Below are 414,945 nucleotides of genomic sequence, written 5' to 3' on the forward strand. Positions count from 1 at the left end.
AATACGCCCCCCCCCCCAACAACCGCCCCCTAAATAACCCCCCTCTTGGCTCCCCCTCTTAACAAACCATCACCCCCGGCGCACGGAGCTGGATTGCTTCGCTGCGCTCGCAATGACGGCGGTCGAGGTTACCTTCAGCGCCGCACAATACTTCCCGTCCGCCCGACCATCCGCGCGAGCTGCTTGAAGCGGCTGCCGACGCGGTCGGCTACGAGGTCGACCAGGCGATGCTCGAACACCAGCATCAGCTTGCGCTCGCTGGTGCGGAATTGCGTGGCCGGCAGTACGCCGGGCCGGGCCGCGCTGATCAGATGCGCGACGCGGAATGCTGCGCCGAGCAGCCGCGCGCGCTCGTCCATCGCCTGAGTCACCAATTCGCGCACCGCGGTCGGCGGTTCGTTCTGTTCGCTGAAGCCGGCATAGCGATAGAACACCGACAGCGCCATGAAGGCGCGCTCCTGATGCGTGACGTCGCCGAAATTGCCGTTGGTGATCAGCGACAGCGTCTGCTCGCCGCGATGATCGGGATGCACGCGCCAGCCGATATCCGACATCAGGCAAGCGGCGTGGCGCAGCCGGCGTTCGCCGTCGGCTTCGCGCACCTTGGCGATACGGAACAGCCGGTCGGTCCAGTCGATCAGCTCTTCGGCATGGCGCGCCGAGCGCGACAGCAGCTTGTTGAGATCCTGCGCGGCGCAGATCAGCCCGTCCTTGGCGCGCTCGGCGGCGGGCAGCTGCTCGAACAGCAGACCCTCGCGCACCCCGTAGGTCGAGAACACGATCATCTTTGGCTTGGCCGCCTCGATGACGTATTCGAGCACGAGCGCCGCATAGGCGAGCAGCGGCCGGCGCGCGTCGGCGACGAGCTCGATGTCGGCGAGCTGATTAGTTGCCACCAGCGCGCGTAGCCGCCGGGCGAACCGCAGCGCTTCCGCCGCGGGGATCGCGTAGCCGTGCATCACCTTGAGCTGGTACCCGCTCTGCGCGATGTGGATCCGCGCCAGCGCGCGCCAGGTGCCGCCGACCGCGTAGAACGACCGCCCACGCGCCGCCTTCAGCGGCAGCGCCCCGGTCAGCGCGTCCTTCGCGATCTTCTCGGCCTTCTTCAACGATTTCTGCGATGCGTCCTGCAACGCCAGGCTGCCGAGCGGCAGCGTCACGCCCTTGCGAACTTGGTTGCCGCGGACGTCGATCAGTTCGAGCGAGCCGCCGCCGAGATCGCCGACGATGCCGTCCGGCTTGTGCACGCCGGAAATCACGCCGAGCGCAGACAGCTTGGCCTCGCGCGGACCCGACAGGATCTCGATGGAGACGCCGCAGATTCGCTCCGCAGCCGCAATGAAATCCGGGCCATTGCTGGCGTCGCGGCAGGCCGCGGTCGCGATGGCGTAGACCCGGCCGACTTTCATCACACGGATTAGCGCACGAAACCTGCGCAGCGCCGTCAGCGCCTTGTCGACGGCGTCGGTCGCGAGCAGTCCGGTGCTCTGCACTTCACGACCGAGGCCGCACAGCGCCTTTTCGTTGAAAACGGTGATCAGGCTGCGCGCCAACGCCTCGTAAACCACGAGGCGGACGGAATTCGAGCCGATGTCGATGACGGCGACGCTGGCGTCGCGCTTCAGCGGTCGCTTACTCAACGTCGCGGATCCTCAAGAAGACGCGTTGCGCTCCGACCGGCGCGTGAGGCGCCGCGGCGAAGATTCCTTGAGCGACTTTCCACGGCCGGACAGACTCGGATTGGTCATGAAGTAATTGTGGACGTTGAACGGCTCCTCGCCCTTCGCGATCTTCATACGCGTCGACGATCCGTCCGGCAACAACCGCCAGCTCTGCTCGGTATCCTTCAGGTTCGCCACCATGATCTGCTCCAGCACCTGCTGGTGCACCGTCGGGTTCTGCAGCGGGCACAGGATTTCGACGCGGCGGTCGAGGTTGCGCGGCATCATGTCGGCGGACGAGATGTACACCGACGCTTTGGCGCTCGGCAGGCCGTGGCCGTTGCCGAAGCAATACACCCGGCCGTGCTCCAGGAAGCGGCCGATAATCGATTTGACGCGGATGTTTTCCGACAGCCCCGGGACGCCCGGGCGCAGGCAGCAGATGCCGCGGACGACCAGGTCGACCGACACGCCGGCGCGCGACGCTTCATACAGCGCGTCGATGATCTCCGGATCGACCAGCGCGTTCATCTTCAGCCAGATCGCCGCCGGCTTGCCCTGCCGCGCGAACGCCGTCTCGCCCTGGATGTGCTCGATCATCCGCTTGCGCAGCGTCAGCGGCGACACCGCCATCTTCTCGATGTCGCTCGGCTCGGCATAGCCTGTGATGTAGTTGAACACCCGCGCCGCATCGCGGCCGATGATCGGATCGGACGTGAAGTACGACAGGTCGGTGTAGATACGCGCCGTGACCGGGTGATAATTGCCAGTGCCGGTGTGCACGTAGGTGGTCAGGCTGCCGCCCTCGCGGCGCACCACCAGCGACAGCTTGGCATGGGTCTTGAGCTGCAGGAAGCCGTACACCACCTGTACGCCGGCGCGTTCGAGGTCGCGCGCCCAGCGGATATTCGCCTCTTCGTCGAACCGTGCTTTCAGCTCGACCAGCGCGGTGACCGACTTGCCGGCCTCGGCGGCTTCGGCGAGCGCCCGCACGATCGGCGAGTTGTTGGAGGTGCGGTACAGCGTCTGCTTGATCGCCACCACATCCGGATCGCGCGTAGCTTGTTGCAGGAACTGCACCACGACGTCGAACGACTCGTAAGGGTGATGGACGATCAGATCCTTCTGCCGGATCGCCGCAAAGATATCGCCGCCGTGCTCGCGCACCCGCTCCGGATGTCGCGGCACATAAGGCGGGAATTCGAGGTCGGGACGATCGACGCGGGTCAGCTGCGACAGCTCGTTCATCGCCAGCACGCCGTCGACCAGCAGCACCTCGTCGTCCGAGGTCGTCAGCGCGCGCTGCACGAAGGCACGCAGCTCTTCCGGCATGGTGGCGTCGACCTCCAGCCGGATCACCGAACCGCGGCGGCGTCGCTTCAGCGCGGTCTCGAACAGCCGCACGAGATCCTCGGCCTCCTCTTCGATTTCGAGTTCGCTGTCGCGGATGACCCGGAATGAGCCCTGCCCCTTCACCAGATAGCCCGGGAACAGCCGGCCGATGAACAGCGAGGTCGCCTGCTCCAGCGTGATCAGTCGCACCGACTGGTCCTTGCCGTTGGGCGGCAGACGGATGAAGCGGTCGATCTTGCCCGGCATGCGGATCAGAGCGTTCATCGCCTTGCCGTCGGTGACGCGCGCCAGCTGCAGGCCGATGGTGAAGCCGAGGCTCGGGATAAACGGAAACGGGTGTGCCGGATCGATCGCCAGCGGGGTCAGCAGCGGGAAAATGTTGTGGAGGAAATGGTCCTCGATCCAGGCGCGCTCGGACTTGCTGCAGTCGCGGCCGTCGAGCAGCACGATGCCGTTGTCGGCCAGCACGCCGCGCAGATCGCGCCAGATCGCCTGCTGATCGGCAGCGAGCCGAGAGACCGCGTCGTTGATCAGCACCAGCTGTTCGGCGGGCGTCAGCCCGTCGGGGCTCCGTTCGGTGATGCCTTCGCGGACCTGCGCCTTGATGCCGGCGACGCGGACCATGAAGAATTCGTCAAGGTTATTTGCAGAAATCGACAGAAATCGCACGCGTTCCAGCACCGGATGATGGGTGTTGACCGACTCTTCGAGCACGCGGCGATTGAAATGCAGCCACGACAACTCGCGATTGATGAACCGCTCGGGCCCCGCCGCGACCACCGACGCTGGCTCGGCCTCACCCTTTTTCTCTTCAATCACAATGATTTGCTCGGAATCCATGAGAAGTCGGTCCAGCCTGTTTGGGAGAGTGACGTGCCGGTAGGCGATGCGGCGAGACAATGCTGCATTCGCAAGACGTTTCCATGACAATGATGGACCAGGCCTTCAGCCCGTCAAGGCGCAGCGGCGGTCAGCTTGTCGCGGGCGGTGACGCTCTCAGGCGTCGCGCAGCAGGTCCGCAGCGAGCGCCCGCGTCACCGGACGGCCGAGCCGAAGCGCCTCGGTGTCCAGCAGCTCGACGGTACGGCGCGCCGCCGCGAAGGAGCGGTCGATCCGCTTGGCCAGATAGCCGACCAGATTGGCGTCGATGCTCATCTGGCGGTCTGCGCAGAACTTGACGATCAGCGCCCGGAACAGCGCGTCGTCCGGCGCCAGCAGGTTGACCACCGGCACGGCCCGCAGCCGCGAACGCAGGTCGCGCAATTCCGGCGGAAACGCCGAGGGCGCCAGCCGGGCGGTGATCAGCACCGAGGCCTCGTCCTCGCGCGCCAGGTTCATCAGGTGAAACAGCGCCCGCTCGTCGAAGCTGCCCGGGATCAGGTCTTCGACCACCAGCGCGCCGGTGGCGAGTTCGCCCGGCACGTTGGCCGGTGTCAGCGCCTGGGCCGAGGTCGACCGCGCCCCCGCCTGCTCGGCCCATATCGATGCGAGGTGGCTCTTGCCGCTGCCTTCCGGGCCGACCAGCAGCATGATGCGGTTCGGCCAGTCGGGCCAGCTTTCGATCAGCTTGAGCGCCGCGGTATTGGCGGTGCCTTCCAGGAAATCCTCGCGCGACAGGCTTTCGGCGTGCGGCAGGTCCAAGGCCAATTGTCGAGGTTGTACGCGGACTGCCACGGGGTCGCTCCATGCCGGCGCGCTGCGCAGCCGGCGACGTTTCAGCGACCAGGCTCGATCGTGCTCATGTGTCGCGTCCACTCGACGAGATAGAGGGAGACCGAAAGCAAGGTCAAGACTGTCACCAGCCCCATGAGAATAACGTCGTAGGGCGCAGGTTCGATGCTGAACCCAAGCGTGCCGAGCACCAAAGCCGCAAAACCGACCTGCGCCACGGTGTTCAGTTTCGAGACCATCAGCGGCTTCATCGGTACCGGCTTGCCGAACACCCACGATACGATGACGGCGCCGACGATCATGATGTCGCGAGACACCACCAGGATCACCAGCCAGCGGGGGATCGCGCCCCAGATCCCGAGCGAAACGTAGATCGATACCAGCAGCGCCTTGTCGGCCAGGGGATCGAGCAGCGCGCCGAGTTCGCTCGCCATGTTGAAGCGCTTGGCCAGGAAGCCGTCGACCGCGTCGCTGACACCCGCGATGACGAAGATAGCGAATGCGACCGCCATTTCGTTCGATGCAATGGCCCAGACAATAACTGGCACCAGCAGGATACGAATAAGCGTAATGATATTCGGAATGCTCACGCGACGGTCTCGGCTTGCGCCCCAGATGCGGCCAAATTCACGAAGTTTCCACGGCAGCCGGGGCCGGTTGTCTACATAGACCATGCAGGGTCACCTTGCGAGCCATTGCGCGCCGGCGAAATCCGACGTAACCACCCCAAACCATCGCCCGGGCGCGGACAAGCGGGACTTAGGTCTAGCGCGACCGGCGGAAACCATCGGCGGCGGCTTGATGCCGGGCGGCACGCCAGCCCCGCGCAGCGCCCTTTCTGCAGGAGCCGGCCATGACCGAGCGCAAGCACGGCCTCACCTATGCCGATTCCGGCGTCGACATCGACGCGGGAAATCGTCTCGTCGACCTGATCAAGCCGATGGTTCGGGCCACGGCGCGCGCCGGCGCCGATTCCGAAATCGGCGGCTTCGGCGGGTTGTTTGACCTCAAGGCCGCCGGCTTCAAGGATCCGGTGCTGGTCGCGGCCACCGATGGTGTCGGCACCAAGGTCAAGGTTGCGATCGAGGCCAAGCTGCATGCCGGGATCGGGATCGATCTGGTGGCGATGTCGGTCAATGATCTTGTCGTCCAGGGCGCCGAGCCGCTGTTCTTTCTCGACTACTTCGCCTGTGGCAAGCTCGATCCGGAAGCCACCGCCGAGATCATCGCCGGCGTCGCCGAAGGCTGCCGCGAGTCCGGCTGCGCGCTGATCGGTGGCGAGACCGCCGAGATGCCGGGCCTCTACAAGGACGGCGACTACGATCTCGCCGGCTTTGCGGTCGGCGCCGCCGAGCGCGGCACGCTGCTGCCCTCGCCCGACATCGCCGAAGGCGACGCGGTGATCGGCCTCGCCTCCTCCGGCGTGCACTCCAACGGCTTTTCGCTGGTGCGCAAGATCGTCGAAAAGTCCGGCCTGCCCTATGACGCGCAGGCGCCGTTCTCGCCGGTCATGACGCTGGGCGGTGCGCTGCTGGCGCCGACGCGGCTGTACGTGAAATCCTGCCTGCACGCGATCCGCGCCACCGGCGCGATCAAGGGCCTGGCACATATCACCGGCGGCGGCTTCACCGACAACATCCCGCGCGTACTGCCGAAGCACCTCGGCGTCGGCATCGATCTGCCGCGCCTACCCGTGTTGCCGGTGTTCAAATGGCTGGCCGAGCAAGGCGACATCGCCGAGCTCGAACTGCTGCGCACCTTCAACTGCGGCATCGGCATGATCGCGATCGTCAAGGCCGACGCCGTCGAGGCCGTCACCGAGGCGCTGACCAGCACCGGCGAGAGCGTGCATCTGCTCGGTCAGGTGATCGCCGCCAAGGGTGAGCATCGCGTCGTCTACGACGGTCACCTCGATCTGTCCTGGTGATTCCGTGAGCAAACGTCGCGTCGCTATCCTGATTTCCGGGCGTGGGTCCAACATGGCCGCGCTGATTGAAGCCGCCGCGGAGGACGGTTTCCCGGCCGAGATCGCCGTGGTGATTTCGAACACCGCAAGCGCCGGCGGTCTCGCGATCGCGCAGCGCAGCGGCATTGAGACGCTGGTGATCGAGAGCAAGCCTTTCGGCAAGGATCGCGCCGGCTTCGAAGCCGTGCTGCAGGCGGCTCTCGACGAGCGCGCCATCGAGCTGATCTGCCTCGGCGGCTTCATGCGGCTGTTCACCGCGGATTTCGTCAACAGCTGGTACGGACGGATGCTGAACATTCATCCATCGCTTCTGCCGTCCTTTCCAGGACTCGATCCGCACGGCCAGGCGTTGCGCGCCGGCGTCAAGATTTCCGGCGCGACGGTGCATTTCGTCATCGCCGAAACCGATGCCGGCCCGATCGTGATGCAAGGCGCCGTGCCGGTCCATGATGACGACAGCGTGGACGCGCTCGCCGCGCGCGTGCTTGCGGTCGAGCACCGCATCTATCCGAAGGCGCTGGAGCTGGTCGCGTCCGGTCGCACGCGCTTCGAGGGCGACATCTGTAAATCGACCTCGAACGGCGCGACTGATCAGGCGCTCATCGTGCCGGCGTAACCGAGCGCTCGACGTGGACTATGCAAGTCCACGCGCACCGGACGCTATCTGTTAGGAGACCTTCAGGTTCTCTGCCGACGTCTTGCCGCGATTTTCGACGAGTTCGTATTCGATCGTCTGGTTTTCATTCAACGTGCTGAGCCCGGCGCGCTCGACGGCCGAGATATGGACGAACACGTCCTTGTCGCCTGTGCTTGGCCTGATGAAGCCGTAACCCTTAGTCGGATTGAACCATTTGACGGTGCCCTTCTGCATCGCCTGTCTCCTGTCTGATCACAAAAAAAGACGCGGCGCGCGATGAGCGTGCCACGCCACAACGGCGATCCCGAGGCCAGCCTGACTATCAGGTCCCAGATTTTCAGATCTGAGATTGTCAGGTCGGAAATTCACGTCCGAGGTTTCGAAGTCGCGAAATATCAACGCCGCATGGCCCATCCGATTGCATATGAATTGCAACACGATTTTTCGCGCTTAGCAAGTCTTGCGAGTGCCGCAGAAATAAGCGCCAGATAGTTGCGTCGTGTAGTTCAAGTGATCAGTTGAACGGCGATCGCGGGGGCCGCTTTGCAGGCGCGCGGCAATCTGCATCGAATCCCAGCTTTTATGATCGAAAAGGAGGCCTTTCGGCCGCGATGGAGCTTCAGATTACGATTGCTGCGCCGCCGCATAGGTCGGGTTCCATTCGCATGCGACAATTTTGAACACACCCCGCGGTGTTCATCCACCGTACAGTTGACTACTGTTCGCGCTGAATCGGCCGAGCCGGTTCCCTTCGCCCCCTCATTCACCCGCGCGCAAGGAGACCGTCCTGATCGTGTCCAGCGAAATCATCAACGCCCCCACCCCGGTGAAGAACCGCGTTCTTGCGCAGCTTGCTCCGGATGACCTGCTCGCCCTGCAACCGATGTTGCGGCCGGTCGATTTCAGAGGACGCGCTGTGCTGCAGGAAGCCAACCGCCGCGTCGAATACGTCCACTTTATCGAGCAGGGCCTGGTGTCGCAGATCGCCGGCACCCGCACCGACTATGTCGAGACCGCGATGGTCGGCGTGTTCGGTTACGTCGGCGTACCCGTCGTGCTCGGCAATCCGATCGCTTCACAGCGCGCGGTCGCCTCGATGCCGGGAACCGCGCTGCGCATCTCGACTGAAGATCTGACCGCCGTGCTCGCCGAGCGGCCGCAGATCCGCGAACACATGCTGCGTTATGTTCAGGCGCTGATCGCGCAGAATACCCAGAGCGTGCTGTGCGCCGCGCGACACGAGATCAATCAGCGGCTTGCGCGCTGGCTGCTCCTCGCCAATGATCGCGTTCAGAGCGACGTCCTGTACATCACCCACGAACTGCTCGCCGCCAGTCTCGGCGTCCGCCGTGCCAGCATCACCAATGCGCTGCTTCAGTTCGAGGCCGAAGGGCTGGTGCAGAAAACCCGCGGCGCTGTCCGGGTCACCGATCGAGTCGGCCTGGAAGGCCGCGCCTGCGATTGCTATGGCGTGGTGCGTGATGCCTATGCGTGGACGCAGGCGCCGCAGGACGGCAACGGCCATGCGGGCTGCGACCATGGCCACAGCCATGGCGAGGTTATCGCCGGCACGGCTTAGGCTCAGGTTCGACTGCTCAACAAAAGCGTTCCGTCATGGCCGGGCTTGTCCCGGCCATCCACGCCTTGACGGCGTTTGCGTCAGCAAGGCGTGGATGCCCGGCACAAGGCCGGGCATGACGGCTCGATAAAAACGCCGGCGCTCGCCGGCGTTTGGCGTTCAGGACGACGGCGTCGTCGCCGCGCTGTTGCCGAGCGACACGCGCCGCCAGATCGTGCCGGCGATCAGCACGAGGACACCCCCGCACAGCGCGAACAGATACTCGCCGACATGACCGGGCGTGCCGAAATCGGTCGCGAGCCCGATCGTGCGGAACAGCCGGTCGATCTGCGCGCCGGGACCGTCGAAGCTCAGCATCAGCGGATACACCGCCGGATCGGTCGCGATCACTTCGCCGGCGATCCAGCCGAGCAGCGCCGCGCCCAGCCATACCAACAGCGGCAGCTTCTCCAGCACCAGCATGATCAGCGCCGCGCCGGCGACGATCAGCGGCACGCTGATGGCGAGGCCGAGGATCAACAGCGGCACGCTGCCATTGGCGGCCGCCGCGACGGCGATGACGTTGTCGAGGCTCATGATGATATCGGCGACGACGACAATCTGCACCGCGTGCCAAAGATGCCTGCCGGATTTGACGCTGTCCTCGTCCTCGTTGTCCGGCACCAGCAGCTTGGCGGCGATCACCAGCAGCGCCAGGCCGCCGATCAGCTTGAGATACGGCCACTCCATCAGGGTGGCGACGATGCCGGTGAAGATGATGCGCAGGAAAACGGCGGCGCCGGCGCCGAGGATCATGCCCCAAAGCCGATGCTGGGCATTGAGGCCGCGGCAGGCGAGCGCGATCACCAGCGCGTTGTCGCCGGACAGCAGCACGTTGATCCAGATGATCTTGCCGACGGAAAGCCAGAACGCAGGCTGATGCAGGTCGCTTTTGAACTGGGCGATCAGACCCGACAGGGTCGCGGGATCAAAGATGCTCAGAACCCAGTCCACAGCCCCTCACCGCGTTGGAAAAATGGCCGCGGCCGCTCGTGAGCGGTCCGCGACCATGGTCGTCACAACGTTCAGCCGACGATTTCGTTGCCGGCGAAGAACTGCGCGATTTCGATCGCGGCGGTCTCAGGAGCGTCCGAACCGTGCACCGAGTTTTCGCCGATCGACTTGGCGTGCAGCTTGCGGATGGTGCCGTCGGCGGCCTTCGACGGGTCGGTGGCGCCCATCACGTCGCGATACTTGGCGATCGCGCCCTCGCCTTCGAGCACCTGCACCACGACCGGGCCGGAGGTCATGAAGTCGACCAGCTCGCCGAAGAACGGGCGTTCCTTGTGCACGGCGTAGAAGGTCTCGGCCTGGCCGCGGGTCATGTGGATCCGCTTCTGCGCCACGATGCGCAGACCGGCCTTTTCGATCAGGGCGTTGATCGCGCCGGTGATGTTGCGCTCGGTCGCGTCGGGCTTGAGGATCGAGAAAGTCCGCTGAATCGCCATGGATGGTCCTTGAAAGTGAGGGCTGGAGTGAGTTGCGCGGCTTATATCGGCGCCGCCGCGCTCCGGCAAGCCGGCGGCCCGCCCCGCGCCGGCAAAACTCGCCAAACCTTACATTCGCTGCCTCGCCGGTTGCGTTTGCCGCCCGTCCCGGTCAAAACCCGCCCATGCTCACCCTGTCCGACATATCGGTCCGGATCGCCGGACGGCTGCTGATCGACCAAAGCACCGTGCAGATCGCGCCCGGCGCGCGGGTCGGCTTCATCGGCCGCAACGGCGCCGGCAAGTCGACGCTGTTTCACGCCATCCGCGGCGAGCTCGCGACCGAGACCGGTCGCATCACCATGCCGCCGCGCTGGACCGTCGGCAGCCTCGCGCAGGAAGCGCCGAATGGCCCCGAGACGCTGATCGAGGTGGTGCTGAAAGCCGACCTCGAGCGCCACGCGCTTTTGGCGGAGGCCGAGACCGCGCACGATCCGCACCGCATTGCGGAGATTCAGACCCGGCTGGTCGACATCGACGCGCATTCGGCGCCGGCGCGCGCTGCTGCCATCCTCAGCGGCCTTGGCTTTTCGGCCGAGGACCAGCTGCGCTCCTGCTCGGAATTTTCCGGCGGCTGGCGGATGCGGGTGGCGCTGGCGGCGACGCTGTTCGCGGCGCCGGATCTGTTGTTGCTCGACGAGCCGACCAACTACCTCGATCTCGAAGGCACGCTGTGGCTCGAGGATCACCTCGCCAACTATCCGCGCACGGTGATCGTCATCAGCCACGATCGAGATCTGCTCGACACCTCGGTCAACGAGATCCTGCATCTCGATCGCGGCCGGCTGGTACATTTCCGCGGCACCTACTCGGCCTATGCGGAATTCCGCGCCAACAAGGAAGCGCTCGACGCCAAGAATGCCAAGCGCGAGGAAGCCCGCCGCAAACACCTGCAGGCGTTCGTCGACCGCTTCAAGGCCAAGGCCTCGAAGGCGCGGCAGGCGCAGTCCCGCGTCAAGATGCTGGAGAAGATGAAGCCGGTGACGCGACTGGTCAGCGACGACGTGCCGGACATCGTGTTTACGCCGCCGGAGAAGACGCTGTCGCCGCCGATCCTCGCCGCCGACAACGTCACCGTCGGCTACGACCGCGCGCAGCCGGTGCTGCGCAACGTCACGCTGCGGGTCGACACCGAGGACCGCATCGCGCTGCTCGGCGCCAACGGCAACGGCAAGTCGACGCTGGTCAAGCTGCTGGCGGATCGGCTGAAGCCGTTCTCCGGCGCGGTGACCCGCGCCGACAAACTATCCGTCGCGTACTTCGCCCAGCACCAGCTCGACGAACTCAATCCCGACGGCTCGCCCTACGATCACATCCGCCGGCTGATGCCGGACGCGCCGGAGAGCAAGGTCCGGACCCGGGCCGGCACCATGGGCTTTTCCGGCAAGGCCGCCGATACGCTGGTGAAGAGCCTGTCGGGCGGCGAGAAGGCGCGCTTACTTCTCGGGCTCGCAACCTTCTTCGGCCCGAACATGATCATTCTCGACGAGCCGACCAACCATCTCGACATCGACAGCCGCGCCGCGCTGGCCGAAGCGATCAACGACTTCCCCGGCGCCGTGATCATGGTGTCGCATGATCGCTATCTGATCGACGCCTGCGCCGATCAGCTCTGGGTCGTCGCCGATCACAAGGTCAAACCGTATGACGGCGACCTCGACGACTATCGCCGCGCCGTGTTGTCGTCGCGCGGCGGTCGCCCCGCGCGCGATCCCAAGGAGCGCAGCGACAGCGCCGCGTCCACTAAGCCGTCACAGCCGCGGCCGAAGAAAGCGGTGCCGCTGAAGCAGCAAATCGCAGACGCCGAATCCGAGATCGAGCGCATCACCGCGATCATCGACAAGATCGACGCCGCCCTCGCGATCCCCGACCTGTTCACCCGCGACCCCAAACAAGCCGCACAGTTGTCAACGGCCCGCGCCAACGCCCAGGCGGCGCTGCACAAGGCGGAAGAGCAATGGCTAGAGGCGAGCGCGGCGATGGATGGGGCGCAGGGGGCGTAGCAAGAGCTGGTCAGCGAACCGCCGGCGATCGAAAGCGTGGCCGGACACTCGGCCGATGATATCGGCGCAAACCTCACCCCGCGTCATGCCCGGCCTCGTGCCGGGCATCCACGCCTTACAGCGTTAGCGCGGCATAAGGCGTGGATGGCCGGGACAAGCCCGGTCATGACGAGAGTACTGAGCAAGTAATTGCGTCGAGCAGCAGGCAGGAAGCCGGAGATAAAGTCGTCTCGCTGCGGTCGAATGCGGCGGTCCGAGATTTCCTCAGTGATGCTGCGTCGGCAGACATCCCAGACGGACATTCTGCGAATGGTCGGAGCGAAAGGATTTGAACCTTCGACCCCTAGTCTCCCAGACTAGTGCGCTAACCGGGCTGCGCCACGCTCCGATGCCGTTTCGGCCCTGATGCTGTAGCGGCGAATGGCCGGCGGCGCAAGGCGGCTGGCGTCAATTCGCGGGTCGCAGACGGCCGAAACCGGACCCCTACCCGTCCTTCATCACCGCATCGAGCGCCTCGCGGCACGCGATCAGGTCTTGCAGCACTGCCCGCAGCGGCGCCAGGTCGACCGGCGGCCGTGCCGGCTCGGCTCGCGACTGCGGCAGATCGAGCGGCGGCAGTTTCAGGCGCGGCGGTGCCGGATGATCGTCGTCCTCGTCGTCGTGGGATTTGAAGCCGGGCCCGTCATTCGGCTCGTCCAAGACGGAGGCGTCGAACGCGGGCTCGTCGAGTTCTTCGTCAAACTCCGCAGCCCGCGCGGAGGCGCCAAACCTCGGCTCGTGCCGGTCCGCGGGGTGGGACTCCGGCCGCGTGGGCCGGCTCGGCGCAGGAGCCGCCGCGGCGCGCAGGTCCGGCTCGGCCATCGCGGCGTGCAGGTCGAGCCCCTCGTCCTCGCCCTCGTAATCATCGTCGTCGAGATCGATGCCGTGGCCGAGCGCGGGCTCGTAATCCTCCTCCGCGACGCTGCGGCCGATCGCTTCCTCGACCGCGCCGAACGTCGCGCTGGCCTCGCTGTCGGCAAGGCGCTGCACCGACTTGATGCCGTGCTCCTTGAGGATGCGCTGGACGCCGCGGATGGTGTAGCCTTCGCCGTACAACAGACGGCGGATGCCCTTGAGCAGGTCGACGTCATCCGGCCGGTAGTAACGCCGGCCGCCCGACCGCTTCATCGGCTTGATTTGCGAGAACCGCGTCTCCCAAAATCGCAGCACGTGCTGCGGAATGTCGAGCTCGGCGGCGACTTCGCTAATCGTTCGGAATGCATCCGGCGCTTTGTCCAAATGCAGTCTCCTAAATCAGTTGCCGGCCGATCCGGACGCGGTTTCGGACTTGTCGTCCGCCGTCGCACTCGACGACATCGGCGCGCCCGCCGCGCCATTGGCGTTGATACGCTGCTTGAGAATCGCCGACGGCTTGAACACCATCACCCGCCGCGGTGAGATCGGCACTTCTGTCCCGGTCTTGGGATTGCGGCCGATGCGCTGGCCCTTCTGCCGGACCAGAAACGAACCGAACGACGACAGCTTCACCGTCTCGCCCTTCTCCAGGCAGTCGGTGATCTCCTTCAACACCAGTTCGACAAATGCCGACGATTCCGTGCGCGACAGACCCACCTTCTGATAGACGGCCTCGCATAAATCGACACGTGTGACTGTTCTTCCGGTCCCGCTCATCGCCCGCCCCGCCTCACGGCGAAATGAAAAAACCCGTGCTGAAACTATGAGGTTAACAAGCGGCGGTCAACCTCCGGCAGCATTCAGAATAGCACGGAACGCAATGGAAATGCTGTTAAAACTTTACCCGCGCAACTACCAGCGGAGCAGCGCGGCACCCCAGGTGAAGCCGCCGCCCATGGCCTCGAGCAGCACCAAATGGCCCTTCTGGATGCGTCCATCGGCGACTGCGGTGGCCAAAGCGAGCGGAATCGACGCCGCCGACGTGTTACCGTGGCGATCCACGGTCATCACCACCTTCTGCGGCGCAATATGAAGCTTTTGTGCCGAGGCATCGATGATGCGCTTGTTGGCCTGATGCGGAACGAACCAATCGACATTGTCGGCGCTGGTGCCGCTGGCGTTGAACGCGTCGACGATCACGCCGGTGATCATGCCGACCGCGTGCTTGAACACTTCGCGACCTTCCATCCGCAGATGCCCGGTGGTCTGCGTCGTCGAAGGCCCGCCGTCGACATAGAGCTTGTGCTTGTGTGCGCCGTCGGAGCGTAGATGCGTGGTGAGCACGCCGCGATCCGCCGACGTACCCCACCCGCTTTGCGCTTCGAGCACGATCGCGCCCGCGCCGTCGCCGAACAGCACGCAGGTGCCGCGGTCATTCCAGTCGAGGATGCGCGAGAACGTCTCGGCGCCGATCACCAGTGCGCGCTTAGCAGAGCCGGCGCGCAGGAAGTTATCAGCAGTCGCCACAGCAAACACGAAGCCGGAGCACACCGCCTGAATATCGAACGCGACGCCGTGATGAATGCCGAGCGCGGCCTGGACCTGGGTGGCGGTCGCCGGAAACGTGTGATCCGGCGTCGAGGTTGCAAGCACGATCAGATCGATCGATTGCGCGTCGATGCCTGCATTGGCGAGCGCGGCCTCGGCCGCCTTGGTGGCGAGGTGCGAGGTGTATTCGCCCTCGGCCGCGATGTGGCGCTCGCGGATGCCGGTGCGCTGCACGATCCACTCGTCGGAGGTGTCGACCTTCGCGGCCAATTCGGCGTTGGTGAGGACCTTCTTTGGAAGATAGGCCCCACAGCCCAGAACCACCGAACGAACCACAGTCACGAGACAGCCTCCTGCGCGGTCGGCGCCATGACCAGCGCGCCTGCGTCACGATTGAGCGTTTGATTGATCTTGGTCAGGAGATCGTAGCGGACCATGTCATAGCCAACATCGACCGCATAGGCAAAGCCGTCGGCGCTGGTTCCGCCATGGCTCTTGACCACGATTCCGTTAAGTCCGAGGAAGACGCCGCCGTTGGACTTGTTGGGGTCCATCTTGTCCCGCAAAGCCTTGAAAGCGTCGCGGGCGAACAGATAGCCGATCCTCGAGCGCCAGGTCCGGGACATCGCGGCGCGGAGATATTCGGAAAGCTGGCGCGCCGTTCCTTCGGCGGCCTTCAGGGCGATATTGCCGGAGAAGCCTTCGGACACGATCACGTCGGCAGCGCCCTTGCCGATGCCGTCGCCCTCGACGAAGCCGATGAACTCGAAGCGCTGCGAATTCATCGCGCGCAGCAGCTCGGCGGCTTCGCGGATTTCTTCGCCGCCCTTGATTTCCTCGACGCCGATATTGAGCAGGCCGACGGTCGGGCGTTCAAGATCGAACAGCACGCTGGCCATCGCGGCGCCCATGACGGCAAGGGCCTTGAGATGGTGCGCATCGCCGCCGATCGTGGCCCCGAGATCGAGCACCACCGAATCGCCGCGCATCGTCGGCCAGGTCGCGGCGATCGCCGGGCGGTCAATGCCCGGCAGGGTGCGCAGGCAGAATCGCGCCATCGCCATCAGCGCGCCGGTGTTGCCGGCCGAGACGGCGACGTCAGCATCGCCCTTTTTCACCGCCTCGATCGCCTGCCACATCGACGATTTGTAGCGACCGCGCCGCAACGCCACGCTCGGCTTGTCGTGCATCGCCACCGCGACGTCGGTATGGATCACCTTCGCGGCGTTCTTCAGTGCAGGCTGGGCCGCCAGCTCCTTGTTGATCGCGGCACTGTCGCCGAACAGCAGGAATTCGGCATCGGGATGCCGACCAAGAGCGATTGCGGCGCCGGGGACGACGACCGAGGGACCGAAGTCGCCACCCATGGCGTCCAGTGCGATTCGAACCTTCTGAGGCATACAGTCCGGAGACCCGTTCGCTCGCGGTCAGAAGCGCTCGACCGCAACTTGATAATGCCCGAAGGCACTTGAGCGTGCAGCGCCACACGCCGATCGGGCCGGACAATAGCCGTTCTCGGCTCCGATACAACATCTTGACCGGGCAGATTTAAGTCGCATTCCGGGACAGAAAGATACGGCGCAGCGGCGAATCCTCGCCTTCTGACCAGCTGATGGCGGTACGGTCCTAATCGCCCTTCGGCTTACGCTTCGATCCCGGCTCGGCCGATGCCTTGAGCGCGCCGAGCGCAGCAAACGGATGTTCGTCGGGATCGTCGGCCTCGACGATCGGCTCGAACACCGCGTCAGGCTTGCGTGGATAGGGATTGATGCCGAGAAACAACGCATCGGCTGCGACCCGGCCAAGATCGATCACGCCACGGTCGATCGCCTCAGGCGGATCGCCGGGGTCCGGCTCGCCGTCGTCGTCGACGGTCTCGGACAGTTCGCGAATCTGCTCCGGCGGCACGAACATCAGGTCGATGGCCTCATCGATCGTGCTCTGCATCGGCTCGAGCGTCACCACGCACGTCTGGCCGATACTGGCCCGCACCCGGCCGGTGACATGAATGCGATTGCCGCTCAGCGGCGTCACATCGAACGACGCCTTCGCCGACGAAATGTCGTTCAATTCGCCGAGCACCGCCAGCGCCGCGCGCTCGGCCTCGTTCGCCTCGATCTCGCGATGCAGCCCGGTGTCCGGAATCTGCATCACCACCACTGGCACGCGCCAGGGATTATCGCCGCTCATCGTTGATCCTTCGGCTCAATCTGCCGGCAGCGCGGGAAACCGCAATTCGCCGGCCCGCAATTTCGGCGGCTCGACGGCGTCGAGCGTTTCGATCGCCTGGCGCACATAGGACGTCAGCCGTCGCGCATTTTCAATATCGGCGCCGTTGAGAACGTTCCGGTTGAGCGCGATCGCCAGCGCCTCGTCGCCTTCGGTCATCGCCAGATCGTACGCTGCCGAGCGGCCGTAGAACGCTTCGCCGAACGCCTGCATCCGCTTGGGCACCGACAGATCACCGACGCCGAGCTCGCGCAGATTGGCGTCGAGATCGCTGCAAAAGTAATCGAACAGCGCCTGGGCGAAGGGCGAGGCGTCCTGGACCGCCCGGATTCGCCGCAGCACCAGCCACAGATGCACGACGATCATCTCGAACCGGCCGTTTACTGTGTCGGCTACGCCATACTGCTGGTAAAACGCCGGCGCGCGCGCCTGCGCCACGATCATGCCATAGATCGCCTCGATGGTGCCGCGCGACGGCGTCCGGGGCGGACGGAAGTGGTTGAACGGCCAGATCATTGCGGGTTCCTGACGCGGGCCCTTCGGGATTGCAATCCGAATGCCTGCCCGGTACGTCAACGCCTTGCGAGATGCAAGGGGATGGAGCCTGCTTTCGGATGAGACATTCGATCGAACGAAGCCGTCGCGGCGGCCTGCGCGCGGCGGTCCGCCGTGGCATCGGCCCGGCGCTGGCGCTGGGACTGCTGGGCGCCGGCCTGTCGGCCTGTACATCCGAGCAATTCCAGAAGGGCTACATCCTGCCCACTGGGGCGCTCGAACAAATTCCGATCGGCGCCAGCCAGGATCAGGTGCTGATCGTGATGGGGACCCCCTCGACGGTCGCGACGCTGAACGGTGAAGTGTTCTACTACATCTCGCAACGCGCCGAACGCCCGGTCGCGTTCATGCCGCAGAAGGTGGTCGATCAGCGCGTCATCGCGATCTATTTCGACCAGAACCGCCAGGTTCGCCGCATCGCCAATTACGGCCTGCAGGACGGCAAGATCTTCGACTTCGTCAGCCGCACCACGCCGACCTCCGGCCAGGAGATGAGCTATCTGGCGCCGCTGTTCAGGCTGATCAGCTTCCGCTGACGCCGGCTCGTCCGCGCCGCGCCTACAGCACGACGCCCAAGCGCCGCGACACAGCGGCGCTTGCCGACCTGTGTTGCCGCATCTACGCTTCCTGAAAACAGAAAACGCAGGGAGCCAACGCCGTGACCCACCTTTCCCGCCGCCGCCTGGTCGGCGGAGCAGCAGCTTTGTCCGCAGCCGCCATCCTCCCCCGCAGCGCACTGGGCGACTGGCGGCCGACCGAGACCATCCGCATCATCGTGCCAGCTGCGGCGGGCGGCTCCACCGACGTGATGGGCCGGTTGCTCGGCCAGCAACTGCAGGCCGCGTGGGGACAATCGATCGTCGTCGAGAATCGCTCCGGCGGCGGCGGCACGATCGGCACCGCGGAGGCAGCGCGGCAGAAGGGCGACGGTCATACCATCCTGGTCGGCAACCCGGGCCCGAACGCGATCGCCTACAGCATCTTCAAGAACCTCAGCTACAAGCCCGATCAGCTGCAGCCGGTCTCCAACATGATCCGGATCCCGAACATCGTCTGCGCCCATCCGACGACCGGGCTGAAGTCGATTCCCGAGCTGATCGCGTATCTCAAGGCGAATCCGGACAAGCTGACCTGGGGCTCGTCCGGCGTCGGCCAGAGCCCGCATCTCACCGGCGCCTGGTTCTTGCAGCTCACCGGGCTGAAAATGACCCATGTGCCATTCCGCGGCGCCGGGCCGGCCTTGCAGGCCGCGCTCGGCGGCGACATCCAGATCCTGTTCGACAATCTCTATCCCAGCCTACCCCAGGTGCAGGACGGCAAGCTCACCGGGCTCGCCGTCACCACCACCGACCGCAGCGATCAGGCGCCGCAGCTGCCGACGGTGCGCGAGAGCGCGCCGGAGCTCGACAAGTTCGATGTGTCGTCCTGGTTCGGCGTGTTCCTGCCGAAAGGCGCATCGCCCGAAATCGTCACCGCGCTGAACCAACAGATCAAGCTGGTGCTCGAACGCGACGACGTCAAAAAGAACATCGCCGCCATGGGCGCCCGCCCCGACTACGGCACCCCGCAGCAATTCCAGCAATTCGTCGAAGCCGAAACTGCGAAGTTCAAAGGTATCATCGATCGCGAAGGATTGCAGATGGAGGTGAAGTAGCGGAGTGAGTCGGACTAGCTCGATGCTCGGCATTGCCGGCAACGGGGCAAGCTCCACGTAGCCGTCATTGCGAGCGAAGCTAAGCAATCCAGCTCAGTGCACGGAGCCGTTGGATTGCTTCGCTTCGCTCGCAATGACGGGGGACAACTCGCGAACTTGAGCGTGCAACAGCCTCCGCTTCACGCCAGCCCCTTGCCCCGCGCCCATTCCGCAATCAGCTCGTTGACCCGGTCCGGCGCATCCTGCTGCACCCAATGCGACACGCCGGGCAGCGTGCGCAGGGTGAAGTCGGCGACGTGCTTCTCGTTGCCCTTCGTCAGCGCAATGTCGAGCGCGAGGTCGTCCTCGCCCCAGATCATCAGCGTCGGCACCGTCAGCTGCGTAAGTGCACCGGCACTGCTTCCGAGCGCGCGGGCATTGGCTCGGTAGTAATTGATCATCGCGGTTGCCGCGCCGGGCTGGATGGCGTTGCGGCGATACAGCTCGATCTGTTCGTCCGGGATTTTGCTGCTGTGCTGGCGAAACATCCGCGCCAGCGGCTTGCCGAGTTCGCGCGTCATCAGCCATTCCGGAAGCCACGGCAGCTGGAAGAACGCCACGTACCAGGACTTGCGCTTCTGCCTCCAGCCGTCGGCGAGCACCCGCGCGAACACGTCAGGATGCGGCGCGTTGAGGATGATCAGCGCGTCCAGCGCGACCTTGCCGCGCAGCGCCGTCTGCCACGCAATCACGCCGCCCCAATCGTGCCCGATCAGGATCTTGCGTCGGCCACCCAGCACAGCAAACAGCGCTGCAACATCATCGGTGAGATGATCGATGTGATACACGGCTTTGCCGGTCGGACGGCTGGTGCCGCCATATCCACGCAAGTCCGGCGCCACCGCATGCCAGCCGAGTTCAGCGAGAAACGGCAATTGCCGCACCCACGACTGCCGGGCTTCCGGAAATCCGTGGAGCAGCAGCGCGGTGGTATCGCCCTCGCCGGCTTCGTCGATCGCGAAGCTGAGACCGTTGGCGGCCAGTGAGCTGGTGCGGATGGCGGCGGGCATCGCTCAGCCCGACTTGTTCATCTTCTTGATCTTGGCGTCGGTGGTCTCGATCGAACTCGCCAATTCCAGGATCGCTTTCGACAACAGCTCGATCGCCTCCTTCTGGTCCTGCGACTTCGACGCCCGCAACGCGTAGTTCTTGGCGGATGACAGCGACATCATGGCTCCTTTGCAAATCGTCATTGTAGGATGGGTTGAGCGCAGCGAAACCCATCGCATCCCGGCACTTTATCTCATTGGTCCGCTGTGATGGGTTTCGCTGCGCTCAACCCATCCTACAAGGCTTGAACAGAAGCCCACGGCTCGTCAGATTTAGCTTCTGTTGCCGGCCCAACCGTAGGATGGGTTGAGCGTAGCGAAACCCATCATCGGCTCAAGGTTCTCCAAAACCCTGCGCCATCTCGCGAACATCTCCGCCCCAATCGGCCGGATAGACCCCGTCGCGGACCATGGCTGCAAAAGACGAATACGGCCAATCGCGCGCGCGTCCGACATAGCCGTGCTTCACCGGATTGAAATGGATGTAGTCGGCATGCGCCGCGAAATCCTGCTCATCCCGCAGCGTATGCTCCCAAAATCGGCGCTGCCAGATGCCGCGCTCGGCCCGGCTTGCCCGGCTCGCGGAGATCGGCTCGACCGCAGGCTGAGCCCGCGAGAACGCCGCCTTGATCAAGCGCCAGCGCAGCGAGAAGTCCTTGTCGCCGTCGGGCAGCGTCCAGATCGTGTGAATGTGGTCGGGCAGCACGACAATTGCATCGATCGTAAAGGGATGCCGATCGCGCGCATAGCGAAACGCCCCGCGCAGTTGGTCGATGTGGGCGGTCAACAACGCCGACCGGCGATCAGCGAGCGCGACCGTGAAGAAAAAGCTGCCACCGGGCACGAAGTTGCGACGGTAGTTCGTCATGACGGCCGCAAGATGGGTTTCGCTACGCTCAACCCATCCTACGACAATGCTAAGTATGCTGGAAATGTGGAAATACGGAAACGCCCCGCAGCTTGCACCGCGGGGCTGCAATCCTCGGCGCCGACGCTTATTTCTCTTCCTCCATCGACACCGCCACACTGGCATTCGCCGACAGCCGCACCTTGTCGCCCTCGACTTCGGCCACCAGGCCGCCGTCGATGAAGTGGTGGTGGCCCTTGTGGCTACCCTCGCCGCTGTCCTTCTTGGTCAGCTTGATGCGATTGCCCTCGACCTTGTCGACGGTGCCGACATGCACGCCATCGGCGCCGATGACTTCCATATGCTCTTTGATTCCGCTTAAGCCGCTCATCTGGATGATCCTCTCGAAGGTTGCCCCCCGCTAACGCGCCGGGTTCCGAGAGGTTCAAACTCCCCAGGCCGTAGGATGGGTTGAGCGCAGCGAAACCCATCGCGCCGAGCGAACATCCTGCCATTGACTGCATCGGCGCGCGGTGATGGGTTTCGCTGCGCTCAACCCATCCTACGAGGGCCATACAAAAACCCCGCAGCTCGCGCCGCGGGGTTTCGTCAGATCCAACCCTTCCTGCCGCTTAGTGCGCCAGCACCGCCAGCAGCAACAGCGCCACGATGTTGGTGATCTTGATCATCGGATTGACGGCGGGGCCCGCCGTGTCCTTGTAGGGGTCGCCGACGGTGTCGCCGGTCACCGCCGCCTTGTGGGCGTCGGAGCCCTTGCCGCCGTGGTGGCCGTCTTCGATGTACTTCTTGGCGTTGTCCCAGGCGCCGCCGCCCGAGGTCATCGAGATCGCCACGAACAGGCCGGTGACGATGACGCCGAGCAGCATGGCGCCGACCGCCGAGAACGCCGCCGACTTGCCAGCCGCGCCGCCGCCGGCGATGGCGTAGATCGCGAAGTAGACGAAGATCGGCGACAGCACCGGCAGCAGCGACGGGATGATCATTTCCTTAATCGCCGCCTTGGTCAAAAGGTCGACCGCCTTGCCGTAGTCCGGCTTGTCGGTGCCCTGCATGATGCCCGGCTTCTCGCGGAATTGCCGGCGCACCTCCTCGACGATCGCGCCGGCGGCGCGGCCGACCGCGGTCATGCCCATCGCGCCGAACAGATACGGCAGCAGGCCGCCGAACAGCAGGCCGACCACCACGTAGGGGTTGTTCAGCGAGAAGTCCGGCGCGACGCCGACGAAGTACGGCGACTTGTTGGCGATGAAGAATTTGAGGTCTTCATTGTAGGCCGCGAACAGCACCAGCGCGCCGAGACCGGCGGAGCCGATCGCATAACCCTTGGTGACCGCCTTGGTGGTGTTGCCGACGGCGTCGAGCGCGTCGGTCGACTTGCGCACTTCCTTCGGCAGGCCGGCCATTTCGGCGATGCCGCCGGCGTTGTCGGTGACCGGGCCGAAGGCGTCGAGCGCCACGATCATGCCGGCCAGCGACAGCATCGTGGTGGTGGCGATGGCGATGCCGAACAGGCCGGCGAGGCTGTAGGTGACAAGGATGCCGGCGATGATCACCAAGGCCGGCAGCGCGGTGGCTTCCATCGAGATCGCAAGACCCTGGATGACGTTGGTGCCGTGACCGGTGACCGACGCCTGGGCGATCGACTTCACCGGGCGATAGTCGGTGCCGGTGTAGTATTCGGTGATCCAGATGATCAGCCCGGTGACGGCGAGGCCGACCACGCCGCACAGGAACAGCGCCCCGCCGGAGTAATTGACGCCCGGCAGCTGGCCGAACCCGACCAGCGCGAAGATCACGATGCCGACGCCGACAAGCGACAGCGCGCCGGTGGCGAGCAGGCCCTTGTACAGCGCGCCCATGATCGATTGCGACGGACCGAGCTTGACGAAGAAGGTGCCGGCGATCGAAGTCAGGATGCAGATGCCGCCGATGGCCAGCGGCAGCGTCATCACGCTCTGCAGCTGTTCCGGCGTCGCCGAGCCGAAGAAGATGGCCGCCAGCACCATTGTGGCGACCGCGGTCACCGCATAGGTCTCGAACAGGTCGGCCGCCATGCCGGCGCAGTCGCCGACATTGTCGCCGACGTTGTCGGCGATGGTCGCCGGGTTGCGCGGATCGTCTTCCGGAATGCCGGCCTCGACCTTGCCGACGAGGTCGCCGCCGACATCCGCCCCCTTGGTGAAGATGCCGCCGCCGAGCCGCGCGAAGATCGAGATCAGCGAAGCGCCGAAGCCGAGCGCCACCAGCGCGTCGATCACGGTACGGTCGCGCGGCGAAAGGCCGGCGAACTGGATCAGATAGATGAAGTACAAGGTGACGCCGAGCAGCGCCAGGCCTGCCACCAGCAGGCCGGTGATCGCGCCGGCCTTGAAGGCGAGTTCGAGGCCGCCGGCCAGCGAGGTGGTCGCCGCCTGGGCGGTGCGGACGTTGGCACGGACCGAGACGTTCATGCCGATGAAGCCGGCGGCGCCGGACAGGATCGCGCCGATGGCGAAGCCGATCGCCACGAGGACGCCGAGGAAGTACGCCAGCAGCGCGAAGATGACGATGCCGACAATGCCGATCGTCAGATACTGCCGCTTCAGATAGGCCTGCGCGCCTTCACGCACTGCGGCGGCGATTTCCTGCATCCGCGCGTTGCCCTGGTCGGCGGCGAGTACCGAAGAGGTCGCCCACGCAGCATATACGATCGCAAGCGCTCCGCAGAGCACGATCACCCATAAAGCTGTCATTCCTGATGCCTCAGTCCCGAGTTTCACCCCCGTGCCTGCGACGCGGGAGCGACGCGGGCGCGCAACAAGATGGCGTGCCCTCTTCCCGGGGCAGCCTCAAATCGGTGCGAACCTTGCCGCAATCACGGTTGCTCTGCAATCGCTGCGAACGGATGACAGCCGGCTTTTCCGGCCGCTCCGGACTAATTCCAGATCCCTCGAGGCTGACTATTACCTGTCGCTAAGCGTCAGAAATGACTGAACGACAGCGCTGTCAGCGAAACCTCACAACGGTTCGCATCCACCCATCGCGGCGCAACATGACCTTCTGCTGCAGTGCCGATCACCGCGCAGTCGACGCCGGCGCGTTGCGCCGCAGCGAGAAACTGATCGACACGGTTTGCTGCAACGCCGCAAAGTAACTCGTAGTCGTCGCCGCCACTGAGAACGCGTTGCAGTGCAGCAGCGCCGCTGTTGATCATGCTACGCGCCGCCGGTGACAGTGGCACGGCGGTGGCATCCAGCGTCGCGGTGACGCCGGAGGCGCGGCACATCTTGGCGAGATCGCCAGCGAGGCCGTCGGAGATGTCCATCGCGGCGCGGGCATGCTGGCGCACCACCTCGGCCAGCGCCGAGCGCGGCTGCGGCTCGCGGTAGCGGCCGACGAGGAAAGCGCGATCGGCCTCGCTGGCCGCGCTCGCCCGGCCCTGCAACAGATCGAGCCCGAGCGCGGCGTCGCCGATCGTGCCGCTGACGACGATAGCGTCGCCCGGCTGCAGCGCATCGCGCCGGACCATCGCGCCTTGCGGCACGCGGCCGAACGCGGTGACCGAGATCATCATCGGCCCCGGCGTCGACACCGTGTCGCCGCCGAGCAGCGGGCAACCGTAAGCCACGGCGTCGGCGCCGAGCGCCTCGGCAAACGGCGCGAGGAACGACTCGTCGGCACTCCGCAGCGCCAGTGTCAGCAAGAAGCCAGCCGGCACCGCGCCCTTGGCGGCGAGATCGGACAGATTGACCCGCAGCGCCTTGCGAGCAATCGCTGCCGGCGGATCGCCGGGAAGATAATGGACGCCCTCGACGATCGCGTCGGTGGTCAACACCAGGTCGCTCACCGACGCAGCCAGCACCGCGGCATCGTCCACCAGCCCGCGCGCCCCCGGATCGGTCGCCAGCGGCTTAAAGTAACGGGCGATCAGATCGTCTTCACCGGACATGTTGACCACGAGCTTGCGACCGGCTTCTGCGCCGATCTGGATATGTTTGGTTCGTCCGAAGGAGCAGTATCACAGCGGACGCGAGCTGGCGTCGGGCCGCCTTACGCCGGCGCCTCCTCCAGACGCACCGCGCGCAGCACCAGTCGCCGCAGCCAGGCGTGATCGGGCTCGGCATGGACCCGCTCGTGCCAGACCATGCGATAGCCGAAATTCGGCAGTTGCAGCGGCGGCTCGACGACGCAGAGCCGACTGTCGTCGGAAAAGTTCTCGGCTGCGCGGCGCGGAATCGTCAGCACCAGATCCGAACTCGCCGCCAGCAATGCGGCCGTTGCAAAGTACGGGATCCGCATCGCGACGTGTCGCGAGCGGCCGAGCACAGCCAGCGCATTGTCGACCGTGCCGGGTCCGCCGCCGACAATCGAGACCAGGATATGCGAGGCCGCGACGTAGTCGTCCAGACTGATGCGGCCCTGCTCGGCGTCAGCGATCGCCGGGTGCCCGGCCCGCAGCAGGCAGGCAAAGGTCTCGCGAAACAGATCCCGCGCGTGCAGATGCGGCGGCACCGGGTTGTCGCTGTACAGCGCCAGATCGACATCGGTCTCGCCGAGAGTCTTGAACGTCTGGCCGTCGACCGGGACGATCTCGACGCTGGCCCTCGGCGCCTCCACGCCCAACAGGCCGGCCAACCGCGGCAGGATCACTGTCGCGCCGTAGTCGGTCGTGGCGATCCGAAACACGCGCTCGCTGCGCAGCGGATCGAACGCAGGCCTTTCAGCCAGCACGTCGGCGATGCCGGCCAGCGCCTTCTGCACCGGCTCGAGCAGCTGGCTGCCGCGAACGGTCGGTCGCATGACGGTGCCGGCTTTGACCAGCAGCGCGTCCCCGAACACCTCGCGCAGCTTAGCCAAAGCGCGGCTGACGGCCGGCTGGCTCATCCCGGTCTGCTGCGCGGTCTTGGTCACGCTGCGCGTCTCCAGCAACGTCCTCAGCACCACCAGCAAATTGAGGTCGATGCGGTGCAGGTTTTCGTCTGCCGCCAAATTCTGCTCCTGCGGCTCACGTTATCCGCTACATGAAAAACGAGTATTCGCTACCCCGGCTTTCTGCAATACGCACGCGCGCCTAGATCGAGCGGGGTCCGACGCGATCGGCGTCGGGCGTGATGCCCAGCAGGAAAGGACCGCAATGGTCAGTTTCGTGATCAGCCGACGACGCCTGATGCTTGCGGCGGCGGTCGCTCCGACCGCCAATATCAGCGGCGCCACCTGCGCCAAGGCGCCGCCCGTGGTCCGCAACAGCGGCGCCTATCGCTTCCACGTCGGCGACATCCAGGCCACTGTGCTGAGCGACGGCCTCATCAGCGGCCCGCCCAGCGTCTATGCCAGCGACGCGCCCGAGGCCGAGCTGCACGAGGTGCTGCGGCGCGCGTTTCTGCCGACCGACGCGTTGACGCTCAACCTCAACACGCTGCTGATCGAAACCGGCGGCCGCCGCATCCTGCTGGAGGCCGGCGCCGGGCAGACCATGGGGCCGAACGGCGGCCGGCTGTTCGCCAATCTGCAGACGATCGGACTACGCCCCGAAGATATCGACGCCGTGGTGATTTCGCACACACATCCCGATCACATTGGCAATCTCCGCAACGCCGACGGCGGCAAGGCGTTTCCGCGTGCGACCGTCTACATGCCGGAAGCCGACTGGGCCTTCTTCATCCGCGGCGAGCCGGATCTGTCGTATCTGCCGGTCAGCGCCGATTTTCGGCAACGCTTCGCCGCGGCGATCAAGCGCAGCGTCGAACCGGTTGCTGCCGATGTGGAGCTGTACCGGGCCGGAGCTGAGATCGTGCCGGGACTCGCGACCCTGCCGGCCCTCGGTCATACGCCCGGCATGGCGGCGTTCCTGGTGCATTCCGGCTCAGACCAGCTGCTGCTCACCGCCGATCTTGCTTATCACCCGGTCGTCAACGTCGATCGACCGTGGCGCCCGGGCCCCGATCGCGACAAGGACACCGCGCTGCAGTCGCGCCGGCGGATCTTCGACCGCGCCGTGGCCGACAAGCTTCTTGTGCTGGGGTTTCACTATCCGTTTCCCGGCCTCGGGCGGATGCTCAAAACCGAAGCCGGCTACGCCTGGGTGCCGGCGAACCGGCAGTTTTGATGCGCTGGCCTCCGTATGTTGAGGCAACCCATCCGCGAGGCACAGCGGGCTCCCTCGCCCCGCTCTTGCGGGGAGAGGGTTGGGATGAGGGGCGACGCGGGCACTGAGTCTCGGCCGCGCGGAGAAGCCCCCTCACCCGACCCCGGCTTCGCTTCGCTCCGCCGGGTCGACCTCTCCCCGCGCGCGGGGAGAGGTTAGGTCGGAGCGTGGCGCTGATTACTTCGTAAACTCGTCGCCGCGAAACTGCCGGGCGATCTGGTCGAGCACGGCGTTGACCATGCCGGTCTCGTCCTTCTCGACGAAAGCATGGGCGACGTCGACATATTCGGAGACGACGACGCGCGCCGGGATGTCCTTGCGGTGCTCGAGCTCGTAGGCGCCGGCGCGCATGATCGCGCGCAGGATCGCGGTGATCCGCGCCAGCGGCCAGCCTTTGGCCAAGGCTTCGTCGATCAAAGGATCGAGCGTCTTCTGGTCGCGCACCACGCCGGACACGACGTCGCGAAAGAACGCCGCCTCGGCCGGCAGATACTGCTCGCCTTCGACCTCGTTGCCGATCCAGTGGCTTTCGAATTCGGCGAAGGTGTCGTTGATGCCGGCGCCGCCGACGTCCATCTGGTACAGCGCCTGCACGGCCGCGAGCCGCGCCGCGCCGCGGCGATTGGCCTTGCGCTCTCCGGGCTTCTTGTCGCCCGGTTTGGGCTGCGACTTGAACGGTTTGCGGGGTTGCTCGGCCATGATCAGGCCTTCGCCAGCCGGCGCTTGATGCGCAGCATCGCCAGAGCGGCGCGCGCGGCGTCGCCGCCCTTGTTGAGGTCGCCGGGCTTGGCCCGCGCCCAGGCTTGCTCGTCGTTATTGACGGTGATGATGCCGTTGCCGAGCGGGAATTTGCGCGCGACGCTGAGGTCCATCAGCGCCCGGGCCGATTCCATCGAGACGATCTCGAAATGGATGGTCTCACCGCGCACCACGCAGCCGAGCGCAATCGCCGCGTCGTAAGGCTTGCCGGCGGCCTCCGCCGCCTCGATCGCGATCGCGACCGCTGCGGGAATCTCCAGCGCGCCCGGCACGGTCAGCACATCGTGGGTCGCGCCGGCGGCCTTCAGCTCGGCGACCGCGCCCTCGAGCAGGGCGTCCTGGATGTCGTCATAGAACCGCGCCTCGACGATCAGGACGCGCGCGCCCGCAATGTCGGTCTGGTCTTTCAAGGGAGCGCGCCGCGCGTCTGCCATTCTTCAATCCTGATCTGTCGTCATGGCCGGGCTTGACCCGGCCATCCATCGTCTTCGGGAACGATGGACGCTCTTGTTAAGAGGATGGATGCGCGGGTCAAGCCCGCGCAAGACGCCCTCTTCCGTGTCGGCCGTTATTTCGTCTCGCTCAGCCGCGCGGCATAGCGGGCCATCAGGTCGACTTCGAGATTGACCGGGCTGCCGACCTGCCAGCCGCCCAGAATGGTGGCGGACAGTGTGTGCGGGATGATCAGCACCGAGAACCGGTTGTCCTCCACAGTGTTGACCGTCAGCGAGGCGCCGTCGAGCGTCACCGAGCCTTTTGGCGCGATGAAGCGCGCCAATTCGCGCGAGGTTTCGAGCGTGAAACGCGCCATGTCGGGCAGCTCCTCGCGCGCCACGATGGTGGCGACGCCGTCGACATGGCCGGTGACGATATGGCCACCGAGTTCGTCGCCGATCTTCAGCGCACGCTCGAGGTTGAGCCGGGTGCCCGCGGTCCAGCCATTCGCCGTGGTCTTCGCCAGCGTCTCGGCGCCGGCGTCGACCTCATACCATGTTCTGCCGCTGTCGACGCCAGAGCCGACCACGGTCATACAGATGCCGTTGCTGGCGATCGAGGCCCCATCGATGATGGTCGACTGATCGTAGGCGCAGCGAATGCGCAGCCGGTGCAGCTGCCCCTGCGCAACCGGCTTGACGGTTTCGATCTCGCCGATGTCGGTGACGATGCCGGTGAACATGAAGGCCTCTCAGATGCGGTCGTAGATGGTGAGCATGTCGTCGCCGACGCGCTCGTTGCTGCGTTCGCGCCACTCCGGTGCGGCGGTGATCGCGGCCAGCGGCAAATCGTCCAGCGCGGCGATGCCGCCCTCGCTGATCGGCGCCGGGCCGCGCAGCAGCCAGATCTCGTCGGCGAGCCGGCCGGCGACGATGGCCCGCGCGGTACGTGCGCCGCCTTCGACCAGCAGCCGGGTGACGCCCTTCTCGGACAGTTTGCGCAACACCGCCGGCAGATCCAGCCCCGGCGCATCGGCGCAATCGGCGACATGGATCACTTCGGCGCCGGCGGCGCCGAGCCGCATCGCGCTCGCGGCTTCGGCGATCTCGGACGCCATCAGCCACAGCGGCGTCTGCCGCGCCGACTGCACCAGCTTGGAATCCGACGGGATCCGCAGGCTGCGGTCGAGCACGACGCGGATCGGCGACTGCGCCGCCATGCCGGGCAGCCGGCAGGTCAATTCCGGATCGTCGGCCAGCACGGTGTTGATGCCGACCAGGATCGCGTCCGACTGCGCGCGCAGTAGGTGCACCCGCGCCCGCGCCGCTTCGCCGGTGATCGCGACCGGCTTGCGTCCCGCGGCGGCGATCTGGTCGTCGGCCGACACGGCCAGCTTGAGCACGACATGCGGCCGCTGTTCGCGGACCCGTAAGAGATGCCCGGCATGGTCGCGCGCGGCTTCGTCGGCGCACAGCCCGACCTCGACCGCAATGCCGGCGTCGCGCAGCCGGGCATGCCCCTGCCCGCCGACCAGCGGATTGGGATCCTCGATCGCCGACACCACGCGCGTTACACCGGCGGCGATCACCGCATCGGCGCAGGGCGGCGAGCGGCCGTGATGCGCGCACGGCTCCAGCGTGACGTACAGCGTCGCGCCGCGTGCCGCCTCGCCGGCCCGGCGCAGCGCCTCGACCTCGGCATGCGGCCGGCCGCCATCCTGGGTCCAACCGCGGCCGATGATGACGCTGTCTTTGACCAGCACCGCGCCGACCGCCGGGTTGGTGCCGGTTCGCCCGAGCCCGCGGCGGCCCAACGTCAGCGCCAGCTGCATGTAGCGAAGATCAGCGGCAGCGGCCGCCGGCGCCAGCGTCTTAACGCCCTCCTTGGCAGCCTTTTCGGCGGCCAGCTTGGCGCCGTATTGCTCTTCCAGGATGCGGAAGATCATTTGCGGACCAGCGCCGGCCGGATCTCGTCCTCATTGGTGAGTTCGCCGAGCACCGCCTCGAAATCCTTGGCCTCGCGAAAATTGCGATACACCGAGGCGAACCGCACATAGGCGACGTCGTCGAGCTTGCGGAGGTGATCCATCACGATCTCGCCGATCGTCTCCGACGAGATGTCCGCCTCGCCGCCGCTCTCCAGTTCGCGGACGATCGCCGACACCATCTGCTCGACGCGGTCCGGCTCGACCGGCCGCTTGCGCAGGCTGATCTGCACCGAGCGCACCAGCTTGTCGCGGTCGAACGGCACGCGGCGGCCGTTGCGCTTGATCACCGTGAGTTCGCGCAGCTGCACACGCTCGAAGGTAGTGAAGCGGAAATTGCATGCCACGCACACCCGCCGCCGCCGGATCACCGAGGAATCCTCGGTCGGCCGGCTATCCTTCACCTGGGTATCGAGGCTGTTGCAGTTCGGGCAGCGCATCGCGACGCGTCCTCAGAGCGGTCCGAGGGGATCGGTCCCTCACCTTTCGTCATGGCCGGGCTCGTCCCGGCCATCCACGCCTTTGACCGCCTCCACGCTTTGAAGGCGTGGATGCCCGGGACAAGCCCGGGCATGACGGGTGATTAGTCGTTACTGATAGATCGGGAAGCGGTCGGTCAATTCCTTCACCCGCTGCTTCACCGAGGCCTCCACCAGCGGCGCCGAGCCTTCAGGCGATTGCGCAATCGCATTCAGCACTTCGGCGATCAAGTTACCAACCTGCTGGAACTCGGCGACACCGAATCCGCGGGTCGTCGCCGCCGGAGTGCCGAGGCGCAGGCCCGAGGTGACGAAGGGCTTCTCCGGGTCGAACGGGATACCGTTCTTGTTGCAGGTGATGGCGGCGCGAACCAGCGCCTTCTCGGAGACGTTGCCCTTCAGCCCCTTCGGCCGCAAATCGACCAGCATGAGATGGTTGTCGGTGCCGCCCGAGACCAGATCGAAGCCGGCCGCGCGCAGCGTTTCCGCAAGCGCCTTGGCGTTTTCGACAACGTTCTTCGTGTAGACTTTGAAGTCCGGTTGCAGCGCTTCCTTGAACGCCACGGCCTTGGCGGCGATGACGTGCATCAGCGGGCCGCCCTGCAGACCGGGGAAGATCGCCGAGTTGAATTTCTTCGCCAACGCCTCGTCGTTGGTCAGGATCAGGCCGCCGCGCGGACCGCGCAGTGATTTGTGAGTCGTGGTGGTGACGACATGGGCGTGCGGCACCGGCGAGGCATGGACGCCGCCCGCCACGAGACCGGCGAAGTGCGCCATGTCGACCATGAAATACGCCCCGATGCTGTCGGCGATCTCGCGGAAGCGCTTGAAGTCCCAGGCGCGCGGATAGGCCGAGCCGCCGGCGATGATCAGCTTCGGCTTGGTCTCTTCGGCCAGCTTGGCGACCGCATCCATGTCGATCAGCTGGTCTTCACGGCGGACCGTGTAGTGCACCGGCTTGAACCACTTGCCGCTCATGTTGACCGGCGCACCATGGGTCAGATGCCCGCCGGCAGCGAGGTCGAGGCCCATGAAGGTATCGCCCGGCTGCAGCAGCGCCAGGAACACGGCCTGGTTCATCTGGCTGCCGGAGTTCGGCTGGACGTTGGCAAAGCCGGCACCGAACAGCTTCTTGGCGCGCTCGATCGCCAGATTCTCGGCGACGTCGACGAATTCGCAGCCGCCGTAATAGCGATGGCCCGGATAGCCCTCGGCGTATTTGTTGGTCATCACCGAGCCCTGCGCTTCCAGCACCGCGCGGCTGACGATGTTCTCGGAGGCGATCAGCTCGACCTCGTGACGCTGGCGGCCGAGTTCGCCCCGGATCGCGGCGGCGATCTCGGGATCGGCCTGCTCGAGCGTGGCGGAGAAGAAGCTGTCGGGCGCGGAGGCGGTGTTCGCTGATGTGCTCATGGGCAATGTCTCCACCGCCGCAGCCGGTTCAGCCGGTGCGAGCGGTTACAGGATAGCGGTTCGGAAGCGGCGGCTGCCGCATAGCACATCCAGACCGCCCGGCCAAGGACGCCGCCACCATTTGCGGCCACGCGCCCTGGTCAGACCCAGATATGGTGGATGGGAGGCGTTTGCAGGAGGGATGCGCGGTCGACTTGATCAGCCCATCGTGAACCGATCGCCCTGCATCCGACGCGGCCAGCCAATGCCTCTCCCCAACGCCCCCCTCCCCCTTGCGGGGAGGGGTCGGGGGTGGGGGTCCCCAGGCACAGCGCGAGCTGAGCCAACCGTAACCCGCTGAGCGAAGCGCCTATCGCATCTCGCGCTGTATCACCTGCTCTTTGCGGCCATCCAAACGCTTGCCGCGCCAATCACGGGAACCTATGTATATCCCACACGGATATGCATCGGAGCAAGCATGGCCAGTTCGACCGTATTCACCAGCAATCGCAGCCAGGCCGTCCGTCTCCCGAAGGGCGTCGCCTTCCCGGACGGTGTGCACAAGGTCGACATCCTCAAGATCGGCCGCAGCCGCGTCATCGTTCCGCAAGGCCAACGCTGGGACGACTTCTTCCTGAGCGACAGCCGAGCCAGCGAAGACTTTCTGAACGAGCGGCTGCAGCCACCCGCCGATGATCGTGAGCTGCTGTAATGCTCACCTATATGCTCGACACGAATATCTGCATCTACGTCATCAAGACACATCCCCCGGCCCTGCGCGAAAAATTCAACGCATTGGCCGAGCAGCTTTGCATCTCCAGCATCAGCCTCGGTGAACTGATCTACGGCGCCGAAAAATCAGCGCGACGCGTCGAAAATCTCGACAGAGTCACCAGCTTCGTCGCACGTCTGGAAGTCCTCCCGTTCGCCGACAAGGCCGCCGCGCACTACGGCCAACTCCGCGCCGAACTCGAACGCGCCGGTACGCCTTGCGGCGCCTACGACATGCAGATCGGCGGCCACGCGCGGAGCGAGGGGTTGATTGTCGTCACCAACAACATGCGCGAGTTCGCACGGATGCCAGGGGTGAGGACGGAGAATTGGGTGTGAACTTCGTAGCCCGCAGGAGCGAAGCGACATGCGGGATCGACAGGTAGGTTGACGCTTCCTCCATCTCGCCGACATCCTGCGATTGTTTGCATATGAGACCGCTCCGGGCTCTTCCGCTCTGAAAATGTCTTGCACGTATCAAGGCTTGGCAGAATATACCTGATCAAGAACCAAGGAACCCCGTCATGGCTCTTAGTATCAAGGATCCGGAGACCGAGCGTCTGGCACGCCATCTCGCTGAGGCCACCGGTGAGACCATCACGCAGGCAACCAAACGCGCTCTGGAAGAGCGGCTGCGCCGCGTCGGCGGAGCGTCCCGTCGAGCCGGATTGCTGGAGGACATGGCGAGCATCCGTCAGCGCTGGAGCGCCATGCCGATCCGCGACGACCGCACGCCGGAGGAAATTCTCGGCTACGACGATCAAGGATTGCCGCGCTGATGGTGATCGACACCTCCGCCATCGTAGCGATCGCGCTCGACGAGCCCGAGGCGGCCGCCTTCGAAGCGCGTATTGTCGATGATCCGGTCCGGCTCATCTCCGCCGCCACGGTGCTTGAAACGACCATCGTGTTGGAAACCCGACTCGGCGACGCGGCCGGTCGCGAATTCGATCTTTGGCTGCTCAAAATCGGCGCCGACATCGTCCCGGTCGACGCCGAACAGACGGAGGCGGCGCGCCGCGCCTGGCGCCGCTACGGCAAGGGCCGCCACCCGGCCGCACTCAACTACGGCGATTGTTTCGCCTACGCCCTGGCAGCGACCCGCGGCGAGCCGCTGCTGTACAAGGGCGCGGATTTTTCGAAGACCGAGATCGGTTAGTTCGCGTCGGCCGAATGCGCGCCACGACGCGCAACCATTGTCGCCAGATGGCGAACCGCTCCGGACTGCCTTCCAATTGGTAGCCCGCATGAGCGTAGCGACATGCGGGAATGATCGGGTGGTCCATCTCCCCGCATATCGCTGCGCTCATGCGGGCTACTTGCTTTCCAAACGATCGCCCCAAGCGATGATGTCGTTCAGCCAATCGAGGACAGAGCGCCGGGTCACCGCAGCGGCACGAGGTCGGCTTCGATCCGGGCGGCCACATCGGGCGCCAGCAGGCCGGCGGTGACGATCTCGACACGGCAGCCGAGTACTCGTTCGAGCGCCTGTTCGGCGCGGGCGAAATCGTACAGCGAAGTCCCCGGGGCCGCGTCGACCAGGAGGTCGAGATCGCTGCCCGGGGCATCTTCGCCGCGCGCGACGGAGCCGAACAGCCGGGGCCGGGTCATGCCGAACGTGGCCAAGATCGCGTCCAGTCGATCATGATGCGCAGCGAGCGCATCGGATGGTTTTACGACAGCGGGCGGGTCGGACAGCATAACTGATGATATCAGAGCGCCGCCCTGCCGTCATCTCACCCCATCCGATACGCCCCGCCCTTCTCCACGCTGCGCCGGAACGCCGGCCGCGCGTGCATTCGCCCGATCCAGGCCGCCAGCGCCGGGTACGGCGCGAGCTTGCCGAACGATCCCGCGACCTCGGCGACGAAGCTCATCATGATGTCGGCGCCGGTCAGGCTATCGCCGACGAAGTACTCGCGGCCTTGCAGCGCGCGCTCAATGTAACCGAGATGATTGGCAATCTCGCTGTCGATGCGTGGCTGCAGCCGGGCGGCGGCGTCTTTGAGGCGGCTGGTGTAGAGCTGCAGCATCAGCGGCAACATCGCCGAGCCCTCGGCGTAGTGCAGCCATTCCTGATAGGCCTCGAAGTCGCGCGTACCCTCGGCGGGGCGCAGCGTGCTGCCGGTCGCGTAGCGGCGCAGGATGTAGTCGACGATCGCACCGGACTCGGCCAGCGTCAGGTCGCCGTCGGTGATCACCGGTGACTTGCCGAGCGGGTGCACGGTTTCGAGTTCGGGCGGCGCCAGCCGCGTGGTGGCGTCACGCTGATAGCGCTTCAGCTCGTAGGGCGTGCCGATCTCTTCCAGCAGCCACAGGATGCGCTGCGAGCGCGAGTCGTTGAGGTGGTGAAGCGTCAGCATGGCGGTCTCCTGCGAGCTTACGCGGCGCGCTGCGGCGCGGGCCGGTGGGAATGGGGCGTTGTCGATCTTGCGCGCGGTCCCGGATTTCGCTGCGCTGCATCCGGGCTACGGGTACGCCGGGACGCGTTACAGCGTCTCCTGCTTGGCGCCGCATTCCTTGCAATTGTAGCCGACGCGGCTGACGCCCTTCGGCGCCTTGACCTTGTTGGGCGCGCCGCATTTGCCGCAGGTCGCCATGATGACGGTGTCGCCCTGCTTCACCGTGACCGTCTTGTTGGCCATCGCCTCGCGCATCAGCCGTTCGGCCTCCTCGCGCATCGCCTTCTTGTCCATACCCTGCCCTTGCTGCTGCGGTGTCGAGGCGCCTTGTAACCTAGCGGCGCGGCGGCGCCGCATGAAATTCGCCGTGGCGTGTGAAATCCCGTTGACAGCCGGCCATATTAGGATTATATACCCATTGTCCTGTCCGTGAGGGGCGCTTCTCGAGGGCGCTTGGAAGCGGGACAGATCGTCGGCCGGGAGACCGGCCGGTGACGGTCGGCGGAGTCGCGCGATGCGGCGACGCCCGGCCGGATGCGGCGTCCTGCGCGGTGTGTCTCGCACGCACATCGTCCGGGAAGTCGAGGGCCACCGTCCGCCGCTACTACGAGCGGCCGCCGCTTTAAGAGGCTGGACGGGTCGAGAGGAGGCCGGGGAAAGCCCGCAAGCTCGCTCGGTCCCGGAAGCACGGTCCTTCGGCTCAAAACTCGCCGCGGTGGGCGCGCCGGAAGGCGTCGCGCGAGGGATCGCAGCCCTCGCGACAAGCTCCACCACTCTGCGCCGACCGGCGCGCCCCCGCCCCTCGCTGTGAAGCGACAGGAGCAAACCTCGGGCTCAGCAGAGCCGCGAGAACGAAGCGGCGTGGCTATTCGAACGACAGGGCTGTTTGACACGTGAATCAAAATTTGGCGGTGAAGCAGAGCGGCCGCCCCACTCTCCGACGTCATCGCCCAACTTGATCGGGCGACCAGTATTCCAGGGCTTTCGCCGGTCGGCCGTGCAAACACCGCGAGCACTTTGCAATACTGGGTCATCCGCTTTTCGTGGAGGATGACGACAGTGCTTGGGGCAACTTGCATCCCCAACTTCGCTTTCGCGGAGGACGACGGCAAACATTGGGGGGCCGATCCCAGCCCTCACTTCAGCTTCAGCAATTCCTCCCGCGCCTGCTCGAGTTGCGGCAATTGCTGTTTGGCGAAGCGGCGTACGTCGTCATTGTCCGGATGCAGCAGATAGCGCCGCAACAGGCCGATCGCGCCGTCGATGTCTTCCTTCTGATTGTCGAGATAGTCGCGGATGAATGCGGCGCCGACTTCGCCCTGCAGACCGGCGAGTTCGTTGCGACGGATCAGGCTGGGATCGGGCGCGAAATTGATGTTGAGCAGGCCGAACATGTTGAGACGGCCGATCTCGATCTCGCGCTGTCGGGCCTGCTCGGCCTGAGTCGCCGCGAACTGTCGGATTCGCTCGTCGCCGCGTGTCTCCGCGAGACCGTACGAGCGCAACTGCACCATGTTGAATTCGTGCAGCAGCCGCAGCACATCGTGCTCGTTGGGGGGCCAGCCGAACAGCCGCTTGAAACCGATATCCTCGAGCAGCGAGCGCTTACGCGGCGTCTCGGAGCCGGCGATCGCACCGGCAAATACGACGATCGCCGGGAGGATTGCAACCAGCCCGGCGATCAATCGGATCATGGTAAAACTGCCTCAGAGGCCGGTGTAACCCGCCTTGACCGGATCGTTGCTGCCGTCGAGCTCGCGCAGGTATACCAGCCCGCAGACCGTAAGGCGATTATCGTCGGTTTCACCGGCTTCGAACAGCGTGCGGATGTAGTTTTCCACTTTGACCTTCATCTGATCCGCCGCATCCTGGCTGGTCAGCAGTCCATAGGTCTGGATCACGCGGTCGATGGCTCGTTGCATGCGGTGCCTCTCTGCTCAGGCCGCGATCTTCGCGGCCTCGAAAACGGAAATCGCCTTGTTGGCGAGCTTGAGCGGGTTGTGCTCTCCCCGGTGAAACATCTGGACGATCAGCTGCAGCAGCGCGTCGTGCGTCGCCGAGGTGTCGGCGATCACACCGCTGCGGCGCAAATAATTGGCCGCGATATCATACGCTCGGCCGATTACATCGACGTTCATTGTATCCCCGCCGGGTGGTTGGTTCAGCTTTCCGATAAACATAAGTTGCAGCGCATCGAAAAGTTCCACCCGCTGCGGCGCGAAAAGATCCCTCCTTTGACAAAAAAATCGGCTCCCGTTGCCGGGAGCCGTTGCAGATCAGCCTGGAGATGGACGAGAGCGCGCCTGCCTGCCTTCTTCGGACAGTCCGGCTTGTCGCCGGTCGGGCGTCGGCGCGCCCCGGACGAGGGTCAAAGCCGATACAGGATCTGGTCGGTCCAGAACCGCTCGAGACGGTGAAGCGACTTGTTCAGCGTGGCGAACTCCTCGCTGGAGATGCCGCCGACCTGCTCAACCGTCTTGACGTGCTTCTGATACAGCGCCTCGACGATGTGGCGAACTTCCTGGCCCTGCGCGGTGAGGCGGATCCGCACCGAGCGGCGATCGACGCGCGAGCGCTGATGATCGAGGAAGCCGAGTTCGACCAGCTTCTTCAGATTGTAGGATACGTTCGAGCCGAGATAGTAACCGCGCGTGCGCAGTTCGCCCGCGGTCAGCTCCTTGTCGCCGATGTTGTAGAGCAGCAGCGCCTGCACCGAGTTGATATCAGCACGGCCGCGGCGATCGAACTCGTCCTTGATGACGTCGAGCAGCCGGCGGTGCAGCCGCTCCACGAGAGTCAGGGCCTCGAGATAGAGCGGCTGGACCGGCGCTTGACCTGCGGTTGCGGGCGCGGCGGTTTCGGCTGCCGTGGCGACGGCTTTGATCATGACACTTCCCCTGTCGTCTTTTCGACTGACTTATTCGACGAAACTTGTGTCTCGTCTGATAGGTCCAACTTAAGGGGCCGCTTTGAACATCCGCTTAAATAAGACGATAAAGAGATCATGAATTTAAGAGAGTGAATCGCGGATTAAGCCCGCAGATCGGGCACTTCTCGCAACGTTTCATTGACGGATCAGGCCCGTTTCCGGCTCGGTTTGCGAGGTCTGTCGCATAAGGAAACAGCTCCGTTACAATTCGAAAGATTCCCGTAACGGAGCTGACCGAACCCTTTAAGGTCACCAGAACCTTACCCGAGACAATTTTCGTAAAATCCTACGCGACGCCGCGGGTGCGACCTTCCCAGAACGGTGCGCGCAGCACCTTGCGATCGATCTTGCCCAGACCCGTCACCGGAATGGCGTCGACGAAGTCAATCGACTTCGGCGACCACGGCGCCCCGCGCTTGTCCTTGACATGCGCCTGCAGCTCGGCTGCGTCGTTGTTGGCGCCGGGCTTGAGCACGACGAACGCTTTCACCGCCTCGCCCCATTTGTCGTCGGGCACGCCGATCACCGCGGCGGAGGCGACCGCGTGATGCGCCATCAGCGCATCCTCGACTTCGCGCGGATAGATGTTGAAGCCGCCGGAGATGATCATGTCCTTGGTGCGGTCGACGATATACAAGTAACCATCGGCGTCCTTCACGGCGACGTCGCCGGTGTGCAGCCAGCCGCCGCGAAACGCTTCCTCGGTCGCCTCGGGCCGCTTCCAGTAGCCGTCCATCACCAGCGTGCCGCGCACGCAGATTTCGCCGGGCTCGCCGATACCGACCTCGCGCAATTCAGAGTCGAGCAGCTTGACGTCAAGCAGCGGGCTCGGCCGGCCGCACGAGCCGAGCCGGCCGGGCTTGCTGTCGTCGTGATCGATCTGTCGCATCGTGGTGATGCATTGCGGCGCTTCGGTCTGACCGTAGAGCTGCACGAAGATGTTGCCGAAGAGCTTGATGCCTTCGCGCAGCCGGTCCGGCGACATCGGCGCGGCGCCGTACACGATCATGTCGAGCGACGACAGGTCGTAGCGCGCCCTCACCGCTTCGGCATCGATCAGCGCGTAGATCAGCGTCGGCACCAGGAAGGCCGCGGTGATCTTCTCCTCGGCGACCGTCCGGCAATAGGACTCGATCTCGAAGCCCTGCACCAGCCGCGTGAAGCCGCCGCGCATCATCACCGGATACACGGTGACGCCGGCGGCGTGGCTGATCGGGGTGGCGGCGAGATAGCGGATCTCCGCCGGCCAGTCCCAGTCCGCATACAGAATGACCGCCATCGTGGTCAGCGCGCGATGCGGGATCATCACGCCCTTGGAGCGGCCCGTGGTGCCGCCGGTGTAAGCGAGCCAGGCAATGTCGGAGGTGACGCTCTCGTCGACCAGCGGCGCCGGCTCGACGCCGGCGAAGCCATCCAGCAGATCGCGCGCGCCTTCGATCGGACCAAACGACAGCAGGTGCTTCAAGCCCGGCACGCGAGCCTTGATCGCGAGACCGCGCGCGGCAAACTTGCCGCTCTCGACGATCAGCGCGTCGATCTCGGCGTCGTCGATGATGAAGGCGTGATCATCCTCGGCGGCCATCGGATGCAGCGGCGTGTAGCGCAGGCCCATCACGGTCGCGGCCGAGATCGCGGCCCACGACTCGGCGCGGTTGGACGACAGGATCGACAGCGCGCTGCCCTTGGTCAGGCCGACGCTGCGAAACAGCGCGATGAAGCGGCCGACCGCCAGGCCGAATTCGCGATAGCTCCAGCGCGTGTTGTCGTCGGCGATCGCCGGCCGGTCGCCATAGCGCGCGATGGCATTGACGATCAGGCTGCCACCGGTCCCGCCGGAATGAAGCTGGTCCATAGTCCCCTCCCTGGATTGTTCTTGCTTGGTTGTGTGGGCCGCGCGGCCGTTCGGCCCGTCGCGGCAGTCGCAGCGACTATGGCGGCCGTTCGCGCGCCGCCATCCAGGCCAGCCCAAGATAGGCGGCGAGCAGCAATGCCTCGATCGAGACGATCAGAAGGCTGCCACCATAGATGGCCGGAAACATCAGCTCGATCACCGCCATCGAAACGACAGTCGTAAGCCAGACCACGGCGCCCCACGGCGTCGCCAGCCACAGCCCGATCGCGGCGACCAATTCGATCACGGCGAAATACACCGTGGCGGTCTGCCAGGCCATCGACTGCACTTCGAACACGTCGTCCTCGCCGCCGACGAAGCCGGTGATCTGCGCCCAGTGATAAAGGCCCTTGCAGATCGAGATCACCGCCATCACGCGCAGGAACAGCACGAGGCGCTGGGTCCAGTCGTTTTCGTGCCGCTCATCGCGCTCCGGCGCGATCGCGGCGACGCCGATCGACGGGTCTCGCGGGATCGTGTCGCGCGGAATCGGTTCGCGCGTGGTCGGCTGGATCTCGGTCATGGGACGAGTCTTGGCCCGGAAGAACGGCAAAATCAATCCGTTGTGATGGCAACCGCTCCGCCTCGATTGCGCCAAGTCAACGGCGCAGTGACGCAGCAGTGTCAAAATGCTACTTTGAGGCTCCAAACGGGCGCCTCCAGGGAGAATTGGCAACATGGCGATCAAATTCGGCCGTCCACTCGAAGTCCGCGACCCCGTCCTCCGGCCGTCCGCCCAGCCGCTCGACCTGACCGTGCGCCCAAGGCGCAACCGCAAATCCGAATGGGCCCGCCGCCTGGTGCGCGAGAATGTGCTGACCACCGACGATCTGATCTGGCCGATGTTCGTGATCGATGGCGACAACAAGCGCGCGCCGATCAATTCGATGCCTGGGGTGGAGCGGCTCAGCATCGATCAGGTGGTCCGTGCCGCCGAGCGCGCCGTGAAGCTCGACATCCCCTGTGTCGCGCTGTTCCCCTACACTGAGCCGTCGCTGCGCGACGAAGAAGGCACCGAGGCGACCAACGCCGACAATCTGGTTTGCCGCACCGTGCGCGCCATCAAGAAGGAGTTCCCCGAGCTCGGCGTGCTGTGCGACGTCGCGCTGGATCCGTTCACCAGCCACGGCCATGACGGCCTGATCCAGGACGGCCGTATCCTCAATGACGAGACTGTCGCGGTGCTGGTGAAGCAGTCGCTGGTGCAGGCCGAGGCCGGCTGCGACGTGATCGCGCCGTCCGACATGATGGATGGCCGCATCGGCGCGATCCGCGAGGGTCTCGACGCCGCCGGCTTCTTGGACGTGCAGATCATGGCCTATGCGGCGAAGTACGCGTCGGCGTTTTACGGCCCGTTCCGCGACGCGATCGGCTCCGCCAAGGCGCTGACCGGCGACAAGCGCACCTACCAGATGGACCCGGCCAACACCGACGAGGCGATTCGCGAGGTCGAACTCGATCTCGCCGAGGGCGCCGACATGGTGATGGTGAAGCCCGGCATGCCATATCTCGACATCGTCCGCCGCGTGAAGGAAACCTTCGCGGTGCCGACCTTCGCCTATCAGGTGTCCGGCGAGTACGCGATGATCGCCGCTGCCGCCAACAACGGTTGGCTCGACGGCGAACGCGCCATGATGGAAAGCCTGCTCGGCTTCAAACGCGCCGGCGCCGACGGCGTCCTCACCTACTTCGCCCCGCAGGCCGCGGAGAAGCTGCGCAAGCAGGGGTGAGAGGCGGATCGGCTCAGTTCTAGGCTCGGCGGAGGGACATCAGCACGCAGCTTGCGCCGGGCGCCACTGATGCCGTCACCTCCGCCTTCAACCCGCGCGCTTCATCGACATGTTTGAAGCGCCAAGACCGTTGCCACATTGCACTGAGTACTCATCCCGAAAGTCTGGCCGGAAACGCGCCCTTTAAGGTCAGGCACTTTCCTAACCACCGTCATGCCCGGCCTTGTGCCGGGCATCCACGCCTTGCGGAAGGAAACGCAGCAAAGGCGTGGATGGCCGGGCCTTCGCCGCGCCGAAGGGGCTTCGGCCCCGCAGGCGGGACAAGCCCGGCCATGACGACTGAGTGCGAGGGCGCGGATCCCTGCTTGAAATGACCGCGGCGCTCTCGAGTCGTCCTATTTGCCGCTTTGTAATGTCGCGGTCATCTTGCGGTCGGCCGAGGCCGTCGCCATGTCGTGCCACGTCGCCAATTGGCAAGCTGGGAGCGCGAAGATGGCTGACTACGGTGCAAACGGACAGAGCGGGTCCAGCGCGGGATGGCGAAGCGCCGGCCCCGGCGATGGCGGTTCGCGTGGCGGCTATGAGCAGCCTGCGGCCTTCGACGGCTGGCGCGCTCCTGAGCTGTTCGAGGGCGTGCTGACCAAGCGCGTGTTCGCGTTCATGATCGATTTCGTCGTACTGGCAGTGCCGGTGATTCTCGCCTGCGTGTTCATCGCGGTGTTCGGCGTGGTGACGCTCGGTCTCGGTTGGACACTGTTCTGGATCGTATCGCCGGCGTCGGTAATCTGGGCACTGGTGTATTACGGGGCCTCGCTCGGCGGACCACATTCGGCCACGCTCGGCATGCGGGCGATGGGGATCGAGCTGGTCACCTGGAGCGGTGAACCGGGCTATTTCGTGCTCGGCGCCGTGCACGCCTTCCTGTTCTGGCTGTCGGTGTCGATGCTGACGCCGCTGGTGCTGCTGGTCGGCCTGTTCAACGGCCGTCGCCGGCTGCTGCACGACATTGTGCTCGGAACCGTGATTATCAACAGCACCGCGCTGGCCGCGCAGCCTGCCCGCCCGTAACCGGCTGCCAAAGCGATTGACCGCAGCCGGCGGGGGCGCGATGCTGGACCGCGTTGGAGATTGAACGGACCGACGTGACTCAGCACTCGCGCGACACCCCGCAGTTCTATCTGACGGCCCCCTCGCCGTGCCCGTATCTGCCGGGCCGGCACGAGCGCAAGGTGTTCACCCATCTGGTCGGCAACAAAGCCGGCGAGCTCAACGACCTGCTCACCCATGGCGGCTTCCGCCGCAGCCAGTCGATCGCCTACCGCCCGGCCTGCGACCAGTGCCGGGCCTGCGTGTCGGTCCGGGTGATCGCCAACGAATTCCGCGCCTCGCGCAACCAGCGCAAAATCCTCGCCCGCAACGCCGATATCATCGGCGAGCAGCGCAACGCGGTGCCGACGTCGGAGCAATACTCGGTGTTCCGGGCCTATCTCGACCAGCGCCATCGCCACGGCGGCATGGCCGACATGACCGTGCTGGACTACGCCATGATGGTCGAGGACAGCCACGTCCAGACCCGCATCATCGAATATCGCAAGCGCACCATCGACACCGGCATCACCGGCCGCGGCGGCGACCTGGTCGCGGCGGCGCTGACCGATGTGCTGGGTGACGGGCTATCGATGGTGTATTCGTTCTACGAGCCCGGCGAACACAGCCGCTCGCTCGGCACCTTCATGATCCTCGATCACATCGCCCGCGCCCGACGGCTCGGGCTGCCCTACGTCTATCTCGGCTACTGGATCGAAGGCTCGAAGAAGATGGACTATAAGGGCCGCTACCTGCCGCAGCAGCGATTGGCGCCGAGCGGCTGGCTGCGCGTCGACGCCAACGGCGAGCAGCCGGAGCCGCAGGACTGATAGCAAGCACTGCGCCGTGGTAGCCCGGATGAGCGAAGCGACATCCGGGGCGGCGAAGTTTGAAACCCGGATATCGCTTCGCTCATCCGGGCTACATCCTCACCCCGTCGCGAAGTCGAACACCAGCTTCATGTTCAGCGCGATGATGATCACCGCAATCACCGCAGCCGCCGCCGTCAGCCAGCGCGGCGCGACGAACACGCCCATCTTGGCGCGGCTGGCGGTGAACATCACCAGCGGCACCACCGCGAACGGCAACTGCAAACTCAGCACCACCTGACTGAGGATCAGCAGTTGCCCGGTCGCCTTCTCGCCCGCCCACATCGTGACGCCGACCGCTGGCACGATCGCGATCATGCGAGTGATCATCCGGCGCAGCCACGGCTTCATCTTGAACTGGATGAAGCCCTCCATCACGATCTGGCCGGCGAGCGTCGCGGTGATGGTCGAGTTGAGGCCGCAGCACAGGAGCGCGATGCCGAACAGCGTCGGCGCCAGCGTCGAGCCGAGTAGCGGGGCCAGGAAGGCGTGGGCCTGGTCGAGCTCGGCGACGTCGGTCTTGCCGGCGTGGTGGAAGGTGGCGGCTGCGAGGATCAGGATCGAGGCGTTGATGGTCAGCGCCAGGCAGAGTGCCAACGTCGAGTCGACGGTGGCGAGCTTGATCGCCTCGCGCTTGGACGCGACGTCATCCGCATAGCCGCGGGTCTGCACCAGGCCGGAATGCAGATACAGATTATGCGGCATCACGGTGGCGCCCAGGATGCCGAGCGCCAGATACAGCATCTCGCTGTTCTTGAAGATCTCGGTGGTCGGTGCGAAGCCGCGGATCACCGCGCCCCATTCCGGATCCGCCATCGCGATCTGGATCGCGAAGCATGCGGCGATGACCCCGAGCAGCGCCACCACGAACGCCTCGATCCAGCGGAAGCCGAACGCCTGCAGCGCCAGCACCAGAAAGACGTCCGCAGCCGTGATCAGCACGCCGAGTTCGAGCGGAATGCCGAACAGCAGATTGAGGCCGATCGCCGTGCCGATCACCTCGGCCAAGTCAGTGGCGGTGATGGCGATCTCAGCCGAGAGCCACAGCGGCCACGACACCCAGCGCGGATAGGCGTCGCGGCAGGCCTGCGCCAGATCGCGCCCGGCGCCGACGCCGAGCCGCGTGCACAGCGACTGCAGCACGATCGCCATAATGTTGGAAATCAGCGCGATGCTGAGCAGCGTGTAGCCAAACTTCGATCCGCCAGCGAGCGAGGTCGCCCAATTGCCGGGATCCATGTAGCCCACGGCGACCAGATAGCCGGGACCGAGAAACGCGACCAGCTTGCGCCAGAACGAGCCGCTTGCCCGTGCCGGCACCGACCCGAACATCCCGACCAGCGACGGCTCGCCGCGCGCCGAGCGCCAACCGGGAGCACCGGGCTCGGTTGAAAGTGGCAAAGCCGAAGAAGACTGAGGTGTTTGCGCGTCCATCTGGTCAGAGTGGATGATTTCGATCCTTCTTGCAAGTGACTTGCAACAGCAAGAACCCGCTACCTTCCATTGGATCCCTGATTCGTGCTGCTACGGAGGTATTCCGACCGACATCGTGCAAATTCAATGAGCATGCTGGCTTGGTAGGCACGAGCAATGCCCTATGCGCCGACGATCCAGCACACTGCGCCGATTCTGACTTTTCCTCGGACGTGATTTCGCGCACAACGCCGTGCATGCAAGACCGGTTCAACCAGCCCCGATCGCTCGGCGGCCTGTTGCGGTGGGCGACGACGCCCCCGCAGGCTTATGTCGTGTATCTGTTGTGCGTCGTGCTGGTCGGCGGGCTGTCGTTCTACGTCGGCACGTTGCGGCCGAAACAGCATCCGAACCTCGCGCCGCCGCCGGCGAGCGCGCCAAATAGCAAATAGCCCCACGCCGATCGCGGGGCGCAATCAGGCGATGCCGCGGCCGAACTTGTTTGACTTCGGGAAACCCTTCGGCGGCAGGCGGCCGGCGTCGGCGCGATTGCCGCGCCATTCAGCCAATTCCTTCAGCGTGGCGCTGAACTCGCGGCCCGCGGAGTCGCGCCAGCTCAGACCTTCCTTGGCCACGAAGGTGACGATGTCGGATAGCCCGCCGTCCTTGTACTTCTGCAATCGAACGCCGCGGCCGCGCGCCATCTCCGGCACTTGGTCGAGCGGGAAGATCAGCAGTTTGCGGTTGTCGCCGATCACCGCGACCTGATCGGCGCCCTCGCCCACCACGGTCAACGCCCGCGCCTCGTTCGGCATGTCGACATTGAGGATCTGCTTACCCTTGCGGGTCGAGCCGACGACCTCGTCCTCGTTCACGACAAAGCCCTGGCCGTCATGGCTGGCGATCAGGAATTTGCGGCCGCCCTTGTGCACGAACACGGTCACGATCGCCGCGTCCTGCTCCATGTCGATGAACATCCGGATCGGCTCGCCATGGCCGCGGCCACCGGGCAGCTTGGCGACGTCGAGCGCGTAGAACCGGCCGTTGGTGGCGAGCAGCAGCAGCTTCGAGGTGGTCTCGGCGAAGAACGACTGGCCGAGCTTGTCGTCCTGCTTGAAGTTCAGCCCCGACAGATCCTCGACGTGGCCCTTCAGCGTGCGCACCCAACCCTTGTCGGAGATTACCACGGTGACCGGCTCGCGCTCGACGAAGGCCTCCTCGATCGCCGCCAGATCGTGCTCCGGCGCGTCGGCAAACATCGTGCGGCGCTTGCCGAGCGGCGTCTTCGGCCCGAACATCTCGCGGACCTTGCGGACCTGCTCGCCGACCTTCGCCCACTGCTCGGTCTCGGATTTGAGAACCGCGTTGATCCCTTTCAGCTCGGCGCGAAGCTCCTTGTCTTCCTTCTTGATCTCGAACTCTTCGAGCTTGCGCAAGCTGCGCAGCCGCATGTTGAGGATGGCTTCGGCCTGAATCTCGGTGAGATTGAAGGCCTTCATCAGCACCGGCTTGGGCTCGTCCTCGGTGCGGATGATCCTGATCACCTCGTCGATGTTGAGGTAAGCGATCAGATAACCGCCGAGTACTTCGAGGCGGTGCTCGATCTGCGTCTTGCGATAGTTCGAGCGGCGCAGCAGCACGTCGCGCAGATGGTCGAGCCATTCGCGCAGACATTCGGCGAGGCCGAGCACCTTGGGAATGCGGCCGCCGACCAGCACGTTGAGGTTCAGCGGAATCCGGCTCTCCAGCTCGGTCAGCCGGAACAGCGACTCCATCATCAGCGCCGGATCGACCGCGCGCGACTTCGGCTCGATGACGATGCGGACGTCCTCGGCCGACTCGTCGCGGATGTCGCCGACCAGCGGCAGCTTCTTCTCGTTCAGGAGCTCGGCGATCTTCTCGATCAGCCGCGACTTCTGCACCAGCCACGGGATCTGCGTGACCACCACGACCCAAGTGCCGCGCGCGCCCTCTTCCTGCTCCCACTTGGCGCGGGTCCGGAACGCGCCGCGACCGGTGGTGTAGGCTTCGGCGATGCTTTCCTTGGAATCGATGATGATGCCGCCGGTCGGGAAGTCCGGCCCCTTGACGAAACGCAGCAGCGCCTTCGACTTGGCGTCCGGCTTTTCGATCAAATGCAGCGCGGCGTCGCACAGCTCAGCGGCATTGTGCGGCGGGATCGCGGTGGCCATGCCCACGGCGATGCCCTGCGCGCCGTTGGCGAGCAGGTTCGGGAAGCCGCCGGGCAGCACCACCGGCTCCTTGGCCTGACCGTCATAGTTCGGCCGGAACGCGACGCCGTCTTCGTCGATGCCTTCGAGCAAGAGGCGCGCGACATCGGTCATGCGCGCTTCGGTGTAGCGATAGGCGGCGGGGTTATCGCCGTCGATATTGCCGAAATTGCCTTGGCCGTCGACCAGAGGATAACGCGACGAGAAATCCTGCGCGAGCCGCACCAGCGCGTCGTAGATCGACTGGTCGCCGTGCGGATGGAACGAGCCCATCACGTCGCCGACGATCTTGGCGGACTTCTTGAACGGCGTGCCGGGGTCGAGCCGCAACAGCCGCATGCCGTAGAGGATGCGCCGATGCACCGGCTTCAGCCCGTCGCGGGCATCCGGCAAGGCGCGATGCATGATGGTCGAGAGCGCATAAGCGAGGTAGCGCTCTTCCAGCGCCTCGCGCAGCTGCACCTCGTGGATCTCGGCCGGCTCCGGCGGAATCAGTCTTTTTCCCATGGCGAGGCATTAACTCCCGGCCGGGACCGGAGCAAGCGCAACCCGGTCGGGCTGCGCCTCCGGCGCCGCGTGGTCGTCCGCGGCGCCATCGAACCGGGCGCGCGCGTGCTGGATGTCGGGGAAATGCTGCTCGGCCCAGCCGACCAGCGCCGTCAGCGGCCCGAGCACGGACTCGCCCATCAGCGACAAGCGGTATTCGACGCTCGGCGGCTTGGTCGGAAACACTTGGCGCAGCACCAGCCCGTCGCGCTCCAGGTCGCGCAACGTCTGCGTCAGCATCCGCTTCGAAATATCTGGAACATCCCGCAGCAGCGCGTTGAATCGCATCGGCTTTTTAGCCAGCGCTATAAGTAGAAGCGTGCTCCATTTGCTGCCCAGATGGTCGAGCATATTGCGCACCGGGCAATGCGCGGCGTCGAAACCGAGCGCACGCCAGGCGGCGTAGCGATCGACCAGCGTCGCGCGATGCGTCGCGGTGGCCGGGTTCTCTGCAGGTAACCTTGGCACGGAAAACTGCCTCCTTACGCCGCTGTTGGAAGGTCTCCATTATAGACCTACTCCCGTTCGTAAACCACCAGGAGATCCTGATGTCTGCCTCCCGCTTCCTTGTCACCGGCGCCAGCGGTCAGCTTGGCCGCCTCGTGATCGATGGCCTGCTCAAGACCGTTCCCGGCTCCCAGATCGGCGTCCTCGTCCGCAGCGACAAAGCCGCGGCCGAATTCGCCGCGCGCGGCCTGCACGTCCACCAGGGCGACTACAGCCGTCCCGAAACGCTGACCGCCGCGTTCGCCGGCGTCGACCGGGCGCTGCTGATCTCGTCCAGCGAGGTCGGCCAGCGCACCGTGCAGCACCGCAACGCCATCGAGGCCGCGAAGCAGGCAGGCGTGAAGCTGCTCGCCTACACCAGCCTGCTGCATGCCAACACGTCCCCGCTCGGCCTCGCCGAGGAACACCGCCAGACCGAAGCCGCGCTGACAGCTTCCGGCGTGCCGCACGTCCTGCTTCGCAACGGCTGGTACACCGAGAACTACGCCGCCTCGATCCCGGCGGCGCTGGCGCATGGCGCCCTGCTCGGCAGCGCCGGCGACGGCCGGATCGCCTCGGCGGCGCGCGCCGACTACGCCGAAGCCGCCATCAAAGTGTTGACCGTTGACGCTGCGCAGGTCGGACGAGTTTATGAGCTGGCCGGCGATGCGCCCTACACGCTCGCCGAATTCGCCGCCGAGCTGAGCCGGCAGAGCGGCAAGCCGGTGGTCTATCGGAATCTGCCGGAAGCGGACTACAAGGCGGCCCTGATCGGCGCCGGCCTGCCCGAGCCGTTCGCGGCGCTGCTGGCCGATTCCGATGCCGGCGCCGCAAAGGGCGCGCTGAACGACAGTAGCGGCGACCTCGCCCGGCTGATCGGCCGGCCAACCACGCCGCTCGCGGCAACCATCGCGGCTGCCTTGGCTGCGTCGCGCTAGCGCTGACCGATCAGACCGCGCACCAGTTCGGACAGGGCAGCTCGCATCTCCTTCTTAAAGCTCCGGCGCGGAGCGGCGAGCTGCTCCAGCACCATCCCGACCGTCGCCGAGACGAAGATGTCGGCGTGCAGCCGCGGCGCGCGTGAGCCCGCCGCGGTCAGCGCCAGCTCGGCACTGCGGCGCCAGGTCTGGTGCCATTCGGCGACGATCGGCCGGTAGCGATCATCCCGCGCCGCCGCGAGGAAAGCTTCATAGCAGGCGACGTGGATCTCCGGCTCAGTATCGAGTTCTTTTGCGTACCAACCGACCAGCGCATCGATCCACGCCCCGACGTCGAGCGCCTCGCTCTGCAGCCTGAGCGCCAGCGCCCGCAGCCGCTTGACCTCACGGATCAGCGCGAAATTCAGTGCGGCCTCGACCAGGAGATCGCGGCTGCGATAGCGGTGCGTGATCGCCCCGAGCGACATCCCAATCTCGGCCGCGACCGCGCGATGGGTGACGGCTTTCAGTCCGCTACGGCCGATCAGGCGCAGTGTCGCCTCCATCATGTCGCGTTCGCGCTCGCTCATGTCCAGCTCGCTCATATCCATCGCTTGACAGCAGCCCCGATCTCATCAATCTTCTTACAGAACATTTGTTCTTTTTATCATGACAACGGTTCTAGACCCCAGAACCGCGGCGCCGATGATATCGCCGAGCGCTGACGAAACCGCCCACCATGGAGGCAATTCTATGCCGACCTATCGCCTGCATTATTTCCCTGAATCCGGCAACAGCTACAAGCTGGCGCTGATGCTGACGCTGTGCGGACAGACGTTTGAGCCGGTGTGGACTGATTTCGGCAGCGGCGTCACAAGGACGCCGGAATGGCGCGCCCGCGTCAACGCGATGGGCGAGATCCCGGTGCTCGAACAGGATGGCGTGCGGCTGACGCAGACCGCGCCGATCCTGCTGCAGCTCGCCGAGCGCTACGGCCGGTTCGGCGGCGTCACCGCGGAGGAGAAGTTCGAAGTGCTGCGCTGGCTGTTTTGGGACAACCACAAGCTCAGCAGCTACGCCGCGACCTATCGGTTCGCGCGCACCTACATGCCGTCGGCGAACCAGGACGTGCAAGCCTATTTCCGCCGGAGGATCGACGATGCGCTCGGCATCCTCGGCACCCATCTGCGCGACCACGCGTTTGCGATCGGCGACGCCCCGACCATCGCGGACTTTTCGATGATGGCGTATCTGTCGTTTCCCAACGCCGAGACTGGTTTCGATCTTCCAAGCCGACACCCGGAAGTGCAGGCCTGGCTCGACCGCATCGCGGCGTTGCCGGGTTGGCGCTCGCCGTACGATCTGCTGCCGGGACAACGGCTGCCGCGATTCGCCTGAGCGGCGCCACGCAATCACGGGATGGCGACCCGCGCCATCGCCCGCGTTACTGCATTGATGAAGCCGTCGCGGGCGTCGGAATGCCCCTGCCCGCGCGGCTCCAGCACGTTGCGCAGCAGGAAGCGTCCGGTCAGGTCGAAGCCATCGCGCAGGTCCTGTTGCGACCAGCCGGACGGGCTGTCCTCGTCGCGCAGGAAGGCCGGGAGCCGCAGCAGCTTGTCGCGCCACGGCTCGCCGGCGCTGCGCGACACCGCGCCGCCCGACTTCGGCGAGACGTAGATCAGATCGGTCGTCACGCCGGTCGCCGCACAGGTCGACAGATCGAGGCCGAAGCCGAGTTCGGCGAGCATCGCCAACTCAAACCGGATCAGATACGCCGCCGCGCCGCCGGCGTCGTCGAAATCGTCGAGCGTATGCTCGAGCATCGCGTAGATCTCTTGATGCGGATCGCGCTCCGGCAGCAGCCGCGCCAGCGAGGCCAAATGGGTGACGCCATACACCGCATGCGACGACGCCAGCATTGTCGCCGCGCGCAGCCGCGTGCCTTCGAGCTGATAATAGCCGAGATGCTCGTCGAGCCGCGCCCGCCACACCGCCAGCACGCTGTTGCCGGGCTGCAGCAGCGGCCGCATCCGCGATGACGCGCCGCCGCGCACCATGCCGAGATGCCGGCCGTGCTCGCGCGTCAATAGCTCGACGATCGCGGCGGACTCGCCGTGCCGCCGTACCCCGAGAATGATGCCCTCGTCGCTCCATTCCATTGGAGCAACGCTACAGGATTTCGTCGGTCGGCGCAGCGGCTGAGCCCACCTTAGTTTCAGCGATGACGATAGGACCGACGGCGGGCCTGTGATACCGGTTCGGGGGCCGCGAGTGGCGCAACGGCGCCGGTAAAAGCTCGGGGTGAGGACACGGCGCCTCCGGCCTCTTCCAGTCCCATCCGGCCTGCCGGCGTTAGCGCGCCGCCGTTCAGCACGTCCCGGTTGGGATACATGGACTGGAAGGCCGCGGGCTCCTGCGCCGACGCAGATGTGGCCGTGATGATCGCTAGCACCGCCGTCGCGACGACCGTCTTCCCTGCCGTCATGGCTGTCTCCGTTGAATCGGACGCGCGGTGCCGGAGAATACCGGGCTTTGCACGCCGAAACCTCAGCAGGAAACATGTAGGAGCGATCTGATCCTGCAGTCGGACGCTACGGCTCACATATTCGCGACCAAGCGCCGGGGCGCAGATCTGATCGCAGCCGAAGGCTGCGGCCCGAACTGGACAATCCTACCCGGTGAACCAGCCGCGCGCGTCGCCGGTGTAGGACAGATAGATCCCGGCGCCGGTCAGCGCGCAGGAGACGATATCGATCCAGATGCCGGGCTCGATGCCATTGGCCCCGATGATCTGCATCAGAGAAACTACCGAAAACGCCAGCGAGGCCGTCAACACCGCGCGCGCCCATTTCTTACGGCCATGTGCGGCGAGCCAGACCAGATAGGTCAGCAGGATGATCAGTCCGGCCGCGATGGTGTTGGCGGCGGCGATCACGCTCGCTGACATATCCGCGTCCATGGTGCGGTCCTGAAACGCAACCGAGATGCAATCGAGCGTCACCGACGCCAACAGCAATACTTCGAACCAATACACGTTGCGCGGAACGCTGATTGTGGCGTCGGTCATTCCTTGGGGAACTCCAAGCCCATTTCGCGGTAGCGCTCCGGGTCGTTTTCCCAACCTTCCCGAACTTTCACGAACAGGAACAGGTGGACCTTCTGCTCGAGGATTTCGCTGATTTCCCGGCGCGCGTCCGCGCCAATCGCCCTGATGGTCGCGCCGCCGGCGCCAAGCACGATCTTCCGCTGGCTCTCGCGCTCGACGAAGATGGTCTGCTCGATCTTCACCGAGCCGTCCTTGCGCTCGGTCCAAGTGTCGGTCTCGACCGTGGACTGATACGGCAGTTCCTGATGCAGCTTGCGGAAGATCTTCTCGCGAGTGATTTCCGCCGCGAGATGCCGCAGCGGCGCGTCCGACATCTGGTCTTCGGGATAATGGAACGGCCCTGGCGGCACCTTTTCTGCCAGCACGCGGCGCAAGTCGTCGACACCGTCGCCGGACAGCGCCGAGATCATGAACGTGCGTTCGAAGGCGAGCTTCTCATTGGCGCGCTGCGCCAGGCCGAGCAGCTTTTCGCGCGGCACCAGGTCGATCTTGTTGAGCACCAGAAGCTTGGGGCGTGCGACGTTCTGCAGATTGTCGAAGATCGCCTCGGCCTGTTCGTCGATCCCGGCACGGGCGTCGAGCAGCACGCAGACCAGATCGGCATCGTGGGCGCCACTCCAGGCGGTCTTCACCATGGCGCGGTCGAGCCGGCGCTTGGGCGCGAAGATGCCGGGTGTATCGACCAGGATGATCTGCGAGCGGCCCTCCACCACGATGCCGCGGATCAACGCGCGCGTTGTCTGCACCTTGCGCGACACGATGGTGACCTTGGAGCCGACCAGCGCATTGACGAGCGTCGACTTGCCGACATTGGGCGCGCCGATCAGCGCAACGAAGCCGCAGCGGCTATTCACATCGAGGGGTTCGACCGGCTCAGACATCGTTGTTGCCGCCACTAACGCCTTCGCGCGCGAGCATCACCGAGGCGGCGACCTTCTCGGCCGCGCGCTTGCTGCCGCCAACACCCTCGGCGTCCTCGAGGCCCGGCAGGCTGACGGCGACGCGGAATTGCGGATCGTGATGCGGCCCGGTGCGCTCGACCTCGCGATACACCGGCGTTGGCAGGCCCTTGCCCTGCGCCCATTCTTGCAGCACGGTCTTCGGATCGCGTAGCGAGCGGGCCGGCTTCTTCATCCGCTCGGTCCAATTGCGCTGCACGAAATCTGCGGCCGCCGGGTAGCCGCCGTCGAGATAGACCGCGCCGATGACGGCCTCGCAAATGTCTCCGAGCACGGATTTGCGCAGCCGCGCTCCGGCGCCCGCGCCGACGGTGCCGAGCTTGATGCCTTCGTCGAGATCGAGGCTGCGCGCGACGTCGGCGCAGGTTTCCTTGCGCACCAGATCGGCCAGCCTCTTCGACAGTTCGCCCTCATCCGCATTCGGGAAGGCGCGATAAAGCATGTCGGACACCACGAGCCCAAGCACGTGATCGCCGAGAAATTCGAGCCGCTGATAGCTGTCCGCACGATTGCGCGCCGACTTCAGCGCGGAGACGTGCGTGAGCGCCGTGTTGAGTAGCGACGGGTCCGCAAAGCTATGACCGATCCGCTGTTCGATCGCGACCGCCGTTGCCTTCGACTTCGCCCTGCTGCGACGCTTGCGGCCGGCCGGCTGATCGCTCGCCGGCTGAGCCGGCACAGGCGGCTCGGCTGCGGGCGCCGGGCGGTCGATGCTGGTCACGTCCTCTGTCATCGCACGATCGAGAAAATACGGCTCCAGCGCACTGCCGTCGGCCAGCGCCAGATTTGCCAGGCGTGCTCGCCTTCGGCGATCGAGAAAAAGATCATCTGGGCGCGGCCGATGATGTTTTCGAACGGCACATAACCGACCGCGGACAGCACGCGGCTGTCGGTCGAGTTGTCGCGGTTGTCGCCCATCATGAAGAAATTGCCCGGCGGCACGGTATAGACGTTGGTGTTGTCGTAAAAGCCATTGTCGACGCAATCGAGCGTATCGTAGCTGACGCCGTTCGGCAGCGTCTCCTTCCAGCGCTTGACCCGAGCGGTCGCCTCAGACCCGCACGGATCTTCACCCACGAAGTCGGGCAAGCGTTCGCGCTGCACCGGCTTGTCGTTGATGTACAACAGCCCTTCCCGCATCTGGATGCGGTCGCCCGGCAGCCCAATCACGCGCTTGATGTAGTCGGTGGAGTCGTCCTTCGGCAGCCGAAACACCACGACGTCGCCGCGGTTCGGCTCCGAGCCGAAGATCCGGCCGGAGAAGATCGGCGGCGACAGCGGAATCGAATAGTGGCTGTAGCCATAAGAGTATTTCGACACGAACAGATAGTCGCCGACCAACAGCGTCGCCTTCATCGATCCGGACGGGATGTTGAATGGCTGGAACAGAAAGGTGCGGATCACCAGAGCGATGATGAGGGCATGGATGACGACGCGGATCGTTTCGCCAATGCCGCTCTCAGATTTCGTACCGGATGTCACGCTCATCGCTTTCCCGATTTTCCGTCGCGGTCGCCGCACGGTGGACGATTGTTCTCAGGCGAAGCGGGCCGCGCCGCGATGAGAAGTGGCTGGGCGGCATCGGCCGGAATCCGGACGCTTAAACCGGAGACTCGACCCGCCGGGGGTTCCGCGCGGTTGTAGACCGTTGTCGCGGGGCGTGCAATCAACAGTCCCGTCAAAACTCGCTAATCCTATGACAGATCAGCGGCTTTTGGTTTGGCGCCAGGCCGCATGGCGGTCAGCCGGGCGGCGCCGGGTTGGCAGAGATCACCACGAAGGCCTGGGCCAGCGGCCATTCATCGGTGATCGATAGATCGATCTGGGCAACCATGCCGGCCGGCGTCAGTGCATCAAGCCGGGCCTTTGCACCGCCGGTCAGCAGCATGGTCGGACGTCCACCGCGCTGATTGACAACGCCCATGTCACGCCACCAGACCCCGAGCCGAATGCCTGTTCCAAGCGCCTTGGAACAGGCCTCCTTGGCGGCGAAGCGTTTGGCGTAGGTCGCCGCTACCATATTAGCGTTGTTGGCGCGGCGGTCGGCTTTGGCGCGCTCGACGTCGGTGAAAATCCGATCGAGGAAGCGTTCGCCGTGCCGATCGAGGACCTTGGCGATCCGGGTGATGTCGATCAGGTCCGAACCGATGCCGATGATCATGCGGCGGCGACCTTGGCGCGGCCGCGGTCCATCGCGGCCCGCATCGCCCTCACCGTCTCGCCAAGGCCGACGAACAGCGCCTCGCCGATCATGTAGAAGCCGATGTTGAGTTCGACGATCTGCGGCAGCGCCGCGATGGTCTCGGCGGTGGCGTAATCGAGGCCGTGACCGGCATGGACTTCCAGCCCAGCCGAGCGCGCCAGCGCCGCGCCGGCGACGATCCGGCGCCATTCCTCGGCGGCCCTGGCCGGCTCGTCGTCGGCGATGGCGTCGCACCAGGCGCCCGTGTGCAACTCGATCGCCGGTGCCTTCAGCTGCGCGGCCATTTCGATCTGCGCCGGGTCGGCGGCGATGAACAGCGACACCCGGATGCCGGCGTCGTTGAACCGCGCGATCGATGGCGCCAGCGAGTCGCGCTGTCCAACGACATCGAGACCACCTTCGGTGGTCAGTTCCTCGCGCCGCTCAGGCACCAGGCACACCGCGTGCGGCTGCACGCCGAGCGCGATCCGCACCATGTCGGGCGTCGCCGCCATCTCGAAATTCAGCGGCTTGGAGATCTCCGCCTTCAGCCGCTCCATGTCGTTGTCGCGGATATGGCGGCGATCCTCCCGCAGATGGGCCGTGATGCCGTCGGCGCCGGCTTCGATCGCGGTCAAGGCCGCGCGCAGGGGATCAGGGTGGCGCCCGCCGCGGGCATTCCGCACCGTAGCGACGTGATCGATATTCACTCCGAGGCGCAGCGGAGAAATGTTCGGCATCGTTGAACCTGCAGTTGAATTCGTCATTGCGAGAAGCGGAGCGACGAAGCAATCCACGCCGCGCGTGCGGACCCTGGATTGCTTCGCGGAGCCTGTGCCCGGACGGCGCGAAGCGTCGATCCGGGTGCTCGCAATGACGCAGATACTAGCTGATTCACGCGCGCGTCATCCGTTGACGCGCTCGACGTGGGCCACGACCGCCTTCGCGCGAAGCTGGGCGATGATGGCGCTGAGATGTTTGAGGTCGTAGACCTCCAGATCGATGGTGAGCTCGGTGAAATCCGGCGAGCGCCGGCTCATGTTGATGTTGTCGATGTTGCCGTCGTGCTCGGCGATCACGCTGGCGATCTGCGCCAGGCTGCCTGGCTCGTTGACGTTCTGCACGAACAGCCGCGCCGGGAAGCGCTGCGGCGTCGACTCGTCGATATCCCATTTGACGTCGAGCCAGCGCTCCGGCTCTTCCTCGAACTCCTTCAGGGCCGGCGAGTGGATCGGATAGATGGTGATGCCCTCGCCCGGCGTGACAATGCCGACGATGCGATCGCCCGGCACGGCGCCGCCGTTCGGCGCGAACTTCACCGGCAGGCCGGAATGGATGCCGCCGATCGGCACGGCTGGTCCGACCTTGCCGGCCTCCGGCGCCGGCTTGGTGCCCGGCTTCTCCGGCTTCTTTCCCCCGAACCGCGCGGTGCGCTCTTCCTTGTAGTCCGGATACATCGCGCGGGCGACGTCGGACGCCTTCATCTCGCCGCGCCCGACCGAGGCCATCACGTCTTCGATCGAGGCGCGCGCCAGCCGCGGCAGCGCGCCTTTCAGCTTGTCGTCGGCGTATTCGATCTTGGCGCGCGCGAACAGACGCTCAACGATACGGCGGCCGAGGCCGGCATACTGATCGCGCATCGCAGCACGGGTCGCACGGCGGATCGCGGCGCGCGCCTTGCCGGTGCGTGCCAGCGATTCCCATGCGGCCGGCGGCGCCGATTGCACGCTCGACGTCAGCACTTCGACCTCGTCGCCGTTCTGCAGCTCCGACGACAGCGGCGCGAACTTGCCGTTGATCTTGCAGCCGACCGCGCTGTTGCCGACGTCGGTGTGCACCGCATAGGCGAAGTCGATGACGTTGGCGGCGCGCGGCAGCGCGATCAGCTTGCCCTTCGGCGTGAAGCAGAACACCTGATCATGGAACAGCTCGAGCTTGGTGTGCTCGAGGAATTCCTCGGGGTTTTGTGCCTCCGACAGCATCTCGATAGTGTGCCGCAGCCACGCGAAGGCATTCGACTCGCGGTTGAGCAGCTCGGTCGGCGAGCCTGCGCCGTCCTTATAGAAGGCGTGCGCGGCAATGCCGTATTCGGCAATCTGGTTCATGTCTTGGGTGCGGAACTGCAGCTCGACGCGCTGCTGGCCGGGGCCGATTACCGTCGTGTGCAGCGAGCGGTAGTCGTTCTGCTTCGGCGTCGAGATGTAGTCCTTGAACCGGCCCGGCACCATCGGCCAGGTGGTGTGCACCACGCCGAGCGCGCGATAGCAGGACGGCACGTCGTCGAGCACGACACGGAAGCCGTAAATGTCCGACAATTGCTCGAAGCCGACCGACTTGCGCTCCATCTTGGTCCAGATCGAGAACGGCCGCTTGCGCCGTCCGGTGACCTCGGCCTTGAGGCCATTCTTGGCGAGGTTGGCGGATAGCTGGGTTTCGATTTCGCCGATCAGATTGCGATTGCGTTCGGCCAGCGCGTCGAGCCGCTGCATCACCACCGCGAAGGCCTCGGGATCGAGCGTCCGGAACGATAGGTCCTCGAGCTCCTCGCGCATCTCCTGCATGCCCATGCGGCCTGCGAGCGGCGCGTAGATATCGAGCGTTTCCTCGGCGATACGCTGGCGCGACGCCGGCGGCACGAAATCCAGCGTGCGCATGTTGTGCAGCCGGTCGGCCAGCTTGATCAGCAGCACGCGGACGTCGTCGGCGATCGCCAGCAGCAGCTTGCGGAGGTTCTCCGCCTGCTTGGCTTCGCGGGATACCAGTTCAAGCCGCTTCAGCTTGGTCAGGCCTTCGACCAGCGCGCCGATCTCGTGACCGAACAGCTTGTCGATCTCGGTGCGGGTCGCCTCGGTGTCCTCGATCGTGTCGTGCAGCAGCGCTGCGACGATCGTCGCATCGTCGAGCTTGAGGTTGGTAAGGATCGCCGCGACCTCGAGCGGATGCGAGAAATACGGATCGCCTGACGCCCGGGTCTGCTCGCCATGCGCCTTCATGGCGTAGACATAGGCCCGGTTGAGCATGTCTTCGTCGGTATCCGGGTTGTACGACCGGACCCGCTCGACCAAGTCATATTGCCGCATCATCCGGGCGCGCGGCGCCCGTGGCCTCGCGGGAGCCGGCGGCGGGTCGGTCACAACTGGCGCCGCCGAGTCGGCCATCGCTTCCATCTGCCTCGAAATGCGGCGTCCTGACGCCATAGTTACAACCTCAACCGCGGCGCCCTGCGCCGCATGTCTCCTGTTGGGCTCAGATCGTACGGAAATCCGATGGAGCAACAGTAAAGCGTTTTGACCTCATGGGAAGATCAACGATCCGAAAACCTGCCATACTGGCAGAGGTTTGATCTGCGGCAAGGCGCGCTGTGCCGAAAAAGCGAACGGCCCGGAGCGATCCGGGCCGTGTGCAGATTTGAGCAGTTGGACGCGGCGTCGTGCCTCACTCGTCCTCTTCGGGCTGCTCTTCCGGTGGAGCCAGGCCCTCGAGCCCTTTGAGTAGCTCTTCCTCGGTCATGCGCTCAAGAGCGACCTCGGTATCGTCGGCATCGACGCTGGCGCCTGCAGAACCAATCAGCGGAACGGTGTCCTGCTCCGGCTCGTCCACCTCGACGAACTTCTGCAGCGAGTGCACCAGCTCTTCCTTGAGGTCTTCCGGCGAGATCGTCTGCTCGGCGATTTCTCGAAGCGAAACAACGGGATTCTTGTCGTTGTCACGGTCGATTGTGAGCTGCGAGCCGGACGAGATCATTCGCGCGCGGTGCGCTGCCAGCAGCACCAGGTCGAACCGGTTGTCGACCTTATCAATGCAATCTTCCACGGTGACGCGCGCCATCGCCAGTCGCTCCGTTCAAAAGGACCAAAATGCGAGTTGTGTCGCGTAGGTATAGGTCGATGAAGGGATGCGCAAGAACCAATTTGTCATTTGGCCGTGACCCCACCCTCTGATAATGCAACTTTTATCCGGCGATGGGCGCACCATTCACTGGGACGAACACGGGTCCGACAAGAAAAGGCTTCTTTTCAGAAAGAAAAGTATAGAATACCGGCTGAAGCTTCGTGCGGTTGAAGATTGTGCCGGCACTCGATGCCGACGGTTATTCGTGAAAATTTGCCTTTAACGCGCGGTTTTAGCTGCGCCACCAAGCCCTAACGACAGAACACGAGAGATCTGGATGTCCACTTCTGCGAGCAACAAAATCGCGCTGTTTATCGATGGCGCCAACCTTTATGCGACGGCAAAGACGCTCGGCTTCGATATTGATTACAAACGCTTGCTCAAGGAATTTCAGGGCCGCGGCACGCTGATCCGCGCGTTTTACTACACGGCCATCATCGAAGATCAGGAATACTCGTCGATTCGTCCGCTGATCGACTGGCTCGACTACAACGGCTACACCGTGGTTACCAAGGCGACGAAAGAATTCATCGACGCCAGTGGTCGCCGCAAAGTCAAAGGCAACATGGACATCGAGCTCGCGGTCGACGCCATGGAGCTGGCCGAACACATCGACCAGATGGTGCTGTTCTCCGGGGATGGCGACTTCCGCTCCCTGGTCGAAGCCGTGCAGCGCCGCGGCGTCCGCGTCACGGTGATCTCGACGATCTCCAGCCAGCCGCCGATGATCGCCGACGAACTGCGGCGCCAGGCTGACATCTTCACTGACCTGGTCGAGCTGCAGTCGAAGATCGGCCGCGACCCGGCCGATCGCCCGCCGCCGCGCGAACCGCGCCACCACACGCCGCAGTTCCTGCAGCGCTCGGCCGCCATCGCCCCTCGGGGCGGAGACGACGATTTCGAAGACTAACGCTGTGCCGGCGCGCGGCCCCAGGGCCGGCGTTCTTCGCCCGATCACCGAGCCCGATCGCGACTGCCCGATGTGCCCGAGGCTCGTGGAATTTCGCCACGAGCATCGGGCGCGCGAGCCCGGCTGGCATAACGCCCCGGTCCCCAGCTTCGGCGCGGCCGACGCCCGCTTGCTGATCGTCGGCCTCGCGCCTGGCCTGCAGGGCGCCAATCGCACCGGCCGACCGTTTACCGGCGACTACGCCGGCGACCTGCTCTACGCCACGCTGATCGAATATGGCTTCGCCCAGGGGCATTATCAGGCGCGTCCCGACGACGGGCTGCGGCTGGTCGGCAGCCGAATCGTCAACGCGGTGCGCTGTGTCCCGCCGCAGAACAAGCCGCTGCCGATCGAGATCAACACCTGCCGGCGGTTTCTTTCCAGTGCGATCGAGACGATGCCGAAGCTGCGCGCCGTCGTGCTGCTCGGACGCATCGCGCACGACTCGACTCTGAAGGCGGTCGGCCTGCGCGCCGGCCAGGCGCCGTTCGGCCACGGCGCGGTGCACGAGGCCGGCCGCTTCCGCCTGTACGACAGCTACCACTGCTCTCGCTACAACACGAATACCGGCGTGCTGACGCCGAAGATGTTTCGAGACGTGTTTGCGAAGGTGCGGGCGGATTTAGATGCTGGCAACTAACTCGTCATTGCGAGCGAAGCGAAGCAATCCAGCTCCGCGCACTGCGCAGGATTGCTTCGTCGCTGCGCTCCTCGCAATGACGCGGCTGCATTTGCGCGGGATCAACTAACGCGGATTGGCCTTCAGCCATGCCAACACATCTCCGGCGTTCCGGTCCGGCGGGAACACCGGATAGAACACGTGGCTGATGCGGCCGTCGTCGATGATCAGCGCGATACGCTTGAGCAGCGTCATGTCGGCGACCTGCATGGTCGGCAGGTTGAGTGCAGCCGCGAGTTCGAGCTTGGCGTCTGACAGCACCGGAAACGGCAGATGCAGCCGGGCGGCCATCTCGGCCTGATAATCGGTAGTCTGAGTCGAGAGGCCGAACACCTGGTCGGCGCCGGCCGCCTTGAGCTCGGCGAACAGGTCGCGGAACGAACAGGTCTGCGGGGTGCAACCGCGCGCGCCTGGGATCATGTCCCAGTCGTCGACGGGCGCGATCTTGCCGGGCTCGCCGGTGCGCGGATAGCCGAACACGACGGTGCGTCCGGTCAGGGCACCCAGCGTCGCCACGCCGCCATAGGTCGCCGGCAGCGCCACCGGTGGAATGGTCGTGCCAACGAGATGGGCCGCGCCGCCGTCATCGATCGGCGCCGGGATCGTACTCCAGTCCACCTCATTCAAGCTGTCCTGATTGGCCATCCATCCTCCCCATCCGTCGATGCCTGCACTCAGCCGCGGGCGCGGAGCAACCGGCCCTTCTCGCGGCTCCAGTCTCGCTTCTTCTCGGTCTCGCGCTTGTCGTGCAGCTGCTTGCCCTTGGCCAGCGCCAGCAGCAGCTTGGCGCGGCCCTTTTCGTTGAAATACAGCTTCAGCGGAATCAGCGTCATGCCCTGGCGCTCGACGGCACCCATCAGCTTGTTGATCTGCTTGCGGTGCAGCAGCAGTTTGCGCGGCCGCTTCGGTTCGTGGTTGAAGCGGTTTGCCTGCAGATATTCGGGGATGGTCGCGTTGATCAGCCAGATCTCGCCGCCGCGCGAATCCGCGTAGGACTCCGCGATGGTCGACTTGCCGCTGCGCACCGACTTCACCTCGGTGCCGGTCAGCGAGATGCCGGCCTCAATGGTGTCCTCGATCGCATAGTTGAACCGCGCCTTGCGGTTCTCGGCCACGACCTTGATCGGGCGCTCGTTCTTGTCGGCCATAGCGGCTGAAACCTCGTTGGCGGCCGTTCGGCCGGCCTAAACCTGTGGGCGCGAGCCCTTCAGGAGATCGCGGATTTCGGTCAGCAGTTCCTCCTGCCGGGTCGGAGTGGGCGGTGGCGGCTTGGTTTCTTCCGCCTGCTGCTTGAGCTTGTTGAGCGACCGAATCACCGCGAACAGCACCGCCGCAACGATCAGGAAATTCAGCGTCACGGTCAGGAAATTGCCCCAGGCGAGCACCGCCCCCTGTTTCTTCGCCTCGGCCAACGTGTTGGCGGTAACGGCCTTAGAGAGCGGCGTGAAGTAGTTCGAGAAGTCCAGCCCGCCGGTGATTGCGCCGATGATCGGCATGATCACGTCGCCAACCAGCGAGGTGACGATGGCACCGAACGCCGCACCGATGATGACGCCGACCGCGAGGTCGACGACGTTGCCCTTCATGGCGAAGTCGCGAAACTGCTTGAGCAACTTCGATCCCTTCTGTTCCAGACCTCGGACCGACTCTCCAGTGTCCATGCGCAACCCGTCAGTTCAGCAGGCCGGCGTGCATCATCGCAGAGCGGATGACCTGGCCGGTCGGCTCGGTGACTGGCATCAGCGGCAGCCGCACCTTTTGCTCGATCCGACCGAGCAATGTCAGACCATGCTTGGCCCCCGCCACGCCCGGCTCCTTGAACACTGCGTCGTGCAGCGGCACCAGCCGGTCCTGGATCTTCAGTGCCCCGGCATAATCGCCTGCGAACACCGCGCCCATCAAATCCGAACACAGCTTAGGCGCCACGTTCGACACCACGGAAATGCAGCCGTGGCCGCCGGCGGCCATATAGGCCAACGCCGTCATGTCCTCGCCGGACAGTTGCAGAAAGTCGGCGCCCATCGCGTGGCGCTGTTGCGATACCCGGCCGAGATTGGCGGTGGCGTCCTTGACGCCCGCGATATTCTTCAGCTCGTACAGCCGGGTCATGGTCTCGACCGACATGTCGACCACAGAGCGCGGCGGGATGTTGTAGATGATGATCGGAATGCCGATCGCGTCGTTCACCGCCTTGAAGTGGTGATACATGCCCTCCTGGGTGGGCTTGTTGTAATACGGCGTCACCACCAGCACGGCGTCGGCGCCGGCCTTTTCGGCGTGCTTGGCGAGTTCGACGGCTTCACGCGTCGAGTTCGAGCCGGCGCCGGCGATCACCGGTACCCGGCCCTTGGCTTCCTCGACGCACCATTCCACGACCTTGTGGTGCTCGTCATGGCTCAGCGTCGGGCTTTCGCCGGTCGTGCCGACCGGCACAAGGCCGTGGCTGCCCTCGTCGATTTGCCAGTTCACCAGGCTGCGAAACGCCTGCTCGTCGAGCGAGCCGTCTTTTTTGAACGGCGTGACCATGGCGGTAAACGATCCCCGAAAATTCGCCTTGGCTGCCATTGTCTTCTCCTGACGCCCCTCGTCCACAAACGAACTGTCTTCATAACGACTTCACGACAGGCGCGAAAGACCTGAAATCGCAAAGAAAACCGAACTCGCAGGTTGCCTGGATCGGGCTTGCACAGGGCGCGCAGCAACAGTCGGAAGCGCTTAACTTCCGATGTTCATGTCCTGTGGGAACTCTGCCGGGGTAGACCGGCAGAGCTCATTCAAAGTTTTGAAATCTGCCATTAAGCGGATGGAGTGACGGAATATTCTTCGTCGTTCACATGTTCCATCCAAGTTGCGAAGCTGCCGTCGAGTGCTTCCTGCATGGCGATATGAGTCATGCCGTTACTCGGAGATGCACCATGCCAATGCTTCTCGCCTGGCGGGATCCAAACCACATCGCCGGCGCGAATCTCCCGAACCGGCCCCCCTAACGTCTGCACCCGGCCGATGCCGGCGACGACGTACAACGTCTGCCCGAGGGGATGGGTGTGCCACGCGGTGCGGGCGCCGGGCTCGAACGAGACCCGTGTCGCTGCCAGCCGTGCCGGCGCAGGCGCTGACACGATCGGGTCCTGCCATACGGTCCCGGTGAAGTAGTCGGTCGAGGCGCGCTGGGTCGGGCGCGTGCCGGCTGCGAAGATGTCCATATATCGGCCTTCCCGGCTTATGCCTTGCCTGCCTTCTCTTTGAACGCGGCGTAGCGCGCCTTGGTTTCGGCATTCATTGGATAGAGGCCTGGCAGCACCGCGCCGTTGTTGACCTCCTCGACGATCCAGCCTTCCATCCGCTCCTGCTCCGGGCCTTCGGCCAGCACGTGGTCGAGCAGCGCCTGCGGGATCAGCACCGCGCCGTCCTGATCGGCGACGATGATATCCTTCGGAAACACCGCGACGCCGCCGCAGCCGATCGGCTCGCCCCAGCCGACGAAAGTGAGCCCCGCCACCGATGGCGGCGCCGCTGCGCCGTTGCACCACACCGGCAGGCCGGTGCCGAGCACGCCTTCGAGATCGCGGACCACGCCATCGGTGATCAGCGCGGTGATGCCGCGCTTGACCATGCGCGCGCACAGGATGTCGCCGAACACGCCAGCGTCGCTGACCCCCATCGAATCGATCACGGCGATCACGCCTTCCGGCATCGCCTCGATCGCCGCACGAGTCGAGATCGGCGAGCCCCAGGATTCCGGCGTGGCGAGGTCTTCACGCGCGGGCACGAAGCGTAACGTGAACGCCTCGCCGACAAGCCGCGGCTGCCCCGGACGCAGTGGCCGCGCGCCGCGCAGCCAGACGTTGCGCAGTCCCTTCTTGAGCAACACCGTGGTGATGGTCGCGGTCGAGACGCGCGCAAGAGTGACGATGGCTTCCGGGGTCAGTGACATGGGTACGCGGCTCCTCGAGAGAATTGGTGGCGCATCTTGCGGGCGCGCCCCTCGCCGTCAAGTCGCAACGCACGCTCGGCTGCCCCTCGCAAACGTCGGATCATCGGAGCTTATCGCTCGTACCTTCAATGAGTTATCGCCACACATTGCATCACGAAGTGATTTTCATGCACGCGCAAAACACGCTATGGCTGGTGCAGTGCTGATGAGATCAGGGGACACGGCGCTCACATGGCGCTTACCACTCCACGCATGTTGCCGAGCGGCGATGCCGCCATCACCGTCGATTTCGGTCGCGAGATCAGCGACGAATCCAATCGCCGCGTGCTCGCTCTCGATCGCCTGCTGAGTAGTGAAGCCTTAGCCGGCATCCGCGAGACGGTCCCGACCTATCGCTCGTTATTGGTGCATTACGATCCGGAGCAGATCAGCTTCGACGCTCTCGCCGACCAGCTGATGCGCCTGGCACAGACGCCGAGCTTGAGTGAAACCACGGTACAGCGCCGCTGGCGCATTCCAGTATGCTACGGTGGCGAGCACGGCATCGATCTGGAAGAAGCTGCAGCGAGCCTCAACACCAGCGCCGACGATCTGATCGCCCGCCACGCTGGCGGTGACTACCGGGTGGCGATGATCGGCTTCACGCCGGGCTGGTCGTATCTGTCAGGGTTGAATTCGTCTCTTGCGATTCCCCGCCGGCAGGCGCCGCGGCTGCTGACTCCTGCCGGCACGATCTCGATTGGCGGCGTGCAGACCGGCATCCAGTGCCTTCCGGGTCCAAGCGGCTGGCATCTGCTCGGCCGAACGCCGGTGCGGACTTATCAGCTGCACCGCGATCCGATCTTCCTGCTCGAGCCCGGCGACGCGATCAGCTTCACGCCGATCGACGCCAAGCTATTCACCGAACAGGATCGCGCCGCGGAAGCCGGCGAGATCGTCGCCGAACTGGTGAACGCATGAGCCGACTTGTCATCGACAACGTCGGCCCGGCGAGTTCGGTGCAGGATGGCGGCCGCCACGGTGCGCAGCGTTACGGTCTGACGCCGAGCGGCGCGATGGACCGGCCGTCGCTCGCCGTCGCCAATGTGTTGGTCGGCAACGCACCGTTCGCCGCCGCGATCGAATTCGGCCCGCTCGGCGCCAGCGTGACAGCCGGTGATGGTCCGCTACGACTCGCGCTCAGCGGCGCGGAGCGGCCCGCGGCAATCGACGGCAAACCGGTTCCGCTCAACGAATCGTTTCTGCTCGGCGCTGGCAAGACGCTGACGCTCGGCGTCGCGCGCAGTCAGGTCTTCAGTTATCTGGCGATCGCTGGCGGCATCAGCGGCGAGCCGATGTTCGGCAGCCTTGCGGTCAACGCCCGCGCCGGCCTCGGCAGCCCCTATCCGCGGCCGTTGCAAGCTGGCGACATCATCCCGGTCCAAGCTGCAAGCCCCAGCGACGAACGACGTCTCGATCTGCCCAAACGGGCTGACGATCCGATCCGTGTCCTTCTCGGCCCGCAAGACGATGAATTCGGCGACGCCGTCGCGACGTTTCTCGGCGGCGAATGGAAGATCTCCGCTACCAGCGACCGGATGGGCTACCGGCTCGAAGGTCCGCCGATCCGGCATCTGCACGGCCACAACATCGTCTCCGACGGCACCGTCGACGGCAGCATCCAGGTCCCAGGCAACGGCCAACCGATCGTGCTGATGGCCGACCGCGGCACCAGCGGCGGCTACCCGAAGATCGCCACGGTGATCACCGCGGATCTCGGCCGCCTGGCACAACGCCAACCGGGCCAGCCCTTCCGCTTCGCCGCGGTGAGCATGGGCAACGCGCAGGACGCGTATCGGGCCATGGCGCAGCAAATCCGCGCCCTGCCTGACCGCCTTCAGGAAGCACGACATACGACGCTCGATCTCGACGCACTGGCGACGGCAAACGTCGCCGGCGCCGCCGTGGACGCGCTCGATAGCTAGAACCACCCCGGGGGAGGAAAGACAGGATGAAGATCGATTTGAACTGCGACCTCGGCGAAGGCTTCGGCGCCTGGAGCATGGGCGACGATGCGTCGATGATGAGCATCGCCACCAGCGTCAACGTCGCCTGCGGCTTTCACGCAGGCGATCCCGACATCATGCACAAGACCGTCACGATGGCGAAGCAGCACGGCGTCTCGATCGGCGCGCATCCCGGCTTCCGCGATCTGCACGGTTTCGGCCGCCGCCCGGTGCCCGGCATCACCGCCGCCGAGATCGAGAACCTCGTCGCCTATCAAATCGGTGCATTGCAGGCGGTCGCATCGCTGGCCGGCCACAAGGTCACGCATGTGAAGGCGCACGGTGCGCTTTCGAACGTCGCGTGTGAGGACGACATGACGGCTCGCGCGATCGCCGCCGCGATCAAAGCGGTCGATCCGTCACTGATCTTCGTCGTGCTGGCAAATTCCAAACTCGTCGATGCAGGCGAAGCCGCTGGCCTGTCGCTCGCACATGAGGTGTTCGCCGATCGCGCCTATGAAGACGACGGCAATCTGGTGTCGCGCCGCAAACCGGGCGCTGTGCTGCATGATCCCGCCGAAATTGCTCAACGGGTGCTGCGGATGGCGCAGGACAGCGCCGTCGTGTCGGTCACCGGCAAGGTCATCAAAATGCGCACCGAAACGGTCTGCGTCCACGGCGACACAAGCGGCGCCGTCGACATCGCCCGCCGCGTTCGCGGCCTGCTGGAGCAGAACGGCATCACCGTCGCGCCGTTCGCGCGGGCTTAGGCGTTGGCCTCAAGATCGGTCTGATCGCTCACGGCAGCCGCAGATGCGGCGCGCCGATAACGATCGCGGCAATCAGGCCGAATGCGGCACTGACCATCAGGATCTCGGCATTCGCGAGGAAGGCCGGCCAGGTCCGCGCACGCGGAGTCGCCTCGGTCTGTATGGTTGAAACCTGCCGTCGCATCGTTCGCACTCCCGTGTTCCGGAGGAACAGAAAAGCCTGAACGCCTCCTCCCGCAAGGCGGCCGGCGAAATAACAAGGAAGCTGTCGCTGAGGTCCTCGCGCTGAGACGATTTCTCTCTTCGGAACCGCCGCCGGAGACGGCTGTTCTCGCCTCCTTTCGCTCAGGCCGGGCTTGTCACAGCGGCCGTTCGGGTTTAGCTCGGGGCCTTCAATCAGGCAGTTTTGAACCGATGCAGCAGGCCGCCGCGCCGAAAATCAGTTTTGTCTCGCTGGGATGTCCCAAAGCGCTGGTGGATTCCGAGCGGATCATCACTCGGCTGCGCGCCGAGGGCTACGAGCTCGCGCGCCAGCACGACGGCGCCGATCTCGTGATCGTGAACACCTGCGGTTTCCTCGACAGCGCCAAGCAGGAGTCGCTCGCAGCGATCGGCGAAGCGATGGCGACCAACGGCAAGGTGATCGTGACCGGCTGCATGGGCGCGGAACCGGAGCAGATCGAGAGCGCCTATCCGGGCGTGCTGTCGATCACCGGGCCGCAGCAATACGAGAGCGTGCTCGACGCGGTGCACCGCGCCAAACCCGCGTTGCACAATCCGCACCTTGACCTGGTGCCGGAACAAGGCATCCGGCTGACGCCGCGGCACTACGCGTATCTGAAGATCTCCGAAGGCTGCAACAATCGCTGCAGCTTCTGCATTATTCCGAAACTGCGCGGTGACCTCTCCTCGCGTCCGGCCGCCGACGTGCTGCGCGAAGCCGAGAAGCTGGTCGCTGCGGGCGTCAAGGAACTGCTGGTGATCTCGCAAGACACCTCGGCCTACGGTGTCGACCTGAAGTACGCCGAAAGCGCGTGGAAGGAACGCGCAGTTCGCGCCAAGTTCATCGACCTCGCCCGCGAACTCGGCGAGTTCGGCGCCTGGGTGCGGCTGCACTACGTCTATCCCTACCCGCATGTCGACGAAGTGATCGGGCTGATGACCGAGGGCAAAGTACTGCCCTATCTCGACATCCCGTTCCAACACGCCAGCCCCGACGTTTTGAAGCTGATGAAGCGCCCAGCCGCACAGGACAAGACGCTCGACCGCATCAAGCGCTGGCGCGCCGAGTGCCCGGAACTGGCACTACGCTCGACCTTCATCGTCGGCTTCCCGGGCGAAACCGAGCGCGATTTCGAATTCCTGCTCGACTGGCTCGATGAGGCCGAGATCGACCGCCTCGGCGCCTTCAAATACGAGCCGGTAGCGGGCGCACCGTCGAACGCCATTCCCAATCAGGTCAGCGATGAGATCAAGCAGGAGCGCTGGAACCGGCTGATGGCCCGGCAGCAGGCAATCTCGGCCCGGCGGCTGAAGCGCAAGGTCGGCACGCGCCAGCAGGTGATCATCGACGAGATCGGCTCGACCGTCGCCAAGGGCCGCTCCAAGGCCGACGCGCCCGAGATCGACGGGAGCGTGTATCTCACCAGCCGCCGCCCGCTCCGCGTCGGCGAAATCGTAACCGCCAAGATCGACCGCGCCGACGCGTATGACCTGCACGGGACGGTGACGGGGTTCTGAGGGCTCGCTCAACGCACGCGGAGTTCAGAGCAGCTGCAGGCCAATCACGCTCACTCACGTCATCGCTCGGCTTGACCGGGCGACCCAGTATTCCAGAGCGCTCGCTTGGACTAATCAGCGCCCTGGCATACTAGATCACCCGCATGCGCGGGGGATGACGGTAGTTTGTGGGATGGGCGCTGTGCGCAACACGCCGGCGCTACGGCTTCAAGATCGACGCCCCGGTCGTGGCGCGCGCTTCCAGATCGATGTGCGCTTTCGCAGCGTCTTTCAGCGCATAGGCGTGGTTGATCGGGATGTGCAGCTTGCCCTCGATCACGGCGGAGAACAGCGTGTCGGCGCCTTCGATCAGTTCCTTGCGGGTGCCGACGTAGTCGTTCAGCTTCGGCCGGGTCGCGAACAGCGATCCGTGATTATTCAGTTCGGCGAGCGAGAACGGCGGCACCGGTCCTGACGCGTTGCCGAACGACACGAACAGGCCGCGCGGCTTGATGCACTTCAGCGAGCCCGGGAAAGTGGTCTTGCCGACGCCGTCATAAACCACGTCGCATAGTTCGTTGCGGCTGATCTGCTTGACCCGCGCGACGAAGTCCTCTTCGTTGTAAAGGATGACGTGATCGCAGCCATTGGCGAGCGCCAGATCGGCCTTTGCCTTGGAGCCGACGGTGCCGATCACATGCGCGCCAAGCGCTCGCGCCCACTGACAGGCCAGCAGGCCGATGCCGCCGGCCGCTGCATGGATCAGCACACGATGGCCGGGCTCGACCTTGAAGGTTTTGTGCAGCAGGTACCACACCGTCAGCCCCTTGAGCATCAACACGGCGCCCTGCTCGTAAGTGATGTGATCGGGCAGCTTGACCAGCTTGGCGGCTTCAATGTTGCGTTCGGACGCATAGCCGCCGAGGTTGGAATAATAGGCGACGCGGTCGCCGGGATGAAAATTGGTGACGTGCGGACCGACTGCGACCACCTCGCCCGCCGCCTCGTTGCCGACGACGAACGGCATCGTCGGCGCCTTGTACAGGCCCGTGCGGAAGTAGACGTCGATGTAGTTGAGGCCGACGGCGTGCTGGCGGATGCGGACTTGGCCGTCGCCCGGCGGCGGCAGGTCTACGGCTTCGTAGACCAGGGCTTCCGGGCCGCCGACCTGATGCACCCGCACCGCTTTCGTCATTCTCGTCCCCTTGGGAATAAATCTGCACGGCAACCGAATGCCATCCCCACGACGTTGTCAACCGACCGCCGTGGGAAGAGTTCGTGGCGACAGTCGGCGGTCAGAGCGCTTTGCTGCGGTTGCGTTTGGCCAGCACGTTGAACAGCTCCACCGCCGCCGAGAACAGGATCGCGAAGTAGATGTAGCCGCGCGGAATATGAAACTGGAAGCCGTCAGCCACCAGCGCCACGCCGATCAGCACCAGGAACGCCAGCGCAAGCATCTTGGTCGTCGGATGCTCGGCGACGAAGCGCGACACCGGACCCGACGACAGATACATCACCGCCATCGCGATCAGCACCGCTGCGACCATGATCTCGATGTGCTCGGCCATGCCGATCGCAGTCAGGATCGAGTCGACCGAGAACACCAGGTCGATGATCACGATCTGCACGATCACCCAGAAGAACGCTTTCTGAACGCTTGAGGTCTTGTGCTCGGCCTCCCTGGCCTCGACCTCGGCGTGAATCTCGTGCGTCGCCTTGGCGATCAGGAACAGGCCGCCGACAATCAGAATGATGTCACGCCACGAGAACGCCTGCTCGGCGATCGTGAACACGGGCGCCGTCAGGCCGGTCAGCCAAACCAGCAGGCTCAGCAGGATCAACCTGAAGATCAGGGCCAGCGCCAGGCCGATCTGCCGCGCCCTCGTCGCCTGCGGCTCGGGGATGCGTGACACCAGCACGGAGAGGAAGATGATATTGTCGATACCGAGCACGATTTCGAGCGCGGTCAGCGTCAGCAGAGCAGCCCAGGCTTCCGGGCTGTAGAGCAGGTCGATCATCTTCGGACTCGTTGAAAGAGGCGGATAGCGGCGTCAGCCGCGACTATATAGAGCGCTATCGCACAAAGTGTGATGGTGATGGGGGCCGGCACGGCGAAGTGTCGCACGGGGGCGTAGGCCGCCAGCACGCTCCAGAGCGCCATCAGCGTCAGGTTGAATCCGCGCAGGCGCGCCACCCGAACCGGATGCAGTACATGGACAGGGATAAACGTCAGCACGATCAGGGCGGCGATAACGAGACTCCCGACGACAGCGGGCGGGGTCAGCAAGAACAGATAGAAGGCCGCCGCGTTCCATAACGCCGGGAAGCCCCGGAAGTGATTGTCGGCCGTCTTCATCCGCCGGTCGGCGAAATACAATGCCGAGCTGACCACGATGCCGACACCGAGCACCGGCGCGGCGATCGGCAACAGCAGTCCGCTGGCGGCGATCGCATAGGCCGGCACGAATACGTAGGTCAGAAAGTCGACCACCAGGTCGAGCACGTCCCCGGACCAGTCGGGCTGCAGCCGGCTGACCTCGAGGCGCCGGGCGAGCGGACCGTCGACGGCGTCGACCAGCAGCGCCAGGCCGAGCCAGCCGAACATCGCCGCCCAGTGCGCGCGGACAGCCTCCAGCATCGCCAGCAACGCGAGGCCGGCGCCGGCGGCGGTCAGCAGATGCACCGAAAATGCCGCCCATCGGCGGGTGCGCGAGGCCTGCGGCGGTGGCGTCTGGTCCAATGGTGTCATCGGATCATCGGCATAGCAGGTTCGTTGCGGCTCTGCCTATCCGTCCGGCCGAGCGGCGACGCCAAACCGCAGCAGCGTTAATGTTCCGGTACGGACTTGAAATCGGGCCGCCGACTGACGATTGTCTGCGCCATGACCCAGAGCCTGATCGAACCCAACCGTTATGATGTCATCGTCGTCGGCGGCGGCCCCGCGGGGCTGGCTGCCGCGCTGGCGGTCGCTGGCACCGGCGCCCAAACCGCGCTCGTCGCCCGCAAGGTGCCCTATGCGGACAACCGTACGACCGCCCTGCTCGGCGATTCGATTGACCTGCTCGAGAAGCTCGGCGTCTGGGGGCGGTGCGCCAGCAAAGCCGCGGCGCTGCGCACGATGCGGCTGGTCGACGACACCAACCGGTTGATCCGCGCCCCGGAGGTCCGGTTCACCTCCTCCGAAATCGGCATGGATGCGTTCGGCTACAACATTGAGAATCGCAACCTGATGGTCGCGCTGGAGGCGGCCGCCGAAGAGATCGGCAGCCTTGATCGCTTCGACGATGAGGCCGAATCGGTGGCTCCGCGGGAAGACGTCGCGGTGGTGCGTACTCGACAGGGCCAGACGCTCGCCGGCCGGCTGGTGATCGGCGCCGACGGCCGGCACTCGCCGTGCCGCGAGGCCGCCGGCATCACCGTTAGAAGCCGGCCGCTGAACCAGTCCGCCCTCACCTTCAACATCGCCACGTCTCGTCCGCACAACGAGGTGTCGACCGAATTCCACACTCCCGAAGGCCCGTGCGTATTCGTGCCGCTGCCCGGCCGCCGCATGAGCATCGTTTGGGTCGCATCGCCGAAGGAAGCGCAGCGCATGATGGCGCTCAGCGATGAGGAACTCTCGGCAGCCGCGGAGAAACAGTCCCACTCGATTTTCGGCAAGGTCAGCGTCGAGCAAGGGCGCAACCTGTTCCCCCTCGCCATCGAGAAGCCGAGCGCCTATGGCCGCAATCGCATTGTCTTGGCCGGCGAAGCCGCGCATGTCGTGCCGCCGATCGGGGCGCAGGGGCTCAATATGGGGCTGCGCGATGCCGGGGACATTGCCGATATCGTCGAGGACGCGCTGGCGCGGGATCAGGATCCCGGCAGCGATGCGGTCATTGCGCGATTCGGCCGCGCGCGGGGCGCCGACGTCGCCAGCCGCACCTTCGCGATCGACATGGCCAACCGCACCCTGCTGAGCGACCTTTTGCCGGCCCAGGCGGTCCGCGCGGTCGGTATGCAGCTGATCAGTTCGGTCGGGCCGCTGCGGCGGATCGCGATGCGCGAAGGGCTGTCGCCGTTCTGGCGATCGATCTGAGCCTCACAGCAGCGGCATGTGGCCGGTCTTGATCAGCCACATGACCGTCGTCAGCGTCACCACCGAGACGAAGGTGCCGATCAGCACCGCGACCGACGCCGGCTCGACCCAGGTATCGTATTGACGCGCGATCACGAACACGTTCAGCGCCGGCGGTAGCGACGCCATCAGAACGGCGGTGCCGGCCCATTCGGGCGAGAACGGCCCGAACGCCAGCATCAGCCCAAGTGCGATCACCGGGTGCAGCAGCAGCTTCACCCCGATGAGCGACGGGATCTCCCACGGCACGCGCCCAAAAGGGCGTAGCGCAACCGTGACCCCCAGCGTGAACAGCGCTACCGGCGCCGCGGCGTTCTGCAGAAACTGCAGCGTGTTGTCGACCGCGGCCGGCAGATGCAAATGCAGCGCCGCGGCGGCGGCACCGAGATAGGCGGCAACGATCAGCGGATGCAGCACGATTTCGCGGACGACGTGCAGGATGGTCGGCAGCAGCGGGCGCCGCTGCCCCGCGGTCAGCGCCATCGCCACCGGCACGACCGAGAACAGGAAGATGCTGTCGAAGCAGAAGATCAGCGCCACCGGCACGGCAGCCTTGGGGCCGAGCACCGCCAGCGCCAGCCCCGGTCCCATATAGCCGATGTTGCCGTAGCCGCCGGCAAGGCTCGCCATCGTGGCTTCACGGATCGACAGACCGCCGATGACGCGGCCGAGTAGGCCCGACAGAAAGAACGCGATAGCCGTGCCGAGGGTGGTCGCGAGCACGAATGGCAGGTTGTTGAGTTCCTCGAACGGCGTCTTCGACATGATGCGGAAGAACAGCGCCGGCAGCGACACGTACAGCAGGAAGAAGTTCATCCAGGCGAGGCCGTTCTCCGGCAGCCGCTTCAGTCGGCCACAGGCGAAGCCGACGAAGATCAGCCCGAAATACGGAAGCGCCAGATTGAGGATATCGATCATGCGGAACTGCAACGAGGCGGGATGCCGAGAGACGGAGGGGCCCGCCTTCGGCACTTATAGGCAACGTTCTGCCTCGCTGCGACGCGATTCTTCCGCTCTCCCCGCATGCAGATGCTTCGGCCGCCTGGCGTTCCGCCGAGCCTCGCGAGCGCGTGCCAGAATCACGCCGCGTTCAAACGGAAGAGACGTCCTTTGACTCGCGGGCAAAATCGATCGACCGTGTCGGTCGTGGTATTCGCCGTGTGAGGCGATAAACCGTGGCCGGCGGCAAATTCAGGATGGCCGTGTCGACGCGGACCGCCTTGAGGCCGAGTCGGTCGAGGATCGGGCGGCTCACCGGACATCCCACCCCGTAGGTGAACTGATAGAAGGCGCCGCCGGACCGAAGGACGGCGAACGCCCCCTCGAGGATCGCCATCACCTTGCGGGGCGACATGCTCAGCAAAGGAAGGCCGCTGACGACGGCGCCGATCTCGCCAGGCTGGAATACACCGGATGCCCCGATACTCGCCGCATCCATCCAGATCACGCGAATGCCAGGGAAGCGAAGCTGCAGCATCGGAATGAACTCCGAGCCATATTCGATGAGTGTCAGATCCTCCTGCCGGACGCCGCGCCTCAGCAGCATGTCGGTGAACGCCCCGGTGCCCGGCCCAAGTTCGACGACGGCGCCGGTGGTCTCGCCAATGTCGCGTGTGATGATTTTTGCGAGCGCGTCGCTGGACGGTGCCACCGCTCCGACACGACGCGGTGCGGCGAGCCACGCCAGGAAAAACGAGACCGGGTCGAACGACGAAACGTTTCGCCAGCGCGGGCGCGCCTCGCGTCGCTCGCGCGGCTTGCACCAGCTTTGATAGGACCAATGGCACCGTGACGTATCAACGCTCGACATTGGTCACCTCGCCGCTTCGAGGCAGACAGGACGACGAGCCGTCGAGCACGATTGCGGCGGGGCGTTCGCGGCGGGCAACTTCATGACGATCATTCGGCTTCCTTGATTCAAATCTGCACTCCGTGTAAAATAATAATTACACCCAGTGTAGTTTTTCAAGTGACCGACGGATCGATGCCGAAGACGTGATGGCGGGCGACGATAACAAGGACATCGGACTGCGCGAGCGCAAGCGTCGCGAGACGCTGGCGCGGATCACGGAAACCGGAGTTAGTCTGTTCCTGTCGAAGGGCTACGACAGCACGACGTTGGAAATGGTCGCGGAGGCGGCCGGAATCTCTCGCCGCACCTTCTTTTATTACTTCAAGTCCAAGGAAGAGATCATCCTTGCCTGGCAGAGCAATTTCACCTCTCTGATCCGCGAAGCCATCCTGGCGCAGCCGTCCGATATCCCGCCCCTCGCGGTCGTCGAGAATGCGCTCCGGCATCTTGTCATCGGCTTCGACCCGAAACAGAGCATTGCGCTGGACAGCGTCCTCCGCAAGAACGAGACGCTTCGCGCGGCGCGCAATGCAAAATACATCGCGCAAGAGCAAGCCGTGTTCGAAGCTCTGTGCGAGAAATGGCCCCAGCCCAAGCGACGAAACTCGCTGCGCTTTGTCGCCATGCTGTCGATCGGCGCATTCCGCCTGGCGATCGATGCCTGGAGCGAAGACAACGGCAGGCGGCCGCCCCTGCACCATTTGCGCGAGGCGTTTGCGAGCTTGCGCCACGCGTTGTGACTCCGCGGCGCGACATGGAACACCCGCCCGGATCCGCACAGCGACGGGGGTGCAGCGTGCGTGTGCCGCGACCGGTGCGCCAATCCGGCAGGCACGCCATGCAACTCTCGGGAGCGAGCAGGCCCTCGGCCCGCCCCGCCCGCACCAGGGCCGTATGCGGCGAGACCGGGAATCGGCTTGAAATCAAGACTTTGCGACCCGGCCCGAGGTTCACGCCAGCCGGCCCGAGGGGGTGATGGCGGACCGCCCCGGTCCCGAGGCACTAGCATCGGCCGCAATCCTGGTTTATGCGACTCCGATGATCAAAACGCGAACCGCCAAATTCCAGATCGGGCAGATCGTCCGCCACCGGATCTTTTCGTTCCGGGGTGTGGTGTTCGACATCGATCCGGAATTCAACAACACCGAAGAATGGTGGCTGTCGATCCCCGAAGAGGTCCGGCCGCACAAGGACCAGCCGTTTTATCACCTGCTCGCGGAGAACGCGGAGTCGGAATACGTCGCCTATGTGTCCGAGCAAAATCTGCTGCCCGATGATTCCGGCGAGCCGATTCGGCATTCGCAGGTCGCCGAGATTTTCGTGAAGGACAAGGCCGGCGGCTATCGGCCGCGCAATTCGTCTCTGAACTAATTCGCGCGAGTTTTCGTTTCGCTTTGAAAAAGCGACCGCACGACGGTCTGCCAACGCGGTCCAGCAACGAAAAGGGCGCCCCTGCGGGCGCCCTTTTTTTGTCGGCGGAAGAATGCTGTTACTTCGCGGCCGGATTGGCGCCGGCCGGAGCCTGAGCCTCGAGCTTCTTGCGCTGCTCTTCGGCGCGCTTCTGCAGCTCTTCCTGTAGCTTCTTCTGGGTCTCTTCGAACTGCTTGGGGTCGGTCGGCGGACCGTCATAGGCCTTGGCGAATTCCGCCAGCGGCAGCGGCAGCGTTAGCGGCGCACCGTTGGAGTTGATCGCCTGAACGACCAGGTTCTGGCCCTTCTTCATGTTGGCGATCATCTCGGGGGTGGCTTCGTAGTCCGACATGCAGCCATTGGCGAAGCAGATCACATAGGGGCTCTGCTGCGGCGCATTGCTGTCCACGATGATGCGGGTGCCGTGCACGAGTTGCATGCCGAGCGGCAGAGTCACGCGCAGGATCTTCTTGGGCTCACCTTCCGGCTCGATGATCACCGCGGCGATGACCGGCTGGCCCGACTCGATGCGGCCATCCTTGCCGGTGAAGCAAACCTGCTTGGCGCCGGCATCCTGGCCCTTCAGGCAGAATTTGGTCCACGGCGCGTAGATCAGCTGAACCTGCTGCTGTTCCTGCGCCTGGCCGGCGGCCGGAGCACCAGCGGCCGGCGCCTGAGCGGCGGGAGCACCCTTCGCCGGCGCCTTCGGAGCCGGTGCGGCCTTTGGCGCGGCCTTCGGAGCGGCCGGCTGCTGCGGCTGCGGGGCTTGCGCTTGTGCGGCGGAAGTGACGGCCAGGGCGGAAACAGCTGCCGCCGTCAGCAGAGCGAATGCCCGCCCGCGCGGCCCTGCCGACGCGACCAAGTTGCAAGACATCATTGCGGAAAACCCTTTCTGAAACGGTCGCGCACCCCACAGCGACGCGGGAGCCGGCATCTGGCCGTTCGGCCGGTGTCTCTGAGCCAATTGAGGCAGTTACGTGACGGCCCGGTCAGGCGCCGCCGCGCGCTCGCTTTCAATACAACGGCACACGAAAAGATCAATGCCGGCAATCTTCCGTGGCTCGTTCGATCACTCCCTTGTGGTAAATCCCCTCGGGTGCAGAACACCGAATCACAGAGCCGATTCGCGACCGGTGCGCGCCTGCTCGCGAGCACGCTGGCGATCCTGATCGCCACGGCGTTTTCGGGTCCGCTGGCCAGCGGTGCTAACGCCGAGCCTGGAGACAGAGCGAAGCCATTGCACGCGCTGGCGATGCACGGCGAGCCCGCCCTGCCCGCCGACTTCTCGGCGCTGCCTTACGCCAATCCCGATGCGCCGAAAGGCGGCCGACTGGTCGAAGGCGTGCTGGGCACCTTCGACAGCCTCAATCCGTTCATCGTGCGCGGGCTCGCGGTGCAGCGCATCCGGGGCTATGTGGTGGAAAGCCTGATGGCGCGCGGCAACGACGAGCCGTTCACCCTCTACGGCCTGCTCGCGCAAACGGTCGAAACAGACGACGCGCGCAGCTACGTCACCTTCCGCATCGATCCGCGGGCCAAATTCTCCGACGGCACGCCGGTGCTCGCAGAGGACGTGCTGTTCTCCTGGCGGTTGCTGCGTGACAAGGGCCGTCCCAACCATCGGCTGTACTACGCCAAGGTGGTGCGCGCCGAGGCGCCCGATCCACGCACCGTCCGGTTCGATTTCGGAGACCTGCAGGATCGCGAACTGCCGCTCATTCTCGGGCTGATGCCGATCTTCCCCAGGCATGCGGTCAATGCCGAAACGTTCGAAGACACCACCATGGCGCCGCCGATCGGATCGGGGCCGTATCGAGTCAGCGCGGTCAAACCAGGCAGCAGCGTGACCCTGACGCGCAATCCGGATTATTGGGGCCGCGACCTGCCGATCAATCGCGGGCTATGGAACTTCGACGAGGTCCGGATCGAGTATTTCCGGGAGGCGAATTCACAATTCGAAGCCTTCAAGCGCGCCATTTACGATTATCGGGTCGAGACCGAACCGCTGCGCTGGCACGACGGTTACAATTTCCCGGCCGCTCGCAGCGGCGACGTGGTCCGTGACGTCATCAAATCAGGCACCCCGCAGCCGACCGAATTCCTGGTTTTCAACACCCGCCGCTCGGTGTTCACCGACATCCGCGTCCGCGAAGCGCTGTTGCAGATGTTCGATTTCGCCTGGATCAACCAGAACTACTTCTTTGATCTGTACAGCCGCGCCGGCGGATACTTTGCCGGCTCGGAACTCTCCGCCTATGGTCGCGCCGCGGGTCCTGATGAATTGCGGCTGCTGCAGCCATATCTGGCTCGGCTGCGACCCGACATGCTCGACGGCAGCTACCGGCTGCCGGACAGCGATGCGTCCGGGCGCGACCGCAGCGCGCTGCGCCGTGCGCTGACGTTGCTGTCGGAGGCCGGCTATCAGCTCGACGGCACGGTGATGCGACGCCGCGACACGCATCAGCCGCTGAGTTTCGAGATCCTCGTCACCACCCGTGAACAGGAGCGCATCGCGCTCGCCTTCGTGCGCGACGTCAAGCGGATCGGCGTACAGGCGACAGTCCGCGTGGTCGACGCTGTCCAGTTCGATCAGCGGCGCATCACGTTCGATTTCGACATGATCCCGAACCGCTGGGACCAGTCGCTGTCGCCGGGCAACGAGCAGTCCTTCTATTGGGGCGCCGAGGCAGCCGATACCCAGGGCACGCGCAACTACATGGGCGTGAAGGACCCGGCCATCGACGCGTTGATCGCCACGATGATCGCCGCGCGCGGCCGTCCGGAGTTCGTCGCCGCAGTGCGTGCGCTCGACCGCGTCCTGACCTCGGGCTTCTACGTGATCCCCCTCTACAATATCCAGGAGCAATGGATCGCCCGCTGGAATCGGATAGAACGGCCCGAGGTGACGGCTCTGACCGGTTATCTGCCCGAGACCTGGTGGGCGCGTGCGACGGTACCGCAGCAGTGACCCAGCAAGGTCCTCAGCAAAGGTGACGCAGCAAAGGTGATCCATTGAGCCAGCCCAACGCTTCACCGACCCTCGACGGCCTGTTCCGCCGAATTCTGGCGCGGCAGCCCGACGCGATCGCGCTGATTGATCCGGCCGACAAGCAACGCGTCACCGGCCAGCCGCCGGCCCGCCTGACCTATGCGCAGGCCGATCGGGCGATCTCGGCGCTCGCCGCGCACTTTTCAGCAGCCGGCCTGCCCGAGAATGCGGTGATTGCGCTGCAACTCGCCAACACCATCGAATTTCCGCTGACGATTCTTGCCGCGCACCGCGCCGGCCTGGTGGTGGCTCTGCTGCCGCAGCTGTGGCGCCAGGCCGATATCACCACCGCGCTGAACCGCACCGGGGCTCGCGCGATCGTCTCGTCGCGCTGGATCGACGGCGTCAGCCATGCCGATCTGGCGATGAATGCCGCGGCAGAAGCGTTCTCGATCCGCTATGTCGGCGGCTATGGCGACGATCTGCCTGAGGGCATGGCGTCGCTCGACACTGCGATGACCGAGGACGTGCCGGACAATGAGCCGGCCATTCAGGACGCGCGGCGCGCCGCAATCATCACCTTCGATACAACGCCAGAAGGTGTCCGCGCCATTCCGCGCACTCATCTGCACATGATCGCCGGCGGTCTCGCGGTATTTCTCGAAGCCGGCGTCCCGCAAGGCGCGATGCTGATGTCGGCGCAAACCTTGTCGTCCTTCGCCGGCCTCGCCTCCACAATGGTGACCTGGCTGCTCAGCGGCGGCACCTTGGCGCTGCACCACCCGTTCGATGAAGCGCTGCTCGAATCCGAAATTCAGGAGCTCGGCTGCGACACGCTGGTCGCGCCGGCCCCGCTGGCGCTGCGGCTGGGCGATGCCGGGCTGCCGTTCCGCGCGCCGACGCTGCAACAGGTGATCGGGATGTGGCGCGCGCCGGAGCAAGTCGCGGCCAGTCCGGCCTGGACCGCCGGACCGTCGGGCTTCACCGACGTCTATCTGTTCGGTGAGGCTGGCCTGTTCGGCGGTCGCCGCGGCGCGGACGGCGCGCCGGTGCCGATCATGCCCGGCCCGCACACGGCGCCCCGGGATCAGCCCGGCGGCAGCGTCGCCGGCGAGCTCCTGATCACTCCGAAAGGCACGCTTGGACTGCGCGGCCCGATGGTGACGCTTGCGGCCTATGCGCCGCTGTCGTCGCACAACGGCGCGGCGCGGCCCTCGGCAGCTCCCGATTTTGTCGACACCGGGTTCGCGGCGCGGCTCGATCGCACCACCGGCGCGGTGTGCATCACTGCGCCGCCGTCCGGCATCATGGCAGTCGGCGGCTATCGCTTCCTGGCTCAGGACCTCCAGGAATGGGCCCAGCGGCTTGGCCAGGGCGCGCTGCTGACGGCGCTCCCCGATCGATGGAGCGGCTATCGGCTCGCCGGCCGCGCCCAAGACAACGCACGAGCTCGCGAAGCACTTTCAGAACTCGGGCTAAACCCTTTGATGGTCGAGGCCTTCCGCGAAGGCCCGGCACGTCCTGAAGAAACCGCGGGTTCGCATTGACGGCGCATTAACAGTACCGAGCTAAGGTTGGCCGCTGTGACTGCGGAGAACCGGCTCTCGTCGATGTCGTATCACGCGCCCATCCTCGTCATCGCCGATGACGACAGCTCGCCGGTTCTGGCGGCGCTTTCCGAGGACCGACTGGTGCCTTCGGCGGGTGCTCGCTGGCACGAGGCGCCAGACACGGTCGCGCGCCTGCAACCGTCTGCCATTGTCGCGATTGCTGGGCACGATGCCGAGCTCGACGGGCTGGCGCGCCAGGTCGCAACTATCAATCCTTATGTCCCGCTGATCGCGCTCGGGCCGCGCCGTGCTTTGCCCGACAATGTCATCGGCTTCGCCGGCGACGATCTGGGCCGCCTCACCGCCCGGCTGCGTGCGGCGCTCCGGGTCCGCACCCTGCATGCCACGACGCTGCGCCGCCTGATCGAAGACGGCGGCGTCCCCCCGACGCCGGCTCACGACCCGGTCCAGGACGCCACCGTGCTGCTGATCGGCCGCGGCGCCGCCTACCCGGCCTTGTCGGTTGCACTCGGCGAACGCGTCGGCGTGGTCGGCGCGCTATCGATCGAGGCGGCGGCGAAGCATCTCAACGCCCGCGAGCTCGACGGCATCATTCTGGCCGAAGGCTTCAGCCCCCGCGTGGTCGATGCGTTTCTGACCGTGCTGTCCGAGGACGCGCGGTTTCGCAATCTGCCGATCGTCGTCACCGCGCCGCCGTCGGAGCAGCCGTTCGACCTGCCCAACCTGGATTTCGCTCAGGGCGAGCCGGGGCGTATCGTCGCCGATGCCCTGCCGCTGATCCGCCAGCACGCGTTCGAAATGCAACTCGGGCGCCTGCTGCGCTCGCTCGACGCCGGCGGTCTGATCGAGCCCCGCACCGGCCTGCTGACGCCCGCAGCGTTCGAACGCGACTTCGCCGCCGCGGTGTATCACGCGCAATCCCGCGGCGAAGGCCTGTCCGTGGCGAAGTTCGTGCTACATCGCGCCGACCCGCGCTCGCGTTTCGACACCGCGCGTCTCGTCGGCCGGCTGATGCGCAAGATGGATTTTGGCACGCTGCAGCAGGACGGCAGCATTCTGGTGGTGTTCGCCGAAACCGATCTGCGCGGCGCGCAGACGATTGCGCGGCGGCTGATGGCGGTGATGAAGCAGACCTCGCATTCCGCGCGCCGCGAGACCCGCATCGATCCCGACGTCTCGCTGGCGACGCTGCAGCCCGACGACTCCGCCCGCGCCATCCTGTCCCGCCTGACCAAACTCGACACCCGCCGCGCGGCGTCATAGGCGCTCGCTCTTTGTCACAAGGACGAGTTACTTCGTCAGGGCCGGGCTCGTCCCGGCCATCCACGCCTTGCTACTTCGCGGCGCCGAAAGGCGTGGATGCCCGGCACAAGGCCGGGCATGACGAAGGAAATAACTCACGCGATGGATGAAGTGCCAAAGCCTTTACCGGTGCAAAGCCCATCCCCGTCATTGCGAGCGCAGCGAAGCAATCCATGAGCGCAGTGCACGGCGCTGGATTGCTTCGTCGGCTTCGCCTCCTCGCAATGACGGGGAGAGGCTGAACGCGTAGTCAGCTAACTCCGTCCTCACGCCGCCTTCTTGGTCCCCGCCAGCTCGGCCAACTGCTTCAAAATATCCGTCGTCCCGGCAAGCCGTTCCTCCGGCGTCTTCCAGACCTGGAAGAACACCACTTTCATGTCCGGCCGCACCTTGGCGGCATCGCCGTGGCGGCGGATGAAGCTGACGAGCTTGTCGGGATGCGCGAAGGCGTTGTCGCGGAAGGTGATCACCACGCCCTTCGGCCCGGCGTCGACCTTCTCGACATTGGCGTGGCGGCAATAGGCCTTGATGGCCGCGACCTTGAATAGATAGCGTACTTCGTCCGGCGGCGGACCGAAGCGGTCGCGCAGTTCGGCGCCGAAATTCTCGATCTCTTCATTGCTGTCGAGATCGGCGAGTCGGCGGTACAGCGACAACCGCACCGCGAGATCGGGCACGAACTCCTCGGGGATCAGGATCGGCATGCCGATGGTGATCTGCGGCGACCAGCGGTCGGCGACCGGCTCGTCGACGATGCCGGCCTTGAGATTGGTGATCGCCTCCTCGAGCATCTGCTGATACAGCTCGAAGCCGACTTCCTTGATGTGGCCGGACTGCTCCTCGCCGAGCAGGTTGCCGGCGCCGCGGATGTCGAGATCGTGCGAGGCGAGCTGGAAGCCGGCGCCGAGCGTCTCCAGCGATTGCAGCACCTTGAGCCGGCGCTCCGCCTGCGCGGTGATGCCGTGCTGCGGCAGCGTGAACAGCGCGTAGGCTCGCAGCTTGGAGCGGCCGACGCGGCCGCGAAGCTGATACAGCTGCGCCAGGCCGAACATGTCGGCGCGGTGCACGATCAGCGTGTTGGCGTTCGGAATATCCAGGCCGGATTCGACGATAGTGGTCGACAGCAGGATGTCGAACTTGCCTTCATAGAACGCCGACATGATGTCCTCGATCACCGTCGGCGGCATCTGGCCGTGCGCGACCGCGACCTTCATTTCGGGCACGTGCTTGTCGAGGAAGTCCTTCACTTCCGCCAGATCATCGATCCGCGGCACGACGTAGAACGCCTGGCCGCCGCGATAGCGCTCACGTAGCAGCGCCTCGCGGATCATCAGCGGGTCGTGCGGTGCCACGAAGGTGCGCACCGCGAGGCGGTCGACCGGCGGCGACGCGATGATCGACAAATCGCGCACGCCGGTCATGGCGAGCTGCAGCGTGCGCGGGATCGGCGTCGCGCTCAGCGTCAGCACGTGCACCTCGGCGCGCAGCTGCTTCAGCTTCTCCTTGTGGGTGACGCCGAAATGCTGCTCCTCGTCGACGATGACGAGGCCGAGATCCTTGAACTTGATCGACTTGCCGAGCAACGCGTGGGTGCCGACGACGATATCGAGCGTGCCGTCGGCGAGGCCCTTCTTCACTCCCGTCAGCTCCTTGGCGCTGACCAGCCGCGACGCCTGGCCGACATGCACCGGGAAGCCGCGGAAGCGCTCGGTGAAGGTCTTGGCGTGCTGCCGCGCCAGCAGCGTCGTCGGCACCACGACAGCGACCTGCTTGCCGTCGAGCGCGACCGCGAACGCCGCGCGCAGCGCCACCTCGGTCTTGCCGAATCCGACGTCGCCGCAGACCAGGCGGTCCATCGGCGTGCCCTTCTCCAGATCGCCGAGCGCTGCGTTGATGGCCGTGAGCTGATCCTCGGTCTCGTCGTAAGGAAAGCGCGCGCAGAACTCGTCGTAGAGATGCGGCTGCACCGGCAGTTTCGGCGCCTGGCGCAGATGCCGCTCGGCGGCGATCTTGATCAGCTCGCCGGCGATCTCGCGGATGCGATTCTTGAGCTTGGCCTTGCGCGCCTGCCAGCCCGAGCCACCGAGCCTGTCGAGTTCGACATTGGTGCCGTCCGAGCCGTAGCGCGACAACAGCTCGATGTTCTCGACCGGCAGAAACAGCTTGGTGTCATTGGCGTAGTGCAGCTCGACGCAGTCGTGGGGCGCGCCGCCGACTTCCAGCGTCTGCAGCCCGATGAAGCGGCCGATGCCGTGTTCGACATGCACGACGATGTCGCCGGACGACAGACTGGTGACCTCCGAGATGAAGTTGTCGAGCTTCTTGCTGGCCTTGCGCTGCCGCACCAGCCGGTCACCGAGCACGTCCTGCTCGGTGATCACCGCGAAGGCGTCGGTCTCGAAGCCGGACTCGAGGCCGACAACGGCAAGCATCGCCTCATTGCGCGGCGTCGCCTGCACGGTGCGCCAGGAATTGACGCTGGTGAGATTCACCAGCTTGTGGTCCTTCAACATGCTGGCCATGCGGTCGCGCGAGCCTTCGCTCCACAGCGCGATCACCACCTTCTTGCGCGTGGCCTGCAGCGCCTGGACATGCGCGACCAGCTTCTCGAACACATTGACGTTGGCGTCGGCGCGCTCCGGCGCAAAATTGCGCCCGGCGCGTGCGCCGGCGTCGATGACCGAGCCGCCTTCAGTCGGCACATCGAATGGCGTCAGCCGCACGAGCGGCCGGCCTTCCAGCCGCTCGCCCCATTCCTTTTCGGTGAGATAGAGCTGATCCGGCGGCAGCGGCTTGTAGATCGCCCCGGAGCCCGGATGATCCATCGCCTCGCGCCGCGCCTCGTAGTAATCGGCGATCTGCTTGAAGCGCTCGCGCGCTGCGTCCTCGCTCTGCGGCTCGATCGCCACCGGCGTCCCGGTGAGATAGTCGAACAGCGTATCGAGCCGCTCCTGAAACAGCGGCAGCCAGTGCTCCATGCCGGGATAGCGGCGGCCTTCGCTGACGGCGGTGTAGAGCTGATCGTCCGGGCTCGGCGCGCCGAAAGCGGCGACGTAGCCCATGCGGAAGCGGCGGATGGTTTCGGTGACGAGCTGAAATTCCGACACCGGGACGAGATCGAGGCCGCGCATGGTGTGCAGCGTGCGCTGGGTCTCGGCGTCGAAGGTGCGGATCGATTCGAGCTGGTCGCCGAAGAAGTCGAACCGCACCGGTTGGTCGAGCCCGGCCGGAAACAGATCGAGGATGCCGCCGCGCACCGCGTATTCGCCGGCCTCGCGCACTGTCGAGGCGCGGCTGTAGCCGTTGTGCTCGAGCCAGGCGACCACCGAATCCATCGGGACAATGTTGCCGGGCGCGACCGACAGCGCCTGCGCGGCCATGATCTCGCGCACCGGCACGCGCTGCACGGCGGCGTTGACGGTGGTCAGCACGATCAGCGGCTTGTCGCTGCCGGTCAGGCGCGACAGCTTTGCAAGCGCGGTAACGCGCTGCGCCAGAATGCCGGCATGTGGCGAGACGCGGTCGTAGGGCTGGCAATCCCAAGCCGGAAACTGCATCACGCCGACGTCCGGCGCGAAGAACTCCAGGCTGCGGGCGAGCTGCTGCATGCGCGGGCCGTCGCGGCAGATCACGGCAAGGCTCACCGCCGGCGGCTTCGGCCGCGCTGCGACCGCCCGGGCGAGATCGGAGACGATCAGTCCCTCGGCGCCTTCGGCCACATTGGCGAAGGTCAGCGCCTTGCCGGGCGCAAGCAATTCCGCCGGTGACTTCGCCGGACTTTTCATGCCGCGCCGCCCTGGTGGCCGTAGGTCCGGATTCGCTCGAACAGCCCGTTCTTGAATTCGGCCGGCAGCGTGTCCGCGCCCGAGACCGCGGCGTAGAGGTCGTGGTCGTTGAGTTCGATCAGCGCTTCGAGCTCGCCCAGTTCGGCGTCGGTCAGGGTCCCGATCTCGGCGTCGGCGAACTGGCCGAGAATCAGGTCCATCTCGCGGGTGCCGCGGTGCCAGCAGCGGAACAGCAGGCGCTTGCGACGGTCATCGAGCCCGCCGCTCGATCGTGTGGTGCCGGTCATGGGGAGAAACCTTCGGTCAACGACGAAAGCCCGGACGTGCCGGGCGGAGCTGATATAGCCGCCGCCGCGGCGGCTGTCAGCCCGCGGCGGCGCATTGCAATCCGCGCCAAATGCATTCAAGCCTGCAGCAAACGTCAGCCACCCGAACCGGTTCGATGCGCCCCGCTCTGCTCAATCCCCTGTTCGCGCCGGTCACCAGCCTGACCGGGGTCGGTCCGAAGCAGGACAAGCTGTTCCGCTATCTGCTGGATCGCGACGACACCCCGCGGCTGGCCGATCTGCTGCTGCACCTGCCGGTCAGCGTGATCGACCGCCGCTCCCGGCCCAAGATCCGCGACGCCCAGCCCGGCACCGTGGTGACGCTGGAGGTCACCGTCGACCGCCACCGCCCGCCGCCGCCCGGCCGCTCGCGCGCGCCGTATCTGGTCTACGCCAGCGACGACACCGGCGACGTCATCCTGGCGTTCTTCCGCGCCAAGGCCGAATACATCGAGAAGCTGCTGCCGGTCGGCGAGATCCGCTACGTCTCCGGCACCGGCCAGCTCTATGACGGCACGCTGCAGATGGTGCATCCGGACCGCGTCGTCGACGCCGAAGGCTTCGCCAAGCTGCCGAAGATCGACCCGGTCTATCCACTCACCCAGGGGCTGGCGATCGGCGCGATGCGCCGGGCGGTGGCGCAGGCGCTGACCAGGCTGCCGGCGCTGCCGGAATGGATCAGCCCCGAGGTGCTGCGCCGCTGCAGCTTTCCGCCCTTCGCCGAGGCGCTGCAGCGCGTCCACATCCCGGTTGAGCCGACCGACATCCTGCCGGCCGGGCCGTATTGGTCCCGTCTCGCCTATGACGAGCTGCTGGCCGGCCAGCTGGCGCTGGCGCTGGTCCGCGCCCAGCTCCGCCGCCCCGCCGGCGCGCGCAATGCCGGCGACGGAAGGCTGCGGCACAAGATCATCGACGCGCTGCCCTACGCGCTCACCAATTCGCAGCGCGACGCCGCGGCCGCGATTGCCGAGGATTTGCAGCAGCCGGTGCGGATGCTGCGGCTGCTGCAGGGCGACGTCGGCAGCGGCAAAACCGTGGTGGCGCTGCTCGCCGCCGCGGCGGTCGCCGAGGCCGGCAAGCAGACGGCGCTGATGGCGCCGACCGAAATCCTCGCACGCCAGCACATCAAGACGATCGCGCCGCTGGCCGAGCGCGCCGGCCTGCACGTCGCGATCCTGACCGGCCGCGAGAAAGGCAAAGAGCGCCGCGAGATCCTGGCGCGGCTGCAGAGCGGCGAGATTGACTTCCTGGTCGGCACCCACGCGCTGATCCAGGACGATGTGATCTACAAATCGCTGGCGCTCGCCGTGGTCGACGAGCAGCATCGCTTCGGCGTCCGCGAGCGGCTGGCGCTGACCAGCAAGGGCGCCGATGTCGACGTGCTGGTGCTGTCGGCGACGCCGATCCCGCGCACGCTGGTGCTGACTTATTTCGGCGATATGGATGTCTCCGAGCTGCGCGAAAAGCCGGCCGGCCGGCAGCCGATCGATACGCGTGCGCTGTCCGAACAGCGGCTGCCCGAAGTGATCGACGGCATCGGCCGCGCCATCGGCGCGGGCAAGCGCGTGTACTGGATCTGCCCGCTGGTCGAGGAATCCGAGAACGTCAAGCTCACCGACGCCGAGCAGCGCTACGAATCGCTGCGTCAGCGCTTCGGCGATCATCAGGTCGGCCTGGTGCACGGCCGGATGAAAGGCACCGAGAAAGACCGGGTGATGGCGCAATTCGCCAGCGGCGAGATCAGCGTGCTGGTCGCCACCACCGTGGTCGAGGTCGGCGTCGACGTACCCGAAGCGAGCATCATGGTGATCGAAAACGCCGAGCGCTTCGGCCTCGCGCAACTGCATCAGCTGCGCGGCCGCATCGGCCGCGGCAGCGAAGCGTCGACCTGCCTGCTGCTGTACAAGGAGCCGCTCGGCGAAATGTCGGCGGCGCGACTGCGGGTGATCCGCGAGACCGCCGACGGCTTCCGCATCGCCGAAGAGGATCTCAAACTACGCGGCGAAGGCGACGTGCTCGGCACCCGGCAGAGCGGCCTGCCCGGCTATCGTATCGCGCGCTCCGAAGTGCACGCCCAGCTGATTACCCAGGCCCGCGACGAAGCGCTGCGCATCCTCAAAGACAACCCGAAACTGGAGGGCGAGCAAGGCGAAGCGCTCCGGTGTTTGCTTTACTTGTATGAGCGCGACGAAGCGATTCCGCTGCTGGGTGCGGGATAATCAGCGTTCGTCATTCCGGGGCGCGCGAAGCGCGAGCCCGGAATCCATAGTCCCTGGCTTCGCGATTGAATGCCGGCGATTCCTCGCACACCACCAGCGTCTGTGGTTATGGATTCCGGGCTCGCCGCTGCGCGGCGCCCCGGAATGACGAATGTGAGGGTTCGATCGCGACCGAAGCTAACTAATCGACCTTATCCGGCGCCTTCATCCGGCGCCGTGAGAATGCCGACTCGGGCTCGTCGGTGGCCTTCTTGGCAGCGAGCGCGGTCGCGGCCAGCGCGGCGATCTTCTTCTGCGGGTCGGAGCCGGGCTGCACCACGCCGGCCGACATGATCAGCGTCGCGGCTTCCTCGGCGCTGAGGTCGATCGGAATCACCTTGTGGCGCGGCACGTAGAAGAAGAAGCCGGTGGTCGGGTTCGGCGCGCATGGCAGGAACACCGAGATGTGCTCCTCCTGGCTCGGGATCCTGGTCGCGACCTCCGGATTGGGCGGCAGCGAGATCAGCACGATCGACCACATTCCCGGCGACGGAAACTCGACCAGCCCGACCTTGCGCAGGCTGTTGCCGTTGCCGGAGAACAGCGTTTCGAACACCTGCTTGAGGCCGCGGTAGATCGCACGCACCACCGGCATGCGGCCGAGCAACCGCTCGCCGAGATCCACCAGCGAACGGCCGATGAGATTGGCGGTGAGAAAACCGAGCAGCGTCAGCGCGACAAACGCGACCACCAGCCCCGAGCCTGGCACGGCGAACGGCAGATAGGTCTCCGGCCGATAATCCATCGGCACGAACGGACGCACGAAGCCGTCCACCCAGTTCACGAACCACCAGGTCAGATAGAAGGTGATCGCGACCGGGCCGGCGACGATCAGGCCGGTCAGGAAGTAATTGCGGATTCGTCCCATGAATCCACGCGGCGGATCCTGGACGGTCTCACCGAGAGGCGGCGTAGGCATATCGTTCATGCGGCGTCCAGGTCGGCAACATTCAAATTCGCGGCGAAGCGCCGGCGCGCAGCCAGTCTACTGCAGATCGGCGCCCAATGGCATTGGAACCGTTCGGCTACGGCCGGTTTCGGCGGCCCTTTCCACCGATCCGCGGAGGCCGAAAGCGGCCAACGGATCAAGAAGCCTCCAAAGCGGCATCGGGCAAGCCGCGAGGCCCCGCGCCGAATGCAGCGAGATATAAGCGGTCCGGACGTTCCCGCCAACAGCCGACTGGAACAGTTTTGCGGCGCGGCCTACTCGACCGTCACCGATTTCGCCAGATTGCGCGGCTGATCGACGTCGGTGCCCATGACGACGGCCGTATGGTAGGCGAGCAGTTGCACCGGGATCGCATACACCAGCGGGGTGAACGCCGCCGCCATATCGGGCAGCACGATCGTCACCAGCGATTTGACGGTTGCCTCCTCGGCCCCCTTGGCGTCGGTGATCAGGATGATGCGGCCGCCGCGGGCGGCGACCTCCTGCATGTTCGACACCGTTTTTTCGAACACGCGGTCGTAAGGCGCGATCACCACCACCGGCATCTTCTCGTCGATCAGTGCGATCGGGCCGTGCTTGAGCTCGCCGGCGGCGTAGCCTTCGGCATGGATATAGGAGATTTCCTTGAGCTTGAGAGCGCCTTCCAGCGCCAGCGGATAAGAGGTGCCACGGCCGAGATACAGCACGTCCTGCGACTTGGCGATGTCGCGGGCGAGCCGCTCGACCTGGTGCTCGGTGGCGAGCGCCGCGGCCATCAGTCGCGGCAGCTCGATCAGACCACGAACCAGCTTGGACTCGTCTTCCTCGGACAGTTCGCCCCGCGCCCGCCCGGCCGCGACCGCAAGGGCCGCGAGCACGGTGAGCTGACAGGTGAAAGCCTTGGTGGACGCGACACCGATCTCTGGCCCCGCCAAAGTCGGCATCACGGTTTCGCTGTCGCGCGCGATCGTCGAGGTCGGCACGTTGACCACCGACAGCGTGTGCAGTCCCTGCTCCTTGGCGTAGCGCAGCGCCGCCAGCGTGTCGGCGGTCTCGCCGGACTGCGAGATGAAGATCGCCAGATCGCCCTTGCGCAGCGGCGCCTCGCGGTAGCGGAATTCCGATGCGATATCGATCTCGACAGGTAGCCGCGCGAAGCGCTCGAACCAGTATTTCCCGATGTAGCCGGCGTAGTTGGCGGTGCCGCAGGCGGTGATCGAGATCCGCTGGATATCCTTGAAGTCGAACGGCAGCCGGGTCGGCAGCGCTACGCGCTCCGTATCCATGTCGAGATAGCGCGCCAGCGTGTGGCCGACGACTTCCGGCTGCTCGTGAATTTCCTTCGCCATGAAGTGGCGGTAATTGGCCTTGTCGACCACGAAGGACGAAGCGCCCGACTTCATCACGCCGCGCTGGACGATGTCGCCCTTGGCGTCGTGCACCTGCGCGCCCTTGCGGGTCAGCACCACCCAATCGTCGTCGTCGAGATAGCTGATGTCGTCGGTGAGCGGCGCCAAAGCGATAGCGTCGGAGCCGAGATACATCTCGCCGTCGCCATAGCCGATCGCCAGCGGCGAGCCCTTGCGGGCGCCGATCATCAGGTCGTCGTGGTCCTTGAACAGAAACGCCAATGCAAATGCGCCGCGCAGCCGTGGCAGCGCCGCCTTCACCGCGTCGACCGGCGAGGCGCCCTTGCGGATGTAGCTGTTCACCAGGTGCGCGACCACTTCGGTGTCGGTCTCGCTGGCGAACTTGGCGCCTTCGCTCTGCAGTTCGTTCCGCAGTTCGCGGAAATTCTCGATGATGCCATTATGCACGACGGCAACGCCATCGGCGGCGTGCGGATGCGCGTTGGTCTCGTTCGGCTTGCCGTGGGTCGCCCAGCGGGTGTGGCCGATGCCCGAATGTCCGGACAGCGGCTCGCGCGCCAGCCGCGCCTCGAGATTCTTGAGCTTGCCTTCGGCGCGGCGGCGCGCCAGCTGCTCGCCCTCCAGCGTGGCGACGCCGGCGGAATCGTAGCCGCGATACTCCAACCGCTTCAGTGAATCGACCAGTTGCCCAGCAACGGGTCCACGTCCGAGAATGCCGATGATGCCGCACATGCGGTTGAAGTTCTCCCGACGGCCGGCGACCCCGGCCCAAGTACTATCTAGCGAGTTCGGCGAAACCGAAGGTAGTCAATAATTATTGCCGATTGCGACAGGGTTAAGCGTAAAATCGTTAACCACTTTGCGTCGACCTACTCCGGCTTCGGCGTCTTGGCCCGTGCCTTCGCTTCGCGGAAGCGTTTGGCCCAGCCTTCGCGCAGCGTCTGGTCGTTGCGTTCGACCGCCAGCGCATCGTCCGGCACCGGCTTGGTGATGACCGAGCCCGAGCCGATATAGGCGCCCGCCCCGATCTTCACAGGAGCGACCAGCGACGAGTTTGAACCGACGAAGGCGCCGGCGCCGATCTCGGTCTTGTGCTTGTTGAAGCCGTCGTAATTGCAGGTGATCGTGCCCGCCCCGATATTGGCGCCCGCGCCGATATGGGCATCACCAATATAGGTCAGATGATTGACCTTGGCGCCGGCGTCGATCTGCGCCGCTTTGGTCTCCACGAAATTGCCGATCTTGGCGCCGTCGCCCAGCGACGTGCCCGGCCGCAGCCGCGCATAGGGGCCGACGGACGCCTTGGCGCCGATGCTGGCGTCGACGATGTGCGAGAACGAATGGATCACCGCACCATCGGCAATCCTGACCCCGGGGCCGATCACCACGAAGGGCTCGATCGTCACGTCCCGGCCGAAGGTCGTGTCGGCGGCAAGATGGATCGTCTCGGGGGAGATCAGCGTGACGCCCGCAGTCATCGCGGCCTGACGCAGCCGGCTCTGCATCACTGCTTCGGCTTCGGCGAGCTGCGCCTTGGTGTTGATGCCGCGGACTTCGTCCTCGTCGGTCTCGATCACGCTTGCGGTCAAGCCGCGCCCGCGGACCAGACCGACGGCGTCCGTGAGGTAGTACTCGCCCTTGTTGTTGGCATTGCCAATCTGGCCCAGCACGTCGAGCGCGATCTTGCCGTCAATCGCCATCACGCCGGCGTTGCACAGCGTAATTTTCCGCTCGTCGTCACTGGCATCGGCCTGCTCGCGGATCGCGGCGAGTTGGCCGCCCTCGACCACCAAGCGGCCATAGCCGGTCGGATCGGCCGCCCTAAAGCCCAGCACAACCAGCGACGCGTCTTGACGAAGCGGCTCACGCAGCCGCGCAAACGTCTCGGCGGAAATCAGCGGCGTATCGCCGAATGCGATCAGGAGATCGTCGGCACCTTTGGCAATGGCATCTTTGGCGGCCAGCACCGCATGCGCGGTGCCGAGCCGTTCGTGCTGCACGTAGATCTCCGCATCAGGACGCGAGCGCCTGACCTCGTCGGCGACCGCCTGATGGTCCGGGCCGATCACCACAGCGATCCGATTGCCCTCACCCTGCGGCGCCGCCGCCAGCACATGCGCCAGCAACGGACGGCCCGCCACCGGATGCAGCACCTTCGGCAGCGACGATCGCATCCGCGTGCCCTCGCCGGCCGCAAGCACGATCGTCAGGCTGGATCTCGTGGTCATGGCAAACAATCCCGTCAGCTCGATGTGCCGCCCTCATAATGGGTTTTGCGCCGGAGGGGAAACGGCTTTCCGGCCGCCAAAGTGACGCCTGGGCGACTGCGGCGGAACATTTCCCTGATAATGTTGGGGTCGTGATTCGCGTATGCGACAGGGGTTTCAGGCGTTCGGAATGGCGAGGAAGAGCGACGATCTGGCGGACAGTTTCGCGACCGACGAACCAAGCGGTTGGATGACGCGTCTGCTGGCGGACGAAGAGGAACTCGACGGACGCGCCAAGTGGCGACTGGCGTTTTGGGCGGCGGGGTCGCTCGGCGCACTGGTGATCGCCATCCTGGCCAGCCAGGCCTCGATCGAGCGCCGCCGCGATCAAGTCGCTGCCGCCGATCTGGCGCGGCAATCGCAGCAGATCCAGCGCCTGGCCAAAGAGAGCCAGCACGAAGCGACCCGCCTCGCCGCTGCGATCGACACGCTGAATGCCGACCGCGACCGGCTTTATGCTCGGCTCGGCTCGCTCGAGCAGGGCCTGGACTCCGTGACAGGCTCGATCGCCAAGGCACAGGCCTCGACCAAAGCGCAGGCCGCGGCCGACAAGGCGCTGGCCGCGTTGCTGCCGGAGATCCCCGTCAAGGAAGCCGCGCCACCAGTCGCCGGCGTCGAGTCCAAAGCAGCCGCTCCGCAATCCGCCGCGCACGCGCCGGTGATGCCTGCGCCTGCAAAGCGCGCCGCCGAGTCGGCTCCACCCACCGCTGCGGCAGAGCCATCTCTGCCAAGCGCAGCATCCACGCCTGCTGCTGCGCAGGCCGTCGCGCCTCAACCGACACCGGATCCCGCGGCATCCAAGCCTGAACCGACCCGGTCCGAGCGACCCGCGCCGGGGGCCATCGCCTCGATGCCGCCCCCCGGCCAACCCCTGATGGCATCGCGCTCGGTACTGGCGCCGCCAGACGCTGGCGCCAGCAAACTGAGCGCGCCCGCAAGCCTCGCCGCCGTGGCGGCGCCCGCCGCTGTGCCGGAGGCCGAGGCGTCGGAGGACACGCCGGTCGCGGTGCCGCGGACGTCCTTCGGTGTCGACCTCGGCGGTGCCAACTCGGTTGAGGGCCTGCGCACCCTGTGGCGTCGCATGACGAAGACGCACAAAGCCCTCGGCGAACTGCGGCCGATCATCATGGTCAAGGAAAACGTCAGCGGCGGGCAATTCCGCCTTGTGGCCGGGCCGTTCGACGATGCCGCCGAGGCGGCGAAGCTGTGCGTCACGCTGGGCGCTGATCGAGGCTGCGAGACGACGGTATTCGACGGCCAGCGCCTGCCGCTGGCGTCGACCGCGCCGCCGCCGCGTCAGCCGCGCAAACGGCAGCCGAACGTGACGGCCGCCCCGGCGGAGCCGCCGCCTGCGACAGAGCAACCCCCGCCGCCGCAGCCCAAGCCGAGCCCGCTGTCGTCGATCCTCGGCATCCGCTGACGACAGCCGAGTTGCTCCATCCTGCCGGGTTGTTCGCAACCGCAAACCACCGCATAATCGCGCCATGAAGAAAGAACCCTTCCGTCTCTCCCCGTATCAGGTGCAATGGCTGCTGGTGGTCGGTTTCGTCACCGTCGGCTACGCGCTGTATCTGCGCTATCTGGCGATCGAACTCTCGACGGTTGCGCTGGCCTGCGACGCCGGTCAGCAGTCGATGCTGTGTACGACGCGGTTGCTGATGACCTATCTGTTCCGCAATTCGGTGTTCGGGATCGCGGCGCTGGTAATCGCCGTGCTGCACGTCATCCGGCCGTCGATCGTGCTGCTGACCGCCGGCCTGATCGCCGCCGGCCTCGGCATCGTGCTTTACAATATCGGCCTTTCGGGAATCGCGATCGGGCTGCTTATTTTGGGCTTTGCGCGCCCCGCGCCTGCCACAGCGTGATCGCCAGCATCGCATAGACCGCGCAGGTCCACAGCGACTGCCAATTCTTCGGTCCCTCGTTGAACAGCGTGTAGACCGTCGACACCACGAATATTCCGGCAAACACCGCTTCGGCGATCGGCCGCGCGCCCTGCGTCGGCCGATTGAGCAGCATCAGCAGAAACAGCGGCAGCACCGCCATCGTCAGCGAGGCGAACGGGAAGTCGCGGTATCGCGGATCGAAGGTGAAGCCGAGTGCCGTTTGGGCACCGATCAGTACCGTCACGACCATCGCCAGCCCGAGCCCATAGGTCAAAACCGAGCGGTCGCGCATCTCGCGTGGGCCGAACATTGCCAGGAAGGTCGGCGCCGGCCGCCCCACCATCAGCGCATATGCGGCGAAGATCGGCGTCAGCACACCACTCGCCAGCAGTAAGCCCCACTGCAGCCAGCGGCCCCAGCCGTAGCTTTCGACCAGCATCTTGTCGACCGCGATGCCGAGCAGCACGCCGGCCGCCGTCGCCGTTGCGCCGACCGCCAGCCACGATACCAGCCGCGGCGCCCACGGCTTGCGACGCAGCGACAGCATCGCGGTAGCGAACACCAAAATGCTCAGCCCCATGCCGGCCGCCATCGACAGCTTCCATTGCGGGAAGTTGCTGATCGGCACGCCGGCCGGATATTTCAGCGCGCGATTGTCGGCATCGATCAGCCCCCAAAAGCCGCCGACCGTGCCTTCGAGGTCGCGCTTCCAAGGCTGATCGTAGGCTTCGATCAGATTGACGCGGAAGTTCTCGAGCTTGGCGAGCTGCAGGATTTCCGACACCACCCGCGCCTGGTTGGCACGCGACGGCAGCGCGCCCTCACGCATCCGCCCGGCGCTCGGCCAGCCGGTCTCGCCTATCAGGATCTCCTTGCCGGGGAACGCGACGCCGACACGCTTGCGGATCTGGTCGACATGCGCGGCGGCATTGCGGGCGCGAACCGGGATGTCCTCCCAATACGGCAGGATGTGAATCGTGACGAAGTCGACCGCGTCATAAATCTCGCGATTGCGCAGCCAGTACTCCCAGACGTCGGCGTAGGTCACCGGCGTCTTCACCTGAGACTTCACCAGCCGGATCGTCGCGGCGAGATCGCCGACGGTCAGTTCACCGCGCAGCAGCACTTCGTTGCCGACGATCAGCGCCGTGATGACATCCGGGTAGTCCTTGGCGAGTGCCACCGCCCCGGCGATCTGCGCGAGGTTCTTGGCACGCTCGTTGCCGAGCCAGATGCCTTGCATGACCTTGAGCCCGACCCGGCCGGCGATCGCAGGTAGCTGCTCGAGACCATTGTCGATCGAATAGGTCCGCACACATTTCGAGATCTTGGCGAGCTGGACCATGTCCTGCTCGATCTGCTCGGCGGGGATTCGCGTGGTCGGATCGAGCGGCGTCTGAGCGCCGCGGAACGGCGCATAGGACACGCATTCGAGCTTGGCGCTCGGATCGATCGGGGCGCGGGACAGCGTGACCGGCGTGGCGATCCACCACCAGACGCCGAAGATGATGCCGAGAGATATCGGGAGAAGCGCCAGCGGCGTGCGAAAAGAAATTGGTTCCGTCCTCCAGAAGGACCGTCGATTACCCGCTCGCAGCCGATCTGCCAAGACCATAAGAGGACGCACGATCATATGCGACCCCGCGCGTCGTTGGAATGAACGCGCATTAAGCTACATGAATTCGTCGCCATCTCGGCTCTGCTCAATTGTCATTGCTGGACAAATCCTGAAATGTCCGTCATGGGAATCGTGCAGGGTCACGCCGCAACGGCGAGGACTTTAAGTGGCATCGGGTGGATGGGGACCGACGCCGCCGATGGCCCGGCCAACCAGATCGGGGACGCTATGCGACGAGTAATCCTTGAGTTCCAGAACGCGCTGTTGCGTGGCCTGGCCGCGACCGGACTTGCCCTGCTGATCGGCATCGGCGGCGCGATCGCCCAGAGCGGCGATCTGCGCGCTCAGGATCAGAATGCCAAACAACCGGCGAACGCCAATCAGCCAGCGCAGGCCCCCGCCGATGCGCTCAAGGAAAGTCAGCGCAAGACCGACGAGTTCGCCGAGGCCGCGCAGGCGATCAACGGCCCGGCTGGCAATCCGGAATGCGTCTGGCTCGGCCGCCGCGTCGTGGTGCTGATGTGGCGTGACGACCTCGACACCGCCTTCCGCCACCTCGATCTGTACGACCGCTTCGGCTGCCCGACCGGCCACATCCAGGCGGCTTTCCGCTGCCTCGTGCGCTCCGGCCCGATCGACCCGAAGGTGCCGGAAGGTCTGAGCGGCCGCGTCCACGCCTGCTGGATCAATCCGAGCGCTCAGCCGCAGCCCGCTGCCGCCACCGCCGCGCCGGCAGCGCCTTCCGGCAAGCCGGCTACTCCGCAGCCGCAGCCGACGACGCCTTCGCCCGCTCCGGCGACACCGGCGCCCGCGCCGACTCCCGCACCCGCGCCGGCCAAATAAGCAGGCGCTCTCCGGAGCGCCTCCAAATCTTTGCGGTTTGGCATCAAAACCGCCCTCAAATCGCCACGGCGACATATGAATTGATCGCCGTCGGGGCCGAGCTTTATGCTTGAGTTGCTGCCGCTTTGGTCGGACCTCGGGGACGGGTCCGCAGACCAGCCATCAGGGCCCCGTATGGTTTAGTTGCGATGCGCGTCGTCGTCGCCGTTCTGCTGTTCGTCACTGCTGCTCACGCCGGTCTCTGGGGTCTGCTCCGAGACAAACAACAAGCCCCCGACTTCTCCGGCATCCTGCCGAGCGTGTCCTACGCGCCGTACGAGGGCTCCGGCCATCCGGACGTCGACAACTTCCCGACCGCCGAGCGGATCCGCTCCGACCTCAAGACGCTGGCGCCGCTGACCCGCGCCATCCGTCTGTATTCGTCGACCGGCGGCCAAGAATTGGTCCCCCCGATCGCTAACGAGGTCGGCCTCAAGGTGATGGTCGGCGCCTGGATCGACAAGTTCACCGACCGCAACGAACGCGAAATGCAGGCGGCCGTCGAGCTCGCCAAGCGCAACAGCAACGTCAACGGCATCGTGGTCGGCAACGAAACCATCTACCGCGCCGATCAAAAGGTCGAAGACCTGATCAAGCTGATCCAGCGGGTGAAGAGCCAGGTCAACGTCCCGGTCACCACCGGCGAGATCTGGAACATTTGGCTGGAGAATCCCGAGCTCGCCTCCTCGGTCGACTTCATCGCCGCGCACATCCTACCCTATTGGGAAGGCTTCTCGGACAAGCAGGCGGTCGACCAGGCGCTGATCATCTATCAGAAGCTGCGCGATGCTTTCCCGGGCAAGCGCATCGTCATCGCCGAGTTCGGCTGGCCGAGCTCCGGCTACAATCTCAAGGCCGCGGTGCCCGGCCCGTTCGAACAGGCGGTCACGCTGCGCAACTTCGTCAGCCGCGCCGAAGCGATCGGGATGGAGTACAACATCGTCGAGGCGATCGATCAGCCCTGGAAATACTTCGAAGGCGGCGTCGGTCCGTATTGGGGCATCCTCAACGCCTCGCGGCAGCCGAAATTCGCCTGGACAGGCCCGGTGGTCGACCCGGCCTACTGGAAGCTGGCCGGCATCGCGCTGCTGGTCGGCATCCTGCTGTCGCTGCCGATTCTGCAGCTCGCCGCCCCAACGGTGATGCAGACCGCGCTATTGTCCGCTGCCGCACACGGCGTCGGCGCCTGGGCCGCGACCGTGTTCTCGTTCTGGGCGGGGCATTACTTCGTGTTCGGCTCGGCTTTCGCTCTGACGCTCGGCATAATCCTGCTGACGCCGCTGGTGATCATCGCGCTGGCCCGGATCGAGGAGATCGCCGCGGTCGCGTTCGGCCGCAAGCCGCGCCGGCTGATCACCCGCGCGCTAACCAATGCGCAGCAGGCCAAGCTTAAGGCCGACGGCACGACGCATGCTCCGAAGGTGTCGATCCACGTCCCGGCCTATTTCGAACCGCCGGAGATGCTGAAGCAGACGCTGGATGCGCTGGCACGGCTCGACTATCCGAATTTCGAAGTCGTGGTGATCATCAACAACACCCCCGACCCGGCCTTCACCCGGCCGATCCAGGACCATTGCCGCGAACTCGGCGAGCGCTTCAAATTCATCAACGCCGAGAAGGTGCAAGGCTTCAAGGCCGGCGCGCTGCGGATCGCGATGGAACGCACCGCGGTCGACGCCGAGATCATCGGCATCATCGACGCCGACTACGTCGTCACGCCCGACTGGCTGAAGGACCTCGTCCCGGCGTTCGACGATCCGCGTGTCGGCCTGGTGCAGGCGCCGCAGGAGCATCGCGACGGCGACCGCTCGCTGATGCACTACATCATGAACGGCGAGTATGCCGGCTTCTTCGACATCGGCATGGTCCAGCGCAACGAATATAACGGCATCATCGTGCACGGCACGATGTGCCTGATTCGCCGCGCCGCGATGGACATGGCCGGCGGCTGGTCGAGCGACACCATCTGCGAGGACTCAGATCTCGGCCTCGAGATCATGGAGCACGGCTGGCTCACCCACTACACCAACACGCGCTATGGCTTCGGCCTGCTGCCAGACACCTACGAGGCGTTCAAGAAGCAGCGCCATCGCTGGGCCTATGGCGGCTTCCAGATCATCAAGAAGCACTGGCGCCGTTTTCTGCCCGGCAACAGCCGGCTGTCGCAGGACCAGCGGCGCGAGTTCGGGCTCGGATGGCTGAACTGGCTGGGCGCCGAGAGCCTCGGCGTGGTGGTGGCGATCCTCAATCTGATCTGGGTGCCGATCGTCGCCTTCGCCGACATCGCCATCCCGGACCGCATCCTGACGCTGCCGATCATCGCCTCGTTCATCGTCACGCTGGCGCACTTTTTGACGCTGTATCGGCTGCGGGTGAAGATCAACGTCTGGCAGATGCTGGGGGCGATGATCGCCGCGATGTCGGTGCAATGGACGGTGTGCCGCGCCGTCGCCCAGGGCCTGATCACCGAGCACCTCGCCTTTAATCGCACCTCCAAGGGCGGCCTGACGATGATGTCGGTCGAGTTCCAGGCGTTCTGGGAGGCGGTGATCGGCGTGCTGCTGCTGATCGGCGCCGGCGTGCTGGTGGCGTCCAACAGCTTCCGGCAGATCACCGAGATCTACATCTTCGCCGGCGTGCTGGTGTTGCAGAGCCTGCCGTTCCTGGCCGCAGTCGCGATCGCCATCCTGGAGAACTCGCGAATCAACGCGTTTCAGTGGTGGACCGCCACCCGCATCCGCACCGCCGAATTGATCGGCCTGCGTCCGGTCACCCTGCCCCCGGCTATCCCGGCGCGGCAGAAGGTCGCCCAGGAGATCCACACCGACGCGGCGTGAAGCGGCGCCGTTCGGCAGCGGACCTCTCACCCCCTCATGTCCGGGTTTGTCCCGGCCAACCACGCCTTGAGCACCTCAACGCCTTCAGCGCCGGTTTTCCGCCGCTGGCGCGCCACATCAGGATCGCCGCGCAAATCCCTGTGTAAACGAGCCAATCGCCCACAAACACGGAACCGCCGGCGCTCCCGGCCTATTGACCCCAGCGCCCTCGCCCCCTACACAGCCCCCCACGTGAGCGCGTAGCTCAGCCGGTAGAGCACGTGACTTTTAATCATGGGGTCGAGGGTTCGAGTCCCTCCGCGCTCACCATGCAATCCGTTTCAGAGTTGTCCGCGGAGCACCGGCTCTCCCGCCGAATTGTCTCGCAGCACGGACGCGGCGCCGCCTCGCCGGCCGCACAAGCTTCCTTCTGACACATCGCTTTCAGCCGGCATCATCGCCATCTCCACGGTCTGAGATGATGAGCGGAGGTTACGCGTGCTTTGGGGTCTCCTGGCCATCCTTGTGGTCGCCGGCATCGCGGCGATCGTCAATGACGGCGTCTACTCCGGCAGCCTGTTCGAGTCGGACATGCTGATCCGCAGCGCGGTGCTGATGGCGCTGGCGCTGTTCATCGGGCGCGGCCTGTTGCGGCGCGGAGCGCCGGCGAAATGGCTGAAGCATGGGGCGATCTGGCTGGCGATCGCGCTCGGCATCGCACTGCTGTATCGTTGGAGCCAATAGACCAGCTCGATGGCTGATTGAAACGATCCGCACCTTCCGCAACTGAGCTCGCATTCTGAGACGCCCAGATGCGACACACTCTTAGTTGCACGGCAGCACATTTTCCTCATCGGCGCATCCGCCTCGCACGCGCCGTTTCGCCGTCAAACGCGCGCGGGGCAAATCGACCTTATTTTTCCGCACGCGTTGACTTGATGTCCGGCTCTGGCAGAGTTTGCCTCGTTCGATCTCGTTTGAGGTCGGATCGCGGGATTTGACGGAGCAGCTTGCGCCGCGGGTTTAATCGCTAAAGCGCCACGACATGGTCGTGGGCTCCTTATTACTTGGAGAACGACACATGAAAGCCATCGTCTCGACGGCCCCTTCATCTGATCTCATCGCCTCCGGACTGCTCTCCTCCTCCTCGCGGTGTTGTTGCTGCTGTCGTTGTACGCTCGGCTGACGCCGGCGCCATCCAGCACTTTTCGTATCACCGATCATCAGGATTACCAGGAGGCACTGGCTTTGCCAGTTGAGCACCCATGTCCGACGCTTACGTCATCGAAGTCCACTCACGCACGGCCGGCATCGTCGTCCGGGAAGGCCGCAACTACTGCTTCTTCGCCTCGCACCACGATTTCAACAGCCTCGAACGCCAAGAGTTCGGATCGCTGGTCGCGGCCCAGAAGGCGGCGACGCGGTGCGCCAAGGAAGCCCGCCCGAGGCTGCAATAAGGCTCTTGGCAACGCGCATCTGCGCTGAAGACCGCGGCGACCGCACCATTGCTTCTGCACGGTTGGCCGTCGCGATCTGGCCGATCGCCGCTCTCTCCCATTTGCAAAACGAAAATCTCCCGGTGGCTCCATCGGGAAAACAACAGCCTCGTTTCGCGGCCGAATTCAAAATGGCCGCTGGCGGCAGCGGCTTGTAGTTTCCGTCCACCTCGACCACGCGATGGTCATCACTCGAAGGTTCGCATCACATGACACGGAAGTTTGTTTTCGCCGCTGCGGCGCTCGCCGCGCTGTCGGCGTTCTCGCCCGCCTTCGCCAGCGACGTGGTCCGCATCGGCACCACCGCGGGTCCTTACGCGGAGATTCTGCGCTACGCCGGCGACCTCGCCGCCAAGCAGGGAATCGAGCTGAAGATCACCGAGTTCACCGACTACACGGTGCCGAACGCGGCGCTGGCGCAGGATGATCTCGACATCAACAATTTCCAGCACCAGCCTTATCTCGACAACCAGGTGGCGCAGCGCGGCTATGACATCGTCTCGATCGCCAAGAGCATCATCGTGCCGATCGGGATCTACTCCAACAAGGTCAAGAGCATCGCCGACATCAAGACCGGCGCCACGGCGGCGATTCCGAACGATCCGTCGAACGGTGCGCGGGCGCTGGAATTGTTCGAGAAGGCCGGCCTGATCAAGCTGAAGCCGGGCATCGGCATCAAGGCGACGATCGCCGATATCGCCGACAATCCGAAGAAGCTGAAGATCGTCGAACTCGACGCCGCCCAGCTGCCGCGCTCGCTGAACGACCTCGACTTCTCGGCCGTCAACCTCAACTACGCGCTCAGCGCCGGGCTCGACCCGAAGACGGCCTTGCTGCTCGAGGACGCCGACACCAATTGGAATCTGGTGTTCGCGGTCCGCGCCAAGAACAAGGACAATCCGGTACTGAAGAAGTTCGTCGAGATCTATCGCTCGCCGGAAGTCAAAGCCTTCACCGAGCAGCGCTTCAACGGCACCATCCTCACCACCTGGTGACGCACCACTCTCCGCATATCTAAGACCGGCCGCCGCTGCGCGGCCGGTCTGCGTTCAGGAACCTACATGACACACGCCGATGATCGTCCGTTTTGGGACGCCAAGCTCGAGACCCAATCACGCGCCGACTGGGACGCCCTGAAACTATCGCTGCTGCAGAAGCACGTCGCCCACGCTTATGCGGGCTCGCCGGCCTATCGCGCGGCCTTCGACGCCGCCAAGGTGTCGCCGGGACAGATCAAATCGCTCGACGACATTCGCCGCTTCCCGCTGATCGACAAGGCCACGCTACGCGACCGCCAGCTCGCGGTGCCGCCGTTCGGAGATCTCGTCGCGGTGCCGGAGCGCGACATCGTCTACATCTCCGCCTCGTCCGGCTCGACCGGGGTGCCGACCGCCTCGCCGTTCACGCAGGATGATTTCGACGGCTGGATCGACTATGAGGCGCGGCAGTTCTGGTCGTCCGGGATGCGGCCGTCGGACCGTTACGTGCATTCGCTCAACTTCTCGCTGTTCATCGGCGGTCCCTGCGTGCTCGGCGCGCAGAAGCTCGGCGCGCTGACGATCCATGCCGGCACGCTGCCGTCCGAGCGGCTGCTGCAGATCCTGCGGCAATTCCAGGCGACGGTGATCTGGACCACGCCGTCCTATGCCTGGTACCTCGGCGAAACCGCCGTCAAGGAAGGCTACGACCTGCGCAAAGATCTCAGCGTGCGGCGGATCTTCGTCGCCGGCGAACCCGGCGGCTCGATCCCGGAGACGCGGGGCCGCATCGAGCAACTGTGGGGCGCCTCGGTCTACGACTACTACGGCCTGTCCGACATCTTCGGCTCCTGCGCCGGGATGTGCGAGCAGAAGGACGGCCTGCACTGGGCCGAGGATCATATTCTGGTCGAAGTGATCGATCCCGACAGCGGCGAGCCGGTCAAGCCGGGCGACCGCGGCGAGATGGTGCTGACCACCCTGCAGAAGGCGGCGCGGCCGATGATCCGTTTCCGCACCGGCGACATCGTCAGCTTCAACCCGGAGCCGTGCCGCTGCGGCCGGACCGCGATCCGTCTCAACGGCGTGCATGGCCGCCGCGACGACATGCTGATCATCAAGGGCGTCAATCTGTTCCCGAGCGACGTCGAGGCGGTGGCGCGGCAGGACCACGAACTCACCGGCGAGTATCGGCTGGTGGTCGACCGCATCAATCATCTCGACCACCTCACCGTGGAGGTCGAGCACATCCACGGCTACAACGGCGCGCCGGAGCATCTTGCAGACCGCTTCGGGCGCAAGCTCAAGGCGGTCACCGGCGTGTCGGCCGCGGTGTCGGTGCTGAAGCCGGACACGCTGCCGCGTGCGACCCACAAGGCCAAACGCGTCGAGGATCGTCGCAGCGGCGTCTGGAGCTGAGGCTCAGGCCTTCAGCTTCGGCGCGGCCAGCTGCGTCGCGGTGCGCTTGATGGTCTTGGCCACCAGCAGCGCCTGCTCCTTGGTCATGGCGAAATCCTGCACGCCCTTCTGGGTGGTCAGTGACAGAATCATCACCTCGGGCTGATTCTCCGGCCAGCCGGTCGCAAAGCCCTGGACGAAATCGGCCGCGGTGGAACGCTGGGTCATGGGTCGAACTCCTTGCAAGCTGGCGGGCTTGTTGGCCGAAACCCGCCTGGCTTGCAAGCCGCATGGTGGTCCGGCAAGCCCCTAGCGGGCCGGCACGAAGGCGGTGACCTCGATCTCGACCTTGGCGCGCGGATCGACCAGACCGGAGATGTACAGCAGCGTCGACGGCGGGAAATGCCGGCCCAGCGTCTCGCGCCATGCCGCGGCGATGCCGGCGCCCGCGGCCGCATAGTCGTCGCGGCTGGTGAGGTACCAGGTCAGCCGCACAATATGCTCGGGCCCCGCCCCGGCCTCGCGCAGCAGCGTGACGATCCGTTTCAGCGCTGCACCGACCTGCACGGCGAGATCGTCCGATTCGTACTCGCCCTGACCATTGGTGCCGGTCTGGCCCGCGAGCACCAGCCACTGCCCCGGCCCAATGAACGCCACGCCATGCGAGAAGCCCTTCGGCTTGGCCCAATCCACCGGCTGCAAGGTCCGCATGCGAAATCTCCCCTGTTGTCGAGCCGACTGCTGCGGCTCTTGCCACTTCAAGGCTGCATCGGGGCATAGGACATGGCGGAAATCAACCACGCGCATACCCGCAGCGGTTGCCAATCGCGACGCGGTCGCCGATAGAGCAAGCGGAAACGCCGCGGCGATCACGAAGCAGAACAAACGCCAATGACCCGACACCCTTCGAAAAGCATGGCCGCCGTGTGGATGGCCGGATGGCTCGGCCTGATGGTGATCATCGCGGTCGCCGGCCGGGAGGCGGCGCGCGGGCTGCATCTGTTCCAGGTGATGGAACTGCGCTCGACGATCGGCTTCCTGCTGCTCTATCCGCTGATTCACGCCGCCGGCGGCTTCGCCGCGATGGGCACGTCGCGCCCCTGGTCACACGTCAGCCGCAACGTGGTGCACTACGCCGCCCAATATTGCTGGTTTGCGGCGCTGCTGATCATCCCGATCGGCCAAGTGGTGGCGATCGAGTTCACCATGCCGATCTGGATCGCGATCCTGGCCGCAATCTTTCTCGGCGAACGCCTCAACCCCGGCAAGGTCACCGCCGTGGTGCTCGGCTTGATCGGCGTCATCGTGATCGTTCGCCCCGCCACAGGCTCGGTCGAACCGGGCCAACTGATCGCGCTGGCCGCTGCGTTCGGCTTCGCGATTTCGATCACCATCGTCAAGTCGCTGACCCGCATCGACAGCACGCTGACCATCATGTTCTGGATGCTGGTCATCCAATCGGCGATCGGCCTGCTGCCGGCGATCTATGTCTGGCAGTGGCCGTCGACGGTCGGCTGGATGTGGATCGTCGTGATCGCGTTCTGCGGCACGTTCTCACACTACTGCATGGCGCGGGCGCTGACCTACGCCGATGCGACGATCGTGATCCCGATGGATTTCCTGCGCGTGCCGCTGACCGCAACCGCCGGCTGGCTAATCTACGGCGAGCGGCTCGACATCTACACCGTGCTCGGCGCAGTTCTGATCCTGACGGGCAATTTGCTGAACCTGCGCAGCGCGCCAAGCCCAACGGCGGTGCGCAAGGCGCCATAGGCAACGCGAGAGCCGATCTTCGCTTCATAGAGCAAAGCAAGCCGATCTGGATGTTCGCTGCATCCGCGACCTGTTGGTGCCCTGCCGACCGAAGAATTGCAGGAACGGCATGGATGGCATGACCAGTCCGGCAGGACGGAGGCCGCAAGCGACCGAGGCGATTTGCGAGACGCCGACAATGCACTTCGAAGCTTGAGTCTGGTTCTCAGGACTTCGGCGCTCGGGCGTTACAGACCCGATGCCTTGCGTAGCGCGGCGTTGATGCGGTCCTGCCAGCCCGGACCATCCGATTGGAAGTGCTCGAGCACGTCCTGATCGATCCGCAGCGAAACCATTTCCTTGATGCCCGGTAGCGTCTGCCGCTTGAGCGCCGGAGTTTCGACCGGTTTGGTGGTCACCTTCTTGAAGGCCGCCTCGGCCTCGGTTCGTGCGTCATTCAAAGTGCGCGGGCGGCGTGGCGGCTGAGACATGGTATCCTCTTCGGCGCTTGGTTAGTCAGCAGCGCTGACAAAATAGCAAAAAAACGCGTCGCAGATCGAACACGATCAAAGCGAACGCAATTTGGTAACTAACTGTTCACGACGCGCGCGTCCCGGCGCACGTTGCTCGCGGAAAGTGCATCGGCAAGAGTCGTGGCCGCATGACGCTGCGACGCGAGCGCTGCGTTGCAGAATCGAATTTCGCGAAAGCAACGCATTTCTGTTGCGACATCGTCAGAGTTCCGGGTGTATAGTTTATGCAACTCGCAAGGTCAGTCCCAAACGATGTGAGGAGGTCACGATGCCGGCAAGTGCTGAGTTCCTGTCGACCAAGGCCCCTCGTCCGGCGCCGCGCGGTTGCGATCTGCCGGCCTGCCCGGTCTGTTCGGATTCCATGATCGCGGCCGAGGCCTCGGCGTATCTTACCGAGAGCATGATTAGCTACCTGTGGACCTGCGACACCTGCGGATTTGGCTTCGTCACCAAGCATGCGCTGAAGCGATTCACCTGTAATTGATGACGACTGGGGCGAGTGTCTCCCGTACACTTTGTTGTCTGCTTTCGGCACCTTCCAATCCATCGCAGGCTTGCCTCTATGCCGTGCCTTCGTGAGATATCGATAAAGATTCGCGTGATGTCACGCTCTGCTTCGGCGTAACCGCCGTTCGCCCTTCGCCGTCGGCTAGCGTCCGGATTTCGCGCAAATTCGGCTTCGTTTACACCTTCCCACCTCAATATCAACCACGTCCTCTGTCCACTGGAACCGCGTTTTGCGGTCGCGGATGGCGATCAATTGACCGAAGGCCCTGTCGGCTCGTGAGCTGATCGGAGATCGGCCCCTCCGGTGACGTTACCGCAGACGGACCGCGAACCGGCAGCCTCTGGGAGGATCGACACGAAGCCGCGGCGCCTCACGGAGCCGGAGCTCCGCCAGCGCAAGCATCTGCGCGACGTCGCCATGGGCTTTTTCAACGAATCGGATCGATCCAGGCTGATCCCCACGAGAAGACGATCAGGGACCAAGAGCAGCAGCTGCGGAGAAATTTTCGATTGCTAGAGTCCGGTGGCAAGCTCAGGACGCTCGCCACCAAGCACGTCCCAGCTCGCCCGTCCACCGACCTGCAGCGCGCAGCGCCGGAGTGGTTGCATCATCTAGGCAGTCCCGTCACGGCGGCGATCGCTATCGCGTATCAGCCAATACACCATCCCGAGCGCGAGGATCACCATCGCGAATGCCAGCGTATGCAATGCGTCCGTTTCGGCGAGATCCAGGATGATCACCTTTCGACAGATGGCAAGCAGCGCGATCACGATCACGGACCGGATCTGTACCACGGCTTCTCGGCGTTCAGCCACCACCAGCAGCGACTTTTTGAATTCCAATGCAATGATCACGGTGAGGATCATGCCGAAAACAGACTGAAATACTCGGTAATCTGACGGATCGAGACTGCCGGCGAGTACCAACCCGAATAGAATCTTCAGGCTGAGCGTCCAGACCGCCGCGATCACGACGATTGCAATCAGGAACGTCAGCAAAAGTACGACAGCTCGCTCGAACCATTCGTAAAGCGATGCCAGCTTGAGTTCGCTCTTCTTCTCCTCGAATTCATCCTTGATCGACATGATCACCTTCGCCCTCAACGTTTCGCCAGCCCAACGCGGAATGTCGGGCGACGGCTTCAGTCAGGATCGACGGGGACTATATGGGCGGAGGACGCTGTTGCGCACTGACTGCTGTCAGCAGACATCGAGCGCCCCAGGCGCCGCGCTCCGCATTTCTATGGCGATCCGATTGAGACCTATCAATGCACGGCGCCCTGGCCGTTGCGATGATAGAGATGCGATGCGTCGCACCATTGTGGCCCCTTCTCGGGCGTCCTCCCTAGACTTGGACCGCCGTCAGCACGCAGCTACGCGGTCCTTTCCTTTTTTCGGCGCGATGATGCGGCTACGGGATCATGTACGCCGGTTCGCGCTGACGAGTACGGCTTGATAGAAATGCAAGGATGGCAGGTTGCGGATTCCGGGTCGCTTCGGTCAGGCAGTCATCGTCTTTATCCAACTGGTCGCGTCATTCGGACGGAAAGCGACCGTTTTGTCCAATCGGCGCCGGCCGCATGACTGGAAAAGGACTGCCATGATCAAGGACATCCTGGTTCGTCTCGACGGAACGGCGCAGGACGATGTTCGTCTGGCGGCCGCCGATCAGATCGCCACGATATTTTCATCTCACATCACCGGTCTCTCCTTCATTTCGCAGTCTCCTCTCACCACTGGCGAAGCCGGGAAGGAGGACGGCCGCGCCGTCGAAGCAGCTGCGATCGCGCGTTTGGAGCGTCTGCAGCAGGAAACGCACCTTCGTCGCTTTGAGGTTGCCGGTGAGGAGGACGTCCCGGATACGGCCATGCGGCCGGCGCGCGCTGCTGACACGTTCGTGGAACTCTGTCCCGACGGCCTATCGAGCAACTCGGAGCGCTTGATCGAGCGCCTCCTTTTCGGAGCGGGCCGCCACCTTTTCCTGGTGCCGCACGAGCTCAGACCGCTTCGATTCCTGAAGCATGTCATCGTTGCATGGAATGGCAGTCGTGAGGCGGCACGCGCAATGGCCGAAGCCATGCCGTATCTGCAACGGGCTGAGAAAGTTGGTCTCCTGGTCGTCGAAGGAGAGAATCCGACGGAGGCGGACCGCCTCATGGGAAACGATGCGGTACAACATCTTCGGCATCACGGCATCAACGCCGTCAAGCACCGAGCGTTCGGCGAAGAAGACGAAACCGCCGGCGTGCTGATCGAAGAATGCCGCACGCTGGACGCCACTCTGCTGGTGATGGGCAGCTTCGGCCATTCTGCCCTTCATGAACTGTTGCCCGGCAGTACGACGCGCCGCCTGCTCCGTCGCTCGCCGATCCCGCTCGTCATTGCGCATTGATAAGCCGAGCCATGCTCGACAGAACCTGTCAGGCCGCCAGCTCTCCGGTCTTCCCCGCTCGCGACAGACGCGTGTTGGCAGTTCACGCCGCCTGATTGCAGCCGTTCCTCCTCTACGAAGGGTGGCCAGGATCCAGATGATAGAGCGGCGTCTTCTTGGCGCGCTGCGGTGTCATCTTGGCCGGGTCGGGCGCGCCAGGAACGCCGCGGGGACCCAACAACTCACGTTGGATGTCATCCTCGGACTTCTCAGGTTCAACCCCGTTCATGGGAGGCTTGGCTGGCATTGCATCGTCTCCTTTGTCTCGGCACAAATTCCGCCCGCACCAATCCCCGAGACTGCTTGTAAAGTCGCAACACTGCGATTCAGCAATACTACGTAAGCCATGACATCCGAATGGTCCCGCAGCCAGCAGGGTCTGACAGCTGTCAAGGCACGTCGTCGTGGAAACTCATCACTATGGCCGCACCCGAAGCGACAGCCATTTTCGGAGCCAGACATGACCAGTACGACCGACAACAGTAATGCCGACGTTAAGATCGACCTTCCCTCCGCGAGGCTCGCCAAGAATTGGTGGCTGTTCCTGCTGCGAGGCGCCTTCGGAATTATCTTCGGATTGCTCGCGTTCTTCTTGCCGGGCCCCACGATGCTTTCACTGGTGCTGCTGTTCTCGGCCTACATGCTGGTCGACGGCGTCGCAGCGATCATTTCTGCCGTTCGCGCCATGCGAAAGTCCGGTCAATGGGGACTGCTGTTGTTTGAAGGCCTTCTCAATATCGCCGTTGGTGTCGCCGCCTTCATCTGGCCTGGCCTGACGGTGATCGCCTTTGTCCTGCTGGTCGCCGCCTGGGCGATCGTCTCGGGTGTGCTGATGACGACTGCTGGTTTCCGTCTCAAGCTTGATCATGGCCGCTGGTGGATGGTGTTGGGCGGGCTGCTGTCCATCGTGTATGGCGCGCTGTTGGTGGCTATGCCGCTGATCGGCGCCGTCGTGCTGACGTGGTGGATGGGAGCTTATGCGGTGGCCTTTGGAACCGCGTTGATCATTCTGTCCTTCAAGTTGCGCGCCCGCCAGCGCGAGCAGGCTGGCACCCTTGCTGCAGCGGTGTGAGCCATTCTGCTGATGATCTCGGGCGCCGGCCGTGCAGGAGCCTGGCGCCCGACAAGACGCGACGCATCAGATCGGGCGCAACTCGGCCGAGACGGCAGCGAGGCCGGCATTCGGATACTTTCTTCCGATTTGGTGCTGCAGTGCATTGCGATTCACGATGCGGACCGTTCGTATCCCGATCAAGGCAATGACCCCGCGCTGCTGCAGATCTGAAAACGCGCGACACACGGTCTCCACGGACACTGCGAGGTACTCCGCCAGATCATACCGGGTGATCGGAAGCCGTATGTCTCCACGCTGATCGCCATAGCGCACCTCGAGATGCAGCAGGAACGCGCTCACCTTGTCCGCCGCCGTGACGCCGCCGAGCACGACGAGCTGCTGTCGGGAGCGTTCGAGTGATTGAAACGTGATCTCTCGCATTTCTCTGGCAAAGCGGTGATCGCGCTCGCCCAGATTTTCCAGCCGCGCTCCGGAATAGCTCGCGAGCACAGTCTCTTCCGTGACGGCCTCAATGGTGTCGTCTCGCTGGCTGCTCCCGACAAGGAAGAAATCTCCTATCAGCATCAGGTCGAGGAGCTGCCGTCGACCATCTGGACGGATGGTCGAATAACGCACGGCGCCGGCAATGACGTAGTACCAGCGCCCCGCGGGGCCTGCGTCCTCCGGAACCTGCTGGTCACGGTTCAATTTGACAATCGCGACCGAGGCATCGAGCGACTTCAGCGCGTGAGGCTGAGCGGCGAGAATCTTCCGATAATAGTCCGCTGGGTGAATGATCGGCTTCATTTCCCTGTCCTTCCCTTCCTGGCGCCCTCGGCGGCAGTGACGCTCTGCCTTCCGGTCATCAACTATCAGCCGCGCGCTCGGGTAAACTTGGGAAATTCTCGTAACGTAAAAACACGTAACGGCTCTTCAGCCTAAACTGGATCCCGACCATGTGAACCAATCGGCAGCGAGTTCCGCCACCCGGCGAGGCGCTGCAAGGCATTCAGCAGACCGGACCGCGTGGTGACAGGCGGCTCGGGCGACCATCTCGGCGATGTGCACGGCCGCAGTAATGCCATTCCGCTGATCTCACCCCGCATTGCGTCACGATGGTCGCTCGCGATGTCGCATCTCTCGGGCAAACCATGCGGGTGCAATTGCAGCAAATGTGCAGCCCTGGTGGTCTGACAACCGGCGGATTCTGCCGCGGCGTCGATTAAGCGGCCTGCAAATTGACAATGGTCAGCGCACTCCAGGGTCGAACAGAGGTACCCGCTAGATCACCGATCGTCCCGAGGAGAGAGACATGAAAACCACCCCATCCGCTCGCCTTTCGAATCTCATCATCAGTGCAACTCCGCCGAGCCATCGCAGGGGGGCGAGGAAGCTGCGAAACAGCGGCCTGGCGGCGCTTGTCGGAATGTTGGCTGTGCTGAGCTGCAATCCCGCACTGCCGCAGGCTGGCGTAGCTCTCGTCAAGGTCGACGTAAGCGTCGTTGCTCAGGGCTATCGCATGAGCAAACTGATCGGCAGCACCGTCATGAACGACAAAAATGAGAAGATCGGAAGCCTCGACGACGTGATCGCCGGGAAAGACAAGAAACAACTCGACTTCGCGATTCTGCAGGTCGGCGGCTTTCTCGGCGTCGGCGCTCGTCTCGTCGCAGTGCCGTTCAACAGCATCGTCATTGACGACACCGGCAGCAAGGTCACCCTTCCCGGCGCATCCAAGGAAGAACTGAAGAAGCTGACGGAATTCAAATACTGATCAGATTGACGGTCACATCACATGACGACGGCAACATCAACCGACACGATCCTGGACCATGACCGGTCCCGCGAAGTAACCGGTGTCTTTCACTCCCGGCGTACGCTCGACGACGCGGTCCAGGATCTTCTTTTGTCGGGCTTCGATCGCTCCGACATCGACGTCAGCGCATCTCCCGACGAACTGCAGCGTCGGCTGAATTACGTGGCGATTCCCCCTTCCGATCTCGCCGACCTGCCGACCACGCCGAGACAGCCCTTCTTCGGTGACGACGATTTGCTCGGCGCCGAAGCCGTCGCCAGCGGCGTTCTCGGTTGCATTACGGCAGTCGGAGTCGCCGCTTTCCTGGCGCTCAAAGGGTATGACGCTCTCGCGGTCGCCATGTGGTCGATCCTGATCGGGACCGTCACGGGCGTCATGATGATATGGCCCATCTATCGGCTCCTGCGCCGCGAAAAGGTCAGAGGCTTGGAGCCGATTGCGGAGTGGTTCGGCCTGCTGATCTGGGTTCGGGTCCGCGACCCTGAGAAGGAGGCGTTGGCCCAGGAAATTCTGGTGCGGCATGGCGGACATGCCGTGCACGTTCATGAAATCGACCTCATCAAGACGCCGGAAGATCTGCCGCTGCACTCACTTCGGCCGGATCCCTGGCTGAGTGACGAGCGTCTCGGGCGACCATAACGAGGCTGCGGCATAGCTGCGCGCGCGTCATTCATCCGCGCCGTGCTCACCCGCTTCGACGATCATCGTTGCCGATCTTCAATCAGCGCGGCTTCACAAGCTCCAGCGAGAAACACGAGCCGGAAGTTGACGATCGTCATGGCTCGCACGCTTACCACGCGTAGATTGCCTCCACCGGCGATGACGGGGCGGCGCCGACAATGCACTCGCAAACGCCAGGAGCCAATCATGAAGTCAGACAGTGAGATCGAACGCGACGTCCGTGACGAGTTGAAATGGGATCCGCACGTCGATGACAGCGACATCGCCATTTCGGTCAAGGACGGCGTCGTCACGCTCGCAGGTTTCACCCACAGCTACGCCGATCGACTCGAGGCCGAGTCCGCTGCGAAGCGCGTAGCGGGTGTGCGCGCCGTAGCCAACGACATCGAGGTTCGTCTGCCATCGATCGATCAGCGGCCGGATCCCGATATCGCGCGCGACGCGCTCGCGGCGCTCAAGTCCGAGCTTCCTATCTCACACGAGAAGATCAAGGTCACCGTTCGAGACGGCTGGATTACGCTCGAAGGCTCCGCCGAATGGCAATATCAGAAGACCTCAGGCGAGAAGGCGGTTCGCAAGGTCAAGGGCGTGAAGGGCGTCATCAACCTCATCACGGTCAAGCCGAAGGTCCAGCCCTCTGAACTCAAGCAGAAGATTCTGGACGCGTTCAAGCGGAACGCGGAAGTCGACGCCAACCGGATTCAGGTCGAGGCCAACGGCAGCGAAGTCGTCCTCAAGGGAACGGTGCGTTCCTGGATCGAAAGGGAGGAAGCCGAGCGCGTTGCCTGGTCGGCGCCCGGCGTGAGCAAGGTCGACGATCGCATCGTCGTCAGCCCCTAGGATCCAGAACTGCATCGCGAGCCGAAGAAGGAGACTCCAATGAGGTTACGATCACTCGTCCCGTTGCGTGACGCGGGAATACCGATGCCACCCGGCTTCGGCCTGTTCGGCCTTCACCGGGAGATCGACCGCCTATTCAGCGAGTTCTCACAGGGAGTGGGCGCCCAAGGACAGCAACTCGTTCCGAAGATCGATATCACGGAGACAGACAAAGCGATCGAAGTCACCGCTGAAATGCCGGGTCTCGAGCGCAAGGACGTCGATATTTCGCTCGAAGATGATACGCTGACTATTCGCGGCGAAAAGAAGATGGAGCAGGGTTCGGACGGCGGCAACACCGACAAGAATGTTCAGCACAGCGAACGCAGCTACGGGGTGTTTCTTCGTGTTCTGCAATTGCCGCCTGGCATCGATCCCTCCTCCGTCCAGGCGACGATGACCAACGGCGTGCTGAAGATCACGATTCCGAAGCCCGCGAAGCCCGAGCCGAAGAAGATCGAGGTCAAGGAAGCCGCCTGATTGTCGGCACGGCGAGCCGCCCGAGCCATCGGTGTCCTCACAGGCCGGTTCGTGCGTCTCGCCTCTTCATCGAACAGCAGAAACACAGCTCAGGACGGCTGCAACCTCCCAGGATTCAAACCCGAAGGAACCTGATCATGGCAAAGGCAATCGGCATCGATCTCGGAACTACCAACTCTTGCGTGGCTGTCATGGAAGGCAGCAAAGCCAGGGTTATTGAGAATGCCGAAGGCGGGCGCACCACGCCGTCGATGGTTGCCTTCACGGACGACGGCGAAGTGCTGGTCGGGCAGCCGGCCAAGCGGCAAAGTATCACCAACCCCGAGAACACGGTTTATGCCATCAAGCGACTGATCGGCCGTCGCTACGATGATCCGATCACGGCCAAAGACAAGACCATGGTGCCGTATCACATCGTGCCGGGCGACAACGGCGACGCCTGGGTCGATATCCGGGGCAAGAAGTACAGTCCCAGCCAGATCAGCGCCTTCATCCTCACCAAGATGAAGGAAACCGCGGAAGCCACGCTCGGTGGCGCCGTCACACAGGCTGTGATCACCGTGCCCGCCTATTTCAACGACGCGCAGCGTCAGGCAACCAAGGACGCCGGCCGGATCGCCGGGCTGGAAGTCCTGCGCATCATCAATGAGCCGACTGCGGCCGCCCTCGCCTACGGTCTCGACAAGAAAGGCAGCGGCAAGATCGTGGTCTACGATCTCGGTGGCGGAACGTTCGACGTCTCGATCCTGGAGGTCGGCGACGGCGTGTTCGAGGTCAAGTCAACCAATGGCGACACCTTTCTCGGTGGCGAAGATTTCGACAAGCGGATCATCGATTATCTGGCGGACGAGTTTCGCAAGGAGAACGGCATCGACCTCCGAAAGGATCGTCTTGCCTTGCAACGGCTCAAGGATGCCGCCGAGAAGGCCAAGATCGAACTCTCCAGCGCCACCCAGACCGATGTCAATCTTCCGTTCATCACCGCAGACCAGGCCGGACCAAAACATCTCAATGTCAAGCTGTCGCGCGCCAAGCTCGAAGCGCTGGTCGACGATCTCATCCAGCGCACCATCGATCCCTGCAAGGCGGCGTTGAAGGACGCCGGCCTGCAGCCATCGGATATCAACGAAGTCGTCCTTGTCGGCGGCCAGACCCGCATGCCGAAGGTTCAGGAGACCGTACAGCAGCTGTTCGGACGCGAACCCCATAAGGGCGTCAATCCCGATGAAGTGGTCGCGGTCGGCGCCGCGATCCAGGCCGGCGTTCTCCAAGGCGACGTCCAGGACGTCCTGCTGCTCGACGTCACACCCTTGTCGCTCGGCATCGAGACGCTGGGCGGCGTCATGACGAAGCTGATCGAGCGCAACACCACCATCCCGACCAAGAAGAGCCAAACGTTCTCGACGGCGGAGGACAATCAGACCGCCGTCACGATCCGGGTCTTCCAGGGCGAACGCGAGTTGGCGGCGGACAACAAGCTGCTGGGTCAGTTCGATCTGGTCGGAATTCCGCCGGCGCCTCGAGGCGTGCCGCAGATCGAGGTGACGTTCGATATCGACGCCAACGGCATCGTCAATGTATCGGCCAAGGACAAGGCGAGCGGTAAGGAGCAAAGCATCCGGATCCAGGCGTCCGGAGGCCTGACCGAAGCCGACATCCAGAGGATGGTCCGGGAGGCCGAAGCCCATGCCGACGAGGACAAGCGGCGCAAGGAGCTGATCGAAGCCCGCAACCAGGCCGACGCGGCAATCTACAGCTCCGAGAAGGCCCTGAAGGATGCCGAAGGAAAGATCCCTGCCGACGTCAAGAGCGAGGTCGAACAGGCGATCGCCGAGGCCAAGCAACGGCTGAGCGGCGAGGACGTGACAGCGATCCAGCAGGCCGCCCAGCGGCTGCAACAGGCGGCGTCGAAAATCGGCGAAGCCCTGAACCGCGCGGCGTCCCAAGGCGGCGCGACCGGCAGCGAACAAGCGGGATCTTCTGAGTCCAATGACGACGTCGTCGACGCGGAATTCGAGGAAATCGATCCCGGCAGCCGGAAGGCTTCGTGAAGCCTCCCCATCCGGGGCGAACATCACGAGTGGAGCACGACATGGCGACCAACACCGTCGACGATGGGCTTGGCGAGCTGCCCGCGGGTGAGCACGACGCAAGCAATCGAGCGCAGGAAACCAGCTCCGAGCGCGACCGCCTGTTGCGCGCACTCGCGGATGCCGAAAACACGAGGCGCCTCACTGAGCGCCGGGTGCAGGATGCCCGGCAATATGCGATCGCCGACTTCGCCCGCGAACTGCTGCAAGTGGCGGACAATCTGCGACGCGCTATCGAGGCCGGCTCGCCGGATCCTGGCGCCAAGGACGACAGCCTGCACGCCGGGGTCGTTGCCACCGACCGCATCCTGACGCAGATCCTGAAACGCTTCGGTGTTGAAGTCATCGATGCTCTGAACCAGCCATTCGATCCGATGAAACATGAAGCCGTGATGGAAGCGGATCGGTCCGACCAGTCTCCCGGCAACGTCGTGGACGTTCTGGAGACAGGCTACATGCTTCACGACCGGCTGTTGCGGCCGGCCAGAGTTGTTGTCGCCAAACCGCCCAAACCGCAATCGTCCTCACCCCCGCAACAATGACCCGGGGTCCGATCGGTCGGGCCGACGCGCAATCAGGAGCTGGTGTTGGCCACAGACCCGTATGCAACGCTGGGCGTCGAGCGAGACGCGACACAGGCCGACATCCAGAAGGCCTACCGTCGGCTCGCGAAAAAGCTGCATCCTGATCTCAATCCAGGCAACAAGGCGGCAGAGGACAAATTCAAAGAGCTGTCCGCCGCCAACACACTTCTCAGCGACCCGGAACAGCGAGCCCGCTTCGACCGCGGCGAGATCGATGCATCAGGCACCGAGCAGCAGCCCCGGCGATACTACCGGGATTTTGCCGAGCGGGACGGCTGGTCCGGTTACACCAATGGCGCCGGCTTCGCCGATTTCAGCGACCTCTCCGGCAGCGAGGACCTTCTCTCCGAAATCTTTGGGCGCGCCGGCCGCTCCACCCGGCGCGGTCGCGGCGCTGACATCCGCTATCACCTCGAGCTCAGCTTTCTCGATGCCGTCAACGGCGGCAAGCAATCCATCGTCCTCCCAGACGGGACGACTCTCGAGGTGAACATTCCTCCCGGCACCCGCGACGGCCAAACTCTGCGCCTCAAGGAGAAGGGGCGTCGGGGAGCCGGCGACGGTCCTGCAGGCGACGCTTTGATTGAAATCAGCGTCCTGCCGCATCCTTACTTCGTCCGCAAAGGCGATGACATCCTCCTGGAGCTGCCGATCTCACTGAAGGAAGGCGTGCTGGGCGCCAAACTGAAGGTCCCGACCGTGAGCGGCGCCGTCACCGTCTCAGTGCCGAAATGGTCGAGTTCGGGCCGCAAGCTGCGGATCAAGGGACGAGGCGTGCCGCGCGCCGATGGCGGCAGAGGTGACCAGTACGTCACGCTCAAGCTCGTTCTGCCGAAAAAGCCCGACCCAGATCTCGAACGGTTCATGAGTGACTGGCAGCCTTCTGATAGCCCGCGACAGTCGATGCGAGTGTGACAATGCAGCTGCAGGAATTCGCCGATCGATCTCACCTCGATTCAGCCACGATCGAGACCTGGATAAAGGCAGAATGGTTGCTGGCGGATCGGCCAGGGCATCACTTCTCCGAGCAGGATCTCGCCCGTGCGCGTCTCATCCAGGACCTTCAGGATGATTTCGGTGTCAACGACGAGGGTATCGCGCTCGTCTTGTATCTGCTGGATCAACTCTATGGGCTGCGCTGCCTGCTCCGGGACATCCAGACCATGCGGAATACGGATGTAACGCCCCCGCATTGAAGCGTCGGGACCCGATCGGCGATCATGAGCTTGCGCGTCGAGCCTTCCTGCACTCTCTAGCCCAACGATCGTGCCGTCGCTCCTCCCGACACTACACGGCGCAGCATGGCTTGGCTCCTGGTAACAGCAGGCGTCGCGCCGGTCGGTCGAACCTGGCCAGTCGCCCCACTCATCGCGCTCGGTCATGTAGGGTCACGGCGACTCTATCGCCGGCCCTGCCGCAGTCACTTCGGCGCTGCGGCGACGGCCCCGCGTAGCCACGCTCGCTGTATAGTTCCTGCTGTCCGTTCTCAATGACAGCCGCATTGAGGATTGTCAGCGCGGCGGATCTCTCATCCGTTACGTTATCGCGTCGAGACCGAAACGTCTCCATAGGCCTGTTTAGCCACAGCTTGACTCAGTCAACTCTTTGGACACGAGGCAACATGTTCACCGCTTCCACGCGCAGCCGCGCGCTGAATGGCGCTCTAAATGGAAACGCTAACCCACTGTTCCAGGGATATCGACTGGGGCCGTTTATCCTCCCCCATCGGGTGGTAATGGCGCCATTGACCCGCTCACGAGCCCGACAGCCGGGCAACGTGCCATCGCAACTCGCGGCCTGTTACTATGCGCAGCGAGCGTCCGCTGCCCTCATCATCAGCGAGGCCACCCAGATCTCGATGCAGGGCCAGGGCTATGCCTGGACGCCGGGTATCCATAGCCGCGAGCAAGTCGAAGCTTGGCGGCAAGTCACGACGGCCGTGCACAAGGCTGACGGACTGATCTTCAATCAACTATGGCACGTCGGTCGCATTTCGCATCCGGCCCTGCAGCCGGACAACATGCTGCCCGTTGCGCCCTCGGCGATCACGCCTGCCGGCAAGGCCTTCATCGAAAACGAGCTCGGCGAGGGACAGCTGGTTCCGTTCGTGCGTCCACGCGCGCTGACTCTCGAGGAGATACCCTATCTAATCAGACAGTACGAGCGTGCGGCGAGGAACGCGGAGGCTGCCGAATTCGACGGCATCGAGATCCATGCGGCCAACGGCTACCTGATCGATCAGTTCATCGAGAGCAGCACCAACTGTCGCAGCGATGCGTATGGCGGCACGATTCAGAATCGCGCGCGTCTGCTGCTCGAAATCACGGAAGCCCTAATCCCCATTCTCGGAGCGGACAGGATCGGCGTCCGGCTTTCACCTCTTGGCAAGATGAACGACATCAGTGACGACGCTCCTGAGTCGACGTTCGGCTATCTCGCCGAACAGCTTTCCGGCTATGGCTTGGCCTATCTGCACGTCGTCAATCCGGCACTCGAGCAGATGCAGAATGGCCAGAACCCGGACCCGGTCGCTCTGGGCATGGCCAGACTGATACGCACCAAATATCAGGGAACCCTGATCGTGGCCGGAGGCTTTGACGCCGACAGCGCCACGCAATGGCTGCACGACGGGCTAGCCGACTTGATTGCGTTCGGCCGCAAGTTCATTGCCAATCCCGACCTGCCCGAACGGCTGCGGGTCGATGCACCACTGAACGTGGACGACCCGACGACGTACTATGGCGGCGGCGAGAAGGGTTACACGGACTATCCTTCGCTGCAGCAGGACCGCGGCGACAAGGCGAAGGCTTGTGTCGATCAGCGTTGGCGATGATACGACGAGCGGCGCCCAAGGACCTCAGTCATCGATCATCCTCTAGACAGCAGGTCGCGAGCACCATCGATGGGCGGAAGCTTCAAGTCCTATTCCTGTCCGGGATGTGCGAAGATGCTGCGTCTGGCCAGCGAACTAGCCGCCGATGCCCGGCGCTCAGGCGTCACTTTCAGTGATCCGATGCAGCGACAGGATATCAGGAACCTCCTCAACAGCGAATTGCGGCCGCCACGGCAAACCTGTTCGGCAAATCATGAGACAGCGGGCGCGGCTGCGGGCGCATACTGGCGCAGCCAGTCGCGCAACGCCTCGCCACCGACAGCGCCGGCGCGCTGAGCGACGATGTTGCCTTTGTGGAACAGCATCAGCGTTGGGATGCTCCGAATGTTGTAGCGCGCGGACAGCTCGCCTTCCGCCTCGGTGTCGACCTTCAGAAAGCGAAACTCGGGTTCGAGTTCGCCGGCGGCGCGTTCGAGAACCGGCGCCATCGCTTTGCAAGGCCCGCACCACGCCGCCCAAAAGTCGATTACCACCGGAATATCGTTGCGCTGGATGTGAGTGGCGAAGTCACGTGCGGAAACCGACACGGGATGCCCTGTAAAGAGTTGCTGTCGACATCGTCCGCATTTTGCCTGCCGCGCATCCCGCCGGTTCGGAACGCGGTTGGTTGCCGTGCAATGGGGGCACACGATGCGGCGGATCTCGTTGCTCATGGCTGAAGCTCTCCACAATCAATGCCATGCCAGAGGCTGTGTGCGATCCGCGGACAGGTCGTATCGAGCTTGGCCAAATCCAGGTGTCAGCCGGCCATCGAGCGCACCACGGTTCATCGGGCAGGTGCTCCGGTTTGCGATCGTGGCCGATGCCGTGCCGGCAGATAGTGACGGGCCCTGATCGATCAGCGAGATCACCGCCAGGCGGCTCCCATATCAATGGGCGAACTCCAGCATTGATTGCAACGGCTACAGCAGCAAGTCGAACATTCGCGACGCGAGCTCCCAATGTCTCGTCTGCGGATTTTTCAGATCCGGCTCGACGAGCTTCATGGCTCGGGCAACCGCGACGCCAAGTCCTCCGACAACATCGGGCAGCATTGCTTCGGCCTCGTCGCTGTAGGTGAACTGCAGCGGCGGTCGATGCGCGAGACGGTCGAGAATCGGCGCCAGCTCTATCGTTTCATCCAGCTTCCTGAATTGCTCGATGCATTCCTGGAGGCCGGCGGTGATCGGCAGATGCCAGGGCTCGATCAGGACGTCGCCGCCAGCTTTGGCGTCAGCTTCGGCGCGAATGAGCAGCCGATACACCCTGTGATCGACGAACTCTTCGAAGCGCTTGAGGTCGGCCTTGTCCAAATTTAGATCAGCCGCCTTGCGAAAGAGTCGCTGCAGCTGTAGCACGCCCTCTGGGCGCGCAGGCGGCATCTTGTCATGGGGAAGTTGCGCGATCATCCGGCCACTCTGCCATGCCTCGTCGCGGCCGCGTTGACAGATGTCATTCACGCGTAGTTATTTCGTGTCGAGCCGTTCGGTCATCGTCCAGGCGGCGAAGGCTGCCTGCTCGGACCATCATGCCGCGGAGGCCTGCGCCGACTGTTCACATCGGTTGGTCCGGGCCGCCTCGAGGAACGCGTGGATCTGCGGCACCACGGTGGCTCCCTCACCGATCGCTGCGCCGACGCGCTTGACGGACCCGAACCGCACATCGCCCACGGCGAACACACCCGCCACGCTCGACTCGAGCGACGCGGGCGAGCTTGCGCCGTCGGCCGAAGACCGGTCGCCATCAGGGATGTCGGCGCCGGTCTGGACAAACCCCTTGCTGTCACGGCTGACGTTGCAATCGCTCAGCCACTCCGTTGCGGGCTCCGCACCGATGAACATGAAAACGTTGCGGATTGCTTTCTCGACGTCCCCGCCGGTCCGGTCGCGCCAGCGCACCCGCGCGAGTTGTCCCTGCTCGTCACCGGACAACTCCACGATCTCCGTGCAAGTCAGCAACTCGATATTCGCCGTCGCTGCGATCCTATCGATCAGATATTGCGACATGCTCTGCGAAAGGCTGGAGCCCCGCACCAGCATCCAGACTTTCTTGGCATAATGGCTGAGAAACACGGCCGCTTGCCCTGCGGAGTTGCCTCCGCCGACCAGCACGACTTCCTCGTTTCGGCACAGACGGGCCTCGATCGGGGAAGCCCAGTACCAAACTCCCCGCCCCTCGAAATGCTCCAGATTCGGTATGTTCGGCCTGCGATAGCGTGCGCCGCTGGCGATCACGACACTGAGCGCGGCAACGCTCCGACCATCGACGAGCCCGATCGCGAATGGATATTGCTCACAGCGAAGATTGGTGACCGTCTCGGGAATGATCATCTCGACACCGAACTTCTGGGCCTGCACGTAGGCACGTCCCGCCAGTGCCTGGCCTGAAATTCCCGTCGGGAAGCCCAGATAATTCTCGATACAGCTGCTGGCACCGGCCTGCCCCCCGAACGCCCTTGCGTCGAACACGCCGACCGACAATCCTTCGGACGCCGCATACACGGCAGCCGCAAGCCCTCCCGGGCCGGCGCCGACAATCGCCAAATCGTAGCAGCGCCCTTCCAGGTCCGGCGGCACCATGCCCAGCGCTCGCCCCAACTCGACCTCGCTGGGATTCTTGAGAATTACCCCGTTCGGACAGACCACCAATGGCAGTTCTTCCGGCCTGCAGGGATAGTGCTGCAAGAACGCCTGCGCGTCGGGGTCCTTTGTGGGATCCATCACCTGGTGTGGATAGGCGTTGCGGGCCAGAAATTCCAGCAGACGCACCATTCCGGGGTGGGCGTCATGCCCGATCAGACAAGGGCCACCTGAACCGGTCTCGATGAGGAATACCCGTCGCAAGACCAGAGCGCGCATGATGCGCTCGCCGAGTTCAACGTCGGCGATCAGCAAGGCGCGAAGTCTGGATGGCAGAATGATCAGCGACTCGACGGGTTCGATGGCGCGTGCATCGACAAGCGCGAGTCCGCCGGAGAGCTGGGCAACTTCGGCAATGAAATCGCCTGCACCCAATTCCACGATTCTCTCTGTTCGGCCGGGTCGATCGCGAGCTTCGATGGATACCCGGCCGGCGATGATGACGAACATCCCCGGCGGAATTTCACCCGTCAGGAACAGGTACTCATCGCCCGCATAATGTCTGATCTCGCCGAACCGGCGCATGCGGTCGATTTCGTTCGGCGCGAACTTGGGAAACATCTGCTCGCGGCGGGACTCAAGCATGCCGCTGCCGCCCGCCTGCAGACCCTCGACAACCGTGTTGGATAAGTCGTCCATCGATTCGCCTTTCAGGACCATGGCCCCTGCACGGCAGAAGCGCTCCAGGGAAAGGCACGCCGGGTGTGCTGCACGGTCAGCCACTGGTCCGTCGTGAAAGCCTCGATCACCCAATCGCCGTTGAATCGGCCGATCCCGGAATTCTTCTCGCCGCCGAACGGACAGGTCGGCAAGTCGATCACGGGCTGATCGTTGACGTGGGCCATGCCGACCTGCATCTGCCGGGCGAAGTGCGCGCCGCGGTGGAGGTTGCGCGTGAATACGGCGCCGCTCAGTCCGAAACTTGTTTGATTGGCCACCGCCAGCGCCTCTTCGGCGTTGCTGACCCGGATGATCGGCGCCACCGGGCCGAATATTTCTTCTGCTGCGAGCTGCATTTGGTTAGTGACGTTCACAAAGACATGCGGCGGCAGCACCAAGCCGTCCGGCTCGCCTCCGAGCACCTGTTTGCAGCCGTCATCGCGGGCACGGCGAATGCGCGCCATCAGCTTGTCGAGCTGCGCCTTGTTGATGATCGGACCGATCACGGTGTCGCCGTCGCTGGGATCGCCGACTTTCAAGTTCGCCACCCGCTGTGCAAAGCGATCGACGAACTTGGGGTAGACGGACTCCTCGACAATGATGCGGTTGATCGCGATGCAGATCTGGCCTTGATGCAAGAACTTGCCGAACGCAGCGGCTTCGACGGCCTGATCGAGATCTGCGTCCGCGAGTACGACGAACGGCGCATTGCCGCCGAGCTCCAGATCGACGCGCTTGATAATCGGCGCCTTCGCCGCGAGTTCCGCTATCCTGCGGCCGACCGGCGTCGAGCCGGTGAACGAAATCACACGCGGAACGGGATGACTGACGAAGCCGTCACCGATTTCGTCGCCGGCGCCGACGACGACGCTGAGGAGACCAGCCGGCAGCCCGGCCTCCTCGAAAATTTTGGCCAACAACAATCCCCCTGTGACAGGCGTCTCACTTGACGGCTTGATCACGACGGCGTTTCCCACAGCGAGCGCGGGCGCGACCGTGCGATTGCTCAGGTGGAGCGGCCAATTCCACGGGCTGATTGCTCCCACCACGCCGACCGGTTTGCGCATGACCAGATTCTCCTTGCCCGGAATGTCGGACAAAACGGAGCGTCCTTCGACCGCGTGCGGCACGGATGTCGCCCACAGCATGACGGTGTGAGTTACTTCCCACTCCAGGTTGGCTTTTAGTCGCGTGCTGCCGGATTCCTTGATCAGCCACTCGACGATTTCGCTGCGGCGCGCTTCCATCACGCCTGCCGCGCGGCGAAACACCTGTGCCCGCACCGCTGGCGTTGAGACAGCCCACGCCGTTTGAGCCCTGGCGCCTGCCGCAAACGCCGCATCGACATCGTCGCGATCGGCCTGCTTGATCTCGAGCAGAACATCGCCGCTAAACGGATTGGTGTCGGCCAGCCGATGCTCCGACCGACCCTGGCGCCAGTTGCCGGCGATCGGCAGCAGATCGAACTGATCGTAAAGTTGCGGATCTCGCGTCTGGACGTTCGTGCCATCCGATGCTTCGGCTTCGCGACGGTTGGCACTACGGCTGGCACTGGGCGCGACCATCGCCATCTCCCTAGGTTGGCTTAGCAACTGACGATGACGCGTCGAGCGGCGTGCAACCTTGACAGGCGTCAGCACAAACACCGGAAAACATCATGCGCCATCGATGGGTCTGCGTTCGTCCGGACGTTCGGCGTCTTTGATCGGGCAACGTGGCCCGGCACGTCAATAGAACCGCGGGATCGGACCCAGACGTGGCGTCGGCCTGTCAGACAAGTCAAAGATGAGCTGGTCCACGTAGCACCAGCCCCAGCCCTCCGGCGGATCATAGGCTTCTATGATCGGGTGACCGGTCGCATGGAAGTGTTTGGTCGCGTGCCGATTGGGCGACTGGTCACAGCAACCGACGTGGCCGCAGGTCCGACAAACGCGCAGGTGCAGCCATGGGTCGCCCAATTCCAGGCATTCTTCGCACCCTAGAGAATGCGGAATAACGTCATGAATTCCCAACAGGTGCCTGCAACGTGGTGCCATGTTCATCCTGCTCAATGACTGTCTGACGCGCTCGGTCTGACTACAATCTTGCCTGTTGCGGGCTCACTCGTCCTCTTTCGGTCTCACATTCTCCGCCGCGCATGTGGTGCGGGCGTCCAGGCGGACCGTTCAGTTCAATTTCCGCTTCGGGGGCGTCGCATTGAACTGCGCTATCTCCGCCGTTTGCGGCGCCCTGCCGTTGAATGTTAGCACATTGCCTTCCGCCGAGATCGCGACCTTGTCGCCGTCCTTCACCTCGCCCGCGAGGATCATCTCGGCCAACGGGTCCTGCAGATACTTTTGCATCACCCGCTTCAACGGCCGTGCGCCGTAAGCCGGGTCCCAGCCCTTGGCTGCGAGCCACTCCTTTGCGTCCGCATCGAGCGTGAGCGTGATCTTGCGATCATCCAGCAACTTTTGAAGCCTGGCGAACTGGATCTCGACAATCCGCCCCATCTCGCTGCGCTGCAGGCGGTGGAACAGAATGATCTCGTCGACGCGATTGAGAAACTCCGGCCTGAAATGCGCACGCACCATGCCCATGACCTGCTCGCGCACCGCCGCCGTATCCTCACCCTCCGGCTGGTTCACCAGGAATTCCGAACCCAGGTTGGAGGTCATGATGATCAACGTATTCCGGAAATCGACTGTTCGGCCTTGGCCATCGGTCAAGCGGCCGTCGTCCAACACCTGCAGCAGGACGTTGAAGACGTCAGGATGCGCCTTCTCGATTTCGTCGAACAGCACGACCTGGTAAGGCCGGCGCCGCACCGCCTCGGTCAGAGCACCGCCCTCGTCATAGCCGACATAGCCAGGGGGCGCGCCAATCAGGCGCGAGACCGAGTGCTTCTCCATGTATTCGGACATGTCGAGTCGGACCATCGCCGTTTCGTCGTTGAACAGATACTCCGCGAGCGCCTTGGTCAACTCGGTCTTGCCGACGCCGGTGGGGCCCAGGAACATGAAGGAACCCATCGGCCTGTTGGGGTCCTGCAGCCCGGCGCGCGAGCGGCGAACCGCGGTCGCGACCGCATGCACGGCCTCGGCCTGGCCGACGACGCGATGGCCCAGCGCCTCCTCCATCTTCAGGAGCTTGTCCTTCTCGCCCTCGAGCATCTTGTCGACGGGCACGCCGGTCCAGCGCGACACGACCTGTGCGATGTGATTGGCGGTGACGGCCTCCTCCACCGTTGCCCCCGCATTCTCATTGGCCTCGATCTCGGCGAGTTGCTTCTCCAGCTCTGGAATCCGACCATAGGCAAGTTCGCCGGCCCGCTGGTATTCGCCGCTGCGCTGGGCGTTTGCGAGATCGACTCGGAGAGCGTCCAGCTCGGCCTTGAGCTTCTGGGCATTCGAGAGTTTGCTTTTCTCCGCGCTCCAGCGAGCCGTCAGAGCCGCCGACCTTTCCTCGAGGTCGGCGAGCTCCTTCTCCAGCGATTGCAGCCGCGTCTTGGAGCCCGGGTCGCTTTCTTTTTTCAACGCCTCCTGCTCGATCTTGAGCCGGATGATCTCGCGATCGAGCGAGTCGAGCTCTTCGGGCTTGGAATCGACCTGCATCTTCAGCCGGGCCGCAGCCTCGTCCATCAAATCAATGGCCTTGTCGGGCAAGAAGCGGTCGGTGATGTAGCGGTTGGACAATGTCGCGGCCGCCACGAGTGCGGAATCGGTGATCCGCACGCCGTGATGCTGCTCGTATTTGTCCTTCAGCCCGCGCAGGATCGAGATCGTGTCCTCGACCGTGGGTTCGCTGACGAAGATCGGCTGAAAGCGCCTGGCCAGCGCCGCGTCCTTCTCGACGTGTTTCTGATACTCGTCGAGCGTGGTCGCGCCGATGCAGTGCAGCTCGCCGCGCGCCAGCGCCGGCTTGAGCAGATTGGAGGCGTCCATCGCGCCGTCGCTCTTGCCCGCGCCGATCAGCGTGTGCATCTCGTCGATGAACAGGATGAAGGCGCCCTCGCTCCCGGTGACTTCCTGGAGAACGGCTTTGAGCCTTTCCTCGAACTCACCGCGATACTTGGCGCCGGCGATCAATGCGCCGAGGTCGAGCGAAAGCAGCTTCTTGTCCTTCAGGCTTTCCGGCACGTCGCCATTGAGGATGCGCAGCGCCAACCCCTCGACGATGGCGGTCTTGCCGACGCCCGGCTCACCGATCAGCACCGGGTTGTTCTTGGTCCGGCGGGAGAGCACCTGGATGGTGCGGCGGATCTCCTCATCGCGCCCGATCACAGGATCGAGCTTTCCGTCGCGCGCGGCCTGGGTCAGGTCGCGCGCATATTTCTTCAGCGCGTCATAGGCGTTCTCGGCCGTCGCGCTGTCGGCCGTGCGGCCCTTGCGCAGGGACTCGATCGCCGCGTTAAGGTTCGGTGCGGTCACGCCGCCTTTGGCCAGCAGCTGGCCAGCCTCGCTATTCTTGTCGATGGCGAGCCCGAGCAGCAGACGCTCCACCGTTACAAAGCTGTCGCCGGCCTTTTCGGCGGCCTTTTCGGCGGCGTCAAAGGCTCGCGCGAGTTCGGGCGCGAGATAGACCTGCCCGGCACCACCACCGGACACCCTTGGCAGCTTGGCCAGAGCCTCCTCAGCCGCCTTTAGGATTGCGCGAGAATTGCCGCCGGCGCGGTCGATCAGTCCGCCAGCAAGGCCCTCGCTGTCATCAAGCAGGACCTTCAGCAGATGCAGGCTGGAAAACTGCTGATGACCTTCGCGCACCGCCAGCGACTGCGCGGATTGGATGAAACCCCGCGAGCGCTCGGTATACTGTTCAATGTTCATCGTCGTCTTCCCTCGGCATGCCGTCCGTCCCCCACCTGCGATCAGCAAATAAACGGCACCGGCTGGGTGTTCGATCGGTCAGGGTCGTTAAGATCACGACCCGGTCGCCGAGCGTGCGATTTGCGCGCAGGGCACGTTGACCGGATGCTCGTCGGGTTTCCGCGCGCGCGCACTGACGGTTGTCAACCCGCCAAGCGGCTTTCATTGCCCACACGGTGGACGTGCGGCAAAGGGCGTCCCACGAGGAAAAGGCGTGATCTGCGGCTGCCGATAGGCCTGCCGCCGGGGATCGCAGCACGGCGATTTCCGGTCTGACTCTCTCAATTTTGCCGAGCGTATCGTGGTGTCTCGAGATGCATGCGCGGTGCTCGCGTCACCATCAGCGCGGAGGAGTCGGCGAGCCGAGGTTGATAGTTGTCAGGGCGGATGTCGCGGTTGGATGTCACGAAATGCAGATGATGTCTTCGGGACCGATCAGCTGTTCCGGACGCAACCAGCATCGAAGGAGTTGGGCCCATGGCGACATCACTCAGCGCAGGCGCAGAAGTCAGACTTCGCATCAATCGCTCCGATTATGTGCTGCCGATCGAACCTCGGGTCACATTGCTGGATGCGCTGCGCGAATACTTGCATCTCAACGGCACCAAGAAGGGGTGCGACCAGGGCCAGTGCGGCGCCTGCACGGTTCACGTCGATGGACGACGCGTCCTCGCCTGCCTGACGCTCGCATCCCAGGTCGAAGGGCGCGCGATTACCACGATCGAGGGGTTGGCAATCAACGGCACCATGCATGCCGTCCAGGAGGCTTTCATCCGCCACGATGCTTTCCAGTGCGGATACTGCACGCCTGGTCAGATCATGTCGGCGGTCGGCTGCATCGACGAAGGCAGGACCGGTTCGGACTCCAGCATCCGCGAATACATGTCCGGCAACCTGTGCCGTTGTGGCGCCTATCCGCACATCGTCGCGGCTATTCGGGACGCGGCGCAGACGGTGGATTTGGCGAAGAGGAGCGCACGATGAACAATTTCGAGTATGTCCGAGCCACCGCCGTTCCCGACGCGCTGGGAGCCGTCGCGCAGCAGGCCGGCTCCCGCTTCCTCGCCGGCGGCACCACCATCCTCGACCTCATGAAATGCGGCGTCGAGGCTCCTTCAGTCCTCATCGATATTACGCGCCTGCCTGATCTCGATACGATCGAAGTTGGACCGACGAGCGTGCGTATCGGTGCGCTGTCGAAAATGAGCGACGTCGCCGATCACCCCACGATCCGGCAGAACTTTCCGGTCCTGTCGGAATCGCTCTGGCGCGGTGCGTCAGCGCAATTGCGCAACATGGCCACGATCGGGGGTAATCTCATGCAGCGGACGCGCTGCAGCTATTTCCGTGAGCCAGCGGTCTACGGCGCTTGCAATAAACGCAATCCCGGTTCCGGCTGCGCGGCCTTCGACGGCATCACCCGTAGCCACGCGATCCTGGGAACCAGCCCTAGCTGCATCGCGACCCACCCCGGTGACTTCGCAGTCGCTCTCGTCGCTTTCGACGCGACCGTCCTTGTCGAAGACGGCCAGCCACAACGCCGCTTCTCGATCGATGACTTCTTCCCTTTGCCCGGCGACACGCCAGACGTCGAACACCCGCTCTCGCCCGGCGAATTGATCGTCGCCGTGGAGGTTCCGACCTCGCAGGCGCTCCGCCGCTCGCACTACCTTAAGGTTCGCGACCGCGAGTCTTACGAATTCGCGACGGCCAGCGCCGCTGTCGGCGTGGAGTTGGAGGCGGATGGGCGCACGATCCGTGACGTCAGGGTCGCCCTCGGTGGGATCGCCACAAGACCATGGCGGGCGCGGACCGTCGAAGCGGCGCTCGTCGGACGGACTTTCGACGAGCCGACCATCCGGGTCGCGAGCCGCTTCGCCACCGAAGGCGCGGTCGATCACGGCGAAAACCGCTTCAAGATAGACCTGGCTCCCCGCGTCGTCGCGCGCGCACTGCTGACCGTCGGAGGGATCACCTGATGTCTATCACCAATTCAGAACAACTGAGTCACAATGGAGCGTTTCTCGGTCGCCGGATCGTGCGTGCCGATGGCGTCGCGAAAGTGACCGGACGAGCCGACTACGCCCTCGAACGCGATCTCACCGGCTTGGTACATGCCGTGATCGTCGAGAGCACCATGCCGTCGGGGCGCGTTGGGAACATCGATCTCGCCGCGGCACTGGCCACACCGGGTGTCCTGCGTATCCTCACCCAATCCGATGCGCTGCCACTGCAGAGCTGTGCGATGGTTCCGGCGGGGAGTGTCATGGAGAGCTTCCTGCCGCTTCAGGACGACCGAATCCGGTACAGCGGCCAACCGATTGCCCTCGTGATCGCCGATAGCTTCGATCATGCAACCGAAGCTGCGGGCCGCGTGCGCGTCGAGTACAAGTCGGAGCCAGCCGTCGCCGACATCGACGACCCAAAGGCGAAATCGACCGACGTGCCCGGGGCTCCGTCATCCGGTGCGAGCCGAGGCGATCCGAAAGCCGCGCTTGCGGCGGCAACGGTGCGCATGGAAGCAGTCTACACCACGCCGCGCGAATATTCTTGTCCCATGGAGCCGCTTGGAGCCATCGCGGACTGGAGCGACGACGGCAATCTCACCGTCTGGATGCCGAGCCAATGGGTCGAGGGTGCGCGACGGGCGTTCTCCGACTGGCTTGCAATCCCGATGGAAAAGGTACGCGTCGTCTCGCCGTTCGTGGGCGGCGGCTTCGGTGTCAAGGTCACAGCTCATGCAGACTCGCTTCTCGCCGCGATGGCCGCACGCGAGCTGCGACGCCCCGTCAAGCTGGCGCTGTCGCGGCCGCAGAACTTCACCGGCAACGGCCTGCGTCCCGCCATACGGCAGAAGTTGACGCTCGGTGCCAGCGACGACGGAAAATTGCAGGTAATCGTTCACGAGAACACCAGCGAGACCTCCGTTGACGACGATTACGTCGAAGGCGGCGCGGCCACCGCCAAGGTCATGTACGCCGTACCGAACCTGAGTGCGACGCAGAAGCTGGTGCGGATCAACTCCTTTACTCCGAGTTGGAAGCGCGCACCTGGAGAAGCGATCGGAGCCTATGCGCTTGAAAGCGCGATGGATGAACTTGCGTACATGTTGAAGCTCGATCCGATCGAACTGCGGCTCCGCAACTATGCCAGTCAGGATCCCGACTCGGCGAAACCCTGGTCGAGCCGCCGGCTCCGCGAAGCCTACGAAGCCGGCGCGCAGGCGTTCGGTTGGGCACGCCGCTTGCCCGAGCCACGCTCGATGCGGGAGGGCCACGAATTGATCGGATGGGGGATGGCGGGAGGCGCCTTTCCCAACGTGCACACTCCCGGCGAGGCGAGAGTTACGATTTCCGCCGATGGTTCGGTCGATGTTGCCTCGAGCGGCGTGGATATCGGTGGTGGTACCTACACCATTCTTGCACAGGCGGCCGCCGACGCAATCGGCGTTCCATTCGAACAGGTGCGCGTTCGGCTCGGCGATACCAGCCTGCCGCGCGCCCCGGTCGCCGGAGTTTCGCAGATTGCCAATCTTCTCACCGGCGCCGTTGATAAGAGCGCGCGCGCTGCCCGCGAGGAGCTGTTGACGCTCGCGTCCAGTCATATTGGCTCGCCGTTCAAGGCCAAGCGAGTCAACGACTTCACCATCAAGGATGGACGGATCTCGCCGACGGATGGCTCTGCAAAGTCGATCACGGTAGCCGAGCTGATGCGAGCAGTCGGGCGTGACCGGATCGAGGTTACACGCAGCACCATGCCGGCCGACAAGGCGTCGTCAGAAGCCGAACAGCGCGACGCGTACAACAGCTTCAAATATATGGGCCCATCGTCGGCGACCCACGCGACTTATGCGTGGGGCGCGCAATTCGTGGAGGTTCGTGTCGACGAGGACTATGGGACCGTACGTGTCCGCCGGATGGTCGGCGCCTTCGATTGCGGCAGGCTCTACAACCCCAGGCTCGCCGAAAGCCAGTGGAAGGGCGGCATGATCATGGGAATTGGAGAGGCTCTCCTTGAAGCCATCCACATCGATCGCCGCTATGCACGAATCACAAATAACAACCTCGCCGACTACGTCTTGCCGGTGAACGCCGACGTGCCTGACATCGAGGTCATCTCCGTCGGCGAGCCGGACCTGCACGCCAGCGCGCTCGGCGGCAAGACAGTCGGTGAAATCGGTGTGGTCGGCACGGCTGCTGCCATCGCCAATGCGGTGTTTCATGCCACAGGCAAGCGCGTGCGCGACCTGCCGATCACGATGGAGAAGCTGATGTAGCTGCGCGATCGGCCGACATCGAACACCGGGCAGGCAAGGAGATCGGCTCTGCACGTCGGGATTGTCGCGGCGCACCGGTGGTGCGCGGCTGACGCAAAAGGTGAGATCGAAGGTCGGCGCGCGACCCACATGACCGTCGATCAGTGGGAGCAACCCGGCCATCAGCGCCCTATTCGCCGAGTCCGCCTCCACAACCATGCTGTGGTCCCATCACGCATCTCATTGAGAGGCTGGTCTTCGCATGCAAATTCCCCTCATCGCGCAGATCGGCGTCGACCAGCGCGACAGTGAAGACGTCGCGCTGCAGAAAATGATACTCGTCGGCGTCGCATTGTCATCCGCGGTCGCGGCGGCGTTGTGGGGGGTCGTCTACATCGCCGCTGGAGCACGCAGCGCCGGCGCCGTACCGGCGGCCTACAGCGTGTTATCGCTGGTCAACACCATGCTGTTCGCCGCATTTCCCCGCTTTCCGCGCTACCGCTTCTGCCAGCTGACGCTGATCTTGCTGCTGCCGTGGCTGATGACGATCAGTCTCGGCGGCTTCCATAATTCGAGCGCCGTCATTCTTTGGTCCACGCTTTGTCCCTTGGGCGCCCTGGTCGTCCACGATCTTCCCGCCGCCTCCCGTTGGTTCGCGGCATTTCTCGTCCTGCTCGCAAGCACCGCGCTTGTCCACCCCTCCGGCGACGCCGCCTCGCTGCCTTCCTCGATGGTCACATTTTTCTATCTCCTGAACATTGGCTGCGTCGTGAGTCTGGCCTTCGCGATGCTTTACTACTTCGTCGACAAGAAGAACCGGCTGCAGGAACGATCCGAAATGCTGCTGCTCAACATCCTGCCGATCGAGATCTTCAATGTACTGAAAGGTGAGCACCGCACGATCGCCGATCAGTACGACAAGGCAAGCATCCTGTTCGCCGACGTCGTGGAGTTCACCCCGCTGGCCAAGTCCATGCCGCCTATGGAACTCGTCGGCCTTCTCGACGAAGTGTTCATGTGCTTCGATTTGTTGGTCGAGAAGTATCAATTGGAGAAAATCAAAACCATTGGCGACTGCTATATGGTCGTTTCCGGCGTACCGCGCCCACGTGCCGATCACGCTCACGCCCTCGCGCGCATGGCGCTCGATATGCAGGCTTGCGTCGCCGAGCGCGAGTTTCGCGGCAAGCGATTGACGTTCCGCATTGGTATGAATTCAGGCCCTGTCGTCGCCGGCATCATCGGCCGAAAGAAGTTCATCTTCGACCTGTGGGGCGACGCGGTGAACATGGCCAGTCGCATGGAGTCACACGGCAAGAGCGAAGCCATTCAAATCACAAACGCGACTCACGACCTGATCAAGCACGACTTCGTCTGCGAAACGCGCGGCACCATAAATGTCAAGGGATCGGGTGAGATGGAGGTCTGGCATATCTTGAGTGAAAAGCAACACGATGAAAGCAACTCGTCTCGGGTCGCGGCGGAATAGGACAGACCGCTGATCGCCCGCAGCTTTGCTCTCGCCGTCCGGACCAAACTGGATAAAGTTGATCTGATAGTTCGCGAAGACCAAACCAGGAGAGTCGAATGACCAAATTTGCGCTGTACGTTCCGCTTGTGGCGAAGCCTGGCAAGGAGAAGGATGTCGCGGATTTTCTGCGGTCGGCGGTTCCTCTGGTCGATGCCGAACCGGGAACGATCTCATGGTACGCGATTCAGGAAGGCCCCTCCTCTTTCGCGATCTTCGACACATTCGACGACGAGACCGGACGCGACGCGCATCTCAACGGAAAGGTTGCGGCCGCGTTGATGGAGAAGATCAAGGCGGGCGACATGTTCGACAACACGCCGGAGATTCATAAGTTGGACATCATCGCGGACAAGTCGGCGAGGTAGAGCCCCGAGCTCTCCTTGTGCAGCGACTGTTGTCCACGGGAAGCGCGAACGCGAGCGGTTCATTGGAAGATCGTTCCGCGCTGACGCTCGTCTCAATCGGCCGCAGGATGCGGCCGTCTCACGGAGAGGCCGCCAGGCGATCGGGCGTGGACGCATCCGTTACAAGCCGGGTCCTGAATCGCGACAGGTACGGCGCGGTGCGACTCCTGGACGATTCAGCGACCTCGGCAGGGATTCCGGCCGCCACCACGCGGCCGCCCTCGTCACCGGCACCAGGGCCGATATCGATCACCCAGTCGCTGCCGGCGGCCACGCGCATGTCATGCTCCACCACAATCACAGTACTGCCGAGGTCGACCAGCCGGTCGAGTTGTGCGATGAGCTTCTCGACGTCGGCCGGGTGTAGTCCCGTGGTCGGCTCGTCGAGAACGTAGAGTGTCTGGCCGCGTTGGGTGCGCTGCAACTCGGTGGCCAGCTTGATCCGCTGGGCCTCGCCGCCGGAAAGCTCCGTCGCCGGCTGGCCAAGTCGCAGATAGCCGAGGCCGACCTGCCGCAAGACGTCGAGCGAGCGGCGAACGGGCTCCTCCTCGGCGAAGAACGCGAAGGCGGCGTCGACCGTCATGTCCAGGACCTCGGCGATGTTCTTGCCGCGGTGCTTTATCTCGAGAGTCTTCGCGTTGTAGCGAGCGCCGTGACAGCTTGGGCATGGTGCATACACACTGGGCAGAAACAGCAACTCGACGCAGACGAAGCCCTCGCCCTCGCAAGTCTCACAGCGCCCCTTGGCGACGTTGAAGGAAAAGCGGCCAGCGTCGTAGCGGCGGGCGCGCGCCGTCTTGGTGGCCGCGAAGATCTTGCGAACGTAGTCGAACAACCCTGTGTAGGTCGCGAGGTTGGACCGCGGTGTGCGCCCGATCGCCTTCTGATCGACGACCACCAACCGCTTGACCCCCTCCATTCCGCCTGCGATCCGGCCGCCGAGCGTGGGCACGACGGTCCGCTCGAGTTCGTCGGCTTCATCGTCAATCGTCGGGGGCGATCCACCCAGACCTGTTGCAATCAGTTCCACCAACACTTGGCTCACCAGGCTCGACTTGCCTGAGCCGGAAACGCCCGTCACGGTGGTGAAAACTCCCAACGGAAACTCGACGTCGAGGTCATGCAGGTTGTTGCGACTGACGCCCTGCAACCGCAGCCAGCCCTTGGGCGAGCGCGGCGTCCGGGCCGACACGGCGCGGTCGCCGAACAGGTATTGCCGGGTTTGCGATCCTTCGATCTGCCTGAATCCCTGGAGCGATCCGCTGTACAGCACCTCGCCGCCGAGTTCGCCGGCGCCCGGCCCGATATCGACGACCCAATCCGCTTGGCGGATCACGTCGACCTCGTGTTCGACCACGAAGAGCGAATTGCCTGAGGCTTTCAATCGGGCGAGCGCCCTAAGCAGCGCCTCGGTGTCGGCGGGATGCAATCCGGCCGACGGCTCGTCGAGCACATAGACGACGCCGAACAGATTCGAGCGCACTTGCGTCGCCAGTCGCAGGCGCTGTAGTTCGCCCGGAGAGAGCGTCGGGGTACTTCGCTCCAGCGAAAGATAGCCTAGTCCGAGGTCGAGCAGAACCGTGAGACGGCCACCGAAGTCCTCGGCGATGCGCTGCACCACCAACGCCTTCTCCGGATGCTGTGCCCTGAGCTTGGCCAAGACAGGGGCAGTCGCCTCCGCATAGGGGCGCAACAGCTCAGCGAGCTTGGTCAGCGAAATCCTGGAAACATCGGCAATATCGTAGCCCGCGAACCTGACAGCCAGCGACTCGCGGCGCAGCCGCTTGCCATGACAAAGCGGGCAATCGGTGCTGACCATGTAGCGCGACACCCGCTTCTTGATCGACGCACTTTCCGTCGTGGCGAACGTATTCAGTACATATCGCCTGGCGCTGGAGAAGTTGCCGCGGTAGCTGGGCTCCTCCTTGCGTCGGATCGCCCTTCGCGCCTCGTTGACGTCATAGCCGATATAGACCGGGACCACCGGTTGCTCGTCGGTGTAGAGGATCCAGTCGCGCGCCTTCTTCGGCAACTCGCGCCACGGACGATCGACGTCGTAGCCGAGCGAGATCAGCATGTCGCGCAAATTGCCGCCATGCCAGGCAGGCGGCCAGGCCGCGATCGCGCGCTCGCGAATGCTTTTGGAATCGTCCGGCACCATTGAGCGCTCGGTCACCTCGTAGACCTTGCCGAGCCCCTGGCATCGGGGACAAGCTCCCGTCGGCGTATTCGGCGAGAACGCCTCGGCATCGAGATGCGCCTGGTGCCGAGGATAATCGCCGGCGCGCGAGTACAGCATTCGAAGCAGGTTCGACAGAGTCGTGACACTGCCGACGGACGAGCGCGTGGTGGGCGCGCCGCGCTGCTGCTGCAGGGCCACCGCTGGCGGCAGACCTTCGATCTCGTCAACCTCCGGAACCGGCATTTGGTGAAACAATCGCCGCGCATACGGCGAGACGGATTCCAGATAGCGCCGCTGCGCCTCCGCATAGAGCGTGCCGAACGCAAGCGACGATTTTCCCGAGCCGGATACGCCGGTGAAGACCACAAGCGCATCGCGGGGAATGACGAGATCGATATTCTTCAAATTGTGCTCGCGTGCGCCGCGCACGCGGACGAAGCCCCGTGGTTCTCCGCTTGTTACTTTCTGAGAACAAGGCTTGTCGATTTGTTGCATCAGGCAAAACGCCTTAAGGCAGCCGGGAGTTCCGATCCCGACGGTAGGCTGCCAGACGCGGTGCTGGTGAGCTTTCTGCCGCATGGAATCGACCACCTCAGGACTTGCGAGTTCGTGTGCTGCGATCCGTCGATCGTAAAGGCGGAAAGCGCCCCTTGGCCGCCGCAACGAAGTCCGTGGCGCCACGCATGCTGCCCGCCCGCATATTATGGCGCGGTCATCGTCATTGCACATCGTCACACGGCGCGGGATGCAAATGAGAGAATGAACTCTCCTCCAATGACTGAGCGAAGACGTCGGCAGAACCGGAAACGGATTGTACTTCAAGCTTCGTCCGGCTATCCGCGATAGGATTGGCTTGGCCCGGTTCGCGCCTGCACCTCGCGGATAAAGTCCTGCGGGCTCGTGAAGAACGAATTTTCGACCAAGACGCCGCCGATGATGACCATCGGATGCGTACGCAGGATATCGATGGCGTGCGGCGCCGTCAGCAGATTGGCGTCGAAGGTGCAAATCACCGGGTCGTCGAAATTTGGTAGCGCGCCGTTGAGCCGCATTTCATACTCGGCCCAATCTGCGCCGCTTTTCCAGTCGTCCACAGCCACTTCGGCGTGCGCGATCATCCGCGTCAACGGGAAGCCGAGTGCTACGCCGGCCCGCAAGGCTTCCTGAATCAGGACGAGCATCGCTTCCTTGTCAAACCGGCCGGTCTTGAGATAGGTGTCCTCCGGCAGCGCAACTTCGAGCTGACGGCTTTTCAACGTCGTTTCCACGTCGATGCCGGCCTTTCGCAACCAGCTGAGGTGATCCTCCCGGTGATGAGACGGGAGCACATGAAAACCGCGCTGACCACAGTTGATGCCGTCGCAGATGAACGGCAGCAACGCGTCGTATTCCTCCACGGCCGAATTGAAGAACGCGCAGACATGCCGGTGCTCCCGCAGCATGGATCGCCCAAACGGAATCGGCGCAGTGGTGGAAATCATCTCAGCCCTCCAGTTCAAATCTCTTGTCCGGCACATTCTGAGCCCATTTCGAGCGGTCTGCACAGGGTATGCCGCGCAGCGCACAAAGCCATCTATGCGGGTCACGGCTGCCGCCATCGTGCCTCACCTGATTGACAGCGTTCCGAAACCGGCCTGCCGCGGAGGTGCTCGCCCAGCGCCGAACCGTCACGTTGCGTCAAGCTGTTGGCGACCTTAAGGGCAAAGCGATTTAGCGGAGACTCATCGAACTGGCTCTCGATCTGCGGCTCGCGGAAATGAGTAGAAAACACCCCCCAAAGGGAACCATTGCTGCTGATGAGCGGCGCCGAATGAACCGCAGAAATGCCGCTCGCTCGCAGCGCATCGAGCTGGCGCGTGCCTACATACAAGTAGTTCGTCGAGATATCCGCGACGAATATACTCATACGTCGAGTAAGCGCAGCGGCGCATGAAGTAGAGCTATCCCGGCGAACGATGCCGAAAAAGCCGAGCGCTTCCCTGGAAAACCCGCGGCTGGCGACAATCGTTAGACAGTCGGCTCTTTCGTCGAAGCGCTGCAGGGTACCCAGATCCGCGCACGTCAGCCCGATCGCGATATCCAGGACCCGCAACAGCTCCGCGCCGACATCTTCGGAATTTCTAAGCCGCTGCAGGACGGCGTCGATCTCTCGACCGCCTGCAGATCGAATCGCTCAGGGGGAAACGGCTCCTCGGGATCCTCCATCACCTTTGCTTCCGCGGCTATGCCGCGGCGACATTGTCGCGGCCATACAGGCTGGAATGTAAGGTCGAATTGTCACGGAGCGGATTAAGCAATTTTACGTAATCATCCTCCCTTTCAGAGGGATACTTAGCGCGCTCCCCCCGCTAGGGGTGTATCTATGTTATCGACGGACTGATCCGACGAGTGTAGGTTCATTGGAGCAGCTCTCGATCCTGAGATCGAGAGCAGAAGCGATTGGCCTTTTCTAACCCAGTTGCAAGCATCGGCCAGCGGCACGCTGACGGTTGAGCTTCAATGTGCGTTTGTGGGTTGAGGCCAGTCGAATGCCTTGGGTCGATGAGCTTTCCGAACCGCATGAACTCAGGCGCTGCATCCGCGATCTCGTGGCACTGTCGACGCTGCCGGCCATCTGGAAAGATTACAATTCGCGGCAGATTGCCGATAGCGCGGCGGCCGCGCTGCTTTCGATGCTCAATGCCGAGGTCATTTACGTATCTGTGCCCGGACTGCGTGACGAACCTGCGGCCGACGTGATGCGCACGCGTGGCGCGGTGCCCGCCGGACCGTGCGGTCACGTTGAACGCATTCTCCGCGGAGCGTGGCGCGGTAGGCGGGAGCAGATACCCATGATCGACAACCCGCTCGGGACCGGAACGCTACGAATTGCGGCGGCGCCGATGGGGTTTGGCGGCGACGACATGATCGTCGCCGGGTCCGTCAATCCGCAATTTCCGAGCGAGACGCACCGGCTCCTGCTCGGAATTACGGCGAACCACGCGACGCTCGCCATTCAACGCTGGCTCGCGGAGGTTGAGCAGCGGCGTCTGGGGAGCGTGATCGAGCGGTCGTCCGAGTTCGTTGGCTTCGCCCATCTCGACGGCACGCCGCAATACATCAACAAGGCGGCATTCGACCTGCTCGGGCTTTCAGATCTCCAGGAACTACAGGCAGCCAGCATCTTTGATTTCCTGGCTCCCGATGAGCAGGCTCGAGCGCGCACCGAGCTGCTTCCGATGGTGATGAGCAGCGGACGGTGGCTCGGCGAGCTCAATTTTTGTCACTTCAAGACTGGAGAGAACATTCCCTTCCTGCTCGACTGGTTCCGCATCGACGACCCGCGCACCGGCCGTCCGACCAACATGGCGGCCGTCAGTCGCGATCTGAGGCCGCAAAAGAAGCTCGAAGACGATCTCCGGCGCCTCAACGAGTCGTTGGAGCAGCGGGTGGCGGAACGGACGTCGGAATTGGCAGAAGCGCTCGAGCGCTTGACGATTGAAGCCGAGGAGCACGCGCGCGCGGATGTCCGCGCACAGAAGCTGCAGGCGGAGCTTCTTCATGCCTCGCGGCTGAGCACCGCGGGCCAGATGGCCGGGGCGTTGGCTCACGAGTTGAACCAGCCGCTGACCGCATTCACCAATTCGGTCAATGCCGGGCGCCGGATGATGGCAAACGACGCGCCCCACAGGGACGACACCATACGCGACGTCCTCGACGAAGCTGCAGATCAGGCGCTGCGCGCCGGCGAGATCATCAGGCGGCTGCGAGAGTTCGTGACGCGCGGCGAGACGGAAATGCGGATCGAAAACCTGCCTGACCTGATCCGGGAGGCCAGCAAGCTTGCATCGGCGGGAATCGGACCGCACGACATGCGGGTCCGGCTGAGCTTCGATCCGCGCGCCAATACGGTGTTTGCCAACCGAATCCAGCTGCAGCAGGTCATGCTCAACCTGATACGCAATGCGCACGAGGCAATGGCGCAGAGCGAGTGGCGCGAACTGAAGGTGGCCACGGCGCGACTTGATGACGCATCGATCGAAATTGCCGTCGCAGATCATGGCTCTGGCGTGTCGGACAATATTGTCGACCACCTGTTCGAGCCATTCCACACCACAAAAGTCGACGGCATGGGACTGGGGCTCTCGATCTGCCGCTCGATCGTCGAGCCACATCGCGGGACGTTGCGCTATGAGCTCAATCACGGCGGCGGAGCAATCTTTCGTGTGACGCTGCCAGTCCCCGTCGAACGATGGGTTTCTTGATGCCCGCAGACCGTCTCATTTACGTCGTCGACGACGACCCGGCGATCCGCCGATCCCTGGAGCGCCTGTTGGAAGCGATCGGCTTTAAGGTGGCGTCGTATGCAACGCCGGGAGTATTTCTCGACGTCGCGGGCCGGTTACGCAGCGGTTGCGTGCTTCTGGATCTTCGTATGCCGGAGATGGACGGCTTCGAGGTTCAGGCTCGCCTTCGGCTGATCAATCCAGACTTGCCGGTCATTGTGGTAACGGCACAAGGGGACGTGAGAACCGCGGTCCGCGCGATGAAGGCGGGAGCCGTGGACTTCATTGAAAAGCCCTACAGCGACGACGCCTTGATAATGTCAATCGAGTCCGCGTTAGCGACCGACGCGTCCACCGGCCGGAACGGCGATATCGCCACGGCAGCTGCGTTGATCAATACGCTGAGCCCGCGCGAACGGCAGGTGCTCGAGGCGCTCGTGGCTGGTCAGCCCAATAAGGTCATCGCATTCGATCTTGGAATCAGTGTTCGCACCGTCGAGGTTCACCGTTCGCGCATGATGGATCGTCTCGGCGTGCATCAGTTCGCCGAGGCCGTGAAGCTTCTGGTCCTGGCGAGTTTTGCTGCGCGGGCCTGATGAAGGAGCGTTATCGTCGCCGAGACCATCCCGGCGCGAACGCCGAACGAGCCGATGAGTGTCCAGCACGCCAAGCGCCGAAACACCGCCGACATCGCAGGACGGCGTTGTGTCCCCTGCCCCAGGTCAGGATGACGATTCAAGTCGCCGCACTCGTTATCTAAAAAGGGACCCGCTCCTCCGATTCTCGCTAGCACACGATCATGCCGCGGCGCCAACAGCGCGCCGGATTCGAGGGAGGGTATGCTGGTTGACGACCATATTCAGATGAGAGTGACGACCAGGATGAACGCTCGAGCTCAACCTCAGCTCTAATTCTCCCTCATCCAAAGCGTGGGGATAAACATTTACTGATTATCATTTATATGGCACAATTCTATTTTTCAGAGATTGAATTTGGCCTGCGAGTCTCACTATGCTTCCAGCGCGATTAGCACGAAATATAATGGCGCAATGGCTTTTCGTCGCCGGCTTCGTCCTGACTTATGCGATCGCCGTCGTCGTGACTTTTGGATCGATATCCTGGAAATGGATTCGAATGGAGCGGATCGATTAATCGCGGCAACACCTAACGTTCGAAGGCGCCGAGAGGCTGCTCAAGCCAATACCCGGCCTTGGTCGATACAATGCTGGATTTCCTCAGATTTCGAAAAGCATCTTCAGCCTTCAGGACGCGGTCGTCGGAGCGCGACAGCGAGGTGGATGCACAACGTGTAGCATCCATTTCGCGGGCAATCGACGCTGCGCTGGTCTCGTCGCAATCCGAGCAGGCCGGCTTGCGGCGACGCTTGGACGATGTACTGGCGCGCGTGGCGGTGACAGCGGGGAATGACTGCGACGAGTATCTGCATCGCGAGCAGGATGATACGACTCTGCAAAACCAGTTGAATTCCGAGATCGCCGCCGCCGAGAGGCGCTTACACGAACTCGAGACCGCAATCCGGCACTTTCAATCTCTGTCAGCCCTGCTGGACAGCCTGTTTCCCGAACACGCGCCCCCAGCCTCTGATTAGGCGATATCCAGATCCCAAGCGATGTTGCTCAATCACGCCGAACTGCGACGGTTCCCGATCTCACCCTGCAAAGTGATCTCGAGGCCCATGTCATCCGCCGCACGCGCCCTGCTCGGTTCGTCGACGAGGGATCCTTCAACAGTCCGGATCAGAACAGCTTGTCCAACAGCCGTTCCAGCCAGCCGAGGATGTCAGGAGTCTTGTCGCCAGGGCGCGGGCGGAAATCGCGTCCACCGCCCGATCGCGTCACGGCTTCCGAATTCAGCGACGTCGACAACAGGATCGTCAGAGCCGGTGGGGTCACGACAGCAAACTTGCCGCATGCCGCCAGGAATTTGCGCCGATCCTCGTCCGCGGGGCCTGAGGCCTCTGATTTATCTCTATTTTCGTCGGACATATTAAACCCCTCACTTAAATATTAATTCCAGCTTGCGATTTAATATAAGGCCAAATATTGTTGTGTCAACGACCAGCAGCAGCGTCGTCCTTCGGCACCGGATATCTCCTTCAATGAATTATATCGCGCCCCAGAGATCTCAGCCGCCGACGGACATTCTTCGACCGGCTGCCGGCACGGCGTTCGCTTTGATCGATCGGACGCCGGTGTTGTTCAGCGAGAGCGAACAGAAGCTGTTCGAACTCAACGAGAGCGCGGCCTTCATTTGGTGCGGCCTGCAGGATGCGGTGCCGCTTGCCACGATCTGCGGTCAACTGGTCGACCGCGGCCTGAGCCTGATGGATGCGCGCGAGTACCTGCGCGACGCGCTCGTGCAATGGCTCAGCGCTGGCCTGATCTTCCCGCAGTGCACTGTTACGGACATGACCTTCGCCGCGACCGTCGGCCGGAAACTCATCGAAGTTCGGGCTTCGGATCCCGAGGCCTTCGATCACCTCCGGTCACTGTTCGTTGCGACGGCCGCACCCACGGGCAAAGCGGACGCCACATTCTCGATTTATCAGGCCGGCGACAGCTGGGTTATCATGCATGACAACCGGGAGGTCTGCAGCTGCGCAACCAACCACCTCGCACCGGCCTTCAAGGCTTACCTCGTCGAACAGCTGCTGCTCGCCGGCGACCCGTGTGACGTAATCTTCCACGCCGCCGCCGTCACGTCCCATGGCCGTGCGATGCTGATCAGCGCGCCGCCAGGCACGGGCAAGAGCACTCTGACAATGCACCTGCTTCATGCCGGATTTGGATACGTGACCGACGATATCGTGACCATAGGCCAGGATGGCTCGATCATCGGGGCGCCGTTCGCCCCGACCCTGAAAGCCGGGTCATGGCCTTCGATCAGCGGATTACGGCCTGAAACCGAGCGGCTCCCGGTTCACCAGCGGCCCGACGGTCAGGCTGTTCGGTACCTCGACGTTCCGCCCGGCGTTCGGGACGGTGCGCTCCAGGCGGGCTGGATCGTCTTCCTCGAGCGCTCGCCGGACTGCACAGCGCCGGTGATGGCGGAGCTCAGCGAGCTGGACACGATCAAGCGTATCGTCGTTGCCTCCTATGCGACACACGGCAAATTGACGAGCGATGGCTTTAGGGCACTCAAAGGCATCGTGTCCCGGACCCGCTCCTTCGTGCTGCGCTATGCCGAAGCTGCGGACGTTGTCGGCAGCCTGGCCGAGCTGGGCAATGACCAGCCATAGCTCCGCCCTCCTTCCGCTGTGCGGCTGCTTCAGGGGCGAAGTGCCTTCGCGCCCGGACTGGACCCGCTTGATCGGACTCGCAAACCACACCTTGACGACCCCGTCATTGATCGAGTTCGTGACAGCTCAACGAACCTCCATCCCCGATGCCGTCGCCGCTTATATCCAGGAGCTGCACGACCGAAACGTCGTACGCAACGATCGTCTGAGAACTCAACTTGAGGAGGCTGTCCTCGCGCTCAACCGCTGCGGAATTACGCCACTCCTGATCAAGGGGGCCGCGATGCTGGCGTCCGTTCCGCCGTCCAAACGCGCGCTGAGACTGATGTCGGATCTGGATCTCGTCGTCCGCCCGGATCAGATCGACGTCGCCGTCGACGGGCTCAAAGCGATTGGATACAGCATCGACTGCCAGGCTGATGGGCGGCAGAAGAGATGGTCCGCTGATTTCAAGCGGCCTCATGACGTCGGTATGATCGATCTGCAGCAGGGATTTCCCGGATACGCATTCTTCAAGCAAAGACCGGCCGACCTGTCGGCCCACCTACAGCCAATTCGCCTTGGTGCCGCAGAGGCCCTGGTGCCGTCGCCTGAGCTTCAGGCATTGGTCCTCATGGTGCACGATCAGTTTCAGGACTACGACTACTGGACCGGCAGCATTGATCTCAGACACCTGCTCGACCTGAGGATGCTCATTGCTCCACCCGAGTCGATCCGATGGGATTTACTGATGCCCATGATATCCGACCCACTGACCCGCAATGCGGTGGACACGCAGCTATTGATGCTCACCAGCTTGTTCAACATCGAGTGGCCCGACCACTATCCGAAGCGCCTCGTGCCGAGGCTGCAGGTGTGGCGCCAATTGCTGCAGGCGTACATACCGGCCTTGCGCTATCTGCTGCTGCCAATGGGCTTGCTCGACTATCGAAGTCACCATCGCGGAGCTCCGCAACAGAGCTTATCGCCCACAGTGGCTCCGCCTCGCAAGCGTTGGTTTCCGAAACTTGCCACGCTGCAGTTCCTCATCATGCTATCTCGGCAATATCGGCCAGGAAAGCTGTAACGACGGCAGATGCGATCTGTCGATCACCGCAAGCGGTGTCGTCCTGCCTTGGCGGCTCACGAAGCGTCATCAGACAACAACCGCCTCCGCCAGCTCAGGTGACCACGACGGCTACTATTCAATTCGCTATCGTGAGAAGCGGATTAGCGCCCGGGCACCCGGCGCGAGACGCCGCTTTTCGTCGACCTGCGCCGCCTCGACCTGAAGGATCTACGCTCAGCCTGCGCGACACGCTTGCGCAGCTCACCTAGATCCTCAATCAGATTCTGCATATGGGCCGAGACGTCGGCCAATCGTTGGATGGCATCCATAATAACCGGGAATGAATTCATACGATTCATTTAATTTACGCCAATGATCGATTATTCAACTGGTGATTTCTGATGTCTTGCCCGGACGCCTCCTCCGTCCGAGATCCAGCCCCACGACAGACGATTTCGCAAAGTCGATCATTGCTCGGCCCCCCGCAATGAAACCCAGCGCCCCCTCTGGGATGAGGCAGGCTACCTTAAATGAGTCTAAGCTGTGTCAGATTGGTTCAAGATCAGCGGCCGATTATTTGTTGATCAACCGGCACTCCGCCGCGTCGTTAATAATATAATCGTCATTTAAATCGGGGCGAACCGACATCCGGTCATCGACGTGTCGGAAGCCTGACGAATGAGCGCAAATTGCCTAAGTGAACCCGTCTCGGCCGATGTCGACCGCCAGCGTCACGTCATCGGCGAACTCGCGATCGAGCCGACCGCCGGCGTTGCAATCCCTGGCGAACGGAATTGATGCGGCGGCGCAGCAAAAGGAGCTCCTGCATTTCAAGGGTCAAGCGGCGCTTCATCTCCACGACATATTGCAGCCGCTGTTTGAGGATATTTACTTGGTACGCATCGGAATTCGGTTTGGCGGAACGCACTGAACGACCTCACACTGGAATAGTATCGTCGACGCGAAAACGTTTTTACCCGACATGAACAAGTTGCGGCTGTGACTTCGTTGATTAGTGGATCGCGAAGGCCACAGACCTCGCAACCGCAGTAAAGTACGGAAACACCAGCTAGTCGGCAACATCAAACATTGATTAGCGAAGCACTCTCGGCTCCAACAAGTCAATCATGGCGCTGGAATCTGGTAAATTGCATTGCCGCATTTGCGTCAATTGAGACGACTGCTGGAAGTTTTGCGCATGCTTGCCCGGCGCTCTGATCATCAATTGAGTAGATCTCGCACTTCACGGCTAGTACGTGCTAGTCGTGGTCCGGCGGACGAGCGACACTCCCGGGCACGCATGTTCGGTTGGTTTTTAAAGTAGCGTAATGGCCACTTGTAAGAACGGACTGTCGTAGGAGGACGCGTCAAGTTGACAACCGGCAGCGGCGCTGGCCGGCGCGGGTTCTGGCTCGATTTGCTGCGTCCCCGCAGGCGGTGGCAAAATACCGGTCCACCCCCCCCCCCGTAAAGCCTCGGCACCTGACGCGTTGCGCGTATGCTCATTGCTCCGTCGAACTTCCACGGCATCCTCAGGGCGCCACGTCCAGGCGAACCAGCGCGACGGCTGAGATTCGTCGGCGCTAAACCGGGCCTTGGATGCGAGCCGGAGTGCCGAACGCTTTCAGCCCGGAGCCGATATCCCGGTTCACGAAGGAGTTCGCGCCGATCACGACACGATCTCCGATGGTGACGCCCATCTGAATCACCACGTTGGGCCCGACGTACACGCCGTCACCGATGCAGGTTGGTGCATATTCGATCGGCTCTGCTCCCATCGACAACGACCGCCGCACCGTCTGATGCGTATAGATTTGTACTCCAGCCGAGATGGAGCAATGATCGCCAATGCGAAGGCCGCCGCCCGAACCATCCAAAATGCAGCCCGGTCCGATCCAGGTGTGCCGACCGACCTTGACGTCACCCAGCACGAGGACGTTGTCATACATCGTCGTACCTTCACCGAAACCGTAGCTGGACGCGTTGTCAGCTCGTTCGCTCAGCAAATCTCCGATGGAAACCCGGCGGTTGAACCGCTGCTTCTTACGGACCGTCAGGACCTGCAAATAACGACGCACGCGCGCCAGCCATTCGTCGGCTTCGTCCTCGACTGTTCGGACGCGTCCGCTCCTCAGAGGGGCCTCCATTCACCAGCTCCTTCGTGCCCGCCCGGTCGAAGCGGTCGGTTTTGGTGAGGAGATCGCCGCGCTCATCGCCTGCGACCGCCGCACTCCGCCTCGGTCCGGCCGCCTGCCGTGGACCAACCCTGTGTCGGTCATGATCGTGGCACCCGATGGGTCGCCCGCCCAACATGGTCAATGCCCCCGCTGCTGCGATGACCCGAAGGTTGACCTAGCGCGTCGGCAATCTGCGAAAGGGTATCCTGATCTCCCGGAGGCGCGGCCTCGCCCCTCCCGCTCGACGCGCTTGCACGTGCCAAGATCTGTTCGGCTCGCCTGATTGCATCGATCATCGAACGCGCCGGATGCGTCTTTGCCATGATCAGTCCCTTGAAATAGATGAGGCGCAAATCGGACTGCCTGGCACCGCGCAACCGTTGTTCCCGCGACATCACCTTCAGCGCGGCCGGATAGAAGTCGACAATCTGTTGGTCCAGAGGCCGCTGCGCCGAGGATGATGTCCCGTGGTGGAGTATCCAGATAACAGCGATCTCGTTGAAGCTGAGGGTGAGCTGGTCGGGTTCATCCAATTGCGGAATCCTCTGCGCCAGCCTGGATGGCGGGAGATCCGTCGTGCGAGACAACCCCATAGCACCTTTACCGCGATCGTTTTTCTGACACTTGAGCCGGCGGAGAACCGATCCGATTGCATCGCAGACTCACCTCGAACTGGGCTCGCCCGGGCCGCAACCGAATGTGACCTCCGACTTCCGGCGACGCGCGCCTTTGCCATTCGGCTCGGAGAGTCGAGATCGCCGGCAATGTTGACAGACCGGAAACGGAGATATCCAGAGCTGCATTAATCCACGCATTATTAAATGTGTCAATTAATTAGCGCGATCAACGGTACTGTCGAGCGAACCGGCATCCGTCTGACCAAGAATTTCGCGGTCGACCTCTGATGCTCGCGCAAAGATGCCCGCCCCCAACACACCGATTTCAATTGCCGACACCCCGGTTTAATTGTATTAATTATATTTAATTGTTTAATTCACGATTCGCGCAAGGAGATAAGGAATGGCTGTCCCCGTGAGCGCAAGCGACACCAGCTCGAGCATTGAAGGCTGGGCGACGCGATGGCAGCAGGAAGCTCTGGAATCGCCTTGCGGGTCATGTACCGGAAGGGCTTGCACGGTGTGCTCGATCCGCGTCGGTGGATCAGCCCAGGCTGACGGCAAGCCATCCGGATACGCCCCCAAGGTTCTCGAGTACTACAACGCGGAAAGCAGCGGCGCCGCCAGCCAGATTGCTCTCCCGACCGTTGATTTGTCGGCAGTGACCTTGCAGACGCGCGCGTCGACGACACCAGGGCCGCCGGTGGATAGCACCACCCAGCAACTGTCTGTTTCGGCTCAGGGCAACGTCGTAGCGGCGCAGAGCAACGTCGCGGCTGCGAACCCAATCGTCCTTGAAAATATGAAACCGGGCACTCCGGAGAGTGTTTGGCTCATCGACGCAGCCGATCCAAGCATCGAAGGGTTTTCTGCACAGTTCACGATCGATAACGGACAGCGCGTCGATTTCAAGATCAATACGGACGCCACGAACTACCGGGTGGATATCTACCGGCTCGGCTATTACGGCGGCGACGGGGCGCGGCTCGTCACCAGCTTCACGAAGAACCTGGCGGCCGCGCAAGTCCAGCCTACCCCGCTGTTCGATCCGAACACCAAGCTGGTGGACGCCGGAAACTGGGCGGTGTCCGCCTCCTGGGATATTCCCGCCGATGCGGTGTCCGGCGTCTACTTTGCCGAGCTCACTCGTCTCGACACTGGCGGCCGGAACATTATTCCCTTCATCGTCAGGGACGACCAGGCCCCGAGCGACATTACCTTCCAGACTTCCGATACCACCTGGCAGGCCTATAATTGGTGGGGCGGTTACAACCTCTATGGCGGCGTTGACGCCGCCGGCCATGCCGGCCGTGCCGACGCGGTCAGCTACAACCGGCCGATCATCACCCGCGACGGCGGCTATTCGGCCGGACCGCAGGACTTCATTTTCGGCGCCGAGTATCCGGCGATCCGCTGGCTCGAGCAAAACGGTTACGACGTCAACTACATCTCCGGCATCGACACCGCCCGTGACGGCGCCCAGCTGCTGAACAGCAAGGTGTTCCTGTCGATCGGGCATGACGAATACTGGTCGGCGAGTCAGCGCGACAACGTCGAAGCGGCCCGCGACAACGGCGTCAATCTGGCCTTCCTCAGCGGCAACGAGATGTACTGGGAAGTTCGCTGGGAGAACAGCATTGACGGTTCGGGAACGCCGTACAAGACGATGGTCTCCTACAAGGAGACCTGGGCCAATGACGACATCGATCCCGGGTACACGACCGGCACATGGCGCGACCCGCAATACGGCGCCGGAAAGCCCGAGAATGCCCTGACGGGCACGATCTTCACGGTCGATTCCTATCGCCTGGATACGATCACAATTCCCTACAATCTGTCGCAGTTCCGTTTCTGGAACAACACCGCGGTCGGCGACATCCAGCCGGGACAGACCTACTCGCTGACGCCGAATCTCCTCGGTTACGAATGGGACTCGGATCTCGACAACGGCTTTCGTCCTGCAGGCCTGATCCAGCTGTCCTCGACCACTGTCGACGTCGATACGCTGCTGCTCGACTACGGCAACACCACGGGTCCCGGGACCGCAACGCATAGCCTGACGCTCTATCGCGACCCGGAGAGCGGCGCACTGGTTTTTGGCGCCGGCACCGTCTACTGGAGCTGGGGTCTGGATTCTCATCACGACAACGAGACCACGCCGACCGACCCCAATGTCCAGCAGGCGATGGTCAACCTGTTCGCCGACATGGGCGTCCAGCCGCAGACCTTGATGGCGAGCCTGGCGATTGCTTCGCAGACGACGGACCACGTCGCGCCGACCTCGACGATTACCTCTCCGCTCGCGAGCGGTTCCTACACTGCCGCGCAGCCGATCGTGATCACCGGCACGGCCGTCGACAGCGGCGGCGGCCATGTCGCGGTGGTCGAGGTCTCGACCGATGGCGGCGTCTCGTGGCACCGCGCCACCGGCTTCGACAACTGGACCTACCAGTGGACCCCGCTCGCCGGCGGCACCTACAACATCCTGTCTCGCGCAGTCGATGACAGCGTCAACATGGAGTCGCAAGGCCCCGGTAGAACGATCGCCGTCGCCGCGGCCCCGACGACGACGCTGTTCTCCGCCTCCGACGTTCCTGCCATCCTGACCGACAGCGACGTCGGCTTCGTCAATCTCGGCGTCCGCTTCACCTCGTCTCAGGCGGGCACCATCGTCGGGATGAAGTATTACAAGGGCCTCGGCGATGGCGGTACGCATACCGGCTCGCTGTGGAGCAGCACCGGCACGCTGCTGGCCACCGCCACGTTCACTCAGGAGACCGCGAGCGGATGGCAGACGGTAACGTTCGCCAACCCGATTTCGATCGCCGCCGGGACGACCTACGTGGCCAGCTATCACAGCAACGGCCACTACGCCGACACGCTCGACTATTTCACGGCGGCGCACACCAACGGCCCGCTGACAGCGGCCGCCGGCAACGGCTATTACACCTATAGTGCCGACACCGCTTTCCCGACCACCCCCTCCGGCGGCGCCAATTACTGGGTCGACGTCATCTTCAGTCCGACCAACACGGCCAATCTCCCGCCGGTCGGCACCAATGACAACGGCTTCACCGTCACCCGCAACGTGGCTGCGACATTCACCGCTGCGCAATTGCTCGCGAACGATTCTGATCCGAACGGCGACATTCTGACGATCAGCGGTGTCGGCTCCGCCTCGGGCGGGACCGTCAGCTTCAACAGCCAGACCAATGTCGTTACCTTCACGCCGACCCCCGGATACACCGGCCCGGCGATGTTCGGCTACGCCATCTCAGACGGCCGCGGCGGCACTGGCTCCGCGATCGTCAATATGACGGTTGCCGCGCCTGCGGTCGGCGTCAGCCTGTTCGGCTCGTCCGACACGCCCGCGACGCTCAGTGATTCGGATGCGTCGCAAGTCAATCTGGGCGTTCGCTTCACCTCGTCGTCCGCGGGATTCATCACCGGGATCAAGTACTACAAGGGCGCCAACGACACCGGCACGCATACCGGTTCGCTGTGGAGCGTCAACGGCACGCTGCTGGCCACCGCGACCTTCACCAACGAAACCGCTACCGGTTGGCAAACCGTCGCGTTCAGCAACCCGGTCGCGATCACCGCGCAGACCACCTATGTGGCCAGCTTCCACAGCAATGGTCACTACGTGTCGACCGGCAGCTACTTCACCTCCGACCACGTGAGCGGCGTTCTGACCGCACCGGCCGGCAACAATGGCGTCTACGCCTATGGCAATGACAATCTGTTCCCGACCAGCACTTTCGGCGCAACCAACTATTGGGTGGACGTAATTCTGAATTCGGACGCGGGCGGATCGACCAACCATGTGCCGATCGCCACCACCGACAACGGCTTCACCACGCCGCAGGGCACGACGCTGACCATCGCAGCGTCGACCCTGCTCGCCAACGACACCGACGCCGACGGCGACACCCTGACGATCACCGGCGCCGGCCTCGGCGTCAACGGCACTGCCGCCTGGATCGCCAACACCAATTCGGTGACATTCATCCCGACGCCGGGCTATTCGGGACCGGCCTCGTTCACCTACGCGATATCAGACGGAAAGGGGGGGACGGCCAACGGCACGGTCAATCTGACCGTCTCGCCCTCATCCAACAATCCGCCGGTCGTTACCAACGACAGCGGGTTCAGCATCGCCCGGAATACGGTGCTGACGATCAACGGATCCAGCCTGCTGGCAAACGACACCGACCTTGATGGCGACCCTCTCACCATCACCGGCGTCAGCGGCGGCGTTCATGGCGCCGCAAGTTTCGACGCCCAGACCAACATCGTGAGCTTTACGCCCGCGGCCGGATACACCGGCGTTGCTTCCTTTATTTACAGCATCTCCGACGGCAAAGGCGGCACCGCCAGCGGCACGGTCAGCCTTAACGTCACGGCACCGCCCAACCAGGCCCCGGTCGCCAACGCCGATAGCGGCTTCACCACCGTTCAGGGCACCACGCTCAGTCTTCCGGCCGCCACCCTGCTGGCCAATGACACCGACGTGGACGGCGATACCCTGACGATTACCGGCATCGTATCCGGCAGCGCAACCAACGGCGTCGCCAGCTTCAATGCCCAGACCAATTCGGTCTCGTTCGTTCCGACCGCCAATTATGTCGGCGCGGCCAGCTTCAGCTACAGTGTATCTGATGGAAACGGTGGCTCATCGACTGCCGCCGTCAGCTTGAATGTGATCCCGCCCGCAACCGGCGTGAGCCTGTTCTCCAGCTCGGACACGCCTGCGGTTCTGTCCGATCCGGATTCGGTTCAGGTCAATCTCGGGATGCGGTTCGTGACCTCGCAGGCCGGCACCATCACCGGCATCAAATACTACAAGGGCGCCAACGACACCGGAACCCATACCGGCTCGTTGTGGACCAGTACCGGGACGCTGCTGGCAACCGCGACGTTCTCCAACGAAACGTCGAGCGGCTGGCAGACCGTCACGTTCAGCAGCCCGATTACGGTGACCGCCGGAGCCACCTACGTGGCGAGCTATCACAGCAACGGCCATTACACCTCGACCAACGGCTATTTCAGCACGGCTCACACCAACGGCCCGCTCACCGCGCCGGCTTCCGGCAACGGCGTGTACGCATACGGCAACGGCAATCTGTTCCCCACGTCGTCCTTCGGCGCGACCAATTATTGGGTCGACGTCGTGTTCAACGCCAGCACCGGCGGCACCAATCAGTCGCCGATTGCGGTCAACGACAGCGGCTTCACCACCGCCAAGAATACCCCCCGGACCATCAGCGCTGCGACCCTGCTGGCGAACGACAGCGATCCTAACAACGACACCCTCACGATCACGGGCGTCAGCAACGCAGTGAATGGTTCGGCGAGCTTCGACGCTCAGACCAACACCATCACCTTTGTCCCGACCACGGGCTATGTCGGATCGGCCGCTTTCAACTATACGATCTCTGATGGCCAAGGCGGCACGGCGGACGCCGGCGTGACCTTGAACGTCGCGGATCCGGCGGCGACGCTGAGCCTGTTCAGTGCCGGCGCGACGCCCAGCGTGGTGTCGGTCAACGATCCCAATCCGGTCGAACTCGGTGTCAAATTCCAGGCGTCGCAGAACGGCGATATCACCGGCATCAAGTTCTATAAGGGCGCGTCGAACGTCGGCACCCACACCGCCGAACTTTGGAGCGCCAGCGGGACGCTGCTGGCCACTGCGACCTTCATCAACGAGACCGCGAGCGGCTGGCAGCAGGCCACTTTCGCCACGCCGGTCTCGATCACCGCGGGGACGACCTACGTCGCCTCCTATCACACCTCGGGCAATTACTCCGCCGACCCGGGGCTGCTGGCGAACTCGATCACCAACGGACCGTTGACCGCCCCCGCGTCGTCGCTGATCGGCGGCAACGGCGTTTATGCGTATGGAAGCAGTTCGCTGTTCCCATCCAATTCATACAACTCGACAAGCTATGGAGTTGATGTGTTGTTCCGACCCCAATTGGCGTCGTAGGACCGTGACAGGAGGCCAAACCGTCACGCCCCAGCCCATCGGCCTCCTACAGGTCACGTTCAAGAAGGACCATTATCGCCGAGAGCCTTGGCGATTTCGTTGAGCACATCTTCGTCCCCAGCATCCGCGCCACCGGGCGGTTGCACAGGTTGCGCTCCACTCCCAGGCAATGCCGGCGCTTGGGTATTGCCGCGTAGCGACGCCGATGGACCTAGCTGCCGTTCGGGGCCGCCTCGATGCGCGGTCAATCGAGCCGCCTTCCGACGAAGGTCGCCGAGCGTGGTGGCAACAGCTTCGATACGCTCCATCATCTCATTGGTGCGCCCCTCCGGATGCAATCCGACGTGGGCCAGGTCGGCAAAGATGGCCTGAAGATCGTCGTCGGCGTTTGGCGATCCGGGACGCTCCTCCACCGGCGTTGGGCTTCGCTGCGGCAGGCCGACCGGGACCGGGTGAGAACTTCTGGCTCGTTCGAGCTGACCGAGCCGCGCCGCGAGGTCGTCGGAAACCCGCTCCAGTCGACTCAGCATCGCCAAAATGGCGATAGACTGGGACTGCTGGACGCGCTGCGCGTAGGCTGTGAGAAAAGCGTGGCCGCGAGCCGTCTCCCTCAGGGCTGCTTCTATTGCAGAATAGTCTTCGTACTGAACGACGGATTCGAGCGACATCATCGGGCCAGGATTTAATTGCCACGGTCAGGCTGGGACGAACATGGCATAAAACTGTTAACCGAGGTCTAAGCGGTAAATTCGGCTGTCGGGCGCCGAGCCTGAGAAAATGCCCTTCCTGTTTAACGTTGATTATTCAGTACCGATCGGTTGTGATAATGTCGACTTGCCTCGATAGGAACACTGATCGTGTGGAAGCCGCATGAACCGGTTCTGCCGACCAACCCGCGCCTGCCCGCCGGCATCCGCGTCTATGCCATTGGTGATGTGCACGGACGCTCGGATCTTCTCAAAATCCAGCTCGCACAGATTGCGGCGGACGAACGCTCCTATCCATGCCTGCGATCGGTGCTCGTTTTCCTCGGTGACTACATCGATCGTGGGCCGGACTCGAAAGGGACGATCGATCTCCTGCTCACCTGCGAGCGAACCCGCGAGGCCGTCTTCCTCAAGGGTAATCACGAAATTTTCGTTCGGCGCTTCCTCGATTTTCCTCGATCCCTCGACGACTGGCGCCGTCTCGGCGGGCTGGAGACGCTGGTCTCATACGGGTTGCAGCCGGTGCTGAGCCGGGGCCAGGGTGACTACGAGAAGCTCTCACGAGAGCTGCGTGAAGCCCTTCCCGACCGGCATCTCGGCTTCATCGACGCGCTGCAGGTTTCGTTCACATGCGGTGATTTCTTCTTCGTACATGCCGGCGTTCGTCCAGGCGTCACGCTTCGCAATCAGATCGAAGCCGACCTGCTGTGGATTCGCGACGACTTCCTGCACTACGGCAGGCCGTTTGAGCGCTACATCGTGCACGGCCACACACCGGTCGATGCGCCGGATGTGCGGTCGAACCGCGCGAACCTCGATACGGGCGCATTCGCCACCGGGCGTCTCAGTTGTATCATGATCGAAGGGTCAATCGTCGTACCGTTGACCGACATTCGCCGTTGGAGTCCGGGCGATCCGACCCGGGCTCCAGACGCGCTCAGTATGCGCGCTGACGGCGACACCTGCGTGTAGCAGCGCGAGCACAGGCCTCTACCAGCTTATACCGGATCGGCCGCCCAGCCCGACAAGACTTGCCGTTCCGCCTTCGTTAAAATCAGAGCCGGCAGAGGGACGTCGCCTCTCGCACAACCTCATGGTGAGAAGATGCGAAGCGCCGTCTCCAACCATGGGCCACTGGTGCGGCGTGGCTACATTCGTAGAGACGCCCGCCTTCGCCGGGCTTCTCAGTGCCTCGCCGAGGATTCGCCCTTTAGATTTTGCCACCTCCGCCTCCTTGCGTCATGCCGGCCTTGTGCCGGGCATCCACGCCTTGCTGCCCGAAATGCAGTGAAGGCGTAGATGGCCGGAACGAGCCGGGCCATGACGGAGACTGTCGGCAAATCGAGCGAACTGGAAAGTGGCCGTGAACTGGCCTGAGTTTTCAGTCAATCTCGATAGGTCGATAGCGCTTCAATCAATCCACGAACTGCTGTGTAGAGCGTCTTCGAGCGAAGTGGATACCGGTTCGCGTGAAGAAAACGCGTCACAAGAAAGACCTAGGCTAGAGCTCCGGTTCTGATTCTATCAGAACCGGAAAAGCTCTAGCCGGCCTGCGACACGATTATCGCTCCTTCAGTGCGCGCTCCGCCTGCTCCTTGAGTGGCTTGATCAAATAGGCAAGAACCGTCCGGCCCGGCGTCTGGATGAAGACGTCCACTGGCATGCCGGGCACCAGCTTGGACTCGCCGAGCCGTGCGACTTGATCCGGCTTCAGCGACACGCGGGACGTATAGTAGCTCGTCCCCGTGCGTTGATCCTGCGTCAGATCCGCGGACACCATGACGACATCGCCTTCGATCTCGGGCGTTGTCCGCTGATTGAGTGCGGCGAAGCGCAGGAAGGCCGATTGGCCGATATAAAGTTGATCAATGTCGCGTGGAGTGACCTTGACCTCGACCGCGAGCGTATCGTTGTCCGGAACGATTAGCATGATCTGCTCACCGGGAGTGATCACGCCACCCACGGTATGGACCGACAATTGATGGACACGCCCGTTCTGCGGTGCACGGATGTCGATGCGGTTAAGTTGATCCGCCGCCGCGGTGCGCCGCTCGGCAAGTTCAGAGATCTTCGAGCGCGTTTCGATCAAATCCTTCCCGACCTCCGTTCGCAGATCCTGATCGATCTGGATGGTCTGGAGCTCGATCTCGGAAATCTTGCCCTTCGCCTGCGCGATCATTCCGGAAAGCTGGCTACGCTCGCCTTCGATCCGGGCGGTGTCGCGCTCGAGCGCCGTCAGTCGCGTGATCGGCACCAAGTTCTTCTGCCAGAGGGTTCGAACGCCTTCGAGCTCCTGATAGATGAAGCCCACCTCTTTCTGCTTGGCCTCGAGCTGCCCGGAATACCCCGCAATCTCGTTCCGCAGCTGCGAGCTCCGCTCGGTGAGCTGCGCCTTCTGTCCGCTTCGCGCCGACCGGCGCAAGTCGAACAGGCTTCGCTCGGCAGCGATCGCACGGGCCGCTTCGGAGTTTGCTTCCTTTGCACGGTCGACCAGCAGGGCCGGAAACACGATTTGGCCGGCGCCGTCGCGCTCCGCCTCCAGCCGGGCTTGGCGCGCCTGCAATTCGTCGAAGCTCTTGATGATGATCGTTGCGTTTGCGAGCGTCTGGGTTTCGTCGAGGCGGACCAGAATGTCGCCGGCCTTGACCCTATCGCCCTCCTTCACACGCAGTTCGCTGACGACGCCACCGGAGGGGTGCTGCACCTTCTTCACGCTGGAGTCGACAACGATCACGCCCTGCGCAACCACCGCTCCGGACAGTTCCGTCGTGGACGCCCATCCGCCGACGCCGAACGTGACGGCCGCAACCAGGATCCCGCCGCTGAGGATATAGCGCTGGATCGAATGCAGGGCCGACGAATCCAAATTGCTCATGCGTGCTCTCCTACCACCTTCAACGGCGGCGCCGTCCGCAGAACCTTCGTCAGCACCTCCTCCTTTCGCCCGAACGACTGTACTTTGCCCTGTGCGATGACCAGGACATGATCGACGCCATCAAGCGCCTTCGGCCGATGCGCAACCACCACGACAATACCGTTGCGCCGGCGGACATTCAGAATCGCCTCGGTCAATGAGGCCTCGCCATCGGCGTCGAGGTTCGAGGTCGGCTCGTCCAAGACGACGAGAAATGGATCGCCGTAAAATGCGCGCGCAAGCCCGATGCGCTGCCGCTGACCGGCCGAGAGCGCCATACCTCCCTCGCCAATCTTGGTCCCATAGCCGTCAGGGAAAGACAGGATCAGGTCGTGAGCGCCTGCGGCACGCGCCGCGGCCAGGACGGTCTTCGGGCTGGCATTCGGATCGAATCGGGCGATGTTGACGGCAATGCTGCCTTCGAACAATTCGACGTCCTGAGGCAGATAGCCGATATGCCGTCCCAGTGCCTCCGACGACCATTGCCCCAGAGCGGCATTGTCGAGGGTAATCTTGCCCCGCATCTGGGGCCAGACGCCGACTAGAGCTCGCACGAGCGAAGACTTCCCGGATCCGCTCGGCCCGATGATGCCGAGACCTTCGCCTCGTTTCAGGCTGAACGAGACGTCACTCAGGACGACACGGTCGGAGGCTGGAGCGTTGACGTAGACATGCTCCATCGCGATCGCCTCGACTGGAGCAGGCAGCAGCAGCGGCTCATCTTCCTTCGGCAACAACGTCAGCAATTGATCGAGCCGGTGGCCCGACTGGCGTGCGCTCACAAAACCCTTCCAGTTGGCGATGGCCATTTCCACGGGGGCGAGCGCGCGCGACGTCAGAATCGAACCGGCAATAATGATGCCCGCTGTGGATTCCTGGTTGATGACCAGATACGCGCCAACGGCAAGGACGCCGGATTGCAGGATCGCCCTGAAAGCTTTCGACAGGCCGCCGAGCCCGCTGGCGACGTCGCTCGCAGCCTCGTTCGCCGCGAGAAACTTCTGATTGGCTTCGCGCCAGCGCGCCGTTGCTAGTCGACGCATGCCCATCGCGTGCAGCGCTTCGGCGTTGCGCCTCCCCTCGGTCGCCAGCGAATTGCGCTGAACGGCGAAATAGGCCGACGCCTTGGCCGGTGCCCGTGAGCGAATCTCGGTGAGAATCGTCAACGCGACAAGCACCAGCGCTCCGACCAAAGCGGTGACGCCGATCCAAAAATGGAACAGAAAGCAGATGCCCAGGTAGATCGGCATCCACGGGATATCAAACAACGCAGACGGGCCTCCGCTCGACAGAAAGCTCCTCACCTGATCGAGATCTCGGACCGGCTGCAACCCGTCGCCGTCACCGCGGGTCTTCAGCGGCAAACGGACGACTGCATCGAATACCCGGGCACCGAGCGTCTCGTCGAGATGACGTCCCATCCGCGCGCTGATCCGGGTGCGAACAAGATCGAGCGCACTCTGGAAGAGATAGAGCAGGATCGCGAGCGCCAGGAGAGCGAGCAGCGTCGGGATGCTGCGGCTCGGCAGGACGCGATCATATACCTGCAGCATGAAGAACGATCCGGTGAGCATCAGCACATTGCTCACGCCGCTGAAAATCCCCATCGCCCAGAAGATCTGCCGAGACGAGCTGATGAAGCTCGCGAGCTCCGACTTCGGTGCGGCAAACTCCGGCTTCGCACTCGAGCGTCCGGACATCAGTTTGCTTCGCATCAACTCCACCAGATGCGACACACTGCGCGAAGAACTGGATCGCTTCGGCAGCGCCGACGCGGAATCGTTGCCTGCGGCGGACTCCGCTCTATTCGAGCCGCCGGGAATTCGCGAAGCACCGGCAAAACGCGGCGCCTTCTTCAACCATCCGCCTGCCAGCGGAAGTTTCTCCCCCGCCCTTCCAAAGCTGGTCATTGTCGTCCCCTTGAGGCGCCTCGACCCAGGCCAGCTGGATCGAGGCGCTAATCAACAATCGTTTAAGCTGTGATGTCTGGATCGATCAGGCGAACTGAAAGTCGCCCCTATCCAGCGCACCGATCTTGGTGTTTTTCAACGTCAGCGACTCGTCGCCGATCGCTATCACCACGTCCTGGTGATTCTGCGTGGCGTGAGACAGCACATCCGCGAAGGAGTCGAACACGTTCTTGCTGAACTGAACGACATCATGGCCATTTCCGTACGCGCGGAAATCCTTGATGATGTCATTGCCGAAGTTCGGTTCGAAGACGAACGTATCCGTGCCCCCATTGCCGATGAAGATATCGTTCGCCGAAGTGCCCTTGAGCGTATTGGCGGACGATGAGCCGACGATAGCATTCCCAGAGCTCCCGACGGCCTGTCCGGAGCTGCCAACCTCTTGAGCCGAGAACGTGTGCACGGAAGCAGGCGAAACCCAACCGGACGCATAATACCAGTCGCCGTCGGCATTCGCCTTGACGGTCCCGACCGCCTTGGTTCCATCGAAGATCTGGATTTGGCTGTAGGCGTCGGCGGCCCCTTTGATCACGACCCCATTATTGCTGCTCTGGAATACGTTGGTCAGCTCCACATTCGAGGCCGGTTGATCGATCATAGAGAGCGGCTTTACGGCTGAAGCCACGCTGGCATTGCCGGCAACGTCGGTTGCGGTCGCCGCAAACTTGTGATCGCCGTTCGACAAGTATCCGGCATCATAACTCCACGTGCCGTCGGCCTTCGTGAGGGCCGATCCGATCAACTTGCCTGCATCGTAGACCTTGACCGAGCTGTTCGCCTCGGCGGTGCCCTTCAGCAAGACGTCATCAACCGTCGTGGTTCCGCTCAGTGCTTTACCGTCGGCCGAGAACACGCCCAGCGTCGGCGCATTGGGCGCCTTGGTGTCGATCGTCGTGGTCACCACGGCCGACGAAACGCTGGTCTGGCCGGAGCTATTGGTTGCTGTCGCGGTCAACGAATGCTTCGCATCAGTCAAAGCCGACGTTGTGTAGCTCCACGCCCCACCGTCACCGGCTTTTACGCTGCCGATCTGGGTCGAACCATCGAAGATCTTGACCGTGCTGTTCGCCCCAGCGGTGCCGGTCAAGGTCAGGGTGTTGTCGTTGGTGATACCGTCACCCTTGACGCCGCTATCATCCGAGATCGTGGCAATCGTTGGCGCCGCCGGCTTGGAGGAAGTCGAAGGTGCAATCGAGAGCGACGCGGCGGCCGAACCGTTGCCGGTGTTACCCGCGGCATCCATTGCCTTGGCGGTAAAGCTGTGATTGCCGGTCGCCAGATTGGATGTGGTGAACGTCCAGGCGCCGTTGGCATTGGCTGACGCCGTCCCGATCTGCACCGTCCCGTCGAATACCTTTACGGTGCTGTTGGCCTCTGCCGCACCGGTGAGAACAGCGACGGGAGCCGAAGCCAGCGTAGCCGCCGAAGTCGACACCTTGAGCGTTGGCGCGACGGGTGCCGTCGTGTCCACAACGACGGTCTTCACCGCGGAAGCCGGACTGGTGCCTGCGGACGTCGTGGCGGTTACGGAGAATTTATGGCTCCCCTCCGTCAAACCAACACCCGTGTAGGTCCATTTGCCGCTGGCATCGGTCGTGGTCGAACCGATCTGCTTGGTCCCATCGAGTATCTTGATCGTGCTGTTGGCGGCCGCCGAGCCACTGAGAGTGATCTTCTCCGAGTTGGTCACGCCATCGCCGGTCTTGCCGCTGTCCGGCGACCAGGAGGCAATATCGGGAGCGACCGCTTCAACGGGCGGAGACGTCGGCGCTCCACCTTCCACAGGGAACGGTGACGCGATCAACGCGCCCGGAACGAGCTCGCCATTGACGATGGTGGCATACCGGACGTTCTCCCATTGCGTGATGTGGATATCGGCGTTGACCTCCTGGATGAGCAATGGCTCATACATAAACGGGCCGACGAAATAAACGTCCTTCAACGCCACCGTGACGTCCTGATTGTCCGCGGCGATACGCAGCCCGATCGGGCCACCTTGGAAGACCACATTATTCAGCGTGACGGAGCCACCGTAATTGTCGGCGATGAACAGCCCCGCATTGGCGGACGACGTGTGGGACACGATTGACGAATTGGTGATCGTCAGATTGCCACTGCTGCCCGGGCTATACGCCTGAATGCCGTCGGCATGATCGGCACCCACGCCGGTCGTCTCAATATAAGACTCGTTGATGACGATATCGCCGTCACCTCCGATCCGAACGCCTTCGCGCGAATTAATGCGGACCTGATCGAGAGTGAAAGAACCGAGACCAACGACCGAGGCGGTGTTGCCAGTGTCGGTGATGCTCTTATTCGTAACCGTCCCGCCATCCTTCACAGTGACGGAAGCCGAGGTCGTGACACCGTTAAAGATCGGGTCATTCCAGCTTAGAGGAATTCCTGCCATTCCAAACTCCTAGATAGTCTTTCGTTGTCCCTAAACCCGCGGCACCAGAAAATCGCCCCGAGCAACGATGCCCCGCATGCACCCCAAGGGCGCATCGTCGAAGCCGTCTTTGGTGGTCGGCAGAGGCTTTTTTTGGACAACATCACGGCCCACCGAAGGTGATTTGCAGCACCTGTTAGTAGCCATAGTGTGATCTGAAAGCGACAACTACCAATATTAATTACACCCATCGACGCATTGAAACGTACGAGGCCGCAATTTCGACCTAGTTAATGCAAGCCTGCAAAATCAGCGGTTTTCGATTGAACCTTCGGTGGAGGCTATGCCTGGATAATCTTTCTAAAATCTCGATCGGAAATACATTCAATAAATGGCGACAAATGCCTGTGAAACAAAATCGAGGCACGCCTGCTTTTGCCGAAAGCCGGCTGTGGCGTGCCATTCCATCTCATCTCCCGCCCCATTTACGACGGCGGATTCGACCGATTAGAAAATTGATCTGGCCTGTCCCCGATACCCCCGGCGACCGACCGCAATCTTGCCGGCGATCTGCGAGACCATCGCGGCGGCCGCCCCGGTGATTCGCGCATAGGGTTCACCGCGCAGCGGCCAGACCAGACCAGCAATCATGTCGGGAGGTTCAAACCTCTCCTGTCGAGTTCGCGCGCGCCTGCGATCGTCGTCGCGAGAAATCCAATGCGATCGGGGCATCGGTGACCGTCTCTCCGCTGGCATATCGACTGCTGCTCGCAGGCAAAAAGCGATCGCGCAGCGACACGACGGGCCACTCGATTAAACGAGACATCAGCCCCCCGAACAACACTGCTGCACTCACCGTAAGCGTGGCCGCGACGATCCATTCCGCAACGCTGCCGTCGTGAACAAACGGGCTGATCGCTCGAGAGATTCCTCCGATCACCGTGACATGCCAAAGATAGATGCTGTAAGAATACCGGCCGATCCAGGCGAGTGCGGCGGTCCACCATGCGGTCATGGATAAATGCAGGACACCCATCAGGATCGCCGTCGATGACACCACCCGCACCGGCAGGATCTTATAAAGGGACACTCCGTTGAGGGTGGGCCACGGCAGCGCGAGACATGCGATGACGCCGATCCCGGCGGCAATCAGTGGCCAGCGCCATACCCTCAGCCCTGCGACAACCTCGGGGTTAAATTCGACCAATGCCCGGACGCCGACGCCAGCGAGAAGTCCATCGAGCCAGAGATGGGTGGCCGGCATCGTCGAGTCGACGAGATACGGGTCGCCAAACACAGCACAGACGGCACGCAGAACGCTCCAAGCCAATGGAGCAAGCAGACAAAGCGGAGCGATCCCCGCGCTCCATCCAACCCGTATCAGGGCGAGAAGCACGAACGGGAGGGCAAGATAGAAATGCTCCTCCACAGCGAGACTCCAGGTATGCAGGGCCGGGTTCGGGCCGATGTAATTATTAAGGAACAAAGCGTTGGGCCAGTAGTCGGAGAGCAACTCACGAAGCGAGGCACCCTTCGCAAGAGGCATGGCGACGAGATAGGCCAGAAAAACGAAATACGCCGGCCATATCTTCAACCCCCGTCGGATCAGGAAACGCCCGACATCGATCCCGCCGCGAGTGCGCATCTCGGTGATCAATAGCCCGCCCACCAAATACCCGGAGAGCGTGAAGAACAGCGGGACGCCGAAGCCGCCCCACTCATGCCAGACATAGGCGAGCGCCCCGACTACCCCATCGGGTGCCGCAAATCGGAAATGCGCGCCAATGACGAGGAGGATGGCGAACGCTCGCATGACATCGAGCTGGATGGATCGCGCCTGCATTAAACCCCTCGATACGAAATCCTGCGTTCGGAAATATATAATTAATTATAAAAGACCGACAATAATATTCCGCCAGTCGCCGCCCGCGGCGGTTGGATTATCGTCGGCAAATCCGAAGGGCCTAGACACGGCCTCGATCAGCAACAGCCTTGTGCGTCGCCACGCACCAGCGCGCAGCCGTTGGGGCGCAATGCAGTGCGCGATCAATCGCACGGGCTCGGGACCGATGGGAGAGCAAATTTCTCACCGCCGTCCCGACCCCCAGTCTTCGCTGAATTCGGCTCGACATCAACGGTGGCGGCCATCTCGATGGCCAGAATCGGACACGATGCGTACTACGGTGCGACGCGTCCAGCCTTCGAAGAAATTGCACGCAACCAGCGTCTGGAATTGACCATCGAGCTAATATTTCTAAATCAGTCCTATTTAATCTGGATTTATATAAACTGGTCTGCCATGCTTGCTACAATAGGGACGACGCGGCGGGAGCTTGTCGAAACAAAGTAATTCTTTGACTCGGGGAGTTTTCGCATGGACGTCCGAAGAATTGCAGCTCGGCTTTCTGGCGGCGAGATTCACTACGCACTGGGCCGATTTCATTTTGTTCGACAGATTTACGGAAGCTTGCGTGAATTGGCCGAAGGTCAGCCGGCTCCGCCATCGGGCGGCGGCGCCACGTTATTTCCCGGTGCCGATATTAGCGAAATCACTCGGACTATCAATGCAGATGCCGTCTACGTCGGCCTGAACCTTCCGGCCGAGACCGTCGCCGAGATTGCCGAATTTGCGCGCACCGAGCCGCTCCACGCCAATTACGATCCAGACGGGCCGACCTTTCACTACGCGGATGTCCAAAGAGGACGAACACCCGATGGGAGATCTGTCGCCATCGGAGGCGTTTACAAGCCGTGCCGCTGTCCCGCCGTGCAAGCCGTGGTCGACGACCCGGTCCTGCGATCGATCGTGACAGGCTACCTCGGGCACACGCCGCGTGAAATCATGACGATTCTGCACTGGAGCTTCGCGTCCGACTTTGACGACGAGGAGCGGCGGCGCCGGCTGAGACACCACGTGATCGACTATCACTACGACGTCAGCGGATTCAACTTCGTCTACGCCAGTTTCTACATCACGGATACGAACCGGGACTCCGGCGCTCACGTCATGATGAAGCGCTCGCATAAGAAGAAGCCGCTCCGGATGCTCCTCGGTTCCGCATCGGCAAGTTCAGAAGCTGTGAGGAAGCAATTCGGTATCGAGAACGAGATCACGATCGAAGGTCCCGCAGGGACCGGCTTCGTCCAGGACACCTCCTGCTATCACCGCGCCACACCGCCTACCGCAGGCGATCGACTTATGCTCGCGGTTCGATTTATAAATTGATGCAGCTCCCGCCCGAAATTGTCCGGGCGAACTCGCCAAGTCCGCGCGGTCCATCCCCGTCAGCATAACGACGTCCGCTATCTTCCATCGCTGAACGAACCCCGTCGATCCGCCGACCGCGGCACGTGCGAACGGGTCGTCTGCCATTCACGGACGACCCGGCTCTCCCGAAGCTCGACGGTCCACGCTGGATGCCGTGACGAGGCCGCACTCGTAACCTGACCTCACTCCCGGATAGCCCACGATCCAATCGTGGCGCTGGCCCCAGACCATGGTCCAGGGATCATCCTCTGAACGGTTGGCTCTTGGCTTAATCTGCGCCAGCAGAGCGCGAAGACCGACGCCGACCAGAAGCTCGAACAGAACAAGCTGCTTGCTCCATCCAGTGAAATGATCGCGGACCAGCGTCGCCTTTCCCTTGAACAGCAGCAGCAGTTTGCCCGCGCGTGTCGCAGAGGCCTTGCCGACATCGTGGATGATGTTGGCCTCAGGGCAGATGATCGGGCGATACCCTGCCTCTCTCGCCCGCCAGGCGAGATCGGCATCTTCACCATACATGAAGTAACGCTCGTCAAAGCCGCCCAGCTTTCGCCAAGCATCGCGAGACGCAAGGAGAAGGCAACCCGTGATGATCCCCACTTCCCTCACGGTATCCCGGCGCCAGTCGGCCATCGCCTCGGGATCAAACCATCGCGTGTGACGGAAAGCGGTGCTCAGGCCAAGTGCGAAGCACGTCATGCTCCACACCGTCGGAAGCGCCCAGCAAGACGACAATTCGAGCGAACCATCGCGCCTCAGTGATCGACCGCCGTACAGCCCATGGCTGGGATGCGCTCGCGCAAAATTCACAAGTCGCTCGAGTGCCCGATCCAGCACCACCGTGTCGGGATTGAGAAGTAGCAGAAAGTCAGCATTCGCTCGCGTCGCGGCGAGATTGACGCCCCGTGCGAAGCCTAGATTTTGCTTCGCATCGATGAGCTCGACTTCAGGAAACTCGCTACGCACCATAACGACGGAGCCGTCGACCGAACCATTGTCGACGACGATTATTTGCTGCCGCAGATCCCCGCGCTGATCGAGGACCGAGCGCAGACTCTCACGAAGCAAATCCTCGGTATTGTAGGATACGATAAGCACGGCGACGTCTGCGGGGGATGTGGTCACGTGGGTGCTCCGATTGGTTTGGGCCGCGGCCTTATCGCGCGCGCCGGTGCGCCAGCGCAGATCATGTTCGCCGGCAGATCGCGCGTGACCACCGATCCGGCTCCGACGATGCAGCCGGCCTCAATCGTCACTCCAGCCGTAATCACCGCGTTGGCACCAATCCAGACACCCTCGCGGATCACAATGTCGCGTTCATTCTTCGGCTGGAAGGCAGGAGGCGTTCCTTCCACCAAGCCATAGTCGGACGCCGTCACGATCGTGTTGGGTCCGATCATGACGTCGTCGCCGAGCAGGATTCGACCGGAGGAATTTCCCGCCCACAAGCACACGCGCTCGCCGACATGACACCGATGGCCGAGCGTGATCCTCTCCCCGTTCGCAATCGACACGTTCGGCGCGAACACCTGATCACGGCCCATCTTGATCTTGCGCTTCTCGCGCACATGCTTGTAGCCGTAGAAATGCAGGATCCGCAGCGAGTGCATCCAGACCAGCGGATCGATCATGGATTTGACTCCGTTGCCGATCTTGCCGAGCATGCTTGGCATCAGCCCAGCTCCTCTTGTCCAAATTTGGCCGGAGCCGCGCGGCTGGTCTCGTCGCGCTCCCAGCTGTGATCGCCTCGCTGCTGCTTTCGAGCCGCTGCGAATGCGGCCATTTTCGCAATCAAGGCATAGACCAGCAGGTCCGAAACGCTGACGCGGCGGCGGCGCAGCAACTCCAGCATCGCAATCCGTCTCGCTCGCCCAGGGAGCTGGCCGAAACGTCGATCCAGTTCACGTTGCCCGAGCAACGTGCGCGTGCGCCGCTTGACCAGTCCTGCCAGCGTGCGCGGCGGACGCACGAGGAACTGGTGCGCATTCGACGTCGCCCGTTCGCCGCTCGCAAACAGGTCGTGCACATACTGGTCATCGTTGGTGATCGCCGGAAAGGAGCCAAGGCGCGCATGCCCGGCGGCAGACAGCACGTAAATGCCGGATCCGACGAGATTGTCGGTGAACCAGGGCGTCTCGCACCAGACCCGATAGAACGATCGAACGATCGGCGAACAGCCATCGAGATCAATTACGGCGCGCGGCGCCCCTACCAATGCCCCCGTACGCTGCATTTCGTCGATCACGGATTGGACCGCCGCCGCACTCACCGTGATGTCGGCGTCAAGGTACACGCGTGGAAACACCGATGCGGCGCGATCGCCGGCATTCAGCGCGGCGTGCTTGGAGGCTTCCGCAACTTCGACCAGGATGACCCGATCGCTGTAGCTCCTGGCGATTTCGACGGTGCGGTCGGTACAGCCGTTGGCCGCGACGACGATTTCCAATTCGCCCGGTTTGGCGCCCGCCAGAAGGGCATCCAGGCAGCGTGCAAGTACGCTCTCCTCATTGTGTGCGGGAATGACCACGCTGAACGCGGAAGCCCGACCCGACACTCCGTCAGCGGGAGCTGTTCCCGTTGAGGCGCAATCCAGATCCCGACCTCGTGCTGAAGACAAATCTACAGAGGGCATGTCGTTGTCTCGTCCAACTGTCTCGCCGCAACCGATATCGACCCGTGGGCCGGTTCATTGTCGATCTGCCAAGAGCTGCACGCCCTCGCCTTCAGAACGGCTTTGGCAATGCCGGCCCAGCGACCAGTTTGCCGTCCATGATGCGTCCCAGGCGCACATCTTCCCAACGCTCGATGATATTGCGGTGTCTGCCGACATCTCCGAAGAGATAGGGCCGGTAACGAAATGGAGGGATGAAGAACACGTTCTTCAGCCGAATGATATTGTCGCCGCCGACATCGGGATGGACGCGGAGACCGTAATTGACGCCGCCGCCGATGAAGGCGACGTTTTCCAGATCGATCGTGCCAGTCCAGTTGTCGGCGATGAACAGGCCGACATTCGCGGCGACGCCGTGGGTCACGATCGCAGTGTTGGACACTTTCAGAGTGCCCCTGCTGCCCGGTGAATAGGTCTGGATCACATCGGCATGGTCCGACCCGACGCCGAGTGCTTCGAGGTAACAGTGATCGATGACAAACGTGCCATTGCCGCAGATCCGGATGCATTCTCGGGAGTTCACGCGACAGTTCCGAATGATTGCACCATCACATGTGACGATCGAGGCGATGCTGCCCGTCTCGGTGATGCTCCTGTCACTGACGGTGCCATTGGCCGACACCCGCAATGCACTCGATACGGCGTTGCCACTGAACCGGGCGTCATCGTAATCGAGAGGGATTTCGCCGGAACACGCCAGATCCGACTTGCCGTCGCAGGGCGATTGATCCGACCAGGCGGCCCGCGGCACGATGGCTGCCGCCGCCAAGGCTGCGATGAGGTCACGCCGTCGCATTGGTGCCGCCCCCCGTCAGCCAGCCTGGGCTCGCTCCCTGCATCGCCATCCTTCCAGCCGCGGCCGGCGGCCGAGGACGCCCATCGTCTGTGAGACACGCGCTGACAGCGGTACTCCGCAAGGAGTTGGCCTCCGGCACCTGAAGACGTCCGCGAAACGCCATTCGTGGGGGACGGGACTGCGGCGGGCGATCCTTGGGCGCATCGAACATCCACATGCCGCTGCCGAGCAGGAACAGGATCAGGACATACGGAGCGTCCCATACGTGCACTGTGCACATCGAGATCATCAGCCCGCATATCGTGATGATCAGCCCCTTCCGACATTGCGCGACTTCGACCGGGAGATGTCTGATCCGTCCCAAGCCGAAGCACACCGCCAGAAAGCCGCCCGCAATAAACACGAAACCAGGGATGCCGTAACGAACAGCGGCGACCAGCCAGAAATTGTCGATGCTGCCGCTCATCCACTCGGGATGCTCCCACTCGGTCTGACCAAGTCCCAAGATCGGGTGCCGCATCACCGACCCGGTCCCGTAATTCCAGATGTGCACCCGCATGTAGGACGTGTCGGAATTGAACGTCAGGTAAGAGATGAAGACGTCGAATGGACTCCGATTGGAGGTCAGATCGATCACGATAAAGGCCGCGCCAAGTATCGCCGCCAGGATCATCCAACGCCGGGCCACGCGCGCCGTCAGCTTGTCCCAGCCGATCAGGATGCCCTGGACGACCAGGGAAAGGAGCGGTCCCGACGACAACGAAGAGACCACGGTCACGACAACGAGACCCGCCCGCATCAGCCGCCGTACGAGATTTTCGCCGACGTAGTAGCTCAAGGCGAACGCACTCGAACACACGATGCCGAACAGAATGGAATACTCGAAGGTGCCCTGGGCTCGTCTCAAACCGAGCCTGAGTTCGCTGCCGACGATCGGATAGACTGGAAACACCTTGCCGAATGCTTCGATCAGCACCGGTGAACCGGACACGTTCTCGATCAGAGCGAATGGCAGCAGAGCGATGATCGTCATCGCAAGCGCCTTCACCATGTTCGCAAAGGCGGCATAGTCCCGGATATACTTACGCGCCAGCAGAAATGGACCCAATGTTTCGACCACGAAAATCCCAGCAGACTGCAGTGCGCTATCGATGCCGTGCAGGCTGATCAGGACGATGGCCCCCCAGGCCGCGGCGAGGAGCATGGAGACATCTGCGAGCCGTATCCTGCCGAGTGACCCGGACAGCAATGCCAAGAGGCAGGGAACGAAGGTCACGACCAAGATCAGCCGATAGGGCGACATCCTCGTCGGGCCAATGTAGAAGAACAATGGCAGAGCCAACGCGAACAGGAAGAGCGGGACCAGCGCCGAACTCTTTCCGCTACGCGTCGCCGGCGACGCGACGGGCCGCCCGACGCCGGCGAAGACGGGCCTTTCGATCGGATACGACGCTCTTAGTCCGGTGCTTTTCATGGACCGTGAATTCCTACCGATATCGCACACGCATCAGCGGACGATACAAACCGAGTTTTGTACTGGCCTTCCACGCCAGGCCCCGTCCCGCATCCGGATCGAGCAAGTGCCGGCGCATGTAGTCGGGCCCCATGTCGTTGGTCAGACACAAGCGCGAGTACAGAAAGGGCTCGAAGCCGCGATGGCGACCAAGCTGAATTGTAAACAGGTGAGTGTAGCCGGCTCGCAAAGCGGCCTCCCACACTCGCCTCGAGAAGCGCCCGTACGGAAACGCGAACAATGGCACCGATCTTCCGAGGTGATCCTCCAGCATCGATTTCGAGCCGATAAGTTCTCGATCGAGCTCTCCGTCCGACACTGTGGTCAGATCGACATGAGCCATGCCGTGTGAACCGATGGCCACGCCGGCTCTGTCCAACTCCTCGATCATTTTCCAGGTCATGCGCCCAGGTTCACCTACAAACTCCACAGGAATGAAAGACATGAAGCCCGGAATAACGTTCGTCGTCATGCAATGGGCATAGACGTGGGTGTAGTCTGACAAAAATCCGTCATCGAATGTCAGCAGAACGCCGCCGTCGCTTGCTTCTGGGTCGGAGCAGCGCGACAGGAAGGTCTGCGGCGAGATCAACCTGTCCTGGTACAGGGAGCAATGTGCCTCGAACGCCTGATGGGTAAGGCACCAGGCGTTCGAGGGCGACGCGTCCACCAGTTCATGGTAATTGAGCACTATCATAGCGCGTTGATCAGTTGAGAGACGCGATAGCTCCACGCGTGCCAGTTCAAACGGGCCTCAAAAGCGTCGCGGCAGCTTTGCCTCATCCGCGCCAACCGTTCTGGATTCGCGAAGACGTCCGCAATCACGGTCGCATAGTCGGTCTTGGTACCGGCCCGCGGCAGCAGGAATCCAGTTTCGCCATCGCGAATTGCCGCGGACACGCCGCCGGTGGCCGGCGCGATGCTCGGCACGCCATGAGCCGCCGCCTCGCAAAACACGATGCCATAGCAATCCGCTCGGGTCGGCAGCAGGAAGAAATCCGACTCGCGATACAGCCGACCCAATCGTTCCCGTTGCTCGCTATCATTCTTGTCGAGAAAAGGAATAATTGTGAGCCCATCTTGGGCAGTCGGCTTGGACGGAACACATCCGCAGATAACGAGCTCGGAGTCGACACCCCTCGCCCGCAACTCCTGCAGCGTCCCGACGGCAACGTCAGCTCCCTTTTCCTCCCAACTGGACCCGATGAACAGCAGTCGGCATGGGCCGGGCTTGCGCTCCCCGAGCACAGAGCCACGATCCGGCGCATGTTCGAGATTGGCCCCCCACGGAATTACATGCACCTTGGCAGGATCGGCAGCGTAATCCTTCACCGCAGACTCCGCGGCCCATTCCGACGGATACAGGATCAAGTCCGCTCGTGCGATGGTGTTGCGCTCCAGTCGTTCCGCGGTTTCACGGGCCTTCCGTGACATGTTCCGGTAGTTGGGATGATAGTTCTCGACCAGCCGAAACGTCGCGTCGGAGACGTAAACAACCGGGATGCTCTCTGGAATTGCCCAAGCGAAGATTGAACCGGCGGGTGCAAAGACGATGTCGGCCGATGCCGCTCGGATCTTTCGCAGGGCGTCCGCTGCATACTGCGAGGCGACCGGCCCAGCATGAACAGCAGACAGCGCCTTGCCGCGGAAAGCTCGACGCAGCCGGGAATACGCCCTGTACATGGGCAGGCTCGGCGCATTCAGAGGACCAACATGGACAACGTCGTTCCCCTCGTTGGCCAGCGCCCTCGACATATGAAAGGGCGTTCCGGACCAGAATCGCACCTCTCTGGCGTCGCCGACCGTCGCGAATGCGATTCGCCGCGCTGCGCTGGTGCCGGAAGGCTGCGACTGACTCATTTGGCCTTGGTCTCTTCCATATGGGTGTGGGTCGAGAAGCCCCTGCGACGACGCGAATGCTTGTTCTAGGAACCACGCAGCGGAGCATTTGCAGATGCGCCTGTGGTAGCAACGCTGATGAAACTGGGCGACATCGCGAGTTCGGCGAAGCTGGCGCGACCACGCATGAAACGGGCACGCCGATGGAGAACCCCAATATTCCGCGCCACCGTCAGCCCGGACCGGCGACACCAGTCACGGACCTTGCCGACGCTGCTGACGTGAACCCCGGATTCGCTGAAGCTGCCCAGGCCGCGATAGCGATCAGAGTAGCGCAACCTCCTCCAGATTTCCGGGATCGACCGCATATTAGGAGACTGGATGATCATGACGGACTTATCGGTCATGGTACTCCGAAACAGAGACAAGACACCGACGGGATCAGGGAGGACGTGAAGCATGTTTAGCAGCAGCACGCAGTCGAATGTCTGGTTTCGTAGCTTGCTCGCCGCAGCGCGAAGGTCGCCGACCACCATCTCGACTCCCCTAGAGGCCGCGCGTCCGGATACGACCGGATCGAGCGGGACGGCGACGACCCTCAAGCCACTTTCTACCAACGCACACTCGGTCGCGCCGGAACCACAGCCAATCGACAGCACGGTCCGCGCGCCCGGAGGAATGGCAGCAAGAACGTCCGGACTGACTCGCTCGTAGTACTCCTTGGAAAACATGCGACGCCACAGCTTGGTCTCGCTGTCCAGCAACGGCGTCGGCGGGCAGATGCCCGCGGCTAGGTTCAGCATCGTGGCAACCTGCGAGCGCATTTCAGCTTCGTCTACCCCGAACTTTCCGGCGTATTTATTGGAAAGGTGATGAACGGTGAACTCGTCGAAATGCGAGATAGGGATCAGTTTCGTGAGCCCGCACCGGATGTAGGGATCGGTTGCGGCCGTGCAAAGCAAGTCGTGTTTCCATTGGTACGGCTCGACCAAAAAGCCGCCGGAGTCGAGCGCCTTCCTGAGTTGGAGCTGGGTGAGGACATAGCAGGCCGCATGTTCGTTCGTAAAACTGGCCAGGACGTACTTCGACCGGGACCGGAGCGACTTCGCATCCCAATGAAATTCGTCATGCATGTCCGGATAGCTGACGGCGCCTTCCGCGTCCTTTTCCATGCGGACGAATCCGGCGACTTCGTCGTCCTGCAAAGCCTTTGTCACGTCCAGAAAGGCGCGCAACTGCGCCTCAGTGATGAGAATGTCGTCCTCGGAGTAAATGAACAGATCGTATTGCTCGGCGCGCTCTGCAAACAGTGATTTGTGCGCGAACGGCAGCGACCAAGGGTCTTTGCTCGGCAGCCCCACCCGGCATTCGATTCCCGGCCCAAGCTCTTTGACGATGTTCGACAGGATGACGATGTCGACATCGAACGCCATCGACTGATATTCGCGGATCAACCGCTCAAGATGGGGGTTGTTTGACGTGCCATAGCTGGCCAGCGCCACCAGAATGCTGAGCCGTCCGCTTTTTGCGTTTTGTTGAGGTGCCGTCGGTGCCGAAAGCTGACAAGGCGCATGCATCGTTGCGATCGTCCCTTGCTCCGCGAAACTTGCCAGGGCGATTCAAGCAAGCCGCCGCGGCTTCGATTATTATCTGAATAATAATTTTAATCAAAATAAATGGCAGGCGTATACAAGGCAATATGTTTTAAATATTTTGCATCGACAACGTAAACGACGCACGGCGTCCGCACGCCAGATCGTCCGCTTCCCGTCAAATCAATCGTGCTCGGCTCAATTGATTGCCAAACCGAGCCCCTTCCCGTTCACGGAGCGAAAAAGCCATGAGGGTTCTGCTCTACCCGCATTCGATGGAATTGGGAGGCGCGCAGATCAACGCCCTTCAGCTGGCGGGAGCGATCGGCGACCGTGGCCACGAAGTGATCGTGCTGTCCGAACCGGGGCCACTCGTGGGACGAGTGCACAAGCTTGGTCTCGAACACATCGAACTGCCGTTCCGTCGCGGGCGGCCTTCCCTGAAGGTCTGCGGGATCATCGGCGATCTGGTGCGGCGTCGTCAGATCGACGTCGTACATGGTCACGAATGGCCGCCGATCGTCGAAGCGTTCCTCGGTGGAACGCTGATTCACGGCACGCCCGTCGTCGGCACGATCATGTCGATGACCGTGGCTCCTTTCCTGCCCCGACGTCCGCCGCTGACGGTGGGGACGGAATTGATCCGCCGCTCCGCAATCACATTGGGCTACGAACACGTCGAGTTGCTGGAGCCGCCGGTGGACACCCGGGCCGACAATCCAGCGGTGGACGGCTCAGACTTTCGGGAGCGCTTCGGCATCCGGCCGGGTGAAGTCGTTGTTGCGATGGTATGTCGGCTGGTACCGGATCTCAAGCTCGAGGGGCTGCTGACCGCGTGTGATGCCGTCCGAGAGCTCGCCGTTGCAGGGAAGCCGGTGCGGCTGATCATCGTCGGGGATGGACAGGCCCGGGAAGTCGTATCAGCGCGCGCCGGAGAGACCAACGCCGCGGCCGGATATCAGGCCGTGCTCCTGGCAGGTGAGATGGCCGACCCGAGCTCTGCCTACGCAGCGGCCGACATCATTGTCGGACAGGGCGGCTCCGCTCTGCGCGGGATGGCGTTTGCGAAGCCGCTCATCGTGGTGGGTGAAGCAGGGTTCAGCGAGATGCTGACGCCCGGCAGTGCCTCAACGTTTCTTCGGCAGGGCTGGTACGGACTCGGCGCGGGCACGCTCGGTCTGGGCACGCCGGCTTTCCGAGCGGCCCTCGAATGTCTCGTCGATTCACCGATGCGGCGTCACGAACTGGGGCTGTTCGGCCGCCGGCTCGCCGAGCAGCGCTTCAGCCTGGGCCGTGCCGCCGAACTCGTCGAGAGGATCTACGCCTCCGCTGTCGAAACGCCGCATTCCCTGAGGCACGTGCTCCCCGAAGCGCTCCATGTCGCCGCCGGCGTCGCCGGAGACCGTCTTCGTCGGAGGTATCATAAGTGGCTAGGGACAGCCGCCACGGACGATAGAAATGGCCGCGACGTCATTGCCGCCGTGTTCGCGCGTGGCGCCGATGCTCCTGCCGCCGGCGCGACCGAGCGTCAGGCCGCGCGGCCGTAGCCTAATTCCGCCTTCAGGGCATCGGCAACGCGAGCCTGATCATCCTCTGTCATCTGCGCATAGATCGGCAGCAGGATCGAATGATCCTGAGCGAGTTCGGATTGCCGCAGACTATGCCGCCGCTCCTCGCCCGCATATGGAGCCTCCCGGTGCGAGCACATGATGCCGCGTCGGGTTGCGATGCCCTGGTCAAGCAGGCTTTGCATCACCGTCTTCTGGTCCACCCGGTCCGGCAGGCGGACGCAATAGCTCTGCCAGTTTGACCGCGCCCATTCCGGCTCGAACGGCAACGTCAAACCATCGACATCGCCCAACAACTCAGCATAGCGGCTTGCAATCGCCCGTCTTCGGGCCACGATCGTCGGCAGCCGCTCCAGTTGCTTTCGACCGATTGCGGCCTGGATATCGGTCATTCGATAATTGAAGCCGACAGAGACATAGTCCTCGAAGATGACCTGGGGTGAGCTGTGCCGGACCGTATCCGGCACATTCATGCCATGCTGGCGCCAAAGGCGCAGCTTGCTGTCGATCTCCGGATCGGACGTCGTGACCATTCCTCCTTCACCAGTCGTGATCACCTTGCGGGGATGGAAGGAGAAGCAGGCCGCGGTGCCACGAGGCCTCCCCACGAACTCCCAGTCACCATCGATGGCGATCTGGCTTCCGCTCGCGCAAGCGGCGTCCTCGATGAGCGGAACACCATGTTGATTGGCCACCGCCAGAAGCGACGTCAGATCGCAGGGCATTCCCATCTGATGGATAGTCAAAATCGCCCGCGTCGATGGAGTGATCGCTTCGGCGACGCATAACGGGTCCAGATTATAAGTCGCCGGATCGATATCGACGAAAATCGGCTTTGCGCCACAATATCGAATGCTGTTGGCGGTGGCGATGAACGAATGACTCGAGGTGATGACCTCGTCGCCCTGCCCCACGCCGACGGCAAGCAGCGCAAGATGAAGCGCTGTGGTGCAGTTGGAGACGGCGCAGCCATACTTCGCACCGGTCATCGCGGCGAATTCGCGTTCGAAGGCTGCGACCTGCTGGCCTTGTGACAGCCAGCCGGACAGCACCGCATCGCGCGCTGCATCGGCTTCGGCCGTATCGAGGAACGGCTTCGCGATAGGGATCGGGGCGAGGCTCGCCGCGCCATGGACGCTGGGTGTTGGCGCGATTTGCTCAGCCGAACGGCTGTCCACAATGCGAGAGAATTTTCGGGCTTCTGATCGGTGTAGCGCTTCTTTCACTGGCCACCCTTATGGCTGACGTTCGCTGGTCATTTTCGCGCAAGTCAAGCAATGCTGCCAAGTCTCACGAAACGTTTCTTCGAGCTGATAATCGTCGATTGATGCCTGCGGCCTCCGCTATCCGCCCGGTGGCGACGTATCCTCGTTTGAACACGCGCGGCCGGTCTCGATGAACGTTCGAATGGTCGAAATCAGTTGCGGCGATGCGCAGGTGTCGCGCCGCTCGGTTTTGTGCGTGTCCTGAGCTCGATCGAGCCTGTCGATCAATTCCTGTTCGGTGAATGCGACAATGATGCTGCCCTGCTCGGCAAATCGCTGCGCAGTTGCGAGCTGGTGATCGTTACGATGCTCTCCAAGGCTCGCCCGGCGAGGCATCACGATGATCCGCTTTCCGAGTTCCAGCGCCGTAATGATCGAGCCCATTCCCGCATGCGAGATCACAAGACTTGCCGCCTCAACGCGATTGCGGAATTCGGTCGCATCGATGAACCGCTCCGCACGTATGTATCGGGACTGATAGCTCGATGGACCGGTCTGCGCGAATACGTCCGTCCTGCCGTGCGCCCCCGCCCACTGGTCGACCGTCCGGATCAACCGGTCGAATTGTCCCTGGGTGCCAACCGTCGCGAAAATCATAGGACGGCCCCCGCGAAATGCGGTCCGCCGGGACGCGCCAAGTGAGGCCACTGTGTCAACCAGAGATCCGCGCAATGACCAATTCGGTCTCCCGACATCGATAATCGTTCAGCATTGGCAATACTGTCGATCCAGATGGTGCGCGCACCCAAGATCCGTCCGAGCCGCAGCGCCAGATAACCTGGCGCTGCGCCTGTCGAGATCACCACATCGGGCCGCTCCTGCCAGACGATCAATGCCAGCTTCACCGCCGCCTTCAGCAGCGCACGTTTCGTGGAAATGTTCGCATCGTTGACGACATGGAATTTCCGATCCGGCACCTGCGCATGGTAGGATTGGTGAACGCTGACATAGGTCACGTCGCAATCCTCGAACGCGTGCTTGATCCGCATCAATTGCACCCAGTGCCCCCCGCCCGACGAGACGGCAAGCAGCTTCGGACGATTGCTTCGCGACGCTGGCGCATTCCGCGCCGTTACCGTCATGCCCTGAAAGATCGAATTCAAACGCATCACACCGACCTCCTCGAACGCGCAAGTCATCACGGAGCGGCTCAGACCGACGCCGAGCCATCGGCATATTTAATATCAGTCTAATTTATTCAACAACATTTAACATGATTTATTTACGCGAGACATCTATTTAATTTGCTACAACGATGCCCGCGCGGCGTTCGGCGAGCACAGCCTGAAGCCGCCATCCGGACTACGGCTTGCAACCATGATGCGCCGGTGGCCGTTCACCCGCCAGATTAGAACGCCCTTCGATCGGAAGGACGCGTCCAGGCAAAACCTCGCCGAACAGACACCCCCTTCGCCCCGCAGCGATTGGCGGCCGACCGAACAGGTCATCCCACCGCCGCATGCTTCTGGCGCTCGGCCGCGATTGAATCGCGCTGCAGTCGCCACCAATCGACCAGCTCAGCCAGCCCCTGTTCGAGCGGCACCGTGGCACGAAAGCCGAGCAAGCGCTCCGCCTTGGCGGTCGACGCCAACCGGCGCGGCACCGGATTGACCGAGCGCTCTGGTGCGAATACGGGTGTCAGATCAGGCCGGCGCATGACGGATGCGAGAGCCGCCGCGAGTTGCGCCAGGCTGGTTTCGCTGCCGCTGGCAACGTTGAAAACCTCATCCGTTGCCGCTGCCTGCGCACCAAGGATGTTCGCGCGCGCAACGTCTCGAACGTGAACGAAATCCATCGTCTGTTGACCGTCGCCGAAGATGACCGGCGGCTGCCCCGCCTCGAGCCGCTCCATCCAGCGGATCAACACTTCGGTGTAGCGGCCATGGATGTCCATGCGATCGCCGTAGACGTTGAAATAGCGGAATGCGACGTAGTCGAGTCCGTGCGTATCGTTATAGCAGCGCAGCAAGCCTTCGTTGAAGGCCTTCGCGGCGCCGTACAAGGTGCGATTGCCATAGGAATTCTGCCGCTCGGTCGTCGGAAACTCCTCGGCCATGCCGTAGACGGACGCCGAAGAAGCGGCAATGACCTTTTCGATGCCGTGTTGGACACACAGCTCGAGCAGGTCGAAGGTCGCGTCCACCATGACCTCCTTGGCGAGCCGTGGTTCGGCAGCGCAATGGGTGATGCGTAGCGCGGCTTGATGGAAGACGATATCGGCGTTCCTGACGAGCGAAGCCATCAGCTTGCGGTCGCATATGTCGCCCTGGATCAAATGAACCGGCCCATTATCAACAGCCCAGCGAAGATTGTCCGGCCGTCCTCGGATCATATTGTCCAAGGCGACGATCTCGGCGCAGCCCTCGTCGCAGAGAAGGTCGATGATGTGTGAGCCGATGAATCCGGCCCCGCCAGTAACCAGAACCCGCTTTCCCTTCAGATCAGCCACGGTACACTCCCATTTGTGAATTGGCCGGATGCGGACGCAGTAGATCCACTTCTCTTGGTGAGACACTCCGGTTCCGGTGAACTCGAACGAAGCCTCCGGTTCTGCCTCGAGGCGCCGCGATCAGGCGATTGGTCATCACCCGGCCTGCAGACGCGCTAGGCCGCCGCGACAAGCTGCATCTTCTCGAGTTGCGAGACGACTTCGACCACCTGGTCCGGCCGCATCTCCGGATAGATCGGAAGCGAGAGGAATTGATTGGCGAGCGCCTCCGTAACCGGAAAATCGCCCGCAGCATAACCGAGACCGGCGTATGCCTTCTGCAGATGCACCGGGACGGGGTAATGGATCCCTGCCCCGATCCCAGCATCCTGCAAAATGCGCAGTGCTTGGTCGCGTTGCGGCAGACAGATAGCGTAGACATGATACACATGCCGGCTGTGACCGGGCGGCTGCGGCCTTGCAAAGGCAAGGTTTGCGAGCTGGCCCTCGTAGTCGGCGGCCACAGAACGCCGCGCCTCCGTCCATGACTCAATGTGGTTCATCTTGACGTTCAGCACGGCGCCCTGAATGCCGTCCATGCGATAGTTGTATCCGGCCACGACATGATTGTATTTGGCCTCCTGCCCCCAATCCCGCAGAAGGATGACTTGTCGAGCGAGATCCGGCCGATTGGTGACGACGGCTCCGCCCTCGCCGTAGGCGCCGAGGTTCTTGCCTGGATAGAAGCTGAAGCAGCCGAGATCGCCGATCGATCCCGCGCGTCGACCTTTGTATTCAGCTCCATGGGCCTGTGCAGCATCCTCGATCACGACCAGCCCGTGACGGCGCGCGATCTCCATGATCGGGTCCATGTCGGCCATCATGCCATGGAGATGGACCGGCAGGATCGCTTTGGTCCGCGACGTGATCGCCGCTTCGATCAAGGCCGGATTCATTGTCCAGGTAACCGGATCGACGTCGACAAACACGGGCTTTGCGCCGCTGTACAACACCGCGGCGGTCGTCGCCACGAACGTCATCGAGACGGTGATGACCTCGTCGCCCGGCCCCACACCAGCCGCAAGCAGAGCGAGATGCAACGCAGAGGTCCCGCTGTTGACAGCCAGGCAATGGGACACCCCGCAGTAGTCGGCAAACCGACCCTCGAACGCGGTCACCTCCGGCCCCAATACGAACTGGGTGCTCTCGATCGCGCGCGAGATCGCTTCATCGACCTCGGGCTTGATCTGGCGATACTGTGCTTTCAAATCAAGAAATGGTACCACTGCCTCAATCCTTGCTCGTGGGTGCTCTGGGAGCGATTGATTCATTGTTGCCGACAGAGATCGATGAAATCGTATCACTGGTTAAATGAGACTCGCAATTTAAATAGATTTAATTGCGCGTGGCCGTCGTGGTGAATCTGCGTGGCCATGCCGATCGGCGGCTTCGATCGCGTGCTTCGCCCTGGCTCGGCCCAGAATCCGCGCAGGCACTCCTGCGACGACAGCTCCGGCCGGAACATCCTTCGTCACGACCGCGCCCGCGCCGACGATGGCTCCAGCGCCGATACTGATGCCGCACAGGATTGTGGCGTTGGATCCGATGGAAGCCCCCTCACCGACAAGGGTTGGCTGAACGGACCAATCGGCCGGACCTTGTGGCTGACCGTCGGCTGTTGTTGCTCTTGGATACTTATCGTTCGTGAACATGACGCCGTGCCCGATGAACACGGCGTCCTCGATGGTCACGCCTTCGCAAAGAAAGCTATGGGACGAAATCTTGCACCGAGCGCCGACGGTGGCGCCCTCCTGAATCTCGACGAAGGTTCCGAGCCGGGTCTCGTCGCCAATCGAGCAGCCATAGAGATTGACGAGATCGGGATGGAATATCCGCACGTTGCGACCGAGCTGAACATCCTTGGCGATAGGCATTGCGTTCTCTCCACTGCAGAATGAGATTTGTTCAACAGGCATCCCGGTCCGTGCGTACGGTCGCAACCGGAGCGACACCAGCGATACGCCAGATTGCGGATCGCACCTGACGAGCCGGTTCGCGTAGCTCCGGCAACAGCGGATGCTGCACGGCGGATAGCGCCATGAGCCACGCACCGGCTGTGCCGATGCAGGCAGTTAAAATTCCGGTCACCGGTCCGACCAGCCCCGAGTCGACCAGCGCCGCCCCGATCGCCGCGGTCACGCCACAACACACAGCGATCACGGCGCTCTTCCATGTCGCGTGCACGAGGTCCGCCCATCGCAATCCGAGATGCCGGCTGATGAAGAGGATTGCGACGGTGGCTTGGAACGGCAAAGTCAGCAGGGTGGACGCCGCGACGGCCTCGACGCCGAAGAACGACGCGCCGAAAATGATCAGTAGGGATGGCGGCAGCGAGATCAAGGACGACATCAGCGTATCTCGCACGCTGCCGGTCGCCACCAGAACCGGATAGGTCAGACAAGCGGCGAACAATGACAAATAGCCGATGCAAAGCAACTGGATCAGCGGAACCACTTCCAACCAGCCCGAGCCGAGCCAAACGAAGATGATCGGCTTGGCCATGATAGCCATGAAGATCAGAAACGGCCAATGCAACGCAGTCAAAAGAGCAATTGCATGGAGGTAGATGCTCTTGAGGTTCGCACCTGATCCGGTCTGCGCAAAGATGGCCGGCATGATCACCGGACTAACCACTTGGGTCACCAGCTTGTCGAACACCTGCGTCACGTTGACAGCCCGGCTGTACAGACCGACAGCGGACAGATCCAGCACACGGGCAAGGAACAGTTGCGGCGCAGAGTTGTAGAACACGTTGAGGAGAACGACGCCGCTCGAATACAGACCGAACTTTGCGATATCCGAGCAGCCCTCGAGCGAAGGTCGAAAGATCCGCAGGTTCGGATGCGAAATCATCAGATAGGCGGCCTGCATGGCACTGCCCGCGATCATTCCCCAGATCGGCGCCGCGTAACTAAAGCCCATAGCGGCCAGAGCGACCGAGACGGCCACCATGGTGACATTGCACAAAAGATTGGCCGCGGCGATGACGTCGAACTGCATGTTGCGGCGAAGCAGCGCAATGATCGTCATCGAAAACGGGGTAATAGCAAAATTCAGAACAGCGATGGTGATGCCAGTGCTGAACTCGCGAGAGCCCGACAACGTCCCGACAAAATCGCCCAACAGGTACAGCCCGACCCCAATGACGATGGACAAGCCAAATGTGATCGTGAACGCTGTCCTGACGTCGCCTTCCGACATCGAGGTCTTCTGAATGAGATAATTGGCGCCGCCGAACTCCTGCGACGAGGCGGCGAACACCGACGTGACAGCCGTCACCACTGCGTAGACGCCAAACTCCGCCGGCGTCAGCAGCCTCGACAGCACCGCGGTCGAGGCAAAAAACAGCAACAAGCTCGCGTAGCGTTCGATCGCAGAAAAAAAGATTGAGCGTTGCACCGACTTCATCTCGATCTCGACGCAGCTTACGATGCACTGAAGGGGTCGTCCGTCAGATCAGGCGACGCGCACGTCATCAGAGATCCGTCGCGACTGCTTGAGCGAGACCGGCTTGCCTTGATCGGCAATCGAACGCGATGCGGCCTCCAGGATCTCGATGACGCGCAGGCCGGAATAACCGTCGGAGATCGGCTTCGTGCCGTTGCGGACGCATCCGATGAAGTGTTCGACCTCGGTCTGCAGCGCCTCCTTGGTCGAGATGTTGGGCGCCCACATGTCTCCGGCGCGATAGCCGATGCGGAACTGATGGGCATTCTCCGGCGACGCATCAAGGGTGATGCCCTTGTCATAAACCTTGATCTTTTCCGTCGGCTCGAGATCGTCATAGACGATCATCTTCTTGCTGCCCCCCACAAAGGTCTGTCGCACCTTGATCGGCGAAAGCCAATTGACGCTGACATGAGCGACGCATTCGCTTTCGAAAAACAGGGTGATATGCGCCATGTTCTCCGGAGATCCGGCCACATGGGATGACCCCGTGGCCGACACCGCGATCGGCTCCTCGTCGAGGATGTACTGGATGATCGAGATGTCGTGCACCGCCAGATCCCAGATGACGTTGACGTCGCTCTGAAACAAACCGAGGCTGGATCGGGTGCTGTCGTAGTAATACACATCCCCAAGCTGCCCGTGGGATATCAGATCGCGGATCTTCTGCACTGCCGGAGTGTAGAGGAAAGTGTGATCAACCATCAGGGTGAGCCCCCGGCGGTCGGCCTCGTCGATCAGTCGCCTGACCAGATCCGCCTTCGGCGCGAGCGGTTTCTCCACCAGAACGTGCTTACCGGCCTTGAGCGCGGCCAACGCCAGCTCGTAGTGGGATCGGACTGGCGTCGCGATCGCGATCGCGTCGATGCTCGGATCCTTGAGCAGGTCGTCATAGCAGTTCGTCGTGATCACGCCCGGATATAATTGGCTGCTCGCCGCCAGCTTTCTCGGATCCAGATCTGCAATGCCGACGAGACGCGTAGCGGGATTTCCGATGAAGTTCCTGACGAGGTTCGGGCCCCAATAACCGTACCCGACGACGCCTACACCAACGCGGCTGCTTGTCATGAAACCCCCTGCTTATTTCATTTTCTTAAGATCATATTTCCAAATATTAATTGCAAGCATTATATTTAGTTAATACAAATAATCGACGCCACTTGCGGCGTTCCGCGCCTCTCCGCATCCGCAGACAAGGTCCATGCGCTGCGCGCCGGCAGCCGCCAGGCCCACCGCTATCGAGGCAATTCCGACCGACAGTTCTCGGGAGCGAGCGGACAATCGACCAATCGAGCGCGTCGAATGCCTCGTTCAGTATTCGCGGATGCTCTCGTCGAGTCCGCGCAAGAGCGGGTAAAGGAAGTACGAGATCACGCGGCGCTCACCGACCTTCAACTCGGCAGTCACCGCCATGCCGGGAATGAGCTGGACGTGTCCCGAGAGCTTGCTGACGGTGAGGTCCGCCAGGACACGATAGTACGGCGCGGGGGTGCGGCGCCCTGGGTCGGCCTTGACGTCCGGGTTGAACGCGTCCTCGCTGACGACGCGCACCACGCCCGATCCCGTTCCGAATTTCTGGAAGGGAAACGCCTCGAACTTGAGACGAACCTTCTGTCCGACCGCGACCTGACCGATATCGCGCCCTTCGACGTTGACTTCGGCCTGGAGCGCCACGTCCCGTGGCACAAGGACGAACAGAGTCTCCGCCTCCTTGACGACAGACCCGACGGTGCGGTTAGCGACCTCGAGCACGACCGCATCGGCCGGCGCCGACAGCACGATCAGCTGCCGCCGCAGCTCGGCCTTCTTCAGCGCCTCGGCCGCATCGCTACGCTTGGCAGTGGTCTCGACGAGCTCCTGATAGGTCGCGCGTCCGAATTCTTCAATGAACACCTGCCGGTCAGCGCTGGCCTTCTCGATCTTGTGAACCGAGTCGACCTGGTTGCCCCTCGATCTGGACAGGTTGCTTTCCACTTCGAGCCGGGCATCCTTCGACAACAGGAAGTTGAGCTTGGATCCAACCTCACGATCCATCAGGGAGGTGCGCATCGCCTCGATCGACTTCATCGTTTCGAGCCGCTGGGTCAACACCGCCTCCTCCTGCTGGCCAGTCGCCAGAGTGGCGCGCGCACTCGCGATCTGCGCGTCGAAGGCCGTCAGTTGCGTCGCGTGGAACGATTTGCGCTGCGCGAACAGTCGGCCTTGCAATATCGCATCGGGACTGCCCGGATCCGACAGCACGTAGTCCCGCCCGTCCAGTTCGGCCCGAAGCCGCTCGATCGTCGCGTCCAATGCTGCAACCTTGAAGCGCAGCTGGTCCAGATCGGCCTGTGAGAACGTGGGGTCGAGCGTCGCGAGCGGATCGCCACGCTTGACTACATCACCCGCCCGGACGTGCATCTCGCGAATGACCGAGGTCTCGAGCGGCTGCAGCACGACATTCGGACGGGTGGTGGTGAGCTTACCCTGGGCGGTGACAACCGTCTCGACGTGAGACAGGGAGGCCCAGACGATGGACACGAGGATCAACCCCAGAACGCTATACATGGTCAGCCTGGCGACGCCGGGCGGCGCGCGCTCTTCGATCTCCACGGCGTCAGATTGAAATTGCCCCACGATTTCAGGACGGCGTCTCCTCGACGAGGCGTTGGGTCGCCTTCTCCTGTCGGAACCGGCGGGACTGCCGTCCCGGAGGGTGGAAGGCGGGTTCGGGCGCTCATCGGGGCTCATCGTCACGCCGCCTTCGTCTGCTGATTCCAGAGGTGCCGATAGATGCTGCATTTAGCGATCAACTTGTCATGCCGGTCGACGTCGACGACGCGGCCACCTTCGATCACCAGGATCGAGTCGGCTTCCACGAGCATCGACAATCTGTGCGACACGATAATCACCGTCCGCCCGGCGGCGATGCGACGTAGATTGCGCCGGATGATTGTCTCACTCTCCGCGTCGAGTGCGCTGGTGGCTTCGTCGAGAATAAGAATACGCGGATTGACGATCAGCGCGCGCGCGATCGCCAGTCTCTGCTTTTGGCCGCCGGACAGGTTGGAGGCTCCCTCCTCGAGCAGCGTGTCGTATCCGCGGGGAAGAAGTTGAATGAAGTCGTCGGCGCCGGCGAGTTGAGCGGCCTGAACCACTTCGGCAAACGTGGCATCGCGTTTGACGCGCGCGATGTTGTCCCGGATGGTCCCGCGGAACAGGAAGCTGTCCTGTAGAACGACGCCGATATTCTGACGAAGGTGAACGAGATCGATTTCGCGCAGGTCGTAGCCGTCAATTCGCACGACGCCCTGTTGCACCGGGTAAAGACCAGACATCAGCCGCGTGAGCGTCGTCTTGCCGGAGCCGCTGCGTCCGACAATTCCAAACACCCGATCGGGCGCGATCGAGAAAGACACGTCCTCGAGCGTCGCGGCTCCTTCGGGGCCGTACCGGAAAGACACGCTTTCAAATTCGACAGCGCCCTTGATCTCCGGCCGAAGGCCGTTCCGCAACACGTCGCGCTCCGGCGCCTGGTTCATGACTTCGCCGAGCATCCTGACGGCAAGAGCGACCTCCTGATACTCGTGCACCATGGTGACCATCTGCACCAGCGGCGCCGACACCCGGCCCGCGAGCATGTTGAACGCCACCAAGGCACCGATCGTCATTTCGCCGCTGAACACGTCCAGCGCACCTAGCACGATGATGCCCAGCGTCATCAGCTTTTCGAGAAAACCGGTGACGGACTGCGCCCAGGCGGAAATCCTCTCCACCTTGAACCGCATCGACACCGACTGGGCGCAGGAATCGTCCCAGACCCGCCGCTGCAGCGGCTCCATCGCCAGCGACTTGACAGTCCGCATGCCGTGCACGGTTTCGACCAGCAGCGCCTGCCGCGTGCCCTCTGCCTGATACAGATCGGCCAAGCGCCGACGGAACGGTCCCAGCAGAACAATGACGATCAGTCCGCTCAGGACGGTGAAGGCCAGCACCAGGCCCGTCAGTTTGACGCTGTACATCGCCAGCACGGGAATGAACACGAGCAACGAGAGTGCATCCAGGAATGTCAGAAACAGCCGGCCGGTCAGAAATTCCCGGATGCGGCCGGCCTGCTGCATGTGCTTGACCAGCACCCCCGCCGAGATGTGCTCGAAGAAAGTCACCGGCAGGCCGAGCAGATGAGCGAATGTCTTGGTGGCTACGCGGATGTCGACCTTGCTGGTCACATACAGCATCAAATATCGGCGCAGAAAATTGAAGATCGCGTCGAACGTCAGCGCCGCGATCGCTCCGACCGCTAGCACATACAAGGTCGTAAAGCTCTCATGGACCAGAACTTTGTCGATCACGAGCTGGAAGAAGATGGGAACGACAAGGCCGAGCCCATAAAGCACGGTGGCAACGATGGCGACGTCGATGAACAGACGGCGCTCGCGCAGCAGTTCCGGAATGAACCAGCGGAAGCCGAATTTCTTTTCGGACGTTCCTTGGCTCTGATCCTGTTTGATCAGCAGCACATCCCCGTGCCAATTGGCACAGAACTGTTCCTCGTTGATAAGTAAGGGCTCGTCGCGCCGTTCGGCGAGCGGATCGATGACGCTGACACACTCGTCGACACCGCCTTTCGCCCCCGCAACGACAATCCAGTTGCCATTTGCCAGCTGAACCATCGCCGGAAATGCTTCCCCGAGATCCAACAACGTCCGCCATTCGATCTTCGCCGCTTTGGCCCTGAACCCGGCCTGTTGTGCGATCCGCAGGACGGCGGAGACAGGCAGAGCCGTGCCATCGACCGCGTGAGCATGCTTCAACTGCTCGACAGACAGGTCCACGCCGCGGCGGGCCGCAACGAATTCCAGACAGTACAGTGCCGTGTGGTTCTCGAGGCGGCTCGGCCCGGGCTCGTTGTCTTGCGGCAGCAGCCGGACCTCGTCGTCAGCGGAAATTTGTTGAAGCATTTGGATTCCGTGGCGCATTCGAGATGGATCCGCTTGCATCTGCGCTCGTCGCATTCGCCGCCGAGTTATCCGACACGGGTCTTGCAGGATTGCGCTTTACGACGCCCGCGTCGACCAGCCCCTGCAGGGCGTTCTGCATGACGTCAACGGAGTTGGCGAACGCCTCGATGGAAAAGATCATTCGCTGGCGAAAGACCTTCTTCGGCGCATTATTCGCGTCCCGCTCGGTCGGTGAAAGGCTGACGAAATCGACCCGCACGATCGAGCCGCCGACCATGATTTCATCGATACCGTCGGTGTAGACCTCGGCGTGCATTGTTATTCTCCCTAGCCTTTAATTCGCCTCGAGCGAGACATCGATAGTTCTCCGGCCGCACGCGTCCGGGACGCGGCCCGATCTGTAAATCGCGCTTGGACAGAACGACTGCCCCCGCCCCTCGAAATGCCCCGTTGAGCTCGCAAACGGGCACGAACTGCGCCGCCGGCGCCCGATCGGCTCGCCCCCCACGTCGAACGGACGCCACAACAGCCACGATCGATCGACCGACAGGTCGCCTTCATTCTCCCGCTGGAAGCAACGCATTTTTGAAAGGTGGGATTCCTGTCCATTTTCGGCATTGGCCAACTCGGGAGGAAACAAGCCAGACCCCGATTAAATCCCACGTGAATTTTATAGTCAATTAAGTTACAACATTTTGCAGAATAAATCACGAATTACCGCACCATCGTTAACCTAGCCGACCGTTACCGGGTCGCCGACCGCCGTCCTGCTCATTTAATTTTAATTGGCGCTTCCTTTGTCTTAGATAATGATATTAAATCTGCCGCGTCTTATGCAGCCGACAATTTGGTGGGCCTCTGATGCTTCAAAGCAACATGTTGCAAAACGAGAAGATGCTTTCGCTGTTCAACGGCGCGCCCGGCGACGAAAGCGCCGCCGGAGGGATTGGGCAGACCATCGAACTCGTTGTTGGTCTCCTCAAGCGCCAATATGCAGTCATCGTCTTCTGTACAATTTTGACGGTGGGCATCGCAGCGATTTATCTGAAGACGGCAACCCCAACCTATACCGGCACCGCGAAAATCCTGCTCATCAATCAAAAGGCGCCGTTCCTCCAGCAACAGTCGCTGTTAGCCGAGGCCGCCATCGATTCGGTTCAGATCGAGACCCAGCTGCAGGTGCTGAAATCAAAAGCCTTGGCAACCGCGGTAATCCAAAAGCTCAAGCTCTACGACGACAGCGACTTCAAGCCACCTGCCCGCTTCCGTGCATTTTTCAACCGGGTGCGGACCTTGCTATCGATGAGTCCGGTCGAGCCGGCACCGGATTCAGCGCCGTCGGCGGACCAGGCCGACCAGCTTGCCCTCGAGTTCGTCGAGCGTGTGACCGCTAATCGCGTCGGGATGAGCAATGTGATCGAAGTCAGCTACAACGCGAGCAATCCGGAGAGAGCCGCCGAAGTCGCAAACGCCATCGCCAACACCTATATCCTCGACCAGTTGGATTCACGCTTTGCAGCGAACAAGAACGCGAGCACCTGGTTGCAGGAGCGGCTGCGCGAAATCGGACAACAGGCGCTCGGCGCCGAACGGGCGGTCAACGCCTTCAAACTGGAGCACAATATCGTCGTCAGCGACGGCAAAATGATCGACGATCAACAGATCGCTGATCTTAGCAGCCGACTGGTGGCTGCACGCGCACTCACCTCCGATCTCCAGGCCCGCCTGAACAAATTCGAGGAAATTATTCAGGCGGCCGCTCCCGACAGCCAGAGTTTGGGCGGGATTGATGCACCTGGCTCCGAGGTCTTGCTGAATCCGATCATCAACGCGCTGCGTCAGCAATATCTCGACTCTTCGAGGCGGGAAGCCGACTGGTCGACCCGGTTCGGCAAGAACCACCTCGCGGTGGTCAATCTGCGAAACCGGCTGCGGGACATCCGCACGTCGATCTTCGAGGAAGTTCGCCGTTTGGCAGCGAATAGCCGGAGCGACTACGAAATAGCAAAGCAGAAGCAGCAACAGATCGAAATCCAGCTCGCTTCCGCAATTTCGCGGTCGCGAACGAGCAGCTCAGCCGAAGTCACAATGCGCGAACTCGAGACCAGCGCAAAAAGCTATCGCAGTCTCTATGAAAGCTTCCTGCAGCGCTACATGGGCTCGGTACAACAAGAATCCTTTCCCAATTCCGATGCGCGTGTGATCGCCTCGGCATCGCCGCCTGCCTCCAAGAGCAAACCGAAATCAATGGTCATCATCGCGCTGGGGTTAGCAGCGGGACTCGGGCTTGGCGCCGGGCTCGGCATGCTGCGCGACGTGATGGACCGGGTATTCCGAACCTCTGCGCAGCTCGAGGCCGCCTTGCGGCTGCCATGCCTGTCACTGGTGCCGCTACTCAAGAATACCGGCCGACACGCCCCCGCGCCCCCGCCCTCCGGCACGGACGCCGCCCGGGCGATGTCGCGGCGATCGACCGCCTATTGGGCCGCAACGGCCATGCCGCTGTCCCGGTTCGCCGAATCGATCCGGGCTATCAGACTGGCGATCGACCTGAACCATAGCTTGGCGACCAACAAAGTCGTCGGAATCACCTCGTCGCTGCCCGATGAAGGCAAATCGACGATTGCGGTGTCGCTGGCTCAGCTGATCGCCCATGCCGGCAAGCGCGTGATCGTGGTCGATTGCGATCTGCGAAACCCGTCGCTGTCCATGAACCTCGCCCCTGCCGCGACTGCCGGACTGATGGAGGTGATCGCCGGGGCCAAGCGTCTCGACGAAGTGACATGGCACGACAAAAGTACTGGCCTGACGCTCCTGCCGATCGCCAAGACTGGCCCCTTCCTTCACACCAGCGAAATCCTCTCGGCCGAGCCGACCCGGGCATTGTTTGCCAAGCTGCGAGCGAGCTACGACTACGTGATCGTCGACCTTCCGCCGCTGGCGCCGATCGTCGATGTCCGGGCGACTACGCCTTTAGTCGATTGCTTCGTGCTGGTCGTGGAGTGGGGGCGGACCAAGATTGACGTCGTCCAGCACGCTCTCCACACGGCACCGAACGTCAGCGAAGCGATCGTCGGCGCCGTTTTGAACAAGACCGACATCGACGTGATGAGGCGCTACGACGGCTCGCGCAGCGATTACTACGATGATGAGCATTACGGCCGGTATGGATATGTCGATCAGGCGAAATGATCTTGGGTGGAGCCGATTGTTTTCTCCAGCTCATCATGTGGCTCCTGAGCAACACCGCAAATTTGTATTTAAAAGAACAAATCTCCTCGCTGGTTTGAATCGCACGGGAATGCGAACCTGATGGCTCCCGCGGAAGTAAGTTGGGGGCTCTCCTGAACGGTCTTTGGTATCATCTCAGGGTTTTGTCGATCGCGGCATTGTCCATGGCCGGCGCGGGTTGCGCGCTGATGCCGGCCAGCGGACCGCAAAGCACCGACATCAGGACTGGCCGGAACGCCGAGCCGGATAGCCTTCCCTATGCCCTCGTCCGCCTGAGCCCGGAGGTTACGCGGACGCTGGGGCAGTTCAGCCCTCGCCTGTCGACCGCATTCGCCAACCGAACGCCTCCCAGAGCCTTTCAGTTCGGCATCGGGGACATCGTCAGCGTCACCATTTTCGAGGCGCAATCTGGAGGTTTGTTCATTCCTGCCGAGGCGGGCGTTCGGCCCGGCAATTTCGTCGTCATCCCCAATCAGGCGGTCGACGACAAGGGCAATATTACCGTACCCTACGCCGGACCGATCCGGGCGAAGGGTCGAACCCCTGCCGAAGTTCAGAATGCGATCATCGACGCGCTGAAGAGCCGGGCCATTGACCCGCAAGTCGTGGTGGCCGTCGTCGAGCAGCGAACCTCGCTGATCAGCGTTTTGGGCGACGTGAAGAACTCTGGCCGTTTCCCCGCCAGCCCTTCCGGAGAGCGTGTCGTCGACGTGATTGCCCGCGCAGGCGGCCCTGCCTCCCAGGGCTACGATATGTGGGTTACCCTGGAGCGCGAGGGGCATCGAGCGAGCGTCCCGTTCGGAGCGCTGGTTTACGAGCCGGCCAACAACATATTCGTACTGCCTTCGGACATCATCTATCTCTACAATCAGGCCCAGACCTTCGTCGCTTTCGGCGCATCTGGAATCCAGGGGCAGTTCAAGTTCGACGCGTGGCGGATTTCGCTGGCCGAAGCAATCGGCAAGGTCGGCGGCCTGACCGATGTCCAGGCGGATCCGGCTGCGGTCTTCCTCTATCGCGGTGAGCCCAAGGAAGTCGCCCGCCAACTCGGCGTCGACGTGGCCGCTTTCGAAGGGCCGATCGTGCCCGTGATTTATTCCGTCAACCTGCGGGATCCCGGGGGGTATTTTCTCACTCAAAGCTTCGAAATGCGCAACAAGGACGTGATCTTCGTGTCGAATGCGGCATCTGTCGAAGCCACCAAATTCTTGAACTTCCTGCGCACTATCATGGCCACGGCCAATGATCCGATCCTGTACGCGACCAACTTCTATGCGCTGAAAGCTGCGATCAACGGCGGCAGTACCACGATCATCACCACGCCAACTCCGATCACCACGGTCCGATAGTCGCGTGATCTCAAGTCCGCGGAACATCATGGGCGCCCGATAATCCGGCGCGACGGCGGCTTGCGCATGGTTTCGGGGCCGACTGTTGCCAAGGTTGAGCGTGGGAATTCAGCGGCAGAGCCAGGGCTTTCTTGGTGCCGGCACGTCTACCAACCGTCGTCTCGCCTGGACAATCTGGCAGATCCGTCTCCCAATAAGATTTGAAAAACTGCCCCCAACTCGAACTTTCCTGCGGCGACACTTCGTCGACGCAGGCCAAGCTGCGACTTGCGAGGGATGATCCACTCTCCGGTCGACCGGCGCATTGCTGAATAGATCGGCCCGGCCCGCCAACATTAAAATGACCGACCTCCGCCACGCGGTCGCGGCCGAGCAGAATGTCTTCGCTCCCGCTATTTAATTCAATATTATTTATCAAATAATTTTCTTGCATATTAAATCGCCCCGTAGAAATATCGCGATAGTTAATTCAATCTTAAGCGGGCAACTAAGATGAATTCAGCGAGGAGACGTTTCCAATTTGAAACCGCGCCGAGTTCGGGGCTTGCCAACAGCCCGACCCAAGACAGGAAGTGGCCGGTTCAGTACGATTCAGTTGAACTTTTGGCGGTGCTGGCGGACTTCGCGACGATCTTCACTGCCAGCCTCGTTGCAGCATTTGCCCACAAACTTGTGTTCGGCGCCCCGCAGGATATTTCGCGGTTGACCGGCGTGGCGCTGCCGATGTCGGTGGTGTTCGCTGCGGTCTTTAAATCCTGCAACATGTACTCACCCACAGCCCTGCTCAACCTCCGCAATCAAATCCGAGCGGTCTGCGCTATCTGGCTTGGCGTTTTCATTCTGTTTGTCGCCACGACCTACGCGCTGCATATGGAGCAGGATATTCGATGGGACACGGCCCTCACCTTCGGCGCCGTGGGGCTGGTGAGCTTGATCGCTCAGCGTGCCTTGCTCCGCGACGCGCTGCGCAAGGGACTGTCGGAGCGGCGGTTCTCCGGCCGTAAGATCGTCCTCATCACCGACGAGCACGGACAGCATCTCGTCAACATGTTGAGCGATCTGGGCTTTTTCGTCGAGAAACACTTTACGCTGCCGGTCTTCCATTCTTCACAACGCCGGCAAGAAAAGCTGATCGAGATGATCATCGACCACACTCGCGAAACTGAAGTGCGGGAAATCTTCTTCGGTGTCAGCCTGAACCACTGGTCTCGACTGAAGCGCGTGGTCGGGGCGCTTCACGTACTGCCCCTTCGTGTCAGGCTGGTACCGACCGGGGCGAGTTCGGAGCTGTTTTGCCGTCCCTCCACGGAACTCGGTGGTGCCCGCTGCGTCGAACTTCACCGCGGTCCGCTGTCTCCAATCGACCTGTTGGCAAAGCGTGCCCTGGATATCTGTCTGTCGACCATTGTCCTGACGGTTCTGGCGCCGCTGCTCCTGACGGTAGCTGCAGCGATCAAGCTGGACTCACCCGGGCCGGTCTTGTTCAAACAGCAGCGCTGCGGGTTCAACGGTCGTCGCTTCACAATTTTCAAGTTCCGAACGATGTCCGTTCTCGAGGATGGGACGAGCATCGTTCAGGCGACGGCGCGAGACCCACGGGTCACGCGGCTCGGCGGTTGGCTTCGCAGAACGAGCATCGACGAGATCCCGCAATTGCTCAATGTTCTCGAGGGCAGCATGTCGATTGTCGGCCCTCGGCCCCACGCCATGGCCCATGACAATGAGTTCAATAAAGCGGTTCGACACTATGCTTATCGGCGGAGGGTGAAGCCCGGCCTGACCGGCCTGGCCCAGATAAAGGGCTATCGCGGGCCAACGCCTACCCCCGACTCGATCGAGGGGCGCGTAGAACAGGATTTATTCTATATCGACAACTGGAGCTTCGGCATGGATCTCATGATCCTGGCCCAGACACCACTCGAACTCATCCGGGGGCGCAACGCGTTTTAAAACGCCGCATCGGGACCAAGCAGGCTCCGGCACGGTAGATCATGGCGCCTACAAAGTCCTGCGGTCGGGCGGACGTTTCGTCCTCGACCAAATTGTAAGCTGAGGCTCAAATAGAGCCGATCCAGTGTCCGGTTGCTCGACAGCGATGAGGAAGCACGATGGGGCGGGTCGACTGCTTTGAAACCGCGGCTTTAGCCCGACAGTGGACAGCGATTGTGCGGAACAGTCGCGGGAGCCTTCATGAAGGCGAGGCAGCAGGGTCGGCACTCGGCGATGGCGAATGCGGAAATCCCGGATCGGGAGAAAACCCGGTGGCTTTAAGCTCGCTGACGCCGCCCTTTGGAATTCGCGTCGTCGCGAATTCGGAAGTCGTCGATCTTCCGACCGGACTTGATGGCTGCCACCAACCAACGCGGCTGTTTCCCCCGTCCGGACCAGGTTTCCGAGGGCGTCGCTGGATTTCGGTACTTGGGAAACACTCTGGGATACTTGCGCCTGACCTTGTCATGCGCGTCCGGAGATCCGGCCGACTCGCCACCCTCAATCGCATGTCGCCCACGGTTCAAGACCGCCAAGCGCTTTTCGAGCTCCTGCTTTTCAGATGCGATCCGCGTCGACAAAATCTGACTGATCTTTTCGTGAAGCGACCAGAGATCGTCGATAGACATGGATTCCGGATCAAACCGCTTCGTCGACATTCGGCGCGTCCCGCTAAGTTCTTCAGATGATGGCTTGCTGAGGAGTCTAAGTTCGCAAATAGGGCTATTCCTCGACTCGAACAAGCCCAAAATGGACAAATAATGTCGCAGCTCTTTTCCGGAAACCAAAAGAAAACTTCTAACTACCTGTAAGTTATGAATTTTTCGAATTACAGGGTGGAACACGTTTGGAGCGGATATCTCCGATCGTGCACAGCTGAGTTGCGAGCATTGAAAGCAGTGCCGCGAGGCATCTGACTTCGGCAACTCGTCGTCGCGCTGCAAGAACTACAACACGCAATATCAGAGCTGATTGAATGAAAGGACTCGATGGATCGGTTTAAATAAAGCTACTAAAATTGATTTATGTTGTTCGAGTCGGGCACATTATTTTTTATCCTCCTTCGGTGCTGTGCCCCGCACTTCGGAAGCTTCTCGGAGGAGGTGCTGAGAGTTACATGCAAAAACCGGACCTGCCCGATTTGGACGCCATGTCGTTTGATGAGCTCTGGGCGATGCATGAGGAGCTCACGAAGATATTGTCCGAACGGCTCCTTGGCGAAAAGCGGGAACTGGAGAAGAGGCTCGCGCAACTTATTCCGGCTGACGCGCCTGGTGGCGAGGATCGTCGGGGAAGGCCTCAAAAACGGCCGTCCCGCCGTAAATACCCCCAAGTACTACCGAAGTACATCAACCCCCTGGTACCAAGTGAGACATGGTCGGGGCGAGGAAAGCGTCCCCGATGGCTCACTCTTGCCCTGAAACAGGGGCATCGGCTCGACGATTTCGAGGTCAAGGATTCGGACGCCGACCAAAGTCGGAAAAATCAGGAGGAAGACCCTCCTCGCGAGGGCTAGATCCAAGCGCGTTGCGAAGGCGCTCGATCGCCGGGCCCGGTATACGAGAATGCAGCCAACTCCGTCGATCCTGACCGTCTTTAAATTGGCTGATTATCTGATAAATAAGCCGGACATTAAATACCCACGCATTTATGATGTCTTTCCCACCTATCGTTCAACTTTCGCGGGTGGAGATGCATCGCGCTGCGACTGGTCCATCCATGGGACGACCGAGTTCTTGGCCTCTGGTGCGGCGTGGCTACATTCGTAGAGACGCTTGGCTTCGCCGGGCTTCTCGGTGCCTCGCCGAGAATTCGACCTTGGATTTTGGTACCTCCGCCTCCACGCGTCATGCCGGGCATCCACGCCTTGCTGAAGGAAATGCAGCAAAGGCGTGGATGGCCGGGACAAGCCCGGCCATGACGGAGTTTGGCAGCGAATCAAGCGAATTGGAAAGTGGCCGTGGACTGGCCCGAGTTTTCAGTCAGCCTCGATAGCGCGACAACGCTTCAATCAATCCGTGAACGGCTCTAGAAGAGTATCCGGCGTTGCGGCCTGGCCGCGTCGGGCCGGCCTTCACGGCAGGGCCTATAGGCCAGCGACGCCGGCCGACAGACCGCGGCTGCCGACCGGCGGCTCGCGTCAGACCCCGGCCGCGTGGGGCGCAATGTCGCCGCGTGACCACCCTTCCCGCGTCCGTGCCCGGAACTCTTCAAAGGTGCCGGCGGCGATCGCGGCGCGGATGTCGCGCATCAGATGTTGATAATACGCGATGTTGATTTCGGACAGCAGCATCGCGCCGAGGGTTTCACCCGACTTGATCAGGTGGTGCAGATAGGCGCGTGAGCAATTGTTGGTGGAGGGCCAATCGCTGCCGTCGTCGAGTGGGCGCGGGTCGTCGGCGTGGCGGGCGTTGCGCAGATTGACCGGACCGAACCTTGTGAAGGCCACGCCGTGGCGGCCATTACGGGTCGGCATCACGCAGTCGAACATGTCGATGCCGCGCGCCACCGCTTCGAGCATGTCGTCGGGCGTGCCAACGCCCATCAGATAGCGCGGCCGATCGGCCGGCAGGATCGGTGCCGCCTCCTCGATCATCGCCAACATCACTTCCTGCGGCTCGCCGACCGCGAGGCCGCCGATCGCGTAGCCGTGGAAGCCGAGCTCGATCAGGCCGCGCGCCGAGGCGTGGCGCAGCTCCGGCACATCGCCGCCCTGCACGATGCCGAACAGCATGTAGCCCTCGGGCGCCCGTTCGAAGGCGCGCTTGCAACGCTCGGCCCAGCGCAGCGACAGCTGCATCGCCCGGTCGATATCGGCATGCTCCGCCGGCAGCCGCACGCATTCGTCGAGCTGCATGGCGATGTCGCTGCCGAGCAGCAGTTGGACTTCGATCGCGCGTTCTGGAGATAGTTCGATCGCGGCGCCGTCGATATGCGAGCGGAAGGTCACCGCGTGCTCGGTGACTTTGCGCAGCTGTGCCAGCGACATCACCTGGAAGCCGCCGCTGTCGGTCAGCATCGGCCCGTTCCAGGTGGTGAAGCGCTGCAGGCCGCCGAGCGCGGCGATGCGCTCCGCGCCGGGGCGCAGCATCAGGTGATAGGTGTTGCCGAGCACGATGTCGGCACCGGCGTCGCGCACCTCGCGCCAATGCAAGCCCTTCATCGTCCCCGCGGTGCCGACCGGCATGAAGGCCGGCGTCCGCACCACGCCGTGGGGCGTGGTCAGCCTGCCGGTCCGCGCAGCGCCGTCGGTGCCGAGCAATTCGAAATAGTTCGGCACGCTCATGCGGGCTCCCGGAACAGCAGGCTGGCGTCGCCGTAAGAGTAGAAGCGATAGCCGGTTTCGATGGCGTGCTGATAGGCTGCCTGCATCGTCTCCAGCCCGCAGAAGGCGGAGACCAGCATGAACAGCGTCGAGCGCGGCAGATGGAAATTGGTCATCAGCATATCGACGGCGCGGAAGCGATAGCCCGGCGTGATGAAAATCGAGGTCTCGTCGGCGAACGGCGCGATCGTGCCGTCCTCGCGCGCGGCGCTTTCCAGCAGGCGCAGCGAGGTGGTGCCGACCGCGACGATGCGGCCGCCCTTCCCGCGCGCCGCGTTCAGCGCGTCGGCGGTGGCCTTGCTGATGGTGCCCCACTCGGCATGCATCTTGTGCTCGGCGGTGTCGTCGGCTTTCACCGGCAGGAACGTCCCTGCCCCGACATGCAGCGTGATCCGGTGCAGCGCAATGCCACGCGCGGCCAGCGCCGCGTCGAGTTCCGGCGTGAAATGCAGCCCTGCGGTCGGCGCCGCGACGGCGCCTTCGTTCACGGCGAACATGGTCTGGTAGTCGGCCGCATCCTGCGCATCCGGAGCCCGCTTGGAGGCGATGTAGGGCGGCAGCGGCGTTGCGCCGAGTTCGGCGATCGCCTGGTCGAGCGCCGGGCCGTGGAAGCTCAGCGTCACCTCGCCGGCATCGCCCTTGGCTTCCACCGTAGCGTCGAGGTGGCCGAGCAGGCAGACCCGGCCGTCATGGCCGAACCGCACCACGTCGCCTACGTTCAGCTTTTTTGCAGGCTTTACCAGCGCCTGCCAGCGCGAGCCGTCGAGCCGCTTGATCAGCGTCGCGTCGATCTTCGGCTCGGTCGCGCGGCCGATGCGGCGGCCGGAGAGCTGCGCCGCGATCACCCTCGTGTCGTTGACGACGAGCTGATCGCCGGGGGCCAGCAGCGCCGGCAGATCGCGCACGGTGCGATCCTCGAGCGGAGCGCCCGGACGCACGACCAGCATCCGCGCGGCATCGCGCGGGCTCACGGGCCGCAGCGCGATGTTCTCGGTCGGCAGATCGAAGTCGAAAAGATCGGTGCGCATACAATGTCCGTCATCGCCGGACTTGATCCGGCGATCCATCCTCTTCGAACGATGGATGCCCGGGTCTCAAGCCCGGGCATGACACCTTCTATGTGACGATGCCCGCCACGAATGAGCGGACGTCGTCGTTATCAAGCCGCAGCGTCGGCGGCCATCGAGGCCTTGACGATCTTGTCCGGGTTCTGCACCGGCTCGCCGCGCTTGATCTTGTCGACGTTCTCCATGCCTTCGATGACCTTGCCCCACACCGTGTACTGATTGTCGAGGAAGCGGGCGTCGTCGAAGCAAATGAAGAACTGGCTGTCGCCGGAATCCGGATTGGCGGCGCGGGCCATCGAGGCGGTGCCGCGGACATGCGGCTCCTTGTTGAACTCGGCCTTCAGCTTCTTGCCCGAACCGCCGGTGCCGGTGCCCTGCGGGCAGCCGGTCTGCGCCATGAAGCCTTCGATCACCCGATGGAACACGATGCCGTCGTAGAAGCCTTCGCGCACCAGTTCCTTGATGCGGGCGACGTGGTTCGGTGCGAGGTCCGGACGCATCTCGATCTTGACCGGGCCCTGGGTGGTTTCGAGGATCAGGATGTTGTCGTTGTCAGCCATGCTCTCTTCTCGTCTGGTTTGTCGGGACTAATCCTGCGGTCGTCGAACCGCAGCGTGAAAGGACGTCCGGCAACGGCGTTGCCCATGCTGTCCGTGAACCGCAAGGGCGTGCACCGCTGCAATGTGTCCATGACCGCGATCCGATAAGCGAGGCTGTCGGACCGTGGGCTACTCTCGAAGGTGATCCGCGGCTTGCCGAGGATCGCGCCATCGCGTTTGAAGCTCACGCGCACCGTGATCTGCATCCCGGGATCGCCGGGCGAGAGTTGCGGCGAGCGCCAGCATTTGCTCAGTGCGGCGTACAACTGGTGCAGATTGTCGATCTGCGGCTGTTCCGCGTTCGCCGCATCGGGCGTCCATCCGTAGACGGCGCTCAACACTGCTGCGACGATGATGCGTCGGCGCGGCAGCATTGCGGCGTCACTTGATGTCGGAGGCGACCTGCACGTTGATCATCTTGTCGGGGTCGGTCACCGAACCGCCGGGCGAGCCGGCCGATGCCTTCTTCAGCTTGTCGACCACGTCCATGCCCGACACCACCTCGCCGACCACGGTGTACTGGCCGTTCAGGCTCGGACCGTCGTCGAACATGATGAAGAACTGCGAGTTGGCGCTGTCGACGCTGTCGCCGCGGCGGGCCATGCCGACCACTCCGCGCTTGAACGGCACCTTTGAAAACTCCTGCTTCAGGTTCGGATATTTAGACCCGCCGGTGCCGTTAAAATTCTGACCGTCGCCGGTCTGTGCCATGAAGCCGGCCATCACCCGATGAAACGGCACGTTGTTGTAGTAGCCCTCGCGCGCCAGCTGCTTCAGCCGCTCGGCGTGCTGCGGCGCAAGGTCGGGCCGGAGCTGGATCACGATGCGGCCCTTGGTGCTGTCGATGACCAGCGCGTTGGCCTTGTCGAGATTAGCGGGCAGCGGCTGCGCCAGCGCCGGCACGGCAAAAAGCAGCGCGGCGAAAAGGCCCATCAGACGGATCATGCAAACTCCGATCGGAAAAACGCAGCCGGCTCAGCCGGCCACTTTGGATTTCAAGGCAACCGCGACCTCCGCCGGCACGAAGGCCGAGACGTCGCCGCCCATCGCAGCGATCTGCCGCACCAGTGTGGCGGTGATCGGGCGGACGCCGACCGAGGCCGGCAGGAACACGGTGTGGATCGCCGGCGCCATGGTCTCGTTCATGCCGGCGATCTGCATCTCGTAGTCGAGATCGGTGCCGTCACGCAGCCCGCGGATCATCAGCGTGGCGCCGACCTGCTGCGCCGACGTCACCGTCAAGTTGTCGTAGGTGGTACAATCGAACTGACAGCCGGCCTGTTTGGCGACGGGCTCGAAGACACTGCGCACCATCGCCAACCGCTCGTCGGTCGTGAACAGCGGCTTCTTGCCGGGATGGATGCCGATCGCCACCACGAGTTTGTCGCATAGCGCGACCGCATGGCGGACGACGTCGAGGTGACCATTGGTGACGGGGTCGAAGGAGCCGGGATACAGCGCGATACGGGACATACCCCCGTCTAGCGCGGCCGCAAGACGCCCGCAAGCCGCAGAGGTTCCGGCAAACCGCCGGCTTTTATTTCGCCTAGCGAATTGAACCGAAATGCCGCCCCGCGCGTCTACCCGGCAGCAATGGGGACGCTGAAATCATTAAGGTTTTAGCGCGGATGTTTCATCGGCGCGAGCCGGCGAAACATTTCGGCAGCGCCAAGAAACGCAATCGCGGTGCGACGAAGACATCCGGAAACCGGCTGTGGGTACACCACCCGCACTGGGAAGCGACAAACACTTCCGGGCGACAAGGCGACAACAGGCCTGCCCGGGCTGGAAGACAGGGGACCGTGATGATCAAAGCTCTTTCCGCCGTCGCTATCGCGGCTTTCGCCGCTGCTGCCCTCACCATCTTGCCGGGCTTTGCGCCGCGCGTCGAAGCCAGCGTGCCGGTTGCGCTTGCCAAAGGCGATCGCCTTGACATCCGCCCGCTGGGCACCCGCTGTTCTGAGCAGGCTTGGCCGAATTTCGAGCCTTCCTGCCTGCGCAATTCCGACCGCCGCACCGCTCCAATCAATCAGGCCCGTCTGGTGACCGCGGAACGTCCGTGAGGTTTGTGCGTTAAGACTCAGAGTTTACCAAGCGCCTTCCCTCCAGGAGCGCTCTTCGAAGGCCCCCGGTATGCCCCACCGGGGGCCTTTCGATTCTGGGATGGTGCGGCGGCCGATTAGCCGCCGTTGCCGTTTTCCGCCTCTTCCGCTTCCGGAATATGCTCGACCGAGACGACCTTCTCGTCGTCGGCGGTGTCGAACACGATCACGCCCTGAGTCGAGCGGCCGGCGACGCGGATGCCTTCCACGGGGCAACGGATCAGCTGACCGGCGTCGGTCACCAGCATGATCTGATCCGAATCCTCGACCGGGAACGACGCCACCAGCTTGCCATTGCGGCTGTTCACCGACATCGCGCCGATGCCCTTGCCGCCGCGGCCAGTGGTCCGGTACTCGAACGACGAGGTGCGCTTTCCGTAGCCGTTCTCCGAAATTGTCAGCACGAACTGCTCGGAGGCAGACATCTCAGCGTAACGGTCGGGCGACAACGATGTCGTCACCTCGCCCTCCTCGGCTTCGGCCTCGGGCGCTTCGACGGCTTCGGCCTCCTCGCCCGTCGCCGCCCGGCGGAAAGCGCCGGATTGCTTGAGATAGGTCGTGCGCTCGGCCGGCGTCGCCTCGAAGTGGCGCAGGATGCTGAGCGAGATCACCTTGTCGCCATTCGCCAGCGCGATGCCGCGCACGCCCATCGAGGTGCGGCCGCTGAACACGCGCACGTCCGGCACCGGGAAGCGGATGCACTGGCCGCCGGCGGCGGTCAGCAATACGTCATCGCGCTCGGTGCAGATCTGCACGTCGACGATCGCCTCGCCCTCGTCGAGCTTCATCGCGATGATGCCGGAACGGCGGACGTCGACGAAATCCGACAGCTTGTTGCGGCGGACGTTGCCGCCGGTGGTGGCGAACATCACGTCGAGCGCGGCCCAGGACTCCTCGTCCTCCGGCAGCGGCATGATCGTGGTGATTCGCTCGCCCTGCTCCAGCGGCAGGATGTTGATCAGCGCCTTGCCGCGGCCGTTCGGCGGCGCCAGCGGCAGCCGCCAGACCTTCACCTTGTAGACCTGCCCGCGCGACGAGAAGAACAGCACCGGCGTGTGCGTCGAGGCGACGAACAGCCGCGCGACGAAATCTTCCTCGCGCGTCGCCATGCCGGAGCGGCCCTTGCCACCGCGGCGCTGCGCCCGATAGGTCGACAGCGGCACGCGCTTGACGTAGCCGGCGTGCGACACGGTCACCACCATATCCTCGCGCTGGATCAGGTCTTCGTCTTCGACCTCGCCTTCCTGCTCGATGATGGTGGTCTTGCGCGGCGTCGCGAACTCGGACTTCACGGCGCCGAGCTCGTCCTTGACGATCGTCTGCACCCGCGCGCGCGAGCGCAGGATGTCGAGATAGTCGGCGATCTCGAGCGCAAGCTTGTCGAGTTCTTCGGAAATTTCCTCGCGACCCAGCGCGGTCAGGCGCTGCAGCCGCAGATCGAGGATCGCCTTAGCCTGCTCGAACGACAGCCGCGCGGTGCCGTCCTCATTGAGCTTGTGGCGCGGATCGTCGATCAGCGTGATCATCGCCGCGACGTCTGCCGCCGGCCAGTCGCGCGACATCAGGGTTTCGCGCGCCGTGTTCGGATCCGGCGAATTGCGGATCACCCTGATGATCTCGTCGATATTCGCCACCGCGATGGCGAGGCCGACCAGGATGTGGGCGCGGTCGCGCGCCTTGTTGAGCAGGAACTTGGTGCGCCGCGTGACGACCTGCTCGCGGAAGGCGACGAACACCTGCAGCAGGTCCTTGAGGTTCATCAGCTGCGGCCGGCCGCCGTCGAGCGCCACCATGTTGGCGCCGAAATTGGTCTGCAGCGGCGTGAACTTGTAGAGCTGGTTGAGCACGACTTCAGGCACCGCGTCGCGGCGCAGTTCGATTACCACGCGGAAACCGTCGCGATCGGATTCGTCGCGCAGATCGGAGATGCCTTCGATCTTCTTTTCGCGCACCAGGTCCGCGATCCGCTCGACCATGGTGGCCTTGTTCACCTGGTACGGGATCTCCGAGACGATGATCGCCTCGCGGTCCTTGCGGACGGTCTCGATCTCGACCTTGCCGCGCATCACGATCGAGCCGCGGCCGGTGTTGTAAGCGGAGCGAATGCCGGCGCGGCCGAGGATGATGCCGCCGGTCGGGAAGTCCGGGCCCGGCACAATAGCGTTGAGATCCTCGATCGACAGCGCCGGATCGTCGATCAGCGCCACGCAGGCGTCGATGACTTCGCCGAGATTGTGCGGCGGGATATTGGTCGCCATGCCGACCGCGATGCCGCCGGCGCCGTTGACCAAAAGGTTCGGAAACTTCGCCGGCAGAACCTGCGGCTCGCGCTCGGAGCCGTCGTAGTTGGGCTGGAAATCGACCGTATCCTTGTCGATATCGTCGAGCAGCGACTGCGCGATCTTGGTCAGGCGGGATTCGGTATAGCGCATCGCCGCCGGCATATCGCCGTCGACCGAACCGAAATTGCCCTGGCCATCGATCAGCGGCACGCGCATCGAGAAGTCCTGCGCCATGCGGACCAGCGCGTCGTAAACCGACTGGTCGCCGTGCGGGTGATACTTACCGATGACGTCGCCGACGGTGCGCGCCGACTTGCGATATGGCTTATTCCACTCGAAGCCGTTCTCGTACATGCCGTAGAGAATGCGGCGGTGCACCGGCTTCAAACCGTCGCGCGCGTCGGGCAGCGCACGCGCCACGATCACGCTCATCGCGTAATCGAGGTAGCTCCGCTTCATCTCGTCGAGAATGGAAACGGGGCGGATGTCCGAGGGCGCCTGCGGCTCCCCGGTCTTCTCGTCGTCTTTGTCGGACAAGGATGAGTTCCGGTCTGAATCTGATGCGAATCATATACCGCATCGCCCCCGGGCAAGCCACCCTCGCGGGTCCACTTTGACAGCTTTTTCCTGCCGTTTTTCCAATGACTTAACGCGCATCGACACGGAGGCGGGAAACACTCCTAGACGGCCTGTTCGAGCGCGGTCGAAAGCGCCGCTAGTCCTCGCGTATGACGGCCTGAAAGCGCTCGATAATGGCGTCGCGCTTGGTCTCGTCGGCACGTACCGTCATGACATAGCGACCGTCCTGCAGCTCCTTCGACAGCACCTCGGCATTGCGATGCAGCCAGCTCACGCCGGCGCCATCGGCGGCGTCGATGGTCAGATCGAGCACTGTGCGGGTCGCGGCTAGGCGCTGCTCGATCGCCAGCAGCAGGGGGTCGACGCCCTCGCCGCTGACGGCGGAAACGAGAAACACCGGATGCTCCGGATCGCGCCGAGCCGCGACATTGGCCAGTTCTTCGCGCTGCTCGGGCTCGAAACGATCGATCTTGTTCCAGACTTCGAGAACGCGGCCACTGCTCGCATCGACGCCGAGCTGTCGCAACACGGTGTCGACGTCGCGCTCTTGGGCTTCGGCGTCTTCGTGGCTGATGTCGCGGACGTGCAGGATCAGGTCGGCTTCCAAAACCTCTTCCAGCGTGGCGCGGAAGGCGGCGACGAGCTGGGTCGGCAGGTTGGATATGAAGCCCACGGTGTCCGACAACATCGCCTTGCCGCCATGCGGCAAACTCAAGGCGCGCAGCGTCGGGTCGAGCGTGGCGAACAGCATGTCGGCCGCCTGTACGTCGGCTCGCGTCAGGCGGTTGAACAGAGTCGACTTGCCGGCATTGGTGTACCCGACCAGCGCAACGACGCGGTAAGGTACCCGCTGCCGGCCGGCGCGGTGCAGCCGGCGGGTCGCCTGGACCTTCTTCAGCTCGTTCTCGAGCCGGCTGATGCGATCGCCGATGAGGCGGCGGTCGGCTTCGATCTGGGTTTCACCGGGACCACCCATGAAACCGAAGCCGCCGCGCTGACGTTCGAGGTGGGTCCAGGACCGCACCAGCCGCGAGCGCTGATAGTTCAGATGCGCGAGTTCGACCTGCAGCGAGCCTTCCTTGGTCTTGGCGCGGCGGCCGAAGATTTCCAGAATGAGGCCGGTGCGATCGAGCACCTTGGTGTTCCAGGCCTTCTCCAAATTGCGCTGCTGGATCGGCGACAGCGCGCAATCCATCACCACCAGGTCGGCGTGATGCGCGGCGATGATGCCGACGATCTCCTCGACCTTCCCCTTCCCCAGATAAGTCGCCGGCCGGATCTGGCTGATCGGCGTCAGCACCGCCTCGGCGACGTCGAGATCGATCGCACGCGCTAACCCCGCCGCCTCGTCGAGGCGAGCGTCGTTGTCGCGCACCGCGCGATGCTCGATGGCGTCAGCATCACCCTTGCGGACACGCAGATACGGCCCGACGACGATCACGCGTCCGGTCTGGCCGTCGGCCGACGCCTGCGGGCGGTCGGCGCCCCCGTCGAAGCTACGGGGTTCCAATCAGAACCGTCTCAAGCTGGAGAATCCTCGCCGCCTTCGAACAACTGGATCGGGGCGCCGGGCATGATCGTCGAGATCGCATGCTTGTACACAAGTTGTGAATGTCCATCGCGTCGCAGCAATAGGCAGAAATTATCGAACCAAGTGACAATGCCTTGCAACTTGACTCCGTTCACCAGAAAGATCGTCAGAGGAGTCTTCGTCTTACGAACGTGGTTCAGGAAGGTGTCTTGTAGATTCTGAGCGCGGTCTGCCGCCATTTTTATTCCCGCAATTGGAATTGGTATTTTCTTGCCACAACGCATCTCTCTTCGGAGCTTCGCCGCGGTTGCCGTCTTCCCTGAGATCCCCCTCCGGAAGCCGAGAGTCGATTAGAGGGCACGCGTGCTTGTTAGGCAAGCAGCTAAATCGGACGCAAGCCGTTCCGTGACACGAAAAGTCAGGAAAAGCTGGCGAAGCGGTGGAATTGCTCGCGCAGCCGCAGCGCAACCGGACCGGGCTTGCCGCTGCCGATCACATGCCCGTCGATGGTCACCACCGGCATGACGATCATGCTCGCTGCCGTGGTGAACGCCTCGGCTGCTCCGGCCGCCTCCTGCGGCGTGAACGGCCGCTCCTCGAAGTGGATCTGCAGCGCTTCCAACGCTTCGATCAGCACGCCTCGGGTGATGCCCGACAGGATCCCCGATTTGTCCGGTCGGGTGACGACCCGGCCGTCCTGGGTGACGATCCAGGCGTTGCTGGACGAGCCTTCGGTTACAAAGCCGTCGCCATCGACGTACCAGGCTTCATAGGCTCCCGCTTCGCGCGCGGCCTGCTTGGCCAGCACGTTCGGCAACAGCGCGGTGCTCTTGATGTCGACGCGCGGCCAGCGATTTTCCGGCACGGTGATCACCTTGATGCCGCGCGCGCAATTGTCGGCGCCCTTGGCAGGGTCGATGCTGCGCGCGGTGACGACCACGCTCGGCCGCACCGGCTTGGTCGGAAAGCCGTGGTCGCGCCGCGCCACGCCGCGGCTGACCTGCAGATAGACGATGCCGAACCGCACGCGGTTGCGCTGCACGACCTCGTGCATCACCACCGACAATGCCGACAGCGGCATCGGCTCGGCGATGCGCAGTTCGGACAGCGAGCGCTGCAGCCGCTTGAGATGCCGCGGCATATCGACCAGCTGGCCGCTGCGCACTTCGCACACTTCGTAGACGCCGTCGGCGAACTGATAGCCGCGGTCCTCGATATTGACGCTGGCGTCGCGCATGTCCTGATAGCGGCCGTTCACATAGGCGATACGCGACATCGGTTGAGTCCAATGTTGATTGTTGTGGAAGAAACGGATCAGCCGACGCCGAGCGCCTTGAGCTTGCGGTGCAGCGCCGAGCGTTCCATGCCGACGAATTCGGCCGTGCGCGAGATGTTGCCGGAGAACCGGCTGATCTGCGCGATCAAGTAATCGCGCTCGAATACTTCGCGCGCCTCGCGCAGCGGCAGGCCCATGATGTGCTCGCCGTTGTTGCCGGTCGGCATCGTCGGCACCATCGAGCCGACGTCCTGCGGCAGCATGTCGGCGGTGATCACCGCATCCGGTCCGCCGCCGGCCAAAATCATCACGCGCTCGACGTTATTGCGCAGCTGGCGGACGTTGCCGGGCCAGACATGCGACTGCAGCACCGCCATCGCGTCCTGCCCCATCTGCCGCTTCGGCAGGCCGGTCGCGGCCGAGATCTGATCCATGAAGTACTCGATCAGTTCGGGAATGTCCTCGCGGCGCTCCGACAGCGGCGGCACCCGGATCGGCACCACCGACAGCCGGTGATACAAATCTTCGCGGAACCGGCCGGCCGAAATCTCTTCTTCCAGATTGCGCGCGGTCGACGAGATGATGCGGACGTCGACGTTCACTTTCGCCGTGCCGCCCGAACGCTGAAACGTCTGCTCGACCAGGACGCGCAGGATCTTGTTCTGGGTCTCGCGCGGCATGTCGGCGATCTCGTCGATGAACAGCGTGCCGCCATGCGCCTCTTCGAGCGCGCCTGCCTTGCGCGGATGCTCGCCGTTGGGCTCGATGCCGAACAGCTCGACCTCCATCCGCTCCGGCGTGATCGCCGCGGCATTGATCACCACGAACGGACCGTCGGCGCGGCTCGAGGCGTTGTGCAGCGTGCGCGCGGCGAGTTCCTTGCCGGAGCCGGACGGGCCGACGATCATGATCCGGCTGTTGGCCTTGGCGGCACGCTCGATGGTCTGGCGCAGCTGGTTCATGCAGGCCGAGCGGCCCATCAGCGTCGAGGCCGACGGCGCCTGCTGTTTCAGCTCGCGCACTTCGCGTTTCAGCCGCGAGGTCTCCAGCGCGCGCGTCGCCACCAGGATCAGCCGGTCGGCCTTGAACGGCTTCTCGATGAAATCATACGCGCCGCGCTTGATCGCCGCGACCGCGGTTTCGATGTTGCCGTGGCCGGAGATCATCACCACCGGCACTTCGGCATGTTCCTTCTTGATCTGCTCGAGCAATTGCAGGCCGTCGAGCTTGCTGCCCTGCAGCCAGATGTCGAGAAAGATCAGATGCGGACGACGCGTCGCGATCTCCGCCAGTGCGGAATCGCTGTCGCGCGCGGTGCGGGTGCTGAAGCCCTCGTCCTCGAGGATGCCGGCAACGAGATCGCGGATATCCGCTTCGTCGTCGACGATCAGGATGTCATTCGCCATGTGTCACGCCTGTCAGTTCAGCCGCTGCTCGCGACTTCTCTCGTTGTTTCGTTGCCCGCTTTGGCTTTTGGTTCACCGGCCGGCGGCGCCACGGGCTGACCGGACATCGCGAACCGCAATCGCATCCACGCCCCGCGTTGGCCGGGCCTAACTTCGGATGCGTCATTCAGTTCGATACCGCCGCCATGATCGACCAGCACGCGTCCGACGATCGCAAGACCGAGCCCGGTGCCCTTCTCGCGCGTGGTCACGTAGGGTTCGAGCAGACGCGAACGGCTTTGTTTGGGCAAACCGATGCCGTTGTCGATGACGTCGATGACGATGTCGTCGCCGTCGCGCGCCGCGACGACCTCGATCTTGCCCTTGCCGAGTTCTTCCGGCGGCACCGCCTCGATCGCCTCGGCGGCGTTCTTGATGATGTTGGTGAGCGCCTGCGAGATCAGGCGCCGATCAAATCGCGCGCGCAGCGGTTCGTCCTTGATGTCGGCTTCGACATCGACATCGGGATGGCCGACCCGCATCAGGAACACCACCTGCCGCACAGTGTCGGCGACGTCCTCGCCTTCGATCACCGGCTTCGGCATCCGCGCGAACCGCGAGAATTCGTCGACCATGCGTCGGATGTCGTCGACCTGGCGCACAATGGTGTCGGTGCATTGTTCGAAGATGCCTTTGTCTTCGACGATGACTTTGCCGAACTTGCGCTTGATCCGCTCCGCCGAGAGCTGGATCGGGGTCAGCGGATTCTTGATCTCGTGCGCGATCCGGCGCGCGACGTCACCCCATGCCGAGGTGCGCTGCGCCGAAACCAGCTCGGTGATGTCGTCCAGCGTGATGATGTAACTGTCGCGGGTATGCCCGGTCTGCTCCGGCGTCACCCGGACCGACAGGATGCGCTCGCGACCGTCGCGGTTGATGGTGATCTGGCCCTGCACCAGCCGCTGCGAGCCTTCGCGCGCATTCGCCATCATCTCGTCGAGCTCAGGAATGACTTCCGACAGCGGATGGCCGAGCGTCTCCGACTCCGAATGGCCGATCAGCTTCTCGGCCGAGCGATTGAGGATGCCGATGCTGAGCGATCCGTCGACGCCGATGATGCCGGCCGAGGCCGACGACAGCACCGCCTCGATGAAGCGGCGCCGGCTATCGATCAGGTCGCTGGCGCTGACCAGTTCGTCGCGCTGGGTCCGCAGCTCCTGCGTCATCTTGTTGAAGGTCTCGCCGAGTTGCGACAGATCGCCCTCGGATTTGAACACCGGCACCTGGACCTGCAGGTCGCCGGTCGAGACCAGCTTGGCAGCGCCCATCAGGCGGCGGATCGGGGCCACCAGCCAGTTGGCGAAGTTGAGCCCGAGCAGCACCGCCGACATCAGCACCGTCAGCGCGATCACGGTGAACATCAGCGCGAACGCGACCTGCACGCCGAGCCGGCGCGACTCGATCTCGGCATATTCCGCAACGCTCGCCTGGGTCTGGCGCAGTTGCGCCACCACCCGCGGATCGAGCAGCCGCGCCACATACAGGAAGGTGTCGTCGAAGCCCTTCAGCCGGATCACCGCGGCAACGTAGTTGGCCTCGATGAACACCGCGATCTGCGGCTCGCTGTCGTCGACATTGCTGAGAAATTCAGGCGCCGGCGTATCGAAATCGCGCTGGATGCCGGTCTGGGCCGAAGCCAGCACCTCGCGATTCTTGTCGATCAGCATCGCGCCCGGCAGATTGCGGGTCTTGGCGCTGGCGGTCAGAAACTCCTGAAAAGACTTGCGGTCCTGGTCGAACAGCGGCCGCGCATGGGAGATGTCATTGGCCATGCCGAGAATGTCGCCGCGGATCAGCTGGCCGTGCTCGTGCAGATAGGCATTGGCGACGATCAGTGAATTCTGGATCACCGCCCGAGTCGGGCCGGAGAACAGCCGGTCGAGGCCGCGGTCGAGCGTGACGTTGGCGACGATCGACACCAGCACCGCAGGCAGCACCGCGATCACCGAAAACAGGCTGACGACCTGAACGTGCAGCCGCGCCGCCGCTCGGCCGCGCCGCCGCGCCTGGATGATCTTCCAGACCTCGTGGACGATGATCCCGACCAAGAGCGCGATCGTGGCGCCGTTGATGAGCAGGAAGGTGATCACGACGTCGCGGCTCGGCGAGATCGGCGTCAGGCCGGTCAGCACGACGAAGGTCAGAAAGGCCGACAACAGTGCCAAGCCGACCGAAATCGGCGCCAGCAGCTTGCGCCAGGTGGCGGTGCGCGGCTCGGCGATCGACGTGTCGTCAACGGATTGGGCCGACGTCTCTGCAGTGGTCATTCTGGCAATGGGTCAACGAAAGCGGACAATCGCCCGTCAGGCAATCGGGTGATGCATTCCTACAACATTGTTGCTCAATTGCGACAATATCGCGGCGCGACGCCCAAACCACCTCGGCCGACTACGCGGTCCACAGCCAAAAGAAGGGTCTCTCTGCTAGGCACCTACCTTTCCACGCGTCATGCCCGGCCCTGTGCCACTGCTGTCCGGTTTAAGTTGGAAGGCAAAACTGCGAGTCGTGTGAGTCACTTACGGCTGTTCCGCCGTCACTCGAATACTTGCTAACCTTAGGCAAACCCCTGCGAATGGCTCGATTGTGGTCGCCGCCGGCACCCCCACCTGTCATGCCGCCGAGGCGCGATCTCCAAAAGATCGAATCTTGTCAAGGCGAATTGCACCAATGGCGAGTCGTGGCAGCAAGTCGCAAACGTTTTGTCTAAACCGGACAGCAGCGGCACAAGGCCGGGCATGACGCGTTGATAGGAAAGTGCAGAATTTTAAGGGCCGCATTTTCGGCCAGGCTCTCAGGATGACGAATCCGCAGTTGCGGAGGCGTTGTCGCTTCAATCAATCGATAAAGCGGCCTAGACACATTCTAGACTGACGACGCGACGGCGCGCGTGTGTTGACGTCGACCGGGTCGCTGTTTCGCTGGGTTTTTTGACAGTCATATCTTTTGATGGCAGATGCAACGAAGCCGGCGTTCGAACATTGTCAGGCCGGCGCGTTCGGGAAATCCAGGTCGGCAACTTCCCGATCGAGCTGAGCCTCGACCAGCCGTGTCTCCGTGAGCCAATGAAGCCGAACGCCGACCGTGTCTGAATCGCAATTGGGACTGCCGAACCTGGCCGGGATGCACGCCGCCGTGCACGCCCATGATTGGGCTGCGACGCCGCTCGGCCCGCCCGATCGCTGGTCGCCGCCGCTTCAGATTACTGCGGCGACGATGCTGTCGTCGGCGATCCCGTGCTTCGTGGTCTGGGGGCCACATCAGACGCTGCTCTACAACGACGCATACGTCGAACTGCTGGCCGGCCGCCATCCGGATGCGCTGGGGCGTAGCTTTCGCGAGGTCTGGCCTGAAATCTGGTCCGACCTCGAGCCTCTGGTCAGCCGCGCTTATGCGGGGGAGGCGCTGTCGCAGCAGAACCTGCCGCTGCGCATGCGGCGCAAGGGCTACGACGAGGAGACCTGGTTCACCTATTTCTACACGCCGGTGCGGCTCGACGACGGCGCCGTAGCCGGCTTTTTCGGCGGTTGCCTTGAGAACACCGAGTCGATGCGGAGCAGCAAGGCGCTCGAGGAGGCCAACGCCAAGCTTCAGCAGGCGCTGGCCAACCAGAGAGCCGCGAACGATGCGGTCGGCCGCAGCGAGGCCCGCTACCGCGCACTGTTCGAAGCAATCGACGATGGCTTCTGCATCATCGAATTCTTCGACGGTCCGCACGGGCCACTCAGCGACTACATGCATATCGAAGCCAATGCCGGCTACGAGAAGCAGACCGGGATTCCCAACATCGTCGGCCGCACGCTACGCGATCTGGTGCCGGACGAAGCCGACGGCTGGGCCGAGCTGTATCGCAAAGTGCTGCTGACTGGTCAGCCGATCCATTTCGAGCGCGAGTTTCTCGCGATCAACCGCATCATAGAGGTCTCCGCTACCCGGCTCGAACCGCCGGAACTGCGTCAGGTCTCGGTGCTGTTCCGCGACATCACGGCCCGCAAGCAATCCGAGGTGGCGCTGCGCGAGAGCGAGACGATCGCGCGCGAGAACGTGCAGCGGGTGCAACTCGCGCTCGCCGCCGGCGCCATTATCGGCACATGGCTATGGGATCTGCCGAGCGACCGCTTCACCGTCGACGAGGCGTTCGCGCGCTCGTTCGGTCTCGACCCGGCCAAGGGCCGCGAAGGCCTCAGCCTGGCGCAGGTCGTGGAGACCGTGCATCCCGACGATCAGGCCGGGCTCGCGGAAGCGATCGCCGAAGCGATCCGCCGTGGCGGTCCGTATGCGCATCAGTACCGGGTGCGCCGCGCCGACGGCAAGTACTACTGGCTCGAAGCCAACGGCCGTGTCGATCACGGCCCCGACGGCACCCCGCTGAGCTTCCCCGGCGTGCTGATCGACGTCGACGATCGCCGGGCGCTGGTCGAAGAGCGCGACCGCGCCATCGCCGAGTTGCGCGCCTTGAACGAGACCCTGGAGCAGCGTATCGCCGAGAGCCGCGCCGAGTTGATGCGCTCCGAAGCGCAGCTTCGGCAATCGCAGAAGATGGAAGCGGTCGGCCAGCTCACTGGCGGCCTGGCGCACGACTTCAACAATCTGCTGGCCGGCATCTCCGGCAGCCTGGAGATGATGAGCGCCCGTATCCGTCAGGGCCGGCTCGGCGAAGTCGACAAATACATGGTGGCGGCGCAAGGCGCCGTGAAGCGGGCGGCGTCGCTGACGCATCGGCTGCTCGCCTTCGCGCGGCGCCAGACGCTGACGCCGACCGCCGCCAACGTCAACCGGCTGGTGAGCGGGATGCTCGATCTGATCCAGCGCACGGTGGGGCCGGGGATCGAGGTCCAACACGTCGGCGCCAGCGGGCTGTGGCCGGTGCTGGTTGACGTGCCGCAGCTCGAAAGCGCGCTGCTCAACCTGTGCATCAACGCCCGCGACGCGATGCCGGACGGCGGCAAGATCACGATCGAGACCGGCAACCGCTGGATCGACCGGGCGCAGGCGAAGATCTACGACATCCCGACCGGGCAGTATGTCTCGCTGTGCGTGTCCGACACCGGCACCGGCATGAGCCGCGACGTCATCGCCAAGGCGTTCGACCCGTTCTTCACCACCAAGCCGATCGGCAAGGGCACCGGGCTCGGCCTGTCGATGATCTACGGCTTCGCGCAGCAGTCCGGTGGCCAGGTGCGGATCTATTCCGAGGTCGGCGAAGGCACGATGGTCTGCATCTATCTGCCCCGTCATCGCGGCGAGGCCGAGGAAGACGAGCGCAGTCCCGACTCCGGCGTGATCCCGTTCGCCCAGACCGGCGAAACCGTTCTGATCGTCGACGATGAGCCCACGGTGCGCATGCTGGTCGCCGATGTGCTCGGCGATCTCGGCTACACCGCGCTGGAGGCCGCCGACAGCCTCGGCGGGTTGAAAGTGCTGCAATCCGACGCGCGGATCGATCTGCTGGTCACCGACGTCGGGCTGCCGGGCGGCATGAACGGCCGGCAGTTGGCCGATGCGGCGCGTGAGACGCGGCCCGGCCTCAACGTCCTGTTCATCACCGGCTTTGCCGAGAATGCGCTGCTGAACAACGGGCAACTCGAGCCGGGCATGGCGGTGCTGACCAAGCCGTTCGCGGTCGATACGCTGGCGGCGCGGATTCGCGAGCTGATCTCGAAGTAATCAGTTCAGTGCTGCAGAGCGCGTCCGCTGTCGCGCCGCGGCGGCGCGATGTGCGTCGCCGGATGGGTTGACGTCTCCAGCGCCGCGCCGCCGAGGCGGCGCATCATCGCGTTCGCCCTGCGTGCGGTGTAATCCAGCAGCCAGTTCTCGAATTCGCAGGGCCGCAGTGCCGGTGCGTACAGAAAGCCCTGCACCACGTCGCAGCCCAATTCCGTCAGCAGCGCAAGCTGGCCTTCGGTCTCGACGCCCTCGGCCACCACGGTCAGCTCCAGGCTCTGGCCGACGCGGACCACGGTGGTGACGATCGCGCGCGCATTGGCGTTGCTTTCGATGTCGCGCATGAAGCTGCGGTCGATCTTGAGTTCGCGGATCGGCAGCTGCGTCAGCCGGCTGAGGCTGGAATAGCCGGTGCCGAAATCGTCGAGCGACAAGCCGACACCGAGGGCGCGCAGCGCATTCATCGTTTCGATCGCCTGGGGGCGCTCGTTCTGCACGACGCTTTCGGTCACCTCGAGCATCAGCACGTCGGGCGGCAGCCGGTGCTCGGCGAGAATGTCGGCGACGACGCAGGCGAGGTTGGCTTTCTGGAAATTGGTCGGCGACAGGTTGACCGAGACGTAGGGAATGTCGACCCCCTGGTTGCGCCACAGCACCATTTGCCGGCACGCGGCGCGGATCGACCACAGCGCGATCTGCTCGATCAGACCGCAATCTTCGGCAAGCGGGATGAATTTGGCGGGCGAGACCTCGCCGAGCAGCGGATCGCACCAGCGCGCCAGCGCTTCGACGCCGTGAATAGCGCCATCGGACGTGCTGATCTGCGGCTGATAGCGCAGCTCCAGTTCCTCGTTGGCGACCGCGAGCCGCAGCGCCGTGCTGTAGGCCATGCGTTCTTCGGCAAGTCCGTTCATCTCGGCGCTGAAGAACCGCCAGGTGGCGCGGCCGGCACGCTTGGCCTGATACATCGCGGTGTCGGCCTGACGGATCAGCATGTCGATGTCGGCGGCATGGTCGGGATAGAGGCTGATGCCGATGCTCGCGGACATCGGGACCTGGCGCGTGCCGATGCCGAGCGGCGGCGTCAGTGCCGCCGAGATCCGTGCCGCAAGCTGGCCGGCCTCGGCGGCGCTCCGGCCGGGCATCACGATGACGAATTCGTCGCCGCCGAGCCGGCCGAGCATATCGTGCGGCCCGAGTTGCGCGCGCAGGCGGTGCGCGAACTCGACGAGAAACTCGTCGCCGGCCGAATGGCCGAGCGTGTCGTTGACGTCCTTGAAATTGTCGACGTCGAGGAAGGCCAGGGCAACGTGCTCGCCCGGTGCGCAGGAGTTCGTCGCGGCTGAGATCAGATCGCGCAGCCGGGCGCGATTGGGTAGGCCGGTGAGCATGTCGTGATAGGCCAGCCGCTCGATCTGCGCGCGGGATTCCTTGCGCTCGATCGCGAGCGCGCCGAGATCGACGCAGGAGTCGATAATCTGGCGATGCCAGCGGCTCGGTGCCCGGCACTCGCGGAAGTAGAACGCGAAGGTCCCGATCACGCGGCCGTCCTTGGACTTGATCGGCGACGACCAGCAGGCGCGCACGCCGACCGAGAGCAGCCGATCCTTGTAGGGCTGCCAGGCGGGATCGCTGTCGATGTCCATCGCCAGCACCGGCCTGCCGATGTAAGCCGCAGTGCCGCAGGAGCCGACCGCTGCGCCGATCGCGATCCCGTCCAGCGCCTGCGAGTAGTCCGGCGGCAAGCTCGGGCCGCCGAGCGGGTGGATCAGGCCAGCGGCGTCGATATGCAGCAGCGACGAAATGACGTCGGGCGCGATCGTCTCCACCAGCCGGCAGAGTCGGTCGGCGATCTCGGTGATGGCAAGTTCGTCGGCCAGCAACGCCAGCGTCAGCTGCTGCAACGAGCGCAGCTGCTTGGACTCGGAGATGTCGGTCAGCAGCGCGAACATGTAGTCGGACTTGCCGCTGCCGCTGCGCAGCGCCTTGATGTCGGCCGAGATCCAGATCTCCTCGCCGTTCTTGTCGTAGGCCAGGATCTCCTGTTCGCCGCCGCCATTGTCGCGCAGCGCCCGTCGCAAGCCGGCGAGCGAGCGGCGATTGGTGTAGCGGCCGGCCAGCAGGTCGGTCGGGCGGCGCCCCTTGGCCTGACGCGGCGTGTAGCCGAACATCCGGGTGAAGGCGGGGTTGGTGTAGATGATGTTCTGCTCGGCGTCGGTGACGAATACGGCGCGATTGGTCCGGTCGGTGATCGACCGCAGCATCGCGATGCTTTCCGGCAGCTCGATGTCGAGCGCGATCTCGCGCGCACGGGCAATCGTGTAGGTCGCGCCGGCGATCTCGGCGCGGACCACCGACAGCGCCGCGGGGGTGAAATTGCCGTGGCGGTCCACGATGCCGATCTCGCAATGAACGCTGTCGCCTTGCGTCAGACCGGGCGCGCTGACCGGCTGGCGGAGTTCTTCGACGCCCAGACAGACGACGTGACGGCCCAGCACTGCCGCGCGATCGAGATCCCACAGTGCCTCTGCTGCAACGTTGAAGTAGGTGACGCGGTGATCGACATCGATGATCACCACTGCGTCGGGAGCCTTGTCGAGAGCGAGCAGCCGGATTTCGGCGTCTGCGGTCGTGCGGTCGTCTCTGTGCATGGACCAATCTCGACCCGTTGGAAGGGTTCTGTTTGAATATTCGAATTTCGGAAGCAGCGTGAGGCGTAGGAATGATCAAACCGTTGGTTCGGTCCGTCATCGGGCCGGCAGCCCGGTTTCATCCTTAGCTTTCCGTTGCGGCACCTCCGTAAAATCCCGGCAGGATGTCGTGATGCGGAACAATTTGCGCGGATCGGCTATTCATCGCACCCCGCCAAGGACCGGGTCAGTACCCAACCCTCCAGCAATCGGAAGCGGCGCAAACGAGCAGGTGCCCGCGATCGTGGCGGCTGTCAGCGCTGCGCCGTCGGGACCGCAACCACCGGCCCGAAAATCTCAGTGAATGCCGCCCGCAGCGCGACGTCGACGTCCGGCATCGTCACCGGCAGGCCGAGATCGACCAGGCTGGTGACGCCGTAGCGCGGGTCGCTGATGCCGCAGGGGACGATCGCCTGGAAGTGGCTGAGGTCCGGCTCGACATTGATGGCGATGCCGTGCAGCGACACCCAGCGCTTCAACCGCACGCCGATCGCCGCGATCTTGTCCTCGAAGCCGGCGCCCTTGTCGGGGCGGGCGACCCAGACCCCGACTCGGTCTTCACGCCGCTCACCGCGGACGTTGAAGGCGCCGAGCGTGGCGATGATGAGCTGCTCGAGCGCCGCCACATAGGCGCGGACGTCGGGGCGCCGGCGCTTCAAGTCGAGCATGACATAGGCCACGCGCTGGCCGGGGCCGTGATAGGTCAATTGGCCGCCGCGTCCGGTGGCGAACAGCGGAAACCGCGGGTCGAGCAGGTCGGTGGCCTGGCCGCTGGTGCCGGAGGTGTAGAGCGGGGGGTGCTCGAGCAGCCAGATCAGCTCGGCCGATTCGCCGGCCGCGATGGCCGCAGCGCGCGATTCCATCGTCGCGACAGCATCGGAATAGGGAATCGGCGCATCCGAGATCAGCCATTCGGCCGGGGGACCGCCGGCGACGGGCGCAAAACCGGCCAGATCCAGCGTCTGACGGGCGGAGGCGGGGGCGTTAATCATTGGATAACCATACCGTGGTCAAGCTCGCACAGTTCCACGCCTCAGCAGTTCGGATTCCAGTGCCAACACTCGATAAAGTCCCGGTCGACCTCATGGTGGTGCTCGGCACCACTTCGATGCCGATTCACCAGGTTTTGCGCCTCAGCCGCGGCGCCATCATCGAACTGGACGCCAGCGAGGCCGACGAGGTCAAGATCCTTGCCAATAACATGCCGATCGCCAGCGGTGTTGTGCTGGTCGATCGCAACCGCATCGCGGTCGAAGTCAAACAGATGTTGACGCGATCGCCAGATCGTCGATGACGGCCTTGTACCCCCTTCATTGATTTGTTAAATGGGCGCCGTCGATCCGGTCGGGCGCCCAGCCCAGACTGATCCCAAGCGCTCGTGGCGGAATTGGTAGACGCGCTGCCTTGAGGTGGCAGTGAGTAAAATCGTGGGGGTTCGAGTCCCTCCGAGCGCACCACGCAGACATTTGCGGCCTCTATCTCTTTGATTTTCAAGTTTGAATTCCACGGTGGCCACGCGAAAACTTGAGTGGGGACGCGAACCTTCACGGTCTGGCCAATAGCCGACCGCGCCGGTCGACAACTCGCTGCCTTGCGGCCCCCGCGGTGAGACGCCACTGCCTATCTTGCCAGCCAAAGGTAGCCCTGAGCTGGTGCACCGTAGGGCCGTTCTCAGCGGCCTCCATCGCAGCCCGTGCCGGCAGTTGCTTGGAACCGTGCGCGCGTGATTGCTCGACGTGTTCATGTATGAGGCTTGCGTCGTGGCGATAGGGCGGTCACACCACAAAATCGCGAGGCGCGGTTCTAGATGCTCCACAACCGGGACATCCATTGATCCGCGGAGATGGCTGCCCTGTTGCGGGTGATCTCTCGGTCAAGCCGGAAGCGGCGCGTGGGGCTGTATCGAGGTTCGGAAACAGCCTTACGCAGCGCGATGGTTTGCACGATATCAGCATGCAAAGCTGAAATGCCTGCACGGCCTTAGCACGAGCGCACTGCAAAGCTCAGAGCGCAACGCTCGCGCATGCCTGCGACTCGACCAATGGAGCGGTTTCGGAATGGCGACGCGATCGAAGAAGGACGGAAAGCCGCTCCCGGCAACTTCAGACGGAGCTACGATACAATTGACCTATCTTTGCGGGCAAGTTTGCAGTCGCTACTTCTGGCATCAGGGCGATCGTCTCGTTCGTTGCGCCAGCCTTAGAAAACGCCGGTGACTTGATGCACTGGTGTTTGCCTGTCCGCTACGCGTAACACCAACATCGGCATCTTCGCGAAAGCCCGGGAAGGCACAGCACATTCGGTGCAATTGCGATCGGAACAACGTCAGGCGTCGCACTCGACGTTCCAAGCCAGGGTTCGAAAGTAGTTTGAATATGGCCTCGCATATTCGTTCTTCAGGTGCCGTCGTAGCTGAGGGCGTTCAGGTATATGGTCGTCGCCTGCGACCGGAAAAGTGGGAAGGCTAGCAGCTTGGGCCTATGTCTGACCGCTAATACCCCCGCGGGCATCCGGTCAAGACGGCGCCTCTGTAGTCGGGCGCGCCTTGTGCCGGTTCTCCCTGCAGGGCATAACTGAGGCGGTCGTTAATTCAAGGGATCGCGGGAAAATGAGCTTGGCCGAACAGTGGCTTGAGGGCCACAAGCATCATAGCGCTGATGCCGCAATGCGAATTCAGAACGCCAGACGGTGTCTTTCGATCGTCTCGGACCAAATTCCCTTCAAGAGTGTCATCGACTTCGGATGCGGTATCGGTGCGTGGTTACATGCCGCTACCGATCTCGGCGCGGAGAAGGTGATCGGCATCGAGGGCGATTATATTCGGAATGCCGACACGGTCGTCCCGCAATCGCTCATAGAGACGCGAGACCTCGCGACGTTCGAGACTGATTGGAATAAGAAATTTGACGTTGCGATGACGATTGAGGTGGCCGAGCATCTGCCCGAGGCTGCGGCGAATGGATTTGTGCGGATGCTAACCAGCGCATCGGACGTTGTGATCTTTTCTGCAGCGCGTCTCAATCAAACGGGGCTGGGGCACATTAATGAGCAGCCGTTAGGATACTGGATCTCGAAATTCGACTTGCTGCGATATGTCCCGCTGGAGATTTTTAGGCCGCATCTGGCGAATGTTGAAGGCATGTATCCGTGGCTTCGGATGAACCTGATCATGCTTGTTCAATCGAAAAAGCTTGAAGAACTTCCGCATCTTCATCAGTTCTCCAAGCCGTTGGCGGATTTTGATAAGCTTTGGCCCGGTTAGAGGATTGTCGCGCGCTCAACGATCAAGCTCGCGAAGCGATAGGATGCTTAAGAGCTCAGCTCGCGCGGCGGCTTCGACTTCGGCTATTTCGGTGAATTTGAATTTTGCTAACAGTGGGCGACGTCGGGCTCATCGATGGTCGACTTGGCGGCGCTGGCGAACGGATCGCTCACGAACTGATTGCTGCGGGCCGGCGTGTTCCGGACTTCCGTATTCCGGACTTCCGTTAAAGTTCGGCGTCCGCTGGCGCGCTGTTGTCTGAGACAGGCTTCCGGCAAATGATCCAAACCACGATCGGCACGTGTCGCTCATTGTATGTAGCCAACTTAAAAGTTGGATGAGTTTCGTCGTCGGGCACGGGGGTCATACGGTGACCAAGCATGATATGCAGCCACGCTAGGCGATTTCCCCATCCATCGACCTCGATAACATCCAGCCCAGCTTGCTCAGCCAACCATCGCAAGCCGTCCGGTCCGAAACGCCAACAGTCAAGCGGGGCCGGGTGAAGTTCCATGATGAAAGGCGTGGCGTTGAGCATGAAGCCGCCGGGCTTAAGTAGGGTAGCGAGATCGCGGTAGAGTTTCGGGATATCGCCGCGGACATGCTCCATCACCTGGTCTGAGAAAATGAAGTCGAAGCTCTCAGGCTCGAACGGAAGATTGCAAACATCATATTCCGGATATTGAACGTTGGTCAGCGTAGCACTCGTTACGCCGCTTTCTTTCGCTATCCGCTGCGAGCCTGAGATACTCAGTGCAGTTTTCCCAGGCGCATCGTGAGCCTTTAGGCAATCCTTCAGGCTACGATACATCTGGAAGCGAGTGATGTGATCGCCTGTTTTGGGAGCGTCCTTCGATGATCGCTCGATTAGATCGGCGATGTATTTGAGCGTATCCATTCCGCAAAAATCTCCCTGACAGCGTCGGCTCGTGGCTACGCCAGCCTGACCGCAGCTACGGAAAATTACGCTTACGAGACCCCGGCGACAAGGCTGCGGATGATCGGGCCGCAATGGGGCGGCGCATCTCCGAACAAAACTTGACCTTCTTACGCAACCTCGTCGGCATATTGCGTGCGGTCGATCTGGTGCGCTTCGACGAGATGCCGCCTGGTATTGCATCAATGCTGTTCAACGGCGCGGTGAACTGAATTCCTTCGCAGGCGATCAAATCGGCTCAGCGCGCGCTGGGCCTGACCCCGGACTGGGCGACGTGACGCTGGCGTGCACGATCAGCGCCGTCGATCATGACAGGCCGGTGCAAGGCCAATCTTGATCGCCAGAAACGCCTGCCCAACGCAACGTGCAAAGAATCTGCGCGGGCTGCACAGCAATCGACCTCTGTATGAGTACAAATTCATCTGCGGCGAGCAAAATTTCAATATGCAAATTTGCACATCATGTTGCACATTTGGGCGTTTTCACGTGGCGGCAATGCGCGATGATGAATGCACGACCTGCCGCCGATTAGTACGGACATTTGAGCGTCATGCGAAATCCCATCTCGCAACTCACCACCAAGCGACTGCGCCACGCGGGTGAGCTCGCGTTCGGGCCGATCGCTCTGTTCGTGGTGTGGTGGCTCGCCGCGCGCGGCGGCTGGGTCAACAAGGATCTGCTGCCGCCGCCGACGGACACACTGCGCGACACCGCGGTCAATCTGTGGTCGGGCAGCATGAGCAAGGACATCGCGCATACGATGGTGCGGGTCGGTTACTCGATCGCGATCGCCATCATCGCTGGCGTGCCGATCGGCATCGTGCTCGGCGCCAAGGCGGCGGTGTATCGCTCCGTCGAGTTCATCGTCGACTTCTTCCGCTCGACGCCGGCAACCGCGATGTTTCCGCTGTTTCTGCTGCTGTTCGGGCTCGGCGATCTCGCCAAGATCGCGGTGGCGGCATTCGCCGCGTGGCTGGTGATCGTGTTCAACGTCGCCTACGGCGTGATGAACGCGCGGCAGACCCGCGTGCTCGCCGCGCGCTCGATGGGCGCGTCGTCGCTGCGCATCTTCCGCGACGTGATCTTCTTCGAGACGCTGCCGCAGACTTTCGTCGGCCTGCGCACCGCGGTGTCGCTGGCGCTGGTGGTGATCATCGTCGCCGAGATGTTCATCGGCGCCACCGACGGCATGGGCCACCGCATCATCGATGCGCAGATCTCTTACTCGCTCACCGACATGTACGGCTCGATCCTGATCGCCGGCGCGCTCGGCTATGGCCTCAACCTCGTGCTGCTGTTTCTCGAACGCTCGCTGATTCACTGGTCCGGCAAATAGCCGCACCGCCGCCATTCCAAGAGGAGACTTGCGATGAAGACATTCGTTCTGCGCGCCGCTGTCGTTGCGGCTGCCGTATCGGCGACGGCCGGCCATGCCTCCGCCGAATGCGCCAAGATGGACAAGGTGTCGGCCGCGTGGCTGCCGATCATGCAGACCACTGCGTACTACGTGGCACTCGATCAGAAGCTGTTCGAGAAGGCCTGCATCGAGATCGACTCCGCCAAGATGGAATCGCCGAACCAGATCATCGACGCGCTGATCGCCGGCCGCGCCGATTTCGGCCCGCCCGGCGCCGCGGCCGGCATCGCGATGATTGCGGAGGCGAAATTTCCCGGCAAGCTGAAGATCTTCGGGCTGCAGGGCGGCGGCATCAAGGTCGACCGCATCAATGACGGGCTGATCGTCAAGCCCGACAGCGACATCAAGAGCTTCGCCGATCTCAAGGGCAAGACACTCGGCCACGTCCCCGGCATCCAGTGGCGTACGATCTCGCGCCACATGGTGAAGGCCGCCGGCCTCGATCCCGACAAGGACGTCAAACTGGTCGATCTCGCGGTCGCCATGCAGGTGCCGGCGGTGGTCGGCGGCACGGTCGACGCGACGCTGTCGCTGGAGCCGGTCGGCTCGATCGCGGTGGCGTCCGGCAAGGCCAAGCGGGCGATGACCAATCCGGTCGCCAGCGTGATCGCCGATCCGTTCTATTCGGGCGCCTCGGTGATGACCACCAAGTTTCTGACCGAGCGCCCCGACGTCGCCCGCCGCGTCGTCGCAGTGATCGACCAGGCCACTGATCTGGTGAACGCCGACTTCGCCAAGTACAAGGCCGTGCTGCCGGCCTACACGCCGATGAAGGCTGATCAGCTGGACCTCGTGGCGCAGCCTTATCTGCGCGGCTTCAAGGAGCTGAACGACACCGATATCAAGTCGTATCAGGCGCTGGTCGACGTGTTCATCGCCGAAGGCGTGGTGCAGGGGCCGATCAACGTCCGCGACAAGATGCTGACCAAGGCGGATCTCGGCGAATGAGCGCGCGCAGCGTCCTGCAACTGCGGCCGGAGCCGATGACCGAGATGGGAGCACCCGCCGCCAAGCCCGCGCGGCAGCGCAAGATGACGATCCGCGGCCTGCGCAAGACCTTCAACGATGCCGTCGTCTATGACGGCTTCGACCTCGACCTGCCGCTCGGCCAGTTCATCTCGGTGTTCGGTCCGAACGGCTGCGGCAAGAGCACGCTGATCAACATGATCTCCGGGTTGATGCCGATGGACGCCGGCGAGGTGCTGTACGACGGCCAGCGGATCAGCGAGACGCGCATCTCCTACGTCTTCCAAAATTATCGCGAGGCGCTGTTTCCCTGGCTGCGGGCGATCGACAACATCCATTACCCGCTGAAGGTGATGGGCGTGCCGCGCGCCGAGCGCACGCGCCGGATCGAGAAGCTGCTGGCGGAGTTCGAGATCCGCATCGACCTCAACGCCTATCCGTACACGCTGTCCGGCGGCCAGCAGCAGACGGTGTCGATCCTGCGCGCGCTGGTCACCGAACCCGAGGTGCTGTTTCTCGACGAGCCGTTCTCGGCGCTCGACTACGAGATGACGATGTCGATGCGCGAACAGCTGCAGAAGATCTTCATGAAGACCAAGACCACCATGCTGCTGGTGTCGCACGATCTCGACGAGGCGATCGAGCAGGCCGACAAACTCGTGCTGCTGACACGGCGGCCCACCCAGGTCGCGGAGATCGTCGAGATCGGCCTGCCGTGGCCGCGCGACCTCGCGGTCACCACCGGCGACGACTTCATGGCGATCAAGCGCCACTGCCTCAATCGCTTCTGGCAGGAAGTGAAGAAATGACGGGCGCCGGCTGAGCCGGACCCGACCGATCCAAACCATCATCTGAATCTGGAGACTGACATGACGAAGCGCCGGTTTCGCGCCGCTGCGGTGCAGACACTCGCCAAGTTGGGCGATTTCGATTTCAACATCGCGCTGGCGACTGCTTACGTCGAGGACGCGGTCCGGCAGGGCGCCGAACTGATCGTGTTCCCGGAATGCATGGACACCGGCTATCTGTTCGACTCGCCGGAGCATTGCCGCGAACTCGCCGAGACGCTGACCGACGGCCCGTTCGTCAAGGCGCTGGCGGTGCTCAGCCGCAAGCATGGCGTTTACATCGCCAGCGGCATCACCGAGTGGGATCCGGCGAAACAGAAGATCTTCAACACCGGCATCATGTTCGATCGCAACGGCGAGGTCGCCTGCCACTATCACAAGCAGTTCCTCGCCACCCACGATCAGAACTGGTTCGCCTTCGGCGAGCGCGGCTGCCCGGTGGTCGATACCGATCTCGGCAAGATCGGCCTGTTGATCTGCTTCGACGGGCGCATTCCGGAGATCTTCCGGTCGATGGCGATGCAGGGCGCCGAAGTGATCGTCGATATGGCGAACTTCTTCGCGATGGATCAGGCCGACATGTGGGGCCCGGCGCGTAGTTACGAGAACGGCGTGTGGCTGGTGGCCGCCACCAAGGCCGGCTACGAGCGCTCGATCTACTATCCGGGCGGCAGCATGATCGTCGATCCGAAGGGGCGGGTGGTGTCGAAGGTGCCGTACGACACCCACGGGATGTCGATCGCCACCATCGATCTCGATGAGGCCGCCGACAAATCGATCTACACCGCCAACGACAAGATCGCCGACCGCCGGCCGGAAACCTACGGCATCATGGCGCTGCCGTATGAGAAGACACCGGTGTACGGCGTCGCCGATCGTCCGCTGATCCCGTCGAAGTCGGTCGCCAAGGTCGCCGCGGTGCAGATCCACGTCACGCCGGAGTGCAGCGTCGATGACGTGCTCGACATGGTCGACCACACCGCCAAGCTCGGCGCCAAGGTGATCGCGCTGCCGGAATACGCCTTCAGCGCGCACTACATCCTGACGCCGGCCGAGGCGGCGGCTGCCGCCGATCAGGCCGCGGAGCACCTCGCCGCGGTGGCCAAGATCGCCGGCCGCTACGGCTGCCTGATCGCGGCGCCGATCGTCGAGCGCGCCGCGGCCGGGCTGTATGTCACCACGATGCTGATCGGGCCGGAGGGCAAGGAGATCGGGCGCTATCGCAAGACGCATCTCACCGCCGAAGAGCGCAAATGGGCGGTAGCCGGCTTCGACTATCCGGTGTTCGACACCGTGTTCGGCCGCATCGGCGTGATGTCGGGTTACGACGCGGTGTTTCCGGAGACGTCGCGGTGCCTCGCGATCGGCGCCGCCGATATCATCCTGTGGCCGGCGGCGCTGCGCGAGCCGTTCGAGCGCGAACTCATCGCCGTGCCGCGCGCCGAGGACAACCGCGTCGCGGTCGTGCTCGCCAACCGCGTCGACAGCCCGTATCCGGGCGGCAGCGTGGTGATCCCGCCGACCGGCTTCCCGCAGTGGGACATCAACGTCGCGGCGCCGCGGGTGATGAAGCTCGGCGCGGTGATGCCCAAGCACATCGATCTCGCGGTGTGCCGGCAGAAGATGATGATCCCGAAGGTGGACATGTTTGCAAACCGGCTGGTCGAGACGTACGCTCCGATCGTCGCGGCGTAGTCCCGAACGGTGGCTGTCCGCACACAAACGGAAGGTCGGCGCATCGGCGCCGGCCGTGCCGGGGAGACGGCTGCGGGCGTGGTGAAGACTCAGCGCACCATCAAGTACGACTGGAACGACATCGTCTATTTCCTCGAGGTGGCGCGGCAGCGCAGCCTGGTTCGCGCCGCCGCCAAGCTCAAGGTCGACCACACCACGGTCAGCCGCCGCGTCCGCGAGCTGGAGCGCAGCCTGAATTCGACGCTGTTCAAGCGCAGCAAGTCCGGCTTCACGCTGACCGAAATCGGCATGCGGCTGCTGCAATATGCCGAGGGCATGGAGAGCCAGGCCAATTCGATCGTCGAGGCGATCGGCACCGACACCGCAGATGCCGGCGGCGCGGTGCGTATCGCCGCGATGGAAGGCATCGGCAGCTTTTATCTGACGCGCTGCATCGCCGACTTCAACCGGCTCTATCCGTCGATCCAGATCGAACTGATCACCGATACGCGGCTCTTGGACCTCAGCCGGCGCGAGGCCGATATCTTCGTCAGCTTCTTCCGCCCGCAGGGCAAGCGGCTGTCGATCAAGAAGGTCGGCGAGTTTCGGATCTCTTTATACGCGACCGACGCCTACTTTGGTGGGCGCAGTCCGCCGACGACGGTGAAGGAGCTGGAGACCCACGCCTTCATCGACTTCATCGAGGACTACATCTACAGCAAGGAGAACCGCTGGCTGTCCGACGTGCTGCGGCCGCCGCACACCATCTTCCGCAGCACCAGCCTGGTGGCACAGTCGATCGCGGTGACCGAAGGGCAGGGCATCGCGATGCTGCCGTCCTACGTCGCCTCCGCCAATCCGGCGCTGCGTCCGGTGATGCCGGAGCTGTTCACCACCCGCGATATCTGGCTGTCGGTGCACGAGGATTTGCTGCACATCGCGCGCATCAAGGCGGTGACGACGTTCTTGGAGAAGCGGATCGAAACCGACCGCGAGTTTCTCACCTCGGTGAAGAACAAGCCGTCCCGCAAACGGCGCTGACGGCCAATTCGCTTGCTCACACACTCCGTCATGGCCGGGCGTGTCCCGGCCATCCACGCCTTTTCTAAATTTCCGGCAGCAAGGCGTGGATGCCCGGCACAAGGCCGGGCATGACGCGTGGATAGGACGTGCCTGGATTCGAAGGCGGGCTTTTGGTCAGGCTCTCGGTTGGCCGGCTCAGGATGACGGCGATGTTCTGTCAGAATCAGAACTGCTTCAGTGATTCAGCGGCCGCGGGCGGGCGGTGACGCCGATCGGGCCGCGCTGCAGGCCGGCGGGGGCGATGGCGTGGCTGCCGGAGATCTGCCGGATCGGAGCGGCGGAGGCCATCGCGCCGGCGGGCGCCCCGGGGGCGTTGCTGGCCGCATGGCGCGCCGGCAACAGGACGGTGGCGCGGATCGCCGGCTGGGTCTTTTCCGGGATGCTGAACACCGCAGAAGCGGGTACCGGGAAGGCGATCAGATTCGCCGAACTCTCGACCGGCGTCTGCCGCGGCCACGGCGGCGCCGGCACGCTGCGCTGGGTATGCCGGAAGGTGGCGTGCGCGCCGCCGAGATCGAGGCTGAGATCCGCAACCGCGGGGACCGGCAGCATCTCCGCATGGGCGAAGCTGAAGCCAGGCACCTTTGGCCAACGCCGGATCGCGACCTGCTCGGTGATCGGGTGCAGCCGCCATTGCGACGGTTCGGTCGGGGTCTTCGGCAGGGTCTTGCTGGCCGGCACCACGTGGACGATGCGATAGCCGCGCGCCTTCAGCTCGTGCAGGATGTTCGGCAGCGCCCCCACAGTGCGCGCCTGGATGTCGTGCAGCAGCAGCACGCCGCGGCCCTTGGCCTGCAGCCGGCTCATCGCGAGGCCGTAGACCGCCTCGGGCGAGATGTGGCGCCAGTCGTCGGCCGGGAAGTCGGCGCTCCAGGCCTGGATGCCCTGGGAGGCGAGATAGCCTTCGACCGCTTCGGCGCGCAGCAGGCCGGGGATCCGGAAGAACGGCGCCACGGCGCTGCGATCGCCCAGCGCGGCGGCGACCGACGCGATGCCTTCGTCGACCTCCTGCTGGGCCTGCTCGACCGACATCCGGTTGAAGCTCAGCGGATGATTCTGGCTGTGGGTGCCGATGGTGTGGCCGGCGGCGCGCAGCTTGCGGACGCCTTCCGGATAGCCCTTGGCCATCCGGCCGACGACGAAGAACGTCGCCTTGACGCATTCCTTGGCGAGAATGTCGAGCACTGCGTTGCTCTGCCGCGGCAGCGGGCCGTCGTCGAAGGTCAGTACCACCTCGTGGTCCTGCAGCGGCAGCGTCTCGGCATATTGCATGGTGCCGATCCGCGGGTGTTCGCGCGGGTCCACCACCAGCGTTCGCGAGGTGCCGAGTGCGTTCGGATTGCCGGGACAATCCGCCGCAAGCGCCGAAGTAGCGGACAGGGCGAGCGTTGCGGTCGCGCAGGCGAGGCCGAGCATCGGCCTTGCCCGGCTCTTGGGTCGAAACACTTCAGCCATCTCGCGACCACGCACCTCGGATCAATTGACCCCGCCAGATCGTAAAGGAACAGCCTGAACGGTAGCTTAATTGTGGCGTTTGATCACGGTTTGTGCGCTCGCGCCACCCCGGATTCAGCGGGTGGCGTGTGCGCCGGTCGCAACCGCCGGGTTGCCGGCGGGCGGCGGTACGACATGGACGACGCGATAGTGGTTCTCGCGCAGGAAGCGCAGGAAAGCCGGGATCATCGCGGCGGTCTGCGCGCGAGGGTCGTGAAACAGGATGATGCCCTTGCGGGCGACGGTGAGGCGGTCGCTGATCAGCTTGAGCTGCTCTTCCGGCGTCATCAGGTTCCAGTCGCTCGCCCAAAGGTCCGCGCCCCAGACGACGATGCCGCGGGACTGAAGATTGTCGAGCAGAGCAGGCGTCGACTCGAAATACGGAAAGCGGAAGAATTTGGTCTCGGACAGCGGCGCGCCGTGGCCGCGCAGCATGGACTCGTCGGCGGCGATGCCGCGGTCGATCTCGGCTAGCGCGTCGGCCTGGCTGAGATGCGCCAGATGGGCGTGCGTCCAGGTGTGGTGGCCGACGGTGTGGCCCTCGGCGGCGATGCGGCGGACCAGCGCCGGCATCTCCAGCGCCGGCTTGCCGACCAGGAAGAACGTCGCCTTGACGCATTCGTCCGCCAGCGCCTTCAGCACCTTCGGGGTGGTCGCGGCCGGGCCGTCGTCGAACGTCAGCACGACTTCGTGATCTTCGAGCGGCAGCGTTTCGGGAAAGCTCTTGGTGCCGATCCGCGGATATTTGGCGGCATCGATCGTCAGCGTGCGCGCGGTGCCGAGCGCATCCGGGCGGGGGCAATCGGCGGCCTTCGCCGACGGGCCGAGCACCGCGAAGGCGACGGCTGCGGTCGCCGCTGTTTTCATGGCCGCGGCGGCGGCGCGCTTGGCTTTGTTCATGACACCCTCCGGGCGGACTGATCGAACGTGGATGTCGTGAATTTCATTGCGCCGCGCGTCACCGATTGAGTATTGCCACTGGCATGCGATCCGCCGATCGACGCCGCATCTTGCCCGACGGCCCGCGAAATCTGCAACCGATAAAACCCACCAGTCAAACCTATGGGGTGCGCGATGGCCGACGAACTCGACGCGGTCGTGCGAGACGGCCGATCCGTGCCCGATGCTCTTCCGATGCGGGACGAGCACGGCGAAATCAGGGCCGACTTCGTCGCCGCCGTCTCACAGGCGATCGCCGAGGAGAACGCGCCGTTCCTGCGCGACGTGGTCTGCGACCTGCACGAGGCCGATCTCGGCGATCTGATCGGGACGCTTGAGCCCGACGAGCGGGTGCGGCTGGTGGAACTAACCGGCACCGACTTCGACTTCTCGGCGCTGAACGAGGTCGACGAGACCGTCCGCGAGGAGATCCTCGACGAACTCGAGCCCGCCACCGTTGCCGAAGGCGTCCGCGAACTCGATTCCGACGACGCCGTCGAACTGCTGCAGGTGCTCGACGAGCACGAGCAGGACGAGATCCTCGACAAGCTGCCTCCCTCCGAGCGCGACGCGCTGGAGCGCAGCCTCGACTATCCGGAGAACTCCGCCGGCCGGCGGATGCAGACCGAGTTCATCGCCGTGCCGCGCGACTGGACGGTTGGCCAGGCGATCGACCACATGCGCGAGACGCCGGATCTGCCGGATCGGTTCTACGAGATCTACGTCGTCGACAAGGACAATCGGTGGCAGGGCGCCGTGGCGCTCGACGCGCTGCTGCGCTCGCACCGCAACGTGCCGCTGGCCGACCTGATCGACGAGGACCGCCGCAAGGTCTCGGTGCTCGACGATCAGGAGGAGGTCGCGCGGCTGTTCGGCAAGTACAATCTGGTCGCGGCGCCAGTCGTCGATCCCGACAACCGGCTGGTCGGCGTCATCACCATCGACGACGTCGTCGACGTGATCGAGGAGGAGGCCGACGAGGACCTCAAGGCTCTCGGCGGCGTCACCAGCGACGAAGAACTCTCCGACCGAGTCTGGACCATCGCCCGCGGCCGCTTCAACTGGCTGCTGGTCAATCTTGCCACGGCGTTCCTGGCTTCCTCGGTGCTCGGGCTGTTCGAGGATCAGCTGCAGCAGATGGTGGCGCTGGCGGTGCTGGCGCCGATCGTCGCCAGCCAGGGCGGCAACGCGGCAACCCAGACCATGACGGTGGCGGTGCGGGCGCTGGCGACGCGCGAGCTCGGGCCGTGGAATGCGACGCGTGTGGTGATGCGCGAGGCGCTGGTCGGTCTGGTCAACGGCGTCGGTTTCGCGGTGATCACCGGGCTCGCCGCCTATGCGTGGTTCGGCGTCGTCGGTCTCGGCGTGGTGATCGCATTGGCGATGGTCTGCAATCTGGTCGCCGGCGCGCTCGGCGGAATCCTGATCCCGATGGCGCTGGACCGCGTCCGCGCCGATCCGGCGGTGGCGTCGGGAACGTTTGTTACCACCGTCACCGACGTGGTCGGTTTCTTCTCGTTTCTCGGCATCGCCACGCTGTGGTTCGGCCTGAAGTAATCGTCTGGCTGACGGAAACCCTGCGCAGGGATGACGGCTGCTGATGCGGCTGGGGCGCAGGCACAAACCATTCCGGGGTGCGCAGCGAAGCTGCGTGAACCCTGAATTTCCGGCGGGCAGAGCCCTGCGAGGTTCCGGGTTCGCGTAGCTGCGCGACGCGCCCCGGAAACGACGGTGGCTGCGCGACGCGCCGCGGAACGACGGCGGGTGGCGCGACGGCGACATCGCACCGGATTGACCCGGACGCCGGAATCCCGCCACCTCGCAAGCCTTGGCCTCTGCAGGTGATCGATGTTCTTCGTGCTGTCCAAGGTTGTCGGCTTCTTCATCCATCCCTCCAACCTGATCGCGACGATCTGTGCGGTGGGGGTCGGTCTGCTGCTGACGCGATGGCGGCGGGCGGGCACACGCATATTGGCGGCCGGCGTGGTGCTGCTGCTGATCGCCGGCTATTCGCCGCTCGGCAGCGTGATGCTGCTGACGCTGTCGGAGCGGTATCCGCCGTGGCAGTACAGCGGCAAGGCGCCGGACGGCATCATCGTGCTCGGCGGCGCGCTCGACTCCGACGTCAGCGCCGCGCGCCGTTCGCTCGAACTGGATTCTTCGGCCGAGCGCGTCGTCGCCGCGCTGGAATTGGCGCGGGACTATCCAAGCGCGCGGATCGTCTACAGCGGCGGTAGCGGCAATCTGCTCGGCGACTCGGTGCCCGAGGCGCCGGTCGCGGCTGAGCTGTTCGAGCGCTTCGGCGTGGCAAAAGAACGGATCCTGCTGGAGCGGCGCTCGCGGACCACGGCGGAGAACGCGCGCTTCAGCAGAGAGCTGGTGTCGCCAAGACCTGGCGAGCTGTGGCTGCTGGTGACGTCGGCGTTTCACATGCCGCGTTCGATCGAGGTGTTTCGCGCCGCCGGTTTCGATGTCGTCGCCTATCCGGTCGATTGGCGCACCCGCGGCTGGCAGGACGCCGCACAGCCATTCAACCGCCTGAGCAGCGGGCTGGCGCGCATGGACGTCGCCGCGCATGAATGGGCCGGCCTGCTGGCATACTGGCTGCATCATCGCAGCGAGAAGCCGGTGCCGTCGCCGTAACCGGCAGCCACCGGGATCGGCGCATCAGTCCGCCGGGATGAAGCGCAGCGTGCCGGCGCGGCGGGTCGGCTGGCCGGTGTCGTTGGTGTGATTGACGCCGTCCATCACCGGGACTTCGGCAAAGTCGAACGGGCTGACGCCGTCGAGGCAGGCGACGTTGACGGCATACAGGTTCGTGTTCGAGCGGCGCTGGTGGTGGGTGTAGATGCCGCAGCGTGAGCAGAAGAAGTGCTGCGCCGTGCCGGTGTGGAAGCGATAGGTGGTGAGCGCGTCCTCGCCCTGCAGGATCTTGATCCCGCCCATCTCGGCCATCGCGACGACGGCGCCGCGCATCCGGCAGTATGAGCAGGTGCAGCGCCGGATCGACGCGAAGCCTTCGCTGAAGGTCGCCTCGAACCGCACCGCGCCGCAGTGACAACCGCCGCTGCAGACCATCTCGTCGCCGCTCATGTTGCTCCGTCCTCCACCTCATCCGAAGATGCGCGTGCAATTATCCCGCGCGCGCGGTCCGGACAACCGACGGACGATCGCAGCTGCTGTGCGGAATGGGCCGGGCTAATCGTGGCGCGGCAGGCCGAGACGATAGACGCCGCGGAAGTCGGTGGGGTCGGCCGGCTTGCCCTTGCGATAGATCACCAGCCGGCCGGCCATCGCCAGTTCGACGGCGGCGCGGCGGATCGGCATCAGGAGGCCGTGCCAGTCGCCCTCGGGCGCGATCGCGTGTGCGATCTCAGGCGCGCTCAGCGTGCCGGAGCCGGCTTTGGTCAGAACCGAGAGGAGGGCGTCCTGCAGCGATGCAGGCGTGCTGGCAAGCGAATCCGAAGTGTTCATTGCCCACACCTGCCGCATTGCGTCGCGCATCGCAACCGCCACCAATTGACAGCGCGCCCGGCGGCACGATTGAGTAGTGCCGAAGCCACAATGAATCGGCTGGTTGGAGTGCATCGATGGCTCGCACGCTGGTGATCGGCAATAAGAACTACTCGTCCTGGTCGATGCGGCCGTGGATCGCCCTGCGGGCGACCGGCATCAGCTTCGATGAAGTGCTGATCCCGCTGTACACGGGCGATGCCGACAAGCGCCGCATTCTCGCTTTCACCGAGGCCGGCAAGGTGCCGGTGCTGGTCGATGGCGATGTGACGATCTGGGATTCGCTGGCGATCATCGAGTACGCCGCCGAGCGGTTTCCGAAGGCGCAGCTGTGGCCCGACGACGTCGCCGCACGCGCCCACGCACGGTCGGTGTCGGCCGAGATGCATTCTGGCTTCGCGGCGCTGCGCAGCGAGTGCGGCATGAACATCCATCGCCCGGTCGGGCCGAAGCCGCTGTCGGACGCTGCGAAGGCCGACATCGCTCGAATTCAGCAGATCTGGACCGAGTGTCGCCAGCGATACGGCCGCGGCGGGCCGTATCTGTTCGGCGCCTTCAGTGCTGCAGATGCCATGTTCGCGCCCGTGGTGCACCGGTTCCGAAATTATGCGATCGAGTTGGACTCGATCGCCGAAGGCTACATGGCGGTGATGCAGGCGCTGCCTGCCTTCCACGAATGGACCGAAGCGGCGCTCGCCGAGACGCTGCTGATTGCGCGGTTCGAAACAGAATAATTCCGGTTCCGCAGGCTTCGGCGGGAACCCCCGGGAATCGCGGCGCTTTTCGGCCTATCTGGCTGAAAAATCTGCAAATTCGGGTCGCTGCTATGTGCCTCGCTCACTGGCGGCGAGGGCTGCGACATGCTATACGCGCCGCGGGGTTTCAGCCGGTTGTTCTGGGGACTTTCTGCAGCCGGCGTTCTCGTGGCGCATGGAGTTAGAGCGTTGAAGCACAAGTTCGTGGTGGGTGAGAACGTTTATTTTACCGCCAGCAATGTTGCCCGTCCCGCAGCGGATGGAATCTACGAAGTCATCCGGCTGCTGCCGACCGATGGCGCCGATTGCCAGTATCGCATCAAAAGCACTTCCGAAGCCTTCGAGCGCGTCGCCAAGGAAAGCCAGCTCACCGTCTGCTGAGCTGCTCGGCAGTCGGTGACGCCGAGCTCGTCCGAGCATGGCTCCAAGGACCGCGAAACTGGTGCCGCGGTGTTGGTGCCGCAACCTTGCCCTGTACCTGCGCGCATTTTCGTCGCAAATCCGTGTTGATTTGAGCCGGGTACGCGGAAGGGGACAACGCGCATGGATTGGGCTTCGACGTCGACCGCGGCCGACCGCATTCTGCATTCGCCGAACCCGCTGATCTTGGCCGCGCTTGGCGCAGCGGCGGTGCTGGTGCTGATCCTGCTCGTCGCGCTGCTGCGCGCCGACCGTTCGGTCGCCAACGGCGTGCTCGGTATCATCACGCTGCTCGCGGTGGGCGTCGCCGGCTCTGCCGCATGGCGCCTGTTCGGTGAGGGCACCAGCCCTGCGATGCGGAGCACCGACGCCAGCCGCTCGATCAGCGCGATGCCGGCGCTCGCCTGCGTCGACGATCTTGCCGGTGACGCCGTTCAGGCGGCGTGCGAACGCACACTGTTCGGTACGCCGGAAACGATTGCCGCGGCGGTGTCCTACGCGTCGACCCGGCTGGCTCGGTTGACCGCGCTCGGCGACGTCGCCGCCGCCGACAAGCGGATGGCGCCCGAAATCGACCGCCTTCGCCGCTCGATCGAGCGCGACCGCTACGGCCTGATCGCCTATGTGCTGGCCGCGCAGGAGCGCTGTACGCCCGAGGATTGCGCGGCGTTTCGATCGCTGACCGATCACAGCCGCATCGCCGCCAACATGAACGAGCACGTCTACGAGATGTCGGTGACCCGCGCTTCGGCATCGTGGCAGGGCGCGACCGGCGGAGCCCTGGCCGCTGCATCGGCGACGGCTGCGCCAGCCGCCCCGGAGGCGCCGACCGGCAAGCCGGTGAACATCGATTTCGCCACCTCGTCGTCGATCCCGCCGATTTCCATCATGACCGAACCATCGCCGCCAGCGCCCAAGCCGCCGGCCGCGGCTGCGCCGCCTGCGACGGCGGGGCAGGCGGCGAAGCGGCCGCCGGCCGCCGCCAATGCGCAGGCCCAGGCCCCTGCGCATACCGGCGGTCACCCCCCTGCGCCGGTCAAGCGTGCGCCTCCGCCGAAACCGAAGCCAGCCTCTGCGCCGGTGCAGCTTGCGCCGGCTGGGGCAAATTCGGATAACTGATCGCAGCTCCTCCCTGCCTCAGGACGTTCCGAAACCATGGCGCTGCATATGATCAAGCTGGCGGTCGGCTGCGACTCCGTGAAGGAGTTGACCAGCCGGGTCGCCGAGCGCGCCCGGCTGGCGAAGGCTCAGGGCCTGCCGCGCCAACATTTTCACATTACCCGCATGGTGCCCAAGCGCGACGCCGAACTGCTCGACGGCGGCTCGCTTTATTGGGTGATCCGCGGCGAGATCGCTGCCCGCACAAGGCTGATCGGCATCGAGCCGTTCCGCGATGGCGAGGGCGTCGGCCGCTGCCGGCTGATCATGGAGCCGAAAGTGTATCCGGTGAGCCCGCGACCGATGCGGCCGTTCCAGGGCTGGCGCTATCTCACCGCCGCCGACGCACCGCCCGACCTCGGCAAAGCCGCCGAAAGCATCGCGGCAATGCCCGAGCCGATGCGGCGGGAGCTGCGGGAGTTGGGGCTGCTGTAGCCTAGAGCGCTTCATCGATTGATCGAAGCGACGCCGCCGCTCCAAGTGTGGAGTCGTCATCCTGAGGTGCGCGCGCAGCGCGCCTCGAAGGATGCGGCCAACGTGCTCGCGGCGCATCCTTCGAGGCTCACTGGGCCGGCGGCCCAGTGAGCACCTCAGGATGACGGCGGTAATTTCATCAAATGCAGAACAGCTCACACCGCGATGTTGTCGATCAGTCTTGTCGTGCCGATCTTCGCCGCGACGAGGAGGCGGATCGGGCCGTCTTTGGCCGAGCGCACCGGGGCCAGCGTTTCGGCGTGGCGGGCTTCGAGGTAGTCGAGCGCGAAGCCGGCGCTGGTGATCATCTCGCTGCCGACCTTGAGCGAGGCATCGGCGGTCTTGCCGGCCTTCAGCAGCTTGGCCACAGCCTTCATGGCACGATACAGCGTGGGAGCGATCTGGCGCTGCTCGGGGGTGAGGTAGACATTACGCGACGACATCGCGAGGCCGTCGCGCTCGCGCACCGTCGGGGCGCCGATCACCTTGACGCCGGTATCGAGGTCGGCGGCCATCCGCGTCACGACGCGGAGCTGCTGATAATCCTTGGAGCCGAAGATCGCGAAATCCGGTCGCACCTGGATGAACAGCTTGCCGACCACGGTGGCGACGCCGCCGAAGAAATGCGGACGGAAGCGGTCCTCGAGGCCGGCGACGGCCGGACCATCGACGCCGATGTGGCTGGCATAACCTTCCGGGTACATCGCCTTGACGTCCGGATTCCAGATCAGATCGACCTCCTCGGCGGCGAGCTTGGCGGCGTCGGCCTTCCAGGTCCGCGGATAGGAGCCGAAGTCCTCGTTCGGCGCGAACTGCGTGGGGTTGACGAACACCGACACCACCACCTTGTCGGCACGGCGCTTGGCGAGGCGCACCAGCGAGACGTGGCCATCGTGTAGCGCCCCCATGGTCGGCACCAGCGCCACCGAGGCGTTGCGGCGCCGGAGTTCGCCGAGCGCGCGGCGGAGAGCGGGGAGGGTGCGGGCGACGATCGGCGGACGGGACATGACAACTCGCAAGCGATAACAGGACGACGGCCGGCGCCGTCAGGACTTCGATCTTATCAAACGATGCGATGTCCCGCCAAGCCGAAGCCGCATGTCGGCCAGCGGCGCACAGGGTTAGGATTCATGATGAAGCGCGAACGGGATTGATCCGCCAGCACGTCTACGCAATTTGCTTGACCGGCGCGGTCTGCCGCTTCGAAGATGTCCGCAAAAGGAAAAGCGATGCTGGTTCAGGCGACCCAGGCACACACAGGCTCGGCGCACGTGATCGTCCTCGGCAACGAGAAGGGCGGTTCGGGCAAGTCGACGCTGGCGCTGCACATCGCGGTCGCGCTACTGAAGGCCGGCCAGCGCGTCGCCAGCATCGACCTTGATTGCCGGCAGCAGAGCTTCACCCGCACCATCGCCAATCGCCGCGCCTGGGCGCGCCATACCGGCGCCGATCTCGAATTGCCGCGGCATTGCTGTATCAGGCTCGGCGAGACCATGCAGGTGGCCGACAACGAGCAGACCGAGTTCGATCAGTTCGCCGAGGCGGTCGCGGCTGTCGAGCAATCCCACGACTTCCTGGTGATCGATACGCCCGGCTCGGACAGTTACCTGATGCGGCTGGCGCATTCGATGGCCGACACGCTGGTGACGCCGATCAACGACAGCTTCCTGGACTTCGACGTGCTCGGCCACCTCGACCCGGCGACGCTGGCGGTGACCGGTGCGAGCCACTACGCCACGATGGTGCAGGACGCGCGGCGCAAGCGGCGCCAGCTCGACGGCGTCGACACCGACTGGATCGTCGTACGCAACCGGCTGTCGACGGTGGCAGCGCGCAACACTCAGTTCGTTGCCGCCAGCCTGAAAGACCTCGCGCGGCAGATCGGCTTCCGGCCGCTCGACGGATTTGCCGAGCGTTCGGTGTATCGCGAATTTTTCCCGCGCGGGCTGACGGCGCTCGATGATCTGACCAAAGCAACGCTCGGCACTCGTCCCAGCATGGGCCACGTCACCGCGCGCGAGGAAGTCAGCGCGCTGCTGCGACAATTGAAGCTGCCGCTCGATGAGCGCGGCCGCCGGCGGGCGGCCAATCGCGCCGAATGGTTCGCGCAGGTCGAGAAGCCCCTCGAACTACACGACATCGTCGGCGCATAACGCACGTTCGCTTATTGCTGGCTGTTATCTCGTGCTTTGGTAGCAATCGTGCGGCCGTAGGGGAGAGGGCGATTCTGCGTGTCGGCTGTGCAGGGTGAGTAGATTCTCACCAATAGCGGTGCGAGAGGGCAAATATCCCTCGCTGTCGCCGTGTTGTGCAGTTGCACAACTCGGCAGCGCGTTTTTCCTAATGTTTGATCTTCCTGTCATATAGCGGTGATTTATAGTCGCTGTATCGGCCTCCGAGACCCCGGGCATGGGGAATCGCGCCGACACAGGATGGACCAATGACGCGCGGAATTATCGTTCTGCTCGCGCTGTGCCTCGTCTCGGCCGCAGCGTATTTCACCGCTTCGAAGTGGGCGATCCGTCATCAGACGTTGACCTTCTACGACACGGTTCGAAATCGCCCGGTCGCGATCGATATCGCCGTCCGCCGCGACAAGGAACTGCAGGCCGACGCCGGCCTTGCCGAGCTGCCGGTCGCGATCCTCAATCACGGCAACACGGTCCGTTACACCGAGTACTCGTTCCTCGCCAATCTGTTCGCCGCCCGCGGCTACATGGCGGTGAGCATCCAGCACGATCTCGACTCCGACGCACCGCTGGTGACCAAGGTCGGCGAGCTCTATGTCGGCCGGCTGCCGGTGTACGAGCGCGGCATCGCCAACATCGAATTTGCCGTCAAGCAGCTCGAGAAGCTGCAGCCGAACGCCGATTACGACCACCTGACGATGGTCGGGCATTCCAACGGCGGCGACATCTCGATGTACTACGCCAAGCTGCATCCGGACCGGATCCGCAAGGTGGTGACGCTCGACAATCTGCGGGTCCCGTTCATGATCGACGGCAAATTCCGCATCCTGTCGTTCCGCTCCAAGGATCCGGTGTTCAAGCCCGATCCGGGCGTCGTGCCGGATCAGTCGATCTGCGATCAGGCCGGCATCACCGTGGTCAACACCGGCTTTCAGCACACCGATATGAGCGACCGCGGCCCCGACGACGTCAAAAATTCGATCAGCAGCGCGCTCGACAAGTTCCTCGAGACCGAGGCCGGGCGGCCAGTGCCGGCCCGGGTCCGGCAGACCCCCGGCGCGATGGCGCAAGTGCGCTGAGCCGCGGCACGTTCGCCGCCACCAGCGGCCGCAGCCCGTCGGCATTGACCCGCCGGCGGCCGAGCGCCACATAAGCCGCGTCCACGACGCGAGCTTCGATGCCCCGACAGCCGACCAGACCCGCCCAGCACACTCCCACCGCAGCCACTGATACGTCGCTGCGGCCGAGCAGCACCTCGGACGAAATCGCGGCGTTTGTCGCCAAGGCGCGCGCGATGGCGCCGGGCACGGCGAGGCGCGGCCGACTGCTGTTTGCGCTCGACGCCACGATGAGCCGCCAGCCGACCTGGGACATGGCTTGCGCGCTGCAGGCCGACATGTTCCGCGAGGCGGCGGCGATCGGCAGCCTCGATATCCGCCTGGTGTATTATCGCGGCATCAACGAGTGCCGCGCCTCGGGCTGGATCTCGTCGAGCGACGAATTGGCGCGGCTGATGGGCAGGATCGACTGCCGCGGCGGCCACACCCAGATCGGCCGCGTGCTGTCGGATGCGCGCAAGGAAGCGGTGGCCTCGGGAGTACGCGCCATCGTGTTCGTCGGCGACGCGATGGAGGAATCGGTCGACCAGCTGTGCGCCAAAGCCGGCGAGCTCGGCATGCTCAAGGTGCCGGTCTTCATCTTTCAGGAGGGGGCCGATCCGGTTGCCGAAAGCGCCTTCCGCGAGATCGCGCGGCTGACCGGCGGCGCGTGGTGCCGGTTCGATCCCGGCGCCGCAGGGCAGCTCCGCGAACTGCTGCGGGCGGCGGCGGCCTATGCGGCGGGTGGCCGCGAGGCACTGCTGCGGCTCGCCCAGCACGGCGGCAGCGCATCGCTGCTGCTCGGCCAGATGAAATAGCCGCAGCATTCCCAGCGGTGCATTTCGGCTGCCGGCTGACTATATTGGGCTCATGCCTACGCTGATCATCGGCGTCATCGCCGTATTCGTTCTTTACACCCTGTTGCAGATGTTTCGCTCGGCGAGCCCGGCGGTTCTCGCGCGGGCGCTCAAGGTCTCGGGCGGCATCGTGACGCTGGCGACCGCGCTGTTCATGGGCGTGCGAGGTCAGCTCGCGGTGGCGATCCCGCTCGGTCTGTTCGGGGCGGGGCTGCTGGGGTGGGACCCGATGAGCAGGGCCGGGTTCGGCAATCTCGGTGGAATGTTCGGCGGACGGCGCTCACCCGGACAGTCGTCGCAGGTCCGCTCCGCCAATCTCGAAATGACGCTGGACCACGAGAGCGGCGCCATGGCCGGCCGCATTCTGACGGGCCCGCATGCCGGCCGATCGCTCGACGAGTTCGATCTGGCCGAACTCGCCGCGATGATGACCGGCTTCGATGCAGAGAGCTGCTCGCTACTTGAAAGTTATCTGGACCGCCGGTTTCCCGCCTGGCGTCAGAACGCGCAGGGAGGTGCGGCAGGGCGGCAGAACAGCCAATCGTCTGGCGGCAAAATGACGACCGAGGAAGCCTATCAGATCCTTGGCCTGAAGCCGGGCGCGGGGCCGGACGACATCAGGCGTGCTCATCGCACCCTGATGAAGAAACTCCATCCCGACCAAGGGGGGTCGACGTTCCTTGCCGCCCGTGTAAACGCGGCCAAGGATACCTTGCTTCGCACGCATCGCAGCTAACTCCAGCAACGCAACTCAACGCCAGACTGCGAGGGCTATTCTGTTCTCTGATTGACACCTGGTGCCCGCCGTTTCGGCGTGGCCGTTGATGCTGTTTTTATCGCGCAATGATTGATGAGTGGTTTCAGGAAGACTCCTCGCCACTTCACAAATGAAAACGCGGCCGGGAAGCCCGACCGCGTTCTTTGTAAATTAGAAGCCCATCCCCGACATTGCGAGGAGCGAAGCGACGACGCAATCCAGAATCGCATGCTGGGATTTGGATTGCTTCGCTTCGCTCGCAATGATGGTGAGAGTCAGTGCTGTGTGGCCAAGTCAGTTCTTGATCGTGAAGCAGGAGATGTCGGAGCGCTTCAGCTTCTTGCAGACCGCTTCGGCTTCGTCGCGTTCGAGGCCGGCGAAGCGGGCGCGGTAGAGCTTGCGGTCGCCCTTGGCCACCACGGTCTCGGTGAACGGGTCGGCCTTGCCCAGCATGCCGCGGGCCTGATCGCGAGCGGCGTCAAGCCGCGCCTTAGCTTCGCTCTCACTCTGCAGCGCACCGACCTGAATGATCCAGCCGCTGTGCGAAACCGGCTTGATGGCGCCGTTCTGCTGCATCGTCGGGGCGGGCGCGGCGGGCTCCGCCGAGGCCATCGCCTGGGTGGTCGATGGAACCATCCGGGACGCCGGCATCACGCCGAGGATTCCGTTGCCGGTGCCGTGATTGGCGGGCTGCGGGATCATTTCGGCCTTGGCAACGGTAGCGTTCGAGGTTTCAGCGATGTCGCGGCGCTGCGCCGGAATCGTGTTGGTGACCGGCGGGGCAGCGACCGCGGACGCCAGCTTGATCGGCGCCGACTTGACCTGGACGGTCTTGATCCGGACCGGCTTCATCGGCTCGGACGAGCCGGGATTCGGCACCAGCGCCAACGGCTTTTCGAGCGAGCCGCTATTGAACGGACCAGCCTCGGGCTTCTCGATCCTGGCCGCGGCGACCGGCGCGATGGGGCGCGGGGCCGGAATGGTGACGCGAGATTCGGTTTCGACCGGCTCGGGAGCGGCCGAGGCGACCTGGATAGCGCCCTGGTTCTGCACCGCGACCGGGGTCGGCTTCGGCGTCGGCGTCTCATCGGCGACGTCGATTTCGGTCTGCGACGGCGAGCGCTCGGTGATCGCTGCGACGGTGCGGCGGGTCGCGCCCTTGTCCAGGTTCTCGGCCAGCAGATTGCGCATGATGGCGTCGCGCGAGCTGCCGCTGCGGCCGCCGAGCACCACGCCGACCAGGAACCGGTTGCCACGATGCATCGAGGTGACGAGGTTGAAGCCGGAGGCGCGGGTGTAGCCGGTCTTGATGCCGTCGACACCTTCGACGCTGCCGAGCAGGCGATTGTGGTTGCGGATCGCGTTGCCGCGGTAGGTGAAGACGCTGGTCTGGAAGTAGCGGTAATAGCGCGGGAACCGGTCCTGGATGGCGCGGCCGAGAATCGACTGATCGCGCGCGGTGGTGACCTGGTCGTCGTTGGGCAGGCCCGACGCGTTGCGATAGACGGTGCGCGACATGCCGAGCGCGCGGGCCTTGCGGGTCATCAGTCGGGCAAAGTCGGTTTCGCTGCCGCCGACGGTTTCGGCAATGACGACAGCCGCGTCATTGGCCGAGCGGGTGACAAGGCCCTTGATGGCGTCCTCGACGCGCAATGTCTGGCCGGGACGTAGGCCGAGTTTGGTCGGGGCCTGCGACGAGGCATGTTCGGAGACTTCCATCTCGCTGTCGAGCGACAGCTTGCCGGCTTCGAGACGCTCGAACAGCAAATACAGCGTCATGATCTTGGTGAGGGACGCCGGGTGGCGCAGCGCGTCGGGATTCGTCGCGGTGAGGGTGGCGCCGGTGTTGGCGTCGACGATGATCGAGGCGAAGGCGGGGTTGTAGCTGCTCCGCTCGACCTTGGCCCGATGATGACGGTGTTTTCGGCGGGCGTCAGCCGTGTCGGTGGTGGCGATGACCGCGGCCGAAATGGTGGCTAGGCCGAGTACGCAAGCTCGCAGAATCCGCGAGCTGACATGGATGTTGCGGTGCATGAACGTCCCCGTCCGATCTTTCATCAATCACCGGACCGTGAGGCGAAATTATGCCCAACACGGCGGCAGTGCTGTCCATTCGGCCATCAAGTTCAGCCGCGGCAGCCCGACCGGCGTTCGTCAAGACGGTGGTCGAGAGTAAGCGGCTGAGCTGACGCGGCTTTTTCTCAAGGGCGCGAACGATCAGAGGAAGAGGTTAGGAGAGGTGCGTTTCGAAACCGTTAAGCATCCGTTGCGGTGATCCGGCGGATTTTCGTCAAATGCAACTATTGCGAGCAATCAGGTGGGCGTTAGCTGCTGCATTGCAGCGGCGCGGGCTACTTGGCGATCCGCAGCTTGGACAGCGAACTGCCGATCTGGGCGAAGGCCGAACTGATGCCGGAGGCCGTGGTGGTGGCAAAGAAATTGCCGCTGTCGGCGCAATAGCGCAGAATCGACGATTCTGGATCGCCATCGGTGTTGACCTGGATGGTGTAAATCACCGTCCGTGAGGTGTTGGTTGCCGACGCCCGGATGTTGTCGCACAGCAGCTTCTGGCGCGCGTCGATCTGGCCGTTGAACTGCGTCTGGCCGTTTCCGTAGGATGGCCAGCGATCCATCGTGTTGAGACCGTCCGACAGCAGAATGATTGCGTCGGTGTATTTGAAATCGGCATCCTTCGCCGGCGTGTTGAGTGGCGCACCGGTCTGCAGAGACAGCCACGCCCAGGCCATGCCGATCGGCTGGTTGGTGCCGCCATTTGCGGTCAGTGCGTCGATCTTGTTCTTGATGGTCTGAGCGTTCGAGGAACTGTAGGCCGATGTCATCGGCAGGATCTGCTGCGGGCAGATGTCAGAGCCGTTTTGAGTGTAGCTGACCGCCGGAAAGCGGGTCGCTGCGTTGGTCGGAAGATCTTTGGTGGTATCAGCTGGCTGGTCCCGATCGGTCACACAGCCGGTCCACTGATTGCGGCTGGTCGCCGTCCAGGTCCGGCCGGCGCTCTCGCAGCTTGACTTGGTCGAGTACCACCAAAAACTGCAGCTGCCGTTGCTTTCTTCCCAGACATCCCACTTCAGCCAGTTTGCCCCTTTGTTGCTGCTCCCGACGTTGACCATCTGGGCGAAGGGGATGACCGACATGTAGACGTCCTCGGTGCCTTGCGCACTGGCACGGAGGCTGTCGACCAGGCTTTTGGCGGCGGTCTTCATTGCGCCGAGCTTGCCGTCGTCATTCATCGACCCGGTGACGTCCAGCGCCATGGCAACCCGCAGCCGGGTTCCGCCCCAGGTCGCGGTCGAGGTGCTGCCGATCCCCAGAGCCGGGAAGCCGAACAGGTTCATGAAGTCTGTGCCAACCGAGCCATCGCCCCGAAGCAACACCGTCGACGACCCGGAACTGTCTTTCGCGGTGTAGCTGGCGGTGACGGTGATGCCGGTCGCTTCGGTGTTGGTGTAAAGGCTTGTGAAATAGGTCTGGGCTTTCGCGGTTACCTGGCCGGCGGTGATCGCTCCCGACGACAGATCTCGCGACACCATCAAAGCCGCCGAATCGAGTGCCGCTTGCATCGCTGTGCGGGCCTTGGAGGCGCGCGAATAGTCGATCGCCGCTCCGACAAAGCCGAGGATCGGCAGCAGGGAGATCGCAAACAGGACGGCGACGTTACCGCCGGTGGCGCTCACAAAGCGACGCGCCAAGCGCTCGAACCGGACTGGACATCTCAGCGACATGTGCGGCACCCGAAGGTAGGAATTTGCCGCAATCTCCGGTCGAGGGACTGAATGACAGGTAAAACCAGTCGCAGAAACTCGCTAAATTGCGTAACAAATGCGCCCGGTTGGTTGCGATAGTGAATCGCATCATAATGGCCCCGGTGAAAAGCGGGGCGTCGGCGCAATGCGTCTTTAACTCGGGACGGTCGCAGCGCCGCACCAAGGTTGGAAGACCTCCGGGATTTCCGCGCTTGCGGCGCACCGTCACTCGCCCCATATTTGCGGTACCCGAACATGCGTCGGGGATCGGGCCGCCGGGGTGGCGGACAGCCGGAGCTGAATCGTCGATCACAGTTTGTGCGCGTTGCGGTTCCGGTGGAATGAGTTCCGTGGGGATTCGAATACCTGAGCCATGCTGCAACCGAATGAATCGAACGACTACGCTGACGCGTCCGCATGGCTATCCGCCGGTGGATCGACGCGGCGCTACACGACAGTGATGGCTGGTGACGGCGGGCGCTCCGGGTCGGGCAACCCGACCACGTCGGTCATCACCAAGGTCAAACCCAAGACCAAGCGGCCCAACCTGTACCGCGTGCTGATCCTCAACGACGACTACACGCCGATGGAATTCGTCGTCCACGTGCTGGAGAAGTTCTTCCAGATGGATGTCGAGGCCGCCACCAAAGTGATGTTGCATGTTCACCATCACGGCATCGGTGAGTGCGGCGTGTTCACTTACGAGATCGCAGAGACGAAAGTGACGCAGGTGATGGATTTCGCCCGCAAGCATCAACATCCTCTGCAATGCGTGATGGAGAAGAAGTAGGGGAGTGAAGTCGCTGAACGAAGGGGTGCGCGCGATCTCGGAACAGCTCTTGCATTGCTCTTATTGGCGGGTTTTCCCGGACTTGCTTGGTGTACTGCCCGGCAGAGAAAGGAACGGGTCTTTCGGCGACGGGTTGTGACACTATATGTCGAAAGGTTGTTGTTGCACGACGTTGCAGCGGCGATCATGATGAGCGGGGGACACAGAGGACGAGATGCCGACATTTTCGCAAAGCCTTGAACAATCCCTCCACCGCGCGCTCGCGATCGCCAACGAGCGACATCATCAATACGCGACGCTCGAGCATCTCCTGCTCTCACTGGTCGACGACTCCGACGCCGCCGCAGTGATGCGGGCTTGCAGCGTCGACCTCGACAAGCTGCGCGGCAGCCTGGTCAACTACCTCGAAACCGAATTCGAGAATCTCGTCACCGACGGCTCCGAAGACGCCAAGCCGACCGCCGGTTTCCAGCGCGTGATTCAGCGCGCGGTGATTCACGTGCAGTCGTCGGGCCGCGAAGAGGTGACCGGCGCCAACGTGCTGATCGCGATCTTCGCCGAGCGTGAAAGCCATGCCGCGTACTTCCTGCAGGAGCAGGACATGACGCGCTACGACGCCGTCAACTACATCAGCCACGGCATTGCCAAGCGCCCGGGAGTTTCCGAGGCGCGGCCGGTGCGCGGCGTCGACGAGGAGACCGAAGCCAAGGGTGGCGAGGACTCCAAGAAGAAGGGCGACGCACTCGAAACGTATTGCGTCAACCTCAACAAGAAGGCGCGGGACGGCAAGATCGACCCGGTCATCGGACGCAATTCCGAGATCAACCGCGCCATCCAGGTGCTGTGCCGCCGTCAGAAGAACAACCCGCTGTTCGTCGGCGAAGCCGGCGTCGGCAAGACCGCGATCGCCGAAGGCCTCGCCAAGCGCATCGTCGACTCGGAAGTGCCCGAGGTGCTCGCGGCCGCCACGGTGTTCTCGCTCGACATGGGCACGCTCTTGGCCGGCACGCGCTATCGCGGTGATTTCGAAGAGCGGCTCAAGCAAGTCTTGAAGGAGCTCGAGGCGCACCCGAACGCGATCCTGTTCATCGACGAGATCCACACCGTGATTGGCGCCGGTGCCACCTCCGGCGGTGCGATGGATGCCTCGAATTTACTCAAGCCTGCCCTGGCTTCGGGCAGCATCCGCTGCATGGGCTCGACGACCTACAAGGAGTATCGCCAGCACTTCGAGAAGGACCGCGCGCTGGTGCGGCGCTTCCAGAAGATCGACGTCAACGAGCCGACCGTCGAGGACGCGATCGCGATCCTCAAGGGCCTCAAGCCGTACTTCGAGGACTATCACAAGCTGAAGTACACCAACGAGGCGATCGAATCGGCCGTCGAGCTGTCGTCGCGCTACATCCACGACCGCAAGCTGCCGGACAAGGCGATCGACGTGATCGACGAGTCGGGCGCTGCGCAGATGCTGCTGGCCGAAAACAAGCGCAAGAAGACGATCGGCATCAAGGAGATCGAAGCCACGGTCGCGACCATGGCGCGGATCCCGCCGAAGAGCGTGTCGAAGGACGACGCCGAGGTGCTGAAGCATCTCGAAACGACCCTGAAGCGCGTGGTGTTCGGTCAGGACAAGGCGATCGAATCTCTCTCCGCTTCGATCAAGCTGGCGCGTGCCGGCCTGCGCGAACCGGAGAAGCCGATCGGCTGCTACCTGTTCTCCGGCCCGACCGGCGTCGGGAAGACCGAGGTGGCGAAGCAGCTCGCCTCGTCGCTCGGCGTCGAACTGCTGCGCTTCGATATGTCGGAGTACATGGAGCGGCACACCGTATCGCGCCTGATCGGTGCGCCTCCCGGCTATGTCGGCTTCGACCAGGGTGGTCTTTTGACCGACGGCGTCGATCAGCATCCGCATTGCGTCGTGCTGCTCGACGAAATCGAGAAGGCGCATCCGGATCTGTACAACGTGCTGCTGCAGATCATGGATCACGGCCGGCTCACCGACCACAACGGCAAGCAGGTCAACTTCCGTAACGTGATCCTGATCATGACCACGAATGCGGGCGCGGCGGATCTCGCCAAGCAGGCGTTCGGCTTCACGCGCAGCAAGCGGGAAGGCGACGACCACGAGGCGATCAACCGGCAGTTCGCGCCGGAATTCCGCAACCGTCTCGACGCGATCGTGTCGTTCGCGCATCTCAATGCCGATGTGATCGGCATGGTGGTTGAGAAGTTCGTGCTCCAGCTCGAGGCTCAGCTCGCCGATCGCGACGTCACGATAGAGCTGACCGACGAGGCCAAGGCCTGGTTGGTGCAGCACGGCTACGACGAACAGATGGGCGCGCGGCCGATGTCGCGGGTGATCCAGGAGCACATCAAGAAGCCGCTGGCCGACGAAGTGTTGTTCGGTCAGCTCAAGGGCGGCGGCCACGTCAAGGTCGTGCTGGTCAAGGACGAAGCGGTTGCCGGCGTCGAGCTGGAAAAGATCGCCTTCGAATTCCTCGACGGCCCGGTCACGCCGAAGCCGGAGGACCTGCCGGGCGCCAAGAAACGCGGCGCCTCCCGCAAGGCCAAGCCCCGCGCCAAGGATCGGGTCGAAGAGGCCTGATCGCGGCGAGCGAGTGATGAGTTGAAAGGGCCGGCGAGCGATCGCCGGCTCTTTTGTTTGCGCACGAAGTGTTATCTGCGCGCCAAGTGCCCGCACGCCGTCCTATCGACCAGAAATTCTCAACGCGGCGTCATGCCGGCCTGTGCCGGCATCCACGCCTTGCTGCCGGAACTGCAGAAAAGGCGTGGATGGCCGGGACGAGCCCGGCCATGACGGGAGAGAGCGGTTGCTGCGGATTTAGAGCTTCATTTGAAAGCTTGCATCTCCACCCGTCATTGCGAGCGAAGCGAAGCAATCCAGGGCGCCGTTCACATCCCTGGATTGCTTCGTCGCTGCGCTCCTCGCAATGACGGAGAGGACAATTCGAAGCGCGAGATTGGGGTTGTTAGTTCGCTGCAGGCGGCACTACTGACGACGGCCCCGCCGGCGCGGGCTTTGGTGACGACGCAGCGGGTGGGACAAGCTGCGATGGCTCAGGCGGCGCGGCGGGCTGCGTCGTGGTGGGCGCTGCTGTCTCGGGCGGGGTCGCGGCAGGCGGCGGCGCAACCGGCGCCGGCGCCTGCACCGTCTCACCGGCCGGCGGGATCATCGCCCAGCCGTAGGCCTTCAACTTGCCGCGGCCGAGCGGCAGCACCATCGTGCCGTAGACCGGGCTGACGTCGCCGAGCGCGGTGCGGTAGGGCGGCGGCAGATCGTCGGTGCGGGGGAATTCGTCGGTAATCCACACCACCAGCGTCCCGGAGTGCTTGAGCCGCTGCGGTGTGATCCATGGGCTTTTCGCCAGATCCGCGTCGACGAACACCGATGGCCGCGGTGAAGCGTACAGCGCGACGAATCCGGCCTGCTGGGCGCTGCCGGTGACGATGTCGAGCGGCTTGGTGGTGCGGCTCTTCCAGACCGCCTGCATGGCGGTCGACAGCGCGCGCGCTGGATACAGTTCGGTCGGCAACGGGCCGTTGCCGTAGGCGCGGCTGTAGATCGAGCCGATCGCCACGAACGGCGCGCCGACCAGCACCAGCAGCCACACCACCACTGCGACCCGCGGCGCGCGGAGCGCAAAACTCGGCGGCAGCAGCATCAGCAGCGCTAGCCCTGATAGCCCCGCCAGCGCGCTGCCGGTCGTCGTGCCGATACTGAACCAGCCAACCACGCTGCCGAGCGCAACCAGAAGCGACGGCCCAAACGCCGCCGCGAGGATCAGCGAGCGGTCGAAGCCGCTGGGGCGCTCGGCGCCCAGTTCGGCCGGCGGTCCCTGCAGCGGCAGCCGGGGCAGGGCGGCGAGCACCGTGAGGACGATCAGGCCGAAATGAAGGCCAATCTGGCTCAGCAGGAAATTGAACGCGGCGACGATCCGCGTCCCGACGCCGACCGGCCCGGCTTCGGCATGCGCGAGCCACAACAGATGCGGTGTCAGCACCGCGACCGCGAGCGCGGCCGCCAGCACCGGACCCGGTGTTAGCAAATGCCGGCGCCCCTCCGGCGTCAGCAGCAGATGCCCGAGCAGCACCAGCATCAGCGCAAAGCCGGCGTGCTCGGCATTGCCGAGCAGTCCACAAACCAGTCCCAGCCCAATCCACGGCGCGCGCGTCGTCCCCAGCACGGCGCGCCGGTACAGCGCCACGGCCGCGACGCTCAGCGGCAGCGCCGCGATCGCCGGGTCGAAGCCCAGCACTTGCGCGCCGAAACAGCCGATCATGATGGTGAGGCCGACCGCCAGCGTGGCGCCGCTGCGACCGAGCATCACGACGCCGAGACGCCACAGCAGCAGCAGGGTCAGCAGCGCCGAGCCGATCGACAGCACGATCTGCGATCCAGTCCAGCCGCCGGTCACGAGCGCAGCAAGTTGCGTCAGCCACGGCGCCAGTGGCGGGTCGGGCCACGGCCCGGTCGGCCATTCATGGCCGCGCAGCGCCATCTCGGTGCCGACCGCCGGCAGGTTCGGAAGGCTGAACGCCGCGACGAACCACAGCCCGCCATAGATGCCGAGGATCCATAGCAGCATCCGCCGCGGCTCGCTGCGCAGGATGTCGAGCACCGCGTCGGCCGCGCGCAGAACCAGCCCTGGCGCAGCAGCGGGCTTCGGCTCGGCAGACCGCGGCGGCACGGGCGGCGCCGGGCGTTGCACGGGTTTGGCCGGTGCCTTCGGCGCCGGTGCAGGGCGGGGCTGCGGCGGAGTCGGACGTGCCGCGGGGGCAGGCGGGGTGGTATCACGAGCCGGTGCAGGGGCCGCAGCAGGCAAAGGCGCAGCGCTGGGTTCAGCCGGCGCAGCCGGCTCCGCCGCGACAAGCTTTGCGGCTGGCTGCGGCTTGCCGTGATGCTTTTTCTTCGGCCGCCGGGTCTTGGGCTGCTTGCGCTTGATGGCCGTCGTCCTCTGCACACCGGCGGCGCCGCCGCGCGCCGGATCGTGGATCGGGACCGACCTTGTAGTGCATCCGGACGCTGAGGCAATTGCCGGAAAGGCGACTTGCCGGGGACAAAAGCGGGCGCGGCAACGCGCCGCTGTCAGCCTTCGCCGAGCAGGATCTTGATCTTGCGCTGCAGCTCGCGCTTCTTCTTTTCGCTCTTACGCAGCTGCTCGGCGAGCTCGGAGCTGTCGCCGGCTTTGAACGCCAGCCCCGCGACATTGCCGCGCCGCCACACCACGGTCGACGGGTAGGTGCGGGCCTTGCGCGGGATCGTTAGCGCAATCTGCTCCGGCACCCCGGTGGCGCTGCCGAACTCGATCGCCGCGCCGGTCTCGGAGATGTTGCGGACCACGCAATCGCGCGTCGCGCCGCGCTCGCTTACCGTCGCGACGCCGCCATACACCACCTTGTCGCGCTGCTGCTTGCGTCGCTCGTCCATGCCGCATCTCCGGAGTGAGAGGTGGCGCAGTGTAAGCGGTAACATATGGAGCGAAACCGTTTACGAGCGTTAACCTGAATCGATGCGAAAGAAGTAGCAACCATCCTATCCCCGTCATTGCGAGGAGCGCAGCGACGAAGCAATCCAGCGCCGTGCGCTGAGCTGGATTGCTTCGCTTCGCTCGCAATGACGGGGATAGTTTGTTGTTCTACTCCGCGCTCTCGCGCACCGCTCGGGCGCGTTGTTTCTGGGCGTCGAAATCGGCGCGGCGCCGGGCGAGTTCTTCGGCGCTGAGATTGGCGACGTTGTTGTAGTCGCGCTTCCACGACGGATCGTCGCGCCAACGCAGCGGCGACTGAACCGTGGTCTGCGGCGCCGGGGCGGTTTCCAGCAGGCGCAGCGCCAGCTCGAGCGTGAACGCCTGGGAGGCTTCGTCGTGCGGCTTGCCGGCGGAGTTGCCGAGCGGGAAGTCGCTGAACAGGAAGCGCGGCACGGCGGCGTGCTCGACGATGTCCTTGGCGCAGCCCATGATCACGGTGGCGATGCCGTTCTGTTCCAGATGCCGCGCCACCAGCGATACGGTCTGATGACAGACCGGACAGTTCGGTACCAACACCGCCGCATCGACGTTATCGGCCCGGCAGCGCGCGAGAATCTCGGGCGCATCGGTGTCGAGCGTAACGCGGTGACTGCGGTTGGTCGGGGCGCCGAAGAAATGCGGCGCGAGCTGCAGACGGCCTTCGTTAGCCAGTCGCCGCAGCTGCGGCAGCGGGAACCAGGTGCCGCTGTCGGTCGCGGTGGTGTGGGTGCGGTCGTAGGCGATATGGGAGATGCGCAGATCGTGATCGGACGCGGTGTCGCCGGCATAGACCTGATAGAACTTGGCTCCGCCGTTATACGGCGCACCCGGTCCCTGATCGCCTTTCGCGGGATCGTAGGGCGCCGCGGTGGTGATCAGCGCGATGCGCATTTGCGCCAGCGGCTTTGTCAGAGGCTGGAACGGGGCGGCAGTATGATGCGCCCAGCGATACGGTGCGTCGTAGCCGATCGCCTGATAATAGGCGCGCGTCCGCGCCATATAGGCGATCGGCACGTCGTCGTCGGCGGCGAAGGCGGTCGTCTCGTGCTGCTCGGCCATGCTAAGATCTGTACCGATGGCGATGATCGATTGCACCTCCGGCGACCAGCCATGTCAACACGCGTGACGTTCCGGAACCTGGCATGAGCTTGCGAATGCTTCGCCGATCCGCAGTGCTTGCGATGCTGCTCACCGGGTTGTCGGTTCCGCTGGTCCATGCCGAGGATGCAGCGCCGGCAAAGCCTGCCGATACGCCTGCGGCTGAGAGCACTCCAACCAAACAACCTGACCGGACGCCGGCCACCACGCCGCCGGTATCGGACGTAGTCAAGCCCGAGACACACGACAAGCCGGCCGACGCAGCCAAACAGGAACCGGACAAGCCCGCGGATCGGGACACCCGCGAGTCGATCTGCCTGATGATCGAATCCGCCGCCAGGGCGCACGATCTGCCGCTGGAATTCTTCGCGCGTGTGATCTGGCAGGAGAGCCGGTTTCAGGCCGACGCTGTTGGACCGGTGACGCGAAGCGGCAAGCGGGCGCAGGGCATCGCGCAATTCATGCCCGGCACCGCAAGCGAGCGCAGCCTGCTCGATCCGTTCGACCCGGTGCAAGCGCTGCCGAAATCGGCGGAGTTCTTGAACGAATTGCGCGGCCAGTTCGGCAATCTCGGCCTGGCGGCGGCGGCCTACAACGCCGGGCCGCGCCGCGTTCAGGAATGGCTCGCCGGCACCGGCCCGATGCCGCAGCAGACCCGGTCGTATGTCTATGCCATCACCGGTACGACCGTGGATGATTGGGCGGCGGCCGGGCGCAATGCCAAGCAGCCCGACACCAAGGCCAACACCGATTGCCGCACCCTGATGGCGCTGCTGCGCAGGGCGCCGAACCCGTTCGTTGCCCAGCTCGAGCAGCGCGTGAAGCTCGGTGCCGATCGGCCGTGGGGCGTACAACTCGCCGCTGGCTTCAACCGCGACCGCGCGTTGGCGATGTATGCGCGGGCGATGTCGCGGCTGAGCGCGGTGATCGGCGAACACGATCCCAGCCTGTCGAGCTCGGTGTTCCGCAGCCGCGGCACGCGGCCATTCTATCAGGTGCGGATCGGTGCCGAGACGCGGCCGGAGGCCAACGAGTTATGTGCGCGCATTCGCAAGGCCGGTAGCGCTTGTCTGGTGCTGCGCAACCGCGGCTGAAAACGCGAAGACATGCAATCCGCTCATGCGCCTCGTCGTTAGACGGCGCGGGGGCTCGCCGCTAAGGTGCCGGCGGCGCCGCCCGGCGCCGGATTATCCACATGGCAGACAAGGATGCGGCCTTTCCGATGGCGCTCGCTTCGCTCGATTCCCCGCAATGGATGAGTGCGGGCCGCGCCTATCTGCAGGGCGTGCGCGCGGTCGGCACCACTGTGCTGACGCTGGTGCTGTTCGCGACCTATCTCGGCATCGGCGCGCTGGCGCATGACAGCCGCTTCAGCCTCGGCTGGGTGCTGCTGAGCACGCTGTTAGTCTGGGCCGGGCCGGCACAGATCATCCTGATCTCCTCGCTCGGCTCCGGCGCAACCGCCATTCAGGCGGCGATCGCCGTGACCGTCAGCGCGATCCGGCTGTTTCCGATGGTGGTATCGGTGCTGCCGCTGATGCGTACGCCAACCACCAAGCTGCGGCAGCTGATCGTGCCGGCGCATTTCATCGCCGTGACGCTGTGGGTCGAATGCTTCCGGCTGCTGCCGCAGGTGCCGCGCGAGCGGCGCATCCCGTTCACGATCGGACTCGGTACCGGGCTGGTGTCGACCTGCCTTGTCGCCAACGTCATCGGGTACCTGCTGGCAGCCAACCTGCCGCAGTTGTTCGGCGCAGCGGTGCTGCTGCTGACGCCGTTGGCGTTCCTGCTGTCGACCGCGCGCAACTGCCGCGAGATCGCCGACGTGGTCGCGCTCGGCCTCGGGTTGCTGCTGTTCCCGGTGGTGGCCTATTTCCACACCGGCATCGACGTACTGATCAGCGGCGTTGCCGCGGGCACGATCGCTTACAGCGTGCATCGCTGGAAGGCGAGACGGGCATGAGCAGCTTCATCGGCGATTGGCACGCGCTGCTGGTGCTGGTGCTGGCCGGCTTTCTGCCCAACGAGATCTGGCGAATGATCGGGCTGTGGCTGGGCGGCGGCATCGACGAAGGCTCGGAACTGCTGATATGGGTCCGCGCGGTCGCGACCGCGATCCTCGCCGGCGTGATCGCGCAAATTCTGGTATTTCCGCCCGGCGCCCTGGCGAGCGTGCCATGGGGCTTGCGTTACGGCTCGGTGGCGATCGGCCTGATCGCCTTCATGGCGACCAAGCGCTCGATCCTGATCGGCGTCGTTATCGGCGAAGCGGTGCTGATCGCCGGGCAGTGGCTGCTGGCATAAGTCCTTTGCCGCGGTTGCTTGCCGGGGCAGGGGCACTACGCTGCGAACGATAGCGATAGATGGGAATGCCGATGGCCAGTTACGACGAACTTCGTGAAGGCGAGATCGCCGTCACGCCGCCGCCGCCGACCGATGCCGGTCTGGTGTTCATCGGCCGCATCCGTACGCCGTGGACGGCGCGCGGCGAGACGCCGCGGCAGGGCAGCTTCGATGGGCCGATCTGCCGGCTCGAGATTTTCGAGCCGTGGATTCAGGCGCTGACCGGCCTCGACAAATTCGAGCAGGTACAGGTGGTGTACTGGCTGCATCAGGCGCGGCGCGATCTGGTGCTGCAGCGGGGCCACAGTCAGGACGGCCCGCGCGGCACCTTTGCGTTGCGGTCGCCGGTGCGGCCCAACCCGATCGGCATCTCCGCCGCCGCCCTCGTCGGCATCGAAAGCGCCACCGTCCTGGTCCGTGGCCTCGACTGCCTCGACGGCACGCCGCTGATCGACCTCAAGCCGGACAGGTGTGTGCATTCGACGAAGTAACAGCCCTATCCGTCATTGCGAGCGAAGCGAAGCAATCCAGCGCAGTGCACCGGGCTGGATTGCTTCGTCGCTTTGCTCCTCGCAATGACGGGGAGAGGCGGTGCAGTTTGATCAGCCCTGCAGCGCAGCCTTCAGCTTGGCCGCATTTTCTTCCAGCACCGCGGTCTCTTCCTTTTTGCTTGCGGGCGGGAGCATCGCGACGCCGTCGTGGCGCGGCATGACGTGCATGTGCAGGTGATACACGACCTGACCGGCGGCCGGTTCGCTGAACTGCTGCACGACGATGCCGTCCGCGTTGAATGCCTTCATCGCCGCGGCGGCGATCTTGTGGGCGGCCCGGGCGACGTGGGCGAAATCCTCGGCGGTGATGTCGAGGATATTGCGCGCCGGCGCCTTGGGGATCACCAGCGTGTGCCCGGGCACCCGCGGCATGATGTCGAGGAAGGCGAGCACGTGCTCGTCCTCATAGACCTTGTGGGAGGGAAATTCGCCGCGCAGGATCTTGGCGAACGGGTTCTGGGGATCATAGGCGGTCATGGCAACTCCGGCGATTTTCGGCCGGACTTTCGCCGCGCCGCGCGGGGCGGTCAAGCCGGATCGGCATCCTTGCGGAAAGGACCAGCCTCGGTCAGCTCGCGTCCCATCTCGTCCACATACATTCGCTCGCGCTTCAGATAGTCGGCGATGGCGCGGCGCAGCGCCGGGTCGGCGATGTAATGCGCCGAGTAGGTGGTCTGCGGCAGGTAGCCGCGCGCCACCTTGTGCTCGCCCTGGGCGCCGGCTTCGACCACCTTGAGGCCGCGCGCGATCGCAAAATCGATCGCCTGATAGTAGCACACCTCGAAATGCAGGAACGGGTGATGCTCGATCGCGCCCCAGTGCCGGCCGAACAGCGTATCGCCGCCGATGAAGTTGATCGCGCCGGCGACCCAGCGGCCGTCGCGCCGCGCCATCACCAGCAGCACATCGTTCGGCATCGTCTCGCCGATCAGCGAATAGAACGCGCGATTGAGATACGGCCGGCCCCATTTGCGCGAACCGGTCTCCATGTAGAATTCGAAGAACGCGTCCCAGGCGTCCTCGGTGAGGTCGGCGCCGGTGAGGTGATGGATGGTGATGCCGTTGGCCACCGCATCGCGGCGCTCGCGCTTGATCGCCTTGCGGTGGCGCGAGTTCAGCGTGGCGAGGAAATCGTCGAAGCTGGAGTAGCCTTGATTGTGCCAGTGAAACTGCTGGTCGGTGCGCTGCAGGAATCCCTGCTCGGCGAGGAAGCGCCATTCCGACTCGCGCGCGAAGGTGACGTGGGCGGACGACGCCTCACTCAGCTTGCACAGCGCGACCATTCCGCTCGCCAGAGCTGAAGCGACTTCGCTGGCGTCTTCGCCAGGGCGGATCAAGAGGCGCGGGCCGGTCGCCGGCGTGAACGGAACCGAGGCCTGCAGCTTCGGATAGTAGCTGCCGCCGGCGCGCTCATAGGCGTCGGCCCAGCCGCGGTCGAACACGTATTCGCCCTGCGAATGCGATTTCAGGTAGCACGGCACGATGCCGAGGACCTGGTCGCCGCGCCTCGCGACGAGATGGCGCGGCCCCCAGCCGGTGCGCACGCTGGCGGATTTGGACGTCTCCAGCGCCGAGAAAAACGCGTGCGACGTGAACGGATTATAGGCCGCGGCCGAAGTCGTGCAGGAGGCTGCTGCAGCATCGGATGAAGCCACGTCCGGCGGCGCCAGGGCGCCGCGGGCGCAAGCATCCCAATCGGCCGCCGCAATGGCGCCAACCGAGGGGACGGCTTCGAGGGTGATGTCGGGCGAACGACTCAAGGATCGATCACAGGCGATGATGGCGCGTTTGCATCATGCCCTGAGATTGGCGCCTGATCGCCGGCTGCGCAAGGGTGCGGCAAGCGTGGGACAGGGCTGCGGCGATCACGGTTCGGGAACGAAGCCTTCGAAGATCATCTGGTCGGCATGGGCGGCGGCGCGGGCGCGTTGCTGCGGCGTGCGAACCGTCCAGGCTAACAGCGCGCAGCCGAACAGGTTTCGGGCGATCCACGGCGCAGGAGCGGGGAGGTCATCAACCCGGTAGGCGACGAAATGCGGCTGGGTGCGCAGGCCATGGCGCAGCGCCTCCATTGGCCTGCGTTGCGCCTCGTTGAGCTTGGCCCAATAGGCGTCGTCATAGCGCCGCTCGGCGGTGATGCCGCGCGGCAATTGCGGCGCCAGCTCGCGCAGCGCTAGCACCTGGTCGGGATCGAACGACATCGCCGCCACCGGCCCATGATAGCCAGCGAGCACCGCAACCAGCCGTGACGCCAGCTTGCGGTCGCCGTCGAAATGGCTCTTCAGCTCGATCAGCAGAGGCACCCGGCCGGCGACGAGGTCGCAGAGTTCGCCGACCGACATCATCCGCTCGGGCGTGTCATTGAAGGCGACCTGGCGCAGGCCGGCGGCGGTCAGCGACAGCAGCGGCGCGCTGCCCTCGGTCAGCCGGCCGAGGCTGTCGTCGTGATGCACCATCGCCTCGCCATCGGCGGTGAGCTGGATATCGACCTCAATGGCGAAATTGCCGGCGATCGCCGCATTGATGGCCGCCGGCATGTTTTCGAGCACGCCGCGGGCGCGGTCGTGCAGTCCGCGATGCGCGACCGGACGTGCGGTCAGCCAGTCGGGAGCGCGCATCGGATCGGGCCGGATCAGGCGACTTCGAACAGGCCTTCGACCTCGACCGCGGCATCGGCCGGCAGCGAGGCGACGCCGATCGTGGTGCGGGCGTGGCGGCCCTTGTCGCCGAACGCCGCGACCATCAGGTCGGAGGCGCCGTTCATCACCTTCGGACCGTCGGTGAAGTCGGGCGTCGAGTTGATGAAGCCGCCGAGCCGTACCACGCGCACCACCTTGTCGAGATCGCCGAGTGCGGCCTTGAGCTGCGCCAGCAGATTGATCGCGCAGGCGCGCGCCGCGGCGTTACCATCTTCGATGCTGACATTGGCACCGAGCTTGCCCTTGGCGACGAGCTTGCCGTCGGTGTCGAAGCAGATCTGGCCGGACACCACCAGCAGATTGCCGGTGCGGACGAACCCGACATAGTTGGCGACCGGGCTGGTGGGTTCCGGCAGGACAATGCCCTGCGCGCTGAGTTTCTGCTCGATGGCTCCGGCCATTGTGGTCCCCATTATCTGTTCGTCAGAGGTCTGTTCATTGAGCCGGCCGGCGTGCGGCGGCCGCACCTGTTTGGCCGATTGCGGCAGCTCTGGCAAGCAAGCCGCCGGGCGACCCGATCAGCCGGGTTTGTTGCAAATCCGTCCGCGATTTCACCGTAATCGGATGTTCCTTCGGCGGTAGCTGTTGCGGCTGAAGCGGCCGCTGCCTATCCTCAACCGAGGTTCCTACGGAGACGACATGCGCAAGCTACCTCAGACGAGCCTCCGCTGTGCGATGCTGGCGATGACGGTGATCGGCGCTGCTGCGCTGGGTGCCGGGCCCGCCGCCGCCGGCCCGAGCGTGACCTTCCTGCCGCATCAGGCGCTGTACGAACTCAGCCTGATGAAAACGCGCAACAACGCTTCGGTGAGTACGGTGCGCGGCCGCATCCTGTACAATTTCTCCGGCAATGCGTGCGAAGGCTACACCTCGGATTTCCGCCAGGTGTCGGAGATCGAGAGCGGCGAGGGCAAGAATACGCTGAGCGATCTGCGCTCGTCGAGCTGGGAGGACGCCACCGGCAAGAGCTATCGCTTCAAGATCGACACCAAGATGAATGACAGCGACTCCAGCGACGTCGACGGTGTCGCCGAGCGAACAGGCGACAATATCACGGTGAAGCTCAAGCAGCCGGTTCAGAAGACCTTCACGCTCGACGGCAAGACTGTGTTCCCGACCGAGCAGATCGAACGCATCATCGCCGCCGCGCGCGAGGGCAAGTCGCTGCTCGAGCTGCAGGTCTATGACGGCTCCGACGGCGGCGAGAAGGTCTACAACACGCTGACCGTGATCGGTCAGGCCATCCCCGGCGACCGCGCGGCGGCGACGCCCGATCCGGCGACCTCCGACGGGGCGATGAAGTCGCTGACGCGCTGGCCCGTCACGGTCAGCTACTACGACCGCAGCGCCAAGTCGGACTCTGGCGAGCAGACGCCGGTCTACGCGATGAGCTTCGAACTTTACGAGAACGGCGTTTCGCGCTCGCTGGTGCTCGACTACAACGACTTCGTCCTCGCCGGTGCCATGGGCAAGCTGGACGTCAAGGCGGTCAAGCCGTGTAAGTAGAACGCGCCTGCTCGCCCGTACGCCGAGCGCGACGTCTCAATTAGTTCGTCATGGCCGGGCTCGTCCCGGCCATCCACGTCTTGGGCCCATCCTGCGGAAAAGGCGTGGATGCCCGGGACAAGCCCACTACTGTCCGGTTTAAATTGGAAGGCAAAACTGCGAGTCGTGTGAGTCACTTACGGCTGTTCCGCCGTCACTCGAATACTTGCTAACGTTAGGCAAACCCCTGCGAATGGCTCGATTGTGGTCACCGCCGGCACCCCCACCTGTCATGCCGCCGAGGCGCGATCTCCAAAAGATCGAATCTTGTCAAGGCGAATTGCACCAATGGCGAGTCGTGGCAGCAAGTCGCAACCGTTTTGTCTAAACCGGACAGCAGTGGGACAAGCCCGGGCATGACGGATGTGGGTGCGTGACGCCTTTCAGCACTTCATTTCAGTTGTTGATCTCAGCCTATCCCCTCGTCATTGCGAGGAGCGTAGCGACGAAGCAATCCACGCCGCACGCGTGGCGCTGGATTGCTTCGCTTCGCTCGCAATGACGGGGAGAGTTGGTGCTGACTGATCGGGCGCCGCGACCTCAGCTCCGCGGCTTGTCCGGGCCCGTATACACCAGGCCCAGGATCACCGCGGCGTTGCCGAACTTCTTCCGCAGGTCGTCTATCGCCCGTTCGGCGGTGGCGGCGCGGCGGTCGAGCAGGTCGGACTCGTCGGCCTGGGTCTGCTCGCTGAGCGCGCTGACGCCGGTGCCAATCAGGCGGAAGGCGGTGCCGTCGATTTCCTTGGCCAGCATCTCGCGCGAGATCGCGTAGATGCGGTTGGCCATCTGGGTCGGCGCGTGGATCGTCTGCGAGCGGGTGCGCTGACGGAAGTCGGCGGTCTTCAGCTTCAACGTCACGGTCGAACCGGCCAGCGCCGCGCCCTTCAGCCGCGACGACACCTTCTCGGACAGCCGCCAGAGGATGCGTTCGAGCGTTTCGAGGTCGCGGATGTCGGTGTCGAACGTGGTCTCGTTGGAGATCGACTTGGCGCCGCGGTCCGGCACCACTTTACGGTCATCGATGCCGCGCGCCAGCCGCCGGAGCCGCCGGCCTTCGTCGCCGAACTGCCGCATCAGCTCGATCTCGTCGGCCTTCTGCAGGTCGCCAATGCTGCGGAAGCCGCGCTGGCCGAGGCGGGCCTCGGTGGCCGGGCCGACGCCGAAGATGAAGCCGACCGGCCGCGGCGCCAGCATCTCGCGCGCGTCGCTTTGGCCGAGTGCCGCGAAGCCGCGAGGCTTGTCGAGATCCGAGGCGATCTTGGCGAGAAACTTGTTGCACGACAGTCCGACCGACACGGTGATGCCGATGTCGCGCTCGACCTGCCGGGCGAACCGCGCCAGCACTTTCGCCGCGATGGTGCCGTGCAGCCGCTCGGTGCCGGACAGGTCGAGGAACGCCTCGTCGATCGACAACGGCTCGACCAGCGGCGTCAGCTGCAGCATCGCCTGCCGCACCTCGCGGCCGACTCGGACGTATTTGGCCATGTCGGGCCGCACCACGGCGGCCGACGGGCACAGCGCCAGGGCCTTGAACATTGGCATCGCCGAGCGCACGCCGTAGGTGCGGGCGATGTAGCAGGCGGCCGAGACCACGCCGCGCTTGCCGCCGCCGATGATCACCGGCCTGTCGGCGAGCTCGGGATTGTCGCGCTTTTCGACGGTCGCGTAGAACGCGTCGCAGTCGATATGCGCCATTGTCAGGTTCGGGAGTTCGGGATGGCCGATCAGCCGCGGGGAACCGCAGGCCGCACAGCGCCGTGCCGCCGCCGCGCTGTCGGCAAGGCAATCACGGCAGAAGCGCAGCGGTCCGCGCGGCAGTTCGGTCACCGGAGCAGACTCATGGAATGTCGCGCTCCCAGGGCTTCTCCTCCAGCGCCTGCAGCGCTGCCGCCACGTTGGTCGGGTCGAGCTCGACCGAGCTGGCGAAGGCCTTCACGGTCGCATCGTCGCGCATGATGAACTGCAGCACATTGACCAGGAACTGCGGATCGGTGGCGGACTGTCGCAGCGTCTCCGGACCGAGGCCGGTTTCGGCCAGGAACAGCCCCAGCCGCTCGGGCTCCGAGGCGATGAAGGACAGCGCCTGAACTGCCACGATTTCAGAAACTTGCCGAAGATTGTGAACACGCTTTGGCATCGGGAATGTTTGCCTTTCCGTAACTTCTGGTCTCTATTTTATTCAATCATGCCCGAGTCTTGCATGGGGTGCATGCGGCGGTCGCCAAATCGCCGCGAGTGTCCCGGACCCGGGCATTTCCGTATCAGGATAGGAGGGCGGGATGGCCAAAACCGTCCTGATCGTGGAGGACAACGAGCTTAACATGAAGCTCTTTCGCGACCTGCTGGAAGCCCATGGCTACCAGACGTCGGGGACAAGCAACGGTTATGAAGCGCTCGACCTGGTCCGCAAGCTGCGTCCCGATCTGATCCTGATGGACATTCAGCTGCCCCAGGTGTCCGGTCTGGATGTCACGCGCTGGATCAAGGATGATCCAGACCTGCGCCATATCCCGGTGGTGGCGGTGACCGCGTTCGCGATGAAGGGCGACGAAGAACGCATCCGCGAAGGCGGCTGCGAGGCCTATCTGTCGAAGCCGATTTCGGTGGGCAAGTTCATCGAAACGGTGCGCCGCTTCATCGGTTAGGAGAAGGCATGTCCGCACGGATCCTGGTGGTCGACGACATTCCGACCAACGTCAAGCTGCTCGAAGCGCGGTTGTCGGCGGAGTATTTCGACGTCGTCACCGCGTCGAACGGCGCGCAGGCGCTGGAGGTCTGCGAGCGCGCGGAATGCGACATCGTGCTGCTCGACGTGATGATGCCGGACATGGACGGCTTCGAGGTCTGCCGCCGTCTCAAGGCCAACCCAAAGACTCATTTCATCCCCGTGGTGATGGTGACGGCGCTCGACAGCCCGGCCGACCGGGTGCGCGGGCTGGAAGCCGGCGCCGACGATTTCCTCACCAAGCCGGTGTCAGATGTCGTGCTGATCGCCCGGGTGCGATCGCTGACGCGGCTGAAGATGATGACCGACGAACTGCGGATGCGGGCGATCACCTCGTTCGAAATCGGCGTGCAGGCGCCGGAGCGCGAGGCGGTGAGCGATCAGGGGCGCGGTGGGCGTATCCTGCTGGTCGACGATCGACCGTCATCCTACGAGCGGTTGGCGCCGCTGCTCAGCGCCGAGCACTACGTCGACGTCGAACCCAATCCGTCGGAGGCGCTGTTCCACGCCGCCGAGGGCAATTACGACCTGCTGATCGTCTCGCTCGGCCTTGAGAATTTCGACGGATTGCGGCTGTGTAGCCAGGCGCGTTCGCTGGAGCGGACGCGGCATGTGCCGATTTTGGCGATCGCAGACGCCGACAGCAATTCGCGGCTGCTGCGTGGGCTGGAGATCGGCGTCAACGACTACCTGCTACGCCCGATCGACAAGAACGAACTGCTTGCGCGCGCCCGCACGCAGATCCGCCGCCGCCGCTACACCGATCATCTGCGCGACAACGTGCAGCATTCGATCGAGATGGCGATCACCGACGGTCTGACGGGCCTGCACAATCGCCGCTACATGGAAACCCATCTCGCGACGCTGGCCGAGCAGGCCGGGGCACGCGGCAAACCCTTGGCGCTGATGATCCTCGATATCGACTTCTTCAAGTCGATCAACGACACCTATGGCCACGACGCCGGCGACGACGTGCTGCGCGAGTTCGCCACGCGGATCAGGAAGTCCATCCGCGGCATCGATCTGGCGTGCCGTTACGGCGGCGAAGAGTTTGTGATCGTGATGCCGGAGACCGATCTGCAGGTGGCGCAGATGGTCGCCGAGCGGCTGCGCCGCGCCATAGCGGGCGAGCCGTTCGCGATCGAGAAGGGCACGCGCCGGATCGAGGTGACGATTTCGATCGGCTTGTCGACGTTGGAGCGCAAGAGCGAGCCGGTGCGCGACCTGCTCAAGCGCGCCGACACCGCGCTGTACCGCGCCAAGCACGACGGGCGGAACCGGGTGGTCGCGGCGGCGGCGTAGAGGCCTATCCAGAGAGCTGCTCCAAAATCGAAAGTACTCAATCGCGAGCGCGTCAGGTTCGAGAACGCTGGCGGCAATTTCCGCTTGATCGCCGCGTTCGATTTCCGCCGGCAGGTGGCCTTCGTGAAGTTCATCGGCACCCATGCCGAGTATGATCGCGTCGATGCGCTGACCGTTTCGCAGTTCTGAGGAGAGAGCCTTGGATATTCGTCCGATCCGAACCGATGATGATCACCGAGCAGCGCTTGCCGCGATCGAAGCGTGCTGAGGCGCGCCCGAAGGCTCTGAGCATGGTGACAAGCTGGACGTGCTACTCGCGCTGGTCGATCTCTACGAGGCGAAGCGGTGGCCGCTTGCGATCGACGATAGCTTCGACCCTGTCGACGTCCTGCGCTATGCGATCGATGAACTGGGACACACGCAGTCCGAACTGGCAGACCTGCTCGGATCACGATCGCGAGCTTCTGAAGTGCTGGCTCAACATCGTGCGCTGACCGTCGAGATGATCCACAAGATTACCGAAGCCTGGAAGATCCCGGCAGACCTTCTGGTTCGCCCCTACAAGACCGGACGGGCGGCGTAAGCGGCGCCATCGGTTTCCCGTCCGCATTGTTTCTTGGGATTTGTAACGGCAATCTGCCCCTATGAACGGGGCTATCGCTCGCGAGTTGTGCCAGTCGCAACCTGCGCACCAATCAGATAGTGCGTTTTTGCCAGCACCGCTTGCGGCGCTGCGGAATGACGGCAAGACGAATTCTGTTTTGCGTCGCGAAGCGCTCGGGTCGGTCGCGCAGATATACCAGATACTTGAGAGCTAATCGCAACGCACAACGGTTGCAACGTTGTTTCGGCTCGTGTTGCCGTCCGCGTTATTTTCATTAGTCCAATTCAACTTCCCAATTGCCTCCCCGCGGCAATCTGATCATCTTACCGGCAAGGTCGACATCGGTCCGGTGGATGTCAGGCCAGCAAGCCAGAAGTGAGCGCCGCCGTAAGCGGCTTCATGCACCGGCAGTGGGGAGAGATATGCTCAAGCTCAACATCAATGGGCGAAGTCTGTCCGTCGATGCGGACAACGACACGCCGCTGCTCTGGGTCATCCGCGAGCAATTGCAGATGACTGGTACCAAGTTCGGCTGCGGCGCTGGCCTATGCGGCGCCTGCACGGTGCACGTCAACGGCGAGGCTGTACGGTCGTGCCAGACATTGGCCGGTGATGTCGCTAACAAGAAGATCACGACGATCGAGGGCCTCAGCCCGAAAGGCGATCATCCGCTGCAAAAGGCGTGGATCGCCGAGCAGGTGCCACAATGCGGCTACTGCCAGTCCGGCCAGATCATGCAGGCGGCGTCGCTGCTCGCCGCCAATCCGAACCCGAGCAAGGATGAGGTCGTCGCGCATATGGACGGCAATCTGTGCCGCTGCATGACCTACTCGCGGATCCAGAAGGCGATCATGCGCGCCGCATCCGAGATGCGGACCGCCAGCAACGGCAACGAGCGGAGCGCGACATGAACCAGCACGTGAAAGTCTCACCGCCCCAGGGCGTCGACCTCAGCCGCCGCTCGTTCCTGGTCGGCACCGCCGCCGCCGGGCTCGTGCTCGGCTACAGCAGCGTGCCCGGAGTGCTCGGCGCCGATCAGGCGCTCGCGGCGCCCTCGGCATTTGAACCCAGCGTCTGGTACGCGATCGGGCCGGACGGCCTCGTCACCGTGACCTGCGGCAAGGCTGACATGGGCCAGCACATCGCCTCGACCATGGCGCAGATCATCTGCGAAGAGCTCGGCGCCAGTTGGAAGGACATGCGGGTCCAGCTCGCCTCCAACGATCCGAAGTTCAACGATCCCGTGCTCGGCGCGCAGATCACCGGCGGCAGCTGGAGCACGATGATGAACTTCGACGCGATGAGCCGCGCCGGCGCCGCCGGCCGCATCGCGCTGGTCGATGCGGCGGTCGCGGCAATGGGCGTGCCGCCGTATTTCAAGGACGAACTGGTCGTGCGCGACTCCCGCGTCACCCATCCGAAGACCAGGAAGTCGATGAGCTTCGCCGAGATCGTCAAGAGCGGCAAGCTGACCAAGACGTTCACGCCGGATGAGCTCAAGGCGATCAAGCTGAAGACGCCTGATCAGTACAGCATGATCGGCGTTTCGGTGCCGCAGCTCGACATTCCGTCAAAGACCAACGGCAGCGCCAAATACGGCATCGACACCATGCTGCCCGGCATGGTGTACGGCAAGATCGTGATGCCGCCGGTGCGCTACGGCGCCTCGGTGAAATCGATCGACGACAGCGACGCCAAGAAGGTGCCGGGCTTCATCAAGGCTGTGGTGCTCGATGACAAGACCGCGACGACGACGGGGTGGGTGGTGGCGGTGGCCAACAGCTACGCCAACGCCCGCCGGGCGGCGGCCGCGCTGAAGATCAGCTACAATCCCGGCCCGAATGCCGATGTCTCCAGCGAGTCACTGCTCGCGGAGGCGAAGCGGCTGCAGGCGGAGGGTGAGTCCGGGTTGTTCTTCGTCAAGGACGGCGAGACCTCTGCGGCGCTCGGCAGCGCCGCCAAGGTGCTGGAGGCGGAGTACACCACCAGCATCAACATCCACGCGCCGCTCGAGCCGATGAACGCCACCGCGCAGCTGCAGGGCGACATCTGGCACATCTATTCCGGCAATCAGTTCGCGACGCGCTCCGGCGCGATCGCGGCGGCGGCGGCCGGTGTCGATCCGAAATACGTGGTGATGCATCAGGCCTGGCTCGGCGGCGGCTTCGGCCGCCGGCTCGACGCCGACATGATGGTGCCGGCGGTGCTGGCCGCCAAGGCGGTCGGCAAACCGGTGAAGGTGATCTACTCGCGCGAGGATGACATGACGATGGACTTCTCGCGGCCGCTCACCTTCCAGAAGGTCAAGGCGGGGCTCGACGGCGACGGCAAGCTGATCGCGATGGAGCACGACGTCGTCAGCGCATGGCCGACCAAGCGCTGGGGCATCCCGGACTTCCTGTCGCCCTCGGTCGACAAGAAGGGCGCGCTCGATGCCTTCACGGTCAACGGCGCCGACTTCTTCTACTCGGTGCCCAACCACAACGTCCGCGCCATTCTCAACGAGATGGCGCAGAACGCCACGCCCTCCGGCCAGCTCCGCTCGGTCGCGCCGGGATGGACGTTCTGGGCGGTCGAAAGCATGATCGACGAACTCGCTCATGCGGCGGGACAGGACCCGGCGCAATTCCGGATCGGCCTGCTCGACGGCAAGGGCAAGAACGACGGCGGCGCGCAGCGGCTGCGCAATACGCTGCTCGCCGCGATGGGCATGGCCGGCTACGGCGCCAAGCAACTGCCGAAAGGCGAGGGCATGGGCGTCGCCTGCGTGTCGTCGCAGGAGCGCGCGTCGGCGAGCTGGACGGCGTGCGTCGCCCATGTTGCGGTGGCGCCGAGCGGCGACGTCAAGGTGAAGAAGCTCACCATTGCGACCGATGTCGGCACGCAGGTGCATCCCGACAACATCCGCGCCCAGGTCGAGGGCGCAGCGCTGTGGGGGCTGTCGCTGGCGATGATCGAGAAGGCCACGCTGAAGCACGGCGCGATCGAGCAGAGCAACTTCGACAGCTATCACGTGCTGCGGATGAGTCAGGTGCCGGAGGTTGCGGTCAGCGTCATCGCCAATGGCGAGAAGGCGACCGGCGTCGGCGAGCCGGCGGTGACGGTGGTCGCCCCCGCGCTCGGCAACGCCATCTTCAACGCCTCCGGCGCCCGCCTACGCTCGCTGCCGATCACCGCGGAAGCGGTGAAGGCGAACATGAAGGCCTGATACTCGCGTCGTTCGAGCCGAAGCCTCTCACCACGTCATGGCCGGGCTCGTCCCGCCTGCGCGGCCGAAGCCGCTTCGGCGCGGCGAAGGCCCGGCCATCCACGTCTTTGCCAGGCGGCAAGGAAGGCGTGGATGCCCGCGACAAGCGCGGGCATGACGGGGGAGTGGGCGGCCAATCGACTTTACGCGCCAACGAAAACGGGGCCCGTCAGGGCCCCGCGAAATGCCGTGAGAGCCGTGGCGGCTTACTTGATCTTGGCTTCCTTGAAGTCGACGTGCTTGCGCGCGACCGGGTCGTACTTCTTCTTGGTCATCTTGTCGGTCATGGTGCGCGAATTCTTCTTCGTCACGTAATAGAAGCCGGTGTCGGCCGTCGAGACGAGCTTGATCTTGATGGTGACCGCTTTGGCCATGTCGGAACCTCGTATGTCGGGAATCGGTAGCGAGGTCGAACGTCAGGACCCGCGTTTGGCGCGCAAACTAGCCGTGAATGCCTGAAAGTCAAGGTTCAGGCCGGCAATCCAGGGCCCGATGAGACGCAAATTTCCTGTCTGAGCCGGTTTTTCTCGGCGTCAGCAAGGATTCGACGTGCAGATCCAACAAGACGCAGCCGGCTGCATCGCAGATCCTCGTTCTGCCGCACTCGACAAAGGGCCGTCGCGGCCCATCTTCGAGCGGTTCTGACATAGACGAAAGGCGAGCGATGAGCGTCACTGAACCCGCCCTGCGCGCGGCGGAGGGTCCAAGATCCGAGCCGCCACCACGCAAGCCCATACCGTCCGATATCGGCGGCGCGGAGCCGGGACTCGGCACCGGACTGACCCTGGCCATGGCGGCGGCGGCCGGCATCGCGGTCGCCAATATCTATTACAACCAGCCGATGCTCGGCATCATCGAGCGCGACTTCGGCGCTTCGCCGCTGACCGGAATGATCCCGACTGCAACCCAGCTCGGCTATGCGCTCGGGCTGTTTCTGCTGGTCCCGATCGGCGATCTCACCGACCGCCGTCGTCTGATCGCCGGGCAATTCGTGCTGCTGGCGCTGGCGCTGGTCGCCGTGGCGGTGGCGCCGACCGCGGGGCTCATCATCATCGCGTCGCTGATGCTGGGGGCCTCGGCAACTGTCGCCCAGCAGATCGTGCCGTTTGCGGCCGCGCTCGCCGCGCCGGCCCGGCGCGGCAAGGTCATCGGCCTGGTGATGGCGGGCTTGCTGTGCGGCATCCTGCTCAGCCGGACGATCGCCGGCTTCGTCGCCAGCCATGCCGGTTGGCGCGAAATGTTCTGGCTGTCGGCGCCGTTCGCGCTCGGCGCAGCGGCGGTGATGGCGTGGCTGCTGCCGCGCAACCAGCCGCATCTGCCGATCGGCTATGGCGCGGCGCTGGCCTCGCTGCTGTCGCTTTGGCGCGAGCAGCCGCAGCTTCGCCGAGCCACGACGGTGCAGGCGGCGCTGTTCGCGTCGTTCAGCGTGTTCTGGACGGTGCTGGCGCTGCATCTGCAGGAGCCGCGGTTTGGGCTCGGCGCCGACGCGGCGGGCCTGTTCGGGCTAGTCGGCATCGTCGGCGTGCTGGCCGCGCCGATCGCCGGGCGCTTCGCCGATCGCCGCGGACCCGAGCCGGTGATTGCGATCGGCGCGGCGTTGTCGCTGGCCTCATGGGCGCTGTTCGGCCTTTGGGGCAGTATTCCGGCACTCGTGTTGGGCGTGATTGTGCTGGATTTCGGACTGCAGGCGGCGCTGATCTCCAACCAGCACATCGTCTACGCGCTGGTGCCCGAGGCGCGCAGCCGCCTCAACACGGTGTTCATGACCGGCATGTTCATCGGCGGCGCGATCGGCTCGGCCGGCGCGGCCTTCGCCTGGTCGCATGGCGGCTGGGCTGTCGTATGTGGCTACGGCGCGGCACTGGCCGCGCTCGCGCTGATCCTCGAGATCACGGCGCGGTGGGCGCGCCGTTAGTCTCCGACGAGTTGTCGGGCGCTCAGCCGCCCGGCAGCATGTCCTTCTGCATCCGTCCGCCGTAGAAGTGGAAGAACGGAATCGGCGCATCGTGGCGCAGTGGTCCCGTCGCGAGGCGGCGGTCCAGTTCGCCTAGTACGTTCTTGGTCATCGCGTGCAGGTCGGCGAGCGGGCTGGAGCCGAGTTCGACCCACACCAGCTCCACCAGCTCTGCATCGGCATGCACGACGCCTTCGACCCGGTGGGCGATGGCGGATGCGTCGGCGGTGAAGAAACGGGTGTCGAAGCGGCGGACGCGGCCCGGCGGGGTGATGGCGCGGGCGATCAGAAAGAGGCCGGACGGATCGGGCAGCAGTCCGGCCTGACCGAACGGCTGCCACGGCCCTTCGAGACTCGACGGCACGGTGCCGGTCTTGCAGCCGAGGCACAGGCCGGTCTCCTCGCAAGCTTCGCGGATCGCCGCGATGGCGAGCGCGCGGGCGCGGGCAGGGGTGATCTTGGGGCTGCCCTTCAGCAGGTTCGCTTCGAGCTCGGGCGGAATCGGTGCTGAAACCGGCACGCGGTGGTCGAGCTTGTCGACACGGCCGCCCGGAAACACGAACTTGCCCGGCATGAACACCACCTTGTCGTGGCGGCGGCCGACCAGCACTTTTGGGATCGATCCGCTGCGATCCACCAGGATCAGCGTCGCGGCATCCTTTGGCCGAAAATAGGGGTGGTGTTTGGCCTCCGGCTCGCCCTGTTCGACGACGTTTGCTGCTTGCTGCGCAGTCTCGGTCATATCCGTCCCTGTTGGCTTCTTGTTGCGTTTCTTGCGCGGCGGTGTGGCGCCGTCGTCGTTCGGATCGTCAGGTCTTCTCCGGATGCGCCTCGTCGAAGCCGTGCATCCGGAATGCCCATTGCAGGCCGACCACCGCGCCCTTCACAGGTTGCAGCAGCAGCAGCGAGAACAGGAAGGTGATAGGCAGATAAATCGCGAGCTGCAATGCCACCGCCGGGGAGAAATTGGTTTCGATCGACAGCGCGATCGGCACCACAATGTGGCCGACGATCACGATCACCAGATAGGCGGGCAGGTCGTCGGCGCGGTGGCCGGTGAAGTCCTGGCCGCAATGCGTACAGTGATCGGCGGTCTTCAGAAAGGCGCGGAACAGCTTGCCCTCGCCGCAGCGCGGACAGCGGCAGCGCAGGCCGCGCCCCATCGCCAGCCAGACGTTGCGCTGCTCTGCGGGAGAGTGTTCCGGCGGCCAGACGACCGGTTGCTGTGTTGCGACGTCCTTCATCGCTTTGCCTTCCCTGGTTTGGTCTTCTTTGATTTCGGCGGCTTGCCGTCCTTGTTGTTGTTGCGACGCTTTGCTTTCGAGCTCTTGGCATGGGGAGCAGCGCCGCTGTCCTTGCTGCCCTTGGCCTTGCTCGTCTTGGCGCGGCCGATCGCCTTGCCCTTCGGACCCTTGCGGTGCTGGCGCTCGGCGATCGCGCCGCCGCTGATCAGCTCGAAGCGCAGCGCGCCCGCCACCGGCGCAGCTTCCACCAAACGGACGTCGACCACATCCCCCAATCGATGCATGACGCCGCTGCGCGTTCCAATCAGCGCATGCCTCGTTTCATCATAATTGTAGTACTCGCCGCCGAGCGTGCGGATCGGGATCAGCCCGTCGGCGCCGGTGTCGGCCAGCTTGACGAAAAGCCCGGCCTTGGTGACGCCCGAAATCCGGCCCTGGAACGTCGCGCCGATGCGGTCGGCGAGGTGATGGGCGATCAGCCGGTCGACGGTCTCGCGCTCGGCCTTCATGGCGCGGCGCTCGGTCAGCGAGATCTGCGCCGCGACTTCGGAGAGCGTCTCGACGGTCTCGGTCTGCGGCAGTGCGCCGTCGCCGAGGTTGAGCGCGCGGATCAGCGCGCGGTGCACCACGAGGTCGGCGTAACGCCGGATCGGCGAAGTGAAATGCGCGTAGCGGCGCAGGTTGAGGCCGAAATGGCCGTAGTTCTCGGAGCTGTATTCGGCCTGCGCCTGCGAGCGCAGCACCACTTCGTTGACCAAGGGCTCGGCGTCCTCGCCTTTGACCATCGCCAGGATGCGGTTGAACTGCGCCGGCCGCAGCGCGCCGCCTTTGGCGAAGGACAGATCAAGCGTCTTGAGGAAGTCGATCAGGTTGTGAACCTTCTCCACCGTCGGCTCGTCGTGGACGCGGTAGATCAAAGGCAACGCCTTTTTCTCCAGCATCTCGGCGGCGGCGACGTTGGCGAGGATCATGAACTCCTCGATCAGCCGATGCGCGTCGAGCCGCTCCGGCACGATGACCCGGTCGACGGTGCCGTCCGGCTTCAGCAGAATCTTGCGTTCGGGCAGATCGAGATCGAGCGGATCGCGCTCGTCGCGGCCGCGCTTGACGATAGCGTAGGCATCGTACAGCGGCTTCAGGATCGTCTCGAGCAGCGGGCCGGTGGTGTCGTCGGGTTGGCCGTCGATCGCCGCCTGCGCCTGCGCGTAGTTCAGCTTCGCCGCCGAGCGCATCAGTACGCGGTGGAACGTGTGCGAGCGCTTGCGGCCGGAGGCATCGATCACCATGCGGACGGCGAGGGCGCCGCGCGCTTCGTTCGGCTTCAAGGAGCACAGATCGTTGGAGATCCGCTCCGGCAGCATCGGCACGACGCGGTCGGGGAAGTACACGGAGTTACCGCGGCGCAGCGCGTCGCGGTCGAGCGCCGAGTCCGGCCGCACGTAGTAGGCGACATCGGCGATCGCAACGTAAACGATCACGCCGCCGTCGTTGTCAGGATCCTCGTCCGGCTCGGCATAGACCGCGTCGTCGTGGTCCTTGGCGTCCGGCGGATCGATCGTCACCAGCGGCAGTTCGCGCCAATCTTCGCGGCCCTTCAGCGTCGCCGGTTCGGCCGCCTCGGCTTCGCGGATCGCCGCCGGCGAGAATTCCTGCGGGATGTCGTGGCTGTGGATCGCGATCAGGCTGACCGCCTTCTCGGTCGCCAGCGAGCCGAGCCGTTCCTTGACGCGGCCGGAGCCCAGCCCATAGGCGCGGGTGCGGATCAGTTCGACGCTGACGAGGTCGCCGTCCTGCGCGCCGCCGGCGTCGTGCGCGGCGATGTTGAGTTCGCGGCCGGCCTGTTTCTTGTCGACCGGCACCAGCCGTCCGCCGCCGTCCGGCAGCGCGCGAAAGATACCGAGCAGCCGGGCGCGGCCGCGGTCGAGCACGCGGATGACACGGCCGACATAGGCCGGGCCTTCGTCGCGATTCTCGGACAGTTCGATGTGCAGCAGCGCGCGATCGCCGAGCCCGGCGGCGGTGCCGGGCTTCGGGCGGCGTGGGATGTGAATGCGGATCTTCGGCGCGTCGCCGTCCTGCTCGTCCCATTCGGACGGCACCGCGATCAGTTCGCCGTCGGCATCGCGCGAGGTGATATCGGCCAGCAGCGTTGGCGGCAGCGCGGCCGGCTCGGCAACCTTGCGGCGGCCGCTCTTGCGGATGCTGCCGGCGTCGGAGAGTTCGCGCAGCATCCGTTTCAGTTCGGCGCGATCGGCGTTCTTCAGGCCGTATTCGCGCGCGATCTCCCGGGTGCCGACCTTGCCGGGATGAGCGCGGATGAAGGCGAGCAGGGTGGCCTTGTCCGGAAACTTCGCGTCGCGTGGCTTGCTCACATCTATCCGTTCTTGGCGGCGCTACTCTTGGGCGCGGCTTTGGGCTTGGCGGCCGTCTTGGCCGCAGTTTTGGCCGTCACCGGCGCACGCGCCTTGCTGGCGGCGGCGGTCCCGGTTTTCGACTTGGCCTTCTTGGCCGCCGCCTTCTTGGCCGGCTTGGCGTCGCCGTCGGCCTTCTTGGTGGCGGCCTTTTTCGCCGGCGCCTTCTTCTTGGCCTTGACGCCGCCGCCCTTGGCGGCGCGCTCGTCGAGCAGCACGATCGCTTCGGGCAGGGTGATGGTGTCGTCGGTCTTGTCGTTCGGGATGGTGGCGTTGACGCCGCCGGCCGTGACATAGGCGCCGTAGCGGCCCTTCTTCACCGCGACCGCGCCGAGCGTCGGATGATCCCCGAGCGCCTTGCCGGGATCAGAGCCGAACCGGCCCTTGCTCGGGCCCTTGGCGACCTTCTCGGCGATCAGCGTCACCGCACGGTTGAGCCCGATGGCATGGACGTCGTCGCCGGCCTCGAGGCTGGCGTACGTCTTCTCATGCTGCACATAAGGCCCGAACCGTCCGATGCCGGCCTTGATCGGCTGGCCGCTCTCCGGATGCTTGCCGACTTCGCGCGGCAATGCGAGCAGCTTCAGCGCGACGTCGAGCTCGACGTCGGAGGGCGATGTGCCTTTCGGGATGCCGGCGCGCTTGGGCTTTTCGCCCTCGCCATAATCCTTGGCTTCGCCGAGCTGGATGTAGGGGCCGAACCGGCCGGACTTCACCGCGACTTCCAGCCCGGTGTCCGGATCGGTGCCGAGCACGCGATCGGCATCGGCGCCGCCGCCATCGGCGGCGAGCGGGCGGGTGTAACGGCATTCCGGATAGTTGGTGCAGCCGACGAAGGCGCCGAACTTGCCGGCCTTGAGATTCAGCCGGCCGCTGCCGCAGCTCGGGCACTGCCGCGGATCGCCGCCATCTTCGCGGGCCGGATAGATGTGCGGCCCGAGCATCTCGTCGAGCACGTCGAGCACCTGGGCGACGCGCAGTTCCTTGATCTCGTCGACCGCGCCGATGAAGCCGCGCCAGAACTCGCTGAGCACCTGCTTCCACGACACCTCGTTATTGGAGATGCGGTCGAGGTCTTCTTCCAGCGAGGCGGTGAAGTCGTATTCGACGTAGCGGGCGAAGAAGTTCTCGAGGAACGCCACGACGACGCGGCCCTTGTCCTCGCCGTACAGCCGCTTCTTCTCCAGCCGCACATAGCCGCGATCCTTCAGCACCTGCAGGATCGACGCGTAGGTCGACGGCCGGCCGATGCCGAGTTCTTCCATGCGCTTGACCAGCGAGGCTTCGGAGAAACGCGGCGGCGGCTCGGTGAAGTGCTGCGTCATCGCCAGCGCCTCGCGCTTCAGCGCCTCGTTCTGGCTCATCGCCGGGAGGCGGCGGGAGTCTTCGTCTTCGCTGTCGTCGTCGCGGCCTTCCTGATAGGCGGCGAGGAAGCCGTCGAACTTGACCACCTGGCCGGTAGCACGCAGCTCCAGCGTCCGTGCGCCGGCCTTCGCCTCGATATCGACGGTGGTGCGCTCGAGCTCGGCCGACTCCATCTGGCTGGCGACGGTGCGGATCCAGATCAGCTCGTACAGTTTGGCCTGTTCCGGATCGAGCCGGCGACCGACATCTGACGGGCGTCGCGACAAATCGGTCGGGCGGATCGCCTCGTGCGCCTCCTGGGCGTTCTTGGCTTTGGTCTGGTACTGCCGCGGCGCGTCCGGCACATAGGCGCTCCCGTAATCCTCGCCGATCACCTTGCGCGCCTGGGTGATGGCGGAGGGATCGATCTGCACGCCGTCGGTTCGCATATACGTAATGAGACCCGCGACCTCGCCGCCGATATCGACGCCTTCGTACAGCCGCTGCGCCACCCGCATGGTGTGGGCCGGCGCGAAGCCGAGCTTGCGGCTAGCTTCCTGCTGCAGCGTCGAGGTGGTGAACGGGGCGTAGGGGTTGCGGCGGGCCGGCTTGGCCTCGACCGATGCGACGCGGAAATTCGCGGCCTCGATCGCCTTCTTGAAGTCTTCGGCCTCGGCGCCGGTGCCGATATCGAGCCGGGCGATCTTCTTGCCGTCGGCGCCGACCAGGCGGGCCTCGAAAGTGTCACCGCGGGGCGTCGCCAGCGTCGCGATCAGCGACCAGTATTCGCGCGGGACGAACTTCTCGATCTCGGTCTCGCGGTCGCACACCAGCCGCAGTGCCACCGACTGGACGCGGCCGGCCGAGCGGGCGCCGGGCAGCTTGCGCCACAGCACCGGAGACAGCGTGAAGCCGACCAGATAGTCCAGCGCGCGGCGCGCCATGTAGGCGTCGACCAGCGCGCCGTCGATCTGCCGCGGATGCTTCATCGCGTCGGTGACCGACTGCTTGGTGATGGCGTTGAACACCACGCGCTCGACCTTCTGGTCCTTCAGCGCGCGCTTCTGCTTCATCACCTCCAGCACGTGCCAGGAGATCGCCTCGCCCTCGCGGTCAGGGTCGGTGGCGAGGATCAGCTTGTCGGCGTCCTTGAGGGCCTTGGCGATATCGTTCAGCCGGCTCGCGGCCTTGGGATCGACCTCCCAGATCATCTGAAAATCGGCATCGGGATCGACTGACCCGTTCTTGGCCGGCAGGTCTCGCACATGGCCGAACGAAGCCAGGACCTCGTAGGACGAGCCCAGATATTTGTTGATCGTCTTGGCCTTGGCGGGCGACTCGACAATGACGAGATTCATCGGAATCCAATGACTTAGCTGGAAGAATGAGGGCTGTTTCGCGAGACTCGCGCCGGCCACATGGGCCGGAACATGGGTTGTGAGACCCTCGCTGTCAAATCGGGGCAGTGTTGCAGGCGGACCAACACATATCCAATCCGTCAATTTCACAACCAAAATTAAACCTAGAGTTGTGCAACCTATAGTAGTAAAAAGGATCGTAGTATCGTATGGGCGGCGTTTGGCCGGGGGACTCAGCCTATGCCACGCAATGGAAGTCGGGGCTCCAACTCTGGCGATGGCGGGCCGGTCGAGGCCGCCGGTTACGTCGCCGAGGTGGTCGGCGATCTGATCCGGATCGCCGACGTCCACCACTTGGAAGTTCTCTGTTATCTGCTCGATATGGCTCGGATGGAGGCCACTGAAATCGGCCGCAGACTTCGCGTCCGCAACGAGTGATCCCGGCCGAAGCCGAACATCAAATGATGTCAGCAAGTTGCTGATTCTGTTAGATGTCGTTGTTGAAGCAGCGGATGAGGTTGGTATGGCCGACCTCAAGCCCTCTGGAGATCCTCAAGCCTTCTGGTGATGGTGTCGGCTGCAAAGTACCAATCGGGAAGCGACGTTCGAAGATACGCATCGCCCCGCGCACGGCCGCACAATTCGAATGCCGCTGGAAACCGTGTGCGCCAGTTCGGCTTTATTGCGCGAACAGTGCAACCTTAGCTCCGTTTACGCATTGTTAACCAAATTCGTTCACGATTCCGGATAAGCGGGAGGCGGGCCGGATGTACGTCCGCCTCCAAGATGGCTCGAAGTGTCACGCACTTCGGGCCGTTGCTTTTTGGGGAGGTCTCAGGCGGCACGGAGGCTCGCGGCGGCTGACAGCGCCGACTCCAGCGCCTTCTCGCGGTACTCGGGCCCGACCTGAATGCCGTCGGCGGAGATGATCTCCGGATCGGTGATGCCGATGAAGCCGAATACAAACCGCAGATAGCTCTCCAGATGCTCGCCAGCTGCCATTGGCGTGTCGGCGCCGTAGAACCCGCCGCGCGAGACCGCGACGATCACCCGTTTCCCGCCCGCCAGACCCTGCACACCGTTCGGTCCATAACTGAAGGTCTTGCCGGCGACGAGGATGCGGTCGATCCAGGCCTTGAGTTGGCTCGGAATGGTGAAGTTGTACATCGGCGCGCCGATCACCACGATGTCGGCGGCGAGAAATTCCTCCAGCATATTCTGGCCGGCGGCGAGGTCGGGCTGCAGCGACGGCTCCGGCGCGGCGCCGTGCGCAGCGGCGACATGCGAGCCGGACAGGTGATGCAGCGGCTCTGCCGTGACGTCGCGGTAGGTGACGGCAAGGCCTGGATGCGCCTGACGCAGTCGCTCGACGATAGCAGCCGTGACCTGGCGGCTGACGGAGTTGGAGCCCAGCACGCTGGAGTCGATGTGGAGCAGTTTCATTGGCGTCGTCCTTGGTATAGATTTGTGACTGACGCACTATGAGTGACTACCGAAATCGCACAAGAAGGCACTATTTTGAAACTCGAGCACAGCCATTTGCCTGCGCACAGCGATGATCCCGGGCACAGCGATGTGCCTTTGCCGCAGGGAGCCAGTGCCCATAGCGATTGCCTGGGCGTCAATTCGGTGCTGTCGCGGGTCGGCGATAAATGGACCGTGCTGGTGATTATGCTGCTGCGCGAGCGGCCGCGGCGCTTCAACGAATTGAAGCGGATGGTCGGCGGCATCTCGCAGCGGATGCTGACCCTGACGCTGCGCGGACTGGAGCGTGACGGCCTGGTGACGCGCACGGTGTTTCCAACCGTGCCGCCGCGCGTCGACTACGAGCTGACGCCGCTCGGTCACGGCCTCAGCCAGCCGGTGCAGGCGCTCGGCACCTGGGCGCTCGAGCATCTGCCGGAGATCGAAACCGCGCGGCAGGCGTTCGACAGTCGCGACAGCTCGAGCTGACGCATCAATTCAACGACACCAGTCCGCCGCCGTGCCGCTCCAGGCGGCCGGCGAGTTCGAGCTCGAGCAGCACCGTCCGAACCACCGCCGGCGCGATGCCGGACAGCCGGATCAGATCGTCGATCCCGATCGGCGAGGGGCCGAGCAGCCGCAGCAGTTCGGCGCGGTCGCTGGCGGCCGGCTCGCTCACGGGCGGCGCATGCTCCGGCTCTCGGCTAGGCAATTCAATCGGCCGCTCCAAAATCGATGCGACCGCTGCGACGATGTCAGCCGCGCTGGTGATCAGCGTCGCGCCCTGCTTGATCAGATCGTTGGTGCCGGCGGCGCGCGGGTCGAGCGGCGAGCCGGGGACGGCGAACACCTCGCGGCCCTGATCGGCGGCACGCCGCGCGGTGATCAGCGAGCCGGAGCGAAACGCCGCCTCGATGATGGCGACGCCGACCGACGCACCCGAGATCAGCCGGTTGCGGCGGGGGAAATCCTTGCCGCGCGGCACATGGCCGAGCGGCATCTCCGAGATCGCCGCGCCGCGCGCCTGAATGATGTCGAGCAGCAGGTCCTCGTGCTCGGCCGGATAGATCTTGTCGTGGCCGCCGGCCAGCACCGCGACGGTGCCGCTGTCGAGGCTTGCACGGTGCGCCGCCTGGTCGACGCCGCGCGCCAGCCCGGAAATCACCACGAAGCCGGCGCTGCCCAGATCGGCGGCGAGCTGCGCCGCGAATTTCAGCCCGGCGCCCGAGGCGTTTCGCGAGCCGACGATCGCGATCATCGGTCGCGTCATCAGCGCCAGCGCATCGGGTAGGGCGTGGACGCCGAGCAGCGGCGGCGCGTCGTCGATCGTCGCCAGCCGCGGCGGGTAGCCAGCTTCGCCCGGCGCGACCAGTTCGACCCCGATCCGCCGCGAGCCCTCGATCTCGCGCCGTGCGTCCTGTTCTGACGGGATGCGCCCAGCCCGCGCCGCGCCGCCACGCCGCGCCAATTCCGGCAACCGCTCCAGTGCCGCGCGCGCCGAGCCGAAATGATTGATCAGCGACCGGAAGGTGCGCGGCCCGACATTGTCACTGCGGATCAGTCGCAGCCAGTCGATGCGCTGGGCGTCGGTAAGAAGCGTCGTGCTCTGATCGCTGCTACTTCCGGCCACCCGCCACCCCCACGAGGCGGAGTGTTGCGCAACTTATGCGGGTGGACAAGCTCGACAAAGGCGGAAGAAGGTGATGGTACTTGCAGCGGTAAATTCCGTCATTGCGAGCGAAGCGAAGCAATCCAGCGCCGAGTCTCATGCTTCTGGATTGCTTCGCTTCGCTCGCAATGACGGAGTAGCGAGTGAGACCGCTTATTTCTTCTCGCCGATCCGGCTTTCGGTGCCGGCCTGCAGGCGCTTGATGTTCTCGCGGTGCATCCAGAACAGCAGCAGGGTCAGCACGGCGAACAGCGAGGCCAGTGCCGGGTGGCCGAACCACCACAGGAAGATCGGGGTGATAAAGGCGGCGACCAGCGCCGACAGCGACGAGTAGCGGGCGGTGAAGGCGGTGGCGAGCCACAGCAGGCAGAACACCACGGCGCCGGGCCAGAACAAGCCGAGCAGAATGCCGATATAGACGGCGACGCCCTTGCCGCCCTTGAACTTCAGCCAGATCGGAAACAGGTGGCCGAGAAACGCGCCGAGCCCGGCCAGCATGGCAGCGTTGGCGGAAACCGCTTCGGTGCCGCTCGCCAGCTTGGCGGCGATGATCACCGCGGCGGTGCCCTTCAGCGCGTCGAGCAGCAGCGTCGCGGCGGCGAGGCCCTTGCGGCCGGTGCGCAGCACGTTGGTGGCGCCGATATTGCCCGACCCGATCGAGCGCAGATCTTGCGTGCCGGCGAGCCTGGTGAGGATCAGGCCGAACGGGATCGAACCGAGCAGATAGCCGATCACCAGGGCGCCGATATAGATCGCGATCATCACAATTCTCCAAACAATTCAGCGCATCGGCAATACAATCAAACTCTCCCGGTCATTGCGAGGAGGCGAAGCCGACGAAGCAATCCAGAAGCCCAGTGCTCGGCGCTTCTGGATTGCTTCGCTTCGCTCGCAATGACGGGGCAAAGGCATTGCCCCTAAGCCGACTCCGTCAGCCCTCAACTCACTCACACATGCTCATACACCGTGCGCCCGCCGACGATGGTGCGTGCCACTCGGCCGGAGAACCGCGCCTCGTCGAACGGCGTGTTCTTGCACTTCGACTTCAATTCGTTGGGGTCGACGATCCACGGCGTGTCGATGTCGATGACGATCAGATCCGCCGGCGCGCCGGCGCGCAGGGTGCCGCCGGGCAGGCCGAGCAGTTCGGCCGGGCGGGTCGACATCGCGCGGATCAGGCTCAGCAGGTCGAGCTCGCCGCTGTGCACCAGCCGCAGGCCGGCCGGCAGCATCGTCTCCAGACCGATCGCGCCGGCCTCGGCCTCGGCGAAGGGGAGGCGCTTGACCTCGACGTCCTGCGGATTGTGGTCCGACATCACCACGTCGATCAGCCCGGACGACACCGCGGCGATCAGCGCCTTGCGGTCGTCCTCGGTGCGCAGCGGCGGCGACAGCTTAAGGAAGGTGCGGTACGGACCGATGTCGTTCTCGTTGAGCGAGATGTGGTTGATCGACACCGAGGCGGAGACGTTGATGCCGGCATCACGGGCGCGCTGCAGAATCTCGAGCGACTCGATGCAGGTCAGCGACGCGGCGTGATAGCGCCCGCCGGTCAGCGCGGCGAGGCGGACGTCGCGCTCCAGCACCACGGCCTCGGCCGCATTCGGCACGCCGGACAGGCCGAGCCGGGTGGCGAATTCGCCCTCGTTCATCACGCCTTCGCCGACGAGGTCCGGGTCCTCGGTGTGGTGCACGATCAGCGCGTCGAAGTCGCGGGCGTAGGTGAGGGCGCGGCGCATCACCTGCGCGTTCATCACGCTGCGGTCGCCATCGCTGAACGCCACCGCGCCGGCGGCCTTGAGCAGGCCGATCTCGGTCATCTCAGCGCCGGCCAGACCTTTGGTGAGCGCGGCCATCGGATGGATGTTGACGATCGCGGTGTCGCGCGCGCGGCGCATCACGAAGTCGACCGTCGCCGAATTGTCGATCACCGGCGAGGTGTTCGGCTGGCAGACGATGGTGGTGATGCCGCCGGCGGCAGCCGCCTGGCTCGCCGAGGCAAAAGTCTCGCGATGGCTGGCGCCGGGTTCGCCGACGAAGGCGCGCATGTCGACGAGACCCGGGGCGACCACCATGCCGTTGCAATTGATGATGTCGGTGCCTTCCGGCACGCCGGCAGCGCCGATGCCGCGGCGGGCGTCACGGATTACGCCGTCGGCGATCAGCACGTCGCCGACGCCGTCGAAGTCGCGGCCGGGGTCGATCAGGCGGGCGTTGGCGAGCAAGATCGGGCGGCGATCGGTGAGCATTGTTCGGTCCCGTTCCAGCTTCAGGCGTTGGGCAGATTGCGGGCGAGCGCTTCGAGCACCGCCATGCGCACCGCCACGCCCATTTCCACCTGTTCGCGGATCAGCGACTGCGCACCGTCGGCGACGGCGGAGTCGATTTCGACGCCGCGGTTCATCGGCCCCGGATGCATCACCAGCGCGTCGGCCTTGGCGTAGGACAGCTTCTTCTGGTCGAGTCCGAAATACTGGAAGTACTCGCCGCTCGACGGCACGAACGAGCCGTTCATGCGCTCGCGCTGCAGCCGCAGCATCATCACGATATCCGCGCCGTCTAGTCCTTCGCGCATGTCGCGCGCGACCTCGACGCCGAGCCGCTCGATGCCGCGCGGCAGCAGCGTCGACGGCGCGACCACGCGGACGCGGGCACCCATGGTGTTGAGCAGGAGGATGTTGGAGCGGGCGACGCGCGAATGCATCACGTCACCGCAGATCGACACCACCAGACCTTCGAGCCGGCCCTTGTTGCGGCGGATCGTCAGCGCGTCGAGCAGCGCCTGGGTCGGATGCTCGTGCGCGCCGTCGCCGGCATTGATCACCGAGCCGTCGACCTTGCGGGCCAGCAGTTCCACCGCGCCGGAGGCGTGATGGCGGACCACGAGGATGTCCGGGTGCATCGCGTTGAGCGTCACCGCAGTGTCCATCAGCGTCTCGCCCTTGCGCATCGAGGACGACGACACGCTCATGTTCATCACGTCGGCGCCGAGCCGCTTGCCGGCGATCTCGAACGACGACTGCGTCCTGGTCGACGCTTCGAAGAACAAATTGACCTGGGTGCGGCCGCGCAACGAGGTGCGCTTCTTGTCGACCTGCCGGTTGAGCTCGACATATTCCTCGGAGAGGTCGAGCAGGCCGGTGATGTCGGCGGCGGAAAGCCCTTCGATTCCCAGCAGATGCCGGTGACCGAGGACGAAACTCGATTTCGATGCTGGGGTCATTAAAGCAAGAGCTATAGGCAGACTCCCCAAAGCGGGCAAGCGCCAACGGGGCAGGGGGCGGAATAATCCCCCGGTGGTGTGCGACGAGCGCAATCGATGGTCGCCGGACGCCGCGAGTTGGTCGAAAGTCGCGGCTCTGATAAAGCGGTCGGATCCTCGTGCGATGCCCAGGAGACTTCATGCCGACGCTTGCAAATGCTTTGCTCGACGCGCTCAAGGATCACGGCGCCCGGGAGATTTTTGGCATCCCCGGCGATTTCGTGCTGCCGTTCTTCAAGGTGATCGAGGAGAGCGGCACGCTGCCGTATTTCACGCTGAGCCACGAGCCCGGCGTCGGCTTCGCGGCGGATGCGGCGTCGCGCTATCGCGGCAGTATCGGCGTCGCGGTGGTGACCTACGGCGCGGGGGCCTTCAATCTCGTCAATTCGATCGCCGGCGCTTATGCCGAGCGTTCGCCGGTGGTGGTGATCGCCGGCGCACCGGGCATGCGCGAACGCAGCAGCGGCTATCTGCTGCATCACCAGGTCCGCACCGTCGACTCGCAGCTCGCGGTGTTCAAGGAAGTCACCTGCGCGCAGGCGGTGCTGAACGATCCGGCGACCGCGCCGGCCGAGATCGCCCGCGTGCTGCGCAGCGCGCTGGAGCTGTCGCTGCCGGTCTACATCGAATTCCCGCGCGACATGGTCGACGCCAAGGTCGAGCCGGTAGCGAAGCTGCCGCAGCGCGCCGCCGATCCCGGCGCGCGCGACGAGTGCGCACAGGAAATTCTGGACCGTGTTGCCAAAGCGACATCGCCGGTCGTCGTGGTCGACGTCGAGATCCGGCGCTATGGCATCGAGAAGGAAGTCGCCGCGCTGGCGCGAAAACTCGGGCTGCCGGTGGTGACCACCTTCATGGGACGCGGCCTGTTGGAAGGCGAGGACGACGTCGTTGCCGGCACCTTCATGGGCGCGGCGGGCGACGCCGGGCTGTCGGCGCTGGTCGAGGAAGCCGATCTGGTGCTGATGTTCGGCGTGATCCTGTCCGACACCAACTTCGCGCTCTCGACCAACATGACCGACCCGCGCCGCACCGTGCTGGCGAGCGGCCGCGAAGTGCAGATCGGCCATCACGTCTATCGCGAACTGCCGCTGGCCGATCTGATCGCCGGCCTCGACGCCCGCGCCGCGCAACATCCACCGCGGCCGCGCAACGCCGGACAGGGGATGGCCTATCCGCGCAAACTCGCCGCCGACGGCGAGGCGATCGCACCGTCGGATATCGCCACCGCGATCAACGATCTGTTCGACAAACACGGCAAGATGCCGATGACCGCCGATATCGGCGACTGCCTGTTCACCGCGATGGAGATCGACAACACCGAGCTCGCCGCGCCGGGTTACTACGCCGGCATGGGGTTCGGCGTACCCGCAGGCATCGGCGTTGCGGCGACGGGGCTGCGGCCGCTGGTGCTGGTCGGCGACGGCGCGTTCCAGATGACCGGCTGGGAGCTCGGCAACTGCAAGCGCTACGGGCTCGATCCGATCGTGGTGCTGTTCAACAATTGCAGCTGGGAGATGCTGCGGGTGTTTCAGCCGGAGTCGAAATTCAACGATCTGGGTGACTGGCACTTCGCCGACATCGCCATTTCGATCGGCGGCCATGGTACACGCGTCACCACGCGCGCCGAACTCGCTGCCGCGCTCGATGCAGCTGCCACGCGGCGCGGGCAATTCTCGCTGATCGAAGTGATGTTGCCGCGCGGCGTCACCTCGCACACGCTGGCGCGCTTCGTCACCGGCTTCAAGGCCGCGCGCGAGCGGATGAAGTGATGGCGTGGCTACGCGAGACCGCGCTCGCCGCCGTCGCCGTGTTCATGGCGAGCAGCGCGCACGCGCAGTCACTGCCGGCCGACTTCGTCTATCTGCGCGATCTCGATCCGAGCATCCGGCAGGACATCCGCTATGCGGGGGCGAACAACTTCGTCGGGCGCAAGCTCGCCGGCTACGATGCGAACGAATGCATCGTGAAGCGGGCGGTTGGTGAGGCGCTCGCGAGGGTGCAGCGCGAATTGGCGCCGCAGCAGCGCTCGCTGAAGATGCTCGACTGCTACCGGCCGGCGCGGGCGTCGCGCGACATGGTGGCGTGGGCGCAGGACGGCAACGAGACCCCGGCGCAGCGGCGCTACAATCCAGGCTTCAGCAAGCGCGAGCTGTTCCGGCTCGGCTACATCGCCGAGAACTCCGGCCATTCGACGGGCGCCGCGGTGGATCTCACGCTGGTCGATCTGCGCGCGCCAAAGGGTCCGTCCTTCGATCCGAACCGCGCTTATGCCAATTGCACCGCGCCGGAAGCGCAACGCGCGCCCGAAGACAGCGTGGATATGGGAACGAGTTACGATTGCTCCGACCCAAAAGCCTACACGGCGGCCAAGTCGATCAGTCCGGCGCAGCGGCGCCTTCGCCGTATCCTGCTTGGCGCGATGGCGCGCCAGGGCTTCGTCAACTTCGCTAGGGAATGGTGGCACTTCTCGCTGCCCGGCGTGCCGCGCGTGGCGTATGACTTCCCGATCCGGCGGCGGCCGTAGCAGGAAACGTCACCGGCGAAATGCTGCCTGCGGCGGAGGACGTTATCGCCGCGTTGCCCAGGGTCTGGACTGATCCGGCGTGATCCGGCGCGGGTTTCTGCATAAGATGCGCGCGAATCTCTTTGCCTCCCGCCGGGAACACTCATGACGCAGCCGCCCTTCGCGACCCACGAGGTCTTCAATCAGTCGCCGGCGTTCGAGGACGTCGATCTGTTCGGTGCGGATCGGCCGCTGGTCGAGGCGGTCACCTTCAACAATGCGGGTCATGCGCATGTCGAGCTGGAAGCCTTCGGCCGAACCTGGGGCTCGGCCCACATGGCCGAGCGCGGCCGGCTCGCCAACGAACATACGCCGCGGCTGAAGACCTTCGACGCCAAGGGCGTCCGCCGCGATCAGGTCGAGTTTCATCCGGCGTATCACGAACTGATGCAGGAGAGTTTTCACGCCGGCATCCACAATTCGACCTGGGACGCACACGGCCACTCGGCCGGCGGCTCGTCCGAAGTGGCGCGGGCCGCGAAGTTCTACATGGCGGCGCAGGTCGAGACCGGGCATCTCTGCCCGGTGACAATGACGCGCGCCTCGGTCGCGGCGCTCGCCGCGCAGCCGGATCTGCTCGCGCAGGTGATGCCGGTGCTGAGCAGCAAGCGCTACGACTCGTCGTTCGTGCCGTGGCCGGAGAAGCGCGGCATGAGCCTCGGCATGGGCATGACCGAGAAGCAGGGCGGCACCGACGTGCGCACCAACGCCACCCGCGCGATCCGCGACGGCGACGCGTACCGCATCATCGGCCACAAATGGTTCATGTCGGCGCCGATGTGCGATGCCTTCCTGGTTCTGGCGCAGGCCGAGGAGGGCCTCAGTTGCTTTTTCATGCCGCGCTTCAAGCCCGATGGCTCGGTCAACGAGATTCACTTCCAGCGCCTGAAGGACAAGCTCGGCAACCGTTCCAACGCATCGTCCGAGGTGGAATTTACCGGCGCCTATGCGCTGCCGGTCGGCGAGCCGGGGCGGGGCATTCGCACCATCATCCAGATGGTGCAGTTGACGCGGCAGGATTGCGCGATCGCGTCCGCCGGGCTGATGCGCTCGGGGCTGGCGCATGCGCTGCATCACGCGCGGCATCGCAGCGTGTTTCAGAAGCATCTGGTCGATCACTCGCTGATGCAGGCGGTGCTGGCCGATATGGCGCTGCAGGTCGAAGCCTCGGTGGCGCTGGTGATGCGGCTGTGCCGCGCGTTCGATCAGGCGCCGCACGATCCTCTCGAAGCCGCCTACATGCGGCTGATGACGCCCGCCGTGAAGTACTGGATCTGCAAATCGGCGCCGCCGTTCCTGTACGAGGCGATGGAGTGCCTCGGCGGCAACGGCTACGTCGAAGACGGCATTTTGGCGCGGCACTATCGGGAAGCTCCGGTCAATGCGATCTGGGAAGGCTCCGGCAACGTGATGTGTCTGGACGTACTGCGCGCGATGTCGCGTGAGAGCGACGCCGGTACCGAGGTGCTGCAAGGTCTGATCCAGGAAACCGCGGGCCTGACTGGCGGCCCCGACGCCGCCGGCCTTGTGGCCCGCGCCTTCCTGCAGGCCGACAACGAACGCACCGCGCGACTCGCCGTCGAAACCCTCGCCAAACTCGCCGCCGCCTCAGCGCTCAGCGAAATCCACCCGCCACACGCCGAACTGTTCGCGCGGACGCGCCTGACACCGGAGCCCGCCACCATGTACGGCGCCGCGAACCTCACCGCCGAGCAGGCGAGAGGCCTGCTGGCAAGGGCGCTGCCGGAGATGTGAGGCGTATCGGCCTCATTGTAACACCCATCCCCGTCATGCCCGCGCTTGTCGCGGGCATCCACGCCTTTCGGCATTCCCACGCGTCAAGGCGTGGATGGCCGGGACAAGCCCGGCCATGACGAGTTGTGAGCACGATGGTTCCCCCGTCATTGCGAGCGCAGCGAAGCAATCCAGCAACGCCGAGCACGGGGCTTCTGGATTGCTTCGTGGCTTCGCCCCTCGCAATGACGGCGCGGTGAGGGTGGGGGCTTAATCGACCGTCTCGCCCTCGGAGAAGTACCAACGGCCTTTGTATTTACGGAATTGCGAGCGTTCGTGGTGGGACTGCGCGGGGCCGTCGCCCCGCTGATAGCAGGCGATGAATTCGACGGTGCCGCGGCTGCTTTTCTCGGCGCTGCTCAGCACCTGCAGGCCCACGAATGACGATTGCTCGCGCCAAGACGTGGATGGCCGGGACAAGCCCGGCCATGACGGGCTGTTAGCAGGGCCTCTCCCCGTCATTGCGAGCGCAGCGAAGCAATCCAGAGACGCCGAGCACGGGGCTTCTGGATTGCTTCGTCGCTTCGCTCCTCGCAATGACGGCGGGGTGAGGGTGGGGGCTTAGTCGACCGTCTCGCCCTCGGAGAAGTACCAACGGCCTTTGTATTTACGGAATTGCTAACGCTCGTGGTGCGTCTGCTGCGGGCCGTCGCCGCGTTGATAGCGGGCGATGAATTCCACTGTGCCGCGGCTGCCTTTCTCGGCGCTTGCCAGCACTTGCAGGCCGACGAACGACGATTGCGCGAGCCAGGCGCGGTTGGAGTCGTGGTCGAACAAATGGGTGGTGTCGGGATCGGTGGTCTCGACGATGTAGTCGAAGTCCTTCAGCACATAGGCGGCGTAGCGCGAGCGCATCAGTGCTTCGGGGCCTAGCGCCGGCCGCGTGCGGGCGAGAAGCGGGCCGCAACAGTCGTCGTAAGTTTCACCCGATCCACACACGCAATTCATCGCAGCACCAATCAAAGGCCGGTCAGCCCGCGCGGCCCAGCGCTGCCAGCCGGTCGAGCGCGCCCTGCAGAATATAGATCGCGGCGTGCTCGTCGATCACCTTGGCGCGCTTGGCGCGGCTGACGTCGTTGGCGATCAGCTCGCGCTCGACCGCAGCCGTCGACAGCCGCTCGTCCCACAGCCCGATCGGCAGTTCGGTCAGGCGGGAAAAATTCCGCGCGAAGGCGCGGGTCGATTGCGCGCGCGGGCCTTCGCTGCCGTCCATGTTGAGGGGCAGGCCGAGCACGAAACCGCAGGCCGAGCGTTCGGCGGCCAGCACCAGCAGCCGCTGCGCATCGGCGGTGAATGCCTTGCGGGTGACGGTCTGAATCCCGGTCGCGACCCTGCGGTCGGGGTCGCAGACCGCGACGCCGATCGTCTTGGTGCCGAGGTCGAGGCCGAGCAGGGCGCCGCGGGCCGGCCAATGCGCGGCGGCTTCGATCAGCGGTAGAATGAGAGCAGGCATGGCGCCGCATAGCACGCGGCGCCGGCCGCGCAAAGGACAGGGCGGCGCGGCCTGGCGTGGAGGCCGCGCCCCGACCCGTCAGCGGATCGCCACCGGATTGATCATGCTCTGCACCGCGCCCTTGAAGCGCGGCTGGCCGAGCACGAACATGAACTCATAAACCTTGTCGCGGGCGAGGTCGGCGGTGTTCATGTTTTCGAGGATGTAGGTGCCGTTCATCGGCAGCAGGATCTGGTGCACCTCGAAAATGTTCTTGGTCTCGAACGGCACCACCTCGACACCCCAGGTGTCGGCGCCGACGGCGACCACGCCCTTCGAGGTGAGATACTTGGCGCCTTCGACACCGAGACCGGGTTCGCCGGCATTGTAACGCTTGTCGTCCTTGCCGACCAGGCTGAGCCAGCCGGTGTGGAACAGCACGACGTCGCCCTGACGAATTTCGACGCCTTGCTTCTTGGCGACTTCCTCGATCTCCTTGACGTTGAAGGCGGTGCCTTCCTTGATCACGTCGGTACCCATATGCGCCGCCATGTCGAGCAGCACGCCGCGTGTGACCATCGGCGGCACCTTGTCGATGCCGAGCTTCTTCAATCCGGTTGCATCGCCGAAATCGGCGATCTTGTTGCCATTGTAGTAGACGTGCTCGACGCCGATATGGCCCAACCCGTCGAGTTGGCTGCCGACGCCGACCCAGCCCTCGATGATGTCGTCGTTGTAGGTCGTTTTGCTCGGCCCCATGCCCGGGCTGCCGGCTTGGCCGGGCTGCACGACCGTGATCTTGAAGGCGCGCGGCGGATAGGCCGGGGTCTTGGTGTCGACCGGCATGCCGAGTGCGTAGACCTTACCGGTCTTGACCAGCTGGGCCGCCTTCAACGCCAACTCCGGCGTCAAGTAGTTTGCGGCGCCGATCTCGTCGTCCGGCCCCCATTTCGACTTGGTCCAATCCTGGGCCTGCGCGCCAGCGATCGCCCCGACAAGGGCGACCGAACAGCCGAGCGTCAGCATCTTCAGCATGGCAGTTTCCTCCGTCGTTTGTTTTTGACGATTGTCGTCAGCCCGCGATCTCGTTACTTGTCGCAGGCGAGAATGATCATCCGACGGAAACCGTGACAGTGCTATCGGCTGCACCGGAATGCCGCGCTGCGGTTCGCGCTACAAATCGCCGCACAACTGGTTGGACTTTGCTGTGCTGCACGATCGCGCGGACCGCGCAGCCGTGCGGCGCGCTATCATGATCGCGATGTGTTGAATCGTCTGCGGCGGGTTGGAGAAATGGACGCGCTCGGCTGGTTGGGATTGATCGCAGTGGCCCTGATGGTGCTGAGCTACGCGCTGGAGGATCACAGCGTCTGGTTCATTCTGGTGTTCGCGATCGCCTGCGGGTTGGGGGCGATCTCCAGCTTTTTGCATGGGGTCTGGCCGCTCGGCGTCCTGACCGCGGTCTGGGCCGGAATCGCGCTGCGGCGGTTCTTGCTGAAGCAGCGGGCGGTGTTCGACCCAGGATAGCGGTGCGTCCCGCGGCCGTGCTAAAGCGGCGCAGGCGCGCAGCGGCGCGCGCCGCCACCCCTTCATTGCCCCGTCATCGTGAGTGTCGACCATGTGGCCGGACCACCGTCTCCTCGATTTGTTCGCCATCGAGCTTCCGTTTCTGCTGGCGCCTATGGCCGGCGCGATGGATGCCGAACTCGCGGTCGCGGCCGCGCGCGGCGGGGCGCTGCCCTCGCTGCCCTGCGCGATGCTGAGCGCCGACAAGGCGCGCGAGCAGGTCGGCATCTTCCGCCAGCAGATCGCGGCGCCGATCAATCTGAACTTCTTCTGCCATACGCCGGTCGCGGCCGATCCGGCGCAGGAGGCGGTGTGGAAGCAACGGCTCGGCGGCTATTATCAGGAGCACGGGATCGATCCGGCGGCGCCGGTGCCGGCTGCCAGCCGCGCGCCGTTCGATGTAGCGATGTGCGAGCTGGTCGAGGAACTGAAGCCGGAGGTGGTGAGCTTCCATTTCGGTCTGCCCGAAGCGTCCTTGCTCGGCCGGGTCAAGGCGACCGGCGCCAAGGTGATCGCCTCGGCGACGATCGTGCGCGAGGCGATCTGGCTGGAGGAGCACGGCGTTGACGCGATCATCGCGCAAGGTGCCGAGGCGGGCGGCCATCGCGGCATGTTCCTGACGCAGTCGATCGCGCAACAACCGGGCCTGTTCGCGTTACTGCCGCAGGTTGTCGATGCCGTGCACGTGCCGGTGATCGCGGCCGGCGGCATCGCCGACGGGCGCGCCATCGCAGCGGCATTTGCGCTCGGCGCCGCGGGCGTGCAGATCGGCACCGCCTATCTGCGCTGCCCGGAAGCGCGGACCAGCGAGCTGGTGCGCGCGGCGCTGGCGCACGGCACAGACGAGGCGACGGTGATGACCAACGTGATGACTGGACGGCCGGCGCGGGGCATCGCCAACCGGGTGATGCGCGAGATCGGCCCGACCTCAGCCGAGGCGCCTGCGTTTCCGCACGCCGCGGCGGCGCTGGGCCCGCTGAAGGCTGCGGCGGAGAAACAGGGAAAGGTCGATTTCACCAATCTGTGGGCCGGCCAGGCGGTGCGGCTCGGTCGCGACATGCCGGCGGCGGAACTGACGCGAGCGCTGGCAGGTTCGGCGCTGGCGCGGCTGAGCCGGCTCGCCGGCTGATCCGGCTCGGCCGGCAAGGTTGCAGCGCCAAAGCCGGCTCTGCTATACGGCGCAGATCGAGTTCTCCGGAAAGGCCATATATAATGTCGGTCGATGCCGCCACCGTCCGCCGCATTGCGCATCTGGCGCGGATCGCCGTGACCGATGACGAGGTGCCGCATCTGCAGGGCGAGCTCAACGCCATGCTGGCCTTCGTCGAGCAGCTTTCGGAAGTCGATGTCGACGGCGTCGAGCCGATGACCTCGGTGACGCCGATGCAGATGAAGAAGCGCGCCGACGTGGTCAATGACGGCGAGATGCCCGACCTGGTGACCGCCAATGCGCCGGCGACCGAAGAGCATTTCTTCGTCGTGCCCAAAGTAGTCGAGTAACAGGAACGCGCCGATGTGCCTGCTGTGCGACGACGAGAAGGCCTACCAGGCCTATATGGACTACCTCGACGCGATGGAGCGTAAGGGCAAGGTCGTCGATCAGGACACCGCGATCAACACCGTCCTCGATGGCCTCCAGGCCGCCGACAAGGCCAATCGCGACGCCCCCGAGAACGACAAGACGCTGTCGCCGTTCTTCTGCAGCCCGATCAACAAATAGGCCTCAGGCTTTCTTCAGCTTGCGCACCTTGCGCAAGTCGGCATTGATCTGCGACTGCCAGCCGCGTCCGAGCGCGCGATAGGCTTCCAGCACATCGGCATCGAGCCGCAACGTCACCGAGCTCTTCGGCTGCGCGCCGAGCGGCGGCCGGCCGCGACGGACGAGCTGGTCGCCGACCCGGACCTCTCCGCTGCGGAAGAATTCGTCGAGCAATTCGGGCGCATCGTCCGGATCGTCAGTCAAAGGCTTCCCGAAGGAGGGCGGTCCAGCGGACTTCTTCCTTGGCATGGCAGTACCTCATCGAAATCACATGGCGGTCGCTGCCTCGAGGCGTCCACACCATCACAACCATCCTTGACCCGACGTAGCCTGCGGTGATGTAGCGGCTCTCGCCATAGTCGAAGCGATCGTCAAGCTTGGTCACGGTGCGCCCGGCAAATGCCGCTGCGGCATCGGTCGCAAAGTCGAGACCGCGATGCCGCCGTGTCCAATCCCGCTTCGCCGGATCGTATGTGATCGCCATGCAATTATGTAACTACAATAATCAAAACGTCAATGCCCGACTCTAGCCGCGCCCGCTTGAGCGGCACAATCACTTCAATTGTCGAAGGCGCTGTGCTAGCCAGCGCTGCAACCGAGCTGCACGAGCCGCGGCTTCCGTGACCGGCGTGCTTCCGGCCGTTATCCCAGGCTTGCCCTGAACCCGTGACCGATCCGACATGACCGATCTGACATCGCTGACGCTCGCCGAGGCCCGCGAGGGGCTCGCCGCCAAGTCCTTCACCGCGGTCGAACTGACCGACGCGCATTTGAACGCGATCGAGGCCGCGCGCGTCCTCAACGCCTATGTGGTCGAGACGCCCGACGAGGCGCGCAAGATGGCGCAGGCGGCGGATGCGCGGATCGCCAAGGGCGAGGGCGGTCCGCTGGCCGGCATACCGCTCGGCATCAAGGACCTGTTCGCCACCAACGGCACGCGTACCACGGCGTGCTCCAAGATCCTGGGCGACTTCAAGCCGACCTACGAGTCGACGGTGACGACGCAGCTATGGCGCGACGGCGCGGTGCTGCTCGGCAAGCTCAACAACGACGAATTCGCGATGGGCTCGTCGAACGAGACCTCGTGCTTCGGCCCGGTGGTCAATCCGTGGCGCCGTACCGGCTCGGATGCGCCGCTCGTGCCGGGCGGCTCGTCCGGCGGCTCAGCCGCTGCCGTCGCCGCCGGCCTGTGCCTCGGCGCTACTGCGACCGACACCGGCGGCTCGATCCGCCAGCCGGCGGCGTTCACCGGCACGGTGGGTATCAAGCCGACCTATGGCCGCTGCTCGCGCTGGGGCATCGTGGCGTTCGCCTCATCGCTCGATCAAGCCGGCCCGATCGCCCGTACGGTGCGCGACTCCGCGATCCTGCTGGGCTCGATGGCCGGCTATGATCCGAAGGACACCACCTCGGTCGATCGTCCGGTGCCCAACTACGAAGCTGCGATCGGCGGCTCGGTGAAGGGCATGAAGATCGGCATCCCGAAAGAGTATCGGCTGGACGGCATGCCGGCCGAGATCGAGAAGCTGTGGTCGCAGGGCGCCGAGTGGCTGAAGGCTGCGGGTGCTGAGCTCGTCGAAGTGTCGCTGCCGCACACCAAATACGCGCTGCCGGCCTATTACATCGTCGCGCCGGCCGAAGCCTCGTCCAACCTCGCGCGCTATGACGGCGTGCGCTACGGCGCGCGCGTCAATGGCCGCAACATCGTCGAGATGTACGAGGCGACCCGCGCTGCCGGCTTCGGCGCCGAGGTCAAGCGCCGCATCATGATCGGCACCTATGTGCTGTCGGCCGGCTACTACGACGCCTATTATCTGCGCGCCCAGAAGGTCCGCACGCTGATCAAGCGCGACTTCGAGCAGTGCTTCGATCAGGGTGTCTCGGCGATCCTGACGCCGGCGACGCCGTCGGCGGCGTTCGGCATCGGCGAGAAGGGCGGCGCGGATCCGGTCGAGATGTATCTGAACGACATCTTCACCGTGACGGTGAACATGGCCGGCCTGCCGGGCATTGCGGTTCCAGCGGGCTCCGACTTGCAGGGCCTGCCGCTCGGCCTGCAACTGATCGGCCGGCCGTTCGACGAGGAGACATTGTTCTCGCTCGGCGACGTCATCGAGCAATCAGCCGGTCGCTTTACGCCGCAGAAGTGGTGGGCGTGAGCGTCTGCTCGCGCGCTGCTTTTGCGTTGCCTTTATTTCGCAGTGCGGTCATGTTGACGGCGGGCAGGATGGTTTAATGAGCGCTGATGAAGCGGTGCCGTCGCAAGGCGTCGACGGAATTCTGGGGTCGCCGAAGATCGCGGTGGCGATCGGGAACGACCGCTACAGGCATCTGCTGGACAACGTCCCGGTTGCCGTCGCGGTGTCGCGCGGCCAAGGCGACGTGCAGCGCATCGCCTACATCAACAAGGCGTTCGAAGCGCTGCTCGAGCTGTCTCCGGCCGACGTCGAAGGACACAGCTGGACCTGCCTCGATACGCTGGTCAGCGAGGACGATCCGGCGAAAACGCTCGGCGCCGCGATCCGCGTCGGCGAGGATTTCCTCGGCGTGTTCCGGCCGCTGGCGCCGTCCGATCGCATCCTGATCGTGCAGGCCTACGCCTCGGTGATCGAAAGCGAAGACGGACCCGAGAGCTTCCGGATCGCTGCGCTGGTCGATGTCGGCGGCCGCGAGCGTGCGCAGATCGAGCGCTTCGAAACCCAGATCCGCGAGCGCGACACGCTGATGCGTGAGCTGCAGCACCGCGTGAAGAACAATCTGCAACTCGTCACCGCGCTGGTGCGGCTCGAAGCGCGCTCGGCCGCGGAAGGCGAGACCGTCGCGCTCGCCCGGCTTGCCAGCCGGATCGATGCGCTCACCGCGCTGTACCGGATCCTGTCGGCGGAAAGCGCCGGCGGCAACGACCTCGACCTCGGCGAATATCTGTCCGATGTCACCGAGGCGGTGATGCTCGCGCACGGCCGCGACGAGGTCGCCTACGAAGTCAACACCGTGTACTGCCCGCTGTCGGTGAACATCGCGATGCCGGCGGGACTGTTGGTCAACGAGATGCTGACCAACGCGCTGAAATACGCCTTTGTCGGCCGCAGTGGCGGCCGCATCAAGGTGATCTGCGGCGTCGACGCCGGCCGTGTCTCGGTGGTGGTGTCGGACGATGGCGTCGGTCTGCCCGAAGGGCAGGAATGGCCATCGCCGCGCAAGCTCGGCGCGCTGATCTTGCAGACGCTGAAAGAGAACGCCCGCAACGTCGCGTTCGACGCCAAGACGATCCGCGGCCAGGGCACTTGGTTCACGCTCAGCTTCGACGCCGCGCCGACGCCGGCGCCGCATTAGTCGATTAGTCCAGCCGCTGCCGCGCTCGGTACGTAAAGCGCTGCGCAGCTCCGACCGCAATCGTGCATCCGGCCGCGCTGACGCGCTCAGCTCGAACAGCAAGGTCGCGATAGCCGCGGAGCTGTGGGCGTGAGGTCCGGATGGGCGGCTGCCGGGGGCCTGCTGCTGGAAGCGGCCATCCGCCGCCGCGGCCGCCAATCTGGACTTTCAGGAGCCAAATAGCTACCTTGGAACGATCGTGACGGCGGAGGTCCCTGATGGGCAAGTATGAACCGCTGACCGAGTTTCTCAAGCAGCAGACCGGCAGCGAAGTGCGGATGAGCTTTGCGCAGATCGAGCGCGTGATCGGCAGCAAGCTGCCTCCGGTCGCGCGCGATCGCGCGTGGTGGAGCAACTCGCCGAGCAACAATGTGATGACCCAGGCGTGGCTGGACGCCGGCTTCCGCAGCGAGCAAGTCGATATGGAGAGCGGCGAACTGGTGTTTCGCCGCGACCAGGCGGCAGCGTCGCCCGCCGCCAACACCGGCCGCCATCCGCTGTTCGGATGCATGAAGGGCACGGTGCACATCCCGGACGGTGTCGATCTGACAGCACCCGCTGATCCGGAGTGGGGCGAACTCGCCTACGGCGACGATCTGCCGGAGCGGTTGCCGTAACGTGTTGCCGCTTCTGCTCGATACCTGCGCGTTGATCTTTTTCTCAACCAGTGAGGACGAGGCAGGAGAGGCGCGAGCCTACGTGCAGCGGGCCCACGAGATCGGCCAGGCGGTGCTGGTGTCGCCGATTTCCGCTTGGGAAATCGGCCTGCTGGTTGCGCGCGGCCGGCTCAATCTGCTGATGTCGCCGCTGCTCTGGTTCGAACGGGTGATGGCGAGGTCGAGCTTGCATCTGGCAGAGCTGACGCCCGCCGTGTTGGTCGCGTCGTCGTTCCTGCCCAGCTTTCCTCACCGCGATCCAGCCGACCGCATCATCGCCGCGACCGCCCGCGAATACGGCTACCGGCTGATCACGCGCGATCGGTCGTTATTGGCATATGCCCGGGAAGGGCATATTCAGGCGCTTGCCTGCTGAACCTGCGCTGCTCGAAGGACCTGCCATGAACGCACCCGTCAAACCGTCCCAGCTCATCAAGGGCGCCACCGGCGATTGGGAGATTGTGATCGGGCTGGAGGTCCACGCTCAGGTGTCGTCGAATGCCAAGCTATTCTCCGGCGCCGCGACCGAGTTCGGCGGCGCGCCGAACAGCCACGTCTCGCTGGTCGACGCCGCGATGCCCGGCATGCTGCCGGTGATCAACGAGGAGTGCGTTCGTCAGGCGATCCGTTCGGGACTGGGACTGAACGCGCAGATCAACCTGCGCTCGGTGTTCGACCGGAAGAACTATTTCTATCCCGACCTGCCGCAGGGCTATCAGATCAGCCAGTACAAATCGCCGATCGTCGGCGAAGGCGTGGTCGTCGTCGATCTGCCGACCGGCGACAGCGTCGGTGTCGGCATCGAGCGGCTGCATCTCGAACAGGACGCCGGCAAGCTGCTGCACGATCAGCATCCGACCTCGACCTTCGTGGATCTCAACCGCTCCGGCGTCGCGCTGATGGAGATCGTCTCCAAGCCGGATCTGCGGTCGTCCGAACAGGCCAAGGCTTACGTCTCCAAGCTACGCACCATCCTGCGCTATCTCGGGACGTGCGATGGCGACATGGAGAAGGGCAGCCTGCGCGCCGACGTCAACGTCTCGGTGCGTCGCCCGGGCGAGCCGTTCGGCACACGTTGCGAGATCAAGAACGTCAACTCGATCCGCTTCATCGGCCAGGCGATCGAATACGAAGCGCGTCGGCAGATCGGCATCCTCGAAGACGGCGGCGCGATCGATCAGGAGACACGGTTGTTCGATGCGACCAAGGGCGAGACGCGGTCGATGCGGTCGAAGGAAGAGGCGCACGACTATCGCTACTTCCCCGACCCGGATCTGTTGCCGCTCGAGTTTTCGCAGGCCTATGTGGACGAGCTGAAGGCCGGCCTGCCGGAACTGCCGGATGCCAAGAAGGCCCGTTTCATGGGCGCTTTCGGGCTGTCGGCCGACGACGCCGGCGTGCTGGTGAGCGAGCGCGAGAGCGCCGAATTCTATGAGGCGGTGCTCGCCGGGCTCGCCGACAAAGCGCGCGACGGCAAGCTCGCCGCCAACTGGGTGATTAACGAGTTGTTCGGCCGGCTCAACAAGGACGGCCAGAGCATCGACGCTTCGCCGGTCTCCGCGGCGCAGCTTGCCGCGATCGTCGATCTGATCGGGGAGGGCACCATCTCCGGCAAGATCGCCAAGGAACTGTTCGAGATCGTCTGGGTTGAAGGCGGTGATCCGCGCGTGCTCGTCGAACAACGCGGCTTGAAGCAAGTCACCGATCTGTCCGCGATCGAAAAGGTCGTCGACGAGATCGTAGCGGGCAATCCCGACAAGGTCGCACAGGTCGTGGCCAAGCCGGCGATGCTCGGCTGGTTCGTCGGACAGGTGATGAAGTCCTCCGGCGGCAAGGCAAATCCGCAGGCCGTCAACGATCTTCTGAAGCGCAAACTCGGCCTCTGATCACGCCGTGCCGAGCGTCGTCGCGCCGTGCGACGACATCACTCGGCGGCGCGCGCCTTCGAATCATCATTCGCGATTCGTCCCGAAACGCCTCTCCGGCGCGTCTTTTCGGCGCCGGCACGGGGGTGTGGATGAAAATATTTTCATTGCCAAAAATTCCGACTCAGACTCCGCGGCAGGCTCCTGCGCGCCGACTCGGGCGCCCGGCCGCTTCGCCGAAACGCGTAGTTAGCGTACTAATCGGATTTGAGAAACGATTGTCGCGCGCGGCTTTCTCTCGATCTTGACAAACGCCGATGTAGATTTTTCGGGGCTAAACGCGATCACGCGGCGAACTGCACGACGCGCGAATTCGAAAGACGCCGACGCCGCGCGGCAAACAGCCATCAACACTTCCTTAAGCGGGACACTGTTTTTTTCGATGTGTTGGTGTATTCGGGAAGTAGTGCATCTCGATTCCCGAGTGCACGCAGCAGCAATCAGCCATCTCACTTTATCGGAGGGCAACATGGCCAAGAAAGCGAAGAAGGCGGCGACGAAGAAAGCGGCGCCGAAGAAGGCGAAGACCGCGAAGACCGCGAAGAGCGCCGTGAAGAAGACCGCGAAGAAGACCACCAAGAAGGTCGCCAAGAAGGCCGCCAAGAAGAAGTAAGCTCGCTCACGAGCGAGTGCCGGCGACTCGAACGTCGGCAGCGTCACACGACATCGGCGAACGACTGCGCTCAGCGGCGGTTCGGCGAGGGTCCGGTAGACGAGAGGGTGTCGGCGAGACATCAGGCCAAACGGCCGGTTAGCGCGGCGGAGAATTTCCGAGCGCGCGTACGGCAGAAGAAGCGGTTCTTCTTCTTACGGTGCGGATGCTGGTCCGCAGTTTCACGGCGGTCTCCGCCTGTGAGATTTGGTCCTGACGTGTTCGCCGACGCCCTCGTTCTTTGTGCGCAGCCGTATCCGGCGCGCCGTCCCGCTGCTTCTGAAGCCGGGCTGATCCAAGCTCCTCCCATCGGTGATTGCTGCCCCCGCACAGAGTTTGCGGCTGCCAAGGTGTTGCCGCTTCGCCCGATGGTTATCGGTTCGCCAAACCGCAGGGTAAACGGGCCGTGAAGCGATGGAGGAAATGCCTGTCGCACAGGTGTTTTCTGATTCCGCCGATTATGGCGGGCCGGCACCGTTCAGAATCCGTTCATCGCGACGCTTAAACTGCTCTTCAAATTTGAATGGTCAGATCGCCTGACACAAACACGCCGGGTCACGGCGGTGGGGACGACAAGACAGACGACAGGAGCCGCCCTCCGGGGGCGGTCAGATGGAGAGACAGATGCTGCAGGGATTTCTGAACACCGAGACTGCGCTGCCGATCGAAGCCGGCGAAAATCCGGATGTGCTGTTCGACCTCGGACTGCTGTTCGCCTCCGGGCGCGGCGCTTCGGTCGACCTCGTCGCGGCGCACAAATGGTTCAATCTGGCCGCGCTGAAAGGCCGGGCCGATGCGATCGAGCTGCGCCGCGAAGTCGCTTCGCAGATGTCGGCCGAGCAGATTGCCGCAGCGCAGCGCGAAGCCCGCGCCTGGATCAGCTCGCACTAACATTTCGCGTGAACGCATGGAGCGGCGTCCGGTATCGCCTTATGGTTAGTCCTAAGTCGCGCTGACCGCCGCTGGAACGCCCGGTTATCCTTCCGCCACGCTCCATCAAGGGAGCCGACGAGGAGGGAACTATGAAATTCAAGTCACTGTTGTGTGTGATCGCCAGCGCGGGCCTGCTCGCGAACTCGGCAACGTTCGCCGCCGAGTTCGGCACCGCCGACGAAGCCAAAGCGATGCTCACCAAAGCCGCAGCCGCGGTGAAGGTCGACAAGGCCAAGGCGCTGTCGGAATTCGCCAAGGGTGAGGGCGGCTTCAAGGACCGCGACCTCTACCCGTTCTGCGGCGGCCCCGACGGCCTGTTCACCGCGCACCCGACGCTGACCGGCAAGAGCCTCAAGGACCTCAAGGACAAGACCGGCAAGCCGCTCGGCGAAGAGATCTACGCCACCGCCAAGGAAGGCGAGGTCAAGGAAGTCAGCTACATGTGGCCGCGCCCAGGCCAGACCGACCCGGTGCAAAAGGTGAGCTACGTCACCAAGATCGGCGACCAGACCTGCGCGGTCGGCTACTACAAATAGCCCGGCAGGGACTTTCAGCAGCGTTCGGCGACCGAGACAGAATGCGCCCATCGCACCGCCTTCACGTCCGTCGCCCCACGCACGGTCATTCCGGGGCGCTCACGCAGTGAGCGAACCCGGAATCCCGAAATTGTGGAAACGTTCGGCGGTGCGTCACATGTCGAGATTCCGGGTTCGCTTGCTTCGCAAGCGCCCGGAATGACTCGCGGAGAGGCGGTGCTGCCCGTCGGGAGTCGATGTTGTTGAGGCGGCTAGCCGCGACCTCACTCGATCCGGATGCCCGCGGCGCGGATCACGCCCGACCATAGCGCCTTCTCCTCCGCCAGCGTCTTGCGCAACTCGTCCGGCGAGGAGGGCGCTGGCGTGATCATCTGGACTTTCAGCTTCTCGGCCACCGCCGGCTCGGCGAGCGACCGCCGCACTTCGGCGTTGATCGCGTCGATCAGCGCAGGCGGCGTGCCGCGCGGGGCGATCAGGGCGTTCCAGGCGTCGGACTGCACATCGATCCCGCTCTCCTTCAGCGTCGGCACGTCAGGTAGAAACGGCGAGCGCTCCGGCGTCGATACCGCGAGGATCTTCATCGTGCCGGACGCGAGCTGCGGCGTGACCGCGATCGCCGGCAGGCACGCGGCCTGGACGTCGCCGCGGATCAGCGCCGTCACCGCATTGGGCGAGCCGGCATACGGAATATGCACCAGCTTGGCACCGGCCTGCTGCGCGATCGCTTCCATGCACAGCTGCGACAGCGAGCCGGCGCCGATCGAGGCGTAAGCGACGCTGCTGCCCGGCGCCTTCAGCCGCGCGACGAAGTCGGCGACGCTGCTGACACCGAGGCTCGACGGCACCACCAGCACGTTCGGAAGCCGCGTCAGCATCGTCACCGGCGTGATGTCGCGCTCCGGATCGTAAGGCAGTTTGGCAAACACCATCTGATTGATCACCAGTGGGCCGGGGATCGAGATGCCGAGCGTCGCGCCGTCCGGTGTTGCCTTGGCGACCGCGTCGGTGCCGTTGTTGCCGGCGGCGCCCGGCTTGTTCTCGATCACGAACGTCGTGCCGGGATGTCGCGCCTGCAAACTGTCGGCAAGGATGCGGCCGACGATGTCCGGCGTCGAGCCGGCGCCGAACGGCACGACGATCCGCACCAGCCTTGGCGGCCATGCCGCCGTCTCAGCCGAAGCGGGAGCGCTGATCGTGCACAGAGCAACCAGCATCGCGAACGTCGGCCGCAGCGTTCGGAGGAAGTCTCCCAGCATTTGCATCGGTCCTGTAAAGAATGATACCCGGATTTGCCCGCGCGGCGCCGTGCTGCGGCCGCGCGACGGCGCGGACCTTAGGGGGAATTGGCCAGGGCGCAAACTGCCGCATGCGCCGGCCGAGACAGGAGTGACGCGATGGGACTTGCGGTGATGATCCTCGGCCTGGTGCTGTTCATCGGCACCCATGTCGTGACGACGCGGCGCGATCTGCGCAGCCGCCTGATCGGCATCGGCGGCGAGGCCATTTATAAGATCGCTTACGCGGTGCTGGCGATCGGCGGCCTGCTGCTGATCGCCTATGGCTTTGCCGCCTATCGGGCGGATGGCTGGATCGATGTCTGGTACCCGCCGCGCTGGACCAAACATCTCACCGCACTGCTGATGCTGCCGATGGCAATCCTGCTCGCCGCGGCGTATTCGCGCGGCCGCATCTACGCGGCGGTCAAGCACCCGATGCTGACCGCGGTGAAGCTGTGGGCGGTCGGGCATCTGATCGCCAACGGCGATCTCGGGTCGATCATCCTGTTCGGTTCGCTGCTGGCCTGGGCGGTGTACGACCGCATCTCGCTGAAGCGGCGCAGCGACGCGGGCGGTCCGCCGATCCCGGTCGGTGGTGCCAGGAACGACGTCATCGCTATCGTCGCCGGCGTCGTGCTGTATCTGGCGCTCGCTTTCGTCTTCCATCCCTACGTCATCGGCGTACCCGTGTTCGGAGCCTAAGCATGTCTGTTCAATCGACCATTCGGCGCAAGACTGCTCCGGACATTCGCGCCCGCAAGGGCGGCGATCCGATCGTGATGCTGACCTCGTATCACGCCCACACCGCCTCGCTGGTCGACCGTTACTGCGACGCCATCCTGGTCGGTGACTCGCTCGGCAACGTCATGCACGGCTTCGAGACTACGGTGCCGGTGACGCTCGACATGATGATCCTGCAGGGCCACGCGGTGATGCGCGGCTCGCAGCACGCCCTCGTCGTCGTCGACATGCCGTTCGGCTCGTATGAAGCGTCGAAGGAGCAGGCCTTCCACTCCGCCGCGCGCATCCTGAAGGAGACACACTGCGGCGCCGTGAAGCTCGAGGGCGGCGTGCGCATGGCTGATACCATCAGGTTTCTCACCGAGCGCGGCATTCCGGTGATGGGCCACATCGGCCTCACGCCGCAGTCGATCAACACCCTCGGCTCGTTCCGCGCCCAGGGCCGCGAGGAGGGCAGCTGGGAGCCGATCGAGGCCGACGCCAAGGCGGTCGCCGAGGCCGGTGCGTTTTCGGTCGTGGTCGAAGCGGTCGCCGAACCGCTCGGCCGCAAGATCACCGAGACGATCGCGATCCCGACTATCGGCATCGGTGCCAGCCCAGCCTGCGACGGTCAGGTGCTGGTGCTCGAAGACATGCTCGGCCTGTCGCCGAAGCCGCCGAAATTCGTCAAGCGCTATGGCGAGCTCGGTCCCGGCATCGAAGCGGCCATCAAGGGCTATGCCGAGGAGGTCCGCTCGCGTGCCTTCCCGGGTCCGGAACACGTCTATGGGATGAAGAAGAACTGAGACAGGACGACGTGCGAGGGCGAGCGACTGCCTGAACTTTGCCGCAAGAATTGCGGCGTAAGCTCAGGGCATGAGCTCACGGGCAGATCCGAGCAAGCATCAGTTGATGGTTTCGGGACATCCCCTTGATCCGGCTTGCTTTGCCTTGCCACCGCCATATCGCTAGAGTATCGCCGCCGCAGCGTCTCTGGGACAGACGCCCGGCGCGCTTTGCGGCAGCGCCACGAGATCGCGACAGGAAATCCATAAGTGTCTGAACTATTTAACGAAGTCGATGAAGAAGTCCGTCGCGAACGGCTCAAGCAGCTGTGGGACAAATACTCGCTGTTCATCATCATCGGCGCGATCCTGATCGTGGCCGGAGTCGGCGGCTGGCGCGGCTATCAATATCTCGAAGGCAAGAAGGCCGCCGAAGCCGGTGCCGCCTTCACCGCCGCGGCCGAATTGTCCGATCAGAACAAGCACGCCGAAGCCGAAGAAGCCTTCAACAAGATCGCCGCGACCGCGCCTGCGGGCTATCGCAACCTCGCGCGGCTGCGCGCCGCAGCCGAAGCCGCCGCGCGCGATCCGCAGCAGGCGGTCAAGCTGTACGAAGCGATCGCGGCCGATCGCAGCGTCCCGGCGCAGGACCGCGATCTCGCGACGCTGCGTATCGGCCAGCTGCTGGTCGACACCACGGCGTATAACGACATGGTGCAGCGCCTCGAACCGATCTCCGGTCCGGGCGCCATCTATCGTCACACCGCGCGTGAGATGCTGGCGCTATCTGCCTGGCGCGCCAACAATGTCGAGGCGACGCGGCAGTGGATCGAGCAGATCAATCTCGATCCGGAAACGCCGGCGAGCCTGCGTAACCGCGCCGAAGTCATGCAGGCGCTGCTGCCGCCCGCCGCCAAGAGCTAGTTCGACACCGACCGGCACCATCGCCAACGTTCGAGTTACGTGAGACATCGCCCATGCGCCGTTCGCACCGCCTGATCTCCCTTGCCGTTCTGCTCGCGCTGTCGAGCGGATTGGGTGGCTGCGGCAGCATGGGCGGTTGGGATCCGACCGATATGTTCGACTTCCTGGACAACAAGAAGAAGCTGGCGGGCGATCGCAAGCCGGTGTTCCCTGAAGGCGTCCCGGGGCTCGAGCAGGGTGTGCCGAAGGGGCTCTATAAAGGCGCGCAGCAACAGGATCAGGCCGTAATGGAGCCGGAGCCGCCAGCCGCGCCGCCGCCGGAAGCCAAGCCGAAGCGTAGTAAGGCGCAACGCAGTTCGACAGCATCCCGCCCCGCGGCGCGGCCGTCGCCGGACGCCTCGGAGGAAGACGGCAGCACAGCCGCTGCGCCGCCGGCGCCGAAGCCCGCCAAGCAGGCGCGCCGCCGCAGCACCACCGCGCCAGCGGCCGACCAGCCCTCCGCAGAACCGGCTCCGGCTCCGGTCCAGCAACAGCAGCAAGGCACGTCGGCTTTCCCGGCGCCGCTGCCGAGCGGTACTTTCCAGCGCTGATCAGGGCTTCCGGCGCGCTTCCGGTACGCCGCGACATTGACAGGTCACCGCTTCTCGGCGCACGGATCAGCCATGTCGTTCACCATCGCCATTATCGGCCGACCTAACGTCGGCAAATCAACGCTGTTCAATCGTCTGGTCGGGCAAAAGCTCGCGCTGGTCGACGACACGCCTGGAGTCACCCGCGACCGCCGTGAAGGCGAGGGGCGCCTTGGCGATCTCGAATTCACCATCATCGATACGGCGGGGCTCGACGAGGGCGCCAAAGGCTCGCTGACGGCGCGGATGCAGCAGCAGACCGAGACCGCCATCGCGCTCGCCGACGCGCTGATGTTCGTGTTCGACGCCCGCATGGGGCTGACGCCGAACGACCGCGCCTTCGCGGACTTTGCCCGCCGCGCCAACAAGCCGGTGGTGCTGGTCGCCAACAAGAGCGAGGGCAAGCACGGCGAGATCGGCGCGATGGAGTCCTACGCGCTCGGCCTCGGCGATCCGGTGCAGATCTCCGCCGAACACGGCGAAGGCCTCAGCGAACTCTACGACGCGCTGCGCGTGCTGATGCCGGAGCCGGTCGAAGAGGATGAGGACGACGACGAGAACCTCAACGAACTGACCGACGAGGAAATCGCGCGTCGCCCGATCCGGGTCGCGATCGTCGGCCGGCCCAACGCCGGCAAGTCGACCTTCATCAACCGGCTGCTCGGCGAGGACCGATTGCTGACCAGCCCCGAAGCCGGCACGACGCGCGACTCGATCGCCGTCGAGGTGAAGTGGAAGGGCCGCGACTTCCGCATTTTCGACACCGCTGGTTTGCGGCGGCGCTCGCGGATCGAGGAGAAGCTCGAGAAGCTGTCGGTCGCCGACGCGCTGCGCGCGGTACGCTTCGCCGAAGTGGTGGTGCTGATGATGGATTCGCAGAACCGCTTCGAGGAGCAGGATCTGCGCATCGCCGATCTGATCGAGCGCGAGGGCCGTGCGCTGGTGATCGCGGTCAACAAATGGGATCTGGTCGAGCAGCAGGGCGGCCAGATCGCACAGTTGCGCGCCGATGCCGACCACTGGCTGCCGCAGATCCGCGGCGTGCCGATCGTCGCGACCTCGGGCATGCTGGGCGAGGGCGTCGACCGGCTGATGACGGCGATCCAGGACGCCTACGCCGTATGGAATACGCGCGTGCCGACCGCAGCGCTGAACCGCTGGTTCGAGCAGGCGGTGGCGCAGAACCCGCCGCCCGCGGTCGCCGGCCGCCGGCTGAAGCTCAACTACGCGACCCAGGCCAAGGCGCGGCCGCCGAGCTTCGTGGTGTTCTGCTCGCGCGCCGACGCGGTGCCGGAATCCTATCTGCGCTATCTGGTCAACTCGATGCGCGGCGTCTTCAAGCTGCCCGGCACGCCGGTGCGGATCACGCTCCGCGAGAAGGCGAACCCGTTCGCCCATAAGCGCAAGCGGAAGTCATGACCAGCGGCGACCAACCGTCCGAGACGATCGGGGCGGGAGGCGCGCGGCCCGCCGCGGTGGGATTCATCTTCGTCACCATTCTGCTCGACATGCTGAGTATCGGCATGATCCTGCCGATCCTTCCGAAGCTCATCGAGAGCTTCTCGAACAACAACACCGCGGACGCAGCCCGCATCTACGGCCTGTTCGGCACCGCCTGGGCGCTGATGCAGTTCGTCGCCTCGCCGGTGCTCGGCGGGCTGTCCGATCATTTCGGCCGCCGGCCGGTGATCCTGCTATCCAATCTCGGCCTCGGGCTCGACTACGTCCTGATGGCTTTGGCGCCGTCGCTGGGCTGGCTGTTTCTCGGGCGGGTGATCTCGGGCATCACTGCGGCAAGTATCTCGACGGCGTTCGCCTACATCGCCGACGTGACGCCAGCGGAGAAGCGCGCCGCGGTGTTCGGCAAAGTCGGCGCCGCGTTCGGGCTCGGCTTCATCATCGGTCCGGCGATGGGCGGGCTGCTCGGCGGCGTCGATCCGCGGCTGCCGTTCTGGGTCGCGGCCGGAATGAGCTTGTGCAACGCTCTGTATGGTTTGTTCGTGTTGCCGGAATCGTTGCCGCCGGAGCGGCGCTCGCCGTTTCGCTGGCGATCGGCCAATCCGGTCGGAGCCGTGCGGCTGCTCGGCTCCAACAGCCGGCTCGCCGCGATGGCGGTGGTCGAGTTCTGTGCCGAGGTTGCGCACGTCGCGCTGCCGGCGATCTTCGTGCTGTATGCGAGCTATCGCTACGGCTGGAGCGAGACCAGGATCGGTCTGGCACTGGCCTTCGTCGGCGTCTGCACCGCGATCGTGCAGGGTGGGCTGGTAGGGCCCGCGGTGAAGCGGCTCGGCGAGCGCAACGCGCAGATCATCGGTTATGGCGGCGGCGCGCTCGGCTTTCTGATCTACGCGCTGGCGCCGACGGGCGCGCTGTTCTGGATCGGTATTCCGGTGATGACGCTGTGGGGGATCGCAGGGCCGGCAACCTCCGGAATGATGACGCGGCTGGTATCGTCCGAACAACAGGGCCAGCTGCAGGGCGCGATGACCAGCGTCAAGAGCATCGCCGAGTTGATCGGCCCGTTCCTGTTCACGCTGATTTTTGCTTATTTCATCGGCGGCAACGCTCCGCTGGAGCTACCCGGAGCGCCGTTCCTGCTCGCCGGGGCGCTGCTGATAGTCTCGGTGGTGATCGCGGCCGGAGCGGCGGGTGGGCCCGAAAACAATCAGGCGCCGCAAGCGGCGCCTGATGTGTGAGTTACCCGGATCTTCAGTGCGAGCGAGCCCCCGGAGCGGCGCCTTTGCGCCGTCCGGGCGAGGCATGGCGACGAAGCAATCCAGCCCAGCGCTCGTTTGTCTGGACGGCCTCGCGGGCAGTGACGGCTGGGCTTACTTCTTGACCAGCGGGCACTCGCTTTCTGACAACGGGCGGGCCGCGTCTTCGGCGGAGATGTCGGCGATCTTCTTGTAGTAGTCCCACGGTCCCTTGGATTCCGCCGGGGTCTTCACCTCGAACAGATAGGCCGGGACCATGCGCCGCCCGTCGGCACGGATGATCGACTTGCCGAACGGCACGTCGTCGGCCGGAATCTCCTTCATCTTGGCCACCACCTTGGCGCCGTCGTGTGGGTTGCCGCCCATCGCGTCCAGCGTCTTGAGATAATGCAGCACCGCCGCATACACGCCGGCCTGGGTCATCGACGGCTTGGCGTTGTTCCTGGCCTGCTCCGAGAACCTCTTGGCGAACGCGCGGGTGTTGTCGTTGAGGTCCCAATAATAGGACTCGGTGAAGGTCAGACCCTGCGCCACCTTGAGGCCGAGCGAGTGCACGTCGTTGACGAACAGCAGCAGCGCGGCCAGCTTCTGGCCGCCGGAGGTGATGCCGAATTCTGCCGCCTGCTTGATCGAGTTCGTCGTGTCGCCGCCCGCATTGGCGAGGCCGACGACCTTGGCCTTGGAGGCCTGCGCCTGCAGCAGGAAGGATGAGAAGTCGGCGTTGTTGATCGGGTGCTTGACGCTGCCCAGGACCTGGCCGCCATTGGCCTTCACCACTGCGGTGGTGTCGCGTTCGAGCGCGGCGCCGAATGCGTAGTCGGCGGTGAGGAAGAACCAGGTGTTGCCGCCGGCCTTGGTCAGTGCCTGACCGGTGCCGTGTGCCAGCATGTAGGTGTCGTATGTCATCGAGATGGTGTTGGGATTGCACGCCTTGCCGGTGAGGTCCGCGCTGGCGCCGCCCGAGTTCATCAGGATGCTGTTCTTCTCCTTGACGAGGTTGCTGATCGCCAGCGCGACGCCGGAGTTCGGCGTGTCGGTGATCAGGTCGACCTTGTCGACGTCGATCCACTGGCGCGCAACGTTGACGCCGATGTCGGGCTTGTTCTGGTGATCGCCGGCGATCAGTTCGATCTTCCAGCCCTTGGCTTCGAGGCCGGAGTCGGCGATGGCCAGCTTGGCGGCGACCACCGAGTTCGGTCCGCCGATGTCGGCGTAGAGGCTCGACATATCATTGAGCACGCCAATCTTGGCGGTCTTGTCCTGGGCAAGTGCAGGCGAGGCGAACGCGGCGCTCGCCAGCGCAAGCGCGATGGCACGACGACGCGACAATGCGACTCTCATCATTTCCCCCTTTGAGGATGGCAGATTGTGAGCGGGTGTTCTCCCCGCTTGCGGTCAGTCAATCGTGCCGTCCTGCGGAAGTCAATCCGCAGCGGGGTCTTTCAGCGAGCCGGAGATGCCGTCGAACAGCTTGCCGGTTTCGGTCCAGCTCGGCAGGCACAGCGGTAACAACTTCTCGGCGACGTCGTCCGGAGAGGGCAGCGTTTCCGGGTCTTCTCCGGGCATGATGGTGCCGCGCAGCTTGGTACGCGTCGGGCCGGGATCGAACAGGTTGATCCGGATCGGTGTCGTATTGATCACTTCCGCGGCCCACACTTGAACTAAAGTATCAAGCGCCGCTTTCGAAGCTGCATAAGGCCCGCGATAGGCCGGTGCCTTGCCGCCGGCGCGCGAGGTCAGGAACACGGCGCGGCCGGCATCGGAGGCACGCAGCAGCGGCTCCATGCAGCGGATCAGCTGGAAGTTGGCGGTCAGGTTGAGGTTGATCACGTCCGACCACGCCTTCACCTCGATGTGGCCGAGCGGGGACGACGGGCCGGCGACGCCGGCGCTGCCGACCAGCACGTCGAGCTTGCCGTGGCGCTCGTAAATCGAGGCGCCGAGCCGGGCGATCGCTTCCAGATCCTTGAGGTCGAGCGGCACCAGCGTGGCCGGGTGACCGCCTTCGGCGCGGATCGCATCGTCGAGCTCTTCGAGCCCGCCCTGCGTCTTGGCGACGGCGATCACATGGGCGCCGGCTCGGGCGAGGACCCGCGCCGTTGCATAGCCGATGCCGCGCGAGGCGCCGGTGACGAGAGCGATGCGGGAGGCGAGGGGCTGTGTCATGGCCGGCACTTGATGATTGAACTTGCGGCCGGGACCGCCCCGACCAATACCGTTCTTCTAGAGACGTTGAAGCCCGGCACAAGGCCGGGCTTCACGAACTTTAGTAAGACGAAACAGGCGAGCTGTCAGCTCGCTTCCGCCAGCAGCGACAATTGCCGCGGCGAGTTTTCGGTCTGGTTCATGTCGGTCAGCGGCGTCGGGTACTCGCCGGTGAAGCAATGGTCGGTGAACTTCGGCAGCGCCGGGTCGCGGCCCGGCTCGCCCATGGCGCGGTAGATGCCGTCGACCGACAGAAACGCGAGCGAGTCGGCGCCGATCAGCTCACGCATCTGCTCCAGCGAGTGCGTCGCCGCCAGCAGGCCGGCGCGGTCCGGGGTGTCGATGCCGTAGTAGTCGGGGTGGGTGATCGGCGGCGAGGCGATGCGGAAATGCACTTCGCGGGCGCCGGCGTCACGCATCATCTTGACGATCTTCTTCGACGTGGTGCCGCGCACCAGGCTGTCGTCGATCAGCACGATCCGCTTGCCCTCGATCGCCGCGCGATTGGCGGAGTGCTTCATCCGCACGCCGAGTTCGCGCACGCTCTGCGTCGGCTGGATGAAGGTGCGGCCGACATAGTGATTGCGGATGATGCCGAGCTCGAACGGCACGCCGCTTTCACGGCTGTAGCCGATCGCGGCCGGCACGCCGGAATCCGGCACCGGCACCACGACGTCGGCCTCGACGTGGCTCTCGCGCGCCAGCTGGGCGCCGAAGCCCTTGCGCACGTCGTACACCGACCGGCCGCCGACGATCGAATCCGGGCGGGCGAAGTAGATGTACTCGAAGATGCAGGGCCGCGGCGGCTGCGGCGGGAACGGCTTGTGGCTCTGCGCGCCTTGCTCGTCGAACACGATGATCTCGCCGGGCTCGACGTCACGCACATACTTGGCGCCGATAATGTCGAGGGCGCAGGTTTCCGACGCCAGGATCGGACAGCCATCGAGCTCGCCCAGCACCAGCGGGCGAATGCCGAGCGGGTCGCGCGCACCGATCAGCTTCTTGTTCGTGAGAGAGACCAGCGAGTAGGCGCCCTCGATCGCGCGCAGTGCTTCGATGAAGCGGTCGATGAACCGCGGCCGCTTCGACTGCGCGACCAGATGCAGGATCACCTCGGTGTCGGTGGTCGACTGCATGATCGCGCCGCTCTGCACCAGTTCGCGGCGCAGCGTCAGTCCGTTGGTGAGATTGCCGTTGTGGCCGACCGCGAAGCCACCGGCGTTGAGCTCGGCGAACAGCGGCTGGACGTTGCGCAGAATGGTCTCGCCCGTGGTCGAGTAGCGAACGTGCCCGACCGCGAGATTGCCCGGCAACCGCGCGATCACATCCGCGCGCGAGAAGGTGTCACCGACCAACCCCAGCCGGCGCTCGGAGTGAAACCGGCCATGGTCGAACGACACGATGCCGGCTGCTTCCTGACCGCGGTGCTGCAACGCGTGCAGCCCGAGTGCGGTGATCGCGGCCGCATCCGGATGGCCAAAAATGCCGAAGACGCCGCATTCTTCCCGCAGCGTATCGCCGTCGGTGTCGAATACGTCGTCATGCATCTGACTATCGAGGATTTGCGGGTCGCGGGCGTCGTCGGAAGAGCTCTGCGCGTCCATCGGGCCTCTCAGTTGGGCCAACGCTCAGCGCGCGGCCGGTTTGCCCTCTATCAGTTTCTTCAAACTGTCGCGGGCTGGTTTGCTGTAGCCATCACCACTGCCGGGAGCAGCCGAATCATCGGTCTGCTCTTCCTCCGGCTTGTTTTTCTTGAACCTCTTCAAGATGGTGTTTTCAGGGTCATCCGGCAAGAGTGTCATCAACCAGTCACCGCTGCCTTGCAAAACTGTGCGAGACTTTGCGTTGACGACCCAATCCGGTCGCTGTTTCTCGGGAACCAGCCAGTTGAAGAACAGATAGGCCACCACCACGATCAGCAGGCCGCGTGCGAGGCCGAACAGGAACCCGAGTGTGCGGTCGAGCGCGCCGATCCGCGAATCCAGGATCATGTCGGAGATCCGCACGGTGATGATCGACACGATAATCAGCGTGCCGAGGAACACGCCGGCGATCACCACGACCGCCGCAACGGTGTCGTTGGTGAAGTAGGTTTTGGCAGTCGGCAGCAGCTTCTGGAAGGCGTAGAGCGTGACCAGCGCCGCAGCGCCCCACGCGGCGATCGACAGCACTTCGCGCATAAAGCCGCGGACCATCGCCAGCAGGCCGGATACCAACATCACCGCGAGGACAACGAAGTCGAGAATCGTAATCGGCATCGGCCAGTCGGGTCCGCTGGGTGTGCAAAACGGCGAATCGGTGCGTGCTGTCAGGGCACGCGACGGTGGTATGGCACGCTGCGCAAGGCGAGAAAACGGTCAACGACCTTTCGACACAGCATCGTGCTGCCGTGTCGCGGGATGGTCGGCATTAACTCGTCCGCGCGCGCGTTGTATAACGGCGCGTTGCGCAAAGGTCACCCCGGATCAGCTCTCGCGCTGCCGGAATCGGGCCGGTGTGGCATTTTTCTCCGCACGGTCCGCCGGCTCGCGCTTGCGTGCGGCCGCGCGCGGTGTTCCGCGCGCTGCGATGTCGGCCACCAGGCTGGTCAGGCCGCCGACGGTCTGCAGCGACAGCCCGGCATCGGACGGCGCATCGCCGCGGGCGGTCTCGGGCAGGATGGCCCGGCCGAAGCCGAGCTTGGCGGCTTCCTTCAGCCGCGCCGGCGTCTGCGCCACCGGCCGGACCGCGCCGGACAGCGAGATCTCGCCGAAATACACCGCGTCTGTCGGCAGCGGCGAGTTCGCCAGCGACGAGACGAGAGCCGCGGCGGCGGCGAGGTCGGCGGCCGGCTCGTTGATGCGCAGCCCGCCCGCGACGTTGAAGTAGACGTCGTAGCCTGACAGCTTGACGCCGCAATGCGCCTCGAGCACCGCCAGCACCATCGAGAGCCTTGCAGAGTCCCAGCCGACGACTGCACGCCGCGGTGTGCCGAGCGTGGTCGGCGCCACCAGCGCCTGCAATTCAACCAGCACCGGCCGAGTGCCTTCGATGCCGGCAAACACTGCAGTGCCAGGCGAACCAAGATCGCGTTCCGACAGGAACAGCTCCGACGGGTTGCTGACCTCGCGCAGGCCAAGCCCGGTCATTTCGAACACGCCGATCTCGTCGGTCGGTCCGAAGCGGTTTTTCACCGAGCGCAGGATGCGGAACTGCTGCGAGCCTTCGCCTTCGAACGACAGCACCGCGTCGACCATGTGCTCGACCACGCGCGGTCCGGCGATCTGGCCGTCCTTGGTGACGTGGCCGACCAGGATGATCGCGGCGCCGCTCTTCTTGGCGAAGCGGATCAGCGCCTGCGCCGAGGCGCGAACCTGCGTCACGGTGCCGGGCGCCGACTCCACCGTGTCGGTCCACATCGTCTGAATGGAGTCGATCACGATCAGGCGCGGCACGGCGCCTTCAGAAAGGGTTGCGATGATGTCTTCGACCGACGTCTCGGCGGCGAGTTCGACCGGCGCCGAGGCCAGGCCGAGCCGCTCGGCGCGTAGCCGCACCTGCGCGATCGCTTCTTCGCCGGAAATATAGACGGTGCGATGGCCCGCCTTGGCCATCAGGCTGGTGGCCTGCGTCAGCAGCGTTGACTTGCCGATGCCGGGATCGCCGCCGACCAGCAGCACCGAGCCGCGCACGAAGCCGCCGCCGGTGACGCGGTCGAGTTCGGCGATGCCGGAGGTGAGGCGAGGCGCGTCCTGGGTCTTGCCGGCGAGCGACTCCAGCTTGAACGTCCGGCCGCGCCGCTTGGCGCGGATGCTGACCGGCACGGCGCTGTCGCCGGCTTCCTCGACCAGCGTGTTCCACTCGCCGCAAGCCTCGCACTTGCCCTGCCAGCGATTATACGATGCGCCGCAATTCTGGCAGACGAATGTGGGGGAGGCTTTGGCCATGTTCAGATACGTCAGTGCTAAGAGCGAACGGGCCTCAAAATGTTCATATTTTGTTCTTTTCGTCAATATTGTCATTGTCCTTTTTCGACCGCAGTCCGTCACGACAGCGCGTCTGGGCTCGGATAAGATCGACGGCCGATGCGAGACGATGAGCGTAGGGTCTACGAGCGACGGAAATGGCGGCAGGTGGCGGGGCACTTCGTCATGGGCGCGGTGTTCGGCGCTGGCTTCGCGATCATCCTGCTGATCGGCAATTACTTCGGGCTGGCGAAGGTGATCGACACCAGTGAGGCACCGATGTTGATCCGTGTTGTCCTCGTCGTCGGCATCGCGGGTTCGTTTGCGTTCTGCGCGGCGATCACCGGCTTTCTATTCTTGGTACACGAAGACTGAAAGGCAGGGTTGGGCCTCTCGTCATTGCGAGCGCAGCGAAGCAATCCAGCCCCGCGCACTGCGCTCGATTGCTTCGCTGCGCTCGCAATGACGGGGCGAGGTTGTACGTGAAAGCGCGGCCTCAGCTTGCCGGTGCCACCGGCTCCGCAGGTGCGATCGTCGGCGCTGTCGCTGCGTTCGCCTCGCCGCCCTTGTAGATCCGCGCATAGCGCGGGCCGAGGCTGGTCAGGACTTCGTAGCCGATGGTGCCGAACGGGCGGGCGAGTTCGTCGACGGTGATGCCGTCGCCGATCAGTGTCGCCATCTGGCCGCGGCGCGCGGCGTTGGCGGGCAGTTCGGTGACATCCACCGCCATCAGGTCCATGGAGATGCGGCCGGCGATCGGACAGCGCTGACCGGCGATGATCACGTCGGCGCCACGGGTGCCATCGTTGGATCCTGCGGCACGGAAGTAACCGTCCGCATAGCCTGCCGACAACACCGCGATCTTGGTCGGCCGTCGCGCACTCCAGGTCGCGCCGTAGCCGACGGTGTCGCCGCGCTCGACGTTGCGGACCTGCACGATCCGCGCCTTGAGGTCGACCACAGGCTGCATCGGATTGTCGGATTCCGGCGTCGGATTGACGCCATACATCGCCGCGCCGGGGCGGACCATGTCGAACTGAAACTGCGCGCCGAGAAAGATGCCCGACGAGGCCGACAGCGAAGCCGGCACGCCGGTGAACTGGCTGGCGATCTCGCGAAATGTCGCGACCTGCTTGGCATTGATCGGGTGATTGGGGGCCTCCGCCGCGACCAGATGGCTCATCACCAGCGTGATGCCGTGGTCGCCGGCGGCGATGCGCGGCACGATGCCCTGCGCCTCGGTGACGGTGAGGCCGAGCCGGTTCATGCCGGTGTCGATATGGATCGCGGCGCCGCCGCTCCAGCCGGTGCGGCGGCAGTAGACGTCCCATTCGGCGAGTTCATACAGGTCGCCGATCACCGGACGGCAATTCAGTTTGGCGAATTCGTCGCCGGTGGTCTGGAAGAAGCCGTCGAGCACATAGATCGTGGCCTCCGGCGCGACGGCGCGTACCGCGGCGGCTTCGCCCAGCGTGGCGACGAAGAACGTCTTGCAGCCCGCGGCGGCAAGCGCGCGCGTGACAGGGCCGGTGCCGCAGCCATAGGCGTCGCCCTTGACGACCGCCGCGGCCTCGGCCGGCACCGCCGTCTTCTCGAGCTTTCGCCAATTCGCCACGACAGCGTCGAGGTCGATGGTGAGGACGCCGGGTGCGGTTGCTGTCGACGCTGCCAGGGCTGCTGCCTTGGCGGCCTCCGGAGTCAGCAGGCTGGCAACGGTCGCGTTGGGGTCGGGCAGAATGTTCATGTCTTGCACTCTAGCGGTCTGGCACCGCGCGCACAGCTCTGTGCGGCGAACACACACCCATCAAAAATCACAGAGCTCCCACCCTGATCCTATCAGAATAGAAGCTCTGGTTGAGCCGGAAATGCGATCCGCTACGTTGCTTCAGCCTCGGTCGGGCAGATGACTGTCGTCGGCGAGGTCGCTGAAGCGGGTGAACTGGCCTTCGAACTGCAGGTCGACGGTGCCGGTCGGGCCGTGGCGCTGCTTGGCGATGATGACTTCGGCCTTGCCATGGACCAGGTCCATCTCGGTCGCCCATTTTTCGTGCTCCGGCGTACCGGGACGTGGCTCCTTGTTCTGCAGATAATATTCTTCCCGGAACACGAAGATCACCACGTCGGCGTCCTGCTCGATCGATCCGGATTCGCGCAGGTCCGAAAGTTGCGGACGCTTGTCGTCGCGGGACTCTACCTGTCGCGACAGCTGCGACAGCGCGATCACCGGGACGTTCAGCTCCTTCGCCAGCGCCTTCAGGCTGGTGGTGATCTCGGTGACTTCCTGGACACGGCTGTCGCCCTTTTTGCTCGAGCCCTGCAGTAGCTGGATGTAGTCGACCACGATCAGGTCGAGGCCCTTCTGCCGCTTCAGCCGGCGGGCACGGGCGGTGAGCTGGGAAATGGCGAGGCCGCCGGTTTCGTCGACGAACAGCGGCAGCGACTGCAGTTCGATCGAGTAGTCGCGGATTTTGTCGAAGTCGGCATCGCTGATGCCGCCGCGGCGGATTTTGCTCGAGGCGATCTCGGTCTGCTCGGCGAGAATACGGGTGGCGAGCTGCTCGGCGCTCATTTCGCACGAGAAGAAGCCGACGATGCCGCCGTTGACCGTCTTTGTGGTGCCGTCGGGTTGCACTTCGCCGCGATAGGCCTTGGCGACGTTGTAGGCGATGTTGGTGGCGAGCGCGGTCTTGCCCATGCCGGGACGGCCGGCGAGTACGATCAAGTCGGAATGCTGCAGCCCGCCCATCCGTGTGTCGAGATCGCGCAGGCCGGTCGAGATGCCGGACAGCTTGCCGTCGCGCTGAAACGCCTTGGCGGCCATGTCCACCGCGGTGGTCAGCGCTTGCGAGAATTTCTGGAAGCCGCCGTCGTAGCGCCCGGACTCGGCGAGTTCGTACAGCCGGCGTTCGGCGTCCTCGATCTGGTTACGCGGCGCGAAATCGACCGGCGCGTCGAACGCGACGTTGACCATGTCGGTGCCGATGCCAATCAGGTCGCGGCGCAGCGACAATTCGTAGATCGTGCGGCCGTAATCCTGAGCGTTGATGATGGTGGTGGCTTCGGCCGCCAGCCGCGCCAGATATTGCGCGACCGTCAAGCCGCCGAGATCGAGATCGGCGGACAGGAAGGTTTTCAGCGTGATCGGCGTCGCCACCTTGCCGGCACGGATGAGGCTGGCGGCGGTGTCGAAGATCGTCTGATGGATTGGTTCGAAGAAGTGCTTGGCTTCGAGGAAGTCCGACACCCGATAGAAGGCGTCGTTGTTCACCAAGAGGGCGCCGAGCAGCGCTTGTTCCGCCTCGATATTGTGGGGCGCGGTCCGATAGGCCGGCGCCGCAACATCGGGCGCGAGCTTCAGAACGTTCGAATCAGTGGCCATAGCTCTCGATTGTTCTTTCGAATTTGTCGGATGCGGGGCGGGACTAAAGCGCCGATTCCGGCCGTTGCGGAAGCTGCAATCCGCGTTATGCACCAGCCTTGGCAAGAGATGTGGATGACCCACAGGTCGTGGGGCCATGGGCTTGACGGGTTGCGATCACCCGGCCGGGATCTTTGTTGAACCTACAGCACGGCGCCGAACACTCATCTGGAGCGGAACCTTTGGGGCGCTGCGATCGTGCGAGCTCAAGGAGTTCGGAACGGTTCGACGATCGCGCGGTTGATAACGTAATATTTCGAAGACGAAACAGGGCAACGGCGATGGCGCATCAACAGCGATCCGACGGCTCCGACCAGCGATGGCTGGCTTCGTTGATCGAGACGTTCGAGGATGTGTCGCGCACCGAAGTGCGTTCGGTTCCGTGCAGCCACGCCTTGTTGCGCGACGCGCGTGCGCATCTGGCAGCGCCGAAAGACGTGCCCGGATCGCGTCCGCCGAAACGCGTGCGCCGTGTGGCGTGACGCCGGCTACTCGCCCGCCGCTTGCAGCTGGGTCGCCGGCTGCTCTTCTACTCCTCTCAGACGCTGCTCCTCACGCATGATGTAGTCGCGCGTGATGGGGACGATGCCCTGTCGTTTGGTAAGCTGGATCTGGAATACCATCGTATTTTGCTTGCGGAAGCTCATCTCGGACGCAGCCAGGTAAAACTCCCACATTCGTACGAACCGCGCATCGTAGAGCCGCTCGGCGTCCTCGCGCCGAGCAAGGAAGCGCTCCCGCCAGGCCTTGAGTGTCTCGGCATAGTGCAGCCGCAGGATTTCGATATCGCAGACGAGGAGGCCTGCGCGCTCGATCGCCGGCAGCACTTCAGACAGAGCCGGCAGATAGCCGCCCGGGAAGATGTACTTGGCGATCCAGGGATTGGTAAAGCCAGGTCCCTCTGAGCGACCGATGGAATGCAAGAGCATCACGCCGTCCGGGCCAAGGAGTTCGGCGCAGCGGCGGAAGTAGGTGTCATAGTGGGTGACACCGACATGCTCGAACATCCCGACCGAAACGATGCGGTCGTATGGGCCAGGAATGTCGCGATAGTCCTCCAGCAGGAACCGCGTGGTCGAAGACAGCCCACGCTCCGCGGCACGGTTGCCTGCAACCTGCAACTGCTCCCGTGACAGCGTCACCCCCGTGACGTCGGCGCCGCAAGTCTCGGCCAGATAAAGCGCAAGGCCGCCCCAGCCCGAGCCGATGTCGAGCACATGGTGACCGGCCCGAACCAGCAGTTTGGCCGCGATGTGCCGTTTCTTGGCGAGTTGTGCGTCGTCAAGGCTGGCATCCGGCGATTCGTAATAGGCACAGCTGTATTGTTTGTCGGCATCCAGGAAGAGCGAGTACAGCCGACCGTCGAGGTCGTAATGATGCGCGACATTGTCGCGTGAACGGGGGCGGGGATTGAACTGGTGGAGCGACCGCGTGAGGTATCGCATCCAGCCATGCAGTTTGGTCCACCGCGGCGTCCAGTCGGGTTGATCCATGACAACCGCGAGCAGGTCGGCAATCGTGCCGCGCTCCATCGTCAGCTCGCCGTCCATATAGATTTCGCCGAGCGCGAGTTCGGGATCGGATAACAGACGTCGTTGAGCGGAGGTCGAGGTAAACCGCGCATGGACCGGAGGACCCGTACCGTCGCCGCAGGAAAAGGTTAGGCCACCGGCAGTGGTGAAGGTCAGTGCACCACGCTTGATGAATTGCCCCAGAAGAAGGCGCAGCAGCTTGTCCATCGCTTTGTCCAACGACATTTTGACGCACTCAAGCAAGAACCTTGCCGGACGCTGGCGAGTTCCCGCGCCGGGCGCGTAGCTGGTCTGCGATGGTCGGAAGATTACGTGGGCGCTGTGATCTGCCTTAAAAAAAGGGTGCTTCCGTCGGTGGTGGGTGCGGAAATGGCGGATCTGGCCGCTTCCATTCATCGGGCAATCGGCTAAAAGGTTCGCGCCGCGCGGGCGGCTGTCATGGTAATGGAGAATCGAATGTTCAGCCGAGCGCTCACTTCAGCGGCGGTGATGCTTCTGATCGGCTCCATCGCGGCAGTGACGGGTAGCGCGGAGGCGCAGAACCTGGAGGCGGGCAAGAGCCCTGCGCAGATATTCTCGGGCGCTTGCGCCGCCTGTCACAAAGGCGCCCGCGGCCTCGTCCGCACCGTTCCGCCGAATGCGTTGCCGTCATTCCTCAGGCAGCACTACACAACAAGCAGCGATATGGCCGCGATGCTCGCGTCCTATCTGATCTCCAATGGCGCGACAGATACCCGCTACAGGCAAGGCGACCCGCGCGCCGAGCCGGGCCAATCCGACGGCCGGAGAAGCCGCAGACAGCGTCAGCGCACGGAAGAGCAGGTCTCCCCGGAGGCGGCTCGCCCCGAGGTGGCCGCGCCGGCCGACGAGGCGCCGCGCCGTCGCGGCAAGCGGCAACGCCGGCCGGAGGCCGAGCAGCAGCAACCGGCGGACGGTGCCGCTGTTGTAGAGCCTGCCGCTCCCGCGGCAACTGCTCCGCCGAAGGAGCGGCGCAAGCGTGGCCGCAAGGAGAAACCCGCGCAAGCGGTCCCGGCCAATACCGAGCCGGCCAAATCCGAAACGCCCAGCGAGGCTGCCAAGCCGGACGCGCCCAAGCTCGAGACTTCCAAGCCTGAGACCTCGAAGCCTGAGTCTCGCCAGACTGAGACTCCAAGGACGGAGGCTCCCGCGGCCGAAACGCCGACTGCGCAGCCCGAGCGGGTGACGCCTCCGGCCGAGGCTCCAGTCCGCGCCGATCCGGTGCCAGCGGTGACGCCCGCGCCGGCACCAGAACCACTACCAGCACCAGCCGAGCCTTCGCGCCCGCTGGCTGGTCCGCAGCCGGCGAAGCCAACCGAACCGCCGGCGTCGTCCTCCTCGTCCGGTGAGCCATCGATCGCGGTAACGCCGAGTCCGCCGCCACCGCCGTCGGGCACAGCGGATGTGCCGGTCTCCCGATAGGGGATCTGCTCCCGCTGAAGCTGACAGATACAAATAAGCCCGGCGCGCAGCGCCGGGCTTATTGTTTGGCCGGATGGCCGCCCGAAGGCGGCCGCCGTTGCTTACTGCTCGGCCGGCTCTTCTTCCTGATCGGCGTCCGGATCGAAGAATTCGCCCGCAGCGGCGATCGCCTCCGCGGCGGCGTCCTGATCTTCCTGGCGGGTCGAGATGTCTTCGCCGCGGTTGATCCGCTCGGCTTCCTCGGCGCTGCGCGCCACAGTCACCGACACGCCGACTTCGACTTCCGGATGCACCGCGACCTGGATCTCGTGCTTGCCGATGGTCTTGATCGGCGCGTCGAGCAGGATCTGGCTGCGGGTGATCTTGACGCCCTCGGCTTCGAAGCTGGTGACGATGTCGCGCACCGACACCGAACCGAACAGCTGGCCGCCCTCGGACGCCTGCCGGATCACCACAACGTTGTGACCGTCGATCTTCTCGGCGACCTTGCCGGCTTCGGCCTTGGCCTCGATGTTGCGGGCCTCGAGATCGGCCTTCATGTGCTCGTACTTGTCGCGGTTCGCGCTGGTGGCGCGGAGCGCCTTGCCGCGCGGCAGCAGGAAGTTGCGCGCGTAACCGTCCTTGACGCGTACCAGTTCGCCCATCTGTCCGAGCTTTGCGACGCGTTCCAGCAGAATGACTTCCATGTTGGTTCTCCTCGATTGAATGATCAGTTGAAGGTTAGGTGATGGTCGGCGGTGGCATCGAGCGGCGCTGGAAATAGCGTTGCCGGAGGCCGAAGACGGCGTCGGCGAGCCCGAGCGCGATCAGCGCGATGGCCGGCCACAGAAAGATCAGCACCAGCGCATAGGTCGAGCTCAGCAGAAAACCGCGATGGCGAACGGTCAGCGTCAGCGTGTGCAGCGTCGCGGCGCCGCACAGTCCGTAGGCGACGAACAGCGCGGCGCTTCCGATCTTGCCGACCAGCGACACCACGCCGCCGACGAAGCTGAGGCCGAGTGCGAGCGACAGCACTGCCAGCGTCATTGCCGGCAGGGTCGTGGTCCGCAAATCCGGCCAGGGACGCGTCAGCCGGCCCGAGGTTGCGGTGATCTTGCCGGCGAGCCACAGATTGAGGGTGAGCGTCAGCATCGCCACCGTGGCGGCGGCCGGCGGCGCCACGGCCACCAGCGCATCGATCAATCGGTCGGCGTCGGCAGAGTTGCGCGTGCTGAGCGCGCGCTGCAGTCCGGTACGCAGACCATCGTTGATGGTGGTGCCGTCGGTGCCGAGCGTCAACAGCGCCGCCATCGTCGTCAGCGCGGCGAAGCCTGCCATCCACGCCACCAGACGGCCGACCGGAAACCATTCCAGCGTCGGCGGATCGGTCTCGACCTCTGCGGGGCGTGCCAGCAGCGCAAGATGGCCCAGCCAGCACGCCGGAATAACAATGGTAACGATGAAGGCGAGGGCGTACGGAAAACTGACGATCGCGGCGAGGCCGACAGCACCGAGCAGGCCGCCGATCGCGGCGCCCACAGGGCCCCAGCCGAGCGCGGCCACCATCAGCGGCAGCGGCGCCAGATAGAACAGTAGCAGGGAGATCAGCGCGCCCGAGACGATCGAGACGAACATCAGCGCCGAGGCACAGCCGGCGGCAAGCGCGATCAGGATATTGATCATCATCAGCTGTCCCGCTCCTTTCGAGCGGTTAGAGGCGTTTCGCCCCAACCATCGGCGACCGGACGACCGGAAGCCTTATGAGATAAAACAAGAAGCCCCGCGGCGCGGACGCCGCGGAGCTTTGGATCTTAGCGGATCACGTAGGGCAGCAGGCCGAGGAAACGGGCGCGCTTGATGGCGCGCGCGAGCTCGCGCTGCTTCTTGGCGGACACCGCGGTGATGCGGCTCGGCACGATCTTGCCGCGCTCGGAGACGTAACGCATCAACAGCTTGGAATCCTTGTAGTCGATCTTCGGCGCATTCGGACCCGTGAACGGGCAGGTCTTGCGACGGCGGAAGAACGGACGGCGGGCGCCTGCGTCAGCCATGTGTCTTACTCCTCGGTCGCGGCAGCGGGTTCAGCATCTTCGCGGGGGCGGCGCGGACCGCGGTCACCGCGGAAGCCACCCTCACGATCGCCACGGCCTTCACGGTCGCCGCGGAAGCCGCCCTCGCGGGGGCCACGGTCGTCGCGCTCACGGTCGCGATCGGCCTTGCGCATCATCGCCGACGGGCCTTCCTCGTGCTCTTCGACGCGGACGGTCAGATACCGGATGATGTCTTCGTTGATGCGCTGCTGGCGCTCGAGCTCGGCGACCACCGCGGCAGGGCCGTCGATGTTGAGCATCACGAAGTGAGCCTTGCGGTTCTTGTTCATGCGGTAGGTAAGGGAGCGGAGGCCCCAGGCTTCGGTCTTGGTGACCTTGCCGCCGAGACCTTCGATCACACCCGTGAATTGGGTGGTCAGCTCTTCCACCTGCTGGGCACTCGCGTCCTGACGCGCGAGGAAGACATGCTCATAAAGAGGCATGATGGTCCTTTCCATGTTAGCGCAGAACCGGCGGCAAGCCCTTCGAACCCTTCGGAAAGGACTCGACTGCTCAGAAGGCGGAAGCACGGGACGACGGGCCGACTGGCCCTGCCGCATCAAATTCGCCAGATGGTGAAAATGCTGAGACCGTCCGTTCAGCTCCCGGCCGGGATCTGCGGATGCTGGGGTTATACGGATTTTGGCTGTATTGGCAAGGGTGGGCGGGGCGTCAACCCGCGGGGGCGGGTTTTTGACGCTCAGGCGGCGGATCCCGCCCAGTTCCGACGCGTGTGCCGCGGGGCGGTATCGACATCGGGCGCCAGCGGAATCGCCTCGTGAGACGGGTTGGACAAATCCGCCTGGCGCTGTCCACGCCGCTTCGCGGCGTACATCGCATGGTCCGCAGCCCGCAGCAGCGCGTCGGCCGACATGCCGTCGACCGGGAAGGTTGCGCTGCCAACACTGACTCCGATCTGCAGCGCGATCTGCCCGCCGAACTCCATCGGCTCGGCGATTCGCCCGGTGATGCGGTCGGCGACGAGGGCGGCTTCGGCTGCGCTGGTGCCGGGAAGCAGGATGATGAATTCGTCGCCGCCGGCCCGGAAGATCAGGTCGCAATCCCTCACACAACTGCGGAGCCGTTCCGCGACGACGACCAGCACCGAATCGCCGATGGCGTGGCCGAACCGATCGTTGGCGGCTTTGAAGCCGTCGAGGTCGAGGCAAAGCACCGTCAGCGGTTGGTTGCCTCGGCCCGAACCACTGCTCGCCGAGAGCAGCAGCTCGGAGAAGCATTGCTGTTGCATGGTGCGGTTGGGCAGGCCGGTGAGCTGGTCGTAATTCGCCAGCCACTTATTCTCCTGCTCGGACAAAAACAGGGTGAGCAGCACGGCGTAGTTTTCGAACAGCAGCACCGCCATGCCAAGGATCCAGGCCGGCAGCAGCAATCCGATCAGGTACATATTGGGAATCGGCGAGAAAATCATCGCCACCGTATAGGGAATGGCGAGAATGCAGATCACCGCGAAACCGAAGCGCGGCGTACCGGCGTTGCGCGAGGAGATTCCACCGGCCAGACCTGCCACCACCATGCCGGAAAGCAGGATCAGCGGCCATTCTCCGGTCATCACGCACAGCGTGCATCCGGTCGAAAAGCTGACCGCCCAGGCCAGGCCGAGATACATGGTATAGCCGCTCGTCAGCTGGCCGGAACGCTGCTCTTTCAACATGTCCAGCAGCGCGAGATAGCGCATGACGCCGAACGCCACTTCGATGCCGATCCAGGCATAGGCCCACATCGCACCAGTCTGCGCGGCCGCAATGATCGTCATCATGGTGGTGGCCACGACCGCCAACACCAGCGTTCGGCCCTTGGTCTGGCTGTGCAGAATCAGGCGGCGGAAGATGGCATTCGGCTGCGGTTTCGGCCCGCTGACGAGCCATTTGATGATCCACGACGCCACGACGGGATCTTGCGCGCGTATGTCGATGTGGCGATGGGCGTGGTTCATGCGATGCATGAGAGGCAAGGCGCTCCCTATTGTCATCAGCACGCTAACGACCAATTGTTGATACGGTGCTTAGCCGCCCGATCGCATGTCGTTAGGCTGAACAAAGCGTTAGTGCCACAGCCCTAGTTTCCCCGCCCCGGGCTGCCGCGGATGTGGAACTCGGCATGTGCGGGCGCTCGCCACCCTGCGAAAGGGTGAGGAACGGCGAAGGTGGTTTGGGCCCATCTGCTTGACATAACCGGCCGATGGGGTGTCTTTCGGCGCCACTTTTGACAGGTTCAGGAACGTAGATGACGGCAGCATTCACTTTCCCGGGGCAGGGCTCCCAGGCGGTTGGCATGGGTAAAGCGCTGGCGGATGCCTTCCCGGCCGCGAAGGCCGTGTTCGACGAGGTCGACGCCGCACTCGGCGACAAGCTGACGGCGATTATCTGGGAAGGGCCGGCCGAGACGCTGCAGCTGACCGAGAATGCCCAACCGGCCTTGATGGCAGTATCGTTGGCTACAATGCGGGTGCTGGAGAGCGAGGCTGGCATTTCCATCTCGCGGGATGCGGCCTTCGTCGCCGGGCATTCGCTCGGCGAGTATTCCGCTCTGGCTGCCGCCGGCTCGCTCAGCATCAGCGATACCGCACGGCTGTTGCGGATCCGTGGCCGGGCGATGCAGAAGGCGGTTCCGGTCGGCGTCGGCGCGATGGCGGCCTTGCTCGGCCTCGATTACGACGCCGCCGTCGCCGTGGCCGAAGAGGCCGCCCAAGGGCAGGTCTGCCAGGCCGCCAATGATAATGGCGGCGGACAGGTCGTGGTGTCCGGGCACAAGGAAGCGGTCGAGCGGGCGGTTGAGATCGCCAAGGGCAACGGCGCCAAGCGCGCCATGCTGCTGCCGGTGTCGGCGCCGTTTCATTGCGCGCTGATGCAGCCCGCAGCCGAGGCGATGGCCGAGGCCTTGGCCGGCGTCGCCATCCAGGCGCCTGCGGCGCCGCTGGTTGCCAATGTGCTGGCCGCGCCGATCACGGATCCGGATGAGATCCGCCGCCGCCTGGTCGAGCAGGTCACCGGCACGGTGCGCTGGCGCGAGTCGGTCGGCTACATGGCTGGCCAGGGCGTGACGCGGTTTCTTGAAATCGGCGCCGGTAAGGTGCTGAGCGGCCTGGTCAAGCGGATCGCCGACGGGGCGACCGGCATCGCCATCGGCGGACCGAACGACATCGCGGCCGCCAAGGATGCCATCACAGCCGGGCGCCAGGCGTAACCGGCGAAGGAGATCATCATGTTCGATTTGACGGGACGGACCGCGCTGGTCACCGGCGCCACGGGCGGCATCGGCGGCGCGATCGCGCGGGCGCTGCACGGCCAGGGTGCGACAGTGGCGATTTCCGGCACGCGGCGCGAAGCGCTCGAGACGCTGGCGGGCGAGTTGGGCGAACGCGTTCACGTGCTGCCGTGCAATCTGTCGGATGCCGCCGAGGTGGAAGCGCTGGTGCCAGCCGCCGCCGAGGCGATGGGGCAGCTCGACATCTTGGTGTGCAACGCCGGTATCACGCGCGACAACCTGTTTGTTCAGTTGCGTGACGAGGATTGGGACGACGTCATCAAAGTCAACCTGACCGCGACCTTCCGGCTGACGCGCGCAGCGACCAAGCTGATGATGCGGAAGAAGTTCGGTCGCATCATCGCGATTACCTCGGTGGTCGGCGTCACCGGCAATCCGGGGCAGGGCAACTACACGGCATCGAAGGCGGGACTGATCGGGATGATCAAGACGCTTGGCGCCGAGTACGCCAAGCGCAACGTCACCGCCAACTGCATCGCACCGGGCTTCATCGCGACGCCGATGACCGACGTGCTGAACGACAAGCAGCGCGAAGCAATTCTCAGCAAGGTGCCGGCCGGACGGCTTGGCACGCCTGAGGACATCGCCGTGGCGGCGGTCTATCTCAGCTCGAACGAGGCCGCTTACGTCACCGGTCAGACCATCCACGTCAACGGCGGCATGGCCATGATCTGACGCGCCAGCCGGCTCCAAAGCAGGGGAAATACGGGGACTTTTGCCGCGCCGGCTGGTGGCCAATGCAGCGGAAGTATGATAACCGAAGCCCCAGCGGATAGGCAAAGAAGGCCATTGCAGGAAGTCCAAACCCTGTATATTGCCGATGGGGACCTGCCGCTCGGGCGGCCGGGTTGCGACCTCGGGGACGGGGCAAAATCAGTACACTTCGCGATTGCGGAACTTTAGCGAGTTGACGCACCACGATGGCTCGTATCGTCTGTCGGTCGGGTCGGAACAACGGGGTTTAGAGAATGAGTGAGATTGGCGAACGCGTTAAGAAGATCGTGGTGGAGCACCTCGGTGTAGAGCCCGAGAAGGTTGTCGATGGCGCCAGCTTCATCGACGATCTCGGCGCCGACAGCCTCGATACCGTCGAACTCGTTATGGCGTTCGAAGAAGAATTCGGCTGCGAGATCCCCGACGATGCCGCCGAGACGATCCTGACCGTCGGCGACGCAACCAAGTTCCTCGAGAAGAACGCGAAGAGCTGATCTTCCGCGCGGTGACGATGAAGCCGGCAGGTCCGCACATCAGCGGGCCACCGGCTTCTTGCTTTGGACCGCGCATATGGGCCCGGAGTACAGGATATGAGACGTGTCGTCGTCACTGGCCTTGGCATGGTATCGCCGCTCGGCTGTGGGGTCGATGCGACCTGGAGCCGGATTCTCAACGGCGAAAGCGGCGCTCGTAAGATCGACGCTTTCGAAGTCTCCGATCTGGCCAGCCAGATCGCATGTATCATTCCGCGCGGTGACGGCAGCGACGGCACCTTCAATCCCGATCAGTGGATGGAGCCGAAGGACCAGCGCAAGGTCGATGACTTCATCGTCTATGCGATGTGTGCGGCGCGTCAGGCGCTCGACGACGCGAACTGGCATCCGTCGACCGAGGAGGAGCGCTGCGCTTCCGGCGTCCTGATCGGCTCCGGCATCGGCGGACTTCAAGGCATCGCCGAGACCGCGCTGCTGCTGAAGGAAAAGGGCCCGCGCCGGATCTCGCCGTTCTTCATCCCCGGCCGACTGATCAATCTCGCCGGCGGCTACGTGTCGATCGAATTCGGCCTCAAGGGCCCGAACCATGCGGTTGTCACCGCGTGCTCGACCGGCGCTCACGCGATCGGCGATGCCGCGCGGCTGGTGGCGTTCGGCGATGCCGACGTGATGGTGGCCGGCGGCACCGAGTCGCCGATCAGCCGTCTGGCGATGGCCGGCTTCGCCGCTGCACGCGCGCTCTCCACCGGTTTCAACGACGCGCCCGAGAAGGCCTCACGGCCCTACGACAAGGATCGTGATGGCTTCGTGATGGGCGAGGGCGCCGGCGTCGTCGTGCTCGAAGAGTACGAGCACGCCAAAGCCCGTGGCGCCCGAATCTATGCCGAAGTGATCGGCTATGGTTTGTCCGGCGATGCTTACCACATCACGGCGCCGAGCTCCGATGGCGACGGCGCGTTCCGCTGCATGAGCATGGCGCTGAAACGCGCGGGCATTTCGGTGTCGGATATCGACTACATCAACGCGCACGGCACATCGACGCCGCTCGGCGACGAGATCGAACTCGGGGCTGCTCAGCGACTGCTTGGTAACGCTGCGTCGCGCGTGTCGATGTCGTCGACGAAATCCTCGATCGGTCATCTGCTTGGAGCCGCAGGAGCGGTCGAGGCAATCTTCAGCGTGCTGGCGATTCGCGACAATATCGCGCCGCCGACCATCAATCTCGACAATCCGTCGGTTGAAACCGCCGTCGATCTTGTGCCGTGGAAGCCGCGAAAGCGCGAAATCAACGTAGCGCTGTCGAACTCTTTCGGCTTCGGCGGCACTAACGCATCGTTGATCCTGCAGCGCGTCGCCGATTGAGGCGTTGCAGCGAACTTCAACGTTTCGCCGTAATCCACGCTAAACCCTAAGACATTCTGCGATTTGGGAGTATGATCGGTCAGTCCCTGAAGGGCTGGACTGATTCACGTCCAGACCTCCGCAAATCTCGTGATCTCGAACGCTGACGGTGCGATCTTGCGCGGGACCACCCTCGAGACCTCAGGAATCAGGTTGCACCGATGAGTGAAAGGCCGCCGATCTCGCCGAGAAGCCCGCGCGCGGCGCTCGAACCTGAGCAACTTCCGCCTCCGCCGAAGCGATCGGATCGCGCCCGCAATCCATTGGTGATCATCGGCAATGCCATCATCACGCTGGTGCTGGTCGTGATGCTCGGTGCCGGCGGCATCTATGTCTACGGCAAGCAGAAGATCGAAGCGCCGGGCCCGTTGCAGGAAGAGAAGATCGTCAACATCCCGCAGCGCGCCGGTCTCGGCGACATCGCCGAGACGTTGCAGCGCGAAGGCGTGATCGAAAACAACCGCTGGGTATTCATCGGCAGCGTGCTGGCGTTGAAGGCGCGTGCCGACCTCAAGCCCGGCGAATACGCGTTCCAAAAGAACGCCAGCCTCCGCGATGTGATCGGCACCATCGTCGAAGGCAAAGTCGTGCAGCATTCGGTGACGATCCCGGAGGGACTGACCTCCGAGCAGATCGTCGCCCGGCTGTCCGAGAACAACATCTTCACGGGCACGCTGCGCGAGATTCCGCGGGAAGGCACGTTGCTGCCGGAGACCTACAAGTTTCCGCGCGGCACGCCGCGCGAGCAGGTGATCAGCCGGATGCAGCAGGCGCAGAAGCGCGTGCTGAACGAAGTCTGGGAGCGCCGCAGTCCCGAGATCCCGGTCAAGACGCCGGAGCAGTTGGTGACGTTGGCGTCGATCGTGGAAAAGGAAACCAGCAAGCCCGACGAGCGCAGCCGCGTATCCTCGGTGTTCGTCAATCGGCTGCAGAAGAAGATGAAACTGCAATCCGACCCGACGATCATCTACGGGCTGGTCGGCGGCAAGGGTACGCTCGGCCGCCCGATCAAGCGCAGCGAAATCACGCAGCCATCCCCGTACAACACCTATGTGATTGAAGGATTGCCGCCCGGGCCGATCGCCAACCCCGGCCGCGCGTCGCTGGAGGCCGCGGCTAATCCGGCACGGACCCGCGACCTGTACTTCGTCGCGGACGGCACCGGCGGCCACACCTTCAGCGAGAGCTACGACGCGCATCTCAAGAGCGTCGCCAAGCTGCGTGCGCTCGAGCGTCAGACGCAGAACGATGCGGTCGAACCGCCGGAGGAGACGGCGCCCGCTGCCGCCGCCGCGCCTGACGCCAATGCGTCGGCTGCCGCGCCACCCGCTGCCGCGCCGAAGGCCGGCAAGAACGGCGGTCAAAAGAAGCGGACGCGCAATGCTCCGCAAAACAGCGCGCCGGCTCCCGCCGCGAGCGATCCGGAGTAGCGGCGCGGCTGTTCCCATTTGCCGGTCCTATCGGCTATGGTCCGCCGCGCGCGCCTCGCGCGAGTCTCAAACCAATATCTGCGGAGTCGGTGACCGATGTCGTTGTCGAGCATGACGGGTTTTGCGCGCAGCCACGGCAGCAGTGGTCCGTACTCTTTCGAATGGGAGTTGAAGTCCGTCAATGCCAAGGGCTTCGACTTCCGGCTGCGGCTCCCGCAAGGATGGGACGATATCGAAGCCGACCTGCGCAAGCGCGCCGCAGACGCGCTGTCGCGCGGCACCGTCTACGCCAATCTCACGGTGAAGCGTGCCGACGCCGGATCGACCATCCGGATCAACGAGGACGTGCTGACCTCGGTGCTGAAAGTGGCGAGCGAACTCGCCGGCCGCGTCGACGCGGTGGCGCCGAGCATCGACGGGCTGATGGCGATCAAGGGCGTGATCGAAGTTTCGGAGCCGGAGGCCGACGAGGCCGCGGACAAGGCGGCCCGGACGGCAGTCATCGCGTCCTTCGCGCGGGCACTCGGCAGTCTGGTCGAGATGCGCAAGCGCGAAGGGGCCACGCTCGGTACGGTGCTGGCGCAGCGGCTCGACGAGATCGAAACCCTGGCGAAGAAGGCCGAGGCTGCGCCGGGCCGCAAACCCGAAGCTATCAGATCGCGGCTCGCCGAGCAGGTCGCGGCGCTGCTGGAAACCTCGGATCGCTTCGATGCCGACCGGCTGCATCAGGAAGCGATCATGTTGGCGACCAAGGCCGATATTCGCGAGGAGCTCGATCGCATCGCCTCGCACGTCACCCAGGCGCGCGAGATGCTCAGCAAAGGCGGCGCGGTCGGCCGCCGGCTCGACTTCCTGTCGCAGGAGTTCAACCGCGAGGTGAACACCTGCTGCTCCAAGTCGATCGATCTCGAACTCACCAACACGGGGCTCGCCATGAAGAACGTGGTCGAGCAATTCCGCGAGCAGGTACAAAATCTGGAATGAGTATGCAGGACGCCGCCACGGCCAGCTTGAACGGCGTCGAACGGCGCGGACTGATGTTCGTGCTGTCGTCGCCGTCGGGCGCAGGCAAGACCACGCTGTCGCGCCAACTCGTCAAGGACACCGTCGGGCTGCAGATGTCGGTCTCGGCGACGACGCGGCCGATGCGGCCGGGCGAGATCGACGGCCGCGATTATTACTTCGTCGACCGAGCGAAGTTCGACGCGATGGTCGCCGCCGGCGAATTCCTCGAATGGGCCAACGTGTTCGACAATTGCTACGGCACGCCGCGCGCGCCGGTCGAGGCGGCGCTGGCCGGCGGGCGTGACGTGCTGTTCGACATCGACTGGCAGGGCACGCAGCAGCTGCGCAGTCACGCGCCGAACGATGTCGTGAGCGTGTTCGTGCTGCCGCCGTCAGTGAAGGCGTTGGAGCATCGGCTGCATACCCGCGCGCAGGATTCCGACGAGGTCATTCACGGCCGAATGAAAAAGGCCGGCGACGAGATGAGCCATTACGACGCGTACGACTACATCGTGGTCAACGACAATATCGGCGTAGCCTTCGAGTCGGTGAAAGCGATCCTGCGCGCCGAGCAGCTCAAGCGCGAGCGCCAGATCGGTATCGACGCCTTCGTCCGCGACATGCGACGCGAACTGGAAAAGTAGGCCACAAGCAGAACGGCCGCGCAGCAGGGCGCGGCCGTCTTGAACTCACTCCACTTCCGTTCAGGCGGCGGGACGCTTCTGCGCCCGCGCCAGCAGTTCCTCAAGCTCGTCGCCGTCATCGACCGGCGCCTGACGTTCCCGGGCCGCTTTGATCCATGACGGCGGCTCGGCGGGCTGCGTCGGCGGCGAGGGGTCGATTTCCTGGGCCAGCGGCTCCGCTGCGATCTCGGCGGACGCCGGCGCGGCTGTTGCGCCCGGAGTGGCTGCTGCGCCCCAAATGTCGGGACGACCATTGCCGTCACGACGGATAGCAGGCTCGCGCCGCCCGAACTTGAAGATACCGCCGACGATCAATCCCGCCAGGGCCAGCGCTGCCAGCAGGGCCGCGATCAGCGTGGCGGCGGACCCTGCCGTTGTCATCGCGACATTGGCGGGTGTTCCGCCCTTGACGACGGCATTCTGCGCCGCAGTGCGTAGCTTGCTCGAAGCGTCAGCCGCTGCGGCAGCGGACGCATCGCTGGCGTGCGCGTCGGCCCAGCGCTGGTCGACCGGCGAGGTCTGGGACGGCGTTGCCGTCGAGGCGGCGGACGACTCAGCCTGCGCCTCGGGCGCTGCCGTCGCGGTCGGCAACGGCGCCGGGAACTGCGAGGCTGACGGTTGAGGAACTGCATCGCGCATCGGAGCGGGCTCCGGCGTATGCGCTTCGGCCCGCGCGTTGGCGATCGAAGGACGCAGCGGCGCGGCTGCAGCGCTGGGAGGCTTCATCTGCCCTGACGCTGTCGAAGCTGGGGCGGCTGACGCGGTATTGCTCGGCGAAGTTGGCGTCGCGCTGGCGGCGTCGGTGTCGTCCGTCGTCGCGTCCGAAGCTGAAGCAGTGGCCGGAGTCGCGGCGTCGGTTTTGGCGCGGACGTACCAGCAGTTGCGCTTGTTGGCGTGGTCGGTGCGGTAGAACCAGTGACTGCCAGCGGGAGCAGGGCCCTTCGGCGCGGTGAGACATTCACGCGCTTCGGCGGTGGTGATGGTGGCAGTGGAAGCGAGACTTGCTGCCAATCCGACGCCGGCGGCGCACAGGATTTTGGCGGTCTGCTGACGCATGGCATCCCCCGATCGTGATGCGGTAACGGAAACTTAGTTGTCTGTGTTGTCCGCAAGAAATGGGGTCGCAATAAGCCGCAAATCCGGTCGGGTTGAGACAAGATTCAGGCCCTGCGTCGCGGGCGAGTGGAACCCGCGATGCAGGGTGTGTCGTGCGATTAGTTGGTCAGCATGATCCGGCCGACCACCTTGCCGGCGCGGAGCTGATCGATCCAGGTCTGCGCCTCGGTCATCGGCTCTTCTTTCATCGGCGTCGGCTTGATCTTGCCGGCCCGGGCCAAGGCCAGCAGTTCCTTGGTTTCCTCCAGCGTACCGACCATAAAGCCTTCGACGGTCATGCGCTTGTAGATCCACTGCACCATCGGCAGCGAAAATTCGCCGCCCATCAGGCCGGACACGACGATCTTGCCGCCGCGTGCCACCGTGCTGACAGCGAAGTTCATCGACTTGTCGTTGCCGGCAAAGTCGACCACGCCATCGAAGCCGCCGTCGGTTTCCTTGAAAATCCGCTTCGCCACGTCCGGCTCGGACGGATCGTAAGCCACCGCGGCGCCGTTCTGCAGCGCGGCCTCGCGGGCCGCCGGGTTGAGGTCGGCGACCGCGATCGGCTGCTTGAACATCGCCTGCGCCAGCGACAGGCCCATCATGCCGACGCCGCCGAGTCCGACCAGCAGCAGATTGCGCTGGCGCGGACGGTCGACCAGGCGCTTCAACGCGCCGTAGGCGGTGATGCCCGAGCACATCAATGTTGCTGCCACATTGGTGGGCAGCGGATCGTAGTCGAGCAGATACTTGGCGTCCGGCACCAGCACGTGAGTGGCGAAACCGCCATCGATCGAGACGCCGAGAAAGCGGTTGCGGGCGCAGAGATTCTCATCGCCGGCGAGGCAGTCGCGGCACTTGCCGCAGCCGATCCAGGGAAACACCGCCTTCTTGGTGCCGATCAGATCGGACGGAGCATCGGGGCCGACTTCGGCGACGACGCCGGCGATCTCGTGGCCGAGCGTGAACGGCAGTGTCATGCCGCGCGTGGTGTCGAGCTTCTTGCCGCCGCCAAGATCGGCATAGCCGTCCTGAATGTGGAGATCGGAATGACACAGACCACAGCGCTCGATCTTGACCAGCACTTCGCGGCCCTGAGGCTTTGGTGTGTCGACGATGGTCTCGCACAGCGGGGCGGCGAATTTCACCAGAGACTGGCGGCGCATCTGCGTCATGGCGGCTCTCTCCCTTCAGGGTCTGTTTTTGTGGTTTCGTATATCGGCCAATTCATTGGCCATGGCAACAAAGCCCGAGACCGGTACGGTTTCGGCGCGCCGCGTCGGCTCGACGCCGGCTGCGGCCGCGAGAGTCGCGGGATCGACACCGAGCGACTTCAGGCTCTGCCGCAGCATCTTGCGGCGCTGGCCGAAGGCGGCCGCGGCAACCTGTTCGAGCATCGCGCGGTCGCAAGGCGCAGGCACCGCGCGCGGCGTCAGCCGCACCACAGTGGAAGTCACCTTCGGCTGCGGCACGAAGGCGGACGGCGGAATGTCGAACTGCATGCTGGTCTCGCAACGCCAGTTCGACAGCACCGCCAGACGGCCATAGGCCTCGTCGTTCTCGCGCGCGACGATGCGCTGCGCGACCTCGCGCTGAAACATCAGCACCATCATCTCGTACCAGGGCGGCCAAGGCTCGGCACAGAGCCAGCCGATCAGCAGCGGGGTGGCGATATTGTAGGGCAGGTTGGCGACGATCCGGGCTCGCGTGTCGCCAAGCAGCGGACGCGGATCGAACTGCATCGCGTCGGCGCAGATGATCTCGAGCCTGCCGGGATAGTACGCCGCGATCTCCTCCAGCGCGCCGAGCGCGCGTTCGTCGCGCTCGATTGCGATCACCCGCCGCGCGCCACACGCGAGCAGCGCCCGCGTCAGCCCGCCCGGACCCGGACCGATCTCGATCACCGTGGCGCCGTCGAGCGGGCCAGCGGCGCGCGCGATCCGCGACGTCAGATTGAGGTCGAGCAGGAAATTCTGGCCGAGCGATTTCTTGGCGGCGAGATCGTGCCGCTTGATGACGTCGCGCAGCGGCGGCAGATCGTCGATCGCACTCATTCGCGTGGCGCGCCGGCCATGCGGGCCGCGAGCTTCAGCGCCGCGATCAGGCTCGATGGATTGGCTCGGCCGCTGCCGGCGATGTCGAAGGCCGTGCCGTGATCGGGCGAAGTGCGGATGAAGGGTAGGCCGAGTGTGACGTTGACGCCGTCGTCGAACGCAATGGTCTTGATCGGGATGAGCGCCTGATCATGGTACATGCAGATCGCGCAATCATAGCGGCTGCGTGCGGCAGCGTGGAACATCGTATCGGCGGGCAGGGGGCCGCGGGCCTCGATGCCGTCGCGGCGCAGGATCTCGACGGCAGGCGCGACGACGCTGCGATCCTCGAGGCCGAGCGAGCCGTCTTCGCCGGCGTGCGGATTGAGCCCGGCGATCGCAAGCCGTGGCGATGCGATGCCGAACCGGCTCTGCAGATCGCGGACGACGATGCGCGCGGTCGAGACGATCATCTCGGTGGTGAGCTGTGCGATCGCGTCGCGCAGCGAGACATGGATGGTGACCGGCACCACCGCGAGGCTCGGGCACCACAGCATCATCACCGGCTGCGGCACAGCTCCGTCCTCCCGCGCCAATTCGGCCAGGAATTCGGTGTGGCCCGGATGCGAGAAGCCAGCCTGGTACAGCACGCTCTTGGCGATCGGATTGGTCACGATTGCGGCGGCACGACCGGCACGAACATCATCGACCGCGCTGCGGATCGCCGCGATCGCGGCGGCGGCGCTGCTGTGGTCTGGTTTGCCGGGCTCGGCGGTTGCCGAATGTCCGGTCGGCACGACGGGAAGAGCGTGTGTGAACGTGGCAGCGACGTCCTCGATCGCAACTTCTGCGATCGGCATGTCGACGCCGAGCAGACGCGCGCGACGCTTGATGCAGTCCGGATCTCCGCGCAAATAGAACGGCGGAAGCTGATCCGTGTCGCGGCGCAGCCAGGCTGCAACGGTGATATCGGGGCCGATACCGGCAGGTTCGCCGAGCGACAGCGCGAGAGGCTTTGTCATGTTGTCCGTCCGCCGCCGTGCAGCCGGCGCATCCGTCAGCGGCTGGAGCGCCCGGCTTCGGTTCCGCGATATTCGATCATCGCGGCATTGCGCACTTCGCGCAAATAGTCCTTCGACTTCGCCTGGAATTTATCCGCGAACATCTTTTCGCGGATCTCGCGCTTCTTCGGCGTGTCGGCGGTGGTCGGCTTGCGTCCGCACAGCGCCACCATCTCGATGCCCTGACGCGTCGCTTCCGGTGCCGTCAATTGCCCGACCGGAGTCTTGTCCAGAATTTCGCGAAGCGCCGGCGGCAGGTCCGCCGAGGTCTTCACCACCGTGCTGCGGATCGCCGTGTTCGGCAGAGCCTTGAAGATCCGATCGGCATCGGCGCAGCTTTGGACGCGGCCGCGCAGCGACTCGGCTTCCTTGCGCCGGGCTTCCATCGCTCCGCTATCCGAACTGCGGGACACGATCAGGACGATCGGCCGCATTTGATATTCGAAGCTGTCCGGAGTTCCCTTGTCGTCGCTGCCGCCGGCGGCCAGTTTGGCCTGGATGTCCTTTTCGCCGACCAGCAGGCTGTCCTTGAAACGGCCGCGGATCAGGCTGGTCCAGACCATATCGGCCTTGATCTTCGACTTCAGGGTCTCCGGCCGAATACCTTGAGCCGAAAGCATTTTGGTGAGTTGATCGGCCGACATACGCATCCGCGACCCCATCGTCGCGAATGACGAATCGATGTCGGAATCGCTCGGGGACACGCCGTACTTCTTGCCCTCGCGCACCTTGACCTTTTCGTCGATCAGTTCGTCGAGCACCTGCTGCCGCGACCGCGACTGGTGCGACAGCCTGTCCAGCTTCATGCGCTGTTCGATATCGAAGGTGGTGATCGGCTCCCCATTGACCATCACCGCGACGCTCTGCGCGCGCGCAGCGCCGGGCTGACCGCAGGTGAGGGCTGCGCAGAGCAGCGCGGCACCCAAAACTCGATAGAAGATTACTTTCGTCATGGGGTGCGCGGGCCTCCCAGCCGATTTGCGTTGGTTCGGGGACGGGCGGTCAGTATAGCCCGATGTTATTGGCCGAGCAGGCCGTTCGAGGTCCCCGACACGCTCTGCTGCATCGCGCTCATGCCGATGGTCCGAAGACCGATCTGCAGCATCACCGAGTGGTTGAGCGTCGGCGTGGTTCCGTAGTTCGTGTAGGCGTACCCGGTCACATAGTTCAGCGCGAGGACGAAGCAGTCGTCCACGTAGCCGGCCCCGACGATATACTGGTTGATGCGGTTGGCCTCAAGGTCCCAACGCGCACCGCCCGACACGACCCAGTTCTGCGCCAGTTTGACCGAGCCGGTGGTCAGAATGCCCTGACGACGCGTCAGGAAGCCGAGATCCGGCTGCGCCGCGTAGCTGCCGTAGATGGTGCTGATCGACCAGCGATTAAACGACGCAGACGCCTCGGCTTCGAACCGATTGACCGCGCCGGTGGCTTCGTCGATCCGCGCCCGCGTGGTGAATTTGTAGGTCGAGTTCGGCGAATACGACACCCGTGCCACATAGTCGGAACGGCTGTTGGCAAGGCCGGAGTCGAGGCCCGTATTGGTGATGTCCCTCACCGCATACGAGTTCATGCCGAACAGCTGATAGGACTGGCCGAACAGCACGTTGATGGCACCGCCGCGGTCGAACTGGGTGGTGGCCTGGATGCCGACATTGGCGCGGCCGCCGCCTTCGACGCGGTCGTAGCCCGAGAACTTATCGACGCTGAACAGATTGCTGGTGTCGAACACCATGCTCTGCGCGTCTTCGTTCGGCAGCTTGCCCGCATAGGTTTCGTTCGGGCGGATGATGACCTGCGCGATCGGCTCGATCGTCGTGGTGCCCCACGGCTGCACGTTGATGAACGGGTAGCGATATTCCAGGCCGACCGTCGGCATCACCCGGAAGGCTTGAGTATCGCCGGTCGGCAAGAAGTTGGATACGCCCGGCTGGTTCGAGATCGACGAATCGATCGCGTCGGCGCGCAGCGAGGCGAACGGGGTCCAGATCTGGCCCCAGCGGTCGGTGAACGACCGGCGCCATTGTCCTTCGACCGTGGCACGCGTGTAGGTGCCGGGAATGCCGCGCAGCAGGCAGCTTGACGGCATCCGCGCGGCCGGATCGGCCGAGGTGTTCAGGCACAGGCCGGTCGTGTTGGCAATCGTGGTGATCGGATCGAACTGTGCGGTTTGCCGGCTCAGGCTGGTGAAGTTGGTCTTGTAGCTGAACTCGCCGCCCAAGACGTTTTCGGCGAGCGTCTTGTTGTAGTCCAGCACCGGGTGGATGACCGGGATCTGGCCCTGGATATCCGCCGCTGCCCAGCCGAGGTAGTGGATCGCGCGCAGGTCGAAATAGGAGCGGTTGCCAACGCCGGTCAGGTAGATCTGCGACGTCGCTTCGGTGGTCTGATTCAGGAACGTGCCCCAGCTGTCGCGATACTGCGACAGCCGATAGTCCAGGAAGAATGCGCGGTCGGACAGCAGCACGCCTTCCCAGCCGAACACCCATTTATCGTTGAGCGCGAACTCGCCCTTGGTGTCGACGCCGCCACGAAAATCGCGATCGCCGGGCTGGCCCGCAAAGGTCGAAGGATCGGCCTGATTGATGCCGTAGGCGCGGATCTGATAGGCGCCGTTCAGCAATTGCTGACGGAATTCGCCCTGCATCAACACACCCTGCTTGGTGGTGATGCGCGGCGTCAGCGTCACGTCGTAGTCCGGGGCCAGCGCCCAATAGAACGGCACTTCGAAGCCCATGCCGAACGTGGTGTTGGTCGTGTAGAACGGCATCAGGAAGCCGGTCTTGCGCTTCACCGTCGGGTCGGGCGTCGAGAAGAACGGCAGATAGGCCAGCGGAACGCCGAAGAATTCGAGCTGAGCGTTCTCGAAGTACAGCATCTTGTCGGTCTGGTCGTGGATGATCCGCGCGCCTTTGACCTGCCACAGCGGCGGCTTCTTCGGATCGTCCTTACACGGCGCACAGGCGGTGTAGACGCCGTTCTGGAAGACGTTGTAGTCGCCGCCGGTCCGATCGGCGCGCGACGCGGCGATCCGTGTGTCCTCGGCGGTATCCACTCGCAGCGAATCGACGAAACCATCGCGGTAATCGTCGCTCAGATCGAGCATGTTGGCATAGGTGATCTTGCCGGTGGCGTCCGTCATGCGGACGTTGCCTTCGGCGCGCAGACGCTTGGTGTTCTGATCGTAGATCAGCCGGTCGGCCTCAACGGTGGTGCCGTTGTAGAACATCTGGACGTTGCCGACAGCGGCGACACGCTTGTTGTTGTAGTCGTAATTGACCTCGGTCGCCTGAACCAGCATCTGCCCGTTGTTCGCCGGCTGCGGCGGGCGGGCACGAGGCGGGCGCGGATTGTAGGTGTAGCCTTGCGCGTCGGCAGCCGTCGTCGACGCCAGCTCGACCGCGCCGGCCAGTGCCAGAACGGTGAGGGGAATCGCACAGCTCGCCAACAGCGAACGCTTGCGGCGCACCGAGGCAGTCCGCAGCACAGATGGCTCATTGTGGAGGGCGGCAAACAAGGCCACTACCCGTCCTCCTGGTACAGCAAGGCTAGAAATCCAGCGAGGCCGCCCACGCACACGGGCAACCACGCTGCAGCGAGCGGATGCATCAATTCAGCCTTGCTCAAATCCTCGGTCACTTTCGACAGGATATAGAGCAGAAAGCCTGCCCCCACGCCACTCAAAACCATCCTCTGCACGCCGCCGAAACGGAAGAATCGCAAGCTCACAGAAGCAGCTAGCATGACCATTGCGGCCAACAAAAACGGCTTTGCCAGAAGCTTATGGTACTGCAGCCGGTAGCCCGCTGTCGCAAACCCGGAGCTTTCCGAAGCTCTGATGTACGCCGGAAGTTGCCAAAATGACACACTTTCAGGCGTGGCAAAACTGTTGCGTACCTGTGCCAGGGTGAGAGCGGTCGGTAGCCGGAAGGTGTCTTGCACAACCGGGGCTGCGTCCATCGTATAACGTCGTACGTCTTTCAACAGCCAATAGCCGGGCTCGAGGACGGCCTCGCGAGCTTCGATTCGCTCCTTGAACTGGAAGTCGGGCTCGAATCTGAACACGCTGATTCCGGTCAGCACCGCACCCTGCTGCTGGCTGCGGGCGGCGTTGATGATCGACTGGCCTTCCGGACTGACCTGATTCATCCAGAAGCCGCTGGCGTCCTGCAAGCTGCCGGACCCCTGGCCGAACATCTCGGCTTCCATCTGCTTGGACCGCTCCTGCATGTAGGCGGACATCGGGTTGAACACGATGCTGGCGAACACGCCGAGCGCGACGGCACTCCACAGCGCCGGCGAGATGAACTGCCAGGCCGACAGCCCGGCGGCCCGAGCAATGACCAACTCGAGTCGCCGCGACAGCGCCAGATAACAGGTCATGGCGCCGATCAGGATGCAGAACGGCATCAGCCGTTCGAGCAGTTGCGGCACCCGGTAGAACGAGGCCTGCGCGACCGTCAGCGCCGACACCGCGAGACCTCCCGCACGGCGTAGCAGGTCGATGTAGTCGACGAACACCAGCAGCACGAACAAGCCGAAGAATACGCCGAGCGCCGACATGACAAAACGGGCGGCCAAATAGCGTCCGAGCGTGTTCAACACCATCACGCGCACCTCAGGCCGGCATCGGCCGCCGGATCAGCCGGCGGAAAGATGTGTTGAGGGCGTTGATCGCGTCGACAAGCTGCGATGGCGGCTCGATCACTACATTCCGGTGGATCAGCCAGACGCTGATGGCGATCGCCGCGGCGAGCAGCAGATACTGCAGTCCCGCAACGTAAGGCGTCTGGTTGGCAATCACCGACAACGCGAAACCGATCAGCCGGATCACGAACGCGCAAAGGACCGCGCCGACCATCGAGAAGTTCCGGCTCTGCCGCGTGGTACGGGCGAGGCCGAGAAACGCGAAGGTGACCGCCGCGAAGAAGAACGGATAGATCGGTGCCAGCAGGCGGTCGTGCATCTCGGATCGGAATTGCGTCGGCAATTGCTTGAGCAGCGGATCGTTCGGGTCCGGCCAGATCAGCTCCCATAGATAGTGCTCGCGAATCCCGTAGGCGACATCGCGGGCGCGCGAGAACTTCGACATGTCGAACGCATAGCGGCTGAACGCCACCAGGGCCGGCTCCTGCTGGTTGCCCTGGAAGCGTTCGAGATGACCGTCATCGAGCACCAGGAACGAGCCGTCTTTGTTCTTCACCACCGTCCCGTGGTCGGCGATGATGCTGATGCGGTCGTTGGGATCGCGGCGGTCGTCGATGAAAACGCCGACCAACAGACCGCCGGGCTGGCGCTCGCGCACCCGGATGGTCAGGTTTTGCTCGAGCTGCGCGAACCGTCCCGGCTGCAGCACGTTGGCGAGCACATCGGCGGTGATCTCGCTGTCCCAGCGCGCGATTCGGCGCAGCCCATCGGGGGCGATGTAGGCGCCGATCAGAATGACGATAGCCGACACCACCATGGTGGCATACACAAAGGGGCGGAACAGCCGCAGCGGCGACAGGCCGGCTGCATTCATCACGATGATCTCGGAATCAGTGGCGAGGCGGTTCAGCGTATGCGCGACCGCAATCATCAATGCCACCGGCGCGATGACCAGAATCAGCACCGGAACCGCAAGACCTGTCAGGCCCAGAAACGTCAGGATGGTCTGGCCCTGACTGGTCATCAAGTCGATGCCGCGCAAGGCCTGCGTAATCCAGATCACGCCGGTGAGACTGGCCATCACCACCGCAAACGACGTCAGAGTCGTGCGGAAAATATAGCTATCGATGGAGCCCATCGGCCGGCGAAATCCCCGTGTGCCCGTCGACCGGCGCCAAGGACCCGAACGGATCCTCCCCATGGCAGCCGACCGGTCGGGCCGTCCCACGTTCGCATTACCATCTATCTGATCTGTCAACAAAATGGCTGACGGACGGCGGCATCTGGACATGGTTAATGTTGTTTAACTGTACCCCCGCGGCCACGATTTGGGGGGCCAAGGAGGTAAATTTCGATCCAAAGCTCCACTAAGGAGGGTGGCTGACGTCGTGTTGGCGCGTTGCGGTCGGCGGTCGATTCGGCGCGTTCGCGCCCGCGGACACGACGGGCTGATGCAGATGTCGGCTTGACTTGACGGCGCCGCGCTCCAAAACAACCGGTAGCATTTGTTTCTCGCCGGCTCCCGGCAACCCGCTCGCCCACCTGGAGGAATGCCCATGTCCGACGCCGTCAAGGTCGGCTTCGTCCCGTTTTCTGCTGCCGCCCGCGGTACGCTGGTCGTGTTTTGCGACGAGGCGTTGAAGTTCGGAGCCGCTGCAAGCAAGGCGCTCGGCGAAGCGGCCGGCACCGTGAAGCGTGCTGCGGCGGCAAGCCGGTTCAAGGGCAAAGCGGGTTCGGCGCTGGACTTGCTGGCCCCCGAGGGACTGAAGCTCGGCCGGCTGATCGTGATCGGCGCCGGCAAGGCGACGGATCTCAAGGATTTCGACGTGCTCAAGCTCGGCGGCGCGGTCGCCGGCAAGATCGGCGCGGCCGACAGCGCTGTGACGGTGATCGGTGATCTGCCTGGCGGCGCGATGAATGCGGAGCAGGCGGCGTCGGTCGCCTCCGGCATTCTGCTCCGCGCCTACAAATTCGATCGTTACAAGACCAAGAAGAAGGACGACGAGCAGGAGCCGGTGAACATCGCGGTATCGCTCGCGGTCGCCGATGTCGCCGCGGCCAAGAAGGCGTTCGCCTCGGCCGGCGCCGTGGTCGACGGCGTCGTGCTCGCCCGCGAGCTCGTCAATGAGCCGCCGAACGTGCTGTATCCGGACGAATTCGCCAAGCGCGCGGCGCAGCTCAAGAAGCTCGGCGTCGAAGTGCAGATCCTCGACGTGCCGGCGATGACCCGTCTGAAGATGGGGGCGCTGCTCGGCGTGTCGCAGGGCTCCGAGCACGACGGCCGCACCGTGATCATGCGCTGGAACGGCGGCAAAAAGGGTGAGCAGCCGATCGCTTTCGTGGGCAAGGGCGTGTGCTTCGACACCGGCGGCATCTCGATCAAGCCAGCGGCCAGCATGGAAGACATGAAGGGCGACATGGGCGGCGCGGCCTGCGTCGTCGGCCTGATGCACGCGCTGGCGGCGCGCAAGGCCAAGGTCAACGTGGTCGGCGCGATCGGCCTCGTCGAGAACATGCCGGACGGCAACGCGCAGCGGCCGGGCGACATCGTCACCTCGATGTCGGGACAGACCATCGAGATCATCAATACCGACGCCGAAGGCAGGCTCGTTCTGGCCGACGTGCTGTGGTACGTGGCGCAGAAGCACAAGCCGAAATTCATGGTCGATCTCGCGACGCTGACCGGCGCCATCATGGTGGCGCTCGGCACCGACCACGCCGGGCTGTTCTCCAACAACGACGAACTGGCGCAGCGGCTGACCGAGGTCGGCCTGTCGACCGGCGAGAAGGTGTGGCGGATGCCGCTGGGGCCGGAATACGACAAGCAGATCGATTCTCAGTTCGCCGACATGAAGAACACCGGCTCGCGCAACGGCGGCTCGATCACCGCGGCGCAATTCCTGCAGCGTTTCGTCGACGGCACGCCGTGGGCCCATCTCGATATCGCCGGCACCGCGATGGGCGCCCCAAAGACCGACATCAACCGCAGCTGGGGTTCGGGCTACGGCGTGCGATTGCTGAACGCGCTCGTGGCGGAGTACTACGAAGCCAAGAAGTAGTTCGGATGCGATGACGGAAGTGCTGTTCTATCATCTGCAGGGACGGACCATCGAGCAGGTGCTGCCGCCGTTGCTCGAAAAATCGCTGGCGCGCGGCTGGCGCGTCGTCGTGCAGGCCGGGTCCGAAGAGCGCGCCGACGCCCTCGACGGCCACCTGTGGACCTATCGCGATGATTCGTTTTTGCCGCACGCGACCTGGCGAGTGGCCGATGCGGCGCAGCAGCCGATCCTACTGACCGCAGAGGACAGTAACCCGAACGCCGCGTCGGTGCGGTTTCTGCTCGACAATGCGGCGTTGCCGGTCGATGCGGAAAGCTACGAACGCATGGTGCTGCTGTTCGATGGCGACGATGACGACGCCGTGGCGATGGCGCGCGAGGCGTGGAAGCAGTGCAAGGCGAGGGGCTTCGAGGCGACCTACTGGCAGGCCGACGCCGACGGCCGCTGGCAGCGGCGGCAATAGCCGGCGGTCGGCATTAACGATAGTGTGAAGCTCGGAGATGCAACCGCCACGGCGGTCACGGTCGTGCCGTAAATCGATGTTTGGACAGATGCTTATGCCGCGGGATGGGACACAATCGATCGTGCAAGACAAGCTTAACTGCCGACCAGCGTTGCTCGCGCTGGTGCTGGCCGCGCCGCTGCTCGCCGGCTGTTCGAACGCGTCGGATTACTTCTCGCGTGACGCTGAATGGTTTTCGCGACCGGGTCGGGTGTTCATCAAGAATATCTCGATTGAAACTCCGCCACTGACGCCGGACAAGCCGGTGACGCCGGAGGACATGATCAGCGCTGACGGCGCCTGTCCCGGCATGGTGCCGCCCGGAACCGATCCAGCCGCGGCCGGCGATGCCACACCGCGCGGCGGCACGGTGGCGCTCGGTCACACTGAATGCGACGTTGCCCGTGGCCTTGGTACGCCGGACAATGTCGGCCTGTCCACCAATCCGCGCGGTGACCGCGTCGCGGTGCTGACCTATTCGAAGGGCCCGCGCGCCGGCATTTATACCTTCACGGCCGGTCGCCTGACCGACATCGAACGTGCGCCGCAGACCGCCGCCCAGCCTAAGGCGCCTCGGCGCAGGCACTGAGCCGATCCAGCATTCCGGGGCGTGCGCAGTTCACGGCCTCGGGATCAGCAAGTGGCCGCTCCGAAAACGCTTCGCGTACCAACTTCGAGCGTTTGGATCGCGATCTGCGCGTCTCACGACATGTGGGGCGCCGATCCTTTATTCCGCGTAGGTGTCCGAGGTACTGAACCAAAACGCGTCCGATCAATTGATATCCTGAGAGGTGGAGCATGCTCACCAGCAAGCGATCGACGCGGTTAGTTGGAATGGCTCAGGCATTGCGTTGGCTGCGCACTGGTGCGCCGGGCGGCAAGACGCCGGCGCAAGGCCGGCCGCAGAGCGAGCGCAAGCTGCGCGCCAACGCTGCCCCGCGGGCCCGGACGCGACAGGCCTGACGTCCGGATGGTCCTGGTCGGCGTGATCTCGGACACGCACGGGCTGCTGCGGCCCGAGGCACTGTCCCGCTTGACCGGCGTCGACGCCATCATCCACGCCGGCGACATCGGCGATGTCGCCATCATCGACGCCCTGCGCGCACTTGCGCCGGTGACGGCGATCCGCGGCAATATCGACCGCGGCGCCTGGGCGCGTGTCTTTCCGGAGACCGAACGGCTGCAGGTCGCCGGCCGGACGCTGTACGTGCTGCACGACCTCAAGACCCTGTCGATTGATCCGGCGCCAGCCGGAATCGACGTGGTCATCAGCGGCCACTCTCATGTGCCGAAGGTCGAGACGCATGGCGGCGTGCTGATGCTCAATCCTGGAAGCGCAGGCCCGCGCCGCTTCAAGCTGCCGATTACTCTGGCGACGCTACGGATCGGGGACGGGCCAATTCGCGCGGAGATCCATGATTTGATGAACGGGTGAGGGCGGGGCGAACTCGAACTCATCCCCACCCCGGCAATGGGTTTGCACCAGGCCTGGAGCCCTCATTCGAGCGTCGGCAGCGGGCTCTTCATTCCGATCAGGATCTGATTGCATTCGTCGCGGATGCCGTAGTCCATGTTTTCAAATGTCTGCATGATGAACCACAACCCCGACGCGCGCGCGAGGAGTGCCGCGATGTCGTATCCCCAGTCAACAGTGACGAGAGCCCCGTCTCCGCTGACCGGATTGCCGTGATACTCAGCCGAGAGGATGAATTCGATCGCCCCGTCGCCGGTCAAGCGAGCTCTCCGCTGGCTGGGGTTGAATTTTCTGACAACGGGGACCGACATGATCGTCGCTCCGCCTGGTCGCAGCGTTCTGGCGATTTCGGCGATGGCTTTGAATGGATCGAAGATGTGCTCGAAGACGTCCTGAGTGACGACCAGGTCGAAGGATTCGTCGGCGAACGTTTGTCGCTCCAGGTTCTGGACGATGTATTTCTTGCAGGGCAGCCTGGTGCCATCGACGATCTCGCCGGGTGAAAGATTGGGATCGTACTGTGAGGCCGTGTAGTTTTTGCATTCCGCTGTCAGCCGTCGGCTGACGAGATCCCAGCCGGGCGAACTCTCGTGGACCGATAGTTCACGCCATTTCGGGCGGAAGCGGTTCAAGGCGAACCACAGCGCGCGCTGGCGAGGCCCCGACTGACATTCGCTGCACTGCAGGGATCGGTAGAAGTCGGGCTTCGACATTTGAAATGTCACCTGCCTCTCGCAGATAGGGCAAAATCCAGAGATCTGCGGTTGCATGACTGTCCCTTCCGCACCGATCAAGATCGAGGACCGCTGATATCACAGACGGCCGAATGCACAATCGCGGCGACCATAGTGCATTTCCCGGAGCGGTGCACCACCACTTGACCGTGGACGCGGCAGCGCCAAAGAACATCTCGGAGACGATTGTCAGCGAACCGCAGAGGGATCGATGCCGCATCTCGTGATTGACTATTCGGGCGATCATCTCGGCCGCGACCGCGTGGCCGCCGTGATGGAGCAACTCGCAATTGCTGCCGCGGCGACCGGCGTGATGAATGCGGCCGACATCAAGGTGCGGGCGCGCGGCTTCGACGACTATCTGGTCGCCGGCCGGCGCGACAGCTTCGTGCATCTTGCCGTGTACCTGCTGAGCGGCCGCACGCCGGAGCAGAAGGAGACGCTCAGCATCGCGCTCCGTCGGACGCTGGTCGAGCATTGCCCGGATATTACCAGCCTGAGCGTCGACATCCGCGACATGGATCCGGTGGCTTACAAGAAACGGCTGAAGGCGTGAGGCGCGCGTCGCGTCGGGGGCGGGGGGAGCGCAGCAAGCCGACGCGGCGCGCACGACGTGCCGCGATGGTCTTTGCTGCGCTCAGCCGGATGCTTAACTTCAACACCTCCGCTCGTCTCAGCGATCGATCATGCGGAAGCCGACGACGCCGTCATCGGCGTCGAACAGATAGTCGAACGCGTTGAGGGCGTGGACGCTGGTGTTGACGAAGGTCGGGCGGTTTTCGCCGCCGACCAGCACGATGCGCTCGGGTGCGGCGGGGTTGGCCGGGTCGCCGGCGGCAAAGCCGTAGCCCGGCGGATGCGCGGCCTCGCTCTCGCCGAAGCGGATCGACAGCCGCGCGCCGGGCGCGATGGTGCGGCCGCGCTCGCCCTCCGTGGTGCGATCGGCCATGCGGTCCGGCGGCAGGGTCAGATACATCACCGACACGCCGGTATCGATCAGCGCGGTGCCGCAGGCCGGGGCGGCGCCTTCCAGCGTGATGCAGGCCGGCAGCGGGCCCCAGTCGCGGCCGTCGGCGGCGCGCTGCAACTGCACGAAGTGATAGGTGCCGCGGGTGTTGGCGGCGGTCAGGCCGACATGGACGCCGGCGCGCGTCACCACATAGCCGCGCCGCAGCGCGCCGGGCGCGCCCATGCTGCCCATACCGGGCAGGTTGAGGAACGGGTTCTTGTCCGGCGTGCTCTGGCTCTGGTGATCGCCCTCGCGGGCGAAGCCGATCCCCAGCATGGCCACGTGGCGCGGCGCGTCGCTCGGCTCGCAGTTACGCGCGTTGGGCACGCAGTCGATCCGCTCCACCGCGAGCACGGCGATCGGCTTGGTGGTCACGCTCTGATCATTGGCGCCGCCGATGGTGACGCGGGTCTCGACCCAGCGGCCGCGCATGATCCGGCCGGAGCTCGAATAGGTCAGCGTGCCGGGGCCGATCTGGCGCAGGCCGTCGATGTTCGGAATGCTCGAGGCCGCGACCACGATGCCGGTCGAGCCGGTGTCCATCACCGCGCGCACCGGCTCTCCGCCGAAACTCATCAGCAGCGTCGGCGGGGCGCCGCGCGGCTCGGCCTCGTTGTCGTTGAGATAGCGCAGATAGGTCCCGCCCTCGCGGGCCTCGTAGCGCGGCTGGGCGGCGCCGGGCTGGGCCAGGCAGGCCAGCGCCACGGCAATGCCGAAGCAGGAGATGGTTTTCGCGACGTCCACCAAAGTCGATCACTCCCTCGCTGAGATGCCCAGCTATCATTTGATAGTTGGGCCGTTGCGCGGGAGCTTACAAGTCAGAGTTTACGACATCCTCGGCGGCGCTCGAACAATTCGAACGAATTCGTCAAGCGCGCCTGGGTGGACAAGGCGCGGAAGCGTAGCCCGCATGAGCGACGCGACATGCGGGAATTCTGAGGCGTGGGGTCCCGCGTATCGCTGCGCTCACGCGGGCTACGGAGCTACGAAGCCGGCGCGCGGGGCGCCGGCTTCGCTTCAGCCTCAGGCGTCGAGCTCGGTTTGCTCGATTGCGGCCGGCATTCTGGCGACCGACATCAAGGTGCGGGCGACCTGGTTGAGCAGCTGATCGGCGTTCTGCTCCTCGGCCAGCGAGGTGGTGAGCAGCGCGACGATCGCCGAATGGCGCAGCTGCTGCGCGAGATTCTTCGCGGTGGTATAGGCGGAGATCTCGTAGTGCTCGACCCGCTGCGCGGCGCCGATCAGGCCGAGATCGGCGGCGGCGTCGGACTTGGCTTCGCCTTCCGCCATCACTTCCTCGCCTTCCTCGACGAGCCCCATCATGCCCTTGCACGGCTTGGCGCGCGCCGGCGCGCCGAGCAGCGACAGGCTTTCGGTGAGGCGCTCGACCTGCTGCTCGGTCTCCTGCAGATGCAACTCGAACAATTCGCGCAAGCGGTCGAACCGCGCGGCCTTGATCATCTTGGGCAGCGCCTTCAGCACCTGCTTTTCGGCGTGGAGGATGTCGCGCAGCTCGTCGACCAGGAGCTCGTTCATCTCCTCGTCGCCGGGCGGCGGCGCGCTCTCGGCGATGATCGGCGTCGCGTCGTCGGCGGCGGGCTGCTGCAGCGCAGGCGAGGACACGTATTCCCAGTCGCCGCCCTCGTTCCACGGTCCGCGCGTATCGATCTCGCCTTCGTCGCCGGCGCCGGTGGAATCGTTGAAGTACTGATCGACCAGCCCCGGCGTCGGCGCGATCGCGCCGATCGAGAACGCGGGCTTCTTCATGCTTTCCAGCGCGGCGGCGAACGCCTTCATGTGGGTGATTTCGCGCGTCATCAGGAATTGCAGCGCGTCCTTGGTGCCGGAATCGTCGCAGAAATTGATCAGCCGTTCATAGACGATCTTGGCGCGCGCTTCGGCGGCGATGTTGCTACGCAGATCGACGTCGAGCTCGCCGGTGATCTTCAGATAGTCCGCGGTCCAGGGATTGCCCTGCGAGTTGAACAGATTGACGCCGCCGCCGCCGGCGATCGCGATCAGCGGATCGGCCTCGGCGGCCTGGCGGTCGAATTTCGACGGCTTCAGATGCATCCGCGCCAGGCAGCCGACCACTTCGAGATGGCTGAGCTCCTCGGTGCCGATATCCATCAGCAGATCCTTGCGGTCCGGATCCTCGCAATTGAGCCCCTGGATCGAGTACTGCATCGCGGCCGCGAGCTCGCCATTGGCGCCGCCGAACTGCTCGAGCAGCATGTTGCCGAAGCGGACGTCGGGTTCGTCGACGCGGACGGTGAACATCAGTTTCTTGACGTGGTGATACATGGCGGACTTTCTGTGTCGAACTGACGGAAAGAAGAAGCCGGGCTCAACTGGCCGTGTCGAGCAGGGTTCCTAACGACGCGGCGCCGGGCATCGAGGTGCGGGCGCGGCAAGGATCAAATGAGATGAGGACGATCCCGGCATCTGCTGGAGCGTGGGGAGAGCGCGGCGAAACCCACGGTCACGCAACGTACGTGGCGATGGGTTTCGCTGCGCTCGACCCATCGGACGGGCGCCGGCTCTGCGTGTTAGCAAGCGGCCACGGTTCATCGATCTCGCGGCTCCGCTGAGCCCGAGCTGTGCGCCTGTCGCTTCACAGCGAGGGGCGGGGGCGCGCCGGTCGGCGCAAAGGGTGGTGAGTTCGCGATGGCTGCGAACCATCGCGCGACGCCTCGCGGCGCGCCCACCTGCGGCGATCTTTTGGCCGAAGGACCGTTCTTCCGGGACACGGCGAGCTTGCGGGCTTTCCCCGGCCTCGACCGTACCCGTCCAGCCTCTGAAGCGGCGGCCGCTCGTAGTAGCGGCGGACGGTGGCCCTCGGCCTCCCGGGCGCGCGGGTGCGAACCGCAACGCGCAGGACGCCGCGTCCGTCCGGTTTCACCAACCCACCGGGCCGGCTCCGCCGAACCATCGCCGAACCGGTGACCCGGCCCGCCGATCTGTCCCGCTTGACGACGCCTCGCGAAGCGCCCCCCACGGACAGGACGGAGCGGATTATAGTCATAGTAGGAATTTTGTCAAGAGGGAGCCCGTAGCCCGGATGAGCGCAGCGACATCCGGGAGCAGCCTCTCCGCGGCGCGAAGACCCCGAGTATCGCTGCGCTCACCCGGGCTACCCGATACGCACTTTGCAATCGCTAAAATTGCAGCGGGTGTGGTGTGGATTTGGACAGCGGTTCCATGCACAACACGCGGGCTTCAACGATGAGGTCGCGACGTTCGAAATGCAGGGGTCGGTTGTCAGAGTTACGCTGTCCCTGATCGGGCCCGGCATCATCGGCGTGTTCGGCTTGGCGTTTCTGGCGGCGTGGAGCTACGACCGGCGGCCGTATCTTAGCCTGCTGGCCGCGGCTTGTGCGCTGTTTGCGCTCGGCGCGTCGAGCCAGATCCTGTACGTGCCGCGCGACACCGGCCTTAACGCGATGGTGTCGGGCGCGCTCTACAGCTGCGCGGTGATCGCGGCGGTCGAGGGCGTGCTGATCCGCTCGGGCAGGGCGTTCGGCGTGTGGATCGACGTCGCGATCTTCGCGGCGTTTTCGCTGGCGCTGTATTATTTCTTCTACGTCGATCGCAGCCTGCTGGCGCGCATCTATGTGCAGAATTTCGGCTACGGGCTGTTGCTGTGCGTCGCGGCGCTGAGATTGTCGCAGTTGCGCAGCAGCCGGCTGGTCGACCGCATCCTGTTCTGGACGCTGCTGCTGTTCGGGCTGCACTTCTTTCCGCGTACGGTGTTCACGGTCGGCGTGTCGGCTCCGTCGGGTGGTCCACTTGGCTTTGCCGACTCGGTGTTCTGGCAGACGCTGCAGCTGTCGCTCGCCGTGCTCGGCGCCGCGCTGGCGATGGCGATCCTGGCGGCGTCGGTGTCCGACCTGATGGAGGATCTGCGCCGCGAACGCGATCTCGACCATCTGACGGGCCTCTTGAACCGCCGCGGCTTCGAGGCCGCGCTCGCGCCGCCGCTGCGCCGCGCGCCGGACGGCGCGTCGCTGATCCTGTGCGACGTCGATCATTTCAAATCGATCAACGATGGCTTCGGTCATGACGTCGGCGACGTCGTGCTGCAGGAGATCGGCGCCATCCTGCGCCGCACCGCGCGCAAGGGCGATCTGATCGGCCGGCTCGGCGGCGAGGAATTCGCGGTGTTCCTGCCGGACGCGTCACGGTCCGACGCCGCCGAATGCGCCGAGCGGCTGCGCAAGGCGATCGCCAGCAGCCGCATCCCCGCGCTCGGCGACCGGGCGGTGACCGCGAGTTTTGGCGTGGCGACGATCCGCGAGGCCGGCGACTGGACGGCGCTGTACAAGCTGGCGGACAGCCGCCTGTACCAGGCCAAGGCGGCAGGCCGCGACCGCACCGTCGACCGCGGCGCGTAGTTGCGCCGTCCGTAGCCCGGATGAGCACCGTAGCCCGGATGAGCGCAGCGATATCCGGGAGCGGCCTCTCCGCGGCGAAAACGCCCCGGGTATCGCTGCGCTCACCCGGGCTACGCAGTGCCGGCCACGCTCGACGGTCGGCGGCGCGACCCAAAATGGACTTGCGGCGCGCTCGTCAGGCGCTACGTTGAGGTGATGTGGTGGAGTGTGCGATGACCGCAGCCGACCGGATGAAGCTCAGTTCTGCGCAGCGCCAAGCGCGTGGGCTGCGGGAAGTGCGTCTGATCGTCGCCGATGCCCGTTCACGGACGGTGAGGCGGCGGGTTGCGAGGCACGTCGCCAGGTTGGACCCGGACGCCGAACGACAGGCGTTGGCGTGGATCGAATCCGTTTCGGAGTTCGATTCAGATGCGCCGCGGTGATCTCGTCACCGTCGCCGCGGCCGGCGATTACGGTAAGCCGCGCCCAGCGGTCATTGTCCAGACAGATGCTTTTCCGCAAACCCATGCCTCCGTCGTCGTCTGTCAGTTGACGTCAGAGTTGACCGAAGCCTCCGACTTCCGAGTGACCATCGAACCTCGGCCGGACAATGGATTGCGGGTTCGCTCGCAGGTGATGGCCGACAAGCCGGTCACGGTCAGGCGCGAACGGATCGGTAAAGCGATCGGGCGTCTCGGCGGCCAGGATATGGCTCGCGTGGGAGCGGCTTTGGCTTTTGTATTCGGTTTGGCGGATTGACCGCGCTTGGAGAATAGGGGATCCGTCCAAGCCTCGCTGCGTGCGGCCGACGCCCTCGTCGAGTGGCCGTAGCCCGGATGGAGCGCAGCGCAATCCGGGGGCGGCGCCTTGATCAGCGCAAGACCCCGGATTTCGCTTCGCTGCATCCGGGCTACGCTTGCTGCGCGCCTCACGGCACCAGATGCGGCGTGGTATTCACCACCGGCGCGGCCTCGGCCGTTGCCTCGCTCGGCAGCCTGTCGTCATGGATCGCCAGCGCGCGGCCGATCCAGAACGGGTCCGCCGCATGATCGCGCCGCGGGTTCGTCGTGTTGGGATGCACCAGGATGCTCAGGCCGCCGTGATTGAGCATCAGCCACGGCACCAGGCGCGCGAACACGTCGGTCGCAAATGCGATCTGAATCATCGCGCCGTCATGCGGCCCGACCCGGACATCGTGCCAGCGCCCGACCTGCACCGCAAACCGCTCCCCGATCCACCGCACCAGCCGCTCCGCCACCGGCCGCGTCGCCGCCGGGTCGTAATAGATATGGGCATGATAGCTGGCGATCTCGGCGAGCGGGCGAGGGCCGTCGGCAGGGGTCGTGTCGGTCATCGGTGGTGTCCTTGTGGCCCGGCATGCGGGGAAAGCAGCAGGGTGGCGCAGGAACGCGGCGAGATCCAGGACGGGGTGGACGCCTACGTCGTGGCGGCGTTCGCCGGCGGCCAGGGCAGCGAAGTCATCAGCCGCCGGTCGGAGCGCTGTAGCCCGGATGAGCGAAGCGACATCCGGGGAGCGGCCGATCAGCGGCGCAGCAGTCCCGGGTATCGCTCCGCTCACCCGGGCTACGATTGCTGACGCAGGCTAGGCACGGGCAGTGATGATCAGGTGCCCGGATTTCGCTTCGCTGCATCCGGGCTACGATTGCTACGCCACCGTCTCCGACGTTCGCGTCACGTCGCCGCGACCGGCCAACAGGCCGGCGACAGAGATGTCCTCATCGAGCGCTTCCCAGTGCAGCCCGACGCGGCTCAGTTCGACCTGCGCACGCTGCGCGGGCGTCGCCCGAAGCAGCCGCGGAAACCACGCCAAGGGTACGCCGAGGGTGCGGCCGTCCGACAGATCGACCCACATCGCATGGTCGTCAAACCGAACGCTAGTGGCCGAAATGGTCATGCCATGCTCTCAGGATGAGGTCGCATTGGTCTTCCTTGGAGGAGGAAAGCACTGAGGTCTAACGCGCCAACGTCTGCATTTCAATATGAGAGGAAAGGGATGCGTATCGGACGTCGGCGCGATAGCGAAGCGTATTTGGCCATCGCGTTTCGGGTGGCGGATTACGCTTCGCTAATCCGCCCTACGAGCGCTGTAGCCCGGATGAGCGAAGCGACATCCGGGGAGCGGCCGATCAGCGGCGCAAACAGTCCCGGATTTCGCTTCGCTGCATCCGGGCTACGCTTGCTCCAAGTTTGACCAATCCGGTCGAATAAGGGATGACGTAACGGACCCATCCAATTCGATCGGCCAAATCGGCCCCGGAAGCCGGTGTGATGACGACGCGACGCGCAAAGTCCAAGATCAACGCCAGGGATCCGCTTGCTACCAAGGCGAAGATTCTCGATGCGGCAACCCGTGAATTCGCGCTGCGTGGCTACGACGGCGCCCGCGTCGACGCGGTCGTCAAGCGTGCGCGCTGTAATATCAATCTGGTCTACCATTACTTCGGCAACAAGGAAAAACTGTTCATCGCCGTGATGGAGCGCGCCTATTCGCGAATCCGGTCGCACCATAAGGACATGGAACTTCGCAACGCCTCGCCGGAAGATGCGATGCGCGGCCTGATCGCCTCGACGTTTCGGATGTTCATCGAGTCGCCCGAAACGATCGGTTTGCTGGTGTCGGAGAACATCCACCACGCCCGGCACATCAAGAATTCGCCGCTGATCGTCAGCATGTATGACGCGCTGCTCGACTTCATGCGCGAGACGCTCGACCGCGGCGTCGCCAGCGGCGTGTTCCGGGCCGGGGTCGATCCGACCGACCTGTTCATCTCGATCAACGCCGAAGGCTATTTCTATCTGTCGAACCGCCACACGCTCGGTGTCATCCTGCATCAGGACTTCATGACCGAGGCGCGGCTGCGCCAGCGCGAGACCTTCATTACCGACGTCATCATGGGTTTCCTACGCCCCTGAAGGGCGCGTGAACTGACTATAAGCGTGCCGTGCCGCGCTTGACAGCCCCATGCCGAACTATTAAGTGAACGCTTAATAAAACGGAGGAAACAAAATGAGCGACTTCTTGCAGGCGCATGATCTCCCCGCGACCATCGAGACCGAGGAGGCGCTCGAAGAGCTGCTGTCGCGTCCGACGGTCTGGCTGCCGCAATTGCTCGAGCAGGCGCCCGGCGACATCATGGTGCTGGGTGTCGGCGGCAAGGTCGGCCCGACGCTGGCGCGGATGGCCAAGCGGGCCGCGCCCAACAAGCGCGTGATCGGCGTTGCGCGGTTCTCGGAGAAGGGTCTGCGCGAGCGGCTCGAGAGCTGGGGCATCGAGACGATCTCGTGCGATCTCTTGGATCGCAGCGCGCTCGAAGCGCTGCCGGATGTGCCGAATATCGTCTACATGGCGGGCAAGAAGTTCGGCACCGAGGTCGATCCGAGCTTCTCCTGGGCGATGAATACGCACGTTCCCGCAATGGTGGCGGAGCGTTTCCACAAGTCCCGCATCGTCGCGTTCTCGACGCTGTGCGTGTATCCGTTCGCGCCGATCTCCGGCGGCGGATGGGACGAGTCGGTGCAGCCCAGCGCGGCCGGCGACTACGCGACGAGCTGCGCCGGACGCGAGCGGATGTTCTCGTACTTCTCCCGCCAGCACAACACGCCCGGCCGCCTGATCCGCCTCAACTACGCGATCGATATGCGCTACGGCGTGCTCTACGATATCGCGCGCTGGGTCATGGATGGCACGCCGATTCCGATCGGCACCGCTTATGCGTCGGTGATCTGGCAGGGTGACAGCAACGCCCAGATTCTCGGCGCGCTCGCCCATGCCACCACGCCGACATCGCCGCTGAATGTCGGCGGTCCGGAGCATATGAGCGTGCGACTGGTCGCCGAAGAGTTCGGCCGCAAGTTCGGCCGCAAGCCGGTGTACGAGGGCGTTGAAGCCGAGACCGGCTGGTACAACACCACGCTGGCGGCGCAGCGCCTGTACGGCTATCCGACGGTGTCTCTGGCGCGGATGGTCGATTGGGTCGCTGACTGGGTGCAGCGCGACATGCCCTCGCACAACAAGCCGACGCATTACGAAGAGCGCGAAGGCCAGTTCTGATCGCAGCGCGATCAGTCGCATGCGCCGCGATCGTCGCGGCGCTCCTCGAGCCATTCGGATTCCGCCATGAGCAATGCTGCGACCTCGGGCTCCGGCCTGATGGCCTTTACGGCCGATATCGATGCCGACTACGTGCTGCGCTATCAGCAATGGCACAATTGCGAGCACATCCCGGAGCGGGTTTCCATTCCGGGCTTCATCGAGGGGCGGCGCTATCGCGCGGTCAGCGATGCACCGCATTTTCTGATGTTCTACGAAACCGACGCCACCAGCGTGCTGGCGTCGGACGCCTACATGGCGGCGCTCAATGCGCCGACCGACTGGACGCGCGAGGCGCTGACGCATTTCCGCAATCCGGTGCGCAGCATCTATTCGCGCGTCGCCGAGACCGGCGGCCCGACCGCGTGGCCGGCGCCTTACGTGACGGCGATGCAGTTCGATCTTCCGGACGGCGACGAGGACGATTGCGCCGGCGCCTGGCTCGAAGCGGTGGGGCATTGCGAGGGCGTGGTCCGCGCGCGGCTGTGGCGCGCCGACGCGGCGGTCGGCAACATCACCACCTCCGAGCGCAAGATCTATGGCGGCGGGCCGGGCAAGCAGGCGTATTTCGCCTTGATCGAGCAGAGCTTGCCGCCGGAGCGGCTGCCGGATCCGATCGCGGCGGGCGATGCGGCGCGCGCCGTGCGGCGCGCCGACGAGCAGCGCGGCAGCTATTGGCTGGAAATGGCGCTGCGCGCGCCCGAAACTTCTCATCGCGGGGCATGACATGAAGCTGGTCCGGTTTGGAAACATCGGCGAAGAACAGCCGGGACTGATCGATCAGGCGGGCGCGCTGCGCAGCCTGTCGGGCGTGGTCGGCGACATCGACGGAGCGGCGCTGTCGCCGCAAGGCTTGGCCAAGCTCGCCGCGGTCGACCCGGCGACACTGCCGCTCGCGCCGGCCGGCGTGCGGATCGGACCCTGCGTCGGCAAGGTCGGCAAGCTGATCGGCATCGGCCTCAACTACTCGGATCACGCCGTCGAATCCGGCCTGCCGGTGCCGACCGAGCCGATCGTGTTCATGAAGGCTACCAGCTCGATTTCGGGGCCGTACGATCCGGTCGAGATCCCCGCCGACGCCGAGAAGACCGATTGGGAGGTCGAACTGGCCTTCGTCATCGGCACCCGTGCCAAGAACGTCTCCGAGACCGATGCGCTGAAGCACGTCGCCGGTTACTGCATCGTCAACGATGTCTCCGAACGCGCCTGGCAGATCGAGCGCCAGGGGCAGTGGACCAAGGGCAAGAGCCACGACACCTTCTCGCCGATGGGCCCGTGGCTGGTGACGGCCGACGAGATCGCGGACTCCGGCAATCTGGGCATGCGGCTCGAGGTCAACGGCGTCAGTCGGCAGAACGGCTCGACCCAAACCATGATCTTCGGCGTCGCTTATCTGGTGAGCTATCTCAGCCGGTTCATGACGCTGCATCCCGGCGACGTCATCACCACCGGCACGCCACCGGGTGTCGGCCTCGGCATGAAGCCGCCGCTGTATCTCAAGGTCGGCGATGTGATGCGGCTGGAAATCGATGGGCTCGGCCATCAGCAGCAGACGGTCGTGCTGGAAGGCAGCTGAGCCGATGGACGCGCCGCAGCCGACATCGATCGGGCAGTTCGACTACATCGTAGTCGGCGCCGGAACGGCCGGCTGCGTGCTCGCCAACCGCCTCAGCGCCGACCCGAACGCTCGGGTGCTGCTGCTCGAAGCCGGCGGCAGCGACAATCGGCTGTGGGTGCATATTCCGGTCGGCTATCTGTACACGATGGGCGACCGCCGACTGGACTGGTGTTTCAAGACCGAGCCGGAGCCTGGGCTCAACGGTCGGGCGCTCGACTATCCGCGCGGTAAAGTGCTCGGCGGCTGCTCATCGATCAACGGCATGATCTATATGCGCGGGCAGGCGGCCGACTATGACGGCTGGCGCCAGATGGGCAATGCCGGCTGGGGCTGGGACGACGTGCTGCCGTATTTCATCAAGTCCGAACATCACTACGGCGCGGCTGACGATTATCACGGCGTGAGCGGCGAGCTGCGCGTCGAACAGCAGCGGCTGCATTGGCCGGTGCTTGATGCGGTGCGCGAGGCTGCGGCCGAGCTCGGCATTCCGCCGGTCGATGATTTCAACCGCGGTGATAATGAAGGCGCGGGCTACTTCGCCGTCAACCAGCGCCGCGGCTTGCGCTGGAACGCCCGCAAGGCGTTCCTCGATCCGGTCCGGCATCGCCGCAATCTGCGCATCGAAACCGGCGCCGAGGTCGAGCGCATCACGCTCGCGGACGGGCATGCGACCGGCATCGAGTTCGGCAGGGCCGGGCGCCGGCTACGCGCCGATGTGACGCGCGAAGTCGTGCTCGCGTCCGGCGCGATCGGCACGCCGAAGCTGCTGGAGCTGTCGGGCATCGGACCCGGCGAGGTGCTGTCGCAGCACGGCATCGCGGTTAAGCACGAGCTGCCCGGCGTCGGCGAGAACCTGCAGGATCATCTGCAGATCCGCACCGTGTTCGGCATCACCGGCGCGCGCACGCTGAACGACATGACCGCCGGCTGGTCCGGCAAACTGCGCGTCGCGGCGGAATATGCGCTGCGGCGCAGCGGGCCGATGGCGATGGCGCCGAGCCAGCTCGGCATTTTCACGCGCTCGTCCAGCGCCTATGCCAGCGCCAATATCGAGTATCACGTCCAGCCGCTGTCGCTGGAAGCGTTCGGCCAGCCGCTGCATCGTGAGCCGGCGCTCACCGTGTCGGTGTGCAATCTGCGCCCCGAGAGTCGCGGCAGCTGCCATATCGGCAGCGCGTCGCCCGGGGACGCGCCGCAGATCCGGCCGAACTATCTGTCCACCGAAGCGGATCGCATCGTCGCGGCCGACAGTATCCGGCACGCCCGCAAGCTGATGGCGACGCGCCGGCTGAGCGGATATCGCCCGATCGAATTGAAGCCAGGCCCGACCGTCACGAGTGACGATCAGCTCGCCCGCGCGGCCGGCGACATCGCGACGACGATCTTCCATCCGGTCGGGACGGCACGGATGGGGCAGGATGCGATGGCCGTGGTGTCACCCGAACTTGCCGTGCACGGCATCCGGCGTCTGAGTATCGCAGACGCATCGGTGATGCCGACGATCCCGTCAGGCAACACCAATGCGGCCGTGACCATGATCGCCGAGAAGGCTGCCGATTTCATCCGCGCACGGAGCCGCGCGTAGCAATGCCCGGCCTGGCAAACATCCCGCATTTAACGGTTGTGCCGGGAGCGCCTGGTTATCGCGCAAAACTTGCTCGCCAGCTCAAGTCATCGCTTGACAGCGCACCGCCGCTGCTACCTAATGTAACGGCGTTACCCCAGAAGAGTAACGGCATTGCAGCGACGATAACGGCCACAAAGGCCGACGTCGAGGTGGAGAACATCCGGATGGCCGGAGCCTCTGAGGGAGCGAAACGCGGCGCGGCGAAGCCGGTGGAAACCACCGTGCTGGCGGTCGAGCGCGCATTGGAGATGATCCAGCTGCTATCCGGCGCCGCAGACGGCCTGACGCTTGCGGAGATCTCGCGCGAACTGATCGTCAACAAGGCGATCGCCTCCCGCCTGCTCGAAACGCTGGAACACGCCGGCTACGTCTGGCGTGATGACGTCGCGCAGCGCTACTACCTGACCTATCGCATCAGCAATCTCGGCCTGCGGCAGCTGCAGCAATCCGGCCTGCTGGGACAATGCTCGAGCCTGCTGGAGGATCTCGCGGAGCGCACCGGCGAGCTGGTGCGTTTGTCGGTGGTCGAACGCGGCGAGAAGATCATCTGGGTCTATGCGGTGGTCGGCACGCGACGCACGCTACGCATCGACCCCAATTTCAACTTCGACGTCAGCCTGCACAGCCACGCGACCGGCAAGGCCTGGCTGATGACACTGCCGTTCGAACGCGCCGCGCAGCTGGTCGAGCAAGCCGGCATGCCGCGCCTGACGCCGCACACGCGCGTCGCCTACCAGGCCCTGCGCGAGGAGCTCGACGCCGCCGCCCGCCGCGGTTTTGCGCTAACTTTCGAGGAGAATGAGGTCGGGGTCGGCGCCGTCGCCGCGCCGATCATGGCGCCGCGGCTGTCCGGCGCCACCGAATGCGTCGGCGTCGTCTCGGTGGCGGCGCCGACCAATCGCATGACTCGTGCTCAGATCGAAGCCTGCGGTCCGATGGCGGCCGAAGTCGCGTCGCGCCTGGCGCTGATGTGGCCGCTGGACGAGCGCTATCCGCTGCAACTGCAACGACACGCCTGACTTTGGAACGCCGGAGACCGACATGATCCGCTTCAAGAACGATATGCCCCACGGCGTCATTCCGGCCGTGCTGCTGCCCTTCCACGACGACTTCTCGATCGACGAGGCGAGCTTCCGCAGCCACTTGCGCGACGTCGCCGCGGTCGAGGGACTATCGGCAGTCACGGTCAACGCGCACTCGACCGAAGTCGCGTCGTGCACGGCGGACGAGCAGCGCCGCGTGCTGGAGATCACCACCGAGGAAGTCGGCGATCGTCTGCCGATCGTGCACGGCGTCTGGGCCGACGGCAGCCTCGAGGCGGCGCGGATCGCCGAGCGCGCCCAGGCGGGCGGATCATCCGCGCTGCTGGTGTTTCCGCCGGCGCCGTTCACGCTCGGGCAGAACGCCGACATGGCGATCGCGCACTTCAAGACCATCGCGGCGGCGTCCGATCTGCCGATCATCCTGTTCCAGTATCCGCTGGCAACCGGGCAGGGCTATCCGCTGGCGACGCTGACGCGTCTCATGGACGAGGTGCCCAGCATCCGCGCCATCAAGGACTGGACCCAGAGCGTGCAGCAGCACGAGACGCAGGTCCGCGTGCTGCAGTCGCGCAGCCGCCCGGTCAACGTGCTGTCGACCAACAGCGCGTGGCTGTTCAGTTCGCTGGTGCTGGGTTGCAACGGTTTGCTATCCGGCAGCGGCAGCGTCATCGCCGATCTGCAGGCGCGGCTGTTCCGCGCCGTGCAGGCTGACGATCTCGCCGAGGCGCGCCGTATCAACGACCAGATCAATCCGATCGCCAGCGTGTTCTACTCCGATCCGTTCGTCGACATGCACAATCGGATGAAGGAAGCGCTGGTGCTGCTCGGCAAGTTGCCGCGCGCGGTGGTCCGTCCGCCGCTGGTCAAGCTGAAAGAGCCGGAGATCGCGCGCATCCGGCAAGGGCTGATCGATGCCGGGCTGCTCGATGCCTCCGGCAAACGGAGAGAGGCTGCCTAACTAACTCACGATACGGCAAGGCGGGCATCAGATCCGCCGGTCGCCGACAAAACAAAAAGCAAATCCAAGGGATAGGAAACCAACATGACACCTCGATCTTCCGTGTTAGCCGTCGCCATGGCGTCGGCGTCGATGACGCTCGTCTCCATGACGGCGATGGCGCAGGACAAGCCGCCCGTCAAAATCGGCTTCGTCACCGAACTCACCGGTCCATGGAGCTTCTTCGGCACCAGCTGCGTCGCCGGTCTGAAGCTCGCTGAAAAGAACCTCAACCCTCCCGGTAAGCGCAAGATCGAGTTCGTCATTGCCGACGATCAGACCAGCCCGGCGCAAGCGGTCGCCGCGTCGCGCAGCCTCGACGTTCAGGACAAGGTGCTGGCGCTCAGCGGTCCGACCAGCTCGGACACCGGCCTTGCTGTGTACGGCTATGCCGAGCAGAACAAGGTGCCGTTCGTGGTGCCGGTGGCGGCGTTTCCGCAGCTGACCAAGCCGGGCACGCGCTACACCTTCCGGCTCGAACCCGACGCGGTCGGCTGGGGCTACGCGATCTCGAAGTTCGTCGAGAAGCAGAAGCCCGGCGGCAAGATCGCGATGATCTATTCCGACTACGCGCTGATGCGCGCGATCACTGCGGGCATCAAGTATCAGGCGCCGCGCTCGGGCCTGAGCATCGTCGCCGACATCGCTTTCCCGCAGGGCTCGAGCGACGCCACCGTCCAGGCGGCGCAGATCCTCGCCGCCAAGCCGGACTTCGTCGTCGTTTCCGGCGCCGGCGGCTTTGACAACACCATCACCAACCAGCTGCTCGATCTCGGCGTCAAGCCCGAGCAGATCATCCATCCGTTCGGCATCACCACCCAGGTGATCAACTGGGGCAAGCGCAGCGTCGGATCGTATTACGGCACGTTCTTCGACTCCAATCTCGACTCGCTGACGCCCGAGGGCAAGACCTTCGTCTCGGACTTCATCGCCCAGAACGACCGCCCACCGTCCTACGGCGAGAACTTCTGCTACGTCACCGCCAACGTGATCCGCGAGGCGATCGACAAGAATCCGGAAGCTGCGGACGACCGCGAGAAGTTCCGCGATGCGATGTCGGCGCTGAAGACCAAGGAGACGACGTCTGGCGTGCCGATCGAGTTCGACAAGAACGGCGCCCGCATGGAGTACATGTACTTCATGCAGATCAGCGACGTGGCGCCGAAGACCTACAAGGCGAAGCAGAGCTTCTACATCGAATGGGATCCGGAAGTGATCCCGGTCTACACCTTGGTCAAGTGATCATCAGGGCCGCCGCTTGCCGGCGGCCCGTCTCTCCCGAGGAGTAGCACGCGTGTCCGACGCGAATCTCATCATTCTTCTGTCGACCATCTCGACCGGGTTGATCCTGGGCTCGATCTTCGCGCTCGTCGCGGTCGGCGTCACGATCGTTTACGGCTCGATCTGGATGCCGAACGCCGCCAACGGCCAGTTCTTCGTGCTGGCCGCGCTGTTCGGCTGGACCATGACGGTCAGCTGGGGCGTGCACCCGGCGATCGCTGCGATCCTGGTGATCGGCGTCAGCGTGCCGCTGTCCTACGCGCTGGAATACGTACTGGTGCGACGATTCTACGACGTGCCCAATCGCAACATCTCCTATTTCGTCCTGAGCCTGGGCATCACCCAGATCCTGACCGGCATATTCTCGTCGACCTATGGGCGCTGGAGTGACCAATTCCAGCTGCCGCCGCTGGTCAGCGGCATCACCTTCGTCGGGCCGTTGCCGATCGCCACGAATCGCTTGGTCGTGTTGGCACTGGCGCTGGCGATCCTTGCCGCGTTGTTCGCGCTGCTGCGCTTTCACCGCTACGGCCGCGCGATCCGCGCCGTGTTCCAGAACCGCGACGCCGCCGCGCTGCGCGGCGTCAACGTCAAGGCCAGCTACAGCCTGTCCTTCGCGCTCGGCAACGCGGTGATCTTCGCCGGCGGCATCCTGTTCGCGCTGGCCTACAGCTTCGATCTCACCGTGGCGTGGACGATGTCGATCACGGCGTTCGCCATCATGATTATCGGCGGGCCGGGCTCGGTGCTCGGCGCGCTGATCGTCGGCATGGTGTTCGGCTTCACCCAGGCTGCCGTCAGCACGGTGGCCAGTCCGACGATCGCGGCGTTCTCGTATCTCGGCGCGATGCTGCTGATCCTGCTCTTCAAACCGTCGGGGCTGTTCGCGCGATGACACCTGTTGAACGAAGCAAAGACTTCATGCTGCGCGGGGCAGGGCACGGCCTTCCGCTCGCATGTTTCGCCGTGCTGGCATTCGCGACGCCGTTCCTGCTGTCGGGCAACCGCTATCTGGGCTTCGTGGCCGGCGTCACGATGATCCATATCCTGTGGGCCTGCGGCATGAACCTGCTGTACGGCTACACCGGGCTGATGCCGCTGATGTTCGCCGGCCTCGCCGGGATCAGCGCCTACACGGTGGTCGACCTCACTGCCTCGGGCTGGTCGTTCTGGCTGGCGCTGCCGGTCGGCGCACTGGCGGCGTCGATTTCCGGCACCATCCTCGGGCTGCCGTCGCTGCGCCTGAAGGGGTTCTACTTCACGCTGTGCTCGCTGGTGATCCAGACCGTCGTCACGTTGGCCTTCGTCTACTTTGCTGGATGGACCAATGGCGACACCGGCATCTCGCAGATCCCGCAGCCGACGTTTGCCGGCACGCCGCTCTCCGGGCTGTCGTATGATCTGGTGCTCGCTGGTGCAGCCGTGCTCGGCGTGATCACGTTGATCGCAATCGTCTACTCGAGCTTGGGCCGCCGGCTCATCGCGGTGCGTGAGGACGACGAACTCGCCGGCATGCTCGGCATCAACGTCACCGGCTACAAGATGATCGCCTTCTTCATCGGCTCGCTGTTCGCCGGCATCGGCGGCGCGCTCTACGCGCCGTATATCGGCTTCATCTCGCCGCGGTCGTTCGACGTGCTGATCAGCATGAACATCTGGCTGATGGTCGCGTTCGGCGGGCGCGGCACGATCTGGGGGCCGGTGATCGGCGCCATCCTGCTCGCGCCGTTGTCGTTCCTGCTGCAGGAATACTACACGGTCAAGGACGTGCTGTACGGCCTGTTGATCATCGTGGTGATCGTGGTGATGCCCGGCGGAATCGCCAGCGGCTTCCAGCGCCGGAAGCGCGAGGCTCCCGCAGCCCTTGACGTTCCGGTGTCGCGCGGGAGTGCAAAATGAACAAGGACGTCCTGCTCGACGTGAAGGCGGTGTCGAAGCGGTTCGGCGGCGTTGCTGCCCTGAAGGGCATCGATCTGCTGCAGCACCGCGGTGAAACGCTGGGCATGATCGGACCGAACGGCTCCGGCAAGACCACCTTCGTCAACGTCATCTCGGGCCATATCAAGCCGAACAGCGGATCCGTGGTGTTCGATGGCGAGTCGTTTGCTGGCAGTAATCCGTTTCGCATCGCCAAAGCCGGTTTGACGCGCACGTATCAGGCGGTGCGGGTGTTCGGCGAACTCACCGTGCGCGACAATGTCGCCACTGCGCTGGTCGATGCCCGTGACCCGGCATCGCCGGAGGCCGTGGCAGAGATCGCCGATTGGCTGCGCATCGGCCATCGCTTCGACGCCCGCGCCGGCAGCCTGACGCTGATGGAGCAGCGCCAGGTCGAATTGCTGATGCGGCTGGTACAGAAGCCGAAGCTGATGATGCTCGACGAGCCGGTCGGCGGTCTGTCGTCGGCGGAAGTCCGGACCATGATCGGCGTGCTGTCGGAACTCAAGGGCCGCTGCACCATCTTCGTCATCGAACACACCATGAAGGTGATCCGCGAACTCGCCGACAAGGTCGTGGTGCTGATGGCCGGCGAGAAGCTCGCCGAGGGGCCGCCGGCGCAGATCCTGTCGGACCAGCGCGTGATCGATCAATATCTCGGGACAGCAGATGCTTGAAATCGAAGATCTGACGGTTCGCTACGGGCCGTTTCTGGCGGTCGACCGCCTGGCGATGAGCGTCGGCAAAGGCGAGATCGTCGGCGTCGTTGGGCCGAACGGCGCCGGCAAGTCGTCGATCGTCAAGGCGATCGGCGGCCTGGTCGAACCGAAGTCGGGACGGCTGACGTTCGACGGCAAAGAGTTGCAGTCGGTGCCGACGCACAAGCGGATCGCGCTCGGCATCTCGATCGTGCCCGAAGGCCGCGGTCTGTTTCCGCGCATGTCGGTCGAAGAGAACCTGGTCATCGCCGGCGATCCGCTGGGTGATACCAAACGCGTGCTGCGCAATATCGAGCGCTGCTACGCGTTGTTCCCGATCCTGAAGGAGCGACGCTGGCAGGCGGCGGGTACGCTGTCGGGCGGCCAGCAGCAGATGGTCGCGGTGTCGATGGGACTGATGCCGGACCCGCGCTTGCTGATCCTCGACGAGCCGTCCTTGGGGCTGGCACCGATCGTGATCGGCGAGATCGGCCGCGCGTTGTCGCTGCTTGGCGCCGAGGGGCTCACCGTCGCGCTGTTCGAGCAGAATGCCAAGCTGACCTGCAGCGTGGCCGGGCGGATCTACATTCTGGCCAGCGGCGCGGTCCGTCATCACGACCGGGCAGAGGATCTGCTGAAGAACCCCGAGATCCTCGATCACCTGATGTAGCGAGACCAGAGTCTCATCCGGCGGCCGTGCCTTGCGCATCGGATTGCGCCGGTGCGAACGCAGCTGAAAGGCACGGCTATGAAAATCGGCGTTGCAGGACTGGGGCGGATGGGCGGCGCGATCGCGCGCCGGCTGATCGACGTCGGTCACGAGGTCGCGGTGTGGAACCGGTCCGCCGAAAAGGCGGCCCCGCTCGCCGAGCTCGGTGCAGCGATCGCCGCTTCGCCGAAGGACCTGGCGCAGCGCAGCGAACTCATCATCACCCTGCTGACCGATGCCGATGCGATCGAGCAGGTATACGGCGGCGAGGCGGGCATGCTCGCCGGACCTGTCGCCGGCAAGCTGTTCGTCGAAATGAGCACGGTGCAGCCGTCGGCCGAGCAGGCGCTGGCGCAGCGCGTGACGGCTTGCGGGGGCTCGCTGCTGGAATGCCCCGTCGGTGGCACCGTTGGGCCGGCGCTGAGCGGCAAGCTGCTGGGATTTGCCGGCGGCGCGCAGGCGGACTTCGACCGGGCCAGGCCTGTGCTCGAGCAGCTCTGCCGCCGGGTCGAGCTGATGGGGCCGATCGGGGCGGGGGCCAGCATGAAGCTCGCGGTCAATCTGCCGCTCGCGGTGTTCTGGCAAAGTTTCGGCGAGGCCTATGCGCTGTGCCGCCATCTCGGCCGTGATCCGGCCTGGATGGTCGAACTATTCGCCGAAACCTCGGGCGCGCCGAACGTGCTGCGCGCGCGGGGCGGCGCGGTGGCCAACGCGCTGCAAGCCAAAGATCCCGGCTCTGCGACGTTCGACTGCGACTCGATCCGCAAGGATCTGCGCACCATGGTGGCCGAGGCCGAGGCGCTGGGCTTTGCGCTGCCGGTCGCGCAGCAGACGCTGAAGGTGTTCGACCAGGCCAGCGAGGCGGGCTGGGGCGGACGCGACTGCACCGAACTGCCGGCCTATTGGCCGCCGACCCGATCAACCTGAACTGCCGCGTGGAGACTAAGCGATGAAGCCGATCCTGACCATCGATGGACATCATCACATCTGGCGGCTGAAGGATCTAACCTGGCTGTTGGGGCCGCAGGTGCCGCGGATCTTCGGCCCGTACGAGCCGATCTGCCGGGACTACACGATCGACGAGTACCGCGCCGATATCGCCGCGTGCAACGTGGTCAAGTCGATCTATGTGCAGACCAACTGGCCGGCCGGCCAAAGCCTCGATGAAGCGCGCTGGGTGCAGTCGGTCGCCGACGCCACCGGATGGCCGCACGCCAACGTCGCGCATGCCGATCTGGCCGATCCCGCGGTCGGCGATCTGCTAAAACAGCTCCACGCCCTGCCGCTGACCCGCGGCATCCGTCAGCAGCTGCACTGGCACAGCAATCCGCAATACAGTTTTGCCCCGCGCCCCGATGTGATGAACGATCCCGCCTGGCGACGAGGGCTGAGCCTGGTGACGGAGCTCGGGCTGCTGTTCGAGCTGCAGGTGTTCACCTCGCAGATGGCCGACAGCGTTCGCCTCGCGCGCGATTTTCCCGACACCATCTTCGTGTTGGAGCACGCCGGGATGCTGGAAGATACTTCGCCGGAGGGTTGGCAGGCCTGGCGCGACGGCATGTCGGCGCTGGCGGACTGTCCTAATGTCAACGTCAAACTATCCGGGCTCGGCACGTTCGACCATGCCTATCGTTTCGAAGTCATCGCACCGATCATCAAGCAGACGGTGGAGCTGTTCGGGGCGAAACGGTGCCTGTTCGGAAGTAATTTCCCGATCGAAAAGCTTTGGACCGACTACCAGTCTCTTTATCGGACGTTTCGGCGCGCGATTGATCATCTGACTGAGGCGGAGCAAACCGAGATCCTGTTCAATACCGCGGCGCGTCTGTACCGGATCTAGGCGAGCGTAGGCGGTGCAGGAAACTGAAACGACCAAGCCGCATGGCGGGGGACAAAAGATCATCGCAGTCCCCTCCATTCGAAATCTCCAAGCCCGCTATTCGTCTATATTCGCAAGTCGTTATCATGCAACGCGATCCGCGTTTCGCGCGCGAGATCGACAAGGGACGCACAAAACGCAAGCATCGCGGCCGTGAACAGGATAGCGACGCCGTGTTCGTGCGCGAGGCGCAGCAGCGAACTGATGAAGGCGACGATGATGATCAGCGAAGTCAGGATCGCAGCGATGACGGCAAAGTACAGTGATCGATTGAGCAGCGCGGCACGCCGGCGAAGCCTCGACAGATCATTCTTGAGGAATGACCTTTCTCTGTCATCGTCCGAAATTCCATGAACGAACTGCGCCCGCTCGATCACTCGATTGATCTTAGTGACCAGCACAGAGATGAATGCCGCGACCGCCCCGAGTAGAAATGCCGGCGCCGCGACATTGGCGATGATGTGGCCGAACTGATCGATCGACGGCGTCACCGGCAGCAGATTCGATACGTCTGACATGGACAGACTCTCGACGGTTAAGCGGTCCTGGCCGCTCAATACGGTATATTACCACACCTCGGTCTCGGCTTCCGGAGCCGTCGCGGCCGCGCGTCAGATCACGGGCGGCCATCTCAATCCGACGGTCAACATTTCCTTCGCTGCCAGACTTCGAGCCGACGTCGATCTTCTGCTCGAGTTGTGCCCATTGCAACCAGTGGCTTCTCGCTTCCGGAGGAGGCGCCTTCCAGATTGACTTTGTCATAACATTCGGGAAATGTCGTGACTTAACCGGTGCCATAAAACCGGAGCAAGGGAGGACCACATGGCCTTTGAGCCGACCAGACGAGCCGTTTTGCGGACCGGCGCGGCGATGACTGCGTTGTTATCCGCCCCCGCCTTGATCGGCCGGGCACGTGCCCAGGACGGGGATCTCGCGCCTTACAAAGCCGCAAAAATCGATTGGCAGCAGTTCAAGGGCGAGCAGATCACCGTCGCGGTGATCCCGGCCAGCTACTTCGAGAACCTGATCACGCTCGCACCGCAGTTCAAGGAACTCACCGGCATCGACGTGCGCTTCGAGAAAATCCCGCCGGCGCAGATCCGGCAGAAGAGCGTCATCGACCTCACTTCCAAGACCGGCACCTACGCGACGCACGCGGCCGATCCGATGTACTTTGCGCTTTATGCGGCGAACAAATGGGTCGAGCCGCTGGATACGTATCTGGCCGACAAATCATTGACCGACGCCGAGTGGTTCAAGTTCGACGACATCATTCCGGCCTGGCGCAGTGCCGACAGCGTCGACGGCAAGCTGTACGGCATGCCGTATGACGGTGAAGTCACCATTCAGGTCTATCGCAAGGATCTGTTCGAGGCCAAGGGCCTGAAGCCGGCCGACACGCTCGAGCAGTACATGTCGAACGCTGCGGCGCTGAATGCGCCGAACGAACGGGTCTGGGGCGCGGCGCTGCGCGGCGTCGCCGGTGCCGGGCAGAATATGTACATCTACCCGTCGCTGTTCCGCGAGTTCGGCGGCGAGTGGATGAAAGGCGGCAAGCTCACCGTCAACGGCCCGGAAGCCGAGGCTGCGCTGGCCTGGTACGTCGACCTGATGCGCAAATACGCGCCGACGGCCGCGGCGAACTGGAACTGGCCGGACATCGCAGACGCGTTCTCGCAAGGCACCGTGGCGAGCTACATCGACGCGCATTCCTCCGCCTCGGTTATCAACAATCCGGACAAGTCCAAAGTGATCGGCAAGGTTGCCTATGCGCGCTGGCCGAAGGGGCCGGGCGGCAAGCGCACCACCTCGATCTGGAACTGGGGCTTCCCGATCAATGCCGCGCTGCCCGACAAGAAGAAGAAGGCGACGTGGCTGTTCATCCAGTGGGCCGCCAGTGCCGAAACCCAGGCCCGCACGGCGCATCGCTTCGCCGGATCGACCAAGCGCTCGGGCGTCAACCGCAGCTCGATCTGGCGCGATCCGGACTACGTCAAGCTGATGAACGGCTTCGGCGACAATTTCGTCGAGGCGACGATGCAGTCGCTCGAGCAGGACACCGATGTCGACTGGCGGCCGCGCGTGCCGCAATGGCCGGCGATCGGCGACACCATGGCGACGGCGATTCAGGCTGCACTGTCGGGCCAGGCCACCGTCAAGGCCGCGCTCGACGACGCACAGAAGCGTATCGAACCGATGATGCGCGGCTGAGCGATGACGACGACCGACATCGCGAGCGCGCCGGCGGGCAGCGGCTATGATCGTGAGCTGGCGCGGCGGGAGCGGAGGTTCGCCTCCGCTCTGCTGGCACCGGCCTTCGTCGCCCTGACGGCGACGACGACGTTCCCGCTGCTGTATCTGGTGTGGACCAGCGCCCACCGCGTCGATCTCGCGATGCCGTTCATGAACGGCTATGTCGGTCTCGAGAACTACACGGTGCTGCTTGCCGACGACCGGTTCTGGTCGTCGCTGCTGGTCAGCCTGATCTACACGGGCTCCACCGTGGTGCTGCAGGTCGTCATCGGACTCGCGCTGGCGCTGCTGGTGATGGACATGAAGCGCGGGCAGGGCTGGTTCAGGCTGATCGCGATTCTGCCGGTGGTGCTGTCGCCGGCGGTGGTGGGCATGATCTGGCGCACCTTCATGCTGGCGCCGGAATTCGGCATCGTCGATTTCCTCGCCATCAATGCCGGGCTCGGCAGCCAGAACTGGCTCGGCGAGCCGAAGCTGGCGATGCTGTCGGTGATCGCCATCCACACCTGGCAGTGGACGCCGTTCGCCTTCATGGTGCTGCTGGCCTCGCTGGCGTCGCTGCCCGACGATATCTACGAAGCGGCCCGGCTCGACCGCGCTTCGGCGTGGCAGCGCTTCGTTCGGATCACGCTGCCCTTGCTGCGGCCCGCCATCGTCATGGTGATCATCATGCGGACGATGGTGGCGCTGACCGCCTTCGCGGCGATCTTCACGGTCACCGCGGGCGGACCCGGCACCGCGACGGAGATCCTCAACCTGTACGCCTACCGCAAGTCCTTCACCGAGCTGTCGTTCGGCTACGGATCTGCACTCGCCGTGGCGCTGCTGATCGTCACCATCCTGATCTCGGGCGTGCTGTTCGCGCTGCGGAGGTCGAAATGACCGGCAAGCGGCTGCGTATCATCGCCGTGACGGCAGTGTCGCTGATCTTTCTGCTGGCCTGGGCGTTCCCGATTCTGTGGAGCGTGCTGAACTCGCTCAAGACCGATCAGGACGTGCTCGCCTATCCGCCCAAGCTGCTGTTCGCCCCGACGCTCGACGCCTATCGCGACGTGCTGTTCGGCTCCAGCTCGATCCTGCCCAATCTCGTGTCCAGCATGATCATCTCGGTCGGCACCACGATCATCACCATGGTGATGGCGGTCCCGGCAGCCTATGCCCTCGCGCGGCTGCGCTTTCGTGGCAAGAAGGCGGCCGGCTTCTACGTCCTGGTGACGCAAATGCTGCCGCCGGTCGGGATCATCATTCCGTATTTCATGATCCTGCGGAATATCGGCTGGATCGACACCTATCAGGGCATCATCCTGATCTATCTGTCGTTCTCGCTGCCGTTCGCGATCTGGCTGCTAGTCTCGTATTTCGAGGATATTCCTTTCGAGATGGAAGAGGCCGCTTATCTGGACGGCGCATCACGTATGAAGACGCTGTGGCGGATCATCATTCCGCAGGTGCGCGGCGGCATCGCCGTCACCGTGGTGTTCGTGTTTCTCAACGCCTGGAACGAGTTTCTGTTTGCCGTCGTGCTGAGCGGCAACACGGTGCGGCCGGTGACGGTCGCGATGTTCAATTTCGTTTCGGTCGAGCAGACGCTGTGGACCAAGCTCGCCGCCGTCTCGGTGCTGGCGATGCTGCCGGTCATCATTCTCGGGGTGGTGGCGCAGAAGCACATCGTCAAGGGATTGACGGTGGGCGCGGTCAAGGGAGGAGGGCGCCGATGAGCGGGCGTGGTCAAGTCAGTTTCCGCAACATCGAGCGGACTTACGGCAGTTTCGCTGCGCTGAAAGGCGTCAACTTCGACATTCGCGAGGGTGAGTTCTTCGCGTTGCTCGGGCCATCCGGCTCCGGCAAGAGCACGACGTTGCGCATCCTCGCCGGTCTCGATGCACCGACCTCCGGGCAGGTGCTGATCGACGGTGCGGACGTTACGGCGGTGGATGCGCGAGACCGCGATATCGCGATGGTGTTTCAGAGCTACGCGCTGTATCCGCACATGACGGTGGCGCAGAACATCGCGTTCCCGCTGGAGATGTCGCGGCTGCCGAAAGCCGAGATCGGACCTGCGGTGCAGGATGCGGCCCGCAAGGTGAAGATCGAGCATCTGCTTGATCGCAAGCCGGGGCAACTGTCCGGCGGTCAGCAGCAGCGCGTGGCACTGGCGCGCGCGATCGTGCGCAAGGCCAAGCTGTTCCTGCTCGACGAACCGCTGTCCAACCTCGACGCCAAGCTGCGGCTGGAAACCCGCGCCGAGCTCAAGAAGCTGCAGCGCGCGCTCGGCGTCACCGCGGTCTACGTGACCCACGACCAGGAAGAAGCGATGACGCTGGCCGACCGCATGGCGGTGTTCATGGGTGGCGAGATCCAGCAGATCGGCACGCCGGCCGAAGTGTTCGCCCGGCCCAATTCCATCGACATCGCCGGGTTCATCGGCAACCCGCCGATGAATCTCATTCCGGCGCGCTACGTCGATGGCGACGTCATCGTCGGCGGTCACCGGCTCAAGACTGGTTCGACGCTGACCGGCGAGCGTGACGTGGTCGTCGGCCTGCGGCCCGGCGCGCTGCGGGTCGCAGCCGACGGCGTGCCCGCGCGCGTCGATCTGATCGAGGATCTCGGCGACACGGCCATCCTCGACCTCGATTGCGCCGGGACGCTGCTGCGCATGCGCGTGTCGGACATCGAAATCCCGAACGAAGGCGACACCATCAAGGTGACGGCACGGCCGCAGGACGTTCACCTGTTCGATCCTGCGACGAAGGCCCGTCTGTGACGCCATGCCGGTGACACCTCGCGCCAGGACCAAGCCTCGCAACGGGGCCGCCGCGGCACCGGCAGCGGACACGCCGCTGCACATCCAGATCCGCGAGGCGATCCGCAGCAAGGTCAAAGCCGGCGAGCTGATCGACGCGACCGGCCGGTTGATGACCGAAGCTGAGCTCGGCGCGCATTTCGGCGTCAGCCGCATCACCATCCGCAACGCCATCGCGCCGCTGGTTGCCCAGGGCATGTTCGACCGCTCGCGCGGTCGCGGGACCTTCCTGCGTTCGAACCAGCCGGAAAACTGGGTTGGCCGGCTGATGGGCTTCTCCGAAACCATCCGCGATGCCGGTTACACCGCCGGCGCGCGCGTGTTGCAACAGGGCATGACCAACCGTCACGATGCCGCCGTCCGTGACGAACTGCGCGAGCGCGCGGTGTGGCAGTTGAAGCGGGTGCGGCTCGCCGACCAGACGCCGATCGCCATCGAGCACGCGTTCTATCCACCGGACATCGGGCTCGAGCTGGAGAAGCGCGACCTCACCGACATCCTGATGTATCGCGTGTTCGAACAGGAGCTCGGCCTCGCGATCAAGGATGCGCGCCAGAGCATCGGAGCCGATCTCGCAGACGCCGCCAGCGCCGAGCTGCTCGGCGTCACGCCCGGCGCACCGCTGCTATCGATCGAGCGTGTCACCTTCGGAGAGGACGGCCGCGTGCTGGAGTTGCTGCGCGCCGTCTATCTGCCCGACTATTTCCGCCTCAGCATCAGCCTGACGCGGCGACAGACCTGATAACCCCGGATCCAACAACAAACGAGAAATGACGCTATGGCGAACGGTGCGAAGTCTCAACAGGGCCCCAACATCCTGCTGATCCTCAACGACGACATGGGGTTCTCGGACATCGGCTGCTACGGTGGCGAAATCGACACGCCGAATCTCAATCGGCTCGCGGCGAGCGGTCTGCGCTATTCGCAGTTCTACAACACCGCGCGCTGCAGCCCGTCGCGCGCCTCGCTGCTGACCGGCCTGCACCCGCACCAGACCGGCATCGGCATCCTGACCTACAGCAACGGCCCGGAAGGCTATTCGGGAAACCTGAACAAAAGCTGCGTCACCATTGCCGAGGTGCTGAAGCAGGCCAAGTACAAGACCTACCTCAGTGGCAAGTGGCACATCGCCGCCAGCCTCACCGAGCCGACCGATGCCTGGCCGCTGCAGCGCGGGTTCGAGCACTTTTACGGCACGATCATCGGCGCCGGCAGCTTCTATCATCCGAATACGCTGACCCGCGGCAATGACAATGTCGAGCACGAGGCCGTCAACGATCCGTCGTTCTTCTACACCGACGCGATCAGCGATCAGGCCGTCAGCTACATCCGGCAGCACCATCAGAAGCACGCCGCGCAGCCGTTCTTTCAATACGTCGCCTACACGGCGCCGCACTGGCCCCTCCACGCCCACGAGGAGGATATCGCCAAGTACAAGGGGCGCTTCGACGCCGGCTGGGATCAGCTTCGCGAGGAGCGGCTGAAGCGGCTGGTCGAGGATGGCCTGATCCATCCGAACTGGCGGCTGACGGATCGCGATCCGAGCCAGCCGCCTTTCACCGAGGCCGAGCATCGCGACTGGACGTTGCGCTGCATGGAGGTCTACGCCGCGCAGATCGACCGGATGGATCAGGGCATCGGGCGGATCATCGCGGCGCTCGAGCAGACCGGGCAACTCGACAACACGCTGATCATCTTCCTGTCGGATAACGGCGCCTGCGCCGAAGACATTCCGGAAGGTGTCACCGCCAAGGAACTCGTCGACGAACTGATGATCGCGCAGGCCAAGACCCGCGACGGCCGGCCGGTGAAGTTCGGCAACGATCCATCGCTGATGCCGGGCGGCGAGGACACCTATCAGAGCTACGGCACCGCCTGGGCCAATCTGTCGAACGCTCCGTTCCGGCTTTACAAGCACTGGGTGCATGAGGGCGGCATCGCCACGCCGTTCATCGTGCACTGGCCGCAAGGCATCAAGGAGAAGGGCGGGCTGAGACATAATCCGAGCCAATTGCCGGACGTGATGGCAACGATCCTGGAAGTCTCCGGAGCTACCTATCCGACCGAATACAACGGCAACACGATCTTGCCGTGTGAAGGCACAAGTCTGGTGCCGTCATTCGCCTCGGCCTATGGCGAACGCGGGCCGCTGTTCTGGGAACATGAGGGCAACGCCGCGATACGCGTCGGCAAGTGGAAGCTGGTGCGCAAATATCCCGGCCCGTGGGAGCTGTACGATATGGAGACGGACCGCACCGAAATGCACGATCTCGCCGCCGAGCAGCCCGATCGCGTGCGCGACATGGCGGCGCAATATCAGGCATGGGCCGATCGCTGCGGCGTGATTCCGCGCGAGAAGATCCTTGAATTGATGAAGGCCGAGGGCGGCAACGCGTTCTGGGAAGAAGACAAGCAGAAGTAACCGCGCAACATCTGCAAGACGCAAGGGCGTCGCGCGACCATCGCGAGGAAGCGGCCGATGGCCGGGAGCCGATCGGGTTGTTGTAGCCAGGGCCGCGCCGTCGATACGTCGGCGGCTTCGCGCGAACCTGCGCCCGATGTCGTCGTTCCGAGCCTCGAGGCGATCAAGCGGCGCTGGAGTGACCCGCTCGGCGGCAGCTTCCGGATGGGCTCGGATGATCTTCGCTTTCCCGCCGACGGCGAAGGTCCTGTACGCCGCGTGACGGTGTCGCCGTTCCGTATTGCCTGCTACACGGTCAGCAATCTGCAGTTCGGCGACTTCGTCCGCGCCACCGGCTACACGACGGACGCCGAACGCTACGGTTGGAGCTTCGTGTTCGAAGGCCTGCTTCCGCCGGACAACCGGGGCGGGCTCGGGCGACGGGTGCAGGAGACGCCGTGGTGGCTCCCGATCGCGCATGCTTACTGGGCCCAGCCCGAAGGGCCGCAGAGCAGCGTCCTGGGCCGGCTCGACCATCCGGTCGTGCATGTGTCCTGGAACGACGCCAAAGCGTATTGCGACTGGTCACGGACACGGCTGCCGAGCGAGGCGGAGTGGGAATTTGCCGCGCGTGGCGGCCTCGATCAGGCAACGTTCGCCTGGGGCGACGAACTCACGCCGGACGGCGAGCATCGCTGCAATATCTGGCAAGGTCGCTTTCCGGATCTCAACACGGAAGAGGACGGCTACTACGGCACGGCGCCAGTGCACGCCTTCGCGCCGAACGGTCATGGACTCTACAACGTCGCGGGCAATGTCTGGGAGTGGTGCGAGGACACGTTTTCGCCGCGCTATCACGACGTCACCGCGGCCATTGATCCTCTGCATACCGAGCCGGCGCCGAACCGCTCGATGCGCGGCGGCTCGTTCTTGTGCCATGCCTCCTATTGCAACCGTTACCGTGTCGGCGCGCGCAGTTCCAACACGCCCGACAGCTCCGCCAGCAATATCGGCTTTCGGGTCGTGGACGCCACGGCCGCCGGACCCGGCCGATGACCATCGTGACGCCGCCAAACCCCAGTCAGCCGGCAGTTGCAGGCGGTCCGCGCCTGCTTCCGGTGGCGCTGCGCAATTTCGTGCGCAATCGAGAGACCGGGCTCGTTCTCATCGCCATGGTGGTCGGACTGCTCAGCGGATTGCTGGTGGCGGCGATCTCGACCCTCAGCCAGCTCGCGCACGGGCTGCTGTTCGACATTCCGTACGACAGCCATCTCAGCGCCACCGGCGTCATCTCATGGCAGCGCACCTTGCTGATTCCGACGATCGGCGGTGCGGTTCTGGCGATCGTCGCGCTGATCTTCGCCCGCCGTGTCAAAGGCCAGCAACTCGCCGACGCCATCGAGGCCAACGCGTTGTACGGCGGCCGTGTCTCGTTTCGCGGCAGCCTGTTGATCTCGATTCAGACACTCCTATCCAACGGCTTCGGCGGCTCGGTCGGTCTCGAGGCCGGTTACACGCAGATCTGCGCCACCTTCGGCTCGCATATCGGTCAGCGGCTCGCCGCGCGGCGTAGTGATATGCGGCTGCTGGTCGCGTGCGGTGCCGCCGGCGCGATCAGCGCGGCGTTCTCGGCACCCCTGGCCGGTGCATTCTACGCCTTCGAAGTCGTGCTCGGCGCCTATACGGCCGCCGGCCTCATCCCGGTGATCGCCAGCGCGGTGGCCGCCTGGCTGGTGGCGCGGCATCTGACGCACACCTCGTTTCTGATGGTGCCCGGATTTCCTTCGCCCGTCTCTGCGGAAATGATCATTCAGACGGCGCTGATCGGCGTGATCTGCGCGTTCGCCAGCATCCTCGTGATGCTCGCCGTGGCGTTCTCCGAACGCTGCTTTCAGCGGCTGTCAGTCTTCAAGGGCATGCTCAGGCCGGTGGTCGGTGGCGCACTCTTGGGCGGCCTCGCTTTGTTGACGCCGACCGTCCTCGGTGCGGGACATGGCGCAATGCAGATTCTCCTGGTGAGCAACCCGACTTGGCTGCTGCTTGCCACCACCATCATCTTCAAGATGATGGCCTCGGCGATCTCGCTCGGCTCCGGCTTTCGCGGCGGCCTGTTCTTCGCTTCGCTGCTACTCGGCGCCCTGATCGGCCAACTTTACAGCGTCGTGATGAGCGTTCCGTTTCCGACCTCGGCGCTGCAGCCCGGCACCGCGGCGATCGCGGCGCTGGCGGCGTTCGGCACCGGCGTGATCGGGGCGCCTTTCAGCATGGTGTGTCTGGCGCTGGAAATCACCGGCGACTTCTCCGTCACGGTCGGCGCGGTCGTCGCTTCGGCGGTATGCGCGCTGATCGTGCGGGAGCTGTTCGGCTACAGCTTTGCCACCTGGCGCTTCCATCTGCGTGGCGAAGCGATCCGCGGTCCGCAGGACGTCGGCTGGACGCAGCAGCTCAGCGCCGCCTCGCTGATGCGCACCGATTTCGAGGGGGCCCTGTCGACGGAGACGATCGGCGAAGCGCAGAAAATGTTCTCGCCGGCGCGCGTGCGCCAGATCGTGTTGCGTGAGCCCAATGGCCGTTACGCCGGTCTCGTCACCTCGGCGAACCTGCATTCGGTGACGAGCCAGACCGATCAGCAACTCGAAACCCTGGCGCAGCAGCGGGAGGAGTATCTGCTCCGCGGCATGTCGATCCGCGAGATCCTCACCGCGTTCGAGCGCAGCGAAGCCGACGTGCTGGCGGTGGTCGACCGGCCGGATCACCTGATGGCGATCGGCACCGTGAGCGAAGCCCACGTGCTGCGCACCTACGGCGAAGAGCTGGAGCGACGAAATCAGGAGCTGTTCTTCCGGCAGTAGCCGCTAGGGCCGCAGATCCATCTCGATGCGGACGAAATCGCCGCGATAGGTGACCTTGGCCAGATGGATCACTTTGCGGTCCGCCATGGCGAAGACGCGGCGAACCTCGGCGACCGGGGAGTTCGGCGGCACGCGCGGCAGCTTTGCGACTTCGAGCTCAACGGTGCCGATGGTGAGCCGCCGCAGTGCGCCGGCGATCCTGGTCCAGGCGAGCGCAGCTCGGTCAGGATCGGAATCAACGTCGTGGCGCAAGCGCTTCGGCGACTTTCCAACCTACAGACAATCCATATTGTACTACTGTACAATTAAATCGTACTGCTACATAGTTCGAGCGTCTTCGAGCGGTGGTCGGCTGTCGATCGTCGGAACATAAGGAAATTCATGATGGTCAGCGTCGCTGCCCCTGCGCTTGTCGAGAACGAACCCTACACGCCGGGTCTCTCGAGCGAGTACGTTTCGAACAAGTTTGGCGTGGCGCTGGCGGAGATTGCAAAGCTCGGTTCGGCCGAGAATCCGTTCGGTCCGTCGCCGAAGGCGTTCGATGCGGTTCAGAAGGGCCAGGCCCGGTTGTCGCTGTATCCGGAGTGGACGTCGAAATCGCTGCGCGCGGCGATCGGCAAGAAATACGGCTTCGATGAGGACTGCGTGGTGTGCGGCTCCGGCGAGACCGAAGTGATCTCGTTCATTCTGCGCGCCTATGCGGGGCAGGACGATAAGGTCCTGATGTACGAACCGTGCTTTCCGATCTACCACATGTTCTCGGAGAACGAGGGGCGGACCGCGGTCGGCGTGCCGATGGGGCCGGATTTCGACTTCGCCATCGACAGCTACATCGCGAAGATGCAGGAGGTGAAGCCGAAGATCGCTTTCCTCACCAATCCGCACAGCCCGAGCGGGCGGCTGATGACCGACGATCAGATCCGCGCCGTCGCCAAGGCCGCGGGCGACGATACGCTGGTCGTGCTGGATGAGGCCTACATCCACTTTACGCAGACTCAAGGCGGCATGCACCTGACCCGCGAGTTCAGCAATCTGATCGTGCTGCGCACCTTCTCGAAGGCGTTTGGTCTGGCTGGCCTGCGCCTCGGCTTCGGGATCGCCGCCAACAAGCAGCTGATCACGCCGCTGCTCAACATCAAACCGACCTGGAATCTCGGTCCGATGCAGGTCGAGGCCGGCATCGCGGCGCTCGACGACGATGAGCACGTCGACCGTACCGTGGCGATGATTGCCGAGATGCGGGACTATCTGTATGGGCAGCTGAAGGGCCTCAATCGCTTCAGGATCGTTCCGGACTCCAAGAGCAACTTCTTCCTGATCGAGGTGCTCGATGCGGATCTCGACTCCACCAAGGTGTTCGAGGAACTGCTCAAGCGCGGCGTCATCGTGAAGGACGGCTCGGTGTCGTTCCGCGGTCTCGGCAAGCGCTATCTGCGGTCCGACTTCAGCCTCAAGAAGCATATGGATCGCCTGATCTGGGCGCTCAAAGAGATCGATGCGTCCTAACTGGATCATCACAGCAAGATGGGCGATCTTCTGATTGGCATCGACGTCGGCGGCACCTTCACGGACGCCATCGTCTTCAATGGAAGCAGCGGCAGTCTGCTGGCTGCTTTCAAGGTCCCATCCTCGACGGGCGAACCGGGCAGGGCCGTCGTCGATGCGATCGACAAGATCGCCCAGACCGTGTCGGTGGCGGGGGCCGTGGTCTGCCACGGCACCACCGTCGGCACCAACGCGCTGATCGAACGGCAGGGCAGCCGGACGGCCTTGCTCTCGACCGCCGGCTTTTCCGACGTGGTGGCGCTGCGCCGTCAGGATCGCCCGCTGCTGTACAGTTTCGATGTCCGCATCTCCGAGCCGCTCGCGCCGCGCGCGTTGCGGTTCGACGTGCCGGAACGCCTCGCGGCCGATGGCGCGGTGGTCGAGCCGCTGCAATCCGCCGGCATTGTGGAGCGCCTGCGCGAGGCAGGGGTCGAGGCCGTGGCTATCAGCTTTCTGCATTCCTATGTGAATGCCGCGCATGAGGACGCGATCGCCGCCGAGATCGAAGCGAGCCTGCCCGGCGTGTTCGTGTCGCGGTCGAGCGATGTGTGCCCGGAATTTCGCGAATACGAACGCGCCAGCACCACGCTGGTAAACGCCTATCTCGGCCACACCGTCAGCCGCTATGTGACGGGGCTCGACCGGGATCTGAAATCCAAGCGCGTCGAGCGCTTGATGATCGTCAAGTCCAATGGCGGACTGACGTCGCCGGCCAACGCCTCGCGCTATCCCGCTCACCTCATCGAGTCCGGCCCGGCCGCGCAATTGACCGCCGCGGCGGCCTTCGCCCGCGCCACGGGTCGGCCGAACCTCGTCGCCTTCGACATGGGCGGGACCACCGCGAAGGCCGGCGTGATCCGCAACGGCCAGCCCGAGATGGTATCGGAATTCTACGCCGACCGTCTCGTCGATGGCCGTGATGTCGGCGGCTATGCGATCCGCAGCGCGGTGCTCGATCTGGTCGAGATCGGCTCCGGCGGCGGCTCGATCGCCTGGATCAACGAGGCGAACGTGCTCAAGGTCGGCCCACGCAGCGCCGGCGCGGTGCCGGGGCCGGCGTGCTATGCGCGGGGCGGCGAATTGCCGACGGTGACCGACGCGCATGCGGTGATTGGAACGCTGACGGCCGAGCTGTTCGTCGAGTCCGGTGTGCGTTTCGATCGCGCATTGGCGGTGCAGGCGATCCAGCGTCATATCGCCGATCCGCTCGGATGGTCGGTGGTTCGCGCCGCTTATGCGATCATCGATATCGCGGTCGCCAATATGGCCGAGATGGTGCGTCTGGCGACGACGCAGCGCGGGCTCGATCCGCGCGATTTCGCATTGCTCGCATCCGGTGGGGCGGGGCCGCTACATGCCGCTGCCGTGGGCGCGGAGATCGGCGCACAGGAAGTGATCGTGCCGCCGTTCCCGGGCATGTTCAGCGCTCTCGGCGCCACCTTGGGGGCGATCCGCCACGAGGTGACGCAAACCCTGATGCGCGCTCTGCGCGATCTCGAGGCCGCCGAACTCGGCGCGGCCTTCGACCATCTCGCCGCCCGCGCGCATGACATCCTGGCGGCCGAACCGGTCGGCACCGCCGAGCCGCAATTGCAGCGGTTCATCGAGGCGCGCTTTGTGGGGCAACTGTTCGAGCTTCGCGTGCCCGTCGGCAGCCAGACCGAGCCGTTGCCGGCACTGGCCGAGATCGAGGCGGCCTTCCGTTCGCTTTATCTGGCAGAATACGGCTTCGAATTGCCGGATGCGCAAGTGCAGATCGTCAATCTTCGGCTGATCGCCACCATCGATCTCGGACACAGCGGCAGTCCGCTGTTTGTCGGCGAAGCCCGCGACTTACCCGATCCCAAACCACTGCGTGTGGTGACCATGCTGGCGCGCGATGGCGGCGAGATGGCCGTCCCGGTCTACGCGGCCGCCGACGTGATCGGAGGCTGCATGGTCGGCCCGTCGATCATCGAACATGCGGGCGCGACGGTGTGGATCCATGCCGGGCAGGCGGCCCGCATCGGGGTCAATGGTCAGGTGATCGTGTCGCTATCGGGGCAGGCGCAATGACAGACGCACGGAGCATCATCGACAGCGATCCGGTGACCTTCGAGGTCGTCCGCAGCGCGCTCTATGCGATTTGCGCGGAGATGAAGTCCGTCATCATGCGGACCTCGTTTTCACCGCTGCTCAGCCTGTCGGCCGATCTGTCCTGCGCGCTGCTGGATGCGCAGGGCAAGGTCGTTGCCCAAGGCCGCGATATTCCGGTCCACCTCGGCGCTGCGCCGTTCACGGTCCGCGCAGTATTCGCTGCGTTTCCAATTGCGGACTGGAAGGCCGGAGACGGGGTGATCGTGAACGACCCCTACGCCGGCGGCACGCATCTGCCCGACGTGTCGCTGATCATGCCGATCTTCCACGACGGGACCTTGTGCGGGTTCTCGCTCAGCCGCGTGCACTGGCCTGATGTCGGCGGCGTTGCGGCCGGCAGCTCCAGCGTGTCCGACGAGATCTTCAAGGAGGGCATCCGGATTCCTCCGCTGCGGATCATCGAGAACTACGCGCCGCGGGAGGATATTCTGGCGCTCATTCTCGCCAATGTCCGCGTGCCGCAGGATCGCCACGGCGACTTCCGCGCCCAGATTGCCGGCGCACGGCGTGCCGAGATCCGGGTGATGGACCTCGCCGCGCGCTACGGCGTCGATCGCCTGGCGCAGGTGATGGCCGACGCACAGACCTATTCGCAGCGCATCGTGCGGCGGCGCCTTGCTGATCTGCCCGATGCGATCGTCGAACATCAAGAGACGCTGGATGGCGACGGCATCGATCCCGATGCGCGTCCGACCATCCGGGCGCGCATCGAAAAGACCGGCGACAAGTTCATCGTCGATTTTTCCGGCTCGTCGCCCTGCGTGCGCGGGCCGATCAATTCGCCGATCGCGGTGACGGCATCGGCCGTCTACTACACGCTGCTCGCGTTCGCGGGCGGCGAGATTCCGCCGAACAACGGCGTCTACGACGTCGCGGACATCATCGCGCCGCCCGGCACGATCGTGAACGCGGCCTATCCGTCGCCTGTCGTCGCGGCCAATACGGAAACGTCGAACCGCATCGTCGATATTTTGCTGAGCGCGCTCGCCAAGGCTTATCCCGAGCGGACACCCGCGGGTAGCTACGGCTCAGCCTGCGTCTACACGCTCGGCGGCATGGACCCGCGCGCGAACCGGCGTTTCGTGCATTACGAAACCGTCGGCGGCGGCGCCGGAGCGACATCGACGGGCGCAGGGGCGGGCGGCATTCGTGTCCACATGGGCAACACGATGAACCTTCCGATCGAAGCCGCCGAGGTGGCGATGCCGATCCGCTTCCGGGCCTATGAGCTGGTGCCGGAGAGCGGCGGCGAAGGCCTGCATCGCGGTGGCGCTGCCGTTCGCAAGGTCATCGAAGTGCTGGTGGACGGCGTCGAGGCCTCGATCCTCGGCGAGCGCACCCTGTCGCCGGCCGGCGGCGTCGCCGGGGGCGGGGCGGGGGCTGTCGCGACGTTCACCTATCGATCGGCCGACGGGCAGGCACGTAGCTTGCCTGCGAAGAGCGGTCCGCATCGCCTGGCGAAGGGCGACCGACTTGAAATGGTCACGGCCGGTGGCGGCGCGTGGGGACAGAGCAAAGGATAAGCAGGATGGCACGCAACGCGGACACATCGTCAGCCGGTCAGCGCAAGCGGATCGCGCTGCTGGTTCCTTCCTCCAACACGATCATGGAGAACGACCTGCACAGCGCGCTGCCGCGCGATCTGTTCACCGTGCACACCGATCGGATGTATCTGGTCGAAACCACCCGCGAGGCCGAGATCCGGATGATCGAGGACTACGCGGCGGCGGGCGCCAAGGACCTCGGCACGCTCAATCCGGATTTGCTCGTGTTCGGCTGCACGTCGGCCGGATCGCTGTTCGGTCTGGAGTACGACGCCAAGACCTGCCGGCATCTCGGCGAGCTTGCCGGATGTCCGGCGCTCGGCGTGATCAACGCCGTGTCGGATGCGCTGGAGCGTGCCAATGCGCGGCGCATCGCGGTGATCACGCCCTATATCGAGGACCTGACGCAATCGGTCGCGAGCGCCATCAAGACCGACGACCGCGAGATCGTCGCCGCGCATGGCATGGACATCAGCGTCAACGTCGAGCTTGCCGATCCGACGCCGGCCGACATCGTCGCCTTTGCGAAGGAGAAACTGCAGGGTGTCTCGTTCGACACCCTGTTTCTGTCGTGCACGAATTTCCGGTCGTTCGAAGCCCGCGGCGAGCTCGAAGCCGCATTCGGCTGCAAGGTCATCACCAGCAACAGCGCGGTGATCGATGCCATTACGCGAATGTTCGCGCTCGAAGCCGCCGCATGAGGCGCGCGCGATCCGTGCGGTGTCGCGCCGTTCGGATCGCCCTGCTACGCGATGGTCGCGGACAGCCGCGGCCGTGCGCCGAACACGGCCCGGAATTTCGTCAGCTGATCCCGCAACTGATCGATGCTGTCGCCGCCGCCGAGACAGATGCGAATATAGCTGCGCTCGCGATCGAATTGTTGCTCGACTGCAAAATGATGGCCGGGCGAGACGCGGACACCCAGGGTCAGCAGCTCCGCAATGAAATCATCAAGCCGCCAGGCGTCGGGCACCGCTTGCCAGACGTGATAGCTGGCCAGCGCGGTCGACGGCTTCTGGCCCGTCACCTCCTTGAACACGATGAGCCGCCGCAGCGCTTCCTTCTGATTGGCCGCGATGCACCGATCGACTGCGCCGGATTCCAGCATGAAGCCGAACATCTCCGCCCAGAACGATGGCGCCGTCCATTGCAGCGCGATCAGCGCGTTCTGAATCGTCGGCAGATAGCGCTCGCTCGCCACGATCGTCCCCAGCCGAATTCCCGGCGACATGCATTTCGACAGGCTGCTGATGTGGATGCCGGTGTCGCGGTCGATCGCCGTGATCGGCGGCACGGTGTCGCCGGAGAGCATGCCGTAGATGTCGTCTTCGACGATGACGGCGCCATGCTCTTTGCAGACCGCCGCAATCTTGCGCCGGCGCTCCGCCGGCATCGACGCCGTGGTCGGGTTCTGCACCGACGCGGTGCAGATCAGCATCTTCGCGCCGGTCTTCTTCAGCTTTCTGGCGAGGTCGGCGGGGTCGAGGCCGTGATCGTCCATGGAAACGGCGTCGATCTTGACCTGGTTGAGGTCGCCGAGACGGCGGATGCCCGCATATGTATATTGCTCGCACAGCACGGTGTCGCCGCGATGCGCGAAGGCGTAGAAGCACGCCGCCAGCGCGTGTTGGGCGCCGTGGGTCAGCAGCAGCTCGGCGGGCGTCAATGAGAGCTGCCGCTTGCGCAGCCATTTCGCCATGGTGGCGCGATGCGCTTCGGATCCGGTCGCCGGCTCGTAGGCGCACAATAGCTCCGATGCGCGCCGTTGCCCGAGCTCCTCGAGCGCAGCGTCGAGAAACGGCTTTGACGGCAGCGAGGGGATCGTATTCAGGCTGAGGTCGGTCTGCGGACGGTCGGACTCCGCATGGGCGTCTCCGACCCGCACGAAGGTTCCGCTGCCGGTCCGCGACGTGACGATGCCGCGCTGGAGCGCTTCGCGAAACGCCTTGGTCACGGTGGCAATGGTGACGTGCAGCGCCTCGGCGATCTCGCGTTGCGGCGGCAGCCGGTCGCCGTGCTGCAGGGCGCCGCTGGCGATATCCGCCTCCAGCGTCTCCACGAGCGCGAGATATTTCGGCTTGTCGGTGCTCGAAATGCGCGGTTTCCAGGCCTTGGCCATGATCCAACCTTCTCGGTAGCGGCCGCAGAGCACGCGTTTCGCGCTCGGCGGCGAAGTCCATCTGCTGTTGAGTAGTTCAATTTCTACGCCAAGTCAAAATTGTACTACCTCATGGGCGCGCCGCCGGATCACAGCCGCTTGCACCGAATTCGAGCGCGAATGCACAGTAAATGCCCAGCATATGCTGCAATTTGCTGCTTTGCCGCAACTGCGGTGCAGCACAGAATGAGGCTGTTCGAACGAAGCTGCGTCATTGAGACTGTAAACTGCAGATGGATCAAACTTGCACTCGACAAATTGTCCTAATACGTTTTGATGGTCGCTGAGGTGGAAGACGCGAATGTGAGCCGGGTGCGGATGGGCAAGCCAAGGGTGGCCAATGGGTCGAGCTGATACGCGCGCTTCGAGGAACGCCTGATGCGTGGCCGCTCGATCGTGCAGGGCGATCAGGCGCGCGCGATCCTCGCCGCGTCGCTCGCGCAGGCGGCCCGCGCGGTCGCGGCCTCGCTTGGTCCGTCGGGCCGAGCGGTGATCTGGGATCGCGGCGCCAATTCGGTCGAGGCCATTCATTCGGGAAGCGCCATCGCGCGCGTGGTGGCAGAGCAGGCCGGGGCCTGGTCGATCGCGCCGCGCATTCTCGACCGCGTGCTCAGCGACGTCGCACGTGACTTTCAGGACGGCACGGCGCGGACCGCCTGCATCTGCGAGGCCATCTATGCGGCCGGCGTGCAGGCCAGCGCGCACGGCGTGCCGTCCGGCGCGCTCGCCGATGCGTTGCTCGATCTGTTGCCCGAGCTGGATGAGCTGCTGCAGCGCCAATCATGCGCGCGGCCCACGGATGCGCTGCTGGCGGAGGCGGCCTGTCACGATGCCGAGCTTGCCGAGCAGATCGCAGCGCTCGATGCGGCCGGCAGCGCCCTCGGCGTCGTCGATGTGTGCGAAACCGACAGGCGCGGCGTGACGACGACGTCGACCAGCGGCTTCGTCATCGACGTTCAGCCCTATGCGGTGGGCTTTGCGCCGACCGAACAGGTACCGATCACCATGCAGCGCGTCAGCGTGCTGGTGGTCAACGACATCGTCGACGGGTTCGGGCCATTCGCCAGAGTGCTGGAGCAGTTCGTCGAAAAGAACCGGTCGCTGCTGATCGTCGCGCGCGGCTTCGGCGATGAAGCGCGTGCAACCTTGCTGGCCAACCGCAAGGGACTTGGGCTGCATCTGCTCGGGCTCGTGCCGGAGGATGTCAGTACGCGCGCCGCAGGCGTGCTGGAGGATCTCGCCATCGTCAGCGGCGCGACGCTGATCGACGATCGCGTCGGGACCTCGCTCGCCGAGCTGCGCCCGGCGATGCTCGGTCAGGCGCAATCCGTTCGCTGGTCGGCCGGCCGCGCCATCCTGACCGGCACAATGGGTGCGCCGGATGTGATCGCACAGCATCGTGACGCGCTGCTGAAGGAAGCGGAGCGTCAGCGTTATCTCGAGCTCGACCGCGATCATCTGCTGCGCCGCGCGGCGCGCATGGCCGGCGAGTGGGCGGAGATTCATGTCGGTCCATGCAGCGGCGTCTCGGCCGCTGACCGGACCATCCAGGCCAAGGCGGCGCTGTCGGCGATGAAACAGGCATCGCTGACGGGCGTGGTGGCCGGCGGCGGGGTCGCGCTTGCGCGCGTCGCCGCGGCGCTCGAACAGCAGCGTCGCGACCGGCGCACCAATGACGCTTCTCACTTCGCGATCCGCGCGGTTGTGGCCGGCTGCCGCTCGGTGATCGACCGCATCGCCAGCAATGCCGGCGATGACGGGCGCAAGGCGGTTGCATTGGCATCCGCGCCGGCGCGGGAGGCCGCGGCCTTCGATGCCGCCAGCGGACGCGTGGTGCCGCTACGGGACTGGGCGATCGTCGACCCGCTCTCGACCACGCAGAGCATTCTCAGGCGCGCCGTGTCGGCGGCCGCGACGATGCTGCGCGTCGAGACGCTGGTCTGCACATGACGTCGCCTAACAGAACTTCGCCCACACCAGGCTTCTTCGAGCAGACGGATCGCGGCCAATGACCACGCAGAACGACATCATCCTCGACGCCGCCGAGATCTCTCACGTCTATCAGTCGACCTATGCGCTCGATCGGGTGTCGCTGCAGACCCGGCGCGGCGAATTCCTGACCATTCTCGGCGAGAGCGGCTCGGGCAAGACGACGATGCTGCGGGTTATCTCCGGCCTGGAGCATCCGACCGAGGCGGCGCGTCTCACCATCAATGGCGTCAATGTGCTCGGCGTGCCGGCCTCGCAGCGCGACTGCACGACCGTGTTCCAGAGCTACGCGCTGTTTCCGCATATGTCCGTGTCCGAAAACGTCGCTTACGGCCTGCGCCTGCGCAAGGTCGCCAAGGACGAGATGGCCAAGCGGACGCAGCAGGCGCTGGCCATGGTTCGGCTCGACCAGAAGGGCGAGCGCCGGATCAATCAGTTGTCCGGCGGCGAGCGTCAGCGCGTGGCGCTGGCGCGGGCGCTGGTGACGCGGCCGGCGATCCTCTTGCTCGACGAGCCGCTCGGCGCACTCGACGAAAAACTGCGCCAGGACATGCAGACCGAACTGATCGACATCCATCGCTCGCTCGGCACCACTTTCATCTACATCACCCACAGCCAGGAAGAGGCGCTCACCATGAGCGACCGCATCATCCTGATGCGCAAGGGGCGGATTGAGCAGAGCGGCGCACCGGAGGATCTGTTCGATCGTCCGACCAGCCGGTTCTCGGCCTCGTTCATGGGGTTCGAGAATCTGCTCGCCGGCTGCGTCGTCGAACAATCCGCCGATGGCAGCACCATCGTCGATGCCGGCGGCACGCGCCTGCGCGCGTTCGCAGCGCAGACCGAGCGGCCGGCGAAAGATGACGAAGTCGTCGTCGCGATCCGGGCCGAACGGTTGCTACCGGCGATGGCCAACGCCGCCGCCGATGGGCTCAACATCCTGCCCTGCCACGTCACCGGGCAGACCTATCGCGGGAAATACACCGACATCATCGCGGCCAGCGCGGCGGGAGACATCCGGCTGCGATCCTGGGAGCGCGGCGGCAACACGGCGTTCGATGCCGTCTCATGCAAACCGACCGACTGCATCATCCTTCCGAACTAACATTCTTCACAGCAGGAGATTGATATGGACGACAAGCTCTCGACCGTCTGTCAGCTCGAATTCGCCCGCCGCGACTTTCTGAAAGGCCTCGCAGCGGCGAGCGTGGCAGCGGCGCTGCCATCCGTCGCAGCGGCCGCGGAGACCAATGTCATCACCGGCTACGGCGTGACCACGGCGCAGCTGAAAGACTGGTCGGTGATGGAGAAATCCACCGGTCTGAAGATGCAGTTCTCCACCGTGGCCGGCAACGACATCGGCGCGCTGATCCGCGACGTCATCTCGTCCAACGTCGGCAACAAGGCCGATCTGGTGTTCTTCGCCGGCGGCAGCCACAACATTCTCGGCCCGCGCGGCCTGTATGCGGTGATCGACGAGAAACGTCCCGAACTGACGTTGTGGGAGCGGACGTCGGATGTGTGGAAGCGGTCGTCCGCCGTGGTCGGGCCGGACGGCAAGCAGTACGGCGTGCCGGTGACCGGCAATGCCGACAGTTTCGGATATTTCCCCGAGAAGGTTGGGGCGAATGCCGACGGCCAGCAGGACATCTCCTGGGAGATGCTGTTCGAGAACGAGCGGACGCGCGGCCGGGCTGCGTTCTCGCGCACCTGGAACTACTCGGCGCCGTCGACCGCGCTGTATCTGAAAGCCTCCGGCAAGGCCAAGATCGAGAATCCGGCCGACCTCACCGGCGCCGAAGCCAAGATGGTCGTCGACTTCCTGATCGAGCGCAAGAAGGCCGGGCAGTTCAAGACCCTGATCAATTCCTACGAGGAACAGGTGCAACTTTTGTCCTCGAAGGAAGTCGACATCGCCAATTGTTGGGAGCCGGCAACGCGCGACGCCAACAAGAAACTCGGCGATGGCGCGGTGCGCTATGCTTATACGGTCGAGGGCTACACGAAGTGGGGGCAGGCGGCCTACATCACGTCCCAGGCCACCAAGCGCGGTAATTTGGCGAATATCTACAAGACGCTGAACTACTTCCTAGGCGGTGAGTATCGCGCCTACCAGGCCAAGGAACGCGGCTATGGCGGCCCGAATATGGATCTCGGCGTGCAATACGCCATCGACAACAAATGGCCCGACGCGGATGTCGCGGCGCTGAAATCAGATCTCGCCAAGATCGAGCGCAAATACACCAAGCCGTTCGTGGCCAATTATGCGCCGTCGAACGCGGACGCGATCGAGCAGGAATGGCAGCGGTTCCTGAGCGCATGAGCAGCGTCGCCGAGACACACGAGCCCGGTCGCCCGCATGCGTTGCGGGCGGCCGGTACGGCCTCTTTCCCACGGGCTGGAGTAAGGATGCGCCGCGACCCGACGATTCCGCTGTTTCTGTTCGGCTGGGGGATGCTCGTCATCCTGCCATTGATCATTCTGTTGTGTTTCAGCTTTTTCGAAAGCCGAAACTTCATGATGATCTACCAGCCCTCGCTGCGCACCTGGACGGAGCTGTTTGCATCCGGGCGCTTCGAGGTGCTGTCGCGCACGCTCCGCGTCGGGCTGAATGCCACGATCATCGACCTCGTGATCGGCTTTCCGTTCGCGCTCTGGCTCGCCAAAGGCGGGGTCAGCAAGCGCACGCGCTCGATCATGATCACGCTGCTGACGATCCCGTTCTTCCTGGATCTGTCGTCGCGGATTTTCATCTGGCGGGGCGTTCTCGACGAGCAGGGGCTGGTCAACACCATCCTGCTGCATATCGGCGTGATCCAGACGCCGCTGCGCCTGTTGTATGGCGAGGCGACCGTCACCTTCGGCATGGTGCTGACCAACTTTCCGCTGATGGTGCTGCCGATCTATTCGGCCCTGGCCACGATCGACGATACGCTGCTGGCCGCGGCCGCCGATCTCGGCGCCTCGCCGGGCCGCATCCTGTGGGACATCGTGCTGCCGCTGGCGCTGCCGGGCGTCGTCACCGGCATCGTCTTCACGCTGGGGCCCGCGCTCGCGGCCTGGGTCGAGCCGACGATGCTGGGGGGCGGCTTCGTGACGCTGCTCAGCGGATCGATCGAAAGCGCCTATGAGGCGCTGCGCTATCCCACCGTGGCGGCGCTATCGAGCTTCTCGATCCTGGTCGTGTTCGTCATTCTGTGGGGCTTCATGGCGGTCTCGGGTCGCATCATCGACCTCAAATCCATGTTCCGGAACATCAACGGATGAGCATCCTGGTCGCGCCGCGTGCGGTTCAATCGTTCGGGAAATGGAGCGGGCTGGCGACGCTCGGCCTGATCTATTTCGCCCTGGCCTGGCTGGCCCTGATGTCGCTCAATCACGACCCGCTGTCGGGCGTGCCGGACGGACTGACGCTCGCCCACTACGCCGAACTGTTCGGCGAAAAGCGATGGGTCGATCCGTTGCTGGCGAGCATCATGATCGGCCTTCTCGTCGGCCTCACGGTGATGGTGCTCGCGACGCTGGTGGGCCGCGCGGTGCCGCGCTCGAGCAAGCCGGGGCGGATCGTGCTGATGTCGCTGCTGCCGTTGTTCATTCCCGGCATCGCGCTCGGCGCCGCGCTATTCATCTTTCTTCGGATGTTTCTGGATCTCGAACTCGGCTTCTGGTCGATCTTCATCGGGCACGTCGTCTGGGCGTTCCCGTTCTCGTTTCTGTTCGTGCTGGTGCTGACCACACGCTTCGACTATCGCCTGCTCGACGCCGCCGCCGACCTCGGCGCGTCGCGATGGCGCGTGTTCTGGGATATCGAATTTCCGCTGCTGCGACCCGGCGTGATCGGGGCGGGCATCTTCGGATTTCTGGTCTCGTTCAATGAAGGCCAGCGCGCGATCTTCTTGCGCGGCGATGCGACGACGCTGCCGATCTGGAACTGGATGATGGCATCGTCCGAACAGTCTCAGGTGCCGATCATCTTCTGCCTCGAGACCCTCGTACTGCTCGTGGCGCTGCCGACGATTGCGATCACGTTCTGGACCATGATGGTCAAGCTCGATCGGGACTGAGATCGGTCCTGGTTGCACGAAGCGAGCGAGGGGGAAGGCTGAAGCATGGATCTGAATATTCGCCGGTCCTATACGGTCGTCGAGGACCGGTGGGAGCTTGCCGGCCAACGCGTCGACGTGCCGGTTCGCAAGATCGCGGCGGTGATCGTGCTCGAAAATCCGTTCGTCGATCGCTACGTCGATGACCTCGATCCGTTGGTGAGTGCGAGTGTCGAACTCGGCAAACGGATGGCGCAGATGGCGCTCGACGCGCTCGGGTCCTATTCGGTCCAGGGATACGGCAAGGGTGGATTGGTCGGACTGCGCGGCGAAGCCGAACATGCCAGCGCATTACTGACGACTGCCTTCGCCAATCCTATTCGGGACGCGATCGGCGGGGGGCGCGCGTGGATTTCATCGATGGTGAAGATGGCCGCGCCGGGATCCGTGATCGATATTCCGATGAACCATATCGACGACGTCTATGTCAGGTCGCACTACGACGGCATGACGCTGTGCTTGCAGGATACGCCCATGCCCGATGAGATCGGCATCATCTTCTGCATGACGAGCGGCGCGCGGCTCAATGCGCGCGTCGGTGGGCTGACCCATCACGACGTGATGGCGCGGCGGACGTGACGCCCATGATCTGACCGAGACATCGGGCGCATAAGAGAAAGGTCAGAGTTCTGATGCGAACCGCGATCGTCAACATCGGGACCATCGTCTCCGGAGATCTGGCGGCGCCGTTCGTGCCGGGCGATGCCATCCTGATGCAGGACGGCCGCATCAGCGTCGTCGGGACGCTGTCGGCCGCGCAGGTGTCCTCGGCCGACGTGGTGATCGACGCGGCCGGCACGATCGCTATTCCGGGTCTGATCGACAGCCATGTTCATATCACCTTCGGCGACTACACGCCGCGCCAGCGGGTGGTCGGTTATCTCGAGAGCTACGTTCATGGCGGCACCACGACGGCGATCACGGCGTCCGAGGTGCATACGCCCGGCCGGCCCAAGGATCCGGAGGGCGTCAAGGCGCTGGCCCGCGCGGCACGCGCCTGCTTTCTCGATTATCGGCCGGGGGGAATGCGCGTCCACGCTGGCTCGGTGATCCTGGAGCCCGGGCTGACCGAGGCAGACCTCGCGGAATTGGTCGCCTCGGGCGTGTGGCTCGCCAAAGCCGGATTTGGGGCGTTCGAGACGCCGTTCGACTACGCGCCTTTGATGCTGGCCGCGCGGCAGGCCGGCATGGTGACGACGATGCACACCGGCGGCTCGTCGATCCCTGGCTCATCCGGCATCTGGGCGGAGCACGTTCTCAAATCAAACCCGACCGTTTCGTTTCACGTCAATGGCGGCCCCACGGCCATGCCGGAGGAGGGGTTCGCCCGCCTGGTCAACGAAAGCGACATCGCGCTGCAAATCTGCACGGCCGGAAATCTGCGCACCGCACTGCTCACTGCAAAACTGCTGGACGAGGCCGGGCAGCCCGAGCGCCTGCTGATCGCCACCGACACGCCGACCGGGAGCGGGATCATGCCGCTCGGCATGTTCTACACCATCAGCCATCTCGCCAGCCTCGGCGGCATGCCGCCGGAGCAGGCGATCGCGGCGGCGACGGGGAATAATGCGCGGGTCTATGGCTTGAACGCCGGAGTGATCGCTGTCGGCCGGGACGCCGACATCGTTCTGATCGATGCGTGTGCGGGCGGCTCCAGGAGTGACGCGCTGGCCGGACTGAGCAACGGCGACATTCCAGCCGTGGCCGCGGTGGTGAGCGACGGCATCCCCAGGCTGGTCGGCCGCAGCCGAAATACACCCGCGTCGATCCGGCAAGTCCGCGTCTCGGACACCAAGCTGCCACGCGATTTCTCGGGAGCGGCAACGCACTAAAGGCTGCCCGATGAAGCGCAGCGCAATCCGGGTCCGGCGTCTCGATCGGCTCAACACCCCGGATTTCGCTTCGCTGCATCCGGGCTACGCTTGCTTCTCGAATCTGAAGAAGCCGCCATCCGGCGGGCCGCCGCCATCGCCCGGATGGTGCGGGTCCGGATGACGGTCGCTGAAATATTCGACGATCTTGAAGCCGCACTTGTTGACGTAGAAGTGGATGTTGCGCCGCTCGAAATACGGCGTGTGGGTCTGCCAGACGCGCGTCTGCGGATAGCGCCGCTCGATCGCCCGCCATGCCGCGAGCCCAAGACCGCGGCCGTGCGCGCCCACCGCGATGAAGAAGAAGTCGAGCGAATTGCACTGCGTGACGGGATCGATCGTCACCACCGCGCCGCCGACCCGCGCTCCGCCCGCGACGACGTGATACACCACCGCGCCCGGCGCCGCGAGCGACCGCCGCACGTCGTCGTCCGACGGGATCGGCCCGTCCGTCAGCGCGCCGAACTGTTCGATCACCGCGACGGCGAACGCCTCCTGCAACTGCCGGCCGAACTCCGGCCAGTCGCGCTCGGCCGCCAATTCGAGTGTCACGCTCTGATCGTCCACCATCCGCTCCTGCCGATGCCGCGCAGCCGCATCGCGCCGCGTCGGGGCCGGTGCCATCGGCGGCGATGGTGGCGCCGATAAGGCGCGCGGGGTGCGGCAAAGTGGGAGGGGTCGGACCGCGGACGAGCGAAGCGACATCGCTAGCAAGGCCAGTCATCACCACTTTAAGCACCGGCCAGGGCTGGTAAGGTGACGGTCCCATATCCGAAGAAAGACCTGCACCCGAAGATTGTCCGTTCGGTGGTTCGGCAGGCAGGTCTGAAGGAGGTCCGGTGAGCTCCACATCCGGCTATCTCGCGCTGGTCTACAAGGACAAGGGCACGTCCTACGGCGTTGCCTTCCCCGACGTGCCCGGCTGCATCGCGGCGGGCGACACCTTCGAGCAGGCGATCGACAACGCCGCCGAAGCGCTCGGCGGCCACCTCGCGCTGCTGCGCGCCGACGGCGACCCGATCCCGCAGCCGCGCACCATCGAGCAACTCCGCGCCGACCCGGAATTTGCTGCAGACGCTGTCGATGCGGTGGTAGCGTTCGTCAGGCCGCAGACGGAGAGGGCGGCGGCGGAGTGATGATCGGTAGCCCGGATGAAGCGCAGCGCAATCCTGGTGCGGCGTCTCGATCAGCTCAAGAACCCGGATTTCGCTTCGCTGCATCCGGGCTACGCTTGCTGCGCCATGCAGCCTCCGCCAAACCCTCACCGGCTGGCTTCCCAGTCGGCGATCTGTCCCGCTCAACGACGCCTCGCGAAGCGCCCCTCACGGACAGGACGGAACGGACTATAGTCCTTGTAGGAATAATGTCAAGGGAGCGGAGCCGCGCCTACGCCCAGTCAATCGGCGGCGCCGTTCGGCCTGCCCGCATCACGGACATTGCCGATATCCGAACTGCTGGATCAAGGCGCGTCCGGAGATCGGGTGGAATTGCCATGACGTCATGTAGCCGTTGGCTAGCACGAAGTTGCGGAGCTTGGCGTTGTAGTAGCTGGCCATCCGCCGATTGCGCGCCGGATCGACGGGATCGTTCGGGTGCAGAATCGCGGCATGAAACTCGACCGACGCCGCGGGGTCGATGCAGACGCTCCGGATCGCGAGCAATTCCGTGCAGGAGGATCGACAGGTGCCTTCGATGCGGAAGCGTTCGCCCGAGCGATTATACTGCGCGATGATGCGGTCCATCTCCGGGAATTTCATCCCGCCGCGTCCATACGGCAGCGACGATCCCTCCGCCTGTGCCGGGTGGACACCGATGATGGCAAGGGCGCAGGCGATTGCGCTGGTCGTGAACCCAAATCGCGTGCTGTGAGGCAGTGATCGATCACGGTATGGCATGAAGTCTCCTTCGGACGCAAAGCCGCCATCGACTATCGAATTATTTAAGTGCAACTCCAGAAGTCACGGCCGAATGCGGCGGCCAAATTGCCTTCAATATGACGACTGATCGATCAAGAAGTCTGATAGCAGACTCTGAGAGGAGCAAGACCATCGTGTGCGTTGCGACGTTTCGACGCGCAATCCGAGCAATCGAGATCAGAGCGGCGGCTCAGCGGGGCGAAGAGCCCCGGGTGTCGCTGCGCTCACCCGGGCTACGCTTGCTTGCTCGGGCTACGCCTGCCACCGCCGCTACATCCATCGTCGCGTTGCACGAGATGAGGAAGGCCGTAGGCTTTAGACTTTCAATGGCTGACGCCTTGCCCTGCCATGCCGGAAGACTCGCGAGATCTGATCAAGGAGCTGGAGGCCGATGGCCGGCGCTTCGTCGGCGCGACCGGCAGTCACCACCACTTCAAGCATCCGGTGAAGGCTGGTAAGGTGACGATCCCGCATCCGAAGAAGGACTTGCATCCGAAGGTCGTGCGGTCGGTCTATCGGCAGGCAGGTCTGAAGGAGGTCCGATGAGCGCATCATCCGGCTATCTGGCGCTGGTCTACAAGGACAGCGACACCTCCTACGGCGTCGCCTTTCCCGACGTGCCCGGCTGCATCTCGGCCGGCGACAGCTTCGAGCAAGCGATCGACAACGCCGCCGAAGCGCTCGGCGGCCACCTCGCGCTGCTCCACGCCGACGGCGACCCGATCCCGCAGCCGCGCACCATCGAGCAACTCCGCGCCGACCCGGAATTTGCTGCAGACGCTGCCGATGCGGTGGTGGCGTTCGTCCGGCCTCAGCCGGAGAGGGCGGCGGCGGAGTGAGGATCAGGTGCCCGGATGCAGCGCAGCGCAATCCGGGAGCGGCGTCTCGAGCAGCTTAGGAACCCGGATTTCGCTTCGCTGCATCCGGGCTACGCTTGCTACGGTGATGGGAAACGGGATGAGTGAAGCGAAGATCGCGAAGGAATTGGCAGATCGTCTGGTTCTTTTGGGGCTGAAGAGAGGCGACTGCCGGATCGAGGATGACACACTCGGCGAACGGTGTTGTTCGGTGGCGCGGTGGAAGATCGGTCCTAGCGCGATCGTCGACATCTACTGCTACTTCGGAAAGTACTTCGGTGCGTCCCACGTCTGGGTAGGCTTCGGATCGCCAAGGGCCGATCGAATCTCGACCGTGATGGCCAGCATCGACAGCGAGGCTTACTCAGCGATCGTATTCGACGATTGGGATGACGGTCTGCACATCGTCGATTCGCGTAAAATGGCCGAGCTCAAACAAAGAAAATTTACGGCGTTCGAGAACTACGTCGACCGGCCGAATCATTGGGCTTGGTTCGGACAATACTTCCGTAATGGCGACGACATCGCCAGCAAAGCCCTGCCACTGTTGCGGCTGGTGATACAGCAGCTTCGGGCGACGCAACCGTTGGCGACGAATGTGCATGTTGGTGCGACCGAGGCCAAGCGCCTGATGAAAGCACGGCTCGCGCAGGATAAGTTCAGGCAGGCTGTGATGAACCGCTGGGGCTGCGTATGCGCTCTCACGGGTTGCGAAATCGCTCCGGCTCTGGAGGCTGCTCACATTCGGTCGTGGTCGTCGAACGATGATCCCTTGCGAACTTCTCCGGAGAACGGCCTGTTGCTTTCACGGACCCTGCATGCACTTTTCGATCTCGGCCTCATATCCTTTTCGGCCGACGGCCGGTTGAAGATCAGCAGGTATGTGGATGGGAAAGAGCGGAAACGTCTGGGCATCAAGGAAGGGCAGAAACTGCTCGGAAAGGGTCTGTCGCCGCAGCAGAAGAAGAATATGACATTCCACCGCAAGCAGTCGTTGGTCGACGCATAAAAGACTAGTTCAGCGATAATCAGTAGCCCGGACGCAGCGCAGCGCAATCCGGCTGCGGCCTCTCGATTAGCTCAAGCACCCGGATTTCGCTTCGCTGAAGCCGGGCTACGCTTGCTGCGGACCGTGTAGGCACCACGGCTGAATCCGAACAGGAATATACGGTCGCCAGGTTCGTAGTGGTTGACTATGAATTCGTAGCAGTTGGTTATGTTACTCTTGATGCCAGCGCCGGTAACCGAACCCAAGAGCTTCTGGACGCTTCGGACGGGGGAGGTGAAGGCGGTGGAGCCAACGTCCGTACCGAGCCCGGCGTCGTAGAAGACCACCTGCTGGGAAGGGTCAATTTCGGTATCCGCATGATCTCGGGAGATCCGGTACATCTTGTAGATATTGCTGATCCGCTGCTCCAAACGGGCGCCGCAGTCCTGTCCGGTTCCGTCCGAAAAGACCACGATGTTCTTCGACATGCGCGCCCTCCGCAATGCGACTTTATCGAATGCGATCAAGCGCTGGTTTTCCCTAAGTTTTTATCTATCGGGCATATGTGGTGTATGAAGTGTCTTTCAACCCTGCGGGTGGTCCTGGTGGAGGGCTCGTTGGAATGTCGAGGATCACAGCGCTTAGGGCGCAACAGCGAAGCGTATTGCGCCGCGTTGCTTGGATCCTCGGATTACGCTGCGCCAATCCGCCCTACGAGCTACGGGCTTGCTTAGCGGCGCCAATCGTACTTGTGGGCTTACCTAGCGAAGATAAGTAATTCTATCCGCAAACGTAAACACTCAGTGGCGGCGATGGGGAAGACACTTTACATCATTGGGAATGGATTCGATCTGCACCACGGAATCCCGTCATCCTACAAGGCGTTTGGAGAGTATCTTCGGCGGTCGGACGACAAGACGTATAAGATAGTCGAGAGATACTTCTCGGTGGACGCACAATTCTGGGCCGATTTTGAGGACCAGTTGGCTTCCTTTGACGGCGATGCTCTGATTGAGGACGCGTCAGCCTTTTTGGTCGGATATGGGGTCGATGACTGGAGTGACGCATACCACCATGATTACCAGTACGAGATCCAACAAGCGGTTGAGTCGATCTCGACGATACTGCGGTTGCGATTCGCCGAGTGGATACGTCACCTTCCGATTCCATCCGCTGCTGAATTCAGCGGACGGCGCGTTCCAGTGGATGCGTCAGCGATTTTCTTGAATTTCAACTACACGCCGTCGCTACAGCGTGTTTACGGGGTGTCCGACTGCAACGTTTTGCATATTCATGGAGCAGCTGGGAATCCAACGGAAACGTTGGTGCTGGGACACGGGTGGGAGCCGGATCCGAATCCGGATCCCTACCGTTTCGACCGAGATCCGGAGAATGCGGATATTCGTGTCATCGAAGGTCAAGGGATTATTGATGATTATTTCAAGGATACGTTCAAGCCAACTGGCAGAATTATCGAAAAGAACGCTGTCTTCTTTGCGGGCTTGTCTAACATCGATCGAGTTGTTGTCATGGGGCATTCAATATCTGAGGTTGATCGCCCGTATTTCGAGGAGGTTATCAAGAATATTGACGTTAATCGGGTGCGCTGGAAAGTTAGCTACTACGATGATCTCGACGGGCTTCGTCAGTGCATGGAGTTGCTAGGTGTGCCGGCTTTTCTCACCGAGTTTGCCTTGCTCAATGAATTTTGATCTGTGTTAGGTGGTGGACGATGGCAGAAAAAACTGCGCCTTGCGCTCGATTGCGAATTATTCTCGCCGCTTCACCGCGGTTCGCGGATTACGTTGCGCTAATCCGTCCTATGGTCAGGCTTGCGTCAGGAGTGTGCGCTTAGCGATTGAAGTATCTTTCCTTCAATTGCTCGCAAGCGCCATCCAGACCGGGAAACATTGAGCCGGCCGTAATACCCATCAGAGCGAGCTCTTGCATCACTTGCGGGCGGTCAAGCGAGGGAAGGTCGACTACGCGGAGATAATTCGTTGAGTTGCGTTGCTCCCAATGCCGGATATATGTCTCGATGTCATCGATGTTTGTGACTGTCGACATGGCTTGTTGAGGAACCATTCTTGTGTTGTTGATTGCTATCGGATTAACAAAAGAGAAGTGCGGCGGGGCGGGACTAATCAGTTGAACTCGGGTGAGATCTCTATTCCAAGCGGTGTCCAGGATGAAGATTCGAACTTTCGAGTTCTCTGTTCTGCGGCCTGCTAGCAAGTTTCTATAAGCAAAGAATGCGCCGATAAACGGGGAGAATGACCAATCAAGCAGTGGTGTTGGGTAGCCGTGATGCTGTATGAGGCTGTAGAAGGCGGCATTTTGCAGAGGGTCATTCAGGTTGAAGATATGGTCGGTTAGGCTGCTCAGATTAGCGTGCAGAGTCGAAATATCTTCATTCATGAATCGCATGAGGTGATATCGGCCTGAACGATGGAAGTGAGTCCGTAAGCGCCAAGAATTGCTTTCCTGCCCTCGAAAGATAAATCGATTGGGCTCGAGTTTCACAGCAAACTCTCGAAATTGATCCCAGTTTGTTATCTCGGGCTCAGGTAAGTAAGTCGATGGGAGACTGGCTTGACTGGCTGGGATCTCTGCATGACCTGACGTTCCGATGTTGGACTTCCAAGTCAAACGGAGTTTATCAGAGGAAAAGTGCCACTCTGTCTCGAGGTCGGACCCAAGTGTTATCTCGGGATAGTATTCAGTCAGCCAAGTCAGGGGCTTGACTAGCCCGTCTGGCCCGATCGGCAGAGGACGAAGGGTTGCTCGAAACGAGTCGGACTTGTCAGGAGTTCTGACTGCCGCAAAGAGGGGAGGGTATTTCGGGTCTTTAGGATACGCAAAGGCGGCTCCTTCGTAGTGACTCCCCATATCGTCGAGCTCAACGACTGCGGTACCGTCGTCGCTCCCCTGGTAATTCCCGAGCCATTGTCCCTTCATTCTATGGAATCCTCGCCGATCGAGAAAGGCCGTTCCTCCCGGAGACGGCCTTCCTGTACGTTCTCGTAAAATGCTCCCCCTTACGAGCACCCCGTCGTGCTGCCGCACGTATCACACTTCATACAAGTCCCATTCCGCACCAGCGTGAAATTCCCGCACTCGCTGCAGCTGTCGCCCTCGTAGCCCCGAGCCTTCGCCTCGGCGCGGCGTTCGGCTTTGGTGGCGGTGGGTTGGGCCTGGGCGGTGTTGGCCTTGCTCCATTGCAGGGCTTCGAGCTTCTCGGTCGGTGACAGGTCGTGCTCGGCTTCCTGCTTCAGCGCGGTGGCGCCTTCGAGGACGTCGCCGATGCGGGAGGCGAGGGCCATTGTGGGGCTTCCCCCACCCCGACCCTCCCCCGCAAGAGCGGGAGAGGGAGAAGAAGTGCCGGCCGGGGCGCTGCGCATCACCACCAGATTGTCGGTGCGCGAGCGGGTCAGGCCCTTGGACAGGTACTTGGTCGCCGAGGCGGGGACGACGGTGCCTTCCGGGGCCTTGCCTTCGTCGACGCCCTTGCCGATGGCGTCGAAGGCGGTCTCGGTCGGGTCGACATGGGCGAGGTCGTAGCGGCCCATGTAGCTCACCGCCAGCTCGCGGAACACGTAGTCGAGGATCGAGGTGGCGTATTTGATCGAGTCGTTGCCCTGCACCGGGCCGGCGGGTTCGAACCGGGTGAAGGTGAAGGCGTCGACATATTCCTCGAGCGGCACGCCGTATTGCAGGCCGAGCGAGACGGCGATCGCGAAATTGTTGATGAACGACCGGAGGGCGGCACCCTCCTTGTGCATGTCGATAAAGATTTCGCCGATGCGGCCGTCGTCATATTCGCCGGTTCGCAAGTATACTTTGTGGCCGCCGACCACCGCCTTCTGGGTGTAGCCCTTGCGGCGATCCGGCATCTTCTCGCGCTCGCGCATCACCACGATGCGCTCGACCAGGCGCTCCACCACTTTCTCGGAGACGTGGGCGGCGCGGGCCGCCATCGGCTTGTCGAGGAAGGCGTCGAGCGCGTCGTCGTCCTCGTCGTCGTCGGCGATCAGCTGGGCGTTGAGCGGCTGCGACAGTTTTGAGCCGTCGCGATACAGCGCGTTGGCCTTCAGCGCCAGCTTCCACGACAGCATGTAGGCGGACTTGCAGTCCTCCACCGTGGCGTCGTTCGGCATGTTGATGGTCTTGGAGATCGCGCCGGAGATGAACGGCTGCGCCGCGGCCATCATGCGGATGTGGCTCTCGACCGATAGATAGCGCTTGCCGATCTTGCCGCAGGGATTGGCGCAATCGAACACCGCGTAGTGCTCGGGCTTCAGATGCGGCGCGCCTTCGACCGTCATGGCGCCGCAGATGTGGATGTTGGCGGCCTCGATCTCGCGCTTGGTGAAGCCCAGCGCGGCGAGGAGGTCGAAGCTCGGCTCGGCGATCTTGTCGGCCTCGATCTTCAGCGTGTCTTTCAGGAAGTCTTCGCCAAACGTCCATTTGTTGAAGGCGAATTTGATGTCGAAGGCGGTCGGCAGCGCCTTTTCGACCTTGGCCAGCGCCTCGTCGGTGAAGCCCTTGGCCTTCAGCGTCGCCACGTTGATGGCCGGGGCGTTGCTGAGCGAGCCGTGGCCGACGGCGTAGGCCTCGATCTCGGCGATCTGGCTTTCCGGATAGCCGAGCACGCGCAGCGCGGCCGGGACGGCGCGGTTGATGATCTTCCAATAGCCGCCGCCGGCGAGCTTCTTGAACTTCACCAGCGCGAAATCAGGCTCGATGCCGGTGGTGTCGCAATCCATGACGAGGCCGATGGTGCCGGTCGGGGCGACCACCGTGGTCTGGGCGTTGCGATAGCCGTGCAGTTCGCCGAGCTCGAGCGCCTGGTCCCAGGCGCGCTTGGCGTGGGCGATCGCCTCGGGGATCGGGCAGCCGGCGTGGTCGAGCGGCACCGGGTTGACCGACAGCGCCTCGTAGCCGCGGCTCTCGCCGTGCGCGGCGCGGCGATGGTTGCGGATCACGCGCAGCATATGCGCGGCGTTCTTCTTGTAGCCGGGGAACGGGCCGAGCTTCTTGGCCATCTCGGCCGAGGTCGCATACGACACGCCGGTCATGATCGCGGTCAGCGCGCCGCACAGCGCGCGGCCTTCCTTGGAGTCGTAGGAAAGGCCCATGGTCATCAACAGGCCGCCGATATTGGCGAAGCCGAGGCCCAGCGTGCGGAATTCGTAGGACAGCTCGGCGATCTGCTTGGACGGGAACTGCGCCATCAGCACCGAGATTTCGAGCACGACGGTCCACAGCCGGCACAGATGCTCATAGGCGTCGAGATCGAACTTGGCCGTGGTGGTGTCGTAGAACGTCAGCAGGTTGGCGGAGGCGAGGTTGCAGGCGGTGTCGTCGAGGAACATGTATTCCGAGCACGGATTGGACGCGCGGATGTCGCCGGACGCCTTGCAGGTGTGCCAGTCGTTCATCGTGGTGTTGAAGTGCAGGCCCGGATCGGCGCTGGCCCAGGCGGCGTAGCCGATCTTCTCCCACAGCTCGCGCGCCTTCAGCGTCTTCATCACCTTCTTGCCGGTGCGGCTGGTGAGGTGCCAATCCCCATCCGTTTCCACTGCGCGCAAAAAGTCGTCCTTCAGCGACACCGAGTTGTTGGAGTTCTGGCCGGAGACGGTGAGGTAGGCCTCAGAGTCCCAATCGGTGTCGTAGACCGGGAAGTCGATCTCCTTGTAGCCCTGCTTGGCGAACTGGATGACGCGCTTGATCATCGCGTCGGCCACCAGCGCGCGGCGCGCCAGCTTGACCTCGCGGCGCAGCGCGGGGTTCTTCTCCGGATCGAAGCAGTCGTCGCCCGAGCCCTGGCAGTTGACGCAGGCCTTGAGGATCGCCTTGAGGTGCTTCTGGTTGAGCTTGGAGCCGGTGACGAGGGCGGCGACCTTCTGCTCCTCCTTCACCTTCCAGTCGATGTAGTTCTCGATATCCGGATGGTCGGCATCGACCACCACCATCTTGGCGGCCCGGCGGGTGGTGCCGCCCGACTTGATGGCGCCAGCGGCGCGGTCGCCGATCTTCAGGAAGCTCATCAGGCCGCTCGACTTGCCGCCGCCCGACAGCCGCTCGCCTTCGCCGCGCAGCCGCGAGAAGTTGGAGCCGGTGCCGGAGCCGTATTTGAACAGGCGGGCTTCACGCACCCACAGGTCCATGATGCCGCCCTCGTTGACGAGGTCGTCCTCGATGCCCTGGATGAAGCAGGCGTGCGGCTGCGGGTGCTCGTAGGCCGACTTCGACTTGGTCAGCTTGCCGGTCTTGTAGTCGACGTAATAGTGGCCCTGGCCGGGGCCGTCGACGCCGTAGGCCCAGTGCAGGCCGGTGTTGAACCATTGCGGCGAGTTCGGCGCGACCATCTGGGCCGCCAGCATGTAGCGCAGCTCGTCATAGAACGCGCGGGCGTCGTCCTCGGAGGCGAAGTAATCGCCCTTCCAGCCCCAATAGGTCCAGCAGCCGGCGAGGCGGTCGAACACCTGCTTGGAGGAATGCTCGGAGGTGAAGCGGTCGGCCTCGGGCAGCGCGGCGAGCGCGTCTGTGTCGGGCACCGAGCGCCACAGCCACGACGGTACGGTCTCTTCCTCGACCTTCTTGAGCTTTGCGGCGACGCCGGCCTTGCGGAAATACTTCTGGGCCAGCACGTCGGAGGCGACCTGCGACCACGAGTCGGGCACTTCCACATTCTCGAGGCGGAACACCACCGAGCCGTCCGGATTGCGGATCTCGCTCGTCGTCAGCCGAAACTGGATCGCCGCATAGGGTGACTGGCCGTCCGTGGTGTAGCGCCGCTCGATCTTCATCTGATGCCCCGTTCGATGCCGGACCCCGCGGGGCCCGAAGTTGGTGGTCGCGGACTGGATCCGTAGACCTCGTCCGCCGTGCGAGCCGTGGTCCGGCTCACTGAAGTTTCTGAAGGGCCTCGGCCGCGATCATAGCCGATCACGGCCTCGTCCCAATAACGCCCCACGCGGTCCTGCGAGCCATTTTGCGGCTCACGTTTTGGCGCCCATACAGTCGGGTTCGGGCACGGATAAGCACACACCCCGGTGCCGCTAGGCAGATCGGAGGTGGCCGGTTCGGTACCCTTCTGGGATTGTCCGGCGGACCCAAAACCACCCGCTCGCGACAGGCCCAAAAGTAGTGCGACTCCGTCCGACCCGTCAAGCAATAGTGCGGGTTCCTGAATCAAATACTAAATATGGTGGAATGGGGTGGATAACAGGGGGGCCGGCCGCGTCCTGATGCCGCCAAGTATCGGTGAGTCCTGAGGGATTCCGAAGCGGAAAAATCGTGCGCCGCGGTGCACAGCGGCGCTGCACCCGCTGTTCACAGGGCAGGTATTTTTTCGCCCGAAGGGGTTGCCAAGACCGACTCACGGCGGGGCAGGGCTGGGTCGCGATTTTCGGGTGGTGGCGGGAGGCCGATACCGGCATGGTGGGGTGTCGATCCTGCCGGGTGTTCCCATGTCCACCACGCCTCCCGCCGCCGCGCGCCCGCGCGTCGCGACCACCGGTCTCGTCCTGCTCGCCGTCACCTCGCTGGCCTGGGGCCTGAGCTGGCCGGTGTCCAAATACGTCATCTCGGAATGGCCGCCGCTGCCAGCGCGCGGCGCGCCCGGGCTGCTCGGCTCGCTGCTGCTGTTCTTCTATGCGTGGGCGAGGGGCGACGCGCTGCGGGTGCCGGCCGCGGTGTGGCCGCGGCTCCTGGTGTCGACGTTCTTCAACGTCACGCTGTGGATGGTGGTGATGGGGCTGGCGCTGTTATGGATGCCGGCCGGCGAGACCGCCGTGATCGGCTATTCGATGCCGGTGTGGACGGCGCTGCTCGCCTGGCCGCTGCTCGGCGAGCGGCCGACCGTCAAGCGCACGCTGGCGCTGGTGCTCGGCTTCGGCGGCATCGTGGCGCTGATGGGGGCGGACGGCTTTGCGGCGAGCACCGCGAAGCTGCCCGGCGTGGCGCTGGCGCTGACCGGCGCGGTCGGCTTCGCGCTCGGCACCATCTTCCTCAAGCGCTACCCGATCGCGCTGCCGGGCGCGACCTCGGCGGCGTGGCAGATCGGGCTCGGCTGCATTCCGGTCACCGCGGTCGGGCTGGCGTTCAGCGTGCCGGACATCGCCGCGACCACCGTCACTGGCTGGGCCGGCCTGGCTTATTTGACGCTGATCCAGTTCTGCCTAGCCTATCTGTGCTGGTTCGCGGCGCTCCAGCGGCTGCCGGCCTCGGTCGCCGCGATCGGCACCATGGCGACCCCGGTGATCGGCGTCGTCGCCGCCGCGATCGTGCTGCACGAGCCGCTCGGCGCCAGCCAGATCGCGGCACTGGTGATGGTGCTGAGCGGCGTGGCGCTGGCGACGCGAAGCTAGATCGCAAGACTGAAGCTGGGCGCAGCCGCGGGCCGTGTAGTCCGGCGGGGCAACTCCGAGCCCATCATCGCCGAAAGTGTCGTTGTTGCGATCCGCGCTGTCGGATAATCAACCGTGATTGCGACGATCCGGCATTTCAAATGACGAATTACCTTCTGCTGATGCTCCAGCTTTGCCTGGTCATCGTGATTGTCTTCTTGCCAGCGATTTGCATCAATCTCTGGAGCCGGCGCGGCGTGATCGTCGACCCGTTCTCGCCCGTCATCGGGATCGTGGTGCTCGCGCTGTGGGGCGTTCTGGCCTGGAAGGCACACGGCTCATTCGCAGCGCTGGTTCGCGTCTGTATCCTGACCTTCTACGTCGTCCTGGCCGGACTGACACTGGCGGCATTGGCGCGCAAAGACGTTCGGCAAAACATGAAAGCCGGCTCGAAACTAGCGCTGGTTGCGACGACGCTGGTGTTCATTCAGGCCGTCGCGATCGGCGTCAATCCGCTTCCGGTCTCTCAGGAATATGTCGGCGACCCGTCTCAGCCCGGCCGGATGGTCGCGTCTCCACCCGACAACGGCATTCCGTTCACCACGGCGGAGTATTTCCGCCACGGCTACGATGGCAAAGAGTTCAGCCGGCAATACTTCGTCGACTGGGGTGTCGCCGCGCGTGGCCCTCTGGTGCCGTTCGGCCTGGTGACGCTGCTGGAGATGTCTCGCGCCAAGCTCGACGCCGCCGCAACCACCAGCAATTGGCCGCTCGCAGCCAGAGGGCAACATCTCGCCTCGGTGTACGGCTGGCTGCTGAATGCCCTGGTGATGCTCGGCGTCTTTCAGCTGGCGAGCGTGCTGACGCGGGATCGACAGCGGATCGTCCTTGCGGTCGTCTGGGCCGCTTTGGCGCCGGTGGTGCTGACCAACACGGTGTTCACCTGGCCGAAACTACTGGCCACCTATTTTTTGTTGCTCGCCATCTCGTCGATGATTGTGCGCCGGATGGCGCTCGCCGGCGGTCTGACGGCGTTGGCCTGGCTGAGCCATCCGGTCGGCGCATTGATGATCCCGGCCGTCGGACTATACGCCTTGGTGACGGCGCCCACGTCCGGCAAGAAACGCTGGATTGGAGCTCTTGCTTACTGCCTTCCGGCTGCGATCGTCGGCGCCCTGGTGATGGCGCCATGGCTCGCCTTCAAGCTCTGGGTCGGAAATCATGATCCCTTCGCGTCCTACTTGCTCGGTAGGGGATCCGGCTTCGACCCCGCTCACAGCTTTGCGGAGTGGCTAGCACCGAGACTGACTAATCTCACCTACACCCTCGTGCCGTTCAAATATTTCTTCGACGGTCAGTTGCGGGAATGGCTGTACGGCCCGGTCAACGACTTTTCGCGCTGGCTGGTTCAGTACACCAAGACGCTGCCAGGCCAGGTCGGCTTCGTCGCCTGCGTGCTCGCTTACGTCAGTGTCGCAGCGCATCAGCGCGGCAAGTGGGCGGTAGCTTACTCGTTTTGTCTGTTGATCGGCGCATTGCTGGTGATGGTGATTTTTTGGGGCTTCTCGGGCGACGGCCTCGGCAGAGCTTCGCTTGAGCCTGTCTCGGTGTTGTTGATCGTGTTTGCGTCTGTCTATGGGACTTACGCCGTGCAGTTTGCGCCTTACGTGCTAACGGCGCTTGTTGCCGAGAATGTCTTCATTTCGCTCGGCCAATTTCTGGCAGATAACAGCTTTAAGATAGGCGCAGTGCCCACGGCGGCGTGGGTCTGCTTCGGCATTGCGATGCTCGTCCCATTGCTCCTATTAGCTTGCTACATCCGGGTCGATGAAATTCCAGCCGCAGCCAAAGCGGCCCCTCCGGATCCCGTCGTCGGAAACGGCGATCCGCGCCGTGCGCCCGCTCTGGAAAAGGCGATCGCATGACGCCTCCGGCCATGCCGAGGTAGTGATGTCGCTTGCGGGCCGGCCGGGGTGCGACCGGCTCGTTCAGCAGTGAAGCCTCGCCAACTAGAGCTGTTTTGCCCAGTTCGCCGCGTTGCAGCAGTAAAGATAGGGCTGCGGCAATTCAGCCCCGCCGCTCCGGCTCGGCCGGCATCCTGTGCGCTGCAGTGCGGCGCTGACGACGCGCATCGATTATTGGATCAACATCAGGGTCAATTGTGCGCTGCGCGCGCTGCTGTGCAACCAACCGAACTAATCACGTTCGCAACTGATCGATCTCGTCCTCGACAGCCGCAACTAATTCTGATCAGATCATTCTTATCGAAGCGCAAAGCGCCCGTGGCATCGGAGCGGCCGGAGAGCCGCGCCACCAATAATAACAACACTGCAAAGACCCATCATCGCATTGGCCATCCAGGGAGGAACGCCATGTCGTTCGATGCCAAGCGTCCCGCAGGGACGCGTCGCCGCACGCTGACCCGCCGCCAGTTCGTCGCCGCCACCGCCGCCACCTCGGCCGTCCTGATCACCGCGCCTTATGTGCGCGGTGCCTACGCCGCCGGCAAGCTGTCGATGGGGTTCTGGGATCATTGGGTGCCCGGCGCCAACAAGGCGTCCGAAGAGCTCGTCCGGCAATGGGCCGAAAAAGAGAAGGTCGAGGTCTCGATCGACTACATTCCGAGCCAGGGCAACAAGAACCTCCTGACCATCGCGGCCGAGGCCCAGGCCAAATCCGGCCACGACATTCTGGCGATGCCGACCTGGTGGCCGCACGCCAACGCCGATCTGCTGGAGCCGGTCAACGACATCATGGAGCCGCTGATCAAGCAGAACGGGGAGGTCAACGGCACCGTGAAGTATCTCGGCCAGGCCGGCGGCAAATGGCTGGGCGTGCCGTCCTGCGTCGGCAGCCAGATCAAGGGGCCGTGCTCGCGCATCGACCTGTTGAAGAAGTTCGCCGACATCGACGTGCAGGCGCTGTATCCGCCGGGCGAGGCGGCCAAGGCGGACGGTTGGACCACCGACGCGTTTCTGAAAGCCGCCGAAGCCTGTCACAAGGGCGGCAACCCGTTCGGCATCGGGCTCGGCGAGACCACCGACAGCGTAGACACCGCGGGCGCGTTCTTCCAGGCGTTCGGCGCCCAGCTGGTCGACGCCAAGGGCGACATCAAGGTCAAGAGCGACGAGGTCAAGCAGGCGCTGGAGTTCTACAAGAAGCTGATCTCGTTCCTGCCGCCCGACGTTGGCGCCTGGGACGACGCCTCCAACAACAAATGGCTGGTGTCGGGCCGTGGCGCGATGATCATGAATCCGCCGAGCGCGTGGGCGGTCGCCAAGCGCGACGCGCCGCAGATCGCCGAGCAGCTGTGGACCCACGGTTTTCCGAAGGGACCGAAGGGCCGCTACGCGCCGTTTCTGCCGTATTTCTGGAACATCTGGGCGTTCTCCAAGAACAAGGAGGCCGCCAAGAGCCTGCTGGTGGTGCTGTCGCAGCCGGACGCGGTGGAGAAGATGGTCAATGCCTCGGGCGGCTACGATCTGCCGGCGTTCGAGAAGCTGACGACGTTCAAGGTCTGGGCCGATGCGGCGCCGCCGAAGGGCACGCTGTATCACTATCCCAACCCGAACAACCACCAGACGCTGTCGATCGCCGCGTCACCGGCGCCGCCGAAGATCGCCCAGCAGATCTACGCGCAGGCGACGCTGACCAAGATGTGCATGAAGTATGCGCAAGGCGCGTCGATGAACGACACGCTCGCCTGGGCGGAGGGCGAGTGCGAAGGGTTCATGCGGAGCTGAGCGGACGGGAGACTCTCCCCGTCATTGCGAGCGCAGCGAAGCAATCCAGCCCGGTGCACTGAGCTGGATTGCTTCGTCGCTTCGCTCCTCGCAATGACGGGGCGGGGCCGGTTGTCGTTCGCAGGAGACAGCGCAAGACCAGGAGCCATCAATGGTCGACATTCCCCTTCAACCGGCCAGAACCGCCGTCGCGCCGGCGCGGAGGAGGCGTGGCGGGCTTGCGGTGATGATGAGGCGCAAGTCGACCATCGCGTTTCTGATGACGCTGCCGCTGATCGTGCTGATCGGGTTGCTGGTGGTGTATCCGGCGTTCTACGCCATTCATCTGTCGACGCTGAACAAGTCGATGCAGCGCTTCGTCGGGCTCGGCAATTTCCAGTTCCTGTTCAAGCGCGACACGTTCTGGCTGGTGGTGCAGCAGAGCTGCATCTTCGCCATCACCGCGGTGGTGTTCAAGGCGCTGCTCGGCTTCATCGTCGCGCATTTCGTCCACAACGTGCCGGCCAAGGGCCAGCGCAAATGGCGCGGCATGCTGCTGGTGCCGTGGGTGATCCCGCCGGCGATGTCGACGCTGGCCTGGCTGTGGCTGTTCGATCCATCCTACAGCGCGTTCAATTACACGCTCGGGCTCTTCGGGCTCGGGCCGATCCCGTGGACCGGCGACGCCAACTGGGCGCGGTTCTCGGTGATCCTGGTCAACATCTGGTACGGTGCGCCGTTCTTCATGATCATGTATCTGGCGGCGCTGAAATCGGTGCCTGACCAGCTCTATGAGGCAGCCGCGATCGACGGCGCCAATTGGTGGCAGAAGCTGTGGTACGTGACGCTGCCGATGATGCGTAACATCATCGCCATCACCACGCTGTTCTCGCTGATCGTCACCTTCGCCAATTTCGATATCGTCCGCATCCTCACCGCCGGCGGGCCGCTCGACCACACCCACATTTTCGCCACCTGGGCGTTCCGGATCGGCATCGAGGGCAGCGACATCCCGCTCGGCGCCTCGGTGTCGCTGTTCATGCTGCCGATCCTCGGCGTGGCGGCGATCTTCATCCTCCGGGATGTCCACAAGCGCGGGAACGAAGCCTGATGACCACGCTCGCGATCGACAAGGCCGCGCCGCGGCGCAATCCCGGCTACGGCAGCATGAGCCGGGACCGCGCCTGGGCGCTGAAATGGTCGTATTTCTTCCTGACGATCTTCGCCGTCTTCTCGCTGGTGCCGCCGCTCTACATGCTGATCACCTCGCTCAAGAGCAGCCAGGAGATCTCGGCGGCGACCAATCCGTGGTGGGTGTTCCATCCGACGCTGGATAATTACATCGGCCTGCTGACGTCGAACCAGTTCCTGGGCTTCTTCTTCAACTCGGCGATGGTGTCGATCTTCGTCGTCATCATCACCATGCTGATCAGCGTGCCGGCGGCGTTCGCGCTGGCGCGGATGCGGTTCTGGGGCTCGGCGACGCTCGCCACCGGCGTGTTCCTGACCTATCTGGTGCCCGACACGCTGCTGTTCATCCCGCTGTTCAAGATGTTCGCGTCGTTCGGCGACTGGACCGGCATTCCGCTGATCAACCGCTGGTACGTCCTCCTGATCATCTATCCGACCCTGACGGTGCCGTTCTGCACCTGGATCATGATCGGCTATTTCGCCTCGATTCCGAAGGAGCTCGACGAGGCGGCGCTGATCGACGGCGCGTCGTGGTTCCAGACGCTGACGCGGATCTTCATCCCGGTGGCGCTGCCCGGCATCATCGCGGCGACGATCTTCGCCTTCACGGTGTCGTGGGCGCAGTTCCTGTATCCGCTGGTGTTCACCACCTCGACCGACCAACTGGTGCTGCCGGTCGGCATCATCACCACGCTGATCAAGGGCGACGTGTTCAACTGGGGGCAGATCATGACCGGCGCGCTGCTCGGCGCCGCGCCGCCGCTGATCATTTACGCGTTCCTGATGGACTATTACGTCGCGGGGCTCACCGCCGGCGCAACGAAAGGGTGACACGATGGCCGAAGTCAATCTGCGCAAGGTGGTGAAGCGTTACGACGATGTCGAGGCGGTGCGCGGCATCGATCTCGACATCCCCGACAAGGAGTTCGTGGTCTTCGTCGGCCCGTCGGGTTGCGGCAAGTCGACGACGCTGCGGATGATCGCAGGGCTGGAGGACATCTCCGACGGCGACATCGTGATCGGCGGCGACGTCGTCAACGACGTGCCGCCGAAGGACCGCGACATCGCCATGGTGTTCCAGAACTACGCGCTTTATCCGCACATGACCGTAGCCGAGAATATGTCGTTCGGCCTGCGGCTGAAGAAATATCCCAAGGCCGAGATCAAGCAGCGCGTCGATGAGGCGGCGCGGATGCTGGACATCACCGACCTGATCAACCGCAAGCCGAAGCAGCTCTCCGGCGGCCAGCGCCAGCGCGTCGCGATGGGGCGGGCGATCGTGCGCAATCCAAAAGTGTTTCTGTTCGACGAGCCGCTGTCCAATCTCGACGCGCAGCTGCGCGTGCAGATGCGGTTCGAGATCAAGCGCGTGCACCAGAAGGTGCGGACCACCACGGTCTACGTCACGCACGACCAAGTCGAGGCGATGACGCTGGCCGACCGCGTCGTGGTGATGAACAAGGGCCGTATCGAGCAGGTCGGCACACCGACGGAGCTGTATCACCGCCCGGCGACGCGGTTCGTTGCCGGCTTCATCGGCTCGCCGGCGATGAACTTCGTTCCGTGCACGCTCGAGGACAAGGGCGGCCAGCTGCAGATCCGGCTGTCGGATACGCTGGCGATGCCGGTGCCGGCGCAGCGCGCCGCGCATTACCGTGGCTTCGCCCAGGACAAGAAGCTGCAGCTCGGCATCCGCCCCGAGCACATCACCGATGCGCGCGGCGAGCTCGCGCCGGGCGTCGCGACATTCGACGCGCTGCTCGACGTCACCGAGCCGATGGGCATGGAGACGCTGATCTACTTCAACCTCAACGGCAGCGAAATGTGCGGGCGCGCCAGTCCCAATGCCGGTGCGCGGGACGGGGGGATGTTGCGTTTGGCGGTGGATCTCAACAATATGCACCTGATCGATGAAGGCAGCGGCCTGGTGATCTGAGCCGCGCCTCATTGCGTGAGGCCGCCACCGGCGGCCGCGCGGCGGAATTTGCCGGGGCTGGAATGTCGTCCAACAAGAAGAAACTGCTCGTGACGGAATCGCTGTCGCAACGGGGAAGGGCGCTGTTCGCCGAGCGCGGCGACATTGACATGATCGAATTCCCCAACATGATTTCGGCGGAGGATTTCGACGCGCTGTTGCGTGCGCATGCGCCGGTGCACGGCGTGGTGCTCGGACCGACCCGGTTCGGCGAGCGCGAGCTCGATGCCGCGCAGGAGATGCAGGTCGTGGCGCGGATCGGCGTCGGCTACGACGCCATCGACGTGCCGGCGCTGTCGAAACGCAAGGTGCCGCTGATGACCGCCGGCACCGCGAATTCGCCGTCGGTCGCCGAGCAGGCGCTGTTCATGATGCTGACGCTGGCCAAGCGCGGCGCCGAGTTGCACGCGCTGGTCAAGACCGGCGCCTGGGCCACGCGGCTCGGGCTGTTGCCGTTCGATCTGTTCGGCAAGACCGTGCTGATCGTCGGCTTCGGCCGCATCGGCACCCGCACCGCCAAGCGCTGCCTGGCGATGGAAATGACCGTGCTGGTCTACGATCCCTACGTGCCGGCGGCGGCGATCGAGGCCGCCGGCTGCGAAGCCGTCGGCGATCTCGACGCGGCGCTGCCGCGCGCCGATTTCGTCAGCCTGCATTGTCCGAAGACGCCGGAGACCACAGGATTGTTCGACGCCGCACGGCTTTCGAGGATGAAGCCGACCGCGTATCTGATCAACACCGCGCGCGGCGGCATCGTGGTCGAGCAGGCGCTGTACGAGGCGCTGCTGGCAGGCAAGGTTGCGGGCGCCGGGCTCGACGTCTTCGAGGTCGAACCGCCGCCGCTCGGCCACAAGCTGTTCGACCTGCCCAACGTCATCATCGCCCCGCACGTCGCGGGCGTCACCCGCGAAGCGCTCGACCGCATGGGCGAACAGACCGCCCGCAACATGCTGAGCGCGCTGGACGGCGATCCGATCGCGGCGAATGTCGTCAATCGGGACGTGCTGAGATGATTGTTGATTGATTGCGCTAGCCCCGTCATTGCGAGGAGCGAAGCGACGAAGCAATCCAGCGACCCCGCAAAGATCTGGATTGCTTCGCTTCGCTCGCAATGACGGGGTGAGGTGGTCATGACAGCGAAGACACGAGGGAGGCCACGATGGCGTTCAAAGAGTACGGCAATTACGACGGCGTGGGCCTCGCCGGGCTGGTGCGTAGCAAGCACGTCAGCGCCATCGAACTGCTCGATGAGGCGATCGCGCGGACGGATGCACTCGATCCGAAGCTGAACGCCGTCGTGGTGCGGCACGACGACTACGCACGCAAGCAAATCGAAGCCGGGCTGCCGGAAGGGCCGTTTACGGGCGTGCCGTTTCTTCTAAAGGATCTCGATCTGCTCGCCGGCACGCGCACGACGTTCGGCGCCAGCGTCTACAAGGATTTCGTCGCCCCGCACACCGGCACGCTGGCGTCGCGGTTTCTGGCCGCCGGGCTGACGATCTACGGCAAGAGCGCAAGCCCGGAATTCGGCCTGATGCCGACCACGGAGTCGCGGCTGCATGGACCGACGCGCAATCCGTGGAATCTCGAGCATTCGTCCGGCGGCTCGTCGGGCGGGGCTGCCGCGGCGGTCGCGGCGCGTATTCTGCCGGTGGCGCATGCCAGCGACGGCGGCGGCTCGATCCGGATTCCGGCGTCGGCCTGCGGCGTGTTCGGACTGAAGCCGACGCGGGCGCGCAATCCGATCGGGCCGGATCGCGGCGAGGGCTGGGGCGGCTTCGCTTGCGGCCATGTGGTGAGTATCAGCGTGCGCGACAGTGCGGTGATGCTGGACGCGCTGCACGGTCCGGAGCCGACCAGCCCCTACGTGGCGCCGCCGCCGGAGCGGCCGTTCGCACAGGAGGTCGGTCGCGATCCCGGCCGGCTGCGGATCGCTTTCACGGAAATGTCGACCTATGGCGACGCGATCGATCCGGAGATCGCCGCCGCAGTGCGCGACACCGCGAAACTGCTGGAGAACCTTGGTCACGATGTCGAGCCGCGCGCGCCAAAACTGCCGGCGGATCCGGCGGAGGTGATAGCCGCGATCGTGGCCTGCAATACCGGGCTGAGCGTGCGGCTCGCCGAGCAGGCGCTGGGCCGCAAAATGACCGATCGGGATTTCGAAGTGCTGACGCTCGCCAGCGCCGCCAATGCGAGCCGCGCCAGCGGCATCGATTACTGCGCGGCGCAGCTGCAGGCCTATCAGATCTCGCGCGCCCTCGCGGAGTTCTTCGCGGACGTCGACGTGTTTCTGTCGCCGACGCTGTGCCTGCCGCCGCTGAAGATCGGCGAACTCGACACCATGGCGCGCGATCTGTCCGGCATCAGCCCGCTGCTGCGCCGCTACATCCCGGGCACCAGCCTGTTCAACATGTCGGGCCAGCCGGCGATGTCGGTGCCGCTGGCCTGGACGGCGGGCGGCCTGCCGATCGGCATGATGTTCGCCGCGCGGTTCGGCGACGAGGCGACGCTGCTGCGGCTGGCGTCGCAGCTCGAGCAGGAGCGGCCGTGGCGGCAGCGGCGGCCCCCGCTAAGCGCATAGCGTCCAAAGACCTGCGCGCAATCCGCGTGAAGGGCTCGCGGCTCGCGCAAGATGATCATGCGATGCATTCACATCTCGTGCGTTTGTTCCTCTGCGATCCCGATTCTGACCAAATTCTTAGCAACAAACGACCAAGGTCGGCGTTGACGTGGTGGCTTGGCCGTTTTCTCGTAGTCGCCGGGCGGAGGGGGGAATAACGACGTGACTGGTAACGATCCGACCGATCAGGCGCTTGCGATGATCGCCAGCATCTTCGAGACGCCGGCGAAGCCCGACGCCAAGCGCTCGGGCGACGGTGCTCCGGCTGCCACGGACGAGATGCCGCGCGAGAGCGACGATGTCGAGAGCGAGCAGATCGGTGCGGCCGACGTCGACGAGGTTGCCGTGACGGACCGCGACCGGGACTACGCGTCCAGTGACGACGCGGAGTCGAACCACGAGGCTGACGAGACGGGGGCTGACGAGGGGGAGTTGGACGAGGTGGCGCGGGCGGAAGCCGAGCCGGACGAACTTGCGGAACAGGCCGTCGCGCATGATGGCGAGACGCTGCCGCCGCTCGAGGCTGGCAGTATCGCCACGATGCAGATCGCCACCACCGAGATCGTCGAAATCACCTTCACTACGACGCCCGAGCCGGCCGCACCGACCGCGTTGCGCGACGACGGCAGCGAAGACCTCGATGCGTTGACGCGCTATGGCCCGGGGCCGCTCGAGGCATTGCGGTTCAAATGGAGCGTGCGCCGGAAGGACGACGATTACTACGTGGACGAGACCATCGGCACCAGTTCGCAGCCGATCACGGCGGGGCCATTCTCGCGCGCCGAAGCGGTCGCCTTCATCGACGACCGCGACCGCCGCACCCGCCGCCGCTTCGAGCGCCTGCGCAACGAGATCGTCTCCGGCCCGTCGGAGCGCGGCGTCGAGGACGATGACGACGAGACGCTGTAGATCATAACGCCAGCTTGCGCCGGGATCAGGCCGGGTTGTAGGCTCCGACGTCGAGGTCGCGGCCGAAGGTCACGGTCTGCACGTCGGGAGCGGCGCGGGGCTGTCGCGGGGCGTCCGCTCGGATTCCCAGGAGCTCGGCGAGCGCCAGTCGCCTCACCGCGATTTCGACGGTCCGCTGGCGCTCGGCGTCCAGCGAGTCCCAGCCGAGCGAGGTCAGCATCACCCTGCGCAGCGTGCGGAAATTGGAGATCGTGCCGAGGACGATCGCGACACGAAGCTTGAGATCTTCGTCTTCCGGCGACCGGCCGGTCGCGGTGGCGATGGCCGCCACCAAGGCGGCCTGAAACCGCGCGACCGAGCGATCATAGATGAGGCGAAAGGCGTCGTCGGCGTCGCGCTCACAGCGACCGAAGAACATGGTCCAGGCTTCGGGCTGCTCGTCGCCGGCGATGAACTTGAAGAAGCGCATCACCACCGCGTCAATGTTGGCGATCGGACCGGTGCCGGCCTGGCGCAGCTCGGCGATCAGCGGCTCGATCCGGCCGTGCATGTGGTCGGCGATCGCTTCCGCAGCGGCGAGGTAGAGCTCGCGCTTGCCGCCGAAATGATACGGGATGGCGGCCTGATTGACGCCGGCGCGCTCCGCCAGCTGCCGGGTGGTGGCACCGTCGAAGCCGACCGAGCCGAACACCCCGATCGCCGCCTCGATCATGCGGGCGCGGGTGGCCTCGCTCTGGTTGCCTTGCGCGGGCGCGGGGTCAGTTTGCGTCTTGCGATTGAGTTTCATGATCGGCACCTCTCGGCCCCGATTAATGTATTCGAATGAATAAAGGGTTTATTTCAAATTCAAGCGGTTCGGATGAGCGAGGCGCTGCGCTCCCCGAAGGCTGAGTCCTCATCCGATAGGCTGACGGAAATTCGCCTTGAGAGTCCGGCACTTCCTTCTCAACGCGTCATGCCCGGCCTTGTGCCGGGCATCCACGCCTTGCTGAAGGAAAATGCAGAGAAGGCGTGGATGGCCGGGACAAGCCCACTGCTGTCCGGCTTAGTTTTAGTGGACAAAGCGCATGGCGTTGATTCTTCTGTATTCCGAGCGTCTGGCAACGTTTCGGGACACGGGAG

General features: G+C 64.2%; 386 protein-coding genes, 3 tRNA genes and 2 pseudogenes. 197 read left to right on the top strand and 194 right to left on the bottom strand.

Annotated elements, in window-relative coordinates:
- Nucleotides 1–134 precede the first annotated feature (134 nt).
- The 4 genes from ppx to D4Q52_RS00020 all read right to left on the bottom strand — a co-directional run bounded on the left by ppx (nucleotide 135) and on the right by D4Q52_RS00020 (nucleotide 5,359).
- A complete protein-coding gene (gene ppx / locus D4Q52_RS00005) occupies nucleotides 135–1,640 on the bottom strand; it encodes an exopolyphosphatase (RefSeq protein WP_119854499.1) in 1,506 nt (501 codons plus the stop codon).
- A 12-nt stretch (nucleotides 1,641–1,652) separates the two neighbouring features.
- Nucleotides 1,653–3,854, bottom strand: coding sequence for an RNA degradosome polyphosphate kinase (locus D4Q52_RS00010; RefSeq protein WP_182915167.1), 2,202 nt, complete (start codon nucleotides 3,852–3,854; stop codon nucleotides 1,653–1,655).
- A 156-nt stretch (nucleotides 3,855–4,010) separates the two neighbouring features.
- Nucleotides 4,011–4,688: a chromosomal replication initiator DnaA gene (locus D4Q52_RS00015; protein ID WP_119854500.1), complete on the bottom strand. Its 678-nt coding sequence runs from the start codon at nucleotides 4,686–4,688 to the stop codon at nucleotides 4,011–4,013.
- A 41-nt stretch (nucleotides 4,689–4,729) separates the two neighbouring features.
- Nucleotides 4,730–5,359 (bottom strand): CDP-alcohol phosphatidyltransferase family protein, encoded by a 630-nt coding sequence (locus D4Q52_RS00020; RefSeq protein WP_182915168.1) that lies wholly within the window; start codon nucleotides 5,357–5,359, stop codon nucleotides 4,730–4,732.
- A 179-nt stretch (nucleotides 5,360–5,538) separates the two neighbouring features.
- Here D4Q52_RS00020 and purM point away from each other — a divergent pair, with 179 nt between their 5' ends.
- Both purM and purN read left to right on the top strand, forming a co-directional pair.
- Nucleotides 5,539–6,612 (top strand): phosphoribosylformylglycinamidine cyclo-ligase, encoded by a 1,074-nt coding sequence (gene purM, locus D4Q52_RS00025; protein WP_119854502.1) that lies wholly within the window; start codon nucleotides 5,539–5,541, stop codon nucleotides 6,610–6,612.
- A 4-nt stretch (nucleotides 6,613–6,616) separates the two neighbouring features.
- Nucleotides 6,617–7,267, top strand: coding sequence for a phosphoribosylglycinamide formyltransferase (gene purN, locus D4Q52_RS00030; protein WP_119854503.1), 651 nt, complete (start codon nucleotides 6,617–6,619; stop codon nucleotides 7,265–7,267).
- Between the two features lie 51 nt (nucleotides 7,268–7,318).
- Here the strand turns inward: purN and D4Q52_RS00035 are convergent, their stop codons facing one another.
- Nucleotides 7,319–7,522: a cold-shock protein gene (locus tag D4Q52_RS00035; RefSeq protein ID WP_119854504.1), complete on the bottom strand. Its 204-nt coding sequence runs from the start codon at nucleotides 7,520–7,522 to the stop codon at nucleotides 7,319–7,321.
- Between the two features lie 559 nt (nucleotides 7,523–8,081).
- Between D4Q52_RS00035 and D4Q52_RS00040 the strand changes: the two genes are divergently transcribed.
- Nucleotides 8,082–8,867 carry a Crp/Fnr family transcriptional regulator gene (locus tag D4Q52_RS00040; RefSeq protein WP_119854505.1) on the top strand — a complete coding sequence of 262 codons (786 nt, stop codon included), beginning with the start codon at nucleotides 8,082–8,084 and terminating at the stop codon, nucleotides 8,865–8,867.
- A 159-nt stretch (nucleotides 8,868–9,026) separates the two neighbouring features.
- Here D4Q52_RS00040 and D4Q52_RS00045 read toward each other — a convergent pair whose 3' ends face one another.
- Both D4Q52_RS00045 and ndk read right to left on the bottom strand, forming a co-directional pair.
- Nucleotides 9,027–9,860, bottom strand: a complete 834-nt coding sequence (locus D4Q52_RS00045) for a TerC family protein (RefSeq protein WP_119854506.1) — start codon at nucleotides 9,858–9,860, stop codon at nucleotides 9,027–9,029.
- A gap of 71 nt (nucleotides 9,861–9,931) precedes the next feature.
- Nucleotides 9,932–10,354: a nucleoside-diphosphate kinase gene (ndk, locus tag D4Q52_RS00050; RefSeq protein WP_054164926.1), complete on the bottom strand. Its 423-nt coding sequence runs from the start codon at nucleotides 10,352–10,354 to the stop codon at nucleotides 9,932–9,934.
- 164 nt (nucleotides 10,355–10,518) lie between these two features.
- Between ndk and D4Q52_RS00055 the strand changes: the two genes are divergently transcribed.
- The gene (locus tag D4Q52_RS00055; RefSeq protein WP_119854507.1) at nucleotides 10,519–12,396 is read left to right on the top strand and encodes an ABC-F family ATP-binding cassette domain-containing protein; all 1,878 of its coding nucleotides are present in this window, start codon (nucleotides 10,519–10,521) and stop codon (nucleotides 12,394–12,396) included.
- A gap of 310 nt (nucleotides 12,397–12,706) precedes the next feature.
- Here the strand turns inward: D4Q52_RS00055 and D4Q52_RS00060 are convergent.
- The 7 genes from D4Q52_RS00060 to D4Q52_RS00090 all read right to left on the bottom strand — a co-directional run bounded on the left by D4Q52_RS00060 (nucleotide 12,707) and on the right by D4Q52_RS00090 (nucleotide 17,583).
- Nucleotides 12,707–12,784: transfer RNA gene (locus D4Q52_RS00060), tRNA-Pro, on the bottom strand.
- A gap of 95 nt (nucleotides 12,785–12,879) precedes the next feature.
- Complete coding sequence (locus tag D4Q52_RS00065) at nucleotides 12,880–13,674, bottom strand: MerR family transcriptional regulator (RefSeq protein WP_119854508.1); 795 nt, start codon at nucleotides 13,672–13,674, stop codon at nucleotides 12,880–12,882.
- 15 nt (nucleotides 13,675–13,689) lie between these two features.
- Nucleotides 13,690–14,067 (bottom strand): integration host factor subunit alpha, encoded by a 378-nt coding sequence (locus tag D4Q52_RS00070; protein WP_119854509.1) that lies wholly within the window; start codon nucleotides 14,065–14,067, stop codon nucleotides 13,690–13,692.
- A 135-nt stretch (nucleotides 14,068–14,202) separates the two neighbouring features.
- Nucleotides 14,203–15,180 carry a beta-ketoacyl-ACP synthase III gene (locus tag D4Q52_RS00075; protein ID WP_119854510.1) on the bottom strand — a complete coding sequence of 326 codons (978 nt, stop codon included), beginning with the start codon at nucleotides 15,178–15,180 and terminating at the stop codon, nucleotides 14,203–14,205.
- The gene (gene plsX, locus D4Q52_RS00080; RefSeq protein ID WP_119854511.1) at nucleotides 15,177–16,238 is read right to left on the bottom strand and encodes a phosphate acyltransferase PlsX; all 1,062 of its coding nucleotides are present in this window, start codon (nucleotides 16,236–16,238) and stop codon (nucleotides 15,177–15,179) included. Before plsX ends, D4Q52_RS00075 begins: the two co-directional genes overlap by 4 nt.
- A gap of 226 nt (nucleotides 16,239–16,464) precedes the next feature.
- Entirely contained in the window at nucleotides 16,465–17,028 is a 564-nt protein-coding gene (locus D4Q52_RS00085) for a YceD family protein (protein ID WP_119854512.1), read from the bottom strand.
- Nucleotides 17,029–17,043: 15 nt separating this feature from the next.
- On the bottom strand, nucleotides 17,044–17,583 hold the full coding sequence (locus D4Q52_RS00090) for a ubiquinol-cytochrome C chaperone family protein (RefSeq protein WP_119854513.1): 540 nt from the start codon (nucleotides 17,581–17,583) through the stop codon (nucleotides 17,044–17,046).
- 98 nt (nucleotides 17,584–17,681) lie between these two features.
- Here D4Q52_RS00090 and D4Q52_RS00095 point away from each other — a divergent pair, with 98 nt between their 5' ends.
- The gene (locus D4Q52_RS00095; RefSeq protein ID WP_119854514.1) at nucleotides 17,682–18,158 is read left to right on the top strand and encodes an outer membrane protein assembly factor BamE; all 477 of its coding nucleotides are present in this window, start codon (nucleotides 17,682–17,684) and stop codon (nucleotides 18,156–18,158) included.
- A gap of 122 nt (nucleotides 18,159–18,280) precedes the next feature.
- On the top strand, nucleotides 18,281–19,276 hold the full coding sequence (locus D4Q52_RS00100) for a Bug family tripartite tricarboxylate transporter substrate binding protein (protein WP_119854515.1): 996 nt from the start codon (nucleotides 18,281–18,283) through the stop codon (nucleotides 19,274–19,276).
- A gap of 179 nt (nucleotides 19,277–19,455) precedes the next feature.
- Here D4Q52_RS00100 and D4Q52_RS00105 read toward each other — a convergent pair whose 3' ends face one another.
- The 7 genes from D4Q52_RS00105 to D4Q52_RS00130 all read right to left on the bottom strand — a co-directional run bounded on the left by D4Q52_RS00105 (nucleotide 19,456) and on the right by D4Q52_RS00130 (nucleotide 26,200).
- Nucleotides 19,456–20,325, bottom strand: a complete 870-nt coding sequence (locus D4Q52_RS00105) for an alpha/beta fold hydrolase (protein WP_119854516.1) — start codon at nucleotides 20,323–20,325, stop codon at nucleotides 19,456–19,458.
- A gap of 3 nt (nucleotides 20,326–20,328) precedes the next feature.
- Nucleotides 20,329–20,484, bottom strand: coding sequence for a hypothetical protein (locus tag D4Q52_RS26360; protein WP_182915169.1), 156 nt, complete (start codon nucleotides 20,482–20,484; stop codon nucleotides 20,329–20,331).
- Between the two features lie 214 nt (nucleotides 20,485–20,698).
- Complete coding sequence (locus tag D4Q52_RS00110) at nucleotides 20,699–21,232, bottom strand: REP-associated tyrosine transposase (protein ID WP_119854517.1); 534 nt, start codon at nucleotides 21,230–21,232, stop codon at nucleotides 20,699–20,701.
- A gap of 127 nt (nucleotides 21,233–21,359) precedes the next feature.
- Nucleotides 21,360–21,602, bottom strand: coding sequence for a DUF2171 domain-containing protein (locus D4Q52_RS00115; protein ID WP_119854518.1), 243 nt, complete (start codon nucleotides 21,600–21,602; stop codon nucleotides 21,360–21,362).
- A 241-nt stretch (nucleotides 21,603–21,843) separates the two neighbouring features.
- Nucleotides 21,844–23,964, bottom strand: a complete 2,121-nt coding sequence (locus D4Q52_RS00120) for a sodium-translocating pyrophosphatase (protein ID WP_119854519.1) — start codon at nucleotides 23,962–23,964, stop codon at nucleotides 21,844–21,846.
- A 227-nt stretch (nucleotides 23,965–24,191) separates the two neighbouring features.
- Nucleotides 24,192–25,160, bottom strand: coding sequence for a thiamine-phosphate kinase (thiL, locus tag D4Q52_RS00125; RefSeq protein WP_119854520.1), 969 nt, complete (start codon nucleotides 25,158–25,160; stop codon nucleotides 24,192–24,194).
- 101 nt (nucleotides 25,161–25,261) lie between these two features.
- Nucleotides 25,262–26,200: a LysR family transcriptional regulator gene (locus D4Q52_RS00130; RefSeq protein WP_119854521.1), complete on the bottom strand. Its 939-nt coding sequence runs from the start codon at nucleotides 26,198–26,200 to the stop codon at nucleotides 25,262–25,264.
- A gap of 145 nt (nucleotides 26,201–26,345) precedes the next feature.
- On the opposite strand from D4Q52_RS00130, the gene D4Q52_RS00135 reads away from it, so the two are divergent.
- Nucleotides 26,346–27,317 carry an MBL fold metallo-hydrolase gene (locus D4Q52_RS00135; RefSeq protein ID WP_182915170.1) on the top strand — a complete coding sequence of 324 codons (972 nt, stop codon included), beginning with the start codon at nucleotides 26,346–26,348 and terminating at the stop codon, nucleotides 27,315–27,317.
- A gap of 216 nt (nucleotides 27,318–27,533) precedes the next feature.
- On the opposite strand, the gene nusB is transcribed toward D4Q52_RS00135, so the two are convergent.
- The 6 genes from nusB to glyA all read right to left on the bottom strand — a co-directional run bounded on the left by nusB (nucleotide 27,534) and on the right by glyA (nucleotide 32,426).
- Nucleotides 27,534–28,055: a transcription antitermination factor NusB gene (gene nusB, locus D4Q52_RS00140; RefSeq protein WP_119854522.1), complete on the bottom strand. Its 522-nt coding sequence runs from the start codon at nucleotides 28,053–28,055 to the stop codon at nucleotides 27,534–27,536.
- 2 nt (nucleotides 28,056–28,057) lie between these two features.
- Complete coding sequence (gene ribH / locus D4Q52_RS00145; RefSeq protein ID WP_119854523.1) at nucleotides 28,058–28,549, bottom strand: 6,7-dimethyl-8-ribityllumazine synthase; 492 nt, start codon at nucleotides 28,547–28,549, stop codon at nucleotides 28,058–28,060.
- 134 nt (nucleotides 28,550–28,683) lie between these two features.
- On the bottom strand, nucleotides 28,684–29,292 hold the full coding sequence (locus tag D4Q52_RS00150; RefSeq protein WP_119854524.1) for a riboflavin synthase: 609 nt from the start codon (nucleotides 29,290–29,292) through the stop codon (nucleotides 28,684–28,686).
- A gap of 9 nt (nucleotides 29,293–29,301) precedes the next feature.
- A complete protein-coding gene (gene ribD, locus D4Q52_RS00155) occupies nucleotides 29,302–30,495 on the bottom strand; it encodes a bifunctional diaminohydroxyphosphoribosylaminopyrimidine deaminase/5-amino-6-(5-phosphoribosylamino)uracil reductase RibD (RefSeq protein ID WP_119854525.1) in 1,194 nt (397 codons plus the stop codon).
- A complete protein-coding gene (gene nrdR, locus D4Q52_RS00160) occupies nucleotides 30,492–30,974 on the bottom strand; it encodes a transcriptional regulator NrdR (protein ID WP_054162851.1) in 483 nt (160 codons plus the stop codon). The genes ribD and nrdR overlap by 4 nt, the downstream gene beginning before the upstream one ends.
- 150 nt (nucleotides 30,975–31,124) lie before the next feature.
- A complete protein-coding gene (gene glyA, locus D4Q52_RS00165) occupies nucleotides 31,125–32,426 on the bottom strand; it encodes a serine hydroxymethyltransferase (RefSeq protein WP_119854526.1) in 1,302 nt (433 codons plus the stop codon).
- 457 nt (nucleotides 32,427–32,883) lie between these two features.
- On the opposite strand from glyA, the gene vapB reads away from it, so the two are divergent.
- The 4 genes from vapB (at nucleotide 32,884) to D4Q52_RS00185 (ending at nucleotide 34,335) form a co-directional block, all read left to right on the top strand.
- Complete coding sequence (vapB, locus tag D4Q52_RS00170) at nucleotides 32,884–33,117, top strand: type II toxin-antitoxin system VapB family antitoxin (protein ID WP_119854527.1); 234 nt, start codon at nucleotides 32,884–32,886, stop codon at nucleotides 33,115–33,117.
- Complete coding sequence (gene vapC, locus D4Q52_RS00175; RefSeq protein WP_119854528.1) at nucleotides 33,117–33,515, top strand: type II toxin-antitoxin system tRNA(fMet)-specific endonuclease VapC; 399 nt, start codon at nucleotides 33,117–33,119, stop codon at nucleotides 33,513–33,515. The genes vapB and vapC overlap by 1 nt, the downstream gene beginning before the upstream one ends.
- Before the next feature lie 185 nt (nucleotides 33,516–33,700).
- Nucleotides 33,701–33,955, top strand: coding sequence for a type II toxin-antitoxin system VapB family antitoxin (locus D4Q52_RS00180; protein WP_119854529.1), 255 nt, complete (start codon nucleotides 33,701–33,703; stop codon nucleotides 33,953–33,955).
- Nucleotides 33,955–34,335, top strand: coding sequence for a type II toxin-antitoxin system VapC family toxin (locus tag D4Q52_RS00185; RefSeq protein ID WP_119854530.1), 381 nt, complete (start codon nucleotides 33,955–33,957; stop codon nucleotides 34,333–34,335). The genes D4Q52_RS00180 and D4Q52_RS00185 overlap by 1 nt, the downstream gene beginning before the upstream one ends.
- Nucleotides 34,336–34,559: 224 nt before the next feature.
- On the opposite strand, the gene D4Q52_RS00190 is transcribed toward D4Q52_RS00185, so the two are convergent.
- From D4Q52_RS00190 to D4Q52_RS00230, 9 genes are all read right to left on the bottom strand, one after another.
- On the bottom strand, nucleotides 34,560–34,877 hold the full coding sequence (locus tag D4Q52_RS00190; protein ID WP_119854531.1) for a nucleotidyltransferase family protein: 318 nt from the start codon (nucleotides 34,875–34,877) through the stop codon (nucleotides 34,560–34,562).
- Nucleotides 34,878–34,912: 35 nt separating this feature from the next.
- Nucleotides 34,913–35,539, bottom strand: a complete 627-nt coding sequence (locus D4Q52_RS00195) for a glutathione S-transferase family protein (protein WP_119854532.1) — start codon at nucleotides 35,537–35,539, stop codon at nucleotides 34,913–34,915.
- Nucleotides 35,540–35,665: 126 nt separating this feature from the next.
- The gene (locus tag D4Q52_RS00200; protein WP_119854533.1) at nucleotides 35,666–35,872 is read right to left on the bottom strand and encodes a hypothetical protein; all 207 of its coding nucleotides are present in this window, start codon (nucleotides 35,870–35,872) and stop codon (nucleotides 35,666–35,668) included.
- Between the two features lie 842 nt (nucleotides 35,873–36,714).
- On the bottom strand, nucleotides 36,715–37,272 hold the full coding sequence (locus D4Q52_RS00205; protein ID WP_119854534.1) for a DUF4142 domain-containing protein: 558 nt from the start codon (nucleotides 37,270–37,272) through the stop codon (nucleotides 36,715–36,717).
- Between the two features lie 12 nt (nucleotides 37,273–37,284).
- Complete coding sequence (locus tag D4Q52_RS00210; protein WP_119854535.1) at nucleotides 37,285–37,500, bottom strand: hypothetical protein; 216 nt, start codon at nucleotides 37,498–37,500, stop codon at nucleotides 37,285–37,287.
- A 15-nt stretch (nucleotides 37,501–37,515) separates the two neighbouring features.
- Nucleotides 37,516–37,716, bottom strand: coding sequence for a hypothetical protein (locus D4Q52_RS00215; RefSeq protein ID WP_119854536.1), 201 nt, complete (start codon nucleotides 37,714–37,716; stop codon nucleotides 37,516–37,518).
- Between the two features lie 230 nt (nucleotides 37,717–37,946).
- A complete protein-coding gene (gene ldtR, locus D4Q52_RS00220) occupies nucleotides 37,947–38,465 on the bottom strand; it encodes a transcriptional regulator LdtR (RefSeq protein ID WP_119854537.1) in 519 nt (172 codons plus the stop codon).
- A gap of 328 nt (nucleotides 38,466–38,793) precedes the next feature.
- Nucleotides 38,794–40,359 carry an AMP-binding protein gene (locus D4Q52_RS00225; RefSeq protein ID WP_119854538.1) on the bottom strand — a complete coding sequence of 522 codons (1,566 nt, stop codon included), beginning with the start codon at nucleotides 40,357–40,359 and terminating at the stop codon, nucleotides 38,794–38,796.
- A gap of 76 nt (nucleotides 40,360–40,435) precedes the next feature.
- A complete protein-coding gene (locus D4Q52_RS00230; protein ID WP_119854539.1) occupies nucleotides 40,436–40,921 on the bottom strand; it encodes a DUF6163 family protein in 486 nt (161 codons plus the stop codon).
- 154 nt (nucleotides 40,922–41,075) lie between these two features.
- Here D4Q52_RS00230 and hemB point away from each other — a divergent pair, with 154 nt between their 5' ends.
- The 3 genes from hemB (at nucleotide 41,076) to D4Q52_RS00245 (ending at nucleotide 44,044) form a co-directional block, all read left to right on the top strand.
- Entirely contained in the window at nucleotides 41,076–42,128 is a 1,053-nt protein-coding gene (gene hemB, locus D4Q52_RS00235) for a porphobilinogen synthase (RefSeq protein WP_119854540.1), read from the top strand.
- 492 nt (nucleotides 42,129–42,620) lie between these two features.
- A complete protein-coding gene (locus D4Q52_RS00240; protein WP_119854541.1) occupies nucleotides 42,621–43,196 on the top strand; it encodes an RDD family protein in 576 nt (191 codons plus the stop codon).
- A 74-nt stretch (nucleotides 43,197–43,270) separates the two neighbouring features.
- Nucleotides 43,271–44,044 carry an arginyltransferase gene (locus D4Q52_RS00245; RefSeq protein ID WP_119854825.1) on the top strand — a complete coding sequence of 258 codons (774 nt, stop codon included), beginning with the start codon at nucleotides 43,271–43,273 and terminating at the stop codon, nucleotides 44,042–44,044.
- 99 nt (nucleotides 44,045–44,143) lie between these two features.
- Here the strand turns inward: D4Q52_RS00245 and D4Q52_RS00250 are convergent, their stop codons facing one another.
- A complete protein-coding gene (locus D4Q52_RS00250) occupies nucleotides 44,144–45,517 on the bottom strand; it encodes an Nramp family divalent metal transporter (RefSeq protein ID WP_119854542.1) in 1,374 nt (457 codons plus the stop codon).
- 236 nt (nucleotides 45,518–45,753) lie between these two features.
- Here D4Q52_RS00250 and D4Q52_RS00255 point away from each other — a divergent pair, with 236 nt between their 5' ends.
- Nucleotides 45,754–45,948, top strand: coding sequence for a hypothetical protein (locus D4Q52_RS00255; protein ID WP_119854543.1), 195 nt, complete (start codon nucleotides 45,754–45,756; stop codon nucleotides 45,946–45,948).
- Between the two features lie 24 nt (nucleotides 45,949–45,972).
- On the opposite strand, the gene parC is transcribed toward D4Q52_RS00255, so the two are convergent.
- On the bottom strand, nucleotides 45,973–48,234 hold the full coding sequence (gene parC, locus D4Q52_RS00260; RefSeq protein WP_119854544.1) for a DNA topoisomerase IV subunit A: 2,262 nt from the start codon (nucleotides 48,232–48,234) through the stop codon (nucleotides 45,973–45,975).
- A 9-nt stretch (nucleotides 48,235–48,243) separates the two neighbouring features.
- The gene (locus D4Q52_RS00265; protein WP_119854545.1) at nucleotides 48,244–48,741 is read right to left on the bottom strand and encodes a winged helix-turn-helix transcriptional regulator; all 498 of its coding nucleotides are present in this window, start codon (nucleotides 48,739–48,741) and stop codon (nucleotides 48,244–48,246) included.
- An 80-nt stretch (nucleotides 48,742–48,821) separates the two neighbouring features.
- Here D4Q52_RS00265 and D4Q52_RS00270 point away from each other — a divergent pair, with 80 nt between their 5' ends.
- Nucleotides 48,822–49,697, top strand: a complete 876-nt coding sequence (locus D4Q52_RS00270) for an SDR family oxidoreductase (protein ID WP_119854546.1) — start codon at nucleotides 48,822–48,824, stop codon at nucleotides 49,695–49,697.
- Here D4Q52_RS00270 and D4Q52_RS00275 read toward each other — a convergent pair.
- Complete coding sequence (locus tag D4Q52_RS00275) at nucleotides 49,694–50,266, bottom strand: TetR/AcrR family transcriptional regulator (RefSeq protein WP_234831010.1); 573 nt, start codon at nucleotides 50,264–50,266, stop codon at nucleotides 49,694–49,696. The two genes, D4Q52_RS00270 and D4Q52_RS00275, sit on opposite strands and share 4 nt — an antisense overlap.
- A 163-nt stretch (nucleotides 50,267–50,429) precedes the next feature.
- On the opposite strand from D4Q52_RS00275, the gene D4Q52_RS00280 reads away from it, so the two are divergent.
- Nucleotides 50,430–51,074, top strand: coding sequence for a glutathione S-transferase family protein (locus tag D4Q52_RS00280; protein WP_119854547.1), 645 nt, complete (start codon nucleotides 50,430–50,432; stop codon nucleotides 51,072–51,074).
- Between the two features lie 14 nt (nucleotides 51,075–51,088).
- Here D4Q52_RS00280 and recO read toward each other — a convergent pair whose 3' ends face one another.
- The 9 genes from recO to rpoZ all read right to left on the bottom strand — a co-directional run bounded on the left by recO (nucleotide 51,089) and on the right by rpoZ (nucleotide 59,751).
- A complete protein-coding gene (gene recO / locus D4Q52_RS00285) occupies nucleotides 51,089–51,835 on the bottom strand; it encodes a DNA repair protein RecO (RefSeq protein WP_119854548.1) in 747 nt (248 codons plus the stop codon).
- Between the two features lie 512 nt (nucleotides 51,836–52,347).
- Complete coding sequence (locus tag D4Q52_RS00295; RefSeq protein WP_119854550.1) at nucleotides 52,348–52,743, bottom strand: hypothetical protein; 396 nt, start codon at nucleotides 52,741–52,743, stop codon at nucleotides 52,348–52,350.
- Nucleotides 52,740–53,663 (bottom strand): GTPase Era, encoded by a 924-nt coding sequence (era, locus tag D4Q52_RS00300; protein WP_119854551.1) that lies wholly within the window; start codon nucleotides 53,661–53,663, stop codon nucleotides 52,740–52,742. Before era ends, D4Q52_RS00295 begins: the two co-directional genes overlap by 4 nt.
- The gene (gene rnc / locus D4Q52_RS00305; RefSeq protein ID WP_119854552.1) at nucleotides 53,656–54,474 is read right to left on the bottom strand and encodes a ribonuclease III; all 819 of its coding nucleotides are present in this window, start codon (nucleotides 54,472–54,474) and stop codon (nucleotides 53,656–53,658) included. The genes era and rnc overlap by 8 nt, the downstream gene beginning before the upstream one ends.
- Entirely contained in the window at nucleotides 54,471–55,229 is a 759-nt protein-coding gene (gene lepB, locus D4Q52_RS00310) for a signal peptidase I (RefSeq protein ID WP_119854553.1), read from the bottom strand. The genes rnc and lepB overlap by 4 nt, the downstream gene beginning before the upstream one ends.
- A 253-nt stretch (nucleotides 55,230–55,482) precedes the next feature.
- A complete protein-coding gene (gene acpS / locus D4Q52_RS00315; RefSeq protein WP_119854554.1) occupies nucleotides 55,483–55,902 on the bottom strand; it encodes a holo-ACP synthase in 420 nt (139 codons plus the stop codon).
- Nucleotides 55,899–56,663: a pyridoxine 5'-phosphate synthase gene (locus tag D4Q52_RS00320; RefSeq protein ID WP_119854555.1), complete on the bottom strand. Its 765-nt coding sequence runs from the start codon at nucleotides 56,661–56,663 to the stop codon at nucleotides 55,899–55,901. The genes acpS and D4Q52_RS00320 overlap by 4 nt, the downstream gene beginning before the upstream one ends.
- Nucleotides 56,664–56,828: 165 nt before the next feature.
- On the bottom strand, nucleotides 56,829–59,120 hold the full coding sequence (locus D4Q52_RS00325; RefSeq protein ID WP_119854556.1) for a RelA/SpoT family protein: 2,292 nt from the start codon (nucleotides 59,118–59,120) through the stop codon (nucleotides 56,829–56,831).
- A gap of 238 nt (nucleotides 59,121–59,358) precedes the next feature.
- Nucleotides 59,359–59,751, bottom strand: coding sequence for a DNA-directed RNA polymerase subunit omega (gene rpoZ, locus D4Q52_RS00330; protein ID WP_054162816.1), 393 nt, complete (start codon nucleotides 59,749–59,751; stop codon nucleotides 59,359–59,361).
- A 340-nt stretch (nucleotides 59,752–60,091) separates the two neighbouring features.
- Here rpoZ and D4Q52_RS00335 point away from each other — a divergent pair, with 340 nt between their 5' ends.
- A complete protein-coding gene (locus tag D4Q52_RS00335) occupies nucleotides 60,092–60,724 on the top strand; it encodes an NYN domain-containing protein (RefSeq protein WP_119854557.1) in 633 nt (210 codons plus the stop codon).
- A 70-nt stretch (nucleotides 60,725–60,794) separates the two neighbouring features.
- Complete coding sequence (locus D4Q52_RS00340) at nucleotides 60,795–61,403, top strand: uracil-DNA glycosylase (RefSeq protein WP_119854558.1); 609 nt, start codon at nucleotides 60,795–60,797, stop codon at nucleotides 61,401–61,403.
- Nucleotides 61,404–61,508: 105 nt separating this feature from the next.
- Here the strand turns inward: D4Q52_RS00340 and D4Q52_RS00345 are convergent, their stop codons facing one another.
- The 6 genes from D4Q52_RS00345 to D4Q52_RS00370 form a co-directional block, all read right to left on the bottom strand.
- Nucleotides 61,509–62,087, bottom strand: a complete 579-nt coding sequence (locus D4Q52_RS00345; RefSeq protein WP_119854559.1) for a peroxiredoxin — start codon at nucleotides 62,085–62,087, stop codon at nucleotides 61,509–61,511.
- A 29-nt stretch (nucleotides 62,088–62,116) separates the two neighbouring features.
- The gene (gene smpB, locus D4Q52_RS00350) at nucleotides 62,117–62,590 is read right to left on the bottom strand and encodes an SsrA-binding protein SmpB (protein ID WP_054162974.1); all 474 of its coding nucleotides are present in this window, start codon (nucleotides 62,588–62,590) and stop codon (nucleotides 62,117–62,119) included.
- 36 nt (nucleotides 62,591–62,626) lie between these two features.
- Nucleotides 62,627–63,103 carry a large conductance mechanosensitive channel protein MscL gene (gene mscL, locus D4Q52_RS00355; RefSeq protein WP_119854560.1) on the bottom strand — a complete coding sequence of 159 codons (477 nt, stop codon included), beginning with the start codon at nucleotides 63,101–63,103 and terminating at the stop codon, nucleotides 62,627–62,629.
- A gap of 10 nt (nucleotides 63,104–63,113) precedes the next feature.
- Nucleotides 63,114–64,007 (bottom strand): 4-hydroxy-tetrahydrodipicolinate synthase, encoded by an 894-nt coding sequence (gene dapA / locus D4Q52_RS00360; RefSeq protein ID WP_119854561.1) that lies wholly within the window; start codon nucleotides 64,005–64,007, stop codon nucleotides 63,114–63,116.
- A gap of 230 nt (nucleotides 64,008–64,237) precedes the next feature.
- The gene (locus tag D4Q52_RS00365) at nucleotides 64,238–64,645 is read right to left on the bottom strand and encodes a (R)-mandelonitrile lyase (protein ID WP_119854562.1); all 408 of its coding nucleotides are present in this window, start codon (nucleotides 64,643–64,645) and stop codon (nucleotides 64,238–64,240) included.
- A gap of 17 nt (nucleotides 64,646–64,662) precedes the next feature.
- On the bottom strand, nucleotides 64,663–65,376 hold the full coding sequence (locus D4Q52_RS00370) for a ribonuclease activity regulator RraA (protein ID WP_119854563.1): 714 nt from the start codon (nucleotides 65,374–65,376) through the stop codon (nucleotides 64,663–64,665).
- A gap of 231 nt (nucleotides 65,377–65,607) precedes the next feature.
- Between D4Q52_RS00370 and pxpB the strand changes: the two genes are divergently transcribed.
- The 3 genes from pxpB to D4Q52_RS00385 are packed head-to-tail and all read left to right on the top strand — an operon-like array spanning nucleotide 65,608 to nucleotide 68,131.
- Nucleotides 65,608–66,336, top strand: coding sequence for a 5-oxoprolinase subunit PxpB (gene pxpB / locus D4Q52_RS00375; protein WP_119854564.1), 729 nt, complete (start codon nucleotides 65,608–65,610; stop codon nucleotides 66,334–66,336).
- A complete protein-coding gene (locus tag D4Q52_RS00380) occupies nucleotides 66,333–67,340 on the top strand; it encodes a biotin-dependent carboxyltransferase family protein (protein WP_119854565.1) in 1,008 nt (335 codons plus the stop codon). Before pxpB ends, D4Q52_RS00380 begins: the two co-directional genes overlap by 4 nt.
- 26 nt (nucleotides 67,341–67,366) lie before the next feature.
- On the top strand, nucleotides 67,367–68,131 hold the full coding sequence (locus tag D4Q52_RS00385) for a LamB/YcsF family protein (RefSeq protein ID WP_119854566.1): 765 nt from the start codon (nucleotides 67,367–67,369) through the stop codon (nucleotides 68,129–68,131).
- A 28-nt stretch (nucleotides 68,132–68,159) separates the two neighbouring features.
- On the opposite strand, the gene D4Q52_RS26365 is transcribed toward D4Q52_RS00385, so the two are convergent.
- Complete coding sequence (locus D4Q52_RS26365; protein ID WP_182915171.1) at nucleotides 68,160–68,315, bottom strand: hypothetical protein; 156 nt, start codon at nucleotides 68,313–68,315, stop codon at nucleotides 68,160–68,162.
- 230 nt (nucleotides 68,316–68,545) lie between these two features.
- Between D4Q52_RS26365 and rimO the strand changes: the two genes are divergently transcribed.
- Entirely contained in the window at nucleotides 68,546–69,871 is a 1,326-nt protein-coding gene (gene rimO, locus D4Q52_RS00390; protein WP_119854567.1) for a 30S ribosomal protein S12 methylthiotransferase RimO, read from the top strand.
- A gap of 199 nt (nucleotides 69,872–70,070) precedes the next feature.
- Here the strand turns inward: rimO and D4Q52_RS00395 are convergent, their stop codons facing one another.
- The 3 genes from D4Q52_RS00395 to pcsA all read right to left on the bottom strand — a co-directional run bounded on the left by D4Q52_RS00395 (nucleotide 70,071) and on the right by pcsA (nucleotide 72,599).
- Nucleotides 70,071–71,045 carry a quinone oxidoreductase family protein gene (locus D4Q52_RS00395; RefSeq protein ID WP_119854568.1) on the bottom strand — a complete coding sequence of 325 codons (975 nt, stop codon included), beginning with the start codon at nucleotides 71,043–71,045 and terminating at the stop codon, nucleotides 70,071–70,073.
- Nucleotides 71,046–71,145: 100 nt separating this feature from the next.
- A complete protein-coding gene (locus tag D4Q52_RS00400; protein WP_119854569.1) occupies nucleotides 71,146–71,868 on the bottom strand; it encodes a TerC family protein in 723 nt (240 codons plus the stop codon).
- Complete coding sequence (gene pcsA / locus D4Q52_RS00405) at nucleotides 71,865–72,599, bottom strand: phosphatidylcholine synthase (RefSeq protein WP_119854570.1); 735 nt, start codon at nucleotides 72,597–72,599, stop codon at nucleotides 71,865–71,867. The genes D4Q52_RS00400 and pcsA overlap by 4 nt, the downstream gene beginning before the upstream one ends.
- A 132-nt stretch (nucleotides 72,600–72,731) precedes the next feature.
- On the opposite strand from pcsA, the gene D4Q52_RS00410 reads away from it, so the two are divergent.
- Entirely contained in the window at nucleotides 72,732–73,928 is a 1,197-nt protein-coding gene (locus D4Q52_RS00410) for a UbiH/UbiF family hydroxylase (RefSeq protein ID WP_119854571.1), read from the top strand.
- Between the two features lie 3 nt (nucleotides 73,929–73,931).
- On the opposite strand, the gene D4Q52_RS00415 is transcribed toward D4Q52_RS00410, so the two are convergent.
- Complete coding sequence (locus D4Q52_RS00415) at nucleotides 73,932–74,885, bottom strand: AEC family transporter (RefSeq protein ID WP_119854572.1); 954 nt, start codon at nucleotides 74,883–74,885, stop codon at nucleotides 73,932–73,934.
- Between the two features lie 172 nt (nucleotides 74,886–75,057).
- On the bottom strand, nucleotides 75,058–75,777 hold the full coding sequence (locus D4Q52_RS00420; RefSeq protein ID WP_182915172.1) for a class I SAM-dependent methyltransferase: 720 nt from the start codon (nucleotides 75,775–75,777) through the stop codon (nucleotides 75,058–75,060).
- Between the two features lie 188 nt (nucleotides 75,778–75,965).
- Here D4Q52_RS00420 and D4Q52_RS00425 point away from each other — a divergent pair, with 188 nt between their 5' ends.
- Complete coding sequence (locus tag D4Q52_RS00425; protein WP_119854573.1) at nucleotides 75,966–76,559, top strand: TetR/AcrR family transcriptional regulator; 594 nt, start codon at nucleotides 75,966–75,968, stop codon at nucleotides 76,557–76,559.
- A gap of 298 nt (nucleotides 76,560–76,857) precedes the next feature.
- Nucleotides 76,858–77,190 carry a heat shock protein HspQ gene (gene hspQ, locus D4Q52_RS00430; protein WP_054162989.1) on the top strand — a complete coding sequence of 111 codons (333 nt, stop codon included), beginning with the start codon at nucleotides 76,858–76,860 and terminating at the stop codon, nucleotides 77,188–77,190.
- A gap of 118 nt (nucleotides 77,191–77,308) precedes the next feature.
- Here hspQ and D4Q52_RS00435 read toward each other — a convergent pair whose 3' ends face one another.
- Nucleotides 77,309–78,106 (bottom strand): invasion associated locus B family protein, encoded by a 798-nt coding sequence (locus tag D4Q52_RS00435; protein WP_119854574.1) that lies wholly within the window; start codon nucleotides 78,104–78,106, stop codon nucleotides 77,309–77,311.
- 264 nt (nucleotides 78,107–78,370) lie between these two features.
- On the opposite strand from D4Q52_RS00435, the gene D4Q52_RS00440 reads away from it, so the two are divergent.
- The 3 genes from D4Q52_RS00440 to D4Q52_RS00450 all read left to right on the top strand — a co-directional run bounded on the left by D4Q52_RS00440 (nucleotide 78,371) and on the right by D4Q52_RS00450 (nucleotide 83,052).
- Nucleotides 78,371–80,197 (top strand): extracellular solute-binding protein, encoded by a 1,827-nt coding sequence (locus D4Q52_RS00440; RefSeq protein ID WP_425328442.1) that lies wholly within the window; start codon nucleotides 78,371–78,373, stop codon nucleotides 80,195–80,197.
- Between the two features lie 44 nt (nucleotides 80,198–80,241).
- Nucleotides 80,242–81,765, top strand: coding sequence for an AMP-binding protein (locus D4Q52_RS00445; RefSeq protein ID WP_119854575.1), 1,524 nt, complete (start codon nucleotides 80,242–80,244; stop codon nucleotides 81,763–81,765).
- 63 nt (nucleotides 81,766–81,828) lie between these two features.
- Entirely contained in the window at nucleotides 81,829–83,052 is a 1,224-nt protein-coding gene (locus tag D4Q52_RS00450) for a GGDEF domain-containing protein (RefSeq protein WP_119854829.1), read from the top strand.
- Nucleotides 83,053–83,357: 305 nt separating this feature from the next.
- On the opposite strand, the gene mfd is transcribed toward D4Q52_RS00450, so the two are convergent.
- Both mfd and D4Q52_RS00460 read right to left on the bottom strand, forming a co-directional pair.
- Nucleotides 83,358–86,876, bottom strand: a complete 3,519-nt coding sequence (mfd, locus tag D4Q52_RS00455) for a transcription-repair coupling factor (protein WP_119854576.1) — start codon at nucleotides 86,874–86,876, stop codon at nucleotides 83,358–83,360.
- A complete protein-coding gene (locus tag D4Q52_RS00460) occupies nucleotides 86,873–87,163 on the bottom strand; it encodes a succinate dehydrogenase assembly factor 2 (RefSeq protein ID WP_119854830.1) in 291 nt (96 codons plus the stop codon). Before D4Q52_RS00460 ends, mfd begins: the two co-directional genes overlap by 4 nt.
- 155 nt (nucleotides 87,164–87,318) lie before the next feature.
- Here D4Q52_RS00460 and recG point away from each other — a divergent pair, with 155 nt between their 5' ends.
- Nucleotides 87,319–89,421: an ATP-dependent DNA helicase RecG gene (gene recG / locus D4Q52_RS00465; RefSeq protein ID WP_119854577.1), complete on the top strand. Its 2,103-nt coding sequence runs from the start codon at nucleotides 87,319–87,321 to the stop codon at nucleotides 89,419–89,421.
- A 181-nt stretch (nucleotides 89,422–89,602) separates the two neighbouring features.
- On the opposite strand, the gene D4Q52_RS00470 is transcribed toward recG, so the two are convergent.
- The 3 genes from D4Q52_RS00470 to glmU form a co-directional block, all read right to left on the bottom strand.
- A complete protein-coding gene (locus D4Q52_RS00470) occupies nucleotides 89,603–90,388 on the bottom strand; it encodes a DUF502 domain-containing protein (protein WP_119854578.1) in 786 nt (261 codons plus the stop codon).
- Between the two features lie 275 nt (nucleotides 90,389–90,663).
- Nucleotides 90,664–92,490 (bottom strand): glutamine--fructose-6-phosphate transaminase (isomerizing), encoded by a 1,827-nt coding sequence (gene glmS, locus D4Q52_RS00475; protein WP_119854579.1) that lies wholly within the window; start codon nucleotides 92,488–92,490, stop codon nucleotides 90,664–90,666.
- 137 nt (nucleotides 92,491–92,627) lie between these two features.
- Nucleotides 92,628–93,986, bottom strand: coding sequence for a bifunctional UDP-N-acetylglucosamine diphosphorylase/glucosamine-1-phosphate N-acetyltransferase GlmU (gene glmU / locus D4Q52_RS00480; RefSeq protein WP_119854580.1), 1,359 nt, complete (start codon nucleotides 93,984–93,986; stop codon nucleotides 92,628–92,630).
- A gap of 319 nt (nucleotides 93,987–94,305) precedes the next feature.
- Between glmU and D4Q52_RS00485 the strand changes: the two genes are divergently transcribed.
- Together D4Q52_RS00485 and D4Q52_RS00490 are read left to right on the top strand one after the other, a co-directional pair.
- Nucleotides 94,306–95,445 carry an SPOR domain-containing protein gene (locus D4Q52_RS00485; protein WP_234831011.1) on the top strand — a complete coding sequence of 380 codons (1,140 nt, stop codon included), beginning with the start codon at nucleotides 94,306–94,308 and terminating at the stop codon, nucleotides 95,443–95,445.
- Between the two features lie 64 nt (nucleotides 95,446–95,509).
- Nucleotides 95,510–95,890 (top strand): hypothetical protein, encoded by a 381-nt coding sequence (locus D4Q52_RS00490; RefSeq protein WP_119854582.1) that lies wholly within the window; start codon nucleotides 95,510–95,512, stop codon nucleotides 95,888–95,890.
- Here the strand turns inward: D4Q52_RS00490 and D4Q52_RS00495 are convergent.
- Entirely contained in the window at nucleotides 95,850–97,526 is a 1,677-nt protein-coding gene (locus tag D4Q52_RS00495; RefSeq protein WP_119854583.1) for a beta-(1-6) glucans synthase, read from the bottom strand. The two genes, D4Q52_RS00490 and D4Q52_RS00495, sit on opposite strands and share 41 nt — an antisense overlap.
- A 231-nt stretch (nucleotides 97,527–97,757) precedes the next feature.
- On the opposite strand from D4Q52_RS00495, the gene D4Q52_RS00500 reads away from it, so the two are divergent.
- From D4Q52_RS00500 to D4Q52_RS00530, 7 genes are all read left to right on the top strand, one after another.
- Entirely contained in the window at nucleotides 97,758–98,372 is a 615-nt protein-coding gene (locus D4Q52_RS00500; protein ID WP_119854831.1) for a beta-1-3, beta-1-6-glucan biosynthesis protein, read from the top strand.
- 188 nt (nucleotides 98,373–98,560) lie between these two features.
- Complete coding sequence (locus tag D4Q52_RS00505; RefSeq protein ID WP_119854584.1) at nucleotides 98,561–101,248, top strand: glycosyltransferase; 2,688 nt, start codon at nucleotides 98,561–98,563, stop codon at nucleotides 101,246–101,248.
- Between the two features lie 233 nt (nucleotides 101,249–101,481).
- A tRNA-Lys gene (locus tag D4Q52_RS00510) sits at nucleotides 101,482–101,557 on the top strand.
- Nucleotides 101,558–101,725: 168 nt separating this feature from the next.
- Entirely contained in the window at nucleotides 101,726–101,971 is a 246-nt protein-coding gene (locus D4Q52_RS00515) for a hypothetical protein (protein WP_119854585.1), read from the top strand.
- 521 nt (nucleotides 101,972–102,492) lie between these two features.
- Nucleotides 102,493–102,684, top strand: coding sequence for a hypothetical protein (locus D4Q52_RS00520; RefSeq protein WP_119854586.1), 192 nt, complete (start codon nucleotides 102,493–102,495; stop codon nucleotides 102,682–102,684).
- Nucleotides 102,685–102,932: 248 nt separating this feature from the next.
- Complete coding sequence (locus D4Q52_RS00525) at nucleotides 102,933–103,718, top strand: MetQ/NlpA family ABC transporter substrate-binding protein (RefSeq protein ID WP_119854587.1); 786 nt, start codon at nucleotides 102,933–102,935, stop codon at nucleotides 103,716–103,718.
- A 66-nt stretch (nucleotides 103,719–103,784) separates the two neighbouring features.
- Nucleotides 103,785–105,119 (top strand): phenylacetate--CoA ligase family protein, encoded by a 1,335-nt coding sequence (locus D4Q52_RS00530; protein WP_119854588.1) that lies wholly within the window; start codon nucleotides 103,785–103,787, stop codon nucleotides 105,117–105,119.
- A 3-nt stretch (nucleotides 105,120–105,122) separates the two neighbouring features.
- Here the strand turns inward: D4Q52_RS00530 and D4Q52_RS00535 are convergent, their stop codons facing one another.
- Nucleotides 105,123–105,326, bottom strand: coding sequence for a hypothetical protein (locus D4Q52_RS00535; RefSeq protein WP_119854589.1), 204 nt, complete (start codon nucleotides 105,324–105,326; stop codon nucleotides 105,123–105,125).
- Between the two features lie 81 nt (nucleotides 105,327–105,407).
- Nucleotides 105,408–105,809, bottom strand: coding sequence for a RidA family protein (locus tag D4Q52_RS00540; protein WP_119854590.1), 402 nt, complete (start codon nucleotides 105,807–105,809; stop codon nucleotides 105,408–105,410).
- Nucleotides 105,810–105,989: 180 nt separating this feature from the next.
- On the opposite strand from D4Q52_RS00540, the gene D4Q52_RS00545 reads away from it, so the two are divergent.
- Nucleotides 105,990–106,871, top strand: a complete 882-nt coding sequence (locus D4Q52_RS00545) for a DMT family transporter (RefSeq protein ID WP_119854591.1) — start codon at nucleotides 105,990–105,992, stop codon at nucleotides 106,869–106,871.
- Between the two features lie 227 nt (nucleotides 106,872–107,098).
- Here D4Q52_RS00545 and D4Q52_RS00550 read toward each other — a convergent pair whose 3' ends face one another.
- Nucleotides 107,099–107,341, bottom strand: a complete 243-nt coding sequence (locus D4Q52_RS00550; protein WP_119854592.1) for a BrnA antitoxin family protein — start codon at nucleotides 107,339–107,341, stop codon at nucleotides 107,099–107,101.
- A 310-nt stretch (nucleotides 107,342–107,651) separates the two neighbouring features.
- On the opposite strand from D4Q52_RS00550, the gene D4Q52_RS00555 reads away from it, so the two are divergent.
- Nucleotides 107,652–107,867, top strand: a complete 216-nt coding sequence (locus D4Q52_RS00555) for a hypothetical protein (RefSeq protein ID WP_119854593.1) — start codon at nucleotides 107,652–107,654, stop codon at nucleotides 107,865–107,867.
- A 635-nt stretch (nucleotides 107,868–108,502) separates the two neighbouring features.
- On the opposite strand, the gene D4Q52_RS00560 is transcribed toward D4Q52_RS00555, so the two are convergent.
- Nucleotides 108,503–108,976, bottom strand: coding sequence for a phosphate-starvation-inducible PsiE family protein (locus D4Q52_RS00560; RefSeq protein ID WP_119854594.1), 474 nt, complete (start codon nucleotides 108,974–108,976; stop codon nucleotides 108,503–108,505).
- 514 nt (nucleotides 108,977–109,490) lie between these two features.
- On the opposite strand from D4Q52_RS00560, the gene D4Q52_RS00565 reads away from it, so the two are divergent.
- Together D4Q52_RS00565 and D4Q52_RS00570 are read left to right on the top strand one after the other, a co-directional pair.
- Nucleotides 109,491–110,282, top strand: coding sequence for a universal stress protein (locus D4Q52_RS00565; protein ID WP_119854595.1), 792 nt, complete (start codon nucleotides 109,491–109,493; stop codon nucleotides 110,280–110,282).
- A gap of 499 nt (nucleotides 110,283–110,781) precedes the next feature.
- Nucleotides 110,782–111,393 (top strand): HdeD family acid-resistance protein, encoded by a 612-nt coding sequence (locus tag D4Q52_RS00570; protein ID WP_119854596.1) that lies wholly within the window; start codon nucleotides 110,782–110,784, stop codon nucleotides 111,391–111,393.
- Between the two features lie 66 nt (nucleotides 111,394–111,459).
- Here D4Q52_RS00570 and D4Q52_RS00575 read toward each other — a convergent pair whose 3' ends face one another.
- A complete protein-coding gene (locus D4Q52_RS00575) occupies nucleotides 111,460–112,182 on the bottom strand; it encodes a helix-turn-helix domain-containing protein (protein WP_119854597.1) in 723 nt (240 codons plus the stop codon).
- Nucleotides 112,183–112,687: 505 nt separating this feature from the next.
- Here D4Q52_RS00575 and D4Q52_RS00580 point away from each other — a divergent pair.
- From D4Q52_RS00580 to D4Q52_RS00620, 9 genes are all read left to right on the top strand, one after another.
- Entirely contained in the window at nucleotides 112,688–113,149 is a 462-nt protein-coding gene (locus D4Q52_RS00580) for a PRC-barrel domain-containing protein (protein WP_119854598.1), read from the top strand.
- A gap of 21 nt (nucleotides 113,150–113,170) precedes the next feature.
- Nucleotides 113,171–113,830, top strand: coding sequence for a hypothetical protein (locus D4Q52_RS00585; protein ID WP_119854599.1), 660 nt, complete (start codon nucleotides 113,171–113,173; stop codon nucleotides 113,828–113,830).
- A 228-nt stretch (nucleotides 113,831–114,058) separates the two neighbouring features.
- Nucleotides 114,059–114,712, top strand: coding sequence for a BON domain-containing protein (locus tag D4Q52_RS00590; protein ID WP_119854600.1), 654 nt, complete (start codon nucleotides 114,059–114,061; stop codon nucleotides 114,710–114,712).
- Nucleotides 114,713–114,796: 84 nt separating this feature from the next.
- Nucleotides 114,797–115,231: an Hsp20/alpha crystallin family protein gene (locus D4Q52_RS00595; RefSeq protein ID WP_119854601.1), complete on the top strand. Its 435-nt coding sequence runs from the start codon at nucleotides 114,797–114,799 to the stop codon at nucleotides 115,229–115,231.
- Between the two features lie 137 nt (nucleotides 115,232–115,368).
- Nucleotides 115,369–117,282, top strand: a complete 1,914-nt coding sequence (gene dnaK, locus D4Q52_RS00600; protein ID WP_119854602.1) for a molecular chaperone DnaK — start codon at nucleotides 115,369–115,371, stop codon at nucleotides 117,280–117,282.
- A 41-nt stretch (nucleotides 117,283–117,323) separates the two neighbouring features.
- The gene (locus tag D4Q52_RS00605; RefSeq protein WP_119854603.1) at nucleotides 117,324–117,863 is read left to right on the top strand and encodes a nucleotide exchange factor GrpE; all 540 of its coding nucleotides are present in this window, start codon (nucleotides 117,324–117,326) and stop codon (nucleotides 117,861–117,863) included.
- A gap of 45 nt (nucleotides 117,864–117,908) precedes the next feature.
- Nucleotides 117,909–118,820, top strand: a complete 912-nt coding sequence (locus D4Q52_RS00610; RefSeq protein WP_119854604.1) for a DnaJ C-terminal domain-containing protein — start codon at nucleotides 117,909–117,911, stop codon at nucleotides 118,818–118,820.
- Between the two features lie 2 nt (nucleotides 118,821–118,822).
- Nucleotides 118,823–119,101, top strand: a complete 279-nt coding sequence (locus D4Q52_RS00615; RefSeq protein WP_119854605.1) for a chaperone modulator CbpM — start codon at nucleotides 118,823–118,825, stop codon at nucleotides 119,099–119,101.
- Nucleotides 119,102–119,526: 425 nt separating this feature from the next.
- Nucleotides 119,527–120,738 (top strand): alkene reductase, encoded by a 1,212-nt coding sequence (locus D4Q52_RS00620; protein ID WP_119854606.1) that lies wholly within the window; start codon nucleotides 119,527–119,529, stop codon nucleotides 120,736–120,738.
- Nucleotides 120,739–120,989: 251 nt separating this feature from the next.
- On the opposite strand, the gene trxC is transcribed toward D4Q52_RS00620, so the two are convergent.
- The 6 genes from trxC to clpB all read right to left on the bottom strand — a co-directional run bounded on the left by trxC (nucleotide 120,990) and on the right by clpB (nucleotide 128,881).
- Nucleotides 120,990–121,451, bottom strand: coding sequence for a thioredoxin TrxC (gene trxC / locus D4Q52_RS00625; RefSeq protein ID WP_119854607.1), 462 nt, complete (start codon nucleotides 121,449–121,451; stop codon nucleotides 120,990–120,992).
- A 249-nt stretch (nucleotides 121,452–121,700) separates the two neighbouring features.
- Complete coding sequence (locus tag D4Q52_RS00630; protein WP_119854832.1) at nucleotides 121,701–122,186, bottom strand: DUF1931 family protein; 486 nt, start codon at nucleotides 122,184–122,186, stop codon at nucleotides 121,701–121,703.
- Nucleotides 122,187–122,303: 117 nt separating this feature from the next.
- A complete protein-coding gene (locus D4Q52_RS00635; RefSeq protein WP_182915174.1) occupies nucleotides 122,304–124,055 on the bottom strand; it encodes an FAD-dependent oxidoreductase in 1,752 nt (583 codons plus the stop codon).
- A gap of 11 nt (nucleotides 124,056–124,066) precedes the next feature.
- On the bottom strand, nucleotides 124,067–125,641 hold the full coding sequence (locus D4Q52_RS00640; protein WP_119854834.1) for an aldehyde dehydrogenase family protein: 1,575 nt from the start codon (nucleotides 125,639–125,641) through the stop codon (nucleotides 124,067–124,069).
- Nucleotides 125,642–125,803: 162 nt separating this feature from the next.
- Nucleotides 125,804–126,112, bottom strand: a complete 309-nt coding sequence (locus D4Q52_RS00645) for a UBP-type zinc finger domain-containing protein (RefSeq protein ID WP_119854835.1) — start codon at nucleotides 126,110–126,112, stop codon at nucleotides 125,804–125,806.
- A gap of 129 nt (nucleotides 126,113–126,241) precedes the next feature.
- Nucleotides 126,242–128,881 (bottom strand): ATP-dependent chaperone ClpB, encoded by a 2,640-nt coding sequence (gene clpB, locus D4Q52_RS00650; protein WP_119854608.1) that lies wholly within the window; start codon nucleotides 128,879–128,881, stop codon nucleotides 126,242–126,244.
- A gap of 516 nt (nucleotides 128,882–129,397) precedes the next feature.
- Between clpB and D4Q52_RS00655 the strand changes: the two genes are divergently transcribed.
- From D4Q52_RS00655 to D4Q52_RS00675, 5 genes are all read left to right on the top strand, one after another.
- The gene (locus tag D4Q52_RS00655; RefSeq protein ID WP_119854609.1) at nucleotides 129,398–129,904 is read left to right on the top strand and encodes a (2Fe-2S)-binding protein; all 507 of its coding nucleotides are present in this window, start codon (nucleotides 129,398–129,400) and stop codon (nucleotides 129,902–129,904) included.
- Entirely contained in the window at nucleotides 129,901–130,899 is a 999-nt protein-coding gene (locus D4Q52_RS00660) for an FAD binding domain-containing protein (protein ID WP_119854836.1), read from the top strand. The genes D4Q52_RS00655 and D4Q52_RS00660 overlap by 4 nt, the downstream gene beginning before the upstream one ends.
- Complete coding sequence (locus D4Q52_RS00665; RefSeq protein WP_182915175.1) at nucleotides 130,899–133,196, top strand: xanthine dehydrogenase family protein molybdopterin-binding subunit; 2,298 nt, start codon at nucleotides 130,899–130,901, stop codon at nucleotides 133,194–133,196. The genes D4Q52_RS00660 and D4Q52_RS00665 overlap by 1 nt, the downstream gene beginning before the upstream one ends.
- Nucleotides 133,197–133,437: 241 nt before the next feature.
- Nucleotides 133,438–134,664 carry an adenylate/guanylate cyclase domain-containing protein gene (locus tag D4Q52_RS00670; protein ID WP_119854610.1) on the top strand — a complete coding sequence of 409 codons (1,227 nt, stop codon included), beginning with the start codon at nucleotides 133,438–133,440 and terminating at the stop codon, nucleotides 134,662–134,664.
- 98 nt (nucleotides 134,665–134,762) lie between these two features.
- Complete coding sequence (locus D4Q52_RS00675) at nucleotides 134,763–135,071, top strand: putative quinol monooxygenase (RefSeq protein WP_119854611.1); 309 nt, start codon at nucleotides 134,763–134,765, stop codon at nucleotides 135,069–135,071.
- A gap of 118 nt (nucleotides 135,072–135,189) precedes the next feature.
- Here D4Q52_RS00675 and uvrA read toward each other — a convergent pair whose 3' ends face one another.
- The 3 genes from uvrA to D4Q52_RS00690 form a co-directional block, all read right to left on the bottom strand.
- Nucleotides 135,190–137,787: an excinuclease ABC subunit UvrA gene (gene uvrA / locus D4Q52_RS00680; protein ID WP_119854612.1), complete on the bottom strand. Its 2,598-nt coding sequence runs from the start codon at nucleotides 137,785–137,787 to the stop codon at nucleotides 135,190–135,192.
- A gap of 338 nt (nucleotides 137,788–138,125) precedes the next feature.
- A complete protein-coding gene (locus D4Q52_RS00685; protein WP_182915176.1) occupies nucleotides 138,126–138,773 on the bottom strand; it encodes an MEDS domain-containing protein in 648 nt (215 codons plus the stop codon).
- Nucleotides 138,774–138,874: 101 nt separating this feature from the next.
- Complete coding sequence (locus D4Q52_RS00690) at nucleotides 138,875–139,384, bottom strand: GAF domain-containing protein (protein ID WP_182915177.1); 510 nt, start codon at nucleotides 139,382–139,384, stop codon at nucleotides 138,875–138,877.
- A 436-nt stretch (nucleotides 139,385–139,820) separates the two neighbouring features.
- On the opposite strand from D4Q52_RS00690, the gene D4Q52_RS00695 reads away from it, so the two are divergent.
- The 3 genes from D4Q52_RS00695 (at nucleotide 139,821) to D4Q52_RS00705 (ending at nucleotide 143,166) form a co-directional block, all read left to right on the top strand.
- The gene (locus tag D4Q52_RS00695) at nucleotides 139,821–141,536 is read left to right on the top strand and encodes a sensor histidine kinase (protein WP_119854615.1); all 1,716 of its coding nucleotides are present in this window, start codon (nucleotides 139,821–139,823) and stop codon (nucleotides 141,534–141,536) included.
- Nucleotides 141,536–142,153, top strand: a complete 618-nt coding sequence (locus tag D4Q52_RS00700) for a response regulator transcription factor (protein ID WP_119854838.1) — start codon at nucleotides 141,536–141,538, stop codon at nucleotides 142,151–142,153. Before D4Q52_RS00695 ends, D4Q52_RS00700 begins: the two co-directional genes overlap by 1 nt.
- Before the next feature lie 626 nt (nucleotides 142,154–142,779).
- Entirely contained in the window at nucleotides 142,780–143,166 is a 387-nt protein-coding gene (locus tag D4Q52_RS00705; RefSeq protein WP_119854616.1) for a hypothetical protein, read from the top strand.
- A gap of 148 nt (nucleotides 143,167–143,314) precedes the next feature.
- Here D4Q52_RS00705 and D4Q52_RS00710 read toward each other — a convergent pair whose 3' ends face one another.
- Complete coding sequence (locus tag D4Q52_RS00710) at nucleotides 143,315–143,563, bottom strand: hypothetical protein (RefSeq protein WP_119854617.1); 249 nt, start codon at nucleotides 143,561–143,563, stop codon at nucleotides 143,315–143,317.
- A 113-nt stretch (nucleotides 143,564–143,676) separates the two neighbouring features.
- Between D4Q52_RS00710 and D4Q52_RS00715 the strand changes: the two genes are divergently transcribed.
- The 3 genes from D4Q52_RS00715 (at nucleotide 143,677) to D4Q52_RS26140 (ending at nucleotide 146,795) form a co-directional block, all read left to right on the top strand.
- A complete protein-coding gene (locus D4Q52_RS00715) occupies nucleotides 143,677–144,816 on the top strand; it encodes a serine kinase (RefSeq protein WP_119854618.1) in 1,140 nt (379 codons plus the stop codon).
- On the top strand, nucleotides 144,803–145,882 hold the full coding sequence (locus D4Q52_RS00720; RefSeq protein ID WP_119854839.1) for a nucleotidyltransferase family protein: 1,080 nt from the start codon (nucleotides 144,803–144,805) through the stop codon (nucleotides 145,880–145,882). The genes D4Q52_RS00715 and D4Q52_RS00720 overlap by 14 nt, the downstream gene beginning before the upstream one ends.
- A gap of 697 nt (nucleotides 145,883–146,579) precedes the next feature.
- Nucleotides 146,580–146,795, top strand: a complete 216-nt coding sequence (locus D4Q52_RS26140; protein ID WP_147407728.1) for a hypothetical protein — start codon at nucleotides 146,580–146,582, stop codon at nucleotides 146,793–146,795.
- A 652-nt stretch (nucleotides 146,796–147,447) separates the two neighbouring features.
- Here the strand turns inward: D4Q52_RS26140 and D4Q52_RS00730 are convergent.
- Both D4Q52_RS00730 and D4Q52_RS00735 read right to left on the bottom strand, forming a co-directional pair.
- Nucleotides 147,448–148,011 (bottom strand): acyltransferase, encoded by a 564-nt coding sequence (locus D4Q52_RS00730; RefSeq protein ID WP_119854620.1) that lies wholly within the window; start codon nucleotides 148,009–148,011, stop codon nucleotides 147,448–147,450.
- Nucleotides 148,012–148,139: 128 nt separating this feature from the next.
- Nucleotides 148,140–148,574, bottom strand: a complete 435-nt coding sequence (locus D4Q52_RS00735) for a hypothetical protein (RefSeq protein ID WP_182915178.1) — start codon at nucleotides 148,572–148,574, stop codon at nucleotides 148,140–148,142.
- Nucleotides 148,575–149,061: 487 nt separating this feature from the next.
- Between D4Q52_RS00735 and D4Q52_RS00740 the strand changes: the two genes are divergently transcribed.
- The gene (locus tag D4Q52_RS00740) at nucleotides 149,062–154,650 is read left to right on the top strand and encodes a DUF4082 domain-containing protein (protein WP_234831013.1); all 5,589 of its coding nucleotides are present in this window, start codon (nucleotides 149,062–149,064) and stop codon (nucleotides 154,648–154,650) included.
- Between the two features lie 59 nt (nucleotides 154,651–154,709).
- Here the strand turns inward: D4Q52_RS00740 and D4Q52_RS00745 are convergent, their stop codons facing one another.
- Complete coding sequence (locus D4Q52_RS00745) at nucleotides 154,710–155,321, bottom strand: hypothetical protein (protein ID WP_119854622.1); 612 nt, start codon at nucleotides 155,319–155,321, stop codon at nucleotides 154,710–154,712.
- A gap of 186 nt (nucleotides 155,322–155,507) precedes the next feature.
- Between D4Q52_RS00745 and D4Q52_RS00750 the strand changes: the two genes are divergently transcribed.
- Nucleotides 155,508–156,329, top strand: a complete 822-nt coding sequence (locus D4Q52_RS00750) for a metallophosphoesterase family protein (RefSeq protein ID WP_210210118.1) — start codon at nucleotides 155,508–155,510, stop codon at nucleotides 156,327–156,329.
- Nucleotides 156,330–156,918: 589 nt separating this feature from the next.
- On the opposite strand, the gene D4Q52_RS00755 is transcribed toward D4Q52_RS00750, so the two are convergent.
- Entirely contained in the window at nucleotides 156,919–158,232 is a 1,314-nt protein-coding gene (locus tag D4Q52_RS00755; RefSeq protein WP_119854623.1) for an HlyD family type I secretion periplasmic adaptor subunit, read from the bottom strand.
- Nucleotides 158,229–159,908 (bottom strand): type I secretion system permease/ATPase, encoded by a 1,680-nt coding sequence (locus tag D4Q52_RS00760; protein ID WP_234831031.1) that lies wholly within the window; start codon nucleotides 159,906–159,908, stop codon nucleotides 158,229–158,231. The genes D4Q52_RS00755 and D4Q52_RS00760 overlap by 4 nt, the downstream gene beginning before the upstream one ends.
- Between D4Q52_RS00760 and D4Q52_RS26655 the strand changes: the two genes are divergently transcribed.
- On the top strand, nucleotides 159,838–160,254 hold the full coding sequence (locus tag D4Q52_RS26655; RefSeq protein WP_234831038.1) for a hypothetical protein: 417 nt from the start codon (nucleotides 159,838–159,840) through the stop codon (nucleotides 160,252–160,254). The two genes, D4Q52_RS00760 and D4Q52_RS26655, sit on opposite strands and share 71 nt — an antisense overlap.
- 12 nt (nucleotides 160,255–160,266) lie before the next feature.
- On the opposite strand, the gene D4Q52_RS00765 is transcribed toward D4Q52_RS26655, so the two are convergent.
- Together D4Q52_RS00765 and D4Q52_RS00770 are read right to left on the bottom strand one after the other, a co-directional pair.
- A complete protein-coding gene (locus tag D4Q52_RS00765) occupies nucleotides 160,267–162,651 on the bottom strand; it encodes an Ig-like domain-containing protein (protein ID WP_119854624.1) in 2,385 nt (794 codons plus the stop codon).
- A gap of 640 nt (nucleotides 162,652–163,291) precedes the next feature.
- Entirely contained in the window at nucleotides 163,292–164,473 is a 1,182-nt protein-coding gene (locus D4Q52_RS00770; RefSeq protein WP_119854625.1) for an acyltransferase family protein, read from the bottom strand.
- 531 nt (nucleotides 164,474–165,004) lie between these two features.
- On the opposite strand from D4Q52_RS00770, the gene D4Q52_RS00780 reads away from it, so the two are divergent.
- Entirely contained in the window at nucleotides 165,005–165,856 is an 852-nt protein-coding gene (locus D4Q52_RS00780; RefSeq protein ID WP_119854627.1) for a hypothetical protein, read from the top strand.
- A 147-nt stretch (nucleotides 165,857–166,003) separates the two neighbouring features.
- Here the strand turns inward: D4Q52_RS00780 and D4Q52_RS00785 are convergent, their stop codons facing one another.
- From D4Q52_RS00785 to D4Q52_RS00820, 8 genes are all read right to left on the bottom strand, one after another.
- On the bottom strand, nucleotides 166,004–167,020 hold the full coding sequence (locus D4Q52_RS00785; protein WP_182915179.1) for a glycosyltransferase family 2 protein: 1,017 nt from the start codon (nucleotides 167,018–167,020) through the stop codon (nucleotides 166,004–166,006).
- A complete protein-coding gene (locus D4Q52_RS00790; protein WP_119854629.1) occupies nucleotides 167,017–167,568 on the bottom strand; it encodes an acyltransferase in 552 nt (183 codons plus the stop codon). The genes D4Q52_RS00785 and D4Q52_RS00790 overlap by 4 nt, the downstream gene beginning before the upstream one ends.
- Entirely contained in the window at nucleotides 167,568–168,422 is an 855-nt protein-coding gene (locus D4Q52_RS00795) for a glycosyltransferase (RefSeq protein WP_182915180.1), read from the bottom strand. Before D4Q52_RS00795 ends, D4Q52_RS00790 begins: the two co-directional genes overlap by 1 nt.
- 196 nt (nucleotides 168,423–168,618) lie before the next feature.
- Nucleotides 168,619–169,362: a hypothetical protein gene (locus D4Q52_RS00800; protein WP_147407732.1), complete on the bottom strand. Its 744-nt coding sequence runs from the start codon at nucleotides 169,360–169,362 to the stop codon at nucleotides 168,619–168,621.
- The gene (locus D4Q52_RS00805) at nucleotides 169,349–170,836 is read right to left on the bottom strand and encodes an O-antigen ligase family protein (RefSeq protein ID WP_119854632.1); all 1,488 of its coding nucleotides are present in this window, start codon (nucleotides 170,834–170,836) and stop codon (nucleotides 169,349–169,351) included. Before D4Q52_RS00805 ends, D4Q52_RS00800 begins: the two co-directional genes overlap by 14 nt.
- A gap of 13 nt (nucleotides 170,837–170,849) precedes the next feature.
- The gene (locus tag D4Q52_RS00810; RefSeq protein ID WP_119854633.1) at nucleotides 170,850–171,572 is read right to left on the bottom strand and encodes a polysaccharide deacetylase family protein; all 723 of its coding nucleotides are present in this window, start codon (nucleotides 171,570–171,572) and stop codon (nucleotides 170,850–170,852) included.
- Complete coding sequence (locus D4Q52_RS00815) at nucleotides 171,569–172,735, bottom strand: glycosyltransferase family 4 protein (RefSeq protein ID WP_119854634.1); 1,167 nt, start codon at nucleotides 172,733–172,735, stop codon at nucleotides 171,569–171,571. Before D4Q52_RS00815 ends, D4Q52_RS00810 begins: the two co-directional genes overlap by 4 nt.
- 65 nt (nucleotides 172,736–172,800) lie before the next feature.
- Nucleotides 172,801–174,291 carry a class I SAM-dependent methyltransferase gene (locus D4Q52_RS00820; RefSeq protein ID WP_119854635.1) on the bottom strand — a complete coding sequence of 497 codons (1,491 nt, stop codon included), beginning with the start codon at nucleotides 174,289–174,291 and terminating at the stop codon, nucleotides 172,801–172,803.
- 263 nt (nucleotides 174,292–174,554) lie between these two features.
- Here D4Q52_RS00820 and D4Q52_RS00825 point away from each other — a divergent pair, with 263 nt between their 5' ends.
- A complete protein-coding gene (locus D4Q52_RS00825; protein WP_119854636.1) occupies nucleotides 174,555–175,853 on the top strand; it encodes a glycosyltransferase family 4 protein in 1,299 nt (432 codons plus the stop codon).
- On the opposite strand, the gene D4Q52_RS00830 is transcribed toward D4Q52_RS00825, so the two are convergent.
- From D4Q52_RS00830 to D4Q52_RS00880, 11 genes are all read right to left on the bottom strand, one after another.
- Complete coding sequence (locus D4Q52_RS00830; RefSeq protein WP_210210122.1) at nucleotides 175,835–177,028, bottom strand: DegT/DnrJ/EryC1/StrS family aminotransferase; 1,194 nt, start codon at nucleotides 177,026–177,028, stop codon at nucleotides 175,835–175,837. The two genes, D4Q52_RS00825 and D4Q52_RS00830, sit on opposite strands and share 19 nt — an antisense overlap.
- A 189-nt stretch (nucleotides 177,029–177,217) precedes the next feature.
- Nucleotides 177,218–177,736: a glycosyltransferase gene (locus tag D4Q52_RS00835; RefSeq protein WP_119854637.1), complete on the bottom strand. Its 519-nt coding sequence runs from the start codon at nucleotides 177,734–177,736 to the stop codon at nucleotides 177,218–177,220.
- Entirely contained in the window at nucleotides 177,733–178,248 is a 516-nt protein-coding gene (locus tag D4Q52_RS00840; RefSeq protein WP_234831015.1) for a UDP-N-acetylglucosamine--LPS N-acetylglucosamine transferase, read from the bottom strand. The genes D4Q52_RS00835 and D4Q52_RS00840 overlap by 4 nt, the downstream gene beginning before the upstream one ends.
- A gap of 335 nt (nucleotides 178,249–178,583) precedes the next feature.
- Complete coding sequence (locus tag D4Q52_RS00845; RefSeq protein ID WP_210210123.1) at nucleotides 178,584–179,579, bottom strand: NAD-dependent epimerase/dehydratase family protein; 996 nt, start codon at nucleotides 179,577–179,579, stop codon at nucleotides 178,584–178,586.
- A 164-nt stretch (nucleotides 179,580–179,743) separates the two neighbouring features.
- Nucleotides 179,744–180,853 carry a DegT/DnrJ/EryC1/StrS family aminotransferase gene (locus D4Q52_RS00850; RefSeq protein ID WP_119854639.1) on the bottom strand — a complete coding sequence of 370 codons (1,110 nt, stop codon included), beginning with the start codon at nucleotides 180,851–180,853 and terminating at the stop codon, nucleotides 179,744–179,746.
- 99 nt (nucleotides 180,854–180,952) lie between these two features.
- Nucleotides 180,953–181,501: an acyltransferase gene (locus D4Q52_RS00855; RefSeq protein WP_119854640.1), complete on the bottom strand. Its 549-nt coding sequence runs from the start codon at nucleotides 181,499–181,501 to the stop codon at nucleotides 180,953–180,955.
- Between the two features lie 31 nt (nucleotides 181,502–181,532).
- The gene (locus D4Q52_RS00860) at nucleotides 181,533–183,035 is read right to left on the bottom strand and encodes an oligosaccharide flippase family protein (RefSeq protein ID WP_119854641.1); all 1,503 of its coding nucleotides are present in this window, start codon (nucleotides 183,033–183,035) and stop codon (nucleotides 181,533–181,535) included.
- 48 nt (nucleotides 183,036–183,083) lie between these two features.
- A complete protein-coding gene (locus D4Q52_RS00865) occupies nucleotides 183,084–184,142 on the bottom strand; it encodes a Gfo/Idh/MocA family protein (protein ID WP_119854642.1) in 1,059 nt (352 codons plus the stop codon).
- A 243-nt stretch (nucleotides 184,143–184,385) separates the two neighbouring features.
- On the bottom strand, nucleotides 184,386–185,855 hold the full coding sequence (locus tag D4Q52_RS00870; protein WP_234831016.1) for an HlyD family type I secretion periplasmic adaptor subunit: 1,470 nt from the start codon (nucleotides 185,853–185,855) through the stop codon (nucleotides 184,386–184,388).
- Nucleotides 185,807–188,014 carry a peptidase domain-containing ABC transporter gene (locus D4Q52_RS00875; protein ID WP_119854643.1) on the bottom strand — a complete coding sequence of 736 codons (2,208 nt, stop codon included), beginning with the start codon at nucleotides 188,012–188,014 and terminating at the stop codon, nucleotides 185,807–185,809. Before D4Q52_RS00875 ends, D4Q52_RS00870 begins: the two co-directional genes overlap by 49 nt.
- Nucleotides 187,992–188,330 carry a hypothetical protein gene (locus D4Q52_RS00880; protein ID WP_119854644.1) on the bottom strand — a complete coding sequence of 113 codons (339 nt, stop codon included), beginning with the start codon at nucleotides 188,328–188,330 and terminating at the stop codon, nucleotides 187,992–187,994. The genes D4Q52_RS00875 and D4Q52_RS00880 overlap by 23 nt, the downstream gene beginning before the upstream one ends.
- 545 nt (nucleotides 188,331–188,875) lie before the next feature.
- On the opposite strand from D4Q52_RS00880, the gene D4Q52_RS00885 reads away from it, so the two are divergent.
- The 3 genes from D4Q52_RS00885 (at nucleotide 188,876) to D4Q52_RS00895 (ending at nucleotide 194,544) form a co-directional block, all read left to right on the top strand.
- Entirely contained in the window at nucleotides 188,876–191,206 is a 2,331-nt protein-coding gene (locus D4Q52_RS00885; protein ID WP_119854645.1) for a polysaccharide biosynthesis tyrosine autokinase, read from the top strand.
- Nucleotides 191,207–191,409: 203 nt separating this feature from the next.
- Nucleotides 191,410–192,594 (top strand): polysaccharide biosynthesis/export family protein, encoded by a 1,185-nt coding sequence (locus tag D4Q52_RS00890; RefSeq protein WP_182915203.1) that lies wholly within the window; start codon nucleotides 191,410–191,412, stop codon nucleotides 192,592–192,594.
- 492 nt (nucleotides 192,595–193,086) lie between these two features.
- The gene (locus tag D4Q52_RS00895) at nucleotides 193,087–194,544 is read left to right on the top strand and encodes an undecaprenyl-phosphate glucose phosphotransferase (protein WP_119854646.1); all 1,458 of its coding nucleotides are present in this window, start codon (nucleotides 193,087–193,089) and stop codon (nucleotides 194,542–194,544) included.
- Nucleotides 194,545–194,861: 317 nt separating this feature from the next.
- Here D4Q52_RS00895 and D4Q52_RS00900 read toward each other — a convergent pair whose 3' ends face one another.
- The gene (locus D4Q52_RS00900) at nucleotides 194,862–195,242 is read right to left on the bottom strand and encodes an H-NS family nucleoid-associated regulatory protein (protein ID WP_119854647.1); all 381 of its coding nucleotides are present in this window, start codon (nucleotides 195,240–195,242) and stop codon (nucleotides 194,862–194,864) included.
- 458 nt (nucleotides 195,243–195,700) lie between these two features.
- On the opposite strand from D4Q52_RS00900, the gene D4Q52_RS00905 reads away from it, so the two are divergent.
- Nucleotides 195,701–196,099: an H-NS family nucleoid-associated regulatory protein gene (locus D4Q52_RS00905; RefSeq protein ID WP_119854648.1), complete on the top strand. Its 399-nt coding sequence runs from the start codon at nucleotides 195,701–195,703 to the stop codon at nucleotides 196,097–196,099.
- Nucleotides 196,100–196,723: 624 nt separating this feature from the next.
- Here the strand turns inward: D4Q52_RS00905 and tgt are convergent.
- From tgt to coaD, 6 genes are all read right to left on the bottom strand, one after another.
- The gene (gene tgt / locus D4Q52_RS00910) at nucleotides 196,724–197,869 is read right to left on the bottom strand and encodes a tRNA guanosine(34) transglycosylase Tgt (RefSeq protein ID WP_119854649.1); all 1,146 of its coding nucleotides are present in this window, start codon (nucleotides 197,867–197,869) and stop codon (nucleotides 196,724–196,726) included.
- Entirely contained in the window at nucleotides 197,866–198,936 is a 1,071-nt protein-coding gene (gene queA, locus D4Q52_RS00915) for a tRNA preQ1(34) S-adenosylmethionine ribosyltransferase-isomerase QueA (protein WP_119854846.1), read from the bottom strand. The genes tgt and queA overlap by 4 nt, the downstream gene beginning before the upstream one ends.
- A 131-nt stretch (nucleotides 198,937–199,067) precedes the next feature.
- Nucleotides 199,068–199,535: a peptidylprolyl isomerase gene (locus tag D4Q52_RS00920; RefSeq protein WP_054164827.1), complete on the bottom strand. Its 468-nt coding sequence runs from the start codon at nucleotides 199,533–199,535 to the stop codon at nucleotides 199,068–199,070.
- Nucleotides 199,511–199,948 (bottom strand): hypothetical protein, encoded by a 438-nt coding sequence (locus tag D4Q52_RS00925; RefSeq protein ID WP_119854650.1) that lies wholly within the window; start codon nucleotides 199,946–199,948, stop codon nucleotides 199,511–199,513. The genes D4Q52_RS00920 and D4Q52_RS00925 overlap by 25 nt, the downstream gene beginning before the upstream one ends.
- Nucleotides 199,949–199,955: 7 nt before the next feature.
- The gene (locus tag D4Q52_RS00930; protein ID WP_119854651.1) at nucleotides 199,956–200,519 is read right to left on the bottom strand and encodes a peptidylprolyl isomerase; all 564 of its coding nucleotides are present in this window, start codon (nucleotides 200,517–200,519) and stop codon (nucleotides 199,956–199,958) included.
- A gap of 30 nt (nucleotides 200,520–200,549) precedes the next feature.
- Nucleotides 200,550–201,047: a pantetheine-phosphate adenylyltransferase gene (gene coaD, locus D4Q52_RS00935; protein WP_119854652.1), complete on the bottom strand. Its 498-nt coding sequence runs from the start codon at nucleotides 201,045–201,047 to the stop codon at nucleotides 200,550–200,552.
- Between the two features lie 332 nt (nucleotides 201,048–201,379).
- Here coaD and D4Q52_RS00940 point away from each other — a divergent pair, with 332 nt between their 5' ends.
- Nucleotides 201,380–201,637, top strand: coding sequence for a hypothetical protein (locus D4Q52_RS00940; protein ID WP_119854653.1), 258 nt, complete (start codon nucleotides 201,380–201,382; stop codon nucleotides 201,635–201,637).
- 116 nt (nucleotides 201,638–201,753) lie between these two features.
- Here D4Q52_RS00940 and gyrA read toward each other — a convergent pair whose 3' ends face one another.
- The 6 genes from gyrA to D4Q52_RS00970 form a co-directional block, all read right to left on the bottom strand.
- A complete protein-coding gene (gene gyrA / locus D4Q52_RS00945; protein ID WP_119854654.1) occupies nucleotides 201,754–204,495 on the bottom strand; it encodes a DNA gyrase subunit A in 2,742 nt (913 codons plus the stop codon).
- A gap of 178 nt (nucleotides 204,496–204,673) precedes the next feature.
- On the bottom strand, nucleotides 204,674–206,047 hold the full coding sequence (hflX, locus tag D4Q52_RS00950; protein WP_119854655.1) for a GTPase HflX: 1,374 nt from the start codon (nucleotides 206,045–206,047) through the stop codon (nucleotides 204,674–204,676).
- Between the two features lie 11 nt (nucleotides 206,048–206,058).
- Nucleotides 206,059–206,307 (bottom strand): RNA chaperone Hfq, encoded by a 249-nt coding sequence (hfq, locus tag D4Q52_RS00955; RefSeq protein WP_002711839.1) that lies wholly within the window; start codon nucleotides 206,305–206,307, stop codon nucleotides 206,059–206,061.
- A gap of 179 nt (nucleotides 206,308–206,486) precedes the next feature.
- Nucleotides 206,487–207,344, bottom strand: coding sequence for a D-amino-acid transaminase (locus tag D4Q52_RS00960; protein ID WP_119854656.1), 858 nt, complete (start codon nucleotides 207,342–207,344; stop codon nucleotides 206,487–206,489).
- A 38-nt stretch (nucleotides 207,345–207,382) separates the two neighbouring features.
- Nucleotides 207,383–208,750 (bottom strand): sigma-54-dependent transcriptional regulator, encoded by a 1,368-nt coding sequence (locus D4Q52_RS00965; protein ID WP_119854657.1) that lies wholly within the window; start codon nucleotides 208,748–208,750, stop codon nucleotides 207,383–207,385.
- 17 nt (nucleotides 208,751–208,767) lie between these two features.
- A complete protein-coding gene (locus D4Q52_RS00970) occupies nucleotides 208,768–211,056 on the bottom strand; it encodes a sensor histidine kinase NtrY-like (RefSeq protein WP_119854658.1) in 2,289 nt (762 codons plus the stop codon).
- A gap of 853 nt (nucleotides 211,057–211,909) precedes the next feature.
- Here D4Q52_RS00970 and D4Q52_RS00975 point away from each other — a divergent pair.
- Complete coding sequence (locus D4Q52_RS00975; RefSeq protein ID WP_119854847.1) at nucleotides 211,910–214,453, top strand: PAS domain-containing hybrid sensor histidine kinase/response regulator; 2,544 nt, start codon at nucleotides 211,910–211,912, stop codon at nucleotides 214,451–214,453.
- A gap of 5 nt (nucleotides 214,454–214,458) precedes the next feature.
- Here D4Q52_RS00975 and D4Q52_RS00980 read toward each other — a convergent pair whose 3' ends face one another.
- Both D4Q52_RS00980 and lipB read right to left on the bottom strand, forming a co-directional pair.
- Entirely contained in the window at nucleotides 214,459–217,101 is a 2,643-nt protein-coding gene (locus D4Q52_RS00980) for an EAL domain-containing protein (protein WP_119854659.1), read from the bottom strand.
- A 293-nt stretch (nucleotides 217,102–217,394) separates the two neighbouring features.
- Nucleotides 217,395–218,132, bottom strand: a complete 738-nt coding sequence (gene lipB, locus D4Q52_RS00985; RefSeq protein ID WP_119854660.1) for a lipoyl(octanoyl) transferase LipB — start codon at nucleotides 218,130–218,132, stop codon at nucleotides 217,395–217,397.
- 59 nt (nucleotides 218,133–218,191) lie between these two features.
- Between lipB and D4Q52_RS00990 the strand changes: the two genes are divergently transcribed.
- The 3 genes from D4Q52_RS00990 to D4Q52_RS01000 all read left to right on the top strand — a co-directional run bounded on the left by D4Q52_RS00990 (nucleotide 218,192) and on the right by D4Q52_RS01000 (nucleotide 220,402).
- On the top strand, nucleotides 218,192–218,434 hold the full coding sequence (locus D4Q52_RS00990) for a FliM/FliN family flagellar motor switch protein (RefSeq protein WP_119854661.1): 243 nt from the start codon (nucleotides 218,192–218,194) through the stop codon (nucleotides 218,432–218,434).
- A 78-nt stretch (nucleotides 218,435–218,512) separates the two neighbouring features.
- A tRNA-Leu gene (locus tag D4Q52_RS00995) sits at nucleotides 218,513–218,597 on the top strand.
- A gap of 1,151 nt (nucleotides 218,598–219,748) precedes the next feature.
- Nucleotides 219,749–220,402, top strand: coding sequence for a methyltransferase domain-containing protein (locus D4Q52_RS01000; protein ID WP_119854662.1), 654 nt, complete (start codon nucleotides 219,749–219,751; stop codon nucleotides 220,400–220,402).
- Between the two features lie 226 nt (nucleotides 220,403–220,628).
- Here the strand turns inward: D4Q52_RS01000 and D4Q52_RS01005 are convergent, their stop codons facing one another.
- On the bottom strand, nucleotides 220,629–221,300 hold the full coding sequence (locus D4Q52_RS01005; protein WP_182915181.1) for a class I SAM-dependent methyltransferase: 672 nt from the start codon (nucleotides 221,298–221,300) through the stop codon (nucleotides 220,629–220,631).
- A 113-nt stretch (nucleotides 221,301–221,413) separates the two neighbouring features.
- Between D4Q52_RS01005 and D4Q52_RS26370 the strand changes: the two genes are divergently transcribed.
- From D4Q52_RS26370 to D4Q52_RS01030, 6 genes are all read left to right on the top strand, one after another.
- Nucleotides 221,414–221,551, top strand: coding sequence for a hypothetical protein (locus D4Q52_RS26370; RefSeq protein ID WP_182915182.1), 138 nt, complete (start codon nucleotides 221,414–221,416; stop codon nucleotides 221,549–221,551).
- A gap of 338 nt (nucleotides 221,552–221,889) precedes the next feature.
- Nucleotides 221,890–222,675 (top strand): ABC transporter permease, encoded by a 786-nt coding sequence (locus D4Q52_RS01010; RefSeq protein WP_119854664.1) that lies wholly within the window; start codon nucleotides 221,890–221,892, stop codon nucleotides 222,673–222,675.
- Between the two features lie 33 nt (nucleotides 222,676–222,708).
- Complete coding sequence (locus tag D4Q52_RS01015) at nucleotides 222,709–223,704, top strand: ABC transporter substrate-binding protein (protein ID WP_119854665.1); 996 nt, start codon at nucleotides 222,709–222,711, stop codon at nucleotides 223,702–223,704.
- A complete protein-coding gene (locus D4Q52_RS01020) occupies nucleotides 223,701–224,531 on the top strand; it encodes an ABC transporter ATP-binding protein (protein WP_119854666.1) in 831 nt (276 codons plus the stop codon). Before D4Q52_RS01015 ends, D4Q52_RS01020 begins: the two co-directional genes overlap by 4 nt.
- 60 nt (nucleotides 224,532–224,591) lie before the next feature.
- Nucleotides 224,592–226,265 carry a carbon-nitrogen hydrolase family protein gene (locus D4Q52_RS01025; protein ID WP_119854667.1) on the top strand — a complete coding sequence of 558 codons (1,674 nt, stop codon included), beginning with the start codon at nucleotides 224,592–224,594 and terminating at the stop codon, nucleotides 226,263–226,265.
- Between the two features lie 78 nt (nucleotides 226,266–226,343).
- Nucleotides 226,344–227,285, top strand: a complete 942-nt coding sequence (locus tag D4Q52_RS01030) for a LysR family transcriptional regulator (RefSeq protein WP_119854668.1) — start codon at nucleotides 226,344–226,346, stop codon at nucleotides 227,283–227,285.
- A gap of 216 nt (nucleotides 227,286–227,501) precedes the next feature.
- Here the strand turns inward: D4Q52_RS01030 and D4Q52_RS01035 are convergent, their stop codons facing one another.
- Together D4Q52_RS01035 and D4Q52_RS01040 are read right to left on the bottom strand one after the other, a co-directional pair.
- Nucleotides 227,502–228,782, bottom strand: coding sequence for a polysaccharide deacetylase family protein (locus D4Q52_RS01035; RefSeq protein WP_119854669.1), 1,281 nt, complete (start codon nucleotides 228,780–228,782; stop codon nucleotides 227,502–227,504).
- A 114-nt stretch (nucleotides 228,783–228,896) separates the two neighbouring features.
- Nucleotides 228,897–229,721, bottom strand: a complete 825-nt coding sequence (locus D4Q52_RS01040; RefSeq protein ID WP_425328441.1) for a polysaccharide deacetylase family protein — start codon at nucleotides 229,719–229,721, stop codon at nucleotides 228,897–228,899.
- 174 nt (nucleotides 229,722–229,895) lie between these two features.
- On the opposite strand from D4Q52_RS01040, the gene mgtE reads away from it, so the two are divergent.
- Both mgtE and D4Q52_RS01050 read left to right on the top strand, forming a co-directional pair.
- Nucleotides 229,896–231,317: a magnesium transporter gene (mgtE, locus tag D4Q52_RS01045; RefSeq protein WP_119854849.1), complete on the top strand. Its 1,422-nt coding sequence runs from the start codon at nucleotides 229,896–229,898 to the stop codon at nucleotides 231,315–231,317.
- Between the two features lie 291 nt (nucleotides 231,318–231,608).
- Nucleotides 231,609–232,403: a YdcF family protein gene (locus D4Q52_RS01050; RefSeq protein ID WP_119854670.1), complete on the top strand. Its 795-nt coding sequence runs from the start codon at nucleotides 231,609–231,611 to the stop codon at nucleotides 232,401–232,403.
- A gap of 24 nt (nucleotides 232,404–232,427) precedes the next feature.
- Here D4Q52_RS01050 and D4Q52_RS01055 read toward each other — a convergent pair whose 3' ends face one another.
- Nucleotides 232,428–232,853 (bottom strand): GFA family protein, encoded by a 426-nt coding sequence (locus D4Q52_RS01055; RefSeq protein ID WP_119854671.1) that lies wholly within the window; start codon nucleotides 232,851–232,853, stop codon nucleotides 232,428–232,430.
- A 105-nt stretch (nucleotides 232,854–232,958) separates the two neighbouring features.
- A complete protein-coding gene (locus tag D4Q52_RS01060) occupies nucleotides 232,959–233,234 on the bottom strand; it encodes a DUF3253 domain-containing protein (RefSeq protein WP_119854850.1) in 276 nt (91 codons plus the stop codon).
- 116 nt (nucleotides 233,235–233,350) lie between these two features.
- Here D4Q52_RS01060 and D4Q52_RS01065 point away from each other — a divergent pair, with 116 nt between their 5' ends.
- From D4Q52_RS01065 to D4Q52_RS01080, 4 genes are all read left to right on the top strand, one after another.
- Nucleotides 233,351–234,007, top strand: coding sequence for a glutathione S-transferase family protein (locus D4Q52_RS01065; RefSeq protein ID WP_119854672.1), 657 nt, complete (start codon nucleotides 233,351–233,353; stop codon nucleotides 234,005–234,007).
- Nucleotides 234,008–234,217: 210 nt separating this feature from the next.
- Nucleotides 234,218–234,409, top strand: coding sequence for a hypothetical protein (locus D4Q52_RS01070; protein WP_119854673.1), 192 nt, complete (start codon nucleotides 234,218–234,220; stop codon nucleotides 234,407–234,409).
- A gap of 162 nt (nucleotides 234,410–234,571) precedes the next feature.
- Nucleotides 234,572–235,567 carry a hypothetical protein gene (locus D4Q52_RS01075; RefSeq protein ID WP_119854674.1) on the top strand — a complete coding sequence of 332 codons (996 nt, stop codon included), beginning with the start codon at nucleotides 234,572–234,574 and terminating at the stop codon, nucleotides 235,565–235,567.
- A gap of 36 nt (nucleotides 235,568–235,603) precedes the next feature.
- Nucleotides 235,604–236,041: a DUF1489 family protein gene (locus D4Q52_RS01080; RefSeq protein WP_119854675.1), complete on the top strand. Its 438-nt coding sequence runs from the start codon at nucleotides 235,604–235,606 to the stop codon at nucleotides 236,039–236,041.
- Between the two features lie 194 nt (nucleotides 236,042–236,235).
- On the opposite strand, the gene panC is transcribed toward D4Q52_RS01080, so the two are convergent.
- Nucleotides 236,236–237,087 (bottom strand): pantoate--beta-alanine ligase, encoded by an 852-nt coding sequence (gene panC, locus D4Q52_RS01085; RefSeq protein ID WP_119854676.1) that lies wholly within the window; start codon nucleotides 237,085–237,087, stop codon nucleotides 236,236–236,238.
- A 222-nt stretch (nucleotides 237,088–237,309) separates the two neighbouring features.
- On the opposite strand from panC, the gene D4Q52_RS01090 reads away from it, so the two are divergent.
- The 4 genes from D4Q52_RS01090 (at nucleotide 237,310) to D4Q52_RS01105 (ending at nucleotide 240,959) form a co-directional block, all read left to right on the top strand.
- Nucleotides 237,310–238,233, top strand: a complete 924-nt coding sequence (locus D4Q52_RS01090) for a division plane positioning ATPase MipZ (protein ID WP_119854677.1) — start codon at nucleotides 237,310–237,312, stop codon at nucleotides 238,231–238,233.
- Nucleotides 238,234–238,520: 287 nt separating this feature from the next.
- Complete coding sequence (locus tag D4Q52_RS01095) at nucleotides 238,521–239,348, top strand: alpha/beta fold hydrolase (RefSeq protein WP_119854678.1); 828 nt, start codon at nucleotides 238,521–238,523, stop codon at nucleotides 239,346–239,348.
- Between the two features lie 98 nt (nucleotides 239,349–239,446).
- Nucleotides 239,447–240,184, top strand: coding sequence for a VWA domain-containing protein (locus D4Q52_RS01100; protein ID WP_119854679.1), 738 nt, complete (start codon nucleotides 239,447–239,449; stop codon nucleotides 240,182–240,184).
- A 52-nt stretch (nucleotides 240,185–240,236) separates the two neighbouring features.
- Nucleotides 240,237–240,959, top strand: coding sequence for a DnaJ domain-containing protein (locus D4Q52_RS01105; protein WP_119854680.1), 723 nt, complete (start codon nucleotides 240,237–240,239; stop codon nucleotides 240,957–240,959).
- A 315-nt stretch (nucleotides 240,960–241,274) separates the two neighbouring features.
- Here the strand turns inward: D4Q52_RS01105 and D4Q52_RS01110 are convergent, their stop codons facing one another.
- Both D4Q52_RS01110 and D4Q52_RS01115 read right to left on the bottom strand, forming a co-directional pair.
- Nucleotides 241,275–243,014, bottom strand: coding sequence for a serine hydrolase (locus D4Q52_RS01110; protein ID WP_119854681.1), 1,740 nt, complete (start codon nucleotides 243,012–243,014; stop codon nucleotides 241,275–241,277).
- 317 nt (nucleotides 243,015–243,331) lie between these two features.
- Entirely contained in the window at nucleotides 243,332–244,720 is a 1,389-nt protein-coding gene (locus tag D4Q52_RS01115; protein WP_119854682.1) for a pilus assembly protein, read from the bottom strand.
- Between the two features lie 481 nt (nucleotides 244,721–245,201).
- On the opposite strand from D4Q52_RS01115, the gene clpS reads away from it, so the two are divergent.
- Together clpS and clpA are read left to right on the top strand one after the other, a co-directional pair.
- A complete protein-coding gene (gene clpS / locus D4Q52_RS01120) occupies nucleotides 245,202–245,531 on the top strand; it encodes an ATP-dependent Clp protease adapter ClpS (protein ID WP_119854683.1) in 330 nt (109 codons plus the stop codon).
- A gap of 214 nt (nucleotides 245,532–245,745) precedes the next feature.
- On the top strand, nucleotides 245,746–248,136 hold the full coding sequence (gene clpA, locus D4Q52_RS01125; RefSeq protein WP_119854684.1) for an ATP-dependent Clp protease ATP-binding subunit ClpA: 2,391 nt from the start codon (nucleotides 245,746–245,748) through the stop codon (nucleotides 248,134–248,136).
- Between the two features lie 385 nt (nucleotides 248,137–248,521).
- On the opposite strand, the gene D4Q52_RS01130 is transcribed toward clpA, so the two are convergent.
- The 3 genes from D4Q52_RS01130 to D4Q52_RS01140 form a co-directional block, all read right to left on the bottom strand.
- The gene (locus tag D4Q52_RS01130; protein ID WP_234831017.1) at nucleotides 248,522–250,240 is read right to left on the bottom strand and encodes a glycosyltransferase family 39 protein; all 1,719 of its coding nucleotides are present in this window, start codon (nucleotides 250,238–250,240) and stop codon (nucleotides 248,522–248,524) included.
- A 398-nt stretch (nucleotides 250,241–250,638) separates the two neighbouring features.
- Nucleotides 250,639–250,980 carry a PilZ domain-containing protein gene (locus D4Q52_RS01135; protein ID WP_119854685.1) on the bottom strand — a complete coding sequence of 114 codons (342 nt, stop codon included), beginning with the start codon at nucleotides 250,978–250,980 and terminating at the stop codon, nucleotides 250,639–250,641.
- A gap of 208 nt (nucleotides 250,981–251,188) precedes the next feature.
- On the bottom strand, nucleotides 251,189–252,118 hold the full coding sequence (locus D4Q52_RS01140; RefSeq protein ID WP_119854686.1) for a glycine reductase: 930 nt from the start codon (nucleotides 252,116–252,118) through the stop codon (nucleotides 251,189–251,191).
- A gap of 95 nt (nucleotides 252,119–252,213) precedes the next feature.
- On the opposite strand from D4Q52_RS01140, the gene D4Q52_RS01145 reads away from it, so the two are divergent.
- The 4 genes from D4Q52_RS01145 to tsaA all read left to right on the top strand — a co-directional run bounded on the left by D4Q52_RS01145 (nucleotide 252,214) and on the right by tsaA (nucleotide 254,991).
- Nucleotides 252,214–253,251: a lytic transglycosylase domain-containing protein gene (locus D4Q52_RS01145; protein WP_234831018.1), complete on the top strand. Its 1,038-nt coding sequence runs from the start codon at nucleotides 252,214–252,216 to the stop codon at nucleotides 253,249–253,251.
- Between the two features lie 128 nt (nucleotides 253,252–253,379).
- Nucleotides 253,380–254,120, top strand: a complete 741-nt coding sequence (locus D4Q52_RS01150; protein WP_119854851.1) for an AzlC family ABC transporter permease — start codon at nucleotides 253,380–253,382, stop codon at nucleotides 254,118–254,120.
- On the top strand, nucleotides 254,117–254,461 hold the full coding sequence (locus D4Q52_RS01155; RefSeq protein ID WP_119854688.1) for an AzlD domain-containing protein: 345 nt from the start codon (nucleotides 254,117–254,119) through the stop codon (nucleotides 254,459–254,461). Before D4Q52_RS01150 ends, D4Q52_RS01155 begins: the two co-directional genes overlap by 4 nt.
- A 71-nt stretch (nucleotides 254,462–254,532) precedes the next feature.
- Nucleotides 254,533–254,991, top strand: a complete 459-nt coding sequence (tsaA, locus tag D4Q52_RS01160) for a tRNA (N6-threonylcarbamoyladenosine(37)-N6)-methyltransferase TrmO (RefSeq protein ID WP_119854852.1) — start codon at nucleotides 254,533–254,535, stop codon at nucleotides 254,989–254,991.
- A gap of 111 nt (nucleotides 254,992–255,102) precedes the next feature.
- On the opposite strand, the gene D4Q52_RS01165 is transcribed toward tsaA, so the two are convergent.
- From D4Q52_RS01165 to D4Q52_RS01180, 4 genes are all read right to left on the bottom strand, one after another.
- Nucleotides 255,103–255,528 (bottom strand): HIT domain-containing protein, encoded by a 426-nt coding sequence (locus D4Q52_RS01165; protein ID WP_119854853.1) that lies wholly within the window; start codon nucleotides 255,526–255,528, stop codon nucleotides 255,103–255,105.
- Between the two features lie 50 nt (nucleotides 255,529–255,578).
- A complete protein-coding gene (locus tag D4Q52_RS01170; protein ID WP_119854689.1) occupies nucleotides 255,579–256,811 on the bottom strand; it encodes a GNAT family N-acetyltransferase in 1,233 nt (410 codons plus the stop codon).
- 105 nt (nucleotides 256,812–256,916) lie between these two features.
- Entirely contained in the window at nucleotides 256,917–257,669 is a 753-nt protein-coding gene (locus D4Q52_RS01175; RefSeq protein WP_119854690.1) for a glycerophosphodiester phosphodiesterase, read from the bottom strand.
- A 14-nt stretch (nucleotides 257,670–257,683) separates the two neighbouring features.
- Entirely contained in the window at nucleotides 257,684–258,151 is a 468-nt protein-coding gene (locus tag D4Q52_RS01180; RefSeq protein WP_119854854.1) for a RidA family protein, read from the bottom strand.
- 283 nt (nucleotides 258,152–258,434) lie between these two features.
- Here D4Q52_RS01180 and D4Q52_RS01185 point away from each other — a divergent pair, with 283 nt between their 5' ends.
- The gene (locus tag D4Q52_RS01185; RefSeq protein WP_234831032.1) at nucleotides 258,435–259,256 is read left to right on the top strand and encodes a cell envelope integrity EipB family protein; all 822 of its coding nucleotides are present in this window, start codon (nucleotides 258,435–258,437) and stop codon (nucleotides 259,254–259,256) included.
- A 579-nt stretch (nucleotides 259,257–259,835) separates the two neighbouring features.
- Here D4Q52_RS01185 and D4Q52_RS01195 read toward each other — a convergent pair.
- Together D4Q52_RS01195 and D4Q52_RS01200 are read right to left on the bottom strand one after the other, a co-directional pair.
- Nucleotides 259,836–261,122, bottom strand: coding sequence for a DNA polymerase IV (locus tag D4Q52_RS01195; protein ID WP_119854693.1), 1,287 nt, complete (start codon nucleotides 261,120–261,122; stop codon nucleotides 259,836–259,838).
- A 10-nt stretch (nucleotides 261,123–261,132) separates the two neighbouring features.
- Nucleotides 261,133–261,432 (bottom strand): DUF3572 domain-containing protein, encoded by a 300-nt coding sequence (locus D4Q52_RS01200; protein WP_119854694.1) that lies wholly within the window; start codon nucleotides 261,430–261,432, stop codon nucleotides 261,133–261,135.
- 142 nt (nucleotides 261,433–261,574) lie between these two features.
- On the opposite strand from D4Q52_RS01200, the gene D4Q52_RS01205 reads away from it, so the two are divergent.
- The 6 genes from D4Q52_RS01205 (at nucleotide 261,575) to D4Q52_RS01230 (ending at nucleotide 267,134) form a co-directional block, all read left to right on the top strand.
- Entirely contained in the window at nucleotides 261,575–261,940 is a 366-nt protein-coding gene (locus tag D4Q52_RS01205) for a response regulator (RefSeq protein WP_119854695.1), read from the top strand.
- 8 nt (nucleotides 261,941–261,948) lie between these two features.
- Nucleotides 261,949–263,322, top strand: a complete 1,374-nt coding sequence (locus tag D4Q52_RS01210) for a PleD family two-component system response regulator (RefSeq protein WP_119854696.1) — start codon at nucleotides 261,949–261,951, stop codon at nucleotides 263,320–263,322.
- Nucleotides 263,323–263,328: 6 nt separating this feature from the next.
- Entirely contained in the window at nucleotides 263,329–263,511 is a 183-nt protein-coding gene (locus tag D4Q52_RS01215) for a type II toxin-antitoxin system HigB family toxin (protein WP_119854697.1), read from the top strand.
- A gap of 118 nt (nucleotides 263,512–263,629) precedes the next feature.
- Nucleotides 263,630–263,905: a helix-turn-helix domain-containing protein gene (locus D4Q52_RS01220; protein ID WP_349627401.1), complete on the top strand. Its 276-nt coding sequence runs from the start codon at nucleotides 263,630–263,632 to the stop codon at nucleotides 263,903–263,905.
- Between the two features lie 443 nt (nucleotides 263,906–264,348).
- Nucleotides 264,349–264,837: a (2Fe-2S)-binding protein gene (locus D4Q52_RS01225; RefSeq protein ID WP_119854698.1), complete on the top strand. Its 489-nt coding sequence runs from the start codon at nucleotides 264,349–264,351 to the stop codon at nucleotides 264,835–264,837.
- Entirely contained in the window at nucleotides 264,834–267,134 is a 2,301-nt protein-coding gene (locus tag D4Q52_RS01230; protein WP_119854699.1) for a xanthine dehydrogenase family protein molybdopterin-binding subunit, read from the top strand. Before D4Q52_RS01225 ends, D4Q52_RS01230 begins: the two co-directional genes overlap by 4 nt.
- A 245-nt stretch (nucleotides 267,135–267,379) precedes the next feature.
- Here D4Q52_RS01230 and rpmG read toward each other — a convergent pair whose 3' ends face one another.
- Nucleotides 267,380–267,547, bottom strand: a complete 168-nt coding sequence (rpmG, locus tag D4Q52_RS01235) for a 50S ribosomal protein L33 (RefSeq protein ID WP_119854700.1) — start codon at nucleotides 267,545–267,547, stop codon at nucleotides 267,380–267,382.
- Between the two features lie 290 nt (nucleotides 267,548–267,837).
- Here rpmG and D4Q52_RS01240 point away from each other — a divergent pair, with 290 nt between their 5' ends.
- The gene (locus tag D4Q52_RS01240; protein ID WP_119854701.1) at nucleotides 267,838–269,088 is read left to right on the top strand and encodes an MFS transporter; all 1,251 of its coding nucleotides are present in this window, start codon (nucleotides 267,838–267,840) and stop codon (nucleotides 269,086–269,088) included.
- Between the two features lie 22 nt (nucleotides 269,089–269,110).
- Here the strand turns inward: D4Q52_RS01240 and D4Q52_RS01245 are convergent, their stop codons facing one another.
- The 4 genes from D4Q52_RS01245 to topA all read right to left on the bottom strand — a co-directional run bounded on the left by D4Q52_RS01245 (nucleotide 269,111) and on the right by topA (nucleotide 275,484).
- Nucleotides 269,111–269,869, bottom strand: a complete 759-nt coding sequence (locus D4Q52_RS01245) for an NUDIX hydrolase (protein WP_119854702.1) — start codon at nucleotides 269,867–269,869, stop codon at nucleotides 269,111–269,113.
- Between the two features lie 67 nt (nucleotides 269,870–269,936).
- A complete protein-coding gene (locus D4Q52_RS01250) occupies nucleotides 269,937–270,371 on the bottom strand; it encodes a DUF983 domain-containing protein (protein WP_119854703.1) in 435 nt (144 codons plus the stop codon).
- Nucleotides 270,368–272,743: a ribonuclease R gene (gene rnr, locus D4Q52_RS01255; protein WP_119854704.1), complete on the bottom strand. Its 2,376-nt coding sequence runs from the start codon at nucleotides 272,741–272,743 to the stop codon at nucleotides 270,368–270,370. The genes D4Q52_RS01250 and rnr overlap by 4 nt, the downstream gene beginning before the upstream one ends.
- A 2-nt stretch (nucleotides 272,744–272,745) precedes the next feature.
- The gene (gene topA / locus D4Q52_RS01260) at nucleotides 272,746–275,484 is read right to left on the bottom strand and encodes a type I DNA topoisomerase (protein WP_119854705.1); all 2,739 of its coding nucleotides are present in this window, start codon (nucleotides 275,482–275,484) and stop codon (nucleotides 272,746–272,748) included.
- Between the two features lie 240 nt (nucleotides 275,485–275,724).
- On the opposite strand from topA, the gene D4Q52_RS01265 reads away from it, so the two are divergent.
- Nucleotides 275,725–275,922 (top strand): hypothetical protein, encoded by a 198-nt coding sequence (locus D4Q52_RS01265; protein WP_119854706.1) that lies wholly within the window; start codon nucleotides 275,725–275,727, stop codon nucleotides 275,920–275,922.
- 396 nt (nucleotides 275,923–276,318) lie between these two features.
- On the opposite strand, the gene D4Q52_RS01270 is transcribed toward D4Q52_RS01265, so the two are convergent.
- Complete coding sequence (locus D4Q52_RS01270) at nucleotides 276,319–276,927, bottom strand: FMN-dependent NADH-azoreductase (protein ID WP_119854707.1); 609 nt, start codon at nucleotides 276,925–276,927, stop codon at nucleotides 276,319–276,321.
- A gap of 138 nt (nucleotides 276,928–277,065) precedes the next feature.
- On the opposite strand from D4Q52_RS01270, the gene D4Q52_RS01275 reads away from it, so the two are divergent.
- Entirely contained in the window at nucleotides 277,066–277,437 is a 372-nt protein-coding gene (locus tag D4Q52_RS01275) for a helix-turn-helix domain-containing protein (RefSeq protein WP_349627402.1), read from the top strand.
- A 4-nt stretch (nucleotides 277,438–277,441) separates the two neighbouring features.
- Here D4Q52_RS01275 and dprA read toward each other — a convergent pair whose 3' ends face one another.
- From dprA to D4Q52_RS01295, 4 genes are all read right to left on the bottom strand, one after another.
- Nucleotides 277,442–278,578, bottom strand: a complete 1,137-nt coding sequence (dprA, locus tag D4Q52_RS01280; protein ID WP_119854709.1) for a DNA-processing protein DprA — start codon at nucleotides 278,576–278,578, stop codon at nucleotides 277,442–277,444.
- A gap of 192 nt (nucleotides 278,579–278,770) precedes the next feature.
- Entirely contained in the window at nucleotides 278,771–279,382 is a 612-nt protein-coding gene (gene plsY, locus D4Q52_RS01285; RefSeq protein ID WP_182915184.1) for a glycerol-3-phosphate 1-O-acyltransferase PlsY, read from the bottom strand.
- 182 nt (nucleotides 279,383–279,564) lie between these two features.
- The gene (locus D4Q52_RS01290; protein ID WP_119854711.1) at nucleotides 279,565–280,866 is read right to left on the bottom strand and encodes a dihydroorotase; all 1,302 of its coding nucleotides are present in this window, start codon (nucleotides 280,864–280,866) and stop codon (nucleotides 279,565–279,567) included.
- A gap of 20 nt (nucleotides 280,867–280,886) precedes the next feature.
- A complete protein-coding gene (locus D4Q52_RS01295) occupies nucleotides 280,887–281,840 on the bottom strand; it encodes an aspartate carbamoyltransferase catalytic subunit (RefSeq protein ID WP_119854712.1) in 954 nt (317 codons plus the stop codon).
- Between the two features lie 179 nt (nucleotides 281,841–282,019).
- On the opposite strand from D4Q52_RS01295, the gene ipdC reads away from it, so the two are divergent.
- The 3 genes from ipdC to D4Q52_RS01310 all read left to right on the top strand — a co-directional run bounded on the left by ipdC (nucleotide 282,020) and on the right by D4Q52_RS01310 (nucleotide 286,200).
- A complete protein-coding gene (gene ipdC, locus D4Q52_RS01300; RefSeq protein ID WP_119854713.1) occupies nucleotides 282,020–283,651 on the top strand; it encodes an indolepyruvate/phenylpyruvate decarboxylase in 1,632 nt (543 codons plus the stop codon).
- Nucleotides 283,651–284,406, top strand: coding sequence for a M15 family metallopeptidase (locus D4Q52_RS01305; RefSeq protein WP_119854714.1), 756 nt, complete (start codon nucleotides 283,651–283,653; stop codon nucleotides 284,404–284,406). Before ipdC ends, D4Q52_RS01305 begins: the two co-directional genes overlap by 1 nt.
- A 144-nt stretch (nucleotides 284,407–284,550) precedes the next feature.
- A complete protein-coding gene (locus D4Q52_RS01310; protein WP_119854715.1) occupies nucleotides 284,551–286,200 on the top strand; it encodes an isovaleryl-CoA dehydrogenase in 1,650 nt (549 codons plus the stop codon).
- A 249-nt stretch (nucleotides 286,201–286,449) separates the two neighbouring features.
- Here D4Q52_RS01310 and D4Q52_RS26375 read toward each other — a convergent pair whose 3' ends face one another.
- The 5 genes and pseudogenes from D4Q52_RS26375 to D4Q52_RS01325 all read right to left on the bottom strand — a co-directional run bounded on the left by D4Q52_RS26375 (nucleotide 286,450) and on the right by D4Q52_RS01325 (nucleotide 288,706).
- On the bottom strand, nucleotides 286,450–286,701 hold the full coding sequence (locus D4Q52_RS26375; protein ID WP_182915185.1) for a YchJ family metal-binding protein: 252 nt from the start codon (nucleotides 286,699–286,701) through the stop codon (nucleotides 286,450–286,452).
- A gap of 156 nt (nucleotides 286,702–286,857) precedes the next feature.
- Nucleotides 286,858–287,094 (bottom strand): YchJ family metal-binding protein, encoded by a 237-nt coding sequence (locus tag D4Q52_RS01315; RefSeq protein ID WP_234831021.1) that lies wholly within the window; start codon nucleotides 287,092–287,094, stop codon nucleotides 286,858–286,860.
- 42 nt (nucleotides 287,095–287,136) lie between these two features.
- Nucleotides 287,137–287,187: pseudogene (locus D4Q52_RS26865) on the bottom strand (SEC-C metal-binding domain-containing protein); the annotation flags it as partial.
- 22 nt (nucleotides 287,188–287,209) lie between these two features.
- Entirely contained in the window at nucleotides 287,210–287,692 is a 483-nt protein-coding gene (gene ruvX, locus D4Q52_RS01320) for a Holliday junction resolvase RuvX (RefSeq protein ID WP_119854717.1), read from the bottom strand.
- A 78-nt stretch (nucleotides 287,693–287,770) separates the two neighbouring features.
- Complete coding sequence (locus tag D4Q52_RS01325) at nucleotides 287,771–288,706, bottom strand: cyclase family protein (RefSeq protein WP_119854718.1); 936 nt, start codon at nucleotides 288,704–288,706, stop codon at nucleotides 287,771–287,773.
- A 258-nt stretch (nucleotides 288,707–288,964) separates the two neighbouring features.
- Between D4Q52_RS01325 and D4Q52_RS01330 the strand changes: the two genes are divergently transcribed.
- The 4 genes from D4Q52_RS01330 to D4Q52_RS01345 all read left to right on the top strand — a co-directional run bounded on the left by D4Q52_RS01330 (nucleotide 288,965) and on the right by D4Q52_RS01345 (nucleotide 290,957).
- Nucleotides 288,965–289,198 carry a hypothetical protein gene (locus D4Q52_RS01330; protein WP_119854719.1) on the top strand — a complete coding sequence of 78 codons (234 nt, stop codon included), beginning with the start codon at nucleotides 288,965–288,967 and terminating at the stop codon, nucleotides 289,196–289,198.
- A gap of 91 nt (nucleotides 289,199–289,289) precedes the next feature.
- Entirely contained in the window at nucleotides 289,290–290,366 is a 1,077-nt protein-coding gene (locus tag D4Q52_RS01335; protein WP_119854720.1) for an NAD(P)H-dependent flavin oxidoreductase, read from the top strand.
- An 83-nt stretch (nucleotides 290,367–290,449) separates the two neighbouring features.
- Nucleotides 290,450–290,737, top strand: coding sequence for an Asp-tRNA(Asn)/Glu-tRNA(Gln) amidotransferase subunit GatC (gene gatC / locus D4Q52_RS01340; RefSeq protein WP_119854721.1), 288 nt, complete (start codon nucleotides 290,450–290,452; stop codon nucleotides 290,735–290,737).
- A 13-nt stretch (nucleotides 290,738–290,750) separates the two neighbouring features.
- Nucleotides 290,751–290,957, top strand: coding sequence for a hypothetical protein (locus D4Q52_RS01345; protein ID WP_119854722.1), 207 nt, complete (start codon nucleotides 290,751–290,753; stop codon nucleotides 290,955–290,957).
- A gap of 3 nt (nucleotides 290,958–290,960) precedes the next feature.
- Here D4Q52_RS01345 and D4Q52_RS01350 read toward each other — a convergent pair whose 3' ends face one another.
- On the bottom strand, nucleotides 290,961–291,200 hold the full coding sequence (locus tag D4Q52_RS01350; protein WP_234831022.1) for a BrnA antitoxin family protein: 240 nt from the start codon (nucleotides 291,198–291,200) through the stop codon (nucleotides 290,961–290,963).
- Nucleotides 291,193–291,480 carry a BrnT family toxin gene (locus tag D4Q52_RS01355; RefSeq protein ID WP_119854724.1) on the bottom strand — a complete coding sequence of 96 codons (288 nt, stop codon included), beginning with the start codon at nucleotides 291,478–291,480 and terminating at the stop codon, nucleotides 291,193–291,195. Before D4Q52_RS01355 ends, D4Q52_RS01350 begins: the two co-directional genes overlap by 8 nt.
- Before the next feature lie 196 nt (nucleotides 291,481–291,676).
- Here D4Q52_RS01355 and gatA point away from each other — a divergent pair, with 196 nt between their 5' ends.
- The 8 genes from gatA to D4Q52_RS01395 all read left to right on the top strand — a co-directional run bounded on the left by gatA (nucleotide 291,677) and on the right by D4Q52_RS01395 (nucleotide 299,070).
- A complete protein-coding gene (gene gatA / locus D4Q52_RS01360; RefSeq protein ID WP_119854725.1) occupies nucleotides 291,677–293,155 on the top strand; it encodes an Asp-tRNA(Asn)/Glu-tRNA(Gln) amidotransferase subunit GatA in 1,479 nt (492 codons plus the stop codon).
- Between the two features lie 76 nt (nucleotides 293,156–293,231).
- Nucleotides 293,232–294,329 (top strand): sensor histidine kinase, encoded by a 1,098-nt coding sequence (locus D4Q52_RS01365; RefSeq protein ID WP_119854726.1) that lies wholly within the window; start codon nucleotides 293,232–293,234, stop codon nucleotides 294,327–294,329.
- Between the two features lie 257 nt (nucleotides 294,330–294,586).
- Nucleotides 294,587–294,985, top strand: a complete 399-nt coding sequence (locus D4Q52_RS01370) for a DUF7662 domain-containing protein (RefSeq protein WP_119854727.1) — start codon at nucleotides 294,587–294,589, stop codon at nucleotides 294,983–294,985.
- A gap of 1 nt (nucleotide 294,986) precedes the next feature.
- Nucleotides 294,987–295,400 carry a type II toxin-antitoxin system VapC family toxin gene (locus tag D4Q52_RS01375; RefSeq protein ID WP_119854728.1) on the top strand — a complete coding sequence of 138 codons (414 nt, stop codon included), beginning with the start codon at nucleotides 294,987–294,989 and terminating at the stop codon, nucleotides 295,398–295,400.
- Between the two features lie 25 nt (nucleotides 295,401–295,425).
- The gene (gene gatB / locus D4Q52_RS01380) at nucleotides 295,426–296,910 is read left to right on the top strand and encodes an Asp-tRNA(Asn)/Glu-tRNA(Gln) amidotransferase subunit GatB (protein WP_119854729.1); all 1,485 of its coding nucleotides are present in this window, start codon (nucleotides 295,426–295,428) and stop codon (nucleotides 296,908–296,910) included.
- A gap of 508 nt (nucleotides 296,911–297,418) precedes the next feature.
- Nucleotides 297,419–297,562, top strand: coding sequence for a histone H1 (locus D4Q52_RS01385; protein WP_119854730.1), 144 nt, complete (start codon nucleotides 297,419–297,421; stop codon nucleotides 297,560–297,562).
- Between the two features lie 663 nt (nucleotides 297,563–298,225).
- Entirely contained in the window at nucleotides 298,226–298,492 is a 267-nt protein-coding gene (locus tag D4Q52_RS01390) for a hypothetical protein (RefSeq protein ID WP_119854731.1), read from the top strand.
- A 131-nt stretch (nucleotides 298,493–298,623) separates the two neighbouring features.
- Complete coding sequence (locus tag D4Q52_RS01395; protein WP_119854732.1) at nucleotides 298,624–299,070, top strand: cache domain-containing protein; 447 nt, start codon at nucleotides 298,624–298,626, stop codon at nucleotides 299,068–299,070.
- Nucleotides 299,071–299,333: 263 nt separating this feature from the next.
- Here D4Q52_RS01395 and D4Q52_RS01400 read toward each other — a convergent pair whose 3' ends face one another.
- Nucleotides 299,334–300,326, bottom strand: coding sequence for a tripartite tricarboxylate transporter substrate binding protein (locus D4Q52_RS01400; RefSeq protein ID WP_182915187.1), 993 nt, complete (start codon nucleotides 300,324–300,326; stop codon nucleotides 299,334–299,336).
- Nucleotides 300,327–300,464: 138 nt separating this feature from the next.
- Between D4Q52_RS01400 and D4Q52_RS01405 the strand changes: the two genes are divergently transcribed.
- The 6 genes from D4Q52_RS01405 to D4Q52_RS01430 all read left to right on the top strand — a co-directional run bounded on the left by D4Q52_RS01405 (nucleotide 300,465) and on the right by D4Q52_RS01430 (nucleotide 306,101).
- Nucleotides 300,465–301,049, top strand: a complete 585-nt coding sequence (locus D4Q52_RS01405) for an NnrU family protein (protein WP_119854733.1) — start codon at nucleotides 300,465–300,467, stop codon at nucleotides 301,047–301,049.
- Nucleotides 301,050–301,051: 2 nt separating this feature from the next.
- Complete coding sequence (panB, locus tag D4Q52_RS01410; RefSeq protein WP_119854734.1) at nucleotides 301,052–301,873, top strand: 3-methyl-2-oxobutanoate hydroxymethyltransferase; 822 nt, start codon at nucleotides 301,052–301,054, stop codon at nucleotides 301,871–301,873.
- A 249-nt stretch (nucleotides 301,874–302,122) separates the two neighbouring features.
- Nucleotides 302,123–302,776 carry a tetratricopeptide repeat protein gene (locus tag D4Q52_RS01415; protein ID WP_119854735.1) on the top strand — a complete coding sequence of 218 codons (654 nt, stop codon included), beginning with the start codon at nucleotides 302,123–302,125 and terminating at the stop codon, nucleotides 302,774–302,776.
- A gap of 53 nt (nucleotides 302,777–302,829) precedes the next feature.
- Nucleotides 302,830–303,366: a hypothetical protein gene (locus D4Q52_RS01420; RefSeq protein WP_119854736.1), complete on the top strand. Its 537-nt coding sequence runs from the start codon at nucleotides 302,830–302,832 to the stop codon at nucleotides 303,364–303,366.
- A gap of 72 nt (nucleotides 303,367–303,438) precedes the next feature.
- Complete coding sequence (gene der, locus D4Q52_RS01425; RefSeq protein ID WP_119854737.1) at nucleotides 303,439–304,824, top strand: ribosome biogenesis GTPase Der; 1,386 nt, start codon at nucleotides 303,439–303,441, stop codon at nucleotides 304,822–304,824.
- The gene (locus D4Q52_RS01430) at nucleotides 304,821–306,101 is read left to right on the top strand and encodes a TCR/Tet family MFS transporter (RefSeq protein WP_119854738.1); all 1,281 of its coding nucleotides are present in this window, start codon (nucleotides 304,821–304,823) and stop codon (nucleotides 306,099–306,101) included. Before der ends, D4Q52_RS01430 begins: the two co-directional genes overlap by 4 nt.
- A 132-nt stretch (nucleotides 306,102–306,233) precedes the next feature.
- Here the strand turns inward: D4Q52_RS01430 and D4Q52_RS01435 are convergent, their stop codons facing one another.
- The 5 genes from D4Q52_RS01435 to radA form a co-directional block, all read right to left on the bottom strand.
- Nucleotides 306,234–307,460, bottom strand: coding sequence for an ABC transporter substrate-binding protein (locus tag D4Q52_RS01435; protein ID WP_119854856.1), 1,227 nt, complete (start codon nucleotides 307,458–307,460; stop codon nucleotides 306,234–306,236).
- 81 nt (nucleotides 307,461–307,541) lie between these two features.
- Complete coding sequence (locus D4Q52_RS01440) at nucleotides 307,542–308,285, bottom strand: SDR family NAD(P)-dependent oxidoreductase (RefSeq protein WP_119854739.1); 744 nt, start codon at nucleotides 308,283–308,285, stop codon at nucleotides 307,542–307,544.
- Between the two features lie 125 nt (nucleotides 308,286–308,410).
- The gene (gene purF / locus D4Q52_RS01445; protein ID WP_234831033.1) at nucleotides 308,411–309,871 is read right to left on the bottom strand and encodes an amidophosphoribosyltransferase; all 1,461 of its coding nucleotides are present in this window, start codon (nucleotides 309,869–309,871) and stop codon (nucleotides 308,411–308,413) included.
- A gap of 81 nt (nucleotides 309,872–309,952) precedes the next feature.
- Entirely contained in the window at nucleotides 309,953–310,582 is a 630-nt protein-coding gene (locus tag D4Q52_RS01450; RefSeq protein WP_119854741.1) for a CvpA family protein, read from the bottom strand.
- Between the two features lie 207 nt (nucleotides 310,583–310,789).
- On the bottom strand, nucleotides 310,790–312,250 hold the full coding sequence (gene radA / locus D4Q52_RS01455) for a DNA repair protein RadA (protein WP_119854742.1): 1,461 nt from the start codon (nucleotides 312,248–312,250) through the stop codon (nucleotides 310,790–310,792).
- 138 nt (nucleotides 312,251–312,388) lie between these two features.
- On the opposite strand from radA, the gene D4Q52_RS01460 reads away from it, so the two are divergent.
- Complete coding sequence (locus D4Q52_RS01460; RefSeq protein WP_119854743.1) at nucleotides 312,389–312,643, top strand: hypothetical protein; 255 nt, start codon at nucleotides 312,389–312,391, stop codon at nucleotides 312,641–312,643.
- Between the two features lie 121 nt (nucleotides 312,644–312,764).
- Here the strand turns inward: D4Q52_RS01460 and alr are convergent, their stop codons facing one another.
- Complete coding sequence (gene alr, locus D4Q52_RS01465) at nucleotides 312,765–314,012, bottom strand: alanine racemase (RefSeq protein ID WP_119854744.1); 1,248 nt, start codon at nucleotides 314,010–314,012, stop codon at nucleotides 312,765–312,767.
- Nucleotides 314,013–314,153: 141 nt separating this feature from the next.
- Complete coding sequence (locus D4Q52_RS01470; RefSeq protein ID WP_119854745.1) at nucleotides 314,154–315,647, bottom strand: replicative DNA helicase; 1,494 nt, start codon at nucleotides 315,645–315,647, stop codon at nucleotides 314,154–314,156.
- Between the two features lie 320 nt (nucleotides 315,648–315,967).
- Here D4Q52_RS01470 and D4Q52_RS01475 point away from each other — a divergent pair, with 320 nt between their 5' ends.
- On the top strand, nucleotides 315,968–316,168 hold the full coding sequence (locus D4Q52_RS01475) for a hypothetical protein (RefSeq protein ID WP_119854746.1): 201 nt from the start codon (nucleotides 315,968–315,970) through the stop codon (nucleotides 316,166–316,168).
- Nucleotides 316,169–316,174: 6 nt separating this feature from the next.
- Here D4Q52_RS01475 and D4Q52_RS01480 read toward each other — a convergent pair whose 3' ends face one another.
- Nucleotides 316,175–317,425 (bottom strand): SAM-dependent methyltransferase, encoded by a 1,251-nt coding sequence (locus tag D4Q52_RS01480; protein ID WP_119854857.1) that lies wholly within the window; start codon nucleotides 317,423–317,425, stop codon nucleotides 316,175–316,177.
- Nucleotides 317,426–317,674: 249 nt separating this feature from the next.
- Here D4Q52_RS01480 and D4Q52_RS01485 point away from each other — a divergent pair, with 249 nt between their 5' ends.
- Nucleotides 317,675–318,658 carry a hypothetical protein gene (locus tag D4Q52_RS01485; protein ID WP_119854858.1) on the top strand — a complete coding sequence of 328 codons (984 nt, stop codon included), beginning with the start codon at nucleotides 317,675–317,677 and terminating at the stop codon, nucleotides 318,656–318,658.
- Between the two features lie 101 nt (nucleotides 318,659–318,759).
- Here D4Q52_RS01485 and rplI read toward each other — a convergent pair whose 3' ends face one another.
- The 5 genes from rplI to D4Q52_RS01510 all read right to left on the bottom strand — a co-directional run bounded on the left by rplI (nucleotide 318,760) and on the right by D4Q52_RS01510 (nucleotide 322,690).
- Nucleotides 318,760–319,344 (bottom strand): 50S ribosomal protein L9, encoded by a 585-nt coding sequence (gene rplI, locus D4Q52_RS01490; RefSeq protein ID WP_119854747.1) that lies wholly within the window; start codon nucleotides 319,342–319,344, stop codon nucleotides 318,760–318,762.
- Between the two features lie 34 nt (nucleotides 319,345–319,378).
- Entirely contained in the window at nucleotides 319,379–320,323 is a 945-nt protein-coding gene (locus tag D4Q52_RS01495; protein WP_119854748.1) for a hypothetical protein, read from the bottom strand.
- Nucleotides 320,324–320,448: 125 nt separating this feature from the next.
- On the bottom strand, nucleotides 320,449–320,688 hold the full coding sequence (rpsR, locus tag D4Q52_RS01500) for a 30S ribosomal protein S18 (protein ID WP_054163395.1): 240 nt from the start codon (nucleotides 320,686–320,688) through the stop codon (nucleotides 320,449–320,451).
- A 5-nt stretch (nucleotides 320,689–320,693) separates the two neighbouring features.
- Entirely contained in the window at nucleotides 320,694–321,170 is a 477-nt protein-coding gene (gene rpsF / locus D4Q52_RS01505; protein ID WP_119854859.1) for a 30S ribosomal protein S6, read from the bottom strand.
- Nucleotides 321,171–321,427: 257 nt separating this feature from the next.
- Complete coding sequence (locus tag D4Q52_RS01510) at nucleotides 321,428–322,690, bottom strand: GGDEF domain-containing protein (protein ID WP_119854749.1); 1,263 nt, start codon at nucleotides 322,688–322,690, stop codon at nucleotides 321,428–321,430.
- Between the two features lie 281 nt (nucleotides 322,691–322,971).
- On the opposite strand from D4Q52_RS01510, the gene fabD reads away from it, so the two are divergent.
- From fabD to gmk, 7 genes are all read left to right on the top strand, one after another.
- The gene (fabD, locus tag D4Q52_RS01515) at nucleotides 322,972–323,931 is read left to right on the top strand and encodes an ACP S-malonyltransferase (RefSeq protein WP_119854750.1); all 960 of its coding nucleotides are present in this window, start codon (nucleotides 322,972–322,974) and stop codon (nucleotides 323,929–323,931) included.
- 18 nt (nucleotides 323,932–323,949) lie between these two features.
- Nucleotides 323,950–324,687 carry a 3-oxoacyl-[acyl-carrier-protein] reductase gene (fabG, locus tag D4Q52_RS01520; protein WP_119854751.1) on the top strand — a complete coding sequence of 246 codons (738 nt, stop codon included), beginning with the start codon at nucleotides 323,950–323,952 and terminating at the stop codon, nucleotides 324,685–324,687.
- Nucleotides 324,688–324,980: 293 nt separating this feature from the next.
- Nucleotides 324,981–325,220: an acyl carrier protein gene (locus D4Q52_RS01525; protein WP_011441358.1), complete on the top strand. Its 240-nt coding sequence runs from the start codon at nucleotides 324,981–324,983 to the stop codon at nucleotides 325,218–325,220.
- Between the two features lie 96 nt (nucleotides 325,221–325,316).
- Nucleotides 325,317–326,582 (top strand): beta-ketoacyl-ACP synthase II, encoded by a 1,266-nt coding sequence (gene fabF, locus D4Q52_RS01530; RefSeq protein WP_119854752.1) that lies wholly within the window; start codon nucleotides 325,317–325,319, stop codon nucleotides 326,580–326,582.
- A 200-nt stretch (nucleotides 326,583–326,782) separates the two neighbouring features.
- Complete coding sequence (mltG, locus tag D4Q52_RS01535; protein WP_119854753.1) at nucleotides 326,783–328,051, top strand: endolytic transglycosylase MltG; 1,269 nt, start codon at nucleotides 326,783–326,785, stop codon at nucleotides 328,049–328,051.
- A 96-nt stretch (nucleotides 328,052–328,147) separates the two neighbouring features.
- Nucleotides 328,148–329,035 carry a YicC/YloC family endoribonuclease gene (locus D4Q52_RS01540; protein ID WP_119854754.1) on the top strand — a complete coding sequence of 296 codons (888 nt, stop codon included), beginning with the start codon at nucleotides 328,148–328,150 and terminating at the stop codon, nucleotides 329,033–329,035.
- Between the two features lie 2 nt (nucleotides 329,036–329,037).
- A complete protein-coding gene (gmk, locus tag D4Q52_RS01545) occupies nucleotides 329,038–329,700 on the top strand; it encodes a guanylate kinase (RefSeq protein WP_119854755.1) in 663 nt (220 codons plus the stop codon).
- A gap of 60 nt (nucleotides 329,701–329,760) precedes the next feature.
- On the opposite strand, the gene D4Q52_RS26660 is transcribed toward gmk, so the two are convergent.
- The gene (locus D4Q52_RS26660; RefSeq protein ID WP_234831023.1) at nucleotides 329,761–330,378 is read right to left on the bottom strand and encodes a hypothetical protein; all 618 of its coding nucleotides are present in this window, start codon (nucleotides 330,376–330,378) and stop codon (nucleotides 329,761–329,763) included.
- A gap of 37 nt (nucleotides 330,379–330,415) precedes the next feature.
- Between D4Q52_RS26660 and D4Q52_RS26665 the strand changes: the two genes are divergently transcribed.
- On the top strand, nucleotides 330,416–330,649 hold the full coding sequence (locus D4Q52_RS26665) for a hypothetical protein (protein ID WP_119854758.1): 234 nt from the start codon (nucleotides 330,416–330,418) through the stop codon (nucleotides 330,647–330,649).
- A 304-nt stretch (nucleotides 330,650–330,953) separates the two neighbouring features.
- Here the strand turns inward: D4Q52_RS26665 and D4Q52_RS01565 are convergent, their stop codons facing one another.
- The 7 genes from D4Q52_RS01565 to lptF form a co-directional block, all read right to left on the bottom strand.
- Nucleotides 330,954–332,012, bottom strand: a complete 1,059-nt coding sequence (locus tag D4Q52_RS01565; RefSeq protein WP_119854759.1) for an alcohol dehydrogenase — start codon at nucleotides 332,010–332,012, stop codon at nucleotides 330,954–330,956.
- Between the two features lie 15 nt (nucleotides 332,013–332,027).
- Nucleotides 332,028–332,891: a 16S rRNA (adenine(1518)-N(6)/adenine(1519)-N(6))-dimethyltransferase RsmA gene (rsmA, locus tag D4Q52_RS01570; protein WP_119854760.1), complete on the bottom strand. Its 864-nt coding sequence runs from the start codon at nucleotides 332,889–332,891 to the stop codon at nucleotides 332,028–332,030.
- Nucleotides 332,888–333,892: a 4-hydroxythreonine-4-phosphate dehydrogenase PdxA gene (gene pdxA, locus D4Q52_RS01575; RefSeq protein ID WP_119854761.1), complete on the bottom strand. Its 1,005-nt coding sequence runs from the start codon at nucleotides 333,890–333,892 to the stop codon at nucleotides 332,888–332,890. Before pdxA ends, rsmA begins: the two co-directional genes overlap by 4 nt.
- A gap of 35 nt (nucleotides 333,893–333,927) precedes the next feature.
- A complete protein-coding gene (locus D4Q52_RS01580) occupies nucleotides 333,928–334,884 on the bottom strand; it encodes a peptidylprolyl isomerase (RefSeq protein ID WP_119854762.1) in 957 nt (318 codons plus the stop codon).
- Between the two features lie 65 nt (nucleotides 334,885–334,949).
- Nucleotides 334,950–337,448, bottom strand: coding sequence for an LPS-assembly protein LptD (locus D4Q52_RS01585; RefSeq protein WP_119854861.1), 2,499 nt, complete (start codon nucleotides 337,446–337,448; stop codon nucleotides 334,950–334,952).
- 5 nt (nucleotides 337,449–337,453) lie between these two features.
- Nucleotides 337,454–338,539, bottom strand: a complete 1,086-nt coding sequence (lptG, locus tag D4Q52_RS01590; RefSeq protein WP_119854860.1) for an LPS export ABC transporter permease LptG — start codon at nucleotides 338,537–338,539, stop codon at nucleotides 337,454–337,456.
- Nucleotides 338,540–338,549: 10 nt separating this feature from the next.
- A complete protein-coding gene (gene lptF, locus D4Q52_RS01595) occupies nucleotides 338,550–339,716 on the bottom strand; it encodes an LPS export ABC transporter permease LptF (protein WP_119854763.1) in 1,167 nt (388 codons plus the stop codon).
- A 418-nt stretch (nucleotides 339,717–340,134) separates the two neighbouring features.
- Between lptF and D4Q52_RS01600 the strand changes: the two genes are divergently transcribed.
- The 4 genes from D4Q52_RS01600 (at nucleotide 340,135) to D4Q52_RS01615 (ending at nucleotide 343,574) form a co-directional block, all read left to right on the top strand.
- Nucleotides 340,135–341,637, top strand: coding sequence for a leucyl aminopeptidase (locus D4Q52_RS01600; RefSeq protein ID WP_119854764.1), 1,503 nt, complete (start codon nucleotides 340,135–340,137; stop codon nucleotides 341,635–341,637).
- Between the two features lie 10 nt (nucleotides 341,638–341,647).
- Entirely contained in the window at nucleotides 341,648–342,100 is a 453-nt protein-coding gene (locus D4Q52_RS01605; RefSeq protein ID WP_119854765.1) for a DNA polymerase III subunit chi, read from the top strand.
- Between the two features lie 121 nt (nucleotides 342,101–342,221).
- Nucleotides 342,222–342,728, top strand: a complete 507-nt coding sequence (locus D4Q52_RS01610; RefSeq protein WP_119854862.1) for a hypothetical protein — start codon at nucleotides 342,222–342,224, stop codon at nucleotides 342,726–342,728.
- A gap of 381 nt (nucleotides 342,729–343,109) precedes the next feature.
- Complete coding sequence (locus D4Q52_RS01615; protein ID WP_119854766.1) at nucleotides 343,110–343,574, top strand: metallophosphoesterase family protein; 465 nt, start codon at nucleotides 343,110–343,112, stop codon at nucleotides 343,572–343,574.
- A 62-nt stretch (nucleotides 343,575–343,636) separates the two neighbouring features.
- On the opposite strand, the gene D4Q52_RS01620 is transcribed toward D4Q52_RS01615, so the two are convergent.
- Nucleotides 343,637–344,326, bottom strand: a complete 690-nt coding sequence (locus D4Q52_RS01620) for a class I SAM-dependent methyltransferase (protein ID WP_210210119.1) — start codon at nucleotides 344,324–344,326, stop codon at nucleotides 343,637–343,639.
- A gap of 232 nt (nucleotides 344,327–344,558) precedes the next feature.
- Here D4Q52_RS01620 and D4Q52_RS01625 point away from each other — a divergent pair, with 232 nt between their 5' ends.
- Nucleotides 344,559–344,903 (top strand): 5-carboxymethyl-2-hydroxymuconate Delta-isomerase, encoded by a 345-nt coding sequence (locus D4Q52_RS01625; protein ID WP_119854768.1) that lies wholly within the window; start codon nucleotides 344,559–344,561, stop codon nucleotides 344,901–344,903.
- 117 nt (nucleotides 344,904–345,020) lie between these two features.
- Here the strand turns inward: D4Q52_RS01625 and D4Q52_RS26670 are convergent, their stop codons facing one another.
- On the bottom strand, nucleotides 345,021–346,100 hold the full coding sequence (locus D4Q52_RS26670; protein ID WP_234831024.1) for a hypothetical protein: 1,080 nt from the start codon (nucleotides 346,098–346,100) through the stop codon (nucleotides 345,021–345,023).
- Between the two features lie 279 nt (nucleotides 346,101–346,379).
- Nucleotides 346,380–347,660 (bottom strand): DUF892 family protein, encoded by a 1,281-nt coding sequence (locus tag D4Q52_RS01635; protein WP_119854769.1) that lies wholly within the window; start codon nucleotides 347,658–347,660, stop codon nucleotides 346,380–346,382.
- A 941-nt stretch (nucleotides 347,661–348,601) separates the two neighbouring features.
- Here D4Q52_RS01635 and D4Q52_RS01640 point away from each other — a divergent pair.
- From D4Q52_RS01640 to D4Q52_RS01650, 3 genes are all read left to right on the top strand, one after another.
- Complete coding sequence (locus tag D4Q52_RS01640; RefSeq protein ID WP_119854770.1) at nucleotides 348,602–349,750, top strand: GGDEF domain-containing protein; 1,149 nt, start codon at nucleotides 348,602–348,604, stop codon at nucleotides 349,748–349,750.
- Between the two features lie 212 nt (nucleotides 349,751–349,962).
- Entirely contained in the window at nucleotides 349,963–350,172 is a 210-nt protein-coding gene (locus D4Q52_RS01645; protein ID WP_234831025.1) for a hypothetical protein, read from the top strand.
- The gene (locus tag D4Q52_RS01650; RefSeq protein WP_119854771.1) at nucleotides 350,159–350,488 is read left to right on the top strand and encodes a type II toxin-antitoxin system PemK/MazF family toxin; all 330 of its coding nucleotides are present in this window, start codon (nucleotides 350,159–350,161) and stop codon (nucleotides 350,486–350,488) included. Before D4Q52_RS01645 ends, D4Q52_RS01650 begins: the two co-directional genes overlap by 14 nt.
- Before the next feature lie 169 nt (nucleotides 350,489–350,657).
- Here the strand turns inward: D4Q52_RS01650 and D4Q52_RS01655 are convergent, their stop codons facing one another.
- Nucleotides 350,658–351,083, bottom strand: coding sequence for a DOPA 4,5-dioxygenase family protein (locus D4Q52_RS01655; RefSeq protein WP_119854772.1), 426 nt, complete (start codon nucleotides 351,081–351,083; stop codon nucleotides 350,658–350,660).
- Nucleotides 351,084–351,395: 312 nt separating this feature from the next.
- Nucleotides 351,396–351,644, bottom strand: a complete 249-nt coding sequence (locus tag D4Q52_RS01665; protein WP_119854774.1) for a DUF2442 domain-containing protein — start codon at nucleotides 351,642–351,644, stop codon at nucleotides 351,396–351,398.
- Between the two features lie 374 nt (nucleotides 351,645–352,018).
- Between D4Q52_RS01665 and D4Q52_RS01670 the strand changes: the two genes are divergently transcribed.
- The 14 genes from D4Q52_RS01670 to D4Q52_RS01735 all read left to right on the top strand — a co-directional run bounded on the left by D4Q52_RS01670 (nucleotide 352,019) and on the right by D4Q52_RS01735 (nucleotide 365,591).
- Nucleotides 352,019–352,663 (top strand): TetR/AcrR family transcriptional regulator, encoded by a 645-nt coding sequence (locus tag D4Q52_RS01670; protein ID WP_119854775.1) that lies wholly within the window; start codon nucleotides 352,019–352,021, stop codon nucleotides 352,661–352,663.
- Between the two features lie 94 nt (nucleotides 352,664–352,757).
- A complete protein-coding gene (locus D4Q52_RS01675; protein WP_119854776.1) occupies nucleotides 352,758–353,801 on the top strand; it encodes an NAD-dependent epimerase/dehydratase family protein in 1,044 nt (347 codons plus the stop codon).
- A gap of 66 nt (nucleotides 353,802–353,867) precedes the next feature.
- Nucleotides 353,868–354,566 (top strand): DUF4286 family protein, encoded by a 699-nt coding sequence (locus D4Q52_RS01680; RefSeq protein ID WP_119854777.1) that lies wholly within the window; start codon nucleotides 353,868–353,870, stop codon nucleotides 354,564–354,566.
- A 1-nt stretch (nucleotide 354,567) separates the two neighbouring features.
- Nucleotides 354,568–355,416, top strand: coding sequence for a fumarylacetoacetate hydrolase family protein (locus D4Q52_RS01685; RefSeq protein ID WP_119854778.1), 849 nt, complete (start codon nucleotides 354,568–354,570; stop codon nucleotides 355,414–355,416).
- A 4-nt stretch (nucleotides 355,417–355,420) separates the two neighbouring features.
- Complete coding sequence (locus D4Q52_RS01690; RefSeq protein WP_119854779.1) at nucleotides 355,421–357,043, top strand: GMC family oxidoreductase; 1,623 nt, start codon at nucleotides 355,421–355,423, stop codon at nucleotides 357,041–357,043.
- Between the two features lie 206 nt (nucleotides 357,044–357,249).
- Nucleotides 357,250–358,104: an IclR family transcriptional regulator gene (locus D4Q52_RS01695; protein ID WP_182915190.1), complete on the top strand. Its 855-nt coding sequence runs from the start codon at nucleotides 357,250–357,252 to the stop codon at nucleotides 358,102–358,104.
- Nucleotides 358,105–358,126: 22 nt separating this feature from the next.
- Nucleotides 358,127–359,086 (top strand): dihydrodipicolinate synthase family protein, encoded by a 960-nt coding sequence (locus D4Q52_RS01700; protein WP_119854781.1) that lies wholly within the window; start codon nucleotides 358,127–358,129, stop codon nucleotides 359,084–359,086.
- A gap of 132 nt (nucleotides 359,087–359,218) precedes the next feature.
- Nucleotides 359,219–360,367 carry an ABC transporter substrate-binding protein gene (locus D4Q52_RS01705; protein WP_182915191.1) on the top strand — a complete coding sequence of 383 codons (1,149 nt, stop codon included), beginning with the start codon at nucleotides 359,219–359,221 and terminating at the stop codon, nucleotides 360,365–360,367.
- A gap of 52 nt (nucleotides 360,368–360,419) precedes the next feature.
- Nucleotides 360,420–361,301, top strand: a complete 882-nt coding sequence (locus D4Q52_RS01710) for a branched-chain amino acid ABC transporter permease (RefSeq protein WP_182915192.1) — start codon at nucleotides 360,420–360,422, stop codon at nucleotides 361,299–361,301.
- Nucleotides 361,302–361,327: 26 nt separating this feature from the next.
- On the top strand, nucleotides 361,328–362,305 hold the full coding sequence (locus tag D4Q52_RS01715; protein ID WP_182915193.1) for a branched-chain amino acid ABC transporter permease: 978 nt from the start codon (nucleotides 361,328–361,330) through the stop codon (nucleotides 362,303–362,305).
- The gene (locus D4Q52_RS01720) at nucleotides 362,302–363,021 is read left to right on the top strand and encodes an ABC transporter ATP-binding protein (RefSeq protein ID WP_119854785.1); all 720 of its coding nucleotides are present in this window, start codon (nucleotides 362,302–362,304) and stop codon (nucleotides 363,019–363,021) included. The genes D4Q52_RS01715 and D4Q52_RS01720 overlap by 4 nt, the downstream gene beginning before the upstream one ends.
- The gene (locus tag D4Q52_RS01725; RefSeq protein WP_119854786.1) at nucleotides 363,014–363,712 is read left to right on the top strand and encodes an ABC transporter ATP-binding protein; all 699 of its coding nucleotides are present in this window, start codon (nucleotides 363,014–363,016) and stop codon (nucleotides 363,710–363,712) included. The genes D4Q52_RS01720 and D4Q52_RS01725 overlap by 8 nt, the downstream gene beginning before the upstream one ends.
- Before the next feature lie 78 nt (nucleotides 363,713–363,790).
- Nucleotides 363,791–364,678, top strand: a complete 888-nt coding sequence (locus D4Q52_RS01730) for an NAD(P)-dependent oxidoreductase (RefSeq protein ID WP_119854787.1) — start codon at nucleotides 363,791–363,793, stop codon at nucleotides 364,676–364,678.
- A 22-nt stretch (nucleotides 364,679–364,700) separates the two neighbouring features.
- The gene (locus D4Q52_RS01735; protein WP_234831027.1) at nucleotides 364,701–365,591 is read left to right on the top strand and encodes an amidohydrolase family protein; all 891 of its coding nucleotides are present in this window, start codon (nucleotides 364,701–364,703) and stop codon (nucleotides 365,589–365,591) included.
- Between the two features lie 104 nt (nucleotides 365,592–365,695).
- On the opposite strand, the gene D4Q52_RS01740 is transcribed toward D4Q52_RS01735, so the two are convergent.
- Nucleotides 365,696–366,187, bottom strand: a complete 492-nt coding sequence (locus D4Q52_RS01740; protein WP_234831028.1) for a DUF2721 domain-containing protein — start codon at nucleotides 366,185–366,187, stop codon at nucleotides 365,696–365,698.
- Nucleotides 366,188–366,500: 313 nt separating this feature from the next.
- On the opposite strand from D4Q52_RS01740, the gene D4Q52_RS01745 reads away from it, so the two are divergent.
- Genes D4Q52_RS01745 through D4Q52_RS01780 form a run of 8 tightly spaced genes read left to right on the top strand, consistent with a single transcriptional unit; the run spans nucleotide 366,501 to nucleotide 375,942 of the window.
- The gene (locus tag D4Q52_RS01745; protein WP_182915194.1) at nucleotides 366,501–367,841 is read left to right on the top strand and encodes an ABC transporter substrate-binding protein; all 1,341 of its coding nucleotides are present in this window, start codon (nucleotides 366,501–366,503) and stop codon (nucleotides 367,839–367,841) included.
- Nucleotides 367,842–367,844: 3 nt separating this feature from the next.
- Nucleotides 367,845–368,765 (top strand): carbohydrate ABC transporter permease, encoded by a 921-nt coding sequence (locus tag D4Q52_RS01750; protein WP_119854790.1) that lies wholly within the window; start codon nucleotides 367,845–367,847, stop codon nucleotides 368,763–368,765.
- Nucleotides 368,762–369,601: a carbohydrate ABC transporter permease gene (locus D4Q52_RS01755; RefSeq protein WP_119854791.1), complete on the top strand. Its 840-nt coding sequence runs from the start codon at nucleotides 368,762–368,764 to the stop codon at nucleotides 369,599–369,601. Before D4Q52_RS01750 ends, D4Q52_RS01755 begins: the two co-directional genes overlap by 4 nt.
- Entirely contained in the window at nucleotides 369,598–370,650 is a 1,053-nt protein-coding gene (locus D4Q52_RS26870; protein WP_119854792.1) for an ABC transporter ATP-binding protein, read from the top strand. Before D4Q52_RS01755 ends, D4Q52_RS26870 begins: the two co-directional genes overlap by 4 nt.
- A gap of 4 nt (nucleotides 370,651–370,654) precedes the next feature.
- Nucleotides 370,655–371,431 carry a GntR family transcriptional regulator gene (locus D4Q52_RS01765; RefSeq protein WP_119854793.1) on the top strand — a complete coding sequence of 259 codons (777 nt, stop codon included), beginning with the start codon at nucleotides 370,655–370,657 and terminating at the stop codon, nucleotides 371,429–371,431.
- Between the two features lie 36 nt (nucleotides 371,432–371,467).
- The gene (locus tag D4Q52_RS01770; RefSeq protein ID WP_119854794.1) at nucleotides 371,468–373,111 is read left to right on the top strand and encodes an arylsulfatase; all 1,644 of its coding nucleotides are present in this window, start codon (nucleotides 371,468–371,470) and stop codon (nucleotides 373,109–373,111) included.
- Nucleotides 373,112–373,168: 57 nt separating this feature from the next.
- Nucleotides 373,169–374,146: a formylglycine-generating enzyme family protein gene (locus tag D4Q52_RS01775; RefSeq protein WP_119854795.1), complete on the top strand. Its 978-nt coding sequence runs from the start codon at nucleotides 373,169–373,171 to the stop codon at nucleotides 374,144–374,146.
- Complete coding sequence (locus D4Q52_RS01780; protein WP_119854796.1) at nucleotides 374,143–375,942, top strand: chloride channel protein; 1,800 nt, start codon at nucleotides 374,143–374,145, stop codon at nucleotides 375,940–375,942. Before D4Q52_RS01775 ends, D4Q52_RS01780 begins: the two co-directional genes overlap by 4 nt.
- A 3-nt stretch (nucleotides 375,943–375,945) precedes the next feature.
- On the opposite strand, the gene D4Q52_RS01785 is transcribed toward D4Q52_RS01780, so the two are convergent.
- A complete protein-coding gene (locus tag D4Q52_RS01785) occupies nucleotides 375,946–376,194 on the bottom strand; it encodes a hypothetical protein (protein ID WP_182915195.1) in 249 nt (82 codons plus the stop codon).
- 132 nt (nucleotides 376,195–376,326) lie between these two features.
- On the opposite strand from D4Q52_RS01785, the gene D4Q52_RS01790 reads away from it, so the two are divergent.
- From D4Q52_RS01790 to D4Q52_RS01805, 4 genes are read left to right on the top strand one after another with little or no spacing between them, the layout of a single operon-like run.
- Nucleotides 376,327–377,448 carry a pyridoxal phosphate-dependent aminotransferase gene (locus D4Q52_RS01790; RefSeq protein ID WP_182915196.1) on the top strand — a complete coding sequence of 374 codons (1,122 nt, stop codon included), beginning with the start codon at nucleotides 376,327–376,329 and terminating at the stop codon, nucleotides 377,446–377,448.
- A gap of 18 nt (nucleotides 377,449–377,466) precedes the next feature.
- The gene (locus D4Q52_RS01795; RefSeq protein ID WP_119854798.1) at nucleotides 377,467–379,542 is read left to right on the top strand and encodes a hydantoinase/oxoprolinase family protein; all 2,076 of its coding nucleotides are present in this window, start codon (nucleotides 377,467–377,469) and stop codon (nucleotides 379,540–379,542) included.
- Nucleotides 379,543–379,574: 32 nt separating this feature from the next.
- Complete coding sequence (locus D4Q52_RS01800) at nucleotides 379,575–381,146, top strand: hydantoinase B/oxoprolinase family protein (protein ID WP_182915197.1); 1,572 nt, start codon at nucleotides 379,575–379,577, stop codon at nucleotides 381,144–381,146.
- 5 nt (nucleotides 381,147–381,151) lie between these two features.
- A complete protein-coding gene (locus D4Q52_RS01805; RefSeq protein WP_119854800.1) occupies nucleotides 381,152–381,868 on the top strand; it encodes a maleate cis-trans isomerase family protein in 717 nt (238 codons plus the stop codon).
- A gap of 44 nt (nucleotides 381,869–381,912) precedes the next feature.
- Here the strand turns inward: D4Q52_RS01805 and D4Q52_RS01810 are convergent, their stop codons facing one another.
- Entirely contained in the window at nucleotides 381,913–383,286 is a 1,374-nt protein-coding gene (locus D4Q52_RS01810; protein WP_119854801.1) for a PLP-dependent aminotransferase family protein, read from the bottom strand.
- A 417-nt stretch (nucleotides 383,287–383,703) separates the two neighbouring features.
- Between D4Q52_RS01810 and D4Q52_RS01815 the strand changes: the two genes are divergently transcribed.
- From D4Q52_RS01815 to D4Q52_RS01845, 7 genes are all read left to right on the top strand, one after another.
- Nucleotides 383,704–385,275, top strand: a complete 1,572-nt coding sequence (locus D4Q52_RS01815; protein WP_119854802.1) for a TCP-1/cpn60 chaperonin family protein — start codon at nucleotides 383,704–383,706, stop codon at nucleotides 385,273–385,275.
- Nucleotides 385,276–385,333: 58 nt separating this feature from the next.
- The gene (locus D4Q52_RS01820) at nucleotides 385,334–386,419 is read left to right on the top strand and encodes an ABC transporter ATP-binding protein (RefSeq protein ID WP_119854803.1); all 1,086 of its coding nucleotides are present in this window, start codon (nucleotides 385,334–385,336) and stop codon (nucleotides 386,417–386,419) included.
- A gap of 24 nt (nucleotides 386,420–386,443) precedes the next feature.
- Nucleotides 386,444–387,637, top strand: coding sequence for a twin-arginine translocation signal domain-containing protein (locus D4Q52_RS01825; RefSeq protein WP_119854866.1), 1,194 nt, complete (start codon nucleotides 386,444–386,446; stop codon nucleotides 387,635–387,637).
- 86 nt (nucleotides 387,638–387,723) lie between these two features.
- Entirely contained in the window at nucleotides 387,724–388,581 is an 858-nt protein-coding gene (locus D4Q52_RS01830; RefSeq protein WP_182915198.1) for an ABC transporter permease, read from the top strand.
- Entirely contained in the window at nucleotides 388,578–389,378 is an 801-nt protein-coding gene (locus D4Q52_RS01835) for an ABC transporter permease (protein ID WP_119854804.1), read from the top strand. Before D4Q52_RS01830 ends, D4Q52_RS01835 begins: the two co-directional genes overlap by 4 nt.
- 45 nt (nucleotides 389,379–389,423) lie before the next feature.
- Nucleotides 389,424–389,996 carry an amino acid synthesis family protein gene (locus D4Q52_RS01840; protein WP_119854805.1) on the top strand — a complete coding sequence of 191 codons (573 nt, stop codon included), beginning with the start codon at nucleotides 389,424–389,426 and terminating at the stop codon, nucleotides 389,994–389,996.
- A 53-nt stretch (nucleotides 389,997–390,049) separates the two neighbouring features.
- Nucleotides 390,050–391,249: an amidohydrolase family protein gene (locus tag D4Q52_RS01845; protein WP_119854806.1), complete on the top strand. Its 1,200-nt coding sequence runs from the start codon at nucleotides 390,050–390,052 to the stop codon at nucleotides 391,247–391,249.
- A gap of 84 nt (nucleotides 391,250–391,333) precedes the next feature.
- Here the strand turns inward: D4Q52_RS01845 and D4Q52_RS01850 are convergent, their stop codons facing one another.
- The gene (locus D4Q52_RS01850) at nucleotides 391,334–391,858 is read right to left on the bottom strand and encodes a GNAT family N-acetyltransferase (protein ID WP_119854868.1); all 525 of its coding nucleotides are present in this window, start codon (nucleotides 391,856–391,858) and stop codon (nucleotides 391,334–391,336) included.
- Between the two features lie 269 nt (nucleotides 391,859–392,127).
- On the opposite strand from D4Q52_RS01850, the gene D4Q52_RS01860 reads away from it, so the two are divergent.
- On the top strand, nucleotides 392,128–392,424 hold the full coding sequence (locus tag D4Q52_RS01860; protein ID WP_119854807.1) for a type II toxin-antitoxin system HicB family antitoxin: 297 nt from the start codon (nucleotides 392,128–392,130) through the stop codon (nucleotides 392,422–392,424).
- A 291-nt stretch (nucleotides 392,425–392,715) separates the two neighbouring features.
- Here D4Q52_RS01860 and D4Q52_RS01865 read toward each other — a convergent pair whose 3' ends face one another.
- On the bottom strand, nucleotides 392,716–393,045 hold the full coding sequence (locus tag D4Q52_RS01865; protein WP_119854808.1) for a hypothetical protein: 330 nt from the start codon (nucleotides 393,043–393,045) through the stop codon (nucleotides 392,716–392,718).
- Nucleotides 393,046–393,552: 507 nt separating this feature from the next.
- Here D4Q52_RS01865 and D4Q52_RS01870 point away from each other — a divergent pair.
- The 3 genes from D4Q52_RS01870 (at nucleotide 393,553) to D4Q52_RS01880 (ending at nucleotide 395,070) form a co-directional block, all read left to right on the top strand.
- A complete protein-coding gene (locus D4Q52_RS01870; RefSeq protein WP_119854809.1) occupies nucleotides 393,553–393,750 on the top strand; it encodes a type II toxin-antitoxin system HicA family toxin in 198 nt (65 codons plus the stop codon).
- Nucleotides 393,747–394,043, top strand: a complete 297-nt coding sequence (locus D4Q52_RS01875; protein ID WP_119854810.1) for a type II toxin-antitoxin system HicB family antitoxin — start codon at nucleotides 393,747–393,749, stop codon at nucleotides 394,041–394,043. Before D4Q52_RS01870 ends, D4Q52_RS01875 begins: the two co-directional genes overlap by 4 nt.
- Before the next feature lie 118 nt (nucleotides 394,044–394,161).
- Nucleotides 394,162–395,070 (top strand): HNH endonuclease, encoded by a 909-nt coding sequence (locus tag D4Q52_RS01880; protein WP_182915199.1) that lies wholly within the window; start codon nucleotides 394,162–394,164, stop codon nucleotides 395,068–395,070.
- A gap of 116 nt (nucleotides 395,071–395,186) precedes the next feature.
- Here D4Q52_RS01880 and D4Q52_RS01885 read toward each other — a convergent pair.
- Nucleotides 395,187–395,537: pseudogene (locus D4Q52_RS01885) on the bottom strand (T6SS phospholipase effector Tle1-like catalytic domain-containing protein); the annotation flags it as partial.
- 324 nt (nucleotides 395,538–395,861) lie between these two features.
- Between D4Q52_RS01885 and D4Q52_RS01890 the strand changes: the two are divergent.
- Complete coding sequence (locus D4Q52_RS01890; RefSeq protein ID WP_119854812.1) at nucleotides 395,862–396,761, top strand: bacteriophage abortive infection AbiH family protein; 900 nt, start codon at nucleotides 395,862–395,864, stop codon at nucleotides 396,759–396,761.
- Between the two features lie 139 nt (nucleotides 396,762–396,900).
- Here the strand turns inward: D4Q52_RS01890 and D4Q52_RS01895 are convergent, their stop codons facing one another.
- A complete protein-coding gene (locus D4Q52_RS01895; protein ID WP_119854813.1) occupies nucleotides 396,901–398,007 on the bottom strand; it encodes an FRG domain-containing protein in 1,107 nt (368 codons plus the stop codon).
- 80 nt (nucleotides 398,008–398,087) lie between these two features.
- Nucleotides 398,088–401,861 (bottom strand): vitamin B12-dependent ribonucleotide reductase, encoded by a 3,774-nt coding sequence (locus D4Q52_RS01900; protein ID WP_119854814.1) that lies wholly within the window; start codon nucleotides 401,859–401,861, stop codon nucleotides 398,088–398,090.
- Nucleotides 401,862–402,524: 663 nt separating this feature from the next.
- Between D4Q52_RS01900 and D4Q52_RS01905 the strand changes: the two genes are divergently transcribed.
- The 9 genes from D4Q52_RS01905 to D4Q52_RS01945 all read left to right on the top strand — a co-directional run bounded on the left by D4Q52_RS01905 (nucleotide 402,525) and on the right by D4Q52_RS01945 (nucleotide 413,823).
- The gene (locus D4Q52_RS01905) at nucleotides 402,525–403,424 is read left to right on the top strand and encodes a DMT family transporter (protein WP_119854815.1); all 900 of its coding nucleotides are present in this window, start codon (nucleotides 402,525–402,527) and stop codon (nucleotides 403,422–403,424) included.
- A gap of 140 nt (nucleotides 403,425–403,564) precedes the next feature.
- Nucleotides 403,565–405,328, top strand: a complete 1,764-nt coding sequence (locus D4Q52_RS01910; protein WP_119854816.1) for a hypothetical protein — start codon at nucleotides 403,565–403,567, stop codon at nucleotides 405,326–405,328.
- A gap of 447 nt (nucleotides 405,329–405,775) precedes the next feature.
- Entirely contained in the window at nucleotides 405,776–407,146 is a 1,371-nt protein-coding gene (locus tag D4Q52_RS01915; RefSeq protein ID WP_119854817.1) for an ABC transporter substrate-binding protein, read from the top strand.
- Nucleotides 407,147–407,375: 229 nt separating this feature from the next.
- Nucleotides 407,376–408,236: a carbohydrate ABC transporter permease gene (locus D4Q52_RS01920; protein WP_425328443.1), complete on the top strand. Its 861-nt coding sequence runs from the start codon at nucleotides 407,376–407,378 to the stop codon at nucleotides 408,234–408,236.
- Nucleotides 408,236–409,147, top strand: a complete 912-nt coding sequence (locus tag D4Q52_RS01925) for a carbohydrate ABC transporter permease (RefSeq protein ID WP_119854819.1) — start codon at nucleotides 408,236–408,238, stop codon at nucleotides 409,145–409,147. The genes D4Q52_RS01920 and D4Q52_RS01925 overlap by 1 nt, the downstream gene beginning before the upstream one ends.
- 4 nt (nucleotides 409,148–409,151) lie before the next feature.
- The gene (locus tag D4Q52_RS01930) at nucleotides 409,152–410,252 is read left to right on the top strand and encodes an ABC transporter ATP-binding protein (protein ID WP_119854820.1); all 1,101 of its coding nucleotides are present in this window, start codon (nucleotides 409,152–409,154) and stop codon (nucleotides 410,250–410,252) included.
- Nucleotides 410,253–410,314: 62 nt separating this feature from the next.
- Nucleotides 410,315–411,304, top strand: a complete 990-nt coding sequence (locus D4Q52_RS01935) for a hydroxyacid dehydrogenase (protein WP_119854869.1) — start codon at nucleotides 410,315–410,317, stop codon at nucleotides 411,302–411,304.
- A 146-nt stretch (nucleotides 411,305–411,450) separates the two neighbouring features.
- Nucleotides 411,451–412,875: an amidase gene (locus tag D4Q52_RS01940; RefSeq protein ID WP_119854821.1), complete on the top strand. Its 1,425-nt coding sequence runs from the start codon at nucleotides 411,451–411,453 to the stop codon at nucleotides 412,873–412,875.
- 201 nt (nucleotides 412,876–413,076) lie between these two features.
- Complete coding sequence (locus tag D4Q52_RS01945) at nucleotides 413,077–413,823, top strand: hypothetical protein (RefSeq protein WP_119854822.1); 747 nt, start codon at nucleotides 413,077–413,079, stop codon at nucleotides 413,821–413,823.
- A gap of 25 nt (nucleotides 413,824–413,848) precedes the next feature.
- On the opposite strand, the gene D4Q52_RS01950 is transcribed toward D4Q52_RS01945, so the two are convergent.
- Nucleotides 413,849–414,610, bottom strand: coding sequence for a CerR family C-terminal domain-containing protein (locus D4Q52_RS01950; RefSeq protein ID WP_119854823.1), 762 nt, complete (start codon nucleotides 414,608–414,610; stop codon nucleotides 413,849–413,851).
- 72 nt (nucleotides 414,611–414,682) lie between these two features.
- On the opposite strand from D4Q52_RS01950, the gene D4Q52_RS26620 reads away from it, so the two are divergent.
- On the top strand, nucleotides 414,683–414,945 hold a 263-nt coding region (locus tag D4Q52_RS26620), incomplete at its 3' end, for a hypothetical protein (protein WP_210210120.1).

It is taken from the genome of Rhodopseudomonas palustris (genome assembly GCF_003591005.1).
Taxonomy (GTDB): Bacteria; Pseudomonadota; Alphaproteobacteria; order Rhizobiales; family Xanthobacteraceae; genus Rhodopseudomonas; species Rhodopseudomonas palustris_K.

Excerpts from the sequence above, each read along its gene's own strand:
- D4Q52_RS01050 (WP_119854670.1), top strand. The coding sequence starts at position 231,609 with ATGTTCTTCGTGCTGTCCAAGGTTGTCGGCTTCTTCATCCATCCCTCC.
- D4Q52_RS00605 (WP_119854603.1), top strand. The coding sequence starts at position 117,324 with ATGGCGACCAACACCGTCGACGATGGGCTTGGCGAGCTGCCCGCGGGT.
- D4Q52_RS00085 (WP_119854512.1), bottom strand. The coding sequence starts at position 17,028 with ATGAGCGGCGATAATCCCTGGCGCGTGCCAGTGGTGGTGATGCAGATT.
- D4Q52_RS00695 (WP_119854615.1), top strand. The coding sequence starts at position 139,821 with ATGCCTTGGGTCGATGAGCTTTCCGAACCGCATGAACTCAGGCGCTGC.
- D4Q52_RS00070 (WP_119854509.1), bottom strand. The coding sequence starts at position 14,067 with ATGAGCGGGACCGGAAGAACAGTCACACGTGTCGATTTATGCGAGGCC.
- ipdC (WP_119854713.1), top strand. The coding sequence starts at position 282,020 with ATGCCGACGCTTGCAAATGCTTTGCTCGACGCGCTCAAGGATCACGGC.
- mltG (WP_119854753.1), top strand. The coding sequence starts at position 326,783 with ATGAGTGAAAGGCCGCCGATCTCGCCGAGAAGCCCGCGCGCGGCGCTC.
- D4Q52_RS01230 (WP_119854699.1), top strand. The coding sequence starts at position 264,834 with ATGAACCAGCACGTGAAAGTCTCACCGCCCCAGGGCGTCGACCTCAGC.
- D4Q52_RS00875 (WP_119854643.1), bottom strand. The coding sequence starts at position 188,014 with ATGCTTCAACAAATTTCCGCTGACGACGAGGTCCGGCTGCTGCCGCAA.
- D4Q52_RS01450 (WP_119854741.1), bottom strand. The coding sequence starts at position 310,582 with ATGCCGATTACGATTCTCGACTTCGTTGTCCTCGCGGTGATGTTGGTA.
- D4Q52_RS01905 (WP_119854815.1), top strand. The coding sequence starts at position 402,525 with ATGTCCACCACGCCTCCCGCCGCCGCGCGCCCGCGCGTCGCGACCACC.
- D4Q52_RS00715 (WP_119854618.1), top strand. The coding sequence starts at position 143,677 with ATGAATTATATCGCGCCCCAGAGATCTCAGCCGCCGACGGACATTCTT.
- D4Q52_RS00150 (WP_119854524.1), bottom strand. The coding sequence starts at position 29,292 with ATGTTCACCGGCATCGTCACCGACATCGGCGAGATCGAAACCGTCAAG.
- D4Q52_RS00395 (WP_119854568.1), bottom strand. The coding sequence starts at position 71,045 with ATGACGAAAGCGGTGCGGGTGCATCAGGTCGGCGGCCCGGAAGCCCTG.
- D4Q52_RS01715 (WP_182915193.1), top strand. The coding sequence starts at position 361,328 with ATGCTGCGCGGGGCAGGGCACGGCCTTCCGCTCGCATGTTTCGCCGTG.
- recG (WP_119854577.1), top strand. The coding sequence starts at position 87,319 with ATGCGCCCCGCTCTGCTCAATCCCCTGTTCGCGCCGGTCACCAGCCTG.
- D4Q52_RS01745 (WP_182915194.1), top strand. The coding sequence starts at position 366,501 with ATGACTGCGTTGTTATCCGCCCCCGCCTTGATCGGCCGGGCACGTGCC.
- D4Q52_RS00885 (WP_119854645.1), top strand. The coding sequence starts at position 188,876 with ATGCTTCAAAGCAACATGTTGCAAAACGAGAAGATGCTTTCGCTGTTC.
- D4Q52_RS01295 (WP_119854712.1), bottom strand. The coding sequence starts at position 281,840 with ATGACCCCAGCATCGAAATCGAGTTTCGTCCTCGGTCACCGGCATCTG.
- D4Q52_RS00120 (WP_119854519.1), bottom strand. The coding sequence starts at position 23,964 with ATGACAGCTTTATGGGTGATCGTGCTCTGCGGAGCGCTTGCGATCGTA.
- D4Q52_RS00860 (WP_119854641.1), bottom strand. The coding sequence starts at position 183,035 with ATGAAGTCGGTGCAACGCTCAATCTTTTTTTCTGCGATCGAACGCTAC.
- D4Q52_RS01495 (WP_119854748.1), bottom strand. The coding sequence starts at position 320,323 with ATGATGATCAATATCCTGATCGCGCTTGCCGCCGGCTGTGCCTCGGCG.
- D4Q52_RS00645 (WP_119854835.1), bottom strand. The coding sequence starts at position 126,112 with ATGGCACCACGTTGCAGGCACCTGTTGGGAATTCATGACGTTATTCCG.
- D4Q52_RS01270 (WP_119854707.1), bottom strand. The coding sequence starts at position 276,927 with ATGAAACTGCTCCACATCGACTCCAGCGTGCTGGGCTCCAACTCCGTC.
- D4Q52_RS00755 (WP_119854623.1), bottom strand. The coding sequence starts at position 158,232 with ATGAGCAATTTGGATTCGTCGGCCCTGCATTCGATCCAGCGCTATATC.
- D4Q52_RS00020 (WP_182915168.1), bottom strand. The coding sequence starts at position 5,359 with ATGGTCTATGTAGACAACCGGCCCCGGCTGCCGTGGAAACTTCGTGAA.
- D4Q52_RS01400 (WP_182915187.1), bottom strand. The coding sequence starts at position 300,326 with ATGCTGGGAGACTTCCTCCGAACGCTGCGGCCGACGTTCGCGATGCTG.
- D4Q52_RS01145 (WP_234831018.1), top strand. The coding sequence starts at position 252,214 with ATGCTTCGCCGATCCGCAGTGCTTGCGATGCTGCTCACCGGGTTGTCG.
- uvrA (WP_119854612.1), bottom strand. The coding sequence starts at position 137,787 with ATGCAACAAATCGACAAGCCTTGTTCTCAGAAAGTAACAAGCGGAGAA.
- recO (WP_119854548.1), bottom strand. The coding sequence starts at position 51,835 with ATGGAATGGAGCGACGAGGGCATCATTCTCGGGGTACGGCGGCACGGC.
- D4Q52_RS00525 (WP_119854587.1), top strand. The coding sequence starts at position 102,933 with ATGACACGGAAGTTTGTTTTCGCCGCTGCGGCGCTCGCCGCGCTGTCG.
- D4Q52_RS01370 (WP_119854727.1), top strand. The coding sequence starts at position 294,587 with ATGGGCAAGTATGAACCGCTGACCGAGTTTCTCAAGCAGCAGACCGGC.
- pcsA (WP_119854570.1), bottom strand. The coding sequence starts at position 72,599 with ATGACACCATTGGACCAGACGCCACCGCCGCAGGCCTCGCGCACCCGC.
- fabD (WP_119854750.1), top strand. The coding sequence starts at position 322,972 with ATGACGGCAGCATTCACTTTCCCGGGGCAGGGCTCCCAGGCGGTTGGC.
- D4Q52_RS01700 (WP_119854781.1), top strand. The coding sequence starts at position 358,127 with ATGATCCGCTTCAAGAACGATATGCCCCACGGCGTCATTCCGGCCGTG.
- D4Q52_RS01435 (WP_119854856.1), bottom strand. The coding sequence starts at position 307,460 with ATGAGAGTCGCATTGTCGCGTCGTCGTGCCATCGCGCTTGCGCTGGCG.
- D4Q52_RS00400 (WP_119854569.1), bottom strand. The coding sequence starts at position 71,868 with ATGATCGACCTGCTCTACAGCCCGGAAGCCTGGGCTGCTCTGCTGACG.
- D4Q52_RS01880 (WP_182915199.1), top strand. The coding sequence starts at position 394,162 with ATGAGTGAAGCGAAGATCGCGAAGGAATTGGCAGATCGTCTGGTTCTT.
- D4Q52_RS00115 (WP_119854518.1), bottom strand. The coding sequence starts at position 21,602 with ATGAGCGGCTTAAGCGGAATCAAAGAGCATATGGAAGTCATCGGCGCC.
- D4Q52_RS00450 (WP_119854829.1), top strand. The coding sequence starts at position 81,829 with ATGTCGTATCACGCGCCCATCCTCGTCATCGCCGATGACGACAGCTCG.
- D4Q52_RS01290 (WP_119854711.1), bottom strand. The coding sequence starts at position 280,866 with ATGCTCACCGATCGCCGCCCGATCTTGCTCGCCAACGCCCGCCTGATC.
- D4Q52_RS00345 (WP_119854559.1), bottom strand. The coding sequence starts at position 62,087 with ATGGCCAATCAGGACAGCTTGAATGAGGTGGACTGGAGTACGATCCCG.
- D4Q52_RS00575 (WP_119854597.1), bottom strand. The coding sequence starts at position 112,182 with ATGAAGCCGATCATTCACCCAGCGGACTATTATCGGAAGATTCTCGCC.
- D4Q52_RS01580 (WP_119854762.1), bottom strand. The coding sequence starts at position 334,884 with ATGACGAAAGTAATCTTCTATCGAGTTTTGGGTGCCGCGCTGCTCTGC.
- D4Q52_RS00210 (WP_119854535.1), bottom strand. The coding sequence starts at position 37,500 with ATGCAACGAGCCATCGACCGCGTGATCCAGACCTATGGACTGCTGACC.
- D4Q52_RS01165 (WP_119854853.1), bottom strand. The coding sequence starts at position 255,528 with ATGACCGCCTATGATCCCCAGAACCCGTTCGCCAAGATCCTGCGCGGC.
- D4Q52_RS00590 (WP_119854600.1), top strand. The coding sequence starts at position 114,059 with ATGAAGTCAGACAGTGAGATCGAACGCGACGTCCGTGACGAGTTGAAA.
- D4Q52_RS01035 (WP_119854669.1), bottom strand. The coding sequence starts at position 228,782 with ATGGCTGAAGTGTTTCGACCCAAGAGCCGGGCAAGGCCGATGCTCGGC.
- panC (WP_119854676.1), bottom strand. The coding sequence starts at position 237,087 with ATGTCCCGTCCGCCGATCGTCGCCCGCACCCTCCCCGCTCTCCGCCGC.
- D4Q52_RS00340 (WP_119854558.1), top strand. The coding sequence starts at position 60,795 with ATGTGCCCGAGGCTCGTGGAATTTCGCCACGAGCATCGGGCGCGCGAG.
- D4Q52_RS00620 (WP_119854606.1), top strand. The coding sequence starts at position 119,527 with ATGTTCACCGCTTCCACGCGCAGCCGCGCGCTGAATGGCGCTCTAAAT.
- D4Q52_RS01015 (WP_119854665.1), top strand. The coding sequence starts at position 222,709 with ATGAAGACATTCGTTCTGCGCGCCGCTGTCGTTGCGGCTGCCGTATCG.
- D4Q52_RS00905 (WP_119854648.1), top strand. The coding sequence starts at position 195,701 with ATGCAAAAACCGGACCTGCCCGATTTGGACGCCATGTCGTTTGATGAG.
- D4Q52_RS01805 (WP_119854800.1), top strand. The coding sequence starts at position 381,152 with ATGGCACGCAACGCGGACACATCGTCAGCCGGTCAGCGCAAGCGGATC.
- tsaA (WP_119854852.1), top strand. The coding sequence starts at position 254,533 with ATGGCCAGTTACGACGAACTTCGTGAAGGCGAGATCGCCGTCACGCCG.
- D4Q52_RS00780 (WP_119854627.1), top strand. The coding sequence starts at position 165,005 with ATGGACGTCCGAAGAATTGCAGCTCGGCTTTCTGGCGGCGAGATTCAC.
- radA (WP_119854742.1), bottom strand. The coding sequence starts at position 312,250 with ATGGCCAAAGCCTCCCCCACATTCGTCTGCCAGAATTGCGGCGCATCG.
- topA (WP_119854705.1), bottom strand. The coding sequence starts at position 275,484 with ATGAATCTCGTCATTGTCGAGTCGCCCGCCAAGGCCAAGACGATCAAC.
- D4Q52_RS00965 (WP_119854657.1), bottom strand. The coding sequence starts at position 208,750 with ATGGCGAATGACATCCTGATCGTCGACGACGAAGCGGATATCCGCGAT.
- D4Q52_RS00550 (WP_119854592.1), bottom strand. The coding sequence starts at position 107,341 with ATGTCTCAGCCGCCACGCCGCCCGCGCACTTTGAATGACGCACGAACC.
- D4Q52_RS01915 (WP_119854817.1), top strand. The coding sequence starts at position 405,776 with ATGTCGTTCGATGCCAAGCGTCCCGCAGGGACGCGTCGCCGCACGCTG.
- D4Q52_RS01025 (WP_119854667.1), top strand. The coding sequence starts at position 224,592 with ATGACGAAGCGCCGGTTTCGCGCCGCTGCGGTGCAGACACTCGCCAAG.
- D4Q52_RS01040 (WP_425328441.1), bottom strand. The coding sequence starts at position 229,721 with ATGAACAAAGCCAAGCGCGCCGCCGCCGCGGCCATGAAAACAGCGGCG.
- D4Q52_RS01835 (WP_119854804.1), top strand. The coding sequence starts at position 388,578 with ATGAGCATCCTGGTCGCGCCGCGTGCGGTTCAATCGTTCGGGAAATGG.
- D4Q52_RS01790 (WP_182915196.1), top strand. The coding sequence starts at position 376,327 with ATGGTCAGCGTCGCTGCCCCTGCGCTTGTCGAGAACGAACCCTACACG.
- D4Q52_RS00670 (WP_119854610.1), top strand. The coding sequence starts at position 133,438 with ATGCAAATTCCCCTCATCGCGCAGATCGGCGTCGACCAGCGCGACAGT.
- D4Q52_RS00230 (WP_119854539.1), bottom strand. The coding sequence starts at position 40,921 with ATGACCGAGATCCAGCCGACCACGCGCGAACCGATTCCGCGCGACACG.
- D4Q52_RS00280 (WP_119854547.1), top strand. The coding sequence starts at position 50,430 with ATGCCGACCTATCGCCTGCATTATTTCCCTGAATCCGGCAACAGCTAC.
- purF (WP_234831033.1), bottom strand. The coding sequence starts at position 309,871 with ATGCATGACGACGTATTCGACACCGACGGCGATACGCTGCGGGAAGAA.
- acpS (WP_119854554.1), bottom strand. The coding sequence starts at position 55,902 with ATGATCATCGGCATCGGTTCGGACCTGATCGACATCACCCGGATCGCC.
- rpoZ (WP_054162816.1), bottom strand. The coding sequence starts at position 59,751 with ATGGCGCGCGTCACCGTGGAAGATTGCATTGATAAGGTCGACAACCGG.
- hfq (WP_002711839.1), bottom strand. The coding sequence starts at position 206,307 with ATGGCGGCAGACCGCGCTCAGAATCTACAAGACACCTTCCTGAACCAC.
- D4Q52_RS00215 (WP_119854536.1), bottom strand. The coding sequence starts at position 37,716 with ATGAACGTCGATGTAATCGGCCGAGCGTATGATATCGCGGCCAATTAT.
- D4Q52_RS01460 (WP_119854743.1), top strand. The coding sequence starts at position 312,389 with ATGCGAGACGATGAGCGTAGGGTCTACGAGCGACGGAAATGGCGGCAG.
- D4Q52_RS01055 (WP_119854671.1), bottom strand. The coding sequence starts at position 232,853 with ATGAGCGGCGACGAGATGGTCTGCAGCGGCGGTTGTCACTGCGGCGCG.
- D4Q52_RS01825 (WP_119854866.1), top strand. The coding sequence starts at position 386,444 with ATGGACGACAAGCTCTCGACCGTCTGTCAGCTCGAATTCGCCCGCCGC.
- D4Q52_RS01895 (WP_119854813.1), bottom strand. The coding sequence starts at position 398,007 with ATGAAGGGACAATGGCTCGGGAATTACCAGGGGAGCGACGACGGTACC.
- glmS (WP_119854579.1), bottom strand. The coding sequence starts at position 92,490 with ATGTGCGGCATCATCGGCATTCTCGGACGTGGACCCGTTGCTGGGCAA.
- D4Q52_RS00765 (WP_119854624.1), bottom strand. The coding sequence starts at position 162,651 with ATGGCAGGAATTCCTCTAAGCTGGAATGACCCGATCTTTAACGGTGTC.
- D4Q52_RS01090 (WP_119854677.1), top strand. The coding sequence starts at position 237,310 with ATGCTGGTTCAGGCGACCCAGGCACACACAGGCTCGGCGCACGTGATC.
- D4Q52_RS00880 (WP_119854644.1), bottom strand. The coding sequence starts at position 188,330 with ATGCACGCCGAGGTCTACACCGACGGTATCGATGAAATCATGGTCGGC.
- D4Q52_RS01830 (WP_182915198.1), top strand. The coding sequence starts at position 387,724 with ATGCGCCGCGACCCGACGATTCCGCTGTTTCTGTTCGGCTGGGGGATG.
- D4Q52_RS00325 (WP_119854556.1), bottom strand. The coding sequence starts at position 59,120 with ATGGCGTCAGGACGCCGCATTTCGAGGCAGATGGAAGCGATGGCCGAC.
- D4Q52_RS01140 (WP_119854686.1), bottom strand. The coding sequence starts at position 252,118 with ATGGCCGAGCAGCACGAGACGACCGCCTTCGCCGCCGACGACGACGTG.
- D4Q52_RS00470 (WP_119854578.1), bottom strand. The coding sequence starts at position 90,388 with ATGAACGATATGCCTACGCCGCCTCTCGGTGAGACCGTCCAGGATCCG.
- D4Q52_RS01815 (WP_119854802.1), top strand. The coding sequence starts at position 383,704 with ATGCGTGGCCGCTCGATCGTGCAGGGCGATCAGGCGCGCGCGATCCTC.
- gatB (WP_119854729.1), top strand. The coding sequence starts at position 295,426 with ATGAACGCACCCGTCAAACCGTCCCAGCTCATCAAGGGCGCCACCGGC.
- D4Q52_RS01005 (WP_182915181.1), bottom strand. The coding sequence starts at position 221,300 with ATGGATACGCTCAAATACATCGCCGATCTAATCGAGCGATCATCGAAG.
- D4Q52_RS01925 (WP_119854819.1), top strand. The coding sequence starts at position 408,236 with ATGACCACGCTCGCGATCGACAAGGCCGCGCCGCGGCGCAATCCCGGC.
- D4Q52_RS01600 (WP_119854764.1), top strand. The coding sequence starts at position 340,135 with ATGTCCGACGCCGTCAAGGTCGGCTTCGTCCCGTTTTCTGCTGCCGCC.
- D4Q52_RS01940 (WP_119854821.1), top strand. The coding sequence starts at position 411,451 with ATGGCGTTCAAAGAGTACGGCAATTACGACGGCGTGGGCCTCGCCGGG.
- D4Q52_RS26375 (WP_182915185.1), bottom strand. The coding sequence starts at position 286,701 with ATGACGGGGAGAGGCCCTGCTAACAGCCCGTCATGGCCGGGCTTGTCC.
- D4Q52_RS01185 (WP_234831032.1), top strand. The coding sequence starts at position 258,435 with ATGACGGTGATCGGCGCTGCTGCGCTGGGTGCCGGGCCCGCCGCCGCC.
- D4Q52_RS01265 (WP_119854706.1), top strand. The coding sequence starts at position 275,725 with ATGCCACGCAATGGAAGTCGGGGCTCCAACTCTGGCGATGGCGGGCCG.
- D4Q52_RS01315 (WP_234831021.1), bottom strand. The coding sequence starts at position 287,094 with ATGCGCTCGCGCTACGCCGCCTATGTGCTGAAGGACTTCGACTACATC.
- ruvX (WP_119854717.1), bottom strand. The coding sequence starts at position 287,692 with ATGCCTGCTCTCATTCTACCGCTGATCGAAGCCGCCGCGCATTGGCCG.
- D4Q52_RS01060 (WP_119854850.1), bottom strand. The coding sequence starts at position 233,234 with ATGAACACTTCGGATTCGCTTGCCAGCACGCCTGCATCGCTGCAGGAC.
- ndk (WP_054164926.1), bottom strand. The coding sequence starts at position 10,354 with ATGGCGATTCAGCGGACTTTCTCGATCCTCAAGCCCGACGCGACCGAG.
- D4Q52_RS01655 (WP_119854772.1), bottom strand. The coding sequence starts at position 351,083 with ATGACCGACACGACCCCTGCCGACGGCCCTCGCCCGCTCGCCGAGATC.
- D4Q52_RS01770 (WP_119854794.1), top strand. The coding sequence starts at position 371,468 with ATGGCGAACGGTGCGAAGTCTCAACAGGGCCCCAACATCCTGCTGATC.
- tgt (WP_119854649.1), bottom strand. The coding sequence starts at position 197,869 with ATGAGCGTGCCGAACTATTTCGAATTGCTCGGCACCGACGGCGCTGCG.
- D4Q52_RS01395 (WP_119854732.1), top strand. The coding sequence starts at position 298,624 with ATGAAATTCAAGTCACTGTTGTGTGTGATCGCCAGCGCGGGCCTGCTC.
- D4Q52_RS01325 (WP_119854718.1), bottom strand. The coding sequence starts at position 288,706 with ATGCTGAAGATGCTGACGCTCGGCTGTTCGGTCGCCCTTGTCGGGGCG.
- D4Q52_RS01705 (WP_182915191.1), top strand. The coding sequence starts at position 359,219 with ATGACGCTCGTCTCCATGACGGCGATGGCGCAGGACAAGCCGCCCGTC.
- plsX (WP_119854511.1), bottom strand. The coding sequence starts at position 16,238 with ATGCCTCAGAAGGTTCGAATCGCACTGGACGCCATGGGTGGCGACTTC.
- D4Q52_RS00730 (WP_119854620.1), bottom strand. The coding sequence starts at position 148,011 with ATGGAGGCCCCTCTGAGGAGCGGACGCGTCCGAACAGTCGAGGACGAA.
- D4Q52_RS01720 (WP_119854785.1), top strand. The coding sequence starts at position 362,302 with ATGAACAAGGACGTCCTGCTCGACGTGAAGGCGGTGTCGAAGCGGTTC.
- D4Q52_RS01775 (WP_119854795.1), top strand. The coding sequence starts at position 373,169 with ATGGCCGGGAGCCGATCGGGTTGTTGTAGCCAGGGCCGCGCCGTCGAT.
- D4Q52_RS01870 (WP_119854809.1), top strand. The coding sequence starts at position 393,553 with ATGCCGGAAGACTCGCGAGATCTGATCAAGGAGCTGGAGGCCGATGGC.
- D4Q52_RS01405 (WP_119854733.1), top strand. The coding sequence starts at position 300,465 with ATGGGACTTGCGGTGATGATCCTCGGCCTGGTGCTGTTCATCGGCACC.
- D4Q52_RS00110 (WP_119854517.1), bottom strand. The coding sequence starts at position 21,232 with ATGACGAACTACCGTCGCAACTTCGTGCCCGGTGGCAGCTTTTTCTTC.
- D4Q52_RS00385 (WP_119854566.1), top strand. The coding sequence starts at position 67,367 with ATGAAGATCGATTTGAACTGCGACCTCGGCGAAGGCTTCGGCGCCTGG.
- dapA (WP_119854561.1), bottom strand. The coding sequence starts at position 64,007 with ATGGCAGCCAAGGCGAATTTTCGGGGATCGTTTACCGCCATGGTCACG.
- D4Q52_RS26660 (WP_234831023.1), bottom strand. The coding sequence starts at position 330,378 with ATGCGCGATGCAGTTCCTCAACCGTCAGCCTCGCAGTTCCCGGCGCCG.
- rimO (WP_119854567.1), top strand. The coding sequence starts at position 68,546 with ATGCAGCAGGCCGCCGCGCCGAAAATCAGTTTTGTCTCGCTGGGATGT.
- D4Q52_RS01095 (WP_119854678.1), top strand. The coding sequence starts at position 238,521 with ATGACGCGCGGAATTATCGTTCTGCTCGCGCTGTGCCTCGTCTCGGCC.
- D4Q52_RS26870 (WP_119854792.1), top strand. The coding sequence starts at position 369,598 with ATGAGCGGGCGTGGTCAAGTCAGTTTCCGCAACATCGAGCGGACTTAC.
- D4Q52_RS00685 (WP_182915176.1), bottom strand. The coding sequence starts at position 138,773 with ATGATTTCCACCACTGCGCCGATTCCGTTTGGGCGATCCATGCTGCGG.
- D4Q52_RS00530 (WP_119854588.1), top strand. The coding sequence starts at position 103,785 with ATGACACACGCCGATGATCGTCCGTTTTGGGACGCCAAGCTCGAGACC.
- D4Q52_RS01865 (WP_119854808.1), bottom strand. The coding sequence starts at position 393,045 with ATGAAATTCCCGGAGATGGACCGCATCATCGCGCAGTATAATCGCTCG.
- D4Q52_RS00940 (WP_119854653.1), top strand. The coding sequence starts at position 201,380 with ATGATCAAAGCTCTTTCCGCCGTCGCTATCGCGGCTTTCGCCGCTGCT.
- D4Q52_RS01795 (WP_119854798.1), top strand. The coding sequence starts at position 377,467 with ATGGGCGATCTTCTGATTGGCATCGACGTCGGCGGCACCTTCACGGAC.
- D4Q52_RS00195 (WP_119854532.1), bottom strand. The coding sequence starts at position 35,539 with ATGCTGACGCTTCACCACCTCAACGACTCGCGCTCGCAGCGCATCCTG.
- D4Q52_RS00135 (WP_182915170.1), top strand. The coding sequence starts at position 26,346 with ATGGTCAGTTTCGTGATCAGCCGACGACGCCTGATGCTTGCGGCGGCG.
- D4Q52_RS00960 (WP_119854656.1), bottom strand. The coding sequence starts at position 207,344 with ATGTCGCGTATCGCCTATGTGAACGGCCGCTATCAGGACATGCGCGAC.
- panB (WP_119854734.1), top strand. The coding sequence starts at position 301,052 with ATGTCTGTTCAATCGACCATTCGGCGCAAGACTGCTCCGGACATTCGC.
- D4Q52_RS00635 (WP_182915174.1), bottom strand. The coding sequence starts at position 124,055 with ATGGACGACTTATCCAACACGGTTGTCGAGGGTCTGCAGGCGGGCGGC.
- thiL (WP_119854520.1), bottom strand. The coding sequence starts at position 25,160 with ATGTCCGGTGAAGACGATCTGATCGCCCGTTACTTTAAGCCGCTGGCG.
- D4Q52_RS01725 (WP_119854786.1), top strand. The coding sequence starts at position 363,014 with ATGCTTGAAATCGAAGATCTGACGGTTCGCTACGGGCCGTTTCTGGCG.
- D4Q52_RS01920 (WP_425328443.1), top strand. The coding sequence starts at position 407,376 with ATGAGGCGCAAGTCGACCATCGCGTTTCTGATGACGCTGCCGCTGATC.
- D4Q52_RS00925 (WP_119854650.1), bottom strand. The coding sequence starts at position 199,948 with ATGCTGCCGCGCCGACGCATCATCGTCGCAGCAGTGTTGAGCGCCGTC.
- D4Q52_RS01180 (WP_119854854.1), bottom strand. The coding sequence starts at position 258,151 with ATGGCCGGAGCCATCGAGCAGAAACTCAGCGCGCAGGGCATTGTCCTG.
- D4Q52_RS01390 (WP_119854731.1), top strand. The coding sequence starts at position 298,226 with ATGCTGCAGGGATTTCTGAACACCGAGACTGCGCTGCCGATCGAAGCC.
- D4Q52_RS00920 (WP_054164827.1), bottom strand. The coding sequence starts at position 199,535 with ATGGCTGACAACGACAACATCCTGATCCTCGAAACCACCCAGGGCCCG.
- D4Q52_RS00870 (WP_234831016.1), bottom strand. The coding sequence starts at position 185,855 with ATGCAGCATCTATCGGCACCTCTGGAATCAGCAGACGAAGGCGGCGTG.
- D4Q52_RS01645 (WP_234831025.1), top strand. The coding sequence starts at position 349,963 with ATGACCGCAGCCGACCGGATGAAGCTCAGTTCTGCGCAGCGCCAAGCG.
- D4Q52_RS01765 (WP_119854793.1), top strand. The coding sequence starts at position 370,655 with ATGCCGGTGACACCTCGCGCCAGGACCAAGCCTCGCAACGGGGCCGCC.
- D4Q52_RS01020 (WP_119854666.1), top strand. The coding sequence starts at position 223,701 with ATGAGCGCGCGCAGCGTCCTGCAACTGCGGCCGGAGCCGATGACCGAG.
- D4Q52_RS01335 (WP_119854720.1), top strand. The coding sequence starts at position 289,290 with ATGTGGCCGGACCACCGTCTCCTCGATTTGTTCGCCATCGAGCTTCCG.
- purM (WP_119854502.1), top strand. The coding sequence starts at position 5,539 with ATGACCGAGCGCAAGCACGGCCTCACCTATGCCGATTCCGGCGTCGAC.
- D4Q52_RS00095 (WP_119854514.1), top strand. The coding sequence starts at position 17,682 with ATGAGACATTCGATCGAACGAAGCCGTCGCGGCGGCCTGCGCGCGGCG.
- D4Q52_RS01485 (WP_119854858.1), top strand. The coding sequence starts at position 317,675 with ATGTTCAGCCGAGCGCTCACTTCAGCGGCGGTGATGCTTCTGATCGGC.
- D4Q52_RS01680 (WP_119854777.1), top strand. The coding sequence starts at position 353,868 with ATGAGCAATGCTGCGACCTCGGGCTCCGGCCTGATGGCCTTTACGGCC.
- glmU (WP_119854580.1), bottom strand. The coding sequence starts at position 93,986 with ATGACCACGAGATCCAGCCTGACGATCGTGCTTGCGGCCGGCGAGGGC.
- D4Q52_RS00180 (WP_119854529.1), top strand. The coding sequence starts at position 33,701 with ATGGCTCTTAGTATCAAGGATCCGGAGACCGAGCGTCTGGCACGCCAT.
- parC (WP_119854544.1), bottom strand. The coding sequence starts at position 48,234 with ATGGGAAAAAGACTGATTCCGCCGGAGCCGGCCGAGATCCACGAGGTG.
- D4Q52_RS00495 (WP_119854583.1), bottom strand. The coding sequence starts at position 97,526 with ATGGTCTTGGCAGATCGGCTGCGAGCGGGTAATCGACGGTCCTTCTGG.
- dnaK (WP_119854602.1), top strand. The coding sequence starts at position 115,369 with ATGGCAAAGGCAATCGGCATCGATCTCGGAACTACCAACTCTTGCGTG.
- D4Q52_RS01225 (WP_119854698.1), top strand. The coding sequence starts at position 264,349 with ATGCTCAAGCTCAACATCAATGGGCGAAGTCTGTCCGTCGATGCGGAC.
- D4Q52_RS01205 (WP_119854695.1), top strand. The coding sequence starts at position 261,575 with ATGGCCAAAACCGTCCTGATCGTGGAGGACAACGAGCTTAACATGAAG.
- D4Q52_RS01695 (WP_182915190.1), top strand. The coding sequence starts at position 357,250 with ATGGCCGGAGCCTCTGAGGGAGCGAAACGCGGCGCGGCGAAGCCGGTG.
- D4Q52_RS00615 (WP_119854605.1), top strand. The coding sequence starts at position 118,823 with ATGCAGCTGCAGGAATTCGCCGATCGATCTCACCTCGATTCAGCCACG.
- D4Q52_RS00410 (WP_119854571.1), top strand. The coding sequence starts at position 72,732 with ATGACCCAGAGCCTGATCGAACCCAACCGTTATGATGTCATCGTCGTC.
- D4Q52_RS01650 (WP_119854771.1), top strand. The coding sequence starts at position 350,159 with ATGCGCCGCGGTGATCTCGTCACCGTCGCCGCGGCCGGCGATTACGGT.
- D4Q52_RS01730 (WP_119854787.1), top strand. The coding sequence starts at position 363,791 with ATGAAAATCGGCGTTGCAGGACTGGGGCGGATGGGCGGCGCGATCGCG.
- lptG (WP_119854860.1), bottom strand. The coding sequence starts at position 338,539 with ATGGTGTTGAACACGCTCGGACGCTATTTGGCCGCCCGTTTTGTCATG.
- coaD (WP_119854652.1), bottom strand. The coding sequence starts at position 201,047 with ATGTCCCGTATCGCGCTGTATCCCGGCTCCTTCGACCCCGTCACCAAT.
- D4Q52_RS01735 (WP_234831027.1), top strand. The coding sequence starts at position 364,701 with ATGAAGCCGATCCTGACCATCGATGGACATCATCACATCTGGCGGCTG.
- D4Q52_RS00585 (WP_119854599.1), top strand. The coding sequence starts at position 113,171 with ATGACGACGGCAACATCAACCGACACGATCCTGGACCATGACCGGTCC.
- D4Q52_RS00320 (WP_119854555.1), bottom strand. The coding sequence starts at position 56,663 with ATGCCGAACATTTCTCCGCTGCGCCTCGGAGTGAATATCGATCACGTC.
- D4Q52_RS01080 (WP_119854675.1), top strand. The coding sequence starts at position 235,604 with ATGGCGCTGCATATGATCAAGCTGGCGGTCGGCTGCGACTCCGTGAAG.
- nusB (WP_119854522.1), bottom strand. The coding sequence starts at position 28,055 with ATGGCCGAGCAACCCCGCAAACCGTTCAAGTCGCAGCCCAAACCGGGC.
- D4Q52_RS01385 (WP_119854730.1), top strand. The coding sequence starts at position 297,419 with ATGGCCAAGAAAGCGAAGAAGGCGGCGACGAAGAAAGCGGCGCCGAAG.
- D4Q52_RS00970 (WP_119854658.1), bottom strand. The coding sequence starts at position 211,056 with ATGACCACTGCAGAGACGTCGGCCCAATCCGTTGACGACACGTCGATC.
- ldtR (WP_119854537.1), bottom strand. The coding sequence starts at position 38,465 with ATGATCAAAGCCGTCGCCACGGCAGCCGAAACCGCCGCGCCCGCAACC.
- D4Q52_RS00700 (WP_119854838.1), top strand. The coding sequence starts at position 141,536 with ATGCCCGCAGACCGTCTCATTTACGTCGTCGACGACGACCCGGCGATC.
- D4Q52_RS01875 (WP_119854810.1), top strand. The coding sequence starts at position 393,747 with ATGAGCGCATCATCCGGCTATCTGGCGCTGGTCTACAAGGACAGCGAC.
- D4Q52_RS00660 (WP_119854836.1), top strand. The coding sequence starts at position 129,901 with ATGAACAATTTCGAGTATGTCCGAGCCACCGCCGTTCCCGACGCGCTG.
- D4Q52_RS00370 (WP_119854563.1), bottom strand. The coding sequence starts at position 65,376 with ATGTCACTGACCCCGGAAGCCATCGTCACTCTTGCGCGCGTCTCGACC.
- D4Q52_RS00505 (WP_119854584.1), top strand. The coding sequence starts at position 98,561 with ATGCGCGTCGTCGTCGCCGTTCTGCTGTTCGTCACTGCTGCTCACGCC.
- nrdR (WP_054162851.1), bottom strand. The coding sequence starts at position 30,974 with ATGCGCTGCCCGAACTGCAACAGCCTCGATACCCAGGTGAAGGATAGC.
- queA (WP_119854846.1), bottom strand. The coding sequence starts at position 198,936 with ATGCGCACCGATCTTTTCGACTTCGATCTGCCGACCGAGAACATCGCG.
- D4Q52_RS26370 (WP_182915182.1), top strand. The coding sequence starts at position 221,414 with ATGGGGCGGCGCATCTCCGAACAAAACTTGACCTTCTTACGCAACCTC.
- D4Q52_RS00705 (WP_119854616.1), top strand. The coding sequence starts at position 142,780 with ATGCTGGATTTCCTCAGATTTCGAAAAGCATCTTCAGCCTTCAGGACG.
- D4Q52_RS00675 (WP_119854611.1), top strand. The coding sequence starts at position 134,763 with ATGACCAAATTTGCGCTGTACGTTCCGCTTGTGGCGAAGCCTGGCAAG.
- rpsF (WP_119854859.1), bottom strand. The coding sequence starts at position 321,170 with ATGCCTCTTTATGAGCATGTCTTCCTCGCGCGTCAGGACGCGAGTGCC.
- D4Q52_RS01525 (WP_011441358.1), top strand. The coding sequence starts at position 324,981 with ATGAGTGAGATTGGCGAACGCGTTAAGAAGATCGTGGTGGAGCACCTC.
- D4Q52_RS01245 (WP_119854702.1), bottom strand. The coding sequence starts at position 269,869 with ATGACCGAGACTGCGCAGCAAGCAGCAAACGTCGTCGAACAGGGCGAG.
- D4Q52_RS01330 (WP_119854719.1), top strand. The coding sequence starts at position 288,965 with ATGGACGCGCTCGGCTGGTTGGGATTGATCGCAGTGGCCCTGATGGTG.
- D4Q52_RS00720 (WP_119854839.1), top strand. The coding sequence starts at position 144,803 with ATGACCAGCCATAGCTCCGCCCTCCTTCCGCTGTGCGGCTGCTTCAGG.
- D4Q52_RS01355 (WP_119854724.1), bottom strand. The coding sequence starts at position 291,480 with ATGGCGATCACATACGATCCGGCGAAGCGGGATTGGACACGGCGGCAT.
- D4Q52_RS00900 (WP_119854647.1), bottom strand. The coding sequence starts at position 195,242 with ATGTCGACGAAGCGGTTTGATCCGGAATCCATGTCTATCGACGATCTC.
- D4Q52_RS01175 (WP_119854690.1), bottom strand. The coding sequence starts at position 257,669 with ATGCGCGCTCCCGACTGGCTGACCGCACGTCCGGTCGCGCATCGCGGA.
- D4Q52_RS00930 (WP_119854651.1), bottom strand. The coding sequence starts at position 200,519 with ATGATCCGTCTGATGGGCCTTTTCGCCGCGCTGCTTTTTGCCGTGCCG.
- lptF (WP_119854763.1), bottom strand. The coding sequence starts at position 339,716 with ATGGGCTCCATCGATAGCTATATTTTCCGCACGACTCTGACGTCGTTT.
- D4Q52_RS01840 (WP_119854805.1), top strand. The coding sequence starts at position 389,424 with ATGGATCTGAATATTCGCCGGTCCTATACGGTCGTCGAGGACCGGTGG.
- D4Q52_RS00890 (WP_182915203.1), top strand. The coding sequence starts at position 191,410 with ATGGCCGGCGCGGGTTGCGCGCTGATGCCGGCCAGCGGACCGCAAAGC.
- D4Q52_RS01750 (WP_119854790.1), top strand. The coding sequence starts at position 367,845 with ATGACGACGACCGACATCGCGAGCGCGCCGGCGGGCAGCGGCTATGAT.
- D4Q52_RS00745 (WP_119854622.1), bottom strand. The coding sequence starts at position 155,321 with ATGATGTCGCTCGAATCCGTCGTTCAGTACGAAGACTATTCTGCAATA.
- D4Q52_RS00595 (WP_119854601.1), top strand. The coding sequence starts at position 114,797 with ATGCCACCCGGCTTCGGCCTGTTCGGCCTTCACCGGGAGATCGACCGC.
- smpB (WP_054162974.1), bottom strand. The coding sequence starts at position 62,590 with ATGGCCGACAAGAACGAGCGCCCGATCAAGGTCGTGGCCGAGAACCGC.
- D4Q52_RS01155 (WP_119854688.1), top strand. The coding sequence starts at position 254,117 with ATGAGCAGCTTCATCGGCGATTGGCACGCGCTGCTGGTGCTGGTGCTG.
- D4Q52_RS00295 (WP_119854550.1), bottom strand. The coding sequence starts at position 52,743 with ATGACCGACGCCACAATCAGCGTTCCGCGCAACGTGTATTGGTTCGAA.
- D4Q52_RS01930 (WP_119854820.1), top strand. The coding sequence starts at position 409,152 with ATGGCCGAAGTCAATCTGCGCAAGGTGGTGAAGCGTTACGACGATGTC.
- D4Q52_RS00770 (WP_119854625.1), bottom strand. The coding sequence starts at position 164,473 with ATGCAGGCGCGATCCATCCAGCTCGATGTCATGCGAGCGTTCGCCATC.
- D4Q52_RS01890 (WP_119854812.1), top strand. The coding sequence starts at position 395,862 with ATGGGGAAGACACTTTACATCATTGGGAATGGATTCGATCTGCACCAC.
- D4Q52_RS01075 (WP_119854674.1), top strand. The coding sequence starts at position 234,572 with ATGGATTGGGCTTCGACGTCGACCGCGGCCGACCGCATTCTGCATTCG.
- D4Q52_RS00255 (WP_119854543.1), top strand. The coding sequence starts at position 45,754 with ATGCAAGACCGGTTCAACCAGCCCCGATCGCTCGGCGGCCTGTTGCGG.
- D4Q52_RS00205 (WP_119854534.1), bottom strand. The coding sequence starts at position 37,272 with ATGATCCGATTGATCGCCGGGCTGGTTGCAATCCTCCCGGCGATCGTC.
- D4Q52_RS01000 (WP_119854662.1), top strand. The coding sequence starts at position 219,749 with ATGAGCTTGGCCGAACAGTGGCTTGAGGGCCACAAGCATCATAGCGCT.
- D4Q52_RS00225 (WP_119854538.1), bottom strand. The coding sequence starts at position 40,359 with ATGGACCAGCTTCATTCCGGCGGGACCGGTGGCAGCCTGATCGTCAAT.
- D4Q52_RS01565 (WP_119854759.1), bottom strand. The coding sequence starts at position 332,012 with ATGACGCAGATGCGCCGCCAGTCTCTGGTGAAATTCGCCGCCCCGCTG.
- D4Q52_RS01135 (WP_119854685.1), bottom strand. The coding sequence starts at position 250,980 with ATGGACGAGCGACGCAAGCAGCAGCGCGACAAGGTGGTGTATGGCGGC.
- D4Q52_RS00250 (WP_119854542.1), bottom strand. The coding sequence starts at position 45,517 with ATGGACGCGCAAACACCTCAGTCTTCTTCGGCTTTGCCACTTTCAACC.
- D4Q52_RS01420 (WP_119854736.1), top strand. The coding sequence starts at position 302,830 with ATGCGCCGTTCGCACCGCCTGATCTCCCTTGCCGTTCTGCTCGCGCTG.
- D4Q52_RS26360 (WP_182915169.1), bottom strand. The coding sequence starts at position 20,484 with ATGTCGCTGTCATCCGCCAAGAACTACGCGTTGCGGGCGTCGAAGTCG.
- D4Q52_RS01935 (WP_119854869.1), top strand. The coding sequence starts at position 410,315 with ATGTCGTCCAACAAGAAGAAACTGCTCGTGACGGAATCGCTGTCGCAA.
- D4Q52_RS01640 (WP_119854770.1), top strand. The coding sequence starts at position 348,602 with ATGCAGGGGTCGGTTGTCAGAGTTACGCTGTCCCTGATCGGGCCCGGC.
- D4Q52_RS00415 (WP_119854572.1), bottom strand. The coding sequence starts at position 74,885 with ATGATCGATATCCTCAATCTGGCGCTTCCGTATTTCGGGCTGATCTTC.
- D4Q52_RS00435 (WP_119854574.1), bottom strand. The coding sequence starts at position 78,106 with ATGATGTCTTGCAACTTGGTCGCGTCGGCAGGGCCGCGCGGGCGGGCA.
- glyA (WP_119854526.1), bottom strand. The coding sequence starts at position 32,426 with ATGAGCACATCAGCGAACACCGCCTCCGCGCCCGACAGCTTCTTCTCC.
- mgtE (WP_119854849.1), top strand. The coding sequence starts at position 229,896 with ATGGCCGACGAACTCGACGCGGTCGTGCGAGACGGCCGATCCGTGCCC.
- ribD (WP_119854525.1), bottom strand. The coding sequence starts at position 30,495 with ATGATCTTCCGCATCCTGGAAGAGCAATACGGCGCCAAGCTGGCCGCC.
- rpsR (WP_054163395.1), bottom strand. The coding sequence starts at position 320,688 with ATGGCTGACGCAGGCGCCCGCCGTCCGTTCTTCCGCCGTCGCAAGACC.
- D4Q52_RS01850 (WP_119854868.1), bottom strand. The coding sequence starts at position 391,858 with ATGGTGGACGATCAGAGCGTGACACTCGAATTGGCGGCCGAGCGCGAC.
- clpS (WP_119854683.1), top strand. The coding sequence starts at position 245,202 with ATGGCTGGTGACGGCGGGCGCTCCGGGTCGGGCAACCCGACCACGTCG.
- pxpB (WP_119854564.1), top strand. The coding sequence starts at position 65,608 with ATGGCGCTTACCACTCCACGCATGTTGCCGAGCGGCGATGCCGCCATC.
- D4Q52_RS00540 (WP_119854590.1), bottom strand. The coding sequence starts at position 105,809 with ATGCGGACCTTGCAGCCGGTGGATTGGGCCAAGCCGAAGGGCTTCTCG.
- gatC (WP_119854721.1), top strand. The coding sequence starts at position 290,450 with ATGTCGGTCGATGCCGCCACCGTCCGCCGCATTGCGCATCTGGCGCGG.
- D4Q52_RS01780 (WP_119854796.1), top strand. The coding sequence starts at position 374,143 with ATGACCATCGTGACGCCGCCAAACCCCAGTCAGCCGGCAGTTGCAGGC.
- clpA (WP_119854684.1), top strand. The coding sequence starts at position 245,746 with ATGCCGACATTTTCGCAAAGCCTTGAACAATCCCTCCACCGCGCGCTC.
- D4Q52_RS00840 (WP_234831015.1), bottom strand. The coding sequence starts at position 178,248 with ATGCGTTTGAATTCGATCTTTCAGGGCATGACGGTAACGGCGCGGAAT.
- D4Q52_RS01690 (WP_119854779.1), top strand. The coding sequence starts at position 355,421 with ATGGACGCGCCGCAGCCGACATCGATCGGGCAGTTCGACTACATCGTA.
- D4Q52_RS01510 (WP_119854749.1), bottom strand. The coding sequence starts at position 322,690 with ATGCATCGCATGAACCACGCCCATCGCCACATCGACATACGCGCGCAA.
- D4Q52_RS00460 (WP_119854830.1), bottom strand. The coding sequence starts at position 87,163 with ATGACCGGCACCACACGATCGAGCGGCGGGCTCGATGACCGTCGCAAG.
- D4Q52_RS00820 (WP_119854635.1), bottom strand. The coding sequence starts at position 174,291 with ATGCATGCGCCTTGTCAGCTTTCGGCACCGACGGCACCTCAACAAAAC.
- D4Q52_RS01240 (WP_119854701.1), top strand. The coding sequence starts at position 267,838 with ATGAGCGTCACTGAACCCGCCCTGCGCGCGGCGGAGGGTCCAAGATCC.
- rsmA (WP_119854760.1), bottom strand. The coding sequence starts at position 332,891 with ATGAGTGCGATCGACGATCTGCCGCCGCTGCGCGACGTCATCAAGCGG.
- D4Q52_RS00565 (WP_119854595.1), top strand. The coding sequence starts at position 109,491 with ATGATCAAGGACATCCTGGTTCGTCTCGACGGAACGGCGCAGGACGAT.
- D4Q52_RS00090 (WP_119854513.1), bottom strand. The coding sequence starts at position 17,583 with ATGATCTGGCCGTTCAACCACTTCCGTCCGCCCCGGACGCCGTCGCGC.
- D4Q52_RS01845 (WP_119854806.1), top strand. The coding sequence starts at position 390,050 with ATGCGAACCGCGATCGTCAACATCGGGACCATCGTCTCCGGAGATCTG.
- D4Q52_RS00490 (WP_119854582.1), top strand. The coding sequence starts at position 95,510 with ATGAAGAAAGAACCCTTCCGTCTCTCCCCGTATCAGGTGCAATGGCTG.
- D4Q52_RS01110 (WP_119854681.1), bottom strand. The coding sequence starts at position 243,014 with ATGCACCGCAACATCCATGTCAGCTCGCGGATTCTGCGAGCTTGCGTA.
- D4Q52_RS01900 (WP_119854814.1), bottom strand. The coding sequence starts at position 401,861 with ATGAAGATCGAGCGGCGCTACACCACGGACGGCCAGTCACCCTATGCG.
- D4Q52_RS26365 (WP_182915171.1), bottom strand. The coding sequence starts at position 68,315 with ATGCGACGGCAGGTTTCAACCATACAGACCGAGGCGACTCCGCGTGCG.
- D4Q52_RS01675 (WP_119854776.1), top strand. The coding sequence starts at position 352,758 with ATGAGCGACTTCTTGCAGGCGCATGATCTCCCCGCGACCATCGAGACC.
- trxC (WP_119854607.1), bottom strand. The coding sequence starts at position 121,451 with ATGAGCAACGAGATCCGCCGCATCGTGTGCCCCCATTGCACGGCAACC.
- D4Q52_RS01115 (WP_119854682.1), bottom strand. The coding sequence starts at position 244,720 with ATGTCGCTGAGATGTCCAGTCCGGTTCGAGCGCTTGGCGCGTCGCTTT.
- D4Q52_RS00710 (WP_119854617.1), bottom strand. The coding sequence starts at position 143,563 with ATGTCCGACGAAAATAGAGATAAATCAGAGGCCTCAGGCCCCGCGGAC.
- D4Q52_RS01670 (WP_119854775.1), top strand. The coding sequence starts at position 352,019 with ATGACGACGCGACGCGCAAAGTCCAAGATCAACGCCAGGGATCCGCTT.
- D4Q52_RS00425 (WP_119854573.1), top strand. The coding sequence starts at position 75,966 with ATGGCGGGCGACGATAACAAGGACATCGGACTGCGCGAGCGCAAGCGT.
- fabG (WP_119854751.1), top strand. The coding sequence starts at position 323,950 with ATGTTCGATTTGACGGGACGGACCGCGCTGGTCACCGGCGCCACGGGC.
- gatA (WP_119854725.1), top strand. The coding sequence starts at position 291,677 with ATGACCGATCTGACATCGCTGACGCTCGCCGAGGCCCGCGAGGGGCTC.
- D4Q52_RS01305 (WP_119854714.1), top strand. The coding sequence starts at position 283,651 with ATGGCGTGGCTACGCGAGACCGCGCTCGCCGCCGTCGCCGTGTTCATG.
- lepB (WP_119854553.1), bottom strand. The coding sequence starts at position 55,229 with ATGAGCGTGACATCCGGTACGAAATCTGAGAGCGGCATTGGCGAAACG.
- D4Q52_RS00665 (WP_182915175.1), top strand. The coding sequence starts at position 130,899 with ATGTCTATCACCAATTCAGAACAACTGAGTCACAATGGAGCGTTTCTC.
- D4Q52_RS00275 (WP_234831010.1), bottom strand. The coding sequence starts at position 50,266 with ATGAGCGAGCGCGAACGCGACATGATGGAGGCGACACTGCGCCTGATC.
- D4Q52_RS00805 (WP_119854632.1), bottom strand. The coding sequence starts at position 170,836 with ATGAAAAGCACCGGACTAAGAGCGTCGTATCCGATCGAAAGGCCCGTC.
- D4Q52_RS00270 (WP_119854546.1), top strand. The coding sequence starts at position 48,822 with ATGTCTGCCTCCCGCTTCCTTGTCACCGGCGCCAGCGGTCAGCTTGGC.
- lipB (WP_119854660.1), bottom strand. The coding sequence starts at position 218,132 with ATGATTAACGCCCCCGCCTCCGCCCGTCAGACGCTGGATCTGGCCGGT.
- D4Q52_RS00790 (WP_119854629.1), bottom strand. The coding sequence starts at position 167,568 with ATGCCAAGCATGCTCGGCAAGATCGGCAACGGAGTCAAATCCATGATC.
- D4Q52_RS01665 (WP_119854774.1), bottom strand. The coding sequence starts at position 351,644 with ATGACCATTTCGGCCACTAGCGTTCGGTTTGACGACCATGCGATGTGG.
- D4Q52_RS00630 (WP_119854832.1), bottom strand. The coding sequence starts at position 122,186 with ATGATCGCGCAACTTCCCCATGACAAGATGCCGCCTGCGCGCCCAGAG.
- D4Q52_RS01065 (WP_119854672.1), top strand. The coding sequence starts at position 233,351 with ATGGCTCGCACGCTGGTGATCGGCAATAAGAACTACTCGTCCTGGTCG.
- D4Q52_RS00420 (WP_182915172.1), bottom strand. The coding sequence starts at position 75,777 with ATGTCGAGCGTTGATACGTCACGGTGCCATTGGTCCTATCAAAGCTGG.
- D4Q52_RS00335 (WP_119854557.1), top strand. The coding sequence starts at position 60,092 with ATGTCCACTTCTGCGAGCAACAAAATCGCGCTGTTTATCGATGGCGCC.
- D4Q52_RS00580 (WP_119854598.1), top strand. The coding sequence starts at position 112,688 with ATGAAAACCACCCCATCCGCTCGCCTTTCGAATCTCATCATCAGTGCA.
- D4Q52_RS00640 (WP_119854834.1), bottom strand. The coding sequence starts at position 125,641 with ATGGTCGCGCCCAGTGCCAGCCGTAGTGCCAACCGTCGCGAAGCCGAA.
- D4Q52_RS01620 (WP_210210119.1), bottom strand. The coding sequence starts at position 344,326 with ATGTCGAAGCCCGACTTCTACCGATCCCTGCAGTGCAGCGAATGTCAG.
- alr (WP_119854744.1), bottom strand. The coding sequence starts at position 314,012 with ATGAACATTCTGCCCGACCCCAACGCGACCGTTGCCAGCCTGCTGACT.
- gmk (WP_119854755.1), top strand. The coding sequence starts at position 329,038 with ATGCAGGACGCCGCCACGGCCAGCTTGAACGGCGTCGAACGGCGCGGA.
- D4Q52_RS01910 (WP_119854816.1), top strand. The coding sequence starts at position 403,565 with ATGACGAATTACCTTCTGCTGATGCTCCAGCTTTGCCTGGTCATCGTG.
- D4Q52_RS00010 (WP_182915167.1), bottom strand. The coding sequence starts at position 3,854 with ATGGATTCCGAGCAAATCATTGTGATTGAAGAGAAAAAGGGTGAGGCC.
- D4Q52_RS01345 (WP_119854722.1), top strand. The coding sequence starts at position 290,751 with ATGTGCCTGCTGTGCGACGACGAGAAGGCCTACCAGGCCTATATGGAC.
- D4Q52_RS00500 (WP_119854831.1), top strand. The coding sequence starts at position 97,758 with ATGCGACGAGTAATCCTTGAGTTCCAGAACGCGCTGTTGCGTGGCCTG.
- der (WP_119854737.1), top strand. The coding sequence starts at position 303,439 with ATGTCGTTCACCATCGCCATTATCGGCCGACCTAACGTCGGCAAATCA.
- D4Q52_RS00185 (WP_119854530.1), top strand. The coding sequence starts at position 33,955 with ATGGTGATCGACACCTCCGCCATCGTAGCGATCGCGCTCGACGAGCCC.
- D4Q52_RS00190 (WP_119854531.1), bottom strand. The coding sequence starts at position 34,877 with ATGCTGTCCGACCCGCCCGCTGTCGTAAAACCATCCGATGCGCTCGCT.
- D4Q52_RS00655 (WP_119854609.1), top strand. The coding sequence starts at position 129,398 with ATGGCGACATCACTCAGCGCAGGCGCAGAAGTCAGACTTCGCATCAAT.
- D4Q52_RS01440 (WP_119854739.1), bottom strand. The coding sequence starts at position 308,285 with ATGACACAGCCCCTCGCCTCCCGCATCGCTCTCGTCACCGGCGCCTCG.
- D4Q52_RS01540 (WP_119854754.1), top strand. The coding sequence starts at position 328,148 with ATGTCGTTGTCGAGCATGACGGGTTTTGCGCGCAGCCACGGCAGCAGT.
- D4Q52_RS01365 (WP_119854726.1), top strand. The coding sequence starts at position 293,232 with ATGAGCGCTGATGAAGCGGTGCCGTCGCAAGGCGTCGACGGAATTCTG.
- D4Q52_RS01820 (WP_119854803.1), top strand. The coding sequence starts at position 385,334 with ATGACCACGCAGAACGACATCATCCTCGACGCCGCCGAGATCTCTCAC.
- D4Q52_RS01150 (WP_119854851.1), top strand. The coding sequence starts at position 253,380 with ATGGCGCTCGCTTCGCTCGATTCCCCGCAATGGATGAGTGCGGGCCGC.
- D4Q52_RS01480 (WP_119854857.1), bottom strand. The coding sequence starts at position 317,425 with ATGGACAAGCTGCTGCGCCTTCTTCTGGGGCAATTCATCAAGCGTGGT.
- D4Q52_RS00865 (WP_119854642.1), bottom strand. The coding sequence starts at position 184,142 with ATGACAAGCAGCCGCGTTGGTGTAGGCGTCGTCGGGTACGGTTATTGG.
- ribH (WP_119854523.1), bottom strand. The coding sequence starts at position 28,549 with ATGGCAGACGCGCGGCGCGCTCCCTTGAAAGACCAGACCGACATTGCG.
- D4Q52_RS00855 (WP_119854640.1), bottom strand. The coding sequence starts at position 181,501 with ATGCCTATCGCCAAGGATGTTCAGCTCGGTCGCAACGTGCGGATATTC.
- D4Q52_RS00035 (WP_119854504.1), bottom strand. The coding sequence starts at position 7,522 with ATGCAGAAGGGCACCGTCAAATGGTTCAATCCGACTAAGGGTTACGGC.
- D4Q52_RS01010 (WP_119854664.1), top strand. The coding sequence starts at position 221,890 with ATGCGAAATCCCATCTCGCAACTCACCACCAAGCGACTGCGCCACGCG.
- D4Q52_RS01615 (WP_119854766.1), top strand. The coding sequence starts at position 343,110 with ATGGTCCTGGTCGGCGTGATCTCGGACACGCACGGGCTGCTGCGGCCC.
- D4Q52_RS01625 (WP_119854768.1), top strand. The coding sequence starts at position 344,559 with ATGCCGCATCTCGTGATTGACTATTCGGGCGATCATCTCGGCCGCGAC.
- D4Q52_RS00105 (WP_119854516.1), bottom strand. The coding sequence starts at position 20,325 with ATGCCCGCCGCCATCCGCACCAGCTCACTGGCCGCCAACGGTCTCAGC.
- D4Q52_RS00570 (WP_119854596.1), top strand. The coding sequence starts at position 110,782 with ATGACCAGTACGACCGACAACAGTAATGCCGACGTTAAGATCGACCTT.
- D4Q52_RS00380 (WP_119854565.1), top strand. The coding sequence starts at position 66,333 with ATGAGCCGACTTGTCATCGACAACGTCGGCCCGGCGAGTTCGGTGCAG.
- D4Q52_RS00200 (WP_119854533.1), bottom strand. The coding sequence starts at position 35,872 with ATGGACAAGAAGGCGATGCGCGAGGAGGCCGAACGGCTGATGCGCGAG.
- D4Q52_RS01250 (WP_119854703.1), bottom strand. The coding sequence starts at position 270,371 with ATGAAGGACGTCGCAACACAGCAACCGGTCGTCTGGCCGCCGGAACAC.
- D4Q52_RS00825 (WP_119854636.1), top strand. The coding sequence starts at position 174,555 with ATGAGGGTTCTGCTCTACCCGCATTCGATGGAATTGGGAGGCGCGCAG.
- D4Q52_RS26140 (WP_147407728.1), top strand. The coding sequence starts at position 146,580 with ATGTCGACCGCCAGCGTCACGTCATCGGCGAACTCGCGATCGAGCCGA.
- D4Q52_RS01430 (WP_119854738.1), top strand. The coding sequence starts at position 304,821 with ATGACCAGCGGCGACCAACCGTCCGAGACGATCGGGGCGGGAGGCGCG.
- D4Q52_RS00555 (WP_119854593.1), top strand. The coding sequence starts at position 107,652 with ATGCCGGCAAGTGCTGAGTTCCTGTCGACCAAGGCCCCTCGTCCGGCG.
- D4Q52_RS00560 (WP_119854594.1), bottom strand. The coding sequence starts at position 108,976 with ATGTCGATCAAGGATGAATTCGAGGAGAAGAAGAGCGAACTCAAGCTG.
- D4Q52_RS00365 (WP_119854562.1), bottom strand. The coding sequence starts at position 64,645 with ATGGACATCTTCGCAGCCGGCACGCGCCCGACCCAGCGCGCCTCGACC.
- D4Q52_RS01210 (WP_119854696.1), top strand. The coding sequence starts at position 261,949 with ATGTCCGCACGGATCCTGGTGGTCGACGACATTCCGACCAACGTCAAG.
- D4Q52_RS01310 (WP_119854715.1), top strand. The coding sequence starts at position 284,551 with ATGACGCAGCCGCCCTTCGCGACCCACGAGGTCTTCAATCAGTCGCCG.
- hemB (WP_119854540.1), top strand. The coding sequence starts at position 41,076 with ATGGCGATCAAATTCGGCCGTCCACTCGAAGTCCGCGACCCCGTCCTC.
- era (WP_119854551.1), bottom strand. The coding sequence starts at position 53,663 with ATGTCTGAGCCGGTCGAACCCCTCGATGTGAATAGCCGCTGCGGCTTC.
- D4Q52_RS01475 (WP_119854746.1), top strand. The coding sequence starts at position 315,968 with ATGGCGCATCAACAGCGATCCGACGGCTCCGACCAGCGATGGCTGGCT.
- rpmG (WP_119854700.1), bottom strand. The coding sequence starts at position 267,547 with ATGGCCAAAGCGGTCACCATCAAGATCAAGCTCGTCTCGACGGCCGAC.
- D4Q52_RS00895 (WP_119854646.1), top strand. The coding sequence starts at position 193,087 with ATGAATTCAGCGAGGAGACGTTTCCAATTTGAAACCGCGCCGAGTTCG.
- clpB (WP_119854608.1), bottom strand. The coding sequence starts at position 128,881 with ATGAACATTGAACAGTATACCGAGCGCTCGCGGGGTTTCATCCAATCC.
- vapB (WP_119854527.1), top strand. The coding sequence starts at position 32,884 with ATGGCCAGTTCGACCGTATTCACCAGCAATCGCAGCCAGGCCGTCCGT.
- D4Q52_RS01810 (WP_119854801.1), bottom strand. The coding sequence starts at position 383,286 with ATGGCCAAGGCCTGGAAACCGCGCATTTCGAGCACCGACAAGCCGAAA.
- D4Q52_RS00240 (WP_119854541.1), top strand. The coding sequence starts at position 42,621 with ATGGCTGACTACGGTGCAAACGGACAGAGCGGGTCCAGCGCGGGATGG.
- D4Q52_RS00800 (WP_147407732.1), bottom strand. The coding sequence starts at position 169,362 with ATGCGACGGCGTGACCTCATCGCAGCCTTGGCGGCGGCAGCCATCGTG.
- D4Q52_RS00810 (WP_119854633.1), bottom strand. The coding sequence starts at position 171,572 with ATGATAGTGCTCAATTACCATGAACTGGTGGACGCGTCGCCCTCGAAC.
- D4Q52_RS00740 (WP_234831013.1), top strand. The coding sequence starts at position 149,062 with ATGGCTGTCCCCGTGAGCGCAAGCGACACCAGCTCGAGCATTGAAGGC.
- D4Q52_RS01635 (WP_119854769.1), bottom strand. The coding sequence starts at position 347,660 with ATGTATCACCACGTCAAGAAACTGATGTTCACCGTCCGCGTCGACGAA.
- D4Q52_RS01755 (WP_119854791.1), top strand. The coding sequence starts at position 368,762 with ATGACCGGCAAGCGGCTGCGTATCATCGCCGTGACGGCAGTGTCGCTG.
- D4Q52_RS01685 (WP_119854778.1), top strand. The coding sequence starts at position 354,568 with ATGAAGCTGGTCCGGTTTGGAAACATCGGCGAAGAACAGCCGGGACTG.
- D4Q52_RS01605 (WP_119854765.1), top strand. The coding sequence starts at position 341,648 with ATGACGGAAGTGCTGTTCTATCATCTGCAGGGACGGACCATCGAGCAG.
- hspQ (WP_054162989.1), top strand. The coding sequence starts at position 76,858 with ATGATCAAAACGCGAACCGCCAAATTCCAGATCGGGCAGATCGTCCGC.
- D4Q52_RS00975 (WP_119854847.1), top strand. The coding sequence starts at position 211,910 with ATGCACGCCGCCGTGCACGCCCATGATTGGGCTGCGACGCCGCTCGGC.
- D4Q52_RS00835 (WP_119854637.1), bottom strand. The coding sequence starts at position 177,736 with ATGATTTTCGCGACGGTTGGCACCCAGGGACAATTCGACCGGTTGATC.
- D4Q52_RS00545 (WP_119854591.1), top strand. The coding sequence starts at position 105,990 with ATGACCCGACACCCTTCGAAAAGCATGGCCGCCGTGTGGATGGCCGGA.
- D4Q52_RS01950 (WP_119854823.1), bottom strand. The coding sequence starts at position 414,610 with ATGAAACTCAATCGCAAGACGCAAACTGACCCCGCGCCCGCGCAAGGC.
- D4Q52_RS01100 (WP_119854679.1), top strand. The coding sequence starts at position 239,447 with ATGCCCCGACAGCCGACCAGACCCGCCCAGCACACTCCCACCGCAGCC.
- D4Q52_RS00520 (WP_119854586.1), top strand. The coding sequence starts at position 102,493 with ATGTCCGACGCTTACGTCATCGAAGTCCACTCACGCACGGCCGGCATC.
- D4Q52_RS00815 (WP_119854634.1), bottom strand. The coding sequence starts at position 172,735 with ATGAGTCAGTCGCAGCCTTCCGGCACCAGCGCAGCGCGGCGAATCGCA.
- D4Q52_RS01200 (WP_119854694.1), bottom strand. The coding sequence starts at position 261,432 with ATGCCAAAGCGTGTTCACAATCTTCGGCAAGTTTCTGAAATCGTGGCA.
- D4Q52_RS01105 (WP_119854680.1), top strand. The coding sequence starts at position 240,237 with ATGCCTACGCTGATCATCGGCGTCATCGCCGTATTCGTTCTTTACACC.
- D4Q52_RS00055 (WP_119854507.1), top strand. The coding sequence starts at position 10,519 with ATGCTCACCCTGTCCGACATATCGGTCCGGATCGCCGGACGGCTGCTG.
- fabF (WP_119854752.1), top strand. The coding sequence starts at position 325,317 with ATGAGACGTGTCGTCGTCACTGGCCTTGGCATGGTATCGCCGCTCGGC.
- mscL (WP_119854560.1), bottom strand. The coding sequence starts at position 63,103 with ATGGACACTGGAGAGTCGGTCCGAGGTCTGGAACAGAAGGGATCGAAG.
- D4Q52_RS01470 (WP_119854745.1), bottom strand. The coding sequence starts at position 315,647 with ATGGCCACTGATTCGAACGTTCTGAAGCTCGCGCCCGATGTTGCGGCG.
- pdxA (WP_119854761.1), bottom strand. The coding sequence starts at position 333,892 with ATGACAAAGCCTCTCGCGCTGTCGCTCGGCGAACCTGCCGGTATCGGC.
- rplI (WP_119854747.1), bottom strand. The coding sequence starts at position 319,344 with ATGGAAGTCATTCTGCTGGAACGCGTCGCAAAGCTCGGACAGATGGGC.
- D4Q52_RS00535 (WP_119854589.1), bottom strand. The coding sequence starts at position 105,326 with ATGACCCAGCGTTCCACCGCGGCCGATTTCGTCCAGGGCTTTGCGACC.
- mfd (WP_119854576.1), bottom strand. The coding sequence starts at position 86,876 with ATGAAAAGTCCGGCGAAGTCACCGGCGGAATTGCTTGCGCCCGGCAAG.
- D4Q52_RS00980 (WP_119854659.1), bottom strand. The coding sequence starts at position 217,101 with ATGCACAGAGACGACCGCACGACCGCAGACGCCGAAATCCGGCTGCTC.
- vapC (WP_119854528.1), top strand. The coding sequence starts at position 33,117 with ATGCTCACCTATATGCTCGACACGAATATCTGCATCTACGTCATCAAG.
- rnc (WP_119854552.1), bottom strand. The coding sequence starts at position 54,474 with ATGACAGAGGACGTGACCAGCATCGACCGCCCGGCGCCCGCAGCCGAG.